Origin of the sequence: Streptomyces sp. GB4-14 (assembly GCF_022696125.1) — a bacterium.
GTDB lineage: Bacteria > Actinomycetota > Actinomycetes > Streptomycetales > Streptomycetaceae > Streptomyces > Streptomyces werraensis.
In genome coordinates this window covers 2,850,624-3,300,515 of sequence record NZ_RZHO01000002.1, presented here as the reverse complement: position 1 = coordinate 3,300,515, position 449,892 = coordinate 2,850,624, and the positions used below count along the sequence as shown (strand labels likewise).

Genomic DNA, 449,892 nt, shown 5'->3' with positions numbered 1-449,892 from the left:
CGGCGTGGGGTGGCGAAGTCTGGCGTTTACCGTCGCGCGTGGTTCTCTCCGCCTCCGCCACGGGAGGATGGGGCACGGTCGTCGGTGGTTAAGACGCCCGGGTCCGTCGCCAGGTTCCCGGGCGGTTCCCAACCACCCCTGGCCTTCTCCGAGTACGTACCCATCACGACCGCTGTGACGCTCCGTCGAGCAAGGCCAGTCGACCGCAATAAGCCTCCCCCTGAGGCAGTTTCAAGCCAACTTCGAATTTCGGCAAGAGGTCTGTCGGGAGTTCCCCTCAGCCACGCGGACACCAGGAATCCCAGCAGGACAATGCTGGACATCTCCTCACGAGTACGTGTACATGTGGAGACACTGCCGGCGACGCAGAACGACATGGGGGTTTGCGATGCTTTTGAGCAGTACGTACCGGCCGGAAAGCCGGACGCCATGAACGCTCCGCACCCTCCGAAAGTGGCCGGAATCGATTCAACTGTTCCCGCCCCCGCACACACTGCCCCGCCCGCCGCGGGGACCGCCCCGTCCGCCGCGGCACACCCCCGGAACGCCCCGGGCGCGCTGCTCCAGGACCGCCTCGCCGGCTGGGTCTCGGACCTCACCACCCTTCACGAACTGACCGAGCGCCTGGTCCGCGCCGGCACGCTCGACGCCGCGCTGGACGAACTGCTGCGCGCGGGCGCCGCCCTGGTGGGCGCACGGCGCGGACTCGTCGCCCTGGAACCCGCCGACGGCCGCGGGCCGTCCACGACCGTCGGGCTGGGCCTCGGCCGTGCGGACCTGGGCCACATGGAGACGGTGCCGCGCGACGCCCTGCCGCACGGCCGGATCCTCGACGGACTGCCCGGCGGGGACGACGGCGTCGCCGAGCCCGACCTGCTCGCCGAGAAGGGGCTCGACCCCCGGCACCGTGAGGTCGCCGCCCGCCTCGGCTACGCCGCGAGTTACGCCCTGCCCCTCGCCACCGACTCCGCCGGACGCCTCGGCGCGGTCGTCTGGCTCTACGACGAGCCCGCCGAACCCGTCGGGCGGCAGCGCCACCTCGTGGGCCTGTACGTCCGGCACGCCGCGGAGCACCTCGCCAGGATCCTCGAACTGGAGCACACGCGCGCGTCGATGGCGACGATGACCGAGGAGCTGTTGCCCTCCCGCCTGCCGCGGGTGGCCGGCGTGCAGCTCGCCGCCCGCCATCGCACCTGCCCGAGCGGAGGCGGCGACTGGTACGACGCACTGCCGCTGCCGGACGCCGCGCTCGGCCTCGCCGTCGGCTCCGTCACCGGCTCCGGCCCCAGCGCGGTCGCCGCGATGGGCCGGCTGCGGGCGTCGCTGCGGGCGTACGCCGTGATGGAGGGCGAGGACCCGGTCGCCGTCCTGTCCGACCTGGAGCTGCTGCTGCGGCTGACCGAACCGGCCCGGTCGGCCACCGCGCTGTTCGGCTACTGCGAACCCGCGGTGCGCCGGATCACCCTGGCCGGGGCCGGGCACAGCCCGCCGCTGCTGCTCGGTGAGCGCCGCACCGAGTTCGTGGAGACCTCCGTCTCGGCCCCCCTCGGGATGCTCGCCTGCTGGGAGGCGCCGAGCGTGGAGGTGCAGGCGGAGGCGGGCGACACGGTGCTGCTCTACACCGACGGCCTGCTGCACCGCACCGGCGACCCGACCGACCGTGCCTTCGCCCGGCTGCACGCCGCCGCGGCCGGGGTGCCGCGGGCGCTGCGCCGCGACCCGGGCGCCGTCGCCGACCATGTGCTGCGGGCGGTGCTGCCCGAGGGCGCTCAGGACGCGGACACCTCGGAGGACGTGGTGCTGCTCGCGGCGCGCTTCGACTGACCCGCCCGGCCCGCGCGCCCTCACTCCGCGTGCCTCCGAGGTAACAGGCGCTTCCCCGGTTCGTCCGTTTCCGGCCGACCGTACGATGGGGGGTGGTCCAGTGCCGTATCGAGGAGGATGACCGTGGCGGAGGAGCTGCCGGAGACCCCGGAGACTGCCGACGAGGAGCCCGTCAAGCAGCGGAAGAACGGCCTGTACCCGGGCGTGTCCGACGAGCTGGCCGAGAACATGAGGAGCGGCTGGGCCGACACGGAGCTGCGCGACCTGGAGCCGATCCCGCAGGCCGCCGAGACCGCCGCCCGCCGCGCGGCGCTGTCCGCCCGCTTCCCCGGTGAGCGCCTGGTGATCCCGGCGGGCAATCTGAAGACCCGCTCGAACGACACGGAGTACCCGTTCCGCGCGTCCGTCGAGTACGCCTACCTCACCGGCAACCAGACGGAGGACGGTGTCCTCGTCATGGAGCCGACGGCGGACGGCCACCGGGAGACGATCTACCTCCTGCCCCGCTCCAACCGCGAGAACGGCGAGTTCTGGCTGGACGGCCAGGGCGAGTTGTGGGTGGGCCGCCGCCACTCCCTCACCGAGGCCGAGAAGCGGTACGGCATCCCCGCCTCCGACGTCCGCGAGCTGGCCGGCGCGCTGCGCGAGGCCACCGGCCCGGTCCGCGTGGTGCGCGGCTACGACGCCGGCATCGAGGCGGCGCTGACCGACAAGATCACCGCCGAGCGTGACGAGGAACTGCGCGTCTTCCTCTCCGAGATGCGGCTGGTCAAGGACGACTTCGAGATCGGCGAGCTGCAGAAGGCCGTCGACTCCACCGTGCGCGGCTTCGAGGACGTGGTGAAGGTCCTCGACAAGGCCCAGGCCACCAGCGAGCGCTACATCGAGGGAACGTTCTTCCTGCGCGCCCGCGTCGAGGGCAACGACGTCGGCTACGGCTCCATCTGCGCCGCGGGCCCGCACGCCTGCACGCTGCACTGGGTGCGCAACGACGGCCCGGTCCGCTCCGGCGACCTGCTGCTGCTCGACGCCGGCGTGGAGACGCACACGTACTACACCGCCGACGTCACGCGGACGCTGCCGGTCGACGGCCGCTACACCGAGCTGCAGAAGAAGATCTACGACGCGGTGTACGACGCCCAGGAGGCGGGCATCACGGCGGTGAGGCCGGGAGCGAAGTACCGCGACTTCCACGACGCCGCGCAGCGCGTGCTGGCCGAGCGGCTCGTCGAATGGGGCCTGGTCGAGGGCCCGGTGGAGCGGGTGCTGGAACTGGGTCTGCAGCGCCGCTGGACGCTGCACGGCACCGGTCACATGCTCGGCATGGACGTCCACGACTGCGCCGTCGCGCGCACCGAGACCTACGTCGACGGCACGCTCGAGCCGGGCATGGTCCTCACCGTCGAGCCGGGCCTGTACTTCCAGGCCGACGACCTGACGGTCCCCGAGGAGTACCGGGGCATCGGTGTCCGTATCGAGGACGACATCCTGGTCACCGAGGACGGCAACAAGAACCTGTCCTCGGCCCTGCCCCGCCGCTCGGACGAGGTGGAGGCGTGGATGGCGGGCCTCAAGGGCTGAGCCGCACCCGGCACGCACGGACGCGGGCCTCTCCCGGATCGTCGCCGGGAGGGGCCCGCGTCGTGTGCCCTAGACCGCCGTCAGCGGCGCGTCCTCGCGCCATTTGAGGATCTTGTCGAAGCTCACCACCGCGCCGCCGCGACCCGGTTTGTTGCCGATGTGGACGTGGTCGGCCAGTTGCTCGATGAGGCACAGGCCGCGGCCGTGCTCCGCCTCGGCGGGGGCGGGCCGGGGGCGGGGGCGGGTCCCGGCGGCGGGGAAACCGGGGCCGGCGTCGGCGACCTCGATGCGGCACTTCTCACCGTCGAGGTACGCGGTCACCCGGAACGCCTCCGACGAGTGGTCGCGCGCGGCGCCGCCGCCGTGCTCCACGGCGTTCGCGCAGGCTTCGCTGAGGGCGACGGACAGGTCGTAGGAGATCTCGGGGTCGACGCCCGCGGTCTCCATGGTGCCGAGCAGCAGGCGCCGGGCGAGCGGCACGCTGGCGGCATCACGCCGCAGATGGAGTGACCACCAGATGCTCATGCTCCAGCCTCCTGGCTGCGGCTCGACATACCGTTACGTATTGCCCTGAGTAGTGACCGGTAAGCACGAAGTTGACGTGACGCCGCCCATATGGCGGGTGTACCGGGGATCCGATCGGTGTATGTGGGACGCGGCACCGCACAGGTGATCTTACGGTCGTACCTCATCTTGCGGACCTGGCGTACGGCGCCCCGGGGGCTGGTGCGATGATGAGGCAGCCATGTCTGCCCCTTATCCGCGCACGACGCGCGCCGGACGAGGACTCCGGATCCTGCGGGCCGCGGTGTTCGCCGCGGTCTGCGTCGTGCTGGCCGGGGCAGGCCACTCGCTCGCCGCCTGCGACGCCGTCCCGCTCTGGACGCTCGGCGCGGGATTCCTCGCGGCGGCCGCCGTCGCCGTGCCGCTCGCCGGGCGCACCCGTCCGCTGCCGGTGATCACCGCGCTGCTGGCCGGCGGGCAGACCGCGCTGCACACGCTGTTCGGACTCGGGCAGCACGGCACGCCCACGGGCGCCGTGTCCGACGCCGCCCTGGTCGCCCAGGCCGCCCGCCTGCTGTGCGGGCCCCGCGCGCTCAGCCCGGCCGAGGCCCAGCGGATCCTCGCCGACGCCCGCATCGCCCCGCACGGGCCCGGTGCCCACGCGACCGACGCCGTGGCGGCCGGACCGGCCTCGCTGGTGCCGTCGCTGCCGATGCTGCTCGGGCACGTCCTCGCCGCGCTGGTCGCGGGGTGGCTGCTGCGCCGGGGCGACCTGGCACTGCTGCGCCTGGCCGACCTGTCCGCGCAGGGGGTCGCCGAGGGCGCCCTCGTGCGGTCGCTCCGCGGGGCGCTCGCCCTGGTGCGAGCCCTGCGCGCCGGACTCCCCGGCGCGCCCCAGGCCGGCCCGATCACCCCGCGCACCGCGCTGCCCGCACCACGTCCCCCGCGCTCCGCGGGGCTCCATCACACGGTGATCCGCCGGGGTCCCCCGGCGGAGGCCTCCGCACTCGCACTCGCCGCCTGACGCGGGGCGACCCACCGTTCCGGGGTTCCGGAAGGGACGAGGGACGCCTCCGCGCGGCACGCGTGTGCGCCGGTTCCGCCGCGTGCGCCCGGCCGTCGTCCCGCCGAGCGGAGCGACCGCCGTCCGCGCCGCGTATCCCTCACCGTCCGTGAAACCTCTACGAAGCGGAGTGCTTCTGCCATGAAGGCTTCCCGTATCGCCGCCGCCGGCGCCGTCGCCGGCGCCGCCGTCCTCGCCGTGTCCTCCCCCTGCTTCGCGCACGTCAGCGTGCAGCCCGAGGGTGAGGCCCCGAAGGGCGGCTACGCGGTCGTCGGCTTCAAGGTCCCCAACGAGCGGGACAACGCCTCGACCACCAAGCTCGAGGTCACCTTCCCGTCGGACCACCCCCTGTCGTCCGTGCTGCCGCAGCCCGTCGACGGCTGGGACATCAAGGTCACCAAGTCGCGCCTGGCCGAGCCGCTCGAGGTGCACGGCAAGAAGATCGATGAGGCCGTCTCCAAGGTCACCTGGACCGCCAAGGGCGAGGGGATCAAGCCGGGCTTCTTCCAGAAGTTCCCGGTGTCCGTCGGCACGCTGCCCGAGGACACCGACCAGCTCGTCTTCAAGGCCCTGCAGACGTACTCCAGCAAGGAGGTCGTCCGCTGGATCGAGGTTCCGCAGGAGGGCCAGGACGAGCCCGAGAACCCGGCCCCGGTCCTCGATCTGACCGCTCCTGCCGAGGACGGCCACGGGCACGGCGCCGCCGCCGACGACAAGGCGTCCGACGACGCGGAGAAGGCTTCCGCCGAGACGTCCGCCGCGTCCGACGGCGACTCCGGCGGCACCGACACCACCGCCCGCGTGCTGGGCGTCGTCGGCATCGTGGTCGGCGCCGCGGGCGTCGCGTACGGCGTGCTCGCCGGGCGCCGGCGCACCGCCTGAGCCTCCCCTCTCCACGGCGCGCGCCGGGGCCGGCCGCGGCCCCGCGGCCTCCCGGTGCGCGCCGCACACCCACTTCCAGGACCATCCCATGCGCAAGAAGACCCTCGCGGCGGCGGCTCTGCTCGCCGTCCTCCCGCTGACCCTCACCGCCTGCGGCGGCGACGACGGCGCCAGTGGCTCGCCCGTCTCCGTGGTGTCCGAGGAGAGCGGCGGCCAGAAGGCGGCCACCGTCCTCGACAAGCCCTTCGAGAAGCCCGACCTCGTCCTCACCGACACCCAGGGCAAGCCGTACGACTTCCGCGAGCAGACCGCGGGCAGGCCCACGCTGATCTACTTCGGCTACACGCACTGCCCCGACGTCTGCCCGCTGACGATGAACAACCTCGCGGTGGCCAAGAAACAGCTCCCGAAGGAGCAGCAGGACCAGCTGCGGATCGTGTTCGTCACCACCGACCCGGAGCGGGACACCCCGGCCGAGCTCGGCAAGTGGCTCAAGGGCATCGACTCCCAGGTCGTCGGCCTGACCGGCGACTTCGCCACCATCCAGGCCGGCGCCCGCACGCTCGGCATCTCCATCGACCCGCCGCGCAAGGACGACAACGGCAAGACCGTCTCCGACCACGGCACCCAGGTCATCGCCTTCTCCCCCAGGACGGACGGCGGTTACGTCCTCTACGGCGAGGACGCCACCGTCGAGGACTACACCCAGGACCTGCCCAGGATCATCAAGGGTGAGAACCCGTGAGGCGCCGCGCGGCCGCCGCCCTCGCCCTGGCCGGCGCGCTCGCCCTGACCGCGTGCGGCGGTTCGGACGACGGCTCGGCGCGGCTGTCGGTCGGCGCCGCGTACATGCCGCAGCCGGTGTCGGACCTGGCGGCGGGCTTCCTCACGATCACGAACGACGGCGACGCCGCGGACCGGCTGACCTCGGTCAGCAGCGACGTCGCCGGACAGGTCACCGTGCACGAGACCGTCGACGGGTCGATGCGGGAGGTCGAGTCCCTCGACATCCCGGCCCACGGCAGCCTCGTGCTGGAGAGCGGCGGCAACCATCTGATGTTCGAGCAGCTGAAGCGCAAGCCGAAGCAGGGTCAGAAGGTCTCCGTCGAACTGCGTTTCGCCCACTCCGACCCCGTCACGGTCGAGCTCCCGGTGAAGCCGGCCACCTACCGCCCGCCCACCGGACACTGAGGGAGACACCCCCGTGACCCAGACCATCGCCCCTCGCGTACGGACCCTGGTGCTGCTGATCCTGGCCGTCGCCGGCGCGCTCCTCGCCGGGGCCGCTCCCGCCTCCGCGCACGCCGCGCTGACCGGCAGCGACCCCGCGCAGGGGGCGGTGGTCGACACCGCGCCCCCACAGCTGTCGCTCACCTTCTCGGAGCCGGTCGCGGTCGGCGACGACTCCGTGCGGGTGCTCGACCCCAAGGGCGAGCGGGTGGACAAGGGCGACCCGGCCAACCCCAGCGGCACCACGTACAGCGTGCGGCTGGTGAGCGGGCTGCCCGACGGCACCTACACGGTGGCCTACCAAGTGGTGTCCGCCGACAGCCACCCGGTCGCCGGCGCCTTCACCTTCTCCATCGGCGCCCCCTCGGAGACCACCGTCGCGGTTTCCGCGCAGGGCTCCGACGAGGGCCTCGTGGGGTGGCTCTACGGCTTCGGCCGCTACGTCTCCTACGCGGGCTTCGTCGTCCTGGCGGGCGCCGCCTGCTTCGTCCTCGCCTGCTGGGCTCCGGGGGCGCGGGTGCGGGCGGTCCAGCGTCTGGTCGTCTCCGGTTGGCTCGCGCTCACCGCGGCGACCCTGGGCCTGCTGATGCTGCGCGGCTCCTACACCACCTCCGGCAGGATCGGCGACGTCTTCGACCTGGAGCTGCTGGGGGACGTGCTCCAGACCAAGACGGGCGCGGCCCTGGTGTCGCGGCTGCTGCTGCTCGCGGCGGCGGCGCTGTTCATCGCGGTGCTGTTCGGGGCGTACGCCCGCACGGCGGACGCCGGTGACCCGGACCGTGCCGCCGAGAGCGACGGCGGCGAGCCGGACAAGCGGGACCTGACCTTCGGGCTGGCCCTCGGCGGGACGGTCGTCGCGGCCGGGCTGGCCGCGAGCTGGGCCATGTCCGAGCACGCCTCGCAGGGTCTCCAGGCGGGCGTGGCCATGCCGGTCGACGTGGTGCACCTGCTGGCGGTCGCCGCCTGGCTGGGCGGGCTCACCGCCCTCCTCGTCGCGCTCTACCGCGCGCCCGTGGAGACGCCGGTCGGGCGGAACGCCGTCCGGCGGTTCTCGCGCCTCGCCTTCGGCAGCGTGGTGACGCTGGCCGTCACCGGCGTCTACCAGAGCTGGCGGCAGCTCGGCTCGTGGTCCGCCTTCACCGACACCCGGTACGGGCAGCTGCTCCTCGTCAAGATCGCGCTGGTGGCCGTGATGGTCGCCGTCGCCTTCCTGTCGCGGCGCTGGACGCAACGGCTGGCCGACGCCCGTGTGTCCGCGGCGGCCGAGGGCACCGAGCGGGCCGAGGAGGAGAAGCAGCCGGCCGGTACCGCCCCGGCCGAGGCGTCCGAGACGCCCAAAACATCCGAAGCTTCCAAGGTGTCCAAGGCGGAGAACGACGCGGCCGGACAGGACTCCGTGCGGGCCGCGCAGCTCGCCCGGCAGCGGGCCGCGGCGGAGGCCGCCCGGCAGAAGCGGCTGCGGGACGCCGACCCGAACCGCTTCGGACTGCGCCGCTCGGTGCTCGCCGAGGCGGGCGTCGCCGTCGTCCTGCTGGCCGTGACAACCGTGCTGACGCAGACCGAGCCGGGGCGCACCGAGCAGGACGCGCGGGCGGCCGCCGCCACGTCGTCCTCGGCCTCGGCGACCGGGCAGGGCAGTGGCGCGGTGAGCCTGACCATGCCCTTCGACACCGGCGGCAAGAACGGCAAGGGCGTCGTCTCGATCGACCTCGACCCCGCCCAGGCCGGCGACAACGCCCTGCACGTCTACGTCGAGGGACCGGACGGCACGCCCGTCGACGTGCCCGAGGTGAAGATCGCGCTCACCCTCGCCGCCCAGGACATCGGGCCGCTGCCCGTCGCACCCGACCGCATCGCCACCGGACACTGGTCGGCGAGCGGAGTGCAGATCCCCATGGCGGGCGACTGGAAGGTCGAGGTGACCGTGCGGACCTCCGACATCGACCAGGTGACCGTCTCCAAGAACGCTCAGATCGGCTGAACCACCATGGCTGACCCTTCCCTGTCGCAGACCCTCACCCCCGAGGAGGAACCCCGGGCGGAATCCGCCGCCTCCGGGGCGGGCATCTCGCGGCGACGCCTGCTCGGCACGGCCGGCGCCACCGGGCTTGCGCTCGGGGCGGCCGGCGGTGCCGTCGGGTACGCGTCGGCGCCCTCCGGCGCCACCCCGCTCACCTCGGTCGGCGCGACAAAACTGCCGTTTCACGTGAAACACCAGCCGGGCATCACCGACCCGCTCCAGTCGCGCGGCCATCTCCTCGCCTTCGACCTTGCGCCCGGCGCCGGACGCAAGGAGGCGGCCGCGCTGCTGCGCCGCTGGTCGGACACCGCCCGGCGGCTGATGGCAGGGGAGTTCGACGCCGAGGGCGACAGCGACGTGGCCCGTGACGCCGGGCCCTCCTCGCTGACCCTGACCTTCGGCTTCGGACACAGCTTCTTCGCGCGCACCGGGCTGGAGAAGCAGCGTCCCGCCGCTCTGGACCCGCTGCCCGCCTTCTCCTCCGACCGCCTCGACCGGGCGCGCAGTGACGGGGACCTGTGGGTGCAGATCGGCGCCGACGACGCCCTCGTGGCGTTCCACGCCCTGCGCGCGGTGCAGAAGGACGCGGGCGCGGCGGCCCGGGTGCGCTGGCAGATGAACGGCTTCAACCGCTCACCGGGGGCCACCGCACGCCCGATGACCACCCGCAATCTGATGGGCCAGGTCGACGGCACCCGCAATCCGAAGCCCGAGGAGCCCGACTTCGACGAGCGGATCTTCGTGCCGGAGCAGGGCGAGCCCGCCTGGATGGCCAACGGCTCCTATGTGGTCGTCCGCCGGATCCGCATGCTGCTGGACGACTGGGAGAAGCTGTCGCCCAGGGAGCAGGAGGGCGTCATCGGGCGGCGCAAGGCGGACGGCGCCCCGCTCTCCGGGGGTGACGAGACGACCGAGATGGACCTGGAGAAGACCGACACCCAGGGCAATCTGGTCGTCCCCGTCAACGCCCACGCGCGCATCACCCGGCCCGATCAGAACGGCGGGGCCGCGATGCTGCGCCGGCCGTTCTCGTACCACGACGGCATCGACGCGGACGGGACGCCGGACGCGGGTCTGCTGTTCGTCTGCTGGCAGGCGGACCCGCTGCGCGGGTTCGTGCCGGTGCAGCGCAAGCTTGACCGGGGCGACGCGCTGACGCCGTTCATCCGTCACGAGACGAGCGGGCTGTTCGCGGTCCCGGGCGGGGCGGCGGAGGGCGAGTATGTGGGCCAGGCGCTGCTGGAGGGGTGAGAACCGCCCGGAGTCACCCTCCGGAGCTCTCTCGGGAGGGGCTGCCGGCGTGGGCCCATTAGGGTGAGGTCATGCCAGCGAGCTATGCGTATCTCGGCCCAGAGGGCACCTTCACCGAAGTCGCTCTGCGCACGCTTCCCGAGTCGGCCACGCGTGAGCTGGTCCCGTACGTGTCCGTGCAGTCCGCGCTCGACGCGGTGCGCGCCGGCGAGGCCGAGGCCGCCTTCGTCCCCATCGAGAACTCGGTGGAGGGCGGGATCACCACCACCCTCGACGAGCTGGTCGCGGGCACTCCGCTGATGATCTACCGCGAGGTGCTGCTGTCGATCACCTTCGCGCTGCTGGTCCGCCCGGGCACCAAGCTGTCGGACATCAAGACGGTGACCGCCCACCCGGCAGCGCAGCCGCAGGTGCGCAACTGGCTGCGCACCCACCTGCCCGACGCGCTCTGGGAGTCGGCCGCCTCGAACGCGGACGGCGCGCGACTGGTCCAGGAGGGCCGGTACGACGCGGCCTTCGCCGGTGAGTTCGCGGCGGCCCGGTACGGGCTGGAGGCGCTGGAGAGCGGCATTCACGACGCGGAGAACGCCCAGACCCGGTTCGTGCTGGTGGGCCGGCCCGCGCGTCCGGCGGCGCCGACCGGCGCGGACAAGACCTCGGTGGTGCTGTGGCAGCGCGACGACCACCCGGGCGGGCTGCGCGATCTGCTGGGCGAGTTCGCCACCCGGGGCATCAACCTGATGCTGCTCCAGTCGCGGCCGACCGGTGCCGGCATCGGCAACTACTGCTTCTGCATCGACGCCGAGGGACACATCTCGGACCGCAGGATGGCGGAGGCGCTGATGGGACTGAAGCGCATCTGCCTCCAGGTGCGCTATCTCGGTTCGTACCCGAGGGCGGACGTGGAGCCGGGCGAGGTGCGGCCGCCGTTCCCGGGGACGTCGGACGAGGAATTCGTGGGGGCGGCGGACTGGGTGGCGCGCTGCCAGGACGGCCGGTTCTGACCGGTCTGCCGCCGGTCCTACCAGCCGATTGTCGTTATCCACAGAAGTTATCCACAGGGCCGCTTCTCGACCTGGGGACAAGTCGACACCGAGTCGGCCTTCGGTCGACAAATCGCCCTACAGGCCATGATCGCTTTCATTGCGCCGCACCTCACCCTTCGTCCACCTTTTTGAAGGGATCAATCCTTTAGAGGGAGGCCTGTCCACTCGAAAGTGGCGGCGGAGCGGGTTCGGGCCGCGAATGCCCGTCGTCGGCGAGGCGTTTCGGAGTGATCAATTCCGGCATCCACAGATCTTCCCCACAACCTGTGGATAACTTTTCGCGCGGTGTGGACAGCTGTGGACAGCACGACCCCAAGTCCCTTTCGGCTCAAGGGTTTCCGGTCAACCCTGAGCCGTTCGACCGACTCTTTCAAGCGGTCACGCCCCTTTTCTTGACCTTGAGGAACACGGGGGACATTCCCTCAGCAAAGGGACATGGAGCGCGTCACCGCAATAGTGAGTCGTGAGCCGTCATCCCGCACCGGTAGCCTGGACGGCGTGATTGACCTTCGCCTGCTCCGTGAGGACCCCGACCGTGTGCGCGCTTCGCAGCGCGCCCGTGGAGAGGACGTCGCGCTCGTCGACGCCCTCCTGTCTGCCGACGAACGGCGCAGGTCGTCCGGCGTCCGCTTCGACGAGCTGCGTGCCGAGCAGAAGTCGCTCGGCAAGCTCATCGGCCGGGCCACCGGCGACGAGAAGGCCGAGCTGCTCAAGAGGGCCGAGCAGCTCAAGGCCGATGTCAAGGCGGCCGACGCCGAGCGCGACGCCGCCGACACCGAGACCCAGGAGCTCCTGCTCAAGCTGAGCAACCTCGTCCACCCCGACGTGCCCGTCGGCGGCGAGGAGGACTTCGTCACACTCGAGACGCACGGCACCATCCGCGACTTCGCCGCCGAGGGCTTCGAGCCCAAGGACCACCTGGAGCTCGGCCAGCTCCTCGGCGCGATCGACGTCGAGCGCGGCGCCAAGGTCTCCGGCAGCCGCTTCTACTTCCTCACCGGTGTCGGCGCGCTGCTCGAGCTGGCCCTGGTGAACGCCGCGATGGCGCAGGCCACGGCCGCCGGCTTCACGCCGATGCTGACCCCGGCGCTGGTGCGCCCCCAGTCGATGGCGGGCACCGGCTTCCTCGGCCAGGCCGCGCAGGACGTCTACCACCTGGACAAGGACGACCTGTACCTGGTCGGCACGTCCGAGGTGGCCTTGGCCGCCTACCACATGGACGAGATCCTGGAGGCCGACAAGCTGCCGCTGCGCTACGCGGGCTTCTCGCCCTGCTTCCGCCGCGAGGCCGGCTCGCACGGCAAGGACACCCGGGGCATCTTCCGCGTCCACCAGTTCGACAAGGTGGAGATGTTCTCCTACGTCACCCCGGAGGAGTCGCAGGAGGAGCACCGCCGGCTGCTGGAGTGGGAGAAGCAGTGGCTGACCTCGCTGGAGCTGCCGTTCCGCGTCATCGACGTCGCCTCCGGCGACCTGGGCTCCTCGGCCGCCCGTAAGTACGACTGCGAGGCGTGGATCCCGACCCAGGGCAAGTACCGCGAGCTGACCTCGACCTCGGACTGCACCGAGTTCCAGTCGCGCCGCCTGCAGATCCGGGTGCGCGAGGACAAGAAGGTGCGCCCGCTGGCCACGCTGAACGGCACGCTGTGCGCCGTACCGCGCACCATCGTGGCGATCCTGGAGAACCACCAGCAGCCCGACGGGTCGGTCCGCGTGCCCGAGGTGCTGCGTCCCTACCTGGGCGGCCGGGAGATCCTGGAACCGGTCGCCAAGTGAGCGGCGCGTCGTCCTCCTTCCCGTACCGGCTCGTCGCCACCGACCTGGACGGCACGCTGCTGCGTGACGACCACTCGGTGTCCGCACGGACCCGTCAGGCGCTCGCCGCGGCCACCGCGGCGGGTGCCGCGCACATCGTCGTCACCGGCCGCGCGGTGCCCTGGACCCGTCCGATACTCGAGGACCTCGGCTACCAGGGCCTCGCGGTCTGCGGCCAGGGCGCCCAGGTGTACGACGCCGGCGCGGGACGGCTGCTGACCTCCGTGACGCTGGACCGGCAGCTCGCCGGGGTGGCCCTCGCCAAGATCGAGGCGGAGGTCGGCCCGCTGCACCTCGCGGCGAGCCGGGACGGCCTCGACGGCGAGGTGCTGGTCGGGCCGGGCTACGACGTCATCGGCGCGCTGCCGGCGACGCCGTTCACGGACGCCTCCGACCTGTGGGCCGCCCCGCTGAACAAGCTGTACATCCAGCACCCGGAGCTGTCCTCCGACGAACTGGCCGCGGCGGCCGAGCGCACCGCGGGCGGTTTCGTCACCGTCGTCATGGCGGGCGAGGGCATCGTGGAGCTGCTGCCGCTGGGGCTGTCCAAGGCGACCGGGCTGTCGCTCGCCGCCCGCCGGCTCGGCGTGAAGGCGGCGGAGACGATCGCGTTCGGCGACATGCCCAACGACATCCCGATGTTCGCCTGGTCCGGCCACGGCGTCGCCATGGCCAACGCCCACCGCGAACTGCGGGCGGTCGCCGACGAGGTGACGGCGTCCAACGAGGACGACGGCATCGCGGTGGTGCTGGAGCGCCTGCTGGGCTGACGCCCGGCGCTCTGCGAGACACACGTACGGCGTTCGGCGGAGGATGCACGGATCGAACGTGCGCGGGGCTCTCACCCGACCACGGTTCAGCAAACCGGTGCCTTACCACTCGGCCAATCCTCCGGGTGGGCGGCCCGCGCGCGGTGTGCGCGCGCTCGAAGCGGCCGCCCCGGGCGGTCCTCGGGGGGACTCGACGGAGCAGTAGGGATTACTCCGGAGTTCGCCTCGGGCCGCCCCGACGGGAGCGGAACGTACTGCCGTGCATGGGCATGGTCCCGCTCCTCTCCCGGCTCTCGGCCGCCGGACGTTCCCGGCGGCGGGGACACCTCACTGTGCCCGGCCGGGCCCGTCCGGCGCCACCGAATAAATCACCGCGGGACATGACGGAGGGCGGTGCCGCCGACACCGGCGGCACCGCCCTCACGTAGCGCGAAGGTGTGCCCCTCACTCCTCACCGGCGAGCGTCAGCGTGCGCAGCTTCTGGCCGGCGTACCAGGTGGCCAGCACCGTGACGGCGGCCAGCGCGACCGTCGCCGTGGTCAGGCCCACGTCCGAGGTGACCAGCTCACCGCCCGCCACCTTCTCCGCCACGGCGAGGGACCACTGCTGGACGCTCAGGGTGCGCGCGCCGGGCACCAGGGAGCCGAACAGCGCCTCCCAGATCAGCGCGTACACCAGGCCGAAGACCACCGCGTGCCGCGAGACCGTGCCGAGCAGCAGGAACAGCGCCGCGTAGGCGATGGAGGCGACCAGGGCCGCCACCGTGTAGGCGACGGCGACCTGCTGGCCGTTGCCGTTGAGGATGAAACCGGCGATCAGCGTCGGCACCGCGGAGAACACCATGGTGACGGCGACGGCGACGATCAGCTTGGTGTAGATGATCGTGGGCCGCTTGATCGGCTTGGACAGCAGGTACACCACGGAGCCGTCGTCGATCTCCGGGCCGATCGCGCCGGTGCCCGCGATGACGCCGATGATCGGCACCATCGTGGCGAGCGCGAGCCCGCCGAGGACGTCGGCGGCGGTCTGGTCGTCGGCGCCGGCGAGGGCGCGCACCGCCAGGGAGATCACGACGAGCAGCAGGGGCAGCGCCCCCAGGATGAGGGCCCGGCGACGGCCGAGCAGGGCCCGGTAGGTGAGCCGGGCGACTGTGGGGTCGTACATCAGGGCCTCCTACGCCGCGACCAGGTACGAGAACACGGACTCGAGGGACTCGTCGGACGGCGAGACCGTGAGCAGGCGGATGCCGTGCTCCCTCGCGACCTTCGGCAGCAGCGCGGTGAAGCGGCCGAAGTCGACGGCCTGGACGCGCAGGGCGCCCTCGGTGACGTCGACCTCGATGCCGGAGGTGGACGGGTCGGCGATCAGCGCGGCCGCCAGGGCGCGGTCGTCGCTGGAGCGCACCAGGTAGCGGTGCGGGCGGTCCGTCATCAGACGGCGGATCCGGCGGAAGTCGCCGGAGGCCGCGTGCCGTCCGGCGACGACGACCTCGATGTGCCAGGCGAGCTGCTCGACCTCCTCCAGGATGTGCGAGGAGAACAGCACGGTGCGGCCCTCGTCGCCCATGCGCCGCAGCAGGTCCATCAGCTGCATGCGCTGGCGCGGGTCCATGCCGTTGAACGGCTCGTCGAGCAGCAGCAGCGACGGGTCGTGGACCAGCGCGGACGCCATCTTGACGCGCTGCCGCATGCCCTTGGAGTACGTGGCGATCTTCCGGTCCTGCGCGTACTCCATCTCCACCGTGGCGAGCGCCTTCTGGGCCGCCTTGGCGCCCAGTCCGTGCAGCTCGGCGTTGGCGAGGACGAACTCGCGGCCGGTGAGGAAGTCGTACATCGCCTCGCGCTCGGGCACGATGCCGATGTGGCGGTAGATCTTCTCGTTGCGCCACACCTGCTCGCCGTCGAGGGTGACGGTGCCGGTGGAGGGGGCGAGGAAGCCGCCCATCATGTTGATGAGGGTGGACTTGCCGGCGCCGTTGGGGCCGAGCAGACCGGTGACGCCGGGGCCGATGGTCATGGTGACGTCGTTGACGGCGACCACGTTGCCGAACCAGCGCGAGACGTGGTCGATGCTGAGCGTTGTCACAGGCCCACCTTCTTGTAGCGGCGCATCAGGAGAGCGTGGGAGCCGGCGATCAGGCCGAGGGTGACCAGGACGAAGAGGAGGCCCTCGGTCCGGTCGGGGCCGACCCCGCCGGGGAAGGCGGAGCTCGCGCCCAGGTAGGCGGACTGCACCCCGTCGATGAGGGTGATCGGCGAGAACAGGCCGATCAGGATGCCCGCGTGACCGCTGCCCTGGACGTCGGCGATGGCCTGGAGGGTGGAGACGGCGCCGTAGGAGATGGTCAGCACGGCGATCACGGCGGCGATGCCGAAGCCGCGGCGCGGCGTGACCGACGCGATGACGAGGCCGATGCCGGCGAACAGCAGTGAGAGCAGGGCCACGGACACCAGTCCCTGTGCGAATCCCTTGGTCTGGTCGGTGAAGTCGAGCTTGGCCAGGAGCGCCCCGACGTACAGCACCAGCAGCGGCGCCGCGGTCAGGACGAACAGGGCGGAGGCCAGCGCGGCGTACTTGGCGCGGACGTAGTCGGCGGTCTCGATGGGCCGCGAGAAGTACAGCGGCACCGTCTTGAAGCGCAGGTCGCGGGAGACCGACTGGGGTGCCTGCGAGGCGACGTACAGGCTGATGACGGCCTGCATGACGATCGCGTAGCGGGTGTAGTCGAGCGGCAGTTCCTTCGCCTTGGTGGCGACGGCGACGGCGACCATGATGGCGGCCGGCACGCACATCACGACGAACAGCAGCATCGGCAGCACCTTGGACTTGGCCGAGCGGCCGAGGCCGTAGGCGCCGCGCAGGGACTGCGAGTACAGCGACATCCTGGCGTACGAGCGGCCCAGACGGGGGCCGTCGTAGGAGCGGTAGCCGATGTTGTGGATACGGGTGTCACCCGACGGGGTGGTTGCCTGCGGGGACTGCTCAGCCGCCATGACCGACCGCCTCCTTCCGCTGTGCGTCGGTGTCGTTGGTGAAGACCTCGGCGATCTGGTGCCGCCGCTGTTCCATGCGCACCAGTCCGAGTCCGAGGTCGGCGATCACGTCGCGGACCAGGTCGTAGGTGTCCTCGCCCTGCGCGGTGAGCAGCAGGATGTGCCCGGCGCCCGGCAGGCCGCTCCCGTCCTGGACGGTCACTCCGCGCGCGTGGAGCGCCTCGCGCACCGCGCGGGTGCCGTCGGGGTGCTCGTCGGTGTCGGTGACCTCGATCGCGAGGGTCGTGGTGGTCTGCGTGAAGTCCCGGGTGGAGGAGGAGCGCAGCAGCTTGCCGCCGTCCACGACGACGACGTGGTCGCAGGTGCGCTCCAGCTCGCCCAGCAGGTGGGAGGTGACCAGGACCGAGATGCCGAAGTCCGTGTGGATGCGGCGGATGAGGCCGAGCATCTCGTCGCGGCCGACCGGGTCGAGGCCGTTGGTGGGCTCGTCCAGGAAGACCAGCTGCGGATCGTGCACCAGCGCCTGTGCCAGCTTCACCCGCTGCTTCATGCCGGTGGAGTAGCCGCCGATGGGGCGGTAGCGCTCCTCGTAGAGGCCGACGTGGCGCAGGGTGTCCGCGGTGCGCTCCCGGGCGGCGGTGGCCGGCAGACCGGACATGCGCGCCATGTGGACGACGAACTCGGTCGCCGAGACGTCCGGGGGGAGGCAGTCGTGCTCGGGCATGTAGCCCACCCGTTCCCGGATGGCGGCGCCCTCGGTGGCGACGTCGAGGCCGAGCACTGCGGCGCGGCCCTCCGTGGCGGGGGACAGACCCAGCAGGATCTTGATCAACGTGGACTTGCCGGCCCCGTTGGCTCCGACGAGCCCGGTCACACCGGGTCCGACGTCCACGGAGAGCCGGTCAAGCGCGGTCACCCGGGGGAACCGCTTGCTCAGGCTTTCGGTCGCGATCACAGTCACATCCATGAAGGTAGTGACCCGTACCACTGCGGTCGTCAGACCCCGGGGCCGTCTTGGCGTCCGTCTGGAGTCGTACGCGCCCGTAGGGGACGCCCTGCCTGAGAGTTATGCACACCTCGGGGCGCACTGTTGACGGCTTGTCTCACAGCTGCGAGATTCGCCGCTGTGACGGGACTCGAGGGTGCGCGGCAGCGGTGGGTGCGGACGGGCGGGGTCGAACTGAGCGTGGCCGAGCTGGGCGACCCGGAGCGGCCGGCGGTCGTCCTGGTGCACGGCTACCCGGACAGCAAGGAGGTGTGGTCGCGGGTCGCGCCGCGCCTCGCCGAGCGGTTCCACGTGGTGGCCTACGACGTCCGGGGGCACGGCGGGTCCACCGCGCCGCGTCCGCTGCGCGGCGGGTTCACGCTGGAGAAGCTGACGGACGACTTCCTGGCCGTGGTGGACGCGGTCAGTCCGCACCGGCCGGTGCACCTGGTGGGGCACGACTGGGGCTCGGTGCAGGGGTGGGAGTTCGTCACGGTGCCGCGTGCGCGGGAGCGGATCCTGTCCTTCACCTCGGTCTCGGGCCCTTCGCTGGACCACTTCGGGCACTGGATCAAGAGCCGGGTGTCCCGCCCGACCCCACGCCGGGCGGGGCATCTGCTGGGCCAGGGCCTGAGGTCCTGGTACGTGTACGCGCTGCACACACCCGTGCTGCCCGAGCTGGCCTGGCGCGGGCCGCTCGGGCGGCGCTGGCCGCGGATGCTGGAGCGCATGGAGCGGGTTCCCGGTGACGGCTACCCGACGGCGTCCCTGCCGTCGGACGCGGCGCACGGTGCCTGGCTCTACCGGGACAACGTGCGGCCGAGGCTGGGCGACCCGCGTCCCGACGCCTACGCGCACGTGCCCGTGCAGCTCGTCACACCGCTGGGGGACCGGTTCCTCTCGCCGCGGCTCCACGACGGCCTGGAGCAGTGGGCGCCCCGGCTGGTCCGGCGCACCCTGTCGTCGGGCCACTGGGTACCGCGCAGCAGGCCCGACCAGCTGGCCACCTGGATCGCCGACTTCGTGACGTCCGTGGAGGACGGGCGGCCCGAGAGCCGGGCCCGGGGCCGGTACGCCGACCGGTTCGGCGGGCGGCTGGTGCTGGTGACGGGCGCGGGAAGCGGCATCGGACGGGCCACCGCGCTGGCGTTCGCCGAGGCCGGCGCGCGGGTGGTGGCGGTCGACCGGGACACCGGCGCGGCGCTTCGCACCGCCGGCGAGGCGCGGGCGCGGGGCGCGACGGACGCCTGGGCGGAGACGGCGGACGTGGCCGACGAGCGGGCCGTGGAGAAGCTCGCCGAGCGGGTGACCGCCGCGCACGGGGTGGTGGACGTGCTGGTGAACAACGCGGGCGTCGGCCTGGGCGGCGCCTTCCTCGACACCACGACGGAGGACTGGAAGCGGGTCCTCGACGTCAACCTGTGGGGCGTGATCCACGGCTGTCTGCACTTCGGGCGGCGGATGGCGGAGCGCGGGCAGGGCGGCCACATCGTCAACGTGGCGTCCGCCGCCGCGTTCCAGCCGTCGCGGGCGCTGCCCGCCTACGGGGCGTCGAAGGCGGCGGTGCTGATGCTCAGCGAGTCCCTGCGGGCCGAACTGGCGGAGCGGGGGATCGGTGTGACGGCGGTGTGCCCGGGGTTCGTCACCACGAACATCACGTCCACCGCGCGCTTCGCGGGCACGGACGCGGCGGAGGAGCGGCGCAGGCGGCGGAAGGCGGCGCGGCTGTACGGGCTGCGGAACTACCCGCCGGAGAAGGTCGCCGCCGCGGTGCTGCGGGCGGTGGTGCGCGACGAGGCGGTCGTGCCGGTCACTCCGGAGGCGCGGGCCGCGTACGCGCTGGCGCGGTGGCTGCCGGGGGTGGCGCGGAGGGTCGCGCGGGTGAAGCCGCCGGTGTGACGGGCGCGGGGTGCGTGACCGGCAGGACCGGCGTGAGCGGGCCCGGTTGTCCACAGAACCCCTCGTTCTCCTGTGGATAACCTTGCTTATCTGTGGATCAAACCTTCGGATGTAAATCGATCGCGTGATGCGCGTCTCTCCCGGCAGTCTGAACAGATGGACGAAAGACGGACCGTGCGGGTGTCGAAGTACCTCGCGAAGCACCTGCGCCACCAGCCCGAGCGGATCGGGCTGACCCCCGACGCGGCCGGCTGGGGCGAGATCGACGCGCTGATCGCCGCGGTGGCGGACCATGGCTTCCCGATCACCCGGGAGGAGCTCGACCATGTCGTCGCCGCCAACGACAAGCGGCGCTTCGCCGTCGAGGGCGCCCGTATCCGCGCCAGCCAGGGGCACACCATCCCCGTGGACCTGGAGCTGCCGCCCGCCGATCCGCCGGCCTGGCTGTACCACGGCACCGTCGCCCGGAACCTGGACGCGATCCGCGCCGAGGGCCTGCGGCCCATGAACCGGCACGCCGTGCATCTCTCCGCCGACCGTGAGACCGCCACCCGTGTCGGGGCCCGCCGGGGGCGGCCGGTGGTGCTGTCGGTCGACGCGGGCGCCATGCACCGCGACGGACATGTCTTCCACGTCAGCGCCAACGGCGTCTGGCTGACCGAGGCCGTTCCCAGCCGGTATCTGCGCTTCGGCGAGAGCCGGTAGGCCATGATCGACGGCATGGAGCATCTGCCCACCACCGAGGCCGCCGTCACCGCCCTCCGTGCCCTCGCCGAGCGGTACGGACGCGAGATCGAGGTGGCCCACGACATCGGCGCCGACCAGACCTCCCGCCGCACCGCGGCCGGCGTCGGAGTCACCACCGACCCCGACGGCTCCCTGCCGCACGAGGCCCATGTCGAGTTCGGCGGCCTGCCTCGGGTGCGGGTACGCCTGTTCCCGGAGGACGATGCGCTGATCGACGTCGAGGGCGTCGAGTGCCCCGACATCCCGCGCGACGACGTGCCCGCCTTTCTGCGGTCGCTGTTCGACGGGCTGGCGTATGTGAAGGCGCGGCGGTTCCCGCCGGGCTACTTCCTCGTCGTGCCGCTGCCGGGGGACCGTACGCACAAGGAGTTCATCCCGATGGTCGTGCTCACCCCCTGGCTGAGCGCCCGGGTGCGGTGAGGCTCTGGTGCGGTGAGGGGGAGCCGTAGGAGGACGGGCGGCCCCTCGAGGGCCGTGCACAGGGTGTGTTTCACGTGAAACCGGACGCGCCGCTTAGGCTCGGTGCATGAGCCTGCGTCTGAGCACCGTGATCCTCCCGTACCGCCGCTGGCACGAAGGCAGCCGTTCCGCCTGGGTGCGGGCCGAGGAGCTGGGCTTCCACGCCGGTTACACCTACGACCACCTGTCCTGGCGGAGCTTCCGCGACGGCCCGTGGTTCGGGGCCGTCCCGACCCTGACCGCCGCCGCGGGGGTGACCGAGCGGATGCGTCTGGGCACCCTGGTGACCTCGCCGAACTTCCGGCACCCGGTCACCCTGGCCAAGGAGCTCATCTCCCTGGACGACATCTCCGGCGGCCGCGTCACCCTCGGCATCGGCGCGGGCGGCACCGGCTTCGACGCCACCGCCCTCGGCCAGGAGCCCTGGACCCCGCGTGAGCGCGCCGACCGCTTCGCCGAGTTCGTGCCCCTGCTGGACCGGCTGCTCACCGAGGACGCCGTGTCCTACGAGGGCGACTTCTACCAGGCGCACGAGGCGCGCAACATCCCCGGTTGTGTCCAGCGTCCGCGGCTTCCCTTCGCGGTGGCAGCGACCGGCCCGCGCGGACTGCGGCTCGCGGCCCGGTACGGGCAGGCGTGGGTGACCACCGGCGACCCGAAACTGTACGAGGACGGCACGCCCGAGCAGTCGGTTCTGGCCATTCGCGGTCAGGTGGACAAGCTCGCCGACGCCTGTGCCGGGATCGGCCGGGACGTGACCGGGCTGGACAAGATCCTGCTCACCGGGTTCACCCCGGACCGAGGCCGCCCGCTGGAGTCCCTGGACGCCTTCGTCGACTTCGCCGGCCGCCACATCGAGCTGGGCTTCAACGAGATCGTGCTGCACTGGCCCATCCCGGACTCCGACTTCACTGCGGACCAGAAGGTCTTCGAACGGATCGCGATGGAGGCCCCGGCGCAGCTGCGGTGAACGACAACGGGCGCCGCCCCTCCGAGGCGGGACGAGAAGCCGCTGGTGACGTCGGTAATCACTCAGATGTGCGGAGTCCCGCACGGTCGTGCGGGCATATGCGGGACAATGAGCGGGTGACCTCAGCGATCCGAGAGCCCGAGACCCCGGCCGCCACCACCCCACCGCGGCTCATCGCCACCGACCTCGACGGCACCCTGCTCCGCGACGACAAGTCGGTGTCCCCACGGACCGTCGCCGCCCTGGCCGCCGCCGAGGAGGCGGGCATCGAGGTCTTCTTCGTCACCGGCCGCCCGGCCCGCTGGATGGACGTGGTCAGTGACCATGTGCACGGCCACGGCCTCGCCATCTGCGGCAACGGGGCCGCCGTCGTCGACCTGCACGGCGGCCCGGGCGCGCATCGCTTCGTCAAGGTCCGCGAGCTGCCCCGGAGCAACGCCCTGGACGCGGTGGGCCTGTTGCGCGACGCCGCCCCGGGCACGGTGTACGCCGTGGAGCAGACCTACGGCTTCTACCAGGAGCCCGCCTACCCGAAGCTGCACATGGAGGTGCCGGACGACCTGGCGCCCGCCGAGGACCTGCTGGCCGAGGACTCCCCCACGACCGCCGAACCGGTGCTCAAGATCCTGGCGTACCACCCCGGGATGGAGCCGGACGCGTTCCTCACCGTGGCCCGGCTCGCCATCGGTGACCGCGCCACCGTGACCCGCTCCAGCCCCAGCGCCCTGCTCGAGATCAGCGGACCCGGCGTCTCCAAGGCGAGCACCCTCGCGCTGTGCTGCGCCGAGCGCGGCATCTCGCACGAGGAGGTCGTCGCCTTCGGCGACATGCCGAACGACGTCGAGATGCTGACCTGGGCGGGCCGTTCGTACGCGATGGGCAACGCCCACCCGGACGTGCTCGCCGCCGCCTCGGGCCGCACGGTCGCCAACAACGACGACGGCGTGGCCGTGGTGATCGAGCAGCTGCTGAACGGGCGGGCGTAAGCCCTCGGCGGCTCATCGGGCGGGCCGGAGGCCCCGGGGCCCGCCGCCTCAGAGCGTCACCCCCCGCCCGGCCAGCCACGGCACCGGGTCCACCGACGACCCCATCTCCGGGGTCACCCGCACCTCGAAGTGCAGGTGCGGGCCGGTGGAGTTGCCGCTGGTGCCGGACTGCCCGATCCACTGCCCGGGGGACACGCGCTCCCCCTGGTCGACGGCGACGGCGGCCAGGTGCGCGTACTGGGTGTAGTAGCCGCCCGGGTGCTCGACCACGATCTCGATGCCGAACGCGCCGCCGCAGGACACCTTCACCACGGTGCCGCTGCCCACGGACCGCACCGGCGTCCCGATCGGCACCGCGAAGTCCTGCCCGGTGTGCCGGTTCGCCCAGCGTGCGCCGCCGCTGCCGTAGGAGGCGGACAGCTCGTAGGTCTCCACGGGCGCCACCCAGGGGGTGGTGTACCGCGCCGGCGGCTGGTCGAGCCGGACGGCGCCGCGACAGGAGCCCGCCGCCACCGAGGCGTCCGCCTCGCCCTGGAGTTTCCAGCGCGCCGCCTCGAGCTTGTCCTCGATGTCCTGCTGCAGCGCCGCGAGTTCCTCGTTCCGCTTCTCCAGCTGCTTCCAGGCCGCCGCGGCCTTCGCCTCGTCCCGGGCGAGCCGCGCCTCGGCCCGCTCGCTGCGGCCGAGCGCCTGCTCCAGCGCCATCTCGGCATGGTGCACGACACGCTGACCGCGCATCAGCTGCTCGGGATCGTCCGCCAGGAGCATGTGCGCGGTGAGGGGCAGCCCCCCACCGTCCCGGTACTGGGAGCTGGCGATCCGGCCCAGGTCCTCACGGAGCACGGCGGCCTCCTGCCGCTCGCGGTCGAGCCGCTCCTCCAGCTGCTGCGCCAGCTCCCGCTGCCTCTCCGCCTCCTCGCGTCCGGCCTCGTACCGCTCGGTGGCCTCCGCCGCCTCCTCGTACAGCTGGGCAACCTCGGCGCTGACGGATGAGGAGCCGTGGCCGGGGGCGTGGGATCCGTCGCCGTCGGCGGGCCGGGCGGCGAGCACGGCGAGCGCGCAGAACAGCACGGCGACGAGCAGCGGACGACGGCGGGTGAGACGCATGCCTGCGATCCTGTCCCCGCCCCGGGGCAGGAGGCGCGTTCACGTCGTACACATGGGGGAGGACACACCCCCGGACGGATGCTTCGACGGTCGTCCGGAAGCCCGTCCGCACTGACGGAGCGTCAACGTCTCAGTGCCATGCCACCCCTCAAGAATCGAACTGAGGGTCAGACACTCCTCAGATCGGGTGCCTGATGCCCATGTGACTGCCGTGGCCCCCGTGACTCATTGATCCTTGTAGGGCGCAAGCAACGGGCTGCAGACCGGTGCCTTGCGCATGTCCCCCACGCGTTCCGGCGCGTGGAGCGTGCGTAGTCCCACGCACGCGATGCACATCACAGGAGGATCCGCCATGAACGTTCTGACCGAGCTGCTCGCCGGTGTCGTCCACCTCGTGGGCCGGCTCGTCTGACGTACCGGAGGGGGCCGTCCCGACGCTGTGTCGGTGCGGCCCCCTCGTTCGTGCGCGGGCGCACGTACCGGAGGGGGCCGTCCCGACGCTGTGTCGGTGCGGCCCCCTCGTTCGTGCGCGGGCGCACGTACCGGAGGGGGCCGTCCCGACGCTGTGTCGGTGCGGCCCCCTCGTTCGTGCGCGAGCGCCGGCTAGGACACCGCCACCGGTGCTCCCGTCTCCTCCTCGCGCAGCGCCATGTCCCGCAACGGACCGTCGACGAAACGGAGTTCCTCGTACGGTCCGCGCTGCACCACCCGCCCCGCGTCCAGCACGATCACCTCGTCCACCACCTCCAGGCCGGCCAGCCGGTGGGTGACGAGGACGGTGGTACGGCCCTCGGTGGCGGCCAGCAGATCGGCCGTGAGCGCGTCCGCGGTCGGCAGGTCGAGGTGCTCGGCGGGCTCGTCCAGCACCAGCACGGGGAAGTCCGCCAGCAGGGCCCGCGCCAGGGCGAGCCGCTGCCGCTGGCCCCCCGACAGCCGCGCGCCGTGCTCACCGACCAGCGTGTCCAGCCCGTCCGGCAGTCCGTCCACCCAGTCCAGCAGCCGCGCACGGCGGAGCGCGTCGCGCAGGTCGGCCTCGGTCGCGTTCTTCCGCGCCAGCAGCAGGTTCTCCCGGACGGAGCTGTTGAACAGGTGCGCGTCCTGCGCACACAGCCCCACCATGCGCCGTACGTCGTCCCCGTCCAGGGCACGGGCGTCCACGCCCGCGAGCGTGTAGACGCCGGCGCCGGTGTCCAGGAACCGCAGCAGCACCTGGGCGAGGGTCGTCTTGCCGGAGCCGGAAGGGCCGACCACCGCGACGCGGCGACCCTGCTCCAGCGTCAGGTCCAGCCCGGCAAGCGCGTCCCGGCCCTGCCCGGGGTGGCGGGCGGTGAGTCCCCTGAGGGCGAGCGGGAACGGCGAGGCGGGCGCTCGTCGGGGCGTCTCCGGCTCGTGCACGGGCGGCTGCGCGTCCAGCACCTCGTACACGCGCTCCGCGCTGCGGCGCACCCGCTGCCGGTAGCGCACGGCGAGGGGCATGCCGAGGACCGCCTCGAACGCGGCCAGCGGGGTGAGCACGACCACGGCCAGGGCCACGCCGTCGAGCCGGCCGGACGCCACGCCCTGCACGCCGACGAGCGCGGCGGCGGCCACGGTCAGGCCCGAGATGAGCGCGGTCAGTCCGTCGCCGAGGCCGGTGACGGCGGCGGAGCGCGAGGCGATGCGGGTCAGCGCGCCGTCGGCCCGTCGCGTCCCCTCGGACCGTGCGGGCAGCGCCCCGGCGACGGTCAGCTCGGCTGTGCCGCTGAGCAGGTCGGTCACCCGGGTGGCGAGGTCGCCGCGGGCCGGGGCCAGCCGGCGCTCGGTGCGCCGTGCCACGGCGGCGGTGAGCAGCGGGACGACCGCGCCCGCCAGAAGGAGCCCGGCCGCGAGCACGGCACCGGCCTCGGGCAGCAGCCACGCGGTGAAGCCGACGGACAGGGCGGACACGGCAAGGGCGGCGCCGGCCGGGAGCAGCCAGCGCAGCCAGTAGTCCTGGAGCGCGTCCACGTCGGAGACCAGCCGGGTCAGCAGGTCGCCCCGGCGGGTGCCGCGCAGTCCGGCGGGCGCGAGACGTTCCAGCCGCCGGTAGACCGCGACCCGGGTGTCCGCCAGCATGCGCAGCACGGCGTCGTGGGAGACCAGCCGCTCGGCGTAGCGGAACACGGCCCGGCCGATGCCGAAGGCGCGCGTCGCGGTGACGGCCATCATCAGGTAGAGCACCGGCGGCTGCTGCGAGGCGCGGGAGATGAGCCAGCCGGAGGTGGCCATGAGACCGACAGCGCTGCCCAGGGCGAGGGTGCCGAGGAGCAGCGCGAGCGTGATCCTCCCCCGCCGGGCGCCCGACAGGGCACGCACCCGGGCGAGCACGCGCCCGGGAATCGGCTCGGCGGGCGCGTCGGTGGCGGGCTCGGGCTCGGAGCCCTTCCCGGGTGCCGTGCCGGACGCCGTGTGTTCCTCCGTCCGGCCCGCGGCGACGGGCGCGGCCTCGTCGTGAGCCTCGGGCGCCGCCAGCCGGACCACGCGGTCGGCGACGGCGAGCAGGGCCGGACGGTGCACCACGAGCAGCACCGTCCGGCCCTCCGCCAGGCGCCGTACCGCCGCCACCACCTCGGCCTCCGTGGCCCCGTCGAGGGCGGCCGTCGGCTCGTCGAGCAGCAGCACGGGCCGGTCCGCCAGGAACGCGCGGGCCAGCGCGAGCCGCTGTCGCTGCCCGGCCGAGAGCCCCGCCCCGTCCTCGCCGAGCACGGTGTCGGCGCCTTGAGGCAGGGCATCCACGAACTCCAGCGCGCCCGCGTCCCGCAGCGCGCGCCGCACCGCCGCGTCGTCCGCGTCGGGCCGGGCCAGCCGGACGTTCTCCGCGATCGTCCCGGCGTACAGATGGGGCCGCTGCGGCACCCAGGCGACGTGCCGGTGCCACGCGGCGAGGTCGAGTCCGGTGAGGTCGGCCCCACCGACGCTCACCCGGCCCGCGTCGGGACGGACGAACCCCAGCGCCGTGCTGAGCAGCGTGGACTTCCCGGATCCACTCGGCCCGACCAGGGCGACCGTCTCGCCGGGAGCGACGGTGAAGGACACGTCCGTCACGGCGTCCGTGCCCCGGCCGGGGTAACGGACGGTCACCTTCTCGAAGGCGAGGGGGCCCCGAGGCACCGCGCCCTTCCCCGCCGCGGGGACGGGCGTCTCGAGCACGGTGAAGATCTCCTCGGCCGCGCCGAGCCCCTCCGCGGCCGCGTGGTACTGCGTCCCCACCTGGCGCAGCGGCAGATACGCCTCCGGCGCCAGGATCAGGATGAGCAGACCGGTGTACAGGTCCAGCTCGCCGTGGACCAGGCGCATGCCGATGGTCACGGCGACCAGCGCCACCGAGAGAGTGGCGAGCAGTTCCAGCGCGAACGACGAGATGAAGGCGATCCGAAGCGTCCGCATGGTCGCCCGCCGGTACTCGGCGGTGATGGTGCGGATCGACTCGGCCTGCGCCTTGGCCCGCCCGAAGACCTTCAGCGTCGGCAGCCCGGCCACGACGTCCAGGAAGTGTCCGGACAGTCGTGACAACAGCAGCCACTGACGGTCCATCCGGTTCTGGGTGGCCCAGCCGATCAGCACCATGAAGACGGGGATGAGCGGCAGGGTGCCGACGATGATCGCCGCCGACACCCACTCCTCCGTGACGATCCGAGCCAGCACGGCGACCGGCACGACCACCGCAAGGCCCAGCTGGGGGAGATACCGCGAGAAGTAGCCGTCGAGGGCATCGACGCCCCGGGTCGCCAGGGTGACCAGCGACCCGGTGCGCTGCCCGTCCAGCCACCCCGGACCCAGAGCCGTCGCCCGGTCCAGCAGCCGCCCCCGCAGTTCCGACTTCACGGCGGCGCTCGCCCGGTGGGCGGCCAGCTCGGTCAGCCAGCCGACCAGGCCCCGGCCGGCCGCCACCGCGACGAGCAGCAGCAGTGGCGTGCGCAGCTCACCGACGGACCGGCCGTCCTGGAACGAGCCGACCACGATCTCCGCGATGAGCATGGCCTGGACGACGACCAGCCCCGCGCCGACGGCCCCGAGGGCGACGACCGCTGCCAGGAAGCCCCGGGTGGCACGCGCGTACCGGAGGAGGCGGGGGTCGATTGGTTTCACGTGAAACACACCCTCAGTGCACGGGATCGGCGATGTGCTGGGTGCCGATCCGCTTGCGGAAGACCCAGTAGGTCCAGCCCTGGTAGAGCAGCACCAGCGGGGTGGCGATGACCGCGAGCCAGGTCATGATCTTCAGCGTGTACGGGCTGGAAGAGGCGTTGGTGACGGTCAGGCTCCACTCGGGGTCCAGGGTGGAGGGCATGACGTTCGGGAACAGCGTCAGGAAAAGCATGGCCACCGCGGCCACGATGGTGACGCCGGACAGGGTGAACGCCCATCCTTCGCGTCCTGCCTGATTGGCCCCCAGGGCGGCGACCAGCGAGGCGACCGCCACGCCGAACGCGGCCAGACTGGCCCCGTCACCGCTCTCGACCTGCGTCCACAGCAGGAAGACCAGCGCCAGCACGGCGGCGACCAGACCCACCTTCAGGGCCAGTTTCCGCGCCCGTTCCCGTATGTCCCCGACCGTCTTGAGGGCAGTGAACACCGTGCCGTGGAACGTGAACAGGGTCAGCGTGACCAGACCGCCCAGCAGGGCGTACGGGTTGAGCAGGTCCCAGACGGTGCCCACGTACTCGAAGTCGGCGTCCAGCCTGACCCCGCGCACGATGTTGCCGAAGGCGACACCCCACAGGAACGCCGGGAGCAGCGAGGTCCAGAAGATCGCCGTCTCCCAGTTGCGCTGCCAGTTCTCCTCGGGCCGCTTGGCCCGGTACTCGAAGGCGACCCCGCGGACGATCAGGCAGATCAGGATGGCGAGCAGCGGCAGGTAGAAGCCGGAGAAGAGGGTGGCGTACCACTCGGGGAAGGCGGCGAAGGTGGCGCCGCCAGCCGTGAGCAGCCAGACCTCGTTGCCGTCCCACACCGGGCCGATGGTGTTGATGAGCACCCGCTTCTCGGCCCGGTTGCGGGCCAGCAGCCGGGTCAGGACGCCGACCCCGAAGTCAAAGCCCTCGAGGAAGAAGTAGCCGGTCCACAGGACGGCGATGAGGACGAACCAGACGTCGTGCAGTTCCATGACAGTGCAGCTCCCTCGGCCTAGTACGAGAAGGCCATCGGCTTGTCGGCGTCACGGACGTCGCCGCCGAGCTTCGTGGGCGGATTGAGGTCGGAGTCGCTCAGCTCGGGCGGCCCCGCCTTGACGTACTTGACGAGCAACCGGACCTCGATGACGGCCAGCACGGCGTAGAGCAGGGTGAAGACGGTCATCGAGGTGATGACCTCGGCCTGGGACACGCCGGGGGAGACCGCGTCCTCGGTCCGCATCACGCCGTACACGACCCAGGGCTGACGGCCCATCTCGGTGAAGATCCAGCCCCAGGCGTTGGCGATCAGCGGGAAGGCCATCGTCCACACCGCGGCCAGCCAGTAGAGCCGGGTCAGCCGGGAGCCGAGCGGGCGCTTCAGCAGCACCAGTAGCGGCACCTCGTCCTCGCCGGTGCGGTACGCGGCCGGCAGCAGGAACTTCTTCCGGGTGAGCCACAGCCCCAGCAGGCCCAGCGAGAAGGAGGCCATGCCGAACCCGATCATCCAGCGGAAGCCCCAGTAGGCGACGGGCACGATGGGCTTGTAGTCGCCGGGTCCGAACTTCTCCTGCAGCGCCTCGTTCGTGTCGTTGATGCCGGGCACATAGGACTCGAAGTCGCTGTGGGCGAGGAAGGACAGCAGGCCGGGGATCTCCAGGGCGACCTCGTTGTGTCCCTTGTCGACGTCGCCGTAGGCGAAGACGGAGAAGGGCGCCGGCTCCTCGCCGTCCCAGAGTGCCTCGGCGGCGGCCATCTTCATCGGCTGCTGCTCGTACATGACCTTGCCGAGGGTGTCGCCGCTGATCGCGGTGAACAGTCCGCCGACCGCGAGGGTGACCAGGCCGAGCCGCAACGAGGTGCGCATCACCGGGATGTGCTTCTTGCGCATCAGGTGGAAGGCCGCGATGCCGACCATGAAGGCGCCGCCGGTGAGGAAGGCCGCCGAGAAGCTGTGGAAGACCTGGTTGAGCGTGGTGTTCTGGGTGAGCACCAGCCAGAAGTCGGTGAGCTCGGCGCGGCCCTTCTCCCCGTTGATCCGGTAGCCGACCGGGTGCTGCATCCAGGAGTTGGCGGCGAGGATGAAGTACGCCGACAGCAGCGTGCCGATCGACACCATCCAGATGCAGGCCAGGTGAATCTTCTTCGGCAGCCGGTCCCAGCCGAAGATCCACAGGCCGATGAAGGTGGACTCGAAGAAGAAGGCGATCAGCGCCTCGAAGGCGAGCGGGGCGCCGAAGACGTCACCGACGAAACGCGAGTAGTCGGACCAGTTCATGCCGAACTGGAACTCCTGCACGATGCCGGTGACGACGCCCATCGCGATGTTGATCAGGAAGAGCTTGCCCCAGAACTTCGTCGCCCTGAGGTACTTCTCCTTCTCCGTCCGCACCCAGGCGGTCTGCAGCCCGGCGACGAGGGCGGCGAGCGAGATCGTCAGGGGAACGAAGAGGAAGTGGTAGACGGTGGTGATGCCGAACTGCCATCGCGCCAGGGTCTCCGGCGCCAGAGCCAGATCCACGTCGTCGCTCCTTACTTCGCCGTGGTGCAGCAGCCGCGCGGGGCCCGCTCCACCCGGCCATCTCGGGAGAAACGGGATGCGCTTGTGAACGCGTTCACATTCACAAGCAATTATGACCTACTGCTTTTCCGACCCGGAAGGGGGGTCCTGTGTGACGTCAACCCCTTCGCCGGACCTTCCCCACGAGGGAGACCTGCCGCCTGCCCCGGACACACGGGAGCGGCCGGCGGATCAACCGCCGGCCGCTCCTCGTCCGTGCAGGTCGGGCCTGCTGTACCCGCAGGTCAGCCCTGGGCGCGGAACTCCTCGGTGACCTTCAGGAAGATGTCGTTCGCCTCCGTCTCACCGATGGTGACCCGCACCCCCTCGCCGGGGAACGGCCGGACGACCACGCCCGCCTGCTCGCACGCCTGCGCGAACGGCACGGTGCGCTCCCCCAGCCGCAGCCACACGAAGTTGGCCTGGGTCTCGGGCACCGTCCAGCCCTGGGCACGCAGCCCGTCGACCACCCGGTTGCGCTCGCAGACCAGGGAGCCGACCCGGCCGATCAGCTCGTCCTCGGCCCGCAGCGAGGCGATCGCCGCCTCCTGGGCGATCTGGCTCACGCCGAACGGCACCGCCGTCTTGCGCAGCGCCGCGGCCACCGGCTCGTGCGCGATGGCGAAACCGACGCGCAGCCCGGCGAGACCGTACGCCTTCGAGAAGGTGCGCAGGACGCAGACGTTGGGCCGCTCGCGGTAGATCTCCACGCCGTCCGGCACCTCGGGGTCGCGGATGAACTCCCGGTAGGCCTCGTCCAGCACCACCAGGACGTCGCGGGGCACCCGGTCGAGGAACCGCTCCAGCTCGGCCCGGCGCACCACGGTGCCGGTCGGGTTGTTGGGGTTGCAGACGAAGATCAGCCGGGTCCGCTCGGTGATCGCGTCGGCCATCGCGTCCAGGTCGTGCACATCGCCCTCGGTCAGCGGGACCTGCACGGACGTGGCGCCGCTGATCTGCGTGATGATCGGGTAGGCCTCGAAGGAGCGCCAGGCGTAGATCACCTCGTCACCGGGTCCTGAGGTGGCCTGCAGCAGCTGCTGGGCCACGCCGACCGAGCCCGTGCCCGTGGCCACGTGGGACGCCGGCACCCCGAACCGATCGGCCAGCTCGGCCGTGAGGGCGGTGCAGGCCATGTCCGGGTAACGGTTGAAGGAGGAGGCGGCGGCCGTCACCGTCTCCATCACGCCCGGCAGCGGCGGGTAGGGGTTCTCGTTGGAGGACAGCTTGTACGCCACCGGCCCGTCGGCCGCCGCGGGCTTGCCCGGCTTGTAGGTGGGGATCCCCTCCAGCTCGGCGCGCAGCTTGGGGCTCGTCTCGCTCACCGCAGTCCTCCTTGCGAAGACCGGCGGCCCATGACCGCCGCCGACATCCAATACTCCTCACCTTATGAGGATTCAGCCTCGCTGCGTATAGGGGCGACGACCGGGCCTTCCTTCTCCTGCGTCACATGGACAACACGGGCGACATCGCTCGTACGGGTACGAAGGGCGTGCGGGTCAGGGGCGCGCCGCACATATATCTATGCGCCGGTGGTTCGCGCCGTGGCGCGCGTCACCCGTGCAGGTGAGTTGAGACCTCTTCGCAACATCGCACCCTCGCCAGGCACGCATGCACCGACACGTCAGGGACTGGCATTGAACCGTTCAACACCCATGTTTTCCATGGTGATCGATGCAGAATGATCTTGCAGAAACGTGCCTGTCAACGCGTGCATATGCGTCCGCCCTACCCCACCGCATGAGCCCTACTATCGGCTCGCCATGACAGCAGCAGGGAAGCACCAGGTGAGCCGCGCGGAAACCTCACGCCGAGGCAGCCGGCCGGGTCGGGCGGGCATCAGGGACGTGGCCGCCGCCGCCGGAGTCTCCATCACGACCGTCTCCGACGCCCTCAACGGCAAGGGCCGGCTCCCGGACGCCACCCGGCGCCACGTCCGCGAGGTCGCCGACAGACTGGGGTACCGCCCCTCGGCCGCCGCCCGAACGCTCCGCACCGGGAAGTCCGGCCTCATCGGCCTGACCGTGACGACGTACGGGGATGAACCTTTCACCTTCACGGAGTTCGCGTACTTCGCCGAGATGGCGCGGGCCGCCACCTCCGCCGCACTCGCCCGCGGCTACGCCCTCGTCATCCTGCCCGCGACCTCGCGTCACGACGTGTGGTCCAACGTGGCCCTGGACGGCACGGTGGTCATCGACCCCTCCGACCAGGACCCGGTGGTCAGCGAGCTGGTCCGCCAGGGCTTACCCGTGGTCTCCGACGGCCGCCCGGCCGGCTCCCTGCCGGTCACGGCCTGGGTCGACAACGACCACGAGACCGCCGTGCTCAACATCCTCGACCACCTCGCCGACGCCGGCGCCCGCCGCATCGGCCTGCTGACCGGCACCACCACCGACACCTACACCCACCTGTCGACCACCGCGTACCTGCGCTGGTGCGAGCGGGTGGGGCAGGACCCGGTGTACGAGGCGTACCCGGCGCACGACCCGTGCGCGGGCGCCGTCGCCGCCGACCGGCTGCTCGCCCGCCCGGACCGCCCCGACGCGGTCTACGGCCTCTTCGACCCCAACGGCACGGATCTGCTCGCCGCGGCCCGCCGCTACGGACTGCGCGTGCCGGAGGACCTGCTTCTCGTCTGCTGCAGCGAGTCCACGGTGTACGCCAACACCGAGCCGCCCGTCACCACGCTCTCCCTGAAACCCCGCCGCATCGGCACGGCGGTGGTACAGCTGCTGATCGACGCCATCGAGGGGGTCGACTCGGACCGGCCGGTCGAGCAGGTGATACCGACCGAGCTGATCGTGCGCACGTCCTCGCAGCGCCGGCCGCCCCGCACGACGGTCAGCCCGCCGAGGTCGCCGCAGGGCACATGAACACCCGGGGGCGCGAGGGCCGGAGGACCAGGGGGAATGCCCCGCTTCCGGAGGGGTGAGGCGAGGCGGAACCCGGCCCGCTCGGGGCTCCCGGGGAAGACGGACCGGCCGTCCTGCGGGACGGTCCGGTCGACGGAGGCGGGCGGGGACGCGCGGCGGGAGTGGCGCGCGGGGTGCGGGCCGAGGAGATGACGCGGAATGCGCGCCGAAGGGATGACGAGGGGACAGCCGGGGGGACAGACCGGGACCCGGACGCGGAACGGTCAGGAAATCGGGAGCGGGACGACCGGCACGGAAACGGTCACCGAACCGGAAGCAGGACCACCGGCACGGACGCCGGAACCGGCCCGGAAAGGGAATCCGGACTGCCGGCCCGGCACCGGGCGGAGACCGATCGGGCGTTCATGGAGCGTTCGGGGGACGGCCACGCGCCGGTGTCGAACGCCATTCGACGGGCCGGATACCACCGCAAACCGGGCGAAATCCTCGATGAACCGGAGTCCTGTTCTGATTCACCACCCCTGGGTCATCACACGGCGCGATCCGCATTCCTATGATGGGCCCACGACACCGCGGGCCGCTGCGACCAGGCAGTCCGACGCGGTGCAGATGCGGCGCGATGGTGGAGGGGTCGATGACTCAGGGGGCCGGTCAGGGACCCGAGGTGGAGCGGACGGCGACGTTGCGCGACTTCCGGGTGCCCGCGTACGTCCACGAGACCGGTCCGTACGTCCACAGCAGCACGCACCCCGGTGACGTCGTGCCACCGGCCGAGGAGGCGTACCCGGAGGGGTACACGCCGACCCAGCGGGACCTTCCCGTCATCAACCGGGGTGACACGGTCCAGGTGACCGTCGACCCCGCGGCCGCGCCCGCCCCGCAGCCCGCCACCGGCAAGGGCCCGCTGTACGTGGTCGGCGACGTCCACGGCTATCTGGACGAGCTGGTGGCCGCCCTCCAGGAGCAGGGCCTCATCGACGCCGCGGGCAACTGGTGCGCCGGCACCGCGCGCCTGTGGTTCCTCGGCGACTTCACCGACCGCGGCCCGGACGGCATCGGCGTCATCGACCTGGTGATGCGGCTGTCCGCCGAGGCCGCCGCGGCCGGCGGGTACTGCAAAGCCCTCATGGGCAACCACGAGCTGTTGCTGCTCGGTGCGAAGCGGTTCGGCGACACGCCGGTCAACTCCGGCGCGGGCACCGCCACCTTCCAGGCGGCCTGGCTGCTGAACGGCGGCCAGAAGACCGACATGGACCGCCTTCAGGACCACCACCTGCAGTGGATGGCCCGCCTCGACGCCGTCGAGGAGGTCGACGGCCATCTGCTGCTGCACTCCGACACCACCGCCTACCTCGACTACGGCAGTTCGATCGAAGAGGTCAACGACACGGTCCGCGAGACTCTCACCCGCAACGACGCCGACGAGGTCTGGGACCTGTTCCGCAAGTTCACCAAGCGGTTCTCCTTCCGGGACGAGGGCGGCGCCGACGCGGTGCGCTCCCTGCTCAATACGTACGGCGGCACCCGGGTCGTTCACGGCCACAGCCCGATCCCGTATCTGCTGGGCGAGGTCGGCTCCGAGGACGGCGAGGACGACGGCGGCCCCGTGGTGGCCGAACCGCACGTGTACGCCGACGGACTCGCCATCGCGATGGACGGCGGCGTGACGATGGCAGGAAAACTGCTGGTACGGCAGTTGCCGCTGACCAACTGAGAGGCTCGCGGGCCGTGTTGAGGCGGCCCTCGACCGCATCCCGGGGACGGCAATTTCCGCAGACCCCCTGTCACCGCGCGCCGTCACCGCTCTACCATCGGCTTATCCGTAGCAGGCTCCCCTCCGTTTCTGCCCGACGGCTCGTCAGCATGCCGAGCCCCAAGCCCTACGGAGCATCGGGGGATGCACATGAACAGCGTTCCGCAGCACCTGCTGAGCGAGGACCGCCAGGACTACGAGCGGATTCTCGATGAGGCGCTGCGCTCCGCACCACACAACCCGGAGCTGGCCGCTGTGGGACAGCGGCTCAACTCGGAGCAACTGCGCACGATGGCGCTGAACGCCACCGCGCTCATCAGCGCGGCCGCTGCGACCGAGTACCAGCACTACGTGAAGGTCCGCGAGGACGCCCGCAGGCCGCCCACGGTCACCCCGGATGTGCGTGACGCGGGCACCGGCGAGCCGGGTGCCACAGGCGCGGCGGGGTTCGCCGCGTCGATGGGCGAGATGGCCGAGGCGGCCGGAGCGGGGGTCGCGGCCGTCCTCGCCGTCCTGGCGCCGGTCCTGGCCGGGACCGCCGCCGCGATTTTCCTGCTCGTCGGCTTCGTGCTGCGGACGCTCGATTCCGAGAACGAGTTCGCCCGAACGATGCTGACCACCGGCTGGGTGTTCGGCGCGGTCACGGCGGTCGCCATCCTCGTCGCCGGAGCGGGCCTGCTGCTCACCGCACTGCGCAACAAGCCCTCGGCGCTCGGCGGGACGTACCGCGAACTCGACGAGGAGGTGACGCAGGCCAGGGACGCCTGGCGCGAGGCGCTGCTGGAACGGGGCATCGTGCCGTTCCTGCGGGAGGCTCTCGCCGACCCCGCGGGGGCCACGGCGCTGCAGCACACGGCGCCGCCCGCACCGACCAGCCGCATCCCGCACCTGGGGTACGACCGGCCGGGCTTCTCCAGCCCCGACGACGGGGCGCACCGGGGCACCCGCCCCAGCTACTCCAGCCCGGACTGGTCGAGCCCGGACTTCGGAGGTCCGGAACACCAGCCGGAGTAGCCGCGGCGGCGCGACGGGGGCGCACGCCGGACGGCCGGCGTACGTCCCGGGGGGCGGGGCGTCAGAGGATGCCCGCCCCGCGCGCCGCCTTGATCCAGTGCGGGAACTCGGACAGCAGCCGGTCGTACAGCTCCGCGTCCGGGACCGAGCTGATGTCGTCGACGGAGAAGAAGCCGACGTTGTCGACGCGCCGCCCGGGCAGCGTGTCGAACCGCTCCAGTACGCCGTAGTTGGCGTGCCCGAGCCCCACGAACTGCCAGAACACGGGCTCATCCGCGGCCTCGCGCAGCTGCGCCTCGATATCGGCGTTGCGGTAGACGCCGCCGTCGGAGAAGAACAGCACGAGCGTGGGGGCGGACGTCGGGTTCTCCCGTACGAAGGCGCGCACCTCCGCGATGACCTTCTGCTCCTCGTTCTGGATGCCGACGTCGCGCATGTCGACCTGGCTCGGGTCGAGGCCCTTCCTTCGCTTCCGCCGGAACAGGGAGATCTCCCCCACGCGGACGTGCATCCGCAGCCACTCGGGAAGCTCCGCGAGCCGCAGGTCCGGCAGCCGGGCGGGGTTGGTGGCGAACGTCCAGGCCTGCATCTCCCCGTCGTCGTCCAGCTGCGCGGCGACCGCCGCCATCCGCTCGACGACGTCGGCGACGACCCCCTTGGAGTACAGGAAGGACATCGACCCGGAGGCGTCCAGCACGAGGACCACGCGTGCGGTGACGTCGGCGGCCCCGTGCTTGCGCAGACTGACCGCGACCTGCTCCTTGCGCAGGGACAGCCGCTTGCGCATGTCGACGGGCAGCTGCTCCTCGCCCTTGGTGAGGCGGGTGGCGCCGGAGGGGGGCGGTGCCGGAGCGGCGGGCGGAGGCGGCAGGGGCAGCGGTACGGCGACGAGGGGCGCCTGGGCGGGGTCGTCGACGGTGATGCCGAAGTCCGTGGCGAGTCCGGCGAGGCCGGAGGCGTACCCCTGGCCGACCGCGCGGAACTTCCAGGCGCCCTGCCGCCGGTACAGCTCGCCGCCGATGAAGGCGGTCTCGGACCCGGCCGCCATGTCGAAGCGGGCGATCTCCGCGCCCGAGGCGGCGTCCAGCAGCCGCAGCACCAGTCCGGGCGCCTGCCCGAACGTCCCGCCGTCGGCCGACGCCCCGAGCACGATCCGCTCGACGGCCGGCTCCACCGAACGCAGGTCCACCTCGACGGTGTCGGTGGTGACCCCGTCGACGTGCCGTTTGCCCAGGTGCCGCACGGCCCCGGAGGCGTGCCGCGGCTGGTTGTAGAACACGAAGTCCCCGTCGTCACGCACCCGCCCCACCGACGCCAGCAGCAGGGCCGACGCGTCGATGTCGGGCACCCCGGGCCCCGCCGCCCAGGCCAGCTCGGCCCGCACCACGGGCACCTCGACGGAACAGTTGGACCCCTTGCTCATCGCCCACGCAGCCATGGCCCCAGTCTGCCCATGCCGGGCGGATTCCACGAGGTGGCCCACGGCGCGGCCGCGGCCGGACGCCCCCCCGTCAGGGCCGGAGACGGTGCCGGCGGCCGCGGGAGCCGTCGGCACCGCCTCGCCCCGGTCAGTCCGCGATCGGCAGATACACGCGGTTGCCCGCCGCCGCGAACTCACGCGACTTCTGGGCCATGCCTTCCTCGATCTCCGTGCGGCTGCCGCCGTGCTCGCGGCGGATGTCCTGGGAGATCTTCATCGAGCAGAACTTCGGCCCGCACATGGAGCAGAAGTGGGCCGTCTTCGCCGGCTCCGCCGGGAGGGTCTCGTCGTGGAACTCACGGGCCGTGTCCGGGTCGAGGGCCAGGTTGAACTGGTCTTCCCACCGGAACTCGAAGCGCGCGTCGGACAGCGCGTCGTCCCATTCCTGGGCGCCCGGGTGCCCCTTGGCGAGGTCGGCCGCATGGGCCGCGATCTTGTAGGTGATCACGCCGGTCTTCACGTCGTCCCGGTTGGGCAGGCCCAGGTGCTCCTTGGGCGTGACGTAGCAGAGCATGGCCGTGCCCCACCAGGCGATCATCGCGGCGCCGATGCCCGAGGTGATGTGGTCGTACGCGGGCGCGACGTCCGTCGTGAGCGGGCCGAGCGTGTAGAACGGCGCCTCCTCGCAGATCTCCTGCTGGAGGTCGATGTTCTCCTTGATCTTGTGCATCGGGACGTGCCCCGGGCCCTCGATCATGGTCTGCACATTGTGTCGCTTGGCGATCCGGTTCAGTTCGCCCAGTGTGCGCAGCTCCGCGAACTGCGCCTCGTCGTTGGCGTCCGCGATGGACCCGGGCCGCAGACCGTCGCCGAGCGAGTACGTCACGTCGTACGCGGCGAGGATCTCGCACAGCTCCTCGAAGTGCTCGTACAGGAACGACTCCTTGTGGTGCGCCAGGCACCACGCCGCCATGATCGACCCGCCGCGCGAGACGATGCCCGTCTTGCGGTTGGCGGTGAGCGGCACGTACGCGAGCCGTACGCCCGCGTGGACCGTCATGTAGTCCACGCCCTGCTCGGCCTGCTCGATGACCGTGTCCTTGTAGATCTCCCAGGTCAGCTCCTCGGCCTTGCCGTCGACCTTCTCCAGTGCCTGGTAGAGCGGCACGGTGCCGATGGGGACGGGGGAGTTGCGCAGCACCCACTCGCGGGTGGTGTGGATGTTGCGGCCGGTGGAGAGATCCATGACCGTGTCGGCGCCCCAGCGGGTCGCCCAGGTCATCTTCTCCACCTCCTCCTCGATGGAGGACGTGACCGCCGAGTTGCCGATGTTGGCGTTGACCTTCACCAGGAACCGCTTGCCGATGATCATCGGCTCGCTCTCCGGGTGGTTGACGTTGGCGGGCAGCACCGCGCGGCCCGCCGCGATCTCCTCGCGGACCACCTCGGGGGAGACGTTCTCCCGGATCGCCACGAACTCCATCTCGGGCGTGATCTCGCCCCGGCGCGCGTACGCCAGCTGTGTGACGGCCTTCCCTTCACGGCCCCGGCGCGGCAGTCGCGGCCGGCCGGGGAAGACCGCGTCGAGGTTGCGCAGTCCCCCGCGCGGCGAGGTGTGTTTGATCCCGTCGTCCTCGGGCCGGACGGGACGGCCCGCGTACTCCTCCGTATCGCCGCGGGCGACGATCCAGTTCTCGCGCAGCGGGGCGAGCCCCCGGCGGACGTCGGTGTCGACGAGTGGATCGGTGTACGGGCCCGATGTGTCGTACAGGGTGACCGACTGCCCGTTGGTGAGGTGCACCTGACGGACCGGCACCCGCAGGCCGGGGCGGTTGCCCTCGACGTACGCCTTGTGCCAGCCGATGGACTTCCCGGCCTCCGCGGCCTCCGACGTCTCCGTCGGGTTCTGCGTGGAGGCAGGCGTGCGTGCGTCCTTGTTGGTCATGAGACCTACTCCCTACGCCGGCATTACCCGGTAACAGGTTCGGCGGTCGACGCAGCGGTCTTCCGTCTGCCGACGTCCCGTGTGAAACATCACCCGCTGTCGGTGATGTTTCACGTGGAACATCGCTGAGACGGAGGTCAGCGCCCTCTCAGCCCGGTGCTCCGAGCTCCCGCGTGTACAAAAGGTGCCTCCACGCTAGCGTCATTTCTGGCGCGCTGAACAGAGGGCCCCCTTCCTTCTTGCGATGATCGGTCGGTGACCTCGAACTCTCCGCCTCCGTATCCGCCGTCCGAGCCACCGCACGGTGCCGACGCCCAGCCCGGGCACGGTCCCGGGCAGAGGCATGGGCACGGTCCCGGGCCGGGACGCACGGGCTCGCACGAACACACCGGTTCACACCGGCGCCTGGCCACGCCGGGGACGCCGGGTGATTCCCCGCCCACGACGAGCGGCCACGGTCATGCTCCGGTCCACAGCCACGGGCACAGCCACAGTCACGGCCCGGCCGCCCCCGTCTCCCGCCATCTCCGCAAGGTCATCGCCGCGGTCCTCATCCCCTTCACGGCGGCGGTTCTCGTCGGCCTGGCCGTACTGTGGCCGGGCGGCGCCCCCGCCCACGAACGCACCGGCGTCGGCTTCGACCGCCAGACGCAGCAGGGCACGGTCACCGAGGTGGTCGCGGTGGACTGCGCCTCCGCGAACCCCTCCGCCGGCGTCCCGACCGGTGACACCTCGACCGCCGAGGGCTCCTCCGCGCAGCAGCAGGCGAACGGCACCTGCAAGAAGGCGACGATCCGGGTCGACACCGGCAAGGACAAGGGCCGGACGTTCACCGAGATCGTGCAGCCTGACCAGTCGCGGCAGCTGAGCGAGGGCCAGGGGGTCGTCGTCGCCTACGAGCCGTCGGCGCCGGAGGACCTCCAGTACTCGGTCGCCGACGTGAACCGCCGCTTCCCGCTGGCGCTGCTGGCCGGTGTCTTCGCGCTCGCCGTGGTGGCCGTGGGCCGGCTGCGGGGCGTCATGGCGCTGGTCGCGCTGGCGGTCAGCTTCCTGGTGCTCAACTTCTTCATCCTGCCCGCGATCCTGCAGGGCTCGAACCCGCTGGTCGTGGCGGTGGTGGGAGCGAGCCTGATCATGCTGCTCGCGCTGTACCTCTGTCACGGGCTGTCGGCCCGCACCTCGGTGGCGGTGCTCGGCACCCTGGTCTCGCTGCTGCTGATCGGCGTCCTGGGGTCGGTGTTCATCGGCTGGTCGGCCCTCACGGGCAACACCGACGACAACACCGGCCTCATCCACGGCCTCTACCCGAACATCGACATGAGCGGCCTGCTGCTCGCGGGCGTCATCATCGGCTCGCTCGGCGTCCTGGACGACGTGACGGTCACCCAGACGTCCGCGGTGTGGGAACTGCACGAGGCCAATCCGACGATGGGCCGCCGCGCGCTGTACCGCGCGGGCATCCGCATCGGCCGCGACCACATCGCCTCCGTGGTCAACACCCTTGTCCTCGCCTACGCGGGCGCCGCGCTGCCGCTGCTGCTGCTGTTCTCGGTGGCGCAGAGCGGCGTGGGGACGGTCGCCAACAGCGAGCTGGTCGCGGAGGAAATCGTGCGCACGCTGATCGGCTCGATCGGCCTGGTGGCGTCGGTGCCGGTGACCACGGCCCTGGCCGCGCTGGTCGTCTCGGCGGACCGCCCGGCGGACCGTGCCCCGGTGCCCGGGCAGACGCCGGCGTCCGAGCAGGCCGTCGGCCACGCACCGGAACCCCGGCCGGCCATGGCACGAGGCGGACGGGGACGGCGCCGCAAGCGCTGACCCACCCGCCCGGCGGGGCTGGGGGCGCGCTGAAGCGTTACGCCGCCGGCCCACCCGGTCGGCTCAACGCGTCAGCCGGCGCTCTGCTCCGCGAGGATGCGGTCGAGCGCGTCGTCGAGGTGGGCGTCGAAGTCGGCGAGCGCCCCTTCCTGCCCCAGCGGCACCAGCTTGTCGGTGCGGTCGAGGAAGGCCACGAGCGGGGCGGTCGACGAGCGGAACAGCGCCTGGTCGATGCCCACCTGGAGCCGGATGAGCACCTCGCCCAGGGTGTCGGGGTCGACCGGCGCGACCCGCACATCGCCCTCGCCGCAGGGCCTGCCCACGCCGTCGACCAGCAGCTCCCTGCCGAACGCCCACGTCACCGGGGCGTCTCCGGGCAGATGGAAGGTCAGCCGCACCGCGTAGGGATCGCAGGTGTCATAGCGGAGCTCCACCGGAATGCGGAAGGAAAGTTCTTCCGACACGAGAAAGCTCATCATGACCTCTGCCTGTACGGATTCGCGCATCGCCTACCCCGTCATTCGCCGCGGACTGGCCGGGCATGGACCCTGACACTAAAGGGAATCTTGCTGAACGTACACAGCAGATCACAAGGAGTGAGTTTTCAGATACTGATAGACAGGGCGAGCGAGCCCAGCAGGCAGCGCATTTCGGCCTGCAGCCGCTGGACCGTCGGAAGGAGACGGTCGGCCTGGTGCACGGGCAGCGACACGGCCACGGAGGCCGCCGTGGCGCCCACTCTGAGGGGAATCGCGGCGCACACCGTCCCCAGCGCGTATTCCTGACGCTCGATCACCAGGTCGGTCTCCCGCGCGCGTTCCAGGCGCCGCAGCAGACTCGCGGCGTCGCGCACCGTGTACGGGGTGACCGGGCGCACCGGGTAGCGGTCGAGGTGGTCGCGCCGGGCCGCGTCGTCCAGTTGCGCGAGCAGACACTGGCCGAGGGCGTGGGCGTGGGCGGTCTCCCGGAAGTCGGCCCACTCCTCGACGGCCGGGTTGGCCGGGGTGTCGGCGACGCCGACCAGACCGATCTCACCTTCGCGGTAGACCGCGTAGTAGACGGGGACACCCACCGCGTCCCGCCAGCGGGCGAGGGTGTCGATCACCGTGCTGCGACGTTTCTGCTGGGCTCCGCTGCTGCTGAGCCGCTCGGCGGCCTCCCCCAGGAAGAACAGCCCGCGGTCCCGCCGCAGATAGCCCTCGTGCACCAGGGTGCGCAGCAGGTGGTAGGCCGTGGGGAGCGCCAGTCCCGTCTCCCGGGCGAGCTGCTTGGCGGGGGCGCCGTGCTCGTGGGCGGCGACGGTCTCCAGCAGGCGCATGGCGCGCTGGACCGAGCCGATGAGGGTCGCGCCGGGGGGAGACGTGGGCGGCGCCGGCGAACGGGGCTGCGGGGGAACCGCGGTCCGTGGGGCGGGGGCGGTGCCAGTCGTGGCCAAGGGTCACTCCCGTAACGCGAGGGGGCAGCCCGTGCGGGGAACACGGGTGGTGGGGTCGCCGCTCGCGGGGACCGGCCCCGCGTCGAGTTCCGGACTCTAACCGTCCGTCACCGCACGCAGGAGGCCCTGCGCGGAAACTTCCCCCACCCGAGGGAACCGGCGTATCCCGTTACCGTTCCGCCGGTTCCCGCCGGCTCACCAGTCGCGCGACGACGAACTCGCCGTGAACTTCCGCACCACGTAGATCAGTCCGCCGACCAGGGCGACGAAGACCAGCGCCTTGAAGAGCAGGCCGATGACGAAGCCGACCACGCTCGCTATCAGACCGCCGAACACCACCAGGGCGATGACCGGCACCGCGATCCACTTCACCCACCACGGCAGTCCCGTGAAGATCTCTCGCATGGCCTCGTCCTTACCTCTCCGCCCGCCGCCTGCCGGGTCCTGTCGATGATGTCCGCTCTCGATGCTAGGGCGGCCGGGGGCCGGACGGGGGCCTCGGATCCCTTGTCCTCCCCTGACCCGTCCCCTAGGGAACCCCGGGGGCGGGCCTCAGCTCTCCGGCGGAGAGAACACCACCAGGACCCGCAGGTCCTCGCTGATGTGGTGGAACTTGTGCGGCACCCCGGCCGGCACGTAGACGACGCTGCCGCGCGCGACCTCGGTGGTCTCCGTGCCGACGGTGATCGAGGCGCGGCCGCTGGCCACGAAGTACACCTCGTCCTGGCCGTGCGGCTGCTGCGGGTCCTGGGCGCCCGCGTCCAGGGCGTAGAGACCGACCGACATGTTCCGCTCCCGCAGGAACTGCAGGTACGCCCCGTCGTTCGCGGCGCGTTCCGCTTCGAGTTCGTCCAGCCTGAATGCCTTCACGCGTCCCGCCCCTGCCCTCACTGCCCGATCACGATGCTGTCTGCCACGATCAGACACATGAAGAATTTCCTAGTCAAGACGGTCGCCAACGCGGGAGCCCTCGCGGTCACGGTCTGGCTGCTCGACAAGATCACCCTGACCGGGGACAGCACCGGCAAGGAGATAGGCACGCTGTTCCTGGTGGCGCTGATCTTCGGCGTGGTGAACTTCCTGGTCAAGCCGGTGGTCAAGCTGCTGAGCCTGCCGCTGCTCATCCTTACCCTGGGCCTGTTCACCCTCGTGGTGAACGCCCTGATGCTGCTGCTCACCTCCTGGCTCGCCGACCAGCTCGACCTGAGCTTCCACGTGGAGGGCTTCTGGACGGCCGTGCTGGGCGGTCTCATCATCTCCGTGGTCTCCTGGGCCCTGAACGTGATCCTGCCCGACGGGGACTGACCACCATGACCTACCGCGTCTGCTTCGTGTGCACCGGCAACATCTGCCGCTCCCCGATGGCCGAGTTCGTCTTCCGCGCGCGCGTGGCCGAGGCCGGTCTCGAGGACCTGGTCGAGGTGGACAGCGCCGGCACCGGGGGCTGGCACGAGGGCGAGGGCGCGGATCCCCGCACCGTCGCCGTGCTGCGGGAGAACGGCTACGACTCCGAGCACACGGCCCGGCAGTTCGACCCGTCCTGGTTCGGCCGGCTCGATCTCGTCGTCGCCCTGGACGCCGGTCATCTCAGGGCGCTGCGGCGCCTCGCCCCCACGGAGCGGGACGCGGAGAAGGTGCGGCTGCTGCGGTCGTACGACCCGGCGGCCGGCGACGACCTCGACGTGCCCGACCCGTACTACGGGGGTCCCGAGGGTTTCGACGCGTGTCTTGAGATGGTGGAGGCGGCGAGCCAAGGACTGCTCGCCGCGGTACGTGAGCAGGTGGAAGGACGGGCGGCATGAACGACGCGACAAGGGGCACGGGCGGACCGGGCGACGGCACCCGTGCGGTGCGGGCCGGGCTGCCCGAGCCGGTGAAGCACGAGCCGACCCTGCCCGGGCCGGTGTTCGCGGCCCACTTCCATCTGCCGGGCGACCCCACCGGCCCGTACACCTACGGCCGGGACGAGAACCCGACGTGGACCCTGCTGGAGCGTGCGATCGGCGAGCTGGAGGCCCCGGGGCGGGACGACGTCGAGGCGCTGGTGTTCGCCTCGGGCATGGCCGCCATCTCCGCGGTGCTGTTCTCCCAGCTCCGCGCCGGGGACGCGGTCGTCCTGCCCGACGACGGCTACCAGGCGCTGCCGCTGGCGCGTGCCCAGCTGGAGGCGTACGGCATCGAGGTGCGCACCGCGCCGACCGGAGGCGACGCCCAGCTGGAGGTGCTGGACGGCGCGAAGCTGCTGTGGATCGAGACGCCCTCGAACCCCGGTCTCGACGTGTGCGACGTGCGGCGGCTCGCCGACGCGGCCCACGCTCAGGGGGCCCTGGTCGCCGTCGACAACACCCTGGCGACGCCGTTGGGCCAGCGCCCGCTGGAGCTCGGCGCGGACTTCGCGGTGGCGAGCGGCACCAAGCAGCTGACCGGCCACGGCGACGTGCTCCTCGGGTACGTCACCGGCCACGACGCCGGGGCGATGGCCGCGGTCCGGCGCTGGCGCAAGATCGTCGGCGCCATTCCGGGGCCGATGGAGGCGTGGCTGGCACACCGGTCGATCGCCACGCTGCAGCTGCGGGTGGAGCGGCAGAACGCGACGGCGCTGCGGCTCGCCGAAGCGCTGCGGGAGCGTCCTGAGGTCACGGGTCTGCGTTATCCGGGGCTGCCGGACGACCCGTCGCACAAGATCGCGTCGCAGCAGATGCGCCGCTACGGATGCGTGGTGTCCTTCACGCTGCCGTCCCGTGAGCGGGCGGACCGCTTCCTCGACGCCCTGCGGCTCGTGGACGACGCGACGAGCTTCGGCGGCGTGCGGTCCACGGCGGAGCGGCGCGGGCGCTGGGGCGGGGACGCGGTCGCGGAGGGCTTCGTCCGCTTCTCCGTCGGCGCCGAGGACCCGGAGGACCTGATCGCGGACGTGCTGCGGGCGTTGGACGTGACAGCGGACTGACCTGCGTACCTCTGACGGACGACACCCCTGCGGACGGTCCGAGCCTCCCCCCTCGTGGCTCGGACCGTCCTCGGTTCTGCGCGCGAAGAACCGCGCCACTCAGGCTAGTTGACTCACTGTCAGTGTCCAATCACAGTAGCGACAGCGACCTATCGACACATTTATGGTTGGCCCGTCCGGTCTGCGGCGGGCCGACGAGGGAGGGGTGCGTGCCGTGGATCTGGCCTTGCTGCGGACCTTCGTGACCGTGCACCGGGCCGGTTCCTTCACACGCGCGGCGGCCCTGCTGGGCCTCTCGCAGCCGGCCGTCACCTCGCAGATCAGAACCCTGGAGCGGCAGGTCGGACGGCCCCTGTTCCTGCGGCAGGCGCGCGGGGTGACGCCGACGACGATCGGCGACGAGCTCGCCCACAAGGCCGCTCCGCACCTGGACGCGTTGGTGGAGATAGCCGAGTCCGGGCTGGAGGAGGACTCCTCCTTACGCACCCTGCATCTGGCCGGGCCTCCCGAGTTCACCGCCGAGCGGGCGCTGCCCGCGCTCACGGAGCTGACCGGAGAGGACGGCCATGGCTTCGCGCTCCGCGCCTCCTTCGGCACCGCCGACGAGGTCCTCGAAGGGCTCGCCGCCGGCCACCACGACCTGGCCATCAGCACCGTCCGCCCGCGCGGCGCGCTGCTCTCGGCGACCGCGCTCTGCGACGAGGAGCACGTCCTGGTCGCCTCGCCCGGCTGGGCCGAGCGGATCGGCGTGGCGACGCTCCGCCGCGACGGCCCTGCCGCCCTCGAGCGGGTCCCGGTCGTGGAGGTGCACGAGTCGCTGCCCTTCGTCGCCCGCTACTGGGCCGCCGTGTTCGACTCGCGTCCGGTCTGCCCCGGCACGGTGATCGTCCCGGACCTGCGGGCCGTGCTGGCGTGCGCCGCCGCCGGGGCCGGCCTCGCCGTGCTGCCGCGCTACCTCTGCGCGGGCGCGCTGGAGTGCGGTGAAGTGGTGGCCCTGTACGAGCCCGCGGTGCCTCCGCTGCGCACCTACTTCCTGGCCGTCCGTACCGGCACGCTGGCGATGCCGCACATCGCACGGGCCCATGAGTGGCTGGAGCGGGCGGCCGCCGACTGGTGCTGACAGGGGTGTCGGCGGCCGGGTGTCCCCGCGGCCGGAGCAGGGGCGTCCGGCGATGTTTCACGTGGAACCAGCTGGGCCACATTTCCCCCATGACCGTCCGACCCGTGGTCAAGCGCACCGCCCGAGCCGTTCTGCTGGACGGCGATCACCTGATCCTGATCAAGCGCACCAAACCCGGTGTGGACCCGTACTGGGTCACCCCCGGCGGCGGGGTCGAGCCGGAGGACCCGACCGTCGTCCACGCCCTGCACCGCGAGGTGTACGAGGAGCTCGGCGCCAAGATCACCGATGTGGTGCCGTGCTTCGTGGACACCGTGGAGCACATCGGCGAGGACGAGGGTTCCACCGGCGTGAAGGTGCAGCATTTCTTCGTCTGCCGTCTGGAGTCCATGGACCCGTCCCTGCGGCACGGCCCGGAGGTCGAGGAACCCGCCGGCGAGTACGAGATCGTGCGCGTGCCCTTCACCCGGGTCGGCATCGCCACGGTCCACCTCGTACCGCTGTCCCTGCGGCACTACCTAGACGGCAACATCGAGGGGGTGCGCGCGCTGCACGCCTCCGACCTGGGCTGATCCCGGCCTCGACGGGATGGCCAAAAGCACGTACGCATCTGTGGAAACAGGTGGACGCCGAAGGCTCCGGTCGGACAGCCTGACCTGCGTGCCGACACCTTCTCTGGACTCCCTGCCCATCCGCCGTCTGACGCTCCGCGATCTCACCGCCTGCGCCGACCTGTCCGAGGACCGGGGGTGGCCCCGGGAGGAGCACAAGTGGGGACTCCTGCTCGCGGCCGGACGCGGCCACGGCATCGACGCCCCGGACGGCGGTCTGGCGGCCGCCTGCGTCGTCACCGAGTACGGGCCCCGGGAGCAGCCCTCCCTGGCGGCGGTGGGCATGGTGCTCGTCGCGGAGCGCCACTCCCGTCAGGGCCTAGGACGCCGGCTGATGCGCCACGTCGTCGAGGAGGCGGGCACCACTCCCCTCACCCTCTACGCCACACCTCTCGGCAGGCCGCTGTACGAGGAGCTGGGTTTCAAGGTCACCGGGCAGGCCGAGATGGTGCGCGGCCACTTCGTCCCGTCCGGCCGGCCGGACATCCTGACCCGCACTGCCACCGCCGACGACCTCCCCGCCCTCTTGCGGCTGGACGAAGAGGTGTTCGGCATGGACCGAACCCACATCGTGACCCGTCTGCCCGCCTTCGCCGACCAGCTACGGGTGGCCGAGGAGGACGGACGGATCATCGGTTACGCCGCCGCCTGGCCCAACATGGACACCCACGTCGTGGGTCCGCTGATCGCCCGGGACACCGCGACCGCCCAGGCGCTCATCGCCTCTCTGGCCGCCCACACCAACCGGCCACTGCGCACCGACATCGACGTCCGGCACCACGAGCTGCTCGACTGGGTGAAGGAACACGGCCTCGCGCCGATCGCGTGCAACGCCGTCATGACGCACGGGATCACGGAACTGCCCGGGGACTGGAGCCGGCGGTTCGCCCCGGTGACGGTGGCGGCAGCCTGACCGGGTGCGCAGACGGCGACGCCGGTCCCGCGTGCTGCGCGGGACCGGCGTCGCCGTGTGATGCGCCGTACGCGCGCGCCGTACGGCTCTCCTGTGCGTCGTACGGGGTGTGGCGCCCGTCCGTCGTCAGGCGAGGGACTCCACGGCGGCGGTGGCGAAGCCGTGGTCCTGCTCCGGGGCGCCTCCGCCGACGCCGACGGCGCCGATCAGCCGGCCCTCACGCCGCACGGGCACGCCGCCTGCGATGAACAGCAGCGGCCGGTCGAGGGCGGTGGGCAGGGTGTGGAAGAGGCCGCCGGGCTGCACGGCGTCCACCAGGTCGGCGGTGGGCGTGTTCAGCTGCAGCGCGGTGTAGGCCTTGCGCGTGCTGGTCTCACCGGAGATCAGCACGGCTCGGTCGTCCCGGCGGAAGGCGAGCAGGTGGCCGCCCGCGTCGAGGACGGTCACGCTGACGGTGACACCGGCCTTCTCGGCGGCCTCGACCGCGGCGGCGACGAGGGCTTCGGCATCCGCGGTGGTCAGCGGAGCGGCGGCGGTGGTGGTGGTCATGATGTGGTTCTCCTTGCGGTTCGTGTGGTGTCCGTCGTGACGGACGGAAGGGGGGACGGTGGGCGCGAGGACGGCCCTGGCCCCGCGCCCGGAGGTGTTGCGGGTCAGTGCGTGGCGACGGCCGGCCGCTCCGCGGTGACCCTGTCGGCCGACCGCCCGCGGCGTTCGAGACCGGCCGAGAGGACGGCGAGCGCCAGGGCGGCCGCGGCGAGGACGGCACCGACCCAGTTGGGGGCGGTGTAACCGAGCCCGGCGGCGATCACGAGGCCGCCCAGCCATGCGGACAGCGCGTTGCCCAGGTTGAAGGCGCCGATGTTGAGCGCCGAGGCCAGGGTGGGCGCGCCGTGCGCGTGGTCCAGGACCCGCTTCTGCAGCGGGGGGACGGTGGCGAAGCCGAGTGCGCCGACGAGGGCGATGGTGACGGCCGCGGCGATCTTGTTGTGGGCGGTCAGGGTGAACAGCGCCAGGACGGCGGCGAGGGCGCCGAGGGACACGTACAGCATGGGCATCAGGGCGCGGTCGGCGTACTTGCCGCCGACGAGGTTGCCGCCGACCATGCCGAGTCCGAACAGCACCAGCAGCCAGGTGACGGAGCCGTCGGCGAAGCCCGCGACGTGCGTCATCATCGGCGCGATGTAGGTGATCGCCGCGAAGACGCCGCCGAAGCCGAGCACGGTCATCGCCATGGCGAGCAGGACCTGCACGTTCTTCAGGGCGGCCAGCTCGTGGCGCAGCCGCACGCCCTCGGGCTTCGGCATGTCGGGCACCAGCTTGGCGACGCCCAGCAGGCCGACCACGCCCAGCGCGGCGACGATGCCGAAGGTGACGCGCCAGCCGAGGGACTGGCCGACCAGGGTGCCCAGCGGCACGCCGACGACGTTGGCGACGGTGAGACCGGTGAACATCAGGGAGATGGCGCCGGCCCGCTTGTCGGGGGCGACCAGGTCGGCGGCGACGACGGAGCCGATGCCGAAGAAGGCGCCGTGGGCCAGGGACGCGACCACCCGTCCGGTCAGCATGAGGCCGAAGGTGGGAGCCAGCGCCGAGAGCAGGTTCCCGACGACGAAGAGACCCATCAGCAGCATCAGCATGCGCTTCCGGGAGATCTTGGTGCCGAGCACGGTCATCAGGGGGGCGCCGAACATGACACCCAGGGCGTAGCCGGTCACCAGGTAACCGGCGGTGGGGATGGAGACACCGAAGTCACCCGCGACCTCGGGCAGCAAGCCCATGATCACGAATTCGGTGGTGCCGATCCCGAAGGCCCCGATCGCGAGGGCCAGAAGCGCGAGAGGCATGAGGGGACAGACCTTCCGGAGATTGCGAGAGCGCTTAACGAGACCCGACAATAATTGCAGGCGCGGGATATTTGCAAGCGCGGGATATTGCGTGCGTGGTCTACCCTGGTGTCAGACGCTGCTGGACGGAGGAATCACCCCATGACAGCCACGGATCCCGCACTCACCGCCCTCGCCCAGGGCTGGTGTGCTCTCTCGCTGCTGCACGGGAGGATCGAGGCCCACATCGAGCGCGCCCTGCAGGCTCGGCACGATCTGAGCGTGCGGGAGTACTCCCTGCTCGACGTGTTGAGCCGGCAGCACGCCGGTGAGGGCGGCCATCTGCAGATGAAGCAGGTCGCCGACGCGGTCGTGCTCAGCCAGAGCGCCACCACCCGGCTGGTCACACGGCTCGAGGACCGCGGTCTGCTGGAGCGGTACCTCTGCCCCACCGACCGGCGCGGCATTTACACCGACGTCACCGAGGCCGGTCTCAAGCTGCTGGCGGAGGCGCGGCCCACCAACGACACCGCGCTGCGCGAGGCGCTCGACGAGGCGGCGAAGAACCCCGACCTCGCCCCGCTGGTCCGCGTCGTGGAGACTCTGAAGGCCCCGGTGCCCGCATAGGGTGCGGGCATGGGAGATCTCGAGATACGGCCCGCGACCACCGATGACGTCCCGGCGATCGTCGCCATGCTGGCGGACGACCCGCTGGGTGCGCAGCGCGAGTCTCCGGACGACCTCACGCCCTACCTGACCGCGATGGAACGGCTGCGTGCCGACCCCAACCAGCACCTTGTCGTCGCCGTCCGGGAAGAGCGGGTCGTAGGGACGCTCCAGCTCACGATCATTCCGGGGCTGTCCCGGCGCGGCACCACACGGTCGGTCATCGAGGGGGTGCGCATTCACGCGGACGAACGCGGCGTCGGTCTGGGCAGCCTGATGATGGAGTGGGCGATCGACACCTCCCGCCGCGAGGGCTGTCATCTGGTCCAGCTGACCTCGGACAACACCCGCACCGAGGCCCACCGCTTCTACGAACGGCTCGGCTTCACGGCGTCCCATGTGGGCTTCAAGCTGGCCCTGTGAGGAGGACGGCCGTGTTTCACGTGAAACACGGCCGCTTGCTTACGCCGGGTGCCCGCCAGGGTTACAGGAGACCCCGCCACCCCTCCGCGTCCACGCCGCCGGGCACCGGGGCGCCCTCCTCGTACGGCTGCCGGGTGAACACGAACGAACCGAGGTCAAGGTGGCTGACCGTGCCGTCCGGGCGCCGCACGGGCTTCAGCACCTCCCCGGCGTAGTAGCCCTCGAGCCCCACCCAGCCGCCGTCACTGTCACCGTCCCGACGGAAACGTGAGCGTCGCCCCTTCCCGGAGAGCGGCTCCAGCGCGAGCAGCCCGTCGGCCGACAACCGCAGTCCGAAGGCGTGCGTTCCCCAGTACCACTGGCCCACCAGGTCGAGTGCGGCGGGATCGGTCGCCCGGAGCGGCCGCCAGGGAGCGGGGATTCGCGGTTCGGCCTCCGCGACGATCCGCACCAGGTCCGCGGCGACGGTGAACGGCGCCGGCCCGGAGGTGCAGTTGGCAAGGACCACCGCGCCGACGTCGTCCGCAAGGCCCATCGTCAGGCACGCCAGGAACCCCGGGAGTGATCCGGTGTGCCCGACGAGCGCCCTGCCGTGCTGATGGCGCAGCTCCAGCCCCAGGCCGTACGCGTAACCGTCGGCCACGTCCGCCGCCTCGGCCGGCGCCGCCGGCGTCCGCATCTCCCGCACCGACTCGGCACTCAGCACCCGCTCGTCCCCCGCGGCGAGGAAGGCCGCGAAACGTGCCAGGTCGCCGGTGGTGGACCACAGCTGCCCGGCGGGAGCCATCACACCCAGGTTCTCCAACGGCTCGGGCTGCATCACGTCGGCCCACGGATGCACCGCCCAGCCGCCCGCGTGCGGTGCCACCGGCTCCACAGTGGTGCGGTGCAGCCCCAGAGGTTCGAGCACCTCCCGCCGCAGGACGTCCTCCCAGGGCGCCCCGCGCAGCTCCTCGACCAGCGCGCCGAGAAGCGCGTAGCCGGGGTTCGAGTAGTGGAAGCGCCGGCCCACGGGATGCACCAGGGGGCGCTCACCCAGGACGTCGGTGAGTCCGGGACGCAGGGAACCAGGGGTCCGCTCCCACCAGGGACCGGGCGTCTCGGCGGCCAGACCGGCACGGTGCGCGAGCAGGTCGACGACGGTCACCTCGCCCACGCCGGTGCCTGGCAGGTGCTTCTCCAGCGGGTCGGCGAGGTCGAGCAGACCCTCGTCCCTCAGCCGCAGCACCAGGACGGCGGTGAAGGTCTTGGTGATCGAACCGATCCGGTACTGGACGTCGCCGTCCGGGACCTCCCCCTCCACCGAGGTCCGGGCCTCGCTCCACACGGCCCTCCCGCCCCGCACGACAGCCGCGACCAGCGACGGCGCGCGCCCTTCCGTCTGCGCGACGGCGATCCGGTGCAGCAGCGCCCGCCGGGTACCGGGCAGCAGTTCTTCCTGAGGTGACGTCATGCCACCAGTTCAGCAGGTGAGTCGGACCGACGCGCCCGGGGTGTGACGGCGCGCCTCAGGTCTGCGCCATGTCCACGAAACGCGAGTAGTGGCCCTGGAAGGCGACCGTGATGGTGGCCGTCGGGCCGTTACGGTGCTTGGCGACGATCAGGTCGGCCTCGCCGGCGCGCGGGGACTCCTTCTCGTAGGCGTCCTCACGGTGCAGCAGGATGACCATGTCGGCGTCCTGCTCGATGGAGCCCGACTCGCGCAGATCGGAGACCATGGGCTTCTTGTCCGTGCGCTGCTCGGGACCTCGGTTCAGCTGGGACAGCGCGATGACCGGGATCTCCAGCTCCTTGGCGAGCAGCTTGAGGTTACGGGACATGTCCGAGACCTCCTGCTGACGGCTCTCGGCCCGCTTGGAGCCGCCCGACTGCATCAGCTGGAGGTAGTCGATGACCACCAGCTTCAGGTCGTTGCGCTGCTTCAGCCGGCGGCACTTGGCACGGATCTCCATCATCGACAGGTTGGGCGAGTCGTCGATGTAGAGCGGGGCGGCCGAGACGTCCGGCATCCGCCGGGCCAGGCGGGTCCAGTCCTCGTCGGTCATCGTGCCGGACCGCATGTGGTGCAGGGCGACGCGGGCCTCCGCGGACAGCAGACGCATCGCGATCTCGTTGCGGCCCATCTCGAGCGAGAAGATGACGCTGGGCAGGTTGTTCTTGATGGAGGCGGCCCGCGCGAAGTCCAGCGCGAGCGTCGACTTGCCCATCGCGGGACGCGCGGCGATGACGATCATCTGACCGGGGTGCAGTCCGTTGGTGAGCGAGTCGAAGTCGGTGAACCCGGTGGGCACTCCCGTCATCTCGCCGCTGCGCGACCCGATCGCCTCGATCTCGTCGAGGGCGCCCTCCATGATGTCGCCGAGCGGCAGGTAGTCCTCGCTGGTGCGCTGCTCGGTGACGGCGTAGATCTCCGCCTGGGCGCGGTTGACGATCTCGTCGACGTCGTCGTCGGCCGCGTATCCCATCTGGGTGATGCGGGTGCCCGCCTCGACCAGACGGCGTAGCACGGCCCGCTCGTGCACGATCTCCGCGTAGTACGCGGCGTTGGCCGCCGTGGGCACCGTCTGCACGAGGGTGTGCAGGTACGACGCCCCGCCCACCTTGTTGATCTCGCCGCGCTTGGTCAGCTCCGCGGCGATGGTGATCGGGTCGGCCGGCTCGCCCTTGGCGTAGACGTCGAGGATGGCGGTGTAGATCGTCTCGTGGGCCGGCTTGTAGAAGTCGTGGCCCTTGAGGATCTCGACGACGTCGGCGATGGCGTCCTTGGACAGCAGCATGCCGCCCAGCACGGACTGCTCCGCCTCCAGGTCCTGGGGCGGGACCCGCTCGAAGGCGGATCCTCCGCCGTCCCACACGCCCCGGTCCGGACCGCGGTCGTGCTGCTCGTCCCGGCCTCTGCCGTGGTCGCCTGTACGACGGGAGGCGGGAAGACGATCACTGGGACCGCTGTCGGCCCACGGGTCGTCCAAGGGCTCGGAAATGCTCACCGAGCCACCTCCTCCCGTCCGCCGGAGCGGATCTCGCCGTGCCTCTCAGTTCTACGGCACGACACTGACAAATAAGGGGGCCCAACTCCGCTTGTCGGACGCCGGTTTTGTGACGTTTCCAGAACCGGTGGACGGAGCAGGCGCCGGACCACCGTAGGCCCGTCGGCACCGTCAGCCAATCTGGTTATCCACAGGCCGTGTGGACGACGGGCCCAGAGCTGTGGAGAACTCCTCGAAACCTGTGCACGAGCCGGTGGACAGCGCTGTGAACAAGCCCGCGAGTGCCCTGTGAAGAAGCTTTTGACCTGCGGATTTGCCGTCCACCGGCTGTGCAGAAGAAAAACTTTCCCACGGGGATCAAGATCCGTTCGACAGGTGTACGCAACCCCACACCCTGAGCCACAAGGTAAGGGGTGCAAACTGCTGGCATCTCTTACCTGTGGATGATTAGATTGGTGCACATGACACAGGCCCCCGCGCGCCCCAAGACCGCCCGCCGTCGGCACGACCGAGAGATCGTCATGCTGGCCGTCCCGGCCTTCGGCGCTCTCGTCGCCGAGCCCCTGTTCGTGATGGCGGACAGCGCCATCGTCGGCCATCTCGGCACGGCACAGCTCGCCGGACTCGGCGTCGCGTCGGCCCTCCTGGTGACCTCGGTGAGCGTCTTCGTCTTCCTCGCCTACGCCACCACGGCAGCCGTCGCCCGTCGGGTCGGCGCCGGTGATCTCCCCGCCGCCATCCGTCAGGGCATGGACGGCATCTGGCTGGCACTGCTGCTCGGCGCCGCTGTCATGGCCGTCGTCCTCCCGACGGCGCCCGCGCTCGTGGACCTCTTCGGCGCCTCCGAGACCGCCGCCCCGTACGCCGTCACCTATCTGCGGATCTCGTCGCTCGGCATCCCGGCCATGCTGATCGTGCTCGCGGCGACCGGAGTACTCCGCGGACTGCAGAACACCCGGACCCCGCTCTATGTCGCGGTCGCCGGCTTCGTCGCCAACGCCATCCTCAACGTCGTCCTGGTCTACGGCGCCGGCTTCGGTATCGCCGGGTCCGCCTGGGGCACCGTGATCGCGCAGTGCGGCATGGCCGGGGTCTATCTGGTCGTGGTGCTGCGAGGCGCACACAAGCACGGGGCCTCGCTGCGACCCGACGCCGCCGGTATCCGGGCGTCCGCCCAGGCGGGTGCGCCGCTTCTGGTGAGGACGCTCTCGCTGCGGGCGATCCTGATGATCGCGACGGCGGTGGCCGCCAGGCTGGGCGACTCCGACATCGCGGCCCACCAGATCATCCTCTCCCTGTGGAGCCTGCTCGCCTTCGCCCTCGACGCCATCGCCATCGCGGGACAGGCCATCATCGGGCGCTACCTCGGAGCCGGTGACGCACAGGGAGCGCGGGACGTGTGCCGCCGCATGGTCGAGTGGGGCGTCGCCGTCGGTGTCGTGCTGGGCGTGCTGGTCGTACTGGCCCGGCCAGTGTTCCTGCCGCTCTTCACCAGCGACTCGGCCGTGAAGGACGCGGCCTTGCCTGCCCTGGTCATCGTGGCGCTGTCCCAGCCGATCTGCGGCATCGTCTTCGTGCTGGACGGTGTCCTGATGGGCGCGGGCGACGGGCCGTACCTGGCCTGGGCCATGCTCGTGACCCTCGCCGTCTTCACCCCCGCCGCCCTGCTGGTACCCGTGCTCGGGGGCGGGCTCACCGCACTGTGGGCCACCATGACGCTGATGATGGCTGTGCGCATGCTGACCTTGTGGCTGCGTTCCCGCTCCGGCCGCTGGGTCGTGACGGGCGCGGCGCGCTGAACGTTTCACGTGAAACGCCGCGCCGATGCCGGCTGCCCGTGAAACCGGCCCCCGGGGGAAACAGCGATGGGGGCCGCACCCTGACGGGTGCGGCCCCCATGCTCACTGCTTCAACGAGCGCTGCCTCAGGCGGCGACGACCTCGATGTTGACCGTGGCGGCAACCTCGGGGTGCAGACGCACCGACGTCTCGTGGGCGCCCAGCGTCTTGATCGGCGCACCGAGTTCGATGCGGCGCTTGTCGACCTCGGGGCCACCGGAAGCCTTGATCGCGGAAGCGATGTCGGCCGGGGTGACGGAACCGAAGAGACGGCCGGCGTCGCCGGAGCGGACGGCCAGGCGAACCTTGACGCCCTCGAGCTGGGCCTTCACCTGGTTGGCCTGCTCGATGGTGTGGATCTCGTGGATCTTGCGAGCACGACGGATCTGCTCGACGTCCTTCTCGCCACCCTTGGTCCAGCGGATCGCGAACTTCCGCGGGATCAGGTAGTTGCGAGCGTAGCCGTCCTTGACGTCGACGACGTCGCCCGCGGCACCGAGGCCGGAGACCTCGTGGGTAAGGATGATCTTCATGAGTGGGTCACCCTTCCCTTATCGCGCGGTGGAGGTGTAGGGCAGCAGCGCCATCTCACGGCTGTTCTTCACGGCCGTGGCGACGTCACGCTGGTGCTGCGTGCAGTTGCCGGTCACGCGGCGGGCACGGATCTTGCCGCGGTCGGAAATGAACTTCCGCAGCATGTTCGTGTCCTTGTAGTCCACGTACGTGACCTTGTCCTTGCAGAATGCGCAGACCTTCTTCTTCGGCTTGCGCACAGGCGGCTTCGCCATGGTGATTCTCCTGTGTGATCAAGAAGTGTGGGTACGGCCCGCCCTAGAAGGGGGGCTCGTCCGAGTAGCCGCCGCCACTGCCGCCGGAGCCACCGCCCCAGCCGCCGCCCTGCTGACCGCCGGCGGGAGCACCGGTGGCCCACGGGTCGTCGGCGGGAGCGCCGCCGCCCTGCTGGCCGCCGCCGGGGCCGCCGCCCCAGCCGCCGCCCTGCTGGCCGCCGCCGCCACCGCCGCCGTAGCCGCCCTGGCCACCGCGGCCGGTGGTCTTGGTGACCTTGGCCGTGGCGTTGCGCAGGCTGGCGCCGACTTCCTCGACGTCCAGCTCGTAGACCGTGCGCTTGACGCCCTCACGGTCCTCGTAGGACCGCTGCTTCAGCCGGCCCTGCACGATGACGCGCATGCCTCGCTGGAGCGACTCGGCGACGTTCTCCGCCGCCTGACGCCAGACGGAGCAGGTCAGGAACAGGCTCTCGCCGTCCTTCCACTCGTTCGTCTGACGGTCGAAGGTGCGGGGGGTCGACGCGACACGGAACTTCGCGACGGCCGCACCGGACGGGGTGAAGCGCAGCTCGGGGTCGTCGACAAGATTGCCGACGACCGTGATGACGGTCTCGCCTGCCATGGGGGAACCTCTCGGCGGGTGTGCTGCTGGCTGCTTGTGCTGCTACTCGGATCCCGGGATCAGCTGAGCGGAGCTCAGTGGGTCTCGGGACGGAGGACCTTGGTCCGGAGGACCGACTCGTTCAGGTTCATCTGGCGGTCGAGCTCCTTGACGACCGCAGGCTCGGCCTGCAGGTCGATGACCGAGTAGATGCCCTCGGGCTTCTTCTTGATCTCGTACGAGAGACGACGACGGCCCCAGGTGTCGACCTTCTCGACCTTTCCGCCGCCGTCACGGACGACAGAGAGGAAGTTCTCGATCAGCGGGGAGACAGCGCGCTCCTCGAGATCGGGGTCGAGGATGACCATCACCTCGTAGTGACGCATGTGGAACCCACCTCCTTTGGACTCAGCGGCCACGGTCGTTCCGTGGCAGGAGGGTCGTGATGCGTTGCGCACCGTTGCCTGTCAGTAGAACAGCCGCCACTGACAACGGGGTCGGGCGGCGGGTTTCCGGGCCGGACGGAGAGGCCGTGGCCCGCTCCTGTTCCTGCCTGGCTCTGTCCGGACAGACACCGGTGCAGACGCTACAGAGTACCCGCACAGCGGCTTCCGGTTGAAATCCGGGCGTGAGGACCGTCAATCTGGACACATCGGGTGTGTACGGCGCTACGATGCGCCGCCCTTCGCAGGAGGTGCCCATGGCACAGGCAATGCGACCCAACACCGCCGGCGGACTCTTCGCCACCGACGGCAAGCCCCATCCGCTCCAGGACGCCCTGCTCGCGGTGACCCTGGTGCTGGGGCTCATCGCGTTCATCTCGGCGCAGTTCCACCACCTGCACCTGCTCAGCTCCTGGACCGGCCTGGTCGGCATCCTCACCGGGGCGTACGGCCAGTGGGTCTCCGTCACGACGCGCGAGCGTTTCGGGCTGATCCTGGGCCTCGGCCTGTCGGCGGTCGGTTTCTTCCTGGGCATGGCGCACGGCGGACTCTTCGGCGGAGTCGTGGACTGACGCCGCCACACCCGCCCCGTCCACACACCGTCGGACGCCCCGGCCGGCCCCGGCCGGGGCGAAGGTCCCGTGCGCCCAGACGGGCCGCACCCCGGGCGCAGTAGGCTTCGCGCGAGAGCCGGAGCCCCTGAACCCATGGGGACACACCAGCCCGAGGAGCGCCCCGAATGAGCCTGACCCTGAGGACCATCAGTCGCGAGCAGCATCTGGCATACATCCAGAGCCTGCCGTCGGCGAGCCACATGCAGGTCCCGGCCTGGGCAGACGTGAAGGCGGAGTGGCGCTCGGAGAACCTCGGCTGGTTCGACGACCGCACCGGCGAGATGGTCGGCGCGGGTCTGGTGCTCTACCGGCAGCTGCCCAAGATCAAGCGCTACCTCGCCTACCTGCCCGAGGGCCCGGTCATCAACTGGTTCGCGCCGAACCTCCAGGAGTGGATCGAGCCGATGCTCGCCCACCTGAAGCAGCAGGGCGCCTTCTCCGTGAAGATGGGCCCGCCGGTGATCATCCGCCGCTGGGAGGCCGCGACCATCAAGCGGGGCATCCAGGACCAGGACGTCAAGCGCCTGCGTGACCTGGAGGCCGACTTCATCGAGCCCCGCGCCTTCGAGGTCGCGGACAAGCTGCGCCGCATGGGCTGGCAGCAGGGCGAGGACGGAGGCGCCGGCTTCGGCGACGTCCAGCCGCGCTACGTCTACCAGGTGCCGCTGGCGAACCGCTCACTCGAAGAGGTCCACAAGAACTTCAACCAGCTGTGGCGCCGCAACATCAAGAAGGCCGAGAAGGCCGGCGTCGAGGTCGTCCAGGGCGGCTACGACGACCTGCCCGAATGGCAGCGGCTGTACGAGATCACCGCTGTGCGCGACCACTTCCGGCCGCGCCCGCTGTCGTACTTCCAGCGGATGTGGACGGCCCTCAACACCGAGGATCCCAACCGCATGCGGCTGTACTTCGCACGGCACAACGGCGTGAACCTGTCCGCGGCGACCATGCTGATCGTCGGCGGGCACGTCTGGTACTCCTACGGCGCCTCCGACAACATCGGCCGTGAGGTCCGGCCCTCGAACGCGATGCAGTGGCGGATGCTGCGCGACGCCTACGCGCTCGGCGCCACCGTCTACGACCTCCGCGGCATCTCCGACTCGCTGGACGAGACCGACCACCTCTTCGGTCTGATCCAGTTCAAGGTCGGCACCGGCGGGCAGGCGGCCGAGTACCTCGGCGAGTGGGACTTCCCGCTCAACAAGCTGCTCCACAAGGCGCTCGACATGTACATGTCCCGTCGCTGACCCGCGCTTCGCGCGGTATCCGTCTTCGTAGCCCGACGGCTTCGTCGCCTCCCCTACCTTTGTCACACCGCAGCCACCAGAAAGGTTCCAGGTCCGGCCATGGCGCTCACGCTCTACGTCGACACCGCGCGCTGGCGGGCGCATCACAAGCACGTGCAGGAGCAGTTCCCGGGGCTCGTCCCCGTCTGCAAGGGCAACGGCTACGGCTTCGGCCACGAGCGGCTCGCCGAGGAGGCCACACGGCTGGGCACGGACGTCCTGGCCGTCGGCACGACGTACGAGGCCGCACGGATCAAGGACTGGTTCGGCGGTGACCTGCTGGTGCTGACGCCCTACCGGCGGGGCGAGGAGCCGGTGCCGCTGCCCGACCGGGTCATCCGCTCGGTGTCGTCCGTCGACGGGGTGTACGGCCTGGTCGGCGCCCGCGTCGTCATCGAGGTGATGTCCTCGATGAAGCGCCACGGCATCAGCGAGCAGGACCTGCCCCAGCTGCACGCCGCGATAGAGAACGTCCGGCTGGAGGGCTTCGCCATCCACCTCCCGCTGGACCGCACCGACGGCTCGGACGCCGTCGAGGAGGTCATCGGCTGGATGGACCGCCTGCGAGCGGCCCGTCTGCCGCTGCACACGATGTTCGTCAGCCACCTCAAGGCCGACGAACTGGCCCGCCTCCAGCAGCAGTTCCCGCAGACCCGTTTCCGCGCCCGGATCGGCACCCGGCTCTGGCTGGGGGACCACGAGGCCACCGAGTACCGGGGCGCGGTCCTGGACGTCACCCGGGTCGCCAAGGGGGACCGGTTCGGTTACCGGCAGCAGAAGGCCGCGTCCGACGGCTTCCTCGTGGTCGTGGCGGGCGGAACGTCCCACGGGGTGGGTCTGGAGGCCCCCAAGGCCCTCCACGGCGTCATGCCGCGCGCCAAGGGTGTCGCCCGGGCGGGCCTCGCGACCGTCAACCGCAACCTCTCGCCGTTCGTGTGGGCCGGCAAGCAGCGCTGGTTCGCCGAGCCGCCGCACATGCAGGTGTCCATCCTGTTCGTGCCGTCCGACGCCCCGGAGCCCCAGGTCGGCGAGGAGCTGGTGGCCCATCTGCGGCACACCACGACCCAGTTCGACCGGCTCGTCGACCGCTGAGACGACACCGGACCCCACGCGAAGGGCCGTGCACGGACGTTCCGTGCACGGCCCTTCGCGTGGTCCGGGGCGAGCCTTCCGACGGTTCGCTCAGAGCGAACCGCCCCTGGCCTGCGTTCTGCCCCAGTCGACCTGAGGCGCCTCGAAGTGGGCCGCGTGCCGTGCCGGACGCGCCGCGGGGCCGAGCACGAAGACGTCCTCGGTGCCGTCCAGCACGCCTCCTGAGGGGTCGTCGTCGCCGGAGCGGCGCACCGGGTCCCGCTCCGGCATCAGGATGTCGCGGACGACCATGACGCACAGGAAGAGCGTCCCCGCCAGATGCGCGCCGATGGCCCAGTGGTAGCCGTCGGTGGGCAGGCCCTTGTGTGCGTCCCCGCTGGTCGTGTACGCGAGGTACATCCAGATGCCCAGGAAGTACGTCACCTCGCAGGCCTGCCAGATCAGGAAGTCCCGCCACTTGGGCCGGGCCAGCGCCGCGAGGGGCACCAGCCAGAGCACGTACTGCGGCGAGTAGACCTTGTTGGTGAGGACGAACGCCGCGACGATCAGGAAGGCCAGCTGGGCGAAACGCGGCCGGCGCGGCGCCGTGAGCGTCAGGGCCGCCACGCCCGCGCAGCACAGCAGCATCAGCAGTGTCGCGAGCGTGTTGACCGTCTCGGTGGCGATCGGGTCGTCCGAGTTCTGGGCCAGGATCAGCCAGAACGACCCGAAGTCGACGCCGCGTTCCTGGCTGAACGTGTAGAACTTCGACCAGCCGTCGAAGGCGAACAGCATGACGGGACCGTTCACGACGATCCAGGCGACGACGGCCCCGCCGAGCGCCGTGCAGTACTGCCGCCATCGGCCCGCGCGCCAGCACAGCACGAGCAGGGGTCCGAGGAGCAGTACGGGATAGAGCTTGGCGGCCGTGGCGAGGCCCAGCAGGACGCCGAACGCGAGGGCGCGGCCCCGCGACCACATCAGCATCGCGGCGGCCGTCAGAGCGACCGCCAGCAGGTCCCAGTTGATGGTGGCGGTCAGCGCGAAGGCCGGGGCCAGGGCGAGGAGCAGGCCGTCCCAGGGCCGGCGCGCGTGGGTGCGCGTCACGCACACGGCGATGACGGCCGCGCACGCCATGAGCATCCCGGCGTTGACCATCCAGTACCACTGCTCCTGGTGCTGGATGCTGCCGCTGCCCGGGGTGAGCCAAGCGGCGACCTCCATGAACACGCCCGTCAGGACCGGATACTCCAGGTACTCCATGTCCCCGGGGAGCCGGTCGAAGTACGGCACCAGCCCGTCGGCGAAGCCGCGTCCCTGGTACAGGTGCGGAATGTCCGAGTAGCAGGCGTGCGTGTACTGCGAGCTGGCGCCGAAGAACCAGGCGCCGTTGTAGCAGGGTGCCTTCTGCACCAGCCCGAGGGCGAACACACCGATCGCCACGAGCGAGATCACCCGCACCGGGGTCCACCAGGATCTGCCGAGCAGGGCACGCCGCCCGATCGGTCCCCCGATCAGTTCGCTGCCGGCCGCTGCGACCCGGTCCTCCTCCGTCGGCCGCACCGGGTCCGGCTCGTGGACGCTCGTCGTTTTTCCACTGGGCATGCCGCACATCCTGCCGTACCTGTCCGGTGATACGGCGAGGGCCGCCGTACCCGTCGGGTACGGCGGCCCATGTTTCACGTGAAACGCCCACATCGGGCAGGGGACGGCTCAGCCGCCGGTGCCTCCGAACAGACCGCCACCGTTGCCGCCTCCCCGGGTGCCTCCGGGGTCCTCGCTCTCGGTGGGATCGGGCGACGTGGTCACGCCTCCGTCGGTGCCTCCGTTCTCGCCACCGCCGTTCCCGGTTCCGCCGTCCTCTTCCTCCTCGTCCCGGCAGCGGAAGTCGAAGGGCCCACAGGTCTCGGTCTCCGTGGGCGACGGCGGGGCGGTCACCGTCTCGGTCGGCGTCGGCGTCTCGGACGGCGTCGCCTCCTCGGTCTCCGTCTCGATCGGGGTCGGCGACGGTGCGCCGACGCCGTCGGCGACCTCACCGATCTTCTCGGCCTTGGGGAAGCCGGGGTCGGACTTGCCCTTCAGCGCGACCTTCATGAACTCGGTCCACACCTCGGTGGGGATGTCACCACCGTGGATCGAGTCCTTGCCCGCCGTGCCGTTCATGGAAAGCAGTCTGTGGCTCTTGGGGTCCTCACGGAACATCGCGACCGCGGTCGACAGCTGCTGGGTGTAGCCGACGAACCAGGCGGACTTGTTCTCGTCCGTGGTACCCGTCTTGCCGGCCGCCCGGCGTCCCAGTTCCTTGGCGTGCTGGGCCGTACCGTTCTCGATCACGTTCTCGAGCACGTCGGTGACGTTGTTCGCCACGTTCTCGGGCATCGCCTGCTTGACCCGCGGCTTCTCGAAGCCGGACAGTTCCGAGCCCCGGTACTTGACCTCGGTCACCGAGTACGGGTCGGCCTGCTTGCCCGAGGCCGCGAAGGTCGCGTACGCGTCCGCCATGCGGATCGCGCTGGGCGTGGACGTTCCGAGCGCGAACGAGGCGTTCAGGCCGGCGAAGCTGTCCTCGAGGATGCCGGACTTCTGTGCGACGTCCGCCACCTTCTTCATCCCCACGTCCATGCCGAGCTGCACGAACGGGGTGTTGACCGACTGCTCCATCGCCTTCCGCAGGCTGATGTAGCCCCACGGCTTGTCGCTCTCGTTCTCCTGGAAGAACGGCGTGTTGTCCTTCTTGAGGACGTAGGAGCCGTCGTTGTTGAGGATCTTCAGGTGGTCGTTGCCGTTGTACTTGCTCGCCGGCGAGACACCCACACCGTTGGTCTTGTACGTGCCGTGCTGCATCGCGGCGGCGAGCACGAAGGGCTTCCACGTCGAACCGACAGGGACACCGGAGGTGTCCGCGTTGTTGACGAAGTGGCCGTTCTCGAAGCCGGCGCCACCGTACAGGGCGACGATCGCGCCGTCCTTGGGCTTCACGGACGCCGCGCCGAACTGGACGTGCTGGTCCTTCTCGCGCTTCGGGTCGATGTTCTCCTTCTCGACCTTCCTCACGGCCTTGGCCAGCGCCTCGACCTTGTCCTTCTCGAAGGTCGTGTAGATCTGGTAGCCGCCCTGGTCGAACTGCGCCTCGGTGATGTTCGAGTTCTTCAGGACGTACCGCTTGGCCGTGTCGACCAGGTAGCTGATCTGGCCGGTCATGCCCTTGGTCGCCTTGCGGCCCTGGGGCATCGGGTACCTCTTGACGGCCTCCTGGTACTCGGCGGTCGAGAGGTGCTCGTCGTTGTGCATCTGCTCGAGGATCCAGGCCCAGCGCTCCTCGGAACGCTTGCGGTTGGCCTCGGCGCTGGCCGAGCTGTCGATGCTCTCGTTGCCGGCCGGGTCGTAGTACGTCGGGCCCTTGAGGAGGGCCGCGAGGAAGGCGCACTCGCTCGGCGTGAGGTCGACCGCGTCCTTGCCGTAGTACGTCTGGGCGGCGGCCTGGATGCCGTAGGCGCCGCGGCCGTAGTAGGAGGTGTTCAGGTAGCCCTGGAGGATCTCGTCCTTGGAGAGCTTGGTGCCCACCTTGATCGAGATGAACATCTCCTTGAACTTCCGGGAGAGCGTCTGCTCCTGGGTCAGGTAGGTGTTCTTCACGAACTGCTGGGTGATCGTGGAACCGCCCTGGGTGTCGCCACCGCGCGCCATGTTGCCGAGGGCGCGGGCGATACCCATAGGGTCGATGCCCGAGTCGCTGTAGAAGCTCTTGTTCTCGGCCGAGATGACCGCCCAGCGCATGGCCTCGGGGATCCGGTCGAAGCTGATGTTCTGCCGGTTCTGGCCGCTGCCGGTCGCGACCATCTGGGTGCCGTCTTCCCAGTAGTAGACGTTGTTCTCCGACAACGCCGCGGCGTTCTCCTCGCTGGGCACGCTCACCATCGCGTACCCGATCCCGGCCACGGCGACCAGACCGCCGAAGAAGGCGAGGCACAGTCCGGACACGAGCTTCCAGGACGGCATCCAGCGGCGCCAGCCGTCCTTGTCGTAGCGCGGATAGTCGATGACTCTCTTCTTGGCCGGAGGGGCCGCGCGTCCTCGTCCGCGGCCGGGCCCGGTGGCGCGGCGGGACCCTCCGCGCTGTGCCGCGCGTCGTGCCTCGGCACGACTGCCGTACGGACGGGCCTCTCCCCCCGCGCCGCGGGTGCCCGACCCATAGGAATCGGACGGAGATCCGGTGGCGCCTCGCGGTGCCGCTCGGCGGCCGGAGGACGAGCCGGACTGGCCGCGTCGGGCCGCGGCACGTCCGCCTCCCTGCGGCTGCGGCGGTTTGCGACGGTGCTCGCTCATCGAACGACTACTCCTCGGGCAGGCGCACCTCTGCGCGCCTGGAAACGGCGGCTGGTTTCCGGTCCCCCCGAAGTACGGATGCGGCGCTCGGCGCATTCATCCGTACTGCACCGGGGACAAGGACGCCCCCAGTCGTCACTCGGTTCCCGGTGGTCTGCATGGCGCACAGACTACGCACCGCCAAAACCCCCCGGGCCCAGAAGTTCACCTCAAATCAGGCAACTTGCTCGCAATGAAACAGTGATGTGATCCCGTTCACTCTCCCCCCTCTTGTCGGCCCCGGAAGGTCGTTCTATCGTCGTGATGTATCGAGTCGATACATCAGCGCGACATAAAGGCGGCCGCGAGCCGCACACGAGCCCATCGCGGCACGACCGGGGCAGAGGGGAGGCGACGATGAGCCGGCGTTCCGGAATCCTCGAGTTCGCCGTACTCGGCCTGCTCCGCGAGGCCCCGATGCACGGGTACGAGCTGCGCAAGCGACTCAATACGTCACTGGGTGTGTTCCGTGCGTTCAGCTACGGGACGCTCTATCCCTGCCTCAAGACGCTGGTCGCCAACGGCTGGTTGATCGAGGAACCGGGGAACACCACCGAGGACGCCCTCGCCGCACCGCTGGCCGGGCGCCGCGCCAAGATCGTCTACCGCCTGACGGCGGAGGGCAAGGAGCACTTCGAACAGCTGCTCGCCCAGACGGGACCGGACGCGTACGAGGACGAGACGTTCGCCGCGCGGTTCGCCTTCTTCGGGCAGACGTCGCGCGACGTCCGTATGCGCGTGCTGGAGGGCCGCCGCAGCCGGCTGGAGGAGCGCCTCGAGAAGATGCGCGCCTCCCTGGCCCGGACCCGCGAGCGCCTCGACGACTACACGCTTGAGCTCCAGCGCCACGGGATGGAGTCCGTGGAGCGCGAAGTGCGCTGGCTGAACGAGCTCATCGAGAGCGAGCGGGCCGGCCGGGACCTCAAGGGGTCCGCCGCCGGGGGGCCGGCTCAGCAGGACACCACATCTGGAGCGACGGGCGACCTGCCCCGGTCCGGGGACGACCCCCGGCCGGATTCGCCCGGCGACACCGCCACGTGAGAGTCCGCGAGGACCTCACTCGTACACACAGGGAGCAACCGGAATGGGTTCGGTTCGCGTAGCCATCGTCGGCGTGGGCAACTGCGCCGCATCGCTGGTGCAGGGAGTCGAGTACTACAAGGACGCCGATGCGGCGGCCAAGGTGCCGGGCCTGATGCACGTCCAGTTCGGCGACTACCACGTCGGTGACGTCGAGTTCGTCGCCGCCTTCGACGTGGACGCCAAGAAGGTCGGCCTCGACCTCGCGGACGCCATCGGCGCCTCCGAGAACAACACCATCAAGATCTGCGACGTTCCCCGCACCGGCGTGACGGTCCAGCGCGGCCACACGCTCGACGGTCTCGGCAAGTACTACCGCGAGACCATCGAGGAGTCCGCCGAGGAGCCGGTCGACGTCGTGCAGGTCCTCAAGGACAAGCAGGTCGACGTCCTCGTCTGCTACCTGCCCGTCGGCTCCGAGGACGCGGCGAAGTTCTACGCCCAGTGCGCCATCGACGCCAAGGTCGCCTTCGTCAACGCCCTCCCGGTCTTCATCGCCGGCACCAAGGAGTGGGCGGACAAGTTCACCGAGGCGGGCGTCCCGATCGTCGGCGACGACATCAAGTCGCAGGTCGGCGCCACCATCACGCACCGCGTGATGGCGAAGCTGTTCGAGGACCGGGGCGTCATCCTGGACCGCACGATGCAGCTGAACGTCGGCGGCAACATGGACTTCAAGAACATGCTCGAGCGTGACCGCCTCGAGTCCAAGAAGATCTCGAAGACCCAGGCCGTCACGTCGCAGATCCCCGACCGGGAGCTCGGCGAGAAGAACGTCCACATCGGCCCGTCCGACTACGTCGCGTGGCTGGACGACCGCAAGTGGGCCTACGTCCGCCTCGAGGGCCGCGCCTTCGGCGACGTCCCGCTGAACCTGGAGTACAAGCTCGAGGTCTGGGACTCCCCGAACTCCGCCGGTGTCATCATCGACGCCCTGCGCGCCGCGAAGATCGCCAAGGACCGGGGCATCGGCGGCCCCATCCTCTCGGCCTCCTCGTACTTCATGAAGTCGCCGCCGGTGCAGTACTTCGACGACCAGGCCCGTGAGAACGTCGAGAAGTTCATCAAGGGCGAGGTCGAGCGCTAAGCGCGACCACAACGGGCAGTCGGGGGTCTCCGGGTCGTACGTCCCGGAGACCCCCGTCGTATGTGAGGCTGTGCCCCATGGCCGTCGTCCGTGACCTGCGCGTTCTGCTGCGCTTCCAAGGCTTCCGGCGCCTGCTCGGCGTCCGGTTGCTCTCCCAGGGCGCCGACGGCGTCTTCCAGGTCGCGCTCGCCGCCTACGTCGTCTTCTCCCCCGAGAGGCAGACCTCCGCCGCGGCCATCGCCTCGGCCATGGCCATCCTGCTCCTGCCCTACTCCGCGATCGGCCCCTTCGCCGGCGTCCTGCTGGACCGCTGGCGCCGCCGCCAGGTCTTCCTCCACGGCAATCTGCTGCGCGCCCTGATGGCGTCGGTGACCGCCCTTCTGATCCTCGTCCGGGTTCCCGACTGGCTCCTGTTCGTGGCCGCGTTGTGCGTCACGGGCGTCAACCGCTTCGTGCTCGCCGGACTGTCCGCCGCGCTGCCCCGCGTGGTGGACGCCGAGCGGCTCGTCATCGCCAACTCCCTCTCCCCGACCGCCGGGACGCTCGCCGCCACCGCGGGCGGTGGCCTGGCCTTCGTGGTCCGGCTGGTCGTCGCGGACTCGGACGCGGCCGTGGTGCTCGTGGGCGCCGCCCTCTACCTGTGCGCTGCCCTGTCGGCCCTGCGTATGGCCAAGGACCTGCTCGGTCCGGAGCGTGCACTGGATCATCCCCGGCTGTCCACGGCTCTCGCCGGCACGGTCGCCGACCTCGTGGCGGGCGTACGTCACCTCGCGGAGCCCGCGCGCAGGGACGCGGCCTGGGCACTCACGAGCATGTTCCTGATGCGCTTCTGCTACGGCGGGATGCTCGTCATGCTGCTGATGCTCTGCCGGTACCACCTCACGTCGACCACGGACGAGGGACTCGCCCTGCTGGGACTGGCGTTGGGGGCGTCCGGCGCCGGCTTCTTCGCCGCGGCCGTGCTGACCCCATGGGCCGCGGGGCGGATGGGGCCCGGCCGCTGGATCGTGACGTGCGCCGCGGCGGCGGCCGTCCTGGAGCCGGCGCTCGGCCTGCCGTTCGCCTCCGGCCCGTTGATGGCGGGGGCCTTCGTCCTCGGCCTGTCCACCCAGGGCGCGAAGATCTCCACGGACACCATCGTCCAGGCCTCCGTGGACGACGACTTCCGCGGCCGGATCTTCTCGGTCTACGACGTCCTGTTCAACGTCGCGTTCGTCGGAGCCGCGGCCGTGGCCGCCCTGGTGCTCCCGCCTGACGGCCGTTCGGTCACGCTGGTGGTAACAATCGCCGTTATCTACGGAGCAGTAGCGGTGGCTATGGCCCGGTTTGGACGCCAGTAAGTGTCACATCAGCGCCACGAAGCGGGAACTGACTACAGAGTTGTCGGTGCGGACCGATAGCTTACGTGGGTCTTATCGACGCGCCTTTCGCGTCATGCGCCTACGTAATAGGGGGACCCCCAAGTGACCACTCCGCCGCCCCAGGGCAACCCGTTCGCACAGGGCCAGCAGCAGCCCTACGGCCAGCCCCAGGGCCAGGCCCCCTTCCCGCAGCAGGCCGGTCAGCCCGGTTTCCCGCCGCCGGGAGCCCCGATGCCCCCGCAGCAGCAGGGCCGCAAGATCAGCTTCAAGACCATCAAGAACGTCGTGATCGTTCTGATCGTCGCGGGTGTGGCCATCGGTGGATGGATCGCCAGCCGCGACGACGCCGCCGCGGCCGCCGTGGGCGACTGCATGCACCGTGGCAGCACGGACGACAACAACCCGGACCTTGAGGTCGTCGACTGCGGTGACGCGAAGGCGCAGTACAAGGTGCTGGCCAAGGTCGAGGGCAACTTCTCCGGCCTGACGGCCCAGAGCAAGTGTGAGGCCGAGTCCAAGGACTTCGAGTACGTCTACACGGAGACCAACGGCAGCAAGAGCTTCCTGCTCTGCCTGAAGGACAAGTAAGAACGACGTTGGGGGGCGGTGTTTCACGTGAAACACCGCCCCCGGACCGTGTGCGGGTCATGTTTCACGTGAAACATGACCCCGCTTCCGTTGTCAGCCCTGCTGTGCGGCCCACCATTCCTTGAGGGCCTTCACCGCTTCGTCGTGCTCCATCGGACCGTTCTCCAACCGGAGCTCCAGCAGGTGCTTGTACGCCTTCCCGACCTCCGGACCCGGCTTGATGCCCAGAATCTCCATGATCTGGTTGCCGTCGAGGTCCGGGCGGATGGAGTCAAGCTCCTCCCTCTCCTGCAACTGGGCGATGCGCTCCTCCAGCCCGTCGTACGCGCGGGAAAGCGCGGCGGCCTTACGGCGGTTCCGCGTGGTGCAGTCCGAGCGGGTCAGCTTGTGCAGCCGGCTGAGGAGCGGTCCCGCGTCCCGGACGTAACGGCGGACGGCGGAGTCCGTCCACTCTCCCGTGCCGTAGCCGTGGAACCGCAGATGCAGCTCGACCAGCCGAGAGACGTCCTTCACCAGCTCGTTGGAGTACTTGAGCGCGGTCATGCGCTTCTTGGTCATCTTCGCCCCGACCACCTCGTGGTGGTGGAACGAGACGCGGCCGTCCTTCTCGAAGCGGCGGGTGCGGGGCTTGCCGATGTCGTGCAGCAGGGCGGCGAGGCGGAGGGTCAGGTCGGGACCGTCCTCCTCCAGGGCCATCGCCTGCTCCAGCACGATCAGGGTGTGCTCGTAGACGTCCTTGTGCCGGTGGTGCTCGTCACGCTCCAGGTGCAGGGCCGGCAGCTCCGGCAGCACGTAGGAGGCGATCCCGGTGTCCACGAGCAGAGTGAGGCCCTTGCGGGGGTGCGGGGACAGGATCAGCTTGTTCAGCTCGTCCCGGATCCGCTCGGCGGAGACGATCTCGATGCGTCCCGCCATGTCCTTCATCGCCGCGACGACCTCGGGGGCCACCTCGAAGTCGAGCTGGGCTGCGAAGCGCGCGGCCCGCATCATCCGCAGCGGGTCGTCGGAGAAGGACTCCTCGGGCGTCCCCGGCGTGCGCAGCACCCGCTCGGCGAGGTCCTTCAGACCGCCGTGGGGATCGATGAACCTCTTCTCGGGGAGGGCGACGGCCATCGCGTTGACGGTGAAGTCACGGCGGACGAGATCGTCCTCGATGGAGTCGCCGTAGGACACCTCCGGCTTGCGCGACGTGCGGTCGTACGCCTCGGAACGGTAGGTGGTCACCTCGATCTGGAAGCTCCGGTCGGTCTCCCCGACCCGTGCCTCCTTCTGGGCGCCGACCGTCCCGAAGGCGATCCCGACGTCCCACACGGCGTCCGCCCAGGGCCGCATGATCCTCAGGACGTCCTGCGGGCGGGCGTCGGTCGTGAAGTCCAGGTCGTTGCCGAGGCGGCCGAGCAGCGCGTCCCGCACCGAGCCGCCGACCAGGGCCAGTGAGAACCCCGCCTCCTGGAAACGGCGGGCTAGGTCGTCGGCGACAGGGGCGATCCGCAGCAGTTCACTCACGGCGCGGTCCTGCACCTGGCTCAGGGCACTGGTTGCTTCGTTGGCGTTCGGCACAACAGAAGAGGGTACGTGGCCCGCACGGCCCCGAGCGCCCGGAAAAAGACGCGGGGACGGACACCTGTGGCGATCATGGACAAGGCGTGCGCCGCTCGATCTTGGGCACCGGTCCGTGGCACTTCCCCTCCTCGCACCTCGTTACCATGCCTGGACGCACATTCCGACGACCACTGACGACAAGGGACGGGCGAGCGCGTGGCCGAGGCGGCAGACTTCCAGGGGACCAGTCCCTCACCTGCCCGCCGCTGGCTGCGGCGCACCGGTGCCGTGCTCGCCGGGACGCCCCTCCTGGCCGGGCTCCTCCAGCTGCCGGCGGGATCCTCCGCGGAGGCCGCGCCGCGGGCCGCCTCCGACGACGGTTCCGTGGCCGTCTCCGTGGACTCCCTCACACCCAGCGCCCCCTCCGACGGCGACACCGTCACCGTCTCCGGGACGATCACCAACAAGGGCAAGAAGGCTGTCACCGACGCCTCTGTCGGTCTGCGGGTGGGCTCGCTGCTGGACACCCGCTCGAGCATCGACACGGTCGCCAAGAACTCCGCCGACGTCGACAGCCCCGTCGGGGCGGAGATCGACGACAAGTACACCGAGAAGTTCGCCAAGCTCGCCCCGGGCGTCTCGCAGCCCTACACGATCTCCGTGCCGGCCGACGAGCTGGATCTCGGCCAGGACGGCGTCTACGACCTGTCCGTCACTCTCACCGGCGAGACCTCCGACCAGCCCTGGGAGCAGACGCTCGGCGTCCGCCACACGTTCCTGCCGTGGCAGCCGGACGATCTGGACACCAAGACGAAGACGACCTTCATGTGGCCGTTGATCTCCACCGTCCACATGACGGCCGAGACCGGCTCCGACGAGGAGCAGACGCCCGTCTTCCACGACGACGAGCTCGCCGCGGAGATCTCCCCGGGCGGCCGCCTGGACAGGATGGTGGCCCTCGGCAAGGACCTCGACGTCACCTGGGTGATCGACCCGGACCTGCTCGCCTCCGTCGAGGCGATGACTACCCGCTACGAGATCCCCGGCCAGAGCGCGGACGACAAGAACGTCGTCGGCGGCCACCAGGAGGTCGCCAAGCGCTGGCTCACCGAGGTGCAGAAGGCGGTGGCGGACAAGGAGGTCGTCGCGCTGCCGTTCGGCGACCCCGACCTCGCCTCCCTCGCCCACCACGGCACGTCGGTCACCGGTTCGCTGCGCCACCTCAAGGAGGCGACCGACGTCGCCGCCCGCACCGTCGAGTCGATCCTCCACGTCGCGCCCAGCACGGACTACGCCTGGCCCGTCGAGGGCGCCGTGGACCCCTCGATCATCAAGGTCTCCACCTCGGCCGGCGCCGACAAGGTGATCGTCCGCGGCGACACCTTCGAGAGCGGCCGTGACCTGACCTACACGCCCACCGCGCCCCGTCCCATCGGCGGTGGCACCACGGCCGTGGTGACCGACGCGCGGCTGTCCACCGTGTTCGACGGCGACATGACCAGGGCCTCCGCCTCCAGCCAGGCGGTGCAGCGTTTCCTGGCCCAGAGCCTCACCCTCGCCCTGCAGACGGACCGTCCGCGCAGCGTCGTGGTCGCCCCGCAGCGCACCCCGTCCGCCGCCCAGGCCCAGACGATGGCCGAGGCCATCGGCACCCTCCAGGACAGCACCTGGTCGCAGCCGCAGGACCTCACGGCGGCCGCGAAGTCCAAGCCGGACCCGGCCGCCGGCACCGAGGTGCCCCCGGCGTCCGCGTACCCGAAGTCGCTGCGCAAGCAGGAGCTCCCGCGGTCGGCCTTCGAGCAGATCGCCAGGACGCAGGACAAGCTCGACCGCTTCAAGGTGATCCTGTCCGACCAGTCCCGTGTGGTGACGCCCTTCGGCCGCGCCCTGAACCGGGGCATGGCGGCGTCCTGGCGCGGCCGGCCCGCCGAGGCGGCGATCTACCGCAGCGGCGTCGAGACGTACCTGGACACGCTGAGCGGGCAGGTCCGGCTGATCGAGAAGTCGGAGACCAAGCTCTCCGGCCGCAGCGCGACGATCCCCGTGACGGTCCAGAACAACCTGGTGCAGGGCGTCGAGCACCTGGTGCTCCGGCTCAGCTCCACCAACCCGACCCGCCTGCAGATCGACGGCAACGCCTACGAGGAGCAGCCCGTCGCCGTCTCCGGCGGCCACAGCCAGTCGGTGAAGTTCACCACGAACGCCAACGCCAACGGCCGGGCCACCGTGATCGCCCAGCTGTACACGCAGGACGGCCGGCCCTACGGTCAGCCCGTCACGTTCGACGTGAAGGTCACCGAGATCACCGCGACAGTGATGCTGGTCATCGGCGGCGGTGTGCTGCTGCTCGTCCTGGCCGGCTTCCGGATGTACACCCAGCGCAAGCGCGCCGCGGCCCGGCAGGCCGGGGAGCGGGAGCAGGAGGACGCGGCGGACGAGGCGGACGCGGACGCCGACGACGACGCCGACGCCGACGCCGACGCGAAGAACCCCGAAGCCTCCGGGAGGCGTCCCACCCAGGAGTCCGCGCCGGACACCCGGGAGGACACCCCGGAGCAGCCGAGTGACCCGGCCCCGGACACCGCACCGGAAAGCGCCGACCCGTCCGGCACGGGTGAGAGAGTGGACCGTTGAGAAGGTCGTGGCCGGTGGGCCAGGGACGATGAGGTGGGGTAACCATGAACGCGCCGTACGACGGTGACCGCGGCGATGCCGCGGCCAACTCGGGCCATCCCGAGTCGGACCCCGCCGGGGGTCCGCCGCCCGGGCACGACCAGGCGTCACAGCCACCCGCCGACCCGTACGTCCAGGACGCCTACGTCCAGGATCCCTACCGGGCGCAGGACATCGACGCCCAGGACCCGGTCGCCGAGGCGCTCTACGACCGGTCGGCGCACCCGCCGCCCTCACCCGGCGCACAGCAGCCGCAGCAGCCCCTCTACGGGCAGCCGCCCCAGTCGCCGTACGCGCCCGACCCCCGGGTGTGGGCCCGGACGCCCGCCCCGGAGCCGGACGGCCCCACCCAGCACCTGCCGTACGGCGACGACCCGCGCACCACGCAGTACGTCGGCGTGGACGACCTCGTCGGGCAGGCGGGGGAGCAGCGCCACGAGCCGGACGCCTTCGCGCACCTCTTCCGCGACCAGCAGCAGAGCGGCGCCTTCCACCAGCACGGCGGCCAGGCCCGTCCACAGGGCGGCGTGCACCCCGGACAGCCGGCGGGCGGCCCGCAGCAGTACGCCGCCGCCCCGGTGCCCGGACCCGCGTCCCCGACGCCCGGCCACTATGCGGGCGCCACTCCGCCCCCGGCGGCGGAGTCGGCGGCCCCGGAGCCCGCGTCCGCGCCCGCGCCGAAGAAGGGCGGCCGCGCCGGCGGTCTGCTGAAGTCCAGCGCCGTGATGGCGGCGGGCACGATGGTGTCCCGGCTCACGGGCTTCATCCGGTCCGCGCTGATCGTGTCGGCCCTGGGGCTCGGCCTGCTCGGCGACTCCTTCCAGGTCGCCTACCAGCTGCCGACGATGATCTACATCCTCACTGTCGGCGGTGGCCTCAACTCCGTCTTCGTGCCGCAGCTTGTGCGCGCCATGAAGGACGACGACGACGGCGGCGAGGCCTACGCCAACCGGCTGCTGACGCTGGTGATGGTGGCGCTGGCGCTGCTCACCGCGGTCGCCTGGCTGGCCGCCCCGCTGCTGGTGCGCGCGCTGTCGAACCCCGTCGCCTCGGACCCCGCGGCCAACGAGGTCGCCGTCACCTTCACCCGCTACTTCCTGCCCTCGATCTTCTTCATGGGCGTGCACGTGGTGATGGGTCAGATCCTCAACGCCCGCGGCCGGTTCGGCGCGATGATGTGGACCCCGGTCCTGAACAACATCGTCATCATCGTCACGCTCGGCACGTTCATCTGGGTCTACGGCACGGCCGCGGACTCGAGGATGCAGGTCTCGAACATCCCGCCGGAAGGGCTGCGGCTCCTCGGCATCGGCGTGCTGCTGGGTCTCGTCGTGCAGGCCCTCGCGATGATCCCGTACCTGCGGGAGACCGGCTTCCGCATGCGGCTGCGCTTCGACTGGAAGGGCCACGGCCTCGGCAAGGCGGCGATGCTCGCCAAGTGGACGATCCTGTTCGTCCTCGCCAACCAGGCGGGCGCGCTGGTCGTCACCCAGCTGTCCACCGCCGCGGGCCTGGACTCGGACGTCGAGGGCACCGGTTTCGCCGCCTACGCCAACGCCCAGCTGATCTGGGGTCTGCCGCAGGCCATCATCACCGTGTCCCTGATGGCCGCCCTGCTTCCGCGCATCTCCCGCTCGGCGGCGGAGGACGACGGAGGAGCCGTCCGCGACGACATCTCCCAGGGACTGCGGACCACCGCCGTCGCGATCGTGCCCATCGCCTTCGGCTTCCTCGCGCTCGGCATCCCGATGTGCACCCTGATCTTCGGATCCTCGGGCACCAGCGAGGCCACCAACATGGGCTACATGCTGATGGCGTTCGGCCTCGGCCTGATCCCCTACTCCGTGCAGTACGTCGTCCTGCGCGCCTTCTACGCCTACGAGGACACCCGGACCCCCTTCTACAACACGGTCATCGTGGCCGCCGCGAACGCGATCGCCTCCGGTCTCTGCTTCCTGGTGCTGCCGGCCCGCTGGGCCGTCGTCGGCATGGCCGCCTCGTACGGCATCGCCTACGCCCTCGGCGTCGGCGTCGCCTGGCGCCGGCTGCGCAAGCGGCTGGGCGGCGACCTGGACGGCGCCCGGGTGCTGCGGACCTACGCCCGGCTGTGCATCGCCTCCGTCCCGGCCGCCCTGCTCAGCGGCGCGGCCTGCTACGGCATCAGCAAGGTGCTGGGCCAGGAGGTCCTCGGCTCGTTCGCCGCGCTGCTCGGCGGCGGGGCCGTCCTGCTGGGCGTCTTCTACGTCGCCGCGCGCCGGATGCGCATCGAGGAGGTCAACTCGCTGGTCGGTATGGTCCGGGGACGCCTGGGACGCTGAGGCAGGGGGTAGGCGGGTAGGCGCACAACCATCATCGGCCCCCGCGTGTCGTGCATAGCGGCGGACTGTGGGCACAATTGGGTTCGGCGTCGGACTGCGCGCGACGGACGCCGGGCCGACGCGCAACGGATGGGGAGGCAGGGAACGACGGTGGCGGAACGGAGCACAGCTGCCGTCGACGTGGCAGACAACAGCGGCGAGCAGTCGCTGACCGCGGAGGCGGACCAGTCCACGGCCGACGGGGTGGCCAAGAACCGGGAGCGGGACACGGACAACGACGAGGCACAGGAGAACACCGGGACCAAGGGTCCCGCGACGACCTCGCCACCGGAGCTGCACAGCGGCCACAAGCTGGCCAGACGCTACCGCCTCGAGGAGTGCGTCACCCGTCTGGACGGGTTCAGCAGTTGGCGTGCCGTGGACGAGAAGCTCCGCCGTGCCGTCGGCGTGCACGTCCTGCCCGCGGATCACTCGCGCGCCCGGTCCGTGCTCGCGGCGGCCCGCTCGTCGGCCCTGCTGGGCGACCCGCGCTTCGTCCAGGTCCTCGACGCCGTCGAGGAGAACGACCTCGTCTACGTCGTCCACGAATGGCTGCCCGACGCCACCGAGCTGACCACCCTTCTCGCCTCCGGCCCGCTGGAGGTGTACGACGCCTACCAGATGGTCAGTCAGGTCTCGAGCGCCATGGCGGCGGCCCACCGTGAGGGCCTCGCCCATCTCCGTCTCAACCCCAACGCAGTCCTGCGCACCTCGACCGGCCAGTGGCGCATCCGCGGTCTCGCCGTCAACGCCGCGCTGCGCGGGGCCAGCTCGAACACCCCTCAGCGCACGGACACCGAGTCGATCGGCGCCCTGCTGTACGCGGCGCTGACCCAGCGCTGGCCGTACGAGAACGACGCCTACGGGATGTCAGGTCTGCCGAAGGACATCGGGCTGATCCCGCCCGACCAGGTCCGGGCCGGCGTCCACCGCGGTCTGTCCGAACTGGCCATGCGCGCCCTCGCCAACGACGGCGCCACCGCCTCCCGCCACGAGTCGCCGTGCACCACTCCCGAGGAACTGGTGAAGGCGATCGGCGAGATGCCCCGCATCCGTCCGCCGGAGCCCGCCTTCACCGCCCCGCCGGCCTACCAGCGCACCACGTACCAGCAGGGCTCCTACGGTCGCCCCACCGCCTCTCCCCGCGTCACCCAGCCGACACCGGTGCCGCCTCCTCCGCTGCAGAGCCGCACCGGCAAGGCGCTGAAGTGGGCGGTCTCGGCGCTCCTGATCGCCGCCCTGGGGCTGGGCAGTTGGCAGCTCGCGGACGCCCTCATGGAGCAGGGCGGCGAGGGCGACGACACCACCAACACCCAGACGACGAACGGCAACGACAAGAACGTCCCGAAGCCGGTGCGCGGCAAGCCGATCGCCATCTCGGAGCTGCACGACTTCGACCCGTTCGGCCAGGACGGGTCCGAGTACCCGGAGAACTTGCCCAAGATCCTGGACGGTGATCCGGCGAGCTACTGGCAGACCAGCTTCTACGCGAGCTCCGACTTCGGCCGGCTGAAGCCGGGCGTGGGCGTCGTCGTCGACCTCGGCAAGAGCCAGGACGTCGGGAAGGTCGACGTCACCTTCATCGGCAGCACGTCCGTCGAGCTCCGTGCCGCCCCCGGGGACGCGGAGTCCCGGCCGACCTCCTTCGACTCGTACGGCAAGGTCGCCGAGGGGTCGGGTACCACGGTCTCCCTCGCGCCCAAGGACACGGTGAAGACCCGCTACCTCCTGGTCTGGCTGACCGAGCTCCCCATGCAGGCCGACGACGGCCAGTGGCGTGGCCGGATCGCGGACATCAAGGTGACCAGCTGAGGCCGGCTGCGTCGAGGGAGGGGACCCGATGGCGGACGGCGCCGCGTACGACGGAGTGAGCGACCAGGATCTGCTCACCCGGCACGTCGAGGGCGACACGGACGCCTTCGGCGAGATCGTGCGGCGGCACCGCGACCGCCTCTGGGCCGTGGCCCTCCGGACGCTGGGGGACCGCGAGGAAGCCGCTGACGCCGTCCAGGACGCCCTCGTCTCCGCATACCGGGCCGCCCACACCTTCCGCGGCCAGTCGGCCGTCACGACGTGGCTGCACCGCATCACGGTGAACGCCTGCCTGGACCGCGCCCGCAAGGCCGCCTCCCGGAAGACCGCGCCGGTCGACGACACCGAGCGTCTGGAGCAGTTGCTCGAGCCGCACGAGTCGGCCTCGGCTCCCGCGGAGCGCAACGATCTGCACCGGCAGCTGATCGAGGCGATGGGCACCCTCCCGCCCGACCAGCGGGCCGCGCTCGTCCTGGTGGACATGCAGGGCTACCCGGTCGCCGAGGCGGCCCGCATCCTCGACGTGCCCACCGGCACGGTCAAGAGCCGATGTGCCCGCGGCCGCGCGAAACTCCTGCCCCTGCTCACCCACCTGCGCCCGGGAGGCACTGGTGACGAGGAGCACAGAGGCGGGGGACGGAACCGGATAGGGGGGACATCCGTCCCACCCGCAGCGGGTCCGCGGCGACCGGACCCACCCGACACAGGATCGAACGACCCGGCTGCAGTGAAGGGCGGAGGTGGGCGAGCGTGACGTCGACGACCGACAAGGCGGAACACCCGGACGTCGCGGAGATCTCCGACCTCACCGAAGGTCTTCTCCCGGCGGACCGCAGGGACGACATCCGCAGGCATTTGGAACGGTGCGAACTCTGTGCCGACGTCCACGCCTCCCTGGAGGAGATCCGGGGACTGCTCGGCACGGTTCCGGGTCCGCCGCGGATGCCGGCGGACGTCGCAGGACGCATCGACGCGGCGCTGGCCGCCGAGGCTCTCCTGCACGCCACGGCACCCGCGCCCCAAAGCGAGGACGAGAACACCGCCGCCGGAACAGCGACGGCCGCGAGCGAACCGCTCCATGTTTCACGTGAAACATCTGCACCCTCCTCCGACCGTCCCACCGGCCGCCCCCGCTCCTCGACCACAGGCCCGGGCCGCAAGCCGCGCTTGCGGGGCAGGAGCCGCCGAGCCGTCCTGGGGGCGGCGTTCGCCGTGGCCGCTCTCGGTCTCGGCTCCGTGGTGCTGTCGTCGCTGAACAGCGGCGGAGGCCCGGACGACGAGCAGCGGACGACGACCGCTGCGGACACCTTCTCCGAGGGAAAGCTGGAGAAGAAGGTCGACGATCTGCTCGCGCGCAGCCCCGAGCAGGACAAGGGAGCCCGCTCCCCCCACACCTTCGGCATGGAGTCGGACTCCTCCGGTGCGAACCCTCGGGTGCTGACAAAGCCCGAGGTCCCGGAGTGCGTCCAGGAGGGCATCGGCCGCAACGATGTCGCGCTGGCCACCGAGCAGGGTGTCTACCAGGGCAAGGCCGCCTTGCTGGTCGTGCTGCCCGACGCCTCGGACGCCACGCGCGTGACCGCCTACATCGTCGACGCGACCTGCGTGGAGAACACCTCTCCGCCCACCACCGCGAAGGTGCTGTTGCAGCACTCCTACGCGCGCTGACCGCGCATGCGTGGTCTTTGGCTCTGGGTGGTGTCCCGTACGGTGTGTGGCCCCGGCGTGCCCGCCGGAGCACCGTCCGCGCGTGCCCGGGCACGGCGGGAATGCGGGACCCTTAGGATCCGTTGGGTGGGGTGAGAGTTCCGAAAGAAGCTCCCACCGGTCGAACGACGCCAGACGAGAGACGAGGAATTCAGCCGTGAGCGACGTCCGTAACGTGATCATCATCGGCTCGGGGCCCGCCGGCTACACGGCGGCGCTCTACACCGCCCGTGCGTCGCTGAAGCCCCTCGTGTTCGAGGGCGCTGTCACCGCCGGCGGTGCGCTGATGAACACCACCGAGGTGGAGAACTTCCCCGGTTTCCAGGACGGCGTCATGGGTCCGGAGCTCATGGACAACATGCGGGCCCAGGCGGAGCGCTTCGGCGCCGAGCTCGTTCCCGACGACGTCGTGGCCGTCGACCTGACCGGTGAGATCAAGACCGTCACGGACACCGCCGGTACGGTCCACAAGGCCAAGGCCGTGATCGTGACGACCGGTTCGCAGCACCGCAAGCTCGGGCTGCCGAACGAGGACGCCCTCTCCGGCCGTGGCGTGTCGTGGTGCGCCACCTGTGACGGCTTCTTCTTCAAGGGCCAGGACATCGCCGTGATCGGCGGCGGTGACACCGCCATGGAGGAGGCGACCTTCCTGTCGCGCTTCGCCAACTCGGTGACGATCGTCCACCGCCGTGACACCCTGCGCGCCTCCAAGGCGATGCAGGAGCGTGCCTTCGCCGACCCGAAGATCTCGTTCGTCTGGGACAGCGAGGTCGCGGAGATCCTGGGCGACCAGAAGCTCTCGGGGCTGAAGCTGCGCAACGTCAAGACGGGTGAACTCTCCGACCTGGCGGTGACCGGCCTGTTCATCGCGATCGGTCACGACCCGAGGACCGAGCTCTTCAAGGGCCAGCTCGAGCTGGACGAGGAGGGCTACCTGAAGGTCGACGCTCCTTCGACGCGCACCAACGTCACGGGCGTCTTCGCGGCCGGTGACGTGGTGGACCACACCTACCGCCAGGCGATCACCGCGGCCGGTACCGGCTGCTCGGCGGCCCTCGACGCGGAGCGCTTCCTCGCGGCTCTCGCCGACGAGGACAAGGCCGAGCCCGAGAAGACCACTGTCTGACCCCCTCTCCCCACGCACCAACGATTAAGGAGCCCGCTGTGGCCGGCACCCTGAAGAACGTGACCGACGACTCCTTCGAGCAGGACGTCCTCAAGAGCGACAAGCCTGTCCTGGTGGACTTCTGGGCCGCCTGGTGCGGTCCGTGCCGTCAGATCGCTCCGTCCCTGGAGGCCATCGCCGCCGAGTACGGAGACAAGATCGAGGTCGTCAAGCTCAACATCGACGAGAACCCGGGCACGGCCGCCAAGTACGGCGTCATGTCCATCCCGACCCTGAACGTCTACCAGGGCGGCGAGGTCGCGAAGACCATCGTCGGTGCCAAGCCGAAGGCCGCGATTGTCCGCGACCTCGAGGACTTCATCGCCGAGTAAAGCGGTGAGCCGTCTCCACGGCGGTGCATGTTTCACGTGAAACACGAATGGGCCGACCCTCTTGGGTCGGCCCATTCGTGTGAGTGGGATCAAAGCGGCCGCAATGCCGGCTCCTTCTGCACGGCCCCCAGCAGCCGGTCGAGCGCCATCTCCACGTCTTCTTTCCATGAGAGTGTCGACCTCAGCTCCAGTCTCAGCCGGGGGTAGGCGTGGTGCTGGCGGACGGTTTTGAAGCCCACGGCGAGCAGATGGTCAGCAGGAAGTACACAGGCCGGCTCCTTCCATCGGGCGTCGCCGAAGGCTTCGATCGCCTTGAACCCCCGGCGCAGCAGATCTTTGGCCACCGTCTGCACCATCACGCGACCGAGTCCCTGTCCCTGGTAGTCAGGCAGGATGAACGCGGTTATCAGCTGAACCGCGTCGGGTGACACCGGGCTGGTGGGGAACGCCATGGAGCGCGGTACATAAGCCGGGGGCGCGTAGAGGACGTAGCCGACGGGGACCTCGTCCACATAGACGACGCGTCCGCAGGAGCCCCAGTCGAGCAGGACGGCCGAGATCCAGGATTCCTTCTCCAGCGCGGCGGTGCCCGCCTTTATCGCTGCTTCGCCGCTGACCGGGTCGAGTTCCCAGAAAACGCAGGACCGGCAGCGCTGGGGAAGGTCCGGAAGGTTGTCCAGCGTGAGCGGTACGAGCCGACGGCCCATGAAGGCTGTTCCTCGCTTCCTTCGCCCGCTGCCTCACGGGCCGCGATCAGAGCACTCCGTTCTCTGAGCAGGCTGCCGATGAAGCCACTGACGACGCCCACCCCCAGCCCCGCGCTCATCAGTCCGGTGCGGCTCGTCATTCGCATGGCCCCTGCCTAGCTCTCAGAGGTGTTGCCGGGTGGATGCGCCATATACGAACGCATCGTATCCATGAAGCGATTCCCCCGATACCGCCACAAGGCAAAGGGCGGACCGTGTTCCGGTAAGTACCGGTCACGGTCCGCCCCTGGCGGCTTTCAGGCCGAGCGTAGCGACCCCTCAGGAGTCGGTGTCCTCGGTGTCGTCCTCGTCCACGAGACTCTTCTGGAGCACCGGGCCCTCGCCCGGGGCGAGGGTGCCGAGGATGCGCTCCAGGTCCTCCATCGAGGCGAACTCGACGGTGATCTTGCCCTTCTTCTGGCCGAGGTCGACCTTCACTCGCGTCTCGAAGCGGTCCGAGAGCCGTGTCGCCAGTTCGGACAGGGCCGGGGACACCCGGGCGCCCGCGCGCGGGCCCTTGGACCGCTGGGCCTTCTGCGGTCGCGAGCCCATCAGGGTCACGATCTCTTCGACGGCACGCACCGAGAGGCCCTCGGCCACGATGCGGTGGGCCAGCCGGTCCTGCTCCTCGGAATCCTCGACGGAGAGCAGGGCTCGGGCGTGTCCGGCGGACAGTACTCCGGCAGCCACACGGCGCTGCACGGTCGGGGACAGCTTCAGCAGGCGCAGGGTGTTGGACACCTGCGGTCGGGACCGGCCGATGCGGTCGGCCAACTGGTCGTGCGTGCAGTTGAAGTCCTTGAGCAGCTGGTCGTAGGCGGCGGCCTCTTCCAGCGGGTTCAGCTGAGCACGGTGCAGGTTCTCCAGCAGCGCGTCCAGGAGAAGCTTCTCGTCGTCCGTAGCACGCACGATGGCCGGGATGGCCTCGAGGCCGGCCTCACGGCAGGCACGCCACCGGCGCTCACCCATGATGAGTTCGTAGCGGCCGCCGCCCACCTGCCGCACGACGACGGGCTGAAGCAGACCGACCTCCTTGATGGAGGTGATCAGCTCGGCCAGGGCGTCCTCGTCGAAGACCTCACGGGGCTGCCGCGGGTTCGGCGTGATGGCGTCGAGGGGGATCTCGGCGAAGTGAGCACCCATCGGCGTGGTCGGCACCGAAGGGCTCGCCGCTGCTGTGTCTCCTGTTTCACGTGAAACAGAAGTCAGGGTGGCCACCTTCGCGGCCGCCACTCCGCGCTCGTTCGGCAGTACCGGAACCGCTGCGGGCGACGGGGAGGCCGTCCCGCCCAATGCGGCGGGCGGCACCGTCTTCTCTGTCGGGGCAGCGGGGATCAGTGCTCCGAGCCCACGACCCAGCCCCCTCCGTCGCTCACTCACTGCACGCCCTCCACCATGTTCGGATCAGTCTGCTGTGCGCCGATGTGCGCTTGCGACGCGTCGTACCGGACGCCGACGCCCCTCAGCGCGATTTCGCGTGCCGCCTCGAAGTACGAGAGAGCACCGCTCGATCCAGGATCGTAAGTCAGCACCGTCTGTCCGTAGCTCGGTGCCTCGGAGATACGGACGGAGCGAGGGATGCTGGTGCGCAGAACTTCGTCCCCGAAGTGGGTGCGCACCTCCTCGGCCACCTGGGAGGCGAGCCGCGTCCGGCCGTCGTACATGGTGAGCAGAATCGTCGAGACGTGCAGGGCGGGGTTGAGATGGCCCCGCACCAGGTCGACGTTCCGCAGCAGCTGCCCGAGGCCCTCCAGCGCGTAGTACTCGCACTGGATCGGGATGAGCACCTCCTGGCCGGCCACCAGGGCGTTGACCGTGAGAAGGCCGAGCGACGGCGGGCAGTCGATGAGGATGTAGTCCAGCGGCTGCTCGTAGGCCTGGATGGCCCGCTGCAGTCGGCTCTCCCGTGCCACCAGCGACACCAGCTCGATCTCCGCACCGGCGAGATCGATGGTGGCGGGGGCGCAGAAGAGGCCCTCGACATCGGGGACGGGCTGGACGACGTCCGCCAGGGGCTTGCTCTCCACCAGTACGTCGTAGATGGAGGGCACCTCGGCATGGTGGTCGATCCCCAGGGCGGTGGACGCATTGCCCTGCGGGTCGAGGTCGATCACCAGGACGCGGGCACCGTGCAGAGCGAGCGAGGCGGCCAGGTTGACGGTGGTCGTCGTTTTCCCGACGCCGCCCTTCTGATTGGCGACCACGATGACGCGGGTCTGCTCGGGTCGCGGCAGCCCCTCACCGGCACGGCCCAGAGCCTCCACCGCCAGTTGGGCAGCGCGACCGATGGGAGTGTCGTCCATCGGAGGCGGTGTTTCACGTGAAACATCCGCCCCCATCGATTCGGTACGGGGACCGGGGACCGGATCGGTCATCGGTCCCGCGATGTTGGCGTCGGACCGCAAGGATTCACTCTCCTCGACTTCAGGCTCGCAATGAACAGAGCCTCCCATGCCTTCGGGGTCGCGAACCAGTGAGGCCTGACGTTCTGTGGAGAAATCCACCTCTGTGGACATCTCCGTGCCCCGTGAGGGGGGAGGTGACTCGCGTGGAGCGGAGTTCTCGCCGAGGGAGCCCAGAGGCTTTCGTTCACGAGGTTCGGCCGCAGCGCGGCCCCGACTGATGATGCCGTGCAGCAGTGAGCGACGTTTCACGTGAAACACGATGCACAGCCACGGAGGCGGCGCTGCCGCGACACTCCGGCATGTGTGGCTGAGGCAGCTTGTGTGGAGTACGCCCGGCCCCGAGGACCGGGCGCGTCGTCCCGACGTCTGTCTCCGTCGTACGGGACCCCTCGATCTCCACGGCGAGGGACATGCGGCTATCCGCGTCGGCGCCGGGCTCGCCCGGTGCGGGCGGCCTTGGCTCGCTTGGCGGCGAAGCGCACACCGCCGGGGCTCTCCCCGACCTCGACCCGCACCACCGTGGACATGGGATGCACGACGCCCTCGCCCACGTGCACGATCGACGTGGTGACGGCGCCGAGCTTGGTCAGGGCGGTGGCGGCGCTCTTCAGCTCCTCCTCCGCGGTGTCGCCCTTGAGCGCGAGCATCTCCCCGTACGGCCGCAGCAGGGGGATGCCCCAGGTGGCCAGACGGTCGAGCGGCGCCACGGCGCGGGCGGTGACCACGTGTACCGGAGGCAGCTTGCCCATGACCTCCTCGGCGCGTCCCCGCACCACGGTCACATGATCCAGTCCGAGCAGTTCCACGACCTCGGTCAGGAAGTTGGTACGGCGGAGCAGGGGCTCCAGCAGAGTGATCTTCAGGTCCTCCCGGACCAGCGCCAGCGGGATGCCCGGCAGACCGGCCCCCGAGCCGACGTCGCACACGGTGACGCCCTCGGGCACCACCTCCGAGAGCACGGCGCAGTTCAGCAGATGCCGCTCCCACAGGCGGGGCACTTCGCGCGGTCCGATCAGACCGCGCTGCACGCCCGCCTCGGCGAGCAGCTCGGCGTAGCGGACCGCGTCCGCGAAGCGTTCACCGAACACCTCACGGGCCTGCTCGGGCGCGGGGGGAAGCTCCGCTGCCTCCGTCACGGGGGACCGTCCTTCCGTACCGTGCCGGCGCGGGGCGCCGACACCAGAACCAGAACTACCAGGCTGACAAAGAGCGGCCCCGCCTGCACAACAGACGGGGCCGGTGGAACGGTGGAGCCGATCAGGCGGGAAGCACGACGACAAAGCGCTGCGGCTCTTCGCCCTCGGACTCGCTGCGCTGGCCGGCCGCCTTGACCGCGTCGTGCACGACCTTCCGCTCGAACGGGGTCATCGGGTCGAGCCGCACGGGCTGTCCGCTGCTCTTCGCCTCGGCCGCGGCCTTGGCGCCGAGGTCGGCGAGTTCGGTGCGCTTGCGGGCGCGGTAGCCGGCGATGTCGAGCATCAGGCGGCTGCGGTCGCCGGTCTCCCGGTGGACCGCGAGACGCGTGAGCTCCTGGAGAGCCTCCAGCACCTCGCCGTCACGGCCCACGAGCTTCTGCAGATCGCGGCTGCCCGTGTCACTGATGATCGAGACAGAGGCGCGGTCGGCCTCGACGTCCATGTCGATGTCGCCGTCGAGATCGGCGATGTCGAGCAGACCCTCCAGGTAGTCCGCCGCGATCTCGCCCTCCTGCTCGAGGCGGGTCAGGGTGTCTGCGCCCTCGGCAGCGGCCGCGGTGGTGCCTTCCGTCACGGGATGGACTCCTTCTTACTTCTTCGACGGGGACTTGGGCCGCTGCGGGCCCTTGCGCTGTCCGGACTGGGCCCTGCTGCGCGTGGAGCCGTTGCCGGCAGGCTTGGCGTTGCCCTTGCTGCCGCTCGGCTTGGTGTCCTGCGGGTCGTCGGCCTTGGTCAGCGAGGTGGGCTCACCCGCCGGCTTGGCCGCGCCGGACTGGTGGCGCTTGGACTTGGGCTGCCGCTTGGGCTGCTGCCGCTTCGGGGCGACGGTGGCGGTCGTCGTACCACCCTCGGCCTGGGCGGCGGCGCTGCTCTCGCTCTTGATCACGGTGCCGTCGGTCTGGGCGGCGAGACCCGCCTTGTTCAGCCCGTTGATGAACTTGCGCTCGTACTCGTTGCGGTCGCGGCCCTTCGCGACGATCGCCTTGACGATGGCGCGCTCCCGGCGGTTGCGGGTCTTGCCGTGCTTGGCGACGTGCTTTGAGAGGCGCTCCAGGTAGGCGGCCTGAGCCTTGGAACCCGGGGTCGGGTTGTTGTGGATGACGTACATCTGCTGGCCCATGGTCCACACGTTGGTGGTCAGCCAGTACACGAGGACGCCGACGGGGAAGTTGATGCCGAAGACGGCGAAGATGACGGGGAAGACGTACATCAGCATCTTCTGCTGCTGCATGAACGGCGTCTTCACCGTGGTGTCGACGTTCTTCGTCATCAGCTGGCGCTGCGTGTAGAACTGCGACAGCGACATCAGGACGATCATGATCGCCGTGACGACGCGCACGTCGGTCAGCGACGAGTTGAGCGCCTCCACCTTCTCGGGGCTGTCCGTGAACTTGGCCGCGAGCGGGGCACCGAAGATGTGGGCCTTCTGGGCGCTCTCCAGCAGTCGCTCGTTGATCACGCCGATGGTGTCGTTCGAGGCGATGCTGTTGAGCACGTGGTAGAGGGCGAAGAAGAACGGCGACTGCGCCAGGATGGGAAGACACGAGGAGAGCGGGTTGGTGCCCGTCTCCTTGTAGAGCTTCATCATCTCTTCGGACTGGCGCTGCTTGTCGTTCTTGTAGCGCTCCTGGATCTTCTTCATCTCCGGCTGGAGCGTCTGCATGGCACGCGTCGCCTTGATCTGCTTCACGAAGAGCGGGATCAGGCAGATGCGGATGAGAATCACCAAGGACACGATGGACAGGCCCCAGGCCCACCCTGTGTCAGGCCCGAAGAGGGAGCCGTACACGCTGTGGAACTGGACGATGACCCAGGAGACAGGTGTCGTGATGAAGCTGAAGAGGCTGGCAATCGTGTCCACTAATCATGCTCCTTGGGCATGGGACGGGGTCTCTGCGGCCGGGCCCGACGGACTCGTAGGACTTGTGGGAGAAGCCTGTCCCTCGGTGGCCGGTTCGGCGGCGGAGGTCCCGCCCTTGCGTGCGCGCCAGGCGTTACGCAGCATTTCGTGCCACCGCGGACGTTTACGCGGCGGAACATGGTCCACACCGCCGAGCGACCACGGATTGCACCGCAGGATGCGCCAGGCCGTGAGTGCTGTTCCCTTGACGGCACCGTGCCGGTCGATGGCCGTGTAGCCGTAGTGGGAGCACGACGGGTAGTACTTGCACACCGGGCCCAGCAGCGGACTGATCGTCCACTGGTAGAGCTTGATCAGTGCCAGCAGCGGGTACTTCATCGCGCGCCCCCTCCCAGCAGCCGCTGCAGGGCGGCGTCCAGGTCTCGGGCCAGCTGTGCGTGGTCGGCGTCGCCCGCGGGGGGCAGCGCTCGTACCACTACCAGGCTACCGGGGGGCAGCTGGTCGACTCGCTCGCGCATCAGATGGCGAAGCCTCCGCTTCACCTTGTTGCGCACCACCGCTCCGCCCACGGCCTTGCTCACGACGAAACCCGCACGCGCCGGGGGAGCGCTCTCCCCAGGCGCATGCGGGTCCGTTGCACCGCTACGAAGATGGACGACGAGGTGCTGGCGCCCGGCCCGGCGTCCTCGTCGTACCGCGGTCGCGAAGTCCTCGCGCCGCCTCAGCCGGTTCTCGGTGGGCAGCACGACGTCATGACCTGATCGGGATCAGGCGGACAGACGGGCGCGACCCTTGCTGCGGCGGGACGCGAGAATCGCGCGGCCGGCACGGGTGCGCATACGCAGCCGGAAGCCGTGGGTCTTGGCGCGACGACGGTTGTTCGGCTGGAAGGTGCGCTTGCTCACTCGGGGGCTCCAGAAAGAATCGGTGTTTGCGGGGTGCCGTCCTGGCTGTCACCGTGCGCCCACGAGTAGCTCGCGTTACGCCCGAGTGCACCGCTGACCGATCATCTTGCGCGATCTGTGCCCATCGGAGGCAGGCGGCAGCAGCCATCGACAACTCGACCTGGTTACGGTACGCGCGGCTGCGCCATTCGGTCAAACCGACGGGCGTCGGGAGACACTTGTCCACAGCCTGGGGACAACAACTTGAACCGTACCGGTCGCGCTGACTACCGTGACTGGACTCCGATTCGTTCCCTTGACCCTCCACCACCCGATTTACATCCCGACCCGTCCCCCGCATCACACGATCGAGGGACCTGTGAGAGAGCGTGCCCTGTGGCTGACGTACCTGCCGATCTTGCCGCAGTGTGGCCACGCGTACTGGAGCAACTGCTCGGCGAGGGCCGCGGACAAGGTGTCGAGAGCAAGGACGAACACTGGATCCGGCGCTGCCAGCCGCTGGCCCTGGTCGCCGACACCGCGCTGCTCGCCGTGCCCAACGAGTTCGCCAAGGGCGTGCTCGAGGGCCGTCTGGCCCCGGTCGTCAGCGAGAGCCTCAGCCGCGAGTGCGGCCGCCCGATCCGCATCGCCATCACGGTCGACGAGACCGCCGGCGAGCCGCCGGCCACGCCCGCTCCCCGTCCGCAGCCGCGCTACGAGGAGCCGGAGCTGCCCTCCGTGCACCCGGAGCGGCAGGACCACCGCGAGCGTCCGGACCACCGCGACCGCCAGGAGCGCGAGCCGTACCAGGACCGTGAGCCGTACGGCGGGTACGACCGCCGCCGCGGCGACCAGCAGCAGGGCCGGCCGGACGACCAGCTGCCCTCGGCGCGCCCCGCGTATCCGTCGGAGTACCAGCGACCCGAGCCCGGCTCCTGGCCGCGCCCCTCCCAGGACGACTACGGCTGGCAGCAGCAACGGCTCGGCTTCCCCGACCGCGACCCGTACGCCTCGCCGTCCCAGGACGCGTACGGCTCCTCGCAGCAGGACGCGTACGGATCGCAGGATCCGTACGGGACCAAGGACTCGTACGGCTCGGACTCGTACGGCGCTCCGTCCGCCCAGGACTACCGTCCCCAGCCTGTGGAGCGCCCGTCCTACGACCAGCGCTCCGAGTACGAGGCGTCCCGCGGCGACTACGACCAGCGCGACGACCGCCGCCGCGACCTGCCCGAGCCGCCGCCCGGCTCGGGGCACGTCCACCGGGGCGGCCCGGTCGGCCCGAACCTGCCGACGACCGGCGCGCCCGGCCCCCTGGCGGCGCAGCCGGCCCCGGCGACGGGTCCGGGCGAGCCGACCGCCCGGCTGAACCCGAAGTACCTCTTCGACACGTTCGTCATCGGCGCTTCCAACCGCTTCGCGCACGCGGCCGCGGTGGCCGTCGCGGAGGCGCCGGCGAAGGCGTACAACCCGCTGTTCATCTACGGGGAGTCGGGCCTCGGCAAGACGCATCTGCTGCACGCCATCGGGCACTACGCGCGGAGCCTCTACCCGGGGACGCGTGTGCGGTACGTGAGCTCCGAGGAGTTCACCAACGAGTTCATCAACTCCATCCGCGACGGCAAGGGCGACAGCTTCCGCAAGCGCTACCGCGAGATGGACATCCTGCTCGTCGACGACATCCAGTTCCTGGCGGACAAGGAGTCGACGCAGGAGGAGTTCTTCCACACGTTCAACACGCTCCACAACGCCAACAAGCAGATCGTGCTGTCCTCCGACCGGCCGCCCAAGCAGCTGGTGACGCTGGAGGACCGGCTGCGGAACCGTTTCGAGTGGGGCCTGATCACCGACGTCCAGCCGCCGGAGCTGGAGACGCGCATCGCGATCCTGCGCAAGAAGGCGGTGCAGGAGCAGCTCAACGCCCCGCCGGAGGTGCTGGAGTTCATCGCCTCCCGGATCTCGCGCAACATCCGCGAACTGGAGGGCGCGCTGATCCGGGTGACGGCCTTCGCGTCGCTCAACCGGCAGCCGGTGGACCTGGGGCTCACGGAGATCGTCCTCAAGGACCTGATGCCCGGGGGCGACGACTCGGCCCCCGAGATCACCTCGACGGCCATCATGAGCGCGACCGCCGACTACTTCGGGCTCACCGTCGAGGACCTGTGCGGCACCTCGCGCGGCCGTGCGCTGGTGACCGCCCGGCAGATCGCCATGTACCTGTGCCGTGAGCTGACGGATCTGTCGCTGCCGAAGATCGGCGCGCTGTTCGGCGGGCGCGACCACACGACGGTGATGCACGCCGACCGGAAGATCCGCAATCTGATGGCCGAGCGGCGGTCCATCTACAACCAGGTCACCGAGCTGACCAACCGCATCAAGGCCGGCTGACGGCCGCACGCACGCCTGAGGGCGCCCCTGGAGAGATCCGGGAGCGCCCTTCTTGGTTTCCGGATGCCCTCCCCACGGCCTCCGGATGCTCTCCCATGACCTCCGGGTGCCTGACCCACGCATCCCGGAGGCGCGATCCACGACGCCGGTTCCAGCGCGCTGTTCGATTTCCGCCGCCGGTTACGGCCTTCCTCCACAGATTCGGCGACTTTTTCCCGTCCACACGCTGGGGACCGGAAAGTTGTCCCGACACCGTCCACAGCCTCCCCTGGTGAGAAGCTGTCTGCGCAGGTCACCTGCCTGTGGATCCGTGGACGAACGATCTCCACAGACTGTGGACGACGCGATGATCCACAGCCTGTGCATCAAGTTGTCCACGGGCTTCCCACAGGCTGCGGGCGGTTGTCCCCAGTGATCGGGCGCTTCTCCACATGACTGTCCACTGTTCGGCAACGCGACGCGCCTGCTCACCGCCCCGAGTGAAAGCCGTCACATCGAGCTGCCGAAGGGGGCTGTGGGAAAGGAGCTCAAACCTGGGGACGCGTCTGGGGAGAACTCGGCCTCCCCTGTGCACGGGATGTGCAGAACTTTCCGTTCTCCACAGTGAGGCCCGGTTGTCCACCGCCCCCGCCCACAGGTCCCGTGGACAAAAAACCGGCGCTGAGCTGCACAAACGCGGTTATCCACGGTATCCACAGGCCCTACTACTACTCCCGACCATAGAGAGCGAGGAATTCGTTCCGAAGAGGGTCCTGTGCACAACTCGCTGTCTCGGCCCCGCCTGCCACTCGTCACGACTTGACCCCGACGGGCACCTACTGTCAGTGCGGTGCGTCAGACTGGACCCCGGTGTCCTTCCCCTCGGAGGGGCCGACGACACCGAGTCAGACGACTAAGCCAGGCAGGGCGAGAAGCGCCGGCAACAGCAGGAGGCGGCAACAGTGAAGATCCGGGTGGAACGCGACGTACTCGCGGAGGCAGTGGCCTGGGCGGCTCGCAGCCTCCCGGCCCGTCCGCCGGCGCCTGTCCTCGCCGGCCTGCTGCTCAAGGCCGACGACGGCCAGCTGAGCCTGTCCAGCTTCGACTACGAGGTCTCCGCCCGCGTGTCGGTGGAGGCCGAGGTCGAGGAGGAGGGCACGGTCCTGGTCTCCGGCCGCCTGCTCGCCGACATCTCCCGCGCCCTGCCCAACCGTCCGGTGGAGATCTCCACGGACGGTGTACGGGCGACGGTGGTCTGCGGCTCCTCGCGGTTCACGCTCCACACACTGCCTGTGGAGGAGTACCCGGCCCTGCCGCAGATGCCGAACGCCACGGGCACGGTCCCCGGCGAGGTCTTCGCCTCCGCCGTGCAGCAGGTCGCCATCGCGGCCGGCCGCGACGACACCCTGCCCGTCCTCACCGGTGTGCGCATCGAGATCGAGGGCGACACGGTGACGCTGGCCTCCACCGACCGCTACCGCTTCGCGGTCCGCGAGTTCCTGTGGAAGCCGGAGAACCCGGAGGCCTCCGCGGTCGCCCTGGTGCCCGCCAAGACCCTGCTGGACACGGCCAAGGCGCTGACCAGCGGCGACCAGGTGATCCTGGCGCTGTCCGGCTCCGGCGCCGGTGAGGGCCTGATCGGCTTCGAGGGCGCGGGCCGCCGCACCACCACGCGTCTGCTGGAGGGCGACCTCCCGAAGTACCGCACGCTGTTCCCGACGGAGTTCAACAGCGTCGCCGTCATCGAGACCGCCCCCTTCGTGGAGGCCGTGAAGCGCGTGGCCCTGGTCGCCGAGCGCAACACCCCGGTGCGGCTGAGCTTCGAGCAGGGCGTGCTGATCCTGGAGGCCGGTTCCAGCGACGACGCACAGGCTGTGGAAAGGGTCGACGCGCAGCTCGAGGGCGACGACATCTCCATCGCCTTCAACCCGACGTTCCTGCTGGACGGCCTGAGCGCCATCGACTCCCCGGTGGCCCAGCTGTCGTTCACCACGTCCACCAAGCCGGCGCTGCTCAGCGGCCGCCCGGCGATGGACGCGGAGGCGGACGAGGCCTACAAGTACCTGATCATGCCGGTGCGGCTCAGCGGCTGATCCGCTGCCCGCGGCGAACCCGCAGGTGGGGACGGGCGTGTGAGCGCGTATGCCCACAGATGTGCGCGAGCGTCCGGGTTTAGGCTCGGACGCCGGTACGCAAGTGCCGTCACGTCCCGTCGCAACCTTAAGGAACACATCTGATGGAGCTCGGTCTCGTCGGTCTCGGCAAGATGGGCGGCAACATGCGCGAGCGGCTGCGCCGCGCAGGCCACACCGTCTTCGGCTACGACCGCAACCCGGACCTCGCCGACGTCCACAGCCTGCGGGAGCTTGTGGGCAAGCTCAGCGGTCCCCGTGTGGTGTGGGTGATGGTGCCGGCCGGTGAGCCGACCCAGTCCACCGTCGACGAGCTGGCCGAGCTGCTGGAGCCCGGCGACGTCGTGGTGGACGGCGGCAACTCCCGCTGGACCGACGACGAGAAGCACGCCGCGGAGCTGGCGGCCAAGGGCATCGGCTTCGTCGACTGCGGCGTCTCCGGCGGCGTCTGGGGCCTGGAGAACGGCTACGCGCTGATGTACGGCGGCTCCAAGGAGGACGTCGCCAAGGTGCAGCCGATATTCGACGCCCTCAAGCCGGAGGGCGACTTCGGCTCGGTGCACGCGGGCAAGGTCGGCGCCGGCCACTTCGCGAAGATGGTCCACAACGGCATCGAGTACGCCATGATGCAGGCCTACGCCGAGGGCTGGGAGCTGCTGGAGAAGGTCGACTCGGTGACCGACGTCCGGGAGGTGTTCCGCTCCTGGCAGGAGGGCACCGTCATCCGCTCCTGGCTGCTCGACCTGGCCGTCAACGCCCTCGACGAGGACGAGCACCTCGACGGGCTCCGGGGTTATGCACAGGACTCCGGTGAGGGACGCTGGACTGTGGAGGCCGCCATCGACAACGCGGTCCCGCTGCCGGCGATCACCGCCTCGCTGTTCGCGCGGTTCGCCTCGCGCCAGGAGGACTCGCCGCAGATGAAGATGATCGCGGCGCTGCGGAACCAGTTCGGCGGCCACGCGGTCGAGAAGAAGTAGTCCACAGGGACGTCACCTGTCCGCAGGACCGATGTCCACAGGACCGCACGGCGGTCCACAACGCCGGAGGAGGTCGGCGGAACGCCCATGCACGTCACGCATCTGTCACTGGCCGACTTCCGCTCCTACCCCCGGGTCGAGGTCCCGCTCGACCCGGGGGTGACGGCCTTCGTCGGCCCCAACGGGCAGGGCAAGACGAACCTCGTCGAGGCGGTCGGCTACCTCGCCACCCTCGGCAGCCACCGGGTGTCCTCGGACGCGCCGCTGGTGCGCATGGGAGCCGACCGCGCGATCGTCCGTGCCCAGGTCCGGCAGGGCGACCGGCAGCAGCTGGTCGAGCTGGAGCTCAACCCGGGCCGTGCCAACCGCGCCCGCATCAACCGGTCCTCGCAGGTCAGGCCGCGTGACGTGCTGGGCATCGTGCGGACGGTGCTGTTCGCCCCCGAGGACCTGGCGCTGGTCAAGGGCGATCCGGGCGAGCGCCGGCGCTTCCTGGACGAGCTGATCACGGCGCGCTCCCCGCGCATGGCGGGTGTGCGCTCCGACTACGACCGGGTGCTCAAGCAGCGCAACACGCTGCTGAAGTCGGCGGCGCTGGCCCGCAGGCACGGCGGCCGCACCCTGGACCTGTCCACGCTCGACGTGTGGGACCAGCATCTCGCCCGCGCGGGCGCGGAGTTGCTCGCGCAGCGCCTGGACCTGCTGGCCGCGCTGCAGCCGCTGGCCGACAAGGCGTACGAGCAGCTGGCGCCCGGCGGCGGCCCGGTGGCGCTGGAGTACAAGCCGTCGGCGCCGGGTGAGGCGCACACCCGTGAGGATCTCTTCGAGCAGCTGATCGCCGCCCTGGCGGAGGTCCGCAAGCAGGAGATCGAGCGCGGCGTCACGCTGGTCGGTCCGCACCGTGACGACCTGCTGCTCAAGCTGGGTCAGATGCCCGCCAAGGGCTACGCGTCGCACGGCGAGTCGTGGTCGTACGCGCTGGCGCTGCGTCTGGCCTCGTACGACCTGCTGCGGGCCGAGGGCAACGAGCCGGTGCTGGTGCTCGACGACGTCTTCGCCGAGCTGGACACGCGCCGCAGGGAGCGGCTGGCGGAGCTGGTGGCCCCCGGTGAGCAGGTGCTGGTGACGGCCGCCGTCGACGACGATGTGCCGCACGTGCTGGCGGGCGCGCGGTTCGCCGTGGCCGAGGGGACGGTGGAGCGCGCGTGAGCGGGGAGCGGCCGCCCGCCGACGGCGCCGGCAAGGACCCCGAGCCGTCGGGCGTCGACCTGGCGCGCGTGGCGCTGCGCGCGGCCCGGGAGGCGGCACGCGCGCGGGGGGACGCGGCGCAGCAGAAACAGCAGGCGCGGCGCGGGGGCCTGCGCTCCGGCGCGCGTACCGACCGGCGCGATCCGATGGCCCTGGGCGCGGCGATCAACCGGCTGCTCACCGAGCGCGGCTGGGAGGCCCCGGCGGCGGTCGGCGGGGTGATGGGGCGCTGGCCGGAGATCGTCGGTGAGGACGTCGCCAAGCACTGCGAGCCGGAGCGCTACGACGAGGACGAGCGCGTGCTGGTGGTGCGCTGCGACTCCACGGCCTGGGCGACCAATCTGCGGCTGCTGGCGCCGACGCTCGTGGCCCGTCTCAACGACGACCTCGGGCACGGCACCGTGCGGCTGATCAAGGTGGTCGGACCGACCGGTCCGGCCCGCCGCTACGGCCCGCTGCGCGCCCCGGGAAGCACCGGTCCGGGCGACACGTACGGGTGATCCGGGGGCTTTTTCCGCCCCACCGCGGATACGTGAGAGACATCACATCAGGGCGTCCCAGCACCGCGTTCGCGGGCCGGATGCCCGCTTCGTCGTGCCACCGGACGCGGATGCGAATCGCCACCTGACTCCTAAGTAGCCAAGGGTTGACGGCCGGAAGCGCTGAGTGCCCTCGTGGGGCCTCTGGAGCCCCCATCCGCATATCGGGAGTCGGGCGAGGCCGTTTCCGGGCGGCACATGCGGACTCAGGTGCCCGCAAACCCCCATCGATGTCAGCGCTACCGGTAGACTGGAAGACAATCCCGCCCCGATCGTGGGGACCGCCCGGGAAGACGCTGAGCAACGCTGATCAAGGCTTACCAACGCAACATGCCGCAGCCGCTCCGGCAACCTGCCGACGAGCCCGGCTCGTGCTGTGCCAGAAAGGGCGCTTCGTGGCCGATTCCGGCAACCCCAACGAGAACATCCCGTCCACCGACACCGCCGCCGGCGACGCGGCGAGCTCCTCGACCGGAGACGCCGCCACGTCGTACGACGCGAGTGCCATCACCGTCCTCGAGGGCCTGGACGCGGTCCGTAAGCGACCCGGCATGTACATCGGGTCGACGGGCGAGCGGGGCTTGCACCACCTGGTGCAGGAGGTCGTCGACAACTCGGTCGACGAGGCGCTGGCCGGCTACGCGGACACCATCGACGTGACGATCCTGGCCGACGGCGGCGTGCGCGTCGTCGACAACGGCCGTGGCATCCCCGTGGGCATCGTCCCCTCCGAGGGCAAGCCCGCCGTCGAGGTCGTCCTCACCGTGCTGCACGCGGGCGGCAAGTTCGGCGGCGGCGGTTACGCGGTCTCCGGCGGTCTGCACGGCGTGGGCGTGTCCGTGGTCAACGCGCTGTCGACGCGCGTCGCCGTCGAGGTGAAGACCGACGGCTACCGCTGGACGCAGGACTACAAGCTGGGCGTCCCCACCGCGCCCCTGCAGCGGCACGAGGCGACGGAGGAGACCGGCACGTCGGTCACCTTCTGGGCCGACGGCGACATCTTCGAGACCACGGACTACTCGTTCGAGACGCTCTCCCGGCGCTTCCAGGAGATGGCGTTCCTGAACAAGGGCCTGCGGATCAACCTCACCGACGAGCGCGAGTCGGCGAAGGCGACCGCCGGTGCGGACGAGGCGGGCGAGGACGAGAAGCACGAGGTCAAGACCGTCTCGTACCACTACGAGGGCGGCATCGTCGACTTCGTGAAGTACCTCAACTCCCGCAAGGGCGAGGTGATTCACCCCACCGTCATCGACCTCGAGGCGGAGGACAAGGAGCGGCACCTGTCGCTCGAGGTCGCCATGCAGTGGAACGGCGGCTACACGGAGGGCGTGTACTCGTTCGCCAACATCATCCACACCCACGAGGGCGGTACGCACGAGGAGGGTTTCCGTGCGGCGCTGACCTCGCTGATCAACAAGTACGCGCGCGACAAGAAGCTGCTCCGCGAGAAGGACGACAACCTCACCGGTGACGACATCCGCGAGGGCCTGACCGCGATCATCTCGGTGAAGCTGAGCGAGCCGCAGTTCGAGGGCCAGACCAAGACCAAGCTGGGCAACACCGAGGTGAAGACCTTCGTGCAGAAGGTCGTCTACGAGCACCTCGCCGACTGGCTGGACCGCAACCCGAACGAGGCGGCGGACATCGTCCGCAAGGGCATCGCGGCGGCCACCGCGCGCGTGGCGGCCCGCAAGGCGCGCGACCTGACGCGCCGCAAGGGCCTGCTGGAGACGGCGTCGCTGCCGGGCAAGCTGTCCGACTGCCAGTCGAACGACCCGACCAAGTGTGAGATCTTCATCGTCGAGGGTGACTCCGCCGGCGGCTCGGCCAAGTCCGGCCGTAACCCCGAGTACCAGGCGATCCTCCCGATCCGGGGAAAGATCCTCAACGTCGAGAAGGCGCGCATCGACCGGATCCTGCAGAACCAGGAGATCCAGGCGATGATCTCCGCGTTCGGCACCGGCGTGCACGAGGACTTCGACATCGAGAAGCTCCGCTATCACAAGATCATCCTGATGGCGGACGCCGACGTCGACGGCCAGCACATCAACACCCTGCTGCTGACCTTCCTGTTCCGCTTCATGCGGCCCCTGGTCGAGGCCGGGCACGTGTACCTCTCGCGCCCCCCGCTGTACAAGATCAAGTGGGGCAAGGACGACTTCGAGTACGCGTACTCCGACCGCGAGCGCGATGCCCTGATCGAGATGGGCCGCAACGCCGGCAAGCGCATCCGCGAGGACTCCGTCCAGCGGTTCAAGGGTCTCGGCGAGATGAACGCCGAGGAGCTGCGCATCACGACCATGGACCAGGAGCACCGCGTCCTCGGCCAGGTCACCCTCGACGACGCCGCCCAGGCCGACGACCTGTTCTCGGTCCTCATGGGCGAGGACGTCGAGGCCCGCCGCGCGTTCATCCAGCGCAACGCCAAGGACGTCCGCTTCCTCGACATCTGAGTCGGTCTCAGCTGACCGCACCAGGAAGGACCTTCACCAGCAATGACCGACGAGAACACTCCCGTGACGGCGCCCGAGGACGACGCCCTGGCCATGCGCGTCGAGCCCGTCGGGCTCGAGACGGAGATGCAGCGCTCGTACCTCGACTACGCGATGTCCGTCATCGTCTCGCGTGCGCTGCCCGACGTCCGTGACGGCCTCAAGCCCGTCCACCGCCGTGTGCTGTACGCCATGTACGACGGCGGCTACCGCCCCGAGCGCGGCTTCTACAAGTGCGCCCGCGTCGTCGGCGACGTCATGGGCAACTACCACCCGCACGGCGACTCCTCCATCTACGACGCGCTCGTGCGCCTCGCCCAGCCCTGGTCGATGCGCATGCCGCTCGTCGACTCCAACGGCAACTTCGGCTCCCCGGGCAACGACCCGGCCGCGGCCATGCGGTACACCGAGTGCAAGATGGCGCCGCTGTCGATGGAGATGGTCCGCGACATCGACGAGGAGACCGTCGACTTCACGGACAACTACGACGGCCGCTCCCAGGAGCCGACCGTCCTGCCGGCCCGTTTCCCGAACCTGCTGATCAACGGCTCGGCCGGTATCGCGGTCGGCATGGCGACCAACATCCCGCCGCACAACCTGCGCGAGGTCGCCGCCGGCGCCCAGTGGTACCTGGAGAACCCCGAGGCCTCCCACGAGGAGCTGCTGGACGCGCTCATCGAGCGCATCAAGGGCCCGGACTTCCCGACCGGCGCGCTCGTCGTCGGCCGCCGGGGCATCGAGGAGGCGTACCGCACCGGCCGCGGCTCCATCACGATGCGCGCGGTCGTCGAGGTCGAGGAGATCCAGAACCGCCAGTGCCTGGTGGTCACCGAGCTGCCCTACCAGGTCAACCCGGACAACCTCGCGCAGAAGATCGCCGACCTGGTGAAGGACGGCAAGATCGGCGGCATCGCCGACGTGCGCGACGAGACGTCCTCGCGGACCGGCCAGCGCCTGGTCATCGTGCTGAAGCGGGACGCGGTCGCCAAGGTCGTGCTGAACAACCTGTACAAGCACACCGACCTGCAGACCAACTTCGGCGCCAACATGCTGGCCCTGGTCGACGGCGTGCCGCGCACGCTGTCGCTGGACGCGTTCATCCGCCACTGGGTGACGCACCAGATCGAGGTCATCGTCCGCCGTACGCGCTTCCGGCTGCGCAAGGCCGAGGAGCGGGCGCACATCCTGCGCGGTCTGCTGAAGGCCCTGGACGCCATCGACGAGGTCATCGCGCTGATCCGGCGCAGCGACACCGTGGAGGTCGCGCGCGGCGGCCTGATGGACCTCCTGGAGATCGACGAGATCCAGGCCAACGCCATCCTCGAGATGCAGCTGCGCCGGCTGGCCGCCCTGGAGCGCCAGAAGATCGTCCAGGAGCACGACGAACTCCAGGCGAAGATCAACGAGTACAACGAGATCCTGGCCTCCCCGGTCCGCCAGCGCGGCATCGTCAGCCAGGAGCTGGCGGCGATCGTCGAGAAGTACGGCGACGACCGCAAGACGAAGCTGATCCCCTACGAGGGCGACATGTCCATCGAGGACCTGATCGCCGAGGAGGACATCGTCGTCACGGTCACACGGGGCGGCTACATCAAGCGCACCAAGACCGACGACTACCGGGCGCAGAAGCGCGGCGGCAAGGGGGTGCGCGGGGCGAAGCTCAAGGAAGACGACATCGTCAACCACTTCTTCGTCTCCACGACGCACCACTGGCTGCTGTTCTTCACCAACAAGGGCCGCGTGTACCGGGTGAAGGCGTACGAGCTTCCCGACGCGGGCCGCGACGCGCGCGGGCAGCACGTGGCGAACCTGCTGGCCTTCCAGCCGGACGAGACCATCGCCCAGATCCGTGCCATCCGCGACTACGAGGTGACTCCCTACCTGGTCCTGGCCACCAAGGCCGGCCTGGTGAAGAAGACCCCGCTGAAGGACTACGACTCCCCGAGGTCCGGCGGTGTCATCGCGATCAACCTGCGTGAGCGCGAGGACGGAACCGACGACGAACTGATCGGCGCCGAACTGGTCTCGGCCGAGGACGATCTGCTGTTGATCAGCAAGAAGGCCCAGTCGATCAGGTTCACGGCGACGGACGACGCGCTGCGGCCCATGGGCCGTGCCACCTCGGGCGTCAAGGGCATGAGTTTCCGTGAAGGGGACGAGCTGCTCTCGATGAATGTTGTTCGACCCGGTACGTTCGTGTTCACTGCCACAGACGGCGGGTACGCGAAGCGGACCGCTGTCGACGAGTACCGCGTCCAGGGCCGCGGCGGCCTCGGCATCAAGGCCGCCAAGATCGTCGAGGACCGCGGGTCCCTCGTCGGCGCGCTGGTGGTCGAGGAGACCGACGAGATTCTCGCCATCACGCTGTCGGGTGGTGTGATTCGCACGCGAGTCAACGAGATCAGGGAAACCGGCCGTGACACCATGGGCGTCCAACTGATCAACCTGAGCAAGCGCGATGCCGTGGTCGGCATCGCCCGTAACGCCGAAGCGGGACGCGAGGCGGAGGAAGTCGACGGCGACGTGGTCGTGGACGAGTCCGCCGACGGGGACGCGACCACCGGTACGGACCAGGGCGAGGCGCCCTCGTCCGAGTAGCACGAGGAGTGAGTCAGCGTGAGCGGAGCCACGGGCGCCGGACCGGCCGGTACCAGTACGGGAACGGACGGCGGCGGCCGTGGCTCCGCCGCGCGGGCGACAGATCCGCACACGACCAATCTCAAAGCGATCAAGGCGCCGGTCCCCGACGCCTCCTCGTCCACCAGGCAGGGATCCCAGGGGGGAACCGTGACGGACACCCGAGGCCCGCAGGCCGCACCCGGTCAGGGTGCTGCCGCTGAGGCGGCCTCACCGCTGCCGGGGGAACGGCAGCCGCAGCAGCAGGCGGGCCCGTACCACCCGCCGCAGGCCTACCCGGCCCAGGCCGGCGCCGCCGCCGGCCGCACCGGCGCGGTGCGCCGCCCCCGCACGGGCGCCAGCACCACCCCGCGCGTGCGCAAGGCGCGCCTGCGCGTGGCGAAGGCCGACCCGTGGTCGGTGATGAAGGTCAGCTTCCTGCTGTCGATCGCGCTCGGCATCTGCACGATCGTCGCGGCCGCGGTGCTGTGGATGGTCATGGACGCCATGGGCGTCTTCTCGACCGTCGGCGGCACGATCTCCGAGGCGACCGGCTCGGAGGGCTCGAACGGCTTCGACCTGCAGTCGTTCCTGTCACTGCCGAACGTCCTGATGTTCACCACGGTCATCGCCGTCATCGACGTCGTCCTGGCGACGGCGCTGGCGACCCTGGGCGCGTTCATCTACAACCTCTCGGCCGGTTTCGTGGGCGGCGTCGAGCTGACCCTGGCCGAGGACGAGTGACCAGCTCACCGGGCGCGCCAGGGCCGCGCTGACCGCCCGCGGGGAACCGATTTTGGGACTGCCCCGGTCGTGCGCTAATCTTCAGGAGTCAGCGCGCGGGACACACCCCCGCACAGCGCGGCGGGGCTATAGCTCAGTTGGTTAGAGCGCATCCCTGATAAGGATGAGGCCACAGGTTCAAATCCTGTTAGCCCCACAGCACGGCAAAACCCCCGGTCCACTCGGACCGGGGGTTTTGCCGTGCGGGGCCGGCATCAGCCGGTACGGTCGCCGGATGACATCCGATCCCACGTCGCTCGCCGCGGACGTCGCGGCGCTGCCCACGGCGGAGTTCGCCTTCCCCGGGCCGCTGCGCGACCGGCTGGTCGCGGCGATCCTCGACGGCTCCAAGACCGCCACGACCGGACTCGTCGCCGAGTACGAGCGGGAGGGGGCGCCCCTGCCGAAGGCGGGGGACCGTTCGGTGCTCGTCGACTCGGAGGGCCGGCCGGTCGCGGTCCTGGAGGTGACCGGGGTGCGTGTGGTCCCGTTGGCGCAGGTGGATCCCGCTCACGCGGTGGACGAGGGGGAGGGATACGCCGGCGTGGCGGAGTGGCGCGCGGGTCACGAGCGGTTCTGGGGCAGCGCGGAGATGCGTGCGGCGCTGGACGACCCGGACTTCGCCGTGGACGACACGACGCCGGTCGTTCTGGAGCGCTTCCGCGTCGTCGCCGACCTGCGCGGCGCCGGCTGAGCCGCGACACCCCCTCGCGTGGCGCGGGACCGGGCGGTACGGTCGCGGGCTTGTGCTTCCGATGGGAAGGTGGGGCCTCATGGCGAGTCGGATCAGTGAACTGGTGCTGGAGTGCCGTGACCCGGAGCTGCTCGCGCGGTTCTGGTGCGAGGTGCTCGACTTCGTGGAGCTGGACCGTGACGGGGAGGACATCGAGATCGGCCCGCGCCAGGGGTTCGGCGGGGCGCAGCCGACGCTCGTCCTCAGCAAGCAGGAGCGGCCGCAGCCGGACAGGACACGGCTGCACATCGACGTGAACGCCACCGACCGGGACCAGGACGCCGAGCTGGAGCGTCTGCTGGCGCTCGGGGCGCGGCCGGCCGACGTGGGACAGACCGGCGAGGAGTCGTGGCATGTGCTCGCCGACCCCGAGGGCAACGTGTTCTGCCTGCTGAGAAGGCGTCTCGACCCGCTCTGAGGGCCTGTCGGAGGCCCTGAGGTGCTGGAAGTTCCACGGGAGCCTCACAGAGGCTCACGCCGCCGTGTGCGGGCGCGGAGTCCGGACATGACCCGGACCCCGGTCGGAGGGCGACCGGGGTCTTCGTTCTCTCTGCTCGTGACGTGCCGTTGTGCTGTACGCAAGTTCGCCAGGACTCCGGTGAAGCAGCGACGGCACGAGGAGGGTCGGGTCTGGAAGGGCAGCGGGGCGCTGCGGCCTCAGCGCTGCAGGGGGATCCGGGCGGAGGCGGGTGCGGGCAGGGTGGTCGCCGTGTCCGGGGAGCAGTGCGCGGGGACCAGTTCGGACTCGGGGCGTTCGGAGGAACCGTCCTGTTCCGCTTCGGCGTCCGTGTCCGTCTCCGAGAGGGGCCGGTGCCGGCAGCCGGGGGACTTGCCGTGCGCCTCGGCGTGGATGCGCTGCTTCATCGTGGGGGGCAGTGCCCTGATCAGCGACCAGGACCACAGGGAGACCGTCGGCGCGGCCGCCTCGGTCTTCGGAGCGCTGTCGCTGTTGCGCGTCTTCTGGGTCTGGGGTACGGCCGCCGCTGCGGCCGTGGTGACGAGACCGAGCGCCGTGCACAGCGCGAGGAAGGCGGTGACAACGGCGTTCCACAGCTGCATGACCTTGTTCCTGGCCATGGCCCCTCACTTTCGGGTTGGGCGATTTGCGTACTTTCCTCATGATGTGTATGAGGGCCTTGAAGTGGTGGACCGACGCCCGTGCCGCGTGGATGTTCAGATGAACACCACTCGGATGGGTGCATGAAGGAAGAAAATCCCTGGTTGCGGGAGGAAACGGAACGAAAACACCGAGCGTGCGGGTGTGATCACCCTCCGATCGGACCGTCCGCGTCGCATCGATCCGGTTGTCCACGGCGGCAGTTGGAGGCGGCGACGCAGGTCACCGATCGGTATCGACCGGTGTGTATAGTCGGGCGCCAGAGGTCCCCTACGTCAAGGAAAGACGAGGTCGCGCGGTGAAGAAGCTTCTCCTGGTCGCACTGGCCGCCATCGGCGGGCTCCTCGTGTACCGCCAGATCCAGGCGGATCGCGCCGAGCAGGATCTGTGGACGGAGGCGACTGACTCCGTGCCCACGGGTTCGTGAGTACCGACATACGACGCTGAACAGACCCCGGCCGCCCGCGCGGTCGGGGTTTTGTGTGGCCGGGACCTTGTGGGCGGGCCGCGCCCCCGGTGCAGGATGGGCGGCGGCAGGCAGCGGTACCCGGCGGCGACGAGGGGGGCGCGTGAGGGGACGGCAGGGCACGGCGCGGCGGACGACGGCACGGAGCCGGTACGGCGCCGTGGGACGTCCGGTCCTGGCTGCCGCGCTCGGGCTGGGGATCGCGCTGACGGGACAGCACGCCCGGGCCACCGGCCAGGACAGCGCCCACGCGTACGCCTTCGCCGAGGACGCGCGCCGGATCGAGGGCGCCGGGAGCACCGCGGACGCCGTGGAACTGGAGCCCGGCCGGACCTACCGCAGCACCCTCCCGCCCGACGCCAAGGTCTTCTTCCGTCTGGAACTGGACGACACCGGGACGGCGTACGCCTCCGTCACCGCCGTGCCGCCGTCCGGAACCGGCGTCTCCGTCGCCGACGGCGTCAAGGTGACCGTGGAGGACACCGACGGCCACGCGTGCGACGCGGACACGGCGACCTTCGGGGCGCCGGGCAGCCCTCATCCGGTCGCCGCGTGGGCCATGCGGGAGATCTCCCCCAGGAGAAGCGTCTGCGCCGAGGCCGGGACGTACTACGTGACCGTCGAGCGCGCAGCCCCCGACGCGCGCGGCGCCTCCTCCGACCCCTGGGAGCTGGAGATCGGCACGGTGTCCGAGCCCGGGACGAAGACGCCGGCCGGCACGGCCGCTCCCGAGGCGTGGGACTCGGCCACGCCCTCCCCCGTCCAGGGAACAGCCCGACGCCGCCCCGGTGGCGCGGGGTTCGCACAGGCGGCCCCGCTGGGCGAGGGCGTGTGGCGCGACGACGTACGGCCGGGCCAGACGCTCTTCTACCAGGTCCCCGTCGACTGGGGCCGGCAGCTCCACGTCACCGCCGAGCTGGGCAGCTCCGGCACGGACGCCTCCGGCTACGTCGCCTCCGCGCTCACCCTGGACCTCTACAACCCGGTGCGCGGCCAGGTCGAGGACCTGTCCCTCGGCTACAACGGCGGCCAGAAGTCCAAGCCGTTCAAGCCCCTGCCGCCGGTCGCGTACGAGAACCGGCACGCCTCCGGGCAGCAGGTCTCGGCAGTGCGGTTCGCCGGTGCCTACTACCTCGTCGCGCACCTCTCCCCGGAGGTCGCGGAGGACTTCGGCGACGGGCCCGTGCCGCTGACACTGCGCGTGCGGCTGGGCGGGGCGGCGCAGGACGGGCCGGACTACGCGGGCGGGACCGTTCCGGCGGACGTCTTCACCGTCGGAGGCGGGGACGGCCTGACCTCCGGCGGGGGTGGTGACACGGGCGACGCGACCCTGTACCGGGTGCTCGCGGCGGGCGGCATCGGCACCGGGAGTGCCCTGGTGGTGGGGCTCGGGGTGTGGACGGTGGTGGCCCGGCGTCGCGGCGCGGGCCTTTCCGGGTGATCCGGTGACGCCGTGACCCGGTGACGCCGATGCCGTCGGCGTGCGTGCGGCCCGTGGCGGTCAGACGCGGGTGAGCGCCCAGAAGCCCACGGCGTAGCACGCCAGCGCCAGCAGCAGCACGGGCACGGCGACCCGTGCCGGAGGGCCGGGCCTGCGGATGCCGCGCCGACGGTGGGAGCGGGGGGCAGGCGGGTGCTGTGCGGTCACCGTGTCCGGCGGCGGAACCTGTGACGACCGGGCGGTGTATTCAGCAGTGGAGGGGTCGGGACGCACGGCCGGTGGCGGCTGGGGGGAGCGCAGCTGATGGGTCGCTTCGGAGGGGGAGACCTCGGGCACCTGGTGCTGGTGGCCGTACGGGGAGCGGGGCACGTACTGCGGGGGGTGTGGGGGGTGCTCGGGGGAGCGTGGAGGGGGGACCGAGGAGGGCTGGGGCGGCGGCAGGGGGAAGCTGCCGGTGTCCGACAGGGCGGGAGGCCGCGGGGCGGCGTCCGGCGGAGTGGCGGGGGAGCCGGTGGCGGCGCCGTGCCGTGGGCCGGGCGGGGCCGTGCTCCAGGCAGGGCGAGGCTCGGGCTCCCCGCCGTCCCCGACGCTTCGCCCCGCCGTCCCGCCCTCGACCGCACCCACCTGCGGCCCACCGGCCTCCGGTCGCAGCCCGGAGGCCTTCTTCTCCGGGCCGTCCTCGGTGAACCCGGGCGGCAGCGGGCCGAGTTGGTCGAAGATTTCGATCAGTTCGTCGTCGGGGCCGGGCTCCGGCAGCAGCTCCGCCGCCGCGGCGAGCGCCTTCCGCGCCCCCGTCGCCGAGCGGAAACGCGCCTCCGGATCGGGCTGCAGCAAGGTGGCCACCACCTGCCACAGCGGCTCGGGGATGCCCTGGGGCGCACCCGGCGTCCCGTGATCGGCGAAGTACTGGATAAGAGCCTTGGCGTCCGGTTTCGCGCCCTCGAGCAGATACAGGGCGACCAGGCCCACGGCGAACAGGTCGGCGGGGAAGTCCGGCTCGGCGCCCATCATCTGCTCCGGGGCCAGATACCCCGGGGTGCCGACGACCAGGTCGGTCTCGGTCAGCCGGGGCTCGCCCAGCCGCATGGCGATGCCGAAGTCCGACAACCGGAGCTTCGGCCTGCCCCGGCCGGTGGCCTCCAGCAGCACGTTGGCGGGCTTGACGTCGCGATGCACCACGTCCTCCGCGTGCACCGCCGCGAGCCCTGAGAGGAGCTGGTCGAGGAGGGTGCAGACGAACGCGGGCGGCAGCGGACCGTAGTCGCCGACCAGGTGCACCAGGGAACCGCCGGCCACCAGGTCCATGGTGAACAGGACCTTGTCGTCGTCCGCGGCCCAGCTGGTGGGGGCGAGCACATGGGGGTGGTCGATCCGCAGCGCCTGCTCGCGCACGAAGCGCAGCAGCGAGTGGGCGTCGCTCTGCAGCAGCACCTTCGCCGCCACATAACGGCGACGGCGGTGGTCCCAGGCCCGCCAGACCGCGCCCACGCCCCCGCGTCCGATCGGGTCGACCAGCTCGTACCGGCCGGCGAAGACCTCACCCATGACTGTGCGTCGCTCCTCCCCCTGAGGTGTCCCCCTGTCTCTCCCCCACGACGAGCGGTACGACTCCCCCCGTGCCCCGCTTTCCCCCCGGCCCTCACGTGTCGCCGGCGGCCGAACCCCCTTCGGCCGCCGGGCGGTGCATCAGCTCTGGTGCGCCTGGTAGTGCGTGACCGCGTCGGCGGTGCGGCCGGCGCCGTAGACCCGGAGGAACTCCGCCAGCTCCGGGTGGGCGGGTGCGAGGGAGTCCGCGGCGTCGAGGATGTCGCCGGCGGCCGCCACCGAGCGCAGCAGGGACTGGATCTCACGGACCACGCGCTTGACCGTAGGAGCCCCTGAACCGCTCGTGGACTGCGCGGTGTTGGTGAGGACGGAACCCCCCTGGGACTTCTTGATCTCCTCCATGCGCTCCGTCGCCTCGGCCGCGCTGACGCTGCCGTCCGCGACCTGCCCCGCCAGGTCCTGGAGCAGCTGCACGCGCTGGACCACCGCCGGATTGCCGATCTTCGCCCGCTGGCCGCTCATCAGCTGCGACAGCATCGGCGCGGACAGTCCGAGCACCCCCGCCAGACGGGCCTGGTTGAGGCCCAGGTCGTCTATGAGCCTACGGAAGAGCGCCCCCAGCGGCTCCCCGTACCAATTCCGCTGCAGTTCCCGCGCTCTGGCGGTGGCTTCCTGCTGTGCGGCGTCCATTGCGTCTCCCCATCGCTTCCCCATGAACCGTGGGTTCGCTAGAGCGAACCACGCCTCGCATCTTACGGAGAGTGGTTGGTCACGGGGACCCCCAATCTTTTTGCGGAATCCCCGGGGGGACCCGGTACTCTGGTCCCGGACGCGTGCCAGGATCTGTTTGTCCTGGTGGACGCATTCCCTCCGGGGCCTTAGCTCAGTTGGTAGAGCGCTGTCTTTGCATGGCAGATGTCAGGGGTTCGACTCCCCTAGGCTCCACAGCAGGTCACGGGCCCCTCGCCTATCCGGGCGGGGGGCCCTCTTACGTCCGCAGTCCACAAAAAGTCCACATCGCCACGCGGCACCACGGGGAACGTCACCCGTCTGGGGGACTGGACTATGTTCAAACAGCACGTACAGTGCTGATCACGAGAGAGGCAGGCGTGTCTCCCCACGCGCGCCTGAGACGCGTCTCTCGGAGGCTGCTCGACGCCCGGCGGGGAGGCCGGCGCGAGCAGACGAGGGCCCCCGCCGGAACTATCGGCGGGGGCCTTCTGCGTCCCAACGTAGACCGCCCCAGAGGTTTTTGCCTCTGGGGCAGGACGCCTTGACCAAGTCATGGCGTCTAACGGCCAGCCAGGCGGAGACGCGCACGCCCGCCGGCCGCTCCGTCCGCGCCCTTCGGTCGAGCGAACGGCGCGAGCTTTCAAGATCCCAAATTATGCCTGGCCAGGCATAGGCATCGGACGATGATCGATATTCGGTTGGCTGGTGCCACTCGATCCGCTGCCCGACTGGGTGCCAGCCCGCCGCCGGGAGATCGGGGCACGCATCCGCGCCGCGCGGCTCGCCGCGAACCTGACCCAAGAGCGTCTCGGCGAGCGCGTCGGCCGCGACTACCGAACCGTCCTGCGGTGGGAGTACGGGCAGCGCGTACCCGACCTGAACGATCTGCTGCTCTTAGCCGACGCGCTCGGCGTCCCACTCGCCCAACTGGTGGAGTGAGCGGGCCGCCTGCCTTGCCTTCGCCGTCGGCGGCCCGCTCGTCCCGGCTCCTCACCTTCAAGCAGGAAAGGCGTGCCGGGAGTCTGGAAGGGCGGCCCGTCCCCGACGGGGAACGAGGGCGGACCGCCCAGGGCCCGCTACTGGTCCGGCCGGCGTATGTCGGACCGGGAGCGGGAGTCAGCGAGCTGCCGGAGCGCGCGGGCGTCCGGGCAGCCGTCACGGACGCAGCAGCGGTAGCAGCTCCGGATGTGGATGGCGAGGACGCGGGCGGCCTCGCGGGCGGCACACGGGTGGCAGGCGCGCGGCGCCCACGAGACGACCGTGCCGAGGCGGGTGGTCATCCGGGTGCCGAGGCTGATGGTCGGCTCCGCCGTGCACCAGACGCAGGTGCGGCCGGCGGCCTGCTCGGGGTGGATCCGGTCCGGGCGCGGCACGGGCAGCAGCTCGGGTGCGCGCACGAAACCGGGGTGCATGACGGCGGTCACCGGTCAGCGAACGGGACGAGGCCGTTGACCTTGATGCACGGGCCGCAGGCGAACTGAGTTCCGCCCGGTCCGCTGCCCTGCTCGATGACGTCGATCAGGCGGACGCCCTCAGAGTGGCCCTGGTGCCAGGCGCAGTAGCCGAACGCGCGCGGGGTGTCTTCCTGGGCGGGCGGGGTGTGCGTAGGCTCTGCCATGTCGTCGCTCCCTCGAAGCGGTGGCCACGCCCCCGGCCGGTCGCACGGCGCGGGGGTCTACTCGTGTTCGGGACTGTACCCCTTGCATCCCTTGTATGCACTACATACAGCGCATCCACTGCTCGCGGAGAGTGATCACCGCTCTTAGCGTGGCCTGCATGATCGACCCCACCTCGGCGGTACCGCGCTGGCAGCAGGCGCACGCGATCCTCGTGCAGCGGATCCGCGTCGGCACGTACCCGCCCGGCAGCCGGGTGCCGTCCGTGGTCGCGCTCGCCGAGGAGCTGGGCATCTCGATCCCCACCGCGCAGAAGGCCTTGCGGCAGCTCCGCGAGGACGGGCTGACCTACACCGTCCCCGGTCTCGGCTCGTACGTCGCTGACCCCCAGCAGGGCACAGCAGCGCCCCCGCCCACCCCATAACCAGGGCGGACGAGGGCACGTTGAGGGAGCGGGGACAGACGTCCCGGGCCGGCCTCCCACCACGGGGCCGGACCGGGACTCACAGCCCCACGTCATGCAGGAACGGCTCCGCCTCCCTCGGCACCGGCTGCGGCGGCGGGGGCGGCTCCAGGTGCGAATCGCGAATGAACCCGACCAGCGTGCGCACCCATCCCACCATGTAGCGGATCGTAAAGTCCTGAGCCGTGATCCGCTCACGGTCCCGCGCCGACTGCTCCTTCTGCGCAGCCAGCTCCGCTTTCAGATCAGCCTGGTTCTGCCGCAGCTCCTTCACGATCGTCGTGAAGTCGTCCCGCCGCTGCTGCCCGCGGGGTTGTCGACGCCCGATCACGACCTGGACGATCCCACCGACGGCGGTGACACCAGCCACAGCCAGGGCGGACAACGCGGTCAGCATCTCAGGTCTCACGGGGCAACTCCGATCGTGCACGCGGCGGTTCGTCCCAGCCGATCACCACGAGGCAGACCGCACCGAACGCGCCGAAGATCAATGCGACGACCCAGCCGCGCGGTGACTCGCCGAGCGGCCACCACGACAGCAGGTACGCCATGGCCCACGGGGTGGCAATCAGCCACACCGCGAGGAAGCCGGGCCAGTCCCGGCGCGGTGGGAGCCAGGCACAGACCACGGCGAGCACGCCCGCCGCGATCCACACCCACCCCCAGAAGTCGAGCGGGCGCAGCTTCAGCAGCAGCACCAGCCCGTCCTGGTCACCCGTCGGCTGGACGATCTGCCCCGAGCCGTAGCCCATGGCGACGATGCCCTTGCAGGTGAGGAGCGCACCGCGGCGGCCCAGACGTCGGGTGAGCCGCCGGACCGCCGCCCGCATCAGACGCTCGGCGCCGTCGACGCGCTGTTGCGCTGGCCGATGAACTTCGCGACCAGGCCCTTCACCAGCGAGCCGACCGCAGCTATCCCGGCCGCGCCGACGGTCTCCCAGAACGACGCAGAGAACATGTCCGCCGGGCCCGCCGCCAGGGCGACGGCGCCGGCCGCCGCGAGGAACGTCCAGATGATCCGCTCGACGAGGTCCTTGGCGTAGGTGGCGCCGGTCCGGACGACGGTGTCGACGTCCGCGCGGGACGGGAAGTCGGAAGTACTCATGAGTCTCTCGTTTCTCTCGGGTTGGGCAGGGGACGGGGGTGTCAGCCCTGCGGGTCGGTGTCGGTGAGCTGCTGGCCGAGCTTCTCCAGCGCGGCACGGGCGCCGGCCTCGGCTGCGGCCTGGATTTCGGCGGCGTCCAGCCCGCCGCCCTCGGCGAGCCGGGACACGACGCCGGACAGGGCGCCCACGTCCGCCTGAAGCCGCATCAGCCGGACCCGGTTGTCCCGGGACACCTCGGTCGCGTGGTGCAGGATGCTGTACGCCGACCAGTCCGGGTTGTCCTTGGTGCCCCAGCGGACGGGAAGGCCGTCGCGCTTCCACACCCGGTCCGCGACCAGATCGGCCAGCTTCTTCATGTCGGCGTCACTCAGCGCCATGTCGTCCTCCTTGGTGTCGGGTCGGGGCGCACCGGCCTTCACCCACGCGTAGACCGTGTCTCCGGGGCAGGCGGTGGCGTAGCCGTCGCGGTGCCCGCCGAGCCACGTGCCGGCCGGGCCTTCCTCGCGGCAGTACTCGATGGCGTCGCGGGCGCCGTGCAGCTGCTCGTCCGTCGGCTCGGTCAGCCCGGAGGAGCCGACCATCAGCAGCACCGCGTAGTCCTGGTTGTTCAGCGTGGTGTTGCCGTTCGCGCTGTTGCGGCGCTTCAGGCCGCGGCCCTCGTAGACGTAGCCGTGCGTGCAGACGATGTAGCTGTAGCCCACGTCGGACCAGCCGTTGCCGTCCATGTGCTGCGCCTGGATCTGTCGCACGTAGGCCGCGCACTGCGCGTGCGGGCGGTCGGTGTACGGCGTGCCGAGGTAGTGCAGTTTCACGCCTCGGCGCTTGCCGCTGTAGAGGGTGGCGCCGTTGGGACGCCGGTAGTCCCGGGCCCCCCACTGCGCACGCGTGACGAGTTTCATGGCCGTGCCTTTCAGATGAGTCGGGCGTAGCGGGGTGCACCGCCGATGGCTCCGCCACCGCCGAACTTCCCGCCGGTCGTCGCGCCGCTGGTCCTGCGGACTTGGATCTGCACCTTGAGCGCGGTGTCCGCCCGGTACGGGGTGAGGTCGAGCGTCAGGGCAGGCAGGGCGTACGTGAAGGTGGCAGGGACGTTCCCGCTGGCCACGGTGGTCGAGTCGTTGAACTGCACCCGCCACTCGCCCCCGCTGTTCGTGGTGCCGACGACGTCACCGATGAACACCAGGCCCATCGACAGCGTCGCCGCGCGCGGGCTGATGATCGTCTCCCACAGGGTGGTGAAGGACGTCGCGTCGTCGTAGACGAACGTCCTCAAGCTCGTCGGGTAGAACGGCACCTCGTCCCGCTCCCAGCCCTCACGGGCCATCGCCGCCACCCGCTCCTCGAGTTCGGCGAGCCGTTGCAGGAAGTCGCTGTTCTTGTGGACCTTGGGCACGTCACACCCCCACGCAGGTCAGGCGCACCCGCTCGGGCCCGCCGCTGCTGGTGTTCTGGATCGACACGATCCGCAGTACGCCCTCACGGCCCCGCGGGCTCTTCGGCTCCGGGTCGATGACGAACAGCGCCTCGTCCCCCACGGAGTACGAGCCGAACGCCGGGTCGGTGTCCGCAGAGACCACGAACGTCGGCTCGACCGTGGCCCGGGAGCGGGCCGCGAGGTCAGCGTTCGTCAGGCCCTGCACCTGCGCCTCGTCCACCACTCCGTCATACGTGGCGACACCCTCCAGCAGCGGCCACCCCGAGTCGATCAGATCCTGCGCCGCCGCGGTCTTCACGATCCGCGCCTCACCCGACCCCGCGCCGAGCCCGGACATCTCCGTCACCAGCTCGGTCCCGTCCTCGGGCCAGTCGTAGCTGATGATCGAGCCGTGCCCGCCGCCCTTCGAGAACACCAGGCCCGACTCGCTCACGGGCCGGCCGCGCCGCGGGTACCAGGTACGCGCCTCCCGGACCCTCCTCGGAGGCTGGTTGTTCGCCGACGTCGTCCACGCCACCTCAACCGCGAAGTCGAAACCGTTGTCAGCAGCGGCCAACTCGCTGATCGCCTTGTAGATCTCGGGCCGCTCGTACCCGAAGTACGCCACGTTGCGGGTGACACCGTGCCCCGAGCCCGAGCCAGCCAGGGCGTTCAGGTCGACCTTGATGTCCCCGCCAGGCTGATCCTGCGCGTACCGGAGCAGCGACCACACAATGTGCTTCTGGTCCGAGTACAGGCGCTGCCCACCCTTGTCGACATACGCCGGGTCGAGCAGCAGTGACGTGTCCGTGGCCAGCGTCTTCTTCACGTACCGGTGCTGGAAGTACGACAGGAACTCGGCGGCTTGGACCTGCTTCCCGCCCTTGGTGTCCTCGCGGGTCCACACGATGCCGCCCCACACCAGCACCCCGTCACGGTCGACGTACACCGCGGTACGGCCGGGTTCGCTCGCGGTCTCCGGGTCCAGCGGCAGCGTCTCGTCGTTGTACGGGATCGTGCCGCTGAGCTTCCCGATCCCGTTCAGCTCGAAGCTGTAGCTGACGTCGGACATCGGCAGCTCGGCGAGGAGCGTGTCTGTGCGCAGGTCGCAGAACAGGTACGTGTACGTGTGCTCGGGCTGCTCCGCGCTCGCCACCGCGAACAGGCGCGCTGCCTCCATCGCCGTCGTCATGCGATCGGCTCCACGATCATCTGCCCGTCACGCACGAACACGTTCGGGCCGGTCGTCGCGCCCACGTTCCAGCCCGCCTCGAACTTGACCGTCGCGCCCGGGGTGAGACCGGTCCGCACCACCCGACGGCTGGCGATGATGCGGGAGCCCTGCGCCGACAAGCCGTTGCGGGAGGAGCCCGCCTCCGTGTAGCCGCCAGACGCCCGCCACAGCAGCCACGCCGTCGCCGTCGCGCTCGACATGTTCGACACCTGGCCGGAGATCGTGACGGCGATCATCCCCGACGGCGGCACCGTGACCGTGATGCTCGGCCACTGCGCCTCGGTGAAGTAGTTGATGTTGGTGTTGGTGTACGCCGGCTCCGAAATCTGGTCCGTGACGATCGGGCGGAGCACCTCGCGCACCCGCCGCTTCGCCCCGGACAGCGTGCCCACCTCGAACACGTCGGTGTCGTACAGGTACTGCACCTGCCCGACCGCGGGCCGCGGAGGCGCGCCGCTGCTCGACACCGGGGTGATACCGCCGGCGCCGACCGCGAACTGCCGGAAGTCCGTGATGTTCGCCGCCGACACCGACGTCTGGTTCGGGCCGATCGCCAGCTCCGCCAGCAGCTGTGCGTTCGGCGGGAGCGCCGGCCGGACCGCGGCGCCCGCCGACGCGGCGTAGGAACCTTGGATGACCTCGAGACGCCACACCGACTCGGTGCCGGTGTACTCGGCGTCGTACACCGCCGCGATGACCGCGTCCTTGCGGAACTGGCCGGAACCACCGGCCGGGCCCACGGGCAGCGTCACGTCCGCGTCGTTGACGCACACGTAGGTGCCGGACCCTCCGGTGTCGTGCTGGTCGACGTAGCAGAACCCGGCCGACACGATGACGGTCATGTTCGGGGTCGCCGCAGGCCTCACCTTCATCTGCGCGTTCTGATACGACGGCTTGACGCCCTGCCGGATCCGCATCGGTGTCGACTCGTCCACCAGGAACCCGGGGTAGCTGAGCAGGCTGGTGATGACGAGCCGGTCGTTGCGGGCCGGGTAGCTGCCGGCCTGCATCCAGGGCGGCGGGTTGATAGCGGCCATGCCGCCTCCTTCCTTACAGGCTGGTGTCGCGCCAGCTCACGGTCAGTAGGGACGTCTGTCCGGGGTCGCCCGGCAGGGCCGAGCCGCGGAACGCGATCTCGTTGTCTCCGGGCTCCAGCACGGGCCACGAGGAGCCGCCGCGCACCCACGACCGGCGCGGGCTGGACCCCATCAGCAGCACCGCCCGCGACCGGGTGTCGATCTCCAGGTATTCGCCCGCCTGGAGCGTCGCGTCAATGATCAGGCTGCCTCCGGTAGTGACCTGCTCGATCGCGGGGTTGGCTACCGGGCCGTCGATCCGCAGCACCGGGAACGCAGGGCTCGCGCCCTCGTTCGTGGCGATGATCCGGCCGGACGCTCCAGCGGCGCCGTAGGAGCGCGTACCGGTCAGCTGGTCCACCTCGATGCGCACGTCATCGACCCACATCACGTCCGCGGCGGGCGGGGTGTCCGGGACGGTCGGCGCGAGCTGCGCGTAGGTGGCCCCGGCCGGCGCGGTGTAGGCCGCGCTGAACTCCACCCACGTAGTGGCGGCCACCGTGCGGCTGTCGCTGCTCGTGCTCAGGTAGTTCTGCCCGGCGTCGTACCAGTTCACGTTGAGGGCGATCTCGCGGGCGGTGGCACAGCGCAGCCAACCGCGCGCCCGGTACGACACCCCCGCGGTGACGGCCATCAGCTCGGAGTCCATCCGCGGGTACAGGCCCGTGCCGTTCGGGGTGATCCGTGCCGACCACGTGCCGTCGTGGGCCTGCGTGTTGGTCCGCTCGACGACCGCGCCGTCCGCGCCCGTCCACGGCGCGATCGTCGTCTCGAACGACGGGTTCGTGTTCAAGGTCAGCGAGGACGTGCCGGCGTAGACGCGCGGGTAGGTGCGGCCCACGGCCGGGGAGTAGGCGGTCGTCCGCTCGACCTTCTCCGCCAGGCCGTACAGGTACGGGTCGGGGCAGTAGAACTCCAGCGCCGCGTCCCCGATGCGCCACAGGTACTCCGCGTCGTACGGGATGCTGCGCTTCCTCACCTTGGCGTAGACGAGAACGTCCTGGTCCAAGAACTGAAGCGGGGCGGGCTGGCGCTGCGGCTGCGTCGCCGCGCGCAGGGCGAGGGACAGGGCGCGCAGGTCGTCCGGGGACTGGCCGCGCAGCCCCAGCTTCATCTGCACGACGCGGGGCCCGGTGTAGTCGGGGCCGCTGTAGTCGCCGTGCTGGCCCGGCCGTTCGATGTCCTCGCTGCGGATGTCCGGCAGGTCGTCCAGCCCTTCCACGGCGGTGACCATGTAGGGCGTGCCGGGCCCGAACACCAGGCTGCCCCACTGCACCTGGCCGAGTGCCTGCTGTGCCACGCTCACCGCCTCCCCACTTTGCCGAGCCACGACAAGGCGTGCACGACTTCACCCGGCGTCGCCTCGGTGCCGTAGAGATTGATCGTGTTGTACTGGTCGCCGGTCCCGGCGACGGTGCCCGCGGTGACCGCCGCGAGCTGGCCGGCGGTGGGTAGCAGGAGCGCGCCGCGCGCACCGGAGGCCACGTCGAGCGCGGCTCCGGCGACCGTCCCGGCCGCCCGCCGTACCCGCTGCACCGTGGACAACAGGCCCGTCTCGAGGCCGCGGCCGTCCATCTCACCGATCCACGCGAACTCCCGGCTCGGGCTCTTCGTCTTGTGGGCCTTCTTCACCACCGCGAGCATGCTCAGCGCGATCCGCCGCATCTGCGCCTCGATCTGCTTCTCCTGGCTCTTCAGCCCGGCGACGAGGCCCTTCGCCGCGTTGATGCCCGCGCTGTAGAGGGCGTCCCCGACGGTGTTGCCAGTCGCCGAGGCGCTCTTGGCGAGCTGCCCCTGCAGGTCGTTGATCCGCTTCAGCTCGGCCGGGGTCGCCTTCGCCAGCGCCGCCGCCGTCGCGCCGCCCGCCTCGACACCCGCGTCCGCGATCTGCAGCAGCAGGTCGTTCCGCAGGCCGGCCTTCCGCAGCTTGGCGATGTTCGCCTGGAACTCTTGCGTCTTCTTCAGCGCGGTCTGGAGCCCGACCGTGATGGCGGACACCGAGTTGACGTCGGCGTGCCCGGTGGTGATGTTAGCTTCCCGGAGGATGCCGTCACGTACCCCGTCGACGACCTTCTGCCGGTTGGCGATCAGCCCGTCGAGCTTCTTCTGTCCGGCCTGGAGCCGCTTGATCACCGCGTCGCGGCGGGTGGTCAGCTTCTCCAACTGGTTGATGCTGTTCTTCAGCGTCCGCCCGTACCCGCTGCGGACGTTGTCGGGCAGCGCCTTGGTGATCGACTCCAGCCGGGCCCGCAGCTTCGCCGTCGTGCCGTCGATGCCCTTGATGAAACCCTCGATCAGCATCCGTCCGGCCGGGGTGAGGATCCGGGCGTCCTTCGCCTTCGGGCCCTTCCAGTCGGGGAGCATGTTCGTCAGGCTCGTCAGGGTGTCGCGCACCTCGCCGAACGACTGCCGGATCCCGGTGATGAACCCTTGGATCAGATCGCGACCCGCCTGCGGCAGCAGCGTGACCAGCCCGGACAGGATGTCCCGCACGAAACCGGGGATGCCCCGGATGACCTCGCCGACGCGCGCCACCATGCTGACCGTCTGCTGCGTCATGCTCACCGCGGCGTTCGATGCGGCACGCTTCACCGTGTTCACGAACGAGGTGAGGTGCGGGCTGACGCCGGACGGCAGGCGGCTGATGGTGCGGGCCACGTCGGTACCCATCCCGGCCACCGAGGCTTTCGCGGAGTCCGTCGCCCCGGAGAAGTCGCCGCGCAGCAGCTGCGAAAAGTTCTTCACGCCCTCGGTGGCCTGGCCGCCCAGCCAGCCGACGAGGCGCCGCAGCCACTCGATGATCGTGGACAGGCCGAGCGCGAAGATCTCCAGCGCGGGGCCGATGAACTCGCGGACGATCACGGCGACGCCGCGCAGGAAGTACTGCAAAAGCGGCAGCAAGGTGACGATCAGTTCGGAGATCGGCGGCAGCAGTGGCAGCAGCGCGATCACAATCTCACCGAACGCGCCCGCCAGCTCGACCAGCACCGGCTCCAGCTCGTCCAGGATCGGGCCGAGGGCCTCACCGAGTTCGGTGATCAGCTGCTGTATCGGCGGGGCGAGTTCCTCGAGGACCGGGCCGAGCATCTGCAGCGCCTGGCCGAGCAGCGGCGCCGCGGTCTCCGCGAGCAGCGACATCGTCTCGAACAGCGCGGAGAGCCCGCCCTGCATCTCGGGGGAGTTGACGGCGTCGGCGATCTCCTGGGTCACCGTTTGCAGCGTGCCGATCAGCCCGCCGCCCTCCGGCATCGCCGCGAAGATGCCGCCCAAGATTTCGCCGACGTTCCCGCCGACCTCGGCCAGATCCCCCAGCAGCTCAACCGCCTGGTCGATCATGTCCTCGAGGGCGCCCGACTGGTACGCGCGGTCGAGCCGCTCCCCGATCTCGTTCGCCGCCCGCGCCGCGCCCCGCGTCAGCCTCTCGAACGACGGACCGGCCGCCGCGGCGATCTGCCCGAGGCCCTTCACGATCACACCGGGCGTACCGGCCAGGTTTTGCAGGCCCTTGCTCGCGGAGCCGAGCGCCCGGCCGAGGGTGCCGTTTTCCGCCAGGGTGGTGGCCGTGCCCATCACGCCGGCCGCCATGTCGCCGAGCGCGGTGGCGGTGCCCATCAGGTTGCGGCGCAGCACCGGCAGGACCACGCGGCCGGTCCGCTCGAGGTTGTCGCCGAGCCCGCGGAACACCTCGTTCTGTACGTCCTGCTGCAACGCCCGCAGTTGCGGCGCGGCGTCCTTCACGGCCTGCGCGAACTCGCGGGCTTCCGGCGCCAGCTTCTCCAGCGCCTCGCTGTACTCCTCCGCCTTCGACGGGTCGAGCGCCGCGCTGAGGGCGTCTTCCATGCCGACCGCGGCCAGCTTCACCGTGCCCTGCGCCAGCTTCACCGCGGCCAGCCCGGTGACCGCCACACCCGCCGCGGGCGCCACGTTCGACAGCGTCGTGACCAGCCCGGCCACCAGCGGCACCGCAGCGCCCACACCGGCCGTCGCCACCCCCACACCCGACAGCGCGCCGGCCGCCCGCCCGGCCACCGCCGGGATACGCCGCAGGATCGCATCGAGCCGGTCCGGGCCGTCGGTGTCGACGTCAACGTCTATGTCGACGTCGGTGTCATCGACCTGCCGCGCCGCCCGCCGCAACTCCTCCAGCCGCTCGGCCGCCTGCCGGGTCGCAGCCGAGATGTTCAGGTCGTAGTGCTCATCCCCGATCCGAGCGAGGTTCGCCTGAAGGTCGTCGATCTGCCGCAGCGCATCGGTGAGGGAAATGTCGACACCGATGCGCTGCGAGTCCAGCCGCGCCAGCTGCTGGTGCACCCGCTGAAGGTCACGGTCGATGTCCTCGGAGTCGCCGTCGATCGTGACCTGCGGGAGATTCCGCAGCAGGTCATCGAGCTGCCGGTGGATGCCCTGCCCGAGCGCCGACCCCATCGCCGAGCCCTGCCGGGTCGCGTCCGCCAGCTCCCCGGACGTGCCACCCACGTTGACCTGGAGGTGACTGACCAGGTTCGGCAGGTTGATGTCGTCTGCCATCGGGTCACCTCCGGGTCATCGAGGCGAAGCCAAGGAGGCTGGCGCCGTCGGCGGGTTCTGGTTCACGCTGGCCGCCCGTCTGGTGGGCGGCCTGATGCTGCTCGGCCAGCGTCAACAGCTGGCAGACGGTCATGTCCCAGAAGACACCGGGGCTGACGCGGAGGGCACCGACGGCGAGGTAGTAGAACTCAGCCCAGGGGAAACCGTCTCCACTGGGACCCCGGGGGCCGGGGTCGCGTCGTCGTTTCCCAGGCTCTCGAGGGCCTTGGAGAACGCGGCGTTGAACGCCTCGACGTACTGGCTCAGGCGGCCCGGGTGCAGCAGGTCCGCGAGGTCCGCGCCGTCCTTCCGCCGACGGAACACGATGTCCCCGCTGATCTTCCGTTCGCCCTTGGCGTCCTGGTGCTCGCGGAAATTCGGTTCGAACCCGCCGGGACCGACCGCGCCGCAGCCGACCAGCTGGATGATCGGGCCGAACGCGGCGCCGTTGCCGGTGGAGTCGATCGCGTTCTGTACGGCGGCGACGGACCCGTAGCGCGCCTCGAGGAGCGCGAGCGCGCGCATGCTGTACCGCAGCTGCACGCTGGTGCCGTCCACGAGGTCGACGGTTCCGCCGTCGGCGAGAAGGTCAAGGCCCTGCGTCATGGTGGTGTGTCCCTACTTGAGTGCCGGGTTTCGGCCTGCGGATGAGGGGGGCCGGGCGGGGCGGGCGCTGAGCGAGAGACGCGGGCCCCGCCCGGGGATCACGGGGTGGCGGCGGTCGGGATCGCGACGGCGGTTTCGTTGATCGTCACCGAGATCCACTTGCCGGTGCTGATCAGCGGCACGGCGCGCGCCTCGTTCTCGATCGTCCGGTAGTCCTCCTCCGCGAGCCCGAGGCCCGGGAAGCTGGAGAGGACGCACTTCCAGAGCGTGAAGTGCACGTCGCCGCCGATCTGATCGCTGCCGCCGGTCGGCGTCTTCCCGATCAACTTGAACGGCAGCGGCTTCGCGTCGGAGTCGAGATCCCAGGTGGTGGTCTGCGCGGGGGTGGTGCCGGAGTCGGTGACGTCGCCGCCGAGGAGCGCGGCCAGCACGTCCAGGCTGAGCTTGGCGTGGGGGAACGCGACGGTGACGTTGGTCAGCGACGAGTCCGAGTCGAGAAGCCGGTTGTCGCCGCGCAGCTCCTTGACCTCGACGTCGCCGGAGATCTCCATCGATTTGATGCCGGGCACGTCGATGCCCGCCCCGTACGACGGCGCACCGCCCTCCGGATCGGCCAGCAGCGGCGCGATCTTGGCGTCCTCGACCGCGTACAGCTTCGTCACTCGGGAGATAGGCATTTCGGTTCCTTCCTGGTGCCGGGGTCCGGCCCTTACGGGGTGGTGTCCTCGGCGCTCAGCGGCGCCGCGGCGAGGTCGAGCGGGGGTTCCGTGGGGGAGTCGTCCGGCGGCAGGTCGTACACCTCGTCACCCTCCAGACGCGGCACCGGACCCGCGTCCTGCGGGACGATCAGCCCGTCCACCACCCACCACGTCATCCCGGGCTGCGAACCGGACTGCACCGACACCCCGCCGTGCGCATGCTCGGACAGGAAACGGACCCGCTCGACGGTCGCCCCGGGCGGTGCCGGCCACGCCCGGCCGAGGTACGTGATCACGTCCTCGCGGGGCATCTCCGTGAACATGACGGTCATGTGGGCACTACCTCCGTACGGCGCAGCGGCCGGTGAACCTCGACGGTGATGGACTCGCGGATGCGGTTGTCCGCGATGGGGAAGCGGTCGATGTCCTGCACCCGCACGGCAGTGACTGGAGTAGGAGCGGCCGGGAGCCGGCACCCGTGCAGCGCGGTCGCGAACACCTCGGCGAGCCCGTACCGCTCGGCGTTGCTGGCGACGCGCGCGGACGTCTTGACGCGGGCGGGCTGGACCAGGTCGACGGTGATGACCTCGACGACCGAGAGTTCTGCGTTCGGGTCGCCGAAGTCGCCGTTAGCTGCGGTGTTGAGGCGGATGTCCTCGCGCTGGATCACGCCGAACGGCGGGGCCTGTCCCTCGCGGGGGCCCTCGCGGAAGAACGGCACGCCGGAGCCGAGGCCCTCGAGGAAGGCCTTCAACGCGCCCTCAGTCGTCGCGGCCATCAGCGCCTGCCGATCTGCGAGGCGTGCGCCCGCCAAAAGATCTCGGTCATCTCGATCGCCGGCCGAAGGAACGGCTTCGCGGCGGTGCCAGGGTGGTTGACCTGCGCGACCGGATGCGCCGCGCCCGGCCAGTACAGCGCCTTCTTGTACTTCGGCTTGATGACGTGCGGGGCCGTGCCGTACTCCACCGCCGCCGCATAGTTCACGTTCGTGCCGATCACGTAGCCGACCGACCGGCCCGACCCCTCCGCCCGAGACACGATCGAGGAACGCAGTCGGCCGGTGTCCACCGGGGCCCGCCGCCTGGCTTCGTTCTGCACGTCGATGCGGGTCCGCTCGACGGCGCGCTTCACGTCGTCGGACATGCGGCCGAACCAGCGGCGGTAGCCGCGCTCGTAGGCGCGGGTGTTGACCTGCGTCGACACCTGCGCGCTCATCCGCAGACGGCCCGTCGCCCGGAAGCGTGCCATCACACACCCCCGATCAGTGACGCGCCGCGGTTGAGGTAGCCCGCCAACAGGGCGTCGACCTGCGTCGATCCGGTCGACGCGGCTGCGGAGACGACGCCTTCCGACGGGGCGTCGTCGGTGTCCTCGATGGCGACGTTGTTGCCCTCGTCGTCCACCTGCAGCGACGGGTCCTGCGCGGCGTCCGCGTCCGAGGGCGCGGCCTGCGCCTGGAGGTGCGCGGCGAGCAGCGCGCACGCCTCGCCCACCAGCGGCGGCACGGTGTCGTACCCGAAGCTGCCGATCACCTTCACCTGCTCGGCGCCCCACCGCTCCCACAGGCCGAGCCATCCCCCGCTGTACGACTCGGCCCCGGCAACGAGATCGTCGTAGCCGCCCCACGCCAGGTGCACGGCGTCGACCTGCCCGAGCACCCGCGACGACGTGACCCGGTACGAGGACGGCGGCAGCGACGCGCCGTCGTCCGGCTCCAGTACCGGCATGACCGCAGCGACTTGGCGGACGCGGCGCGGAAGGATGACCAGTCCATCCGCGCCGACGTCCGCCACCACCACCAGGTCAGTTGGCTCGAAACACTGCTGCGTGTAGGCGTCGATGCGCTCCCGGGCAGCCTGAATCCACGCGGCGACCTCGGCGTCCGTGCCGGTGACGCCCGCGTTCTTCGCGGCCTCGAGAGTGCAGTACGCCATCGGTCAGCCCTGCTCGCCCTCGGCGGACTCCTCGGCGGCGTCCAGCTCGCGCCGCACGCCCTCCGTGATGACCTGGCCCTTCGCGACGATCTGCCGGGCGTAGCCGCCCGGGTGCTTGTGGACGACCGGGCCGGTCGGCTCTCCGGTGCCGGCGGCGTCCAGCGCGCGGAAGGCGTCGGACGGCGCGGTCTGTCCGACCTGCCAGCCCTCACCCGCGTCGTACTGACGGGTGGACACCACGGCCGGGTTCGGCTGCTCGGGGGTCTGCTCGGGCTCGGGGCTCTTGCTGCTGCGTGCTGCCATAGCGGCGGCTCCTCAAAGGGGGTGTGGTCCGGTGGGGGAGGGCGCGGCCGGGACGGGGTGGCCGCGCCCTGCTCAGGGGGTGCTTACGTCGCCGCGGCGAACGTGATGCGGACGAACGCGGCCGGGGTGTGCACCGCGACGTTCGCGCGGCGCTCGGCGAGGATGACCAGCGTGTTCGCGGTGAAGTAGTCCGCGTGGCTGTCGGTCATGAGGATCGTGATCCCCTGCCGCTCCCACAGGGTGGCCCCGGTGCGGAACCCGCCGAGGAGCGCGGTCCCGGCCGCCATCGCGACGGTGGTGACCACCGTCAGTCCCCACAGACGCGTGGGCGCGCCCGGGTCGGTGACGTTCGCGATGACGCGGAACTGCCCGTTGGCGTCCTCGTCCAGCTCGATGTCCTGCCAGTCCATCGGGTTCATGACCACGGCGGTCGGCGGGTACAGCGCGAGTTCGCCCTGTGTCTTGGCCTTCCGGACGGTGATGAGCTTGACGTCCGTCGAGCCGACGCCCGGCTGGTACGTGCCGATGCCGGGCGTGGTGAGGATGCCCTGCATCTCCGTCGTGCCGTTGCCGGTGAGGATCTGCCGGTCGAGCTTGTACTCCAGCCCGTACGTCAGCCGGCCGTTGATGTAGCCCATCAGCTGGCCGTTGTCGTCGGCGGCCTGACGGGTGATGGGCACCCAGTGCGCGACCGTCTTCAGCGTGGTCGTGATGAGGTCAAAGGTGAACGGACCGCTCATCGGCTTGTCCGCGCCTTCGGCCACGACCGCGGCCTTGTTCCAGGTGGACTGCGGACCGGACGTGTCGCGCATGTACTCGAGGGTGTTGCCGTCCGACGTCTGCCGGTCCAGCAGGTTCGCCACCAGCAGCGGCATGTCAGGGTTCTGCGGGATGATCCCCGGCACCCGGGTGTTCTGCTGCGGCTGCGTGCCCGTGGTGACCGTGCCGGCCGGGGCCGCGCGGTGCTCGACGGCGAACTTGCCCTGCTTGCCGTTCGCGCGGAAGTGCTCGAGGGCGGCGGAGCGCACGAACGCCTCGGCGGCGGTGACCGGGTCGGGGTTGCCCTGCGGGTCGGGCTGCATGCCCGGCTGCTGCCGCTGGCCCGGGGCGGGGTCCGGGTCTCCGGCGGGGAGCTGCGCGGCCTTCAGCGCCCGCAGGCGGGCCTCACGCTGGTTCGCGGCCTCGATGTCCGCTGCCACCTTGTCGGCGCGCGCGAGGAGTTCGGCCGGGTCGCCGTCGTAGTTGGGGTCCTGGAGCAGCCGGACGATCTCGTCGCGCTGCTCAAGCAGGGTGGGGGCGCCGCCCTTGATGGGGTAGATCGGTCGGCCGTCGCGGCGGCGACCGATGGGGCGCACCTTGGCGAAGTTGCCCATGGCGTTCCTTTCGGTCCGTGGACGGCGCACAGCCGCCCATACGTGATGGGTTGCTGCGGTCCGTCTTTCACGGCCGGTGGATCGCGCCCGGCTACTGCTCGCGGCTTATACGTCCGGTGCGAGCGGCCCGGATGGGGTGAGGGTAGATCGAAACGGCGAGTGCGTGTGGGTGGGGGCTGCAATTCGCAGCGTCGGACGGGCGTCTACCTGCGTCGTCGGCCCCGGCCGGCCGCGCCCTTGCGCGCGGGCAGGGACCGGTACGGGGCGCTGCGCTGATTGCGGTGCGCCCAACGACGAGCGAACGACTTCTTGTTGGCGAACGCCCAACGCCACTGCGCCCGGCTCCTGAAGCGACCCATCGTCATGCGCCTCCCAGAGTGGTCAGCCGCAGCAGCGCCGCCCGCCGGGCCCGCTGCTCCATCTTGCGGTCCTCCTCGGCCGCGCGCTGCTCGTCGAACTCCGCGAGACGCTCGGCAAGGGTCGGGTGCCCTGCCTCCGCGTACAGATCACCCAGCGCGCTGCGCACCGTCTTCAGCTTGCTGCCGGGGACCGCCGCCATCCGCGCCGTGATCTGGGAGACCTCCACCAGCCGCGCCGAGCGGATGTTCTCCAGGGCGTCCTTCCGCTCGTCGTCGCCCATCTCCGCGAGCTTGGACCACTCGGGCAGGTCGGTGCGCACGAACCCGACGCTGAGTTCCGGGGCGCTCCCGGACCGGGCCATGATCCGGGCGTCCCGGCCGGCGGCCGTGTCGTCGTAGCGGCCCTCGATCCACAGGTGGTCGTCCCGCTCCTCGGCGCGGAAGGTGCCCACGGGCCGGGTGGGGTCGTGCATGAAGAGCAGCGCGTAGTCCCTGCGGTCGACGCCCTTGCGGAACACGCCGGGATGGAAGGTGGTGCCGTAGCTGTCGCGCTTGCCGTAGCGGCAGGCGTATCCGGCGAACGTGCCGTCGTCGCCGTCGGCCACGCGCCACTCGACGTCCTCGAGGCTGCGGAACTCGATCTCGGTCGTCACTTGCTCCTCCTTGCCCGGCAACGCCGGTTGCCGCAGTCGATCAGGTCGGGGTTCATGTGCGCGTCCGTGAAGCTGGCCGGTGGCGGCGAGACGGGCATGCCCAGCTCCCGCTCCAGCCGGGCCGTGGTGACGTAGGCGGCGCGGTCGTGCGTGTCGCAACGGCCCGCGATGGCTGCGAGCAGGCGCTTCATCGGCCGCCCTCCTTCGCCTGCTTGATGCTGTGTTCGGCGTACACCTCGGCGACGCCGTTCATCACGTCGCGGTGGCTGCTGGACAGGTTCGGGGCGTACCGGTACACCGCGCGGCCCTTGGCGTCGCGACCGTCGTACTCGTAGACGACCTGCCCGCCACCGAACGTCATCAGCTTGGGCACCTCGCCGTCGATGCCGACGCGGACGGCGATGTCCGCCTTCCCGTCGAACGGGCCCCGGCGCACCTCCTTGAAGGGGACGCCCGGCGGGCAGTACGCGCCCCGGTACTGCGCCGTACCGGCGGGCTGAAGGATCGCGCGGACCTCACCGCGCAGCAGGGTCGCCATCGTCAGACCTCCTCGTAGGTCGCGCGGAAGATGTCGTCTCGGCACGGGTAGAACTCTCCGGCGACGCCCTTGATGATCCAGTCGCCCTCAACCGCGCGCATCGTTCCTTCGAGCGTCTTGATGTCCACGTAGAAGCGTCCGTCGTCCGGCAACACACCGCCCCCGGCGAACTGGTCAGCGGGAACAAAGTCGATCGCCTCTCGGACGCTGGCACCTGCGAGGTGAACCGCTTCAATCTCGACGGGTCGTTTCCGGAACCGCGGCATGGTCAGGACTCCTTCGGTGAGTTGGCCGGGTACGTGATACCGGGCGGAGCGGTGGTCTCCCGGCCGAGAGGTGTATCGAGGGCTACCGGCCACATAGCGTCCCCCGGGCCAGTGCATGCTTCCCGCGCCCCGTCCTCGCTCGTGAAGACACCACCGAGGTCCCAGTCCGTGGCCCACCCTTCAGCGTCAGTGCTCTTGATCTGGGCGACGACCCAGACGGTTCCCGCCATGGTCAGGACTCCTCGTCGAACTGGAAGGTCAGCGCGCACCGGCACTGAATGGACTGTGCGGCCGGGGCGGTCGGGTCCGCCGGCCACCGCGACTTCGTGAGCGTGAACCGCTTGTTCATCGGGACGGTGCGCCCGTTCTCCTGCCGGTGCGTCTCCCGCGTCCGCTGGTCGGCCGTGGCCAACCACGTCTTCCGCACTGCCCCGGCGTCCAGCGCGGCCAGGAACGACGCCTGCGAGTAGCCGCCCACCGTCTCCGTGCGGGCAATCATCGTGGCGCGGTAGTCGCTGAGGTTGGTGAACACCTGCTGGAGCCGGGCCCGCAGCTCGGGGATCGACTCGCCCTCGGCCACGCCCGCGGCGAGCAGCTGCGCCCGCAGTACCTGCTCGGTCGTCGCCGTCACCTGCCCGGCCAGCTCGTCCACCCGGTCCCGCAGCGCCTGCGCCACGTCCGGCTCGTCCAGGTCGAACGAGCCGATGATGTCCGTGCCGCCGCGCCGCCACACCCGCTCGATGAACGGGCGCATCACCTCGGCCGTGCGGCGCCGCCAGTACCGGCCGTCGAAGATCTCCCGCACCCGGATCCGCTGCTCCCACCCCTCCGGACCGGAGGCGACGTCCAGGTCCGTCATGCACGCGGCCGGCACCTGCTCCGGATCCGGCGGGGCCAACGTCACCTGCTGCTCGCGGGCGAGCGCGGCGGCCTGCGCCCGCACCTCACCCAGCCACTCGGCGGACCGGTTCGGCCGCTTCATCAGCCGGTCAAAGTCGCGGAGGACGCGTTCACGCTGCTCGCGGGCGAGGGACTGCACCGCCCGAATCCCGGCGCGCTCCAGCTCGTCGTACGCCTGGTTTACCTCCGTCAGCGACGGTGACGACGGGGCGTCGTCGGCGCGGGCCAGACGGGGCGTCGGACGGGCGTTGACCTGCGGCGGCGTCCCGCCGAGGAGCCGCGTCAGGACGCTTTCCACGGTCCGCTCGACGACGGCCGTCACGTCCGGCACCGGGGCGGCCGGCATGCGGGAGAAGTCGGCGTCCCACGACCGGGCGTCGTCGCCGCCGGGCGCGCCCTGCACGGGGGCGAACTGCGCCCGGTACGGGGTGAGCGTGTGCGCGCCGAGGCCGCCCGGGAGCGGCTCGTAGCCGAGTTCCGCGCGCGCCTCGTCGATGGTCAGGGTGTCGCTGTAGACGCTGGCCCGGGTGCGGTTGGCGACGGAGTCCTGCGAGTCCTGGAGCGCGGCCACCCCCGACAGGTCCCACGCGGCCTCTTCCGCGTCGGAGGGGAGCAGCACGCGGTCGATCTCGCTGCCGATGATCTCCAGCTTCGGGCCGATCGTGTCTGACCACAGGGTGGCCTTCGCCGCCGACCGGTTCTCGTAGGTCGTCCCGGCGGCGAGGTAGTCGTGCGGCACGCCGAACGCCATCATCACTTCGGCGCTGTTGGCCATCCGCGACTCGAGGTAGGCCATCTCCTCGGGGGTGAAGGTGAGCCGCTCGTAGCCGATGCCCGACCCGCTGCCGCCGGCGCGCGGCGCGGACCGCACCAGCAGCGTCTTGCCCGCGTTCTCCGGGCCCTGCATGCTGCTGCGCCACGCGGCTTTCACCGCGGTGAACTCCTGCTCCTCCATGTCTCCGAGGTAGACGACACCCGTGGGGCGGGCCCCGTTCGCGTAGGACGAGCGCTGCCACTCGCGGGCGTAGGCGTCCATGTCGACGGCGTGCCTGGCGGCCTTCCACGGGGGCAGGCAGCCGAGCGGGTCGAACGGGTGCGGGTAGCGCAGCCACAGCATCTCTTCGGGCAGGACGGGGACCTGCGTGCCGTCCAGGCGGCGGATCATGAAGCCGATCACGTCGGCCGTCGTGGGCCGCTCCCGCAGCGGCTTGTCAACGATGACGTCTACCTGGTCGAACACAAGGTGCATCTCGAGGACGTCGCCCTGCCCGGTCTCGCCACGGTCCAACCAGACGAACGACTGCCCGGCAAGCTCGGCCTGCTGGAGCAGCAGGCTCTTGAAGACGCGGGCGGACATCAGCGGGTTCGGGCGTTTGTTGAACAGGTGCGCGACGGGGTGCCCCTCGATGACCGTGCCGTCGCCCTGCTGCACCACCAGCGGCACGCTGGCGCCGTTGTCGGCGATGGCCGCGACGCACCGGTACGCCACGGCCGAGTTGGCGTAGCCGCGGGCCTCAGCGTCCAGCGCCATCGTGAGGGACTGCTGCCCGCCGATACTGGCGACGGTGACGGGCTGCCGGTCCCGCAGCACGTCCAGGCCGGCGGCCCGCTTCTCCGCGGCCCGGCTCAGGGCCCGGTTCCTGTACTGGCTCACGTCGTCGTTCCTCCTAGGCGACCGCTGCGAGGTTGCCCGCGGGGGCGAGCATGAGGTGTGTCATCGCCCATACGTAGGCGTCGAGTCGGTCGGGGCTGGCGTCGCCGGGGACCCAGGTGGTCAGCTGCTCCTCGAGGTCTGGCAGCGAGCCGACGATGTGGGCGCTGCCCTGTTCGGTGAGCGCGGCGACCGGCTCGGCCCTGGTCGCCTTCCCCCTCGAGGCGGTGACGGTGCGGTAGTTGACGGTCGGGTCGATCTGCCGCACGACGGTGCCGATCCACTCGCCGCCGTTGTTGACCTCGGCGACGATCGCGTCCGCCCGATGCTCGTGGTACGCCCGGATCGCGCGGCGCGCGGCCTCTACCGGGGGCATCCGGCCGGACAGGTCGTCGAGCGCGTAGCCGTGCTGCCGCTGGAAGCCGTTGCGGTCCGGGATGTACGCGGCACCCCGGCCGGCGACGATGATGCCCATCTCGTCCGCCTCGTCGGTGGACGTCGCCGCGGGGTCCATCGCCACGACGACGCTGGACAACGGGGGCGTGGCGCCGACGCGGGCGGCATCGAGCCCGGCCATCGTCCACAGTGCGCCCTCGATGTCCTCGAGGAGCACCCCGTCCAACTCCTGCGCGGCGATCCTCGTCCCGGCGTACTTCCGCATGAGGTGGTCGCGCTGCGCCTGCGGAAGATGGATCGCCTCGCGGGTCCGGCCGCGGGTGACGATGACGTCGTCGCGGCGGGTGAGTTCGATCAACTCGGTGCGCGGCTTTGGGGTCGTGCTGGCGATGTAGTGCGGGTTCGCTCCGAGGCGGAGGCCCATCTCCGAGTGCGTGATCGCGTCCTTCAGCCGCCGTTGCGCGGCAACCTCTTCCATCCACACGAGGCACCGGTTACCACCGGCACGGAGGCGTTCGACGTCGTCCGGGGTGTGCGCGCCGAACAACTTCGCCTCCGCGCCGGACGGCCAGCGGGCTATGGTGCCGCCGACGGTCTGCCGCAGGTACACGCGCGGGTCGTGTGCCTTCAGCCCGGACGGGCCGTTGACGCACGCCTCGGCCGCGTCTCCTTGCGTGGGGGCGATGATGGCCATGCGGTGCCCGCCGGGCAGGCGCGGGTCGCATGGGGGCCCGTTGACGTGGGCGACCATGTAGCGGGCGCAGCCGTCGGTTTTGCCGGTGCCGCGCCCGCCGAGCTGGAGCCACCAGCCGAGGGTGGGCACGTGGTCGGGTGGCACCTGCCACGGGTATGGCGTCCACCGGTTCCAGCGTTTCCGCCAGAGCCGGTCTGCCAACTGTTGCTCAAGGATCGCGAGTTCTTCGGGGGTGAGCTGCTGGACGCGGGTGCGGAGTTCGTCGCGGGTGAGGGTCACGGCGCACCGTCCATCTCGGCGATCTGGTCGGCGAGTTCCATGACGCGGGCGGTCATCTCGTCGGTGACGGTGACGTTGGCCTTGACGGGGGCGTACAGGCCGAGGAGTTTCGCCTGGTGGTCGAAGAGGCGTACGAGTCCTTCGACGGCGCGGACGTCGCCCTTGATGACCTTCGGCATGAGGGAGTTGATGGCGATGTCCAGGTTGGCGAGCTGCTCGCCGAGGTACTGGCCGTGGGCTTCGGCGGCCTGTTCGGCGAGGGCGGCGACGCCCCGCTTCCAGGCGACGTACACGTTCTTGACGTCGCATCCGAGGTGTTCGGCGATCTGCCGGAACTGCATCCGCTCTTGGGTGCGCAGGCGTACGACCTCGTGCTGTCGCACGAGGCCGAGATCATGGTTCGCGTTGCGCCGCGGCACTGCACCTCCCTGGTAGGGAAGGTACGGATTTTCGGCGTGCCGGGATCTTGGGGGCTGCAATTCGCGGGGACGACGACGCCCCGCCGACGCAGGTCGACGGGGCGTTGCGGTGGTTCTCGGGTCAGGCGGCTGGGCCGAGAACGGTGGTCCCGGGATCCTCCAGTGCCCGCGCGGCTACTGCGCGCAGTTCCTCGTCCGTCATCTCGGCCGCTTGGGCGCAGCCCTCCGCCATTCGCTGAAGCGCGCTCGGGCGCGGCTGTTCGTCCATGCGGCCATTCTCTCGCGGTCGGGGCCCGGTGTCAGCAGGCGTCGTACTTCCAGGCGCCGCCCTCCAGCGTCCACGGCTGCTGGCTCTGGTCGAACTTCGGCAGGCCCTCCACCTTGTACGAGACGCGCGCCAGGTCGCCGGAGACGTCCGCTTGTACGTCCGTCGCCGGGTGGTCCGGCCCGTACTCCTCGGCGGCCTGCTTCACCGTCGCCCCGAAGACGAGTTCGTTGATCTCGCCCCGGCAGCGCTCGGACAGCATGCGGTGCGCGGTGCTTGCCTCCCCGCCGAAGTACGCGCTGGTGTAGTCCTTCACGGCCTGCTCCAGTGCGGCGGTTCCGGTGGTCGGCTCCTCGGGGGTGCCGCTCGTCTCCGCCGGCGGGGTGGTGCTGCTCTCCTGGCTCGGCTCCTGCGGCGCGCTCGGGCTGGCGGTGTTGCCGGGCGCGGCGTCGTCGTCGGTGGACGAGCAGCCGGTGAGGGCGGCGAGCAGCAGGGCGCCGGCGGCGAGCGTGATGATGGTGGTGCGCATGGTTCCCCCCATGACGAGTGCGTGTGGTGGGGGCATGGTCGCATGGCGGGCATGGGTGGGCCCCCGCCCTGGGGGTTTTAGGCGGGGGCCCGGTGCAGCGCGTCGCAGCCAGCAGACGCGGATATGCATGACGTCTACGACGGTACGACGCGGGTCTGACAGCGGCGGTCGGTCAGGCGGTGCGAGCGGAGTGCTTCAGCGCCTCGATGAATTTGGAGGCGGCAGGCGCAGACTGCGCGAGTAGCACCGGGGCGCTGGCGGCCAGCTGGAGCATCGCGTCATGCATCGGGCGCAGCGTGCGGCCTGCGGCCTCCATCGCCGCGCGTGCGTCCTGCGCCAGCTTCTGCTGGAACTCGGTCGGCTCCGGTACGGAGTTATGGCGGTCGAGCTGGCTCAGGGCCCGCTCGCGGTCGGGGTATCGGCGGTAGCTCATGGGGCCCATCATCCCTTCTTGGGCTTGGCGGGGGTGGACTTCTTCGCGGGCTTCAGCCACCCGCCGCGCGACGCCTGGTACGTCGTCTCGTGCCCCTTCAGCCGGGGGTCGTCGGCGGGGATGGGCTTCTTGAATCCGAGTGCCATGATGGCGGTCCTGTCTCTTCGTTGGGATGGGACCGGGGCGGCCGGCTAGCTGCCAGGCGGACGGCCGCCCCGGGGCTTACGGAAGCTGGTCTTCCGTGACGTACTCGATCTCCGGGTAGACGATCGTCATCCCCCCGGGGCCCTTCACCACTCTCGCGGCGCGACCCGTCTCAACTGCGAAAACCTCTCCACGGGGAGGGGGCGCGGTGGGGGAGGGGAGGGGCTGGTACGTACCTTTACGGCGGCGGGCGGACCACCACACCGCAGCCACGCCGACCACCCACACCGCGAGCACGGCGGCATCCGGCGACGCGGCCCACAGCCCGGCCAGCGCGCCCCCGCCGAGGACGACGAGGACGCACCCGCCCGCGAGCGGCGACCGCCCCTCGCCCGTCTCCTCGGGCTCTGCGGCCGGGGCCTCCCGGCGCGGCCGGCGCGCCATCACAGCGCCCCGTACACGGTGCCGCCGAGCCAGTTCACGGCGGTCGCCAACGGCACCGCAGCGAACCCGGCCACGCCCGCGCTGGTGCCGAGGGTGAGCCCGCACCAGGCACCCAGCTTCAGCGTCTTGCCGTGCCGGGACTTCTTCACCAGGGCGACCATCACCGCGGTGAGGATCAGCACGACCGCCCCGCCGGTCTGCGTGAGCGGCAGGTAGACGGTCCCGCCGGCGCGCTGCCCGGCTGCGGTGCCGACGCCCCATACGAGGGCGACGTCGCCGAGCCAGTTGGAGATCCACAGGGCGGTGTCGGCGGCCCAGCCGATCAGCCCGCCGATGCCGAGGACGGTGAGGCAGCCGTAGGACCAGGCGAACAGGAACGGGGCCAGGTCGGCGCTGTGCCGTAGGGGGTCCTTCGTGAGTTGCTTGCGGCCGGGCCACCAGCTGGTGACGAAGTAGCCGAGGATGCACAGGCCGACGGTGACGCCGCCGATGGTGACGATCTGCATGGGTGGTCCTTCAGCGGAGGACGGCGACGGCGAGCGCCGCGAGGGTGAGGATGAAGGCGAGGCTCCCGGAGATCTTCGGGACGTCGCGGAGCGCGAGGGCGCACAGGCCGAGCAGGCCGAGCAGAGCCGAGGCTGCGAAGAACCCGAGCGGCATCGTCAGCTCGCCTGGTGCAGCGGCGTCGGCCGGGCAGGGAGCGCGGCCAGCTCGGGCTCATGCTGCTCGATCTCCTTGCGGAGCACGCCGCGCAGGGTCGACGCGCCGGGCGCCGTGAGGTTCGCGGCCTCGAGGGCGGCCTTCATCTCCCCGGTGGTGGGCCGGAACCCGGAGTCGTACAGGGGGCGGAGGATCGCGCACCGCGGGTCGCTGTACCGGATCGTCGGTCGCTCCGGTCGCTGCTCCTCGAGGGCCGGCCGCTCGGCGGGCTCGGGCTGCTCGGCCGCGGACTCGAGGGCGGGCGGCTGCTCCGGCTTCGGCGGCACCGGGGCGGGGGCCCGCTCGACGGTGACGACGGGCGTGGCCTGCGTCGACACGTCGGGGCGTCGGGCGAACCAGACGTGTAGCTGCCTCATGAGCGCGCCGAACGCCAGCAGCGCGGCGACCGGGGGGACTGCGGCCACGACGTACTCGAGGCGGCTCGCGTCGGCGCCGACGCCGGCCACGTTCAACCCGATGGAGCCGAGCGCCCCGACCGCGGTGAGGGCGATCGCCCACCAGTCGACGGTGCGCAGGTAGGAGGCGCGGAGGATCAGCAGCTCTCCGGCGAGGTAGAACAGGTCGAGGACGGCGGGCCAGGCCCAGGCGCGGGCGGGGTCCATGCCGAGGCCGTTGCTGGCGGCGACGTCGTGGAGGTGGTGGTAGGAGAGCCAGAAGGCGATGCCGGTGATGGCGGTGATGAGGATGGCGGCGCCGACGGCGAGGCCGAGCCCGGACGTAGCCGCGGGCGGCGGGGATGTGCGAGGCTTCTTCCAGCCCATGGAGGTCACGTCTCCTGCGGTCAGCCCCCGGTTGGTAGCCGGGGGCGTCTTCATTTGTGGGGCGTCGTCGGGCGTCGTCGGCCCGTCGTGACGCGCCCAAGGGGTACCCCTTGGGATTCCAGAGGGTACCCCTTGGACGGGGGTGTGTGCACCCCTACGCTCCGGTCGGGAGGTGGCGCGGGTGGCTGGTGAGGTCGAGCGGGTGCGTGAGGCGCTGCGCGCGTTGGAGGCGATCCCGGACGCACTGGATCGGGCGCAGGCGTGCGCCGAGTTGCTGCGGGAGTGGCCGGAGCTGCACCGGATGGTCGCGGACGTGCGGCAGCAGGCGGTGCGGACGGCGAAGGAGCAGGGTCACACGTTCCGGGAGATCGGGGCGCGGATGGGTGTGACGGGGGAGACGGCCGGCCAGATTGCGGCGCGGAAGCACCGGGCGTCGTCCTGACGTGACGACGCACGTCAACGCCCGTCGCTGCTCCGCTCGGGGGATCTGAGCGCCCGGCCGGTGTCCTGCTGGGTGGTTGGCTGGTTGGTTGGTCATGACGACCAACCAGATGCCCTTGCCGTCGGGCGAGGACGAGATCATCACGCAGGCGCAGGCGTACGAGATGGCGGGGATCACCCGCGCGGTGCTGCGGGGCTGCATCGACCGCGGTGAGTTGCGGATCGCCGACCACAAGGGCTCGCGGGGATCGGCTCGGTTGTACCGGTCGGATGTGCTGCGGGTGGCTGACGAGAAGGGGTGGCCCGGGGCGACTGGGGCGGTGGTCCCTGCGCAGCCAGTCTCGGGCGGCGGGTGTGCAGAGTGCGTGCGGCTGCGTGAGGGCCGGCGGCGAGACGCGGACACGATCGGCCGACTGCAGGATGCGCTCATTGCGGCCACGCGGCAGAGATGACGACGCCCCGTCTCCTGCCGTCGTCGGGCGGGGTGACGGGGCGTCTGGCCAGCGTCGTCAGTGCGCGTTGTTCGGCGAGACGACCCACGCGTAGGCCTCGGCAAGGTTCTTCAGCGCCTCAGTGCGCGCGCTGGCGTTCAGCTTGTCCGATGCCTCGGCGGCCTCCTCGATGTTCTTGAGCAGGGCCAGGGTCGCGGCCTGCGAGGCGGAGTCGTAGTCCTCGTTGAAGCTCACTGCTGCTCCTTGGTCGGTGGTGCTGGTGGTGGTGTGGGGGACGTGTGGGGGCGGTGTGTGGTTCCGGCCGGGTCAGGCGTCGGGGTCGTCGGCCGGCGGCGTCTGCTGCCGCGTCCATGCGGGCGTCATCAACTCGGTGGCCATGAAGTCGCCGTCGGCGGTGCGGTGGCCGACGATGACGCGGACGTCGTCAGGGTCTTCGCCGCGGGCGCGCATCTCGGCGATGATCTGCTGTTTCAAGTCGTCCAGCTTCTGCGCCTGGTGAACGATCTGCTCGACGTCGTCGTTGGTGGGCTCACTCATGGGTCAACTCTCCTTGGGCTGTTCGGTGCCGTCCAGGGCGCGGATGGTGTTGCAGGGTGCTGGCGTGGCGCATGTCCGGCACAGCGCGGTGTCGTCAACGTGCAGGGCGCGCACTCGGGCGATGGCGGCCTGCGCCTGCTCGGCGCGGTCCTGTTCTTCCATCTCGGATCGGGCGTAGCGGTCGCGCTCGGCCTTGGCCTGCTCGGCGCGGCGGTGCGCGTCTTGCAGGTCGGCGTACAGCATCTGGACGTGCCGTAGGTTGCCGTGGGCGACGGCGCGGGCGGTGTCGGCCTCCCGTGTCTCGGCGTCGACCAGCTCGCGGAGTGCGGCGACTTCGCCGGGGGTGAGGTGGCCGCGGTCGGCGCGGGCGAGGAGGTTGTGGAGGCGGGCGCGTCGTTCGGTGCGCTGCTGCTCCTCGTCGTCGGCGCGGGCCTTCATGGCGGCGTCTGCTGCCCACTGCTGGATCAGGCTGGACCGCTCGTTCATCTCCTCGGCCAGCTGCTCGTTCATCGGGAACCAGTGGCCGACGGCCTTGCCGGGTTCGGTGCTGGGGTCGATGCCGGCGACGGGGCGTCCGGGCGTCGTCGTCGGGGTGTCGGCGACGGCCGACGCCCACGTCTCGCCCTCGGGCCCGCGGTGGACGGGCCCGTCGTGGCCGTCGCGGAGGACGCACGGGCCGAGGTGCCTGTCCCCGATACCGAGGGTGGAGGCGTCGCACGTCGTCGACGGCCCGTCGGCGGGCGTCTGCCGGGTGTCGGCGAGGCGTCGGACCTGTGCGCTGAGCTGCGTCGTCAGTCTGTCGACGGCGGCGACGACGGCACGCGCATCAGGGCTGGGCTGGCTCATCGCTGCGCCTCCCCGCTGCGCCGGGTCGGCTCGCTGGCGTCCAGCAGCGCGAGCGCGTGCAGCAGGAGCGCCCGGCAGATGGCGCGCTCTCGGGGGTCGGTGACGGGGACGCGGTCGATGTGCGTGCAGTCCTGCGTGCCGTCGTCGTTGAGGGTGCTGGTGTACGTCAGCAGAGGGCCGGTGGGGTTGTAGGCGGTGCTCACAGGGTCTGGTCCTTCCGGGTGCAGGTGGCGGTGTCGTGCGTGGCGCCGTGCGACTCCCACGCGGTGAGGCAGCAGGTCTCTTCGAGGGCCTGCCAGCCGAGGGCGATCTCGTCGAGGACGGCGGCCGTGTGGGGGCCGGCCGGTCGTATGGCGCGTTCGACGCGGGCCGCGGCGGCGTGGGTGCGCCAGCCGATGGTCCAGCCGAGGGCGACGGCGAGGACGGCGACGAGGACATGGGTCATGGCTGCTCCTGGTCGTCGTGGTCGAAGCGGGTCCAGTGGACGGTGGCGAGGAAGGTGAGGGCGACGGTGTAGGCGGCGACGGGGAGGGCGGCGAGGAGCTGGCTCACGGCTGCTGGCCCTCGTCCTGCCGCGCTCCGGCGGCGGCCACGTCGACCACGTGCCGCCCGCAGGACCGGCACCGATCAGACGGGCCCACGTCGTCCGCGGTGAGTGGCACGTCGGCGCCGACGGCCGGGGCGCAGCCGATGCAGTAGGCGGGGCCGTTGCCGTCGCTGTACGCGGCGGCGGGCGTCTCGGTTGCCGTCTCGTCGGCCAGGCGGCGCAGCTGCGCGGACGCGTCCCGGCAGGGCCGAAACTTGTGCGGCTCCAGCACGCCGCCCGCCTTCGCCTGCTGGGTCTCGGCGTCGATCTGGTCGGCGGCCCAGCGGAGGGTGACGGCGCGGTCGGTGGGCGCGGGCAGCACGGCCAGCACCGCGTCGGCGTCTTCCTCGGCGTCGGCCCGCCACCGGTACTCGCAGTCCGCCCAGCGGCGGCCGGGGTTCTGCCGCTCCCAGATGGCGGCGGCGATGCGGTCGCGGAGGTCGTGGTTGGTGGCGGGCGCCTGCCCAGCAGACGACACGGCGGGGTTGGCCTCGGCCGTCGCCTGCTGCGCCTGCTCGGCGAGGTGCTCGCGGACTGCGGCAGTCTCGGCGAGGAACATCTTGCGGGACAGTTCGGACATGGGTGGTTCCTTTCGGTGGCTGCCCGGGAGGACAGCCACGGTCGAATCAGGCGGCGGGGCGGTTCTTGCGGCGGGCTGAGGGCTGAACTCCGAGGAAGCCAAGGGCCCGGTCGATGTCCGCGGTGTGCGTGTCGTCGTAGTGCTGCTCCATCGCCTTCGACGCGGTGTCCGGGTCGCCCTCGCGGACCACGTGCGGGCAGTTGAAGAAGCAGTGCACCGCGTAGACGGGAGCAGGCTCGGGGGGAGCCAGGTCGGTCAGTTCGAAGAGGGCGTCGGCGGGGCTGCTCACGGTGTTCCTTCGGGTGGTGTGGGACGGTGGGTGCAGACCCGAAGCGCCTAGGCCGCGCCCCGGGTCGCGGCAGTCACGAGACGGGGCGGCGCGGTTCGATGTAGGTCCGGCCGCGGTTGTAGTGCGGCACCGGGTCCGAGGCGGGGAGCAGGACGCGCGAGTGCGGGTCCACCTCGTTGCCGTCGCGGTCGTAGTAGGTCGGCGCGTCCCTCTCGTGGTCGGCCTTCCACTCGGCCAGGTCGTCCGGACTGAGGCCGGTGGGGATTTCCTCGCCGTACCAGTCGTCCGTGATCCCGGCCTGCTTCAGCTCGGCGTCCGTCATCTCGTTGACGATGTGCTCAGTCGCGGCCTGCACGTCGAACACTTCGGGCTGCTCGATGTGCTCGTAGGCGGCGGCCAGCTCTTCGAGGCAGGCGACCATGCGCTGCTGCCAGTCGAGCGGCATGGACTGCATCAGCGTGCGGTGCAGCACCTGGTAGTTGGTGTAGCTGAGGCCGAACCAGGTGTGGATCGGGCCGTTGGTCGGGTGGGTGTCGGGTGTGGTGGTCATGGGGTGGCCTTTCGGTCGGGCCGGACTGCGCCGGCAGGGGTGGTGGGTCAGGCGGCGACGGCGAGCGGCTGTACGCCCGTCTGCGGGCCCGGCAGCACGGCGGTGGGCCCGGAGGTGCGGGAAGCGCTACGAGGCCGCCTAGAGCCCCGCCGCGCCGCAGGAACCCGCCGCGCATCCATGCACGCCTCACACGCCCGCTCCCCCAACCGGCGATGCAGGTAGTAGCCAGCCGCCGAACCACCAGCCGCGTGATGCCGCGCCAGCTGCTCGCGCCGCTGCTCCGTCACCAGAGCCTCGTGCGCGGCCACGCAGTCCCCGTCCACGCAGTCCGGGCCCGGCTTCTCGCGGTACGTGAAGTGCGCCCGGTACGCCCGCTCCGAGCCGCACAGCAGCCGAAGGCGGCCCTGCTCGTCGAAGCGGTGCGGCTCCCCCGTCCAGAACGCGCGCCGGTCCGCGGTGGTCGTACCGCCCCACACGCCGTGCGGCTCCCGCTCAGCGATCGCCTGCTCGGCGCACGCCTGCTGCAACGGGCACGTCCGGCACAGGCGGACAGCCGCGTCACGCTCCCGGCTGTTGTCGCTGAACCAGGTGTCGGGGTCGAGGCGGCAGGGCAGGCCGGGGGTTCGGATCATGAGGTCGTGCAGGCTGGTCAAGGCGGCCTCCCAGGGGGTTGGTCGTGGGGCAGTTGGCTGGGCTGGTCAGGCGTCGAGGGGGAGTTGTCCGGCGGCTTCGATGGCGGCGCGTCGGGTGGCTGCTGCGGTGTGGCGGTGGTGGTCGCGGTCGTAGTGGAGGTGGCAGCCCTGGCACATGGCGCGGAGGTTGTCGGGGTGGCAGTTCTCGGGGGTGTGGTCGAGGTGGGCGACGGTGAGGACGACACGGCTGCCGGTGCCGTAGGCGGGGAGGCCGTTGGTGTTGGGGCAGCGGCCGGTGTGGGTGCCGCGTCCGCACTCGCCGAGGCATTCGCAGCGGCCGGCGGCGCGTTCGAAGCGGATGCGTCGGCTGATGTGGGGCCAGTCGGCGGGGTAGCGGTGGCGGTTCTCGGGGCGGATGGGCATCAGGCGCTGGTCCTCTCCGGGGTGGTGGCGGCGTCGGTGCGGCTGGGGTGGGGTTTGTCGATGGGGCGTCGTCCGCCTTGGCGGGTGGGGCGTTGGCAGGGGTGGCCGGGTCGGGCGCGGCAGGTTTCGACGGGGCAGGCGACGGCGAGCGGGTCGGGCCGGTTCTCTTGTGCGGCGTCGAGGCGGGCGGCGGCGACGGGCCGGTACGGCGCGAGGGCGCGGCGGGTCTCCGTCGTGAGGTAGTCGCCGAGGGCGGCGACCCGGCGTTGTGCTTCGGCGGCGGCCGGGCCGGCGGTGATGGCGCGGACTTCGGCGGGGGGCTGCTGGCCGTAGACGACGGCGCGGCGTTCCCCGCGGAGGGCCTCGAGGTAGCCGGGCACGTCGTCGGGGTCGACGTCGGGGTGCGCGGTGGGCTCGAATGTGCCGCTGTGGCGGTTCATGCGGTCGCGGACGACGGTCTGCCAGCGGCCGGCGATGTCGCCGGGGGTGATGGGCCACTGGCTGGTGGCGTAGTGCTGCTGTGCGGCGGTGAGGGCGTAGTCGTAGGGGACGTCGGCGAGGATCCCGGCCCACATGTGGGCTTGGGCGCGGCGTTCGATGCGGTCTTCGCGGCGGACGCGGGGGTCGGCGAGGGCGATCTGTGCGATGAGTTCGGGGATCTGTTCGGGGTTCATCGGGTGCCTCCGGTCTGGCGGAGTTCCTCGGCGATGGCGGCCATGTCGGCGAGGTACTCCTGTGTCTTGCTGGGGGGGCCGCCGACGGGGCGGGGCCCGGTGAAGGTGGTGGGTGCTTGGACGCCGGTCCAGCCGCGGAGGAAGTACTTGGCGCTGTAGGGCTGGGTTTTGGCGGCTTGCCAGGCGCGGGCGGCGTGGTCGACGAGGGCGGGGATGCCGGCGCGGCGGATGGCGTCGCGGAGTTCGAGCCACTCGGTGGCGCTGAAGCTCCACGAGACGTTCATGCCGCGGGCGTGCATGGCGTCGATGAGGGGCTGCACCTCTCCTCGTCCGGAGACGTGAGCCACGTCGGTGCTGGGCTTGTCCGCGGAGGGGGGAGGGGGAGGAGGAGTCTCCGTAGGAGACTCCGGGGACGGGACGGGTGGGGTGGGGTTGGGGGCAGCGTCTCCGTGACGCCGCGTAGACGCGTCTACATCACCGTCTACATCCGGGGCGTCACCCTCGTTGACCTGCCCTTTCTTCTTGCCCTCGCGCCAGCGTTGTTGCCGTTCCGTCTTGGCTTTGCGTGCCAACTCGGTCTCAACTCGACTCGGGTTGCGTTCCAAGTACTGGTGGATCGCGTATGAGTTGGCGTCGAGTTCGGGGCACGACTCGCAGTCGTGGCCCTTCTGGTGCCACAGGCCGGCGTCCACCAGGGCCTTGATCATCCGGGGGGTGCCGTACATCTTGGCGACGTGCTTGGGGACGATGCCGTCGGTGACCTGTTGGGCCGCCCACGACCCGCAGCGGACGTACAGGCCGATGGCGGGTGTCCCGGCTGCGAACACCTTGGGGTGGCAGTGGAACCCGTCATCGATCTTGAACCAGGCCATCGGGGCTTCTCTCTTCGGTGGGTCGTCCCAGGGCGGGGGCGCGGTGGTCTCCCCGCCCCGGGGCCGTACGGGGTGGGTCAGGCGGTCTGGTCGAGCGCCAGTCGGGCGATGCCCGCGACGTCGGCGAGGAGCGCGCACAGCGAGTCGACGTACTGCTCCGGGCCGGCCTCCAGGGCCGCTCGGAACAGCGCGGGCGGGGTCTCCCTGTCGTCGTTGCAGTAGGCGATGAGGAACCGGGCGGCGAACGCCTTGGGCGGGTGGTTGCTGAGCGATCCGGGTTGCAGCTCCTCGATGACCCACATGTCGCCCTGGTCGGGGCGGGGCGCGCGGTCGCCGTAGATCTTCTTCAGCGCGCCTTTGCCGATCTCGGCGAAGCCGCAGCAGGCGGCGTACATGTCGAAGGGGTCGCCGGTGTTGCCGATGGTGTCGAGGGCGTCGGCGATGCGGTCGAGGTCGCGGTCGACGGCGGCGTTGAACGCGCGGATGACGAGCTGGCCGAGCTGGTCCTGGTCCATCAGGTCTGTCCGTTCTGCTGGTGGTGGTCCGCGTCCTTGAGGGCGCGGTAGGTGTAGAAGGCGCCGGGACTCGGGGCCGGTGCAGGCAGGCCCTTGACGGCCCACGGGGAGTGGCGGTCGCACTTCCAGCCGGTGGCGTAGAAGCGGACGTCGCCGTCGTGGTCGTCGCGGGGCACGTCGCACGGCTCCGGGTCCCGGCTGTTCACGCCGCGCCGCCGAAGATCGCGCTGTACAGCTGGTCGACCTTGCGGGCCTCGGCCCGGTCGGTGCGGTCGGCGTGGTGGCCGGGCTTCACGCAGCCCTCGCGCCCGCAGGACGGGAGCGCGTAGCCGTCCGGCTCCCGGCCGGTGGCGATGCGGTAGGCGATCCGGTAGGCGCTCAGGGTGCGGCCCCCGTGGCGGAGCGAGGGCGCGCCGCTGTTGTTGCGGTAGCCGGTCCACACCATGTGGTCGCCGACCGGCTTCACCCGCCGCCAGAACAGGTCTTCCGCGGTGGCCGCCGGCCGCCGTCCGGGCTTGGGCTGCGGCAGGCCGAGGACGGTACGGGCCCGCGCTGGCGTGCTGGGGTCGACGCCGAGGCGGCGGGCGATCTCAGCGTTGGTGTGCCCGGCAAGCAGCAGCTCGCGGACGTCGCCGCGGATGTACGTCACTGGGTCACCCCCCGGATGCCCAGCGGGTCCTCGCCGGGGGCGAGGCCGGTGACGACGAGGACGATCTGGCCGCCCTTCACCACCCGGCCGAGCCGCATGTCCGGGCCCACGACGCGGGTGTGGTCGTCGTCCTCGAGGACGCCCGCGTCAACGAGCCCGTCGACCGCGGCCTTGAAGGAGGGGTAGAGGTTGGCCGGGTCGGCGCGCCGGTTGGAGCCGGGGTGGACGACGCCGAGGATGTGCGCCCGCTCGAACAGCGGGCCGGGCTTGGCCGCGGCGAGCGCGTCCATGAGGGCGGGGCACTCGGCGACGGCTTCCATCGCGGCGGCCCGCAGCGCGGCGGTGCGTTCGGCCTTCTGCCGGTAGTGCAGCCGGTGGTTGGAGTTGAGCAGCTTCAGGCCGGCGGGCAGGGCGATGACGAACGGGGCGGTGTCAGCCACGGGGCACCGCCGTGGGCGTCTCGCAGCGGCACGTCCAGCAGACGCGGGTGCCGGTGCCGGTGAAGGCGTGCAGCCTCACCCGCTCCTCTGCCGGGCAGTACGCCTCGTCGTCCGCTCCGGTCGGCCGGAACAGTTCCTCGAGCGTCACCGTCCCTTCGAGGACGCGCGGCGCGGCCGGGGTGCGGCGGGCCAGCAGGGCGACGGCGGCGATGGCCAGCACGAGACCGAGCGCGGAGTAGGCGAGCGTCACGACGTCGCCCCCTCGGCAGCGCGCTCCTTGCCGATCCGCACGACCATCTCCCCGATGGCTTCTTCGTCGCCGACCTCGTTCGTGACGAACGCACCGAGCTGGTTCGACTGCTTCAGCTCGAAGTGGATCTGCCGTAGCCGTCCCGCGCTGGTTCCCGGGTTGCAGATCTCGTCCAGGTACGACACAGCCGAACGGACGGACGCCTCACCGCGATCGATCGTGCTGTTCCCCGGGTCCGGGTCCCCCGTGGGCACAAGGCCGGCGTTGAGGAGCAGCACCCGCAGCGCCACCGACTGCGCCTTCGCCGTTCCCTTGTCGCCGGAGTCCAGAGCCTCGCCCTGCGACTGCGCGACCAGGACGTCCCCGCGAGGGCCGACGATGTGCCACGTCACATTCACCGTGCACTCGCGGGTGGCCTTGCCCTTCGCGGTCTTCGTGTCCCGGTAGGTGGCGTCCACCCGGTGTGGGATGACGTTGACGCCGTGCCGCATCGTGACCGGCGCGAACGCCTGGACTGTGGCGTCGACACCGCGGAAGTTGTAGCGGGAGTAGCCGTCGTTGTACTGCTCGGTCTTACCGATGGCGCGAATGTCCTTGCGGACCCTGATCCATGCGATGTGGACGGGCACCATGTCCGGGTCGTCGTCGCCGGGCTCGTATCCGGCCATCGGATCCACGGTCGGAGTGGTGTACTCCGGCTCGTGGAACGGTGCCTCAGCAACCGGGGACGGGCTGGTGTCGGCGCGACCGGCAGCTGCCGCCGCGCGCTCAGCGAGCGTGCTCATGCGTTGTGCTCCTCACGGACAGAGCGGGGAATGGTCAGGCGGCGGGAGACGCGGTCCTCCACGCAGTCCGCGTAGGCGTCGGGCCAGCGCTCGGCGAGCCGCTTGGTGTCGCAGTACTCGCGGCGCGTCTCGTCGAGGGACACGAATGGCCTGTCGAGGACGGTGGCGGCCTCAGCACCCCCGAGCCCGGCGAGGATTCGCGCCTTCGCCGCCTTCTTCCGGCGGCCGGCCTCCGTCTCGTCGTTGTGCGCGTCGAGGTAGTCGGCGACGGCGTCCTGTGTGTCGACGTCTCGGGTGAGGTCCACGGCCCCGGCGCGGTCGGGGTGGAGCCGCTCGTACAGGTCGAGGAGGACATCCGGGTCGGCGTCGTGGGCGAGGACCGGCGGGCGCCGCTCGGTGATCTGCTGCCATGCCCGCTCACCGGCAGCCCGCAGATCGTCGACGAGCTGTGCATGGTCAGCGACCCGGATGACGTACTGCCGGTAGTCGTTGCCGCCGATGAGCACCGCAGCGTGGATGTGGTCGAAGCCGCAGACGATGGCCTGCCACAAGGTCTGCACGAGGACGTCGTCGGCGACGCCCTTGCGGAACTGGCCGGCCTTCATCTTGTCTCGACACTTGATCTCGACGGCACACTTCTCCCGGCCGTCGGCGAGGGGGCATTCGAGGACGCGGCGGTCCAGGGTGCACATCTCGTGGGGGCGGTCGATGTTGGCGACCAGGCCGACCCGGCGGATCACGGAGCGGTTGCGCCGTGCCCACTCGCGGGCGACGGTCTCTTCGAACGCACGGCCCCAGAGAGCGGGCTCGCTGTCGTCGCTTTCGAGGGGGAGGCCGCCGGTCTTGTCGTGGTAGACGGAGAGGGCGTTGCCGTAGCGGCTGATGCCGAGGATGGCGGCGATGTCGCTGGAGCCGATGCCGGAGCGGCGGGCGGTGAGCCAGTCGGCGCGGTCGGCGTCGGCGGGGAGGATGAGCCGGCCGGTGGGGGTGACCCGGCGGCCGGCGGCCGGGGCCTGCGCCCCGGCCTGCACGGTGGTGGTGCTCACGAACGGTCCTTCCTGGTGGTGCTGGGGGCGTGGGCGGAGCCGGTGAGGCAGACCGCTGCGGCGGCGAGGACTCCCGCGGCGCTGGCGGCGGGCCCGGTGAAGGGGATGGCGGCGGCGAGGCTGGCGACGGCGGCCAGCAGCAGGACGGCGGACCAGTAGGCGGCGGTGAGCGCCGTACGACGGGCGGTCATGCCGTCTCACCGGCCTCGGTGACGTCGACCCAGCCGTCAGCCCACTCCTCATCCCGGAGGGACGCGGACGCCCACGGCGCGTTCGCCGTGCGCTGCTCGAAGCCGAAGGCGCGCCGGTTCCCGGTAGTCGGGTGGACGGCGACCGCGACGCACTGGAAGTGCGGCCGGACCTCAGGGGCCGTGAAGGGCTCGTTGACGGTGTAGGTGTGGCCGGGCTCGAAGAAGTCGGCGGGCAGCATCCGCACGTTGTCCGGACGGACCGCTCCCCGGTCGACCTTCGACGCCATCGCGGCGACCGCGTCAGCCTGCGCGGCCCGCATCTCGCCGCCCATCGCCCGGAACTCGCGGGCCTTCTTCACCAGCCACGCGGAGACCTCGGCGAGCACCTCGGCCCGGTAGGCGTCGAGAGCAGAGGCGACCTCAGGCTTCGACCAGACGGTCATGCTGCCCCGGTCGGTGCGGACCATGAGCTGCAGCAGCTCGCGGGCGTTCATCGGACGGCCTCCCCGGACTCGAGGTGCCAGGCGAGGACCAGCAGCCACGCCGCCAGCTGGAGCCGGACGCGCTGCACGGCCTGCTCGGCGGCCGTCTCGACGGCGTCGACCGGCAGGTGCGGCAGGTGCAGGTCTCGGTTCGCGGCGAACGCGGCGGCGGCGAGCAGCGGCAGCGTGCCCACACCCGCCGCACCGGCGAGCAGCCACTCGGGGACGGTCGCGGCGTTCACGCGGACACCTCGTTCGCGTCCGCCGCCGCCTCGAGCACCGCAACCGCCGACTCCGTGGTCCGCGACTCAAGGTCGCCCCACGCGTCGACGTGCGCCTCAAGGTCGAAGATCCCGCCGAACAGGGGCCCTTCGCCGTCGACCTCCAGCCTCAGCGCCAGCGTGCCGATCGCCTGGTCCGCCAACAGCGACGTCTGGTGCGGGTCGCCGGTCGTCACGCACTTCAGCGCCGCCACGATCGACATCGGCCGCATGAAATGCGGGATGCACATCTCCCGGTCCATCGCGTCCGGGACGAAGTCGCCCTGGTACAAGCCGTTCGACGCGATCAGCCGCGCCGCCGCCCGGAACACGCCGGACACGGTCATCGGCCGCGCCTGCGGCGACTCGTGCAGGGGGAGAACCCGCCGCCTGCTCTGCAACAATGTGGCCATCGGTGGCCTCACTTCCTGGAGTAGTGGGGTGCGCCGGTCGCGGGGCCGTCAGCCGGGCAAGGTGGGCGGCCCTTCGGCGCGTTCATGGGGTGGGTTCAGGCGCGGGCGGCGACGCCCTTACGCGCCACCTCCGCACGGACCTGCGCGGCGTCCTCGGCCTGCTCGGCGAGCCACGCCTTCACGTCCGCGAGGTTGAAGCGGCGCCGGCCACCCGGGATCCGCTCCATCGGGCAGCCGTTCTTCCGCCACTCGTTCACCGTCCACAGCGAGACGCCGAAGTAGGCGCGCAGCTGGTCGGTGGTGAGCATCGGCTGGAGGCCGGTGGGGGCGAGGATCTCGGCGCGCTCAGCGAGGGTCTGAGCCGTCATGGTCTTTACACCTTTCCACTGTGTCAGTAGAAACTGAGGGCATGTCGAAGTGCTGCTGGAGTGGCTCGTCCATCGCTGAGGTGATGAGCCACCCCGTGCGGAGCCTGCATCGGTCGGCGGCGGTCTTCCCGCTGCCGGTGACCTTCGCGACGGTCGCGACGCTCACCCCCTGCCCGCGGACGTCGACCTCTCGAGTTCGAGCGGCCAACTCGGCCTGCGTCACGCCGTGGCGCTTCATTGCGTCGCGGAGTGGCTTGCCTTCGTCCTTGCGGACCAGGTCTGTCATGTGTGCCTCGCGCCTGTCGGGGACTGCGTGACGCCCGGGGGCGTCGTTGCTACGTTTCTACTGTAGCAGTAGCAGTGTGCGCAAGTGTGCTGCCATGAGTTTCAGTGCGGGTAGCGGGAATCGAACGGCTGTTCTATGGTGTGTGCATATGACAGAGGCGACATCGCGTGACGGGGAGGCCACGCGGTGCGTACGTAACGCGCCACACTTCTACTTTGGCTTGCAAAAGTAGAAGATCATTGGGCACGCTTAGCGCGTGACAGACCAGGAGCGCACCGAAGACCTGGCGCAGCTACTCGCTCGACTCAAAGACGTCTACGACGTCAACGACAGCGAGATCGCGCGCCGCATCGGTGTCGCCCCTGCCACCGTGAACGCATGGGTCCACCGCCGGCGCGGCGGCGGCCGAGGCGTCAAGCGCGAATCCCTCGAGGCCCTCGCCGACGCCTTCCCCAAGTTCACCCGCGAAGAGATCTTCCGCGCCGCCGGCCGCGAGTCGCCCGGCCCCCTCCCCCCCGAGGCCGAAGCTCGCGTCCTCGAACTGTGGCGCGGACTCACCGAGGAGCAGCAGCGGTTGAAGGAGATCGAGCTGCGTGCGCTCGGCGAGGCCAACCGCACCGGTCAGTAGTGCAACCGTTTACGGTCCTCACGTGTCATAGCCAGAATGGCCGCGCTCACACCCCGTGAGATCTGATCAACAACACGTGTAACAGTGGTCGAAAATTCGCCCGCTCGGCGGTACGGTCATCCCCGTGACCGATGTCCTCCCCCATCGGTCGCAGGTCCCTGATCACCTGCGATAGCGGGGGTGTGCATGTGTGTTTCCGTCAGGTTCGTGTCCTCCAGTGCGCTTCCGGCCTTTGACGCCGACGCCCGCACGATCAGCATCCCCAACACCGCCACCTACGCGGACGCCATGACCGTCGTCCGCGCCATCCTGCGGGGACTGGTCGTCGACCAGCCTGCGTTCGGTGCAGTCTGCTGGTGCGGGGAGCCCGTCGACGTCGGCGTCCTCCCCCTCATACCCCAGCAGAAGATGAGCGAGCAGGTGGTGCGACATGGGGCGTAGAGCCTCGAACAACCCCCGGCAGCTGCGGGCCAAGAGCTGCGGCTGCCCGAAGTGCATCGAGAAGTACCCGCCCGAGGAGTACGGCGAGCGCACCCGCCGCCGCGACTGCCTCGGCAGCTGGCAGGCCCGGTACCGGGACGCCGACGGCGCGCAGAAGGCGAAGAACTTCGAGCGGAAGAAGGACGCTGACGCCTTCCTCGACCGAGTCCGGGAAGCCGTACGGTCCGGAACCTACCTCGACCCCAAGCGCGGCGAGATCACCCTTGCCGCCTGGTGGGCCGAGTGGTGGCCCGGCCACGAACCCGAGCGGCCCACCACCCGTAACCGGAAGCTGTCCCTGTGGACGGCCCACATCGAGCCGAAGTGGGGCCGGCGCAAGCTCTCCTCGATCCGGGCCGCCGAGGTGCAGGCGTGGATGCGGACAGAGGTCAAGGGCCACGCCACACAGGTCAAGGTGCGCGAGCTGTTCCGCGCGATGATGCGGGCCGCCGTCGTGGACGAGCGGATCGCGAAGAACCCGCTCGACACCGTCACCGTCACCGCGAAGGCGCCGGCCCGGCACCCGGACGAACTGCGCCCGCCGACCGAGGCCCAGTATGCGGAGATCCGCGAGGCGATCCCCGACTGGTACCGGCCCGTCGTGGACTTCGCCCACGAGACGGGCATGCGGTGGGGTGAGATCGTGGGCCTGCGCGCCTGCTACCTCGACCTCGAGGGCGCTGCCGCCGACGTCCGGCACATCATCGTGGACGACCGCGGCAAGGTCGTCCGCCAGAGCATGCCGAAGACCGTCGCGGGGTACCGCACGGTGCCGCTCACCGCGAACGCAGTGGAAGCCGCAAGGCTCATGCTCGAGCGCCTGCCGGCGTCCCGCGCGGTGACCGACGTCGACGACGGGCTGTGCCCCGAGGAGCTGGTGTTCCGCGGGCCGCAGGCCGGGGAGATCCGCCCGCTGCGCGGTGAGCGGGTGGAGCGCGCGGGCGTGCTGCGCGGCAACAACTTCCGGCGCCGGATCTGGATTCCGGCGATCAAGGAAGTGGGATTGGCGCGGCTCATCAAGAGCCCGGAGACGGGCCGTGAGGAGTACTGGCCGCGCTTCCACGACTACCGGCACGCCCTCGCGTCGCGTCTGCACGCGGCAGGGGTCAGTGAGAAGGACGTGCAGCTCATGCTTGGTCAGGAGCGTGGCGGGCGCGTTACGTGGCTCTACACGCACGGCAGCGAGGGTGCTGCGGACCGGCTGCGGCAGGCGCTGGAAGGTGGGGGAGCGCCCCGCCACCTGCGGTCCGTCTCATGACCGGCGAGGGCCCGGAGTCCACACGGAGTCCACGAAACCCCCGCACTGACGCTCACCGAATCTCACTGACGCACACTCTGGTCGGTGCGTCACCGCGTTGACCTGCGCACACCGGGGCCCACTGAGACACACTCTCCCTCACGGGGGCGGCTACGTGTCTTTGCATGGCAGATGTCAGGGGTTCGACTCCCCTAGGCTCCACAGAGAAGACCCCTCCACCTGCGGAAACGCGGTGTGAGGGGTCTTGTTTCACGTGAAACGACGCGGCGGGACAGAGGGCCAACTCCTCTGTCCCGCCGCGTCGTTCGCGCCGTTCCTCGTGGTGACCGCCAGCTTCTGCGGTCACTCCTCGTCGCGCTTGACGGCCTCTTCCTCGGCCTCCTTGGCCGCGACCTCGGGGTCCAGGGTCCCCACGTCGCTGCCGTCCACGGAGGTCAGGGTGGTCGAGCCGGACACGTCCGTCGCAGCCGGCGGTTCCACCAGCCAGTCGGGGTTGGCCTGCTTGTCCCACCACTTCCAGGCGGCATAGGCGCCTCCTGCCACGGCGCCCAGGATCAGCACGACCTTGGCCGCACGGCCGGCCGCGGCCCGCCGCTGCCGCTTGCGCACGAGCTTCTGGATCTGCTGGGCCGTGACCTGGCCCCGCAGGGCGGCGAGTGCGGCCGCGCTCCTTGCCGCGGCCTCCTCCCGTGCGGGTCCGGCGGCGGCCACCGCCTGCTCGAGCACCGGCCGGGAGTACTCCGCGGCCTGGCGCGCGGCGAGGCGCGTGCGGACGGCGGCCTGGTGGGCGGCCTTGTCGACCTTCGGCGGCACGTGGGTCCGGGCCTGTTCCAGATAGGGCTGCACACGGGCGTCGTACTGCACGCGCGCCTGTTCGGCGGCCACGCGTGCCTGCTCCGCGGCCTGCGTCACCTTGGGCGCGAGCCGTACGCGGGCCTCCTGTGCGTAGTGCGCGGCCCTGACCTTGGCCGTGTCGGCGTAAGGCGCCACCACTTCCGCGGCGTGCAGCACGCTCTCCTTCGCCGAACCGGTCGCGGCGCGCACGCTGTCGATGCGGGTCACGAGTTCCTCCTCCTCGGTGGCGTACGGTATTTCGACTTTCCACCCTTTTCCGGATCATGCCTGCCGGGTCGGCATGCGGCATGCGTGGACGGGCGAACGGGTGCCGTCCTCGGTGACCGTCGGCGGTATCCAGGGCAAGGGGGGCGAATACGGTGCAACGGGTGTTTGCCGCCGACGATGCCACGGATCGGCACGATGTGCCCCCGGCGCGGAAGGACCCGTGACGATTTCCGCAAGCGGTACGGCCCCGGACAGCCCCTCTCCACCGAGGCCGGGCGACTGCGCGGCCGGTCCGTGCGAGGATCAGGGAGTCACGGAAAGACAACGGAAGGCACATCGTGGCTACGCAGCTCTACGCCACCCTGAAGACCAATCACGGCGACATCCAGGTCCAGCTCTTCCCGGACCACGCGCCGCAGACGGTCAAGAACTTCGTCGAGCTCGCCAAGGGCGAGCGGGAGTGGACCCACCCCCAGACCGGGCAGAAGACCACGGACAAGCTCTACGACGGCACGGTCTTCCACCGGGTGATCAGCGGCTTCATGATCCAGGGCGGTGACCCGCTGGGCAACGGCACCGGCGGCCCCGGCTACCAGTTCGGGGACGAGTTCCACCCGGACCTGCGCTTCGACAAGCCCTACCTGCTGGCAATGGCCAATGCGGGTCCGGGCACCAACGGCTCGCAGTTCTTCATCACGGTCTCCCCCACGGCCTGGCTGAACCGAAAGCACACGATCTTCGGCGAGGTCACCGACGCCGCCAGCCAGAAGGTCGTCGACACCATCGCCTCGACGCAGACCAACCCGCGCACCGACCGTCCGCTGAAGGACGTGGTCATCGAGTCGGTCGAGATCCACGAGGGCTGAGCCCCTCGCTCCCCGGGGCGCGAAAGCCTCCAAGGGAACCAATCGCCCCGCTCATCCGTAAGGATGGGCGGGGCGGGGCTTTTCCAACGACCTAGGGGATCTCATGGAAGACCAGGCCGCCGGCGGCCGGCAGGACGCCCAGCGCGTCCCCGGCTGTTATCGCCACCCGGACCGCGAGACCGGCGTCCGCTGCACCCGGTGCGAGCGGCCGATCTGCCCGGAGTGCATGGTCGAGGCCTCGGTCGGTTTCCAGTGCCCGGAGTGCGTCCGCGGCGGTGGGGGCACGGGGCACGCGCCGTCCGCCTCCCTGCCCCGCACCCTGGCCGGGGGGACCGTCGCCGCGGACCCCCGGCTGGTGACCAAGATCCTCATCGGGATCAACGTCGCGGTCTTCCTCGCCGTGACGATCGAGAAGTCACTGCTGTCCGATCTCTACCTCGTGGGCGCCTGGCCGCCGGCGCCGTTCACGCCCACCCAGGGCGTGGCGGACGGTGAGTGGTACCGCCTGGTGACCTCGATGTTCACGCACGAGGAAATCTGGCACATCGGCTTCAACATGTTCAGTCTCTGGCTGCTGGGCGGACCGCTGGAGCAGCATCTGGGCCGGGCACGCTACCTCGCGCTGTATCTGATCTCCGGTCTTGCGGGCAGCGCCCTGACGTATCTGCTGGCCGGGGGGAGTACGCCCTCGCTCGGCGCGTCGGGTGCGGTCTTCGGGCTGTTCGGCGCGACGGCCGTGCTGATGCGCCGCCTCCGCTACGACATGCGGCCGATCATCGCTCTGCTGGCGATCAACCTCGTCATCACCTTCAGCTGGGCCGGCATCGCCTGGCAGGCCCACATCGGCGGTCTGGTCGCCGGTGTCGTCATCGGCTACGCGATGGTGCACGCTCCGCGCGAGCGGCGGGCGCTGGTGCAGTACGGCACCTGTGCGCTGGTGCTGGGCGTGGTCGTGCTGCTCACCCTGGTGAGGACCGCGCAGCTCACCTGAGCCGGAGTTTGTCCACAGAGGGTGCCGGATCTTGTGCACATCGTGCGAGACATGTGCCGTGTTCGGTCACTGACCGCTGTTTCCGCAGCTCAGGGCCTATACGAACAGGCTTTCGGTTGGTGGTGTTTCTGTCACACCGGCGTCAACCTCGAAGAGGGTTATCCACAGATCGGGTCCTCTATCCACATGTGGACAAGGGCTGTGGATAACTCAGGGGATAACCCTGCCCAGAGCTGTGGACCCCTCCGGGCAGGGCAGGCTCAGCGGCCGGCCGGAGCCGTGCGCAAAGCCCGGTCCGGCGCTACTTCCACTGCGTGGAGACGCCGAACCCGGCGGCGATGAAGCCGAAGCCCACCACGATGTTCCAGTTGCCCAGCTTGTCGATGGGCAGGGAGCCGTCCGTGACGTAGAAGACGACGATCCAGGCCAGGCCGATGAGGAACAGCGCCAGCATCACCGGCGCGACCCAGGCGCGGTTGGTCAGCTTGATCGCGGCCGTCTGCTTGGCCGGCGGCGGCGTGTAGTCGGCCTTCTTGCGGATACGTGACTTCGGCACGAGGGTCTCTCCTGTCGATGCGCTGCGTGGCCGCGCAGGGTCTGGGTCGGGCTCGGGGCAGCGTACAAGGGGACTCTGAGTGCTCCCCCGGGCGTCCGTTAGCGTAGTGCTTCTACGGCGCCGAAGGAGATAAGGGTACGTTGAGCAATTCTGCCGACTCCCGGGGGACGGAATCCAGTCCCGCGGCGCGCCCACGCCGTCTGCGTCCGGTGCGGGTGCTCACCGCGGGCATCTTCGCCCTCGCGGGCCTGCTCTTCTTCGTCAGCTTCGACACGGCCAAGGGCACCAACATCCGCACGGACGCCTCCCTGCTGAAGCTGTCCGATCTGATCCACGAGCGCAGCCGCAAGAACGCCGAGCTCGACGAATCCAACGGCGCGTTGCGCGAGGACATAGAGGCCCTGGCCGAGCGGGACGACGGCAGCACCGAGGCCGAGGACGCCAGACTCGCCGACCTGGAGAAGCGTGCCGGGACGCAGAAGCTCAAGGGTGAGGCGATCACCGTCACACTGAACGACGCGCCGCCGGACGCCACGGCCAAGCTCCCCGGCTATCCCGAGCCGCAGCCGGACTACCTGGTCATCCACCAGCAGGACCTCCAGGCCGTGGTGAACGCCATGTGGCAGGGCGGCGCCGAGGGCATCCAGGTCATGGACCAGCGGCTGATCTCCACCAGCGCCGTCCGCTGCGTGGGCAACACCCTGATCCTCCAGGGCCGCGTCTACTCCCCGCCGTACACGATCACCGCGGTCGGGGACCCGGAGAAGCTGAAGAAGGCGCTCGCCGCCTCGCCGGCGATCCAGAACTACATGGTCTACGTCAACGTCTACGGCCTCGGCTGGGAGGTCGAGGACGAGGGGACCACCACCCTGCCCGGCTACTCCGGCACGGTGGACCTGCACTACGCCGAACCCGTGGACTGACACCCGCCGTCCCCCTGCCCGGCCGGTTTCACGTGGAACATGCGCGCGGTATCGAGGCGATCGGCCCCGCGGCACGTACTGAGGGGTGCGCACAGCGGACCGGTCAGCTTGTCACACAGCCTGTGGAGGCCGGGAAACAGAGGGCGTTGCGCCGTTAGTCTGGTGGCGTACGGCGTGGGTCTGGTGCCGTGGTACGACGGAAGGGACGGCATGTACAGCTGGATCTGGCGGCATCTGCCGGGCAACGGATGGGTGAGGGCACTCATCTCACTCGTGCTGATCACCGTCGTGGTCTACGTCCTCTTCCAGTACGTCTTCCCGTGGGCGGAGCCGCTGCTGCCCTTCAACGATGTGACGGTGGACAACCAGTGAGCGCGCGCATTCTCGTCGTCGACAACTACGACAGCTTCGTCTTCAACCTCGTCCAGTACCTGTACCAGCTGGGCGCCGAGTGCGAGGTCCTGCGCAACGACGAGGTGGCCACGTCGCACGCCCAGGACGGTTTCGACGGCGTGCTGCTGTCCCCCGGCCCCGGGACCCCCGAAGAGGCCGGGGTCTGCGTGGACATGGTGCGGCACTGCGCCGCGAACGGGGTGCCGGTCTTCGGCGTCTGCCTGGGCATGCAGTCGATGCAGGTGGCGTACGGCGGTGTCGTCGACCGCGCCCCCGAGCTGCTGCACGGCAAGACCTCCCCGGTGACGCACGAGGGCAAGGGCGTCTTCGCCGGTCTGCCCTCCCCGTTCACCGCCACCCGGTACCACTCGCTGGCCGCCGAGCCGGCCACCGTGCCCGCCGAGCTGGAGGTCACGGCCCGCACCGCGGACGGCATCGTGATGGGGCTGAGGCACCGTGAACTCCCGGTCGAGGGGGTGCAGTTCCACCCCGAGTCGGTGCTGACCGAGCACGGCCACCGGATGCTGGCCAACTGGCTTGCGGAGTGCGGCGACACGGAGGCTGTGGCGAGATCGGCGGGGCTCGCCCCGGTGGTGGGCAGGTCCTCGGCGTGACGGCGCTGCGCCCCGAGCGCGAGTCCGGCGCCCACGGATACGGCGCCGGCGACCAGGGCACCTCGTACGGCGGGCAGCCGTACGGGGTCCAGGGTGCGTACGGGGACGGCTGGTACGGCCGGGCGGCGACGCCCGACCCCCGCACGGGCGGTGCCGAGGACGCCACCGCGCAGCTCCCGGCGATCGACGAGGAGACCGTCGCGCTGCGCATCCCGGACCCGCCTCCGCGGACGACGCGCGAGGAGGCCCCGCCGGCCGGGGGCCGGGCGGCCCGCAGGAAGGCCGCCAGGAAGCGCCACGGACGCCGTGGAGGCTCCCACAAGGCCGGGGACGGGTCAACGGCCGGAAGAGCAGCCGGCAACGCCTCTGAGGGGGCGACAGGGGCTCCGCTGTCCCGGGTGGAGGCACGCCGCCAGGCACGGGCGCGCAAGCCCGGTCCGGCGGTCGTGGCGAGCCGCGCCATCGGTGAGGTGTTCATCACCACCGGCGTGCTGATGCTGCTGTTCGTGACGTACCAGCTGTGGTGGACGAACGTGCGTGCGCAGGCGCAGGCCGGCAAGGAGGCCAGCGACCTCCAGCAGGACTGGGCGAACGGCGAGCGCAGGCCCGGCGCGTTCGAGCCCGGGCAGGGCTTCGCGCTGCTGCACATACCGAAGCTGGACGTGGTCGTGCCGATCGCCGAGGGCATCAGCAGCAAGAAGGTGCTCGACCGGGGCATGGTCGGCCATTACGCGGAGGGCGCGCTGAAGACGGCGATGCCGTACGACAAGACCGGCAACTTCGGTCTTGCGGGGCACCGCAACACGCACGGGGAGCCGTTCCGGTACATCAACCGGCTGCAGCCGGGCGATCCGATCGTCGTGGAGACGCAGGACAAGTACTTCGTCTACAAGACGGCGTCGATGCTGCCGGTGACGCCGCCGAGCAACGTCAGCGTCCTCGACCCGGTGCCCAAGGGCTCGGGCTTCACCGGACCGGGCCGCTACATCACGCTGACCACGTGCACACCTGAGTTCACCAGCAAGTACCGCTTGATCGTCTGGGGTCAGATGGTCGAGGAACGGCCGCGCAGCAAGGGCAAGCCGGATGCGCTCGTCAGTTAAGGGCAGAGGAAACGTGGCAGCGACCGCCGACGACACCGCACAGCACACGCACGCGTCCCCGCCTCCCCGGGGGCGCCGCCGTCTGGGGCCGGTGGCCATGGTGATCAGCTTCTTCGGGGAGATGCTCATCACCGCGGGCGTGGTGCTCGGCCTGTTCGTCGTCTACTCGCTGTGGTGGACGAACGTCGTCGCGGACCGCGCCGCGGACCGGCAGGCGGACAAGGTCCGCGACTCCTGGGCCCAGGAGCCGGAAGGCGCCGGACGCGACGCGCCCGCCGTCTACGACAGCAAGAACGGCATCGGCTTCCTGCACGTGCCCACGATGAGCGACGACGACATCCTCGTGGAGAAGGGCACGTCGATGAAGGTCCTCAACGACGGCGTCGCCGGCTACTACACGGACCCCGTGAAGGCGACGCTGCCGACGTCCGGAAAGAAGGGCAACTTCTCCCTCGCCGCGCACCGGGACGGCCACGGCGCCAAGTTCCACGGCATCCACAAGATCAAGAAGGGTGATCCTATCGTCTTCGAGACGAGGGACACGTGGTTCGTCTACAAGGTCTACGGCATCCTCCCCGAGACCTCGAAGTACAACGTCGGCGTCCTCGGCAAGGTCCCCGAGGAGTCTGGCCGCGAGAAGGCCGGCCACTACATCACGCTGACGACCTGCACACCGATCTACACCAGCAAGTACCGCTACGTCGTCTGGGGCGAGTTGGTGCGCAAGGAGAAGGTGGACGAGAACAGGACTCCGCCGGAGGAACTGCGCTGAGCGCCTTCCTTTCCACGGGACAGCAAGGAGCCCCGGCCCCCTCCGAAGAGGGGGCCGGGGCTCCTGTCGTACGGGACCCGCGGGTCAGTCGAAGAAGCCGCCGTCTCCGCCACCGCCGCCGCCGCCGACCGTGAAGAGGGTCACTCCGGTGCCCTTGTCCACCGGGTTGTCCTGGCCCGGGTTGGAGCCGATCACACGGGCGTTGGGGTCGTTGGGCCCGGTCACGCCGGCGACGGAGAGGCCCGCCTCCTGGAGCATGCGCTGGGCGTCCTCGAGCCGCTGGCCGTTGACCTTGGGCACGGCGACCTTCTCGGGTGCCTTCGCCTTACCGATGAAGATCTGGACCTGGGTGTTCTTGGAGACCTGGGTGTTCGCCGAGGGCGAGGTGCGGATGACCTTGCCGACCAGGTTCGGGTCGTCGGTCTCCTCTTCGACGCAGGTGCCGGTGAGAGCGTTCGCCGTCATCTGGGCCGTGGCCTCTTCACAGCTCTTGGTGACCACGTCCGGGATCGTGACCTTCTCCTCGGCCTTCGCGACCGTGAGGGTGACGGTGGTGCCCTTCTCCACCTCTTCACCGAGGTCCGGGTTCTGCTCGATGACCGTCCCCGGTTCCTCGCCGCTGATCTCTTCCTCGACCTCGACGACGAACCCGTACTTCTCGCCCTCGAGTTCGGCCTTGGCGTCCTCGAGCTTGTCGCCGATCACGCTCGGCACCGCGACCTTGGGCGCACCGGTGGATACATCGAGACTGATGGTGTCCCCCTTGTCCACCCTGGTCCCGGGCTTAGGGTCCTGATCACAGATATTGCCCCTGGCTTGGTTCTCGCAGGGCTTCTCCGTGAAGCTCAGCTCCAACTCGCTGTTGGTGGCGAGTTTCTGGGCGTCCGCCTTGGTCACACCGACGAAGTTGGGGGTCGCGACAGTGCTGTTGTCCACGCTGTCGCCGCTGATCGCCCACCGGCCGATCAGGATGGCGCCGATCAGGACCAGAACACCGGCCACGACCAGCAATATCGTGCTGGTGTTGTTCTTCTGCGGGCGGCGCCGGCTCTGACGCTCGTCGTAGCCGTAGCCCCCGTCGTCCGGGTTCATGGGCGGCAGCATCGAGGTGGCGCCCGCGCCCGGGCCGGCGTCCGCGCGCAGCGCCGTCGTCGGCTGGTCGTCCGGGTAGCCGCCGTAGCCGACGGCGCCCATGGCGGCCGTCGCCGCGACCGGCTGGCCGTCGAGGCAGGCCTCGATGTCGGCGCGCATCTCGTCGGCCGACTGGTAGCGGTAGTCGGGGTCCTTGACCAGCGCCTTCAGTACGATCGCGTCCATCTCGGGCGTGATCTCGGGGTCGAAGACGCTCGGCGGCTGCGGCTCCTCCCGCACATGCTGGTACGCGACCGCGACGGGGGAGTCGCCGACGAACGGCGGCCGCACGGTGAGCAGTTCGTACAGCAGGCAGCCCGTGGAGTACAGGTCGGACCGCGCGTCGACCTGCTCGCCCTTGGCCTGCTCCGGGGAGAGGTACTGGGCGGTGCCGATGACGGCGGCGGTCTGGGTCATCGTCATGCCGGAGTCGCCCATGGCGCGGGCGATGCCGAAGTCCATGACCTTGACCTGGCCGTTGCGCGTCAGCATGACGTTGGCGGGCTTGATGTCGCGGTGGACGATGCCGGCCCGGTGGGAGTACTCGAGCGCCTGGAGGATGCCGATGGTCATCTCCAGCGTCCGCTCCGGCAGGAGCTTGCGACCGCTGTGCAGCAGCTCACGGAGCGTGGAGCCGTCGACGTACTCCATGACGATGTACGGGATGGAGACCCCGTCGATGTAGTCCTCGCCCGTGTCGTAGACCGCGACGATCGCGGGATGGTTGAGCGAGGCGGCCGACTGGGCCTCCCGGCGGAACCGGGCCTGGAAGGACGGGTCACGCGCAAGATCGGCGCGCAGCGTCTTCACTGCCACGGTGCGGCCGAGACGGGTGTCGTGCGCGAGGTAGACCTCCGCCATTCCACCGCGACCGAGCACCTGGCCCAGTTCGTACCGGCCGCCGAGGCGACGCGGCTCTTCCATAGCTACCTACCAGCCCTCTCCGTCGGTCCCGACCGGCACCCTTGTGCGATCGGAGGCTGCGTTCCGGGCCTACCGTACCCGGCTCTTTTTCTGTGCCCTGGCAAAGTGCGTCAGCCGATACAGGACCGGTACCGCAACGTGCACCGATGTGAAGCGGACGTGACCGGGGTCACTGCTTGCTCTTGAGGACCGCCTCCATCACGCTCTTGGCGATCGGGGCGGCGAGGCCGCCGCCGGAGATGTCACCTCGCACCGCGTTCTCGTCCTCGATGACGACCGCCACGGCGACCGGCGCGCTGCCGTCGCCGGTCTTGGCGTAGGAGATGAACCACGCGTACGGGTTCTTGCTGTTGTTCTCGCCGTGCTGGGCGGTACCGGTCTTGCCGCCGACCGTGACGCCGTCGATCTTGGCGTTGCCGCCGGTGCCGTCGTTGACGACGGTCTCCATCATCGACTGGAGGATCTGGGCGTTCTCCGGCGAGAGCGGCTCGCTCAGCTTCTCCGGGTCCGTCTTCTCGACGGTGTCCAGGCTCGGCGTCTGCAGCTCGTCGACCATGTACGGCTTCATCAGTGTGCCGTTGTTGGCGACGGCGGCGGCGACCATGGCCATCTGCAACGGGGTCGCCGCGGTGTTGTACTGGCCGATGGAGGACAGCGCGACCTGCGACGGCTCCATGTCCTTGTCGAACAGGGAGGCGCTGGTGCGGACCGGCGTGAAGTGCTCCTGGCCGAAGCCGAACTTCTTGGCCGTCTCCAGCATCTTGTCGTTGCCGAGGTCGGTGCCGAGCTTGCCGAACACGGTGTTGCACGACACACGGAGCGCCTCGCGGAGGCTGGCGTCCTTGCAGGGCAGGTCGCCGTCGTTCTTCAGCTCGGTCGTGGTGCCCTTCATGATGTAGGGCAGCGGGGTGTCGGTCTTCTGGTCCGCGTCCTCGACCATGCCGTGCTCCAGCGCGGCGGCCGCCGTGACGACCTTGAAGGTCGAGCCGGGCGGGTACACCTCACGGAGCGCCCGGTTCAGCATCGGGTCGTCCGGGTTGTTCTTCTTCTGCAGCTTCTCCCACGCCTTGGCGTCCGTCTCCAGGCTGTTGCCCGCGATCGTGGACGGGTCGTACGACGGGTACGAGGCGAGCGCGAGGATCTTGCCGGTGGACGGCTCCAGGGCGACGACGGAACCCTTGCCGCCCTGCTTCTTCAGGCCGTTGTAGGCGGCCTTCTGGGCGGCGCCGCTGAGCGTGGTGACGACGTTGCCGCCTTGCTTCTTCTTGCCGGTCAGCATGTCGAGGGTGTTGCGGAAGAAGAGCCGGTCGTCGTTGCCGGTGAGGATGCCGTCCTCGATGGACTCCAGCTGGTTGGCGCCGAAGGCCTGGGAGACGTAGCCGGTAACCGGCGCCCACATGGCGCCGTTCTTGTACGTCCGCTTGTAGGCGAAGTCGCCGCCGGTGGCCTTGTGGCCGGTGATGGGCTCGCCGTCGACGATGATGTCGCCGCGCGGGGTGGCGTACCGCTCGATCGCCACCCGGCGGTTCTTCTCGTCCGTCCGGAGCTTGTCGGCCTGGGCGTACTGGATCCAGTTGTTCCGGACGAGCAGGGCGAGCATGAGCAGGCCGCAGAAGATGGCGACCCGGCGCAGGGGCTTGTTCACGGGCGGACCACCTGGGTCATCTCGGCGTCGGGGTTGGAGACGGGTGCGGGCGCCGGACGGCGGGCGGTGTCGCTGATCCTGAGCAGGATGCCGATCAGCGCCCAGTTGGCGATCACGGAGGAACCTCCGTAGGCCAGGAAGGGCATCGTCATACCGGTCAGCGGGATGAGGCCCATGACGCCGCCGGCCACCACGAAGACCTGGAGCGCGAAGGCGCCGGAGAGGCCGATGGCGAGCAGCTTGCCGAACGGGTCACGGGCGGCGAGCGCGGTGCGCACGCCCCGCTCCACGATCAGCGCGTAGAGCAGCAGCAGCGCCATGACGCCGGCCAGGCCCAGCTCCTCGCCGAAGGTGGCGAGGATGAAGTCGGAGTTGGCGGCGAAGCCGATGAGGTCGGAGTGGCCCTGGCCCCAGCCGGAGCCGAGCGTGCCGCCGGAGCCGAAGGCCCACAGCGCCTGCATGGCCTGCTCGGAGTGGACGATGCCGTCCTGGACGCCGGCGCGGCTCAGCTCGAACTCGCGCATCGGGTCCAGCCAGGCCTGCACACGCGTCTGGATGTGCGGCTCGAAGCTCGCGACGCCGACGGCGCCGGCCGCGGACATCAGCAGACCGAACACGATCCAGCTGGTCCGCTCGGTGGCGACGTACAGCATGATCACGAACATGCCGAAGAACAGCAGCGAGGTACCGAGGTCGGTCTCGAAGACCAGGATCAGGATGGAGATGATCCAGACCACGATGATCGGGCCGAGGTCACGGCCGCGCGGCAGGTACAGGCCCATGAAGCGGCGGCTGGCCAGGGCCAGCGCGTCCCGCTTGACCATCAGGTATCCCGCGAAGAACACCGCCAGGACGATCTTGGCGAACTCACCGGGCTGGAGGGTGCCGAGGCCGGGGATCTTGATCCAGATCCTCGCGCCGAAGACGTTGTGGCCGATGCCCGGGACCAGCGGAAGGAGCAGCAGCACCAGCGCGCCGGCCATCGAGATGTAGGTGTAGCGCTGCAGGACGCGGTGGTCCTTGAGGAAGAACAGCACGGCCACGAAGAAGGCCACGCCGATCGCCGAGTACATCAGCTGGCGTGGCGCCGCCTCCACGAAGGTCCGGCTCGCCTGGAGGCGCTCGGACTGGTCCAGACGCCAGATGGCGACGAGTCCCAGGCCGTTGAGCAGCGTGGCGAGCGGCAGCAGCAGCGGGTCCGCGTACGGCGCGAACTTGCGTACGGCGAGGTGGCCGAGGCCCGCCATCAGACCGAGGCCCAGGCCGTAGCTCAGCAGCCCGGCGGGCACCTGGTCGTCGAGGGCGAGACCCACGTTGGCGTAGGCGAAGACCGGGATGACGACGGCGAACACGAGCAGCGCCAGCTCGGTGTTGCGGCGGCTGGGCGCGCCGATGGCACCGATCGTGGACGTGTGCTGCGTCGACGGGTTGGAAGTACTGCTCATCGTGTGACAGGGCCTCTCACGGCTTGCCTACTGCTTACCGCACAGCGAGACGACCTTCTGCTCTTCCTCCGAGAGGCTGGGGCCGGGGCTGGTAGTGGGTGCGGTCGTGGACGGGGGCGTGGACTGCTCCGGGTCAGGGGCCTTCGCCGAGCCGGAAGGGTTCGGTGACGGCGATGCCTTGGACGCGAAGGAGGCGGGGGTGGTTCCCGTGGTGCCTCCGGCCTCGCCCTCGCCGGTGCGCGCGTTCTTCTCGGTGTCGGCGGCGCGCCGCTCGGCCTGCTTCTTGCACGCGGAGGCCTGGACGGCCAGTTCCTCGATCTTCTCCCGCGCGCCGTAGAGATCGCCCTCGACGATGGTCGCCTCGACCTGCTTGCGCTGGTAGGGCGGCAGGTACTTGAGTTCGATCTCGGGGTGGTCCTTCTCGACCTTCGAGAGGGACACCCAGGCCAGGTCCTGGTTGATGCCCCGGTACAGCGCGACGTGCTCGCCCTTGGCGCCGACGTAGTACTGCGTCTGCGTCCAGCGCCATCCGCCGTACAGGCCGGCGCCGATGACGGCCAGCGTGAGCAGGCTGTACACGGACCTCTTGATCCACCGGCGGTTCCTGGCGGGCTTGACGAAGTCGTCGTCGCCGTAGCCGAAGCCGTCGGTCTGGATGAAACCGGTGACGTCGCCGCTGCCGGGCGGGCCGAACTCGCCGCCCCCGCCGCGCCGCCGCCCGAGGCCGGAGGCACGGCCCGCGGGCGTCTGCATGATGCCGTTGTCGTGCAGCTGGTTCTGGTTCTCCGCGACGGCGCCGACCACGACCGGGGTGTCGGACAGCTGCCCGGCCAGGGTGTCCCCGGTGTCCAGGTCGAGCACGTCCGCGACGATCACGGTGATGTTGTCGGGCCCGCCGCCGCGCAGCGCCAGCTCGATCAGGTTCTGGACCGTCTCCTCGGGGCCCTGGTAGCTGGCCAGGGCCTCCTCGAGGGTCTGGTGGGAGACCACGCCGGACAGGCCGTCGGAGCAGATCAGGTAGCGGTCGCCGGCCCGGACCTCGCGGATGGAGAGGTCGGGTTCGACGTGCTCGCCGCTGCCCAGGGCCCGCATCAGCAGGGACCGCTGCGGGTGGGTGGTGGCCTCCTCCTCGGTGATCCGGCCCTCGTCCACCAGACGCTGCACCCAGGTGTGGTCCTGCGTGATCTGGGTGAGGACGCCGTCCCGCAGGAGGTAGGCACGGGAGTCGCCGACGTGCACCATGCCCAGGCGCTGGCCGGTCCACAGCAGCGCGGTCAGGGTGGTGCCCATGCCCTCGAGCTGAGGGTCCTCCTCGACCATCATGCGGAGCTGGTCGTTGGCCCGCTGGACGGCCGTGCCGAGGGAGGTGAGCAGGTCGGAGCCGGGCACGTCGTCGTCGAGGGCGACGATGGTGGAGATCGCCTCGGAGGAGGCGACCTCTCCGGCCGCGGCGCCGCCCATGCCGTCGGCGATGGCGAGCAGGCGGGGACCGGCGTAACCGGAGTCCTCGTTGCCCTCCCGGATCATGCCCTTGTGCGATCCGGCGGCGAAGCGCAGGGACAGACTCATGCGCACCTCGCCCGTCGGCTCCGGGTACAGCCGGTCGTGTCGAGCCACACTGCCCACCCTCCGGTCGGGAGCGCGCCGGGACCCTGGGTGAGGACCCCCACTGCGTGCTCGCTCCGCTCGCTCATTCTCGTACTACTTCCGCAGCTCGATGACGGTCTTGCCGATGCGGATCGGTGCGCCCAGCGAAATCGGTGTGGGGGTCGTCAGCCGGGTCCGGTCCAGGTAGGTGCCGTTGGTGGAGCCCAGGTCCTCGACGATCCACTGACCGTCGCGGTCCGGGTAGATCCTGGCATGGCGGCTGGAGGCGTAGTCGTCGTCCAGCACGATCGTGCTGTCGTGCGCCCGGCCCAGGGTGATGGTCTGGCCCTGGAGCGCGACGGTGGTACCGGTCAGGGTGCCCTCGGTCACGACCAGCTTGGTGGGGGTGTTGCGGCCGCGGCGGCCGCCGGAGGACTGCTGGCGCTGCTGGGGCGGCGCCTGACGGGCCGCCTGCTGCCGGCCGGCCTCGCGCCGGGATCCGCGCTGGGTGACGCGAGTGCCGAACAGGTCACTCCGGATGACCTGCACGGCCACGATCACGAACAGCCACAGAACGGCCAGGAAACCCAGCCGCATGACCGTGAGGGTCAGCTCTGACATTGCCCCCGCTTCACCCTTCGGCTTGCCTATAGATAACGGTGGTGCTGCCCACGACGATCCGCGAGCCGTCGCGGAGCGTAGCGCGGGTGGTGTGCTGCCCGTCCACCACGATGCCGTTGGTGGAGCCGAGGTCCTGGATCGTCGAGGGCGTTCCGGTCCGGATCTCGCAGTGCCGGCGGGAGACGCCGGGGTCGTCGATCCGCACGTCGGCCTCGGTACTGCGGCCCATCACCAGGGTGGGGCGGGAGATCTGGTGGCGGGTGCCGTTGATCTCGATCCAGTAGCGGGTGCGTCCGCCGGGCACCGGGCCGGGGGCCGCGGCCGGCGGGTAGCCGTAGCCGCCGGGACGGCCGGGAGGCGGCGCGGCGGGCATGGGCGGGACGCCCGCGGCGGCGGCCGGCGGGTAGCCGTAGCCGCCGGGACGGCCGGCGGGCGGGGCCGGGGCGGCCGCGCCGGGGGCCGCCGCCTGGCTGGCGGAGGAGGCGAGCGTGCGGCTGCGCACCCGGTACAGGCCGGTGTCGAGGTCCTCGGCCTTCTCCAGATGCACCTTGATCGGACCCATGAACGTGTAGCGCTGCTGCTTGGCGTAGTCGCGGACCATGCCCGCGAGCTCGTCGCCGAGCTGCCCGGAGTACGGGCTCAGCCGCTCGAAGTCCGGTGTGCTCAGTTCCACGATGAAGTCGTTGGGCACGACGGTCCGGTCGCGGTTCCAGATGGTGGCGTTGTTGTCGCACTCCCGCTGGAGCGCGCCGGCGATCTCCACGGGCTGGACCTCGGACTTGAACACCTTGGCGAAGGTGCCGTTGACCAGACCTTCGAGACGCTGCTCGAATTTCTTCAGGACTCCCATGGGGCACCTCCTCCGTCGCTGCCGTCCTGTGTACTGCCCCGTGCACCGTTGTGTGCACCGCTTACCTGGTACTGCTTACTGATCGTATCCACGCGCCGCCCGATCGGCTGGTTCCCCCTGTCCGCCCGGCCGCCGGGTGTCGACGCCTGACGAAGTTCCCTCCCAGGCTCCTCTTCGAACTCCGCCGGCCGTGGTGGTGCCCGTCGTTCTGCCATGGATCGTAGAGGGGGCCACAGACCAGTGTCCCGCACCCGGCGGTGGACTCCGTCCGCCTTCTGGGGAGACGGGCTCCTCCGGTACGAGGTTGATACGTGAGGCGGTCATGGCCGCGACATGAACACGGGTGCGGGTCGTCTCTGTGGACGGCGGCGGGCTCACCCGGGGGGAGCGAGGAGGGCAGGCCGGGGCCCGGGCGGGTGTGGACGGGAGGCCCTGTGGGGGCGGTGGCGGCGTCGTCGCCGGTCGGAGGCGGTCCCCGAACAAGGGATGTGAATCCACCCCGGCCAGCGTGCTAATGTTCTCGATGTCGGAAGGCGCCAGGCCCCACGGGGCAAGGACCGGAAGACACACCCAATGCGCGGGTGGCGGAATAGGCAGACGCGCTGGATTCAGGTTCCAGTGCCCGAAAGGGCGTGGGGGTTCAACTCCCCCCTCGCGCACACCGTCGAACGGGCGGCATCCATCGGATGCCGCCCGTTTCGCATGTCCGGATCACTGTGCGGCGGGTGGGCGTGTGAGGAACATCTCATGATCCAATTGCGTGCGCAGGGGCGGCAAGAGGGGTGAACTCCGGTCGTAACGGACCGGGGGCGGGGTGCGGTCCCGGAGGTCGGGGTGCGGTGCGCGGTCGGACGGACGGGCGTGGTCGGACGGTCGGGCGGATGGGAGGGTCGGACGGGCGGGACGGTCGGGCGGACGGACGGACGGGACGGTCAGGCCGGAGGATCGGGTTTCGGGCCGGAGGGTCGGGTCGTGCCGGAGGGCCGGGTCGGAGCAGAGGGGCCCTCGTCCTCGGGTTTCCGCAGGCTGTGCGTTGTCCACAGGGCTGCCGTCAGCGTGCCCACCGGCTGTACGGTCTGCTCGATCGATGTCGACGGGTGTGCACCGCACACATGTGCAGAGGGGAGGTGGTCCTGATGAGCGACGCCCGAGCCGGAGGGGTGGAAGGGGACGCCGGAGTGTCCGGAGCGGCGGACGCCGGGAACGGACCGCGGCTGCCGCGGGTGCCGGGATTCGGCCGCTGGCCCGCCGCCGGCACGCCCAAGCAGGAGGGCAAGGCGCTGCGCGCACGGATCCCCCGGAGCGCCCACGCCGCCCTGGACCTGGACGCGTCCCGGCCCGACGCCGTGACCGCCGTCGAGGAGTCCAGCCGCGGCCGGCTGCCCGAGCTGGCGCCCCTCCGCGTCGGACGGATGACGGCCACCCCGTTCGCCTTCCTGCGCGGCTCGGCAGGCCTCATGGGCCACGACCTCGCCCGCACGCCCGTCACCGGGATCGGCGCCCAGATCTGCGGAGACGCCCACGCGGCCAACTTCGGCCTCTACGGTGATGCCCGCGGCAGCCTGGTCATCGACCTCAACGACTTCGACGAGACCGTGCACGGCCCCTGGGAGTGGGACCTCAAGCGGCTCGCCGCCTCCCTCGTGCTCGCCGGTCGCGAGGCCGGCGCGGACGAGGACGTCTGCAGAGCGGCCGCCCACGACGCGGTGGGAGCCTACCGCCGCACCATGCGGCTGCTGGCCAAGCTGCCGGCGCTGGACGCGTGGAACGCCATCGCGGACGAGGAGCTCGTCTCCCACACCGACGCGCACGACCTCGTCGGCACCCTGGAGCGGGTCGCCGAGAAGGCCCGCGCCAACACCAGCGGCCGCTTCGCCGCCAAGTCCACCGAGCGCACCGAGGACGGCGGACGCCGCTTCGTCGACGCCCCGCCCGTGCTGCGCCGCGTCCCGGACGCCGAGGCGTGTGCCGTCGCCTCCTCCCTCGAGCAGTACCTCGCCACGCTCCCGGCCGACCGCCACCCCCTCCTGGCCCGCCACGCCGTGCACGACGTGGCGTTCCGCGTGGTCGGCACGGGCAGCGTCGGCACCCGCTCCTACGTCGTGCTGCTGCTCGACCACCGGGGCGAGCCGCTCGTCCTCCAGGTCAAGGAGGCCCGTCCCTCGGCGCTGGTGCCGCACCTCCCGGCCGCCGGTTTCGACGCACCCGAGGCGGAGCACGAGGGCCGCCGTGTGGTCGAGGGCCAGAAGCGGATGCAGGTGATAAGCGACAGCCTGCTGGGCTGGACCACCGTCGACGGGCGCCCCTACCAGGTGCGCCAGTTCCGCAACCGCAAGGGCAGCGTGGACCCGGCCGCGCTGGCCGCCGACCAGATCGACGACTACGCCCGCATGACCGGCGCCCTGCTGGCCCGCGCCCACAGTCACAGCGCCGACCCCCGCCTGATCGCCGGGTACTGCGGCAAGACCGACGAACTGGACGAGGCGGTCGCCGCGTTCGCCGTCGCCTACGCCGACCGTACCGAGGCCGATCACACGGACCTGGTGGCGGCCGTACGCGCGGGGCGGATCGCGGCGGAGACGGGGGTCTGAGCCGGTCCGCCACGGGACGTCCCGGCCCCACGCCGGCGCACGCTGGTGACGGGGCGTGCCGTCCCCGCAGGTGGCCTACGCTGTCCGGGTGACGACCTCGGAAGGTGACCAGGGTGAAGGCGCCGGCGCGCAGCGTACGCCCGCCGGTGACGGCGCGACGCGGCCCGAGGAGCGGCTGGAACAGGCCGTGCGGGCGGCGGAGAAGGCGCTGATCGAGTTCGAGATCGCCGTGGAGACGTTCCGCGTCGAGGTCGAGAACTTCTCCCGGCTGCACGAACAGAAGCTGGGCCCCATGTACGCCCGCCTCGAGGAGCTGGACGCCCGGATCCTCGAGATCAAGGCGGCCCGCAGCGACGACCCCGAGGACCGGCGGAAGGCAGACGAGGCGCGCGCCCGGCTGATGCCGATCCCCGGCGTCGAGGAGCTGATGAACGGCTGGATGGACGGGGACGGACTGTTCCCCGAGGCCACCGCCATGCTCACGGACCAGCCGGTGCGTCCCCCGCAGCGGGTGCGGCCCAGCGAGGAGGCCCGCAGGCTCTACCGCGAGCTGGCCCGCAAGGCGCACCCCGACCTGGCGCAGGAGGACAAGGAACGCGCCCGGCGCGAGGAGTTCATCACCCGCGTCAACGCCGCCTACGCCCGCGGCAGCGCGGACGAGCTGCGCGAACTCGCCGAGGAGTGGGCCGCCGGACCGGAGCTGAAGCACACCCCCAGCCCCGCGGACGAGCTCTACGCCCGCCTCGAATGGCTCTCCCAGCGCAAGGAACTGCTCACGCTGGTCGCCCGGAACCTGGAGGAGAGCGCCATCGGCTCCATGCTGCGGCTGGCGCCCGACGACCCCGACGGGCTGCTCGAGGACATCGCCGCGCAGCTGCGGGCCCAGCTGGCCCAGCGCGAGGCGGAGCTGGCGGCGCTGCAGGACTGAGCCGGCCCCCGCGGACGCAGCCTGCGGACGGCAGCCTGTGGACGGCGGCCTGTGGACGTGCCCGGTCCGGTAGCGTCGGAGGCATGAGTTTTGGAGCTGGTGTGCCCACGGTCCAGGTCGGCGACCTCAAGGACGGCGACTTCCTGCTGGACGTCCGTGAGGACGACGAATGGAAGGCCGGTCACGCCGAAGGCGCGCTGCACATCCCGATCAGCGAGTTCGTCGCCCGCTACGGCGAGCTGACCGAGGCCGCCCCGCAGGACGGCCGGATCCATGTGATCTGCCGCTCCGGCGGACGCTCGGCCCAGGTCACCATGTACCTGGCCCAGCAGGGGATCGACGCCGTGAACGTGGACGGCGGGATGCAGGTGTGGGAGGCCGCGGGGCGTCCCGTCGTCACGGACGACGGACAGCCGGGCCACGTGCTCTGACGGTCGCCCGGCACGCCCCACAAGGCGTGCCGGGCGCTGGTACCGCCCCGTGGGACCGGACCGGCGGCCTCAGCGGTGTCCGGGTTCAGCGGTGTCCGGGCTCAGGGCGTCAACGGTCGAAGTCCAGCTCGACCTTCTCCGTGACCGGATGCGACTGGCAGGCCAGGACGTACCCCGCCTCCGTCTCCTCCGACTCCAGGGCGAAGTTGCGGTCCATGCGCACCTCGCCGGAGACCAGGAAGGCCCGGCAGGTGCCGCACACGCCGCCCTTGCAGGCATAGGGCGCGTCGGGGCGGTTGCGCAGCACCGTGTCCAGCAGGGACTCGCCCGCCTGGACGGGCCAGGTGCCGCCGCGCCCGTCGAGCCGCGCCGTCACCGTGCTGTACGCGGGGGCGGCCGAGGCTCCGGCGGAGGCGGACGGTCCGGAGGCCACGTGGAAGATCTCTTGATGAATGCGGGAGCGGGCGACGCCCAGCCCGCGCAGCGCCCGCTCGGCGCCCTCCACCAGTCCGTACGGTCCGCACAGGAACCAGCCGTCGACCCGGTCCACCGGCAGCAGCACCGGCAGCAGCGAGGACAGCCGCTCCCGGTCCAGCCGCCCGGACGGCAGCCCGGCCTGCTGCTCCTCCCGGGAGAGGGCCGTCACCAGCTGGAACCGGTCGGGGAAGCGGTCCTTCAGGTCGGCGACCTCCTCCAGGAACATCGTCGAGGCGGTCGTCCGGTCGCTGCGTATCAGGCAGAACCGGGCCTCCGGCTCACGGGCCAGGAGCGTCGAAGCGATCGACAGCACCGGGGTGATGCCGCTGCCGCCGACCACGGCCGCGTACAGGCCCGGGGCCGGGGGAAGCGTGAAGCGTCCCGCGGGGGTCATGACCTCCAGCTCGTCGCCGAGGCCGATCTCCTTCAGCGCGTAGGTGGAGAACGCGCCACCCTCCACGAGCCGCACCCCGACCCGCAGGGTGCTCGGCGCCTCGCCGTCGGGGGCGGGGGAGCAGATCGAATAGGTGCGGCGGATCTCCTCGCCGTCGGCGACGCGGCGCAGCGTGAGGTGCTGCCCGGGCACGTGGCGGTACTCCTCACGCAGCTCCGGGGGGACGGCGAGGGTGAGGGCGACGGAGTCGTCGGTGAGCCGGTCGACCGCGGCCACCCGGAGCCGGTGGAAGCGGGCCATCACAACTCCTTGAAGTGGTCGAACGGTTCACGGCAGGTCAGGCAGCGGCGCAGCGCCTTGCACGCGGTGGAGGAGAAACGGCTGAGCAACTCGGTCTCGGGGGAGCCGCAGTGCGGGCAGCGGACGGGCTCCCGCGTCCCGTCGGCGGCGCCGCCCTCGCGGCGCGTGGGGCCCAGCTCGACCCGCACGGGGCCCGGCGCGGCGCCCGTGCGCGGTGGGGCGATGCCGAACTCCCGCAGTTTGCGGCGGCCTTCGTCGGTGATGTCGTCGGTCGACCAGGCCGGGGCGAGGACCGTGCGCACCGTGACCTCGCGGACGCCGTGCTCGCGCAGCACGCGCTCAATGTCGAGGCTCATCACCTCGACGGCCGGGCAGCCGGTGTAGGTCGGGGTCAGGTCGACCTCGACGCTGTCCGTGCCGTGCGCCCGCACCGCGCGGACCACGCCCAGCTCGCGCAGGGTCAGCACGGGCAGCTCCGGGTCGGGCACCGAGCCGGCGAGCTCCAGCAGCTGCTCCTCCAGGGGCGTGGTGGTCACCATGTCGCCCCCGGGTGGCTGCGGTGCAGATGCTGCATCTCGGCGAGCATCCGGCCGAACGGTTCCGTGTGCAGGCCCTGGCGGCCCGCGCCGGCCCTCCAGGCTCCCGAGCGGGGGCCCTCGGGCACGGTGAGCGTGGCGCGGCCCAGCACGTCCTCGACCGCTTCCCGCCAGGCGCTCTCCAGGCCGGGCCAGTCGATGCCGTCGATCCCCTCGACGGGCTGGAACATCTCGCCGGTGAAGCGCCACAGCGCGTCCAGGGCCCGCTGCATGCGCGCGTGGCTCTCGTCCGTGCCGTCACCGAGGCGCAGGGTCCACTGCTCGGCGTGATCGCGGTGGTAGGCGGCCTCCTTGACGGCCTTGCCGGCCAGCGGGGCGAAGGGGCCGTCGCCGGAGGCCAGCCGGTCGTGCAGGAGGTGCTGGTAGACCGAGAAGTACAGCTGGCGGGCGATGGTGTGGGCGAAGTCGCCATTCGGCTGCTCCACCAGCTGGAGGTTGCGGAAGGCACGCTCCTCGCGCAGGAAGGCCAGCTCGTCCTCGTCGCCGGCCATCGACAGCAGCACCCGGGCCTGGCCGAGCAGGTCGAGCGCGATGTTGGCGAGGGCGACCTCCTCCTCCAGCACGGGGGCGTGCCCGGCCCACTCGCCGAGGCGGTGGGAGAGCACCAGGGCGTCGTCGCCGAGGGCGAGCGCGGCGGCCGTGGGGACCGTGTCCGCGGCGGGTGTCGTGGTCACAGGTGCTGCACCCCCTCGGGGATCTCGTAGAAGGTCGGGTGGCGGTAGGCCTTGTCGGCGGCCGGCTCGAAGAAGGGGTCCTTCTCGTCGGGCGAGGAGGCCGTGACGGCGGAGGACGGCACGACCCAGATGGAGACGCCCTCGCCGCGCCGGGTGTACAGATCGCGCGCGTTGCGCAGGGCGAGCTCCGCGTCCGGGGCGTGCAGGCTGCCGGCGTGGGTGTGGGACAGGCCGCGGCGCGAGCGCACGAAGACCTCCCACAGCGGCCAGTCGGTGTGGGTCATGCGCGCGTCGCTCCCGTCGTGTCGTTGCTGTGCTTGGCGGCGTGGGCCGCTGCCGCCTCCCGGACCCAGGCGCCCTCCTCGTGGGCCGTCCTGCGGCGGGACAGGCGCTGTTCGTTGCACGGGCCGTTGCCCTTGAGGACGTCCCAGAACTCCGACCAGTCGATGGCGCCGAAGTCGTAGTGCCCGCGCTCCTCGTTCCACTTCAGGTCCGGGTCGGGGAGGGTGAGGCCGAGGGACTCCGCCTGCGGGACGCAGATGTCGACGAAGCGCTGGCGCAGCTCGTCGTTGGAGTGCCGCTTGATCTTCCAGGCCATCGACCGGGCGGAGTGCTGCGACTCGTCGTCGGGCGGGCCGAACATCATCAGCGACGGCCACCACCAGCGGTCCACCGCGTCCTGCGCCATCGCGTGCTGCTCGGGGGTGCCCTTGCTGAGGGCGAGCAGCAGCTCGTACCCCTGGCGCTGGTGGAAGGACTCCTCCTTGCAGATGCGGACCATCGCGCGGGCGTACGGGCCGTAGGAGCAGCGGCACAGGGGGACCTGGTTGGTGATCGCGGCGCCGTCCACCAGCCAGCCGATGGCGCCGACGTCGGCCCAGGTCAGTGTCGGGTAGTTGAAGATCGAGGAGTACTTCTGGCGGCCGGTGTGCAGCTTGTCGAGCAGCTCGTCGCGGCTCACGCCGAGGGTCTCGGCCGCGCTGTACAGATACAGCCCGTGTCCGGCCTCGTCCTGGACCTTCGCCATGAGGATGGCCTTGCGGCGCAGGGAGGGGGCGCGGGTGATCCAGTTGGCCTCCGGCTGCATGCCGATGATCTCGGAGTGCGCGTGCTGGGCGATCTGCCGCACGAGCGTGGCGCGGTAGGCGTCCGGCATCCAGTCGCGCGGCTCGATCCGCTCGTCTGCGGCGACGGCCGCGTCGAAGGCGCGCTGGAAGACGTCGGTGTCGCCGGGGCCCTCCGGCGCGTCGTACGCCGTCGGACTGCCGGCCGTATCGCGGGCGGCTGCTGTCGCCATGGGGTCCCCCTCGACCTGGATGCTTACCGGAGCACGCTCCCGACCGATCGTTCGGTTCGTGCGGTTCCATGGTGAGACGGGGGCCGCGAGGTGTCAACCGCTGTGGATAACCTGCCGGTGCCGGCCGCCGGCGCCCGTGGGCGGCCGGACGTGGTGACCGCCACGGGACGGAGCGCCGACGGGGCTGTGCCCGGGCGGCGGGGGCTGAGTACCGTTCCGTGCGACGCGGCGGAGCGGTCGTGGCCCAGCGCGGCGAGGGCCTCAGGGCCGGGCAAGAGGCGGCAAGGGACCGGGGACTCGGGGATCGGGGCGGAATGGACGCGCAGGACAAGGGCTTGGACGCCCGGCACGGGCCCGCGGAGCCGGGCGTGCCGGCGCCGCGCGCCCCGCTGCGGGGCCCCGCGGCACCGGCGGACGGACCTTCCGCCTCGAAGCCGCCGTCACCGGACCGCACGGAGACGGCCGCCGCGGAGCAGCCGATGCGAGACGCCTCCGACGGACCCCGCACCGGCGTCGCCGCTCTCTCCCTGCGCCACCAGATCGGCGCCGCCCTGGCCCTCGCGGTCGTCGCCATCGCGGTCTGCGTACACCTCGGCATGACGTTCCTGCACGTGGCGCCGCCGAACACGGTGAGCAAGAAGCACAGCGGGACGATCGCCGACTGGATCTACCCGGAGTTCGAGCAGAACTGGAAGCTGTTCGCCCCGAACCCGCTCCAGCAGAACGTGTCCGTGCAGGTCAGAGCCGAGATCCGCACGCCGGACGGCGGAAGCCGCACCACCGGCTGGTACGACCTGTCGGCGCAGGACGGACGGGACATCGACGGCAACCCGGCGCCCAGTCACACCCAGCAGAACGAGCTGCGCCGCGCCTGGGACTTCTACGTCTCCACCCACGACGACGACAACCGCCCGGTGGGCCTGCGCGGGGCCCTGTCCGAGTCGTACCTGCGGCGGATCATGGTCATGCGTCTGGACCGTGCGGACGCGGCGGGGCGGGACGGCGAGGTCGCGCGCGTCCAGGTGCGCTCGCGCACCACCCAGGTGCCGCCGCCGTCGTGGAGCGGGGAGAAGGCGTCGGACAAGGCCGTGTACCGGGTGCTGCCCTGGTGGCTGCTGCCGGAGGACGAGATGCGGGGAGGCATCGGATGACCCGTCTGTCGCTGGCGGTCTCCCGGGCCATCGCCCGGGTCACCGACTCCGCCCTCGGCCCGTACCAGACCGCCGTGCTGCGCATCGGCTTCAGCCTCACCTGGCTGCTGTTCCTGCTGCGGGAGTACCCCCACCGGCAGGAGCTCTACGGCCCCGACAGCCCCTGGTCCTGGGACCTGGCCGCCCAGCTGGTCGGGTCGAACGACGCCTTCACCGTGCTGCTCTGGTCGGACAGCCAGGTCTGGTTCGAGGCGGTCTACGCGCTGGCCGTGCTGTTCAGCCTGCTGCTGCTGCTCGGCTGGCGCACCCGCGGCGTGGCGGCGCTGTTCATGGTCGGCGTCCTCACCCTGCAGAACCGCAGCGTGTTCATGGGCGACGGCGGCGACAACGTCCTGCACATCATGTCCGTCTACCTGGTCTTCACCCGCTGCGGCCAGGTCTGGTCCCTGGACGCGCGGCGGGCGCGCCGGGCCGGGGAGGCACGCGCGCGCGGGGAGCGGACGCCCGACAGGGCGGGCCCCGCGCTGTGGGCGGTCCTCGGCGCCGTGCTGCTCCTGGGGTCGCTGGTGGACCGGACGGACGGCGACTGGTTCATACCCGCGCTGCTGTGGGCGGTGTGGCTCGGGCAGGCGGTGTGGTGGCTGGTCGGGCGCCTGGCGAGGACGGACCAGCCGCGCATCCTGCTGGACGTGGTCGCGAACGTCGTGCACAACGGCGCGCTGCTGGTGATCATGGCGGAGGCCTGCCTGATCTACGCCACGGCGGGCTGGTACAAGGTCCAGGGCTCGCGCTGGCAGGACGGCACGGCGGTCCACTACCCGCTGCACCTGGAGTACTTCTCCCCCTGGCCGTCGCTGGCGGAGCTGTTCACCGCGAGCGGCACCCTGGTGATGCTGGTGACCTATGTGACCGTGGTGGTGCAGGTCGCCTTTCCGTTCACGCTGTTCAACCGGCGGGTCAAGAACGCTCTGCTGAGCTTCATGATCCTGGAGCACGCGGTGATCGCCGTGGTGCTCGGACTGCCCTTCTTCTCCCTGGCGATGATCGCGGCCGACGCGGTCTTCCTCCCCACGTCCTTCCTGCGCCGGACCGGCCGCCTGGCGGCACGCGTGCGGGAGCGGCTGCGGCCGCGCGCGGACGCGGCCGTCGTCCCGCCGCAGCGACGCCCGGACGGTGCGCCCGGTGGTCCGCCCGCCGTCGGTCCGGCGGAGGCCGCTCCGGTGACCGACGGGGTGCCCGGCCCGCGCACGTAGGCTGCTCGGCATGACCGACCCCGCCCACGACCCGTCCGCCGCGACCCCGGAGAACCCGGTGGAGCGGGTGGACCCGGTGGCCGTATGGCGTCGGGCCGCACCGGACGCGGTGCTGCTCGACGGCTTCCACGCGCTCAAGCACGCCGTGCGCTTCGGCGCCGAGGTGCTCGTCGCGGTGACCGCCGACCGGGCCGCCGCCCTGGCGCTCGCCGACGAGCTGGCCTCGGACGTCCGGGACATCCTGGGGGCGCTGCTCATGGAGGTGCCGCACGCGACCTACGCCTCGCTGGTGCCGCGGCCGCACCCCACGGCCGTCGCGGCGCTCGCCGTACGGCCCGACCGCGCGGACAACCTGGCGAAGCTGGCGTACGCGCCGCGCACCGCGCCGGTGGTGGTCCTGGACCAGCCGCGCAACCTGGGAAACGCGGGGGCGGTCGTCCGGCTGGCCGCCGGCTTCGGGGCGACCGGCGTCGTCACCACCGGGACGCTGGACCCCTGGCATCCCACTGTGGTGCGCGGCGGGGCGGGGCTGCACTTCGCCACCGCCGTGGAACGCCTGACCGTGGACGAGCTGCCGCCCGGGCCGCTTTTCGCGCTGGACCCGGAGGGCGAGGACATCCGCTCCCTCAAGCTCCCGGACGAGGCGCTGCTCGCCTTCGGCTCCGAGCGCACCGGACTCACGGCCGAGCTGCGGGCGCGGGCCGACCATCTGGTGGCGCTGCCGATGCGCCCCCAGGTCTCCAGCTACAACCTCGCGACCAGTGTGGCCATGACGCTGTACCACTGGAGCGCCACCGGGGGCGCACCCGCCTGAGGTGCTCAGGCCTCCCGGCGCACCTCGACCACCCGGAAGCGGTTGGCCACGAAGGCGCCGTCGCACAGGGCCGCGTTGGCCGCAGGGTTGCCGCCGGAGCCGTGGAAGTCGGAGAAGGCGGCGGTCTGGTTCACGTAGACCCCGCCGGTGAGGTTCAGCGAGAGCTGCGCGGCCTCCTCCAGGCAGACCTCCGTCACGGCCTCCTCGACCTCCGGGGAGGTCGTGTACGCGCCGACGGTCATCGCGCCCTTCTCGCGGATCGTGCGCCGCAGCAGCTCCGTCGCGTCGGCGGCCGAGTCCACGGCGACCAGGAAGGAGACCGGGCCGAAGCACTCGCTCATGTAGGCGGCCTCGGCGTCCGGCTTGGCGCCGTCCAGCTTCACGATCACCGGCGTGCGCACCACGGCGCCCGGGAACTCCGCGTTGGCGATCTCACGGGAGGCGAGCGCGACCTCGCCGAGACCGGCGGCGGCCTCCAGACGCGCCTTCACGTCCGGGTTGACGATCGCGCCCAGCAGGGCGCCCGCGCGGGCGTCGTCGCCGAGCAGTCCGTCGACCGCCTTGGCCAGGTCGGCGGCGACCTCGTCGAAGGACTTGGGGCCCTGGTCGGTGGTGATGCCGTCGCGGGGGACCAGCAGGTTCTGCGGGGTGGTGCACATCTGGCCGCTGTACAGGGACAGGGAGAACGCCAGGTTGGACAGCATCCCCTTGTAGTCGTCGGTGGACTCGACGATCACCGTGTTGACGCCGGCCTTCTCCGTGTACACCTGCGCCTGGCGCGCGTTGCTCTCCAGCCAGTCGCCGAACTCCGTGGAGCCCGTGTAGTCGATGATGCGGATCTCCGGGCGCGTGGCGAGCGTCTTGGCGATGCCCTCGCCGGGCCGCTCGGCGGCCAGCGCCACCAGGTTCGGGTCGAAGCCGGCCTCGGTGAGCACCTGGCGGGCGACCTGGACGGTGAGCGCCAGCGGCAGCACCGCGCGCGGGTGCGGCTTGACCAGGACCGCGTTGCCCGTGGCCAGGGAGGCGAACAGGCCCGGGTAGCCGTTCCACGTCGGGAAGGTGTTGCAGCCGATGACCAGGCCGATGCCGCGCGGCACCGGGACGAACCGCTTGGTGAGGGCCAGCGGGTCGCGCTTGCCCTGCGGCTTGGTCCACTCCGCGGTGTCGGGCGTGCGCACCTGCTCCACGTACGCGTAGGCGACGGCCTCCATGCCGCGGTCCTGCGCGTGCGGGCCGCCGGCCTGGAAGGCCATCATGAACGCCTGGCCGGAGGTGTGCATGACCGCCTGGGCGAACTCCATGGTCCGGTCGCTGATCCGCTTGAGGATCTCCAGGCAGACCACCGCGCGGGTCTCGGCGCCCGCGTCACGCCAGGCGCGCATCCCGGCCTTCATCGCGGGCAGCAGCACGTCCAGGTCCGCGTGCGGGTAGCTGACGCCCAGCTCGATGCCGTACGGGGAGGTCTCGCCGTCCACCCAGCCGTCCGTCCCGGGCTGGTCCAGCTCGACGCGGCTGCCGAGCAGCGCGTCGAAGGCGGCCTTGCCCGCGGCCATGTCCAGGCTGCCGTTCTCCCCGTACGCCTTGGGGTGCTCGGGGTGGGGGGACCAGTACGCGCGCGTGCGGATCGCTTCCAGGGCCTGGTCCAGGGTGGGACGGTGGCGGGCGATCAGCTCGTGCGCGGTGAGTTCGGCGGCCATGCGGGACCAACTCCTCGTCTGGAGAACTCTTCGTCGAGCTCTTGGACCTGTGCGGAAACGTAGTCAGGAACGGGCGGTCAGAGTTAGAGTAACCGAACGATCGGTCGGGACAAGGGGGTCCGCCGCATCTGTGGAAAACACCGTGCGGGAGGATCGCGCACATGACAGCACTCGACCTCAGCAGTCCCGTGGCCGTGGTCGGCACCGGCACGATGGGGCAGGGAATCGCCCAGGTCGCGCTGGTCGCGGGCCATCCCGTGCGGCTCTACGACGCCGCCCCGGGCCTGGCCCGCAAGGCCGCCGACACGATCGCCTCCCGGCTCGACCGGCTGGTGGAGAAGGAGCGCCTCACCGCGGACGAACGGGACGCGGCGCGCGCCCGGCTGACCCCCGTCGACGACCTCGCCGGGCTCGCCGGCTGCTCCCTCGTCGTCGAGGCGGTCGTGGAGCGCCTCGACGTCAAGCAGGAGCTGTTCGGGGCACTGGAGGACGTCGTCGCCGACGACTGCCTCCTCGCCACCAACACCTCGTCCCTGTCGGTCACCGCGATCGGCGGCGCGCTGCGTGTCCCCGGCCGCTTCGTCGGCCTGCACTTCTTCAACCCGGCGCCGCTGCTGCCGCTCGTCGAGGTGGTGTCCGGCTTCGCCACCGACGCCGACGCCGCCACGCGCGCGTACGAGACCGCCCGCGCCTGGGGGAAGACGCCGGTCGCCTGCGCCGACACCCCCGGCTTCATCGTCAACCGCGTCGCGCGCCCCTTCTACGCCGAGGCCTTCGAGGTGTACGAGATGCAGGGCGCCGACCCGGCGACCGTCGACGCGGTGCTGCGCGAGTCCGGCGGCTTCAGGATGGGCGCCTTCGAGCTGACCGACCTCATCGGGCAGGACGTCAACGAGTCGGTGACGCACTCGGTGTGGCAGGCGTTCTTCCAGGACGTGCGCTTCCGGCCCTCCCTGGCGCAGCGCCGGCTGGTCGAGTCCGGTCGCCTCGGCCGTAAGACGGGCCGCGGCTGGTACGACCACCGGGAGGGCGCCGAGCGCCCCGAGCCGCACACCGCCGGGCCCGCCGAGCCGCCCGCGTACGTCGTCGCCGAGGGCGGTCTGGGGCCCGCGGCGGAGCTGCTGGACCTGATCCGTGAGGCGGGCATCGAGGTGCGCGAGGCGGAGGAGGACGAGGGCAGCCGTCTGGTCCTGCCGAGCGGCGGGCAACTCGTCCTGGCCGACGGGCAGCTCTCCGCGGAGTTCGGTGACGTCGTCCATTTCGACCTGGCGCTGGACTACCGCAAGGCCACGCGCATCGCCGTGTCCCACGCCGCGCACACCTCCGCCGCGACCGTCGCGCAGGCCGTCGGGCTGTTCCAGGCGCTCGGCAAGAAGGTGAGCGTCATCGGGGACGTTCCCGGGATGATCGTGGCGCGGACGGTGGCCCGGATCATCGACCTCGCCGTCGACGCGGTCGCCCAGGGCGTCGCCACCGAGGAGGACGTCGACACCGCGATGCGGCTCGGTGTGAACTACCCCCTCGGACCGTTCGAGTGGAGCCGCCGTCTCGGCCGCGGCTGGGCAGGGGCCCTGCTGGACGAGATGCACGAGGTGGACCCGTGCGGCAGATACGCGCCGTCCCTCGCGCTCCACCGGTACGCGTGCGCCACCGACCAGCGGGAGGACACCCCATGACCACCGCCAAGCGGGACACCTACACCCCGGAGACCCTGCTGTCCGTGGCGGTCCAGGTGTTCAACGAACGCGGCTACGACGGCACGTCCATGGAGCACCTCTCCAAGGCCGCCGGCATCTCCAAGTCGTCGATCTACCACCACGTGGCCGGCAAGGAGGAGCTGCTGCGCCGCGCGGTGAGCCGGGCGCTCGACGGTCTCTTCGGGATCCTCGAGGAGGAGGACGCGCGCGTGGGGCGTCCCGCCGAGCGTCTGGAGTACGTCGTACGGCGCATGGTCGAGGTGCTGATCGCGGAGCTTCCCTACGTGACGCTGCTGCTGCGGGTGCGGGGCAACACGGACACCGAGCGGTGGGCGCTGGAGCGGCGGCGCGAGTTCGACCACCGGGTGGCCGAGCTGCTGAAGGCCGCGGCGGGCGACGGGGACGTGCGCGAGGACATAGAGGTGCGGCTGGTGACCCGGCTGGTCTTCGGCATGATCAACTCCATCGTGGAGTGGTACAGGCCGGACGGGCGCGGCATGAACGAGCGCGAGGTGGCCGACGCGGTGGCTCAGCTCGCCTTCGGGGGACTGCGCAAGGCGGGCGACGGGCGCGGGTGAGGCGGGCCCGTCGGGCGGCCGGAGGCCTACCCTCGCTGCCGATGGAGATGTCCTTCCGGAAGCTGCCGGACAACCAGCACGAAATCCTGGTACGGCGTGACAAGGGGCCGGACGTCCGGCTCCCCGCCCGGCCCGCCGGACCGTCGATGCCGCACGACCTGGTGCACGCGGTGGTGGAGACCGCGCTCGGCATCGACGACGGCTTCTGGGGCGCGATGGCGCGCGGCGCCACCTTCCAGGGGTTCGAGCCCGTCACCCCCGGCCGGCACCGCCGGTCCGGGATGAAGGTGCTGCGCCGGGGCGGCGACGCCGTGATGGACGCCGAGCTGCGCGTGGCCTGGGCCTACCGGGCCTGGAGCGGCCTGCTCACCGAGGGCCGCGGAGTGGGGCCGGCGCCGCTCGACGCGGAGGCGCCGGCCAGGACCGGACCGCGGCTGGACGCCGCCGCGAGGCGCTGGGCCGCCGTGCCCGTCGGCGGGGAACTGGTCTGGCGCTGGGGAGTGGACAGCTAGGGCCTTCGCGGCTCGGAGGTCCGGATCACCACTGCGGCTCCAGGTCCTCCTCCTCGAACACCAGCAGCGTGCGGGTGCTGAGCACCTCGGGAATGGCCTGAAGGCGTGTCAGCACCAGCTCGCGCAGTGTCCGGTTGTCCGGCGTGTGCACCAGCAGGAGCACGTCGAAGTCGCCGCCGACCAGGGCGATGTGCGAGGCGCCGGGGAGCTGCCTGAGCTGCTCGCGCACCGTGCGCCAGGTGTTCTGAACGATCTTCAGCGTGATGTACGCCGATGTGCCGTGACCGGCGCGTTCGTGGTCGACGCGGGCGCCGAAACCACGGATGACACCGTCCTCGACGAGGCGGTTGATCCGCGCGTAGGCGTTCGCGCGGGACACGTGCACCCGCTCGGCGACCGACCGTATCGACGCGCGGCCGTCCGCCTGCAGCATGCGCAGGATGTCCTGGTCGATGGCGTCGAGAGGCCGCGCCGGAGGCAGTGGCCCCGTCCCCTCCTGCCCCTCGGCCATTTGTTCAGATGCCACCCGCCCCCACCTCTCAGCCGTGGACGTCCTGCCTCCATCCCACGATGTGGAGAACCGTTTGTCCACAGCCTGACGCCACCCGTAGCCAAAATGTGCCGACGACCGAACAATCGGTTGGTGAGGCGCGTCACAGATGCCGCGCCTCCGTCAGTCGTCCCACGAGGAGGTGCCGTCATGACGGTGATGGAGCAGCGGGGGGCCTACCGGCCGACCCCGCCGCCCGCCTGGCAGCCCCGTACCGACCCCGCCCCCCTGCTGCCCGACGCGGAGCCGTACCGCGTGCTCGGCACGGAGGCCGCGGCGAAGGCCGACCCGGAACTGCTGCGCCGGCTGTACGCGGAGCTGGTGAAGGGCCGCCGCTACAACGCGCAGGCCACCGCCCTCACCAAGCAGGGCCGTCTCGCGGTGTACCCCTCCAGCACGGGCCAGGAGGCGTGCGAGGTCGCCGCCGCCCTGGTGCTCGAGGAGCGTGACTGGCTGTTCCCGAGCTACCGCGACACCCTCGCGGTCGTCGCGCGCGGCGTGGACCCGGTCGAGGCGCTCACCCTGCTGCGTGGCGACTGGCACACCGGCTACGACCCCTACGAGCACCGGGTGGCCCCGTTGAGCACCCCGCTCGCCACCCAGCTGCCGCACGCGGTGGGGCTGGCCCACGCCGCCCGCCTCAAGGGCGACGACGTGGTCGCGCTCGCCATGGTCGGCGACGGCGGCACCAGCGAGGGCGACTTCCACGAGGCGCTGAACTTCGCGGCCGTCTGGCAGGCCCCGGTCGTCTTCCTCGTCCAGAACAACGGCTTCGCGATCTCCGTCCCGCTCGCCAAGCAGACCGCGGCCCCGTCGCTGGCCCACAAGGCCGTCGGCTACGGGATGCCCGGCCGTCTGGTCGACGGCAACGACGCGGCCGCCGTGCACGAGGTCCTCGCCGACGCGGTGCGTCGCGCCCGGGCGGGCGGCGGCCCGACCCTGGTCGAGGCGATCACCTACCGCGTGGACGCCCACACCAACGCCGACGACGCGACCCGCTACCGCGGCGACGCCGAGGTCGAGGCGTGGCGGGAGCACGACCCGATCGCCCTGCTGGAGCGGGAGCTGACCGGCCGCGGCCTGCTGGACGAGGCCGGCGCCGAGACCGCACGCCAGGACGCCGAGACCCTGGCCGCCGATCTGCGCGCCCGCATGAACCAGGACGCGGAGCTCGACCCCATGGACCTGTTCACGCACGTCTACGCCGAGCCCACGCCCCAGCTGCTGGAGCAGCGGGAGCAGCTGCGGGCCGAGCTGGCGGCCGAGGCCGAGTCGGAAGGAGCGCGGCCATGACGACCGTCGCCGTGAAGCCCGCCACCATGGCGCAGGCCCTCACGCGCGCGTTGCGCGACGCCATGACCGACGACCCGTCCGTGCACGTCATGGGCGAGGACGTCGGCACGCTCGGCGGCGTCTTCCGCATCACGGACGGCCTTGCCGCGGAGTTCGGCGAGGACCGCTGCACGGACACGCCACTGGCCGAGGCGGGCATCCTCGGCACCGCCGTCGGCATGGCCATGTACGGGCTGCGGCCGGTCGTGGAGATGCAGTTCGACGCCTTCGCCTACCCCGCGTTCGAGCAGCTCGTCTCGCACGTGGCGAAGATGCGCAACCGCACCCGCGGCAAGATGCCCCTCCCCCTCACGATCCGCATCCCCTACGGCGGCGGCATCGGCGGCGTGGAGCACCACAGCGACGCGTCCGAGGCGTACTACATGGCGACTCCGGGGCTCCATGTCGTCACGCCCGCGACCGTCGCCGACGCCTACGGCCTGCTGCGGGCCTCCATCGCCTCCGACGACCCGGTGGTCTTCCTCGAGCCCAAGCGGCTCTACTGGTCCAAGGACGCCTGGAACCCGGAGCAGCCGACGGCAGTGGAGCCGATAGGCCGTGCCGTGGTGCGGCGCTCGGGGCGGAGCGCCACCCTGATCACCTACGGGCCGTCCCTTCCCGTCTGCATGGAGGCGGCCGAGGCGGCCAAGGCCGAGGGCTGGGACCTCGAGGTCGTCGACCTGCGCTCGCTGGTGCCGTTCGACGACGAGACGGTGTGCGCCTCGGTGCGGCGGACGGGACGCGCGGTCGTCGTCCACGAGTCGGGCGGCTTCGGCGGCCCGGGCGGGGAGATCGCGGCACGCATCACGGAGCGCTGCTTCCACCACCTGGAGGCGCCGGTGCTGCGCGTGGCCGGGTTCGACCTGCCGTACCCGCCCCCGATGCTGGAGCGTCACCACCTGCCCGGTGTGGACCGGATCCTGGACGCCGTGGGGCGTCTGCAGTGGGAGGCCGAGAGCTGATGGCACAGGTGCTGGAGTTCAAGCTGCCCGACCTCGGTGAGGGGCTCACCGAGGCGGAGATCGTGCGCTGGCTGGTCGAGGTCGGTGACGTGGTCGCCGTGGACCAGCCGGTCGTCGAGGTCGAGACGGCCAAGGCGATGGTGGAGGTGCCCTGCCCCTACGGCGGTGTGGTCACCGCCCGCTTCGGCGAGGAGGGCACCGAACTGCCGGTCGGCGCGCCGCTGCTGACGGTGGCGGTCGGCGAGACGGCGGACGGCCGCCCCGCCGGTGACGGCAGCGGTGCGGGCACCGCGGGCACCGACGGCGCGAGCGGCCGGGCGCCGGCCGCGGAGGGCTCCGGCAACGTGCTGGTCGGCTACGGCACCTCCGAGGCTCCGGCCCGGCGCCGCCGGGTCCGCCCCGGGGCCCCCGTGGTGAACGGGCGGTCGAGGGCGCAGGAGCCGCTGCGGGAGACGCGGCCGGCGGACGCCCCGAGCGCCCGGACCGGCCGCACGGCGCCCGCCGGGGGGCCGGTCCCCGTGATCTCCCCGCTGGTGCGCAGGCTGGCCCGGCAGAACGGCCTGGACCTGCGGAAGCTGACCGGTTCCGGCCCCGACGGGCTGATCCTGCGCGCGGACGTGGAGCACGCGTTGCGCGCCGCCGGCACCCAGGACCGCACGGACACGACGACGGCCACCGCCGTCCCGGCCGAGCCCTCCGCAGGCACCGCCCCGGTCACCCGCGTCCCCCTCAAGGGCATCCGTGGCGCCGTCGCCGACAAGCTCTCCCGCAGCCGCACCGAGATACCGGACGCGACCTGCTGGGTGGACGCCGACGCGACGGAGCTGATGCGGACCAGGGTCGCGATGAACGCGGCGGGCGGGCCGAAGATCTCGGTGCTGGCGCTGCTGGCCCGGATCTGCACGGCGGCGCTCGCCCGCTTCCCGGAGCTCAACGCCTCGGTGGACACGGAGGCCAGGGAGATCGTCCGGTACGCGGACGTGCACCTCGGGTTCGCGGCGCAGACCGACCGGGGGCTGGTCGTCCCCGTGGTCCGTGACGCGCACACGCGGAACGTCGAGTCGCTGACGGCGGAGTTCGCCCGGCTGACGGAGGCGGCGCGGGCGGGCACGCTGACGCCCGCGCAGCTCACCGGCGGCACGTTCACCCTGAACAACTACGGGGTGTTCGGCGTCGACGGGTCCACGCCGATCATCAACCACCCCGAGGCCGCCATGCTCGGCGTCGGCCGCATCGTCCCCAAGCCGTGGGTGCACGAGGGCGAGCTGGCGGTCCGGCAGGTGGTGCAGCTCTCGCTCACCTTCGACCACCGGGTGTGCGACGGCGGTACGGCGGGCGGGTTCCTGCGGTACGTGGCCGACTGCGTGGAACAGCCGGCGGTGCTCCTGCGGACGCTCTGACCGTCACCGCCCGGTCCCACCCGCCCCCGGGCGGGCCGGTCGACCCTTCCCGCGTGCCCCTGCGTTCCCTGTGATCGCGGGGGCACGCATACTCGGGGGGTGACCGAGTACCAGCCACCCGCCGCCGCGTCCGACGCCCCGCACGACGCGGCGCACGGCAACGCCGCGCACGGCGACCGGCAGGCCGTCGCGTACGACGCCGTCGTGCTCGCCGGCGGTGCGGCCCGGCGGCTGGGCGGCGCCGACAAGCCGGCCGTGCGGGTCGGCGGGCGGCCGCTGCTCGACCGGGTGCTCGCGGCCTGCGCCGACGCCGGCACCACGGTGGTCGTGGCCGGTCCCCGCCCCACCGCGCGCCCCGTGACCTGGGCCCGCGAGGACCCGCCGGGCGGTGGCCCCCTCGCGGCGCTCGACGCCGGACTGCGGCACGTCACCGCCGAGCACGTCGTGCTGCTCTCCGCCGATCTGCCCTTCCTCGACGGGCGCACGGTCGCCGCGCTGCTGGACACCCTGCGCCGGGGCGAGGCCGACGGCGTGCTGCTCACCGACTCCGACGGCCGGGACCAGCCGTTGGTGGCCGCCTACCGCACCCCGTCCCTGCGCCGGGGGCTGGCCGCGCTCTCCGCCGCGCACGGCGGTACGGCCGGACTCCCCCTGCGCCGGCTCACCGGTGCCCTCGACCTTCTCCGCATCTCCGACCCGGTGGCGTCCTTCGACTGCGACACCTGGGACGACATCGCCACTGCCAGGGCACGCATCAGGGAGCATGGACACGTGTTGGACGAATGGATCTCCGCAGTCAAGGACGAGCTGGGCATCGACCTGGACGTCGACACCGGCGTGCTGCTCGACCTCGCCCGTGACGCCGCCCATGGGGTGGCACGGCCGGCCGCCCCGCTGACCACCTTCCTGGTCGGCTTCGCGGCCGCGCGGGCGGGCGGCGACGCCGACGCCGTGGCCGAGGCGGCCCGCAAGGCCGTCGCGCTGGCCAACCGCTGGGCCGAGGAGGACACGCAGGACGCGACACCCGCGGGCCCCTCCTCCGGCGCGGAACCCGAAACCCGCACGGACGCCGGATGACCCCGCGCACGCCCCGGGCGGGTGAGGACGCGGACGACCTCGACGTCGAGGAGGCGCTCGCCCTCGTGAACGACGCCCATACCGCTGGCGACCGGCCCACCGGTGACCGCACGCGCGGCAACGACGGCACGCACGGCAACGGACGGTGCAACGGCCCGCACGGCGCCCCCGCCTCCGGCGCCCCCGCGCACCGCGACGGCACCGACTGGGCGGAGGCCCGCGCGACCGCCGAGCGCGCCCCTCGCCTGCGCGGCGGCCACCGTGGCGGACACCTCGAGCCCGTCCCGGTCCCGCTGTCCTCGGCGCTCGGCCTCACCCTGGCCGCCCCGCTGATCGCGCTGACCGACCTGCCGTCGTTCGACACCTCCGCGATGGACGGCTGGGCGGTCTCCGGCCCGGGGCCCTGGGACGTGCGGGAGGAGGGCGTCCTCGCCGGGCACACCGCGCACGCGCCGCTGACCGACGGGGAGGCCGTCAGGATCGCCACCGGCGCGCGGATCCCGCCGGACACCACCGCCGTGCTCCGCAGCGAGCACGGCCGTACCGACGACAAGGGCCGGCTGCACGCCACCGCCGCGACCCGGGCGCCGCACACCGTCTCGCACGGCCAGGACATCCGCCCCCGCGGCCAGGAGTGCCGCAACGGCGACCAGTTGCTGCCCGTGGGCACGCTGGTGACCCCACCGGTGCTGGGCATGGCCGCGGCTGCCGGGTACGACACGCTCACCGTCGTCCCCCGGCCCCGCGCCGCCGTGTTCGTGCTCGGTGACGAGCTGCTCGGGGAGGGACTGCCGCACGACGGGCTGATCCGGGACGCGCTGGGGCCGCTGCTGCCGCCGTGGCTGCGCGCGCTCGGCGCCGACGTGGTCGACGTACGACGCGTCGGGGACGACGAGGACGCCCTGCACCGGGCGCTGACGGCCTGTGATGCCGACATCGTGGTCACCACGGGCGGCACCGCCGCGGGCCCGGTCGACCATGTGCACCCCACGCTGCGGCGACTCGGGGCCGAGCTGCTGGTGGACGGGGTCGCGGTGCGCCCCGGGCACCCGATGCTGCTGGCGCGGATCGCGGAGAAGCAGTACCTCGTCGGCCTGCCGGGCAACCCGCTCGCCGCCGTGTCGGGCCTCGTCACGCTCGCCGAGCCGCTGGTGCGGACCCTGGCGGCCCGCCCGGCCCCGGAGGGGTACACACTGCCGCTCAGGGACGCGGTGCAGGGGCATCCGCACGACACGCGGCTGGTGCCCGTCGCCCTGCGCGGAGACCGGGCGCTGCCGTTGCTCTACAACGGGCCGGCGATGCTGCGCGGGATCGCCGCGGCGGACGCGCTGGCCGTCGTGCCGCCCGGGGGCGCGAAGCCCGGGTACGAGGCGGAACTGCTGGACCTGCCCTGGGCGTCCGGAGGAATCGGGGTGTGTTTCACGTGAAACTTCCGGGCCAGGACGTCATCGCCCGTCAGGCCGACGAACATCTGGTCACCTATCGGGTCAAGCTGCCGCGCAAACTGGTGGAACACCCGATCCGCCAGGTCGCCAAGCGGTTGTCGATGGCCTTGCTGGTGCTCGTGGTGACGGCGTTCATCGTCTACGCCGACCGGGACGGGTACACGGACAACTCGGATTCTTCCCTCGACCTGCTCGACGCGTTCTACTACGCGACCGTCACCCTCTCCACCACGGGCTACGGCGACATCACGCCGGTGACGGACGCGGCCCGGCTCACCAACATCTTCGTCATCACGCCGCTGCGGGTGATGTTCCTGATCATCCTGGTCGGCACCACCCTCGAGGCCCTCACCGAACGCACCCGGGAGGAATGGCGACTGAACCGCTGGAGGTCCACGTTGCGCGATCACACCGTAGTCGTCGGGTTCGGGACCAAGGGCAGGTCCGCGATCAGGACGGTCTGTGCGACGGGGCTCCGCAAGGAGCAGGTCGTGGTGGTCGATCCGAGCGCCAAGGCGATCGAGGCGGCCACGGCGGACGGGTACGCGGGCGTCATAGGGGACGCGACGCGCAGCGAGGTGCTGAAGCGGGCCGAGCTTCAGCGGGCCCGCCAGGTCATCATCGCAACCCAGCGCGACGACACCGCGGTTCTGGTGACGCTCACGGCGCGCCAGCTCAACCGGAACGCCAAGATCGTCGCCGCGGTCCGCGAGGAGGAGAACGCGCCGCTGCTCAAGCAGTCGGGCGCCGACGCGGTCATCACCAGCGCCAGCGCGGCCGGACGGCTGCTGGGCCTCTCCGTGCTGAGCCCGGCCGCGGGCATGGTCATGGAGGACCTGATCCAGCAGGGCAGCGGTCTCGACGTCGTGGAACGGCCGGTCATAAAGGCCGAGGTGGGCAAGACCCCACGGGAGCTGGACGACCTGGTGGTGAGCGTGGTGCGCGGGCACCGGGTGCTCGGCTACGACGACCGGAACGTCGGGACGCTGGAGCTGACGGACCGGCTGATCACGATCGTGCGGGCGACACCGGTCACGCAGGTCACCCCGGACTACCGTCCGCTGCGCGACTGAGAGTCGTCCCGACGCCGGGACACGGCAACGGCCCCGAGGATCCGCTCCCCGGGGCCGTTGCCGTGCCGTGAGCCTGTCTACTTCCGGTTGTACAGCCGCATCGTCACCGGCCCGAAGACGAGCACGAACAGGGCCGACCAGCCCAGCGTCCACATGATGTCCGCGGCCGGCCAGTCCCCGGCCATCAGCCCGCGGACCGCCGACGCCAGATGGGTCACCGGGCTGTTGTTGACGAAGGCCTGGAGCCAGCCGGGCATGGTGCGCGGGTCGACGAAGACGTTGGACAGGAAGGTGAGCGGGAAGATCACCATCATGCTGACGCTCATTACCGACTTCTCGGTGCGCAGCAGCAGCCCCAGCATCGTCCAGATCCACGAGAAGGCGAACGAGAACAGCAGCAGCAGGGCGATCCCGGCGACCACCCCGGGGAAGCCGCCGTCGGCGCGGTAGCCGAGCAGCAGGCCCATGGACAGCATGATCACGGACGCGATGGTGTAGCGCAGGGCGTCACCCAGGAGGTAGCCGACCATCGCCGAGGGCCGCCAGATCGGCAGCGAGCGGAAGCGGTCGAAGACGCCCTTCTCGATGTCGATGTTCACCGAGACGCCGGTGTACATGGTGATCATGACGACCGACATCACGAGGATGCCCGGCAGGACGAACTGGATGTAGTCCGTCGGCGACCCCGCCAGCGCCCCGCCGAAGAGGTACGTGAACATCAGCAGGTTCATGATGGGGAAGGCGGTGACGTCGAACAGCTGCTCGGGCACGTGCTTGATCTTCAGCATGGCGCGCCAGCCGAACGTCAGGGACGTGGACAGCGAGCTGGGCCGCTGGGGCCGCTCCTTGGCGACCAGCAGCGCCGCCAGGGACTCGGTGCTGACGGGCGCGAGTTCCTTGGTCTCCGTGCTCGTGGCCGTGCTCATGCCGCCACCTCGCCCTTCGTGTCGGTGCCGGAACCGTCCGCGGCGCCGGTGTCGTGGCCGGTCAGCGCGAGGAAGACCTCGTCGAGGCTCGGCTGGCCGAGGGAGAAGTTGTCGACGGTGACGCCGGCCCGGGACAGCTCGGTGAGCGCCAGCGCCGCCTGGTCGGCCGCGCTGTCGCTGGTCGCGGCGTTGAGCCGGGCGGTGAGCGCCACGGGATCCGGTTCCAGCTGCACCTCCGCGAGCAGCAGGTCCCGCAGCAGCCGCTCGGCGTCGGCGCGCCGCTCGGGGTCGCGCAGCCGCACATGGACGGAACCGGCGCCCACGGACGCCTTGAGCTCGCCCTTCGTGCCCTCGGCGATCACCCGGCCCTTGTCGATCACCGCGATCCGGGAGGCGAGCTGGTCGGCCTCGTCCAGGTACTGCGTGGTCAGCAGCACGGTGGTGCCCTGGGCGACGACCGCGCGCACGATGTCCCACACCTGGTTGCGGCTGCGCGGGTCGAGTCCGGTGGTGGGCTCGTCGAGGAACAGCAGGTCGGGAGTGTTGAGGATGGACGCGGCGATGTCGATGCGGCGCCGCATGCCGCCCGAGTACTGCTTGACCTGCTTGCCGGCCGCCTCGGTGAGACCGAACGCCTCCAGCAGCTGCGCGGCGCGCTCGCGGGCCGCGGCCTTGCGGTGGCCGAGCAGCCGGCCCAGCAGGATCAGGTTCTCCGTGCCGGTGAGGTCCTCGTCCACCGAGGCGTACTGGCCGGTGAGGCTCACCCGGGAGCGGACCGCGTCGGCGTCGCGCACGACGTCGTGACCGAAGACGCGGGCCTCACCGCCGTCCGGGCGCAGCAGGGTGGCGAGCATCTTCACGGTGGTGGTCTTGCCGGCGCCGTTCGGGCCGAGGACGCCGTAGACCGTGCCGGTGGGCACCGCGAGGTCCACGCCGTCGACGGCCCGTGTCTCGCCGAAGGTCTTGACCAGGCCCGCGGTCTCGATCGCCAGGCCGGACGTCTGCGTGCTCATGCTTCGGGTCCTTCCGCGTGCTTGGGCTACGCATGGTGAGACCTTTACCGTCGCGCAAACTCATCGGTGCCGCACGCGGATTTCGGCGTCCGCGCCGTGTGCGGGGCGGGCGGGGTCTCCGACCCCGCGCCCCGGGTCGCGCAGTTCCCCGCGCCCCTGAGGGGGCGGTTCCCAGGTTCCCCGGGCACGGCACTGCCCCCGTGCCGGGTGTGGGGTTTTCGGGGGCTCCGCCCCCGGGCCCCCGTTGCGCAGTTCCCCGCGCCCCTGAGGGCGCAGTCCCCACGGCCTCGGAGGTGCAGCCCCCGTCCCCGCACTGATGAGGGTGCAGCCCCTACGCCCCGCCCCTGAGGGTGCAGCCCCCACGCCCCTGAAGACGCGGTTGCCCGGCCCCCCGGGGATGCGAGGTGCCTCGGGTGTGGGTGTGGGGCGTCCCGGGCGGGGGCGTGGGGCCCGGAGTACCGTCCCCCTCATGCATGCGATCACGATTCCCGAACCCGGTGGGCCCGAGGCGTTGGTCTGGGGGGAGGTGCCCGATCCGGTCGTCGGTGAGGGCGAGGTCCTCGTCGACGTGGTGGCCACGGCCGTCAACCGGGCCGACATCCTGCAGCGTCAGGGCTTCTACGACCCGCCGCCCGGCACCTCGCCCTACCCCGGTCTGGAGTGCTCCGGCCGGGTCGCGCAGGTCGGGCCGGGGGTGAGCGGCTGGGCCGTCGGTGACGAGGTCTGCGCGCTGCTCTCCGGCGGCGGTTACGCCGAGAAGGTGGCCGTTCCCGCGGGGCAGCTGCTGCCCGTCCCCGAGGGGATCGGCGTCGACCGGGCCGCCGCCCTGCCCGAGGTGGTCTGCACGGTCTGGTCGAACGTCTTCATGGTCGCCCACCTGCGCCCCGGCGAGACGTTCCTGGTGCACGGCGGCTCCAGCGGCATCGGCACCATGGCCGTCCAGCTCGCCAAGGCGGTCGGTGCGAAGGTCGCCGTGACCGCGGGCACCGAGGAGAAGCTGGAACGCTGCGCCGAACTGGGCGCGGACATCCTGATCAACTACCGCGAGCAGGACTTCGTGGCCGAGCTGCGGGAGGCCACCGACGGCAAGGGCGCGGACGTCATCCTCGACAACATGGGCGCCAAGTACCTGGACCGCAACGTCCAGGCGCTCGCCGTGAACGGACGTCTGGTGATCATCGGCATGCAGGGCGGGGTCAAGGGCGAGCTGAACATCGGCGCCCTGCTCGCCAAGCGCGCCGCGATCACCGCCACCACACTGCGCGCCCGGCCGGTGGAGGAGAAGGCCGCGATCGTGGCGGCCGTACGGGAGCACGTGTGGCCGTTGGTGTCCGGCGGTCACGTCCGTCCGGTGATCGACCGGGAGATCCCCATGCCGGACGCCGCCGAGGCGCACCGGGTCGTGGAGGACAGCTCCCACATCGGCAAGGTCCTTCTGGTCACGCCCAGGTGAGTCCTGCACGGGGCAACGGTCAGCGTGTCCCGCGTTCCTGACGCATCCGCAGGCCCAGGAAGGCGAGGGCGAACCCGAGGCCCATGAGGACCAGGCCGCTGCCCAGCGGCAGGATCCGCAGCACCGGCCCCACGGCGGTGCCGGCGACCGCGTCGGGCTCCGGGGCCCGCGACGACGCGGCGGGCGCCGGGGCTGCCGCCGAGGACGCGGGCGGCGCCACGCCGTCGGAGCCGTCCGGGGACCCCTCAGCCGTGTCGTCCTCCGTCCGCGTGGACGCGTCGAGCCGGGCGTCCGGCCGCCGCACCCCGTCGCCGTCCGGGCGTCCGGCCGCCTCGCGGGGACCCGTGCCCTCCTCCTCGGCACGGCCCCGGCGGGGCGGCGCGCCGTCCCGGGACTCCTCCCGCGCGGTCTGCTGCCGCCCGGGCCGGCCCAGCCCCTCGCCCGGACCGTTCCCCGACCGGGTCGGGGAGGGGGAGGCCTGGCGGGAGGGGGATACCTGGCGGGAGGGTGAGGCCGGGGCCGACGGGGAGCGGGACGCCGCGCGGGCCCGGTCGCCCGCCCCGGGGTCCGCCGGCGTCCGCTCCGCCCCGTACGCCACGCCGGCCGCACCCGGCGGGCCCGGGAACGGGCCGTACGGCAGCAGCACGGCCCCCGCCCCCAGAACGAGTGTCGCCCCCAGTGTGCGCAGCCATGGAGTCACGGCCGGGACCTCCCGCGCCGGCCGGTGCTCGGCCGCACCGTCGGCAAGTTGGGACGGATGGACGCCCAACAGCCTGGCACCGGGGGACGGGACCGGCATGTCGGACAGGGCCGTACGGAGGACCTGCCGCCGCGGTCGCTTCCGGGGGCGCGCCGCGCCGGGCGGGGGGTGTGCGCGACAATGGCCCAATGGAGATGCCGAGGAACGAACGGTCGCCGGAGAATCCGCAGATCCTGGTCGTCGGCCAGGACGGTATGGCGCTCAGCGGCGGCAAGGGCGACGAGGACTCCCGTGAGACCCCGGTGACGGAGCAGGTGGAGCAGCCGGCGAAGGTCATGCGGATCGGCAGCATGATCAAGCAGCTGCTGGAGGAGGTGCGGGCGGCACCTCTCGACGAGGCCAGCCGCAACCGTCTCAAGGAGATCCACGCCAGTTCGGTGAAGGAGCTCGAGGACGGTCTGGCGCCGGAGCTGGTCGAGGAGCTGGAGCGGCTCTCCCTGCCCTTCACGGACGAGGCGACCCCCAGCGACGCGGAGCTGCGCATCGCGCAGGCCCAGCTGGTGGGCTGGCTCGAGGGGCTCTTCCACGGGATCCAGACGACGCTCTTCGCCCAGCAGATGGCGGCGCGGGCCCAGCTGGAGCAGATGCGCCGCGCCCTGCCGCCGGGTGTCAGCGAAGGGCCCGAGGACTCCCACCACACGGGCGGTCGCTCGGGCGGTCCCTACCTGTAGGTCGCCTCATGACGGACGGAAGGGGCCCGGCGCGGATGCCGGGCCCCTTCCGTCCGTTCCGGTCGTCTCAGGAGGTGGGCGGGTTGCCCGTCGAGACCTTGAGCGTGATCTCCGGCATGTCCTCCGGGTCGACGTCGGTGCCGGCCGGCGGGAACTGCTCGCGGACGGAGCCCTCGCCGTAGGTGTTCTCGTCGACCTTGACGATCTTGAGGTTGCCGCCCCAGCCGGCGGCCTGGAAGCACGCCTTCACCGAGGAGATGTGCTTGAACTTGAAGTCGGGGAGCTGGATCAGCTCGGGGTCGTTGTACGACTCCTGCGGCTCCTCGCACTTCTCCGGGTCGATCGTCTTGGACGTGTCGGGGCCGCGGTAGCCCTCGGGCTTCGCCGTGGCGGAGGCACTGCCGCCGCCCGCCTTCGGGTCCTTGTCGCCCCCGTTGTTCAGGGCGAGCGCGGTGACCAGACCGCCGACGGCCAGCACCGCGACCAGCACGGAGGCGACGATCACCGGAGTGTTCCGGCCGCGCCCCTGACCGCCGCCGGAGCCCTGCGGCGAGATCGTGTACGGCGCGGGCGTCGAGGGGCCCTGCGGGGCGTACGGGCCGGGCGTCGGGTAGCCGCCCTGCTGTGGGTAGCCGTAGGACGGGGTGGGCGTGGCCGGGGCCGGGGTGCCGTACGGGTTCGGGGCCGGCGTCGGCTGGTACGGGGTCTGGACGCTGCCGGCGGGGGTCTGGCCGGACCGGTCGACCGGCGGGAACACCGCGGAGCCGACGCCGGCGCCGCTGGGCGCCTGGCTGCCGGGCACGATGCTCGGCGGGGCCGCCTGGAAGGACTGCGCCACCCGCAGGCACTCCCCGCGCATGGCCTCCGCGCTGGGGAAACGCTCGTTGGGGTTCTTCTTCAGGGCGCGCGTGATCAGCGCGTCCACGGCCGGCGGCAGCGAGCGGTTGATCGAGGAGGCGACCGGCGGCTCCTCCTGCACGTGCGCGTAGGCGATGGCGAGCGGCGAGTCCGCGTCGAACGGCAGCCTGCCGGTGACCAGCTGGAACAGCATGATGCCGACCGAGTACAGGTCGGAGCGGGCGTCGACGCCCCGGCCGAGCGCCTGCTCCGGGGAGAGGTACTGCGGGGTGCCGACGACCATGCCGGTCTGCGTCATCGACGTCACGCCGGACTGCATGGCGCGGGCGATGCCGAAGTCCATCACCTTGACCACGCCGCGCTTGGTCATCATCACGTTGCCCGGCTTGATGTCGCGGTGGACCAGTCCCATCTCGTGGCTGATCTCCAGTGCCGCCAGCACGTCCGCGGTGATCTTCAGCGCCTTGTCGGCGGGCATCGCGCCGTGCTGCCGTACGTCCTCGTCGAGCACGGAGCCGAGCGGGCGGCCCTCCACGTACTCCATGACGATGTACGGGGTCGTCATGCCGTCGACGTCGTCCTCGCCCGTGTCGAACACCGAGACGATGTTGGTGTGCGTGAGCTTCGCCACGGACTGGGCCTCGCGGCGGAAGCGTTCACGGAAGGCCTGCTCCCGGCCGAGTTCCGTGTGCAACGTCTTGATGGCGACCTGGCGGTCCAGCACCGTGTCGTAGGCGAGATGCACCGAGGCCATGCCACCCTGGCCGAGCAGGTCCCGCAGTTGGTAGCGTCCGCCCGCGAGCGCCCGCCCCGTGTGCCGGCCCTGTGCGCCGTCCTGGCTCATGTTCCGCGTCCCCCGTAGCCTCTCCGGCGTCCGGCGCCGCCGTCGGTGACTTGTCTCTCGTGACGTGTCGTGTCGTAGATCGAAAGTGCTATTCCCGGCCAAGTCTGCCCCAGGGCACCGACACGTCAAGCGCGGTGCCCGTTCCGTGACCGTACGCGAAAGAAGCGTCGCGGAAGCGTTACAGCGGTCGTACGGCCGGTACACGGAATTTGCACGACAGTACGGCCAGCGGGTTTGATGGCCGGTCCGTCACGTGCCGGATCCGGCAGCCCGTCCCGGACCGGAGGCCCCGGCAGAGGCTGTAGCGTGGCCGACGGAGACCGTAACAACACCGCGCGCACCGCGGGCAGAAACGACGGCGAGGACTGATGGCACAGCAGCAGCGCGCTCAGGGCCCGTCCGACCCCGAGGCGACTGGCGGCGGCATGTCGGACGCGCCGGACAACTGGGGCAACGGCGGGCTGGTCGGCGACGGCCGGTACCGGCTCACGCACCGGCTCGGCCGGGGCGGCATGGCCGAGGTGTTCGCCGCGGAGGACGTACGCCTCGGGCGTACCGTCGCCGTGAAGCTGCTGCGCTCCGACCTGGCCGAGGACCCGGTGTCCAAGGCGCGCTTCACGCGCGAGGCCCAGTCCGTGGCCGGCCTCAACCATCACGCGATCGTCGCCGTGTACGACTCCGGCGAGGACACGATCGGCGGCCAGTCCGTGCCGTACATCGTGATGGAGCTGGTCGAGGGCCGCACCATCCGCGACCTGCTGATGAACGCGGAGGCGCCGGGTCCGGAGCAGGCGCTGATCATCGTCTCGGGCGTCCTGGAGGCCCTGGCCTACTCGCACCAGCACAACATCGTGCACCGCGACATCAAGCCGGCCAACGTCATCATCACCAACAACGGCGCCGTGAAGGTGATGGACTTCGGCATCGCCCGCGCCATGCACGGCGCGTCCACGACGATGACGCAGACCGGCATGGTCATGGGCACCCCGCAGTACCTCTCCCCGGAGCAGGCGCTCGGCAAGGCCGTCGACCACCGTTCCGACCTGTACGCGACCGGCTGCCTGATGTACGAACTGCTGGCGCTGCGCCCGCCGTTCACCGGCGAGACGCCGCTGTCGGTCGTCTACCAGCACGTCCAGGACATCCCCACGCCTCCCTCCGAGGCCTCGGACGCGTGCCCGCCCGAGCTGGACGGGCTCGTGATGCGCTCCCTCGCCAAGGACCCGGACGACCGGTTCCAGACGGCCGAGGAGATGCGCGGCCTCGTCCAGTACGCGCTGCAGATGCTCTACGAGCAGGGCGGCCACACCGGCACCTGGAACACCGGCCCGGTCGACATGCACGAGGGCCCGCGCACGCCCGCGGCCGGGTACGCCGGCACCGCGGCCATGGCGCACCCGGAGCACTCCGGCACCACGGCCATCCCGCAGCCGATCCTGCCGGGCGGCTACGGCGGCGGGGACGACGGCGGCTTCGAGGGCCACGGCAACAAGGGCAGCGGACGCGGCAAGCTGTGGATCCTCGCGGTGCTCGCGGTGATCGCGGTCGCGGCAGGCGTCGCCCTCGCGCTCAACAACGGCGGGGGCGGGGGCGAGGGCGGCAAGACCGACACCTCGCCGTCCGTCTCGCAGAGCACGAAGGACGAGCCGGCGAGCGAGTCGCCGACCGACCAGGAGACCGAGGAGACCACCGGTCCCGACACCGACCCGGGCTCCGGCTCCGGCGGCAACGGCGGCTGGACCCCCAGCTACGAGCCGTCGTGGACCCCGACCCAGCCCGACACGGAGGAGCCGACTCAGGAGCCGACGGCGACGCAGCCCACCGAGACGGGCGGCACCGACGACGGCGGCACGGAGAACGGCGGCACCGAGGACGGCGGCACGGAGAACGGCGGCACCGAGACCGGGGGCACCGAGACCGGCGGCACCGGTCCCGGCGGTGCGGGCGCCGGCGGCGCCGACGCGGGCGGGGCCAACGCCGGAGTGCCCGGCGGCTCGGGCGGCTGACCGGCGTCACCGTCCCCCGACCGAACCGTTCGCCCTCGCCGAGGGCACCCCGTGACGTCCCCGGCGGCACCCCGTGCCGCCGGGGACGTCTGCTCTTCCCGTGCCCGGCTCGGCCGGGATAACGTGCCGTTGCTCCGGCCTCCTGCAAGGCTGTGACCAGCGCGCCTTCCGGGCCTACCCTGATTTACTTGGATATCCAAGCAAAATCGCAGGTCAGAGGGGGTTTCACAGAAATGTGGAGCACTGGGTAACGTGCTGTGTGCAGGGCGCTCGCCGGGGCACCTGTCACGCCTGTTCCCGGTCGAGTGGCACCCACCCCGTGCCCGGTGGTCGGAACAGGTGAGCCGCACTGGCCTACCGGCAACCCCGGGGGCCGGACCGACGGAGGAGCACACGTGACCGTGGAGAGCACTGCCGCGCGCACACCGCGACGCAGCGCCGGAAACAAGGCCGGCACCACCGGCACCAAGCGCACCACCAGCACCACCAAGAAGGCCGCCGGCGCCGGGAAGAGCGCCGAGCCCGCCCTCGTCCAGCTGCTGACGCCCGAGGGCAAGCGCGTCAAGAACGCCGAGTTCGACAAGTACGTCGCCGACGTCACGGCCGAGGATCTGCGCGGGCTGTACCGCGACATGGTGCTCACCCGTCGCTTCGACGCCGAGGCCACCGCGCTCCAGCGCCAGGGCGAGCTGGGCCTGTGGGCCTCGCTGCTCGGGCAGGAGGCGGCGCAGATCGGCTCCGGCCGGGCGCTGCGCGACGACGACTACGTCTTCCCCACCTACCGTGAGCACGGCGTCGCCTGGTGCCGCGGGGTGGATCCGACGAACCTGCTCGGCATGTTCCGCGGCGTCAACAACGGCGGCTGGGACCCGAACGGCAACAACTTCCACCTGTACACGATCGTCATCGGCTCCCAGACGCTGCACGCGACGGGCTACGCGATGGGCATCACCAAGGACGGCGCCGACAGCGCGGTCATCGCGTACTTCGGCGACGGCGCCTCCAGTCAGGGCGACGTGGCCGAGGCCTTCACCTTCTCCGCGGTGTACAACGCGCCCGTGGTGTTCTTCTGCCAGAACAACCAGTGGGCGATCTCCGAGCCGACCGAGAAGCAGTCCCGTGTGCCGCTGTACCAGCGTGCGCAGGGCTACGGCTTCCCGGGCGTGCGCGTGGACGGCAACGACGTGCTGGCGAACCTGGCCGTCACCAAGTGGGCCCTGGAGCGGGCCCGCGCCGGCGAGGGACCGACGCTCGTCGAGGCGTTCACGTACCGCATGGGCGCGCACACCACCTCCGACGACCCGACCCGCTACCGCACGGACGACGAGCGGCTCGCCTGGGAGGCGAAGGACCCGATCCTGCGCCTGCGACGCCACCTCGAGGCCGCACACCACGCGGACGAGGGATTCTTCGCGGAACTGGAGACCGAGTCCGAGGCGTTGGGCAAGCGGGTGCGCGAAGCGGTCCGTGCCATGCCGGACCCGGACCACTTCGCCATCTTCGAGAACGTGTACGCGGACGGTCATGCGCTGGTGGACGAGGAGCGGGCGCAGTTCGCCGCCTACCAGGACTCGTTCGCGGACGAAGACGGGGGTAAGTGACATGGCTGAGAAGATGGCTCTGGCCAAGGCGATCAACGAGTCGCTGCGGCGCGCCCTGGACGCGGACCCGAAGGTCGTCGTCATGGGCGAGGACGTGGGCAAGCTGGGCGGCGTGTTCCGGGTGACGGACGGCCTGCAGAAGGACTTCGGCGAGAGCCGCGTCATCGACACCCCGCTCGCCGAGTCGGGCATCGTCGGCACGGCGATCGGTCTGGCCCTGCGGGGCTACCGCCCGGTGGTGGAGATCCAGTTCGACGGCTTCGTCTTCCCCGCGTACGACCAGATCGTCACGCAGCTCGCGAAGATGCACGCCCGCGCGCTGGGCAAGGTCAAGATGCCCGTCGTGGTGCGCATCCCCTACGGCGGCGGCATCGGCGCGGTGGAGCACCACTCCGAGTCGCCCGAGGCGCTGTTCGCCCACGTCGCCGGTCTGAAGATCGTGTCGCCGTCGAACGCGTCCGACGCGTACTGGATGATGCAGCAGGCCGTCCAGAGCGACGACCCGGTGATCTTCTTCGAGCCGAAGCGCCGCTACTGGGACAAGGGCGAGGTCGACACCGAGGCGATCCCCGGCCCGCTGCACAAGGCGCGCGTGGTGCGCGAGGGGACGGACCTGACCCTCGCCGCGTACGGCCCGATGGTGAAGCTCTGTCAGGAGGTCGCGGACGCGGCCGCCGAGGAGGGCCGCAGCCTGGAGGTCCTCGACCTGCGCTCGGTCTCCCCGATCGACTTCGACGCGGTGCAGGCGTCGGTGGAGAAGACCCGCCGTCTGGTCGTCGTCCACGAGGCGCCGGTGTTCTTCGGCTCCGGCGCGGAGATCGCCGCCCGGATCACGGAGCGCTGCTTCTACCACCTGGAGGCCCCGGTGCTCCGGGTGGGCGGCTACCACGCCCCGTACCCGCCGGCCCGTCTGGAGGAGTCCTACCTCCCGGACCTGGACCGGGTGCTCGATGCCGTCGACCGCTCGCTGGCGTACTGAGGAGAGGGTCGTGACGACGATGACGAACGCGTCCGTACGCGAGTTCAAGATGCCGGACGTGGGCGAGGGCCTCACCGAGGCCGAGATCCTCAAGTGGTACGTCCAGCCCGGTGACACCGTCACCGACGGCCAGGTGGTCTGCGAGGTGGAGACGGCGAAGGCCGCCGTCGAGCTGCCCATCCCCTACGACGGCGTGGTCCGTGCCCTGCACTTCCCCGAGGGCACCACGGTCGACGTGGGCACCTCCATCATCGCGGTGGAGGTGGCGGGCGGAGCGGCCCCGGCGCAGGAGGAGGCCCCCGCGGCCGCCGTCCCCGCCGCGGAGCCGGAGAAGCCCGCCGAGCAGCCCGCGGCCCGTCAGCCGGTGCTGGTCGGCTACGGCGTCGCCACGTCCTCCACCCGCCGTCGCCCGCGCAAGCAGGCGCAGGACCCGGTGGCCCGGCAGGCCGCCTCCGCGGTCCAGGCCGAGCTGAACGGCCACGGGGCGGCTCCGGCTGCCCCCGCCGCCCCGGTGGCTCCGGCTGCTCCCGCGGCTCCCGCTCAGCGTCCGCTGGCGAAGCCGCCGGTGCGCAAGCTGGCCAAGGACCTGGGCGTCGACCTGGCCACGGTCACCCCGAGCGGCCCGGACGGCGTCATCACCCGCGAGGACGTCCACGCGGCCGTCGCCGCGGCCCAGGCCCCGCAGCAGACGGCTCCCGCGGCCCAGCCGGCGGTGCCGGCCGCCTCCGCCCCGGACCGGCCCGCGGCCCCGGCGTCGTACGACACCGCCCGTGAGACGCGCATCCCCGTCAAGGGCGTGCGCAAGGCGACGGCGGCGGCGATGGTCGGCTCGGCGTTCACCGCGCCGCACGTCACGGAGTTCGTGACGGTCGACGTGACCCGGACGATGAAGCTGGTCGAGGAGCTGAAGCAGGACAAGGAGTTCGCGGGCCTGCGCGTGAACCCCCTGCTGCTGATCGCCAAGGCGCTCCTGGTCGCGATCCGGCGGAACCCCGACATCAACGCCTCGTGGGACGAGGCGGCGCAGGAGATCGTGGTCAAGCACTACGTGAACCTGGGCATCGCGGCGGCCACCCCGCGCGGTCTGATCGTGCCGAACATCAAGGACGCCCACGCCAAGACGCTGCCCGAACTGGCCGCGTCCCTGGGTGAACTGGTGTCCACGGCCCGTGAGGGCAGGACCTCCCCGTCCGCGATGCAGGGCGGCACGGTCACGATCACCAACGTCGGCGTCTTCGGCGTCGACACGGGCACGCCGATCCTCAACCCGGGCGAGTCGGCGATCCTCGCGGTCGGTGCGATCAAGCCCCAGCCGTGGGTGCACAAGGGCAAGGTCAAGCCGCGCCAGGTCACCACCCTGGCCCTGTCGTTCGACCACCGCCTGGTCGACGGCGAGCTCGGCTCCAAGGTCCTCGCCGACGTGGCGTCGATCCTGGAGCAGCCGAAGCGGCTGATCACCTGGGCCTGACGGCCGGTGAGCCACGACAGGAGGGGCGCCGCACACCAGGTGTGCGGCGCCCCTCCGCGCGTCCGGGGGACCCGGGCAGGTCAGATCTTGCTGAACGCGTAGTTCATGAGGGCCTTCGCGTCCTTCTCGCGCTGGGCGGCGGAGGAGGAGGCGAGGACGGTGCCGACGACCGTCTTGCCGTTCCGGGTCGCGGCGAAGACCAGGCAGTACTTGGCCGTGGGGCCCGAGCCGGTCTTCACGCCGATGGTGCCGCTGTAGCTGCTCAGCAGGGTGTTGGTGTTGACCCACGGCGCCATCGTGCGGGTGCCGCCCGTCTTGGTCTTCGTCTTGGCCGTGTACTTCTTCGTCTTGACGATGGAGCGGAAGGTCGCGTTCTTCATCGCGCTGCTGGCGATCTTCGTCAGGTCGCGCGGCGTGGAGTAGTTGCTGCCGTTGCCGATGCCGTCGAACGAGTCGAAGTGGGTGTTCTTCAGGCCCAGCTTCTTCGCGTCCGCGTTCATCTTGGAGATGAACGACTTCACACGCGCCGAGCGCGTGCTGCCGGTGCCGAACTTGTCGGCCAGCGCGTAGGCGGCGTCGCAGCCGGACGGCAGCATCAGCCCGTACAGCAGCTGGCGGACGGTGACCTTGTCGCCGACGATCAGCCGCGCGGACGAGGCGTTCTTCGACACGATGTAGTCGCTGTACGCCTTCTGGATCGTGACCGTGGCGTTCAGGTTCAGGTTCTTCTGGGCGAGCACGACCTTCGCGGTCATGATCTTGGTGGTGGAGCCGGTGGCGCGGCGGGTGTCCCCGAGCTTCGTGTACAGCGTCTTGCCGTTCGCGTTGTTGAGCACGAAGCCGCCCTTGGCGACGACGGACGGAACGGGTGCGGCGGCCTGCGCCGGCGCCGCGTAGAGCGCTCCGGAGGCGAGCACGGCGCCCGTGGTGACGACGACGCCGGCGGCTCTGCGGAAGCGAATGCCCTGGATGGCGATATTCAAGTCAGGTACCCCGATTTATCGTGAATGGCCGTGCTGCTCGGCCAGGTTGAGGAGCGGCCGCACGTAAGGGGCCGCACGTGTCTGACGCCTGGGCCGAAGGGATGGTTGTACGGGAGGGGGGCGCATTTTCCTGGTACGCGCCGTTCCGCATCGTGGACGCGTCCTTTCATGCGTACGTGTTGTATCTATGCTGTCGGCATGAGTGTGTCCGCCCCGGCGAAACGTCCCCCCGCAGCCGACCGCGTCTACGCCCACGTCAAGCAGGGCGTGCTCGAGCGCACGTACGAGGGCGGGACACTGCTCACGGAGGGCGAGCTGGCCGAGGCCGTGGGCGTCTCCCGCACGCCCGTGCGCGAGGCCCTGCTGCGGCTGGAGGCCGAGGGGCTGATCAAGCTCTACCCGAAGAAGGGCGCGCTCGTGCTGCCGGTCTCCGCGCAGGAGATCGCCGACGTCGTCGAGACGCGGCTGCTCGTGGAGGAGCATGCGGCGCGCAAGGCCGTGCCCGCGTCCCCCGGTCTCATCGCGCGCCTGGAGGAGCTGCTCGCGCGCCAGAAGGAGGAGGCGGCCGCGGGCGACTTCGCCGCGGCCTCCGTCACCGACCGCTGCTTCCACGCCGAGATCGTCCGCAGCGGTGGCAACGAAATCCTCTCCCGCCTCTACGACCAGCTGCGCGACCGTCAGCTGCGCATGGGCCAGGCCGTGATGCACTCCCACCCCGACCGCATCGCCAAGACCCTCACCGAGCACGAGGAGATCCTCGGCGCCCTGCGCTCCGGTGACGCCGACGCGGCCGTGGACGCCGTCCACCGGCACGTCGGCTGGTTCTCCCACCTCGCCCGGGGAGAGGTGCGATGAGCGGCGCCACCACGCGCGGCGCCGGCGCGCTGCCCGGCGGCCCTTCCCCGGAGGGGACGCCACCGGGAGGGCGGCGCGCGCTCGCCGTCTGGGGGATCGGCGTCTCCGTCTACTTCGTCGCCGTCATCTTCCGCACGTCCCTGGGCGTGGCCGGACTCGACGCGGCCGACCGCTTCGACGTGGGCGCCTCCGCCCTGTCGACGTTCTCCATCCTCCAGCTGCTGGTCTACGCGGGCATGCAGATACCCGTCGGCCTGCTGGTGGACCGGCTCGGCACCAAGAAGGTGCTGAGCCTGGGCGCGGTGCTGTTCACCCTCGGACAGCTCGGCTTCGCCCTCTCCCCGTCGTACGGGATGGCGCTCGCCTCGCGTGCGCTGCTCGGCTGCGGCGACGCGATGACCTTCATCAGCGTGCTGCGGCTGGGCACGCGGTGGTTCCCCGCGCGGCGCGGGCCGATGGTCGGGCAGATGGCCGGACTGATCGGCATGGCCGGCAACCTCGTCTCCACGTTGGTCCTGGCCCGGCTGCTGCACGGCATCGGCTGGACGGCGGCGTTCGCGGGCAGCTCGCTGGCGGGTGCCGTGGTCCTCGTCCTGGTGCTGCTGTTCCTCAAGGACCACCCCGAGGGCCACGAGCCGGAGCCGGTCTCCCACCAGGGCGCCGCCTACGTCCGCCGGCAGATCGCCGCCTCCTGGCGGGAGCCGGGGACCCGGCTGGGGCTGTGGGTGCACTTCACCACGCAGTTCCCGGCGATGGTGTTCCTGCTGCTGTGGGGGATGCCGTTCCTGGTGGAGGCGCAGGGGCTGTCCCGCGCGGCGGCCGGTGAGCTGCTCACGCTGGTGGTGCTGGCCAACATGGCCGTCGGCCTCGTCTACGGCCAGGTCGTCGGCCGGCACCACGGGGCACGGCTGCCGCTGGCGCTCGGCACGGTGGGCGCGACGGCCCTGCTGTGGGCCGTGACGCTGGCCTGGCCGGGGGACAGGGCGCCGATGTGGCTGCTGGTCGTGCTGTGCGCGGTGCTGGGGGCCTGCGGCCCGGCGTCGATGATCGGCTTCGACTTCGCCCGCCCCGCAAACCCGCCGGAGCGCCAGGGCACCGCCTCCGGCATCACCAACATGGGCGGGTTCATCGCCTCGATGACGACCCTCTTCGCGATCGGCGTCCTCCTGGACGCCACGGGCGACGACTACACGATCGCCTTCTCGGCGGTCTTCGTCCTGCAGGCGCTGGGCGTCACCCAGATCCTCCGCCTTCGGAGGCGGGCAGCACGCCGGGAGCGGGAACGGCTGGTCGCCAGCAGGGTGGAGACGGTGCACGTCCCCGCCTGAGTCACCGCACGGGCACCAGCGTGAGGTAGGCGAGGCCGAGGACGCCGCGGTAGCTCATCCACTGGGCGCGGTGCCGGTCGAGACGTTCCCGCGTCGCGGCCGCCCGGGGATGGTCCGGGTGCCCGGCCAGCCACACCTCGGTGTCCGCCTGGTACGCCGACTCGAACTCCTCCCACTCCCCGGCGTCCGCCGTCTCCGTCCACTCCGGGCGGAAACCGGCCTCCACCGCGAGGTCCAGGAGGGTGCCCAGGTCGTGGTGGTCGGTGGCGCTCGCGCCCGGCCACATGCCCGCGAGCTCGGCCTCGGCCGGCGGACGCTGCCAGAAGCCCTCCCCGAGCAGCACCCGGCCCCCGTCCGCGACCAGGCCGCGCAGCGCCCGCAGCGCCTCGACGACGAGCCCGGGTGGCTCCGCCGTGGTGAGGGCCTGGCTGGACCCGACGCACAGCACCAGGTCGGCCGGGTCGCGGGACGTCCCCGTCGCCGACTCCTCCAGGAACCGCACCCGTCCGGCCAGCCCGCGCTCCTCGGCGGCGCGCCGGCCCCGTGCCAGGTCCCCGGCCTCGAGGTCGATGCCGACCCCGGTGGCCCCCGGCACCGCCTCGAGGACCCGCAGCATCACCTCGCCCCAGCCGCAGCCGATGTCGAGGACGGTGGCGGGGTTTGTCCGGGCGAGCCGCTCGACCAGCCGGCCGGCGCGGTGCTCGGAGAGGGGGCCGTGGAAGGTCAGCCGGGTCAGCCGGGGCGGCTCGGCGGTGCAGGGCGCGGGGGGCGTGCGGGTGTCGGTCACGGCGGGGACGGTAGCCGCCACCGGAGCGGCGGCGACACCGGTTTTCGGCCCGCCGCCGTGTCCCGCCGCGCCTCGGGTCAGGGCGTGACCGCGAAGTGGCGGAGGATGGCCGCGGCCAGGTCCTGGTCGCCCTCCGTCTTGACGCGGTCCGTGACCGAATCGACCGTCACGCGGCCGCAGGCCAGGCGGACGTAGGTCTCCCAGTCGAGGGTGAGGGCGGCGGCCGGGCCGAGGGCCGGGGCGGTTTCGAGGGTGCCGCGGCCCTGGATGTCGACGCGGACCGTGCGCAGGAACTCCACCGGGCCGTGCACGTCGAAGACCACCGCGGAGCTGCGCGGCGCCTGCGCCAGGTCGGCGACGACCCGCGGGAGTTCGTCGAGCAGGACGTCGCGGGCGACGTGGGCGCCGGGGGAGTCGAGGTTGCCCGGACGGCCGAGGGCGGCGCGCAGGTCCTGCTCGTGCGCCCACACGGCGAAGGCGTGCCGGCGCATCGACTCCTCCAGCGTCAGCTCCGTGCCCAGCGGGCCGCGCACCTTGGTGCCGGGGTCGCGGGACTCGTTGCGCAGCTGGCGGTTGCGCCGGATGATCATCAGCTCCAGCTCGGAGGTCATCTCCGGCGCCGTGTGGTGGCGGCGCACGTCGACCTGCATCTCCATGTACCGCTGGTGGTCGTTGGTGACGTGGAACAGGTCGCGCGGCAGCGTGTGGATCGGCCGGGGGTCGCCGTACATCTCCGAGTCGAGGCCGATGACGTGCGAGACCACGTCACGGACCGACCAGCCCGGGCAGGGCGTGCGCCGGTTCCAGTCGGCCTCCGGCAGCGGCTGCACCAGCTCGGATATCGCCTCGATGGAGTGGGACCAGGCGTCGGCGTAGGGCTGGAGGGCGGGATGCAGACTCACGGAACGGGACCCCTCGGCGGTCGGTACACGGGCAGGTTGTGGCGGCGGTGCCAGTGGGCGATGGCTGCACTGCGCGGGTGTCTCGGGCCTCCCCCGGTTCTCGGCTTCGCTCGAACCGGCGGGACCCCCAAGTTACGCTGCTGAGAGGCACCCCGGCAGTGCTTTCGTGTGACGATCGTAGGCCCGTGGACACGGGTCGAATGCCAGGACGGTGGTAGTGTGCGCGCTTCCTTGCTGCAAGTCGCCGTGAACGAGGACGAACCGGTCGAATCGCGTCGGCGCCGGGTGGCCGCCCTGGTACGCGATCAGGCCGGGGCGGACCTCGTCGTCCTCCCCGAGCTGTGGACCACGGGCGCCTTCGCCTACGAGGGGTTCGGCGCCGAGGCGGAACCGCTTCAGGGGCCGACGTACGAGGCGATGGCCAAGGCGGCGAGCGAGGCGGGCGTGTGGCTGCACGCCGGGTCCGTCCCGGAGCGGGACCCCGACGGCACCCTCTACAACACGTCTCTGGTCTTCTCCCCCTCCGGCGAGCTCGCCGCGTCCTACCGGAAGATCCACCGCTTCGGCTTCGACAAGGGCGAGGCCGTGCTGATGGGGGCGGGCGAGGAGCTGGTGACGGTCCGTCTGCCGGACACCGTCGTGGGCGTGGCGACCTGTTACGACCTGCGCTTCCCCGAACTCTTCCGCGGTCTGGTCGACGCCGGCGCGGAGACCTTCGTCGTCCCGGCGGGCTGGCCCGAACGGCGCCGCGCGCACTGGACGCTGCTGGCGCGGGCGCGCGCCGTGGAGAACCAGGCGTTCGTCCTGGCGTGCGGAACGGCCGGGACGCACGCGGGAGTTCCGCAGGCGGGCCACTCGGTCGTGGTGGACCCGTGGGGCGAGGTCCTCGCCGAGGCGGGCCCCGGCGAGGAGATCCTGACGGTCGACTTCGACCCGGCGACGGTGGCGGGCACCCGGGACCGCTTCCCGGCCCTCAAGGACCGCGTCCTGGGCCTGGACCGCCCCCGCCGCTGACCGGGAGGGCGCTGGCTATCCCTCCCGCTCCTTCTCCGCCAGGTGGATCACGCACACCGCCACCGCGATCAGCAGCGCCGGGTCGGCGTCCTCGCGGACGACGTCGACGCCGTAGGTGTCGCGGAGGGACAGCATGCGGCGGGAGATCACCGCGAGGAGTTCGCCGTCGTACTCCACGGCGAACTCCCGGTCGAGGATCCGCCCGCTGACGTCCAGCTCGGTGCCGCCGTCCGCCAGGGACACCCGGTAGTGGTTGCGCAGCAGCGACAGCCGCTTGCGCCGCACGGTCGCGAGCGGCTCGCCGCCCCGCTCGATCACCATGGTGTCCCGCAGCGCGAGCATCTTCTTGCGGATGTCGACGAGCACGTGCCCCTCGGCGTCCTTCAGCTCGAAGGTGTCCCGCAGCCGCATCGCCTTGCCGTCGACGAGGAAGACCTTGTTGCCGCGGTCGTCCTCGATCCAGTAGTCGTCCCCGATGCCGAGGATCCGGTCCCGTACGAGAAATCTCATGCGCCGAGGGTTCCCCGCCCCGCTCCGTCCGACGCCGCCACTGGGCCGACGGGCGGAGCCCGCTCCGCCCCCGCCGGTGGCACGCTGGACGTATGGACGACGCCGCCTCCGCTCCCCCCGTCCGCCGTTCCGCCCGTGTGCGGGCGCCCGAGCTCGCGGGGAAGGGGGGCTGGCTGAACACGGGCGGCGCCGCGTACACCCTCGCCGGCCTGCGCGGACGCGTCGTGCTGCTCGACTTCTGGACGTTCGCCTGCGTCAACTGCCTCCACGTCGTCGACGAGCTGCGTGAGCTGGAGGAGCGGCACCGGGACACGCTCGTGGTGATCGGCGTGCACTCGCCGAAGTTCCCGCACGAGGCGGAGCACGCGGCGGTGGCGGACGCCGTGGAGCGGTACGCGGTGGCGCACCCCGTCCTGGACGACCCCGAGCTGACGACGTGGACGCAGTACGCCGTGCGGGCCTGGCCGACGCTGGTGGTCGTCGACCCGGAGGGGTACGTCGTGGCCACGTACTCCGGCGAGGGGCACGTGCCCGAGATCGAGCGGCTGGTGACCGAGCTGGAGGCCGAGCACGCGGCGAAGGGCACGCTCCGGCGCGGCGACCTCCCCTACGCGCCGCCGGAGCCGGAGCCGACGGTGCTGCGGTTCCCCGGCAAGGTGCTGCTGCTGCCGTCGGGGACGTTCCTGGTCACGGACACCACCCGGCACCAGGTGGTGGAGCTGGCGGAGGACGGGGAGACGGTCCTGAGGCGGTTCGGCAGCGGCGGACGTGGCCTGGTGGACGGACCGCCCGGGCGGGCCCGCTTCCAGGAGCCGCAGGGGCTCGCCCTGCTCCCGGACGGCGCCGTGGTCGTCGCCGACACCGTCAACCACGCCCTGAGGCGGCTCGACCCCGAGTCGGGCGAGGTCACCACGCTCGCCGGCACGGGTTCCCCCTGGCGCCCCGGGGACGCGACGGACGGCCCGGCCCGCGCGGTGAACCTCTCCTCCCCCTGGGACGTCACCGTCTGGCAGGGCACGGTGTGGATCGCCATGGCCGGCATCCACCAGCTCTGGTCCTACGACCCCGCCGCCGGCACGGTCGCCCGCGAGGCCGGGACCGGCGGGGAGCAGATCGTCGACGGGCCGGTGAAGGAGGCCCTGTTCGCGCAGCCCTCGGGGCTCGCGGTGACACCGGAGGGGCTGTGGGTGGCCGACTCGGAGAGCTCCGCCCTGCGCCGGCTGGGACCGGACGGACGGGTGCGTACGGCCGTGGGGGCGGGACTGTTCGCCTTCGGGTACCGGGACGGCCCCGCGGACGAGGCGCTCTTCCAGCACCCGCTCGGGGTGACCGCGCTGCCCGACGGCTCCCTGGCGGTCTGCGACACCTACAACCAGGCCCTGCGCCGCTACGACCCGGCCACCGGCGAGGTGACCACCCTGGCCACCGATCTGCGCGAGCCCAGCGGCGCGGTGGTCGTCGGCGAGGACGTGGTGGTCGTGGAGTCGGCGCGGCACCGGCTGACCCGGCTGCGGCTCCCCGCGCAGGCGCTGGGCCCGCACACGGACACGGAGCGGTCCGTCACCGGGATCGCCGTCGGCCCCGTCCACCTGGACGTGGTGTTCACGCCCCCGCCCGGCCAGAAGCTCGACACGCGGGACGGCCCCGCGACCCGCCTGCTCGTGTCCGCCTCACCGCCCGCGCTCCTGCGCAGCGGAGAGGGCGCGGGGAGTGATCTCTCCCGCGCCCTCGAGACCGACCCCGCCGTGGGGCAGGGGGTGCTGCATGTCGTGGCGACGGCGGCCGCGTGCGACGCCGACCCGGAGGTGCTCCATCCGGCCTGCCATGTGCACCGCCGTGAATGGCGGCTGCCCGTGCGTCCCTCCGCGGGAGGCACGGACCGGCTGGTCCTGGAACTGTCCGGTGCGGACGGCCCGGGCGGCCCGGGCGGGGCGTCCGGTCAGACGCCGTACCCGTCGCTGTAGCCGTCGCGGGTGTGGTGGTGCGGACGTGCCGGGTCGTCGACCACCGGGGTGGCGGGGGGTACCACGACCCGCCGACGCCGGGCGATGCTGCTGAAGGTCGCGACGCCGATCAGTCCGACGATCATGAAGATGACGCCGACGAGGTCAAGGTTGACACCCTGCATGTCCCAGTCGGTCGCGAACGTGAGGATTGCTCCCACGGCGATGAGGATGATGCATCCGCCGAGGCCCATAGGTGTCGCCTCCCTGTCCGGTGTTTCCGGTGCGACCCGGGTACCCGGAGGGACGGCTCCCATGCGCCGCGGCGCGCACGGGAGTTGACCGCCGCTCAGGACGCTGTCGGCGAACGCGGCCCGGATCAGCCCTCCAGGAACGCCGTCAGCGCGTTCGCCAGCAGGAACGGGTCCTTGGCGCCGCAGAGTTCGCGGACGCTGTGCATCGACAGGATGGCCACGCCGATGTCGACCGTCCTGATGCCGTGCCGGGCCGCGGTGATCGGGCCGATCGTGGTGCCGCACGGCATCGCGTTGTTGGAGACGAACGTCTGGAAGGGCACCCCGGCCCTCTCGCAGGCCGCCGCGAACACCGCGCGTCCCGAACCGTCCGTGGCGTAGCGGTTGTTGACGTTGACCTTGAGGATGGGGCCGCCGTCGACGCGCGGGTGGTGCGTCGGGTCGTGCCGCTCCGCGTAGTTGGGGTGCACGGCGTGACCGGTGTCGGAGGACAGGCAGACGGTCCCGGCGAGGGCGCGGGCCCGGTCCTCCAGGGAACCGCCGCGCGCGAACACCGAGCGCTCCAGGACGCTGCCGAGCAGCGGGCCGTCCGCGCCGGTGTCGGACTGGGAGCCGTTCTCCTCGTGGTCGAAGGCGGCGAGCACGGGGATGTACGACAGTCGCGAGCCGCGTCCGGCCGCCGCGGTGAGCGCGGCCGTGCCGGCGTGCACGGACAGCAGGTTGTCCATGCGCGGGCCGGCCACCAGTTCGCGGTCGCGGCCCAGGTAGGCGGGCGGCTCGACGGGGTGCACCATCAGGTCCCAGCCGGTGACCGAGCCCTCCGGCAGCCCCGCGGTGTCTTCCAGGAAGGCGATGAGGTCGCCGTCGCGGACGTCCTCGCCCAGGCCCCACACCGGCTGCATGTGCCGCTGCTTGTCGAGCTTGAGGCCGTCGGAGTTGACCGCGCGGTCCAGGTGGATGGCGAGCTGGGGGACCCGAAGCAGCGGCCGGTCGACGTCGACCAGGCGGGTCGTGCCGTCGCGCAGGGAGAGCCGCCCGGCCAGGCCCAGGTCGCGGTCGAGCCAGGAGTTGAGGAGCGGCCCGCCGTAGATCTCCACGGCCACCTGACGCCAGCCGTGCGCCCCGCTGTCGGGGCGCGGCTTGACGCGCAGATTGGGGGAGTCGGTGTGCGCCCCGACGATCCGGAAGGGCGTGTGCGCCTCGGCCCCCTCGGGGACGTACCAGGCGATGATCGCACCGCCGCGCAGCACGTACTTGCCGCCTGCCGTGCCGTCCCAGGCGTCCGTCTCCGCGACCTGCCTGAAGCCCGCCTTCTCCAGCCGCTCGGCGGCGTTCGCCACGGCGTGGTACGGCGTGGGGCTCGCCGCGAGGAAGGACATCAGGTCATCGGTGTGGCCGCGGTCGAAGCGGGGGGGTTCGCTCATGGGTTCACCTTAACGACGCGCGGCGGTCCGGTCGCGGCCCAGTGGCGGGGGGCGGGATCGGCGCGCGGCGGCCCGTTCGCCTGCTCGAGACTGCCGCGAGCTTCCTCTGCTTGCATGATCCCCCTCCCTTCGTCCAGGAAGTCCCGACGGCCGCGCACCGACGTCCGTGCCCCCTGACGTCCCGGTCCGCGGCACCATCGACCCAAGGAGCCGGACCGTGTCCTCCCCGGACCCGATCACCCAGTTGCTCGTCACCGTTCCGGTCGTGATTCTGGGCTGTCGGGCGGGCGCCCGGTTGATGCGCAGATGCGGACAGCCGCCGGTGATCGGTGAGATCACCGTCGGCATCCTGCTCGGGCCGTCACTGCTGGGCAGCCTGTTCCCTCAGGCCCAGCAGTGACTGTTCCCCGACTCCGTGCTGGTCCCGCTGTCCGCCCTGGGCACCGTGGGCCTGCTCACCTTCATGTTCCTGGCGGGCCTGGAACTGGATCTCGGGGCGCTGCGGGGTCAGGGCCGGGCCACGCTGGCGGTCAGTCAGACCGGCATGTGGCTGCCCCTGGGCCTCGGAGCGGTTCTGGCCCTGGCCATGTACGGGCCGCTCGCCCCCGACGGCGTCGGGAAGCCGGTGTTCGTGATGTTCATCGCGGTGGCGATGAGCATCACCGCCTTTCCGGTGCTGGCCAGGATCCTGGACGACCGTGGTCTGCACGGCACTCCGGTCGGGGCACTGGCCATGGCCTGTGCGGCCGTGGACGACGTGACGGCCTGGTGTCTGCTGGCCGTCGTCATGGCGACGATCGCCAGCACCGGCCTCCTGGGCGCCGGGGTGACCGCGCTCGCCGCGGCCGGCTTCGTCGTGGTTCTGCTGGGCGTCGTGCGGCCGCTGCTCGGCCGCCGCGCTCACCCGGCCGAACGTCACGCCGACTCCGTCGTCATGACGTTCCTGGTGAGCGGGCTGTTCCTGGCCGCCTTCACCACCGACCGCATCGGGGTCCACGCACTGTTCGGGGCGTTCCTCCTCGGGGTGGCCGTGCCCGGGCACAGCCGGAAGGTGGCACGGTGCGCCGGGCAGATGCGCACGTTCGTCGTCCCGGTGCTGCTGCCGCTGTACTTCGTCGTCGGCGGCCTGCACACGGACGTCCTCCTGCTCGTCGGCTCCCTGGACCTGTGGCTGTGGACGGCCGTGGTCGTCGTGGTGGCCGTGGCGGGCAAGTGGGGCGGCACCGCCCTGGCGGCCAGGGCGGCCGGGCACGACTGGAACAGCGCGCTCGCCATCGGAGCGCTGATGAACTGCCGTGGTCTTATCGAGCTCATCGTGCTCAACATCGGGCGCGAACAGGGAGTGATCGGTACCGAACTCTTCACCGTCCTGGTCGTGATGGCGTTGCTGAGCACCGCGGTCACCTCCCCTGCCGTGTCCCGGCTGCTGCGCGGCGCCCCGGAGCCGTCGGGCGGGGCGCCCGCGTCACCGGGCGGGGCCCCGGCCGTCGGCGGGACACGGCACGCCCTGCGGACGGCCCCGGCGGAGCGGCCTGGGCGGGCGGCCTGAACAGGCGGGCGGCCCGCTCCCCGTGGGGAGCGGGCCGCCCGTCGGACCGGCCGGGGCCGGCAGCGGCTAGAACGCCGCCTCGTCCAGTTCCATCAGGTCCAGCTCGACACCCTCGGCGACCTTGCGGGCCAGGGTGACGCCCGGCAGGACGTTGGCCGCGAAGAACTTCGCCGCCGCGATCTTGCCGGTGTAGAACGCCTTGTCCTTGGCGGAGGCCGTCGGGAGCTTCTCGGCGGCGACGGCGGCGTGCTTGAGCAGCAGGTAGCCGACGACGACGTCACCGGAGGCCATCAGCAGGCGGGTGGTGTTCAGGCCCACCTTGTAGATGTTCCTGGTGTCCTTCTCGGTGGCCGCGAGGTCGGTGAGCATCAGGCCGACGATGGCCTCCAGCTCGACGGCGGCCTTGGCCAGGTGCTCGCGGGCGCCCGCCAGTTCCTCGCCTCCCTCGCCGACCGCGAGGAACTTCTTGATGTCCTCGGCGAGCGAGTTCAGCGCGGCGCCCTGGTTGCGGACGATCTTCCGGAAGAAGAAGTCCTGGCCCTGGATCGCGGTGGTGCCCTCGTAGAGGGTGTCGATCTTGGAGTCCCGGATGTACTGCTCGATCGGGTACTCCTGGAGGAAGCCGGAGCCGCCGAAGGTCTGCAGCGACTGGGCGAGCTGCTCGTAGGCCTTCTCGGAGCCGTAGCCCTTGACGATCGGCAGGAGCAGGTCGTTCATCGCGTGCTCGGTGGAGGCGTCCTCGCCGTTCGCCTCCTTGAGCTGGATGGCGTCCTGGACCGACGCGGTGTACATCACCAGGGCACGCATGCCCTCCGCGTACGCCTTCTGCGTCATCAGCGAGCGGCGCACGTCGGGGTGGTGGGTGATGGTGACCTTGGGGGCGGTCTTGTCCATGAAGTTCGCCAGGTCGGGGCCCTGGACGCGCTCCTTGGCGTACTCCAGCGCGTTCAGGTAGCCCGTGGACAGCGTGGAGATCGCCTTCGTGCCGACCATCATGCGGGCGAACTCGATGATGCGGAACATCTGGCGGATGCCGTCGTGCTTGTCGCCGATCAGCCAGCCCTTGGCGGGGTGCTTGTCGCCGAACGTCATCTCGCAGGTGTTGGAGGCCTTCAGGCCCATCTTGTGCTCGACGTTCGTGGCGTAGACGCCGTTGCGCTCGCCCAGCTCGCCGGTCTCGAAGTCGAAGAGGTACTTCGGGACGAGGAAGAGGGACAGGCCCTTGGTGCCGGGGCCCGCGCCCTCGGGGCGGGCGAGCACGTAGTGGAGGATGTTCTCCGACATGTCGTGCTCACCGGACGTGATGAAGCGCTTCACGCCCTCGATGTGCCAGGAGCCGTCCTCCTGCTGCACGGCCTTGGTGCGGCCGGCGCCGACGTCCGAGCCGGCGTCCGGCTCGGTGAGCACCATCGTGGAGCCCCACTGCTTCTCCGTGGCGATCTTCGCGATGTGCTTCTGGACCTCGTTGCCCTCCTCGAAGAGGATGCCCGCGAAGGCGGGGCCCGAGGAGTACATCCACACGGCCGGGTTGGCGCCCAGGATCAGCTCGGCGTAGGCCCAGATGAGGGAGCGGGGCGCGGTGGTGCCGCCGATCTCCTCGGGCAGGCCGAGCCGCCAGTACTCCGAGTCCATGAAGGCCTGGTAGCTCTTCTTGAAGGACGCGGGGACCGGCGCGGTGTTGGTCTCCGGGTCGAAGACCGGCGGGTTGCGGTCGGCGTCGGCGAAGGACTCCGCGAGCTCGTTCTCGGAGAGGCGGGCCAGCTCCTCCAGGATGCTCTTCGCGGTGTCGACGTCCATCTCCTCGAACGGGCCCGTGCCGTACAGCTTGTCGCGCCCGAGTACCTCGAAGAGGTTGAACTCGATGTCGCGGAGATTCGACTTGTAGTGCCCCATGGCGACGGCTCCGTTTGAGAGGGATCGGCGAGGGACTGATTCCTCGCGACTGATTCACGTACCGACAAGTAGCTACGATGATGCTACCCGTCGGTAATAAGAAGCAACCCCGATCCGGACATCTGTGACCCAGCCCTCGCGCGGGGTCAGTAGTCTGTGCGCCATGTACGGCTACGACCAGAGTGCGGGGACCCAGCAGGGTTACGTGCCGCCGCAGCAGCAGATGCCGGGCGGGTACGGGCAGCAGGCGCCGGCGTATCCCGAACCGTCCCCGCCCTCGCTCGCCGACGCCGTGCGCGCGTTCACCACGGGCCAGATGGCGGCGGAGGACTTCCAGCAGATCTTCGCCACGTCCAAGGTCTACTGCCCGCGCGGTGACAACCCCGGCTTCCTCGCCCTGCACAACACCCAGCAGCCCGTGATCCCGATGTTCACCTCGCTCAAGGAGCTGCGGCGGTACGCCGGCAAGGAGTCCAAGTACTTCGTGATCACCGGCGCCGAGGTGATCGACCTGCTGCCCACCGGCTACGGCTTCGTGCTCGACATGGAGGGCGAGCACCGGATGGTGTTCGACGCCAAGGCCGTGGAGCAGATGGTCGAGTTCGCGATGCGCCGTATGTATGGCTGACGCCGTCGCCGCGTGCACGGCCGACGCCGGACCCTGTGACCGCCGATCGGAGCCCGGAGGGAATTCCCTCCGGGCTTTGTCGGTTCGAGGTGGCAGAAAGTTCAACGCTCAACTAAACTGGGCGTACCCGAGGAGGTACCGATGCCTGCAGTGACCGTCGAGAACCCGTTGACGCTGCCCCGTGTGACCGCTCCCGCCGACGCCGTGGCCCGTCCCGTGCTGGCCGTCACGACCGCTCCCAGCGGTTTCGAGGGCGAGGGCTTCCCGGTGCGCCGGGCGTTCGCGGGGATCAACTACCGCCATCTCGACCCGTTCATCATGATGGACCAGATGGGTGAGGTGGAGTACGCGCCGGGCGAGCCCAAGGGCACCCCCTGGCACCCCCACCGCGGCTTCGAGACCGTCACCTACATCATCGACGGGATCTTCGACCACCAGGACTCCAACGGCGGTGGCGGCACCATCACCAACGGCGACACCCAGTGGATGACGGCCGGCTCCGGCCTGCTCCACATCGAGGCGCCGCCGGAGCACCTGGTGATGTCCGGCGGGCTGTTCCACGGCCTCCAGCTGTGGGTGAACCTCCCCGCCAAGGACAAGATGATGGCGCCCCGCTACCAGGACATCCGCAGCGGCAGCGTCCAGCTGCTCACCTCCCCGGACGGCGGCGCGCTGCTCCGCGTCATCGCCGGCGAGCTGGACGGCCACGAGGGCCCGGGCATCACCCACACGCCGATCACGATGATCCACGCCACGCTCGCCCCGGGCGCGGAGGTCACCCTGCCCTGGCGGGAGGACTTCAACGGCCTGGCGTACGTGATGGCCGGGCGCGGCGCGGTGGGCGCCGAGCGGCGTCCGATCCACCTCGGCCAGACCGCGGTGTTCGGCGCCGGCGGCTCGCTGACCGTCCGCGCGGACGAGAAGCAGGACTCCCACACGCCGGACCTGGAGGTCGTCCTGCTCGGCGGCCGGCCCATCCGTGAGCCGATGGCCCACTACGGGCCCTTCGTGATGAACACGAAGGACGAGCTGATGCAGGCCTTCGAGGACTTCCAGAAGGGCCGCCTCGGCACGGTCCCCGCCGTCCACGGCATGACGGAGAAGGGTCCCGGCCGGGACTGAGCCCAGGTCCGGTCGCAGGATGTCGCGGCGACGGCCCCGGTCACCCGGGGCCGTCGCCGTTCTTCTGCTCGTAGAGCTCGAACCAGATGCTCTTGCCGCGGCCGCGCGGGGCGACGCCCCAGGTGTGGGCGAGGAGCTCGATCAGCAGCAGGCCGCGGCCCGAGGACGCCAGCTCGCCCGGGCGGCGGGGGTGCGGGAGGTCGTCGCCCGAGTCGGTGACCTCGATCCGGATGCGGCGGCCGTCGCCGCCGTCGGTGACCTCGGCGAGCAGCAGCGCGTCGGAGTCCGTGTGCACCAGCACGTTGGTCAGCACCTCCGACAGCAGCAGCACCGCCGAGTCCACCTGGTCCGGCGAGTCCCAGTCGTGCAGCAGCTCGCGCAGCTGCTGCCGGGCGACGGACACCCGCTCCGGCTCGGCCTGCGCCACCGTCAGCACCGTGCGGCGCACCGAGAGCGGCGCCGTGTCCTCCGCGCCGCAGCCGCAGGCGGCGCCCTGCCGGGTGAGCAGCAGCAGCGCTATGTCGTCCTCGCGGCGGTCGGCCAGCGGTCCGGTGGTGTGGTGCGAGGAGGGCCCGTGCACCGCCTGGACCAGGGCGTCGGCCAGCTCCTCCTGGGTGCCGTTGTGCCGCTCCAGGATCTCCCGGAGCCGCTGCCAGCCGGTGTCCAGGTCGTGCCCGCCGGTCTCGATCAGCCCGTCCGTGCAGATCAGCAGGGTCTCGCCGGGCTCCAGGATCAGCCGGGTGGTCGGGTAGTCGGCGTCCGGGTCGATGCCCAGCGGCAGCCCGCCCTCCGTCGGCCGGGTCAGCACCGTCCCGTCGGTCATGCGGATCACCGGCTCGGGATGCCCGGCGCGGGCCACCTCGAGCACCCCCGTCGCCGGGTCGACCTCGGCGTACAGACAGGTCGCGAAGCGCAGCTCGGCCGGGTCCTCGCCGATGCCGTGCAGGAAGCGGGAGGCACGGGAGAGCACGGCGTCCGGCCGGTGCCCCTCCGAGGCGTACGCCCGCAGCGCTATCCGCAGCTGTCCCATCAGTCCCGCGGCCCGTACGTCGTGTCCCTGCACGTCGCCGATGACCAGCGCGAACCTCCCTCCCCCGGACGTCGTCCCGGAGGCGCCCCCGGGCAGCGGGATCACGTCGTACCAGTCGCCGCCCACCTGGAGGCCGCCGCCGGTCGGCACGTAGCGGGCGGTGACGTCCATGCCCGGGATGCCCGGCCCGAGCTTCGGCATCATCGTGCGCTGGAGGCCCTCGGTGAGCTCCTTCTCGGTCTCCGCCGTGCCCGCGCGGGACAGCGCCTGGGCCAGCATCCGGGCCACCGTGGTCAGCACGGACCGCTCGTCGGGCGTGAAGGCGACCGGGTAGGCGAAGGCGGCCAGCCAGGTGCCCATGGTGCGGCCGGAGACGGTCAGCGGCAGGAACGCCCAGGACTGACGGCCGAAACGCTGGGCGAGCGGCCAGGTGAGCGGGTAGCGCGCCTTGTACTCCTCGGGGGAGGAGATGTAGACCGCGCGGCCGGTGCGCACCACCTCGGTGGCCGGGTAGTCGGTGTCGAGCGGCATGTAGAAGGGGCTCTCGGCACCGGGCTCGTGCCCGTGGTGGCCGATGATCGTGAGCCGGTCGCCCTCCACGCCGAACACGGCCAAGCCGTCCGGGGTGAACCCCGGCATGGACAGATTGGCGGCGACCCTCAGCACCTCCTGGGTGGAGCGCGCCTCCGCCAGCGCCCGGCCGGCGTCCAGCAGGAACGCCTCACGGGAGCGCCTCCAGTCGCCGGTGACCGCGCTGCGCGCGGCGGGTGTGCCCGGCGTCGGCTCGGTCACCTCCTGCAGGGTCCCGGTCAGGACGTAGGCCTTGCGTTCCGGCTCGTAGGAGGGCTTGGAACGACTGCGGACGACGCGGACGACGTTGTTCTGGTCGTCCATGATCCGGATGCGCACCTCGGCGAGCGTGGCCTCGGCGACGGCCAGCTGGACGACCCCGGTGATCTCGTTCCAGTCGACGGGGTGGAGACGGGCCCGGACCTGGGCCTCCGTGAGGGTGACGGGCTCGGCGGGCAGCCCGAGCAGCCCGGCTGCGACGGCATCGACTGTGACCTCTCCGGATGCGGTGTCCCAGTGCCACACGCCGGTTCCGAGGGCGGCGAGGACGTCCCCCAGGGCGGGCAGGGGCTCACCAGTACGCATTGCACCACTTTATGGAGATGCTTCCGGAAACTTCCACCCATGTCGTTTGGCCGGCCCTCTCGGCGACCGTCGGCCGACCCCCGACCTGACGCCCGGCAAAGGGCGGAGCAGTGATCTTGGCCTGGCCGGTAGGCTTGGGGGGAGTTTCACGTGAAACAACGCCCCCGATCCGCGAAGGCTGGATGAACGACGATGCATCGGTACAGGTCCCACACCTGCGGCGAGCTCCGCGCCTCTGACGTCGGCACCGACGTCCGGCTGAGTGGCTGGCTGCACAATCGGCGCGACCTGGGCGGCATCCTCTTCATCGATCTGCGCGATCACTACGGGATCACCCAGCTGGTGGCCCGTCCGGGCACCGCGGCGTACGAGGCGCTCGACAAGCTCTCCAAGGAGACCGTGGTCCGCGTCGACGGCAAGGTCGTCTCGCGCGGTGCGGAGAACGTCAACCCCGACCTGCCGACCGGTGAGATCGAGGTCGAGGTCTCCGAGGTCGAGGTGCTGGGCGAGGCGGCCCCGCTGCCCTTCACCATCAACACCGAGGACGGTGTCAACGAGGAGCGGCGCCTGGAGTACCGCTTCCTCGACCTGCGCCGCGAGCGCATGCACCGCAACATCATGCTGCGCACGCAGGTCATCTCGGCGATCCGCCACAAGATGACCGCCCTGGGCTTCAACGAGATGACCACGCCGATCCTGTCCGCGACCTCCCCCGAGGGCGCGCGCGACTTCGTGGTCCCGTCCCGTCTGAACCCCGGCAAGTTCTACGCGCTGCCGCAGGCGCCGCAGCAGTTCAAGCAGCTGCTGATGATCTCGGGCTTCGACCGCTACTTCCAGATCGCGCCCTGTTTCCGTGACGAGGACGCCCGCGCCGACCGCTCGCCGGGCGAGTTCTACCAGCTCGACGTCGAGATGAGCTTCGTCGAGCAGGAGGACGTCTTCCAGCCGATCGAGAAGCTCATGACCGAGCTGTTCGAGGAGTTCGGCAACGGCCGTCACGTCACCTCGCCGTTCCCGCGGATCCCGTTCCGCGAGGCGATGCTGAAGTACGGCTCCGACAAGCCGGACCTGCGTGCCCAGCTGGAGCTCGTCGACATCACCGACATCTTCGAGGGCTCGGAGTTCAAGGCGTTCGCCGGCAAGCACGTGCGCGCGCTGCCGGTGCCGGACGTCTCCGGCCAGCCCCGCAAGTTCTTCGACCAGCTCGGCGACTACGCGGTCTCGCAGGGCGCGAAGGGCCTGGCGTGGGTGCGTGTCGGCGAGGACGGCTCGCTCACCGGCCCGATCGCGAAGTTCCTCACCGAGGAGAACGTCGCGGAGCTGACCAAGCGGCTGGCACTGGCCCCCGGCCACGCGGTGTTCTTCGGCGCGGGCGAGTTCGACGAGGTCTCGAAGATCATGGGCGCGGTCCGGGTCGAGGCCGCCAAGCGCGCCGGCCACTTCGAGGAGAACGTCTTCCGCTTCTGCTGGATCGTCGACTTCCCGATGTACGAGAAGGACGAGGAGACCGGCGCGATCGACTTCTCGCACAACCCCTTCTCGATGCCGCAGGGCGGCCTGGAGGCCCTGGAGACCCAGGACCCGCTGGACATCCTGGGCTGGCAGTACGACATCGTCTGCAACGGCGTCGAGCTGTCCTCGGGCGCGATCCGGAACCACGAGCCGGAGATCATGCTCAAGGCGTTCGAGATCGCCGGCTACGACCGCGAGACGGTCGAGGAGAAGTTCGCCGGCATGCTCCGCGCGTTCCGCTTCGGCGCTCCGCCGCACGGCGGCATCGCCCCCGGCGTGGACCGCATCGTCATGCTCCTCGCCGACGAGCCGAACATCCGCGAGACGATCGCCTTCCCGCTCAACGGCAACGCCCAGGACCTGATGATGGGCGCACCGACGGAGCTGGAGGAGGCCCGGCTGAAGGAACTGCACCTGTCGGTGCGGAAGCCTCAGCCGAAGTAGTCGCCGGCGAACGGGCCCGGAACCGCACCGCGGTTCCGGGCCCGTTCCGTGTCCGCGGGGCCTCAGGCCGCCGGACCCTCCTCGGTGAAAAGGTCCTCGGCGTGCTCGACCGTGCCGGAGCGCTCGAGCCACTCGTTGAGGCGGTCGAGGTCGGTGCAGGCGGTGATGCGCTGACGTACGTCGTCGGAGAGCGGGAGACCCCGGACCTCCAGCACGCGCAGGATCCCTCGGGCTTCGCCTTCGGCCTTGCCCTCCAGGTACTTCTCCTCGAAGAGCGTTCCGTGCCCTGGAAAGTGGGTGACGACGTCCTGCATCAGCTTCCTCCAGTTGTCCCTGGCTGGAGTCGACTCCGCCCGACTTCCACGACTTCGAACCAGAGCGCACGCTAGGGCGCTCATGGTCATGCGGCCGGGCGTATGCGAGCGCGTTCACCCGTTCGAGGGTGGGAAGGAGGTTCCCGCCGGTTGGGTGGGGCGAGTTCAGCGGGCGACGAACTGGGTGAGGATCGCCTGGACCTCGTAGATGTCCACGCCCTTGGTGAAGGTCTTCTGGATCGGGGCCGGGGAGCCGGAGATCCAGATCTTCAGTTCGGCGTCGAGGTCGAAGTGGCCCGCGGTCTCCACCGCGAAGTGGGAGATGCTGCGGTACGGGATCGAGTGGTACTCGGTCTTCTTGCCGGTGATGCCCTGCTTGTCGACCAGGATCAGCCGGCGGTCCGTGAACAGGATCGTGTCGCGTATCAGCAGGAACGCCGCGTGCACCTGCTCGCCGTGGCCCAGGAGCCGGGCGTAGTCCTGCTGGGCCTTGGCCGGGTCGACGGTGTGCGCGTTGCCGAAGAGTGCCATGGTGCGTGTTCCCCCCACATGTGGTCGTCCGTGGCGGCCGGACGTTCGGCCGCCTTGACGCGATCTTCGCAAAGGGCACGGCCCCGGGAGAAGCGTCGTGTTCTCCCGGGGCCGTGCTGTAGCGCGCGTGTTACGCGGGACGGTGGGACGTGAGCGACTGCGTGCCCAGGACCGACAGCAGGCGGAGCTTTTCCGCTGCCTCGCTGCCCGGTTCCGCCGAATACACGAGGATGCGCAGGTCGGCGCCGTCCACGCGCAGCACGTCGCAGTCCAGCGTCAGCGAGCCCACGTCGGGGTGGTCGATCGTCTTGACGGAGGACTCCACGCGGCCCACCGCGCCCGAGTCCCACAGCTCGTCGAACCGGTCGCTGCGCGCCCGCAACTCGTCGATCAGTTCGCGCAGCCGCGGATCTGCCGTGTAGCGGCCGGCCACGGACCGCAGTTCCGCGACCACACGCGTCTCGAACTCCCGCCGCTGCTCAGGGGTGTGCCGGACCCGGCCGGGCGCGCCCAGGAAGTGGTTCCAGACCCGGTTGCGGGCGAAGCCGCGCAGTGTGGACGGGTCGCCCATCAGCGCCGCGTACAGGGGGTTGGCCACCAGCAGGGTCATCGCCGCGTCCAGGACGACGACCGGGGTGTCGGCGAGGCGGTCCAGCAGCCGCTGCACGCCGGGCGTGAGATAGCCGGGCACCGTCTCCGGGCCGGGCGGGGCGAGCCCGGCGAGCCGGAACAGGTGGGCGCGTTCGTCCGGGTCGAGCCGCAGGGCGCGGGTCAGCGCATCAACCACCTGGGGCGAGGGACGGGTCGCCCGGCCCTGTTCGAGGCGCACGATGTAGTCGACCGAGATGCCGGCCAGCAGGGCCAGCTCCTCCCGCCGCAGCCCCGCCGCCCGCCGCCGTCCGCCTTCCGGCAGACCGGCCGACCGCGGGGGAACACGATCGCGCCAGCGGCGCAGCGCCTGTCCCAGCTCCGTCGTCGCCATGCTCCCAGTGAACCGCTCGCCGACGGCGCGTGCCTGGTACCGCGAGTCCCAGGAAAAGGGGTCTTCTGGCTGACCCGGCGGGACGGAACGACAGTGAAGCCATGAGTACCGCACTGATCACCGGGGCCAACAAGGGTCTCGGACACGAAACCGCCCGCCGTCTCGTCGACGCGGGTCACACCGTGTACCTCGGCGCCCGGGACCCCGAGCGGGGACGTCAGGCCGCCGCACGCATCGGAGCGCGCTTCGTGCGGCTCGACGTCACCGACGACGCCTCCGTGGCAGCGGCCGTGAAGACGGTCGAGGCCGCGGGCGGCCTCGACATCCTGGTCAACAACGCCGGCATCGAGCCACGCGGCGAGGGCAACGCGATCCCCCAGGGTGAGGACACCACCGTCGAGGAGATGCGCACCGCCTTCGAGACGAACGTCTTCGGCGTCGTCCGGGTCACCCACGCCTTCCTGCCGCTGCTGCGCCGGTCCTCCGCACCGGTCGTCGTGAACGTCAGCAGCGGCCTGGCGTCCCTGACCCGGCTGTCCGACCCGGAGTCGTCCGCGCACTTCTACCCGGCGATCGCCTACCCGGCGTCCAAAGCCGCGGTCAACATGATCACGGTGCAGTACGCGAAGGCGCTGCCGGACTTCCGGGTCAACGCGGTGGAACCGGGCTTCACCAGGACCGACCTCAACGGCAACACCGGCACCCAGAGCGTCGAGGAAGGCGCGGAGATCATCGTCCGCATGGCGACCGTCGGCCCCGACGGGCCCACGGGCACCTTCACCGACCGCAACGGGCCTTTGCCCTGGTGACACGAACAGCGACGCACAACGGCGGAAAGGCCCGGGAACGCGAGGTTCCCGGGCCTTTCGCCGTGCCGTGTGCGGGTCAGGCGGCCGGCTTCTCCTCCAGGCGGGGGAAGAGGACCGCGCCCTTGGTGACCGTGGAGCCGGCCGGGAGGAGGCCCCAGGTGCCGGCCTCCTGGACCTTCTGGTCGGCGAGGGCGCCCAGGGCGGGCTCCGCGCCGAGGGAGTCCCACAGTTTCCGGGACGTCTCCGGCATCACCGGGTTGAGGAGGACCGCCACCGCGCGGAGCGACTCCGCGGCCGTGTAGAGGATCGTCGCCAGGCGGGCCTTGCCCTCCGGCGAGTCGTCCTTGGCGACCTTCCAGGGCTCCTGCTCGGTGATGTAGCCGTTGACCTGCTTCACGAAGTCGAAGACGGCCAGGATGCCGCCCTGGAAGTCCAGCTCCTCGCCGATCTTCCGGTCGGCCTCCGCGACGGCCTTCGCCAGGCCCTCGTGGATCGCCTTCTCCGCGTCGCCGTCGGCCGTCGCGGCCGGCAGCTCACCGCCGAAGTACTTGCCGACCATCGCCGCCACCCGGGAGGCGAGGTTGCCGTAGTCGTTCGCCAGCTCGCTGGTGTAGCGGGCGGAGAAGTCCTCCCAGGAGAAGGAGCCGTCCTGGCCGAACGCGATCGCACGCAGGAAGTACCAGCGGTACGCGTCCACGCCGAAGTGCGAGGTCAGGTCCTGCGGCTTGATGCCGGTCAGGTTCGACTTGCTCATCTTCTCGCCGCCGACCATCAGCCAGCCGTTCGCGGCGACCTTCCCGGGGAGGGGAAGCCCCTGCGCCATCAGCATGGCCGGCCAGATGATCGCGTGGAAGCGGAGGATGTCCTTGCCCACCAGGTGCACGTCGGCGGGGAACGTCGACCCGAACTTCTCCGGGTTCTCGTTGTAGCCGACCGCCGTCGCGTAGTTCAGCAGCGCGTCGACCCACACGTAGATCACGTGCTTGTCGTCCCACGGGACCTTGACGCCCCAGTCGAACGTCGAGCGCGAGATGGAGAGGTCCTGCAGACCCTGGCGCACGAAGTTCACGACCTCGTTGCGCGCGGACTCGGGCTGGATGAAGCCCGGGTTGGCCTCGTAGTGCGCGAGGAGCTTCTCGCTGTACTCGCTGAGCTTGAAGAAGTAGTTCTCCTCGCTGAGGATCTCCACCGGCTTCTTGTGGATCGCGCACAGCTTCTGGCCCGCGTACTCGCCCTCGCCGTCGAGCAGCTCGCCGGGGAGCTTGTACTCCTCGCAGCCCACGCAGTACGGGCCCTCGTAGCCGCCCTTGTAGATCTCGCCCTTGTCGTACAGGTCCTGCACGAACTCCTGGACGCGGTCGGTGTGCCGCTTCTGCGTGGTGCGGATGAAGTCGTCGTTCGCGATGTCGAGGTGCTCCCACAGGGGCTGCCAGGCCTCCGTGACGAGCTTGTCGGCCCAGGCCTGCGGGGTGACCCCGTTCGCCTCGGCCGTGCGCATGATCTTCTGACCGTGCTCGTCCGTGCCGGTGAGGTACCACACCTTCTCGCCACGCTGGCGGTGCCAGCGGGTGAGCACGTCGCCTGCGACGGTCGTGTAGGCGTGGCCCAGGTGAGGAGCGTCGTTGACGTAGTAGATGGGGGTCGTGACGTAATACGCCTTCGCCCCCTGCTTCTCTGATCCAGTGGCCGCCATGGTCGAAATCCTACTGGTCCCGGGGAGATCGACTCACACGCGTTTCGGGGGGCGGACGGGGGGCGGACGGGGTTCCGTCCGTGCCTCCCCGTCCACCCCCCGGGGTGGCGGGCGTGGTGGTTCCTACGGGCGCCAGTTCGCCAGCACGCCCTCGTACAGCTCCTTGTCCGTGAGCTCGCGGGGGGTCGGGCCCGCGTGGAAGAAGGACGCGTTGTCCGTCTTGAGCTTGCGGAGGTAGTCGAACGCCTTGTTGTCGTGCTCGCCGAACGCGACGAAGGAGAAGAACACGTCGGGGTGGTTCTTCGCGGCGTCGGTGAGGGCCTTGGTGGCTGGCGTCTTCGCGTCGGGGGCGCCGTCCGTCTGGAAGATCACCAGGGCGGGGGTGCCGGCGGGTTCCTTCGCGTGCTGCTCGAGGACGGCCTCGACGGCCGCGTGATAGCTGGTACGGCCCATCCGGCCGAGGCCCGCGTGCAGCTCGTCGATCTTGTTCTCGTGGTCGGTGAGGGTCAGCTCGCCGGTGCCGTCCAGCTCGGTGGAGAAGAAGGTCACGTGCAGCGTGGCCTCGGGGTCCAGGTGCGCGGCCAGGGCGAGGGTCTGCTCGGCGAGGGCCTGGGCGGAGCCGTCCTTGTAGTACGGGCGCATGGACGCGGAGCGGTCGAGGACCAGGTGGACCTTGGCGCGGGCGCCGGTGAGGTCGTTGTTCCCGAGAACGGTGCCGGCTGCTTTGTAGGCGGTGGTGAGGGTGGTGTTGCGGAGGGCGGAGGCGGGGGTGGCGGGTTCCCCGGGGGCGGGGGTCGTTTCGGCCTCGGCTTCGCCTTCGGCCGGGCTTTCGTCCCCACCCGCACCACCCGTGCGGGTCTCATCGTCGGTTGCGGGGGTCGCCTCCGGCGCGGGGTCCGCAGGAGCCTCCGGTTCCGGCTTGGCCCCGGTCTCCGGCTCGGGCTTCGCCTCGGCCTCGGCTTCGCCTTCGGCCGGGCTTTCGTTCCCACCCGCACCACCCGTGCGGGTCTCGTCGTCGGGTGCGGGTGGCCCCTGCGGGGCCTGTTCGCCGTCGGCGGCTGCGGGGGTCGCCTCCGGCGCGGGGTCCGCCTTCGCCTCCGGCTCGGCGGCCGCCTCGGCCTCCGCCTCGGCCTTCGGCTCGCTCTTCGTCTCCGGCTTGGCCTCGGCGGAAGCCTCGGCCTCGGGCTCAGCAGCAGCCTCCGCTTCCGGCTTGGCCTCGGTTTCCGGCTCGACCTTTGCCTCTGGCTCGGCTTCGGCGGAGGTCTCGGCCTCGGGCTCCGCAGCAGCCTCCGGCTCCGGAGCCGTGGGCGTGGGCTCCGACTCAGCCTCCGGCTCCGGAGACGTGGGCGCGGGCTCCGACTCAGCCCCGGGCTCCGTAGTTGTGGGCGCGGGCTCCGCAGCAGCCTCCGGTTCCGGGGCTGCGGGTGTTGCCTCCGCCTCGGGTGTCGGGGTCGGCTCCGGGGACGCCGGGGTGGGCTCCGGTTCGGGAGTCGTCGCCTCCGTCTCCGACGACCGCGCGGGCCGGGGGACCTCCACCTTGTCGAAGGCCGACCTCACCAGGTCGTGTTCGTCGCTTTCGCGTTGTTCCGGGACCGTCGCGGTGGCGGACGGGTCGGGCGTCGTCGGGGCCGTCGTTTCCGTCGCCTCGGCGGCCGGCGCCGCACCCTCCGCTTCGGTCGACCTCGCTTTCCGTGACCGGCCGAACGCGTTCCGCAGGAGAGTGAGAATGCCCATGTGCGCAACCCTTCGCGTGAGTTGATGCCCGTCAAACCCTGGCCAGGACGGACACGTAAGGTTAGCGGCCCTTGGGGGCGATCTTGGGCAGGGTGGGATGTGCGGGATCGTATCTGTCAAGGGCGTGATCAGGCCTGTGTGGGGTCGATGTTCCGCTCCGGCGTACGCCCGTGATGCCGTTCCGGGTTCACCCGCCGTTCACTCCCGCGCCCGGTCGTCGCACCTGTGAGCTCCTACGGTCGCGCTGACACCACGGGCACGCCAAGGAGAGAACACGTGCGCAAGCTGCTGCCGTTGATCGGAACGCCGTCGGGTTCGCACCCCGGCGGCCGGTCCGCCCTGACCTGTCGTTTCCGGTGTGGTGACGCCTGCTTCCACGAGGTGCCCAACACCAGTGACAACGAATACGTCGGTGACGTCGTCGCCGGCGCCCTCAGCCGCCGTTCGGTGATGCGGGCCGCCGCCGTCGTCACCGTCGCGGCCACGGGGGCCGGTGCGGCCGGCATCGCCGCCGCGCCCCAGGCGGAAGCGGCCCCGGCCGCGAAAGGACGCCCCAGGCCGCAGAAGAGCGCCCGCGGCCTCCGCTTCACTCCCGTCCCGCCCAACACCCGTGACGCCGTCACCGTGCCGGAGGGCTACCGGCAGAACGTCGTCATCCGCTGGGGCGAGCCGATCCTGCGCGGCGCGCCCGCCTTCGACCCGGAGCGGCAGAGCGCGAAGGCGCAGGCCGGACAGTTCGGGTACAACTGCGACTTCCTCGCGCTGCTGCCCCTGAAGGGCGAGCGGAACCGGCAGTTGCTCGTCGCCAACCACGAGTACACCGACGAGATCCTCATGTTCCGCGACTACGACCCGCAGAACCCGACGCGCGAGCAGGTGGAGATCGCCTGGGCCGCGCACGGTCTCGCCGTGGTCGCCGTGGAGGAGGACCGCGGGAGCGGCCGGCTCACCGCCGTCGGACGGCATCACCTCAACCGGCGGCTCACCGCCACCTCCGAGTTCCGGCTCACCGGGCCCGCCGCCGGCTCCGACCTGGTGAAGACGTCCGCCGACCCGACCGGCACCCGGGTGCTCGGCACCCTCAACAACTGCTCCGGCGGCACCACCCCGTGGGGCACCACCCTGCACGGCGAGGAGAACTTCAACCAGTACTTCGCCAACGGCAGCAGCGCCACCGACAAGCGGTACGGGATCGGCACCGGCGCCACCGAGCGCAAGTGGGAGCGGTTCGACAAGCGGTTCGACCTCGCCCAGGAGCCGAACGAGGCGCACCGCTTCGGCTGGGTCGTGGAACTCGACCCGTACGACCCGGACTCCACGCCCCGCAAGCACACCGCGCTCGGCCGGTTCAAGCACGAGGCGGCCACCGTGCGGCTCACGCACGACGGGCGGCCGGTCGTCTACTCCGGCGACGACGAGCGGTTCGACTACTTCTACAAGTTCGTCGGCAGCAAGCGGATGCGGCACGGCAACAGCCGCGCGGCCCGCGAGCACAACCTGTCGCTGCTCGACGAGGGCACCCTCTACGTCGCGAAGCTCACCGGCGACTCGCCCGCGATCGAGATCGACGGCACGGGCAAGCTGCCGAAGGACGGCGAGTTCGACGGCAGCGGCGAGTGGATCCCGCTGGCCACCGCCACCGCGCACGGCGCCGTCTCGCACGTCGAGGGCATGACCGCCGAGGAGGTCTTCGTCTTCACGCGGCTCGCCGGCGACAAGGTCGGCGCCACCAAGATGGACCGTCCCGAGGACATCGAGCCCAACCCCGTCACGGGCAAGGTGTACGTCGCGCTCACCAACAACTCCAACCGCGGCACCGGCGCCAACCCGAAGGCGGACGAGGCCAATCCGCGCCACGCCAACAAGCACGGTCACGTCCTGGAGCTGACCGAGCGGTGGAACCGGCCGGAGAGCACCCGCTTCGCCTGGTCGCTGTTCCTCGTCGCGGGCGACCCGGAGGACCCGGCGACGTACTTCGCCGGGTTCCCGAAGGACGCCGTCAGCCCGATCTCCTGCCCGGACAACGTCGCCTTCGACGCGCACGGCAATCTGTGGATCTCCACCGACGGCAGCGCCCTCGGCTCCCACGACGGCCTCTTCGGCGTCGCCACGCGCGGGGAGCGGCGCGGTGAGCTGAAGCAGTTCCTGACCGTGCCGACGGGCGCCGAGACCTGCGGTCCCGTCGTGCAGGACCGGCGGGTGCTGGTGGCCGTGCAGCACCCGGGCGAGGTGGACGGGGCGACCGTGGAGCGGCCCGCCAGCACCTGGCCGGACGGCCCCGGCACGTACGTCCGCCCGGCGGTCGTCGCGGTGTGGCGCGCGGACGGGCGGGACATCGGCGTCTGACGCCGCACGGGGGGTGCCGGGGTCCTCAGGCCCCCGGCACCAGTTCCTCCAGCCACTCCCGGTACGCCGGCGCCTGCCGGGCCACCTCCTGGTAGGCGTCCGCCAGGTGCGGGTACACGCCGTCCAGCTCCGTGTCCGTACGCGCCGCCAGCAGCAGCCGTACGCCCAGGGGGTCGCCGACGATGCGGCGGACGGCCGTGTCGGGGCGGGAGGGGGAGGTCGGCTGGCAGACGGTGACGACCTCGCCGATCGCGACCAGGGACGCGGCCGTGTGGTAGTCGCCGTGCAGCACGGGCGGGTCGATCCTCGCCTCGCGCAGCATCCGCCGAACCGCGTCCCACTCCCCGTCGACCGCCGGGTCGATCATCCAGCGGTCGTGGGCCAGGTCGGAGAGGTGGACGACCTGGCGGGCGGCGGCCGGGTGGTCGGCGGGCAGGGACACGAACTGCGGTTCCCGGGCGATGAGGACGCGGGTGCGCAAGGTCTCCGGAACGCGCAGCGGGCAGCCCTCCACCTCGTGCACGAACGCCACGTCGAGCTGGCCGTCGGCGACCATGCGCAGCAGGGCGTTGGCGGAGACGTCCATGTGCAGGGTGGGTTCCTGCCAGTGCCGGCGCAGGCGGCGCAGCCAGCCGGCCAGCGCCCGGCTCGCGGTGGAGCCGATGCGCAGCTGACGGCCGCCGACTGCGGCGGCGCGGGCCTCGGTGACCAGGGAGCGCAGCTCGGTGACGAGCGGGCGGGCGCGGCTGAGCACCAGCCGGCCCAGTGGGGTGGGCCGGCAGCCCGTGCGTGCGCGGACGAACAGGGCACCGCCCAGCTCCTGTTCGATGCGCCGCAGCTGCGTGCTCAACGAGGGCTGGGCCACGCCGAGCTGGCGTGCGGCCCGGTGCAGGCTGCCCGTGTCGGCGATCGCGCACAGCGCCCTGAGGTGCCGGACCTCAAGCTCCATGTCCTGGGAGGGTAAGCGGGAAGTTCAGGTTTCACCAGATGCCCAAATCCCGCCTGTGCAGGCGTAGTCGGGCGTCTGCGACACCGGGATTCCGGGAGGCGTGCGGCACAGGGCCGGGCCGTGGCGATAGCCCGGTCCTATCACCGGTTGCCATCATCACAGCCGCCCCACAGGCGCGGACACTCACCGGTGACACGTGACTCACCCCCCACCGAAGGAGTCATCGATGCGCCTGCGCATGCCCCTGTCCGTGCTGTCCGCGGCCGGTCTGAGCCTGACCGCGCTCGGTCTGGGCGCCGCCCCGGCCGGCGCCGCCGAGGCCCCCCTCGCGCCCGCCGGCACGTACGCCGCGTACGCCGGTTCGTCCGAGGAGGCCGCGGCCAACCGCGCGTTCTTCGAGGCCGTGCTGAAGTCCGCCGCCGAGAAGCGGGCCGCCGACCCCACCGGCGCCGCCGCCGTCACCGTCGTCTACAACGCCTCCCAGGCGCCGACGTTCGCGAACCAGATAGCGCGGAGCACCCAGATCTGGAACAGCTCGGTCTCCAACGTGAGACTGCAGGCGGGCACCTCCGGCGCCGACTTCTCGTACCGCGAGGGCAACGACCCGCGCGGTTCGTACGCGTCGACCGACGGCCACGGCCGCGGCTACATCTTCCTCGACTACGCCCAGAACCGGACCTACGACTCGACGCGGGTCACCGCGCACGAGACCGGTCATGTGCTGGGCCTGCCGGACCACTACTCCGGTCCGTGCAGCGAGCTGATGTCCGGCGGCGGCCCCGGCCCGTCCTGCACCAACGCCTACCCGAACTCGGCCGAGCGGTCGCGGGTGAACCAGCTGTGGGCCAACGGTTTCGCCGCCGCGCTCGACCAGGCGGAGAAGGCGCTGGAGAAGTCCGGCCGCTGATCCGCGCGTGTCCCGTCCGGTGCGGGCCGTCCCCTCCGCGGGGGCGGCCCGCACCGCCGTCCCACCGGCCCGTGCGGAGGACGAGGTCCAGGAAACCGCGTGGTGGCCGGTGGCACTCAGCCGAGGAAGCGGACCTGGCCCGGACCGGTCCGGTGCGCCGAGCCGTGCCGTGCCGGCGGCCTCGGTCAGGTGCGGGCGCCGGCCGGGGCCGGGGTGGCGGTGGGCGGTGCGGGGGGAGCGGGGCGCCTGAGGCGGAGGGCACGGCTGCTGGTCAGCCAGCAGGCCAGGGCCACCGCCGCGCCCACGGCGAGGAGCAGCCAGGACGCCGTGCGCAGGGCGGCCGTGAGGGCGTCGTAGACCGCGCCGGCCGCCGGCCGGTGGACGTCGTCGGGGAGGTCGGCCAGGGTCAGCCGGCGGCCGGCCGCGACCGCCAGGGCGAGCAGGGCGCCGCCCAGCGCGGTGCCCAGCCCGGCGGCGGTGAGGGTACGGCGGCGGGACGCGGCGACCGCGACGCCGGTCACGGCGAGGGCGGCGGCGGTGAGGGGCAGCCACAGGGCGGCGGCGCCCAGCAGGCGGTAACCCTGGCGGAGCCCGGCCACGTCCTCGGCCCGGACCACGGGGACCTCGGTGTGCGCGACGGGGATGCGGTGCGCGTAGGGCATGTGGTCGGCCTCGAGCCGCTGCCTGACCTGGGCGGTGACGGGCGCGAGATCGACGGTGACGGGCCCGCCGGAGGGCGTGTCGTCACGCAGGGCGTGCAGCACCGCGTCGTGGACGGCACGGTTCCCCGCCTCCCACGCGGTGCGGAATGCGTCCGTACGGGTGAACGACTCGATCGCGTCCCGCACGAACGGCCCGACGGCGGCGTCACCCGCGGTCCGCGTCTCCAGTTCCCGTACGACCTCGTCGCCGACGGCGTCCGCGACGGCCTCGCGCACGGCGGGGTCGTCGGCCAGCGGGGTCACGGCACGGACGTAGCGTCCGGTGTCGGCGAGTCCGTACGCGGCCCAGCCGGCGAGGACGCCGAGAGGCACGAGCAGGCAGGCGACGGCGACGCACACCGCCCCGATAACGTCCCGCACCCGTCGAGTGCCGCTCCACGAACCCACCCTCCCAGGCAACCTGCCCGCCCCCGCGGCCGCGAGCGGTGCGCGCCCGAACGGGGTGGCGAGGAGTACGCCTCACTCCAGGCGGTGCCCCTCGGCGTCCTCCCTCGTGTAGTAGCGGTAGAACATGATCGCGAAGGTGCCGGCCATGACGCCCACGCCCAGGGCCACCGAGCGGTAGATGCTGCCGTTGGACTGGCTGAAGAGGAAGCCGACCGCGCAGCCGGCGAAGGCGGCCCACACCGCCGCGTGGAGTCCGCGGTGGAGTTTCGGGGCGACCGTGAGCAGCGTGATGAGGACGACGGCGAAGACGAGCGCGGTGAGGAAGCCGAACAGCAGGTTCCAGCCGGTGACGGGGCCGCCGTAGCGCCGGTTCGCCGCGGCCCAGAAGCCGTAGACCAGCGCCGCGAGGACGGGCAGGACGATCCGGGCCACGCGATGGGTGCGGGCGTCGAAGACGTCGGTGGTGCGGCCCTGTTCGATCATGCCCCGGTTCCGGGGCGCAGCGTGCACCATGGGAGCACTCCTTCCTCCGTCCCTCCAGAGCACACCTGCCGCGCCGGGGCGGCAACTCGATCGCCCGGTGGGAGGGGATGCGGCCGTCACGGGCGCGTGTTTCGCTGGGGCCGTGAGTCCGGCCACCACAGGACACGCCCTGCCCGAGCCGTACCCGACGGCCGGCCCGGGCGACGTCGTGGAGCGGCAGAAGCTGCTGCGCGTACGAGGCCGCAGCGTCGCCTGGGTGCCTCCGCTGCTGCTGCTGGTGGCGATCGCGGTGGCCGACTACAACACCACCGGCGAGTTCCGGATCATCTCCTGGATCGTGCTGGTGCCGGGCATCGCGGCGGCGCTGTGCGGGGTGTGGGGCACGGCGGTGTTCGCGGTGCTGTCGATGGGCGCGTACACGGTCGTGGACAACGCCTGGCCGCACCAGTTCCAGGCCGGCCTGCCCGACTTCATCCTGGTCGCCCTCGGCGGCGTCCTGGCCACGCTGGCGTGCGCGGTGCGGGTGCGTGGCGAGCGGCGGGCGCTGCACATGCGGGACGTGACCGACACGGTGCGGCGTACCGTGCTGCGGCCGCTGCCGCCCGGCTGGGGCGGCCTGGAGCACGCGGGCGTCTATCTCACCGCCGACGCCCAGGCCCGGGTTGGCGGCGACTTCTACGACATCCAGCCGGGGCCGCACGGCACCCGCGTCTTCGTCGGGGACGTGCAGGGCAAGGGGCTGGGCGCGGTGGAGACGGCGGCGGTGCTGCTCGGCTCGTTCCGTGAGGCGGGTTTCCACGAGGCGGACCTTGCGGTGGTCGCCGACCGGCTGGAGACGCGGATGGTGCGGCACCGCGCGTACACGACCGCTCTCGGCCGCGCGGACGGCGACCGCTTCGCCACGGCCGTGCTGCTCTCGTTCCCCGAGGACGAGGACGACGCCGTCGACGCCGTCGTCTTCGGCCACGAACCCCCGCTGGCGGTGGGCCCGTCGGGGGTGCGGCGCCTGCCGGTGGCCGGTGGGCTGCCGCTCGGCTACCGCGACCTGGCGCCCGACGGCCCCCCGGTGCGCCGGGTGCGTCTGGACTTCGACGAGACGCTGCTGGTGGTGACGGACGGGGTGACGGAGGCCCGGGACCGGGAGGGCCGCTTCTTCCAGGTCGCGGAGGAGGTGCGCCGGGCGGTTGCCGCCGACCCGGGACTGATGGCCCCCGGCCGGCTGGTGCTGGTCGTGCGGGACCGGACGCTCCGGCACTGCCGGGGGCATCTGGCGGACGACACCACCGTGTTCGCGGTGCGGCGCGGCGTGGACACGGGGGCCGAACGCCGCGAAGGGGGACGTTCACCGCTGTGACGCCCCCGTTTGCGACCGCAGCGGTTACGGTGCTGCCGTGGGTGATCGACAGGGGGAGGGGACCATGCCCGGGACCGTGCTGCTGCTGGCGGCGTCGCCGCTGGGCCGTGGACGGCTGGTGGACGCGGCGTCCGTGCTCCCCGTGCTCGCGGCGGTGCCCCCCTCGGTGCTGTCCGGCGCGGAGACGGCGAACGTCGTGGAGCTGGCCGACCCGCTGGAGCCGCAGGCGGTGCTGACCCGGCTCCGCGCGGCGGCCGCCGCGCCCGGCCCGCTGACCGTGTACGTGGCGGGAGAGCTGCGCCTGGACCGCAGGCAGCGGCTGCCGCACCTGGCGCTGGCCCGCACCACCCCGGCGACCGTGCGGTACACGGCGCTGCCCTGGCACTGGTTCCGGGACGAGCTGCGGCTGCGCGCGGCCGGCGCGACGACGCTGTTCCTCGATCTGCGCGCCGATGCGGACACCTGGCGGGCGCTGTGCGCGCCGCCCGCGCCGGGCCGGGCTTTCCCGCTGGACTGCGGCCGCGACGCCGCCGTTTACGGTCGCGTCGCACCCCCGCCGTCCCGGCGCGGGGTGGCGGCGCCGGCGTACATGAAGGCGCTGGCGACGCTGCTGCGCAGCGGGCGGCGGCTGCCGGACGAGGAACTGCACCGGCGGACGCTGACCAGGATCGCGCCGGAGGGCGCCGGCACCGACCTGGTGCTCGAACAGCGCGGGCCGCTGCCGGGCGACCCGCACGCGGCGGTCACGGCGGCGGTGCGGGCGGGACGGCACGCGGAGGCGGACGCGCTGGCCGCGCGTCTGGAGCAGGCGGCGGGGCTCGCGCACGGCCCGGTGTCGGAGGAGGCGCTGCACTGGACCGAGGTCCGCGCGGATCTGGCGATGCTCGCGGGCGACGCGGCCCGCAGCTGCCGTGCGTGGATGGCGCTGGCGGGCACCCGGATGGCCGCCGGGCAGCCGGCCGACGCGCCCGCCGTGGAGGCGGCCGTGGACCGCGCCCACCACCAGTGGGGCCGGATCGACGACCCGGTGCGGGTGCGTGAACTCGGGGTGCGGCTGGTGGAGCTGAGGAGTCGGGTGCCGGGGCGCCGGGAGGGGGCCGTGGAGCACGTGCGGCGCCGGTTGCGTGAGGTGCAGGGGCGCGGCGCGATGCCCGCAGGGCACCTGCGTACGGACCCTCCCCAGGGGGCAACCGCGGTGCCATGATGGGGAGTTATGGCTGAGGGGGACGGAGTGGCCGACCAGGACATCTGCATACGGCTGGACGGGAGCGCGACGGAGGGCGACGTCACCGCCCTGCGCAGCTGGCTGGAGCGGGAGAGACCGCTGGACGACCTGTTGCGGGACGGGAGGCTGCGGCTCTTCGAGAGGCCCGCCGCCGATCGCGGCGGCGCCCCGATGGGGACGAGTCAGGAGATCGTCATCGCCGTCACCTCGGCGGGCGCGACCGTGGTGTTCCAGGAGCTGTTGGAGCAGGTCAAGCGAGGTGTGACGGCCTGGCGGGACAACCGCCGCGAGGTCGAGAACGGCGAACCGCCGCAGGGCAGAGTCGAACCGGTGAACCGCGACGACAGGTAGGCCGGTGCAGCCTGAGGACGCGGGGGAGCCGATGGACCGGGCGCTGCTGATCGGTGTGTCCGACTACCGCTTCACGAAGGGCCCGCACGCGGTGCCGGGCGAGCTGCCGGCCGTGGAGAACAACGTGCCCGTGCTGCGCGAGGCGCTGGTGCGCGCGGGGGTGTTCGCCGAAGAGGAGATCACCCCGCTGCCGTCGCCCGACTTCGCCGAGGCGGCACAGGCGCTGCAACGGGTCGCCAGGGAGGCCCGTGGGCTGCTGCTGGTCTACTTCGCCGGGCACGGGGCGATCCCCAGCGGGGGCGACGAGCTGTATCTGCAGCTGCGTGACGCCCAGGTGTTCGCCGGCGAGCACACGGTGTTCAACGGCGCCGTGTCGTTCAGCGACCTGATGGGGACGGTGCTGGCCACGAGCCGCGCGGACCGCATCGTGGTGGTCCTCGACTGTTGTTTCGCGGGCAACGCGGCCCGGGTGTGGGAGCACTTCGAGGACAAGCGGCGCGTCGTGCTGCTGATGAGCGTCCAGGCCAACCACCGCATCGACGCGGGTGACCGGAACACCCCCACGCCGTACACGAAGAACCTGGCGGAGCTGCTCCGCGAGGAGGGCGCCACGACCGTCTCCCGGCTCGCCGCCCGGCTTCGGGAGCGTATGGCCGAGCAGAAGCGCCGCACCCTGCGCAACGAACCCTGGGAGCCGCAGCTGCGCGCCGACGCGGGCGCGGAGGTGACGCTGGGGAAGAACGGCCCGCAGGTTCCGCTTCTGACGACGGCGGAAGGGTCGGGTCCCGCCGCCGCGGACCCGGCGCCCGGCCCGTCGCGCCCCTTCCCGCCCGGGTGGCGGCGTGATCCCTCCGGGACCGGCCTGGACGAGGGGAGGCGGCCGTCCCGCCGGATCCTGTTCCGGGTCGTCCTGCCGGTGCTGGCCGCCCTCGGCATGGTCGGCGTGGGCCTGTACGGGCCGCCGGGCCTGGCCGGCGGGGACGACACCCACTGCGCCCCGCCGCTCGAACTGCGCGTGCTGACCGACCCGGACCTGGAGGAGACCTTCCGCACGGCCGCCGACGCCTATCTCACCTCCGACGCGAACACCACCGGCGGGGGCTGCCGGCGCACCGGCATCACCGTCTACAGCGCGGGCTCCTCCGACGTGGTCGAGGCGCTGCGCCGGCACACGGACGCCTGGAAGGAGCCCGGAGCCGGCGAGGTCGACCCGCAGCGCGACATCGGTCCGCAGCCGGACGTGTGGATCCCCGGCTCCCGCGCCGAGGCCGACCGGGTGCTGGAGGAGCAGGACACGGACGCGGTGGCGGAGCTGGAGCCGGGGGAGTCGCCCCTCGTCTACTCCCCCGTCGTGCTCGCCGTGCCCGACCATCTCGCTCCCGAACCGCTGGACGAGGTCACCGGGCGGCCCCTGACCGGGATGATCCAGGCGCTGAGGGCGCGCGCCGAGAACGTGGGCGTGCGCCGCCCCGACCCCGAGTTCACCGACTCCGGACTGCTCGCCACCGTCGGCCTGTACGGCGACGCGGCCGCCGTGGCCCTGGGGGAGCGCTTGGTCGAGCAGCCGGGGCCGCCCTCCCCCACGGCCGGCGACCTGCTGTGCGCTCTGCCCGACGACGACGCCGTGGACGACCGCACCGCCGCCCTCGTGCCGGAGTTCCTTCTCGTCAGCGGGGTCGACTGCGAGGGCAGTACCCGCACCCCGCGCTCGGCCCTGTACCCCGCCGACGTGCCCGGGATGGACCCGGTGTTCGTCCGGGTGCGCTGGGACGGCGGCGAGGCCGACGCCACGGCCCGGGACGCGGCGGCGGCCTCCTTCCGTGACTGGCTGGCCGGGGACGGAGGCCGCGAGGTGTTCACCCGGTACGGCTTCCGCGAGCCCGGCACCCGGGACCCGCTCGACAAGAACCTGAAGCCCGGCGCTGTGAAGTACGCGCCCAGCCCGCTCGACGAGTCGGCCGGGCAGCACGAGATGGAGCAGGCGCTGAGCGCCTACCAGGCGTACGGCGGTCCCGGCCGGGTGCTGTTCCTGCTGGACAGCTCCGGTTCCATGGCCGGCCTGTGGCAGGGGCCCAGCGGCGGCCCCGGGCTGCTGCGGCAGACGCTGGGCGGGCTGGGCGCCGAGGACGAGTACGGCGTCTGGGCGGTCGCCGACACCGGCGACGGCCCGTACGAGACGCTGCTGGCGTTCGGCAGGCACGCGCGGAAGGACGCCGAAAAGGCCGTCGACGAGCGGGCGCGGGTGCGTGACGCCTCGGCCGACCCGCACGCGGCGCTGCTCGCGGCGTTCGACGAGATGGAGGAACGGGGGGAGGACGGGCGGCCCCAGCTGATCGTGCACATCACCGACGGCCAGCACGGCGCGTCCCTGAGGGGCGGACGGCTGCGGGACGTGCTGGACCGGGCCGAGTCGAGCCGGGTGCCGGTGACCGTCGCCGTCCTGGGCGGCGGAGGCTGTGACGAGGGCCGCCCGGACCAGCGGATCGCCGAGGTGAGCGGCGGGCGCTGCCTGGACGCGGGGGACGACGTGGGCGCCGCCCTGCACGACGAGATCGCCCGCATCGGAACGGGGGACGACTGATGCCGCGACGGCTCACCGCGCTGCTCGCACTGCTCTCGCTCGCCGCCTGCACGGGCGGCGGGGACGGGACGCCGGACCGGGCCGACGAGGAGAGGCCCGGCACGATCGTCGTGGCCAGCGGCCGGGACGTCACCGGCAGCAACGGCGTGCGGCAGCGGCTGATCGACACGTGGAACCGTGCGCAGCAGGAGGCCGGCTCGGAGTACCGGGCGCGGCTGGTGGAGCTTCCGGGCAGCGCCGACGAGCAGCGCAGCCAGCTGCTGGGCGCCCTGCAGTCCGGGAGCGCCCGGTACGACGTGGTGAACCTGGACGTGACCTGGGTTCCGGAGTTCGCGGAGGCGGGGCTGGTGCGGGAACTGCCGGACGGTCTCGTGGACGCCGACGTGATCGATCCGGTCGCGGAGACGGCCCGGTGGGACGGGAAGGTCTACGCGGTGCCGTTCAACAGCGACGTCGGCCTGCTGTACTACCGGACGGACCTGCTGCAGAAGGCCGGTGTGGAGAAGCCGTACGTCCCGGAGGACTTCACCTGGGAGCACGTGCGCGGGCACATCACCACCCTGGGCAAGAAGCTCGCCGCCGCCGACTACGTGAACGGCTGGACCACCCAGCTCGCCCCGTACGAGGGCCGCACGGTCAACGCGATGGAGGCGTTCGCCACGGCGGTGCCCGGCCTGAGCCTGGTCGACGAGGACGGCCGCTACGCGGGGGACGTGGAGGAGCTGAGACGCGGTGTGGCGGAGTTCGCCCGCCGCGTCGACCGGGCGTACGTCTCCCCGGACGCGAACGAGCAGGACGAGACGGGGTCGACCAGCGAGTTCACCGCGGGGCGTACGGCCTTCCTGCGCGCCTGGCCCTCCACCTACCCGACGCTCTACCGGGTGTTCGAGGACCGGCTGGGGGTGGCGCCGCTGCCCGGGCGGGCGGTGCTCGGCGGGCAGAACCTGGCGGTGACCACGACGTCGGAGCGGGCGCGGAAGGCGACCGAGCTGATCCGGTTCCTCACCGGGCGGCAGAGCGAACGCTGCCTGCTGGAGGCCGGCTTCGCGGCGACGCGTGCCTCGGCCTACGGCCGTTCGCCGCGGTGCCCCGCGGAGATCTCCGCCGCCCCCGCCCCCTCCCCGACGGGGGAGGAGGACGAGGTGCCGCGCGGGGACAGGGGACGTCCCGGGCTGACGGACGAGATGCTCAGGAAGGCGCTGGAGCGGGCCGTGCACCGCCCGAGGACGCCGCTCTACGGCGCCTTCACGCAGACCCTCATCACGCAGCTCGGCCCGCTCGTCGAGAGCGGTTCGGCCGACGAGGACGAGCTGGCGAGGCGCCTGGACGAGGCGCTGCGCAGAGCCCTGCCCGGCTGAGCGGCCGCGGCGGGGGCCGTCGTCCTACCGCTCGGCGGCCTCCACCTCCACCGGCGCGGCGGTCCCGGAGTCGGCGTCCGGGCCGACGGCCTTGGCCGGGCCCGCGTTCGCCGCCAGGACCAGTGCCGCGACCGCGGCGAGAGCCGCGATGAAGCCTCGGGCATAACGCTCGGTGGGGCGGGTGCGTTGCAGCACGGCGACCTCGCAACAGCGATGGGTTAAGCAGGTTTAATTCGCGGTTTAACCTAGGGGCTGTCCGACGCGAACGGCAAGGGGCACTGGGGGAGTTGGCATGGGGGAGCGGGACGAGCCGGGCACGATCGGACGGCGGGTGCAGCAGCTGCGCGTGGCGCGCGGACTGACCCAGAAACAGCTGGCGGAGCCGGTGTACACCCCCGCCTACATCTCCACCCTGGAGGCCGGCCGGGTGCGCCCCTCCGACGACGCGCTGCGGCATCTCGCCGAGCGGCTCGGAGTCGAGTTCGACGAACTGGCGACCGGGCGTTCGGCGCGCCGGGTGACCGAACTGCGGCTGCGGCTGACCGAGGCGCAGCGCGCCCTCGCCGTCGGGGAGGCGGAGTCGGCGGTGGAGCAGTACACGGCACTGCTGGCCGAGGCGGAGGCGCAGGAGCTGGCCGAGGAGCAGGCCGCCGCGCTGCTCGGGCTCGGGGAGTGCGCGCTGGACACCGGCGAACTCGTCGACGGCCGGCGGTACTTCGAGGAGGCGGAGGCGCGGCTGGCGGACGCGCCGCTGCCCGCGAGGGTCCCGGCGCTGCGCGGCCGGGCCGTCGCGCACTATCTCGCGGGGGAGCTGCGGTACGCGGTGTACCTGCTGGAGAGCACGATCGACGAGCTGAACCGGGGCGGCCTGCACGACCCGGACGCTCTGCTCCTGCTGTACGCCAGCGTCATCGGGCCGTACATGGACATGGGCGCGCACGCGCGGGCCGCGCAGGCCGCGGAGTTCGCGCTGGCGCTGGCCCCGCAGTCCGGCGACCCGGCGCTGGTGGCGCGCATGCACCGGTCGGTGGCCCGCACCCTGCTCGCCGAGGGCCGCCTCGCGGAGGCGGACGCGTCGCTGGCCAAGGCGGCCGAGCTGTACCGGGGGCTGCAGCTGCGCACCGAGCTGGCCAACTGCCACTGGATGCGCGGCTACGTGTACGCGCAGAACGGTGAACTGGAGCGGGCCGAGGCGGAGATGCGGGAGGCGCTGCACATGCTGTGCGCGACCCGGGCGACCCTGTACAGCAGCCAGCTCACCGTCGAACTGGCCGACGTGCTGCACCGGCGCGGGCGGTCCGAGGAGGCGGCGGAGCTGCTGCGGGACGTGCTGGGCGGGCTCTCGCCCGAGCGGGGCGCGGTGCACGCGGCGGCCGCGCACCGGCTGCTCGGCATCATCGCGGAGGACGCCCGCGACACGGACCGGGCGGAGGAGCACTACGTGCGCGCGCTCAGCCTGCTGGAACGCGCGGGCGCGGCGGGCGACCTGGCCGACCTGTGCCGCCTCCTCGGCGACCTCCTCCGCCGCACGGGCCGGGTGGAGGCGGCGTTGGACGCCTACAGAACCGGCCTGGGCCACCGCACGGCCCCGGGCACGACGACCCTCGGACCCGCGCCGGCACAGCCTCCCGTCTGAGGGCGCGCGGGTACGGGACGGGAGCCCTCCCGCCTCCCGCCCGCGCCTGGACCGGCGTCCCGCTCTCGCGGCCCCGGGCGACCGGCGGTGTGCGCCCGTGCGCGCCCGAGCCGACCCGTCACGCCCCGTGCAGGGCCCGGGGTGTGCCCCGCACCTGTCCCCCGCTGCCGCGTTCGGACGGCATCCCCGGCGTCCCTCCCGTGCCCCCACGTCCCGCGTCGCCGGAAAGCGGCCCGGGACGGCGGTTGTACGCCGGTTTCGGGGGCTCCGCCTCGGGTAGTCGGTCCGCGTTTTCGGCTGGTGAGGGGATGTGGTTGGCGTGTGGCCCGGGGACGGCCCGGGGAGCGGGCGGGGCGGGGAGGAGTACGAGCGGGCGGTCGGGGCCATCGCGGCGGGGCTGCGCGGGGCCGGGCCCGCCGAGGCGCCCCGGCGGCTGTGCGAGGTGGCCGTGGACCTGCTGCCCGTGGACGGCGCCTCCGTGTCGCTGCGCGGTGACAGCATGCCCCTCCAGCTCGCCGCGTCCGGCGGTGTCGCCGCGCGGCTGGCGCAGCTCCAGGCCACCCTCGGTGACGGCCCCTGCCACCACGTGCTGCGCACCGGCGCACCCGTCCTCGCCCGCGACCTGGAGGACGGCTCCTGCGCCGACCGCTGGCCCGTGTTCACGCAGCAGGCACTGGGTTCCGGGGTGCGCGCCGTGTACGCGCTGCCCCTCGGCTCCACGGCCGTCTGCGTCGGCACCCTCGACCTCTACAGCGCCTCCCCCGGCAGCCTCACCGCGCACCAGCTGCACGTGGCCCTGCTGGTGGCCGGCGTGATGACCGTCGCGCTGACCGACCTGCCGTTCGACGCGCGGGACGCGGACGACGGCTGGCTCAGCGGGCTGGCCGCCGACCACGACCGGGTGCACCAGGCGGTCGGCATGATCATGGCCCAGCTCGGCGTGGGCGCCGACGAGGCCCTGGCGCGGCTGCGAGGCGACGCCTTCGCGCACGACCTCACCGTGCTGGAGGCGGCCCTCGACGTCGTCGCCCGCCGGCGCCGTTTCGACATGCCCTGACCGCTCGGCCCCGGTGATCAAGTGCCGTGGACGGCCTAGGCTGTGCGGCCATGGACATAGCCATCCTCTTCTGCACCTGTGTCGTGGTCCTCGGCGTGGCCTCGATCCAGACCCAGCTGACCCGCTCCGACCGCCGCGTCGCCCGGGTGGAGCGCAAACTCGACACGGTCATGCGGCACCTGGGCCTGGAGGAGGAGGTGCCGAGGAAGGACGAGATCCTCGCCCTGGTGCGGGACGGCAAGCAGGTACAGGCGATCAAGCTGTACCGCGAGGCCACCGGCGCGGGCCTGGTCGAGGCCAAACAGGCCGTCGACGCGATGAGCTGACCCCTGCGGCTCCCCGGGCCAACTGCCCCCGGAGGCGTTGGAGCAGCGGCCGCCGTCCTCCGCGCCGGACGCGGGCCGGGGCGCGCGCGTCGCGGGTGGGGGACGCCCTTCGGCCTCGCCGCCCCTCGATCCCCGCGGCCTTCGGCCTCGCCGCCCCTCGATCCCCGCGGTCTTCGGCGGCGTCGGAGCAGCGCCCGGCGTCTTCCGCGCCGGACGCGGGCGGGAGCGCGCGCGTCGGATGGGTGGGGACACCCTTCGGCCCCCCGCCCCTCGACCCCAACGGCCTTCGGCTCCGCAGTCTTCGGCCCCCGCCGTACTCTGCGGCGTCGGAGCAGTGGCCGCCGTCCTCCGCGCCGAACGCGGGCCGGAGCGCGCGCGTCGCGGGCGGGTGGGGGACGCCCCCGGCCCCGCCGTCCCTCGGCGGCGCCGAATCAAGCGGTCGCCGCCTCCGTGCGGCACGCCCGCCGGAGCGCGCGTGCCGCGGGCGAGTCGGGGGCTGGGGCGAGGTTTCCGGACATGGCGGCATCGCCGGCCCCCGGCGGTCACCCGGTGCCCGCGCACCGGGTGCCGCCCCGCACCGGCCCTCAGACCCGCAGCCGCCCCTGCCGCGCGACCTCCGCGAGCCGGTCCGCGCCGAGCTGGGCCATCGCCTGGGTGACCTCGGCCCGCACCTCGCCGAAACCGCCGTTGGTCAGGACGATCGCGTCCTCGCCGACGAGGATCGCCGCGAGGTCCACGGTGAGCCGGGCCGGGGCGGCGTCCGGCGCACCGCCGGTCAGCGTCACCCGCAGCGCGGCGCGGGCGTCACCAGCGGTGTCCGGCAGCGGCAGCTCCGTCACCTCGACGTCCTGCGCGCCGGACCGGGCGGTCTGCGCCCGGAACCGCGCGCACCTCTCGGGCAGCTTCCGCAGCCACTCCAGCGCGCGCTCCGCCTCCTTGGGGCCGTGCGCGCCGATCTGCTCGCGCAGCTGGGCGCCCTCGGCGGTGTCGTCGAGGGCGACCGAGGCGCGCGGCCCGGCCGGCACGCCGAACGGCTCCTCCGTGTAGAGGACCTCCAGCAGCCGCCGGCAGTCACCGTCGTCCGCGGTCGCCTTCAGCGTGCCGTCCCGCCACAGCGCGGGCCCTTCGGCGGCGGCCCACGGCGGGCCCAGGTCCGCCTCGGTGATCAGCGCGGCTCTCAGCTGTTCGTCGTTCAGTACGGGCGTGGACCGCCCGGTCACCGCGGAGGACGACGCCGTCGCCGACGGGGAGGGCGACGTCGCGGCGGGCGGCTCGGACACGCCCTGGGGCAGCGCCCGCGGCACGTCCCGCTCGTAGGCCACGCAGGCCGCCGTGATCAGCAGGACGGTGACCGACAGGGCGGAGGCCACGAGGGTGCGGGCGCGGGCCGGGGCACGGGTCATCGGGCTGCCTCCTGGGGGCCGGGCCGTCCACGGCGGACGTGGCGGACGTGCTCCTACGGCACCACCGGCACAGGCCCCCCACCAGCGCGGCGAGCCGTCCGGGTGAGCGGTCCGCACGCCCCGCGCCGCCGCCGCGAAAAAGCGCGTGCGCCCGCCGTCCGTCCGTTGCTAGCGTCCGCGTCATGCAGCGCGCCCATGTGTCCCGCACGACGACGCCGGAGACCGTCCCGGCGCGCTGACAGCTGACCACTGACGAAGCCCCGGGGCGAGTGCCCCGGGGCTTCGCCGCGCGTGGTGCTCGCCTCCCGACCCCGAGGAGGACGCCGTGCGCGACCACCGACGCCTCGGCCGTGAACTCGGCCTGTTCGACACCGACCCGCTGATGGGCGCGGGCCTGCCCTACTGGCTCCCCGACGGAGCCGTCGTACGGCACGCCCTGGAGGAGTACGTCCGTGAGGCGGAACGCGCGGCCGGCTACCGGCACGTGTACTCGCCCGTGCTCGGCAAACGCGAGCTGTACGAGCTCTCCGGGCACTGGGACCACTACCGCGACGACATGTACCCGCCGATGGACATGGGCGGGGAGCAGATGCTGCTGCGTCCCAGCCTGTGCCCGCACCACGCCCTGATCTTCCGCTCCCGCACCCGCAGCCACCGCGAACTGCCGTACCGGATGGCCGAACTGGGCGGCATGTACCGCGCGGAGCGGTCCGGCGTGCTCGGCGGGCTGACCCGGGTGCGGGCCATCCAGCTGAACGACGCGCACATCTTCTGCACCCCGGACCAGGCGGTCGAGGAGGCCGCCGGGGCACTCGCGCTCATCTCCCGCGCCTACGCCGACCTGGGCATCCGAGCCTCCCGCCACCGGCTGTCGCTGCCGGGCGGCGGCGGGAAGTACGTCGCCGACCCGGCTCTGTGGCGGCGGGCCACCGCCCTGCTGCGCGAGGTGCTGGACGCGTCCGGCGTGGCCTACGAGGCCGTCGAGGGCGAGGCGGCCTTCTACGGTCCGAAGATCGACGTGCAGATCACCGACCCGGCGGGCCGCGAGTCCACCCTGTCCACCGTGCAGATCGACTTCCACCAGCCGGAGCGCTTCGGGCTGCGTTACACCGGCCCGGACGGCGCCCGGCACCGGCCGGTCATGGTGCACCGCAGCGTCATCGGCAGCGTGGAGCGGGCCGTCGCCCATCTGCTGGAGGAGCACGGCGGCGCCTTCCCGCCGTGGCTCGCCCCTCTGCAGCTGGTGGTGCTGCCGGTGGGCGAGGACCAGGAGGAACACGCTGACGCCGTCGTCCGGGAGGCCGCCGCACTCGGGCTGCGGGCCGAGGTGAGCGGCCTGGCCGAGGGCAGTCTCGGCGCCCGGATCCGACGGGCGCGGCTGGTGCCGTACCAGGCGGTGCTCGGCGCGCGCGAGGCGGCGGACGGCCTGCTCGCCGTACGGCTGAGGGACGGACGGCGGCCCGGCGTGCTGCCGGTGGCGGAATTCCTGCGACGCGTCGAGGAGCGGGTGCGCGCACACGGGACCGCGCTCTGGGAGCCCGCGTAAGGTCGACGGGCAGACCCCGCCGAAGAAGGAGTCCGTCGTGAGCAACGGCCGGCAGCCGGTCCCGGTGATCATCGACTGCGACACGGGCGTCGACGACGCCCTGGCCCTGTTGTTCGCCGTACGGCACCCCGGGATCGACCTGCGGGCCGTCACCTGCGTCGCCGGGAACACGGACGTGGACGGCGTCGTACGCAACACGCTGACCGTGCTGGAGCGGGCGGGCGCGGCGGACGTGCCGGTGGCGCGGGGCGCCGAGCGCCCGCTGATCGAGGCGCCGCGCTCCGCCCGCCACGTCCACGGCCACGACGGCATGGGCGACCTCGCGCTGCCCGCTCCGCGCCGCACCCCGGTGGACGCGGACGCGGTGTCGCTGCTGCGCCGCGAGATCCTCGCCTCGCCCCGCCCGGTCACCCTCGTGCCGACCGCGCCGCTCACCAACGTCGCCCTGCTGCTGCGGACCCACCCCGAGGTGACCCGCAACATCGAGCGGATCGTGTTCATGGGCGGCGCGGCGGGCACCGGGAACGCCACCCCGGTGGCCGAGTTCAACGTGTGGCACGACCCGGAGGCCGCCGCGATCACGCTCACGGCGGGCGTGCCGATCACCATGTACGGGCTGGACGTGTTCACCCGGGTCGTCGTCCCCGGCGACGACGTGCGGCGGCTGCGCGCGAGCGACGAACCGGGCGCCCGGCTGGCCGGCGACCTGCTCGCCCACCGCCCCGCCCACCCGGGAAGCCGCCCGGACGACCCCGGCGAGGACTCCGGCGGCCTCGGCGACGCGGGCGCGGTGTGCGCGGTCGCCGACCCGGAAGGGCTGACCACCCACCGCCTTCCGGTCGAGGTGTCCCTGGCGCCCGGCCCGGCGCGCGGCCAGACGATCGTCGACCGCCGCCCCCGCATCGGGGAGTCGGAGCTGCACGAGGGCACCCGCGAGCAGACCCTGGTCGACGTCGGCCTGGACGTGGACGTGGAGCGCTACGTGAAGCTCTACCTGACGACGGTCGAACACTTCACGCCCTGATCGGACACCGGTTCGACCCGGGCGCGCCCGGTGGACGTGCGGTCCGCCACACCCGAGGGGAATGACACCTCGTTACCGGTGCGTTCGCTTTTACGGTGTTCTGGTCAGTTTCTCCGCCGGTACCCGCACATCCAGAGGAGACCCCGCGTGACCGACCGCCCCACCGCGTCCGACCCCCGGCCGCCGCACCCCGCCCCCGACGCCACGCCCGACCTCTCCTCCCGCGACCCCGACTGGTGGCGGCAGGCCGTCGTCTACCAGATCTACCCCCGCAGCTTCGCCGACGCCGACGGCGACGGACTGGGCGACCTGCGCGGCATCACGCGGCGCCTGACGCATCTGTCCGCGCTGGGCGTCGACGCCCTGTGGCTCAGCCCGTTCTACCCGTCCGAGCTGGCCGACGGCGGCTACGACGTCGCCGACCCGCGCGACGTCGACCCGCGCCTGGGCACCCTCGACGACTTCGACGCGCTGGTCCGCGAGGCGCACCGGCTCGGCCTCAAGGTGATCGTCGACATCGTCCCCAACCACACCTCCGACCAGCACGTCTGGTTCCAGGAGGCGCTGCGCGCCGGGCCCGGCTCCCCGGCCCGCGACCGCTACGTCTTCCGCGACGGCCGCGGCGGGAGCGGCGAGCTGCCGCCCACCGACTGGCAGTCCGTGTTCGGCGGCAGCGCATGGCAGCGGGTGCCGGACGGGCAGTGGTACCTGCATCTGTTCGCCGCCGAGCAGCCCGACCTGAACTGGGACCACCCGGACGTCCGCGAGGACTTCCGCACCACCCTGCGCTTCTGGTCGGACCGGGGCGTGGACGGCTTCCGCGTCGACGTGGCGCACGCCCTCACCAAGGACCTCGAGGAGCCGCTGCGCGACCTCGGCGACCACGCGGCGGGCGGTGAGGCGGCCCTCGTCGACTTCGCACCCGGCACGCACCCGTTCTACGACCGTGACGAGGTGCACGAGATCTACCGCGACTGGCGGAAGATCTTCGACACGTACACCCCGCCGCGTACGGCCGTGGCGGAGGCATGGGTGCCCGGTGCGCGACGTGCCCTGTACGCCCGCCCGGACGAGCTGGGCCAGGCCTTCAACTTCGAGTACCTCGAGGCCGCGTGGGACGCGGACGAGCTGCGCCAGGTGATCACCGACTCGCTGGCGACCGCGCAGGCGGCCGGCGCCTCCGCGACCTGGGTGCTGTCCAACCACGACGTGGTCCGGCACGCCTCCCGGCTGATGCTGCCGCCCGGCACGGACACCAACGCCTGGCTGCTGTCCGGCGGCAACGCCCCCGCCGTCGACCCGGAGGCGGGACTGCGGCGGGCCCGCGCCGCCACCCTGCTGATGCTGGCGCTGCCCGGCTCGGCGTACGTCTACCAGGGCGAGGAGCTGGGCCTGCCCGAGGTCGCCGACCTGCCCACGGAGGTCCTCCAGGACCCCATCTGGGAGCAGACCGGCCACGTCCGCAAGGGCCGCGACGGCTGCCGCGTCCCGCTGCCGTGGACATCGACCGGCCCCTCGTACGGCTTCGGCGCGAACGGCGCGTGGCTGCCGCAGCCGCCGTCCTTCGCCGCGTACGCCGTGGAGGCGCAGGACGGGGTGGAGGGCTCCACCCTGGAGCTGTACCGCACGGCCCTGCGTCTGCGCCGCAAGCTGATCGACGGCGAGACGCTGAGGTGGGCGGAGGAGACCCCGGAGGGTGTTCTCCAGTTCGACCGAGGGGACGGCTGGCGCTGCGTGACCAACCTGTCCGCCGAGCCGGTCACCCTCCCGGCGGGCGAGGTCGTCCTCACCAGCACCCCGCTGCGCGACGGCCACCTGCCCCCGGACGCGACGGCTTGGCTGACGCGCTGAGGTGTGACGGGTGGCGGCGCCGTTCCGGTGCCGCCACCCGTACGGGGGTCGTGGGCGGGCGGGCCGAGAGGGCGCCCGTCACAGTCGGTCGCAGGTGTGTCCGACGTCCGGCGTACAGGGAGCCCGTCCACGATGAACAGGTCCAGCAAGGCAGCGGCCGCCGTGTTGACGGCGGCCGGGATTCTCGCGGGCGGTTTGGTGGCCGCTTCGCCGACGGCGGCCGGTGAGCGCGTGCTCTGGGGTTCCGTGACGATCCCGCCCGGACGGGACGGCATCGTGGAGGCGTCGGGGCTGTCCGGGCCCGCCCTCGGGTTCGGCTCCAGCCTGACGCTGACCGCCCCGGCCGGGGCCCGGGTCACCGGCGTGCCGCTCACCGCCGCCGGTTACCGGGGCGAGGTGGCCGCCGACGGCCGTACCGCCGCGTACACGGCCACGTCGGCGGAGAGCCTCTGGGAGACCAGGACCTTTCCCTTCGTGCTGGCGGTGCCCGCCGACGCCGTGCCGGGGACCCGGCTCGACGGATGCGTGCTGAGGCTCGCGGACGCGGAAGGCGCCGAGCGGGCGAGCGGGGGGTGCCAGGTGACGGTGGGGCTGCCCTCGCCGGTGCTGTCCCGGCCCGAGTCGGGGGTGCCGCTGGGGTACCGTCCGGCCGCGTCGGGCACGGCGTACCCGGGGGCGCAGGTGACGGTGTCCGACCAGGACGGCAACGAGGTGTGCGTGGACACGGCGGGAGCCGACGGGCACTGGAACTGCGCTCCCGGCCGTGATCTGCCCGCCGGGGCGAACCGGCTCCAGGCCACGGCGACGCTGAACGGCGTGTCCGCGTCGAGCGAGCAGATCCAGATCGCCGTGGGTTCACCCACCCCGCAGACGGCACCGGCGGCGCCGGTGCCGCCCCGCTGAAAGGCGCCGCTTCCGAATCTCACGTCGCGCGGTTCCGGCGCCCTGCATGTCCGCCCGCCGGGACCGGCACGTCAGACGTGCCCGGGCCCCCCGCTGCCGAACGCCCCGCTGGACCCCGGCAGCCACCGCTTCCGCTGTTGGTCCTTGCCGGTCCGGGTGCTGGCGTGGTGCAGCTCGTACGGCATCAGCCGGGAGCCGGTCCGGGGCGTGAGGGGTATCTCGTCGGGCTCACGCATCTCCCGCATCTCGCGTACCGCGCCGCCGTCCGGCAGCCTCGGCTGCTCGTCGGGCTGGGGGCGCGGGGACTCCTGGTCCATGTACCGCATTCCCGCACGGACGGCCCAGACCAGGGCACCCGCCACGATGATGCCGCCGATGAAGGCCGCTGCCACGGCCCACTGGTGGTCACTGGCGGCCAGCTGTACAAGCGTTGCCGTGTTCATGTTTCCGAGTATGGACCAGGAAATGTGATAAAGCTCCCGATGTGTCCGAATTGGCGGTCCCCCCGTTCGGACCGTCCCGAGGGGCGGCGCCCCGCACCGGGTGGCAGGCTGCGGCCAGAGGGAAGGCCGGGACGGGCCGTCGCGTCCCCACGTGTGCAGCTCGGGGCCCGGCCCCGGCCTTCCCGTCTCCGCCTCGCGCTACACCGTCCTCCCGGCGACCGGCTTCCGCGCCTCCGGCGTCCGGCCGGAACCGGCGTCCCCGTCCGGCCGCGGCGCGTCCCGGAACAGCTTCCCCGGCCACCAGAACCGTCGGCCCAGGTCCAGCGCCAGCGCCGGCACCATGACCGTGCGCACGAGGAACGTGTCCAGCAGGACGCCGATCCCCACCAGCACACCCATCTGCGCCATCGTCACCAGCGGCAGCCCGGCGAACACTGCGAAGGTGGCCGCCAGCACCACACCGGCCGACGTGATCACCCCTCCGGTGCTGGTCAGGCCCTCCAGGACACCGCGCGCGACGCCGAGCCGCACGGTCTCCTCCCGTACCCGGTGCATGAGGAAGATGTTGTAGTCGATGCCCAGGGCCACCAGGAACACGAAGCCCATCAGCGGGATCGACCAGTCCACGCCCGCGTGGCCGAGGACGTGCTCGAAGAGCAGTCCGGACGCGCCGAGGGCCGCGAGGTACGACACCACCACGGTGGCCAGCAGCAGCACCGGCCCGACGAGGGCCCGCAGCAGTCCGATCAGCACGGCGAGGACGACCAGCAGCACCACCGGCACCACGGTGGTGAGGTCCCGGTCCGCGGCGCGCGCGGTGTCCAGGCTCTCCGCGGTGGTCCCGCCGACCAGGGCGTCCGCGCCGTCCACCGCGTGCACGGCGGTGCGCAGCGCGTCCACGGTGTCCTTGGCGGCGTCGCTGTCCGGGGCGTCCTCCAGCACCACCGACAGCAGGGTGAGGGAGCCGTCGGGCGTGCGGTCGCCACCCGGCTCGACCCGGGCCACCCCGTCGACCCCGGCCGCGGCGGTCCGCACCTCGCCCGCGGCGGCGGTGCGGGTCACGATCTGCGCGGGGTCGGAGGCGCCGGACGGGAAGTGCTCCGAGAGCCGCTCCTGCGCGACGACGGACTCGGGCTCGTCCTGGAACATCTCCGACTGGGTGAGCCCGAGGGAGATCCCGGCCGTGGACAGCGCGAGCACTCCGGTGACCGCCAGCGACATCAGCCACGACCAGCGCGGACGCCGTGCCACCAGGCCGCCGATCCGGGACCACACCGTGCGCTCCTTGCGCGCGGGCGTGCCGAAGCGGGGGACGAACGGCCAGAACACCCAGCGTCCGGCGAGCACCAGCAGCGCGGGCAGCACCGTCACCATGGCGAGGAACGCGCAGACCACGCCGACCGCGCCGACCAGTCCCAGCGAACGCGAGGAGTTGATGTCGGCCAGCGCGAGGCAGGCGAGGCCCACGGCGATGGTCCCGGCCGAGGCGAGCACGGCGGGTCCTGACCGGGTGAGGGCGATCCGCATCGCCCGGTGCCGGTCCTCGTGCCGGTGCAGCTCCTCCCGGTAGCGGGCGATGAGCAGCAGCGCGTAGTCGGTGCCGACGCCGAAGACCAGCACCATCAGCACGCCCGCGCTCTGCGGGTCGACCGGCAGCGAGGCGTGCTCGGCGAGCAGATAGGTGGACGCCTGGGTGAGCACGGCGGCGAAGCCGACCGACAGCAGGGGGAACAGCCACAGCACCGGACTGCGGTACGTGATCAGCAGCAGGGCGGTCACGACGAGTCCGGTGGCGATCATCAGGGTGGCGTCGAGGCTGTCGAACACCGCGACGCTGTCGGTGAGGGAGGCGGCGGGGCCGCCGACCTCGACGTCCGTGCCGGGCGGGGCGTTGGCCCCGGCGATGTCGCGCAGGGCGTCGACGGTGTCGGTGACCTCCTCCTCCGTGTCCAGCGGGACCACGGTCATCAGCGCCTCGCCGTCGTCCGACGGCACCGGCCCGGTGATCCGCTGTCCCTCGGCGGTGAACCGGTCGAGCGCGGCACGGTCGGCGTCCGCCGCCTCCCCGGCGCCCGCGCCGGTGTACACGACGACCACGGGCATGACGGTGTCCGTGCGGAACTTCTCCAGCTCCGTGTTGACGCGGGCGGACTCGGCGCCGTGCGGAAGGAAGGCGTTGGGGCCGGTGTCCTCGACGTCGCCGAGCTTCCCGGCCAGCGGGCCGAGGGCGACGGCGACGATCAGCCAGGCCGCGAGCACGGCCCACTTTCCGCGGCGCCCGCCGGGCGCACGCGCGATGCGCTGCAACAGGGCACGCATGAGTACTCTCCTTGGTGTGAGGCGCACCGCCGGCCGGTGACGGCCGGCGCGGGGCGCACGGATCCCGCACCACGGCGCTCAGGCTGTGACGACCTGCCGTGGTGTTCGGATTGGGGTGTGTCCGGGGCGTGTGCTTCCTCCGTACGGCCGGGAGTTGCCGCTCCCGGCCGTACACCTGCGCGCACACGCGGACCGGGTCATTCGATCTCGCGCATCATCTTCTCCATCGACCCGACGGCGAGCCGGGTCTGTGCCAGTTCCTCCAGCAGCCGGCGCTGGTCCTCCGTGGTGCGGCGCTGCAACTCCACGGTGTCCTCCAGGAGTTGCGCGTACCGCGTGGCGAGCTCCTTGTACTGCTCCTCGCGCGCGGCCAGCATGCGGGCGCGCCAGGTGGCCGCCACCTGCCAGACGATCACGATCATCAGGCTGAAGAACCCGGCCGCGCCGACGGCCCCGACCAGCACGCCGAGCTCCTCGGCGCCGGCGGCCTGCGTCACCAGTTCGTCGTTCACTTCGCTTCCTCTTTCGCGCCTCGGTCCGACCGGTCCGTGCCGCGGTCGGCGGTGCCCGCGCCGTCGTCGGTGAGCGTCGCGGCCGCGTGGGCGACGGTGTGCGGGGTGAGTTCGCAGACGAACGGCGTGACGTCGTAGTACTTGACCGTCTTGCCGTCGTCGGCGGCTTCGAGCGTGCCGGTGACGAGGCCCGCGGCCTCCAGCCGCTGCAGGTGCATGTGCAGCAGCGGCCGGCTGATGCCGATCTCGCGCGCCAGCGCGCTGACGTACGTGCGGTTCTTCACGAGTGCCGCCACGATCCGCATCCGGTGCGGGTTGCCGAGCGCGGTCAGGATCTTCAGCAGAGCGTCACCCGTGGGCGCCGGCGGCGGGACCTCGGGCATCAGGGCCCCTTTCCCTCGTACCTGTCAGAAAAGACTGACAGGGGTCCGAGACACCTGTCAAAGATTTCTGACACATCTCAGGGTCGGATGGGGGAACCCTCAGGGTCGGCTCCGGGAGGCCCCGGGGGGCGGGGTGTGGGGGCCGAGGCGCACGGGGAGTGCGGTGAGCCCCCGCAGCAGCGTGCCGGCGCGCCAGGTGAGGGACTCCGGGCCGGCGTCGAGGACGAGAGCGGGGTGCTGTTCCAGCAGCAGGCGCAGGGCGACGGCGGCCTCCGCGCGGGCGAGCGGGGCGCCGAGGCAGTGGTGGACGCCGTGTCCGAATCCCAGGTGGCCCTGGGGGCGCCGGGTGAGGTCGAAGCGGTCGGGGTCGGGGAAGGCGAGCGGGTCGCGGGAGGCCGCGGCCAGGGAGACCAGCACGGCGTCCCCGGCGGCCACACGGGTCCCGGCCAGCTCCAGCGGCTCCGCCGCGAACCGGAACGCGCCCGCGTGCACGGGCGAGTTGAGCCGCAGCGACTCCTCCACCGCCGCGCCGGCCAGCTCCGGGCGGGCGCGCAGCAGGGCGAGCTGGTCCGGGTGGGTGAGCAGGCTGAGGACGGTCGCGGAGATCAGGTTGACGGTCGTCTCGTGCCCGGCGACCAGCAGCAGGAACGCCATGCCGAGCAGCTCCTCGGGCGTGAGCCCGTCGGACGCGTCGGGGGAGGCCAGGTCCGCGAGCAGGGTGCCGTCCGGGGTGCGGGCCTTCCGGGCGATCAGGCCGGTGAGGTACCCGGTGAGCGCGGTGGCCGACGCGGCTGCCGTCTCCGCGTCCGTGGGCATGACCAGCTCGTTCGACCAGGTGTGGAAGTCCTCGCGGTCACCCGCGGGCACGCCGAGCAGGTCGCAGATCACGGTGACCGGCAGCGGCAGCGCGTACGCGCCCACCAGATCGGCGTGGCCCGCCTCGGGTATCCGCTCCAGCAGGTCGCGGGCCACGGCCTCGACACGGGGGCGCAGCGCTGCGATCCGGCCCGGGGTGAAGTGGCCCGCGACCAGCCGGCGCAGCCGGGTGTGGTGCGGCGGGTCGCTCTGCAGCATGTTGCGGCCGACCGCGTGCCCGCCGTCGGTCTCCCAGCCGGCCGAGTGCCGGATGTTGTTGCGCAGCCGGGGATCGGTGAGCGCCGCGCGCGCCGCGTCGCGGGTCACCACCAGCCAGGCGTCCCCGCTGCCGGGGACGTGCACCCGGTGCACCGGCCCCTCGGCGCGCAGGGCCGCGAGCCGCTCGAAGGGGAAGGGCGTCGGCGCCCACTCCAGGGGTGCGGGTCCGTCGGCGCTCACGGTGTGTCCTCTCGGCGAAGTTCTAAGCGGGGAGTACTCCCCGTTTGAGTTCCGGACGATAGCATCCGCCCGGGGAGCGCTCCCCGGTTCGTACGGAGGGACCCATGACCGTCGGTGAAGGACCCGAGACGCCCGCCCCGCCCCGGCTGCGGCGGGACGCGCGGCGGAACCGGGAACGGCTGGTGGAGGCGGCGCACGCCGTGTTCGCCGAGCAGGGGCTCGAGGCGCCGCTGGACGTGATCGCGCGACGCGCCGGGGTCGGCAACGCGACGCTCTACCGGCACTTCCCCACCCGGGCCGCGCTCGTGGACGCCGTGTTCCGCGACCAGCTCACGGGGACCATGGAGGCGGGTGAACGCGCGCGCCGCGCGCCCGACGCGTGGGCCGGCCTGGCGGGCTACCTCGACGCCGTGTTCGCCACCCTTGCGGCCGATCGCGGCACCAACGACCTGATGACCACCCGTCTGCCGGACGTCGAGACGCTCGGCGCGGTGCACGCGCACAACCGCGAGACCGTGGACGTGCTGCTGGAGCGCGCCCGCGCGCAGGGCAGCGTGCGCGCCGACGTCACCACCGAGGACCTTCTCTTCGCCCTGGCGGCACTGGGCCGTGCCGTGCCGCCGCTGGCCGTCGCCGCCGGCCCCGACGCCTGGCGCCGCCCCCTCGCGCTGTTCCTCGAAGGACTGCGCGGCACCGGGACCGCGCCCCGCCCGCTGCCCGGGCGGCCGCTCGGCGAGGAGGAGCTGGGCCGGGTGCTCGGTGAAATGGGACCCCACCGGGCCAGGCCCACGGACGGGTCAACCGGCGGGACCGCGGCGGGCGGCACGGCGTAGGCGAGGACGATCGAGGACATCTGTACGCGCCACGACAGATTTTCCGGCGAGGCGACTAGAGTTTGTCGGTGGGGAACCTGTCCCCGTGGCGGACCGTGACGCTGTGGTCCGCGGAAAGGTGCGTATGCCCTCGGAAAGTCAGCCGTACGCCGACGGCCGGCAGCCGGACCAGGACCGGCCGCCCGTCGCCGACCGGCTCGACGACGACCACTTCCCGGCCTACACCATGGGCAGGGCCGCCGAACTGGTCGGAGCGACACCCGCGTTCCTCCGCGCTCTCGGCGAGGCGCGGCTGATCACCCCGACCCGCTCGGACGGTGGTCACCGGCGCTACTCGCGCCACCAGCTGCGGCTCGCCGCCCGCGCCCGCGAGCTGGTCGACCAAGGCACCCCGGTGGACGCCGCGTGCCGCATCGTGAGCCTCGAGGACCAGCTCGAGCAGGCCGAACGGATGAACGAGGAGCTCCGCCGACAGGGAGCCGACACGGTCCACGGCAACCGGTGAAAATCTGTCCCGGCCGGCGCAGAATTTCCGCCCCGCCCGCGAGAAATTCCTTTCGCTAAACATGCCGACCGGGTTTATTCCAGTGATTTTCCTCGCTTGCCGAGAATCCTTTCCGTGCTAGGCTGACGTCAGTTGCAGTTGTGGTTGCCAGTTTGAACCGGTTCTCCGGGCAGGTGATCATCGCGACGATGTAGGGATTCGTAAAGTGCGATTCCCGCACTGTCTCAGGAGAAAATTATGGCCACCGGTACGGTCAAGTGGTTCAACTCGGAAAAGGGCTTCGGCTTCATCGAGCAGGACGGCGGCGGCGCTGACGTGTTCGCCCACTACTCGAACATCGCCACCTCGGGCTACCGCGAGCTCCAGGAAGGCCAGAAGGTGACCTTCGACGTCACCCAGGGCCAGAAGGGCCCGCAGGCGGAGAACATCGTTCCCGCCTGACCTTCCCGACCTGCACGCAGGTTTGGATGAGCGGGTGCTCGCACGTCATGTGCGGGCACCCGCTTTTCGTTTGTTCACGGACATGACTTCCGTACGTTTTCCGCCGCGCCCGGCATGACGGTCAGCGCGACGAGCGGAACGCCCTCGCACGCAGTGCGTCCACCGCGATCCGCGCCGCCGTGCCGATCACCGCGTCGGCCGCCGGAAGGGTCGCCGCCGTGTGCGCCGTCCGGGTGAAGACGGCGACCGCGTAACGGCCCCCGTCCGGATACTCGACCACGCCCACCTCGTTGCGCAGGGTCGGCAGGCTTCCGGTCTTTCCGGCGACATGGACGTCGTCGAAAGGAAAACCCGAGGCCAGACGGTGCGGCCACACCTGAAGCCCCATGATCCGCCGCATGGCCGCGCCGTGCTCGGGGGTGCACGCCTCGTCCCGCCACACCGCGCCCAGCAGCCGTGTCATGTCCCGCGGGGTGCTGCGGTTGGTGCGCGCCGGGTCCAGCGCCCGCAGCCGGCTCACCACCCGTGGATCGGCCAGCGCCCGCGCCCCCTCCGCCCCGGCGTCCTCCTTGACGGTGGCCAGCATCTCGCCGAAGGAGTGCACGGCCCGCGTCCGGGTGAGGCCCAGCCGCTCCGTCGTCGCGTTCACCGCGTCCAGACCCACCCGGCGCAGCAGCAGGTCGGCGGCCGCGTTGTCGCTGACCGCCATCATCAGATAGGCGAGATCGCGCAGCGACATCCGGGCCGCGTCCAGCATCGCCGCCACTCCCGTCGGCCCCGCCGTCCGTGCCTCCGGCCCGCTCTCCACCTGCTCGGCCAGGTCCAGCGCGCCCCGCGCCGCCTGCTCGTGCAGCGCGACCAGGACACACAGCTTGTGCACGCTCGCCGTGCACACCGGCTGGTCGGCCCCGGCGTCGAGCTGCTCGCCGGAGTCGATGTCCAGGGCGTGCAGCCAGCCGGTGACCCCGGCGTCGGCGAGGGCAGCGTGGATGCGGGCGACGGCGTCCGTCACAGCCAGTACTCCGATGCCGGTCGCAGATGCAGGGGACGGGCCGGCACGTCGGGGACCGCGCCGGCGGCGGTGCGCAGGGCGTGCGTGGCCGCCTCCGCGAACGCCTGCACGGCGGCGTCGCCGCGCCCCTTCGGCCAGGCCGCGGAGTGCCGCAGGGCGGGCGCCCCGCCGGTCAGCGGACGCCACACGACATCCGCCTCCTCGTCCCCCTGCCCCGGCGGGGCCGCGTCACGCGGACACAGCGCGACCGCCCCCGAGGACAGCACGAGGCCCTTGACGAAACTGGCGCCCTGGCCGTGGCGTACGGCGGCGGGGGTGAATCCGCCGCGGGCGCAGGTGGTCAGCAGCTCGTCGTAGAGGGCGGGCGCCGCCGTGCGGGGGAAGAGGATCAGGTCGCGGCCGGACAGCGCGGGCAGCGGGACCTCGTCGAGGGCGGCCGCCGCGGCGCCGGCGGGCAGCAGCACGCCCATCTCCCTGCGCAGCACCGGGCCCAGCTCCAGCCCCGTCACGTCGCACGGGTGGTGGACGACGCCCACGTCCAGGTCGTGCGCCGCGAGCCGGTCGAGCTGCTGGGCAGTGGACAGCTCGTGCAGTTCCAGCTCCAGTCCCGCGTGACGGTCGCCGAAGTCCGCGAGCAGGGCGGCCACGGTCTCGCCGGAGAGGTCCGGGGGCAGCGCGGCGCGCAGCAGGCCCGTCTCACCGTCGCGCACCCGGCGGGCGGCGGCGAGGAACGACTCCGTGCGGGACAGCACCTGACGCGCCTCGGCCAGCAGCAGCGTCCCGGCCTCCGTGATCCGCACCTGACGGCTGGTGCGCTCGAACAGCCGCACCCCCAGCTCCCGTTCGAGCCGCTGCACGCGCTGGGAGAGAGGGGGCTGGGCCATGCCGAGACGGGCGGCGGCGCGGCCGAAGTGTGACTCTTCTGCAACAGCCACGAAGCACTCCAGGTGCCGCACCAGGTCCACGACCAGTCATCATATCGAGTGTTTATCGGTCCATGATTGATAGCGGACTTGGACGGATCGCCCTCGACGCTGCTGTGGTCGGGGCATGAACACGTTTCCCGACCTTCCCCGCACCGGTCCCCGCCGTCGCCCCCGGACGGCGGTCAAGGCGCTCGTCGCCGTCACGGCGGTCGCCGCGGTCGCCGTCGGCGGCGCCTGGGGCGCCGGGCTCGGCCCCTTCGAGGGCGAGTCCGGACCCGACCCGGAGGCGGTGGCCGAGGCCCGCGCGTTCCTCGCCGACTGGGCCGCCGGACGCCTCCCGGACGCCGCCGCCCGCACCACGAGACCCGACCGCGCCCAGGAGGTGCTGAGCAGCTTCACCGCCGGGCTCGACATCGAGAAACCCGTGCTCACCGCGGGGAAGCCCACGGAGGACGAGGAGTCCGGCGGACGCGCCGTCACCGTGCCGTACACCGCGCGGATGCCCGTCACCGGCCTCGGCACCTGGACGTACGCCGCCGAACTGCCGCTGCGGGAGCGGGGCGGTGAGTGGAAGGTGGACTGGCGGCTGGCGCTGGTGCATCCGCGGCTCAGCGGCACGGAGAAGTTCCGCCTGGAGCGGGAGGAGGCCGAGCCGGTCCGCGCGGACGACCGCGCCGGCCGGACCCTGTCGGCGGCCACCCACCCCTCCCTCGGCCCGGTCCTCGCCCGGCTCGCCCGCTCCACGGACGGCGGCGGGCCGCGCGGGGCCGTGCTGCTCGTCGACCGCGTCACCGGGGAGGTCCGCCGCACCGAGGCGGCCTTCGGCTCGAAGACGCCCGAGGACGAGGGACCCGTACGCACCACCCTCGACGCCCGCTGGCAGGCGGCCGCAGAGCAGGCCCTGGAGAAGACCGGCGGGAAGAACGCGGCGCTGGTCGCCCTGCGCGTGGAGGACGGACAGATCCTCGCCGTGGCCAACTCCCCGGCAGACGGCTTCAACCGCGCGGTCTCCGGCACCTACGCCCCCGGCTCCACCTGGAAGATCGTCACCAGCAGCGCCCTGCTGCTGAAGGGCGCGGTCGCCCCTGACGACGTCGTGGACTGCCCCCGCTACCTCACCGTCGGCAAGCGGTTCCAGAACGTCGAGACCTCCGCCCACCCGGGCGCCACCTTCCGCAAGGCGTTCACCGAGTCCTGCAACACCGCCTTCATCGGCCTGCGGAGCCGGCTCGGAGACGACGAGCTCGGCGAGGTCGCGGCGCGGTACTTCGGGGTCGGCCAGACCTGGCACGTGGGCGTCCCCTCGTACGACGGGTCCGTGCCCGAGCCGCGCGACGCGACGGAGAAGGCCGCGTCGATGATCGGCCAGGGCCGGGTGCAGGCCAACCCGCTGATCATGGCGTCGGTCACCGCGACGGCCGTCTCCGGCCGCTTCCACCAGCCCGTCCTCGTCCCCGGCACCGAGGACACCACCGAGACCGAGCCGCTGCCGCCCCGCGTCGTCGCTCAGCTCCGCACGCTGCTGCGGGCCACGGTCACCGAGGGCACCGCACGCGCCCTGGCCCCGCTCGCCGGTGAGGTCGGCGGCAAGACCGGCACCGCCGAGGTCTCCGACGACCAGGAGAACAACGGCTGGATGGTCGCCCACCGCGACGGCGTCGCCGTGGCCTGCGTCGTCGAGGAGGGCGTCACCGGCGGGGGCTCGGCCGGACCCGTGCTGCACGCCCTGCTGTCCGCCGCGCCCCGCTCCTGAGCCACACCCCGACCTCCGAAGGACGCCCCGTCATGACCGCACGCCTCTCCCGCCGCTCCCTGCTGCTGACCGCCGCCCTCGTCCCCGTGGCGGGCTGCACCACCGACGCCCCCGGCCGCGCCCCGGCCTCCGGAGCCTCCGCGACCGCCGGCCGCGGCACGCCGTCCCCGGTCAGCCCCCGCAACCTCGCCGCGCTGGAACGCGAGTACGGCGCCCGGCTGGGGGTGTTCGCCGTCGACACCGGCACCGGTGCGACCGTCGTCCACCGGGCCGACGAGCGCTTCGCGCTCTGCTCGACCTTCAAGACCCTCGCCGCCGCCGCGGTCCTGGACCACCGCCCCGGCGCCCGCCTGGACGAACGGATCACCTACGGCACGGCCGACCTGGTGCCGTACTCGCCCGTCACCGAGAAGCACACCGGGGAGGGCATGACACTGCGGCAGCTGTGCGACGCGGCCGTCCGGTACAGCGACAACACGGCCGCCAATCTGCTGCTGCGGGACATCGGCGGCCCGCGCGGCGTCACCGCGTACACGCGCCGGCTGGGCGACCGGGTGACACGGCTGGACCACACCGAACCCGAGCTGAACAGCAACCCGCCCGGCGACCCGCGCGACACCACCACGCCCCGCGCGATCGCCGCCGACTACCGCGCCCTGGTCCTCGGAGACGCCCTGCCCGCCGCAGGGCGCGCCCTGCTCACCGACTGGCTGGTGCGCAACAAGACCGGCGACCGCCGCATCCGGGCGGGCGCGCCTCGCGGCTGGAGGGTGGGCGACAAGACCGGCAGCGGCGAGTGGGGCCGGTGCAACGACGTGGCCGTGCTGTGGCCCGGGGCCGGACGTGCGCCGCTGGTGCTGTCGGTGCTGACGGAACGCCCCGGCCGCGCCGCGGCCTCCAGCGAGGAGCTGGTGGCGGAGGCGGCGCGGCGGGTGCTGGACGTGCTGCGGTGACGTCCGCCGGTCAGTGCTGGCGGGGCGCCGCCTGCTGGACCACCTCGAAGGACCACAGGGTGGCGTCGGTGGCCGCCGGACGCGGCTTGTCGCCCTGCGGGCCGGCGTGGGCGGCCTGGCCGCGCCCGTCCCTCCAGCGCTCGAAGTCCTCCTCGCTGCGCCAGCGGGTGTAGACGAGGTAGGTGTCGGTGCCCTCGACCGGGCGGAGCAGCTCGAACCACTCGAAGCCGTCCGAGCTCTCCACCGCGCCGGCCCGCGCGGCGAACCGCTTCTCCAGGGTCTCGCGCTGGTCCTCGGGAACCGTGAGTACGTTGATCTTGACGACGCTCATGCGGCGATTGTCCCGCAGTTCCCGTGCCGGCCGCGGTTCGGGGCGGCGGCGCGGTCAGCCGAGGCAGATCACCAGCAGGCAGAGGCGGGGGTCGCGCGGCTCGTCGGCGGGCGGCGGGGTGCTCGGCGCCGGCTGGGTGGCCGAGTCGTCGCCCTGACCCGAACCGCCGTCGCCGCCCGTGTCGCCGCTCCCGGAGCCGTCGTCGGCGGAGGGCGGGGGCGAGGAGGGGCGCGTGGGGGTCGTCGAGCCACCGGAACTGGGCGCTCCGCCGCCGGTGTCCTGGCTCGCGCCGGAGCTCGCCCCGGAGCGGTCGCCGGAGCGGGACACCGACTCGGACGCGTCCGAACGTCCCCCGGCGGGCACCTCGGTGGCGGCGGCGCCGTCGGTGTGGGCGCCGTACGGGGGCGCGGTGGCGGTGGGCGCGGCCTCGGGACGCGTCGGGCCGCGGCGGGCGTCGGCCCGCGGCGGAGGGGTCGTGCGGTCCGGGGCAGCGGACGGGGCGCCGGCCGCCTCGTCCGTGGTGCTGCCGGTGCCGCCCATGCCGTGCAGGTCGGGCGCGGTGGCGGCCTGGGCACGGTCGGTGCCGCCCCGATCCGTGGAGGCGAGGGTGATGCCGCCGCCGACGAGCGCCACGGCCGTGGCGACCAGGGCGCGCCGCTGCGTCTTCCTCCAGCGGGCCAACTGCCGCCGCCGCGCCGCGCGTCCGGTGCCGGGGCCTGCCGGCAGGGCGCGGAGGGTGTCGTCCGCGGGACCGGTTTCCCCACCCTGTGCGGTGCCGGCGGGCCGCGCCGGGGCGGCGAACACCGCGCTCTCGGCACGGTGGGCGGGGGCGAGGGAACGTATGCCTTCGGCGGAGGACGTGGCTTCGGCGGACCGTGCGGTGCCGCTGGGCCGAGGGCCCGTCCCGCCCGCCCGTGCGCCGTCGAAGGGCCGCGTGGCGCCTGCGGAACCGGTGGGCCGTGCGACCTCGTCGGGCCCCGTGGTGCCGGTGGGCCGTCCGGAACCGTCGTGCCGCAGACCGTCGTCGGGCCGCGTGGTCTCTGCGGGCCGGCCGGTGCCGACCGGCCATGTGGTGTCGGAGGAACGTGCGCCGTCGAGGGGGCGTCCGGCGTCGGCGGGGCGTGCGTCGACGGTGCGTGCGGCCTCGTGGGGCCGCGTGGTCCCGCCCGGCCGGCCGGTGCCGACCGGCCATGTGGTGTCGGAGGAGCGCGCGCCGTCGAGGGGGCGTCCGGAACCGGCCGGACGTGCGGCCTCGTGGGGCCGCGTCGTCTCGGCGGACCGTGCGGGAGCGGTGAACCACCCGCCCTCGGCGGGGCCTTCCTCGGCGGCGCCGTGCGCCGCACCGGCCGTTCCGGAGGCCGTCGCCGCCCGTCCGGGGACGCGGTGGCCGCCCACCACGCCGGGGGCGATGTCGGGGGCGTAGGCGCCGCAACCCGGGCAGACCAGGGCGCCGTTCAGGTGCCGGCGACACGTGGAGCAGTAGTCCATCCGCTGTCTTCCTGAGGTGTCGTACCGGGCGTCCGCACAGGAGCGGCCGGCCCGGTCCGGGCAGGGAACAGCCACGCTAGCCAGGCCCACGGCCCGCTGTGTGCAGCCCGTGTGCCGCTCCTGCGCACATTCTCGGCGTGCCAGGGGAGAAGGTCGTGAGCACGTGTGCCGCACCCCCGCACAACGGACACACTGCTGAGCAACGTTCTGGGCCCGGCCGGACGTCGGCCCCGACGCCGCACGGAGCGCCGCGTCGGCCGCCGTCCAGCTCCACCCCCATGCCGCACGCCCGCCCGGAAGGCGCCCCACCTTGAAGCCCCGTACCATCGCTGCCGCCGCACGCCGGTGTGCCCTGCTGCTGACCGCTTCCCTCACGGCCCTCTCCCTCACCGCCTGCGGTGCGCTCGGACCGGGTGACGACGACAGCCCGGACGCGCGCGTCGACCACGACATCACCGTGGGCCTGCTCCTGCCGGACCGGGACACGGCGCGGTTCGAGCAGTTCGATTACCCGCTCATCAAGGAGCGCATCGCCTCGCAGACCAACAAGCAGGGCGAGGTCGTCTATGCCAACGCCGAGGGCAGCAAGGAGAAGCAGAGCGAGCAGTTCCGGCAGATGATCGGCCGGAAGGTCGACGTCATCCTCGTGGACGCGGTGGACGCGTCCGCCGTCGCGCCCGACGTGCGCCTGGCCAAGCGGGCGGGCATACCCGTCATCGCCTACGACCGGCTCGCCGAGGGGCCGGTCGACGCGTACGTCTCGCACGACAACGAACTCGTCGGCCAGGTGCAGGGCCGCGCCCTGGTCAACGCGCTCGGCGGGAAGGCCGTCGACAAGAAGGTCGTCATGATGAACGGCGAGCCCGCCGACCCGAACACCGCGCTGTTCAAGAAGGGCGCGCTGGGCGAGCTGGACGGGGCGGTGGACATCGCCGCGTCGTACGACACCAGGAAGTGGCTGCCCGAGGTCGCGGCGGAGAACATGCGCAAGGCCATCAAGAAGGTCGGCGCGGGGAACGTCGCCGCCGTCTACTCGGCGAACGACGGCATGGCCGGCGCCGTCATCGAGGAGCTCCAGCGGGCGGGGCTCACCGAACTGCCGCCGGTGACCGGGCAGGACGCGGACCTGGAGGCGGTGCGCAGGGTGGTCTCCGGCACCCAGTACATGACCGTCTACAAGTCCTTCCTGCTGGAGGCGACCGGGGCCGCGGACATGGCGGTCGCGAAGGTGCAGGACCGGGCGATCCAGTTCGACGCGCTCGCGCAGGACGTCATCGACAGCCGGTCGCAGAAGGACATCCCGGCGATGCTGGTGCCGGTGGTCGCCCTCACCCGGGAGAACATCGAGGACACGGTGGTCGCGGACGGCGTCTACACCGTCAAGGACATCTGCACCCCGGCGTACGCGGACGACTGCGCGGAGATCGGGCTCACCAACTGAGAGTGACGCGGGTCACGTCGGTGTTCCCGCTCAGTTCTGGTCCTTCCCCCGGTCTTCATGGGCGTAGGTGTCCGCGAGCGGAGGAAGGACCGGTCGTCATGAGCGCACAGGTGAAGGGCCCCGCCAGCTATTTCCCGTCCATCGAGAAGAAGTACGGCCGCCCCGTGGCCGAGTGGAAGGAGCTCATCCGCTCCTCGCCGCTGACCCGGCACATGGAGCTGGTCGCCTGGCTCAAGGCGGAGCACGGACTGGGCCACGGGCATGCCAACGCCCTGGTCGCCCACACCCTCGCGGAGAAGGGGTGACCGGGGGCGCGGCGGGTGTGCCGCGGGGCGCGGCGGCCGGGCGTGAAGGCGGGCGCGGGCGCCGGGGACGTGCCTAGGATCGCGGCATGTCTGCGCCCACGAGCGATGTGAACCGGTTCCTGGCGGCCAAGCCCCGTCTTGAGGCCATCGCCTACCGTCTGCTCGGCTCCGCGAGCGAGGCCGAGGACGCCGTGCAGGAGACGTATCTGCGCTGGCAGGGCGCGGACACCGGGCGGATCGAGGTGCCCGAGGCGTGGCTGACGAAGGTGCTCACCAACATCTGCCTCAACCAGCTCACCTCGGCCCGCGCCCGGCGCGAGACGTACGTGGGCCAGTGGCTGCCCGAGCCGCTGGTCGCCGGGGACCCCATGCTGGGGCCCGCCGACACGGCCGAACAGCGGGAGTCGGTGTCGTTCGCGATGCTCGTGCTGCTGGAGCGGCTGTCCCCGGACGAGCGCGCGGTGTACGTGCTGCGGGAGGCGTTCGGCTACGCGCACAAGGAGATCGCGGAGATCCTCGACGTCAGCGAGGCCGCCAGTCAGCAGATCCTGCACCGGGCGAGGAAGCACGTGGCGCGGGGCAGGGCGCGCCGGGAGATCGACGAGGCCGAGGCGCGGCGGGTCGTCGAGGAGTTCCTCGCGGCCGCGACCAGCGGACGGACCGGGCCGCTGGTCGCGCTGCTCACCCGGGACGCCGTCGCGGTCGGCGACGGCGGCGGGAAGGTGCCGGCGCGCGCGAAGGCGTTCGAGGGCGTCAAGGCGGTGGCCACGTTCCTGCGCGGCCTGTTCACGCCGGGCGCCGGGAAGCGGGCCGTGGCAGGCGGGTCGCCCGAGCTGTACGCGACGACCGCGAACGGCGATCCGGCCGTCGTTGCCGTCGTCGACGGCCGGGTGATCGGCGTGATGTGCCTGGAGGTCACCGAGGACGGCATCGCGGCGGTCCGCAGCCAGGTCAACCCCGACAAGCTGGAGCGCGTGACGGAGCGGTGGGCCGCCGTCGACCACGGGGAGCCGCTGATGAGGAACGTTTACTGATCCGTACCCGTACCGGACTGGTGTGACGTAGGTCACATGATGAAGGTGTCAGGGATCGGCGGGCTGCCCGGTTCAAGGGGCGAACCAGTCGACGACAGGAGCCTGCCATGCAGCACCGCATCATCGTCCTCGGAGCCGGATACGCCGGAGCCTCCGCCGCCGGACGCCTGGCCAGGCGGCTGCACCGTGACGACGTCTCCGTCACCCTCGTCAACGCCGAGCCCGACTTCGTCGAGCGGGTCCGCAACCACGAGCTGGCCACCGGACGCGAGCTCCCGCACCGGCCGCTGACCGACGTGCTCGCCGGGACCGGTGTCGGGCTGAAGGTCGCCCGGGTCACCGCCGTCGACGTCGACCGCAAGGTCGTCGCCGTCACCGGCGACGGCGGCGCCGAGGAGCTGGCGTACGACACCCTCGTCTACGCCCTCGGCAGCCGCTGGGACGACCACGGCGTCCCCGGCGCCGCCGAGCACGCCCACGAGATCGCCGGGCGGGCCGGCGCGCTGCGGGCGCGCGAGCGGCTGGCCGGGCTCACCGCCGGGCAGCCCGTGGTCGTGGTGGGCGGCGGCCTCACCGGTCTGGAGGCGGCCACCGAGATCGCCGAGTCGCGTCCGGACCTGGAGGTCACCCTCGCCGCCCGCACCGGCCTCGGCGACTGGCTGTCGCCCAAGGGCCAGGCGCACCTGCGCGCGGTGTTCGGCCGGCTCGGCATCACCGCGCGCGAGAACGCCGAGGTCACGGCCGTGGAGGACGGCCGCGTGGTCACCGCCGACGGGACGGTCCTGCCGTCCGCGCTCACCGTGTGGACCGCCGGGTTCGCCGTCCACCCGATCGCCCGCGCCACGACCCTCGAGGTGGGTGACACCGGGCAGATCGTGGTCGACGGCACCATGCGCTCGGTCTCGCACCCGGACGTGTACGCCGTCGGCGACGCGGCGCTGGTGCAGGGGCCCGGCGACAAGCCGCTGCGGATGTCGTGCGCGACCGGCACGCCCACCGCGTGGCAGGCCGCCGACGCGATCGCGGCCCGCCTCACCGGCGGGAGGATGCCGCACGTGCCGCTGCGGTACTTCAACCAGTGCATCTCGCTCGGCCGCAAGGACGGACTCATCCAGTACGTCACCGCCGACGACCGTGCGAAGAGCGCCGTGCTGACCGGCCGTGTCGCGGCCCTCTACAAGGAGCTGATCTGCAAGAGCGCGGCCTGGGGCGTCGCCCACCCGACCCTGGGTCTCCCCAGCCGCCGTCGCCGGATCACCCACCCCGCCCCGGCGGGGTCCGCGACCCCGGCACCGGAGCCGGCACCGGAGTCGGCCGCCTGAGCACCGGCCGGCCGCCGGGTGTGCACGGCACCCGGCGGCCGGGGTGGACGCGCCCGGCCCCGCGGGTGGAGACCCCTGTGCGGGCAGCCGGGGAGCCGGACCCGTCGGCGTGCTCGCTCTCCACGGCGAGCTGAACGCGGACGACCCCTGCTGCCTCCCGCGCCCGCCGCCGTCCGGGCGGCCATGCCGGCTCAACAGGGGCCGGACGGTCCTGGCTGCCGTCGTCGGCGAGACCGTGGCCGGACGGCCGACCGCATCGGCGTACCGAACCTCACCCGCGGCGGGCGGGGCATCCTGTCCGTGGACGCCGCGGTCCTGGCCGAGGCACCCCGACAGCCCGGTGCCGGGCGCCGGCCGGCGGACGCCGTCGTGCGGCCGGGTGAGGCCGCCGGGCGCTGCGAGGTCCGGCTGCCGGCGGCGGACGGCGCGTACGTCGGCACCGTCCGCGGAGCGTGCGGCTTCGCGACCCGGGCCGCGGGCTTCCGCCGCTGCCTCGCCCGCCCCTGGTAGGGCTCCGCGCCCTTCTTCTGCACCCAGCGACAGAGACCCGGATCCCCCTCGCGTCGGAGGGGGAGGCGGGGGGCCGCGGCCTAGCCTGAACGGGTCATGAAACGCATCGACGACCGGCTCGCACCGGTCCTGCTGCTGTGCGCCCAGGCCCTGGTGTGGCCGGGGGCGGCACTGGTGCGCGGCGAGGTTCCGTCCGCGTCCGCCCTGCTCGTGGCGGTGCTGGTCGCCGGTCCTGTCACCGCCGTACTGGCGCTGCGCCGGAGCCGCCCGGTGACCGCCCTCGTCGTGGTCGTCGTCGCCTGCGCGCTGGGCGCCGGTCCGCTGCCCGTCGGGGCGACGGCGGTGCTCGGGACCGCCGGGGTCGCGCTCGCGCTGTGGACCGTGGCTGTCGAACGGGACGCGTTCACCACCGTGCTGTGCGGGGTGTCCCTCGCCGGCTGGCAGCTCCTGTACGGGTTGACCCTGCACCGGCTCAGCGACCGTGACGGGCTGGACCTGGTGCTCACCGCCCTGCTGTACGCGGCCACGTGCGGGGCCGGGCTGCTCGTCCGGCGCTCCCGGAGCGCGCGGCGGGCGTCCGAGGACCTGCTGCGTCGCGCGGAGTCGGAGCGGCACCGGCTGCCCGCCGTCGAACGGCGGCGGATGGAGCGGGAGTTGCACGACGTCAGCGCCCATCATCTGACCGCCGTGGTGGTCACCGTCGGCGCCGCGCTGGGTCTGCGTGACCGGCGTCCCGAACTCGGCGACGAGGCGCTGCGGTTCGCCGTGGACACCGGGCACGAGGTGACCCGGGCGCTCGGTGCGGTGCGGGCCCCCGCACCTTCGCGGAGCGACCTGCCCGCGCCCGAGGAGCGGCTGCTGGGCCTGGTCGACGGGTTCCGGCGGATCGGGCAGCCGGTCGACTGCGCGATCGACCCGCTGCCGGAGGGCGCCGTCGCCGACGCCGCGTTCGGCATCGTGCGGGAGGCGCTCACCAACGTGGCCCGGTACGCGCCGGGCGCGGCCACCACCGTGCGGTGCCGGTACGGCGACGACCGTACGGACGTCGTGGTGACCAGCGGCGCGCCGCTGCCCGGCGGTCCCACGCACGGCGCGGGCCTCGGCGGCGGACGCGGCCAGGGCATCCTGCGCTCCCGCGCCCGGGAGGCCGGCGGCACCCTGACCACCGGTCCGACGGAGGACGGCGGCTGGGAGGTGCGGGCGGTCCTGCCCGGCAGGACCGCCGGAGCCGTGGACCGGCCGGTTGCGAGGGGTTATCGCGCCGCCCAGGTCACGGCCGCCGCCGGACTCGTCCTGCAGCCGCTGCTGCCGGTGCTGGCGATACGCGCGGAGGACGCCTCGACGGGGTCGGACGTGTCGGCGGGCGTGCTGTTCGCGCTGCTCGCGGCGGGGCAGGCGGTCACGTTGCTGTGGCTGCGGAGGGCTCCGCGCGTCGCGTACGGCTTGCTGTGCGTCCTCGCCCTGCTGTGGCCCGCAGCGGCGGTCTCCGGCGGATACGCCGGGCCGGTGCTGCTGCCGCCTCTGCTGGGCGCGGTCGCCACATGCGCGGCACTCGCCATGGACGGGGCGGTGCGGGCCGGTGGGGGCTGGTCGCGCAGTTCCCCGCGCCCCTGGGCGGGCTGCCCGGCCGGCGCCCCGAAGGGGCGCGGGGAACCGCGCGGACGGCCACGACGGCGCCGCAGCCGCCCACTCACCCGCCTGCACCCCCTCGCGACGGCGACCGCGGTGCACACGGCCGCCGTCACCACGGCCGTGCTGGACCGGGGAACCGGCGCGCCCGTCTGGGCGGTGGTCACCGCGGCCCTCGCCGGGACGGCCCCGGTGATGACCGCGGCCCACCGCACCGGCATCGTGCGCGGCCGCCGCACCCGACACGCCCGCGCCGAACGCGACGGACGCCTCGGCGCGCTGACCGGCGAGGCGGTCCGCGACGCGTGGGCCGAGCGGCGCCGGATCGCGGGCGGGCTGGAGACCACCGTGCTGGCCCGCACCGCCGACATGGTCGCCGAGGCGGAGGCGGGCAGGCTGGAGGCGACCGCCGAGCGTGCCCGGGAGGCGCTGGCCGCGATGCGCGCCCTGCTGGACACGGTCCGCGACGGCGAGGCCGGGCCCGCGTTGCGCCCGCAGCCCACGCTCCAGGCGCTGGACCTGCTCGCCCGTCAGTGCCGGGCCACCGGACGCGAGGTGGAGATACGCCTCACCGGGCGGGCGGCCGGACGGCTGCCCGCCGCCGTGGACCTGACCGCCTACCACGCGGCCGAGACCGTCCTCGCCGTCGGCGGGGAGCAGCCCGCCGCGCTGGAACTCGACGCGTCGGACGGTACGTTGACGCTCACGGCCACCGGGGTGCCGTCCGCCGCCCACCCGGCCGTGCGGGAGCGGCTGGCCGCGCGCGTCGCGGCGCTCGACGGCACGCTGACCACCGGACCGGCGGACACCGTCCGTCTCCTGCTGCCCCTCGCACCGGGCGACGGGGAGGAGGGGGAACGATGAGCCTCAAGGTGCTGGTCGCCGACGACCAGGGCATCGTGCGCGCGGGCTTCGCCGCCGTCATCGACGCCGAGGAGGACATGACGGTCGTCGGCGAGGCCGCCGACGGGGCGGCCGCGGTGCGGCTCGCCGAGCGACTGACGCCGGACGTCGTCGTCATGGACGTACGGATGCCCGAGCTGGACGGCATCGCCGCGACCCGGATCATCACCGGCCGCGCGGGCGCGCCCCGGGTGCTGGTGCTGACCACCTTCGACCTGGACTCCTACGTCTTCGACGCGCTGCGGGCGGGCGCCTCCGGCTTCCTGCTCAAGGACGTGTACGCCTCCGAACTGCTGCGCGGGATCCGGGTGGTGGCAGCGGGCGAGAGCGTCCTCGCCCCGTCCGCGACCCGCCGGCTCGTCTCCCACTACGCGGCGGCGGGCGACGGCCCCGCGGCGCCGGTCCCCGAGCTGTCCGGTCTGACGGGCCGGGAACGCGGCGTCCTCACGCTGGTCGCCGCCGGACTGACCAACGCGGAGATCGCCGACCAGCTCGGCATCACCGTCGGCACCGTGAAGTCCCACGTCAACGCGTTGCTGCGGAAGCTGGGGCTGCGTGACCGGGTGCAGGCGACGATCCTCGCCTACGACCTCGGTCTCGCCCGCCCCAACCCGCCCGGCACCGCCGTGCAGACCCGGCGTCCCTGACGCCTCCACGACCCCCGCACCTCACCCGACCTGTACCGACCGCACCGACCCGAGGATCATGAACATGACTACTTTCAGCACCGGCGGCAGCGCTTCCGGGGAGCCCACGACGACCGGCCGTTCCGACCGCACCCTCCTCGCCCGCCTGCGCCACCTCTACGGCGACGCCTTCGCCCTCGTCTACCTGGGCGTCTGCGCCGCCCTCACCGTGTGGGCGTTCGCGGCGAGCGCGGGCGAGAACGAGGACGCGTCCTTCGCGGGCGTCATCCCCGTACTCGCCACCGCCCCCGCGAGCCTCGTCGGCCTCGCCCTGCCGGGCGGCCTGCCCACCTTCGTCTTCGCCGTGGCCCTGGGCGCGCTGGTCAACGCGGCGGTCATCGGCTGGTGCTCACGCAGACTGCGCGGCGGCCCGACGCGCTGACGCGGGCAGGGCCGAGGCCGGCGCCACCGAGAACGGTGCCGCCCTCGTCCCCCTGCCGCCGCCAGAGGCCGGGACGCGGGAGACGCCGTGGCACGCGGTGCACGTCTGACCGGCGTCGGCCCGCCCGCGAACACCACCGGGGAGCACGGCACACGCGTCCCTGTCCGCCCGGCGACGGGCTGGGCGTCGTGGGGGTGCGGCTCTCGCACCCGGGCGCGGCAGGTGTCGCCGTGCGAGGGACGCGCGGACCGGTCTCGGTCCCGACGGTCTGCTCGGTACCGCAGTGCGGCTCCGCACCCCCACCGCGCGGAAGACGCCGCCGCACGCGGTGTGCGGGCGGCCCGACGACCGGCTGTGCGCCACAGCGCACACCCGCCACTCAAGCGCAGGGGGTACGCGCTACGGACTCGGACCGGTGTCACCCCGGACAGCCCCCGTGCTCCGGCGCCCCGGCTCCCGCACCCGGCTCCCCGGGTGACCGCGCGGACGAGGTCACCCGGACGCGCCCCTCACACCCCCGCCGTGTCGAACGCGTCCACCGTGGCGAGGAGGTCCTCCGGGGTCCCCTCGCCCAGGCGTTGTTCGGACCAGATCGTCTTGCCGTCGCGGCCGTGCCGTACGCCCCAGTGGGCGCTGAGCCGCATCACGATGTACAGCCCCCGCCCGCCCTCGTCGCCGGTGCGGGCGTGACGGAGATGAGGGCCGGCGCTGCTCGCGTCCGTCACCTCGGCCAGCAGGCGCTCGTCGTCGTGGATGAGCCGCAGCCGGACCGGGCCCTCGCCGTGCAGGATCGCGTTGGTGACGAGTTCGCTCACGATGATCCCGGTGGTGAAGGCGCGGTCGTCCAGACCCCAGGAGGCGAGCTGCTGGCCGACGAGCCGGCGGGCCGTGCCGACCACGGAGGCGTCCGCGGGCAGCGTCCAGTCGGCGATCCGGTCCGGCGGCAGGCACTCGGTGCGCGCGAGCAGCAGGACGGCGTCGTCGTACCGCGAGGGCGTCATGCGGTAGACGGCGGTGTCGCACAGCTCCTGCAGGGGCCGGGACGGGGTCGCCAGCACGTGCTGCAGACGGTGCACGGCGTCCGTGTCGCCGTCGCCGTCGCCGTCGGAGCCCAGCAGCCCGTTGGTGACGTGCGCGATCAGACAGCCCGGCGGGAGCTGCGTGACGGCCGGCACGAACGCGGTCCCGCCCTCCGCGCCCAGCGGCGGGCCGAGCGGCACGTGCACCTCGATCGGCGAGCCGTCCGGGTCGACGAGGACCGGGGCGGGATGTCCGGCCCGCATCATGGTGCACTGCCGGGAGACCGGGTCGTAGACGGTGATCGCGCAGGTCGCCAGGTAGGGGTGCGCATCGCGGGAGTCGACGGCCGTGAGCTGCCCGGCGACCTCGTCCAGATGGGTCAGCACCTCGTCGGTCTCCAGGTCCTGCGACGCCAGGGTGCGCAGCGCGACCCGGAGCTGTCCCATGGTGGCCGCCGCCTCGATGCCGTGACCGGCGACGTCCCCGACGACGAGCGCCACCCGGGTCCCGGACAGCGGGATGACGTCGAACCAGGCCCCGCCCGCGCTCTCCGGCAGATACACGTGCGCGGTCTCCACCGCCGAAAGCCGCGGGCTCACGCCCGGCTGGAGCCGCCGCTGGAGGGCGGACGCCACCGTGTGCTCACGGCGGTAGCTGCGCGCATTGTCCAGGTGCACGGCCGCGGTCGAGGCGGCCTGCCGGGCCACGTCCAGGTCGGCCTCCTCGAAGGCGTCGACCCGGCTGCGGTACAGCGTCAGCAGCCCCAGCACGGTGTCCCGCGCGGTGAGCGGTGCGACGATCATGGAGTGGACCTTCCGCCCCAGCAGGACGGCGAAGCCGTCCGGGTCCGTCGCCAGCCACGGGTCGTCCGGGGTGACCTGCACCAGCCGCGCGTGCGCGTCGCTGAGGACCTGCGTGTACGGCGTGGGGAACGGGAAGGGACGGCTGTCGCCGGTGCGCCGGTACGGCTCGACGGAGTCGGGGGCGGCGAACGCGACCCGGCGCAGCGGCACGGACGTCGGCAGGGGACCGGACGGTGGCGCCGCGCCGGCGGGGTCGTCGTCCAGCAGGTCCACGGACGCCGCGTCGGCGAGGTCCGGCACCAGCGCGTCGACGAGGGCGTCCGCCGTGGTCCGCACGTCGAGCGTGGCGCCGACGGTCCGGTGCACCGCGCTCAGCACGGCGAGACGGTCAGCCGCGGCCTGCCGCTCGGTCACGTCCTCCACCACGCCGACCAGGCCGGGTCCGCCGCGCAGCGGGAACAGGGACACCTCCACGGAGAGCGTCCGGCCCGGCTCGGACGGGGAACGGCCGCGCAGCAGCCGGCCGCGCAACGGCTCGCCGGTCGTCAGCACCTCGTCGATCAGCTGCCCGATCTCCGGTTCCATGCCGGGCGCGAAGTCGCGCACGTCGTGACCGACGACCTCGTCGGACGGGAGGGCGCGAACCCCGCGCCCGGACGGGTTGTACCGGGTGACCCTGCGGTCGGCGTCGAGCACGAACAGACCCTGGGGCGAGCCGGCGAACAGCGCGTCCAGCACCGCGGCGTCGTCGACGGAGCCGTCCGGCACGGCACACTCCCTTCGCGGGCCATCCCCCTCCCGGCCTTCTCTCACCTTCTCGCATCACCCGCGCGCGGCAACTCGGCCCGACGGTTCACCGCGTCCGCAGCACCGGCACCGCCACGCCGTCGCCGCGGTGCGCGGTTCGGTACGTCGCTGACAAGCAGGTCGGCGCTCCGGGCCGACCTGGGCGAAGACCGCGCGGAAAAACTCCCCGGCGGGTGTCATCCGGCGGCCGGGGGGCCGGGGTTTGTACGGATGGAGAGGCGCCCTCCGTCCGTCAGATCGCCTGGGCCCACAGGGGCCCGTGTCCCACGAGGAGCTGCCCGCATGAAGCGGACACTGAAATACCTGGCCGGTGCGGCCGTCACGGCCGCGGTGGCCGGCATGGCCACGATGGCGTACGCGGCGCCCCACGACACGTCCGGCCGGGCACCGCACTCCGCGACGGTGACGGCGGCCGCTCCCGCGGCCGCGGCGAAGCACGCCCCCACGCCCCGCATCGTCCAGCCCGGCGAGCGCGTCACCGGCGCGCCCGGCTTCGAGCTGTGGCTGACGCCCGAGGGCAAGCACTGGACCACGCCGGACATGCCCGAGGGCCAGTTCCGCAGCGTCGTCGACGGCAACGTCGACCTGAGCCGCCCCGGCGTCTCCGTCCAGTCAGAGGGCACCCCGGAGCGCGTCCACCTCTCCGGCCTGTACTACGGCGGCAAGGGCACGGCGTCCACCGTCGAGCTCCGTACCGCCGCCGGAACCCTGCGGGGCGAGCTCATCGAGCTGCCCGGCCGTCCCGGCTGGGGCGTCTGGTACGCCGTCGCCGACGCCGTACCGAACGACGGCTCCTGGAGCTTCGTCTCCGAGGTGACGGTCCGCAACACCAAGGGCAAGGTCTACGCCTCGCTGTCGCTGCGCTGACCCCGCGGGCGGGGGACCGGCCGGTCCCCCGCCCCGGCACTCTCTCCCCCACCCCACGCAGAGGAACCTGTCCGTGCCGCACGAGACGTCCGCCGCCCCGCCGGAACACCCCGACTTCGCCGCCTACGCGAGTGCGGCCTGGGCCCGTCTGGTGCGGACCGCCCTCCTGCTCACCGGGGACTTCCACGAGGCCGAGGATCTCGTGCAGACCACCCTGGCCAAGGTGTACGCCCGCTGGGGACGCGTCCCTCCCGACGACGTCGACTTCTACGTCCGGCGCTCCCTGGTCAACAACAACATCAGCCGGACCCGCAGGCGCCGGGTCACGCATCTGCTGATGCCGTTCCTGCCGGAGCGGGTGCACCAGAGCGTCCAGGGCCACGCCGAGTCCGTCGAGTCCCGCGCCGCGATCACCGAGGCGCTCGGCTCGCTGTCCACCCGGCAGCGGACGGTGCTGGTGCTGCGCTATTGGGAGGACCTGCCCGAGACCGTCATCGCCGAGGTGCTCAACTGCTCGCCCGGCACGGTCAAGACGCATGCGCGGCGCGGCCTCGAGGCCCTGCGCTCCCATCCCGCGTTCGCCGCCGCCGAGCGCCCGCACCCCCTTCCCGGAGCCCGCCCATGAACCACCTCGACCCCGAAGCGGAACGGGACGCCGAGCCCGCCGGGACCGGACGCCTGCGCGAGGCGCTGGCCGCCGCCGCGTACGACGTCACCCCGTCCCGGGTGCCGCTGGCCGCGGTGGAACGCCGCGGCCGGCTGCTCCGGCGCAGGCGCCGTGCGACCGTGCTGGGCGCGGGCTGCGCCGTGCTCCTCGCGCCGCTGGCCTTCGTCACGCTGCACGGCCCGGACGACGGTGACCGCGTCACGCGCCCGGCCGCGACGGTGTCCGCCTCACCCACGCCCTCCACCTCACCGACCGCGCCCGCGCCGACGCCGCGCCTCGTCGAACCGGGCGAGCGGGTCACGGCGGCGCCGGGGTTCGTGCTGTGGCTGACGGAGGACGGGAAGCACTGGACGACGCCGGACATGCCGGAGGGGCAGTTCCGGAGCGTGGTGGACGGCAACATCGACAGGACCAGGCCCGGAGTCTCGCTGCAGACCGACGGGACGGACGGCAGGGTGCTGGTCTCGGGCGTCTATTACGGCGGTGAGGGGACGGCGTCGGTCGTCGAGGTCGCGTCGAAGGACGGCCCGGTGCGCGGCAAGCTGCTGGAGCTGCCCGGCCGGCCGGGGTGGGGCGTCTGGTACGCCGTCGCCCGCTCGGACGTCGGGACGACGGTCACCGTGCGGGACACGGAAGGGCACGTCTACGCCACGCTGCCCTGAACCGGGGGGAACGGGGGAGGGCGGCCACGACACCCCCCAGCCGGTGTCGTGGCCGCCCGTTCCGCTGCTCCCGCGCGCTTACTTGCTGACGGCGAACCGCATCAGGGCGTGCTCGTCGCCCTGCTTGATCTTGCCGGTCTCGTTGATCACCTGGAGTTTCCAGCTGTTGCCCACCTTGACGGCCTTGGCCACGGCACAGCCGTTGTCCTGGCTGAGCAGGCTCGGCCAGATGTCGGCGACCTGCTGGCTGCTGCCGCCGGTGGCGTCGTAGACCTTGAAGCTGATGTTGCGGGCCTTCTGGAAGGAGCTGCCCTTCTTGTAGGCGGCCGCGACGAACACGACCGAGGTGATCGCGCCGGGGAGCCGGGAGAACTCGACGGTCACCGTCTCGTCGTCCCCGTCGCCGTGGCCCGTCTGGTTGTCGCCGCTGTGCAGCAGGGAGCCGTTGCCCATCGGGTCGAGCGAGTCCAGGCCGGCCAGGCGCACCGGGTCGCTGCCGGACATGGCGACGGCGATCAGGTCGAGGTCCGTACCGGTCTTGCGGCGCAGCTTGCCGAGCACTCCGCCGCTGGCTCCGGCGGTCGGGTCCCAGGAGACGCCGATGGTGAGGTGCGTGACCCCGTCCAGGTCCGCGGGGCCGTCTTCCTTGGTCAGCGTGATCATGAACGAGCCATCCTTCGTCGACGGGTGTACGGCCTTGAGTCTGCCTGGCGCCGCTCCATCCTGAACAGGCGGGTCTGCCCTGAAACGCGATCGTTGCGGACGCTCAACGCACCGGGAACCCGAAGGAGTAGCCCTCCTCCTTCAGCCAGGGCAGCACGCGGCGCAGCGCCTCGACGGTCTGCGCGCGGTCGCCGCCGGCGTCGTGGAAGAGGATCGTCGGGCCGCCTGGCAGCTCCCGCTGCACGGTCTCGACGATGGAGTCCGCGCCCGGCTGCTCGAAGTCCTTGGTGTCGACGTTCCAGCCCAGCGGGCGCATGCCGCGGGAGGCGGCGACGGCGCGGCTGTGGGGGGTGAACGCACCGCCGGGCGCGCGGTAGTAGAGGGGACGGACGCCCCCGGACGCCTTGGTGATCATGCGCTCGGCGTCGAGGATCTCCTTCGACTGGTACGCCTCGGACTTGCGGTCCATGGCGGTGTCGTGGGAGACGGAGTGGTCGCACAGGACGTGCCCGTCCGCGACGATCTCCTTGACCAGGTCGGGGTGGGCCTGCGCCTGGATGCCGGTGAGGCAGAAGGTGGCCTTCACGCCCTCCTCGCGCAGCAGGTCCAGCACCTGGGGCGTCCAGCGCGGGTCGGGGCCGTCGTCGATGGTGATGTTGACGCCGCGCGGGCCCGCGTCGGAGGCGTGCGCGATCGTGGGGGAGACCCGCTGCACGGCGGCGGGCTTCGCCGACGCGCCGGCCTGCGGGGTGCCGTTCACGACGCCGGCCTGGGCGGTGTACACCGAGGCGCCGACGGCGAGCATCGTCACCCCGAGCGCGGCCCCGACCACCTTGCCGTACCAGCTCCGTCCACCGCCGTGCCGCGCCATGTCCCGCCCCGCTTTCCTGCTGTCGCCCGTGTCCCGGAGTTCTCCGGGAACCACTGGGCAGGACGGGAGACGGGCGTCCCCGGATGCGTCCGTTACCGATCACGGACATGTCCGGGGACGTTCGCGGACAGAACAGGGGTCCTCGCACGGACCGGGGGCCCGGTCACCGTGGTGACCGGGCCCCCGGGGGGTGGTGCGGCGTCGCGGTGCGGCGCGTCACCAGCGGTACCAGCGGCCGCGACCACCGCCCGCGTTGGTGGAGCGCATGACGAAGCCGAGCAGCCAGATCACGAGGACCGCGATGGCGATCCACCACAGCACCTTCACAGCGAAGCCGGCGCCGAACAGGATCAGGGCAAGAAGCAGAACGAGCAGCAAGGGAACCATTGTTATCGACCTCCTGCCGCTCCGTTTGCCCTCGACCCGCAGCCGCACACCTCGCCGTCGCCTTGTTTGTGAAGGAGACGTGGGGGCACTCGTGGGGTCACGACGCAGTGCCCGAACGCTACGAGGAGGCATCTTCCGTGAGTGCCGGTGAGAAGGCCAAGGCGAAGACCGAGCAGGCGCAGGGCAAGGCCCAGGAGGCCCTGGGACGCGCCGCCGGGAACGAGCGCATGGAGGCGCAGGGCCAGGCCACGAAGAGCAAGGGTGACGCCCGCGAGGCCAAGGAGAAGACGAAGGACGCGTTCAAGCACTGACCTGCTTCGAGACGCCCGTGTGGGGCCACCCCGGTTGTGCACCGGGGTGGCCCCACGGGCGTGCGCGGTTCCAGGCCGACGCCGGTGGCGGTCCTGCCCGGAGTGCCAGGACCCGGGGCCTGACCCGGCCGGAGCCGGCTCGCGGCGCCCGCGGGGAGAGGACCGCTGGACGAGTCGGGAGGTCTCAGTGCGGCGGCGGCAGTGGGTGCAGGGCGTTGCCGACCGAGCAGCCGCCTTCGCCGGGCATGCGTTGCATGCGGGAGGGCATCCAGACGCTCGTGTCGCCGGGGGCGACGACGGCGATGACGCAGTCCGTCGGGGAGTAGCCGTCGGACGGCGGGGACAGAAGGATGCCGACGCGGCCGTCCTCCGTCTTCACCTGTGCCGTGATCGCCGGGTCCATGTCCAGTGAGGCGAGTGCCCGGCGCACCTCGGCCTCGTCGACGCGGCCGCCCTTCGGGACTCGCGGCAGGCGCGAGCGGACCGCGTCGAACGGCACCTGGGGCGGTTCCGGCGGCGGGGCGAAGCGCAGGGGCGGACCGTCGGGGCAGTCGGCCTCCCGGGCCTCCTCCCCCCACTCCGTCCGGGGGGACACCCGTAGGGCGAAACAGCGCCGCACGGTGATCGTCTGCGGGTCGAGTCCCGACTCGAGGGCCGAGCCGGTGGTGCGGACGATCAGCTCGACACCGTCCCCGTCGTGCGTGGCGGTGCCCGTGACCCGTAGCACCTCCACCCCGTCCAGGCGCGACGCCGCGTAGCCCACCTCCTCGGCCGTGCGCGGCCGCTGGCTGTCCAGGCGCATGCCGGCCTTCGTGGCTTCCGCGCGTGCCGCGTCGGCCGCCTTCTCGTCGCCCGACTGGATCACCCCGCACCCCGTCAGGGCCAGCAACACCGGTGCGAGCAGCAGGAGTCGACGCATGCGCCCACTCTCCGCCGCCCCCCTGCCGGCGCGCATCCGTACAGGTACTCAGATCCACGTCGGAGGCGGGCCGGACGGGGCTCGCCCGCGATGACGGCCGGGCGTCACGCGGCCGGCCCCGTGACGAGGTCGCCGTCCTCGTCGTACGGCCAGGCGTTGGCCACGCAGCCGTTCAGGCCCTTGATCTGCTGCATCATCACCGGCGCGAGCCGTCCCTCGCCCGCGCAGGTCATGTGGGAGTGGCCGAGGAAGTGGCCCATCTCGTGGTTGATGATCAGCGCGCGGTAGTCGTGGATCGGCCCGTCGAAGGTGGGGGAGCCCTCGACCCAGCGCCGCAGGTTCACCACCACTCCGCCCGGCACCTCGCAGTTGTACTCGCCCCCGGTGTCCTGCCCGATGCCGTCCCAGCACAGGGCGTCCGCCGTGGCGGGGGTGGCGATCCTGATCGAGAGGTCGTGCGGGGCGCCCGCGCCGACCAGGCGGAACGCGTTGGCCGGGTCGTGGGTCCAGCCGCGCGGGGCGCCCAGGATGTCGGCGATCTCCTCGGCCGCCTCGGACGGCGAGACGTCCAGCCCCTCCTCGACCTCCACGACGTACCGCAGCGGCCGGGACCCCTCGCCCACCGTCTCGCCGCCGGACCGCGCGGTGTCGAACGTCCCGCTGCCCCGCTCCGGCACCTCGATCGTGGTCCGGGTCGGGGAGGGGGAGGGCGCCGTCCGGGTGGGGGCGGGTGGCGGAGCGGACGTGGGGGCGGCTCGCGGAGGCCGTGCGTCCGGCGCGTTCCGCTGTGGACCGTCCCGGTCCCGCAGCTCCGCCCGCAGGAACGCCGCCGTACCCAGCACGGCGACGGCGAGCAGGACGGCCAGCAGGGCGCGGCCCCGTCGGCGGGGGCGTGCGCGGCGGCGGGAGGACGGCCGTCGTCCGCCGGTGCGGCGCGCGGCCGCGCGGCCGCCGGTGGGGGGTGCGGATTGCCTCTCTCGTACCGAACGCATGGCAGGTCAATCTGGTCATCCCAGTTGATCGCGATGAGCCCGCGAGATCACGGAACGGTAACGACGGTCCGGTGTCCGGGGGCCCGGGCGGCCGGACCTGCCGTTCACCCGCCCTGCTTACACTGCCGCAATGCCACGGATCCTGATCGTCGAGGACGACTCCATCGTGCGGCAGGCCGTGCGTCTGGGCCTGCGGCACCAGGGACACGAGGTCGTCGCGGTGGAGACGGGCGAAGAGGGGCTGGAGCAGCTCCGCGCCGTCCGTCCCGACGTCGTCGTGCTCGACCTGATGCTGCCCGGCATGTCCGGCCTGGACGTGTGCCGCCTGATGAGGGAGCGCGACCAGGTGCCGATCATCATGGTCACGGCCCGGGGCGACGACATCGATGTCGTCCTCGGTCTGGAGACGGGGGCGGACGACTACGTGGTGAAGCCCGTGCAGGCGCGGGTCCTCGACGCGCGCATACGCGCCGTCCTGCGCCGGCAGGACGCCTCCCTGCCGGACGGCGCGCGTCCCCGGCCGGAGACGCACGGCGACCTGGTCGTCGACCGCGCCGGGCTGGAGGTGACCCACCGCGGCGAGCCCGTCACGCTCGCCCCCTCCGAACTGCGCCTGCTGCTCACCCTGTCCGCGTCCCCGGGCCAGGTGTTCAGCCGCCAGCAACTGCTGGAAGCGGTCTGGGAACACGGCTACCACGGCGACATACGCCTCGTGGACGCCTGCGTGAAGCGCCTGCGCAACAAACTCGGCGAGGGCAGGAACCCGCGCTACGTCCAGACCGTCCGCGGCTTCGGCTACCGCTTCGGCACCGGCCGCGCGTGAACGGCGACCCGACCGCGGAGCCGCGGAACACCGCGGAGCCGCGGAGCACGCAGGAGCCGCGGACCACTCCGGACCCGGCGCCGCTTCCCGCTCCCCGCCGCCTCTTCCGCGCCGTGGTGTCCCGCGTCCCGCTCCCCCTCCGCGGCCTGCGCTCGCGCCTGTTGATCTCCTTCGTCCTCGTCGCCATGGCCAGTTCCCTCGGCACCGGCGCCCTCGCCTTCCGGGAGGCGCGCACGGGAGTCCTCCAGCAGAGCCAGGACTCCGTCATCAACCGCTTCCGCACGAGCGTCGAGGCCGTCGCGCCGGCCGTCCCGCACAACCCCGCCGCCTCGGACCTCCAGTGGGCGGTCAACCAGGTGATCCTCGCCAACCGGGTGTCGGGCTGGCGGGTCATGGCCACCTACGGCGACCGCCGCGCGTTCGCCCCCACGCCCCGCTTCACCCAGCCCAGCCCCGAGATGCTCCGCTCCGTGCGGACGCGGCGCGCGGCGGTGTTCCAGCGGGTGAACGTCGACGGCAGCCCCCGTCTCCTCGTCGGCATGCCCGTGACGTACACGACGGACGATCACCAGGTGCAGCGGCTCTCCGGGGTGGTGATGTTCCTGGAGGTGCCGCAGACCGCGGAGCAGGGGTACGTCGAGGCGATGGTCAGCGGCATCGAACGGGCCACCCTGGTGGCGCTGTGCCTCGCCGTCGTCCTGGCGCTGCTGGCCGCGAGCGGCGTGCTGCGCCCCGTACGGGCCCTGCGCGGGGCGACGCGCAAGATGGCCGCGGGCCGGCTCGACGTACGGCTGAAGGTGACGGGATCCGACGAACTGGCCGACCTGTCCCGCTCGTTCAACGAGACGGCCGCCGAACTGGAGCGGACGGTGGCGGAGTTGCGGCGTCTGGAGGCGCGGGGCCGCCGTTTCGTGGCGGACGTCTCCCACGAACTGCGCACCCCGCTGGCGGCGATGACGGCCGTCACCGACGTGCTGGACCAGCGGGTGGAGGGTGAGACGGGCGAGGCGCTGCGGCTCGTCAGCGAGGGCACGCAGCGGCTGAGCGTGCTGGTCGAGGATCTGATGGAGATCTCCCGCTTCGACGCGGGCGCGGCCCGGCTCAACCGCGACGACATCGACCTCGCCGAGTCCGTCCGGCGCACGGTCGCCTCCCGCTGGCGCCCGGAGGAGGTCGAACTGCGGCTGCCCGCACCGGGCGAACTCCGCGGCCGCGTCGACCCGCGCCGGCTCGACGTGGTGACCGCCAACCTGGTCGGCAACGCCCTGCGCCACGGCGAACCGCCGGTCCGGGTGAAGCTGGAGGCGCGGGACGGCCTCGCCGTCCTCGAGGTGACCGACAACGGCCCGGGCATCGCGGAGGAGGTGCTGCCGCACATCTTCGAGCGGTTCTACAAGGCGAGCACGTCACGGACGAGGAGCGGGAACGGCGGCGGGGACGGGGACAGCAGCGGCCTCGGCCTGGCCATCACGGCGGAGAACGTCCGCCTCCACGGCGGCCGCATCCACGCGGCGAACCGTCCGGGCGGCGGGGCGGTCCTCACGGTGGAGCTCCCGCTGGACGCGGACGACGAGGGGGGCGCGGAGTGAGGCGCGGGGCGGGGCTGTGCGCGGTGGCGCTGTTCCTGGGGCTGACGGGGTGCGGAGTCCCGGCGTCCGACGTCATCGAGGCGGGCGCCCCGGCGAGCGGAATGCCGGGCCCGGCCCCGACGGCGGACTCGACGGAGCCGGCCGCCGTCCCCCTTTTCTTCCTGACGGAGGGCGAACTCACGGCGTACCCCCGCCCGGCCACGGACGCGGCCGACCTGGCCTCGGTGGTCCGCCTCCTCCTCGAGGGCCCGAACGAGAAGGAGAGGGCGACGTCGGCGACGACGGACCTCCCGCGCCTGACAGGCGCCCCGCCGGTGACGGTGACCGACGGCGTCACGACCACGGTCACCCTCCCGGACACCCCCACACCGGTGTCCCGCGAGGCGCTCCTCCAACTGACCTGCACGGTCCACTACGCCGCCGCGCCCTTCCCCCGTCCGTCCGGCGAGGACCGGACTCCCCGCCTCCATGTGACCGGCACGGGCTGGACGATGACGTCCCCGACGTCGGCCTGCCCGGCGCAGCCGTCGGCGTGGGGCCTCTTCCACGGGGACGAGGGCGGCTGACCGGCGACTCGCCCCCTGTGTGTCGGTCCCCGTTGCTACCGTCCGGCGCCATGTGGTCGAAAGAGACGGTGGCCGGCAGACCGGCATGGCGGCATGCTCCCTCGGGAGTGGTGTTCCGGGAGGTGCCGGGCGGAACGTTCCGCATGGGCCTGTCCGACGAGGAGCTGGGCGCGCTGCGCGCGATCGACGAGGCCGACGCCTCGGACGACTCCCTCGAGTACTTCCTCGCCGACGCGACGCGCATGCGCCCGGTGCGGGAGGTGCGGGTCGGGCCCTTCCTGCTCGCCCGCCACCCGCTGACGGTCGCGCAGACACGGCACTGGCTGCCCGACTACGAGGACGATTTCGCCGAATCCGACGACACCGTGGCCCGTGTGAAGGATGACGACCTGGACACGGTGCTCGAGGCATTGCCCTTCCGGCTCCCGAGCGAGGCGGAGTGGGAGTACGCGGCCCGCGCGGGCACGACCACGCTCACCTTCCGCGGCGACGGCGTACCGGAGGAGGACGAGATCCTCGACGTCTTCGCCGACGAGAAGCGGGTGGCCGCGTCCGAGAACGCCTTCGGGCTGGCGGCGATGGGATGCGCGAGCGAGGTGTGCGCCGACGTGTGGACACCGCACTTCGAGAACGCGCCGTCGGACGCACGCCCCCGCACGGGCGACGGACCCCGGGCGGTCCGCGGAGGCGGCGGCGACCTCTCCCCGTGGCAGGGCTGCGACGAGTGGCTCCTCCTGCTCTCGGCGTTCCGCTCCGAGCTGGACATGTTCACCGCGATCCGCCCGGTGGCGCCTCTGCCGGTCGCGGGCGGCCGCTAGGCCCCGGCGGGGCCTGCGTCACGGCGGCCGACTGTCACAGATCCTTCACAGCAACATCGTCATATGAACACCTTATGTATGCTCCGGATGCTCCATTCGCACCACTGAGGGGGGAACCTCATGTTCATCCGGCGCACCATGACCGCTGCCGCCACCGGCGCCGCCGTAGCCGCGCTCGCCCTCACGGCGGCGATACCGGCGCACGCCGCCGAGTACTCCTCGGCGCTCAAGATCAAGGGCGTGCAGTACGACGCCCCCGGGCGGGACTCCAACAAGTGCTCCGGCGGGAACACGAAGAACGAGTACCTGACGATCAAGAACTACTCGAAGAAGTCGAAGGTGAACCTGAAGGGCTACAAGGTCAAGGACAAGGCCGGCAACACCTTCGTCTTCAAGTCCAGCCACATCCTCGAGCCGGGTGACTACGTCCACCTGCGCGGCGGCCGGGGCACGGACTCCGACGGCAAGAACGTCGTGTACCGCCAGAACTGCAACTTCATGTGGAACAACGACAACGACACGATCTACCTCTACAAGCCGGGCGGCTCGCCGGCCGACATCCACGCCTACACGAAGAAGGCGCACGACAAGGACGGCAACGGCTACATCAAGTACCACGGCTGACGGCACGTCCGCCTCAGCACGGAAGGGCCCGGGGCCGTCGGCCCCGGGCCCTTCCGCCGTGTCGGCCCGGGCGCGCCCGAGTGCCCCACCGTCCCTCCGCCCGCGACGGACCAACGCCCCCCGCGCGACGGACAACCGGCCCCGCCCGCAGCACACCCCGCACACCGGCACCGCTCGCCTCGCGCGCGGCGATGTCCGTCAGGCCTCGCGCTCCGCGGCCGCGTCGATCTCCGAGATCAGCGCCTCGACGCGAGCCCTGATCTCCTCGCGGATGGGGCGGACGGCCTCGACGCCCAGGCCTGCCGGGTCCTCCAGGGTCCAGTCGAGGTACCTCTTGCCTGGAAAGACCGGGCAGGCGTCACCGCAGCCCATGGTGATGACGTAGTCGGATGCCCGGACGGCGTCGGTGGTGAGGATCTTCGGCGTGGCGGTGGAGATGTCGATGCCGACTTCCCTCATGGCCTCGACGGCGGCCGGGTTGACCTGGTCCCCGGGAACGGAACCGGCGGAGCGGACCTCGACACGGTCGCCGGCCAGGTGGGAGAGGAATCCGGCTGCCATCTGCGAGCGACCGGCGTTGTGCACACAGACGAACAGCACGGAGGCGAGCGGGCTGGTGGGCATCGGTTCTTACCCCTTCGGCTGTGGCATCGACAGGAGGCCGGTCCAGGTTCAACGAATCAGTCTTGGCTGGTATCAGCCTCAACTGATGTGACAGTATCAGCTCATGATGACGTCAGCCGACGCCGATCTGATGCGGGTGCTCGCCGACCCCCTCAGGCTCCGGATCGTGAATCTGCTCGCCCGTGAAACGCTCTGCACCACGCATCTCATGGAGGAGACGGGCGCCAAGCAGACCAACCTCTCCAACCACCTGAAGGTGTTGCGCGAGGCCGGCGTGGTCGAGACCGAGCCGTGCGGCCGGTGGACCTACTACAAGCTCCGGCCGGACGTCATCGAAACCCTGGCCGGCCAGTTCGCCGGTCTTGCCGCCACCGCTCGCGCCGCCGCCGACAACAAGAGGGCCTGCCCGTGACCCGGACCACCGTGACCGCGCGGCCCGCCGAGCCCTCCGTCGTCGCGAGACTGTCGGCCCTGGACCGCTGGCTCGCGGTATGGATCCTCCTTGCCATGGCACTCGGCCTGGGCCTGGGACGTGCCGTCCCCGGTCTGAACGACGTCCTGGCCAAGGTGGAGATCGGTGGCATCTCCCTGCCCATCGCCGTCGGCCTGCTGATCATGATGTACCCGGTCCTGGCCAAGGTGCGTTACGACAGGCTCGATGCCGTCACCAGCGACAAGAAGCTGCTGGTCTCTTCCCTGGTCATCAACTGGCTCGTCGGACCGGCGGTGATGTTCGCGCTGGCGTGGCTCTTCCTGCCGGACCTGCCCGAGTACCGCACCGGCCTCATCATCGTGGGTCTCGCCCGCTGCATCGCCATGGTCATCATCTGGAACGACCTCGCCTGCGGTGACCGCGAGGCCGCCGCCGTCCTCGTCGCTCTCAACAGCGTTTTCCAGGTGCTGGCCTTCGGCCTGCTGGGCTGGTTCTACCTCGACCTGCTGCCCGGCCGGCTCGGCCTAGGTGACGGTCAGCACCTGGACGTCCCCATGGCGAAGATCGCCCTCAACGTCGTCGTCTTCCTCGGCATTCCGCTGATCGCCGGATTCCTCACCCGCCGTATCGGCGAGCGCCGAATGGGCCGCGACGCCTACGAGGCGAAGTTCCTGCCCAGGATCGGTCCTTGGGCCCTTCACGGGCTGCTGTTCACGATCGTCGTCCTCTTCGCCCTGCAGGGGAAGACCATCACCTCCCAGCCGCTGGACGTCGCTCGGATCGCCCTCCCACTGCTGGTGTACTTCGCCCTCATGTGGTTCGGCACCTTCGCCCTCGGCAAGGTGATCGGTCTTGCCTACGACCGCACCGCCACGCTGGCGTTCACCGCGGCCGGCAACAACTTCGAGCTGGCCATCGCCGTTGCCATCGCCACGTTCGGTGTCACCTCCGGTCAGGCTCTGTCCGGTGTGGTCGGCCCTCTCATCGAGGTGCCCGTCCTGGTCGGGCTCGTGTACGTCTCGCTGGCGTGGCGCAGGAAGTTCGCCGTGCGGGGCCGGGCCTGACGCAGCGCGGGAACGTGGTGGTGTTCCGACGTCAGGCCGCGGGCGACGACGCCTTGGTCAGCAGTTGCCCCATCGCGGCGAGCACGGACGGCTCGACCCGGTAGTAGACCCAGGTGCCGCGCCGCTCGGAGGTCAGGAGGCCTGCCTCCTTCAGCTTCTTGAGGTGGTGGGAGACGGTCGGCTGGGAGACACCGACGTCGGAGATGTCGCACACGCACGCCTCGCCGCCCTCGTGCGAGGCGACCGCGGAGAACAGCCGGAGGCGGACGGGATCGCCGAGGGCCTTGAACATGCGGGCGGCCGTCTCGGCTTCCTCGGCGTTCAGGGGCCGCTCGGTCAGCGGCGGGCAGCACGGCGCGACGCTCCGACCGTCGGGTTCGAGGAGCGGCAGGACCTTGGCATTCGACATGCGTCTATGTTGACACATGTCGAATTACGTGGCCAGGGTCACCGGCGCCGGGCAGAGCGTCGATCTGATCCACGATCCACCCCAGTTCGACGAACGTCTATGTTGACGCCTGTCGATACAGGTGCCATGCTGGCTCACGCAAGACATCGACAGAATTCGAAACAGGGGCGCCGCTGAGGTGTGCGATGCCGACTGCCGTGCGGACGCCCGGCGCAGCAGGACGTATCTCGCCCTCGCCCCCTCTCCCCCCTCCGCTGAAGCGCCCGAGCCGCACACGACACAGAGGACCTACCGCCATGGAAACGCAGAACCTGCCCGTCGTGGTCATCGGAGCCGGACCGGTCGGCCTGGCAGCCGCAGCCCACCTGGTCGCGCGGGGCATCGAACCGCTCGTGCTGGAAGCCGGCACCTCAGCGGGCAGCGCCGTGCGGGAGTGGAGCCACGTGCGGCTGTTCTCCACCTGGAGCGAGGTGACCGACCCGGCAGCCGAAAAGCTGCTGGCACCCACCGGCTGGGTCAAGCCCGACCCGGCGTCCTTCCCGTCTGGCGGGGACTGGGCCGAGAGGTACCTTCAGCCGCTTGCCGACGTCCTCGGCGAGCGAGTGCGCACCGGGGCACGGGTGACCGGAGTTTCTCGCGCCGGCCGCGACCGGATCGTCGACGCCGACCGCGCCACACAGCCCTTCGTCGTCCACGTCGCCCACGCCGACGGCCGGGAGGAGAAGGTGCTCGCCCGGGAGGTGATCGACGCCTCCGGTACCTGGACGACGCCCGGTCCGGCCGGTGGCAGCGGTCTGCCCGCACTCGGCGAGAGGGCGGCCGCCGACCGGATCACCTACCGCGTCCCTGATCTGAAGGACCCGGCCGTGAGGACCCGGTACGCGGGCAGGCGCACCGCCGTGATCGGCACCGGTGCCTCCGCCTTCACCGCACTTGCCTACCTCGCCGATCTGGCCCGGGCCGACGACGGCGCAGGCACCCACGCGGTGTGGATCCTGCGCCGCGGTATCTCCGGCTCGACCTTCGGCGGCGGCACCGCCGACCAGCTCCCGGCGCGAGGCGCGCTCGGGCTCGCGGCCAAGGCCGCCGTGGACGACGGTCACGCGGACGCGGTCACCGGCTTCCGTACCGAGGCGATCGAGCGGGACGACGACGGCCGCCTCGTCCTGGTCGCCGAGGACGGCCGCCGCCTGGAGCCGGTGGACGAGGTGATCGTGCTGACCGGCTTCCGGCCGGACCTGTCGTTCCTCTCCGAGATTCGCCTCGGACTGGACGAGCGTCTGCAGGCCCCCATCGCGCTGGCGCCGCTGATCGACCCCAACCAGCACTCCTGCGGCACCGTCTACCCGCACGGCCACCGCGAACTGGCCCACCCGGAAAAGGGCATCTACCTGGTCGGGATGAAGTCCTACGGGCGCGCCCCCACGTTCCTGGCCATGACCGGCTATGAGCAGGTCCGTTCCGTCGTCGCCGCCATCGCCGGAGACACCGAGTCCGCCGACCGGGTCGAACTCACCCTCCCGGAGACCGGGGTGTGCGGTGGAGCCGGGCTCTTCGACGCACCCGCGGCGGAGCAGAGCGGCGACGGCTGCTGCACACCGGCGCCGCAGCTGATCCAGCTCGGCGCGAAGGCGCCTGCCGAGGGGACCTCCGCGGGCGGCTGCTGCGGCTCGTGATCAGTCCCCGCACCCGCCGTGACGGGGCCGCGACCGGAACAGGGGACCGGTCGCGGCCCCGCACGGTCCTGCCCGCCCTCTGCCTCACCCAGATCACCAGTTGGGGCATCGTCCACTACGCCTTCCTTGTCCTGGACCCCCAGGTCGACGCTGAGACCGGCTGGTCCACCAGCACCACCACGGTCGTCCGCTCTTACGGGCACGCTGTGGGCGCGCGTCAGGGGGCATCGAGCCGCAAGCGGTGCTTGGCGGATCGCGGCGAGTTCGGTGCTCCGTTGTTGGGAGTGACTCGGGGAAGGGCATTGCAACCGCGCAGGGGTGCTCGGCTGCCATGCGATTCGGGGCGGTCTCCGGACGCGAGTCCGTCAGCATGTACCGGCGGCGCGGCCGGGTCGGAGCCGTCTCAAGAAGTTGCTGCCGGGCCGATGCTGGATCACCGTTCGCGGGAGTGTGGCGGATGCGGTGAGACAGTCTGTACTTGAAGGAGCTGAGGCCGGGTTCGTCCGGGAGCAGCGAGATCCGGATCCTCTTCGCTTTCGGTCCAGTGCGACGGGCCGTGCTGCTGGTGGCTGGTGACAAGGCCGGAAACTGGCAGCGTTGGTACGACGTCAACATCCCGACCGCCGAGGAGCGCTACCGGGCGCATGTGACCGATCTTGAGACCAGGGAGTACGAATGAGCACAGTCAGCTGGGAGGAGACCAAGCGCAAGGCGCGTGAGCGGCGCGAGGCCGCTGGACTGCCGGTGCGTTCGGCTCAGGAAAAGCAGGCGGCCATGGACAGGCTGACCGCCGAGGTGCGCGCCCACAGGCTGGCAGAGGTCCGGCGTGAACAGGCGTTGACCCAGCGCCAGGCCGCCGCGTCCATGGGAGTCTCTGCTCCTCGCGTCTCCGCGATCGAGCACGGGGAGCTGGACCGGGCCGAGGTGGCGACGCTCCGGGCCTATGTGGAAGCACTCGGTGGCCGACTGCGCGTGATCGCAGATTTCAGGGATACGGAGTACACCGTGGCTTGAGGCGACTGTCATCTACAACGCTCACGGCCTCGACGTCACCGTCCGGAAGGCTCAGGAACAGGCGGCCTGAATGACCTCCGAGAAGCGTTCTGCTGCGAATCTGGCGCGCCGCGAATGACCACCATGAAGCACAGCTCGACCTTGTTCTTCTACGCGTACGCGGCGGTGACGGTGAGTACCCCGGTGATCGTGGAACCCGGCCGTCGTCGGTCGGGGAGTACCGTGAAACCAGGAGGCTTTCGGTTTGCCGTCCCCGGTAGGCAGGCGAGTGCGATGTCCGAACCCCCGCGGGTGACCAGGCTCTTGCCCGACGCCGTGCACCAGGCCATTTCACGACCCGGCACCGCCGTGGTGCGGCTTGAGACGACCCATGACCGGAAGGGCGCGCTCGACGGGGCGTGGTGGCCCCGCTCCCGGGACATCGCCGGTGAACTGCCCGATCTTGTCTCCGCGCTGTCCGAGTACCTCGGGCCGATCACACGTGTCGGTCTCGACACCGACGCCTGGACGAACTGCCGACGCGGATGACGATCGACGGCCGTGTCGTCCACATCGACTCCTTCCCGGTCGGAGACGACACCGTCCTCATCACCCGGGGCGGCAATGATCTCTTCTCGCTGCTGGTGGTTCCGCCGCACACCGCGGCCGACGCGGCGCGCGCGGCCATGGCCGCGGCCGTGCGCGCCGGCAGTCAGACGTCGGCGGAGCAGATCCTCATCGACACCGGCACGGAGCGTGTGGGCCAGGGGCATGCGCCCCAGTCTGCTCTACGCCACGGCCGCCATGAGCCGGGCCGCTGACGACGCGCTCGTAGGGGGCGGCACCACGAGGAGATCCCAACGGCCCGCGGTGTAGGACTGCAGCAGGATCCTGTGCGGGTTGAGCCCCTCGGTGAAACGGTCGACCGCCACCTCGTGACCGTTGACGACTACCACGCCGCGCGGGACAGGCTGCCAGTGCCGGGGATTGACGGCCACGTGGGTGAGCCGGCCCCACAGCGGATCGATCACGTCGGCCAGTTCGCCGAGTTCTCGTGCCAGGTCGCGGGTCCGTGGCCACCAGGCGCCGTCCGGACGGCCGAAGCGGCTGGCGGATCCGAGGACGAGGCGCGCGGCACGTGGTCGGAACGGTGCTGCGTGCGGACGGAGCTGGACGGTGTTCATGATCATGAGGAAAAGCCTGACTGCGGGCCTGCGTCGACTGACGGAGCGCCCGGTGGTGGGCGAGCGAGGACGGGACCGGCGGCGCCGGTGCACGAAAGCCCTCGAAGTCCTCAGGCTACTCCTCGACGAGCCCCGACAAGAGGCTTCGGCCTCATCGGCTGGACTGCCCCGGCGTACGGCTGCTCGGGCGCCGCGAAGAGTAGGCTGGAGAAACCGGGGACACTCCGCGCACGGACATTTCGCGTCTGTGCCGTTTGCGGTGATCGAATACGCCGGGTCGGCTCAGGCCCGCCCGGGGCAGGGTTCGCGTCATGACTGCGACCGTCTCTCCTCCGACGACGTCTGGAGACAGGCGTCCCACATCCCCCGTACGTCTCTCGCTCGCTCCCGCCGGTTCGGCACCGCTCCTGCTCGACGGAGCCTGGTGGCCGCGCTCGCGCGACCTCACCGCCGAACTGCCGGCCCTGGCGTCCGTTCTGGATCCGCTGTGGGGGCGGATCACCCGGGTCACGGTGAACCCCGCCCAGTGGCCGGCCGTCCCGCGCAAGGTGCCTGTCGCCGGTCATGTGGTGAAGGTGGGCTGGTTCCGCTTCGAGCAGGACGAGCACGAGCTGTTGCTGCTCTCCTACCACGCGGGCCGCTGGAACTTGCTGGTCGTTCCCCCGCAGATGCCTCCGGCCGCGGCCGCCTGGCTGATGGCCGCCGCGAGCGATCCGCGCCGGGCGGCGACCGCGAGCAGCCTGCTGGCGGATGCCGGGCGTCTGACGGTGACCGCCGAGGCCGACCGCACCAGGGAAGCGGTGTGGGAGTCCGAAGGAGGACATGGAGCCGATGCTTTCGTCACTTCTCCATGGCTTCGCGTCGCCATCGCCGCGCCGGAGGACCGGCCGGAAAGGGTGTGAGAACCATGGACATCCTGGTGACGGTGATCGTGCTGCTGGCGGTGATCGCGGCAGGCGCGTTCCTCATCCGCCGGCTGAACGCTCAGCACGGGGACAGAAGCGCCGCCTTCCACTACGACCGCGGCGGTGTGGTCGCACCGGATCAGAAGACCAACGACGGGCCGGTCGCAGGCGGACGGTCCCCCGTCGCGAACGACGCCGACGAGCGCCGGGGCCCCCGGTAGGCGCACGCGGACGGCTGCGCCCTGGACGCCGTACCCACGACACCCCCTAGGCGCGGACGCGGGTCCGTCGGAGCGGGGCGCCAGCGTCGTGGAGGCTGGTGAGCGCCAGCCGGTAGGAGGCGACCAGGCCCGTTTCCGCGTAGTCCACGCCCAGGTCCCGGCAGTACCGCCGGACGATGGCGCGGGCCTTGCGCAGGTTGGGGCTGGGCATGCTCGGGAACAGGTGGTGCTCGATCTGGTGGTTCAGGCCACCGAGCGCCAGGTCGGTGAACCGGCCCCCGTTGACGTTGCGCGAGGTGAGCACCTGGCGGCGGAGGAAGTCGGGGCGGTCGTCGGCCGACAGGATCGGCATCCCCTTGTGGTTGGGTGCGAAGGCCGAACCGAGGTAGACGCCGAACAGGCACTGGTGGACGGCGAGGAAGGCGAACGCCATACCGGGCGGCAACACCCAGAACAGAGCGGTCAGGTAGACGGCGCAGTGCGCGAGCAGCAGCGTTCCGTCGAGCGCGCGGCGTTTGAGCCGACGGTTGGCGACGGCCCTGCCGCTCGCCACGTGCAGGTTGAAGCCCTCCAGCGTGAGAAGGGGAAAGAAGAGGAACGCCTGCCAGCGGCCGAGCAGGCGGGGCAGTCCGGTGGCGGCGCGGGCCTGGTCCGGGGACCAGACGAGCAGGTCGGGTCCGATGTCGGGGTCGAGGTTCTCGGTGTTGGGGTTGGCGTGGTGACGGGTGTGCTTGTCCTGCCACCAGCCGTAGCTCATGCCGATCGACGCGCCGGCGATCCGTCCGGACAACTCGCTGGCCCGGCGGCGGCGGAACACCTGCCGGTGGGCCATGTCATGGGCGACCAGGGCGACTTGCCCGTACATCACGGCCAGGAACGCGGCGATCGCCAGTGTCCACCAGGAGGCGCCGACGAGGACGAACGCGGCCCATCCGGTGGCGTAGAGCCCGGTCACGGCGGTGATGCGTAATGTGTAGTAGCCGGGGCGGCGCCCCAGCAGTCCGGCATCCGCGATCTTCTTCGACAGCCGGGCGAAGTCGCTGCCGGGAGTGTCGGGGCGCGTGGCGGTGGTGGCGGCCATAGTCATGAGGACGTCTTCCTGAGAAGCGGGCGGATGACTCGGGTCGGCCCCAGGGCGGATTGGGCGCGGCGAACGGGCGCGTACACGGACGTGCCCGCGGCGGCTCCTACCACCGAGGGGCGCGGGTTCCCCGCCCGGCGGGTCCCGCACGGCCGCGCGGCCCTGCCGCCGCCTCGGGGCCGGGGGCCGGGCTTCTCCCCCGACGCCGGCCGTCTGTCGTCCAGGGCGGTGGCCGTAAGACGAGCGGCCGCTTCCTTCGTCGCCTCCGGCGGGATCACCTGCAGGTCCCAGCGGCCGAGCCCGGGGGAGAGCAGGACGACCCGGTCCGGGGCGTCCGGAGAGGCGGGGGCCTTGTGCAGGCGGACGACCTGGTTGGCGACGAACATGCGCCCCGGCGCCGCCGACCAGGCCGCGGCGTCCACGGTGACGCCGGTGATGTCGCCCCACGCGTTCGGCAGCGCGGCGAGCATCTTCGGGAGCTGTGTCAGAAGATCGCGGGAGTACGGCCACCACACCCCGTCGATCCGGCGCGGCAGCGCGCCGTGCGGCGCGAGACGCAGGCGGACGAGGGGCAGGGACGGGGACGGGGTGGATGGTGCGGTGGGGACTGTGGTGATCACGTGGGATCTCTCTGAGGAGTTGGGTGCCAGCCGGTTCGGCAGGGCACGGCGGCCGACGGTCCGCGGGCCCTGTCGGGCAGGCCGGACGTGGCCGGTGGATCCGGGTGCTGGAGGTCGTGCCTGGCCGCTCTTGCCGGAGGAAAACGCCGAAGACCGCCGCGAGTTCGCGGGAAGGGAGTCGGCGGGCGTATGCGGGGTGGAGAGGGAGACCCTCCCGCGTGACGAATGCCAGTGGATACCGGGGTTGAGCCGGTCCGCCACCGGCGTGCCTGATGCCCTCGGTCTCCTCAGACTACTCCTCGGTGTGTAAGGGCGGCGTGACAGCAGGTCATCGGTGCCGCGGGAGACGGTGGGCGCCTTCGCCGCACCGGCCCGGACCGATGGCCACCACGTCTCATCGCGGCGGTACACGCAGGGCGAGCAGGGCCACGTCGTCGGTGCTGCCGGGCGGCAGGTGGGCGAGCACCTTTCCGCACAGCCTGTCCAGCGGTTCGTCGACGAGCGTGAGGGCGTGCCGGCGCAGCCGGTCCAGGCCCGTGCCGAGATCACTGCCCGGTGTCTCGACGAGCCCGTCCGTGTACAGCAGCAGGGTGGAGCCGGGCTCCAGGGGATGTGTGGCGTCCGGCCGGCCCGCGCCGCCGACGGGTCCGGTGCCGAGGAGCAATCCCTGGCCGGCTTCCAGATAGCACGCGGTGCCGTTCGGGGAGAGGAGCAACGGAGGCGGGTGCCCCGCGCTGGTCCAGCGGAGCGTCCAGGGTCCCGTGTCCGGGTCGCCCTCGACGCGGGCGAGGATCAGGGTGGCCAGCGGGACGGTGGTGATGATCGGCATGGCGGCGTCGAGGCGGTCGACGACGGCGCCGGGCGGTCCCGTGTGGTCCCAGGCCAGTGAACGCAGGATGCCGTGCAGTTGGGCCATGCCGGCCGCCGCGGTCAGGTCGTGGCCCACGACGTCACCGATGACCAGGGCGAGCGCACCGTCCTTCAGCATGAAGGCGTCGTACCAGTCCCCGCCGACCTGCGAGCCCGCAGGTGCGGGCTGGTAGCGGGCGGCCAGCCGGAGGTGCCCGGGCCGGGGCAGCGGGGCGAGCAGGTTGCGCTGCATGGCCTCGGCGACGGCACGCTGACGGCCGTAGCGGCGGGTGTTGTCGATGACCATGCCGACCCGGCGGCCGACGTCACCCACCACCTCCAGGTCCCCTTGGTCGAAGGGATGCGCCGGGTCGGTGCGCACCACCGTCAGCGCCCCGGTGATCCGGTCCCGGGCGCCGAGCGGCACCGTGACGGCAGAGCTCGCGCCCACCGCAGCCAGGAAGCCACTGTGGAGAGCCGCCAGAGGAAGATGCCCGGCGGTCGGGGTGACGGCAGGCACCCGCTCCTGGAGTACGGATCCGCCCCCGGTCAGCACCCGATCCAGCGGCGAGTCCTCCCCCGCACGGGCCTCCTTGGAGGCGGGCGCGCGCCGGCCCTGGAATCCGGCGTCCCGTCCCTCTGGGCCGGTCACCGCCACCCGGTGGACCTCGCCGGAACCGGTCCGCAGGTCCACCGCCGCCCAGTCGGCCAGACGGGGCACGAGCAGGCGCACCAGGCGGGCCAGCGCCTCGTCGGTCTCCAGGGTCTGCCCCAGAACGTCCGTGATCTCCGCGACCAGGGACAGCCGCTCGTTGAGGTCCTCCAGGGCGCGTGTGCGTGCCGTTCGCTCCCGGTGGATGCGGCGGTCCCCGGTGGCGTTTGTGAACAGCAGTGCCATCCCTTTGACGGAGCCGCCCTCCGTCAAGGGGGACGCCGACCAGGAGACAGCCAGCAGGCGACCGTCGTCCCGCAGATATGTGCCACCCTCCCCTTGCGCGCCCTTGCCCTCGGCCAGCGCGTGGAGCAGGGGGCACCGGTCCCGCGGCACCTTGTTGCCATCCGCGTCCCGGTGCAGCAGATCGTGTGCGTCGGCGCCCCGCATCGCCGCGGTCGTGCGGCCCAGCAGCCGCTCGGCCGCCGGGTTCGCGGCGATCACGCGTCCGGCTGTGTCCAGCACCAGCAGCGCCGTGCCCAGCCGCTCGACGACCTGCCGCCAGAAACCCGGCTCGCCCGCCGGCCACCGCCCCACGTCATCACCCACCGCATCTCGCACGGACCCTCCATCGGCTGCCTTCCCGTCGATGGTGCTCCGACGCGGTCCTGCTCGCACGGCATCGGGGCAGTCGGCGCATACCGCGCGGGCACGGCCCACGGGCCGGCCCGTGACCGTCTCGCTGCCGCTCGTCTTCGTCCTGGGCGTCATCGCCTGGGCCGCGATCAAGTTCCTCGGCGTCCGGCCCTTCCGGCGCAGCACCTTCGGGCGGAAGTGGCGGCGGGCGCGGGAGGTCGTCGGTATGCCCCAGGGCTTCCGGTTTTACGACCTCCGGCACACCGGGCACACGCTCTTCACGCGCTCCGGGGCCACGCTCAAAGACACCATGGTCCGCGTCGGGCAGTCTTCGGAGAAGGCGGCGCTGATGTACCAGCACTCCGACCACGAGCGACAGCAGGAAGTCGCTGCGGGACTCGACGCGACTGTCCGCAAGGCACGTCAGGTTGCACGGGAAGCTGCTGCCGTGCCAGGTACGTCAGAAGAGCGCCAGCTCGCCAAGGGGTAAGGTTCCGGCGCCTAGGGGGAGAAGACAGTATTCAGATGCTGGCGAATGCGGACAGCAGAGTGTCGGTTCGGAGCTGGAGCTCAGGCGTCTCGACTCCGGTGACGCTGACGGACATCACCTCGCTGCCCACAGAGCGGGCGAAGCTGACTTCCAGGGTGGCGCTCGTGCCGGCGAGCGGATACGAGTACCAGCCGTCGGACTTCTCGTCGTCGGTGTCCCGGACACCGGTTTCGATGGTGTCCCAGTCGGTGTCGTCGAATGCGTAGTCGACGTAGCGGGACAGCAGTTCCAGGAAGGCACGCAGGTTGCGATCCATGATCCATCCGGCGATCTGCTTGCTCATGTCCTCCCCCAGCGATCCAGACGATCAGTGTCCTGGCACGAATCTGGCACTCGGCGAGTGGTCACAGCGGACAGCAAAACGGCCCAGGTCTTTGACCTGGGCCTTCTTCATGGAGCGGGTGACGAGAATCGAACTCGCGCTCTCAGCTTGGGAAGCTGATGTTCTACCATTAAACTACACCCGCGCAAGATCCAGAACCGCTCCACCGGGAGTGGTCCGGACGCTCGCTCACTGTACCTCATCGCAGGCCCCCGGTGTCCAAGACCCGGGGGCCTGACGGTGTTTCAGGGTGTGGAAGCGGCTGCGGCGGGCACACGGCGGGGCGTAGCGTGAGGGCGTGGGGTGCGTCCGGGGTGCCGCCTGGAGGACCGTTCCTTTCATCCCGTAACGTGGCTTTTGTCGTCAGGGCAGCAAGCCAGACGCGGCTCTTGGGGAAGGGACTCTTGGACTTGATGGAGCGCACCGTCGTCCGCTGTGCCGATGGGCACGTGTTCACCGCCGCCTCGTTCCCGATGCAGCAGGCCGAGCGCCTCGGGCCCGGCCGGCTGCTGCGGTGTCCGCGCTGTGCGCGGCTTCGCAGCGTCGTGCCGGTGACCTTGCAGAAGCGGTGACGCAGACACACGGGCGGCCGACGCGGTAGGGAAACCGCAGACAGAGGGCACAGGCGCGCGGGGCGGCCGGTTTCGGTCGCCCCGCGCGCCTTGCGTATTCTCGGGGCGTGCTTCTCTCAGACAAGGACATCCGGGCCGAGATCGACGCCGGGCGGGTGCGGATCGATCCCTACGACGCATCCATGGTGCAGCCGTCCAGCATCGACGTACGTCTCGACCGCTACTTCCGGGTGTTCGAGAACCACCGCTACCCCCACATCGACCCCTCGGTCGAGCAGGCGGACCTCACCCGGCTCGTGGAGCCGGAGGGGGACGAGCCGTTCATCCTGCACCCGGGCGAGTTCGTGCTGGCCAGCACGTACGAGGTCATCACGCTGCCCGACGACCTCGCCTCGCGCCTCGAGGGCAAGAGCTCGCTGGGCCGGCTCGGGCTGGTGACGCACTCCACCGCCGGGTTCATCGACCCCGGGTTCTCCGGGCACGTGACGCTGGAGCTGAGCAACCTCGCCACGCTTCCCATCAAGCTCTGGCCCGGTATGAAGATCGGACAGCTCTGTATGTTCCGGCTCAGCTCGCCGGCCGAGCACCCGTACGGCAGTGAGCGGTACGGCTCCCGTTACCAGGGGCAGCGCGGGCCCACGGCCTCGCGGTCCTACCTCAACTTCCACCGGACGCAGGTGTGAGCGGCATGCGCGAGAACCTCAGCTACGAGCAGTTCGGCGTCGCCGTCCGCGAGCTCGCCCAGACCATCGCCGACGACGGCTACCAGCCGGACGTGGTGCTGAGCATCGCCCGCGGTGGCGTCTTCGTCGCCGGCGGCCTCGCCTACGCGCTCGACTGCAAGAACATCCACCTGGTGAACGTGGAGTTCTACACCGGCGTCGGGACGACCCTCGAGATGCCCGTCATGCTCGCGCCCGTCCCCAACGCGATCGACTTCACCGACAAGAAGGTGCTGATCGCCGACGACGTCGCCGACACCGGCAAGACCCTCAAACTGGTCCGCGACTTCTGCCTCGACGCCGTCGCCGAGGTGCGCAGCGCCGTCATCTACGAGAAGACGCAGTCGCTGGTGAAGTGCGAGTACGTGTGGAAGCGCACCGACGAGTGGATCAACTTCCCGTGGAGTGTCCTGCCTCCCGTGCACACGTCGGGTCAGGCGCCGAGGGAGAACAGGGAAGCGCTCTGACCCCTGGAGTCGCTCGCTGCCGGCTTCCCTGAGCCGGATCGGCGCGGCGCCCCTTTGCCCCTCCCCACGTGCGTCGCGTGGCCCGGTGCAGGGCAATTCAGGAACGGGCGGCTTCGTCCACTGTCCGTCGTACTTCCAGGATCTTGTCGACGCCGGTGAGCTCGTAGAGCCGCCGGACCTGCCGTGACGGCGCGACCACGCGCAGGGTGCCCCGCTGGTGGGTGAGGATCAGCAGGTTCAGGAACGTCGAGTCCGCGAAGGTGACGCCGGAGGCCTCCAGCACCACCTTCGGATGCCGTCCGACGGCGGCCTTCAGCGCGTTCGCCAAGGGCCTGATCGTCTGCATGTCGAAGGAGCCGTGCGCGGTGACCACCCAGGCGCCGTGCCACTCGTACTGATGCACCGAGGCCTGTTCGGGAACACGCTCGATGGCCTGTCTCGGCTTCGGCTTCCCGTCGGCGGCACTCATGAGCGTCGGCGAGACGGCCTCGTCCCAGGGCACCATCGGGCTCCTCCTGCTGTGCCGCTCCCCCAGGGGAGCAGTCATCGGTTACCGGAAAAGTATGTCATGTATCTGTGTTCCGGCAAGGATGAGCCGTAAAATGCGGGGCATGGCTGGAGTGCCCGAACCTCACACCGGATGGACGTTCGTCACCAATCACGCGCGTGTACTCGCGGTCATCGCCGATAACCCGAACGTCCGGATCCGCGACATCGCCGCCCACTGCAGGCTCACCGAGCGTGCCGTCCAGCGGATCATTTCCGATCTCGAACAGGACGGTTACCTCTCCCACACTCGCGACGGGCGCACGAACACCTACCGCATCGAGCCGGACAAGGTGCTGCGCCACCCGGCGGAAGCCGGCCTCCCGGTGGCGTCTCTGCTGTCCCTGCTCGTGCAGGACGAGAGCGAACGCGTCGGGAAGCCGGTTGCTCAGCACACGGGGTTGGGGTCGAGCGCTGTGAGGTAGTGCCGGGGCACCCCTGCCGGCCACCGAGGACCGGTCACAGCACCACCACGATCTTCCCCCGCACATGCCCGCCCTCCGAGTGGGCGTGCGCCTGCGCGATCTCCTCCAGCGGGTACGTCCGCTCCACGCGCGGGGTGTAACGGCCCCGCTCGCCGAGCGCGGCCGCCTCGGCCAGGTACGCCGGGTCGTTGACCGCGTCGGCCACCCGTACGCCCAGGCGCCCCGCGTTCCGGTGGTCCGCGACGGTCACCACGCGGGACGGGTCGCCCGCGATCTCCACGAGTTCCCCGAGCGAGCCCGACGCGGCGGTGTCGAGCACCAGGTCGACGCCCTGCGGCGCCACGGCCGCCAGCCGCTCCGCGAGGCCCGCCCCGTACGTCGTGGGGAGCGCGCCCAGGGCAGTGAGGAACGCGTGGTTGTGCGCGCCCGCCGTCCCGATCACCGTGGCCCCCGCGGCGACCGCCAGCTCGACCGCCGCACCGCCGACCCCTCCGGCGGCGCCCTCGACCAGGAGGGTACGGCCGGACAGCGGGCCGAGCGCCTTCAAGCCGCTCAGCGCCGTCACGGAGGCCAGGGCCGCCCCGGCCGCCTCCTCGTCGCTCCATGCCGCGGGCGCCGGCGCCCAGGCCGACAGCACCGCCAGTTCCGCCGTCGCGCCCGTCACCCCGCCGAGCCCGAAGACGCGGTCTCCGATGCCGACGCCCTCCACTCCCTCGCCGATCCGGTCCACCCGGCCCACGGCGTCCCGGCCGGGGACCGCCGGCAGGTCGACGGGCAGAAGGTCCCGCACGGCGCCGCTGCGCACCTTCCAGTCGACCGGGTTGACGCTCGCCGCGGCGACCCGGATCCGTATCTCGCCGGGGCCCGGCGTCGGGTCGGGGGCCTCCTCGACGGTGAGCACCGTGGGGTCGCCGTACTCGTGGTAGCGGGCTGCGCGCATGATGGTCTGCCTCCTGGGGCCGGAAAAGCCGGAATGACTTCGACAGCCGCGACGCTAGGACCTGACGTCGGCGTCAGGTGCAAGTCGCACGTCGGGTGACGGCCGTCGATCGGAGGGCGCGCATGCGGATCGGTGAGGTGGCGCGGAGGGCCGGGGTGAGTGTCCGGGCGCTCCGCTACTACGAGGAGCAGGGGCTGCTGCCCGCCGAGCGCGGCCCCGGAGGCCAGCGGCACTACCCCGGTTCCGCCGTCGACCGGGTCGGCCTGATCCGGCAGCTGTTCGCCGCCGGGCTGGCCAGCCGCTCCGTGCGGAAGGTGCTGCCGAGCGTGTACTCGGGCACGGTCGCGCCGGGACTCCTGGAGCATCTGGAGAGCGAGCGGGCGCGGATCGACGAGCGCATCGCGCAGCTGTCCGCCGCACGCGAGCGGCTCGACGCCGTGATCGCCAACACCCGTAACCCGCCGCCGGAATGCCGCAGCCCACGGGAGTGAGAACGAGTGAGGGGCTCCCCCGGGGAGCCCCTCACACCACCGCGTCCGTCCGTCAGAACGTGCCCAGCTTCACGATCGACAGCAGCGCGACCAGCTGGATGGACGACGCGCCCAGGGCCTTCGGCCAGGGCAGGTCGTGGGAGCGGCTCACCATCAGGGTGAGCAGCGCGCCGCCCGCCACCCAGGTGGCCCAGCCGAGAAGCTGCACGAACATCGCGTCGCCGCCCGCGAACATGGCGAACACCAGACGCGGGGCGTCGCTGATGGACATGATCAGCATGGACAGGCCGACCGTGGGCTGCCAGGCGCCGTTGCCGCCGAGCTGGCGGGCCAGCGTGTGGGTGACCATGCCGAGGACGAACGCGCTGATCACCATCGCCACGGCCGTCGTCAGCACGATCGGGATGGCGTTGGACAGCGTCGCGTTGATCGCGTCCTCGCGGGCGCCGTCGAAGCCGAAGACGGCGAGCAGGCCGTAGAGGAACGTCACGACCAGGGCGGGGCCCCACATCGTGTAGTCGCGCATCTGCAGGAACGTCTGCTGCGGCGACAGGACGACGCCCTTCAGCAGGGCCTTCCAGTGCAGCCGCGGGCCGACCGGGCCGGCGGGCGGCTGGTAGACGTCGTCCTGGTGGTACGGGTCGTCGATGGAGAACGCCTGCGTGTGGCCGGGGTTGTTGGCTGCGTACGGGTCGTGCGGGGCGCCCTGCGGTCCGGCGGGGTAGCCGCCGTCACCGAAGTACTCGGGCTCGCCGTGCCCGCCGTGACCCCCGCGCCCGCCGTAGCCGCCCGGGCCGCCGTGACCGGCGTGCGGCTGCGGCCAGGGGCTTCCGCCGCCCGCGCCCTGCCCGTAGGCGGGCGGCTGCGGTGCCGGGGGGTAGCCGTACGACGGCGTCTGCGGCGTCTGCCGCCCGTGCGGGGGGTGAGGCGGTCGCCCCTGAGGCGCACCGTCGTTGTTCCGTCCGCGTCCGATCCTGAATCCAGCCACGTCCTTGAACGTACCTGTTCCCGGGCGGTCGTGTGCCGGGCCCCGGCCCCGCGGACGGGCATTGCTGCCGAGCTGTGACATCCCCTAAGGGGAGTACCCGGACCCGCCTCGGGGCGGGTCCGGGCGGGGGATCAGGAGGTGGTGTGGGACGGGCCGAAGAACTCGATCTCGGCGATCGCCACCTGCTTCTTCGGGCCCGCGTCGTAGGCCGACCGCAGGACGAAGCGCACGGTCGTCACCTCGCCCACCCGGAACGAACGGCGCTGGCCGCCCGCGCTCTGGTCCAGGGTGAGGGTACGGGTGATCTTCTCGCCGTCGGCGAGGGTGATCTGCGCGTCCACACGGCGCGGAAGAGCCGACTCCGACAGCTGGTCCGCGCGGGTGGAGGTGCCGGGGGTGATCACCAGGTCCAGCAGGCGGGTCGGCTGGTCGAAGGTGACCTCCAGCCACTCGCCCTCGGCGGCCTGCGCGATGCCGGGGCCCCACCAGGTGTTGTTCAGCTTGTCGAAGGCGAGACCCGCGCCGTGCCCGGTGTACGACCGGGACGCCTTCACCGCGGACGGGCCCACCGGGGCGCGCTTGGCGAAGTGGTCGCGGGTGGCCTGGACCATCGTGCCCAGGTTCATCACCAGGGCGACGACGAGGCCGATCACCACGGCGCCGACCACCCAGTTCCACACCCGGCCGAACCCCCGGCGCACACGCGGCCGTTCACCCGCCCACGCCGAGTCGGCGGTGCGGTCCGCGAACATACGGCGCCACCACGGAAGGTGCTGCGGGGCGTCCTCGCCGCGGGACATCGACATGGCGCAGCGCGCGCAGAAGTGCCGTTCGGGGCGGTTGGGGGTGGAGCACCAGGGACACGGGACACCGCCCTCCTCGTCCGTCCGCGGTCCCACGGCGCGGACCTGGGGGCGGCGGGGGGCCGTGCGGCCGGGGAGCACCGGGGCGACCTCGGGGTCCTCGGGGCCTTCGCGCGGCTCGCTGTCGGCGACGGGGACGAGGAGGGAACGAGCCCGCTCGGCCGCGTCGGCGCCGGCGCTCCGCCGGGCGCGGGGCGGCTCGGTGGTCGCCGCCGGCACGGCGGGGAGGGGCTCGGTGTCGTCCTCGGCGTCCGTGACCTGGTCCTGGTCGTCCCGGTCGTCCCCGGCGTCCCGGTCGTCGCGGTCGTCCCGGGGAGCGGTGGCTCGGGCCCGGCCCGGGGCATCCGCGGAGGGGACGGCGACCGGCGAGGCCGCGCCGTCCGTGCCGGCCCCGGCGTCACCCACAGCCGCCCCGGCGGCAGCGGAAGCACCGGCGGAACCAGCGGCAGCGGAGCCGGCGCCCGCCGAGCGCCGCACCGCGGCATCGGTACGCGCCGCGGGCTCCGTGCGGGCCGCTTCCGAGCGGGCCGCAGGGGCTCCGTCGGCCCACCCCAGCACCGCTCCGCAGGAGTCGCAGAAGGACTGGCCGGGTTCCGCCGGGGTGCCGCAGTCGGCGCAGCGGGAGGCGGTCCGGCCGCCGGGGCCGGAGGACGGGCTGGTCATCTGTCGGTGGTCCTTTCGGCGACGGCCGAGGCGATGACCTCGACCGTGTACGGCATGTGGGCGGGGCGGGCGGCCGCGACGAGGGTGTCCAGCCGGTGGTGGTCGGCGGGCGACGGGTCGGGCAGCCGGAGGGTGACGTGCAGATGAGGGCGGCGGTCGCCGGGGACCGGGCCGAGCGGGCGGGCGTGCCAGGCGGCGGCGCCGCTCTCCCGGATCTCGGGCGGTACGCCGAAGACCAGGCGTACGGCCTCGGACAGTCCGCGCCGGGTGCCGCGTACACGGTGCAGGCGGGCGGCGGCGGCCACGGCGGCCCGCAGGCGCAGCTCCGCCGGGAGTGCGCCCGCCCGGCCGGCACCGGCGGCACTCGCCGGACCGGAACCAGCCCCGATGCCGCCCGCCTCGGTGCTCGCCGGAACGGCGCCGGCACCCACGCCGCCCCCAGCCGCGTCGGCGCCGGGGTCGATGCCCTCCGTCTCGGCCCCCACCCAGTCGGCCAGCCAGCGGGTGAAGTCCAGCGGGGCGAGCGCCGGGTCGAAGTACGCGTCCAGGTTGTCGAGGACGACCAGGAGGGGCGCGAGGACCTCGTCCAGGCCCGCGACGAACCGCTGGGCCAGGTCGTCGTCGGCGAAGATCGCGGGCAGCATCGCGCCGATCGGCGCGGAGGAGCCCAGTCCGTCGAGGGAGCCCCTCATGCGCCGTCCCCGATCACGCGGACCCGGTGGTCGAAGGAGAACACCAGGGACGGGGCGGACAGGTCGATGCGGTCGGTGGCCTCGCCGCGCTTGCCGGTGATCGGGTCGGCCGGGTGCAGGAGCACCTGGTCGACGAGTTCGACGCCGGGCACGCGCTGGAGCACGGCGAAGATCTCGCCCGCCTGCACGGGCCGGCCGAAGGGCCATCCGGTGCTGTCGGCGCCGCCGGTGAGCGGGTCGAGATGCCGGTAGAGGGCGTCGTGGGCCTGGCGGCGGACCCGGTCGGTGTCGGCGCCGCGGAAGGCGTGCACCGTGGCGACGACGGTGACGCCCTGGTAGTACGGCGGGCCGACGGCCAGCCGGGTGCCGATCAGGCGGCGTTCGTCGAGGTGGCGGGTGATGCGGGAGAGCAGCGCGTCGCCGGGGACCAGCTGCTCGAAGCGGAGCCGCCCGCCCGGGTCGGGGACGGCCTGGGGGACCACCAGCACCCGGACCGCGTAGGCGCCGTGCTCGCTCTCGTCGCCCTCCAGGCAGGTGATGCGAGCGGTGTCGGGCGCGGCGCGGCGGGCGAGTTCCTCGTAGTCGCGCAGGGTGACCGCGCGTTCCTGGGCGCGCAGCGTGATGGGCGCGCGCCGCTTCGCCTCCTCGACGGTTTCCCCGTCGACGCCGCCGCGCGCGGCCTCCCGGTTGACGACCTCGGCGACGTACGGCACGGAGCGGCGCAGGACGCGGACGGCGCCGCGGGCGACGTTGCCGGCCCTGCCCCCGCCGGTGCGGTAGCGCAGGGCGCGGACGACGGCGCCCTTGGGCGGGACGGCGCCGTACTGGCGCAGGGTGCCGTCGGGTTCTCGGACGGCGGGGCCGAAGGCGATCTCGCCGGTGGTGGCGTCGAGGGTGATGTGCCGGTCGTGCGGGCGGGAGCCGGCGAAGTGGGGGACGACCTCCCAGTCGGTCCAGCCGCCGTGCTCGGCGGTCTGCAGCAGGACGGGCGGGGTGTCGCCGACGACGGGCGCGTGCGCGAGGCGCAGCCGCTGCCCGGGCAGGCCGCTGGACTCGCCGAGCGCCTCGTCGTGGACGGTCTCGGCGTGCACGGCGGAGGTGGTGCCGCCCAGGGTGTACGCCTCGGCGGCGCGCGCGGACGGGGAGGTGGTGTAGAAGGGCTGGCCGGGGAGGGGTTCGGTGACGCGGCAGCGCAGCCAGCCGCCCTCGTGGCCGCCGTTGCGGGACAGCACGTGTCCGCCCGGGACGTGCAGGACGACCTCGCCGGGACGGTTGAGGCCGCCGGTGACGTCGCGTTCGACCTCGCACTCCGCCCAGCCGTCCTCGGTCCACGCCTCCCACACCAGCGGCGGCTGGCGCGGGTCGACGCCGACGCCGTCGACGCGGCTGTCGAGCTCCAGGGCGACCGCGCAGTGCGGGACGGCGGCGCTCAGCCCGAACAGCATGCAGTCGCCGGGCCTGGGCGCCTCGGAGAAGCACAGCACGTCCTTGCCCTCGGCGAGGTCGTCGGTGCGGTCGGCGGCCGGCTCCCCCTGCTGCTGTACGGCGACCCTGCGCAGCGAGCAGGGCACGAGGGCCAGGTCGCGTTCGGTGGCGAAGACGACGGCTTCGTCGCGCTCGGTGCGGGTGGTGGCCACCTCGGTGCCCTCGGGCACCACCACCGGGTCGTCCTGCGGCGCGGACAGCCAGAAGGTGACGTCGGTGCGGGCGGCGGTGGGCGGGAACCGGGTGATGCCGACCAGGTCGAGGAAGGCCAGGTGGTTCTTCTCGGGCACCCGGTTGAGGCGGTACACGATCTGGTCGGCCATGTGCGCGACCGCCTCGATCAGGGTGATCCCCGGGTCGGAGACGTTGTGGTCGGTCCACTCCGGGGCGCGCTGCTGGATGTAGCGCTTGGCGTCGTCGACGAACTGCTGGAAGCGGCGGTCGTCGAGGTTGGGGGAGGGAAGGGCCATCAGCGGTCGCTTTCGGGGTGGGGGCCCCACTCGCCCGCACCGGCCGTGCCGCTCGTGCCGGGCTCGTCGTGGGAGGGGATGACGTAGAAGGGGAAGACGAGGCTGCGCGGGTTGTTGGTGCCGCGGATCGAGTAGCGGACGTCGATGTGCAGCACGCCCTCGCCGGGGCCGGCGGTGACCTGGACCTCCTCGACCTCGATGCGCGGCTCCCAGCGGTCGAGGCTCGTGTACACCTCGTGCTGGATGCGGCCGGCGGTGGCCTCGTTGACGGGGGCGAAGACCAGCTCGTGGATGGCGCAGCCGAACTCCGGGCGCATCGGCCGTTCGCCCGGCGCGGTGGCCAGGACGAGCCGGATGGCCTCCTCGATCTCCTTCTCGCCGCTGACCAGGGCGATGCCGCCGGTGGGTCCGATGCGCATCGGGAACGCCCAGCCGGAGCCGACGAACTGCTCGGCCATCAGATCACCGGCTTTCCGTTGGCGGTGAGCAGCCCCATGACCGGCACGGTGGCCGCGCGGATGCCCACGCTGGCCGCCGCGTTGATCTGCACGCTGCCCAGCGCGGTGAGGCTGGCCAGGCCCGCGGCCTTCAGCGACAGGGCGCCCTTGGCGTCCACGTTCACCGCGCCGACGGACGAGCTGAGGCTCACCGCGCCGCGCCCCTGCAGGGTGAGCGGGCCACCGCTCCTGATGGTCACCGAGCGCTTGCCGTTCAACGTCAGATCCGTCCCGGCCTCGACGGAGACCGCCCGCCCGCCCTTGATGACGACCGTGCCCTCGCTGTCGACGGTGATCTCCGTCCTGGTGCGGTCCAGGTTGATGACCAGCTTGTCGTCGCCGGAGACGATCCGGACGCCCTGCTTGCGGGCGCCGTTGGTCTGGCTGAGCAGGTCGACCCGGTTGGCCTCGCGGTCGGACAGGGTGTGCCGGACGGCCCGCCGCTTGACGGTGTCGTGCAGCGGCACGTCCCGGACCGGGGACGGCTTGTCCACGCCGTTGTAGAGTCCGCCGACGACGAACGGATGGTCCAGCGCGCCCCGGTCGAACGCCACCAGCACCTCGTCGCCCACGTCCAGCGGGAAGATGCTCCCGCCGCGCTTCCCGCCGAGCTGCACGGTCCGCGTCCAGTCGGAGACGTAACTGTCGTCCAGCCACGGGAACCTCAGCTTGACCCGGCCCTGCTTCAGCGGGTCCTGCACATCGGTGACCAGCGCGTTGGCGACGCCGGGCAGCCGGGGCGCGGCGGCCGCGGCGCCGCCCCCGCCGCCACCGGAGGTGAGCCCGAACAGGGAGCGCCACTGGCGTCCGCTGACGGTGATCCAGGTCTCGTAGTGCTTGCCGTCGCCGAACACGTGCCGGGCGGACGTCACGGTGTACTTGCCCTCGAAGGGCGCGCCGACGTCGGTGAGCGTGACCGGCACGCCGGGCCGCAGCTTGGGGTTGCCGCGCACCACGACCTCCAGCTCGGCGAACGACGAGGTGACGTCGTCGGCGAGCGAGTCGGCGGCGTACTTCACCTCGTTCTGCCGGTCGTACGGCTTCTCCGTCTCGACGAGCGTGACGGTCCCGAAGGCGGAGGCGGCCTTCTGCGGGGTGGTGCCGATGTCGATGCCCGGGTGGGCGGTGGTCGGCGCGGTCGCGGTCAGCTCCTTCTTCGCGACGACGTCCCAGCCGCGCGCCTCGACCCGCCCGAACTGGTCGGCGGCGGTCACCGCGGCCCGGCAGCGCAGCACGTCGGTGCCGGCCTGGAGGACGTACGGGCTCTTCTCGCCCGGGGTGCTGGTGGGCGGGGCGCCGGACGCCGGGTCCGGGCCGGTGAACCGGAAGCGGCCCCTGGCGTCCAGGGACATCACCCGGTCGTTCTCGTCGGCGAGCCGGGACAGGAAGTCCCAGTCGGAGACGTTGGCCTGGCTGATGAACTCGTAGACCGTCCGGGTGCCCTGCACGGTGCCGATCGTCAGGCCGTCCTGGGCGGCGAGCGTGCGGGCGATGTCGGACGCCGTCTGGTTGCGGTAGGCGGCGACGCGGCGGCGGCGCATCATGCGGTGCCCGCGGTCGTAGCCCCGGATCACGGTGAAGGTGCCGGTGCCGTCGTAGTCGGTCTCCATGCCGGTGACCTCGCCGGTCAGCAGCGGCTCACCGGCGCCCTTGCCGTGCGCGACGGGCGCGATCACCACCTCGGTGCCGAACTTGATGCCGAGCTTGCCGAGCACCATGCCGTGCGCGTCGCGGAACGTCACCCGGAACGCGCCCGGCACGCCCGCGCCCAGGTCCACCCAGCCGCCGACCAGCAGCGGGGCGAAGTACGGCGGGACGGGCTTGCCGTCGAAGGTGACGTCGACGATGTTGGAGAAGGAGGGCTTGACCATCGGTTACGCGACCTCCCCGGCCGCGGGAAGGATGAGTTCGGTGCCGCCCGGCAGCCGGGAGGGGTCGTCGATGTCGTTGGCCTCGGCGATCGCCCGCCAGGCCGCCGCGTCCCCGTACTCCCGCCAGGCCAGCGACTGGAGCGTGTCGCCCGCGACGACCCGGTGCACGCGCCGGGCGGTCAGCGCGCCCGACGTCGGGTTCTGGCCCTTGGTCTGCCCGGGGATCTCGTTCAGCTCCACCTGGCAGGCCGCCCGGATCGGCACCCCCGTCGTGCCGAACAGCGTGTACGTCGCCTGCACGCTCCCGATGTACGCCGTGAACCGTGCTGTCGAGAACGACCCCCATTCGAACACCACCCACGGCGTCGACGGCTGGTCCGCGGCGATGGACTTCGCGGTCACCTCGCAGCAGGAGAACAGCGCCTCGACCTTCTTCAGCACGCTGTTGTCGCCCGGGTCGCCCGAGCAGTCCAGGAAGATCTCCATCGACAGGCTGCGCCCCTCCGCGCCCATGAACTCCGGCAGCGGGCCGTCGCGCAGGGCGGCGGACGGGGTGCTCTTCCACTGCGCGCGGCGGGTCAGGGTCAGCTGCGCCGGGTTGAAGTCGAAGTCGAAGGTCCTGATCAGGCCGCCCGGTGTGGTGCTGTCGCCGATGGGGGGCTCGTGGATGGCGAGCGTGGCGCGCACCAGGCTCTTGCCCGCGCCGCCCGTGGAGCCCTTTCCTCCCTTGCCTGCCATGTGCTTCGTCTCCGTCCTGGTGTCGTTCCGGTCGTGCTGGTGCGGGGCGTGGGTCAGTCGGTGAAGCCGTGATGGGCGATCTCCAGGACCTCCGTGGCGACGCCCGGGTTCGCGGGGTCCAGGGACGGCCCCTGCCAGCTCACCGGCAGCACGTCGATCAGGCCCCAGCGGGCCACCTCGGACCCGTCCGCGCGCAGTGCCGAGATCTGCGCGGTGGGGCGGGTGACGCCGGTCGTCACGGACGAGATCCACGCGGCGACCTTCGAGGTGTCCGGGGTCAGCGGGCGGGTCAGCCGGATCGTGGAGAAGGTGACGCGGGTGGGCAGCTGCCACACGAACCCGTTGTTGCCGCCCTCCTGGTACTGCTCCACCTCGACCGTCGACGCGAGCCCCTCACAGCCGTTGAAGGCGCCGAGGCTCTCGCCGTCGATGGTGAGGGTGAAGAAGATCGTGGATCCCGGATCGAGATCGCTGGGCATCGCGGGGCCTTTCGGAAGGGGCGAGGGGCGGGTGCGCGTCAGGCGCGTGGGTCGCGGAGCCGGCCGATGCGTTCGCGGTCCATGCGCAGTTCGGTCCGCAGGAGCCGGGTGAGCGGGCCGACCAGCCGGTGCGTCAGCTCGTCGAGCTGACCTTCGGTCAGGGACCGGGGGTCGAAGGGGGGCGCGCCGGGGGGACCGCCCGGCCCCGGGTGCGGGTCACGGGCGCTGTACGGCGGGGGCGGGCCCGGGTCGTACGGCGGGGGCGGCGTGGTGGGTGCGGGGGGTGACGGGGGCGCCGCCGGGGCTGGAGTGGGCGGTGTCGCGCGCTGTACGGGGAGGGCGGGGGCAGCGGGGGGCGTGGTGACAGCGGCCGGCGCCGGGAGGACCGGGACGGCGGTGGCGGGGGCGCGGACGGGGACGGACGGCGTGCTCGCGGGGCGCGGGGACGTCGAAGGGGGCGCGGGCGTGGGAGCGGGAGCGGGCGGAGGGGCGGCCGGTGAGGAGGCGCGCTGGACGGGAGTGGTGCCCGGGTCGGTGAGGGCGGGGCCCTGCGGCGTCGAGGGCGCGGACCCGGGGGTGACCGGGGTGCTCGAACGGGTGGGGTGCGGCGCGGGCGCGGCGGGTGCGGTGCCGCGCTGCAGGGGAGCACCGAGGCCGGGGCGTGCGGCGGGCACGGGGGTGGCCGGCCGGGTGTACGTCGGCGCGTCGGGCCGCGTGAGGGGCTGCACGGGAGTGCTCCTCGACGTGGTGCGGGAGTGCGGCGCGGAGGCGGGTGCGGTGGTCCGGCCTTCAGCGGCCGGGGCGGTGGGCGCGGACGATGCCGCCACAGGCGTGGGACGTCCTGCCGTGAGCCGCTGGATGGCGGGCCCGGCCGGGGTGCCCGCCGAGGCGGGCGCGGCGGGTGACGGGGCGGTACGGGCCGGCCTCGGTACGGCGACGGAGGTGGACCCGAGCGGCGGCAGCACGGTACGGCCGCGCGCGGGCGTCGGAGCGTCCCCGGAGGGCGTACGGCGTTGCGGCACGGGGGCGTTGAGGGGAGCCGCGGGGGTTGGCGTGGCCGGAGGCCGGGATCCGGGTGCGGCCGGCTTGACCGCGTCGGCCGGGGGCGGGGGCGTGGCGGGGGCGGCCGATGCCGGGTTCGTGCCGGTGGCCCGCTGGACAGGTGCTGCCGGGGGTGCGGGGGCCGCGAGGGGTCGGACCGGAACGTCGGTCGCGCCCGGTGTGGCGGCGGCTCGCTGAGCGGCCGTGGTGGTGGGGGTGGACGGTGTCGTGTCCGGGGTGCTGGTCCGGCGGACGGCGGGCGTCCCGGGTGCGGGTGGGGTGGCGCCCCGGGGCGGGGCCGCTGCGGGGGTGGACGGTGTCGTGTCCGGGGTGCTGGTCCGCCGGACGGCGGGCGTCTCGGGTGCGGGTGGGGTGGCGGTCCGGGGTGGGAGCGCTGCGGGGGTGGACGGTGTTGTGTCCGGGGCGCTGACGCGCTGGACGGCGGGCGTCTCGGGTGCGGGTGGGGTGGCGGTCCGGGGTGGGAGCGCGGTGGAGGGGGCCGTGCCCGAGGCGCTGGTCCGCCCGACGGGGGCTGCCTCGGACGCGGGTGGCGTGGCGCTCCGGGACGGAGCCGCGGTAGGGGTGGACGCTGCCGCGTCCGGCGCGCTGGCGCGCTGGACGGCAGGCGTCCGCGATGCCGATGGTGTGGCGGCCCGGGGCGGGGTCGCGGCGGAAGGGGACGGAGCCGTGTCCGGCGCACCGGTCCGCTGGACGGCAGGCGCCTCGGCTGCGGGGACAGGGCCGGGAGGGGCCGGGTCGTCCGTCGCGGGCCGAAGTGCGGGCGTCGGTGTGGCCGGAGCCACCGGCACGTCGACGGCCCGGGGCGCCGGTGCCGCCGCGAACCGCCGCAGCGGTGCGACGGGCACCGCGGAGCCGGGCCGGGCAAGGCGCTGCACCGTGGCCACGGGAGCAGCGGCCGGCGTGGCCACGGGCGCGGGTACGCCGTCCCCGTCGCTCCGGGCCGCTCCCGGGCCCCCGGGCTGCTCCTCCGGCGCGCGCCGCACCGCCGGAGCCCCGGCCGGCAGCCCCGGCGCGACCGGTGGGCGCGTCGACGGCGCCGGTACCCCGGAAGCCGTGGGCACGGGGGACGCCGCCCCCGGGCCGCGGGACGGACCTGAGGGCTCGGGCGTCCGTGCGGCCGGAGCACCCCCGCCGGACCGGGGCGCCCGGCGCTGCACGGCGGGCGCGGTCCGCCGCAGAGGGACGGCCGCGGGTGCGGGACGCAGTTGCGGGGTCACCGGCGTCAGCGCGGACGGCGCGGAGGGAGCCAGCGCACGGGCCGGTGCCAGGGGCCGCACCGGGGGCGCCACGCCGGCGGACACCGGTGCCGGCGCCTGTGCCGTGCCCTCCGACGCCTCCGGGACAGCCCGCCGCCGTACGGGCGCGCTGCCGGAGTCCCGGGGGACGGGCGTCACCGGGGCGTCCCCGGTCACGGGGGTGTCCGAGGCCGCACCGGTGACCGGTGGGACCGACGACGGCGAGGCGGCCGAGGAGGCCGGGCGGGCGACGGGAACCGGCGACGGGGACGGCTCCGACAGGCTTCCCGAGGCCGCCCCGCGCGGCCCGGGCGCCCCCGGCCCCGACGGCGGAGCCGTCAACGGCGCCCCGAGCAGGGGTCGTCGGCGCGGCGCGGACGCCGTACCACCGCCTCCCGAGGAGCCCGTCGGGGCGTCCGCCGGCCCCGAACCGGAGCCCCGCGTCACGACCGGAGCCGTCGCCACCGGCAGCGTCCTCCGCTGCACAGGCGCCGCCGATCCCACCGCCCTGGTCAGGGAAGCGGAACGCCGCGTGGGGGTGGGAGAGGGCGTCACCCCGAGGGGAGCCGCCGTGCGCTGCACCGCCGGCGGCTCATCACCCTCCGCCAGGTGACCGGCCTCCCCCGAAGACGCCGCGACCGGCAGGTCCCGCGTGGGCAGTTCCAGCCCCGCGGACGGCCGCGCCGACGCGGTGAGGACACCCTCGACCAGCCCCCCGGGCGCGCCGTCCAGGACGGCGTGGGAGAGCGTGCCCGCGAAGGACGGGTTCTGCCACGTGCTCAGCCTGCCGCCGAACCCGGCGTCGGCGACCGGCCACGACGGCCGGGAAGTCGCCCGCCGGATCGGCGGCAGCGCGGTCCACGCGGCCGTCCGCACAGGCGCCGCGGGGACGGACGTACCGCCCCCCGCGTCCGCCGGACCCGCGTCCGCCGGGCCCGCGGGCGCGCCGCCCCTCCGGCGCAGCCGGTCGAGGAATCCCATGGCGTGTCAGCCCTCCGCCGACGCGCGCGTGACGAGCGCGGTGATCTGCTCCGCGTACCGGCGGCGGTCACCGTGTTCGAGGTCCAGGATGTCCTCCAGGCTCCAGTGGAAGTGGTAGGCGAGGTACGCGATCTCCTCGTGCAGCCGGTCGGTCGCGTACGTCACGATTCCCCCAGGCGGCTCCCGCCGAGTTCGACCTCGAACGGCTGCTCGCAGTGGGGGCAGGTCACGCCGGCGCGGGTGTGGCCCTCGGCGTTCACCTGCCGGTAGAAGTCCTGGAGGAACGCCAGGTCGGAGGCGAACATGTTCTCCACGACCCCGTCGTGCACCATCGGGAGCGTCCCCAGCCGGGTGATGACCCGGCCGAGCAGCACCACCGACAGGTAGGCGGGGTTCTCCTGCACGCGGACGTCGCGCAGCGGGACCAGTTCGTCCCGCGCGGTCGCGAGCCGCATCGTGCCGTGCCTGTGGACGGTGCCGTTCTCGTCGACGTAGCCGCGGGGCAGTTCGAAGGGGAACTCGGTGCGCAGCGCCCCGCCGGACGACACGTCCTCCTCCGGTTCCGCGACGGCGGCCGGGGCCGCCTCCGCGGGACCCGGGCCGGCCGGGAGGGCTCCCGGCCGGGCGGCGGTGGTGCGTCGCATTACTCGATGACCAGTTCTTCGAACGTGATGGTCACCGTCTCGGTCAGCGCGGAGGCCTCGCCGGCCTTCACGGTGCTGGTGTCGATCTTGCTGCACCAGGCGTTGCGCATGTTGTACCGCTTGACCGGATTGTTCTGGTAGTCCATCACCATGATGGTGGCGTTCTTGCGGGCCGTGGCCATCGCGCCGTTGACCGACTCGTTGATCCACTCGTTGAACGCGGGGGACTGGGTCATGCCGCGCACGACCGTGCAGGTGCCGGCCTTCTTCACGCCCGGCATCTTCTTGGTGACGGGCTTGCCCTGGGCCGAGACCTGCTGGTACTCGATCACGTCCTGCTCGATGCTGAGGCCGCTGACCTCGGCGAGGTACTCGACCATCACGCCGTCGATCTGGAGGCCGAAGTTGTGTGAGGTGAGGGCGTCACCCGGCTGCAGACTCATCTGTCGCTACTTTCCTTCGCAGAGGGGGGAGTTCGGGGGGAGGGCGGAGTGCGGGGTCTGCCCTACTCCTCCAGCTCCCCGCTCCCGCTGGAGAACTGGGCCAGCCGGAAGATCACGAACTCGGCGGGCTTGACCGGCGCGATGCCGATCTCGCAGACGACCCGGCCGAGGTCGACGGACTCGGGCGGGTTGGTCTCCTCGTCGCACTTGACGTAGAACGCCTCCTCCGGCCGGGAGCCGAACAGGGCGCCCGAGCGCCACTCGTTGACGAGGAAGGCGGAGACGTTGCGCCGGATCCGGGCCCACAGCTGGTGGTCGTTGGGCTCGAACACCACCCACTGGGTGCCGATCAGGATCGACTCCTCCAGGTAGTTGAAGTACCGGCGGACGTTCAGGTAGCGCCAGGCCGGGTCGGAGGCGAGGGTGCGGGCGCCCCAGACGCGGATGCCGCGGCCGGGGAAGGCGCGGATGCAGTTGACGCCGACCGGGTTGAGCAGGTCCTGCTCGCCGCGGGTGATCTGCAGCTCCAGGTCGACGGCGCCGCGGACGACCTCGTTCGCGGGCGCCTTGTGCACACCGCGCTCGAAGTCGTTGCGGGCCCAGACGCCGGCGATGTGGCCGCTCGGCGGGACGGTCCGGCTCTGGCCGCTCGCCGGGTCGAACACCTTGATCCACGGGTAGTACAGCGCCGCGTACTTGGAGTCGTAGCCGGCGGTCTCCTGGCGCCAGACGCGGATGTCGCGGGCGTTGAAGCCCGGCGGCGGGTCGATGACGGCGACCCGGTCGCCCATCAGCTCGCAGTGCGCGATCAGGCCGAGCTGGACGGCCTTGACGGCCTCCAGGTCGATGTCGCCGCGCTGGTAGGCGGCCATCAGGTCGGGGACGGCGACCATGGAGATCTCGTCCACGGCCTCCAGGCCGCCGAAGCCGGTGCGGTCCGCGGAGTCGCCGACGTACTCGGCCGGGCCGGGGCGGGCGGCGCCGTCGGCGGTGGCCGGGACGGCGGGCGCGGCGGCGGGCGGCGCCGCGAGGGCCACGGTCTGGTTCTCGGGACGGGCGAGCTGCGCGGCGGGCGCCGCCTCCTGCACGGTGATGAGCCTGGAGCGCTCCTTCACCTGCGTGACGACGTAGGTGCGGCTGCTCTTCTTGGCGCTGACGTCGAAGGTCTCGACGGGGCGGTCGCCGTCCTTGACGGTGAGCCGGAACCGTTCGGCGGGGCCCTCGCCCTCGGGGTCGGAGACCTCGACGCTGAGCGGACCGGACCCGGCGGCCACGGCGGTCACCGTGAAGGTGCCGAGCTGGGCAGGCGTCCCGGCGGGCAGGGCGGCCTGCGCGGGCGCGCCCGTCACCTCGGCGGGCGCGCCGGACGCCTCGCCTGCGACACCGCCCGGGGCGCCGCCGACCCGCACCACGTAGGCCGCGCTGCCGCCGTTGTTGAAGAAGCCGTAGACGGAGTGCGCCAGGTAGTACCCGTCCGTGAAGGCGCCGAAGGCGGCGACGAACTGGGTCCAGTTGGTGACCAGGGTCGGCTCGTTGAGCGGGCCGGAGGGGGCGAGGCCGACGAAGGCCGCCACCGATGTGCCCACTCCTTCGATGGGGCGCGAGCCGCTGGCCACCTCCTCGACGTAGACGCCCGGCGACAGGTAGGACGGCATGCTCTGCTCTCCTCGGGGTACGAGTCAGGTCTGTACGCACCCTCGCGCGCGCGTCGCGCCCGCCGGAACGGCTGGGAGTGCCGTGTCCGGGGCATCGCGGTTGCCCGGAAAGGCAGCACGCGCGCCGCGACCGGCCCCGCGCGGACGCGGGCCGCCCGGCGTGCGAGGGACGCGGCACGCTCCTCGCGTCAGGGCTCACGGCCCCTGCGGGACACCCCGGAACCGGGCCGGGCAAGCGGGTGCCTTTCCGGGCAGCCGACCCTGCCTCACAGCCTCCTGACCGCGTGGGGGGCCTCGACTAGCGTCGACGCGTGAGCCTTTGGACTTCTCTTGAGCCGGCGTCGGCGACGGTCGACCCGGGCGGCCGTACGACGGTGCGGCTGCGGGTGCGCAACACCGGTGACGTGGTGGACGAGTACCGGTTCGAGCCGGTGGGCGACCTCGCGCCGTACGCGCGGGTGGAGCCGCCGTCGCTGCGCCTGTACCCGGGGACCACCGGGACCGTCGAGGTGTCCTTCGACGTGCCGCGCACCCCGGACGCGGCCGCGGGACCGCATCCGTACGCGGTCCGGATCACGCCGACGGAACACCCCGAGGCGACCACCGTTCCCGAGGGGAACGTGACGGTCACCCCGTTCACCGAGGTGCGGGCCGAGCTGGTGCCGCCGGTGGTGAAGGGGCGGCTGCGGGGCAAGCCCGTGCTCGCGGTGGACAACCTGGGCAACACCAAGGTGACCGCCTCGCTGAGCGGCAGCGACAACGGCGACCAGCTCTCCTTCGACCTGGACCCGGGCAACGTCCAGATCGAGCCGGGGCGGGCGGCGTTCGTGAAGGCGAGGCTGAAACCCCGGGAGATCATCTGGTTCGGCTCCCGACAGGAGCGCCCCTACACGCTCACGGTGCAGCGCTCCGGCGTCGATCCGCTGGGCGTGGAGGGGAAGTTCGTGCAGCGCGGCTTCCTGCCGGGCTGGCTGGCCACCGTGCTGGCGACGGCGGTGGCGCTCGCGGTCGCGTTCGTCGTGATCTGGCTGACGTACAAGCCCGATGTGCGGTCACTGGCCACGGAGAAGACGGCGCAGGCCGAGCCAGGCGCGATCCCCGCGCCCCAGGCCTCCGCGTCCGCGCCGCTGACCCTGCCGAGCCCCGGGGCGTCGCAGGAGGTGAAGCCGCCCGAGCAGGAGGCGCCCGGCGGCGACGGCGGCGACGCGGCCGACGAGGGGTCCGGCGAGAAGGAGGAGAAGCCGGCCTCCGGTGGCGGGGGCGGCGGAGGCGGCGAGGAGAAGCAGGCCGAGTCCGAGCCGCTGACCGGCGATCAGATCGTGGGCGTCGGGTCCGACCGGTGCGTCACCGTCCCGCTGAAGAAGGGCAAGGCGAACGACGGCACCCCCCTGGTGATCCAGGACTGCGATGCGAAGGCCGCCAACCAGCGCTGGGAGTTCCGCGGCGACGGCACCGTCCGCTCCATGGGCATGTGCATGGACGTGGCCTGGGCCTCGCGGGACGACGGCACGCTGATCCAGCTCGCCCGGTGCAGCGGCAACCCCGCGCAGAACTTCGCGATGAGCCCCGCCGCCGACCTGGTCAGCGTGATGGCCGACAAGTGCGTGGACGCCATGTGGAGCGGCACCGCCAACGGCACCGGGCTGCACCTGTGGACGTGCGGCGGCACCCCCAACCAGAAGTGGACGCTGCGCACGCCCTGACCCCCCGCCGGGGCGGCTACCAGGTGCCCTCGCCCGGCACCAGCCGCCCCGCCTTGCGGTACTCCCGCCGCGCGCCCTCCAGCAGGTCGGCCGTGGTGACCGTGTCGTCCCGGTCGGCCGCCGCGTAGGCGGCGGTGACCACGGCGCTGCGGATGGACCCGCCGGCCAGTTCGAAGTCCCGCGCCACCCGCGACACGTCGACGTCATCGGCGCACGGCACGCGGGACAGGCAGTGCTCCCACAGCGCGAGCCGCTGCCCGGCGTCCGGGAACGGGAAGTCGACCACCAGGTCGAGTCTGCGGGTGAACGCCTCGTCGATGTTGGCGCGCAGGTTGGTGGTGAGCAGCGCGATGCCGTCGAAGGACTCCAGACGCTGGAGCAGATAGGCGCTCTCCATGTTGGCGTACCGGTCGTGGGAGTCCTTGACCTCGGAGCGCTTGCCGAACACCGCGTCGGCCTCGTCGAAGAGCAGCACGGCGTCGGTGCGGTCGGCCTCGGAGAAGACCCGCTCCAGGTTCTTCTCGGTCTCGCCGACGTACTTGTCCACGACGGAGGAGAGCCGTACGACGTAGAGGTCGAGGCCCAGTTCGGCGGCGACGACCTCGGCGGACAGCGTCTTGCCGGTGCCCGAATCGCCCGCGAACAGCGCGAGGACGCCCCGGCCCCGGCCGCCTCCGGCGCTGAGCCGCCAGTCGCCGAGCACCCGGTCGCGCAGCCGGGCCCGCCGGGCCAGTTCGCGCAGTTGCGCCAGGGGCGCCTCGGGCAGCACCAGGTCGTCCCAGGTCACCGCGGGCCGGATGCGGCGGGCGTGCTGCTCCAGACCGGAGGTGGACTGCTGGCGTGCGGCGAGCCGCAGATGGGCGGGGGCGAGGGGGGTGCCGTCGAACGCGGCCAGGGCCCGCGCGGCCCGCACCGCCCGCGCCACCCGGTCGGTGCCCAGGTGGTAGGGGGCGACGGTGGCGGCCAGGTCGAAGCCGGGCGTGCCCGTAGGGGCACCGGGGTCCGCGTCGCGCAGGGCGGCGGTCCAGGCGTGCACGGCGTCGGCGCCCAGCCGGGGGGCGTCCAGCACCAGCGGGTCCTCGTCGCACCACTGCGGGTCGTAGGGCCGTGAACCGGTGAACACCACGGGCACATCGGGCACCGACAGTGCCCGCACGAGTGCCCCCGGGTCGTCCTGCGGCACGGAGACGACCAGCGGGCGGTCGAGCAGCCGGGCCTCGCGGACCAGGGCGGCCAGCGGCTCCTGGTCGTGCGGGCCGCGGGGCGTGTAGTGCAGCGCGCCGCCGGGCAGCGCCCGTGCCGCGTGCGCCAGGCCCTCGCCCTCGCGGTGCTCGCGCAGATAGACGGTGAGCGGCTCCTCCTTCAGCCGGGCGGCGAGCCGTCCGGTGAAACCGTCCTCCCCGGGGGTCTCGGACGGTACGGCGAGCGGGCGGACGCGTCCGGCGAGCGCCGGGTCGGGGGTGTCGTCGCCGAGGAGATGGGCGACGACCCGGCCCGGCACCCGCAACGAGCGGCTGAGGAAGGGGCGTTCCGGCTCCTCGACGTCCAGCAGGGCGAACGTCCGCAGCGGTGCGCGGGGGTGGAACACCGCGCGCGCCTCGGGCCGGTGCACGGGCGCGCCGGCCAGGTCGAGCGCCAGGCCGGTGGTTGCGCGGCGGCGGCCCACGTCGTCGTTGAGGTAGCCGTACAGCGGCTCGAAGGACCGGTCGAGGTCCGGGGCGAGCGCCGCCAGCAGCACCGTGGCCTCCGCCGGGCGCAGGCCGAGCCGCCGCGCGAGCGGACCGAGCCGGTCGCCGGGGGGCTCCTCGCCGTCCGGGTCGTCCGGCGGGGGCGCGGGGGTGGTGTGCAGGTGGTGGCGCACGGCCGCCTCGGAGAGGTAGAGGCCGCGCAGGGGGTCGTCGGCTGTGGGGTCGTCCGCGGAGCGGTGCTCCACCAGCCGGGCGACACGGGCGCGGAGCCGGGCGACGCGGGTGAGGAGGGCGTCGGCGGGGTCGGGGTGCGGGGTGTTCACCGGGTGGGCCGTCCGCCCTCGAAGTGGTGCGGGCGGTGGGCGCGGGTGCCGTCCTGGGCGCCGTCGACGGAGCGGACGCGGACGACCGCGCCCTCGGTGACCGGCGGTCCGGCGTCGTACTCGGGGTACGACGGGAACGGGACCAGCGCCACCAGGTCCAGGGACGGCTTGAGCTCACCGCCGAGTGCGGACCAGATCTCGGCCAACGACCGCGACTCGGTCTGCGTCCCGGCGACCGACAGGGTGACCGACAGGCCCAGTGCGGACAGGGCGGGCGGGAGTTCGGCGGGCGGGAGGATCTCGCGGGGGAGCAGTGTGGCCAGCGCGGCCGACAGCAGACGGTGTTCGTCCTGGGGCTGTCGTGTCCAGGCGGTGAGCAGGTAGGAGAGGCGGAGCCAGCGCGGTGGGTTGCGGCGCCGCACCACCTGGCCGGTGTCGTCGGTGACCGCGACCGTGCCGCGCTCCCGGCGGGAGACCTCCTCGCGGATGTCGTACAGATAGGCGTTGAGGGTGGGCGCGTTGCGGCGGGCCGCCCAGTCCCGGGTCGGGGCGTCCAGGGACACCTCGACGCCCGAGCCGGCCAGGGCGCCGCCCTTGAGAAGCCCCTTGAGGACCTCGTCCACCTCGTGGATCACCGTCGTACTCCTGCTCTGCCGTCGCGCGGTCCGCGGGCCGCCTCACCGCCGGACGCTTCACCGCCGGGCCCCGTCGATGGTGCCGGGGGCGCGTCCGCGCGGGGCCGGCGCCGGGGTGGGTGCGGGGGCACCGGAGGGTGCCCTCGGAGCCCCGACACGGGTGCCTGGAGGGTCAGATGTAACCTTCCCGAAGGGCGTACGCGACGGCGTGCGCCCGGTTGCGGAGGTGCAGCCGCGTGGTGATTCCGTGCAACACGTTCTTGACCGTCCGCTCGGAGTACGCGAGCTTCCCGGCGATCTCTCCCGTGTCCAGTCCCTCGGACACGAGCCGTAGGACGTCGACCTCACGGGCCGTCAGCCCGCTCGCGGGGGCGCCGGAATGACCGGCGGACGTGCGGTGCAGTGTGCCCACCCGGTTGATGAGCCGGCCCAGCAGGTCCCCGGGGAGGTCCCCGTCGCCGCGCGAGGCCGCGACGACGGCGCGCACCAGCCGCTGCGCGGTGGCCTCGTGCCGCCAGACGATCGCGCCGACACCGCACTCGACGACGTCGAGCAGTTCGCTCTCCCGGATCGCGCCGACCACGAGCACGGCGCGGCTGCCGTCGCTGCGGACCAGCTTGCGCATCCGCGTCAACAGGTCCTCGTCGAGCTGGTCGTTGACCAGGAGGGCCACGGTTCCGGGACCGGGCCGCCCGTCCTCCACCAGGTCGATGACCGGGTGGCGGCGCAGTTCGCTGGCCGCGCCGGCCCGGGAGATGGGGTCGGGGGCCTCGACCACCACGGGGATGCGGCTTCCGGGCCCGGCTGGCGCGGCCGTCTCCGGGCCTGTCAACGACGTGGTGTGCAACCGATTCCCCATACCCGACCGTGCGACCGCCGGGGCGGCCGCGTCCGACGCTGCGGATCCACACTCCTGTGGCGGGTGGGGCGCGGACAATCGTGGAGGACCACGAGACGCACCACGAGATCGGGGCGCGCGGGCGTGCACGCCTCCGTGACCTGGTCACGGTTCTGCGCGCATGGAACACGACCCGGTGCACCGCGTCCATACCCGCGGCACGGATACACACCTCACGTTCACTTTCTGCCTCAACAGGCCGCTTCCGTACGCCCGTCGGGGCACCCTCACGCCCTTTTCCGCGTCCTCAAGACCGGGGCCGGTGTCCGACGTGACGCCGTCCCCCTCCCACGATCCACCCGGCCCAGGAGGAACCCTTGCCGTTAGCAGAGCCCCTGAGCGAACGGGACGACGCCCTGCGCCTGCTGGCCGAGCGGGGCGAACGCGCCCGTGCCGGCGCGGGCGGTCTCGTCCTGTTGCGCGGCGCCACCGGCACCGGACGCACCGCGCTGCTGGGCGCCGCCGCCGAGCAGGCGGCCGGGCAGGGGATGCGGGTGCTGCGGGCGCGCGTCACCCTGGAGGACGGCGGCGCCGAATGGGGCGTCGCCCGGCAGCTCTTCGGCGCCGACGCGGACCTCCTCCGGGAGCCGCCGGCGGCGGCGGGAACGTCCCCCGCCGAGCACCGGCGGACGCAGGGGGCGCTGCTGTGGCGGCTGCTGGAGACGTACGCGCGGCGCGGCCCGCTGTTCGTCGCGGTCGACGACGTGCACGCCGCCGACGCGGCCTCGCGCCGCTGGCTCACGGAGGCGGCCCGCCTCGTCGACGGGCTGCCCGTGCTGCTCGTGGTGACCGAGCGCAGCCAGTACGACATCGACCCGGCCGGGCACGGTCTCGCCCACGGGCTGTCCCCGGCCCTCGTCCACACCCACACCCTCGCCCCGCTGAGCGCCGGAGCCGCCGCGGATCTGGTGCGGGCCGCCTTCCCGGACGCCGAGCCCGGCCGGGTGGCGGACTGCGTGCGCGCGGGGGCGGGCAACCCGCTGCTGCTGCGGGCACTGCTGCACGACCTGTCGTCCTGGACGGCGTCCGCCTCGGAGTCCTCGTCGGCCGCGCTGCCCGACACCTGCGCCGCGCTGTATCCGGGGGCGTACCCGGACGTCGTCTCGTGGTGGCTGGCCGGCGCGGGCGGGGCCACGGCGCGGGTCGCCCGCTGCCTGGCCGTGCTGGAGAGCGGTGAGGCGGACCGGGCGGACGCCGCCCGCACCCCGGAGCGGGCGGGGGACGGCGCCGGGCCCCGGCGGGACTGGTGCCCGGGACACTGCCCCGACGAGCGCCGCGCCACCCAGGCGCGGACCGTCGCCCGCATGGCGCAGGCCGACCCGGACCGGGTGACCGGCTGGCTCACCGCGATGACCCGTCTCGGTCTGCTGCGGCGGGACACGGACGGACTCCACCGGTACGCCCATCCGCTGCTGCGGGACGCCGTGCTCAGCGGCTGGACCAGCGGGCGCCGCAGGGAGGCGCACCGGGCCGCCGCCGAGGAGCTGATGCGCGAAGGCGCGCCGGTCGGCTCCGTGGCCTGGCACCTGTACCACGGGGCCGCGGTGGCCGAGCCGTGGGCGGTCGACGTGCTGCTGGACGCGGCGGCCGAGGAGGTCCGCGCCGACCGGCCGCGCTGCGCGGCGGCGTTCCTGCGGCGCGCCCTGGACGAGCCGATGGAGCCCGTCCGCCGGGCCACCGTCCTCATCCAGCTCGGCTCCCTGGAATGCGCCGCTCATCCGTCCGGCGGACTGCCCCGGCTCGCCCAGGCCGTCCGGCTGCCCGGCGACTCACGGGACCGGCTGCGGGCGACGGTCGCCCTGGCCACCGCGATGGCCCGCAGCGGGGACGTCACGGAGGCGCGGCGGATGCTGCGGGAGGAGGAACAGCGGCTCGTGGGGCGTCCCGCTACGGTGCGGACGCTGCGCGCGGTCGCCGTGCTGCTGTCCGACGCCACCCCGCACGCGGTGCGCGCGGGCCAGGAGCCGCCCCCGCCCGGGCCGGACGGTGGCGGGCCCGACCTGCTGGACGCGGCGCACCGCATGCTGGCGGTACGGCACGGGGCGACGGCCGGGCTGATCTCCGCGCGGGAGGCGATGGAGCGGATCCGCGTGCTCTCCGAGGGCCCGGCCGACCCGGTCGCCGTGCCGTTCCTGTACGGCATGGCCGCGCTCGTGGCGCAATGGGCGGACGAGCTGGACGAGGCCGAGCGGCTGGTGCGGCGGGCGCTGGACCCGCTGGCGTCGTTCCTGCTGCACCCGATGCACCACATCCTCACCGACATGCGGGTGGACGTCGCGGCGGCCCGCGCCGACTGGGACGCCGTCCTGGCGGAGCCGCACGCCCGCACCGCGAGGATGTGGTCCTCGGGGCCCGGCCCCACCAGCGCGCACACCCAGGCCGTGATCGCGCTGGTGGAGACGGGGCGGCGGGAGGAGGCCGCACGGCTGGTGGACGGCTTCGACCTGCGGACCGCGCCGGACTCCTGGCGCACGCACCGCTTCCTGTACGCGCGGGCGGTGCTGCGGGCGGCGTCCGGGCAGCCTGATCGGGCGCTGGAGGACTTCCTGGAGTGCGGGCGGCGCCAGGCGTCCCGGGAGGCGCACCTGTCCGTGCTGTCGCCGTGGCGGGTGGGCGCCGCCGAGTGCCTTCTCGCGCTGGGCAGGCCGCACGAGGCGCTGGCGCTGGCGGAGGAGGAGACCCGGCTCGCCGAGGTGTGGGGCACGGCGCGGGTACGGGGCCGGGCGCTGCGGACGCTGGGAGAGGCGACGGGCGGCCGGCGCGGTCTGCGGCTCACGGCGCGGGCGGTCGGACTGCTGCGGGCGGCGCCGGGCGGGGCCGAGCTGATCGCCGCGCTGATCGCGCACGGAAGGCTGCTGCTCGCGTTTCGGGAGCGCTCCCAAGCACGGGAGGCGCTGCACGAGGCGGTGGAACACGCGGAGCGTCTCGGCGCGGTGCGGCTGCGCCGTGTGGCGGAGGACCTCCTCCACGAGGGCGGCGCCCGCCGCCCCGGCGCCCCCCGCACGGGCCCGGAGGCCCTGACCGACAGCGAACGCCGCATCGCCGGTCTGGCGGCCGAGGGCCGTACCAACGCGGAGATAGCGGCCGCACTCCACCTGGCCCGCCGCACGGTGGAGACCCACCTGACGGCGGCCTACCGCAAACTGGGCATCACCCGCCGCACGGAACTTCCTGCGGCCCTCCCCCCGGCCCCGTACGGCCCCGCGGCCCGTGCCGGCTGACGGGGTCCGGAAACGGCGGAGGGGCCGCCCTTACGGGCGGCCCCTCCGCTGCGCGGCGTGGGTTACTTCACGGGCTCCGGCTCAGGCGCCGGCTCCGACTCCTCCTCGCCCGCCGGGTCGATCGGGGTCTTGACCGACTCCAGCAGAAGCTGGGCCACGTCGACGACCTGGGTCGACTCCTTGGCCTTGCCTTCGTTCTTCTTGCCGTTGACCGAGTCGGTCAGCATGACCAGGCAGAACGGGCAGGCGGTGGAGATGATGTCCGGGTTGAGGGAGAGGGCCTCGTCGACGCGCTCGTTGTTGATGCGCTTGCCGATCCGCTCCTCCATCCACATCCGGGCGCCGCCCGCGCCGCAGCAGAAGCCCCGCTCCTTGTGGCGGTGCATCTCCTCGTTGCGCAGGCCCGGGACCTTGCCGATGATCTCGCGCGGAGGCGTGTAGATCTTGTTGTGGCGGCCCAGGTAGCACGGGTCGTGGTAGGTGATGAGCCCTTCGACCGGGGTGACCGGGATGAGCTTGCCCTCGTCCACCAGGTGCTGGAGCAGCTGCGTGTGGTGGATGACCTCGTAGTCGCCGCCGAGCTGCGGGTACTCGTTGCCGAGGGTGTTGAGGCAGTGCGGGCAGGTGGCGACGATCTTCTTCGCCGACCTGGGCTTGCGCGACTCCTCGGTCACCTTGCCCTCGTCGTCCGTCTCCTCGCCGAACGCCATGTTCAGCGCCATGACGTTCTCCATGCCGAGCTCCTGGAACAGGGGCTCGTTGCCGAGGCGGCGGGCGGAGTCGCCGGTGCACTTCTCGTCGCCGCCCATGATCGCGAACTTGACGCCCGCGATGTGCAGCAGCTCCGCGAAGGCCTTGGTGGTCTTCTTGGCGCGGTCCTCCAGGGCGCCGGCGCAGCCGACCCAGTACAGGTACTCGACCTCGGACAGGTCCTCGATGTCCTTGCCGACGACCGGGACCTCGAAGTCGACCTCCTTGGTCCACTCCAGGCGCTGCTTCTTCGCCAGGCCCCAGGGGTTGCCCTTCTTCTCCAGGTTCTTGAGCATCGTGCCCGCCTCGGACGGGAACGCCGACTCGATCATCACCTGGTAGCGGCGCATGTCGACGATGTGGTCGACGTGCTCGATGTCCACCGGGCACTGCTCGACGCAGGCGCCGCAGGTGGTGCAGGACCACAGGACGTCCGGGTCGATGACGCCGTTCTCCTCGGCGGTGCCGATCAGCGGGCGCTCGGCCTCGGCGAGGGCGGCGGCGGGCACGCCGGCCAGCTGCTCCTCGGACGCCTTCTCCTCGCCCTCCATGGTCTTGCCGCCGCCGGCCAGCAGGTACGGGGCCTTGGCGTGCGCGTGGTCGCGCAGCGACATGATCAGCAGCTTCGGGGAGAGCGGCTTGCCGGTGTTCCAGGCGGGGCACTGCGACTGGCAGCGGCCGCACTCGGTGCAGGTGGAGAAGTCCAGCAGGCCCTTCCAGGAGAACTGCTCGACCTGGGAGACGCCGAAGACGTCGTCGTCACCGGGGTCGGTGAAGTCGATCGGCTTGCCGCCGGAGGTCATCGGCTGCAGGGCGCCCAGCGCCGTGGAGCCGTCGGCGTTGCGCTTGAACCAGATGTTGGGGAAGGCGAGGAAGCGGTGCCAGGCCACGCCCATGTTGGTGTTGAGCGAGACGACGATCATCCAGACGAACGACGTCCCGATCTTGATCATCGCGGTCAGGTAGACCAGGTTCTGCAGCGTCCCGACGGACAGCCCGTCGAAGGCCTGCACCAGCGGGTACGACGCGAAGTACGACGCCGAGTAGCCGTCGACGTGGTGCAGGGCGCCCTCGAGGCCGCGCAGCACGTAGATGGCGAGGCCGATGGTGAGGATCACGTACTCGACGAAGTACGCCTGGCCGGCCTTGGAGCCGGTGAAGCGGGACTTGCGGCCGGGCCGGGACGGCAGGCTGAGCAGACGGATCACGATGAGCACCGCGATGCCCAGGACCGTCATGACACCGATGAACTCGATGTACATCTCGAACGGCAGGAAGTCGCCGATGACCGGGAGCACCCAGTCGGCCTGGAAGAGCTGGCCGAAGGCCTGGGCGAGGGTCGGCGGCAGGGTCAGGAAGCCGACGGCGACGAACCAGTGGGCGATGCCGACGATGCCCCACCTGTTCATGCGGGTGTGGCCGAGGAACTCCCGCACCAGGGTCACACTGCGCTGGTAGGGGTTGTCGGTCCGGGTGCCTGCCGGGACCGGCTGGCCCAGCTTGAAGTACCGGACGAACTGGCCGATCGCGCGTGCGAGCAGCGCAACGCCGACCACGGTCAGGACCAGCGACACGATGATCGCGGCGAGTTGCATGGGGGCTCCTCGGGCCTGCGAGGGGTTCAGGGGGCGGTTTGTCGGGGGGTTCACCGGGGTGTGCCGTCCGGCTTCCGTTCGGCTTCCCCGAGATTACTAAGCGGTAACTTATGCAGTTCGTCTGAGACTACCCCCATCTCAGGCCGCACTGTAGCCGGGCGCGGGGTGATCTGAATCGCTGAGGGTTGCCTATGCGGGCGAGGTGTGCACGCGCGCCGTGCGCCCGTGGGGGGTGCTCGGTGAGGGCCTCAGGGACCGTCCCGGATGGCGTCCGGGATCCGATCGTGTTATTCACGCCAAATCAGTCGATACGCACCTAACTTATATCCGTGCTCTACGGGATCGCCGCCGCCGCCACCGCACTGCTGCTCTCCGCCCTCCTCACCGGGGTGCTGCGGACCCCCGCCCTGCGTCTCGGGATCACCGACCGCAGGCGGCGCCGGCCCCTGCCGCTGTCCGGGGGAACGGCCGTCGCGCCGGCCACCGTTCTGGTCGCGGCAGGCGCCGACGCCGCCGGGCTGCTGCCGCTGGGCGCCGGGGTCGGCCGATTGGTCGCGGCGGCCGGCTGTGTCGCCCTGCTCGGGCTGGCGGCCGACCTCCGGCGGCTGCGGTGGTGGGTCGCGCCGGCCGGCACGGCGGTCGCCGCGGCCTTCGTCGTGCCGTACGAGGAGACCGGCGTGGTCGCCGGAGCGGCGGCGGTGGCGTGGATCGCGGTCGCGACCACCGCCTTCCGGGGGCTGGACCACGCCGACGGGCTGGCCGGCGCGATCGGCGCGGTGGGCGCGTTCGGGGTCGCCGCGTGCGCCACGGCCGAGCTGATGGACGGTCTCGCCGCCCTGCTGGGCGTGCTGGCGGCCGCGCTCGCCGGGTTCCTGCTGCACAACTGGTTCCCCGCGCGGGCGGGCCTGGGGGCGGCCGGCGCGCTGTTCACCGGATTCCTGCTGGCCTCGTCGGCGGTCTTCGTGCGGGCGGGGCAGGGAATGGGAGCCGGGGCGGCCGTGCTGTACGCGCTGACGGCGATCGCGTGTGCGGACGCGGTCCTGGTGGTACTCGGCCGGCTGCTCGACCGCCGGGCGGTCACCCGGGGGCGTCCCGACCATCTCGGGCACCGGCTGCGGCGGCTGGGGCTCGCGCCCCGCGCGGTGCCGGTGCTGCTGGGCGCCGGGTCGGCGGCAGGGGTGCTGGTCGCGGTGTGCGTGCACACCGGCAGGCTGTCCGCCGGGGCGGCGTGGTGGGTCGCGGTGGCCGCCGCGGTGCTCGTCCTGATGCTCGTGAGGCGTCCCGTCACCCCCTATTTTCGTCCGCGTCAACGTGTCGCCAGCGCGTCGTCGCAGGTCAGCGAGCGGTTGCGTGTAAGGAGCGGATAAGAGTTGAGTCTGCTCGACTCAGCTCTGTTGACCCGACGGCGGCCGTCATGCATGCTTGAGTCTGTTCCACTCAAGTCAGCTGGAGGAATCGAAATGGCACGTGCGGTCGGCATCGACCTGGGCACGACTAACTCCGTCGTCAGCGTTCTGGAGGGCGGCGAGCCCACCGTCATCACCAACGCCGAGGGCGCCAGGACCACGCCTTCCGTCGTCGCCTTCGCCAAGAACGGTGAGGTGCTGGTCGGTGAGGTGGCCAAGCGCCAGGCCGTGACCAACGTCGACAGGACCATCCGGTCGGTCAAGCGCCACATGGGCACCGACTGGAAGATCAACCTGGACGGCAAGGACTTCAACCCGCAGCAGATCAGCGCCTTCGTGCTGCAGAAGCTGAAGCGGGACGCCGAGGCGTACCTGGGCGAGAAGGTGACCGACGCGGTCATCACCGTCCCCGCGTACTTCAACGACGCCGAGCGCCAGGCGACCAAGGAGGCCGGCGAGATCGCCGGTCTGAACGTGCTGCGCATCGTCAACGAGCCGACGGCCGCCGCCCTGGCGTACGGCCTCGACAAGGACGACCAGACGATCCTCGTCTTCGACCTCGGTGGCGGTACCTTCGACGTCTCCCTCCTGGAGATCGGCGACGGTGTCGTCGAGGTGAAGGCCACCAACGGTGACAACAACCTCGGTGGTGACGACTGGGACCAGCGCGTCGTCGACTACCTGGTCAAGCAGTTCCAGGCCGGTCACGGCGTGGACCTGGCCAAGGACAAGATGGCGCTGCAGCGTCTGCGTGAGGCCGCCGAGAAGGCGAAGATCGAGCTGTCCTCGTCCACCGAGACCTCGATCAACCTCCCCTACATCACCGCCTCCGCCGAGGGCCCCCTGCACCTCGACGAGAAGCTGACCCGCGCCCAGTTCCAGCAGCTGACCGCGGACCTGCTCGAGCGCTGCAAGACCCCGTTCAACAACGTGATCAAGGACGCCGGCATCTCCGTCAGCGAGATCGACCACGTCGTCCTGGTCGGCGGTTCGACCCGTATGCCCGCCGTCGCCGAGCTGGTCAAGGACCTGACCGGCGGCAAGGAGGCCAACAAGGGCGTCAACCCGGACGAGGTCGTCTCCATCGGCGCCGCGCTCCAGGCCGGTGTCCTCAAGGGCGAGGTCAAGGACGTCCTCCTGCTCGACGTCACCCCGCTGTCCCTCGGCATCGAGACCAAGGGCGGCATCATGACCAAGCTGATCGAGCGCAACACCACGATCCCGACCAAGCGTTCCGAGATCTTCACGACGGCCGAGGACAACCAGCCGTCGGTGCAGATCCAGGTCTACCAGGGCGAGCGCGAGATCGCGGCGTACAACAAGAAGCTCGGCATGTTCGAGCTGACCGGTCTGCCGCCGGCGCCGCGCGGCGTCCCGCAGATCGAGGTCTCCTTCGACATCGACGCCAACGGCATCATGCACGTCACGGCGAAGGACCTCGGCACCGGCAAGGAGCAGAAGATGACCGTCACCGGCGGTTCGTCGCTCCCGAAGGACGAGGTCGAGCGCATGCGCCAGGAGGCCGAGAAGTACGCGGAGGAGGACCACGCCCGCCGCGAGGCCGCCGAGACCCGCAACCAGGGCGAGCAGCTCGTCTACCAGACCGAGAAGTTCCTCACGGACAACGCGGACAAGGTGCCCGGCGAGATCAAGACCGAGGTCGAGGCCGCCGTCGCCGAGCTGAAGGAGAAGCTCAAGGGCGAGGACACCGCCGAGATCCGCACGGCCACCGAGAAGGTCGCCGCCGTCTCGCAGAAGCTGGGCCAGGCGATGTACGCCGACGCCCAGGGCGCGCAGGCCGCGGGCGGCGCCTCCGCCGGCGCGGGTGAGGCCAAGGCCGACGACGACGTCGTCGACGCCGAGATCGTCGACGAGGACCGGAAGGACGGTGCGGCGTGACGGAAGAGACCCCGGGCTTCGACGAGCAGCAGCCCGATGTCCCTTCCGGCGCACCGTCCGACGACGCCGAGCCGCAGGCCGCCGCTCCCTCTCCCGAGGACGAGGCGGCCCCGGCCGGGGACACCGAGCAGAACGCCGCTCTGGTGGCCCAGCTGGACCAGGCCCGCAGCGCGCTGAACGAGCGCACCGCGGACCTCCAGCGCCTCCAGGCCGAGTTCCAGAACTACCGCCGCCGTGTCGAGCGGGACCGGGCAGCCGTGAAGGAGACCGCCGTGGCGAATCTCCTGACCGAACTGCTGCCCGTGCTCGACGACATCGGCCGCGCCCGTGAACACGGCGAGCTGGTCGGCGGCTTCAAGTCGGTCGCGGAGTCGCTGGAGACCACGGCGGCCAAGCTGGGCCTCCAGCAGTTCGGCAAGGAGGGCGAGCCCTTCGACCCGACGATCCACGAGGCCCTGATGCACTCCTACGCGCCGGACGTCACCGAGACGACGTGCGTGGCGATTCTGCAGCCGGGGTACCGCATCGGCGAGCGCACCATCCGCCCCGCGCGGGTGGCCGTCGCCGAGCCGCAGCCCGGCGCGCAGACGGCCCTGCCGGCCGAGGAGGGCACCGAGGCGCAGGCCGACGGGGAGAACAAGGAGAACGGTGGCCCGGAGGAGGGCTGACGTTATAGCTGACGCAGGGAAGGAGGGACGTCGGGGATGAGCACCAAGGACTTCATCGAGAAGGACTACTACAAGGTCCTCGGCGTCCCCAAGGACGCCACCGAGGCCGAGATCAAGAAGGCGTACCGGAAACTCGCCCGCGAGTACCACCCGGACGCCAACAAGGGGAACGCCAAGGCGGAGGAGCGGTTCAAGGAGATCTCCGAGGCGAACGACGTCCTCGGCGACCCCAAGAAGCGCAAGGAGTACGACGAGGCGCGCGCCCTCTTCGGCAACGGCGGGTTCCGCCCGGGGCCGGGCGCGGGCGGCGGCACCTTCAACTTCGACCTCGGCGACCTCTTCGGAGGTCAGGCCGGCGGCCAGGCGGGCGGCTTCGGCGGCGGCCTCGGTGACGTCTTCGGGGGCCTGTTCAACCGGGGCGGCCCGGGGACCACACGGACCCAGCCGCGCCGGGGCCAGGACATCGAGTCCGAGGTGACGCTGAGCTTCACCGAGGCCATCGAGGGCGCGACCGTCCCGCTGCGGATGTCGTCGCAGTCGCCCTGCAAAGCCTGTTCGGGCACCGGCGACAAGAACGGCACACCGCGCGTGTGCCCGACCTGCGTCGGCACCGGACAGGTGGCGCGGGGCTCCGGCGGCGGCTTCTCGCTGACCGACCCCTGCCCGGACTGCAAGGGCCGCGGCCTGATCGCGGAGGAGCCCTGCGAGGTCTGCAAGGGCAGCGGGCGGGCCAAGTCCTCGCGGACGATGCAGGTGCGCATCCCCGCGGGCGTCAGCGACGGCCAGCGGATCCGGCTGCGCGGCAAGGGGGCGCCCGGCGAGCGGGGCGGCCCCGCGGGCGACCTGTACGTCGTCGTGCACGTCGGCGCCCACCCGGTGTTCGGCCGCAAGGGCGACAACCTGACGGTCACGGTGCCGGTGACGTACCCCGAGGCGGCCCTCGGGGGCGAGATCCGGGTCCCGACGCTGGGCGGTCCGCCGGTGACGCTGAAGCTGCCGCCGGGCACACCCAACGGGCGCACCCTGCGCGCCCGCGGCAAGGGCGCGGTCCGCAAGGACGGCACCCGCGGTGATCTGCTGGTCACCGTCGAGGTGAGTGTGCCCAAGGACCTGTCGGGGAAGGCTCGTGACGCCCTTGAGGCGTATCGCGAGGCAACCGCGGACCAGGATCCGCGGGCGGAGCTGTTCCAGGCCGCGAAGGGAGCTTGATGCGATGGACGGCCGTCGACGCAACCCGTACGAACTGACCCAGGACACCCCGGTCTACGTCATCTCGGTGGCGGCCCAGCTCTCCGGGCTGCACCCGCAGACGCTGCGTCAGTACGACCGTCTGGGACTTGTGTCGCCGGACCGTACGGCCGGCCGGGGCCGTCGCTACTCGGCCCGTGACATCGAACTGCTCCGTCAGGTGCAGCAGTTGTCGCAGGACGAGGGCATCAACCTGGCCGGAATCAAGCGCATCATCGAACTGGAGAACCAGGTCGCCGCCCTCCAGGCCCGGGTGGCCGAACTGGAGGACGCGCTCGACGGCGCGGCGGCGGCCATGCGTCAGCGCGAGGCCGCCGTGCACGCCTCGTACCGCCGTGACCTGGTGCCTTACCAGGAGGTGCAGCAGACCAGCGCGCTGGTGGTCTGGCGCCCCAAGCGCCAGCAGCAGTCCGACTGACGGCGCGCGAAGGCGAAGAGGGGCCCGTGGGTTCGCAGAACCCACGGGCCCCTTCTCTTATCCACGAGCACACCTGTGGCTATGGTATGCCTGCGTGTCCAGGTGATCCCCTCGGCGTGTCCGCAGGACTTTCACGAGTTCAGCGCACCGTGTCGTGTTCATCTCGTTAAGTGGCTGCCTCTTGACGCGATGGTCGCCGAAGCGTTGGCTTTTCAGTCACATGGGCCGCAAAGCTGTGCCCACGTCCAAAACGCACCTGAAGTGAGCCCTCGCATGCGTCGTATCGCCATATCCGTGGCCGCCGTGTCCATGTCCGTCACGCTCGCCGGCTGCGGCATGCTCGACGCGACAGGGAGCAGCGACGACGCCGGCCCGGTCAAGGGCGACGACATCACGGTGGGTCTGCTCCTCCCGGAGAAGGCCAACACGCGCTACGAGCAGTTCGACTACCCCATCTTCAAGAAGAAGGTGGAGGCGCTCACGGACAACAAGGGCAAGGTCGAGTACGCCAACGCCGAAGCGGACGCGGACAAGCAGGCCGACCAGATGCAGCGCATGATCGAGAAGAAGGTCGACGTCATCGTGCTGGACGCGGTGGACTCGCACGGCATCGCGGAGAGCGTCTCCAAGGCGAAGGAGGCCGGCATCCCGGTCATCGCCTACGACCGGCTCGCCGAGGGCCCGATCGACGCGTACATCTCCTTCGACAACTCCCTCGTCGGCGAGGTGCAGGGACGCTCCCTGCTGGAGGCGCTCGGCGGCGACCTGAGCATCACCGACAAGATCGTGATGATGAACGGCTCGTCCACCGACCCCAACGCCAAGCAGTTCAAGGCCGGTGCGCTGTCCGAGCTCAAGGGCAAGGTCACCATCGCCAAGTCCTTCGACACCAAGGACTGGGACCCCAAGAACGCCGAGAAGAACATGAAAGAGGCGATCAGCGAGATCGGCCTGGAGAACATCGAGGGCGTGTACTCCGCCAACGACGGCATGGCGGGTGGCATCGTCAAGGCGCTGCGCGCCGCCGGCGTGACCAAGCTGCCGCCCATCACCGGCCAGGACGCGGAACTCGCCGCGGTGCAGCGGATCGTGACCGGCGAGCAGTACATGAGCGTCTACAAGTCCTACCCCGAAGAGGCCGAGAACGCCGCCGAGATGGCCGTGGCGAAGGTCCAGGGCCGGGACATCCAGTTCGACGCGCTCACCCGTGACCGCGTCGACAGCCCCACCGACCAGGACATCCCGGCGCAGCTGGTGCCGGTGGTCGCGCTGACCCAGGACAACCTCGAGGACACCGTCCTCGCCGACGGCTTCTACGAGGTGTCCGACATCTGCGCCGGCGACTTCAAGGACGCCTGCGCGGAGATCGGGCTCAAGTAACCCCCGTACGTCTCCGTACGAATCCGGCCACCGGCCGGCCCCCGGGCCGGTGCGGTGGCCGGTCCCGTGTTGCACAGCAGGTTCCGGCCGCGCATAGTTGCGCTGCGGAAAGACGCTGAACCGGGGGTGGGATGGGCGATGGCCGGGCACGGGGCGGACGAGCATCCGCACGGTGCTGACCGACTGTGCGAGGCCGGGGACCGCGTGTACTCCCGGGCCGTACGGCGCGGACGGCTGCCGCGCCGGGAGGCCGAGCGGGTGCCCTGCCTGCTGGAGCTGGCCCTGCTGCACCCCGACCCGGACGACATGGACTGGCTGGTCCCCACCTCCCCGCAGGAGGTCATGACCCGGCTGCTGCGCGGCATGTACGACGAGGTGAGGGCGAGTCAGCGCCGGGTCGGCTCGGCGGTCGCCGCCTTCGAGTGGTACGCCGGTCTCGGCCGCCAGGTGCCGGCCCCGGGCGGGCCTTCGGAGGGCCCCGCGATCCGTGTGCTGGACGGACTGGCCCGTATCCAGGCCGCGATGGACGAGGCGACGCAGGCGTGCACCACGGAGGTGCTCACCGTCCAGCCCGGTGGCATCCGGCGCGAGGCCGAGCTGTCGGAGGGCCTGCACCGGGCGATGGCGCTGCGCGGGCGGGGCGTGCGGATGCGGGACCTGTACACCCATGTCGCCCGGCACGGGCACGGGCTGCTCAGCTATCTGGAGCTGATGGGCGACGCGGTGGAGGCGCGCACGCTGGACGAGGTCATCGAGCGGTTGATCCTCTTCGACCGCACGGTCGCCTTCATCCCCGCCAACGCCGAGCGCACGATGGCTCTGGAGCTGCGCCATCCGGCGCTGGTGGAGTACCTGGGCACGGTCTTCGAGCGGCTGTGGCGGCTCGCCATCCCGCTGACCGCGCCGCTCCCCGACACGGGCATCGAGGGCATCTCGCACCGCGAGCAGTCCATCGCGGCGCTGCTGGCGGAGGGCCACCAGGACGCGGTCATCGCGGAGCGCCTGGGCATCAGCGTCCGCACCTGCCGCGCCCACATCGCCCGCCTGTCGGAGACGCTGGGGGCGGCGAGCCGCACGCAGCTGGGAGTGCGGATCGCACAGGCGGGGCTGGACAAGCCCCGGGGCCCCGCGGTCACTGTGTCCGGTCGAGAATCCCGGACTGCCCGATGAGGTAGCCGAGCTGGGCCCGGCTCTGACTGCCCAGCGTCGCGGCGAGCTTGGCGATGTGGACGCGCGCCGTGCGGATGTTCATGCCCAGCCGGTCGGCGATGACGGCGTCGGTGTGCCCCTCGACCAGCAGCCGTGCGATGGCCCGCTGCCGGGCCGTCACACCGCCCAGGGAGGGCGGCTGGACGGTCTGGGGGTGCATGGGGGTGGCGAGCCGCCAGAAGCGGTCGAACATGTTCACCAGATAGCCGACGACCGCCGTGTGCCGGACCTCCAGCGCGATGTCGGAGTTCCCGTCGTCGTCCCCGGGGATGAAGGCGACCGTGCGGTCCACGATGATCATGCGGCCGGTGACCTCGTCCATGGTGCGGGCCTGGGCGTCGCCCCTCAGCTGCTCGTACCGGGCGACGACCAGGGGGATGTGCCGCTGCGTGTGCGGGTAGATCACGCGGATCCTGCCGCCCCGGTCGAGGAACTGCTGGTCGCGGACCATGGCGGCGGCCTGGGCCGTCCTCGCGTACTCGGACGTCTGGTAGTTGTTCGGCGGCTGGATGCAGAGAACTTCCCGCGTGCCTTCCACCAGTGCCTGCGCGATGGCTCCGTTGATCCGTTCCAGGCCGCTGAGCAGGGAGAGCGTGGGCGTGCTCGCCTCTCCGTCCGGCCCGTCGCCGGAGCCCATGAGCGCCTGGAACGTCTCGGCCAGCCACTCCTCCCGGCGCCGTTCCGCCGCTATGCGTTCCCCGGAGCGGCGCAGCAGCCGTTGCAGGGCGACCGCGGGGGGCAGCGGCTCCAGGGTGCCCAGGTCGTCCACAGCGGGCCGCAGCAGGCCCAGGTCGACCGCGCAGGGCGCCGTCCGGCCCTCGTCCGCGTCCAGCCGCCCCTCACGCAGCGCCCGCTCGTACAGCCCGGTCCCCGCCGGGCACAGCTCGTCCGCTCCGTGCTCCACGTGCGGGGCGCCGGTCACCGGGGTCCGCCGTCCTGGTCGAGGATCCCGGACTGGGCGATGAGATAGCCCAGTTGAGCGCGGCTGCCGCTGCCGAGTGCGGTGGCCAGCTTCGCTATGTGGGCGCGGCACGTGCGGACGTTCATGCCGAGGCGCCGGGCGATCGCCTCGTCGACGTGCCCTTCCACGAGCAACTTGGCGATGGAGTGCTGGATTTTGGTGATGCCGTCGGGCGCCGTCTCGTAGGGAGCGCCGGCGGTCAGCGGAACGGCCCGGTTCCACATGAACTCGAAGACCTTGATCAGGTAGCGCACCAGCCCCGGGTGGCGGAGCTCCAACGCCACCTGGCGGTCTTCCCTGATGGGGATGAAGGCGACGCTCTCGTCGCAGATGATGAGCCGTTCGACGAGCTCGTCGATGGTGCGGTACTCCACCTTGCCGTCGGTGAAGTGGTCGATGTAGGCGAGCCGGTCCGGACTGAAGCGAGCCGTGTGCTGGTAGAGGGTCCGTATGCGTACCCCGCGCTCGATCAGCGGCCTGTCCCGCTCCAGCGCCTCCAGCAGCCGGTTCTCGGGACGGCGGTGGGCGCTCGGCTGCACCGTGAGCATCTCGGAGTGGCACTGGGAGATCGCCAGGTCGAGCGCGGAGTTGATGCGGTCCAGGCCCTCCAGCACGGTGATGGAGTGGGTGGGGCTGGTCTCCTGCGTGGTGATGTCCATGAACGGTTCGAAGGCCTCGGCGAGCATGATGGACATGCGCCGCTGCTCGGTGATCTCGCGTTCGATGGGGTTGAGTCGCTGGGCCAGGGCCACCGAGGGAGGGACGGGCCGCAGCCGCGTCGGGTCGTCGGGGTCCGGGTGGAGAAGGGCCAGTTCCATCAGGCAGGGAGCCGGCTCGGCGTCCGTGCGCGAGATGCGTCCGGCGCGGAGGGCGTCCGCGTAGAGGCGGCTCCCCTCCGGGCACAGCTCGGTCACCGAATGGGGATGTGTCGCCTTAGTCCCATTTGTAGCCAAATCTCCACCCCCCAGGGTCCTGAACGTGCAGGAACATGATGCACCGATTGTGTGGCCATGACGTGCCTGAATGAGCCATCGTCTTATCTGACGGGGGAAGAGGGGACCTTCAAGTGAGGACGAAGCCGACTATGCGTAAGAGAATGCTTCGCTCGGTGCTTGTCGCCGCCTTCTCCGCCGTTGTGGCCTTCGGCACCCTGGCCGGCCTCTCCGACGCGGAGAGCGACGCACACCATGTGGGCAGCGCTCTGTCTTCCCAGTCCGTCGACCAAGAGCCGCTGGCCTTCCCGGCCGACAGCACCTGGGACTGATGATGACCACACCACCCGACGACCGTTCGTTCCGGCGCGAGATGGCGACCGCCTACCGGTCCGGATGGCACTTCATCGACCTGGTCACCGCCATCCCCCACAGCGGCGACTCGTTGATGGTGACCGTCTTCGGTGAGCCCGTGGTCGTCACCCGCGACGAGGACGGCGACGTGCGGGCCTACCGGTGCCTGCGCCGGCCCAGGGGCGCGCCGAAGCCCGTCCGGTGTGCCATCCGGTACGGCATGATCTTTGTGAACCTGGACCAGCGGGACCACCGGCAGGTGGAGCCCGACTCCCTGGTCCCCCGGACCATCTCGGCCACCCCCCGCAGTGCCTGACGCGATTCCCCCGTCGTAAAAGATCGCGCAGGTGCTTCCCCCCGCAGCGGCGTCACCGTGACCTGAACACGGTGACGCCGCTGCAGTTTTGGGCGACATTTCCGGGTATCCGCCGGGTCGGGTGATGGCCGGAAGCCGTCGTGTCGCGGTGGTGATCACACCACTGCTCACCCGCGTCCCATCGCCCGCGTGAGCGCGATCTCGATGACGACCCGGTCCGGGTTGGGCCCCGGCATCCGCCCGTACCGCTCCGCGTACCGCTCCACCGCGTCCTGGACGCGGTCCGGCTCCGTGCGCACCCGCGCGCGTCCCTCCAGCGTCGCCCACCGGCGGCCGTCGACCTGGCAGACCGCGACGGGCGCTCCCTCGTCCCCGGCCGCCCGGACATGGCGGACCTTGGCGCTGCTCCGGTTGGTGATCACCCGGGCGAGCAACTGCCCGGGGTCGTAGGTGACCCCGACGGGTACCAGATGCGGGGTGCCGTCCGGGCGGAGCGTGGTCAGTGTGCACAGGTGCCGCTCGCGCCAGAAGCTGAGATAGGAGGCGTCCGGATCGCCCGGATCCACCGAATACGTGAGGGTCATGCCCCGGAACTTAGCCCTGAAGCCCTCGCGGGAACTACCTTGAGTGGAATAGACTCAAGTTTGTGGACGTTGGCGGAGTCAGACAGACGGACGCCGAGGGTCACCGAAGGGCACCAAGGAGGAGAACGGACACGTGGACGCCGAGCTGACCAACCGGAGCCGGGACGCACTGGCCGCCGCCGGCAACCGGGCCGTGACCGAGGGGCACCCCGACCTCACCCCCGCGCACCTGCTGCTCTCCCTGCTCGCCGGGCAGGAGAACGAGAACATCACGGACCTGCTCGCCGCGGTCGACGCCGACCAGGCCGCCGTACGCGCCGGGGCCGAGCGTGTCCTCGCCGGGCTGCCGAGCGTCACCGGATCCACGGTGGCGCCGCCCCAGCCCAACCGTGAGCTGCTCGCCGTCGTCGCGGACGCGCAGTCCCGCGCCCGGGAGCTCGGTGACGAGTACCTGTCCACCGAGCACCTGCTGATCGGCATCGCCGCCAAGGGCGGGGCCGCCGGGGAGGTACTGTCCCGGCAGGGCGCCACCGCGGACAAGCTGCAGGAGGCCTTCCAGAGGGCGAGGGGGACGCGCCGGGTGACCACTCCCGACCCGGAGGGCCAGTACAAGGCCCTCGAGAAGTTCGGCACCGACCTGACCGCCGCCGCCCGCGAGGGCAGGCTGGACCCCGTCATCGGACGGGACCAGGAGATCCGGCGGGTGGTGCAGGTGCTGAGCCGCCGTACCAAGAACAACCCCGTGCTGATCGGTGAGCCGGGCGTCGGCAAGACCGCCGTCGTCGAGGGCCTCGCCCAGCGGATCGTCAAGGGCGACGTGCCCGAGTCGCTGAAGAACAAGCGGCTGGTCGCGCTCGACCTCGGCGCGATGGTCGCGGGCGCCAAGTACCGCGGCGAGTTCGAGGAACGCCTGAAGACCGTGCTCGCGGAGATCAAGGAGTCCGACGGGCAGGTCGTCACGTTCATCGACGAGCTGCACACCGTCGTGGGCGCGGGCGCCGGCGGCGACTCCGCGATGGACGCCGGCAACATGCTGAAGCCGATGCTGGCGCGCGGCGAGCTGCGCATGGTCGGCGCGACCACGCTGGACGAGTACCGCGAGCGGATCGAGAAGGACCCGGCGCTGGAGCGGCGCTTCCAGCAGGTGCTGGTCGCCGAGCCGTCCGTCGAGGACTCCATCGCGATCCTGCGCGGCCTCAAGGGCCGCTACGAGGCGCACCACAAGGTGCAGATCGCCGACAGCGCCCTGGTCGCCGCGGCCACTCTCTCCGACCGGTACATCACCTCCCGCTTCCTGCCGGACAAGGCCATCGACCTGGTCGACGAGGCCGCCTCCCGGCTGCGTATGGAGATCGACTCCTCGCCCGTCGAGATCGACGAGCTGCAGCGCGCCGTGGACCGGCTGCGGATGGAGGAGCTGGCGATCGGCAAGGAGACGGACCAGGCGTCCAAGGAGCGCCTGGAGAAGCTGCGCCGCGACCTCGCCGACAAGGAGGAGGAGCTGCGCGGTCTCACCGCCCGCTGGGAGAAGGAGAAGCAGTCCCTCAACCGGGTCGGTGAGCTGAAGGAGAAGCTGGACGAGCTGCGCGGCCAGGCCGAACGCGCCCAGCGCGACGGCGACTTCGACACCGCCTCCAAGCTGCTCTACGGCGAGATCCCGGCCGTCGAGCGCGACCTGGAGGCCGCCTCCGAGGCCGAGGAAGAGGTGGCGAAGGACACCATGGTCAAGGAGGAGGTCGGCGCGGACGACATCGCCGACGTCGTCGCCTCCTGGACCGGTATCCCGGCCGGACGTCTGATGGAGGGCGAGACGCAGAAGCTGCTGCGCATGGAGGACGAGATCGGCAAGCGGCTGATCGGGCAGTCCGAGGCCGTGCGCGCCGTCTCCGACGCGGTGCGGCGTTCGCGGGCGGGCGTCTCCGACCCCGACCGGCCCACCGGCTCCTTCCTGTTCCTCGGCCCGACCGGTGTCGGCAAGACGGAGCTGGCCAAGGCGCTCGCGGACTTCCTCTTCGACGACGAGCGGGCGATGGTCCGCATCGACATGTCGGAGTACAGCGAGAAGCACAGCGTCGCCCGTCTGGTCGGCGCGCCCCCCGGCTACGTCGGCTACGAGGAGGGCGGCCAGCTCACCGAGGCGGTGCGGCGCCGGCCGTACAGCGTGGTGCTGCTCGACGAGGTGGAGAAGGCGCACCCGGAGGTCTTCGACATCCTGCTCCAGGTGCTGGACGACGGCCGCCTCACCGACGGCCAGGGCCGCACGGTGGACTTCCGCAACACGATCCTGGTGCTGACGTCCAACCTGGGCAGCCAGTACCTGGTCGACCCGGTCAGCTCCGAGACGGAGAAGCGGGAGCAGGTGCTGGAGGTGGTCCGGGCGTCGTTCAAGCCGGAGTTCCTCAACCGCCTGGACGACCTGGTCGTCTTCTCCGCGCTCACCAAGGCCGAGCTGGAGCGGATCGCGGGGCTCCAGATCGCGGCGCTCGGGCGGCGGCTCGCCGAGCGGCGGCTCACCCTGGACGTCACGCCCGAGGCGCTCCAGTGGCTGGCCGAGGAGGGTCTGGACCCGGCGTACGGCGCACGGCCGCTGCGTCGGCTGGTGCAGACCGCGATCGGCGACCGGCTCGCCAAGGAGATCCTGTCCGGAGAGATCAAGGACGGCGACACGGTCCGGGTGGACCGCTTCGGGGACGAGCTGATCGTCGGCCCCGCCACGGGCAAGACACTCTGAGTCACGATTCCGGTTGCCGGGCCCGACGTGACGTGCGGATCTCCCGCGCGCACGTTGGGCCCGCGGCCTTTCCGGGTACCCCGGACCTGACCGGATCGAGTCAGCCCTCGGCTGACAGGCCCGTCGGGGCTTGCCACCCCCCTCCCCGCATGGGGGAGGATGGCGGGATCCGTACGAAGGGAAATTCACGGTGACCATCGACCCGTCCTCGATTCCGAATTTCGGGGGCCAGCAGCCCGAGCCGCAGCCCCAAGGACCGGCGGGCCCCGTCGTCCCGGATCAGGACCTCGTGAAGCAGCTCCTCGACCAGATGGAGCTGAAGTACGTCGTCGACGACGAGGGTGACCTCGCGGCGCCGTGGGAGCAGTTCCGCACGTACTTCATGTTCCGTGGGGAAGGCGACCAGCAGATCTTCTCCGTCCGGACGTTCTACGACCGGCCGCACCAGATCGACGAGAAGCCCGCGCTGCTCGAGTCCGTCGACGACTGGAACCGCCGCACGCTGTGGCCCAAGGTGTACACGCACACGCATGACGACGGCACGGTCCGTCTCATCGGTGAGGCGCAGATGCTGATCGGCATGGGCGTCAGCCTGGAGCACTTCGTCTCCTCGACGGTCAGCTGGGTGCGGGCGGCCATCGAGTTCGACAAGTGGCTCGTCGAGCAGCTCGGCCTGGAGCAGGAGATCAACGACGCGGACAAGCCCGACGACGACGCGTAAGCGCCCTCGCGCGCGAGCGGCGGCGCCGGCCAGGCGCGCGCCGTAAGGGAGCCCAGCCCGGCCCGGAGGCCGGCCCAGGTGGCCGGTCGCGGTGCCGGGCTCTCTCGTGCCCGTTTCCGGTGACTGTCCAGGCCCCCGCAGCCCGCCGTGGGGTCAGCCGCGCGTCGGCGTGCTCCTGACCGTGCGGGCGAGGCGTCCGATCAGCACGGCGTTGACCAGGCCGGCCAGGACCACGCCGGCGGTGAAGACCAGCGTGCCCAGCCAGGGGAGCGAGTACTCGGCGGGCGCCGACACCGCCACGGCGAGGAAGCTGAGCGGCGCCGCCGCGATGAGGGGCCAGATACCCGCGAACCCGGGGTCGGGCGACAGCAGCACGGCGTACAGGAAGGTGCCCAGGGCCGCCGCGACCACGGCGACGTAGACCCGCGCGGGCCAGTTGTCCACGGCGGCCGCGAGCAGCGCCCGTCGCGGGCGCGGCGAGGGCGCCCCGTCCGGTGCCCGGTCCGGTCTGCGGGCGAGCGCGCCGAACGCGGCTGCGTTCACCAGGGCGCACAGCAGCAGCCACCCGCCGTACAGCACGGCCGCCGCCACCTCGGCCGCCCCGCCGCCCGCCGCACCGGCCCCGACGGGCAGGAACACGGGCAGGAAGGAGAGCGGCGCGGTGAGCAGCGACGGCGCCATGGCGTACGGGCTGTCGGGGGCGAGGAACAGCACCACGACGCCGAGGGCGACAAGGCCCAGGTAGGCGCGGGCGGGCAGGCTGTCCGTGGCGAGTGCGAGGAGGCGCCGCGGGCTGAAGCGGGGAGAGGTCGGCATCGAAGGCCCTTCCTGAGCCGGTACGGGTCGGTGATCACCACGGTGACGGGCGGGGCCGTGCCCCGGCATGAGTACCGGTACTCACTCACCGGCGCGACGGCACTCACCCTTGTCTCCGTCGGGGCCGGGCCGTCCCCTCCAGCGCGCACTCCGCCCACACCGTCTTGCCCACGGGCTCCCGGGGCTCCCAGCCCCAGCGCTCGGCCAGGACGTCCACCAGCAGCAGGCCCCGGCCCGACTCGCCCTCGGGCGGGACCAGGGGGGTGGCCAGGGGAGGCCTCTTGTCCGCGGCGGCGTCCGCGACCTCCGCGCGGACCAGGCCCGCCGTCTCGTCGAGCACGAGCCGCACTCCGAAGTCCCGGCCCGGCACACGCCCGTGCCGCACGGCGTTCGCCGCCAGCTCGCCGACGACCAGGGCGAGCGTGCACGACACGTCCGACGCCGGCGGGTGGCCCCACTCCTCCAGACACCGCACGGCGAACCGCCGGGCGAGCCGCGCGCCGTGCGGGGAGGAGGGGAACTGTGCGGTGGCCGTCGGCAGTTCCCGGTCCTGGGCGATGGTTCGTGTGAGCACGGCGTGTTCCGTCCTTCTCCGTCGAGCCGGTGATTTCGCGTTGTGTACGACTTGTCACTTTCCGTGGTCAGGATCCGTCATTCCGGCCTACGCTCAACAGGGGGAGCGGGCTTACCATTCAGGCCATAAGGAACGGAAGTGACGCTTTGGCCAACGGAATTGACCCCAGTGCGTCGATGGCCGCGCTGTTCGGCGCGCGGGTGCGGAGACTGCGGACGGCGGCCGGACTCACGCAGGCCGAACTCGGCGCGCTGACCCACGTGGTGAGCACCCGGATCACCCAGATCGAGCGGGCGTCGGGGGCGAAGCCGACGCTGGAGCTGGCCCGGTCGCTGGATGCGGCGCTGGGCGCGGACGACCTGCTGGTCGAGCTGTGGCCGTACGTGTACCGGGAGGCGTTTCCGGACTGGTCGCGGAAGTTCATGGAGTACTCGGAGCGGGCGGTGGCCGTTCGCCAGTACGCGGCCCATGTGGTGCCGGGTCTGTTGCAGACGGAGGACTACGCGCGGGCTGTGCTCAAAGTCGGCCGAACGCTCAGCAACGAGGAGCAGTTGCGGGAGCGTGTCGCCCTCCGCATGGGACGACAGGAACGCCTCAGCACACCGGATCGGCCGGAGCTGTGGGTCGTACTCGACGAGGCGGTGCTCCGGCGCCCGGTCGGCGGGTCACCGGTGATGCGCGAACAGTTGGCGCGGCTGCTCGCTTCAGGGGCGGAGCCCCACATCACCGTGCAAGTACTGCCGTTCGACCAGGGGGAGCACGAAGTCATGGGCGGCTCGTTGACGGTCCTCACCATGCCGGACGGCAGGGAGGTCGCCTACACGGAAGGCGCGCACCACGGCCAACTCGTCGAAGAACCGGACGAGGTCGCGAGTCTCGCGCTGACCTACGATCGGCTGCGGGCGGCAGCTCTGCCCCCGCTCATGTCGCTCGACATGATCCGATCCGTGAGGGAGGACAACCACCGTGGAGCGAACGTCCCGTCCCGATCTGAGCGTCGCCGTGTGGCGCAAGAGCAGCTACAGCAATCAGGAAGGGGGCGACTGCGTGGAGGTGGCCGACGGCCTCCCCGGCCTCGTCCCCGTCCGTGACAGCAAGGCCCCGCAGGGGCCGACCCTCTGCTTCCCGGCCGCCTCCTGGGCCGCCTTCATGGGCGACCTGAAGTCCCGCCGTCCCTGAGCGGAGCGGCCCACCGCTTCCTCGTCCGCGAGGGTCCGGTGGGCCGCTGACCTCCCCAAAGAACCGGGTGAAAGAACTACCCGCCCGCCCACCCTCCCCGCCGGACGGCGCGCTTCACTCGTGCGGGTGACCGGCTTGCGGGTGCGGGACACGGGCCGTTACGTTCGCCGCGACAACCGCAAAAAGTGACGGCCCCCGGCCGGGACTGGCATCCCGAACGAGGGCCTGACCGATCAGGAAGTAGCGCCTTCCCGATGGCTGACCCGCAGTCTAACGCGCGCCTGCGCGCCGACGCCGGTGCTCCGCGCTCCGGTGTGATCCACGTCCGCACCCGTCTCACGGCCGACTTCACCGTGGTCGCCAACGCCCTCGCGCAGCGGCGCGGCAGCGCGGTCACCGTCGGCGTCGCGGTGTACATCCTGTCCCTCCCCAGCGGCACCCCCGTGACCATCGCCGCCCTGTGCGCGCACTTCACCGAGGGAGAGATCCTGATCTCGCGGGCGCTGAGGGAGCTGGAGGCGGCCGGATACCTGGAGCGCCGCCGCGAGCGCACGCCGTCCGGGCAGATCCGTACGCGGACCTACTTCTACGACGTCCCCGGCGGGACCCCGGAGCCGGACCCGGAAGGCCCGCCGGAACCCCCTGTGCCGCCCGCAGCGGACGAGCCCCCCGCCGTGGCCGCGCGGGAGGAGCCGTCGGTGGCGCTCGCCGACGCGGACCCGGAGGCCGTCGCCGTCCTGGCGTCCCTCCGGCACGCCGATGCACGCCTGGTGCTGTCCGAACGGGAGGCCGTGCGGCTGGCGCCCGCCGTCACCGCGTGGCTGGCGGCAGGTGTGGCACCCGCCCAGATCACCAGAACGCTGACGACAGGGCTCCCCGACCGCTTCCTGACCCGCCCGGCGGGCCTTCTCGCCTTCCGCCTCCGCGAGACCCCGCTCCCCGCCCCGCCGCCCCCGGCACCGGCCGCCCGCCCGGCCGTGCCGCCCCTCCAGACCTGCGACGGCTGTGACCGCGCCTTCCGCGCACCCGGCCCCGGCCACTGCCGCGACTGCCGCTCGGCCCGGACGGGGCTGCCGGCCGCCGCCTGACCTCTCGGTCCGGCAGTTCAGCGAGTGCCCGCGTTCTTGAGGCGCGCCGCGGCCTCCTCCAGCACGTGACGCCGCTTGCAGAAGGCGAAGCGGACGAAGGACGCGCCCATGTCCCGGTGGTCGTAGAAGACGGCCGTGGGGATGGCGACGACGCCCGCGCGTTCCGGGAGGGCGCGGCAGAAGGCGACGCCGTCGGACTCTCCGAGGGGGCGGATGTCGGCGGTGATGAAGTAGGTGCCGGACGGGCGGTAGACGGTCAGCCCGGCCTCCTCGAGACCCGCCGCGAGGACGTCCCGCTTGGCGAGCATGTCCGCGCGGAAGCCGGTGAAGTACGACTCGGGCAGGGCGAGCGCCTCGGCGACCGCGTACTGGAAGGGGCCCGCGGAGACGTAGGTGAGGTACTGCTTGGCCGAGCGGACGGCCGTGACCAGTTCCGGTGAGGCGGTGATCCAGCCGACCTTCCAGCCGGTGAAGGAGAAGGTCTTGCCCGCGCTGGAGATGGTGACCGTGCGGTCCCGCATACCGGGGAAGGACGCCAGGGGGATGTGCTCGGCGCCGTCGAACACGAGGTGCTCGTAGACCTCGTCCGTGACGACGAGAAGGTCCCGCTCGACGGCCAGCTCGGCGATCGACGCCAGCTCCTCACGGGTGAGGACCGTGCCGGTCGGGTTGTGCGGGGTGTTGACCAGCAGCAGCCGGGTGCGGTCGGTGACGGCGTCGCGCAGCTCGTCGAGGTCGAGGCGGAAGCGGCCCTCGCCGGGGCGGAGCGTGACGGGGACGCGGGTGCCGCCGGCCATGGCGATGCAGGCCGCGTAGGAGTCGTAGTACGGCTCCAGCGCGATCACCTCGTCGCCCGGCTCGACCAGCGCCAGCAGGGAGGCGGCGATCGCCTCGGTGGCGCCGGCGGTGACCAGCACCTCGGTGTCGGGGTCGACGGACAGGCCGTACCGGCGCTGCTGGTGCGCGGCGACCGCGGTGCGCAGCTCGGGGATGCCGGGGCCCGGCGGGTACTGGTTGCCGCGCCCGTCCCGCAGCGCCCGCACGGCGGCCTCCCTGACCTCCTCGGGGCCGTCGGTGTCGGGGAATCCCTGCCCGAGATTGATGGCCCCGGTGCGCAGGGCCAGCGCCGACATCTCGGCGAAGACCGTCGTCCCGAACTCCGCGAGCCGACGGTTGAGAAGAGGACGATCACTGGAGGTCATGCGGGCCATCCTCCGCCGGATCGGGGACGTCCTCAACTCGCCCGCACCGACGCGAGCGTGTGAAACCTCTGGAGTTGCTCAACTCTGCTTTGGCCGGGAAACGGGGAGGGCATGTCCCGGTCACACCGTGAGCCGGGCACCCACGGGGGATGCCATGGGGGATCACGGGGGGACACGGAAGGAGGGTGACGCCATGATCGTCGGCATCATCCTGGTCGGCGGGTTCGTCCTGCTCGTGACGTTCGCGGTGCGGGCGTCCCGGGGCTCCGGAGCGGGGTCGAGGCGCCGAAGCGGCTACTCCGGCGGGCACACCGGCGGGGACTCCGGCGGCTGGTGGGCCGGGGACAGCGGGGGCGGCCACAGCTGTGGATCGTCCTCCGGAGGAGGCTCGTCCTGCGGAGGCGGGTCGTCCTGCGGAGGGGGCGGATGCGGCGGTGGAGGCAGCTGACACGGGGCAGCGCGGCTCCACTTCGGGAGAACGCATCCGCAGCAGCGGGGTCCGCACCTGGGGCGGGCCCCGCTGTGGTGTCTCCGGAGGTGGTGAACCATCCGGTTCCGGTTGGTGCCTTGTGCGCCGGGGCGCGCCGTAACCGGGGGCGTACGCCGTAGTTGAACACGTGAGCTGTGGAGCCCCCGAGGGGATGGAAAGCCCACGAAGTTGGGTAAAAACGCTGTGGTGGCGGCACAGTTCATGATTCCCTATAAATCAACCAGCGCAGCCGTCGGATCTCCCCGCGGACCCTTTTCCGGCCGGGCGACCGGGCTGACGGGCCGAGTCCCCGGTCCCCGGGGTGCGCGGACCCGTGTCTCTCTCCTGTGTGCTTGCGGAGCCGATCCATGCTCACGACCCTGAACACCGCCTATTCAGATACGCGCGCCGCCGATCTCGCCTGGGCTCTGGGCCGCGAGCCGCTTCCGGCGCTGGCCACCCTCGACCTCGAATTCCAGGGCGCCCAGCTCCAGTTGCGACTGCTCGGCGCCTCCCACCAGGTGCTGCTGGAGGAGGAGCGGGGCCGCTGCTCGGAGACGGTGGCGTGCATCCCGGGCAGCAGCACGCCGCTCCCGCTCGGCGTGGCCAAGCGGGTGGACGACTGGGAGTACGAGTTCGCCGCCCGGGTGGAGGTGCTTCCACCGGGCGCCTTCGCCGGCCGGGCGCAGGAACTGCTCGCCCTGGTCTGCGACCATCCGCAGGGCCTGGCCGGGGTCTTCCCCGGGAGCCCGCACGCGTTCACCGCGATGCTCGCCCACAGCCACGAGGGCCAGTTCCACTGGCGCACCTGGCACGCCTACCCACAGGACGGCCAGCTCGTGGCCACCCGGACCCGGGTCGGAGCGCGTGTCGCCGCCCACGCCGGGGCCGTGCCGGCGTAAACAAACTTCACGCGTGTGGGTGACGTTGTGCGATGAGTGCGTGACGTAACGTCCCTGGGATGATCGATCGGCAGGCCCCCGCTCCGCCCGGCTCCACGCAGACCTGGGACGGGCCGGACGGCCCGCGCGGCGCGGGGAGCGCGGTGCCGCTGCCCGTGCGGCAGGGCACCGGGCGGTGGCTGGTCCTCGCCGGGGTGTTCGTCTGTGCGGCGTGCGGACTGGTGTATGAGCTGGAACTCGTCGCGCTTGCCGCGTACTTGATGGGTGACTCGGTCGCCCAGACCTCCGTCGTGCTGTCCGTGATGGTCTTCGCGATGGGCATCGGCTCGCTCGCCGCGAAGCGGCTGCGGTGGCACGCGGCGGCCGGGTTCGGCGCGATCGAGGCCGCGCTCGCACTGGTCGGTGGAAGCAGCGCGATGGCGCTGTACGCGGTGTTCGCCTGGACCGGCGACTGGGGCGGCGTCTGGGCGAGCGGCCCGCGCTGTTTGCTCGTCGCGTTCTCCCTCGCCACCGGGCTGCTCATCGGCGCCGAGGTGCCCCTGCTGATGGAGCTGATCCAGCGGATCCGCCGGCAGGACGCGGGCGGCGCGGTCGCCGACCTGTCCGCCGCGGACTACGTGGGCGCGCTGGTCGGCGGACTCGCCTTCCCCTTCCTTCTCCTCCCGGTCCTGGGCCAGTTGAGGGGCGCCCTCATCACTGGCGCGGTCAACGCCGTCGTCGGCGGCGCGCTGGTCCTCGGGCTGTTCCGGCACGACCTCACCCCGCGCGCCCGCCGCCTGCTGCTCACCGCCAACATGTGCGTGCTCGCGCTGCTCGCCTCGGCGGCCGTCCTCGTCGACGACTTCGAACGGGCCGCCCGGCACGCGCTGTACGGGCCCGACGTACGGGTCGCCGTGCACACGGACGTGCAGGAGGTGCTGCTCACCGGCGGGCGGGACGGGCGGCCGCTCAACCTGTTCCTCGACGGGCGGCTGCGGGTCAGCGGACGCGACGAACTCCGGTACCACGAGGCCCTCGTGCACCCCGCGATGACCGGACGCCACGCGCGCGTGCTGGTGCTCGGCGGCGGCGACGGGCTCGCCGCCCGCGAGGTGCTGCGCCATCCCGGCGTCCGGCGGGTCGACGTCGTCGAACTCGACGCCGGTGTGGTGCGGCTGGCCCGCAACGACCCCGCCCTGTCCCGGCTCAACGCGCACTCCCTCGACGACCCGCGCGTCCACGTGGTCACCGCCGACGCCTTCGACTGGCTGCGGACCGCGCCCGCCGGGGCGTACGACGTCGTGGTGTCCGACCTGCCGCACCCCGGGATCACCGCCAGCACCAAGCTGTACGCCCAGGAGTTCTACGGGCTGGCCCGGCAGGCGCTCGCCCCGGGCGGGCGGCTCGTGGTGCACGGGGGCGCGGTCGCCTCCCGGCCGCGCGACTTCTGGACCCTCGACGCCACCCTGCGCGCGGCCGGCCTGCGCACCACCGCCTACCGGGTGGGCGGACGGCAGGCCGGGTACGCCGCCGGGCCCGACCGGGGGCCCGCGGACACGGCCCCCGCCCACCGCGACTGGGGGTTCGTGCTGGCCGCCGACCGGCACACCCCGCGGCCCCGCCTCGACCCGGCCGGACCCCGGCCCCGGACGCTCACCGACGCCTCCCTCGCCGCCGACGTCCGAGCGGCGGAACGCACCCGCGTCCCCGGTCTCCCGCCGTCCACCCTGGTCCACCCCCGGTACAGCGACTGACGCGCCGCGACTTCCCGCGGACGGGGGTGCGGGACGGCGTCGCGTGGGTAGGCTCCGCACTCATGGAGCACGAGGTGTTCGTTCCGGTCGAGGCGCAGCGGCTCAGGGAGGTGCTGGACGACCCCGCGCGGGTCGCCCGGGCGGTGCCCGGGCTCCAGCACGACGCCGGTGCGGAACCCGTCACGGGGCGGCTGAAGGTACGGATCGGCGGCTCCTCCATCACCTACCGCGGGTCGGTACGGGTGTCCGCGCGGGACGACGGTTCCTACTCCGTCGAGGGCGAGGCGTCCGAGGCCCGCGGCGACGGGACGGTCAGGCTGTCCCTGCGGCTGACCCCGCGCCCCGCCGACGCCGGCACGGAGCTCGTCCTCACGGGCACCGCCACGGCGGACGGCCGCGTCACGGACCTTCCGCCGGACGCGGTCACCTCGGCGGTCACCCGCCTGCTGACCCGCTTCGCGGAGAATCTGGGAGCGGCGGCGGAGGAGACGGCGGAGCCGCCGGCCCCCCTCGAATCCCCGGAACAGCTGGCAGCCGGCGACTTCGAACCCGGCGCGACCACGGACTTCGAGACCACCCCGGAGGGCGAGGACGCACCCCCGCCACCACCGCAACGGCCCACCGGCGAGCCGGAACCCACGTCCCCGTCGGACACCGGCGCGCAGGACGGGCCCGGCACCGTGCCCGCTCCGGAATCCGAGTCGGGACCGGCCCCCGAGCCGGACGCCCCGGACACCGGTCCCGTGCCCCCGGCCCCCGAACCCCTGGACGCGGGCTTCCCGGGCGGTGACGACGGCTCCGGTGACGACGGCGACGACTCCCTCGCCGAGGCGGCACACGCACGGCGGACGATGATCGGGCGCAGCGCCGAGGAGGTCGACCACGCGCCCCCACGCGGCCGCTACGCCCCGGTCCCGGCCCCCCAGACGGTCACCTCCTCCACGCCCCTCCGCTGGGCGGCCCCCGCAGCGGCCCTGGCGGTCGCCTCGGCCGTGGTCGCCGTCCGGGCCCTGCGACGCCGCCGCTGACGCCGCCGAGGCGGCGCGCTGTTCCGCGCCGGCCGGGCGCCCTGCGGGTCGCGCGCCCGGACCGGGCACTGCCTCGTGCCGCGAGGCGCGCGCGACCCGGCCGCCGGGCCAAACCCCGTGCCGGGAACGCGTGTGCCTCTCGGTGCCGTGCCCGGTGCGCCGCACCGTCCCGTCCCGTGCCGGGGCACTGGGCCCAGCCCCCGAGACCGCGGGGCCCCTGCCCCTGCCCGAGCGGAACGCCCCGGCCCGCTCCCGTGCCGCAAGCGCCAGCCCTGCGGTCCCCGTGCCCGGGTCCTGACCCTCCCCGCGCCGAAAGCGCGTACCCCCGCGTGGCGGAGGCGCCCGCCCGCTTCCCGCCGTCCCGCCGGAGGCGCGCCCCACGTGAGTGATCGCCCCAGTAGGGTCGAGGCGTGAGGGACGAACACATCACGCTGACCGCGGGTGACGCGGAGGTGGACGTGCTGCCGGGGAACGGCGGACGGGTCGGGGGACTGCGGCTCGGGGGTGTGGAGCTGCTGCGGCAGGGGGAGCGGTTCGGGTGCTTCCCGATGGTCCCCTGGTGCGGGCGGCTGCGCGACGGCCGGTTCCGGGACGGCGCCGCCGTACGGCAGATGCCGCTCAACGCGCCCCCGCACGCCATCCACGGCACCGCGCGCAACGCCCCCTGGCACACCGCCCGCAGGAGCACCGACGAGGCCGTGCTGACGTACGACCTGACCGATCCGTGGCCGTACCCGGGGCGGGTCACCCAGCAGGTGTCGCTCACCGAGGACGCGCTGACGCTCACCATGAGCGTCGAGACGTACGGCTCGTCGTTCCCCGCGCAGCTCGGCTGGCACCCGTGGTTCCTGCGCAGCCTCGGCGGCGAGGACGTCACCATCGGCTTCGAGCCCGCCTGGCAGGAGGAGCGCGGCGAGGACCACCTGCCGACCGGCCGCCGCATCGCCCCGGAGCCCGGCCCGTGGGACGACTGCTTCGGGATGCCCGGCGGCGTCGACGTCACCCTCACCTGGCCGGGGCAGCTCCAGCTGAAGGTGACCAGTCGCGAGGAGTGGGTCGTCGTCTACGACGAGCAGCAGGAGGCCGTCTGCGTGGAGCCGCAGACCGGGCCGCCGGACGGGCTGAACACCCACCCGCGCCTGGTCACCCCGCTGGAGCCGCTGGAGGCCTCCACGACCTGGACCTGGACCCGGCTTTAAGCTGACAGGCATGACGGACACTCGCGGCGCGCTGCTGCAGCAGATCAAGGACAAGGCCGTGGTGCACGGCAAGGTGACCCTCTCCTCCGGTCTGGAGGCCGACTACTACGTCGACCTGCGCCGCATCACCCTCGACGGCGAGGCCGCCCCGCTGGTCGGGCAGGTGCTGCTGGACCTGACCGAGGAGCTGGAGTTCGACGCGGTCGGCGGGCTCACCATGGGCGCCGACCCCGTCGCCGCCGCCATGCTGCACGCCGCCGCCGCGCGCGGCCGCAGGCTGGACGCGTTCGTCGTGCGCAAGGCCGCCAAGGCGCACGGCCTGCAGCGCCGCGTGGAGGGCCCGGACATCAAGGGCCGCCGCGTGCTGGTCGTCGAGGACACCTCCACCACCGGCGGCTCCCCGCTCACCGCCGTGGAGGCCGTGCGCGAGGCCGGCGCCGAGGTCGTGGCCGTGGCGACGATCGTCGACCGGGCCACCGGCGCCGCCGAGAAGATCCGCGAGGGAGCCGGGGTGCCGTACCTGTTCGCCTACTCCAAGGACGAACTCGGCCTGGACTGACCGGCCCCGCCTTCCACAGGGCGGACGGCGGGATGGACGTTCCGGCCGAGTCTGGAAGGATGTGACCGACAATGACGTCGCATCCAAGGTTCCAGGTCAGGGCCGACAGTACGCAGCACCCCACACCGCACTCTTAAGGAGCGGACAGATGCCCATCGCAACTCCCGAGGTCTACAACGAGATGCTCGACCGGGCGAAGGCGGAGAAGTTCGCCTACCCGGCCATCAACGTCACCTCGTCCCAGACCCTGCACGCGGCTCTGCGCGGCTTCGCCGAGGCGGAGAGCGACGGCATCGTGCAGATCTCCACGGGCGGTGCCGAGTTCCTGGGCGGCCAGCACAACAAGGACATGGTGACCGGCGCCGTCGCGCTCGCCGAGTTCGCGCACGTCGTCGCCGAGAAGTACGACGTCAACATCGCCCTGCACACGGACCACTGCCCGAAGGACAAGCTCGACGGCTACGTGCGCCCGCTGCTCGCGGTGTCCGAGGAGCGCGTCAAGGCCGGCCGCAACCCGCTGTTCCAGTCCCACATGTGGGACGGCTCCGCCGAGACGCTGGCCGACAACCTGGCCATCGCCCAGGAGCTGCTGGAGCGCGCCCGGGCCGCCAAGATCATCCTCGAGGTCGAGATCACCCCGACCGGCGGCGAGGAGGACGGCGTCTCCCACGAGATCAACGACTCCCTCTACACCACGGTCGACGACGCGATCCGCACCGCCGAGGCGCTGGGCCTGGGCGACAAGGGCCGCTACCTGCTCGCCGCGTCCTTCGGCAACGTGCACGGCGTGTACAAGCCGGGCAACGTCGTCCTCCGTCCCGAGCTGCTGAAGGAGCTCAACGAGGGCGTCGCCGCCAAGTACGGCAAGCCGGCCGGCGCGCAGCCGTTCGACTTCGTGTTCCACGGCGGCTCGGGCTCCACCGAGGAGGAGATCCGCACCGCGCTGGAGAACGGCGTCGTCAAGATGAACATCGACACCGACACCCAGTACGCGTTCACGCGTCCGGTCGCGGACCACATGTTCCGCAATTACGACGGCGTCCTGAAGGTCGACGGCGAGGTCGGCAACAAGAAGACCTACGACCCGCGCACCTGGGGCAAGCTGGCCGAGGCGTCGATGGCCGCCCGCGTCCTGGAGGCCTGCAAGCACCTGCGCTCGACGGGCACCCGCATCAAGTAACCCGCCCCGAGCGACCCGCACGCTCGCACACGGAACAGCCCGGCACCTGCCCAGGTGCCGGGCTGTTCCGTATGCTCCCGGTATGCCCGATGTCCGGCTGGCGTCCCCCCAGGGCAGGTGGATCCTGTTCACCACGGTCCTCGGCTCCGGCATGGCCCTGCTCGACTCGACCGTCGTCAACGTCGCCCTGCCGCGCATCGGCGAGGACCTCGACGCCGACCTCGCCGCGCTCCAGTGGACCGTCAACGCCTACCTGGTCACGCTGGCCGGGCTGATCCTGCTGGGCGGGGCGCTCGGCGACCGGTACGGGCGGCGCCGGGTGTTCGTCGTCGGCGTGCTCTGGTTCGCCGCCGCCTCCCTGCTGTGCGGGATCGCGCCCGACGAGGGCGTGCTCATCGTGGCCCGGGCGCTCCAGGGCGCGGGCGGGGCGCTGCTCACCCCCGGCTCGCTCGCGCTGATCCAGGCGTCCTTCCACCCCGACGACCGGGGCCGCGCGGTCGGCCTGTGGTCCGGCTTCGGCGGCATCGGGGCGGCCGTGGGACCGTTCCTCGGCGGCTGGCTGGTGGACGGGCCCGGCTGGCGCTGGGTGTTCCTGATCAACGTGCCGCTCGCCCTGCTGTGCGCCCCGGTCGCCGTGCGCCATGTGCCGGAGTCGTCGGGCACCAGCGCGGAGGGACGCTTCGACGTGTTCGGCGCGGCACTTGGCGCGGTCGCCCTCGCGCTGGTGACGTACGCGCTGATCGGGGCCGGCGACGGCTCGCCGCTGGTCGTCGTGTCGGCGGTGGCGGGGCTCGCCGCCGCCGTCGGCTTCGTGCTGGTGGAGAAGCGGCGGCCGGGCCCGATGATGCCGCTGGAGATCTTCTCCTCACGCCAGTTCTCGGCGGTCAACGGCGTCACCCTGTGCGTGTACGCGGCGTTCGGCGGGTTCTTCTTCCTCGCCGCGCTCCAGCTCCAGGTCGTCGTCGGCTGGTCCGCCCTCGCCGCCGGCACCGCGCTGCTGCCGACGACCGCCCTGATGCTGCTGCTCTCCGCCCGCTCGGGCGAGCTGGCCGACCGGATCGGCCCGCGCCTGCCCCTCACCGTCGGCCCGCTGCTCTCCGCCGCCGGGGTGCTGCTGATGCTGCGGGTCGGACCGGGAGCCTCGTACGCCGCCGACGTGCTGCCCGCGCTGCTCGTGCTGGGCCTCGGCATGGTCACCCTCGTCGCGCCGCTCACGGCGTCCGTGCTGGCTTCCGTGGACACCTCGCGGGCGGGCCTGGCCAGCGGGGTCAACAACGCGGCCGCCCGCGCCGCGGGGCTGCTGGCGGTGGCCGCGCTGCCGCTGCTCGCCGGGATGGGCCAGGAGACGTTCCGGCAGCCGGAGCGGTTCGACGCCGCGTTCGACCGGGCGATGCTGCTGTGCGCGGGCGTCCTGGTGATCGGCGCGCTCCTCGCCGCGGCCACCGTGCGCCGGCCCGCGCCGGGCTGCCGGCGCCCCGAGTGCCGTACCCACGGCAGTGTGGCCGTGCCTCCGCTGGAGGCGGACCCGCGCCGGGGCAGCAGCATCGCCTGATGTACGAGACTGGACCCATGTCCATTCACGAGAACCTCCTCGGGGGCCCGCCCCCGACCCACCTCCCCGACGACCCCGAGCCGCGCGAGCTGCTGGCGTCCGGCGCCACCCCCGCCGAGGTCGCCGGCCGGTACCCCACCTCCTCGCTGGCCTGGGCGCGGCTCGCCGACGAGGCGTTCGAGCGGGACAGCGTCGTCGAGTCCTACGCGTACGCCCGTACGGGCTACCACCGCGGTCTGGACGCGCTGCGCCGCAACGGCTGGAAGGGCCACGGCCCCGTGCCGTGGGAGCACGAGCCGAACCGCGGCTTCCTGCGCGCCCTGCACGCCCTGGCCCGCGCCGCGCAGGCGATCGGCGAGCAGGAGGAGTACGAGCGCTGCAGCCAGTTCCTGAAGGACTCCTCACCCACGGCGGCCCAGGTCCTCGGCTGAACCGGCCGGAAAGCGGAACGTGATCACCGCGAGGCCCGTCTGCCCGGCAGGCGGGCCTTGCGGCGGTGGGGGACGATTGCGCAGGATGCACCGTGGGGACCGGGGCCCCCGTGCCGGTAACGGCAGGGGCGGACCGCTACCCGGAGAACATTTCAGGAGACAGCGATGTCCCACGAGGCTCACGAGCCCGAGACCCCGCATCTCGACTTCCAGGGCACGACGCCCTACGAGGACTACGTCAAGGCCGACGTCCTCACCCACCTCCAGCACACCCTCTCGGACGATCCCGGAGAGATGGTCTTCCTGGTCACCACCCAGGTCATGGAGCTGTGGTTCACCGTGATCGTGCACGAGTGGGAGACCGCCGCGCAGGCGCTGCGCCGGGACGACGTGCCGACCGCGCTCGACGCGCTGCGCCGCTCACGGCGCGAACTGGAGGCGCTGAACGCCTCCTGGCGGCCGCTGGCCGGGCTCACCCCGGCGCAGTTCAACTCCTACCGGAGCGCCCTCGGCGAGGGCTCCGGCTTCCAGTCGGCGATGTACCGGCGCATGGAGTTCCTGCTCGGCGACAAGTCCGCGTCGATGCTGGTCCCGCACCGGGGAGCGCCGCGGGTGCACGCCGAGCTGGAGAAGGCCCTGCACGAGCCCAGCCTGTACGACGAGGTGCTGCGGTTCCTCGCGCGGCGCGGACACCCCGTGCCGCAGGCGGTGCTGGAGCGCGACGTGTCGCAGAAGTACGAGCCGTCGCGTGAGGTCGAGGAGATCTGGACGTCCGTCTACGCGGGCGACGAGCGGGACGAGGTGGCGCGGCTCGGCGAGGCGCTGACCGACGTCGCCGAGCTGGTGTGGCGCTGGCGCAACGACCACCTGGTCGCCACCCGCCGGGCCATGGGGGCCAAGACCGGAACAGGAGGCTCCGCCGGAGTGGCGTGGCTGGAGAAGCGGGCGCAGAAGAGCGTCTTCCCCGAGCTGTGGACGGCGCGGTCCTATGTCTGAGCCGACGGAACTGACACAGAAGGCGGAGAAGCTGGACGCGGGTGACGAACTCGCCTCCAAGCGCGTGGAGTTCGTCCTTGACGGGCCCGAGGGCGCGGTCTACCTGGACGGCAACTCGCTGGGCGCGCTGCCCGTCGCCGTGCCCGGCCGGGTCGCGGACGTGGTCGGCCGCCAGTGGGGCGAGATGCGTATCCGCTCCTGGACGGAGAGCGGCTGGTGGACGGCGCCGGAGCGGATCGGCGACCGGATCGCCCCGCTGGTCGGCGCGGCGGCAGGGCAGATCGTGGTGGGCGACTCCACCAGCGTCAACGTGTTCAAGGCGCTGGTCGGCGCGGTGCGGCTGGCCCAGGAGAACGGCCCCGGCCGGGACGAGATCCTGGTCGACGCGACCACGTTCCCGACGGACGGGTACATCGCCGGGTCGGCGGCCCGCATGACCGGCTGCGCGCTGCGTCCCGTGGAGCCCTCGGAGGTGCCGGGCGCGCTCGGGGAGCGCACCGCCGCCGTGCTGCTCAACCACGTGGACTACCGCACCGGCCGGCTGCACGACCTGCCGTCGCTCACGGCGGCCGTGCACGCGGCGGGCGCGTACGCCGTCTGGGACCTGTGCCACAGCGCGGGCGCCCTGCCGGTCGGCCTGGACGCGCACGGCGTGGACCTGGCCGTCGGCTGCACCTACAAGTACCTCAACGGCGGCCCCGGTTCGCCCGCCTACCTGTACGTGCGGGCGGACCTCCAGAACCGCTTCGACTCCCCGCTGCCCGGCTGGAACTCCCACGCGGAGCCCTTCGGGATGCGCTCCGCGTACACGCCCGCCGAGGGCGCGGTGCGCGGGCGGGTCGGCACCCCCGACATCCTCTCCATGCTCGCCCTGGAGGCGGCGCTCGAGGTGTGGGACGGGGTGACGGTCGAGGCGGTCCGCGCCAAGTCCCTCGCTCTGACCGACTTCTTCCTGGAGTGCGTCGGGGAGTACGTCCCCGAGGGCCGCGTGGAGTGCCTGACCCCGCTGCCGCACGCGGAACGGGGCAGCCAGGTCGCCCTGCGCTGCGCCGACGCGGGACCGGTGATGCGGCGGCTCATCGACCGGGGCGTGGTCGGCGACTTCCGCCACCCGGACGTGCTCCGCTTCGGCTTCACCCCGCTCTACGTCGGTTTCGCCGACGTGGAGCGGGCGGCGCGGGTGCTCGCCGAGGAGCTGCGCTAGACGGGCGGGGCCGGGACGGCGGCGTCCCGGCCCCGTTCCCGCCGGTCAGGCGGGGCCTCCCGGTGAGAGGGGCGGGCGAAGTGCTGGTACCGTCCCGCCCGAACGGCCGCGTACACGCCCGGTCCGGTCGAACCACGTTGTATCGCTGAGAGGTTGGAGCATGACGGACGACGTCGCAGCCGCCCGGGCCGCCGCCGAGGAGAAGTCGGCCTCCTCCCACCCGCCGGTCGAGCCGGACGCCACGGCGGCCTACGGCGACGACCCCGACCACGTCGTCGACTTCTGGACGCCGCGCGGCGGGAGCGGTCCCGCGCCGGTGGTCGTCGTCCTGCACGGCGGCGCCTGGCGCGCCGCCTACGACCGGCGTCACGTCAGCCCGTTCGCCGCGTTCCTCGCGCACCGCGGCTTCGCCGTGGCCAGCGTCGAGTACCGGCGCGGCGCGACGCGGGCCGACGGCGGCGACCCGGTGGCCGGGCGCTGGCCCGACACCTTCGACGACGTCGCCGCCGCGGTGGACGCCCTGCCCGCGCTGATACGCGAACACCTCCCGGCGGGCGACCCGCGCCGCATCGTCCTCACCGGCCACTCCGCGGGCGGACACCTCGCTCTGTGGGCCGCCGCCCGGCACGTCCTGCCCGCCGGATCGCCGTGGCGCACCGACGCCCCGGCGCCCCTGCGCGGGGTCGTCGCCCTCGCCCCCATCGCGGACTTCGAGGTCGCCGACAAGCTCCGCGTGTGCGGCGGCGCCGCCCGCGAACTCCTCGGCGGTGACGACCACTTCGCCGAGCGCAGGCCGCACGCCGACCCGGCGCTGCTGCTGCCCACCGGCATCGCCACCACCCTCGTCCAGGGCCGCGCCGACATCGACGTCCCGCACGCGGTCGCCGAGTCGTACGCGGACGCGGCGGCGAAGGCCGGCGAGGTCGTCGGGGTGACGCTGCTGCCGGACGTCGGCCACTTCCCGCTCATCGACCCCGCGGCGGACGCCTGCGCGGTCGTCGCGGAGGAGATCGCCCAGCTCGCGTGGTGAGCCAAACTCCCGCCCGGAGCACGGTTCGTCATACCCCTAGTACCTGAGAGCTACCCCGCGGTTGAGTCCCCCGGTGGGACGCGGGTTACGGACCACGCTCCGTAACTTCCTTTCCGGAAACGCCCGATGGACGGGCGGACGGGAAGGAAGCGGCGACGATGGAGCAGGGCGAGCGGGGGACTCCGGGCACGGGACCGGACGGGGCGGAGGCCACGGCACACCGCCCGGCGGGCCGGCTGCGGCGTGGGCTGCTCGCCACGCTCGTCGCGGCCGCCGTGGCCGTGCCCCTCGCCGGCGCCGCCCGCCCGCAGGCGCCTGCCCCGCCGCCCGCCCAGCTCCCGCCCCCGGCCGTCGCCGGACTCGGCGCGACCTACGCCGCCCACCGGGCCAACGCCGCCGAGGCGGCCCGCACCGCGGCCGGCCACGGGTACCGGGACCGTGGCGCCGTCGAACACACGCTGGCCGCCCGGCAGTTGCTGTACTTCGACGGGCGCGGCGCCGGCCTGGTCACCGAGGTGCTCGGCGATCTCGCGCACGCCGACCGCGTCGCCGTCCTGGTCCCCGGATCCGACACGGGCATCGACACCTACGGCCGCTTCCGCGCCACCGCCGTCGCCCTGCACCAGCGGCTCACACGGGAAGCGCCCGCGGGAGTGCGCACGGCGGTCGTGGCGTGGCTCGGCTACGAGACACCCGGCACGCTCAGCCCTTCCGTCGCGACGACCGGCCGCGCGGAGGAGGCGGCACCCGAACTGAGGGCGCTCGTGAAGGACTTGCGGTCGGTCGCCGCCCCTCGCGCCCGCGTCTCCCTGCTCTGCCACTCCTACGGCTCCGTCGTCTGCGCGCGGGCCGCCGCCGGACTCGACGTCGACGACCTGGTGTTCCTCGGCAGCCCCGGCACCGGCGCGGACACCGCCGCCGATCTGCGCACCCGTGCCCGGGTGTGGGCCGCGCGCGGCGCCGGCGACTGGGTCGAGCACGTCCCGCACCTCGACGCCGGCCTCTTCGGCACCACCGTCGGCTTCGGCGCCGACCCCGTGTCGCAGGAGTACGGCGCCCACGTCTTCGCGGCCGGCGACGGCGGACACAGCGACTACTTCGCCCCCGGCTCCCTCTCCCTGGCCAACCTCACCCGGATCGTCCTCGGCCACACCCAGGAGGTGACCCGATGACCCGCCTCACCGTCGCGATACGCGACACCGCCGCCCGCATCGACGCCGCCACCCCCGCCCACCGCGACCGCGCCGTCGACGCCTTGCGGGCCTTCGCCGTCCTCGGCGTGGTCCTCGGGCACTGGCTGGTCACCGCGCTGGCCGCGGACGGCCGCAGCCTGCGCACCGCCAGCCCGCTGCAGCACATGCCCTGGCTGGCCCCGGTGTCCTGGGCCTGCCAGACCCTCGCCGTGTTCTTCCTGGTCGGCGGGCACGTCGCGACCCGCTCGTACGCCTCCGCGCGGGAGCGCGGGACGCCGTACCGGCGGTGGCTGCACGCCCGGCTGGCGCGGCTGTTCGGCCCGGTCGTCGCCGTCCTCACCCTGTGGACGGCCGTGACGCTCGCGCTGCTGCTGTCCGACGCCGAGTACGGGACCGTGCGGACACTGGTGAAGCTGGCGCTGTCCCCGATGTGGTTCCTGCTGGTCTTCGCCGCCCTCACCGCGGCGACCCCGCTGGTCGCCCGGATGCATCCGCTCTGGCCGCTCGCCTTCGTCCTCCACGTCGACGTCCTCCGCTTCGGCCTCGGCGCCCCCGGCGGACTGGGCTGGCTGAACCTCGCCGCGGGCTGGCTGGTGCCGTACACGCTGGGCGCGGCCTGGACCCGGGGCGAGCTGAGGGGCCGCAGGCCGGGATGGGTGCTGCTGGGCGGCGGCACGGCGGCGACGGCCGCGCTGGTCGGATGGGCGGGATATCCGGCCGCGATGGTCGGGGTGCCGGGCGCCGAGGTGTCCAACCTCAACCCGCCGACCCTGGCGGCCGTCACCTTCGGCCTGGCCCAGTGCGGGCTCGCGCTGCTGCTGCGGGACCGGCTGCGCCACGCGATGCGCCGGCCGGTCGCCTGGGCGGCGGTGGCGCTGGTCAACCTGTCCGCGATGACGGTGTTCCTGTGGCACCAGACCGCCCTGATGGCCACCACCGCCGCGCTTCTCCCGGCCGGCCCGCTGCCCGGTCTGCACACCGTCCCGGACGGCCTCGGCTGGGTCGCCGCCCGGGCGGCGTGGCTGCCCGTCCTCGTCCTCGCCCTCGTGGTGTGCGGGGCGGCGTTCCGGACCTGGGAGCGGGGCGGGGGCGGGCGGCGGCGGAAGCGGTCCCGGGTGGTCCGCGCCCACCTGCCGATGACCGAGCGCACTCCTCATGTCTAGGCTGAACGGCGTGGTGGACACGGGGGTGGAGCACATACGGCGGTGGCTGGGCGTCCTGCGCGACGACCTGATGACCGCGCGGGTCGATCCCCTGCCGCCGTCGACATGGCTGCGGTGGCTGCCGCACGGGGTCGTGTGGATCGTCGGCGTCGTCCTGACCATCGTGGGAGCCGTTCAACTGACTGACCAGGGCGGGCTGGACCTCGGCTACTCGTTGCTGCTCGGGGTGGGGCAGGGCTGTGCGGCCGTCCTCGCGCTGCGGCGGCCGGTGCCGGGGCTGTGGCTGTCGCTCGGCGCCACGCTGGCGATCGCCGTACTGACGCGCCGCATGCTGATGGCCGGCCAGATCGACGGTTTCGCGTGGCCCTGGACCGCGTGGGCCGTCGTGGCCCACCTGCTCGTGCTGCTGCTGGTCGCCCTGCGCGTGCCCACCCGCGTGTCGGTCGAGGCGCTGGTCCTGACAGGGCTGTTCACCTACGCCCTCCAGGGCCTGTGGGGCGCGTGGAACCACACGCCCACCGGCCAGGTCACCGTTGCGCTGTCAGCCGTCGTGGTCGTCCTCGGCATCGCCCTGCGCGGCCGCCGCGAGGCCCGCGTCGAGCTGGGCCGGCAGGCCACGCTCACCGCCGAGGAACGCGCCCGCCGCACGCTGCTGGAGGAACGCAGCCGCATCGCCCGCGAGTTGCACGACGTGGTGGCCCACCACATGTCGGTGATCTCCATCCAGGCGCAGGTCGCCCCGCACCTCGTGCAGGACCCGCCGGACGAGCTCAGGGAGAACCTCGCCGGCATCCGGCAGAACGCCGTCGAGGCGCTCACCGAACTGCGTCGGGTACTGGACGTGCTGCGCTCCGAGCACCCCGCCGCCGACGACGACCACGACCCGGCCGACGGACGAGCCCCGCACGCCCCGCAGCCCACCCTGGACCGGCTGGCGGCCCTGGTGGAGAACACCCGCGCCGCCGGACTCACCGTGACCACCGAGGTCACCGGCGCGCGTCGCCCGCTGCCGCCCGGCGTGGAGCTGTCCGCGTACCGGATCGTGCAGGAGGCGCTGAGCAACGTGCTCCGGCACGCGCCCGGCGCCACCGCGCACGTCACCCTCGCCTACGGGCGGCGCGCCCTGCGGGTGGAGGTGGTGAACACCGCCCCCACCCGGGAGGCGTCGCCGTCCGCCGGGGCCCGGCACGGGCTGCTCGGCATGCGGGAGCGGGCGGTCATGCTGGGCGGCACGCTCACCGCCGGCCCCTGGTCCGGGCGCGGCTACCGCGTCGAGGCCCGCCTCCCCGTGTCCGCACCCTCCGCCACCGACCCCCTTCCCCAGGACGGCACCGCATGATCCGCGTACTGATCGCCGACGACCAGCAGATGGTCCGGCAGGGCTTCACCGTGCTGCTGAACACGCAGCCCGACATCGAGGTCGTCGGCCAGGCGGTGAACGGCGTCGAGGCGGTCGACAAGGTCGACGAACTCCCCCCGGACGTCGTCCTGATGGACATCCGCATGCCCGAACTCGGCGGCATCGAGGCCACCGCCCGCATCACCGCCGTCCACCCCGAGGTCAAGGTGCTGGTGCTGACCACCTTCGACCTCGACGAGTACGTGTACGAGGCGCTGCGCGCGGGCGCCTCCGGCTTCCTCCTCAAGGACGCCTCCGCCGAGCAGCTCGCCGAGGCGGTACGGGTGGTGGCCGCCGGGGACGCGCTGCTCGCGCCCGGCGTCACCCGCCGGCTGATCGCGGAGTTCTCCCGCCTTGACGCGCGGCCCCGCACGCCCCCGCGCCAGAAGGTCGGCGGGCTCACCGAACGGGAGACGGAGGTGCTGGCGCTCATCGCGCAGGGCCTGTCCAACGCGGAGATCGCCGTACGGCTGGTGGTGGCCGAGCAGACGGTGAAGACGCACGTCGGCCGGATCCTGGTGAAGCTGGGCCTGCGCGACCGCACCCAGGCGGCGGTGTTCGCCTACGAGTCGGGGCTGGTGCGTCCCTCCGGTTACTGAGCCCGCGCGTACCGTGGCGTAACCCCTCGTGGCCTGCGTAGTACTTCAGACGGACGCCCCGGAACCCGTCTCAGCGGGGACGACCGGGCTCACCCGCTCGGCCTACCGTGTGAGCGTGACCGAGACGACGCACCAGCAGTCCCCGCGCGCCGGGGACGGTGACCGCAGCCCGGAGTACCGGCTGGCCCAGAACGCCCTCCAGGGGCTGCGCCAGGACCTGTTCCACGACCCCTTCGCCTACCGCCCGATGGGGCCCCGGCCGGCGGACGGCCCGCTCCTGCGCCGGCTGCCCGGGCGGATGCGCACGGCGGCGGAACGGCTCCCGCACGCGGTGATAGGGGCGATCGCGCTGATCACCTTGATGGTCGGCGCCCTCTCCGGCAGCGAGCCGGGCGGCGACGGGCGGGCCCTGCTGGCCGGACTGCTGTGCGCGGTCCCCGTGCTGGTCACCCTGTCCCGGCCGGTCGGTGCGTTCTGGCTGTCCCTCGCGGCGAGCCCGCTGACCGCGCTGTTCAACGGCGGCGGCGGGGACTGGCCGTGGATGCCCGGCGCGTTCATCTCCCACCTCACGGTCCTGGTGGTGGTGGCGCTGCGCACCCGGCCCCGCACCGCTGTGTGGATGTGGGCCGTCACCGCCGTGTACGCCGTGTTCGGGGACATCGTCTTCGGTGGGTCGTTCTACTACTCCAACGGCGCCCCGATGCTGGTCCTCTCGGCGTTCGCCCTGCTCCTGGTCTGCCTGTGGCACGTCCGGCACACCGCCCAGCAGGAGGTGACCGCCCAGCAGACCGTCACCGCGCAGGAGCGGTCCCGGCGCACGCTGCTGGAGGAGCGCACCACGATCGCCCGCGAGCTGCACGACGTGGTGGCCCACCACATGTCGGTGGTCGCCATCCAGGCCGAGGCCGCGCCGTACCGGGTGGAGAACCCGCCGGAGGAACTGGAGCGCGCCTTCGCCACCATCCGGGAGAACGCCGTCGCCGCCCTCACCGAGCTGCGCCGCATCCTCGGCGTGGTCCGCGCCGAGGACTACGAGGCCCCCGACGCCCCGCAGCCCACCCTCGCCGACCTGGACGCCCTCCTGGTCAACGTGCGGGACGCCGGGCTGACCGTGGAGAAGGTGGTGACCGGCGCGGTGCGGGAGCTGCCGCAGGGTGTGGAGCTGTCGGCGTACCGGATCGTGCAGGAGGCGCTGAGCAACAGCCTGCGGCACGCGCCCGGCGCGAGCGCCCGCGTGGAGATCGGGTACGTCCTCGGCGGTCTCGGGGTGCGGGTCGTCAACGGCCCGATGCCCGAGCCGAGCCTGGTGAAGCCCTCACCCGGCGCCGGCCACGGCATCACGGGGATGCGGGAGCGGGTCGCGATGCTGGACGGCGGGATGACTGCCGGCCCGACCGAGGACGGCGGCTACGAGGTCGCGGTGTTCCTGCCGGTCACCGCGGTGAACGAGGGTGACGCATGACCATTCGCGTGCTGATCGCGGACGACCAGATGATGGTGCGCGAGGGTTTCTCGGTGCTGCTCAACGCGATGCCGGACATCGAGGTCGTCGGCGAGGCCGTCAACGGCCGGCAGGCGGTCGAGAAGGTCCGCGAACTCGCGCCCGACGTGGTGCTGATGGACATCCGCATGCCGGAGCTGAACGGCATCGAGGCGACCCGCGAGATCGTCGCCGCGGACGGCGCGGCCAAGGTGCTGGTGCTGACCACCTTCGACCTGGACGAGTACGTCTACCAGGCGCTGCGCGCGGGCGCCTCCGGCTTCCTCCTCAAGGACGCCTCCGCCCGCCAGCTCGCCGACGGCGTCCGGGTCGTCGCGGCCGGCGAGGCGCTGCTCGCCCCGTCGGTCACCCGGCGACTGATCACCGAGTTCTCCAAGCTGTCCGACGCGCCCCGGGTGCTGCCGTCCGCGCAGGCCGCGTTCGGGGACCTCACCGAACGCGAGACGGAGGTGCTGGTGCTGATCGCGCAGGGCCTGTCGAACGCGGAGATCGCCGAACGGCTGGTGGTCGCCGAGTCGACGATCAAGACGCACGTCAGCCGCATCCTGGTGAAGCTGGGCCTGCGCGACCGCACCCAGGCGGCGGTCTTCGCGTACGAGGCGCGTCTCGTCACGCCGGGCTGAGCCCGCGCGTCCTAGGGTGGGACGCATGGAACAGCGCATCACCCTGATCACGCTGGGAGTCACCGACCTCGCCCGCTCGAAGGCCTTCTACGAGGCCCTGGGCTGGCGGGGCCAGGAGGTCCAGGAAACGGTCTTCTTCCAGGCCGGCGGTCTTGGACTGGTCCTGTGGGGCCGGGACAACCTCGCGCGGGACTGCGGCCTGGAGCCGGGGACGCCGGGCGGGTTCGGCGGCATCGTCCTCGCGCACAACGTCCGCTCCGACGCCGAGGTCGACGAGCTGCTCGCGGCGGCCGACCTGGCCGGGGGCACCGTCACCAGGCGGGCCGTGTTCAACGAGATCGGCTTCTACTCCGGCGTCTTCACCGACCCCGACGGCCACGCCTGGGAGGTCGCCCACAACCCCGGCTTTCCGCTCGCCGAGGACGGCACGGTCACCCTCCCCGACTTCGGCGCCGCCTGACGGACCGCCCGGCACCCCTGGTCAGAGGCCGGGGCGGCGGTCTACCGTCCGTCCATGGCAGCTCCTCGCGACCTCGCTTTCGACCCGTGGGACCCCGCGTTCCTCGCCGACCCGTACCCCGCCTACGCCGAGCTGCGGGAGCAGGGCCGGGTGCGGTACTTCGAGCCGACCGACCAGTGGCTGGTCGCCCACCACGCGGACGTCTCGGCGCTGCTGCGCGACCGGCGCCTGGGACGGACCTACCTGCACCGGTTCAGCCACGAGGAGTTCGGCCGCACCCCGCCCCCGCCGGAGCACGAGCCGTTCCACACGCTCAACGACCACGGCATGCTCGATCTCGAACCGCCGGACCACACCCGCATCCGCCGCCTGGTGTCCAAGGCGTTCACCCCGCGCACGGTCGAGCGCCTCAAGCCGTACGTGCGCCGGCTCGCGGACGACCTGGTGGCGGGGCTCGTCGAGGCGGGCGGCGGCGACCTGCTGCGGGACGTCGCCGAGCCGCTGCCGGTCGCGGTGATCGCGGAGATGCTGGGCATCCCGGAGTCCGACCGCGCGCCGCTGCGCCCCTGGTCGGCGGACATCTGCGGCATGTACGAGCTCAACCCGGGCGAGGAGGCCGCCGCGAGGGCGGTCCGCGCGTCGGTCGAGTTCTCGGACTACCTGCGCGACCTGATCGCCGAACGCCGCAAGAACCCCGGCGACGACCTGATCTCCGGCCTGATCGCCGCCCACGACGAGGGCGACCGGCTCACCGAGCAGGAGATGATCTCCACCTGCGTGCTGCTGCTGAACGCGGGCCACGAGGCGACCGTGAACTCCACGGTCAACGGCTGGTGGGCGCTGTTCCGCCACCCCGACCAGCTCGCCGCCCTGCGCGCCGACCACTCCCTGGTCCCCACCGCGGTGGAGGAGCTGATGCGCTACGACACCCCTCTCCAGCTCTTCGAGCGCTGGGTGCTGGACGAGATCGAGATCGACGGCCAGGTCATCCCGCGCGGCGCGGAGATCGCGATGCTGTTCGGCTCCGCCAACCACGATCCGGCCGTCTTCGCCGACCCGTCCCGCCTGGACCTGACCCGCCGCGACAACCCCCACATCTCCTTCAGCGCCGGCATCCACTACTGCATCGGCGCCCCGCTGGCCCGCATCGAACTGGCCGCCTCGATGACGTCCCTCCTGGAACGCGCCCCCACCCTCCGCCTGGCCGCGGAACCCGTCCGCAAGCCGAACTTCGTGATCAGGGGACTGGAGGGGCTGGCCGTGGAACTGGGGTGATCACCCGTTCGGCTGATCACCGGCTCATTCCTGCCGAGGTACGTGCGTGGCTCGTCAAGCTGGTGTCCGCCTGCGGAGGGAGGCACCATGACGGTTATGGCAGAACGTGGGTCGGCCCAGTTGTCGGTGGACATGTTCGAGCGGATCGCGGAGTTCGCCGAACGTGAGGACGAGACCGTCAGGTTCGAGTTCATCAACGGACGGATCGGGCTCAGGAAAGTGACCAACGGCAACCACGGCGCGATCATCATGTGGCTCGTCCGTCAGTGCATGCAGGCCAGGCCCGAACTCGATCTCAGCCCGGTGCAAGGGCTGAAGGTGGAGTCCTACCGCAAGGGCCGGGCCCTGCCGGACGCGGTGCTCGCCCCCGTCGCCCACTTCGCGGGGCAGGGGGACTGGGCAGACACCAAGGGCGTGCTGATGACGGTGGAGGTCACCTCTTTCGACTCGGACACGCACGATCGCGACCGTGTGGAGAAACCCCAGGCCTACGCCGAGTCAGGGATCCCCGTCTATCTGCTGATCGACCGCGACCGCCGTTCCGTCCTCGTACACAGTGACCCGGACCCGGTGGTCGGCTACCGGAACGTCCTGAAGCGCCGGTTGGGTCAGAAGGTCGTGCTTCCCGACCCCGTCGGAATCGAGTTGGACACCGAGGAGCTCAAGCCGTACATGGACTGACCCCCCCCGCTGCCCCGGTGCGGGGCGTCGGGGAGGGAGCCCGGGCGGGTGGAGCTACTTCGTCTCCAGGTCCCGTCGGCGGAAGCCGGTCAGGCCCAGCCACAGCAGGGCGACGGCCACGACGGTCAGCAGGAACAGCGGGGTCCAGCGCATGTCGGCGGCGGGCAGGCGGGGGATGTGGCCGAAGGGGGAGAGGTTGTTCATCCAGTCCGGGAACCGGAGGATCTGGCCGAGATAACCGACCACGAACGCGTACACCGGCACGGCCCAGGCCGCCTGGCTCGCCCGGGGGAACCAGCCGAAGAGGACCACCGCCACGCCGACCGTGACCCACAGGGCCGGTGCGTACGCGAGGGCCGCGCCCGTCAGGTCGGGCACCAGCCCGGCGTCACCGGTCGAGGCCGCGCCCGCCAGGCCGAAGCCGAGCCCGGCCAGCAGCAGGACGACCGTGCCGCCGCCCATGGCCACCGCCAGATGGCCGCCGACCCAGCGGGAGCGTGAGAGGCCGGTGGCGAGCAGGGGCTCGGCGCGGCCCGCCGTCTCCTCGGAACGGGGCCGCAGGGCCGCCATCACGACGTACACCGACGCCACGACCGTCAGGACGACCATGACCATCGAGGCGAAGGACTCGGCGACGCTCGCCCCGCCGATGCGCTCCAGGGCCTCCTCGAGTTCGTCGATGCCCGCCAGCATGTCCTCGGCGTCCCCGAGGATCGACCCGTACATCGCGCCCATCAGGAACAGGCCGGCGCCGAAGCCGGCCAGCATCCCCCGGTGCAGGCGCAGGGCGAAGCCGACCGGTGTGGTGAGCGCGGCGGAGGCGGTGGGGCTGCCCGGTTTCTGCGGACGCAGTCCCGTGCCCACGTCCCGGCGGGTGGAGAGCCGGAAGCCCGCAGCCGCGCACCCCGCCGCGCACAGCAGGCACAGCAGCAGCGGCCACCAGCGGTCGTCGACGTACGGGTAGCTGCGCTGCACCCAGCCGATCGGGGACAGCCAGGACAGGGTGTCGTTCGTGCCGCTGTCGCCGGCGGCGCGCAGCACGTAGGCGATGCCGATGACCGCGAGCGCCGTTCCGGACGCCCCGCGCGTGTGCGCGGTGAACTGGACGGTGACCGCGGCGACGGCGGCGAAGACGAGACCGGCGGCGGCGTGGGCGAAGCCGTAGACCAGCGAGCCGCTCGCGTCGACCCCCTCCAGACCCAGGCCGGTCAGGCCGAGGGCCAGCAGCAGCGCGAGTGCGAGGTTGGCCAGGGCGGCGACGGCCAGGGCGGCGGCGAGGTGGGCGTGCCGGCCGACGACGGCCGAGCGCACCAGCTCGGCGCGGCCCGTCTCCTCCTCCGCGCGGGTGTGCCGTGTGACGACCAGCACGCTCATGAGGCCGACGAGGACGGCCGTGAAGCCGATCATCTGGTGGCTGAGGAGGGAGCCGAAGCCGTCGTCGGTGAGGTAGTGGCGGGGGCCGGACATGGCCAGGCCGGCCGGGCTGTCCACGCTTCTGACGGCGTTCGCCCGGTCCTCCGGGTCGCTGTACAGCGTCCTGAAGCTGTTCGCCGTCATGAGGGTGGAGAGGAACAGGGCCAGGATCCACACGGGGAGCCGGATCCGGTCCCGGCGCAGGGCGAAGCGGATCAGGGTCCGGGTGCCTGCCAGCGCGTTGCCGCCCGCGACCGGTGCGGCGGGCGCCCGGGTGCCGGGGTCGGCGGTGACGGAGGTCATCGCGGTTCTCCGTCCGTGCCCTGTCCGGCGGCGTGCCCGTCGACGCCGGTGCCGTGCCCGTTGGCGGCCAGCTCGTCGCCGTAGTGGCGCAGCATCAGCTCCTCCAGGGTGGGCGGGTGGCTGACCAGGCTGCGGACGCCGAGGTCGGTGAGCGCGCGGACGGCGGCACCGACTTGGGCGCCGTCGACGGTGAAGCGGATCCGGCCGGTGGCCTCGTCGACGGTCCGCAGGTCGTGGACGCCGGGCAGGCGGGCGAGGTCCGCCGCGGGCCGTTCGGTCTCCGCCTCGACGGTGGTGCGGGTCAGATGACGCAGCTCACCGAGGGTGCCGGTCTGCACGGTCCGGCCCTGGCGGACGATGCTCACCCGGTCGGCGAGCTTCTCCACCTGGGCCAGGATGTGGCTGGAGAGCAGCACCGTCCGCCCGGCGGCCTTGGCCTCGGCGATGACGTCCTGGAAGACGACCTCCATCAGCGGGTCGAGCCCCGCGGTCGGCTCGTCCAGCAGCAGCAGTTCGGCGTCGGAGGCGAGCGCGGCGACGATGGCGACCTTCTGCCGGTTGCCCTTGGAGTAGGCGCGGCCCTTCTTGGTCGGGTCGAGGTCGAACCGCTCGACGAGTTCGGCGCGGCGCCGCTCGTCGAGGCCCCCGCGCAGCCGGGCCAGCAGGTCGATGGCCTCGCCGCCGGTCAGCCCCGGCCACAGCTCCACGTCACCGGGGACGTAGGCGAGACGGCGGTGCAGCGCCACGGCGTCGCGCCACGGATCCTGCCCCAGCACCTCGGCGGTGCCGGAGTCGGCGCGCAGCAGACCGAGCAGCACGCGGATGGTGGTCGACTTGCCTGCGCCGTTGGGGCCGAGGAAACCGTGGACCTCGCCGGTCTCGACGCTCAGGTCCAGCCCGTCCAGTGCGTGGGTCCGGCCGAACGACTTGCGCAGCCCGGACACGGAGATGGCCTTCGTCATGCTGCGCAACGTACGCTTCCTTCAGAAGATTGTGAAGTTAAGGAACCGTATAAATCCCGACTGGACTGATCCAGGGCGCCTGAGCAGGGGAGATGATCGGATCATGGTGGAGCCCAGCGGGACGGACCGGGACGCGGAGGTGATCTCGCGGTTCGTGGAGCACTTCGCGGCGCAACTGGTGGAAGCCGGGCTCCCGCGTATGCCCGCCCGTGTCTTCGTGGCTCTGCTCGCCTCCGACGCCGGTGTCCTGACCTCCGCCGAGCTGAGCGAACAGCTCAAGATCTCCCCGGCCGCGGTGTCCGGCGCGGTGCGCTACCTGTCCCAGGTGCGCATGGTGTCGCGCGAGCGTGAGCCCGGCTCGCGCCGGGAGCGTTACCGGGTCCACGGCGATCAGTGGTACGAGGCCCTCACCAATCGCGAGGCCGTCATCAGGCGCTGGGAGGTGGCTCTGCGGGAAGGCGTCGCCAGTCTGGGAGGGGACACCCCGGCGGGCCGCCGCCTGGCGGAGACGCTGGCCTTCTTCGAGTTCGTGGAGAAGGAGGTCCCGGCGATGATGGAGCGCTGGCGCGCCCGGCGCGAGGAACTGTTCGGCGGGGACGGGGCGGACGCCTAGCGCGCCGGGACCGTCAGCCCCCACGCGCCCTCCCGGACCTCCCACGTGCGGGTGCGGACCGGGCCGGAGACCGTTGCGTCGGCGCGGTAGCGGAAGTGGGCGCCGGAGACCGTGATCGTGCGGCCCTCCGCCGACAGGGCGGACGCCTCGGCGCCGACCGAGGCGGGGCGGACCTCCACATGGGCCGTGCCCGAGGCGCCGGGGACGACCGAGACGGCCTCCACCGACTGGTGCAGGTCGACGAGCGTCTCCCCGTCCACCTCCACCCGCAGCCGCGTGGGCCCCGAACCGGGCGCGGCGGGCGGCCGGGCGGGCGCGAGCGTGCGCACCAGGGAGCGGCAGGTCCGCAGCCAGGGGCGGGGCACCCCGTCGGCGGGGTCCCGCGCGGGGTCCCGCGCGGGGGACGTGGCGCCGAGCGGAGGGATCCGCAGCGCGCCCAGCACCACCCCGTCGCTGTCGTCGACCAGCAGGTCCATCCGCCGCTCCGCCCCGTCCAGCACGGCCCGAGCCGCGGCCACCGCCCCGGACGGCACGCCCAGTGCCCGGGCGAGCGACACGGAACCGCCCACCGGCACCAGGGACAGCGCGCACCCGGCCAGCTCCCGCTGCCGGTGCAGCAGCGTCACCGCCCGCACCAGGGCCCGGTCGTCGCCCACCACCACCGGACGCCGTGAGCCGCGCCGGGCGAGCGCCCGGGCGAACTCCTCGGGACCGTCCGGCAGGCACACCTTCGCGCCCGCCGCACCCGCGCGGAGCACGTCCCGCGCGATCCGGACCGACTCGCCGTCCGCCCGCCGGGCGACCGGATCGATGACCACCAGGAGCTGATCGGACGTCGCGGAAGACGTCCAGGATGTCGCCACCTCGGCCATGCCTCGCTTCCTCGGGTAGCATCTTTGTGCAAGAGCCCCTTTGCGCTATTGCGCCAGGGGCTTCGTCTATTCCGGGGCATCCGGTCCGACGGTTGGCGGCCAACGGTGGTCGCGGTGCACGCGGCGGAGATCCTCCGTGTGCGCCCCTGACCTTGGACATGCCCCGCCCGGAAGGGGTGTACGCGCGTGCCCGCACTTGTGCTGCTCGGTGCTCAGTGGGGTGACGAAGGCAAGGGAAAGGCGACGGACCTGCTCGGTGGTTCCGTCGACTATGTGGTGCGCTACCAGGGCGGCAACAACGCCGGCCACACGGTGGTCGTGGGCGATCAGAAGTACGCCCTTCACCTGCTCCCTTCCGGGATCCTGTCCCCCGGCTGCACGCCGGTCATCGGTAACGGCGTCGTCGTCGACCCGTCGGTCCTGCTCTCCGAGCTGAGCGGTCTGAACGAGCGCGGCGTCGACACGTCCAAGCTCCTGATCAGCGGCAACGCGCACATCATCACGCCGTACAACGTGACGGTGGACAAGGTGACCGAGCGTTTCCTCGGCAAGCGGAAGATCGGCACCACCGGCCGCGGCATCGGCCCGACCTACGCCGACAAGATCAACCGCGTCGGCATCCGGGTGCAGGACCTCTACGACGAGTCGATCCTCACCCAGAAGGTCGAGGCGGCGCTCGACGTCAAGAACCAGATGCTCACCAAGCTCTACAACCGGCGCGCGATCGCCGTGGAGCAGGTGGTCGAGGAGCTGCTGGGCTACGCGGAGAAGCTCGCCCCGTACGTCGCCGACACCGTGCTGGTGCTGAACGAGGCGCTGGAGCAGGACAAGGTGGTCCTCTTCGAGGGCGGCCAGGGCACCCTGCTCGACATCGACCACGGTACGTACCCCTTCGTCACCTCGTCGAACCCGACCGCCGGCGGCGCCTGCACCGGTGCCGGCGTGGGCCCGACGAAGATCAGCCGGGTCATCGGCATCCTCAAGGCGTACACCACCCGCGTCGGCGCCGGACCGTTCCCGACGGAGCTGTTCGACGAGGACGGCGAGGCGCTGCGCCGCATCGGCGGCGAGCGGGGCGTCACCACCGGCCGTGACCGCCGCTGCGGCTGGTTCGACGCGGTGATCGCCCGCTACGCGACCCGGGTGAACGGCCTGACGGACTTCTTCCTCACCAAGCTCGACGTCCTCACCGGCTGGGAGCAGATCCCGGTCTGCGTGGCGTACGAGATCGACGGCAGGCGCGTCGAGGAGCTGCCGTACTCGCAGACGGACTTCCACCACGCGAAGCCGGTCTACGAGATGCTGCCGGGCTGGAACGAGGACATCAGCAAGGCGAAGTCCTTCTCCGACCTGCCGAAGAACGCCCAGGCGTACGTTAAGGCACTGGAGGAGATGTCCGGCGCCCCGATCTCCGCGATCGGCGTGGGCCCGGGCCGCGACGAGACGATCGAGATCAACTCGTTCCTGTAGGCCTGCCGCCGTGTGCACCGGCGCCCGCGCGGGCGCCGGTGCACAGGCATAGCCTGGACGTGTACCGCCGCGTGCATCGACGTGGAAGAGGGTGAGTGCGATGCGCGTGATGCTCAAGGCGACGCTGGACACGGAGAAGGCGAACGAGGTCATCCGCAGCGGGAAGATGCCCGAGCTGATGCAGGAGACCCTGGAGCGGCTCCACCCCGAGGCCGCCTACTTCGGTCCGCTCGGCGGCCGCCGGACCTGCCTGCTCGTCCTCGACCTCGAGGACAGCTCGCGGATCCCGCCCACCGGCGAGCCGTTCTTCTCGCAGTTCGACGCCCAGGTCGAGATGACCCCGGTGATGAACGCGGACGACCTGCGAAAGGGGCTCTCCGCGCTGGGGTGACCCTCAGCTGAAGACGATCATCGACCCCTGCGCCAGGCTCCGGGTGGCCGCCGCGTGCAGGCCGAGCCAGACGTGCCGTTCGCGGGCGAACGGGCTCGGGTCGTAGGGAGCGGGGACGGCCGGCTCCTCCAGCTCCGTGGGAGCCTGCGGCGGTTCGGGCGCGGCCGGCGGGTTCGCCGGGTCGATGCCGATCGACGGGGCGACCAGCTCCAGTTCGCGCAGCAGCGCGTGCGAGGAGCCCAGCGGTCCGCCGCCCGCGAGGAGTTCGTCGCTGGACAGCGGGCTCGGGAAGTCCACGGGCACGTACGCGCCCGCGTGGTCGTAGTGCCACACCAGGTGCGACTGCTGGGCCGTCGCCTCGAACATCTCCAGCAACTGCTCGTAGTCACCGCCCAGTTCGTCCACCGGGGTGACCGGAAGACCACAGACCTGGAGCAGGTACACGCGCCGCAGGAAGTGCAGGGCGTCGTAGTCGAACCCGGCGACCGGGGCGACGTCGCCGGTCAGTCCCGGCATGTACTGGTACACCGGCACCGGCGGCAGCCCCGCGTCGGCCAGCACCGTGTTGTACTGCGCGAGTTCCTCGGCGAAGGGATTGTCGGGCGTGTGGCACAACACGTCGACGAGCGGTACCAGCCACAGGTCACAGGCCAAAAGAGGACTCCTCGTATCGCGCGGTCGTCGGGTGGGACGTCCGGGTCCGGGAAGACGGTTCGGGACAGGGGTCAGGGAAGCGTATCGGCGTCCCGGGCGGACGGATCCTCCTGTGCGGGCCGTCGTACAGGTCCCTTACCCGCCGCGTCGGCCGTCAGGCCCTCCACGAGGGACAGGGAGTACGCGGTGTACGCGTCGAGGATGGCGCGCGCGGTGTCGGTGTCGCCCTCGGTCAGAGCGTCCACCAGCTCGGTGTGACGCGCCCAGAGGCGGCCCCGCGGATCGGGCAGCTGCCGCAGGTGCTGCACCACGTACACCCACATCTGCACCCGCAGCCGGTGCAGGAAGTCGGTCAGGTACGGGTTGCCGAACGCGGACGCCAGCTCCCGCCAGAAGCGCAGGTCGTAGCCGATCAGCACGGTGACCTCGCCGGCCAGGGCCGCGCGCCGGGCCTCCTCGCCGCGCCGCCGCACCCCCGCGAGGAGCGCCGCCAGCCGTGGCTCGTCGGGCCGCAGGTGCGGCGCCCCGCCGCTGGTGAGCGCGTGGAACATGCCCTCGGTGACCAGGCTGCGCGCCTCGATCATGCCGCGGAAGTCGTCGGGGGAGTACTCGTGCACCCGGAAGCCCCGGTGCTGGTCGGCGTCCAGCAGCCCCTGCGCCGACAGGTCGACCAGCGCCTCCCGCACGGGCGTCGCGGACACCCCGTACTGGTCGGCGATCTCCTTGACGGTGAACTCCTGCCCCGGCTGGAGCCGCCCGGCCAGCACCTCGTCACGGAGCGCGTCGGCGATCTGCTGCCGCAGGGTGCTGCGGGTCACGGCGACGTGGCCGAGGCGGGGCATGGTCGGGGCGTCTCCCTCATCGCGTTCGAGTGGCGTGCTCGCGGAAGTCCACGGGCACGCCACCTTACGCGGTCCGGGCGCGGCGCCGGATGTTCGAACGGGCGCGGGCGGGAGATCCGCCGCGCGCCCGTCCGGAACCGGTGGGGACCGCCCCCGTGCCGGTTACCTCACGTACTCGTCGGCCACCGACAGGGCCGCGTCCAGGGCCGCCAGACCCTCCTTCAGCTCGGCCTCACTCGTGTTGAGCGGCGGCACCACATGGGTGCGGTTCATGTTCACGAAGGGCCACAGACCGGCCTTCTTCGCGGCGGCGGCGAACGCGGCCATCGGGGCGTTCGCCTCGCCGGACGCGTTGTACGGCACCAGCGGCTCCCGGGTCTCCCGGTCGCGCACCAGCTCCACCGCCCAGAACATGCCGGTGCCGCGCACCTCGCCCACGCTCGGGTGACGCTCGGCCAGCTCCCGCAGACCGGGGCCGACGACGGACGCGCCGAGGGCGGCCGCGTTCTCGACGAGGCCCTCCTCCTCCATCACGTTGATCGTCGCGACGGCGGCGGCGCAGGCCAGCGGGTGCCCGGAGTAGGTCAGGCCGCCCGGGTAGGGGCGGGTGGCGAAGGTGGCCGCCATCTCCGCGGAGATGGCGACACCGCCCAGCGGGACGTACCCGGAGTTCACGCCCTTGGCGAAGGTCATCAGGTCCGGCACGACGTCGTACAGGTCGGCCGCGAACCACGTGCCGGTCCGGCCGAACCCGGCCATCACCTCGTCGAGGACAAGCACGATCCCGTACTTGTCGCACAGCTCGCGGACCCCGGCGAGATAGCCCGGCGGGGGCGGCATGATGCCGGCGGTCCCCGGGATGGTCTCCAGGATGACCGCGGCGATCGTCGAGGGCCCCTCGAAGGCGATCGTCGTCTCCAGGTGCTCCAGCGCCCGCGCGCACTCCTGCTCCTCGGTCTCGGCGTAGAAGCGCGAGCGGTACAGGAACGGCGCCCAGAAGTGCACGACCCCGGCGGTGGCGCTGTCGGACGCCCAGCGGCGCGGGTCGCCGGTGACGTTCACGGCCTGCTGGGTGCCGCCGTGGTACGAGCGGTACGCGGAGAGCACCTTGGGCCGGCCGGTGTGCAGCCGGGCCATGCGCAGGGCGTGCTCCACGGCGTCGGCGCCGCCGTTGGTGAAGAAGATCTTGTCCAGGTCTCCCGGGGTGCGCTCGGCGATCAGGCGGGCCGCCTCCGAGCGCGCCTCGACGGCGAACGCGGGCGCGAACGTCGTCATCCGCGCCGCCTGCTCCTGGATCGCGGCGACGACCTTGGGGTGCTGGTAGCCGATGTTCGTGTAGACGAGGCCGCTGGTGAAGTCGAGGTAGCGGCGGCCCTCGTAGTCCCAGAAGTACGACCCCTCCGCCCCGGCGACGGCGAGCGGGTCGATGAGCTCCTGCGCGGACCAGGAGTGGAACACATGCGCACGGTCGGCGGCCTTGACGGCGGCGCCGGCCTCGGGGTTCGGCTGAGTGGTCATGCGCCCGAGGGTAGGCGGGGGCGGTGGGCGGGCGACATCGGCGGGGTGTCTGCGGTGCGGGGGTTTCCGCGACAGGTTGTCGACAAGGGAGGCGGGCGGGGGACGGCGAGTGATTGACAGTTTACTGTCGTCATGACAGGATATTGTCATAGCTAGGCAGTGGAATCGACCCCAGGGAGCGGTCATGACCCGCAAGCCCGTGCATCTCGCCCTCTACGACACCTGGGCCGACTGGGAGACCGGTCACGCCACCGCGCACCTCGCCCTCGCGGGCTTCGAGGTCCGCACCGCGACCCCCGGCGGCTGGCCCGTCACCAGCATGGGAGGCCTCCACGCCCGGCCCGACCTCGCGCTGGAGGAGCTGCGCCCCGAGGACAGCTCCCTGCTGATCCTCCCCGGGGCCGCCGCCTGGGACGAGGACGACGACCTCGCCCCCGTCGCGCGCACCGCCCGCGCCTTCCTCGACGCGGGCGTGCCGGTGGCCGCCATCTGCGGCGCCACCGCCGGGCTCGCCCGCGAGGGCCTGCTCGACGACCGCGCGCACACCAGCGCCGCCGCCCCCTATCTCGCGGCGACCGGATACGCGGGCGCCGGGCGGTACGTGGAGGCCGACGCCGTCACCGACGGCCCGCTCGTGACCGCCGGACCGACCGAGCCGGTCGCCTTCGCCCGCGAAATCCTCCGCCTGCTCGGCGCCTACGACGACAAGGCGGTCGACGCCTGGTACCGGCTGTTCCACCACTCCGACCCGGCCGCGTACACGGAGTGGACGGAGGCGGTGAGCCGGTGAGCGAGGAGGAACAGGAGCTGCTCAGCCGCGCCGCGCTCGGCGCGTTCAGGCTCAACGGCCAGTTCCTCGCGGTCGCCGAGGAGCTGGCCCGGCCCGCCGGGATCACCGCCGCCCGGTGGCAGGTGCTGGGCGCGGTGCTCAGGGAGCCGCTGCCGGTGTCCGGGATCGCCCGCGCCATGGGCATCACCCGGCAGAGCGTGCAGCGCGTCGCCGACCTGCTGGTGGAGCGGGGGTTCGCCGAGTACCGGCCCAACCCCGCCCACCGCCGGGCCAAACTCCTCGCCCCGACCGAGGAGGGATACGCGGCCGTCCGCCGCATCGACCCCGGCCACGCGGCCTTCGCCGCACGGCTCGCGACGGCGTACCGGGAGGCGTACGGGGAGGAGGGACTCGCGGAGGCGGTGCGGGCGCTGGAACGTCTGTCCACGGTGCTCGACGGTCTCGGCACGCCTGTTACGGAACCGTAGACGTCGCCCCGCCCGACCGGCACCGGCCCGCCACTATCCTCGATCCGTTGCTCACTGCGGGGGGAAGGCGGCGCAGCGATGGACCAGCTCGGGATCGGGGATCCGCAGACGATCGGGGGCTACCGGCTGCTCGCGCGGCTGGGCGCCGGCGGCATGGGCCAGGTCTACCTCGCCCGCTCCGACCGGGGACGCACCGTCGCCGTGAAACTCGTCCGCGAGGAGCTCGCCCGGCAGGAGGAGTTCCGCGCCCGCTTCCGCCAGGAGGTGCGGGCCGCCCGGCAGGTCGGTGGCGACTGGACCGCACCCGTGCTGGACGCCGACACCGAGGCGGCCGTGCCGTGGGTTGCCACCGGGTACGTCGCCGGGCCGAGCCTGCAGCAGGTGGTGGGCCACGACCACGGGGCGCTGCCCGAGCGGTCGGTGCGCATCCTCGGCGCCGGCCTCGCGTACGCCCTCAAGGACATCCACGCGGCCGGGATCGTCCACCGCGACCTCAAGCCGTCCAACGTCCTCGTCACCATCGACGGGCCGCGCGTCATCGACTTCGGCATCGCCCGGGCGCTGGAGACGATCACCGACGGCGGGCTCACCCGCACCGGCGCGCTCGTCGGCTCGCCCGGCTTCATGGCGCCCGAGCAGGTGCGCGGCGACCGCATCACGCCCGCCTGCGACGTGTTCTGCCTCGGCTCCGTGCTCGCCTACGCGGCGACCGGCAGGCTGCCGTTCGGCACCGCGGGCAGCGGGGTGCACGCGCTGATGTTCCGCATCGCGCAGGAGGAGCCCGATCTGACGCAGGTGCCCGAGGGGCTCGCCGACCTGGTGCGGGCGTGCCTGCGCAAGGACCCGGCGGCCCGGCCCACGCTCGACGAGGTGCTGGCCGCCACCGGCGCGCAGGACACGGTCGCCGACGGCCGCTCCCGCGACCCGTGGCTGCCCGGCGCGCTGGTCGCCCAGCTGGGCCGGCACGCGGTACGGCTGCTCGACGCGGAGGACCCTCAAGGGCCGGGGTCCTCCAGGCAGCGCGGGGAGGACGCGCCCGCCGAGCACGCGCGCGCCGCCGACGACGGCGCGGCCCCGCCCCCGGACGCGTCCGCCCCGCCCCCTCCGGGACAGCCCGGCGTGAACCACCTGCCCACGGTCGTCGTCGGCCAGGGCGGCGACCCGGCCCCGCCGCCGGGGGCTCCGGGCGCGGGCAGCGGACACGGCGGACACGGGGGAGGCGCGTACGGCGGGGGCGCCTACGGGCAACCGCAGCAGCATCCGCAGCCGCCCGCCTACGGCTACCCGTACGGCGGCCACGGCGCGGGCGCGACCCCGCCCTACGGTCCGCCGCCCTACGGACCGCCGCCGTACGTCCCGCCCTCGCAGGAGCCGCGCCGCGACAGCCGCTCCACCGCGCTGCTCGTGGTGATCGCGCTGGTGGTGGCGCTCGCCGCGGGCGGCAGCGTGTACGCGCTGATGAGCGGTGCCCGGGACGACGACCGCGCGGGCGGCGACCCGTCGACGCCCGCCGCGCCGAGCAGCGCGCCGCAGAGCACCGGCGACGCGGCCACCACCGACGACGCCCCGCCCACGGGGACGGGCTCACCGAGCGGCGGCGCGCCCGCGGGCGGGCCGGTCCCGGAGGAGTTCCTCGGCCGCTGGTCCACCACCATCGACAACGACAGCGGCTCCCACAGCCGCCGCCTCACCGTGCAGCAGGGCGAGATCGGCGACACGGTGATGTCCCTGGTGGCCGACGGTCCCACCGGCAACGGCACCTACCACTGCGTCTTCGAGGCCCGCCTCACCGGCGCCTCCGACGGCCGCCTCCGGATCGGCCCCTCCACCGTCACCGTCGGCGAACCCCGCACCGCCTGCACCCCCGGCTCCGCGAGCGACATCACCCTGCTCCCGAACGGCTCCCTCCGCCGCACAAGCACGGGCACGGGCGAACAACTGACGTACACACGCGACTGACGGCACCCCGCGAGCGCCGGGCTGCGCCCCCTCGGCTCGCACTCACACCGGCGCGGGTGGACGCACGGCGCTCGCACTCATACCGGCGCGGGTGGACGCACGGCGCTCGCACTCATACCGGCGCGGGTGGACGCACCGCGCCCGTCCCACACCAGCGCGCACCGGACGCACCGCATACCGAACCGCCCCCGGCGGCCCCTCACCGCGCCTCCGGCGGCCGCTGCCGAGGCATGTTCGGCCGTGCCCCGTTGGGCGGAGCCGAAAACCGCCCGACGGGCAGCGCCCCCTCAGGCCGCCCCCCGCCGGCCAGCGCGTTCCGCACCCCCAACGGCACCCCGCTCCGGAACTCCAGCATCCAGTCCGCCGTCTCCGTCCGGACCAGCTCCGTCACGTCCTCGGTGAACCGCCGCAGCACCGTCAGACACCGCTCCGCGGCCTCGCTCGCCGTCCCCTCCGCAGGCCCCAGCACCTCCCGCACGCACTCCGACGCCCAGTCGAACTGGAACGCCTGCAGCCGCCGCTGCACAGCCTGCGCGGTCGCCACGTCCCGCATCCACCCGGACGTCATCCCGAAGAACCGGTCGCCCGCCACACACGCGACAGCGACCAGCAGCGCCAGATACCCCCACGGCGTGACACCGTCCGCCGCCCCGGTCAGATCCAGCAGCGGCAACGCGGCCCCGGCCAGCGCACCCACCGCCGTACCGGCCCGCAGCGCCCACGCGCACCGCCGCTTCCACATCCGGTCCTCGAGGTACCACGCGGCGGTGTCCAGCGCCCCGCGCTCCACCCACCGGTACAGCTCGTCCAGCCGCGCGGCCGGCTCCCCCCAGTCCCCGAGCGGGAACGCCCGGCCGACGGGATCGCCCGGACGCAGCCCCGCCGCGCCTTCGCCCCGCCCGTCGTGAGGCCGACCCTCGGGCTGCATCTCCGGCTGAACCACCCGGTTTCTCCCCTCCTGAACCGACCTGACCGACCCGCGCGCACGCACCGCGCAGGCACCGCACGCGGTCGGCCGGTCACGCGTGGTGCTCGCGCGCCGGGCCCTTCCTACCGCCCAACGGGTGGGCGCGTCGGGGGTTCGCGCGCTTTTACGCCCGGAAGAAGGCGGTCATCAGGTATAGGGCCCGGGAACGGACTCACCCGAAAGAGTGCCGGGGCGACGGCCGTCCCGAGCACGTAGGCTCGTGCCGAGCGGTGCGTGACCCGCACCCGGAGCGACGTAGCGACCCGAATACCGACCCGAATACCGACCCGAATACCGACCCGACGTACCGACCTAGGAGCGAATCGTGATCCCCGGTGGTGGCCAGCCCAACATGCAGCAGCTGCTCCAGCAGGCCCAGAAGATGCAGCAGGACCTGGCCAAGGCCCAGGAGGAGCTGGCGCGCACGGAGGTCGAGGGCCAGGCGGGCGGCGGCCTGGTGCGGGCCACCGTCACCGGCTCCGGCGAACTGCGGGCGCTGAAGATCGACCCGAAGGCCGTGGACCCGGAGGACACCGAGACCCTCGCGGACCTGGTCGTCGCGGCGGTCCAGGCGGCGAACGAGAACGCGCAGACGCTGCAGCAGCAGAAGCTCGGCCCGCTCGCCCAGGGCCTCGGCGGGGGCGGCATCCCCGGCCTCCCCTTCTGACGGGGGCGGCCGGCCGGCCGGGGCTTCCCGGCCCTCCAGGGCTCTTCTAAGCAGGGCCGCGGCCCTCTACCGTACGTAGTGAAGGAACATCAGGAAGGGACGGCAGTCCGTTGTACGAAGGCGTGGTCCAGGACCTCATCGACGAGCTGGGACGGCTTCCCGGCGTCGGTCCCAAGAGCGCGCAGCGGATCGCCTTCCACATCCTGCAGGCGGAACCGACGGACGTACGGCGTCTGGCGCAGGCGCTGATGGAGGTCAAGGCGAAGGTCCGCTTCTGCGCGGTCTGCGGGAACGTCGCGCAGGAGGAGCTGTGCGGCATCTGCCGCGACACCCGGCGCGACCCCGCGGTCATCTGCGTCGTGGAGGAGCCGAAGGACGTCGTCGCGATCGAGCGCACGCGTGAGTTCCGCGGCCGCTACCACGTGCTGGGCGGCGCGATCAGCCCGATCGACGGGGTGGGCCCCGACGATCTGCGCATAAGGGAGCTGCTGGCGCGGCTGGCGGACGGCACGGTCACCGAGCTGATCCTCGCCACGGACCCCAATCTCGAAGGCGAGGCCACGGCCACGTACCTCGCCCGCATGATCAAGCCCATGGGCCTGAAGGTCACCCGCCTGGCCAGCGGCCTCCCGGTGGGCGGCGACCTGGAATACGCGGACGAGGTCACGCTCGGCCGCGCCTTCGAGGGGAGACGACTCCTAGATGTCTGACGCCACGCTGCACGCGACCGACCAGAACCCGGACGACTTCGCGGTCCAGATCGCCGATCAGATCGAGAGCTTCCTGGTGGCCGTCACGGAGGTCGCGAAGGGCGACGAGCCGGACTCGGCGGTGCCCTTCCTCCTCCTGGAGGTCTCCCAGCTGCTCCTGGCCGGCGGCCGGCTGGGCGCCCACGAGGACATCGTCCCCGACGAGCGCTACGAGCCGGACATGGGCCCCGAGCCGGACGTGGACGAGCTGCGCGAGAACCTGGCGCGGCTGCTCGACCCGATCGACGTCTACTCCGAGGTCTTCGACCCGTACGAGCCGCGCAAGGCCTCCGTCCCGGCCCGCATCTCCGACGACCTCACCGACGTCATCACCGACCTGCGCCACGGCATGGCCCACTACAAGGCGGGCCGCACGTCGGAAGCGCTGTGGTGGTGGCAGTTCTCCTACTTCTCCAACTGGGGCTCCACGGCGTCGGCGACCCTGCGCGCCCTCCAGTCGGTCGTCGCCCACGTCCGCCTGAACCAGCCCCTCGCCGAACTCGACGGCCTGGACACGGACCAGGGCCTGGGCGACGAGGCCCTGGAGGCCGAGGCCGGCAGGGTCATGGCCGAAGAGATCGGCACCCCCCTGCGCATGCGCCCGGTCCAGTGACCCGCCGCCGGCTCCCGGCGACGACGCCCCCAGGTGCCGCAGCACCTGGGGAAGCCCGGGCCGGTCATGGATGTGTCCCCCGTGAAACGTGCCTCCCGTCAGGCGTGACCGGCCGAAAAGGACCGTGCGCGGTGTGACGCGGGGCACTTTTCCGAGTGGTGGGGCGTGGGGCTGGGCAGGAGCCCGTCGCGGGCGTCCGGTGTCTCACCATGCGATATCGCGAAGGGTGGATTTTCGGACGTCGATAGACTGAGCGGACCGCAGCGCACACATATGTGGGCGGACTGTGGACAACGACGGACTGAGCGAGGAGCGCACGTGGGCCTTGTCGTGCAGAAGTACGGAGGCTCCTCCGTAGCCGATGCCGAAGGCATCAAGCGCGTCGCCAAGAGGATCGTGGAAGCCAAGAAGAACGGCCACCAGGTGGTCGCCGTGGTTTCCGCGATGGGCGACACGACGGACGAGCTGATCGATCTCGCCGAGCAGGTTTCCCCGATTCCTGCCGGCCGCGAGCTCGACATGCTGCTGACCGCCGGAGAGCGGATCTCCATGGCCCTGCTGGCCATGGCGATCAAGAACCTGGGTCACAACGCCCAGAGCTTCACCGGCAGCCAGGCAGGTGTCATCACCGACTCGGTCCACAACAAAGCCCGCATCATCGATGTCACGCCGGGCCGGATCAAGGCCTCGGTGGACGAGGGCAACATCGCCATCGTCGCCGGGTTCCAGGGCGTCAGCCAGGACACCAAGGACATCACCACGCTCGGCCGCGGCGGTTCCGACACCACCGCCGTCGCCCTCGCCGCGGCGCTCGACGCCGAGGTGTGCGAGATCTACACGGACGTCGACGGTGTGTTCACTGCCGACCCCCGCGTGGTGAAGAAGGCCAGGAAGATCGACTGGATCTCGTTCGAGGACATGCTCGAACTGGCCGCCTCCGGTTCCAAGGTGCTGCTCCACCGCTGCGTGGAGTACGCCCGCCGGTACAACATCCCGATCCACGTCCGCTCGTCCTTCAGCGGACTCAAGGGCACGTGGGTCAGCAGCGAGCCGATCGAGCAAGGGGACAAGCAGGTGGAGCAGGCTCTCATCTCCGGTGTCGCGCACGACACCTCCGAGGCCAAGATCACGGTCGTCGGCGTGCCCGACAAGCCCGGCGAGGCCGCGTCGATCTTCCGCACCATCGCGGACGCCGAGATCAACATCGACATGGTCGTGCAGAACGTGTCCGCCGCGTCCACCGGCCTGACGGACATCTCCTTCACCCTGCCGAAGTCCGAGGGCCGCAAGGCCATCGACGCCCTGGAGAAGAACAAGGGCGCCATCGGCTTCGACTCCCTGCGCTACGACGACCAGATCGGCAAGATCTCCCTGGTCGGCGCGGGTATGAAGACCAACCCCGGGGTCACCGCCGACTTCTTCACCGCGCTCAGTGACGCCGGTGTGAACATCGAGCTGATCTCGACCTCCGAGATCCGCATCTCGGTCGTCACCCGCAAGGACGACGTGCCGGAGGCCGTGCGCGCCGTGCACACCGCCTTCGGACTCGACTCCGACAGCGACGAGGCCGTGGTCTACGGAGGCACCGGCCGCTGATGACCGGCACCGCAGGACCCGGACGTTCCGGGCGGCCGACGCTCGCGGTCGTGGGGGCGACCGGGGCCGTCGGCACGGTCATGCTCCAGATCCTGTCGCAGCGCGCGGACATCTGGGGCGAGATCAGGCTCGTCGCCTCCCCGCGCTCGGCCGGCCGCAAGCTGTCCGTGCGCGGCGAGGAGGTCGAGGTGGTGGCGCTCACCGAGGACGCCTTCGACGGGGTCGACGTCGCCATGTTCGACGTGCCCGACGAGGTCTCCGCCGAGTGGGCGCCCGTCGCCGCCGCGCGCGGTGCGGTCGTCGTCGACAACTCCGGCGCCTTCCGCATGGACCCGGACGTGCCGCTGGTCGTCCCCGAGGTCAACCCGCACGCGGTACGCAGCCGTCCCCGCGGCATCGTCGCCAACCCCAACTGCACCACCCTGTCGATGATCGTCGCGCTCGGCGCGCTGCACGCCGAGTTCGGCCTGCGCGAGCTGGTCGTCTCGTCGTACCAGGCGGTCAGCGGCGCCGGTCAGGCCGGCGTGCGGACCCTGCGCGACCAGCTCTCCCTGGTCGCCGGCACGGAGCTGGGCACGAACCCCGGCGACGTACGGCGGGCCGTGGGCGACAACACCGGGCCCTTCCCGGAGCCGGTCGCGCTGAACGTCGTGCCGTGGGCCGGGTCGCTGCGCGAGGACGGCTGGTCGTCCGAGGAGATGAAGGTGCGGGACGAGTCCCGCAAGATCCTCGGCCTGCCCGCCCTCCCGGTCGCCGTCACCTGCGTCCGCGTCCCCGTGGTCACCGTGCACTCCCTCACCGTGCACGCCCGCTTCGAGGGCGAGGTCACCGTCGACAAGGCGCGCGAGATCCTCGCGACCGCCCCCGGCGTCGTCCTCTTCGACAACCCGGCCGCCGGGGAGTTCCCGACGCCCGCCGACGTCGTCGGCACCGACCCCACCTGGGTCGGCCGGGTGCGCCGGGCCCTGGACGACCCCACGGCGCTGGAGCTCTTCGTGTGCGGGGACAACCTGCGCAAGGGGGCCGCGCTCAACACCGCGCAGATCGCCGAGCTGATAGCCGCTGAGCATCGGGCGGTCGAGCGGTAAAAAGGTCTGGATCACAGAAGATTCATTTGTAGGATCTGTGAGGGGCTCGGAGCCGGACCGGTCGGTTCTGGCCACTTGAACATGCAACTTCCTGGGCCGAGGATTGCAGACGAGGATTCACCTCCCCGCCAGCCGCAACCGTGCGGAGGGCGGGGAGCGTCTTTGCGGTCACCCTTATCCGGGACGTGGGGACGCTGCTTCCCAGACGTGGGGACGTCTGGAGCCGGGCGTGGGGACGTCCGTTCATATGAAACACAGGGGAAGAGCGGGACGCATGAGGGCATTCGGTGTGCTGTCGGTGGTGCTGCCTGACGCGGGTGGGCGGTGGACGGTACCGGTCGGCGCAGACGTGACGCCCGGCACGTACAACCCTTACGGGGGGAAGTGTGTCCAACTGGCGTGGCAGAGGTACTCGACTTCACAGCGCCCCGTGGCACGGCGTTCCGGCCGCCTCGCGGCACGCTCCGGCCCCGCGTGGCCGGCGCGTCCGGTGGCATGCCGGTGATCGCCCCCATGCCCGCAGCGCGCCCCGCCCGCATCCCCGGTCAGCGCGACGGCGCCGACGAGACGACGGCGGCCGGCACCACGGTCGACCACCTCACCGAGACCTACCGCGCGCACTACCGCTCGCTGCTGGGCCTCGCCGCGCTGCTCCTCGACGACACGGCCTCCTGCGAGGACGTCGTCCAGGAGGCGTTCATCCGCGTCCACTCCGCCCGCAAGCGCGTCCGTGACCCGGAGAAGACCCTGGCCTACCTGCGCCAGACGGTCGTCAACCTGTCCCGCAGCGCGCTGCGCCGCCGCATCCTCGGCCTCAAGCTGCTGTCCAAGCCCATGCCCGACATGGCGAGCGCGGAGGAGGGCGCGTACGACCAGCTCGAACGCGACTCCCTCATCAAGGCGATGAAGGGGCTTCAGCGCCGCCAGCGCGAGGTGCTGGTGCTGCGCTACTTCGCCGACATGACGGAGGCCCAGGTCGCCGAGACGCTCGGCATCTCGCTCGGCTCGGTCAAGGCGTACGGCTCACGCGGCATCGCCGCGCTGCGGGTGGCCATGGAGGCATCGGCATGAGCGACGGCCAGGACGTGCGGGACCCGCGCCTCGAGGAACGCGAGCCGGTGGGCTCGCGGGACTCCTCCGGCGCGGCGGACACCGCGAAGGGCCAGGAGCCCGCGGAGGGCCGTACGGCCGGCGCCGGCGAGGACTCCGCCGACGGCGACGGCGGACCCGAGGGCGACCGGCGCGCGGCCGGATCCGGACGCACCGCGGACGCGGTGGGGGAGGATGACTCCGCGTCGGAGCCGCAGGCCGAGGACGTGGAGGACACCGCACCTGACCCGGAACCGGACCCGGAACCGGAACCGGACCCGGGCCCTGATGCCGCGGAACGCCGTCCGGAACCCGTACGGGATCCGGACCACGGGGGCGTGCCCGAGGGGGACGGGCTCGCGCGGCTGCGCGCGCTCGTGACCCCGCACGGGCAGAACCCGACACACACGCACGCTGGGAACGGAACTGTGAACGACGGCCGGGACGAACAGAGCCCCGAGGGGCTCGACTCGGACGAGCTGCATCTGCGCACCCTGCTGCACCAGGCCGTCCAGGACGTGGAGCCGAGCGACGGCACCCTGGACTACCTGCGCCGGGCGGTCCCCGCCCGCCGTGCGCGCAAACGCCAGGCACTCGTCGGCGCGGCGGCCGCCGCGCTCTTCCTCGGCACCGCCGTCCCCGCGGCGGTCCACGTCTCCACCACCTCCGGCTCGGACGCCAACCCGTCCGCCGTCGGCCACGCCTCGCAGGCCCAGGGCGGCACCGGGCAGGGCAAGGAGGCAGGAAGCGGCGAGACCACTGCGGGCGGCGCCTCCGACGAGGTCGGCGACGACAGGAAGGACCCCACGAAGGAGGGGGACAAGGCCGGCGCGAGCACCGGTACGAGCACGGGCGCCTCGGAGGGCGGTGATCCCTCGGCCGGCACCACGGCGGACGCCCCCGCCTGTACCGCCGGTCAGCTCGGTCCGGCCACCGCGACCAGCGCCGCCCCCGACTCTGCGGGCGCGGTCTACGGCTCCTTCCGGGTCGCCAACGTCTCCGGCACGGCGTGCGTCGTCGAGGGCGCGGGCACCGTGAGCGCGACCCCGCAGGGCGCGGCCGACGCGGCGAAGATCGGCACGGCCCGTCATGTCGCGGGCGACGCTGCGGCCGCCCTGCCGGACCCGTCGCTGGAGGCGGCGACCGTGGTCCTGAAGCCGGGCGAGGCGTACGAGGTGCGGTTCGCCTGGGTGCCCTCGGAGACCTGTCCGGTCCCCGGCGACACCGCGGGCGGCGGCACCGGCGGCCCCTCGGCAGACCCGACCCCGACCGAGGAGCCGACGAACACGACCGGGGCCTCCTCGGGCACGGGCACCGGCACGACGACCCAGCTCCTCCGCCAGGACGGCGGCACCGAGGGCAGCGTGGCGGTGACCTACACGACGGCCACAGGCTCGGGCACGGCCACCACCACGGTCAGCAACGCCTGCGCGGGGACGGTCTACTGGACGGGGCTGCTGGCCCAGGCCTAGGGACCTGGCGGACGGCCGGACCGGAGCGGCACCATGCCCACGGCGCCCTGCTCACGGGCACGTCCGTCGTTCGGGAGAGCCCTCCGGCCGTAGCCGCTGTCGCGGTCCGGAGGATCCGGGGTCACACCCCCGACGTGCTGGACGGCTTCCGCTCCGTCACCGGATCCGCCGATTCCGCAGCGGCCACCGCCGATTCCGCGGCGGCCTCCCTCGCTTCGGCCTCCGCCTCCTCCGGCAGGATGCCCAGCTCCGCGTCCCGGGCGAGCTCCACCTCGCGGCGGAACAGGCGGAACCACATGAAGATCGCGAAGCCGACGAAGGCGAACCACTCCGCGGTGTAGCCGAGGTTCTGGAAGGCCTTGAGGTCGAGGCCCGTGCCGCCGGGCGCGGACGCGGGGACCGCGCGCATGCCCGAGTCGCCGTCGTTCAGCGTGACCCAGGCGTCGTAGACGTCGTACGGGACGAGGTTGATCAAGGAGGCCGCGCTGATCGCGGCGGTCTGTCCCTCCGGCAGGCCGCTGCGGGCGCTGACGCCGTTGCTGCCGGGCGTCTCGGAGGCCTGGAGCGCTCCGGTGACGGTGACCTCGCCGGCGGGCGGCGCGGGCGCCTTCGAGGGGTCGGGCTCGCCGGGCAGCCAGCCGCGTACGACGGGCAGGGCGCGGCCGGCTTCGGTGCGCAGCAGGGTCAGGACGTAGTAGCCGTCCTTGTCGTCCAGCGTGCGGTCGGGGACCAGGAGCTGGGTGTCGTACCGGCCGGTCGCGGTGGTCTGCTTGCCGGACGTGGCCTTGGTCACGGGCAGCAGGTCGTCCAGCGGCCGGGGCTTGTCCTTCCTGGCATCGGCGACCTGCGCCTCGGCCTCGCGGTGGTTGTCCACCCGGTCCTCGAACCGGCCCAGCTGCCAGGACCCCATGAACACGCAGAAGGGGATCGAGAGCAGCAGGAAGACGTTGATCGCCCACCAGCGGGGGGTCAGCAGAAACCGGTACACGCCCTCAACGGTACGGGCCCGCGGACGGTTCCCGTCCCGCGGGGTCGCCTGCGGGACGGCCCTCGAGGGCCCGGGCGAGCGGGTCCTCGGAAGGCCCGGGCGAGCGGGTCCTCGGAAGGCCCGGGCGAGGGCCTGGTGAACGGCGGTGCGCGGTCCGTTCGTCACATCGTGTGAAGGGTCCGGTGGAAGTTCCGCAGGAAGTTGTCCACAGGCTGGGGACCGAGGACGCGCGATGCCCGTCCGGACGGGCAGTATGGGGTCATGACTGAGAGCAACGGGTCCGACGCGCCGGACCGGGCGGACCACCAGACCGAGCGAGTGCAGCAGACCGGGGAGATGCCGGACTGGGAGAAGCGCTTCCGCGCGCCCCGGGTGTCCCTTCCCGACTGGGCGGAGGACGCCCCCGACCGTTCCCTTTTCGTGTCGAACGCGACGGGGACGTACGAGCTGTACGCCTGGGACCGGGCGACCGGTGAGCAGCGCCAGGTGACCGACCGGCCGAACGGCACGACGGACGGGGTGCTCTCGCCGGACGGCGAGTGGATCTGGTGGTTCGACGACAAGGACGGCGACGAGTTCGGCGTCTGGCGCAGGCAGCGGTTCTCCGGCGGCGAGGACGAGCTGGCCGCCCCGGGCCTGGACCCCTCGTACCCGGCGGGCCTCGCGCTGGGCCGCGACGGCCGCACGGCGGTCGTCGGCCGCTCCACCGACGAGGACGGCACGACGATCCACCTGGTGCGGACGGGCGAGGCGCCGGTGGAGCTGTACCGGCACCGTGAGTCGGCGGGCGTCGGCGACCTCTCCTACGACGGATCGCTGATCGCCGTGGAGCACACGGAGCACGGGGACGCGATGCACTCCGCGCTGCGCGTGATGCGCCCCGACGGCACGACGGTCGCCGAGCTGGACGACACCCGCGGCGGCGCCGAGGAGCTCGGCCTGGAGGTGCTGGGCTTCGCACCCGTGGCGGGCGACACCCGGCTGCTCATCGGCCACCAGCGGCGCGGACGCTGGGAGCCGATGGTGTGGGACGTGGTGACGGGCGAGGAGACCGACCTGGAGCTGGACCTGCCCGGCGACGTCAGCGCCGAGTGGTACCCGGACGGCAGCGCCCTGCTCATCGCGCACGGCTTCGAGGCGCGCGGCGAGCTCTTCCGGTACGACCTCGCCGGTCGCCGGCTGGAGAAGATCCCCACGCCGCGCGGCGCGGTCTCCGGTGCGACGGCCCGCCCCGACGGCAGCGTGGAGTACCTGTGGTCGTCGGCCGCGCAGCCGCCGGCGGTGCGCTCCACGTCCGGCGGTGTGGTCCTGGACCCGCCCGGCATGAAGTCGCCCGGCTCGGTGCCGGTGGAGGACGTGTGGGTGGAGGGCCCGGGCGGCCGCATCCACGCGCTCGTGCAGAAGCCGGCCGGCGCGACCGGCCCGCTGCCGACCGTCTTCGACATCCACGGCGGCCCGACCTGGCACGACAGCGACTCCTTCGCGGCGGGCCCGGCGGCCTGGGTCGACCACGGCTACGCGGTGGTCCGCGTCAACTACCGCGGCTCCACCGGGTACGGCCGCGCCTGGACGGACGCCCTGAAGTACCGGGTGGGCCTGATCGAGCTGGAGGACATCGCGGCGGTCCGGGAGTGGGCCATCTCCTCCGGCCTGGCCGACCCGGGCCGGCTGATCCTCACCGGCGGCTCCTGGGGCGGCTATCTGACCCTGCTGGGCCTCGGCACACAGCCGGAGTACTGGGCGCTGGGCATCGCGGCGGTCCCGGTCGCGGACTACGTCACCGCGTACCACGACGAGATGGAAGCGCTGAAGGCCATGGACCGCACCCTGCTGGGCGGCACGCCCGAGGAGGTCCCCGAGCGCTTCGAGGCGTCGTCCCCGATCACCTACGTCGACCAGGTGAAGGCTCCGGTCTACATCTCCGCGGGGGTGAACGACCCGCGCTGCCCGATCCAGCAGATCGAGAACTACGTCAAGCGCCTCGAGTCGCGCAACGCGGTCCACGAGGTCTACCGCTACGACGCGGGGCACGGCTCGCTGGTGGTGGACGAACGGATCAAGCAGATCCGTCTGGAGCTCGACTTCGCGGCCCGGCACCTGCCGCAGTGACGGCGCCTCCCGCGCGCCGGAGGAGGCTTCGGCTCCCTGCCGGCGCGCGGTGGTCCTGGCGCGGGCGAGCGGCAGCCCCCTTGCCCACCCCGGAGGGGCTCCCGCAGGTGCCGGGAGGGGGAGCGGCCGCGACGGGTCAGCGTGCACTCCGTGTCCGCCGCCCCAGCAGTTCCGCCAGCCCCCGGCGGGTCGCCGCCAGGACCACACGGTCGCCGGCGCGCAGGACGTACGTGTCCGGCAGGTCCCACACCAGGCCGGAGCCCGGCGGATCGCCACCCGCGGTGCGGCCCCGGGCGGCCGTGTCCAGGGCCAGCACCCGCCAGGCGCCCGGCCGGAACGCCTCGGCGACCGTGCGCCCCTCCAGCTGCGGATGCCCGTTGACGACGACCGCCGCGAACAGCAGCACCCGCCGCTCCACGGGGATCGCGCCCAGGATCTGGCGGCCCATCATCGCCCCGGCGAAGGCGGGCGCGGCCAGGTGGGACACGGACCGGCTCCGGGTCAGCGCGGCCGGGTGGGCGGTGCGCAGCGTCCGGTAGACGGCCTTGGCGAAGTCGTCGTCGTACAGCCGCAGTACCGCCCGCAGGTCGGGGCGTACGGAGCGGGCGTAGAGGACGGCCTCCAGGTTCGTGGTGTCGGCGCTGGTCAGCGCGAGCAGCGCGTCCGCGCGGTGGATCTTCGCCGACTCGAGGACGCCCTCCTGCGTGACGTCCCCGACCACGACCGGTACGCGTAACCGCCGGGCGACGGCCACACCCCGCGCCTCCGGGTCGGCCTCGACGCACACCACGGGGATGTGCAGTTCGCGCAGCCGGGTCAGCACCCGGGTGCCGATCTTGCCGAGCCCCAGCAGCACCACGTGCCCGCTCAGCCCGCGCGGCGGCTTCCGCAGCGCGGACGCTGTGCGGAAGGTGCCCAGCGCCTCCAGCACCGCGGCCAGCAGCACCGGCAGCAGCAGCAATCCGACCAGCCCGGACAGCAGTTGCAGCACCTGCTGCCCGGTCGGCGCCCCGAGCGCGGGCTCGTTGATGGCGAACAGGTCGAGCAGCGTGATGTAGATGGCGTGCAGCGGAGGGTCGTCGGTCACCACGATCAGCGCCACCGCCAGCGCGACCACCGCGGCCACCAGACCCGCCAGCGACCAGCGCAGCCGCGCGGAGAACAGCGAGGCGAACGGCATCACCCCGGCCCGCCGGGCGGGCAGCGGGGGACCGGAGTACGACACCTGCTCCAGCACCACCGTGCCGCGCCCGGTCGCCGCCGCCACCGCCTCGGCGTCCGGCAGCAGCCGGGGCCCGTCGCCGCTGTCCTCGGAACCCTCCGCGCCCGCGGGGTCGCTGCTGGTCGCGGACAGCAGCGCCAGCGTGCACAGCCCCGGGTCGGCCACCTCGCCGGGCTGCGGCGGCCGGCGCTCCACCGCCCGCAGCAGCAGCCCCTCCGCGTCGACGACCTTGCTGGTGCCGACGAGGGCGGTGGCGACCAGCGCGGGCGCGGTGGTGTCGGCGTCGGACAGCACGGTGGTGGTGATGTCGGCGTGACCGCCGCGGCCGCCCGCGGTGGTGGCGCCCGCCAGTTCGGCGGCCTGGTCGAGCAGTCCCTCGATGTGCTGGCCGAGCCGCCGGTTGTAGAGCCGCAGGACCAGGCGCAGCCGGGGGTTGAGCCGGCGGGCGGTCAGCGCGGCGCGGATGTTGGTCTCGTCGTCGTCGTACACGAGGGCGAGCGCGGCGGCCCGGTCCACGCCCGCGTCGGCGAGCACGGCCTCGGTGGGCTCGGCGGCCTCCATCACCCGTTCGTCGGGGACCAGGGTGTCGTCGGAGCCGCCGGCGCCGCGGTTGACGGCGGTCACCATCCGGCCGAACAGCGCCGCGGAGGCGGCCCGGGCCCGTCCGGCCATCGGCTGGGGCGGGGTGCGCAGCGAGGGAGGCACCACGAGAACCACCTGTTCCCGGTAGACGCCCCGCAGTTCGGCGGCGAGGCGGTGCGCCAGCCCGTCGTCGCCGCACACCACCATGTGGGCCGACGGGTCGCTGGGCGGGGCGGGGTTGGGAAGGAGGCTCACCACAGGGCAGAAGACTGCCTGATCTTGACCAGTGGTTCCAGGGCGGGACGAGGGGCGGCGACGACCCGTCCGTGCCGAGGCGCTTCGCGCACCCGCGTGAAGCGGACGGCGCGTCGCCCGAAGACGGCGCACCGCAGGCGTTTTTACACGCCTCATACCTCTCTGCGACGTACACGAAATTTGTCGTACGGTAAACTTTACTCCGCCTTGATGCTCTGTTGAGCTGACGAACGCTCAGTCCGCGAGAAGCGGGCCCGGATGCGAGGGGGGACGTGACATGAAGCGACGCGCAGTACGCCGCGACACGAACCGGCCCGTGCGCATCGACATCACCCCCCGCGACAGCGTTCCCGAACCCGGCGCCCTCGTCCTCGGCGCCTGACCCGCCCGGCTGCCGCCCCTCCGTCAAGGGCGCCGGCAGACCGACCGCACGCCACCGCCCGCCCGATCCGGGCCTCCCGGCGTCGCGCCGTACGCGGACCAGGACCACCCGCCGTCACCCCTCACCGCACACCCGCGGATCCCGCGCGCGACCCGGCACCCCGCCGTCCGTCCGCACGCCGACCCGAGCCCCTCGCAGGCACTGACGCCGCCGTCGCCGACCCGGAGGACCGACGCCCGTGCACAACACCGCCACCATGCTCATCGAACTGGGCGCGATCATCCTCGCCCTGGGCCTGCTGGGCCGCCTCGCCGGACGCGTGGGCTTCTCGCCCATCCCGCTCTACCTGCTGGCCGGACTCGCCTTCGGCCACGGCGGCATCCTGACCCTGCAGGCCAGCGAGGAGTTCATCGCCGTCGGCGCCGAGATCGGCGTCATCCTGCTGCTGCTCATGCTGGGTCTGGAGTACAGCGCGTCCGAGCTGGTCACCAACCTCAGGACGCAGTACCCGTCAGGGGCGGTGGACTTCGTCCTCAACGCGGTGCCGGGCGCGGTGGCGGCGTTCATCCTGGGCTGGGGCCCGGTCGCGGCGGTGGCGCTGGCCGGTGTCACCTGGATCTCCTCCTCCGGCGTGATCGCGAAGGTGCTCGGAGACCTGCGCCGGCTCGGCAACCGCGAGACACCGGTGGTGCTCGGCGTCCTCGTCATCGAGGACCTGGCGATGGCGGTCTACCTGCCGATCCTCACCGCCGTGCTGGCGGGCGCGGGCCTGGCGGGCGGCTCGGTCACCCTGCTGATCGCGCTCGGCACCGTCGGCGCCGTGCTCTACCTGGCGCTCCGCCACGGACGCCTGATCAGCCGCGCGGTGTCCTCGGACAACGCGGAGATGCTGCTGCTGGTCGTGCTGGGCCTGACGCTGCTCGTCGCCGGTCTCGCCCAGGAACTGCAGGTCTCGGCGGCCGTCGGCGCGTTCCTCGTGGGCATCGCCCTGTCGGGTGAGGTCGCCGAGGGCGCGAGCAACCTGCTCACCCCGCTGCGGGATCTGTTCGCCGCCGTCTTCTTCGTCTTCTTCGGTCTGTCCACGGACCCGGCGGACATCCCGCCGGTCCTGGTCCCGGCGCTGCTCCTGGCGCTGGTCACGGCCCTGACGAAGATCGCGACGGGCTGGTACGCGGCCCGGCGCGCGGGCATCAAGGGCGCGGGCCGCTGGAGGGCGGGCGGCACGCTGGTGGCGCGCGGCGAGTTCTCCATCGTCATCGCGGGCCTCGCCGTCGGCGTGGAGCCCCGCATCGGCCCGCTGGCCACGGCCTACGTCCTCATCCTGGTCGTCGTCGGCCCGCTGACCGCGCGCTGGACGGAGCCGCTGGCCCACAAGCTCATCGGCCGTCCGAAGACGCCGGTCGGGACGGAGCGGGCGGCGCCGGAGCCGGCGGAGGTGTGAGGGTCACTCGCGGCCGAGGACGTCGGCGGCGACGCCGACACCCTCACGGGTGCCGATGACGATGAGGGTGTCACCGCCGGCCAGCCGGAAGTCGGGCCCCGGGGACGGGATGGCCTCGGCACGGCGCAGCACGGCGACGACGGACACACCGGTCTCGGTGCGCATCCGGGTGTCGCCGAGCACGCGCCCGTTCCAGTGGGAGGTCGCCGGCAGCTCGATCCGCTCGGCGACCAGCCCCAGCTCGGCCGTCGCCAGCAGGTTCGGGCTGTGGTGCGAGGGGAGCAGCGCGTCGACGACGGCGGCCGCCTCCTCGGCGTTCAGCTTCAGGCACACCGCGGTGTCGTCCGGGTCGTCCCTGCGGTAGACGTTCAACGTCCGGGAACCGTCGAGATGGGCGATCACCGACAACCGCCGCCGCTCCCGCGTGACGAGGTCGTACCGCACCCCGATCCCCGGCAGCGGAGTGTGCCCCATACGCCCAGCGCCGCCCATGACCGTCCCCCTCCACCGTCTCAGTTCGCCTGCGGGCCATGACCGACGGCACCCTACGGCACGGGAAACGGAGGGCGACATCCGGGCGGACGCGCGCTGCCGCACCACGACCGCGACGCCGACACGGTCGCGCGCACCCGACACGGACGGGGCCAGGGGCGAGCCTGGGCAAAGCCCCAGCGTACGGCCGCCCAGCGCACTCGGTTACTCTGCGGCGACACCCGGAGGGAGCCGGGATCCCGCACGCCGGGCCGGGAGTTCCGGCCGGCCCGATCTTCAGGAGTACCGCCCGTGAACGGACCGCGCCGCCGCGCACTGCTGGCCTCCGTCAACCCGATGCTCGAGCCCGGGGAGCGGATCGAGGCGGTGACCATCGTGACCACCAGCCCTGTCTCGCTCGGCAGGACCACGGCGTTCGCCCTGGCGTCGGCGATCGTGAGCGGCGGCAGCACGACCATGGCTCCGGCTCCGACAGCGATGCACCTGGTCATGACCGACCGCCGTTTCTTCCTCTTCCGCGCGGAGCCGCTGGTCGTCTGGCCGCGGGAACTGGTGATGACGTTCCCACGCACCGGCCTGGTCCGCTCGGAGATCGACGACCGCGGGATCAACTCGTCCTTCGTCCTGTCCTACCCGGGCTACGAGCAGAGCCTGCAGCTCACGTTCTCGGCGTTCGGCCGCAGGAAGCGGGACCGGATAGCGGCGGCCGTGCCGGTCGCGGGCTGAAGGCGGGGGGCGGCTCGTAGCGCGCCCTGTTCCGCACGGGCGAAGGGCGCTGCACCTACCCGGCCGGGGGCGGCCAGGGGGCCCGGCGTCAGGCCCGGCCGAGCTCCGCCGCGCCGAAGGACACGTCGAAGCGGTCGCACCAGATGCTGACGCTGGTGAAACGGGACGGGTCGACATCGTCGGGCACGGCGTAGTTCTGGCTTCCCTTGTTGCCCTTGAGCTTGCCGAGACTGACGTACTCGCCGTCGTCGAAGACGTGCCAGCCTGCCTGTCCCTCCTTCACCGGCGCGTCGGTCAGCCACACCCGCAGGTCCGGTCCGTTGCTCGTGTCGAGGTTCTCCAGCCGGACGACGTGCGAGCCGTCGTCCAGCCGCACGAGTTTCACCGTGCCCGAGGTCGCGTGCTCATGGCTGATCAGCTCACCGCGGGCCAGCGTGCGGGGCCCGGCCGGAGAGGAGGGCGCCCCGGACGGCTCCGACCCGGCGGTCTCCGGACCGGCCGCCTGCTGCTCCCCGGCGGGCCCAGGGGTCGCCCGGGCCGTGGGCAGGGCCTCTTCCACGGTCTGGTCCTGCCACAGCTTCCACGGCTGGAACCAGTACAGCCCGAAGCCGGCCAAGGCGACCGTCACCAGCAGCGCCCCGATGCCCAACGGCCTGCCCAGCAGCTCCCGTACACGCGCCATGCCCGCCTCTCCTCTTCGCGGTCGTCCTTCGTCACCCCATACAACTGGCTCGGCGGCCGTTCCCGCACCGGAGGGAGATGACGAAACCCTTACGGCGCACCGCGCGAACGGCCGAGGCAGGTGACCGCTTCATGGGCGCGCCCGCCACGCAGCGAGCCGGATGCCGGAACGCGGTCACCCGAGATCCGCGTCATCCGCCCACAACTCCCCAGGACACAGCGACCAGAGGGCAGGATGGCCCCATGACAAAACTGTCCGTACGGTCAACCCGACGTGCCTCCTCCGGTTCAGTGCTGTCCTTGTGGTCACAGGACTCCGTGTTGTCGATCGGTTCAGTGGGATCCGTGCTGTCGGTGGGGTCCGTCGGTTCGGCCTTGTCAGTGGGTTCGATCGGAAGCGCCCTGTCGGTCGGCTCGATCGGTTCCGCCCTGTCGCTGATCTCGACCGGGTCGTGGCTGAGTACAGGATCACTGTTCTCCGCACAGTCGCGGTGGTCGGTGCTGTCCTGGCGTTCCTCTCACGGTTTCCTGGCCGCGGGAGCGGTAGGGGCAGCGACCGGAGGCGCCCTGCTGATGACCCGGATGCTGCACAAGGCCGATACCGGCACCGGATGACCCTGATCAGGTCGAGGGGTCGCTTCGCTCGGCGTTCGGACCGGAACGAGTGCTGGGGCCCTGCGGGGCGGGGGCGGGCCGGAAGACGGTGCGCGGACAGGGACGGCCGTCCGGAGTCATAGCGGTTGCTGTACTCCGCCGACGAGCACGCTGCTGTACGCACGACAGAGGCCACTTACGGAATTCCGTAAGTGGCCTCTGACCAGCGTCGGGGTGGCGGGATTTGAACCCACGACCTCTTCGTCCCGATCTCTCGGCTGGGTGGCTATGGCAGTCCAGGGCGCAGATCGTGAAGTTGTCGACGGCCGATGAAAGCCGCCTTCGAGTGCGGTGGTTGCTGTACTTCGCTGCTGTACCGCTAGCAGCAGTACGAGCCCGGTGCCCGGCCGCTACGATGCGCAGGCGGGGCAATGTTCACGCGATGGGGGAGGGGCAATGAGGATCAAGGACCCCGAGTACCCGGCAGCGATCGAAGCGGCCGTGGAGATCCTGCGGAAGCGGGCCCGGCAGGGACGGACCATCACGTACGGGGAGCTGAGCACCGAGTTGGCGGTACAGGGCTTCGACTCCATCCCGCCTCACCGCGGAGTCATGACCTACCTGCTCAAGGATGTCTGCCTCCACCGCAACGAAGACGGACGAGCACCGATGCTCTCGGCGATCGTGGTGAACAAGGCCAGCCGGGAGCCGTCCGACCAGTTCTCCGGTCTTGCCCGGAGCTTGCCCTTCTCCCGGCCGGCGAACTGGACCTGGCAAGACGAGCAGCAGCAGGTATTCGCTCAGCACCGCGAGGAATGACGTTGGACCTCGACATCCGCTTTAAGGAGTTCGATCCCGACCCGCTTCGGCTGCGGTCGGCGACTGGTGGGACGGCCGGGCAGAGTCGCTGGTGTACGCCTCCGTCCGGCGCCGTTGATGTCAGCCGTAGACGTCGCCGTGAGGTCGTCTCGGGGGCTGGCGGACATGCTCGGTCACTGCGGTTGCTGTACCTCGCCGCTGTACTGCAGCAGTAGCCCTGTCACCCAGCGGCGTCGGCGAACAAGCTTCCAGCTTCCGCGAGCGGGCGCCACACAACAGCCGTATGACGACCTGAGTTGCCCGGGGCAGGGTGTGGCACCTGGCCTTCCTGGCCAGGTAGTGAACCCACTTACGGTCGGCGGCCACGTCTCGTGCTTCCTGGCGGTGCAGACTCAGGAGAGGAGAACCCTTCGCGCTAGCTCCCTCCTACGTATATACGAGCCTATTTTGGGTCGAGTATGGATAATCACTTCACTGCAATGCGCCGTTCTGGCAGAGTGACTCAGCTGACCATGCTCTGGACGGAGAAGCCTGCGTGGAAGACATCTCGGAGTACGACGAAGACCTCTGGGAGGACTGCGAAGATGATCGGTTCGCGTCGCCTCAGATCACTTACCGGGAGGCTGTCGAACGCCTTCTGAACCTCGCGAGCAAACGCACCGACGTACGTGTCGAGTGGGACGGCAAGCAGGAGTGGGACGGCCGGCGGTGGCGCACAGATGCACGTGTCGTCTTCCCCGAGGCCGATGGTCTGCGTGCGCATTTGAAGTCGACAGCGCAGCTTCACCTCTTCGAGCGCATCGTCAGCTCAGGAATCCCGCTGCCTGAGCGTCACGCTATCTGGTACCCAAAGGAAAGAGTGATCACAGCTCGGCTCGTCGGCGACTTCGACCAGTTTCATAGTGCTTTGGTGCGTAGCCTACTCCCACGGCAGAAGCGAGCCGCCGACCTGGAGGGCCCTCTGGGCGCTGACCTGGCCGCCATGCTCGCCTCGACGGGGGCGTTCTGCGTGAGTGAGGCGGCAGACGGCTCAGGCCGCTCGTTGCGGCTGGTCTCTGTCCCACCTGAGCTGTCCTTGCTGTACAACACGCGCCACGGAGGAGGGCTCTCACCGAGTGTGGAACTCTCGGGGGTTTCGGTCTCGAACGCAGCTGAGGCACAGAAGGCGCTGGTCGCGTACGGCACCTCGTACCTGTTCGGCCTCGCCAAGGCTCAAGGAGCATCGCTGCGCCTTTGGGACACCGGATATAGACTCGGGAGCCGAAGGGGACCTTCTTACTCGAAGAAGATTCGTTTCCCTCAGCGGCAATACGACGCAGAGCCTGCCGAGCTTTATGGCGCCGGCAATGCTGCGGGGCGTCACCCTGTCGAGCGGTACCTGAAGTACTACCAGGTACTCGAGTTCTACATGCCAAAAGCCGTCGACTGGGAGGTCACCCAACAGGGAGTTGCCGGACAGAATCAGGCGCAATCTCCGTATATTCGCCCTCCGAAGGACGGCAGCCTGAGGATCGAGCTGAACCAACTCGACGCCGTGATCAACCTGGCGGTGACGCAAGCAGACGTCGTCGGACTCTTGCGAGATCGGGATCTGTTTACGACGCTGAGTAACCCCCACATTATTCAGCATGTTGAGACGCTCGAGCACGACGGCTCCGGTGCCCCGCTGCTCAGCAGTGACTACCGCAAGGCCGTCTCTTCACGGGTATACGGGATCCGAAACCGCATTGTGCACATGAAGGAGGGAGGTGGTGTTAAGGGCGCTCCTCTCCTGGGCCTGCACAGCCGGGAAGCACGAGACCTGGCTGCGGATCTCAGACTGCTCCGCTACCTGGCAGAGAAGGCCATGGAACGTTGGGCCACAGCCTTGCCCTAAGCGTTGTCCTGTAAATGATCTCTGAGGTGCAGGATGACCTGCTGGCTTCTCCGTCACCCGGTAAGGGTGAGGGTTGTGCAGGCGGGCGATGCCGAGCATGGCGTAGTGGACGCCGTCGCCTTTGAGGCGGCAGCCGCGGAGGATCTTCCAGGTCTTCATGCGAGCGAAGGTGTGCTCGACGCGGGCTCGGACCTTGCGGTGGGAGGCGTTGTGTTCCTCTTTCCAAGCTGGTAGTTCGGTCTGGCCGCGTTCACGGCGGTGCGGGATGAGCAGGCCGGTGCCGCGGTAGCCGCCGTCCGCGATGACCGTGGTCTTGCCGACGGCGTCCTTCGTGCCGGACGGCTCCCATGCTTTGCAATCGTTGCGGTTGCCGGGCAGTGGCCGGCCGACGGCGAGGACGAGCCGGGCGTCGGCGTCGATGACGACCTGGTGGTTGGTCGAGTAACGGTAGTTCTTCGACTGCTCGGCGATGGTGTGATCGCGGGTTGGCACCAGGGTGCCGTCCACGAGCAGCACGGTGTCCTTGCGGAACCGCTTTCGCTGTTGCAGAGCCAGCGAGGGCCTGAGGTGATCGATGATGCGCTCCGCTGCCGACTTTGAGATGTCGAAGAGCGGAGCGAGCTGCCCGCAATGTCAGGTTCGTCCGCCAGTACGCGGCGACCAGCAGGACCCGGTCCTCCAGCGGCAGGCTCCCCGGCCGTCCCTTGCGGACGGGGTCTACGCCCTCGCTTCGTAAGCGGTGATCAGCTTGCCGAACTGCCGCGGGCTCAGTCCGCTGAACGGGGCTATCCAGGAAGGCTCCGACGCCGTGATCACACCAGTGACGGCGCGATCATTCCTCTGCTTCAGGTGCTCCCTGCTCGAACGCGAGGCGGCAGCGTTCAACCTGCTTGGCCACCTGCTCCATGAACCAGCGCATGATCTCGTAGGGGATGACGTGCTCGTCGTGGCTGTGGATGTGGACGGTCGGCTCCAGACTCGGGTCCTCGTCGGGTATCACCGCCACCACGAACGCAGTTCCTGGCAGGTGTGTCTCTGCTTTGGGAATGCTGGGCAACATCGCGGGAGATCCGGCCCGGCCGCTCGCCGACTGTCTGGCCGACGTGCTCCGCGGCGTCCGGTCCCTGCACGAGGACACGTGCGATCTGACCTACCGGGCCAGCCCGACCAGCACGGTCGTCGCGGTCCGCGTCGGTGGGGGAGCGCTGGAGTACCTCGTCCTCGGTGACTCGACCCTCCTCCTCGCCGGGCAGGACGGGAAGACGACCGCTGTCACTGACGACCGTCTGGATCAGGTCGGCAAGCGACTCCGTGCGTCGGTCGATCGACTGCCCACCGGCACGCCCGAGCACGCTGCCGCCCTGGCCCAGTACCGCGACGACCTGACGGGACTCCGTAACCGGCCGGGCGGCTTCTGGATCGCCGGCCCCGAACCGCGGGCAGCCGAGCACGCCCTCACCGGAGCGGTGCCGCTGGAGTCGCTGGCGTCCGTGACCCTGCTGAGCGACGGCGCGACACGCCTCGTCGACCGGTTCGGCCTCGCCGACTGGACGGACGTGCTGGACGTGCTCGGGTCCGCCGGCCCGGGCGAATTCATCCGCCGTGTGCGGGAAGCGGAGAACGGCGATCCCGACGGCCAGCGATGGCCTCGCGGTAAGGCAAGGGACGACGCGACGGTTCTTCACTGGGTGCTTCCGTCGTAGCCACACGGTCGCCCCTGGAATTGAACGCGTGCACGACACCCGCCACACCTGCGCCTCGCTCCTCGCGGCCCTGGACGTACACCCGCGCATCGCGATGCAGATCCTGAGGCACTCAGAGATCGCGGTCACCATGGAGTACACACACGTGCCCTCCGCGAGCTCGGTGAGGCACTGGGCGGCGGCTCTCAGAAGGAGCAGCAGGAGCGGGCGGACACGGACGGCCGTCCAGAGTCATAGCGGTTGCTGGACTCCGCCGACGAGCATGCTGCTGTACGCACGTCAAAGGCCACTTACGGAAGTCCGTAAGTGGCCTTTGACCAGCGTCGGGGTGGCGGGATTTGAACCCACGACCTCTTCGTCCCGAAGCAACTGAGACGGGGGTGCTGCCTCGGGTCGGCTTGGCTGTCACCTGCACTGATGTTCCGTAGACGTCCGTGCTCGTCCGCCATCGTTCGTCGGCGTTGTCACGCAGTTAGACACTCACCGTCGCTGCTCCTCGTGCACTGGACCCCTTCCCCTGGCCCCGTCCCATCTGATGCGCCTGCGCTGCGCGACAATTACGGGCACTAAATGTGACATCCGTCACAGGGATCGTGATGTCGTGAGCAGCATGGTGACGAGCTCGACGACTTGTCTGAGCGCGCTCAATCGCTGAGCGGTCGCCTAGCGGCCTCTCTGGAGGCCGGAGGTCAAAAATGACTCCAGAACAAGAAGAGGTTCCGCAATAAGTATGCGCATAAGTACGGCCGATAATTATTGGCGGGGCCAGAGCGCACAAGAGTCCCCACGTGGCGGCGAGTTGGCACGCTACGCTCTACGCGTTACTCCTCTTCCTCCATGTCGTCTCGGCCGACAGCCAGGTTGGCCGAAGCTCCCCGGTGTCGGGGTGCCCTGAGAAGAGAGGGGTAGCAATGAGGGTTCGATTGTTCAAGAAGGCCGGGAGGAAGTGGCCTGACTCCGACCGTTGGCAAGTGATTTTGTCAACGCTCAGCCTTCTGGTGGCGGTCGTTGCTCTCGCGGAGCAAGTAGGGCGGTGAGCCTGGCCGTGTGATGAACGGCCAGGCTCACCTACTGCTCCGTGGGTGCTGGCCCAGCCTGGTTGCGCCCAGGCTGGGCCACGCCACGGAGCCGACCTCAGGTGACTCATCGCGTGGTTCGCAAGGTCAAGTTGGACTCGAAGTTGAACTACAAGTTGAGACACAACCCAAGCTACACGGGAACAGTGCGGCTATGAGGCTGAGTGCTCGCTTGGAATCCGTGCAGGAGGCAAGTAGACAGGTTGGCGGGTGCTCGGGCACTCGATAGCGAGAGGGGTAGCTCCGAGAATCCGGAGGTGCCCCTCTGACCTGTGTGCCCCGGCAGATTCGAACCTGCGACGCCCGCTTTAGGAGAGAGGCCGGGTGATCTGCGGGCTGAGCTGCGGCTTCGTCGGTCGAGGAAGCGGGCGGCTACTCGACCGCGGGGCGCCGGTGCTGACCGTGGCTGACCCCTGCATCTGGCACGGTTGTGGCACGAACCTCAGCCGACGACAGTCAGCCACGACGGCGGGTGCGTCGACCGACCAGGCGCGCGTATGTCTCGCTGCACCCCCGCCGGCCTCCGCCGCGCTGCCAGTGCCGTCGACCAGAGCAAGCCGCGGCGTCCGACACGTGATGACGCTACCTGAGCCCTCAGCCTGGGAAGTTCAGGTTTTTGGCGGTAATTGTTTCTGCGGTGAAGTGGCGAGGGAGCCTGGCCTGACCGGCGGCCTGGTCCCCGCCGTTCCCTGTGGCTCCCTGCACACGATCTGGCACGTGAGCCTCGGTCGTTTACGGCCTTGCGGTCGTTGACCAAGTGCTTAGAAGATGCCGGCAAGCCTTGATAGTCCGACCCAATCCGCCTACGCCAGCCCGTACCGGACCGCCAAGTGTTGTTGTCGCCCGCTGGCGTGGCCGTCACCGCCGTCGGACGCTTCGTTGCGGACGGCCTCCTAAGCCTGTCAGACGTCTTGGGCTTCTGCCGTTCCTGGCCAGTGTCGGGTGACCTCGAACGACCCAAGGGGGCCCACAGCTGATCAGGCGCGCACCCCAGCTGATGGTCGGTCCACATCGGTGGTAGGGCGACAGTCTCAGGCACACTCGAGTTACTGAAGGGTAGTTTTGCTCTTGACCTTACAGGGATCAGGCGTCTGGCTTACGATTGGCTGCTATCTGTGGGGGCAGTAATTGGGGGTCCTAAATGGTTCGCCGGAAGCGGCGGGATCGCACTGCAGTGAAGTCTCCGTCGGACGCTATTGTCCGTCAGTCAAGAAGTGAGTCAGCGGTTTCTCCGCTAACAAATGCTCCTCCAGGTGAGGGGAGCAAGCTTCCAAAGAACGCGATAAGGCGAATCAATCTTGGACAGTCGTTCGCCGAATATGACGATAGTCTGGATGACCCAACGATTTACGTTCACACTCCTGCGTTGGCCGCAGCCCAAGATCCGCAGAGCGGAAAGGTCTTCTTTGTCGGCAGGCGAGGAACTGGGAAGACAGCTATTAGGAAGTACTGTGCTCAGAACAGTGAGTCGGCGCGCGTCATTGTGCCAGAAATTTTCAGCCCGTCCTCCACGTTGCATGAGGTCGATCTATTTGAAAACGTGAAGCAGCGACCTTTTAGGTCGCTTGTTTCCGCATTCCGCCGCGCTCTGCAGATCGAGCTTCTCAATATTTGGAGTGCCTCGCACCCCGCCCATCACGATTTGCCGCGAGTAGTGGAGTCAGAACTAGATTCTTTCGGCTCCACCGACTTTGATCTAAGGTGTCTTCGCTTCATCTCAAGCATCAGTCGAGCCCTTATTGATGGGGATGACGAGCGCTGGCTACAGGAGAATAAAGCTCATCGTGAGCTGGCTGACGCTATGAAGACAATGGAAAGTGGAGGGAGCGGAGTTTACACGCTTCTGATTGACAGTATCGATGACTATTGGGAAGGGACTGATGAAGGCCTTGTATATCTGACGGCCTTCATGCACGCGTGCCTTGAGACCACTACCCAAATCCCCTGGGTCAGGACTGTCCTCTTTCTGCGAGAGAATATTTTTGAGCGGGTGCGCGCGAGGGATATGGAGTCGTCTCGCTTCGAGACTGCGGTTGTCGGTATGGAATGGACAGAGCGACAGTTGCTTGAGCTTGTGGAGCGACGGCTCAATCGGCCTCTGACGGCAAAGTATGCCCTTGACGGATCTACGTGGCGGGCATTTGTAGAGAGCCCTGAGGACGCTTGGAAGAATGTTATGGAGTACTGCCAGAAGCGTCCTCGTGATGTGTTGATCTATGCAAGCAATGCCGTCGAGTCTGCCCAGAACACAGGCCACGAGCGAGTCCATATCGAGGATGTGCAGCAGGCTCGGCGGCGTTTCTCCGACAACCGATTCAAGGATTTGGGGGACGAGTATTCCGAGAACTACCCGCAAATTGCGGTAGTTCTGTCGAGATTCTATGGACTTGGGCGAGTGTTCACCTTTGGAGGGATCGAGTCTTTTATTAGGAAGTTGCACAATGATCAAGAGGTCGTTCGCCTGTGTGGTTCATGGCTTTACGAGAATTCCTCCCCGGAGCTTTTTATTCGCCTGCTGTACGACATCGGTTTCGTAGGACTGCGGATCGAGGGGAAGCCTCCAAAGTTCAGAGCTTTGGGCCCGCAAGACACAAGTCCGCCGCCTGTCACCGACACCACCGACGTGGTGATCCATAAGTGTTATTGGGATGCCCTCGACCTCCAAGATGCCCTGGTTAGGCATCTTCCGGAGCAAAAAGAGTTTGGCAAAATTGGAATTATTCAGGATCTTCCCGGTGGATTGGATCCTACTGAGTACGCAGAGCACATTGATCTGGTGATGTCCACGTTGGCAGACCTGCCCATGGGCCATGCTGGAGCAACGGACTTCGAAGAGGTAGTCGGGGACGTTATAAAGCTTTGCTTCTTCCGTGCCTTGGAGAATGTAGAGGATAAATCCAGGGACGTTGAAGGCCGAGTGATCCGTGACTGGGTAGCGGCGAACCGGGCCCAGGCTGGTTTTTGGGAGTCAATCAGAGTTCGCTACGATGCAATTCAGGTGATCTGGGAATGCAAGAATTACGCAGATCTGTCAGCTGATGACTTCCATCAGGCGAGTTACTACATGAACGACGTTGGTGGGCGCTTCGTGGTGTTGGTTTTTCGCGGCGACGTGAAGTCGTCGCATTATCAGCACATTCGACGCATTGCCAATGACAAAAGGGGGTTTGTGCTTCCGCTTACCGAAAGGGACCTGTTCATTTTTCTGCGGCAGGCGAAGAATGGGAAGGTCAAAGAGGATCATATCCAAGAGCGATACGACTCTGTACTACGTAAAATCTCGTGACGATCGGCCCGCACTTCGTAGAGAAGGTCGGTGGAGCGGCTTTGGGCTGGAGCTGCTTTGGGGCGAGTGATCATGACCCCGCAAGCTGATGGTGAGTCGGGCAGTCTGTGTACCTGCCTGTTAAAGCACGACGTTGGGGCCATGATCTTAGAGGCTCGCCCCAAAGTGGCTGCTTAAAGCCGCGGAGCCGACCGCCCGAGCCACAGAGGATCTCTTCCACGTTATGCCCGCAGCCGTCGAGCGCGCCGCCGGGCGCGGCCAGCCGGGGCGCAGACAGGAGGCAGGCCGCGCCGCAGAGGCGGCGCGCGCCCGCGCCGTGCGCGGGCCTTGAACTAGTAGAGAGACTTTGAATCACGCTCATCCTGGCGGCTGTTGATGCTGCTCTTGAACCCGGTCGCTATCGGCTCGTGGTGTAGAACCCTGGGTATGGGGAGTGAACGGCGTGAGCGGATGCGGGTGCTTGGGGCACGTCTTCGGGCTCTGCGTGTGGAGGCTGGTCTGACGGGTGCTGTTCTGGCTCAGCGGGCTGGCGTTGGTCAGCCGACGGTCTCCAAGGTGGAAACCGGGCGCATGGTCCCCAGCGTCGATGTCCTGGACCGGCTGTGCCGGGCGCTCAATCTCGATGAGTCGGCGGCCGGTGAAGTCCGTGACCTCCTCGTCGCCGTCGAGTCTGCGATCGCCACCGACTCGGAATCGGCGGGGCTGCCCGCTGGGCTCGTCGTTGATGATGCGGTTCGCGGTGCTCGGTCGGTTTGGTCCTTCCAGTGCGTCGTTCTGCCTGCCCTGGTCCAGAGCGCGGAGTACGCCCGTCACGTCTTCGAGAGCGCGCCGGACTTGACCCCTGAGGCGGTCGGTCGGGCTGTCGCTGCGCGTGTGGAGCGGCAGAGTGTGTTGTATGAGCCGGGGCGCGAGTCGGTGTTCGTGCTGACGGAAGCCGTGCTGCGGACCTGGCCGGGCACGCCGGCGCTGATGCTCGCCCAGCTCGACCGGCTGCTCGCCGTCGAGAGCCTGAGCACCGTGCGACTGGGCGTCATCCCGTGGCGCCGCCCGGTGCCGCTTCTGCCTCGTCACGGCTTCACACTGTGCGACCAGCAGGCCGTCGTGGTTGAGGCGTTCACCGGTGAACGGGTGTCGGTCGACTCCGCCGAGGTGGCTGCGTACGAGGAGGCCTTCCACCGCTTCCAAGAGGCATCCGTCTTTGGTGGCGAGGCGCGCGAGCTGTTGTTGCGTGTGATGAAGGAGTTCCGCGAGCTGGGAGACACAGTCACCCCTTAGAGGAATAATTCCTCAACATGCCTAGCGTGCTGGCTTCCCGTGGGCATAGCCTGCCGTCGCGCTGTCTAGTCCCCTAGACGCAGACAAGGAGCTTGCCATGCGTACCAAGTGGTGCCGCGCCTTCCCTGGTCTGGCCGAGCAAGTAGTCCAGGCCCGTCACTTCGTCGCTGCCTTAGTCGCCGAGAAGGGGCCGGTCGATGACGCCACCCTGGTTGTCAGCGAACTGGCCACCAACGCCGTACGTCATTCGCTGAGCGGTGCGGAAGGCGGTTGGTTCCTCGTGGTCGTCGGCTTCGGTGACGGCTTCGTCCGTATCGAGGTGGTCGACCAGGGCGGCGAACGGGTACCACACCTGTGCGATGTGACCAGCCAGGAAGAGGGCGGGCGCGGGCTGCTGCTGATCGCGTCCTGTGCGAAGGACTGGGGTGTGAAGAACTGGCCCGACGGGCGTTCTGTCTGGGCGGAGCTGGCTTGGGAGGGCGCGTGACCGGGAGCCGCTCGCTGATGGGTGGCCGTAACCGTGCCGGCGGTGACGGGTGACTCCTCGGGGTGTGCCTCGGCGGCGGTCGCGCTTCTTCGTCGTTGAAAGTCGTACGGGACGGCGCCTCCCTCCCATTCCGTCTAGGGCCCTAGACTCCTGGGTACTTCTGGGAGGTGTGGTCATGTCGGACGAGTTGCAGCGGATCATGGCGATCGATAATCCGTACCTGCTTCTGCGTGAGGTCACCACTAGGCTGGCCGCTGCGCAGCAGGAGGTGACCGAACTCGCCCGGCTCCGCCGCCGCGTGGTTCAGGACCTCCACGCGCAAGGAATGTCCTACGCGCAGATCGCCGAGAAGGCCGGCCTGAGCCGCGGGCGTATCCATCAGATCCGGCACACCGGCCCGGCGCCTGAGGGGGTCTTCTTCGGGACGGGTGCCGTCACGGTGGTGACGCCGCTGCGGTGGGACGATGCGAAGAAGCGTCCGGTCGTCGCCATGGCCGACATGAACTCCGGCAAGCGGCTGGAGGAACTGGCGAAGTCGTACGGGCTCGACGTCAGCTCCGGTCACGTGCAGGTGAGCGGCGAGGTCGACCTCAACCGTGACGGCCTGGTCGTTGTCTGCGGTCCGGGCATGTCCCAGGCCATGCGCGACCTGTACGCCCAGGACCCGGTACTCGCCTGGGAGCACCCGGAGGGCGAGCCCTGGGCGCTCGTGGACCGGCGCACCGGCACGGCGTACCACGGAGGCGCGGACCTTGAACCGAGCCGCCCGCATGACGTCGGATACCTGGGCCGACTGCCTCGCCCGGACGGCAACGGCTCGGTGCTGGCCATCGCCGGCATCCACACGGCAGGCTCCCTCGGCGTCGTCCACATGCTCACCTCGGACCTCAGCACGCTGTGGGGACAGGTGGGGGAGCGGCACTTCTCCACGCTGGTGAGTGTTGAGTACGACCCCGAGACCGAAGAGCCGCAATCCGCCGAACTCCTCTGCCCCCTCTACCTGCACGACGAGGAGGCGACGGCGTGAACGTCGCCCTCGGCTCGCTGCCCGCCGAACCTAACCAGCACAACGAGGACTTCGCGGCTGCCGCTCCCGGTGCGGCCGTCCTCCTCGACGGTGCCGGGGTCGCCGGGGCCGAGACCGGCTGCGTCCACGGCATCGCGTGGTTCTCCTCGACCCTGGGCGGACTGCTGCTGGGCAACATCGCGCAAGATTCCGCCCGGCCGCTCGCCGACTGTCTCGCCGACGCGATCCGCGGCGTCCGGTCCCTGCACGAGGACACGTGCGATCTGACCTACCGGGCCAGCCCGACCAGCACGGTCGTCGCCGTCCGCGTCGGCGGGGGAGCGCTGGAATACCTCGTCCTCGGCGACTCGACCCTCCTCCTCGCCGGTCAGGACGGGAAGACGACCACTGTCACCGACGACCGCCTGGACCAGGTCGGCAAGCAACTCCGTGCGTCGGTCGACCGACTGCCCACCGGCACGCCCGAGCACGCTACCGCCCTGGCGCAGTACCGCGACGACCTGACGGGACTCCGCAACCGGCCGGGCGGCTTCTGGATCGCCGGCCCCGAACCACGGGCAGCCGAGCACGCCCTCACCGGAACGGTGCCGCTGGAGACGCTGGCGTCCGTGACCCTGCTGAGCGACGGCGCGACACGCCTCGTCGACCGGTTCGGCCTTGCCAACTGGACGGACGTGCTGGACGTGCTGGGGTCCGCCGACCCAGGCGAACTCATCCACCGTGTACGGGAAGCGGAGAACGGCGATCCCGACGGCCAGCGATGGCCTCGTGGTAAGGCAAGGGACGACGCGACGGTTCTTCACTGGGTGCTCGCGTCGTAGCCACACGGTCGCCCCTGGAATTGAACGCGTGCACGACACCCGCCACACCTGCGCCTCGCTGGTCGCGACCCTGGCACCCGCGCATCGCGATGCAGATCCTGAGGCACTCAGAGATCGCGGTCACCTGGAATACACACACGCGCCCTCCGCAAGCTCGGTGAGGCACTGGGCGGCGGCTCTCAGAAAGAGCAGCAGGAGCGGGCGGACACGGACGGTCGTCCAGAGTCATAGCGGTTGCTGTACTCCGCCGACGAGCACGCTGCTGTAAGCACGACAAAGGCCACTTACGGAAATCCGTAAGTGGCCTCTGACCAGCGTCGGGGTGGCGGGATTTGAACCCACGACCTCTTCGTCCCGAACGCGATCGGGCCCACCTTGACCTCACCTCAGGTCTCCTGACTTGCCGATCCCTCGTCCGCCAGCGTCCATCTGCGTCCCGGGCCGTCCTCAGTCGGCTGCACCGTTTGGCCCCCTGTTTGGCCCCCGTATCGGCATGGCTGATAGGGGGGCAGCTTCGGAGTACCTCCTCATCAGGCGAGGAGATGCCTGCCCAGATGGGGAGCCGGTCGCGCAGGGCCCGCCACGCTGCCTTGCATCGATCTGGTGCCCACAGCGAAGACCGCTGCGGTATGCCCTGGCGGTGACGCGGTTGCTCTCACGCTTAGCAACTTGGTCATCCTTCAGACAGCCACGGCGCGAGACGGCATGATGGAGGCAGTGAGCGGTCTCGACTGAGGAATGAAGGAAATGGCGCGTAGAACCTTTTTTAGTTTCCACTACGAGCGTGACGTTTGGCGTGCCAGCAATGTCAGAAAGAGCAGTCAATTCATCATGGGCACGGAATCCCAGTGGATTGATGCATCTCTCTGGGAGGATGCCAAACTCACGGGAGATGCGGCATTGAAGCGGCTGATGGATAATGCCATCACGGGCACGAGCGTAACCGCCGTGCTCATTGGTGCTGAGACGTACAACAGGAAGTGGGTGAGATACGAGATTCAGAAAAGCGTCGAGAAGGGTAACGGTCTATTCGGGATCTATGTCCACAACATTCGAGACCAGTCGGGTTGGAGGGACAATAAGGGATTGAATCCTTTGCCTTCCGGCTACAGGACTTATGACTGGGTTTACGATGACGGTCGGAATAATCTTGGAAGTTGGGTCTCTCTTGCCTATGCGGAAAGGTGACTGATGTGTGAGTTCTGTAATATCATTTCAGGGGACGCAGAGGCGCGGATCCTCTATCAAGATGAAAGCAACATAGCCTTCTTTCCGTTGAATCCAGCGACCCTTGGTCATACGCTAGTGATTCCCAAGGTCCACGCAGCAGGAATATTCGATATAACGAGCGAAGCGTATGAGTCTCTTAGCGCGGCGACTTTGTCTGTGGCGCATGCTATCCGCCGAGCTTTGAACCCTGAAGGCATGAATGTGATCAGTTCAACTGGGCGAGTGGCAACGCAATCGGTGTTCCATCTTCATGTTCACCTGGTTCCACGATGGTCGGGGGATAATATGAAGCTCGCATGGCCGGACGCTGGTGAATCGCCGTCATTTGACGTTGACGAGGTTGCCCAGAGGATTATGGCTGAGTTTAGCGCCTGAGGTACCACCAAAACGCTGCTGCCGCGTGCGCTGTAATCAGGAGCCCGTAAAAGTTAACCATGGTATGCGATACAACTACATTCTTCCACCTGATAGAAGACATGTACGGACCGACGTTCATGGAGAATAGCTCGACCGCCGTTCCGGGCTTTCTAGCTTCCTCGTATAGGGCGCGGAAAAGGCGCTCCTGTCGGAGGTAGTAGCTGTCTAGTATCCAAAAACCTGCCACCGGAATAATAGCCACTGCGGCGATTTTCCAACTGGCACGGTTGACTGCAAACCCCAAAAAAGCTCCTGCCAGGGTCATTGTCCACCCTTTGATCAGAAATGAACCATTTCCGAGACGGGTCACGATTGCTTGAATCATCTCAAGGTGCTTGACCTGGTGGTCCTGGATGGCTGTGGTCGCAGACGACATATGGCCCCCTCTATATCTTTTGATTGATCGGTCACCTTAGCAGATCAGGATGACCGCCTGGTAACTAGCAAGGGGCGTAGGGTAGTGAACAGTGAACCATGGCGGCTGACTCAAGAGTCAGTACGCGAGATGCTCAGGAATGGCGAGTCGCAAACAGTCGAATTCAAGGCGACACTCACGAATGCTACGGTTGCCGCTAAAGAGATCGCTGCTATGGCCAACAGCGGTGGGGGCTTTATATTCGTTGGTGTAGATATAAATGGGAATCCCACGGGGCTTGATGAAAAATCGCGATCTCGAGCACAGGAGCTCGCAAGTCGCGTAGCGGGTTCCATTTTTCCCTCATCATATAGAGGTGTTCAGCTCTACATCGGCGAATATCCGATTAATCGGGCTATTGTCCTCGCACTCGGAGTCCCTGATCTGCCTGAGAAATTTAGGCCGATCAGGACAGCAGATGGTTCGGTTTATGTTCGGCGTAATGACCACGTCGTGAGGGTTTCCCTCAGTGCTCCACCGGCCAAAGTAGGTGCGGCAGAGCAAAAAGAGCTAAAGATATTCGTTGCTATGTCATTCCAGGTCGACAGGGAGCCGGCGCTAGTTGACTACTACCATGCAATGAGGCGGGCAATCGGTAGGAGCGGCATCAAGTGTCGCGTTGACCGGGTTGACGAAGTGCCCGGAGACTACGAGGTTACGGCAAAAATTGAGGAGATGATCACTTCCGCCGACGTCGTAATTGCTGATTTTACCCTCAATAGTCCGAACGTCTACTATGAGGCCGGGATAGCGCGAGGTGCTCAGGTTTATACCATCAGGACCGCTCGAAAGGATACTGAAATACCATTCGATGTCGGCACGAAGAAATTCATTCTCTATGCAAATGCGACAGAGCTCGAAGAATCGCTCATAGTGCCGCTGCAAAGTGCTGTGGGTGACCTTTAAGCTTCAGAACCCGGCAAGCATTAGGGTTACTGCGGCAGGAATCCAGGCTTCTCCTGCCCCAGTGCATGGAGTCGTGCGAGGTAGTTCTGAGCCGAGGGCTCCGAGGCGTACCTACGCTTCATCTCTGCAGCAAGTTCTCGGCTGGCCATTATGAGCGACGGCACCGATTGCCTGTCCCCTTCGAGGGCGCGTTCACCCATCGTGAGTGCCTGCTCCAAGTCGCCCTCACGTGCTGCCGTAACGCCTAGCGTGACGCGAGCCTCCGCGTTGCGCATCGGCGAGCGTTCGCTTCCGTCGAAGTCAGTGCCGGCACGTAGGACTTCCTCGGCGAGCGTGGCGGCGAGCTTGTCCTCACCAACCAGCCGATAGCAGTCCATCGAGTAGAAGTCGAACTTGGCGGGGTCCACCACGAAGTGGTTGTCCAGGTTCGGGGTGAGGCATCCCTTCGAGGAGGCGCCGCCCCTTGTCGAGGGCCACCTCAACCTGTCGACGGTCCCCAAGCCGCGCCCACGCTTTTGCTTCCTGTCCGGCGAGCTGCACCGCTACGCCAGCATGCGGTGCCGCTTCTGCTCCGGCCTGCGCCGCAGAGATGACACCGCGGTAGTCGCCGGTCGTGAGGGCGAACCATGCCCGCATCTCGTGCGCCCATCCGGCTACCTCTGCGTGCTCAGCCTCGGTCGCGAGCGACAGGGCAGCGCGCCGTGTCGACTCGGCCGCGTGGCGGTCCCCGGTGTCGTACTCGACACAGCCGACTAGGAGTGCGAGCCAACCGGACAGGGCGAGCACTTCGCGGTGTTGGGCCAGTGTGAGGCTCTTCGTGTGCAGGTCGACCACTCGGCGAAGCCACTGCCGCCCCTCAACGAGGAGCTGTTCGCTCGGCATGTACGGGTACTCAGAGCAGAGCCGATCCGTCGTGATCCGCAGGGCATCGAGCGTAGCGCTGTCCACATCGGACCGGTTGAGCCGGCTCACGATCTCCAGCGTCTCCATGCCGCTCGCCGTGAGGATCTCGCTGTCCCCGTCCCGGCGTGAAGGCGCAGGGAAGAGTGCGTGCGTCACGGTGCCGAAGGTCGCCGCGATGATCGGCTGGTAGAAGTCGTTCGGCATCTGGCCCGACTCCCAGCGCTTCCACTGGCGAATCATGCTGTCTTCCGCTGGGAGCTCCGTCGGAGCATGTGCCCGCAGTGCCCTGACTGCATCCCGCTGCGACCTGTCGCGTGCCGCTCGTTCAGCCGCGATGCGCCGTGCCCATGCGGGCCTGTCGTCGGTCATGCGCCCTCCTCCGAGTGCCTACTCCGAGTCTCGCCCGTGAGCCGGGGGGACAGGGAAGAGGACAGAGGGGTGTCACCGGACGTGTCCCCGCCTCCGCCTTGCCGTCCCCTGGCTGTCACTTACCTCACAACTCCCGTTCCCCGCATGCTGGTTGCAGATCACGAACCGCCCGGAAGGGAGCGCTCTTCGAGTGCGCGGAGTTGTACGAGAAAGCCGGGGTGGATCTGCGGGCCGAACCGGTTGTCGGGCTGGGGTCGGTGTGCCGGTTGCAGTCCACCCGGGAGGGGGCCGCGATCGTCACGGCTATGGCTGCGCACGGCTTCAGGCTCCACGGCTTCGGCTTCAAGATCCTCGGCCTGGAACGCGTCGGTCACCTGTTGGCCTCCGCGGACTCCGCCGCCTGGAGCTCCCACGCCCGTCGCCGGCCCCCACTGCTTGGCCACACGCACAGGAACTGCGCTAACTGCATCGACTACGCACTGCTCTGGCGGCAGCGCGTCATCAACGCCATCCCCACACAACAGCAGATGCTGCTGACCGACCGGAGCGCAGCATGAACCGCCACCTTCTCTGCGCCGCGCTCGATGCCGCGGAGCGCGGCTGGGCAGTCCTCCCGCTCCGCCCCGGCGACAAGCGCCCCGCCCTGCATGGTGAGGACGTGTGCCCCGGCATCGGGGATTGCGTCGGCGGTCACCGCAAGTGGGAGGAGCGCGCCACCATCGACCCGGACCGCATTCGTCGGGCATGGGGCGAGCTGCCGTTCAACGTCGGCATTGCGACCGGCCCATCCGGGCTGGTCGTGGTCGACCTCGACATGCCCAAACGCAAGAGCAGCACGGACACGCCTAGCGGCGTGACGACCTTTACGGCGCTCTGCGAGCGCGCCGGACAGGTCGTGCCGACGACCCGTACGGTGCGGACCGCGAGCGGTGGGGTCCACCTGTACTTCACCGCTCCGGCCGACTTGCGGCTCGGCAACACGGCCGGACGGCTCGGCAAGCGCATCGACACCCGGGCGTGGGGCGGTTACGTGGTCGCCCCCGGCAGCATCACCCGTGCGGGCACCTACGCGCTCCTCAACGACATGCCGCCCGCCCCTCTGCCTGAATGGCTCAGCGCCCACTTGACGGGTCGTCACGCCGCGCGGGCGCTAACGGCTGCACCGTCGGCCGTTCGAGCGTCCAAGTACGCCGCAGCGGGCCTGAACGCCGAAACGGCGTCCGTACGGCAGGCTCCGGAGGGCGAGCGCAACGCCACCTTGCTCCGGGCGGCGCGAGCCCTGGGACGGTTCGTCGCGTGGGGAGACCTCCCCAGGGAGCAGGTTGAGGAGGCTCTTCAGTTGGCGGGGGAGCAGGCCGGTCTGTCCCCGCAGTCCTGCATGGCCACTATCCGCAGCGGGCTGAACTGGTCGATTGCCCGCAACCAGCAGCGGAGGGCAGCGTGAGTACCCGCTCCCGCCCTTCATTGAGGTTGGTCCACTCCGCAGAACAGCCGGCGGACGACCGAACGGCCTACCTCTCTCGCCCCCTACTGAAGAGCCTTCCCGCAGCCCCGTCCGGGCCGTGCGCCGCCGGACACGCTGCGACCACTCCGGCCGTGGGCGAGGGGAAAGGCGCCGCCCGCAAGGGCGTCCCTTCTGCTCTTCGTTCTGACCCGCACTCGGTCACCGCGACCGGCGTCGTGCCGGGTCTCCAGATCCGCACGACCGGCGTACCGGTGGCCGACTGGCTGTGCTCCTGCGGGCACCACGAACGGGCCCGTGGCCGCGCGGCCGTCACCGAACTCACCGGACGCGTACACGTCGGCGTCTGCCCTCACCGCACCGCCCCTGTACAGGAAGGGAGGACCCTCGCATGACTTCCACCACGAACGGCGCGGTCCTGCTTGATGAGGTGGAAGCCTTCCACCGCCGTTTCAACATCTTCCCCCTCGAAGCCGCGTACGTCGCCGTGACGCTGTGGGACGCGCACGCGCACCTGCTCGACTGCTTCGACTCCACTCCGCGGCTCGCGTTCCTATCGCCGGAGCCGGGCTCCGGCAAGTCTCGCGCCCTGGAGATCGTGGAAACCCTCGTGCCGCAACCGATGGTGGCGGTCAACGCCTCCGCCTCCGCCCTCTTCCGCGCGGTGTCGGGAATGGAGGGAAGGCCCACGATCCTGTTCGATGAGATCGACACCGTCTTCGGTCCCAAGGCCGGAGAGAACGAACAGCTCCGAGGCTTCCTGAACGCCGGGCACCGCCGCTCCGGCGTCATGTGGCGCTGCGTGGGCGACGGCTCCAACCAGCAGGTACAGGAGTTCCCGTCGTTCTGCGCCGTCGCGGTCGCCGGGCTCGGCTCGCTCCCGGACACGATCCTGACGCGCTCGGTCATCGTCCGCATGCGGCGCCGTGCCCCGAACGAGCAGGTGGAGCCGTTCCAGCAGCGCATCCACGAGAAGGAAGGGCATGCGCTGCGCGAGCGGCTTTCAACCTGGGCGCAGTCCGTCCGCGACCAGGTCGACGGGGTGTTCCCGGAGCTCCCGGAGGGCATCAGCGACCGGCCCGCGGACGTGTGGGAACCCCTGCTCGCCATCGCGGACGCCGCCGGCGGCACATGGCCGGAGCGGGCGCGCGCCGCCTGCATCGAGCTGGTGAACGCGGCCAAGACCAGCGACAAGGGCAGCGTCGGAATCCGTCTGCTCACGGACCTGCGCGACTACGTGTTGAACGGCATCGACCGTCTGCCCACCGTCGCCATCCTCGACAGGCTGCACAGCCTCGAAGAGGCGCCGTGGGCGGACATGAGCGGCAAGCCGCTCGACGCGCACGGGCTGTCGAGGATGCTGCGGGAGTACATGACCGCGGACAACACCCCGATTGCGGCCCGCAACATCAAGACCGGCGGAAGCGTCATGAAGGGCTACTACGCGACCGATCTGCACGACGCGTGGCAGCGCTACTGCCCGCCCCCCGCGGAAAGTCCGCTACTTCCGCTACCGGCGCTACCGGGCAGGTCAGAGCCCTAGAAGCGGTAGCGGATCGGTACTCCGCATCCGCTACCGCTGCTCCCATCCGCTACCTGGATCATGCCCTTGACCAGGGCGGTAGCGGAGGTAGCGGAAGTAGCGGACCTGACAGGAAGGGAGTCCTTCCTGCTGGGTCACTTGCGAGGAAGAGGAGCTATGCAATCGGGCCAGCCCCGTCACGCCCTTCCCCCGACGTACTCGCCGGCCGAAGTCGCCAAGGCACTCGACTGCTCGGAGTGGTGGGTGAAGGAACAGGCACGTCGCCGCCGCATTCCCTTCATCCGAAGCGGCAGCGGTTACCGATTCACGCGGGCGCACGTGGATGAAATCTTCCTCATCTTCGAGGAGCGTCCGGAACAGGCGAACATCCCCCGAACCGCAGCCACTTCAACGCGCCGTCGAGTACCCGAGCGTGTCGAGGGGCCTTCCGTGCAACTTCGGGCGCGGCGCCCACGACGCACTCGCAGCGCCGCCTGAAAAATGAGAAATCCGCGATGGGCGGGAGCCGAAGCCTGGCTCCCGCCCATCGCCGTTCTGATGAGAGGACGTGTGGGGTTCGCGGAGAACCGCGGCACGTACTGGCGTGGCCGCTACAAGATCTCGCTGGGCAAGTACGGCACGGTGGCCGACGAGAACGGCGACGTCATTCGCTTCCGCACGAAGCGCGAAGCCAAGCAAGCCGCCGACGCTGAAGAAGCGAAGGTGCGGGCCGGCTCATGGAAGGATCCAGCGGCCGGACAGATCACCTTCGGCGAGTACGCCTCGCGCTGGTACGCCACCCAGGACTTGGCGGCTTCCACGATGCAGAATTACCGCCGCCACCTGGAAGAGCACCTTCTCCCAGAGTTCGAGGATCGTCCGCTTGCCTCGATCCAACGCACGGACGTCGACGCGTGGGAGAAGAAGGAGAAGGCGCTCTATGCCGTGTCGAGCGTGAAGACGTGGCGCGGCACACTGTACCTGGTTCTCGAAGATGCAGTGGACGACGAACTCATCAGCGCCAATCCCGCGACCAAGCGGCGTGGCAGGGGAAAGCGCGCGGGGCGCTCGCGCGACCGCGGTCCCGAGAAGGTCATCACGGATCCGCTCGGCATCCTCTTGTGCGCCGAGCGCGCGTCCCTCCTATCCGGGCGCGATGACGAATTTGTCGCCGTTGTCACCAAGGGCTATACGGGCATGCGGTGGGGCGAAATTGTCGGCTTGGAGACGGATTTCATTCGGCGCGCGGCCGTACGCGTGGAATGGCAGCTCTACGAACTCGACTCCGGGGAGTTCGAGCGATGCCCTCCCAAGGACGACAGCTATCGCACCATCGACGCCCCGAGGTGGCTCACACGACTGTGGACAGGCCACATCGCACGTACACAGCCGAAGCCGTGTGCTTGTCACGGCAACACCTACATGTTCCGCGGGCAGGGCGTGTCCCGGACAGGCGAGACCGGCGCGAAGGTGGTGGACGTGGCGAGACGTGCCAGCGTCTCCACTGGCACGGTGTCGAACGTCATCAACCGGCCCGACATGGTGGCAGAAGCCACCAGGGCGCGGGTGCTGGAGGCAATAGAGGCGCTTGGCTTCACGCGCGGCGGGGGCGCCGTCGACCAGGCTGCGCACTGGCGACGGAATGGCTTCGCTACGTGGCTCTTCACGCCAGCCGTCTCGGGCTGGTATCCGAAGAAGGCGCCGCAGGAAGCGCGGCCTGTGCCGGTCCTCGCTGATCCTTGGCCCGGTGTGCCAGCACGGGGAAGAGGAGCGCAGACACGGTCAGACTCCTGCTGGGTGCCGATCGCGAAGGGGCTCACGCCCCACGGGCCGCGCCACACGCACAAGACGCGTATGGAAGGGTTCCGCACTCCCCCGAAGCTGATGGATGAGCGCATGGGCCACATGGACGGCTCCATGCAGGCTCGCTACTCGCACATCACCCGAGAGATGCGTGAGGAATTGTTGAGGCACCTCACGGCCGAGTGGGAGGCATCCCTTGACGCCCGACTTGCAATGTGTCCCACCTCATCGGTCGCCGTGGTCAACGACCTCTTGCAGGAGCGTCTGAGAACGCACGGCACGGATGTCGTATGAGAGTCGCTGGCGCAGAGAGTCTTGACGCGCGTGGGGTGCAACAACGGCCGTGCTCACGGTCCGCTGGGCGCTCAGGGTGCACTTTCGCGGCTGGCGACGTTAACTGGTCCTATCAGCTCTGTGCGACTGGCCTGGGTGGTCCCCGATGGAGAACTCGCCTGAAATTGGGTTGGCGGCGGCGCTGGAGGCCCTACGCGAAGAGCTGGAATCGGCCTGGACGGCCGCCCAGGGCCGGCAGGTCCGATTCCGGGCCTCTGAGTTGACGCTGAATGTAGAGACAGTAGCCCGACGGGACAAGGACGGCTCTGGCAAGATCCGCTGGTGGTTGCTTGAGGCTGGCGGAAGTATGAAGTCGGGGCAGGAACGTAAGCACACGCTCACACTGAAGCTGATGCCACTTTTTTGTGACGACGAGGGCCGCTTGGTCTCGCTCGAGGTCGATGCAGTCCAGCCAGTTCCAGGTGGCTAGAGGCTCGAGGACGATATGAGATCGGTATGGACGGACCGGCTTGCCGAGGTATGGGCGCCGCCCGGCAAAGCCGGATCTGGGGTGGTGCTCGGAGAATTCGGAGTGCTGACCGCGCGGCATGTTGTCCAGGCCGTGATGGACGGCTCACAAACGGGTCAGGTGCTGGGTCGCGTAATTCGTCGAGGGGCGCCGCCCGCGTGGGCGCCCATGCGGCTCGTGGGCGGCGACGCAGAGTGGGATTTGGTAGTGCTCCATGTCGATCAGGAGGCGCGGGAGGCCACCTCTTGGGTGCGGCCAGCGTCCGCGAGTCCGGTTGTGGCCACGGTCAGTGCGTCTTCTGAGCCTGACTGCGAGTCGGTCGGCTTCCCCGACAGTGAGGTGCATCGTCCGCAGCTAGCGGATCCCGCTGGCTGGGTTCGTCAGAGCGAGCACCTTGTGGGCACGCTTCTGCCGATGGGACAGGCTAAGCCGGACGCGTCGTTGCGTGCCTCGTTGCCGGTTGCGTGGATGCCTTTGGATATTGCGACCGCCACTCCTGAGAATTATTCAGGCTGGAGAGGAATGTCCGGTGCAGGGGTAACCTTGAAGGACGGTCGCCTTGTGGGTGCTGCTGTGGCTGCGGAGAGCCTGCACCAGCGGCGGCGCTTGTACGTAGTACCACTGGCGTCAGCACTTTCACGGTCGATCGCATTGTCCCAGGCAGTGGTGAACGTTACCGGAGCGCCGTTGGCGATCGAAGACCGGTATGCGCCGATCTATCGCCATCTGCTCTACGCGAAGACGTTGCGCACGGACGGTACGCCGGTTTCCTTGGAAGAACTTCAGGATCTGGCTTCGGTCGGAGTCAAGCCTGTTGATTTGCCGGGTGATCCTCGCTATCTCACGTACGTGCCACGGGATGGCGACGAAGAATTGATCCAAGCGCTAAACCGTGCATCCATAGCCAGGCGGATGCTGCTGCTGATAGGTGATTCCGGGTCAGGTAAAACCCGTGCTGCAGTGAATGCGCTGCTTCAAACGTGTCGGTCCTATCGACTAATGCGCCCGATTGAACACAATTTCATCGAACTTGTCGCCGAAATTCCTAAGCTGCTCGATCTTGGGCCCTCTGTGGTGTGGCTGGATGACGTGGAGAAATATTCGCACCCGGCCATGACCGGCTCACTCGAGAAGCTTTTGGAGGCCGGCCATATTGTCGTGGGGACCATCCGGCGTGGTGAACTGGAAGCGCGCAGCAACGACGGTGAAATTCGGAACCCAACAGGCGAAGCGCTGAACGATGAGCGCGTCGTGCAGCAACTTAACTGGAGGAGAGAGTGGTCTCAGCCGGAACGTGACCGTGTTCCATCTTACGTTGTGAACTCGCTTGCGCGTCGGGCGGTGAGTGAGGGGGTTCCGCTCAGCGTTTGGGCTGTGGCAGGCCCGCAGCTCGTGCGGCGTCTTAAGCTAGCTATACATGACGAAGATCACCCCTGTCGGCCCGCCCTTGTGCGTGTGCTGCTTGACTGGTACCGGACCGGCCAAACCGCACCCATTCCCCAGTCGGAGGCCGCTCGCCTAGTTGAAGAAACATATGTAGAAGAGTCGGTTAGTGAAAGCGAGATTATCGAGGCGTTGGAATGGAGCATGCTACCGCTTAGTGTCGGAGGCAAGCGTGGTCGACACAGTCTCGTTAGGAAGGTGGGTGACTGCGTGACGGTGAACGACTACATACAGGAAAATAATCTAGGTCAAAGTCTCCAGCCCGTACCGACAGCTACGTGGGTCTCGGCACTGAAACATGCATCGCAACACCAAGATAATGGCAATATTTGGAATGTTGCCCACTCTGCTGCTTCGAGTGGGCAAAATGACATTGCATTCATTGCTTGGCAAGCGATCACGCTGCAGGTGAATGACGGGGCCGACAATCTGTATGCTGCCACCACTGCGGCCTACAATCTTGGTGTTCTGCTTCAGGCTGAGGATCCCGATGCGGCCTTGGCGTGGTTCAAACTTGCTGTCCACTATGCTGCTCTCGGCGTGCAGCCTGATTTCTTCGGAATGTACCATCCCAGGGCGGGGGAGGCTAAGGAGATTTACTGTTGCGCTGCACGAGGAATCGGCTTTCTGCTAGGGGAGCACCCGGCCGCAGCGGAGTGGCTTCAGCAGGCGCATAGCCCTCCAGAAGAATATGAAATGCTCTTCAATGTGGCGGGACTTCTGAAGGATCAACTGCCAGGAGTCGCGGCTGACTTGTCCAATATGGCGCATAGGCAATGGAAATATGCACAGCGAAGGAAGAAGATGTCTTGAGGTCGCCGGTATTTCGAGTATGTGGGTCCGGCATGCATCCATCATCGGTCAATCAATCGGCGACTAGCTTATCCGTGAGTTGGTTACTGTAGAAGAATTTCTTCTGGGCGGCGGTTAGTAACGGTGCTGGCACGGCTGCTGAGGACGTGCTCAATGCACGCAGTCAGGTCACCGCCATGGTCGTCACGGGCCATACTGCCCAGTTCGCTGACGAGGCTCATGCCGTTGATGAGGATGATGGGGTATTGATCCTCCACCATCTCGGTCTGCGCGGGTTCTGAGTAGGCTCCGGTGGTTACGTAGACGCCGATCCACCCGCGTCGGAGTCGAGCGACCACCCGGGCGATCTGCTCGGCGGTGATGAGGGTATCGGGTTTGACACACTTGGCTTGCCCGAGCACGACGAGACTTGTGCCAGCTAGACCGCTGCCGAGGTCGAGTCGACCGACGAAGTCCGCTCCGCCGTCGCCGGATCGGCGCGTCAACCATCCTTCGACATAGCCACGTCCAGAACCCCGGAGCACGCGGGCTGTCACTACAGCAGCCAGCGCCTCGAAGTCGTGCTTGCGCCCGTCAAAGTACCGATAGACCAACTCCAGGTCCGCTGCATCGCCGCTGCGGGGCTCGGGGCGTTGATCACGCACCTTGGTCACCTGGGCGCGGGCCACTCGCCGACGGAGCCTGGGCAGGGCTGAGGAACCGTGTTTGACCCACTCACGCCACGCCTGCGGCGCCAGTTTGAGGGCTTGGCCGTCGGACACGGCGTTGTCTCTGCGAGCCTGAATGCAGTCCCAGGCAACCGCGTCGCCTTCTGAAGTCAGGTCGATGAGCGCGATGTCGTAGACGTAGTTCACGAACGTCGTGTGCTCGCGCCCGCCCCACTGGACCAGCCGCTCCGTTCGCTCAAGGATGCCCACCCCGCAGAACTCCACGTGCCCCTTGGGCTTGCCGTTCTGCGAGACGGCACGGAACAACAGCAGGGGAGTGGCAGCAGCTCGTTCTTCCGGCGTGTGCCCTTGATGGCCGGTAAAGGCATCCAGGAGCGCCCGCTTGTGCCCTGTTGAGTGGGTCACATGGTGGAAGTTCGGAAACCCGTCCAGCATCGCTGGCTTCGGATCCTTGCCGCTCGCGTATCGGTACACCTGTCCTACACGCAGCTCGCCGCCCACAGTCGGCCCCCCAGTAGTGCTGGCTTGACGATCTCCGTGACAGTAGCGGTAGCCACTGACAGAGAGACGCGGATCAACGGCGCTGAGGGCGCGAGGCCGGGCATTGGTTGCAGGCTGAAGGGGGGGCGTCGGAAGCGGAATTCCAAGATCTTCTCCCAGATTTCTCCCAACAAGCCACGGAAACCACTCAGGGGCCTGACCCGCTCTCGCGGATCAGGCCCCTGACCTGGTACTTCTCTGTCGGGGTGGCGGGATTTGAACCCACGACCTCTTCGTCCCGAACGAAGCGCGCTGCCAAGCTGCGCCACACCCCGGTGTCGCTCGCTGTCGCGGCGACGACGTTTACTTTAGCCCACCGGTGGCTAGAGACGAAATCTGGTTTTCGGGCGGGTGTGGTCCAGGGCCACCAGGAGGACCGCCACGGCGTAGATCGCGAGCCCCACGAGGAGCGCGTTGGCGAGCACGCTCCGGTAGCCGTGGCGGGCCACGTCGAGGAACGGGTAGAGGTAGCGGCCGGCTGAGCCGGGGAGCAGCTCGCCCCGGGCGAGGGTGAAGGCCAGGTACGCCAGGGGGTACAGCAGCCACGTCGTGGCCTGGCGCAGGTGCATGCGGGCCGGCGGTGTCAGGACCAGCCAGTCCAGCAGCGCGGCGACCGGCAGCACCGTGTGCAGCAGGTGGCCGGCGACCGGCTCGAGCCACGCGGGGTCTCCGCTCGCCCCTGCCGTGACGGCGTACGCCGGAGCGGCGTCCGCGAGGGCGATGTGGTGGACCAGGGCCGCGACGACCACGTACAGGAGCGCCGCCCCCGTGACGGCGCCCGACAGGGGATGGCGGGCCGTCCACGCCCGGCGTGCCGAGGCGAACGTCACCAGGGCCAGCACAGCCGTGCTCTGGATCACGAAGTAGCTCAGTACCCGGGTGGGGCTGCCGAGGAGGATCTCGATCAGCACGGCCGCCGTCGCCAGCACGGCCAGGGCCAGCCGGTACACCGCGGTCAGCGGGCGGCGCACCGGCGGTACGACGGCTCGGGCGGGGACGGCGGAGGGGAGCAGTCGCGGAGCTGTCCGCGGGAGGGCGGGGAGGTCCGGGATGTCCCTGGGTATCGGGGCGGTCATGCCCCCAGCGTGGGACGGCCGACGGGGCGCCGCGATGTGGCGTGGGCCGGTCGGGTTACCCGTACATCAGGTAACCCGACCGGCCCGCCAACCCGGCGGCCCGCCAACCCGCCGGCCCACCGGCCGTCACCCTCGCCTCAGCGGCCCACCAGCGTCAGCAGCGTGGCCTCCGGCGGGCACGCGAAGCGCACCGGCGTGTAGCGGCTCGTGCCGCAGCCCGCCGAGACGTGCAGATACGACCTGCGGCCCTCCGCCGTGTGCGTGGACAGGCCCTTCACGCGGTCCGTGTCCAGGTCGCAGTTGGTCACCAGGGCGCCGTAGAACGGGATGCACAGCTGGCCGCCGTGCGTGTGGCCGGCGAGGATCAGCGGGTAGCCGTCGGCCGCGAAGGCGTCCAGCGCCCGCAGGTACGGCGCGTGCACCACGCCCATCGAGAAGTCGGCCGCGGTCGACGGGCCGCCCGCCACCTCCGCGTACCGGTCCCGCTTGATGTGCGGGTCGTCCAGTCCCGTCAGCTCGATCGACGTGCCCTCGATCTTCAGGGTGCCCCGCGTGTTGGTGAGGTTGAGCCAGCCCGCCGAGTCGAAGCCGTCCCGCAGGTCCTCCCACGGGTTGTGGACGGCGTCGACGACCGGCGGATTGCCGTTCAGGCCGTGCCGGCCCTGGACCTTCTCCAGCAGGTAGCGGGCGGGGTTGCGCAGCCGGGGGCCGTAGTAGTCGTTGGAGCCGAAGACGTACGCGCCGGGGAACTCCATCAGAGGGCCGAGCGCGTCCAGGACCTCGGGGACGCCCTCGGGGTCGGACAGGTTGTCGCCCGTGTTGATCACGAAGTCGGGGCGCAGTCCGGCCAGGGAGCGCAGCCAGCGCTGCTTCTTGCGCTGGCCGCCGACCATGTGGATGTCGGACACCTGCAGCACGCGCAGGGGACGCATCCCGGAGGGGAGGACGGGGACGGTCACCCGTCGGAGGCGGAAGGAGCGGGCCTCGAAGCCCGCGGCGTACAGCAGTCCGGCGGCGCCGGCCGCCGTGATTCCCAGGGGGATTCGGTATCGCGCGCGCATACGCCCATCGTGTCAGACCCTGACGGTTCCTCCGTACGACCCTCTGGGCGGTCCCCGCGGCCCTCCGCCCGCGAGCCCGCGCAAATCAGCAGGCGCAGCCGTAACCGCACCTGCGACAATCAAGTCATGACCACGCTCAAGTCGAAGCTGCAGGATGACCTCAACGCCGCGATCAAGGAGCGCGACGAGCTCCGCTCCTCGACGCTCCGGCTGACGCTCGCCGCGATCACCAAGGAGGAGGTCGCGGGCAAGGAGAAGCGCGAGCTCTCCGACGACGAGGTGCAGAAGGTGATCGCCCGCGAGGCGAAGAAGCGTCGTGAGGCGGCGGACGCCTTCGCGCAGGGCGGCCGCCCCGAGCAGGCCGAGCGGGAGAAGGCGGAGGGCGAGGTGCTCGCCGGCTACCTGCCCAAGCAGCTGTCCGACGACGAGCTGAACGCGATCGTCGCCCAGGCGGTCGAGGAGGCCCGCGCCGCCGGCGCCGAGGGGCCGCGGGCCATGGGCGCCGTCATGAAGATCGTGAACCCGAAGGTGGCCGGTCAGGCGGAGGGCGGCCGGGTGGCCGCCGCCGTGAAGAAGCTGCTGGCGGGCTGAGACGCCGCCACGCGGCACAAGGCCGCAACGGGGTGCGGCCCCTTCCCTGTTCGGGGAAGGGGCCGCACCCCGTTGTCAGGTGACCGCCGGCGTCGTCAGTCGCGGCCGCCCGGCCCGTTGCCCGGGCCCTGGATGAAGCCCTCGGGGATGCTGAAGCCCGGGTCGGGCTCGCCTCCGCCGTTGCCGCCGTTGCCGCCGTCACCGCCCCCGTTGCCGTTGCCGCCGTTGATCAGGCCGCCGATGAAGCCGCCGCCGTCGCCGTCGCCGTTGCCGCCGTCGTCGCGGTCCCGGTCGCGGTCCTCGGGCTTCTTCGGGTCCGGGATGTCCACCCGGTTGAACGTCGGGGCCTCCTTGCCCTCCAGCGCGCCGGTCATCGCGTCGCGCCAGATGGGGCCGGGGACGGCGCCGCCGAAGACCAGCTCGTGGTACTGGCCGCCGATGGTGATGTCCCGCATCTTCACCTTCTGGCTGGCGCTGCCCACCCACACGGCGCCCGACATGTTCGGCGTGTAGCCGACGAACCAGGCGTTCCTGCGCTCGTCCGTCGTACCCGTCTTACCGGCGTTGTCGCGGCCGTCGCCGAGGCCCGCCTGCTGACCGGTACCGGAGTCGATCACACCCCTGAGCAGCTCGTTCACCGTGTCCGCGGTCTGCTCGCTCATCGCGCGCGAACACGTGGACTTCGGGACCTGCAGGGACTTCGACCGGTCACCCGTCTTCTGGGTGATCGACTCGATGGCGACCGGCGTGCAGTACATGCCCCGGGAGGCGAAGGCCGCGTAGGCACTGGCCATGGTGAGGGGCGAAAGACCGGTGGAGCCGAGGGTCATGGAGGACGGCACCTCGGGGATCTTGTCCCCGTTGCCCTGGACCACGCCGAGCTTGTCGGTCATGGTCACCACCGGGCACATCCCGATGTCCTCGATCATCTGCACGAAGTAGGTGTTGACCGACTTGGCCATCGCCTCCTTCAGCGCGTACGGCCCGACCTCGGTCTCGTTCTCGTTCTCCAGCTTGTAGTCACCGTCGTTCACCCACGGCTTCTCGCAGCCGCGCACGGTGGCGGGGTACGGCATCTCGTACGGTGCCGAGTAGGTCTGCGTCGGCGGCCGGCCCTCCTCCAGGGCGGCGGCGGCCACGAACGGCTTGAACGTCGAACCGGTCGGGAAGCCGAAGTTGGAGCCGCCCCACGCGGAGTCCACGGAGAAGTTGATCTCCGTCTCGTTCTTGCCGTAGCCGTACGGCTTCGACTGGCCCATCGCGACGATCTTGCCGGTGCCCGGCTCCACGAGCGTGGACGCGGCGGCGACCTTGTCCGACTCGTAGACGTGGTTCTTGAGGGACTCCTGCACCGACTCCTGGGCCTGCGGGTCCAGCGTCGTGCGGATGGTCAGGCCGCCCTGGTTCCAGACCTTCGCCCGCTCCTCGCGGGTCTTGCCGAAGACCGGGTCGTTGAGGAAGACCTTCTCCACGTACTTGCAGAAGAAGCCCGCGCCCTTGGACGCCGTGATGCAGCCGTTCTTCGGCTGGCTGACCTTCAGGCCGAGCGGGGAGCGCATCGCCTCGGCGGCCTCTTCGGGGGAGATGTCGCCGACCTCGGCCATCCGCTGCAGGACGACGTTGCGCCGCTTCTTCGCCTCGGCCTCGTCGTTGACCGGGTCGTAGCGGCTCGGCGACTGGACGAGGCCGGCGAGGAGCGCGGCCTCCTGGAGGTTGAGGTCCTTGGCCGACTTGGAGAAGTAACGCCGGGACGCGGCCTCGACGCCGTAGGCCTGCTGGCCGAAGAAGGTGATGTTCAGGTAGTTCTCGAGGATCTTCTTCTTGCCCAGTTCCTCCTCGACCTGGATCGCGTACTTCAGTTCCGCGATCTTGCGGCCGATGGTCTGCTGGGTGGCCTGCGCGACCTTCGTCGGGTCGTCGCCCGCCTCCTCGACGAAGACGTTCTTCACGTACTGCTGGGTGAGCGTCGAGGCGCCCTCGGAGACCTCACCGCTGCGGGCGTTCTTGTTGAGCGCGCGGAGCACGCCCTTGAGGTCGATCGCCCCGTGCTCGTAGAAGCGCGAGTCCTCGATCGCGACGATCGCCTTCTGCATGTACGGCGAGATGTCCTTGAGGTCCACCACCGTGCGGTCGCGCGAGTAGACGGTGGCGATCAGGCCGCCGTCGGCGTCGAGGATGGTGGTGCGCTGGCTCAGTGGCGGCGTCTTCAGGTTGGCCGGGAGCTCGTCGAAGCTCTCCACCGACCCCTTGGCCGCCAGGCCCAGCGCGCCCACGGCGGGCAGTGCGATGCCGGCCATGACGGCACCGGCCAGGACACTGACACCGAGGAACTTGGCGGCCTGCTGCGTGGGAGACAGACCACCGCCCGAGCGCTTCTTTGGCATGGGAGCAGCCTACGTTCTCATTCGCCGGACAAGCGTATATGCCTTGGCCTAAGCTGCACTCAACTGTCACAGCAGTGAGGCCACGTATCAATACGTCCGGCGACCCCGAATCGTTCCGGATCTTCTCGACTTTCTTCATACGAGTTCAGGTCGAGGAGCGTGGAGACCGTGTCCGGATCGCCTCGTGTGTCACGCGGTGCCCGTTGTGACGCAACTGAACTGACCTGCAATGCCCCAATTGCCACGCATGTCGCCCCCTCACTCCCCCGGGTGATCTGCCGCTTACCCATAGTCCGTTCGGACCATTCAAGATTGGGCCCGCTGGGGGTGTTGCGCTGTGCCCACCTTCCGTAACGTCCTCAACTGGCGGCGGTGAATATGCCGCTGCCGCCGTGGGGGAGCCTCGATTCGGGAGAGGACGGCGCCGGTATGGGCTGGGTTACCGACTGGAGTGCGCAGGCTGCCTGCCGCACTACCGATCCGGATGAACTGTTCGTTCAAGGAGCAGCGCAGAACAGGGCGAAGGCGGTGTGCACCGGCTGCCCGGTGCGCACGGAGTGCCTGGCCGACGCGCTGGACAACCGCGTCGAGTTCGGCGTGTGGGGAGGCATGACGGAGCGTGAGCGCCGTGCGTTGCTGCGCCGGCGGCCGACCGTGACCTCCTGGCGCCGGCTGCTGGAGACCGCGCGCTCGGAGTACGAGCGCGGCACGGGCGTCGTGCCGCTCAACGACGACCAGGTCTACGAGGACTACGCCGCGGTGAGCTGAGAGCTCTCGGTGAGGGCTCTCGGGGGGTCCTCGGCGTGCCCGGTCCTGTGGCCGGGCCCACGCGGCTCACCTTCGGTGGTGGGCAGGTCACGGGCGGTCCCGGGGTGCCTCGTCGTGCGCGGTGCGCCCGGTGCGCCCGGGGTGTGCGCGGGCGCCTGAGAGGGCGCCCATGGTCAGGTCCGAGGGCGGTCGCGCCCGAGCGCGGTGACACCTGAGGCGTACGCCGGCGCGCACGCCGTCCGCGCATCGCGCGCCTGCAGAGAAGGCGCGCCTGCAGAGAAGCCGGACGCCCCTCAGGGCGTGCCCGACAGCTCCGCGCGCCCCGCGGCCAGCCGTTCGCCGATGTCACGCAGGCCGGCGAGGTCGTGGACGTCGCCGGGCAGGGCGGCGACCTCGGTCATCGCCACCTCGGGGTGGAGCGCCGTGAAGCGGTCACGCGTCCGCCGCTCGCGTGCGAGCAGCTGCATCCGCTCCGCGTGCAGCCTCAGCAGACCGGCGGTGAGACGCTCGACCGAGCGCTCGCCGTCCGTCGCAGTCGGTTCGTCTTCGGAAGCCGCGCCGTCGGCGTCCTCGGTGGCGGGGGAGCCCGAGTCGGTGACGCTACGCGTGGGTGATTCTGAACTGCCGTACGTTTCGGGAGAGTTACGAAGACCAGCTTTCCCGTCCGGCTGATCCACAATGCGGGACTCCTCAAGATTTTCCGCGGCGGCCAGTGCCCGCTCGGCCGACAGCCGGTCGGCCCCGCTGCCGTGCACCCGGTTCAGCACCAGACCCGCGAGCGGCATGTCCTCCGCGGCCAGCCGCTCCACGAAGTACGCGGCTTCCCGCAGCGCGTCCCGCTCGGGCGCCGCGACCACCAGGAACGCCGTCCCCGGCGCCTGGAGCAGCTTGTACGTGGCGTCCGCGCGCGTCCGGAACCCGCCGAACATGGAGTCCATCGCCGCCACGAACGTCTGCACGTCCCGCAGCAGCTGACCGCCGAGCACCTTGCCGAGCGCGCCGGTCATCATCGACATCCCGACGTTCAGGAACTTCATCCCCGCCCGGCCGCCCACCTTGGCCGGGGCCAGCAGCACCCGGATCAGCTTGCCGTCGAGGAAGGAGCCGAGCCGCTTGGGCGCGTCCAGGAAGTCCAGCGCGGAACGCGACGGCGGGGTGTCGACCACGATCAGGTCCCACTCGTCCCGCGACCGCAGCTGCCCCAGCTTCTCCATCGCCATGTACTCCTGCGTGCCGGCGAAGCCCGCGGAGAGCGACTGGTAGAAGGGGTTGCCCAGAATCGCTGCGGCCCGCTCGGAGTCCGCGTGCGCCTCGACGATCTCGTCGAAGGTGCGCTTCATGTCGAGCATCATCGCGTGCAGTTCGCCGCCCGCGGAGTCGTCGATGCCCTTCACCCGGCGCGGGGTGTTGTCGAGGGAGTCGATGCCCATGGACTGGGCGAGCCGGCGCGCCGGGTCGATGGTGAGGACCACCACCTTGCGGCCCCGCTCCGCCGCCCGCAGCCCCAGCGCAGCGGCCGTGGTCGTCTTGCCGACGCCGCCCGAACCGCAGCACACCACGATCCGGGTGTCCGGATCCTCGATCAGCGGGTCGATCTCCAGCGTTCGGGCGGGCGAGAGGTGCTCACGGACCGGTCCCTGGTCCTGCGCCGGTTCCGGACGACGGCTCATGACATCCCCTGCTTCCGGTGGATCGGACTCGTGCACGTGACGACCGGGCCGGTACGGCGGTGACGGTGACCGCGACGGCGGTGACGGTGGTGACTGTGACGATCGTGACGGTGACCGTGGTGCGGGTGGTCGCCGGAAGAACGGGTGCGGCCGGTCATGACACGCCCTGTCCGCGCAGCTTCCGCGCCAGCGCGTACAGCCCGGCCAGGTCCATCCCCTCGGCGAACAACGGGAGTTCGTGCAGCGGCACGCCCAGCTCCGCCAGCACCGCACGCTGCTCGGTCTCCAGCGCGTACCGCTCGGCGTACTCCTCCGCCTGCGTCAGCAGCGGCTCCACCAGCCGCTCCGCGTGCCCGCCGCGCCGCGCGCCGCCGAGCCCGGCCGAGGACAGCGAGCGCGCCACGGCGGAACGGGGGACGCTGCCGACGAGTTCCAGGTCGGCGGAGTCCAGCACCTGCGGCCGCACCATGTTCACGATGACCCGCCCCACCGGCAGCCGGGCCGCGCGCAGCTCCGCGATGCCGTCCGCGGTCTCCTGGACCGGCATCTCCTCCAGCAGGGTCACCAGGTGCACGGCCGTCTCCGGCGACTTCAGCACACGCATGACCGCCTGCGCCTGATTGTGTATCGGGCCGATCTTGGCGAGCCCGGCCACCTCGTCGTTGACGTTGAGGAAGCGGGTGATGCGGCCGGTCGGCGGGGCGTCCATCACGACGTAGTCGTAGACGAACCGGCCGCTGCGGTCCTTGCGCCGCACCGCCTCGCACGCCTTGCCGGTGAGCAGCACGTCCCGCACGCCGGGGGCGATGGTGGTGGCGAAGTCGATCGCGCCGAGCTTGCGCAGGGCACGGCCGGCGCTGCCGAGCTTGTAGAACATCTGGAGGTAGTCCAGAAGCGCCAGTTCGGGGTCGATGGCGAGGGCGAACACCTCCCCGCCCCCGGGAGCGACGGCGATCTTCCGCTCCTCGTACGGCAGCGCCTGCGTCTCGAAGAGCTGCGCGATGCCCTGCCGGCCCTCGACCTCGACGAGAAGCGTCCGCTTCCCCTCCTCGGCCAGGGCCAGCGCCAGAGCGGCGGCCACCGTGGTCTTGCCGGTTCCGCCCTTGCCACTCACGACCTGGAGCCTGCTCACGTCTTCGAGCCTAAATGCTCACCGCGCGTGGCGGCGGCTCCGGGGGATGTTCCCGCCCCCGTGTGCCGTCCCGGGCGGGGGTGACGGCGACGCGGGCGGCGGGCGCGGCAGCGGCTAGAGTCGGCCGCATGACCAAGTGGGAATACGCGACTGTGCCGCTGCTCGTCCACGCGACGAAGCAGATTCTGGACACCTGGGGCGAGGACGGCTGGGAGCTCGTCCAGGTCGTGCCCGGGCCGAACAACCCCGAGCAGCTGGTGGCCTACCTGAAGCGCGAGAAGCAGGCATGAGCGGCGTCGTCGAGTCCCGGCTGGCCGAGCTGGGCCTGAGCCTGCCCGAGGTCGTCCCGCCGCTCGCCTCGTACCAGCCGGCCGTCGTCTCCGGCCGGTACGTGTTCACCTCCGGCCAGCTGCCGATGGTGGACGGCAAGCTGCCGGTGACCGGCAAGGTCGGCGCGGAGGTCACCCCCGAGGAGGCCAAGGACCTGGCCCGCACCTGCGCGCTGAACGCGCTCGCCGCGGTCAAGTCCGTCGCCGGTGACCTGGACCGCGTCGCGCGCGTGGTGAAGGTCGTCGGCTTCGTCGCCTCCGCCGCGGACTTCACCGGCCAGCCGGCCGTCGTCAACGGCGCCAGCGAACTCCTGGGCGAGGTGCTCGGCGACAAGGGCGTCCACGCTCGCAGCGCGGTCGGCGTCGCGGTCCTGCCGCTGGACGCGCCGGTCGAGGTCGAGATGCAGGTGGAACTGACGGAGGCGTGAGCCCTCCGGGCGGGCGTCCCCGGACGTCCTCCGGATCACGCCCCCACGACCGCCGTACCGCCGCCCCGGCCGGCCCCGCGCCCGCCGGGGCGCGGCACGTCCGGCGGCCGGTCGCTCCGCCCCCTCCCGTCCCCCTAGGGCACTCGAACATCCGGGCGTCTCGGGATAGCCTCCGGCCATGGCGAATGCGCAGGCTGGCGGGCAGTGGTACCCGCCGGAGTGGCCCGAGCGGATCAGAGCGCTGGCGAGCGGTGAGCTGACACCCGTGGCGCCGAAACGGGCGGCCACCGTCATGCTTCTCAAGGACACGGGCGCCGGACCCGCCGTGCACATGCTGCGCCGCCGTACGTCCATGGCGTTCGCGGGCGGCGCGTACGCCTACCCCGGCGGCGGCGTCGACCCGCGGGACGACGACCGGCACGTCCGCTGGGCCGGACCCCCGCTCGACTGGTGGGCCGACCGGCTCGGCGTGGACCGTGCCGGCGCCCAGGCGATCGTCTGCGCGGCCGTGCGGGAGACGTACGAGGAGGCCGGCGTCCTGCTCGCCGGCGCCGCCCCGGACGCCGTCGTCGGCGACACCACCGGCGCGGACTGGGAGGCGGACCGCGCCGCGCTCGTCGCGCGTCAGCTGTCCTTCGCGGAGTTCCTCGACCGGCGCGGCCTGGTGCTGCGCTCCGACCTGCTGGGCGCCTGGACGCGCTGGATCACCCCCGAGTTCGAGCCGCGCCGCTACGACACGTGGTTCTTCGTCGCCGCCCTCCCCGAGGGCCAGCGCACCCGCAACGCCTCCACGGAGGCCGACCGCACGGTGTGGATCACCCCGCGGGAGGCGGCCGACGGCTACGACCGGGGCGAACTGCTGATGATGCCCCCGACGATCGCGACCCTGCGCCAGCTCGTCGCGTACGGCACGGCCGCGGAGGCGCTCGACGCGGCGCCTTCGCGCGACCTCACGCCGGTGCTGGCCACCGCGCGCCTGGTGGACGGCGAGATCGTCCTCGCCTGGCCCGGGCACGACGAGTTCACCAAGCACATCCCGACCGGGGGAGCCCTCGCATGACGGACGCCACCGCACTCCCCGGCCAGCCGCGCGGCGGGGTCCTCTCCGGTCCCGCGACCGCGCGGGCCGTCAACGTGCTCGCCCCGAACCCCTCGGCGATGACGCTGGACGGCACGAACACCTGGATCCTGTCCGAGCCGGACTCCGGCCTCGCCGTCGTCGTCGACCCGGGGCCGCTGGACGACGGGCACCTGCGGCACGTCGTCGCCACCGCCGAACAGGCCGGCAAGCGGGTCGCCCTCACACTGCTGACGCACGGTCACCCCGACCACGCCGAGGGGGCCGCCCGGTTCGCCGAGCTGACCGGCACCAAGGTGCGCGCCCTGGACCCGGCGCTCCGCCTCGGCGACGAGGGGCTGGCTGCCGGGGACGTCGTCACCGTCGGCGGCCTGGAGCTGCGCGTCGTGCCGGCCCCCGGTCACACCGCCGACTCCCTGTGCTTCCACCTCCCGGCGGACCAGGCGGTCCTCACCGGCGACACGGTGCTGGGACGCGGCACGACCGTCGTGGCCCACCCCGACGGCCGCCTCGGTGACTACCTGGACACCCTGCGCCGGCTCAGGTCCCTCACCGTCGACGACGGCGTCCACACGGTCCTGCCGGGGCACGGGCCGGTGCTGGACGACGCCCAGGGCGCCGTCGAGTACTACCTCGCGCACCGCGCCCACCGGCTCGCCCAGGTGGAGACGGCCGTCGAGGACGGTCACCGCACCCCCTCCGAAGTCGTCGCCCACGTCTACGCCGACGTCGACCGCTCCCTGTGGCCCGCCGCGGAACTGTCCGTACGGGCCCAGCTGGAGTACCTGAAGGAGCACGGGATCCTCTGAGGACACGACCGCGCCCCCACAGCCGGTGGGCCATGGGGGCGCGGGAAGTAGGGGAGACGCGTCAGCGGGAGCGCTTGGCGAGCCGCTCCACGTCGAGCAGGATCACCGCGCGGGCCTCGAGCCGCAGCCAGCCGCGCTGGGCGAAGTCCGCCAGGGCCTTGTTGACCGTCTCGCGGGACGCGCCGACCAGCTGGGCCAGCTCCTCCTGCGTGAGGTCGTGCACCACGTGGATGCCCTCCTCGGACTGCACGCCGAAACGGCGCGACAGGTCGAGCAGGGCGCGGGCGACACGGCCGGGAACGTCGGAGAAGACCAGGTCGGACATGGCGTCGTTGGTCTTGCGCAGGCGGCGGGCGACGGCCCGCAGCAGCGCCGTGGCCACCTCGGGGCGGGCGCTCAGCCAGGGCGTCAGGTCGCCGTGGCCCAGGCCCAGCAGCTTCACCTCGGTGAGTGCCGTGGCGGTCGCGGTGCGCGGACCCGGGTCGAACAGGGACAGCTCACCGATCAGCTCGCCCGGACCGACCACGGCCAGCATGTTCTCGCGGCCGTCGGGGGAGGTGCGGTGCAGCTTCACCTTGCCCTCGGTGACCACGTACAGGCGGTCGCCCGGGTCTCCCTCGTGGAACAGTGAGTCGCCCCGTGCCAGGGTCACCTCACTCATGGAGGCGCGAAGCTCCGCGGCCTGCTCGTCGTCGAGCGCCGCGAAAAGCGGGTTCCGCCGCAGAACGTCGTCCACGAGTTCTCTCCTCTTCGACCTGCTCAGGGGATCTTGGCTCCCCTGCGTGCCAGGGGACCGTGGTTCCCATTTTGCCGGACCGTCCAAACAGTGTGATCTGTCACAAGGATGCCGCACCGGTCGGCCGGGGTACGCGGCAGGGGTCCAATTGGACGCCGATCTTCTGGGTCCGGGGCGGATGTCCGTGCCGGGTCGTAGGCTGGCCGGGTGTCCAAATCGCCGGTGAGAGCACAGGCCGAGGGGGCTGCGCGGGTGAGTGCAGAACACGATTCCGCTGTGGGCGAACGGGTCTCCGATGGCGGTAGGAAGACGGCGAAAGCCGTGAAGACGGCTGCCGCCGGGAAGGGCGCCTCCGCCTCCCCGAAGAAGGCTGCCCCCGCGAAGAAGGCTGCTTCCGCGAAGAAGGCCACGGCGAAGAAGTCCGCCGCCAAGAAGGCGCCTGCCGCCAAGAAGGCGCCTGCCGTCAAGAAGCCCGCCGCCAAGAAGTCCGCCGCCAAGAAGCCCGCCCCCGCCAAGTCCTCCGCGCCCCTCAAGAAGGCCCCCGCCCCCAGGAAGCAGGTCGTCGCCCCCAAGAAGGCGACCGCCTCCGTCCCGGCCGCCCCGGCGAAGACGGTCGCCGCGCACCCGCGGGGCGAGTCCCGTACCGCGCTGGTGCGGCGGGCCCGCCGTATCAACCGCGAGCTCGCCGAGGTGTACCCGTACGCCCACCCCGAGCTGGACTTCGAGAACCCCTTCCAGCTCGTCGTCGCCACGGTGCTGTCGGCCCAGACCACCGACCTGCGCGTCAACCAGACGACCCCCGCGCTGTTCGCGAAGTACCCCACCCCCGAGGACCTGGCGGCCGCCGACCCGGAGGAGGTGGAGGAGATCCTCCGCCCCACCGGCTTCTTCCGCGCCAAGACCAAGTCGGTCATCGGCCTGTCAAAGGCGCTGGCGGAGCAGTTCGGCGGGGAGGTGCCCGGCCGGCTGGAGGACCTGGTCAAGCTGCCCGGCGTGGGCCGCAAGACCGCGTTCGTCGTGCTCGGCAACGCCTTCGGCCGCCCCGGGATCACGGTCGACACCCACTTCCAGCGTCTGGTGCGCCGCTGGAAGTGGACCGACGAGACCGACCCGGACAAGATCGAGGCGGCGGTCGGCGCGCTGTTCCCGAAGAGCGACTGGACGGACCTGTCGCACCACGTCATCTGGCACGGCCGCCGCATCTGCCACGCCCGCAAGCCCGCCTGCGGCGCCTGCCCGATCGCCCCGCTCTGTCCGGCGTACGGAGAGGGCGAGACGGACCCGGAGAAGGCGAAGAAGCTGCTGAAGTACGAGAAGGCCGGACAGCCGGGCCAGCGGCTGAAGCCGCCGCAGGCGTATCTGGACGCGGGCGGCAGACCGGCTCCGCCGCTGGGGGCCGGATGAGGGCAGGCCGGGCGCCCTCGCGTGCCGCGGAACGATCTCGGGAGCGTCGCGCGTTGGACCCGTGGGACGGGGCCGGACGACGGGGGTGGGCATGACGCGTGCGAGCGGGACGCAGGGGGTTCAGGTGGCCCTGAGCAGGGACGGGCTGCCCGTGTGGCTGGACCCGGTGGTCCGCGCCGCCGAGACGGTCCGGCCCACGCAGCTGAGCCGCTTCCTGCCGCCGCGGGACGGCTCGGGGCGGCAGTCCGCCGTCCTCATCCTCTTCGGGGAGGGCGAGCGCGGACCCGAGCTGCTGCTCATGGAGCGGGCCAGCTCGCTGCGCTCGCACGCCGGGCAGCCGTCCTTCCCGGGCGGCGCCCTCGACCCCGAGGACGGCGATCCGCAGGGCGAAGGACCGCTGCGGGCGGCGCTGCGCGAGGCCGAGGAGGAGACCGGGCTCGACCCGTCCGGGGTGCAGCTCTTCGGCGTGCTGCCGAAGCTCTACATCCCGGTCAGCGGCTTCGTCGTGACGCCCGTGCTCGGCTGGTGGCGCGAGCCCAGTCCCGTCGGCGTCGTCGATCCGAACGAGACGGCGCGGGTGTTCACCGTGCCCGTGGCCGATCTCACCCACCCGGACAACCGTGCGACCGCGATCCACCCCAGCGGCTTCCACGGGCCCGCGTTCCTGGTCGAATCGGCCCTCGTGTGGGGGTTCACCGCGGGGGTCATCGACCGGTTGCTGCACTTCGCGGGCTGGGAGCGCCCCTGGGATCGGGACAAGCAGGTCCCGCTGGACTGGAGGGCGTGACAGGGTGGGCGCCGTGCTGCGTAGGACGAGGCGAGGCTTGAATCGGTGAACGTGCTGGACATCCTGCTGCTGGCGGCCGCCGTGTGGTTCGCCGTGGTCGGCTACCGACAGGGCTTCGTCGTCGGCATCCTGTCGGTGGTCGGCTTCCTCGGAGGCGGTCTGATCGCCGTCTACACGCTGCCGGTCATCTGGGACGCGATGACGGACGACTCCGAGGTGGGCACCACCGCCGCCGTCGTGGCGGTCGTGGTCGTCATAGTGTGCGCGTCCGTCGGCCAGGCCCTGACCACCCACCTGGGCAACAAGCTGCGCCGGTACATCACCTGGTCCCCGGCACGGGCCCTCGACGCCACCGGCGGCGCTCTCGTCAACGTCGTCGCGATGCTCCTGGTCGCCTGGCTGATCGGTTCCGCCCTCGCCGGGACGACGCTGCCGACGCTCGGCAAGGAGGTGCGCGGCTCCAAGGTGCTGCTCGGCGTCTCCCGGGCGCTGCCGGACCGGGCGGACATCTGGTTCGCCGACTTCTCGTCCGTCCTCGCGCAGAACGGCTTCCCGCAGGTCTTCAGTCCGTTCGCCAACGAGCCCATCACGGAGGTCCGTCCGCCGGACCCGGCGCTCGCGGGCAGCCCCGTCGCCACCCGCGCGCAGCGCTCCATCGTCAAGGTGACGGGCACGGCGACGAGCTGCGGCAAGGTCCTGGAGGGCACCGGCTTCGTCTTCGACGACCGGCGCGTCATGACCAACGCCCATGTGGTGGGCGGCGTCGACGAACCGGTCGTGCAGATAGGCGGCGAGGGCCGCATGTACGACGCCACGGTCGTCCTGTACGACTGGAAGCGCGACATCGCCGTGCTCGACGTGCCCGACATGGACGCGCCCGCGCTGCGGTTCGCCACGGAGGACGCGGGCAGCGGGGACGGCGCGATCGTCGCCGGCTTCCCGGAGAACGGCGCGTACGACGTCCGCGCGGCGCGGCTGCGGGGGCGCATCACGGCCAACGGCCCCGACATCTACCACCGCGGCACGGTGCGCCGCGACGTGTACTCGCTGTACGCGACGGTCCGTCAGGGCAACTCCGGCGGACCGCTCCTCACCCCCGAGGGCGAGGTCTACGGCGTCATCTTCGCGAAGTCGCTGGACGACGCCCAGACGGGATACGCGCTGACCGTGGACGAGATCCGCGAGGACATCGCCAGGGGCCGCAGCGCCGCCCAGGAGGTGGACAGCGACGCGTGCGCGCTCTGAGCGGGAACCGGACCGGGAGCTGCCCGGACGTCAGGAACAGCCGGACGGACCGTCAGCCCCGAGGGTGACGGAGCCGGACCGATACCCAGCGCGCACGGCGGCGGAGAATGCGCGGGATGCCGACCCTGAGATCCGTAGCTGCCATCTGTGGTGCACCGCCTCGCTGGTGGGAGCCCACACCGCTCGCCGAGCGGCGATTGCGGCTTGCGTCACTGTAGTCGTGCGTCCAGCCCATACCCGGACGTGTGCCCCTGCCCCAAGGTCGATAACCACCTGAGGGGCCGCCAATTGGCCTATGCGCCAGGCACATGGCGTTCGTAGGACAAGCGCTCGGGCGGAGGGGGTGTGAACGGTACGGGACGGAGGTCCGAGCGGTACGGAACGCATCCGTCCGGTCACCGGCCGACGAGGTCCGTCACCGGTCCGGCTCGGGGTCCTTCAGCCAGTTGATCAGCTCGGTCGAGAAGGCCACCGGGTCCTCCTCGTGCGGGAAGTGCCCCAGCCCGTCGAACAGCCGCCAGCGGTAGGGCGCTTCGACGTACTGCCCCGAGCCCGCCGCGCTGCGCGTGCGCACCACCGGGTCCAGCGAGCCGTGCAGGTGCAGTGTCGGCACCCGCACCGGGCGCTTCATCCTGCGGTTGAACTGGATGCCGTCCGGACGGGCCAGCGACCGCACCATCCACCGGTACGGCTCGATCGAGCAGTGCGCCGTGGACGGGATGCACATGGCCCGCCGGTAGGTCTCCAGGGCCTTCTCGTCGGGCGGCTGCGGCCCGGACCACTCCTGGATGAGCCGCGCCACCATCGCCCCGTCGTCCGCGGTGAGCCGGCGCTCGGGGATCCAGGGCCGCTGGAAGCCCCAGATGTGCGACTGTGCGGCCGTCTGCCGGGCGTCGGCGAGCATCGAGGAGCGCCAGCGCCGCGGGTGCGGCATCGAGGACACCGCGAGCCGCCGGACGAGCTTGGGTCGCATCGCCGCGGCCGTCCAGGCGAGGTAGCCGCCCAGGTCGTGGCCGACCAGCGCGGCGTCCGGCTCGCCCAGGGAGCGGATCACGCCGGTGATGTCCAGCGCGAGATTGGCCGGGTCGTAGCCGCGCGGGGTGCGGTCGCTGCCGCCGACGCCCCGCAGGTCCATGGCGACGGCCCGGAACCCGGCGTCGGCGAGCGCCGTCAGCTGGTGCCGCCAGGTCCACCAGAACTGCGGGAAGCCGTGCAGCAGCAGCACCAGCGGGCCGTCACCCAGCTCCGCGATGTGGAAGCGGGCGCCGTTGGCGGCGACGTCGCGGTGGACGAGTCCCGGGGCGTCCGGGAGGTCCAGGCGTACGACCGAGGCCGGCTGCGCCGAAGGAGTGGCGGGGTCCGTCATGAGGACGAGCGTGCCACAGCCTCGACGGCCTCGGGGCCACGGTGCTCGGGAAGGGCCGGACGCGGGTGCGGCTTGGCCTTCTGCAGCACGCCGGCCGTCTCCTTCATCGAGGCGGCGACCTTCTGCGGGCCGCGGCCCTTCTTGGCCTTCTTGGCGAAGACGACGCCGATGAGGGCGAGGAGGCCGGCGACGAGACAGTTCGCCGCGAAGGACAGCAGGAAGCACACCGCCAGGTTCCAGCCGCTCCAGGTGCGGATGCCGTAGGCGAGCGCGAAGTTCAGCATCGGCAGGGAGAACAACAGCAGCACGCCCGCTGCCATGAACGCGCCACCGCTCGTCGCGCCCCGCTTCACGTCCTGCCTGAGCTGCGCCTTCGCCAGCGCGATCTCGTCGTGCACCAGCGCCGACATCTCCGCCGTCGCCGTGGCGAACAGCTGGCCGATGCTGCGTTCGGCGCCGACCGGGCTGCCGTCGGGTGCGCTCATCGCGGTCTCCCTCTTCTCCGTACGCCTCGCGTACGTCCGTCGTGCCTGCGCGGGACGGTCCCGTTCTTTTGTACCGTCTCGTCAGATCATGCCGGACCGTCGTCCCGATCGCCTGCCCCGCCCGGCACTTGTGCAAGCGCGTCTCGCGCGGCGGCCTTCTCCCGGGCAAGCCGCCGGTGCTCGGCGGCCTTCTTCTCCAGGATCTCGGCCATACGGACGTGGTACTCCGGGTCGTCCTGCTCGTAGACGTCCGGGACGCCGTCGAGGTCCTCGTCCCGCTCCTCCGCCTCGGCCAGCTTGCGGTACTTGGCGTTCCTTATCTTCAGCAGGACGGTCGCCAGGACGGTGGCGAGGAGTGAGCCGGTGAGGACGGCGGCCTTCACGCTGCCCGCCATCGTCGCGTCGTCCTCGAAGGCCAGCTCGCCGATGAGCAGCGACACGGTGAAGCCGATGCCGGCGAGCGACGCCACCGCGAAGACGTCCGCCCAGGCCAGGTCGTCGCTGAGCGAGGCGCGGGTGAAGCGGGACGTCAGCCAGGTGCCGCCGAAGATGCCGAGCGTCTTGCCGACGACCAGACCGAGGACGACGCCGAGCGTCTCGGGCTGTGTGAACACCTTCCCGAGCGCGTCGCCGGAGACCGCGACACCGGCGCTGAACAGCGCGAACAGCGGGACGGCGAAGCCCGCCGACAGCGGCCGGACCAAGTGCTCGATGTGTTCGCCGGGGGACTCCTCCTCACCCTCCTCGCGGTGGCAGCGCAGCATCAGGCCCATCGCGACACCGGCGATGGTGGCGTGGATGCCGCTGTTGTACATCAGCCCCCAGATCACCAGGGCCAACGGCACGTACACGTACCAGCCGCGCACCCGCTTGCGCAGCAGCAGCCAGAAGACGACCAGGCCGGCGACCGCGCCGCCGAGCGCCGCGAAGTTCAGCTGCTCGGTGAAGAAGACCGCGATGATCAGGATCGCGAACAGGTCGTCGACGACCGCGAGGGTGAGCAGGAAGGCGCGCAGCGCACTGGGCAGCGAGGTGCCGATGACGGCGAGCACGGCCAGCGCGAACGCGATGTCGGTGGCGGTGGGCACGGCCCAGCCCGCGAGGGATCCGCCGCCCGCACCGGCCGTGATCGTGTAGACCACCGCGGGCGCGATCATGCCGCACAGGGCGGCGACGACGGGGAGCGCCGCGGCCTTGGGGTCACGCAGGTCGCCGGCGACCAGTTCCCGCTTGAGCTCCACGCCGGCGACGAAGAAGAAGATCGCGAGCAGGCCGTCGGCCGCCCAGTGCGCCACGGACAGGTTCAGTCCGAGCGACTCGGGGCCGAAGTGCCAGTGGCTGACGGTCTCGTAGCTGTCGCCCAGCGCGGGTATGTTCGCCCACGCCAGCGCGGCGACGGCGGCGAGCAGCAGCAGGACGCCCCCGACGGTCTCCGTGCGCAGGGCCTCCGCGACGAAGTTCCGCTCGGGCAGCGAGAGAAGGCCGAAGGCCTTGCGGGGGGTGGGGGTGCGGGGGGCGCTCACGGGGCGTTTCCTCCGGTCTTCGGGCAGCACGAATCGTGTGCCGACCAGACTTCCCGGCGCTCCATGAGACAACGTGTGTGTTCTCTTGAGCGTAACGAACGGATCTACGGCGCGCATCAGCGGCTTCGGCGTGGTCCGCCTCACAGGGCCGCCCGACGGAAAAACCGCCCGTGCCCCCACGAGCGGGGGCACGGGCGGTGACGCACCCGGCGGGGCGGGCGGGAGCGGGCCGGGGCTCGTCCGCTCCCGCCCGCGCGCGGCCAGGGCGCGGGGGTCAGTCCTCGCTCGGCGCCGCCGGCAGCTTCGCCTGGATGAGGTCCATGACCGTGGAGTCCGTCAGCGTGGTGACGTCCCCGAGCTGGCGGTTCTCCGCGACGTCCCGCAGCAGACGCCGCATGATCTTGCCGGAGCGGGTCTTCGGCAGCTCGGCCACCGGCAGGATCCGCTTCGGCTTGGCGATCGGGCCGAGCGTGGCGCCCACGTGGTTGCGCAGCTCGCCGACGAGGTCCTCGGTCTCCGCCGCCGTGCCGCGCAGGATGACGAAGGCGACGATCGCCTGGCCGGTCGTCTCGTCGGCGGCGCCCACCACGGCCGCCTCGGCGACCGACGGGTGGGAGACCAGCGCGGACTCGACCTCCGTGGTGGAGATGTTGTGGCCGGACACCAGCATCACGTCGTCGACCCGGCCGAGCAGCCAGATGTCGCCGTCGTCGTCCTTCTTCGCGCCGTCACCGGCGAAGTACCTGCCCTCGAAACGCGACCAGTAGGTGTCGATGAACCGCTGGTCGTCGCCCCAGATGGTGCGCAGCATCGACGGCCACGGCTCGGTCAGCACCAGGTAGCCGCCACCGCCGTTGGCCACCTCGTTCGCCTCGTCGTCCACCACCGTGGCGGAGATGCCCGGCAGCGGGGTCTGGGCCGAGCCCGGCTTGGCGGAGGTCACGCCCGGCAGCGGGGAGATCATGATGCCGCCGGTCTCGGTCTGCCACCAGGTGTCGACGACCGGGGTGCGGTCCGCGCCGATGTTCTTGCGGTACCAGATCCACGCCTCGGGGTTGATCGGCTCGCCGACGGAGCCGAGCACCCGCAGCGACGACAGGTCGAACTTCGCGGGGATGTCGTCGCCCCACTTCATGAACGTCCGGATCGCGGTGGGCGCCGTGTAGAGGATCGTCACGCCGTACTTCTGGACGATCTCCCAGAAGCGGCCCTGGTGGGGCGTGTCCGGCGTGCCCTCGTACATGACCTGCGTGGCGCCGTTGGCGAGCGGCCCGTAGACGATGTACGAGTGCCCGGTGACCCAGCCGACGTCGGCCGTGCACCAGTACACGTCCGTCTCCGGCTTGAGGTCGAACACCGCCCAGTGCGTGTACGCCGTCTGGGTCAGGTAGCCGCCGGAGGTGTGCAGGATGCCCTTCGGCTTCCCCGTGGTGCCCGAGGTGTAGAGGATGAACAGCGGGTGCTCGGCGTTGAACGCCTCCGGGGTGTGCTCGCTGCTCTGCCGGTCGACCACGTCGTGCCACCACACGTCGCGGCCCTCGGTCCAGGCGACGTCCTGGCCGGTGCGGCGGACGACGAGGACGTGCTCCACGCTCTCCACGCGGCTGACGGCCTCGTCCACGGCCGGCTTCAGGGCGGAGGGCTTGCCGCGCCGGTAGCCGCCGTCGGCCGTGATGACGACCCGCGCGTCGGCGTCCTGGATGCGGGTGGCGAGCGCGTCCGCCGAGAAGCCGCCGAAGACCACCGAGTGCGCGGCGCCGATGCGGGCGCAGGCCAGCATCGCGACGGCGGTCTCCGGGATCATCGGCATGTAGACGGCGACCCGGTCGCCCTTGCGGACACCCAGCTCCAACAGGGCGTTCGCGGCCTTGGAGACCTCGTCCTTGAGCTGGGCGTAGGTGATGGCGCGGCTGTCGCCCGGCTCGCCCTCGAAATGGATCGCGACCCGGTCACCGTGGCCGGCCTCCACGTGCCGGTCGACGCAGTTGTAGGCGACGTTGAGCTCGCCGTCCTGGAACCACTTGGCGAACGGCGGGTTCGACCAGTCGAGGGTCTCGGTGGGCTCCTTGGCCCAGGTCAGCCGGCGGGCCTGCTCGGCCCAGAAGCCGAGCCTGTCAGCCTTGGCCCGTTCATACGCCTCCGCGGTGACGTTGGCGTTCGCGGCCAGGTCGGCGGGGGGTGCGAAGCGTCGCTCCTCCTTCAGGAGGTTGGCCAGGCTTTCATTGCTCACGGCATCTGCCTTTCCCAGGGTGTCCGTTGTGTCCCAGGCCACAGCTCATCAGACCCGGGGGTGCGCTGACAAGGGTCGACGGGAAATTGGTTTAGACCTGTCGGGAGCCGTGTCGTGCGGCTGCCCGACACCCCTTCCCACGGGGCGCCGGGCAACCTGGTTCAAGTGGTGTAACGCCTCTCACACCAGGGCGCGTGTCACACCGCCAGGTCCACCTCGCGTACCCGGTCGAAGACCCTTCCCTCCTCCTGCTCCGCGAGGAGGTACGCCTGGGCCTCGCCCACGTGGAAGTACACCCCGTGCAGTTCGAGGCTCCCCTCCTTCAGCGCGCGGGCGACCGCCTCGTGGGCGCGCAGATGCTCCAGCTGCTGGACCACGTTGGTCAGGCAGAGCTGCTCGACGTCGTCGGCAGGGGCCCGCCCGGCCAGCCGGGGGACGGAAGCACCGGAGTCGCGCAGCCGCTCCAGGCTCGGCCCGCCGTGCCGCAGCCAGCGACCGAGCGGTGTGACGGCGGGGGAGCCGGGGCCGGAGTCGAGCAGGGCCTGCATGGCGCCGCAGCCGGAGTGACCGCACACCGTGATCGACCGCACCGCCAGCACGTCGACGGCGTACTCGATCGCGGCGGCCACCGAGTCGTCGCCGCTCTCCGCGCCGGGCGGCGGCACGAGGTTGCCGACGTTGCGCACCACGAACAGGTCGCCGGGACCGCTGGAGGTGATCATCGAGGTGACCACGCGGGAGTCGGCGCAGGTCAGGAACAGCTGCGACGGCCGCTGTCCCTCCCGCGCCAGCCGGGCCAGCTCGCCCCGCACCAGCGGCGCCGTACGACGCTGGAACGTGCTGAGTCCGCGCACCAGTTGACGGCCGCTCGCGGTGCGTCTGCGGGCCGGGGCGCTCGAGGCCCGGTCGGCCGGCGGATCCACCGCGACGGTCCCGGGCGTCTCGTCCGGCGGGGCTGCGTCCGGAGCGGGGGAGGGGCGGTCGCATTGGTGGTTGCGCCAGGCAGTCCAGGGGCGGCAGCGGCAGTCGCCGGCGGTGCCGGACTCCCCGCCGGGCTCGGGCCCGAAGGCGAGCGCGCCCGGCTCGGCGATCCGCACTCCGGCGCGCCGGCCGGTGATCTCCACCGTGCCGCCGCGCGTGGTGTGCGTGCTCTGCCAGTCCTGCAGCGTCTCGTACGCCGCGTGGTCCATGAAGGACCCGTCCAAGGCCACCACCACGTCCGCCCCTTGGGGCACCAGATGCAGGGCACGGCTGAGCCGCGGCACCGCGAGGAACGTCAACTGCCCCCGTACGTGCACGTGATGGACGCCGTTCTCCTCCTCGTGGGTGATCCTGGTCCGGGTGAGCCGGTGCAGGGCCACGCCCACGGCCATGGCGATGCCGAGCGCCACGCCCTCCAGCACCCCGAGGGAGATCACCCCGAGGGCGGTGACGGCGTAGACCAGGACCTCGCGGTGGCGCGTCACCGTGCGGATGTGGTGCAGGGACACCATCCGGATGCCGACCGCCATGACCAGGGCGGCCAGCGAGGCGAGCGGGATCAGCTCCAGCAGCGGGACCAGCAGCAGTGCGGCCGCCACCACCAGGACGCCGTGGAGCATCGTGGAGTTCCGGCTGACGGCGCCCGCGTGGACGTTCGCCGTGCTGCGGACGGCGACCCCGGCCACCGGCAGACCGCCGAGGGTGCCGGAGACGACGTTGGCCGCGCCCTGGCCGAGCAGTTCCCGGTCCAGGTCGGAGCGGACGACATGACCGGCGCCGGGTCGGGCGGACGCCAGCTTGTCGACGGCCACCGCGCCGAGCAGCGACTGCACGCTGCACACCAGCGTCGTGGCCAGCACGGCTGCGATGAGACCGAGCACCGGGCCCTCGGGCAGCCCGGCCAGCGCGTGACTGCGCCACGACGGCAGATCCACCAGGGGCAGCACCAGTCCGGCCGCCGCGGCGAGCGCGGTGGCGCCGGCGACGGCGACGAGGGCGGCCGGCACCCGCCGCAGCAGGTGTCCGGCGCGGCCGGGCAGCCGGGGCCAGAGGAGCAGGACGGCCAGGGTCAGCACGCTCATCGCGAGCGCGGCGGGGTCGAGGCCCGCCAACTGGGCGGGCAGGGCGCGGAGGTTGTCGGGCACGGAGCTCTGCGGCTCACCCCCGAGGACGATGTGCGCCTGGGCGACGGCGATGGTGACGCCGATGCCCGCGAGCATGCCGTGCACGATCGCGGGGCTCACGGCGAGGGCGCCGCGTGCCACGCGCAGACAGCCGAGTCCGAGCTGGGCGAGTCCGGCGAGGACGGTGACGGCGCAGGTGGTGCGCCAGCCGTACTGGTGGATGACGTCGGCCGTGACGACGGTGAGTCCCGCCGCCGGGCCGCTCACCTGGAGCGGGGAGCCGCCGAGCCGTCCGGCGACGATCCCGCCCACGGCCGCGGCGACCAGACCGGCCTGCAGGGGCGCGCCGGTGGTGAGGGCGATGCCGAGGGACAGGGGGAGGGCGATGAGGAAGACCGCGACGGCGGCCGAGAGGTCGGCGCTCGCGACGCGGAAGCGGCGACGGCGGCCGGGTGGCGGGCTGTGCGGGGGATGGGCTCGCTCGGTGTGCGCCGATTCGGTGGCGCCGGCGGGAACGCAGGCTGACATGGACTCCCGTCTCCTTCGGGTCTGCGCGGTCGCGTGTCGGTGGGGCCCGCTCGGGCGGAGCGGTCGCGGCCGTGGGGCACGGCCCCAGAACGGCGGGATGAAGCAACTCTCAGTAAACAGATCGTAATTGCGAGTAAAGGACCGGCATAGACTTTCCGGGCAAATGGCGGCAAGTGTCACCCCGAGGGGTGAAGTGGCCATTTCATCGGCTTGTCGTATTAATTCACTTCTTCCTTCCGTGCGACGTTGACGGCGCGGTCGGCATCGACCGGCCGGCACCACACAACGCCTCATCGAGCTCGGCCCGAGAGAAGGAAGAAGGTGGGCGAATGGCCGCCACCCACAGGATCGCCACGGGCAGCGTGATCACCGCGGTCTGCCTCGCCGCGCTCGCCGGCTGCGGAACCGGCGCCGACGGCGGAGGCGGGCAGGGCGGGCCGGAACAGGAGAGGGCGCAGCCGGCCCCCGCGCCCAAGAACGTCGTCCGGTTGATCGGCGACGGCTCCACCGCCTACACCGGCGCCCAGCCGCACCTGCCGAAGCCGGAGCGGCTGAAGCCCGGCGAGAAGCCGCCGCAGTTCGTGGTGTTCTCCTGGGACGGTGCGGGCGAGGACAGTCAGAAGCTGTTCTCCCACTTCCGTAAGGTCGCCAAAGAGAATGACGCGACCATGACGTACTTCCTCAGCGGCGTGTACCTCCTGCCGGAGGACAAGCGTGACCTGTACCGCCCGCCGCAGCACTCGCCGGGCCGCTCCGACATCGGCTTCAACGACCGGCAGGGCATCGCCGACACCGTGAAGCAGCTGCGGCTGGCCTGGCTCGAGGGCAACGAGATCGGAACCCACTTCAACGGCCACTTCTGCGGCGGCGACGGCGGGGTCGGCGAGTGGTCGGTGGAGGAGTGGAAGGAGGAGATCGCCCAGGCCAAGCAGTTCGTGAAGACCTGGAAGACCAACGCCGGCATGAAGAACGAGGCCCCGCTGCCCTTCGACTACGACAAGGAGCTCATCGGGGCCCGCACACCCTGCCTGGAAGGGCAGGAGAACTTCATGAAGGCCGCCAGGGAGCTGGGCTTCCGCTACGACACCAGCGGCGTCAACAACCAGGTCTGGCCGAAGAAGAAGTCCGGGCTGTGGGATCTGTCGATGCAGCTCGTGCCCTTCCCCGGGCACTCCTTCGAGCAGCTCACCATGGACTACAACTTCATGGTCAACCAGTCCGGCACCACCACCCAGGGCGACCCCTCCAAGCACGAGGCGTGGGGCGACCAGATGCGGGACGGCCTGCTCCAGGGCCTCGAGCGCGCCTACAACGGCAACAGGGCGCCGCTGATCATCGGCAACCACTTCGAGTCCTGGAACGGCGGCACGTACATGCGTGCCGTCGAGGAGGTCATCGAGACGGTGTGCACCAAGTCCGACGTGCGGTGCGTCTCCTTCCGCCAGCTGGTGGACTGGCTGGACGCGCAGGACCCGGCGACCCTGGAGAAGCTGCGCTCGCTGGGCGTCGGCGAGGCCCCGAAGAAGGGCTGGAAGACCTTCCTGGCCTCCGGCCCCGCTCCGGCCCCCAAGGGCGCGCCGGGTTCTCCCGCGCCGAAAGAGTGAGGCTCAGGCCCCTGCGGTGACGCTCTCGCCGAGCACGAAACCGGGGTCGATCTGCGCCGCCAGGTCGGCCCCGGTGCGCTCGTTCCCCCAGGACCGGGCGTTCTTGAGGTGGAAGTGCACCATCTGGCGCGTGTACCGCTCCCAGTCGCGCCGCTCGTACGTCGCGTCGGCCGCCTCGCGCAGCGCGCGCAGGGCGAGCCGGTTGGACTCCTCCAGCGCGGCGAACCGCGGCGGGCGGCCCTTCTCCATGGCCCGCACCCAGTCCGAGTGGCCCACGGTCACCAGCAGGTCGTCCCCCACCTCCGCGCGGAGGAAGTCGAGGTCGTCAGGGCCCTGCACCTTGTTGCCGACGACCCTCAGCGCCACGCCGAAGTCGCGGGCGTACTCCTTGTACTGGCGGTAGACGGAGACGCCCTTCCGGGTCGGCTCGGCGACGAGGAACGTCATGTCGAAGCGGGTGAACATGCCGGAGGCGAAGGAGTCCGAGCCGGCCGTCATGTCGACCACGACGTACTCGTCGGGGCCGTCCACCAGGTGGTTCAGGCAGAGCTCGACGGCCCCGGTCTTGGAGTGGTAGCAGGCGACCCCCAGGTCGGCGTCCGTGAAGGGACCGGTGACCATCAGACGGACCGTGCCGCCGTCCAGAGCCACCGGGCGCGCGCAGGCGTCGTAGACCGGGTTGTCCTCCTGGACCCGCAGCAGCCGGGAGCCCTCGCCGGGCGGGGTCGTCTTGATCATCGTGTCGGCGGACGCGATGCGCGGGTTGGTGCCGCGCAGGTGGTCCTTGATCAGCAGGAGGTGGTCGCCCATCGCGGGGAGGGCGGCGGCCTCGGACTCGTCCAGGCCCAGCGCGGCCCCGAGGTGCTGGTTGATGTCGGCGTCCACGGCGACGACCGGGGCGCCCTCGGCCGCGAGGTGACGGATGAACAGGGAGGACAGGGTCGTCTTTCCGCTCCCGCCCTTCCCAACGAAAGCAATTTTCATGTTCACGAAGCGTAGTGGGTGGATAGCGTTAAGTCACAGTGGAGCGTGAAGAAGACCACTCCATCGTGGACCGGGGGTCCCGGGTGCGTAGGGTCGTACTCATGAGTACGACGGGCGCGACCGCCGATCCCCTCGCGGCCCTGGGCGACCTGCCCGGTGTGGCCGACTCCGTGGAGTCCGTACGCAAGGCCGTGGACCGGGTCTACGGGCACCGGGTCATGCGGCGGCGCAGCAACGAGATCACCTCCGAGGCGGCCCTGCGCGGCGCCCGGGGTTCGGCGGCGCTGTCCGGCGCGGACTGGGCCCTGGAGGAGGTGCGGCGGCGCAGCGACTTCAGCGGCGACGACGAGGCGCGCACCATGGGCGCGGCGTTGCGGCTGACGGCCGAGGCGGGGCAGCTGCTGTCGATCTGGCGGCAGTCCCCGCTGCGGGTGCTCGCGCGGCTGCACCTGGTCGCCGCTGCCGACAAGGCCGAGCACGTGGGCCGGCCCCGCCGGGCGGGCGAGCCGGTCGACGAGCCGCTGATCGATCTGCCCCTGCCGGACGCCGAGGAGATGCACGGCCGCCTCGAGGGCCTGGCCGACATCGTCATCGCGGGCGGTTCCGCGCCTGCGCTGGTGACGGCCGCCGTGGTGCACGGCGAACTGCTCGCGCTGCGTCCCTTCACGTCCCACAACGGCCTGGTCGCGCGCACGGCCGAGCGGATCGTCCTGGTCGGCAGCGGCCTCGACCCCAAGTCGGTGTGCCCCGCCGAGGTCGGCCACGCCGAGCTGGGCCAGGACGCCTACCAGGAGGCGCTGCGGGGCTACCTGTCCGGCACGGCGGAGGGCATGGTCGCCTGGATCGCCCACTGCGGGCGGGCTGTGGCGCTGGGCGCGCGCGAGTCCACGGCGGTGTGCGAGGCGCTGCAGCGCGGAGCCGCCTGACCGACCGGAGGGTCACGCGGGCCGGTGTGGAGGGCCCCGCGCAAGAATGCGGCGGTACGAATACTCGTACCGCCGCTGGCATGTCCACCGCGTTACCAAGCGTCCTCGATATGTGCCCATCAGGCCGGGGACTTTGCCCGGCCTGGTGCGGCTGGCCCGTAATCGACGGGTCGACGTCGCGTGGGTGCGCGGTTTCCATGCGCGGTCCGTGGGGCCTAAAGCGTTGTGAAGGTCGTCCTCTCGGACGTCCTTGGTCTCGCGGGCCGTCAACTCCTTTGTACTCCGGCATCCCGGAGAGGGGAAGTCCTCGCCGCGTTCCTTTACTTTTTGGTTCAAACAAGCCGTAAACGGACGCCGAAATGGCGAACGCGTCCCGGAGCGGGGACGCGCGGTGAATGAAAAGTACGTTCAGGCAACGGTCGTGCGGCGTCGGCTGGCGTACCAGACAAGGCCCGCGGTGGCCGCCGCAGCGCCTATCGCGGCTGCCGCGACGAGAGCGGGACGCGGCGGAACGGAGAACGCGGGGAAACGCTGCTTCAGCCGCACCGGACGGTGGAAATCGAGGATCGGCCACTCGCGCACCAGCGCTTCCCGGCGCAGCGCGCGGTCAGGGTTCACGGCGTGCGGATGCCCGACGGCCTCCAGCATCGGGATGTCGGTCACCGAGTCGCTGTAGGCGTAACAGCGGGCCAGGTCGTAGCCCTCGGACGCGGCCAGCTCCCGGACCGCCTCCGCCTTGGTCGGACCGTACGCGTAGTACTCGACCTCGCCGGTGAAGCAGCCGTCGTCGCCCACCACCATGCGGGTGGCCACGACCCGGTCGGCGCCCAGCAGCTCGCCGATCGGCTCGACCACCTCGGCGCCCGAGGTGGACACGATCACCACGTCACGGCCCGCGGTGTGGTGCTCCTCGATGAGGGTGGCGGCCTCGTCGTAGATGATCGGGTCGATCAGGTCGTGCAGGGTCTCGGCGACGATCTCCTTGACCTGCTGGACGTTCCACCCGCGGCACAGTGCGGACAGGTACTTCCGCATCCGCTCCATCTGGTCGTGGTCCGCGCCGCCGGCGAGGAACACGAACTGGGAGTACGCGGTCCGCAGGACGGCCCTGCGGTTGATCAGTCCGCCTTGGTAGAAGGACTTGCTGAAGGTGAGTGTGCTCGACTTCGCAATGACCGTCTTGTCCAGGTCGAAGAAGGCGGCCGTGCGGGGCGACAAGTGGTTTTCCACGTCCCTGAGCATAGGCGCAGCCCATTCGGCGTAGTGTGTGGCGTGTGGGTTTGCCTGAGAGGGCCCTCGGGTACACCATGGAAGTCACGGATCGTTCGCGACCGTGCTAACCCGGTCCGACTCCTCCCCCCCCGAGTCGGCCGTGGGGACGACCCCCGCTCTCCCCCCCGGCGGGGGTCGTCGCATGTCCGGACGCATTTTCCGCCGCTTTCTCCCCCTCTTTCTCCCGTGCGGGTCCGCATGAGGAATTGATTGTCATGTGCGTGATTGACTACGGAGGGTAGCGGTGGTGCTGCTCTGCGGTTGTCGTACGCACACCGTGCCGGACTCACCGGTATGGGTGGTCGCGATATCCACAGTCATCGCCCCGTCCACAGTTTTCCACCAAGATCCACACGATTTCCGGGACCGCTGCACTGTCATTCCCACGCGTCCCGTTCGCCGCGAGTGCACAACCCCTTTCGCTCGGCCGGGGACGCGCACGGCCGGATTCCTCCGGCCGGTCCGCGGGAGGCCGCAGCGCGGTCCTCCCACACCTGGAATCGGCGCAGCCCGAGGGCCGCGCGAGGTAGGGAGCACTGGGCACGACATGACCGGAACCGTCACACACGACCCGCCGCCCGGAGGGAACCGGCCGGGCGCACCGCTGATCGTCACCGAGGACACGGCACTTCTCGACGACCTGCTGCGCCTGTGCGCGGCGGCCGGCGC

At 71.5% G+C, this 449,892-nt stretch carries 440 protein-coding genes, 6 tRNA genes and 6 pseudogenes (1 of these 452 cut by a window edge); 238 read left to right on the top strand and 214 right to left on the bottom strand.

Annotated elements, in window-relative coordinates; translation table 11 throughout:
• Positions 1-312 precede the first annotated feature (312 nt).
• Together ELQ39_RS16385 and ELQ39_RS16380 are read left to right on the top strand one after the other, a co-directional pair.
• Complete coding sequence (locus tag ELQ39_RS16385; RefSeq protein WP_242592458.1) at positions 313-1,824, top strand: PP2C family protein-serine/threonine phosphatase; 1,512 nt, start codon at positions 313-315, stop codon at positions 1,822-1,824.
• A 117-nt stretch (positions 1,825-1,941) separates the two neighbouring features.
• A complete protein-coding gene (locus ELQ39_RS16380; RefSeq protein WP_242592456.1) occupies positions 1,942-3,405 on the top strand; it encodes an aminopeptidase P family protein in 1,464 nt (487 codons plus the stop codon).
• A gap of 69 nt (positions 3,406-3,474) precedes the next feature.
• On the opposite strand, the gene ELQ39_RS16375 is transcribed toward ELQ39_RS16380, so the two are convergent.
• Positions 3,475-3,930 carry an ATP-binding protein gene (locus ELQ39_RS16375; RefSeq protein WP_242592454.1) on the bottom strand — a complete coding sequence of 152 codons (456 nt, stop codon included), beginning with the start codon at positions 3,928-3,930 and terminating at the stop codon, positions 3,475-3,477.
• A 220-nt stretch (positions 3,931-4,150) separates the two neighbouring features.
• On the opposite strand from ELQ39_RS16375, the gene ELQ39_RS16370 reads away from it, so the two are divergent.
• The 9 genes from ELQ39_RS16370 to ELQ39_RS16330 all read left to right on the top strand — a co-directional run bounded on the left by ELQ39_RS16370 (position 4,151) and on the right by ELQ39_RS16330 (position 13,986).
• A complete protein-coding gene (locus tag ELQ39_RS16370; protein ID WP_242592452.1) occupies positions 4,151-4,933 on the top strand; it encodes a hypothetical protein in 783 nt (260 codons plus the stop codon).
• A 180-nt stretch (positions 4,934-5,113) separates the two neighbouring features.
• A complete protein-coding gene (locus ELQ39_RS16365; RefSeq protein WP_242592449.1) occupies positions 5,114-5,854 on the top strand; it encodes a YcnI family copper-binding membrane protein in 741 nt (246 codons plus the stop codon).
• Positions 5,855-5,942: 88 nt separating this feature from the next.
• Complete coding sequence (locus ELQ39_RS16360; RefSeq protein ID WP_242592447.1) at positions 5,943-6,599, top strand: SCO family protein; 657 nt, start codon at positions 5,943-5,945, stop codon at positions 6,597-6,599.
• Positions 6,596-7,045 carry a copper chaperone PCu(A)C gene (locus ELQ39_RS16355; protein ID WP_242592445.1) on the top strand — a complete coding sequence of 150 codons (450 nt, stop codon included), beginning with the start codon at positions 6,596-6,598 and terminating at the stop codon, positions 7,043-7,045. Before ELQ39_RS16360 ends, ELQ39_RS16355 begins: the two co-directional genes overlap by 4 nt.
• Positions 7,046-7,058: 13 nt before the next feature.
• Positions 7,059-9,065, top strand: a complete 2,007-nt coding sequence (locus ELQ39_RS16350) for a copper resistance protein CopC (RefSeq protein WP_242592444.1) — start codon at positions 7,059-7,061, stop codon at positions 9,063-9,065.
• 6 nt (positions 9,066-9,071) lie between these two features.
• Positions 9,072-10,355 carry an iron uptake transporter deferrochelatase/peroxidase subunit gene (gene efeB / locus ELQ39_RS16345; RefSeq protein WP_242592442.1) on the top strand — a complete coding sequence of 428 codons (1,284 nt, stop codon included), beginning with the start codon at positions 9,072-9,074 and terminating at the stop codon, positions 10,353-10,355.
• 71 nt (positions 10,356-10,426) lie between these two features.
• The gene (pheA, locus tag ELQ39_RS16340; RefSeq protein ID WP_225626619.1) at positions 10,427-11,359 is read left to right on the top strand and encodes a prephenate dehydratase; all 933 of its coding nucleotides are present in this window, start codon (positions 10,427-10,429) and stop codon (positions 11,357-11,359) included.
• A gap of 540 nt (positions 11,360-11,899) precedes the next feature.
• A complete protein-coding gene (gene serS, locus ELQ39_RS16335; RefSeq protein ID WP_190004449.1) occupies positions 11,900-13,177 on the top strand; it encodes a serine--tRNA ligase in 1,278 nt (425 codons plus the stop codon).
• Positions 13,174-13,986 (top strand): HAD family hydrolase, encoded by an 813-nt coding sequence (locus tag ELQ39_RS16330; RefSeq protein ID WP_242592440.1) that lies wholly within the window; start codon positions 13,174-13,176, stop codon positions 13,984-13,986. The genes serS and ELQ39_RS16330 overlap by 4 nt, the downstream gene beginning before the upstream one ends.
• A 37-nt stretch (positions 13,987-14,023) precedes the next feature.
• On the opposite strand, the gene ELQ39_RS16325 is transcribed toward ELQ39_RS16330, so the two are convergent.
• The 5 genes from ELQ39_RS16325 to ELQ39_RS16305 form a co-directional block, all read right to left on the bottom strand.
• Positions 14,024-14,109 (bottom strand) — tRNA-Ser (locus ELQ39_RS16325).
• 321 nt (positions 14,110-14,430) lie between these two features.
• On the bottom strand, positions 14,431-15,150 hold the full coding sequence (locus ELQ39_RS16320; RefSeq protein WP_190004447.1) for an ABC transporter permease subunit: 720 nt from the start codon (positions 15,148-15,150) through the stop codon (positions 14,431-14,433).
• A 9-nt stretch (positions 15,151-15,159) separates the two neighbouring features.
• Complete coding sequence (locus tag ELQ39_RS16315) at positions 15,160-16,071, bottom strand: ABC transporter ATP-binding protein (RefSeq protein ID WP_019525979.1); 912 nt, start codon at positions 16,069-16,071, stop codon at positions 15,160-15,162.
• The gene (locus tag ELQ39_RS16310) at positions 16,068-16,979 is read right to left on the bottom strand and encodes an ABC transporter permease (protein WP_242592438.1); all 912 of its coding nucleotides are present in this window, start codon (positions 16,977-16,979) and stop codon (positions 16,068-16,070) included. The genes ELQ39_RS16315 and ELQ39_RS16310 overlap by 4 nt, the downstream gene beginning before the upstream one ends.
• A complete protein-coding gene (locus ELQ39_RS16305; protein ID WP_225626685.1) occupies positions 16,969-17,934 on the bottom strand; it encodes an ABC transporter ATP-binding protein in 966 nt (321 codons plus the stop codon). The genes ELQ39_RS16310 and ELQ39_RS16305 overlap by 11 nt, the downstream gene beginning before the upstream one ends.
• A 171-nt stretch (positions 17,935-18,105) precedes the next feature.
• Between ELQ39_RS16305 and ELQ39_RS16300 the strand changes: the two genes are divergently transcribed.
• The 5 genes from ELQ39_RS16300 to ELQ39_RS16280 all read left to right on the top strand — a co-directional run bounded on the left by ELQ39_RS16300 (position 18,106) and on the right by ELQ39_RS16280 (position 23,025).
• The gene (locus tag ELQ39_RS16300; RefSeq protein WP_242592436.1) at positions 18,106-19,863 is read left to right on the top strand and encodes an SDR family oxidoreductase; all 1,758 of its coding nucleotides are present in this window, start codon (positions 18,106-18,108) and stop codon (positions 19,861-19,863) included.
• A 156-nt stretch (positions 19,864-20,019) separates the two neighbouring features.
• A complete protein-coding gene (locus ELQ39_RS16295; protein WP_242592434.1) occupies positions 20,020-20,568 on the top strand; it encodes an RNA 2'-phosphotransferase in 549 nt (182 codons plus the stop codon).
• Between the two features lie 3 nt (positions 20,569-20,571).
• On the top strand, positions 20,572-21,030 hold the full coding sequence (locus tag ELQ39_RS16290) for a hypothetical protein (RefSeq protein WP_190004443.1): 459 nt from the start codon (positions 20,572-20,574) through the stop codon (positions 21,028-21,030).
• 106 nt (positions 21,031-21,136) lie between these two features.
• Positions 21,137-22,039 (top strand): LLM class flavin-dependent oxidoreductase, encoded by a 903-nt coding sequence (locus ELQ39_RS16285; RefSeq protein WP_242592433.1) that lies wholly within the window; start codon positions 21,137-21,139, stop codon positions 22,037-22,039.
• Between the two features lie 98 nt (positions 22,040-22,137).
• Positions 22,138-23,025 (top strand): HAD hydrolase family protein, encoded by an 888-nt coding sequence (locus ELQ39_RS16280; protein WP_242592432.1) that lies wholly within the window; start codon positions 22,138-22,140, stop codon positions 23,023-23,025.
• A gap of 48 nt (positions 23,026-23,073) precedes the next feature.
• Here the strand turns inward: ELQ39_RS16280 and ELQ39_RS16275 are convergent, their stop codons facing one another.
• The 5 genes from ELQ39_RS16275 to hisC form a co-directional block, all read right to left on the bottom strand.
• A complete protein-coding gene (locus tag ELQ39_RS16275) occupies positions 23,074-24,129 on the bottom strand; it encodes a M23 family metallopeptidase (RefSeq protein ID WP_242592431.1) in 1,056 nt (351 codons plus the stop codon).
• Positions 24,130-24,732: 603 nt separating this feature from the next.
• Positions 24,733-28,236, bottom strand: a complete 3,504-nt coding sequence (cydD, locus tag ELQ39_RS16270) for a thiol reductant ABC exporter subunit CydD (RefSeq protein WP_242592430.1) — start codon at positions 28,234-28,236, stop codon at positions 24,733-24,735.
• 13 nt (positions 28,237-28,249) lie between these two features.
• Complete coding sequence (cydB, locus tag ELQ39_RS16265) at positions 28,250-29,254, bottom strand: cytochrome d ubiquinol oxidase subunit II (RefSeq protein WP_190004438.1); 1,005 nt, start codon at positions 29,252-29,254, stop codon at positions 28,250-28,252.
• Positions 29,255-29,274: 20 nt separating this feature from the next.
• Positions 29,275-30,780, bottom strand: a complete 1,506-nt coding sequence (locus tag ELQ39_RS16260; RefSeq protein ID WP_242592429.1) for a cytochrome ubiquinol oxidase subunit I — start codon at positions 30,778-30,780, stop codon at positions 29,275-29,277.
• Positions 30,781-31,064: 284 nt separating this feature from the next.
• The gene (gene hisC / locus ELQ39_RS16255) at positions 31,065-32,144 is read right to left on the bottom strand and encodes a histidinol-phosphate transaminase (RefSeq protein ID WP_190004436.1); all 1,080 of its coding nucleotides are present in this window, start codon (positions 32,142-32,144) and stop codon (positions 31,065-31,067) included.
• A 438-nt stretch (positions 32,145-32,582) separates the two neighbouring features.
• Here hisC and ELQ39_RS16250 point away from each other — a divergent pair, with 438 nt between their 5' ends.
• The 3 genes from ELQ39_RS16250 (at position 32,583) to ELQ39_RS16240 (ending at position 36,462) form a co-directional block, all read left to right on the top strand.
• Positions 32,583-33,695, top strand: coding sequence for a substrate-binding domain-containing protein (locus tag ELQ39_RS16250; RefSeq protein WP_190004435.1), 1,113 nt, complete (start codon positions 32,583-32,585; stop codon positions 33,693-33,695).
• Positions 33,696-34,314: 619 nt separating this feature from the next.
• Positions 34,315-35,409: a metallophosphoesterase gene (locus ELQ39_RS16245; protein WP_277994688.1), complete on the top strand. Its 1,095-nt coding sequence runs from the start codon at positions 34,315-34,317 to the stop codon at positions 35,407-35,409.
• Positions 35,410-35,592: 183 nt separating this feature from the next.
• Positions 35,593-36,462 (top strand): hypothetical protein, encoded by an 870-nt coding sequence (locus tag ELQ39_RS16240; RefSeq protein ID WP_225626630.1) that lies wholly within the window; start codon positions 35,593-35,595, stop codon positions 36,460-36,462.
• Positions 36,463-36,523: 61 nt separating this feature from the next.
• Here ELQ39_RS16240 and ELQ39_RS16235 read toward each other — a convergent pair whose 3' ends face one another.
• On the bottom strand, positions 36,524-37,900 hold the full coding sequence (locus tag ELQ39_RS16235) for a VWA domain-containing protein (protein WP_242592425.1): 1,377 nt from the start codon (positions 37,898-37,900) through the stop codon (positions 36,524-36,526).
• A gap of 130 nt (positions 37,901-38,030) precedes the next feature.
• The gene (gene thiC, locus ELQ39_RS16230) at positions 38,031-39,827 is read right to left on the bottom strand and encodes a phosphomethylpyrimidine synthase ThiC (protein WP_242592423.1); all 1,797 of its coding nucleotides are present in this window, start codon (positions 39,825-39,827) and stop codon (positions 38,031-38,033) included.
• Between the two features lie 255 nt (positions 39,828-40,082).
• Between thiC and ELQ39_RS16225 the strand changes: the two genes are divergently transcribed.
• Entirely contained in the window at positions 40,083-41,642 is a 1,560-nt protein-coding gene (locus ELQ39_RS16225) for a YibE/F family protein (protein WP_225641912.1), read from the top strand.
• A 71-nt stretch (positions 41,643-41,713) separates the two neighbouring features.
• Here ELQ39_RS16225 and ELQ39_RS16220 read toward each other — a convergent pair whose 3' ends face one another.
• From ELQ39_RS16220 to ELQ39_RS16205, 4 genes are all read right to left on the bottom strand, one after another.
• Positions 41,714-42,148: an SsgA family sporulation/cell division regulator gene (locus tag ELQ39_RS16220; protein ID WP_093549632.1), complete on the bottom strand. Its 435-nt coding sequence runs from the start codon at positions 42,146-42,148 to the stop codon at positions 41,714-41,716.
• A 98-nt stretch (positions 42,149-42,246) separates the two neighbouring features.
• Positions 42,247-43,077 (bottom strand): IclR family transcriptional regulator, encoded by an 831-nt coding sequence (locus ELQ39_RS16215; RefSeq protein ID WP_267461974.1) that lies wholly within the window; start codon positions 43,075-43,077, stop codon positions 42,247-42,249.
• Positions 43,078-43,272: 195 nt separating this feature from the next.
• The gene (locus ELQ39_RS16210) at positions 43,273-43,482 is read right to left on the bottom strand and encodes a DUF5326 family protein (RefSeq protein WP_019525342.1); all 210 of its coding nucleotides are present in this window, start codon (positions 43,480-43,482) and stop codon (positions 43,273-43,275) included.
• Positions 43,483-43,629: 147 nt separating this feature from the next.
• Positions 43,630-43,947 (bottom strand): cupin domain-containing protein, encoded by a 318-nt coding sequence (locus ELQ39_RS16205; protein ID WP_225626633.1) that lies wholly within the window; start codon positions 43,945-43,947, stop codon positions 43,630-43,632.
• 57 nt (positions 43,948-44,004) lie between these two features.
• Between ELQ39_RS16205 and ELQ39_RS16200 the strand changes: the two genes are divergently transcribed.
• The 6 genes from ELQ39_RS16200 (at position 44,005) to ELQ39_RS16175 (ending at position 48,668) form a co-directional block, all read left to right on the top strand.
• Entirely contained in the window at positions 44,005-44,382 is a 378-nt protein-coding gene (locus ELQ39_RS16200) for a phage holin family protein (RefSeq protein ID WP_242592421.1), read from the top strand.
• Between the two features lie 5 nt (positions 44,383-44,387).
• Positions 44,388-44,879 carry a low molecular weight protein-tyrosine-phosphatase gene (locus tag ELQ39_RS16195; protein WP_242592420.1) on the top strand — a complete coding sequence of 164 codons (492 nt, stop codon included), beginning with the start codon at positions 44,388-44,390 and terminating at the stop codon, positions 44,877-44,879.
• On the top strand, positions 44,876-46,024 hold the full coding sequence (locus tag ELQ39_RS16190; RefSeq protein ID WP_225626635.1) for a cystathionine gamma-lyase: 1,149 nt from the start codon (positions 44,876-44,878) through the stop codon (positions 46,022-46,024). The genes ELQ39_RS16195 and ELQ39_RS16190 overlap by 4 nt, the downstream gene beginning before the upstream one ends.
• A 214-nt stretch (positions 46,025-46,238) precedes the next feature.
• Positions 46,239-47,144 carry a LysR substrate-binding domain-containing protein gene (locus tag ELQ39_RS16185; RefSeq protein WP_242592419.1) on the top strand — a complete coding sequence of 302 codons (906 nt, stop codon included), beginning with the start codon at positions 46,239-46,241 and terminating at the stop codon, positions 47,142-47,144.
• Between the two features lie 89 nt (positions 47,145-47,233).
• Entirely contained in the window at positions 47,234-47,716 is a 483-nt protein-coding gene (locus ELQ39_RS16180) for an NUDIX domain-containing protein (protein ID WP_190004426.1), read from the top strand.
• A gap of 88 nt (positions 47,717-47,804) precedes the next feature.
• Positions 47,805-48,668: a GNAT family N-acetyltransferase gene (locus tag ELQ39_RS16175; protein ID WP_242592418.1), complete on the top strand. Its 864-nt coding sequence runs from the start codon at positions 47,805-47,807 to the stop codon at positions 48,666-48,668.
• Positions 48,669-48,794: 126 nt separating this feature from the next.
• Here the strand turns inward: ELQ39_RS16175 and ELQ39_RS16170 are convergent, their stop codons facing one another.
• Together ELQ39_RS16170 and ELQ39_RS16165 are read right to left on the bottom strand one after the other, a co-directional pair.
• Entirely contained in the window at positions 48,795-49,217 is a 423-nt protein-coding gene (locus tag ELQ39_RS16170) for a GlcG/HbpS family heme-binding protein (protein ID WP_225626638.1), read from the bottom strand.
• Positions 49,218-49,321: 104 nt separating this feature from the next.
• On the bottom strand, positions 49,322-50,515 hold the full coding sequence (locus ELQ39_RS16165) for an MFS transporter (RefSeq protein ID WP_242592417.1): 1,194 nt from the start codon (positions 50,513-50,515) through the stop codon (positions 49,322-49,324).
• Positions 50,516-50,656: 141 nt separating this feature from the next.
• Here ELQ39_RS16165 and ELQ39_RS16160 point away from each other — a divergent pair, with 141 nt between their 5' ends.
• Positions 50,657-51,121 (top strand): MarR family winged helix-turn-helix transcriptional regulator, encoded by a 465-nt coding sequence (locus tag ELQ39_RS16160; protein WP_225626640.1) that lies wholly within the window; start codon positions 50,657-50,659, stop codon positions 51,119-51,121.
• A 9-nt stretch (positions 51,122-51,130) separates the two neighbouring features.
• Positions 51,131-51,583, top strand: a complete 453-nt coding sequence (locus tag ELQ39_RS16155) for a GNAT family N-acetyltransferase (protein WP_242592416.1) — start codon at positions 51,131-51,133, stop codon at positions 51,581-51,583.
• Positions 51,584-51,644: 61 nt separating this feature from the next.
• Here ELQ39_RS16155 and ELQ39_RS16150 read toward each other — a convergent pair whose 3' ends face one another.
• Positions 51,645-53,036 (bottom strand): serine hydrolase domain-containing protein, encoded by a 1,392-nt coding sequence (locus ELQ39_RS16150; RefSeq protein WP_242592415.1) that lies wholly within the window; start codon positions 53,034-53,036, stop codon positions 51,645-51,647.
• A 55-nt stretch (positions 53,037-53,091) separates the two neighbouring features.
• Complete coding sequence (gene dnaB / locus ELQ39_RS16145; protein WP_026243900.1) at positions 53,092-54,570, bottom strand: replicative DNA helicase; 1,479 nt, start codon at positions 54,568-54,570, stop codon at positions 53,092-53,094.
• A gap of 461 nt (positions 54,571-55,031) precedes the next feature.
• On the opposite strand from dnaB, the gene ELQ39_RS16140 reads away from it, so the two are divergent.
• Positions 55,032-56,369: an MATE family efflux transporter gene (locus tag ELQ39_RS16140; protein WP_242592414.1), complete on the top strand. Its 1,338-nt coding sequence runs from the start codon at positions 55,032-55,034 to the stop codon at positions 56,367-56,369.
• A 125-nt stretch (positions 56,370-56,494) separates the two neighbouring features.
• Here the strand turns inward: ELQ39_RS16140 and rplI are convergent, their stop codons facing one another.
• From rplI to rpsF, 4 genes are all read right to left on the bottom strand, one after another.
• Entirely contained in the window at positions 56,495-56,941 is a 447-nt protein-coding gene (gene rplI, locus ELQ39_RS16135; RefSeq protein WP_190004417.1) for a 50S ribosomal protein L9, read from the bottom strand.
• Between the two features lie 18 nt (positions 56,942-56,959).
• On the bottom strand, positions 56,960-57,196 hold the full coding sequence (gene rpsR / locus ELQ39_RS16130; protein ID WP_003949403.1) for a 30S ribosomal protein S18: 237 nt from the start codon (positions 57,194-57,196) through the stop codon (positions 56,960-56,962).
• A gap of 43 nt (positions 57,197-57,239) precedes the next feature.
• Positions 57,240-57,818 (bottom strand): single-stranded DNA-binding protein, encoded by a 579-nt coding sequence (locus ELQ39_RS16125; protein WP_225626644.1) that lies wholly within the window; start codon positions 57,816-57,818, stop codon positions 57,240-57,242.
• Positions 57,819-57,892: 74 nt separating this feature from the next.
• Complete coding sequence (rpsF, locus tag ELQ39_RS16120) at positions 57,893-58,183, bottom strand: 30S ribosomal protein S6 (RefSeq protein ID WP_004985983.1); 291 nt, start codon at positions 58,181-58,183, stop codon at positions 57,893-57,895.
• A gap of 314 nt (positions 58,184-58,497) precedes the next feature.
• Here rpsF and ELQ39_RS16115 point away from each other — a divergent pair, with 314 nt between their 5' ends.
• The 3 genes from ELQ39_RS16115 to ELQ39_RS16105 all read left to right on the top strand — a co-directional run bounded on the left by ELQ39_RS16115 (position 58,498) and on the right by ELQ39_RS16105 (position 61,232).
• On the top strand, positions 58,498-58,812 hold the full coding sequence (locus ELQ39_RS16115) for a hypothetical protein (RefSeq protein ID WP_190004415.1): 315 nt from the start codon (positions 58,498-58,500) through the stop codon (positions 58,810-58,812).
• A gap of 167 nt (positions 58,813-58,979) precedes the next feature.
• Entirely contained in the window at positions 58,980-60,101 is a 1,122-nt protein-coding gene (femX, locus tag ELQ39_RS16110) for a peptidoglycan bridge formation glycyltransferase FemX (RefSeq protein WP_190004414.1), read from the top strand.
• A 99-nt stretch (positions 60,102-60,200) separates the two neighbouring features.
• On the top strand, positions 60,201-61,232 hold the full coding sequence (locus tag ELQ39_RS16105; protein WP_019525362.1) for an alanine racemase: 1,032 nt from the start codon (positions 60,201-60,203) through the stop codon (positions 61,230-61,232).
• Between the two features lie 90 nt (positions 61,233-61,322).
• On the opposite strand, the gene ELQ39_RS16100 is transcribed toward ELQ39_RS16105, so the two are convergent.
• The gene (locus ELQ39_RS16100) at positions 61,323-62,825 is read right to left on the bottom strand and encodes a glycosyltransferase family 87 protein (protein WP_242592412.1); all 1,503 of its coding nucleotides are present in this window, start codon (positions 62,823-62,825) and stop codon (positions 61,323-61,325) included.
• 99 nt (positions 62,826-62,924) lie between these two features.
• Complete coding sequence (locus ELQ39_RS16095; protein ID WP_190004412.1) at positions 62,925-65,210, bottom strand: transglycosylase domain-containing protein; 2,286 nt, start codon at positions 65,208-65,210, stop codon at positions 62,925-62,927.
• Between the two features lie 723 nt (positions 65,211-65,933).
• Between ELQ39_RS16095 and ELQ39_RS16090 the strand changes: the two genes are divergently transcribed.
• From ELQ39_RS16090 to ELQ39_RS16075, 4 genes are all read left to right on the top strand, one after another.
• Positions 65,934-66,617 (top strand): PadR family transcriptional regulator, encoded by a 684-nt coding sequence (locus ELQ39_RS16090; protein WP_006134056.1) that lies wholly within the window; start codon positions 65,934-65,936, stop codon positions 66,615-66,617.
• A gap of 43 nt (positions 66,618-66,660) precedes the next feature.
• The gene (locus ELQ39_RS16085) at positions 66,661-67,743 is read left to right on the top strand and encodes an inositol-3-phosphate synthase (RefSeq protein WP_006134057.1); all 1,083 of its coding nucleotides are present in this window, start codon (positions 66,661-66,663) and stop codon (positions 67,741-67,743) included.
• Positions 67,744-67,820: 77 nt separating this feature from the next.
• On the top strand, positions 67,821-69,083 hold the full coding sequence (locus ELQ39_RS16080) for an MFS transporter (RefSeq protein ID WP_242592411.1): 1,263 nt from the start codon (positions 67,821-67,823) through the stop codon (positions 69,081-69,083).
• Between the two features lie 123 nt (positions 69,084-69,206).
• The gene (locus ELQ39_RS16075) at positions 69,207-69,692 is read left to right on the top strand and encodes an LppU/SCO3897 family protein (protein ID WP_190004410.1); all 486 of its coding nucleotides are present in this window, start codon (positions 69,207-69,209) and stop codon (positions 69,690-69,692) included.
• 93 nt (positions 69,693-69,785) lie between these two features.
• Here ELQ39_RS16075 and ELQ39_RS16070 read toward each other — a convergent pair whose 3' ends face one another.
• Positions 69,786-71,252, bottom strand: coding sequence for a CCA tRNA nucleotidyltransferase (locus tag ELQ39_RS16070; RefSeq protein WP_242592410.1), 1,467 nt, complete (start codon positions 71,250-71,252; stop codon positions 69,786-69,788).
• Between the two features lie 198 nt (positions 71,253-71,450).
• On the opposite strand from ELQ39_RS16070, the gene ELQ39_RS16065 reads away from it, so the two are divergent.
• The 7 genes from ELQ39_RS16065 (at position 71,451) to trxA (ending at position 81,280) form a co-directional block, all read left to right on the top strand.
• Positions 71,451-73,868: a DUF6049 family protein gene (locus ELQ39_RS16065; protein ID WP_242592409.1), complete on the top strand. Its 2,418-nt coding sequence runs from the start codon at positions 71,451-71,453 to the stop codon at positions 73,866-73,868.
• Positions 73,869-73,912: 44 nt separating this feature from the next.
• Positions 73,913-76,225 carry a murein biosynthesis integral membrane protein MurJ gene (murJ, locus tag ELQ39_RS16060; protein ID WP_225626649.1) on the top strand — a complete coding sequence of 771 codons (2,313 nt, stop codon included), beginning with the start codon at positions 73,913-73,915 and terminating at the stop codon, positions 76,223-76,225.
• 150 nt (positions 76,226-76,375) lie between these two features.
• Complete coding sequence (locus ELQ39_RS16055) at positions 76,376-78,076, top strand: protein kinase family protein (RefSeq protein ID WP_242592408.1); 1,701 nt, start codon at positions 76,376-76,378, stop codon at positions 78,074-78,076.
• A gap of 28 nt (positions 78,077-78,104) precedes the next feature.
• A complete protein-coding gene (gene sigM / locus ELQ39_RS16050; RefSeq protein WP_242592407.1) occupies positions 78,105-78,830 on the top strand; it encodes an RNA polymerase sigma factor SigM in 726 nt (241 codons plus the stop codon).
• Positions 78,827-79,744 (top strand): anti-sigma factor family protein, encoded by a 918-nt coding sequence (locus tag ELQ39_RS16045; RefSeq protein WP_242592406.1) that lies wholly within the window; start codon positions 78,827-78,829, stop codon positions 79,742-79,744. The genes sigM and ELQ39_RS16045 overlap by 4 nt, the downstream gene beginning before the upstream one ends.
• Before the next feature lie 196 nt (positions 79,745-79,940).
• Positions 79,941-80,909, top strand: a complete 969-nt coding sequence (gene trxB, locus ELQ39_RS16040; protein ID WP_190004404.1) for a thioredoxin-disulfide reductase — start codon at positions 79,941-79,943, stop codon at positions 80,907-80,909.
• Positions 80,910-80,947: 38 nt separating this feature from the next.
• Complete coding sequence (trxA, locus tag ELQ39_RS16035; RefSeq protein WP_003991504.1) at positions 80,948-81,280, top strand: thioredoxin; 333 nt, start codon at positions 80,948-80,950, stop codon at positions 81,278-81,280.
• A gap of 89 nt (positions 81,281-81,369) precedes the next feature.
• On the opposite strand, the gene ELQ39_RS16030 is transcribed toward trxA, so the two are convergent.
• From ELQ39_RS16030 to rpmH, 9 genes are all read right to left on the bottom strand, one after another.
• On the bottom strand, positions 81,370-81,987 hold the full coding sequence (locus ELQ39_RS16030) for a GNAT family N-acetyltransferase (protein WP_225626653.1): 618 nt from the start codon (positions 81,985-81,987) through the stop codon (positions 81,370-81,372).
• 318 nt (positions 81,988-82,305) lie between these two features.
• Entirely contained in the window at positions 82,306-83,406 is a 1,101-nt protein-coding gene (locus tag ELQ39_RS16025; RefSeq protein WP_242592404.1) for a ParB/RepB/Spo0J family partition protein, read from the bottom strand.
• The gene (locus ELQ39_RS16020) at positions 83,403-84,479 is read right to left on the bottom strand and encodes an AAA family ATPase (RefSeq protein ID WP_163080899.1); all 1,077 of its coding nucleotides are present in this window, start codon (positions 84,477-84,479) and stop codon (positions 83,403-83,405) included. Before ELQ39_RS16020 ends, ELQ39_RS16025 begins: the two co-directional genes overlap by 4 nt.
• Before the next feature lie 368 nt (positions 84,480-84,847).
• Positions 84,848-85,567 carry a 16S rRNA (guanine(527)-N(7))-methyltransferase RsmG gene (gene rsmG, locus ELQ39_RS16015; protein WP_190004401.1) on the bottom strand — a complete coding sequence of 240 codons (720 nt, stop codon included), beginning with the start codon at positions 85,565-85,567 and terminating at the stop codon, positions 84,848-84,850.
• A 121-nt stretch (positions 85,568-85,688) separates the two neighbouring features.
• Entirely contained in the window at positions 85,689-86,201 is a 513-nt protein-coding gene (locus tag ELQ39_RS16010) for a Jag family protein (protein ID WP_190004400.1), read from the bottom strand.
• A 15-nt stretch (positions 86,202-86,216) separates the two neighbouring features.
• Positions 86,217-87,488, bottom strand: coding sequence for a membrane protein insertase YidC (gene yidC / locus ELQ39_RS16005; RefSeq protein WP_190004399.1), 1,272 nt, complete (start codon positions 87,486-87,488; stop codon positions 86,217-86,219).
• A gap of 3 nt (positions 87,489-87,491) precedes the next feature.
• The gene (gene yidD / locus ELQ39_RS16000; RefSeq protein ID WP_078504598.1) at positions 87,492-87,866 is read right to left on the bottom strand and encodes a membrane protein insertion efficiency factor YidD; all 375 of its coding nucleotides are present in this window, start codon (positions 87,864-87,866) and stop codon (positions 87,492-87,494) included.
• Entirely contained in the window at positions 87,863-88,234 is a 372-nt protein-coding gene (gene rnpA / locus ELQ39_RS15995) for a ribonuclease P protein component (protein WP_190004398.1), read from the bottom strand. The genes yidD and rnpA overlap by 4 nt, the downstream gene beginning before the upstream one ends.
• Before the next feature lie 21 nt (positions 88,235-88,255).
• Positions 88,256-88,393, bottom strand: coding sequence for a 50S ribosomal protein L34 (gene rpmH / locus ELQ39_RS15990; RefSeq protein WP_003956500.1), 138 nt, complete (start codon positions 88,391-88,393; stop codon positions 88,256-88,258).
• A gap of 117 nt (positions 88,394-88,510) precedes the next feature.
• Here rpmH and dnaA point away from each other — a divergent pair, with 117 nt between their 5' ends.
• From dnaA to ELQ39_RS15935, 11 genes are all read left to right on the top strand, one after another.
• Positions 88,511-90,760 (top strand): chromosomal replication initiator protein DnaA, encoded by a 2,250-nt coding sequence (gene dnaA, locus ELQ39_RS15985; protein ID WP_399704155.1) that lies wholly within the window; start codon positions 88,511-88,513, stop codon positions 90,758-90,760.
• A 941-nt stretch (positions 90,761-91,701) separates the two neighbouring features.
• Positions 91,702-92,832, top strand: coding sequence for a DNA polymerase III subunit beta (dnaN, locus tag ELQ39_RS15980; protein WP_163090108.1), 1,131 nt, complete (start codon positions 91,702-91,704; stop codon positions 92,830-92,832).
• A 143-nt stretch (positions 92,833-92,975) separates the two neighbouring features.
• Positions 92,976-93,851, top strand: coding sequence for a phosphogluconate dehydrogenase (NAD(+)-dependent, decarboxylating) (gnd, locus tag ELQ39_RS15975; RefSeq protein ID WP_225626657.1), 876 nt, complete (start codon positions 92,976-92,978; stop codon positions 93,849-93,851).
• Between the two features lie 87 nt (positions 93,852-93,938).
• On the top strand, positions 93,939-95,060 hold the full coding sequence (gene recF, locus ELQ39_RS15970; protein ID WP_242592400.1) for a DNA replication/repair protein RecF: 1,122 nt from the start codon (positions 93,939-93,941) through the stop codon (positions 95,058-95,060).
• Positions 95,057-95,599 (top strand): DUF721 domain-containing protein, encoded by a 543-nt coding sequence (locus ELQ39_RS15965; protein WP_242592398.1) that lies wholly within the window; start codon positions 95,057-95,059, stop codon positions 95,597-95,599. Before recF ends, ELQ39_RS15965 begins: the two co-directional genes overlap by 4 nt.
• A gap of 434 nt (positions 95,600-96,033) precedes the next feature.
• Positions 96,034-98,094, top strand: a complete 2,061-nt coding sequence (gene gyrB / locus ELQ39_RS15960; RefSeq protein ID WP_225626659.1) for a DNA topoisomerase (ATP-hydrolyzing) subunit B — start codon at positions 96,034-96,036, stop codon at positions 98,092-98,094.
• Between the two features lie 42 nt (positions 98,095-98,136).
• Positions 98,137-100,731 (top strand): DNA gyrase subunit A, encoded by a 2,595-nt coding sequence (gene gyrA, locus ELQ39_RS15955; protein ID WP_242592395.1) that lies wholly within the window; start codon positions 98,137-98,139, stop codon positions 100,729-100,731.
• An 18-nt stretch (positions 100,732-100,749) separates the two neighbouring features.
• Positions 100,750-101,493, top strand: a complete 744-nt coding sequence (locus tag ELQ39_RS15950; protein ID WP_242592393.1) for a DUF3566 domain-containing protein — start codon at positions 100,750-100,752, stop codon at positions 101,491-101,493.
• A gap of 122 nt (positions 101,494-101,615) precedes the next feature.
• Positions 101,616-101,689, top strand: a tRNA-Ile gene (locus tag ELQ39_RS15945).
• 78 nt (positions 101,690-101,767) lie between these two features.
• The gene (locus tag ELQ39_RS15940) at positions 101,768-102,226 is read left to right on the top strand and encodes an ASCH domain-containing protein (protein WP_242592391.1); all 459 of its coding nucleotides are present in this window, start codon (positions 101,768-101,770) and stop codon (positions 102,224-102,226) included.
• Between the two features lie 79 nt (positions 102,227-102,305).
• Entirely contained in the window at positions 102,306-102,683 is a 378-nt protein-coding gene (locus ELQ39_RS15935) for a VOC family protein (RefSeq protein ID WP_242592390.1), read from the top strand.
• Between the two features lie 239 nt (positions 102,684-102,922).
• Here ELQ39_RS15935 and ELQ39_RS15930 read toward each other — a convergent pair whose 3' ends face one another.
• Complete coding sequence (locus tag ELQ39_RS15930) at positions 102,923-103,342, bottom strand: DUF6344 domain-containing protein (RefSeq protein WP_242592389.1); 420 nt, start codon at positions 103,340-103,342, stop codon at positions 102,923-102,925.
• Positions 103,343-103,680: 338 nt separating this feature from the next.
• Here ELQ39_RS15930 and ELQ39_RS15925 point away from each other — a divergent pair, with 338 nt between their 5' ends.
• Together ELQ39_RS15925 and ELQ39_RS15920 are read left to right on the top strand one after the other, a co-directional pair.
• Positions 103,681-103,809 carry a DLW-39 family protein gene (locus ELQ39_RS15925; RefSeq protein ID WP_003999697.1) on the top strand — a complete coding sequence of 43 codons (129 nt, stop codon included), beginning with the start codon at positions 103,681-103,683 and terminating at the stop codon, positions 103,807-103,809.
• 199 nt (positions 103,810-104,008) lie between these two features.
• A complete protein-coding gene (locus ELQ39_RS15920) occupies positions 104,009-105,289 on the top strand; it encodes a hypothetical protein (protein ID WP_242592388.1) in 1,281 nt (426 codons plus the stop codon).
• Positions 105,290-105,349: 60 nt separating this feature from the next.
• Here ELQ39_RS15920 and ELQ39_RS15915 read toward each other — a convergent pair whose 3' ends face one another.
• A complete protein-coding gene (locus ELQ39_RS15915; RefSeq protein ID WP_242592387.1) occupies positions 105,350-106,834 on the bottom strand; it encodes a serine/threonine-protein kinase in 1,485 nt (494 codons plus the stop codon).
• Between the two features lie 141 nt (positions 106,835-106,975).
• Positions 106,976-107,524, bottom strand: a complete 549-nt coding sequence (locus ELQ39_RS15910; protein WP_242592386.1) for a helix-turn-helix domain-containing protein — start codon at positions 107,522-107,524, stop codon at positions 106,976-106,978.
• Positions 107,525-107,706: 182 nt separating this feature from the next.
• Here ELQ39_RS15910 and ELQ39_RS15905 point away from each other — a divergent pair.
• Together ELQ39_RS15905 and ELQ39_RS15900 are read left to right on the top strand one after the other, a co-directional pair.
• A tRNA-Ala gene (locus ELQ39_RS15905) sits at positions 107,707-107,779 on the top strand.
• 492 nt (positions 107,780-108,271) lie between these two features.
• Positions 108,272-108,505, top strand: a complete 234-nt coding sequence (locus ELQ39_RS15900; protein ID WP_242592385.1) for a helix-turn-helix domain-containing protein — start codon at positions 108,272-108,274, stop codon at positions 108,503-108,505.
• A gap of 137 nt (positions 108,506-108,642) precedes the next feature.
• On the opposite strand, the gene ELQ39_RS15895 is transcribed toward ELQ39_RS15900, so the two are convergent.
• Positions 108,643-108,963 carry a hypothetical protein gene (locus ELQ39_RS15895; RefSeq protein ID WP_242592384.1) on the bottom strand — a complete coding sequence of 107 codons (321 nt, stop codon included), beginning with the start codon at positions 108,961-108,963 and terminating at the stop codon, positions 108,643-108,645.
• A gap of 23 nt (positions 108,964-108,986) precedes the next feature.
• The gene (locus ELQ39_RS15890; protein WP_242592383.1) at positions 108,987-109,184 is read right to left on the bottom strand and encodes a hypothetical protein; all 198 of its coding nucleotides are present in this window, start codon (positions 109,182-109,184) and stop codon (positions 108,987-108,989) included.
• A gap of 158 nt (positions 109,185-109,342) precedes the next feature.
• Between ELQ39_RS15890 and ELQ39_RS15885 the strand changes: the two genes are divergently transcribed.
• Positions 109,343-109,606, top strand: a complete 264-nt coding sequence (locus tag ELQ39_RS15885; RefSeq protein WP_242592381.1) for a GntR family transcriptional regulator — start codon at positions 109,343-109,345, stop codon at positions 109,604-109,606.
• Positions 109,607-109,685: 79 nt separating this feature from the next.
• Here ELQ39_RS15885 and ELQ39_RS15880 read toward each other — a convergent pair whose 3' ends face one another.
• The 32 genes and pseudogenes from ELQ39_RS15880 to ELQ39_RS15730 form a co-directional block, all read right to left on the bottom strand.
• The gene (locus ELQ39_RS15880; RefSeq protein WP_242592379.1) at positions 109,686-110,042 is read right to left on the bottom strand and encodes a hypothetical protein; all 357 of its coding nucleotides are present in this window, start codon (positions 110,040-110,042) and stop codon (positions 109,686-109,688) included.
• A gap of 1 nt (position 110,043) precedes the next feature.
• Complete coding sequence (locus ELQ39_RS15875; RefSeq protein ID WP_242592378.1) at positions 110,044-110,475, bottom strand: hypothetical protein; 432 nt, start codon at positions 110,473-110,475, stop codon at positions 110,044-110,046.
• Entirely contained in the window at positions 110,475-110,750 is a 276-nt protein-coding gene (locus ELQ39_RS15870) for a hypothetical protein (RefSeq protein WP_242592376.1), read from the bottom strand. Before ELQ39_RS15870 ends, ELQ39_RS15875 begins: the two co-directional genes overlap by 1 nt.
• Before the next feature lie 41 nt (positions 110,751-110,791).
• Positions 110,792-111,649: a peptidoglycan recognition protein family protein gene (locus ELQ39_RS15865; RefSeq protein WP_242592373.1), complete on the bottom strand. Its 858-nt coding sequence runs from the start codon at positions 111,647-111,649 to the stop codon at positions 110,792-110,794.
• A gap of 11 nt (positions 111,650-111,660) precedes the next feature.
• Entirely contained in the window at positions 111,661-112,143 is a 483-nt protein-coding gene (locus ELQ39_RS15860; protein WP_242592371.1) for a hypothetical protein, read from the bottom strand.
• 1 nt (position 112,144) lies between these two features.
• Positions 112,145-113,356, bottom strand: a complete 1,212-nt coding sequence (locus tag ELQ39_RS15855) for a hypothetical protein (protein WP_242592369.1) — start codon at positions 113,354-113,356, stop codon at positions 112,145-112,147.
• On the bottom strand, positions 113,353-114,435 hold the full coding sequence (locus ELQ39_RS15850; RefSeq protein WP_242592367.1) for a hypothetical protein: 1,083 nt from the start codon (positions 114,433-114,435) through the stop codon (positions 113,353-113,355). Before ELQ39_RS15850 ends, ELQ39_RS15855 begins: the two co-directional genes overlap by 4 nt.
• Before the next feature lie 13 nt (positions 114,436-114,448).
• Entirely contained in the window at positions 114,449-115,774 is a 1,326-nt protein-coding gene (locus ELQ39_RS15845) for a phage distal tail protein (protein WP_242592365.1), read from the bottom strand.
• A 2-nt stretch (positions 115,775-115,776) separates the two neighbouring features.
• A complete protein-coding gene (locus ELQ39_RS15840) occupies positions 115,777-119,001 on the bottom strand; it encodes a hypothetical protein (protein WP_242592363.1) in 3,225 nt (1,074 codons plus the stop codon).
• A gap of 4 nt (positions 119,002-119,005) precedes the next feature.
• A pseudogene (locus ELQ39_RS32700) lies at positions 119,006-119,149 on the bottom strand (hypothetical protein); the annotation flags it as partial.
• Positions 119,131-119,646, bottom strand: coding sequence for a hypothetical protein (locus ELQ39_RS15835; protein ID WP_242592361.1), 516 nt, complete (start codon positions 119,644-119,646; stop codon positions 119,131-119,133). The pseudogene ELQ39_RS32700 and the gene ELQ39_RS15835, both read right to left, overlap by 19 nt.
• A 98-nt stretch (positions 119,647-119,744) precedes the next feature.
• A complete protein-coding gene (locus ELQ39_RS15830) occupies positions 119,745-120,323 on the bottom strand; it encodes a phage tail protein (protein ID WP_242592359.1) in 579 nt (192 codons plus the stop codon).
• A gap of 32 nt (positions 120,324-120,355) precedes the next feature.
• Positions 120,356-120,676 carry a hypothetical protein gene (locus ELQ39_RS15825; protein WP_242592357.1) on the bottom strand — a complete coding sequence of 107 codons (321 nt, stop codon included), beginning with the start codon at positions 120,674-120,676 and terminating at the stop codon, positions 120,356-120,358.
• Positions 120,673-121,122 (bottom strand): hypothetical protein, encoded by a 450-nt coding sequence (locus ELQ39_RS15820; protein ID WP_242592355.1) that lies wholly within the window; start codon positions 121,120-121,122, stop codon positions 120,673-120,675. Before ELQ39_RS15820 ends, ELQ39_RS15825 begins: the two co-directional genes overlap by 4 nt.
• Positions 121,122-121,592 (bottom strand): HK97 gp10 family phage protein, encoded by a 471-nt coding sequence (locus ELQ39_RS15815; protein ID WP_242592353.1) that lies wholly within the window; start codon positions 121,590-121,592, stop codon positions 121,122-121,124. Before ELQ39_RS15815 ends, ELQ39_RS15820 begins: the two co-directional genes overlap by 1 nt.
• Positions 121,592-122,278, bottom strand: a complete 687-nt coding sequence (locus ELQ39_RS15810) for a hypothetical protein (protein ID WP_242592352.1) — start codon at positions 122,276-122,278, stop codon at positions 121,592-121,594. The genes ELQ39_RS15815 and ELQ39_RS15810 overlap by 1 nt, the downstream gene beginning before the upstream one ends.
• Positions 122,279-122,281: 3 nt before the next feature.
• Complete coding sequence (locus ELQ39_RS15805; RefSeq protein WP_242592351.1) at positions 122,282-122,581, bottom strand: hypothetical protein; 300 nt, start codon at positions 122,579-122,581, stop codon at positions 122,282-122,284.
• Between the two features lie 83 nt (positions 122,582-122,664).
• Positions 122,665-123,954 (bottom strand): phage major capsid protein, encoded by a 1,290-nt coding sequence (locus ELQ39_RS15800; RefSeq protein ID WP_242592350.1) that lies wholly within the window; start codon positions 123,952-123,954, stop codon positions 122,665-122,667.
• Between the two features lie 361 nt (positions 123,955-124,315).
• Entirely contained in the window at positions 124,316-124,966 is a 651-nt protein-coding gene (locus ELQ39_RS15795; RefSeq protein WP_242592349.1) for an HK97 family phage prohead protease, read from the bottom strand.
• Positions 124,963-125,157 carry a hypothetical protein gene (locus ELQ39_RS15790; protein ID WP_242592348.1) on the bottom strand — a complete coding sequence of 65 codons (195 nt, stop codon included), beginning with the start codon at positions 125,155-125,157 and terminating at the stop codon, positions 124,963-124,965. The genes ELQ39_RS15795 and ELQ39_RS15790 overlap by 4 nt, the downstream gene beginning before the upstream one ends.
• Entirely contained in the window at positions 125,154-125,504 is a 351-nt protein-coding gene (locus ELQ39_RS15785) for a hypothetical protein (RefSeq protein ID WP_242592347.1), read from the bottom strand. The genes ELQ39_RS15790 and ELQ39_RS15785 overlap by 4 nt, the downstream gene beginning before the upstream one ends.
• A gap of 2 nt (positions 125,505-125,506) precedes the next feature.
• A complete protein-coding gene (locus ELQ39_RS15780; protein WP_242592346.1) occupies positions 125,507-125,770 on the bottom strand; it encodes a hypothetical protein in 264 nt (87 codons plus the stop codon).
• A gap of 232 nt (positions 125,771-126,002) precedes the next feature.
• Positions 126,003-128,324 carry a phage portal protein gene (locus ELQ39_RS15775; protein ID WP_242592344.1) on the bottom strand — a complete coding sequence of 774 codons (2,322 nt, stop codon included), beginning with the start codon at positions 128,322-128,324 and terminating at the stop codon, positions 126,003-126,005.
• A 13-nt stretch (positions 128,325-128,337) separates the two neighbouring features.
• Entirely contained in the window at positions 128,338-129,690 is a 1,353-nt protein-coding gene (locus tag ELQ39_RS15770) for a phage terminase large subunit family protein (RefSeq protein WP_242592342.1), read from the bottom strand.
• Positions 129,687-130,073 carry a hypothetical protein gene (locus ELQ39_RS32555; protein ID WP_242592340.1) on the bottom strand — a complete coding sequence of 129 codons (387 nt, stop codon included), beginning with the start codon at positions 130,071-130,073 and terminating at the stop codon, positions 129,687-129,689. The genes ELQ39_RS15770 and ELQ39_RS32555 overlap by 4 nt, the downstream gene beginning before the upstream one ends.
• Before the next feature lie 335 nt (positions 130,074-130,408).
• Entirely contained in the window at positions 130,409-130,903 is a 495-nt protein-coding gene (locus ELQ39_RS15760) for a hypothetical protein (RefSeq protein ID WP_242592338.1), read from the bottom strand.
• Positions 130,904-131,075: 172 nt separating this feature from the next.
• The gene (locus ELQ39_RS15755; protein ID WP_242592336.1) at positions 131,076-131,336 is read right to left on the bottom strand and encodes a hypothetical protein; all 261 of its coding nucleotides are present in this window, start codon (positions 131,334-131,336) and stop codon (positions 131,076-131,078) included.
• An 8-nt stretch (positions 131,337-131,344) separates the two neighbouring features.
• A complete protein-coding gene (locus ELQ39_RS15750) occupies positions 131,345-131,482 on the bottom strand; it encodes a hypothetical protein (RefSeq protein WP_242592334.1) in 138 nt (45 codons plus the stop codon).
• A gap of 76 nt (positions 131,483-131,558) precedes the next feature.
• Entirely contained in the window at positions 131,559-131,924 is a 366-nt protein-coding gene (locus tag ELQ39_RS15745) for a hypothetical protein (protein ID WP_242592331.1), read from the bottom strand.
• Positions 131,924-132,430, bottom strand: a complete 507-nt coding sequence (locus tag ELQ39_RS15740) for a hypothetical protein (protein WP_242592329.1) — start codon at positions 132,428-132,430, stop codon at positions 131,924-131,926. The genes ELQ39_RS15745 and ELQ39_RS15740 overlap by 1 nt, the downstream gene beginning before the upstream one ends.
• Positions 132,431-132,440: 10 nt before the next feature.
• A complete protein-coding gene (locus tag ELQ39_RS15735) occupies positions 132,441-132,584 on the bottom strand; it encodes a hypothetical protein (RefSeq protein WP_242592326.1) in 144 nt (47 codons plus the stop codon).
• A 2-nt stretch (positions 132,585-132,586) separates the two neighbouring features.
• A complete protein-coding gene (locus tag ELQ39_RS15730; RefSeq protein WP_242592324.1) occupies positions 132,587-133,405 on the bottom strand; it encodes a DUF2637 domain-containing protein in 819 nt (272 codons plus the stop codon).
• Between the two features lie 181 nt (positions 133,406-133,586).
• On the opposite strand from ELQ39_RS15730, the gene ELQ39_RS15725 reads away from it, so the two are divergent.
• Both ELQ39_RS15725 and ELQ39_RS15720 read left to right on the top strand, forming a co-directional pair.
• Positions 133,587-133,847, top strand: coding sequence for a hypothetical protein (locus ELQ39_RS15725; protein WP_242592322.1), 261 nt, complete (start codon positions 133,587-133,589; stop codon positions 133,845-133,847).
• Between the two features lie 94 nt (positions 133,848-133,941).
• Positions 133,942-134,298, top strand: coding sequence for a hypothetical protein (locus ELQ39_RS15720; RefSeq protein ID WP_242592320.1), 357 nt, complete (start codon positions 133,942-133,944; stop codon positions 134,296-134,298).
• A gap of 57 nt (positions 134,299-134,355) precedes the next feature.
• Here ELQ39_RS15720 and ELQ39_RS15715 read toward each other — a convergent pair whose 3' ends face one another.
• The 24 genes from ELQ39_RS15715 to ELQ39_RS15600 form a co-directional block, all read right to left on the bottom strand.
• The gene (locus ELQ39_RS15715; protein ID WP_242592318.1) at positions 134,356-134,532 is read right to left on the bottom strand and encodes a hypothetical protein; all 177 of its coding nucleotides are present in this window, start codon (positions 134,530-134,532) and stop codon (positions 134,356-134,358) included.
• A gap of 72 nt (positions 134,533-134,604) precedes the next feature.
• Positions 134,605-134,835: a hypothetical protein gene (locus tag ELQ39_RS15710; protein ID WP_242592316.1), complete on the bottom strand. Its 231-nt coding sequence runs from the start codon at positions 134,833-134,835 to the stop codon at positions 134,605-134,607.
• Positions 134,836-134,838: 3 nt separating this feature from the next.
• Positions 134,839-135,681 (bottom strand): hypothetical protein, encoded by an 843-nt coding sequence (locus ELQ39_RS15705; protein ID WP_242592314.1) that lies wholly within the window; start codon positions 135,679-135,681, stop codon positions 134,839-134,841.
• Positions 135,678-135,884, bottom strand: coding sequence for a hypothetical protein (locus tag ELQ39_RS15700; protein WP_242592312.1), 207 nt, complete (start codon positions 135,882-135,884; stop codon positions 135,678-135,680). The genes ELQ39_RS15705 and ELQ39_RS15700 overlap by 4 nt, the downstream gene beginning before the upstream one ends.
• Positions 135,881-136,126 carry a hypothetical protein gene (locus ELQ39_RS15695; protein WP_242592311.1) on the bottom strand — a complete coding sequence of 82 codons (246 nt, stop codon included), beginning with the start codon at positions 136,124-136,126 and terminating at the stop codon, positions 135,881-135,883. Before ELQ39_RS15695 ends, ELQ39_RS15700 begins: the two co-directional genes overlap by 4 nt.
• Before the next feature lie 103 nt (positions 136,127-136,229).
• Positions 136,230-136,847 (bottom strand): hypothetical protein, encoded by a 618-nt coding sequence (locus tag ELQ39_RS15690; RefSeq protein WP_242592310.1) that lies wholly within the window; start codon positions 136,845-136,847, stop codon positions 136,230-136,232.
• A gap of 46 nt (positions 136,848-136,893) precedes the next feature.
• The gene (locus tag ELQ39_RS15685; RefSeq protein WP_242592309.1) at positions 136,894-137,136 is read right to left on the bottom strand and encodes a hypothetical protein; all 243 of its coding nucleotides are present in this window, start codon (positions 137,134-137,136) and stop codon (positions 136,894-136,896) included.
• A 73-nt stretch (positions 137,137-137,209) separates the two neighbouring features.
• Positions 137,210-137,686 carry a hypothetical protein gene (locus ELQ39_RS15680; RefSeq protein ID WP_242592308.1) on the bottom strand — a complete coding sequence of 159 codons (477 nt, stop codon included), beginning with the start codon at positions 137,684-137,686 and terminating at the stop codon, positions 137,210-137,212.
• A 47-nt stretch (positions 137,687-137,733) separates the two neighbouring features.
• Complete coding sequence (locus ELQ39_RS15675) at positions 137,734-138,339, bottom strand: WhiB family transcriptional regulator (RefSeq protein WP_242592307.1); 606 nt, start codon at positions 138,337-138,339, stop codon at positions 137,734-137,736.
• 45 nt (positions 138,340-138,384) lie between these two features.
• Positions 138,385-138,741 (bottom strand): hypothetical protein, encoded by a 357-nt coding sequence (locus ELQ39_RS15670; RefSeq protein WP_242592306.1) that lies wholly within the window; start codon positions 138,739-138,741, stop codon positions 138,385-138,387.
• Entirely contained in the window at positions 138,741-139,415 is a 675-nt protein-coding gene (locus ELQ39_RS15665; RefSeq protein ID WP_242592305.1) for a zinc finger domain-containing protein, read from the bottom strand. Before ELQ39_RS15665 ends, ELQ39_RS15670 begins: the two co-directional genes overlap by 1 nt.
• Positions 139,412-140,287 (bottom strand): hypothetical protein, encoded by an 876-nt coding sequence (locus tag ELQ39_RS15660; RefSeq protein ID WP_242592303.1) that lies wholly within the window; start codon positions 140,285-140,287, stop codon positions 139,412-139,414. The genes ELQ39_RS15665 and ELQ39_RS15660 overlap by 4 nt, the downstream gene beginning before the upstream one ends.
• 77 nt (positions 140,288-140,364) lie before the next feature.
• Positions 140,365-140,802 carry a hypothetical protein gene (locus ELQ39_RS15655; protein WP_242592301.1) on the bottom strand — a complete coding sequence of 146 codons (438 nt, stop codon included), beginning with the start codon at positions 140,800-140,802 and terminating at the stop codon, positions 140,365-140,367.
• Positions 140,802-140,978 (bottom strand): hypothetical protein, encoded by a 177-nt coding sequence (locus tag ELQ39_RS15650; RefSeq protein WP_242592298.1) that lies wholly within the window; start codon positions 140,976-140,978, stop codon positions 140,802-140,804. The genes ELQ39_RS15655 and ELQ39_RS15650 overlap by 1 nt, the downstream gene beginning before the upstream one ends.
• 26 nt (positions 140,979-141,004) lie before the next feature.
• Positions 141,005-141,451: a hypothetical protein gene (locus ELQ39_RS15645; protein ID WP_242592296.1), complete on the bottom strand. Its 447-nt coding sequence runs from the start codon at positions 141,449-141,451 to the stop codon at positions 141,005-141,007.
• Positions 141,448-141,891, bottom strand: a complete 444-nt coding sequence (locus tag ELQ39_RS15640) for a hypothetical protein (protein WP_242592295.1) — start codon at positions 141,889-141,891, stop codon at positions 141,448-141,450. The genes ELQ39_RS15645 and ELQ39_RS15640 overlap by 4 nt, the downstream gene beginning before the upstream one ends.
• Positions 141,884-142,141, bottom strand: coding sequence for a hypothetical protein (locus ELQ39_RS15635; RefSeq protein ID WP_242592294.1), 258 nt, complete (start codon positions 142,139-142,141; stop codon positions 141,884-141,886). The genes ELQ39_RS15640 and ELQ39_RS15635 overlap by 8 nt, the downstream gene beginning before the upstream one ends.
• Positions 142,138-142,926 (bottom strand): ERF family protein, encoded by a 789-nt coding sequence (locus ELQ39_RS15630; protein WP_242592293.1) that lies wholly within the window; start codon positions 142,924-142,926, stop codon positions 142,138-142,140. Before ELQ39_RS15630 ends, ELQ39_RS15635 begins: the two co-directional genes overlap by 4 nt.
• A complete protein-coding gene (locus tag ELQ39_RS15625; protein ID WP_242592292.1) occupies positions 142,923-143,972 on the bottom strand; it encodes a YqaJ viral recombinase family nuclease in 1,050 nt (349 codons plus the stop codon). Before ELQ39_RS15625 ends, ELQ39_RS15630 begins: the two co-directional genes overlap by 4 nt.
• A complete protein-coding gene (locus ELQ39_RS15620) occupies positions 143,969-144,163 on the bottom strand; it encodes a hypothetical protein (RefSeq protein ID WP_242592291.1) in 195 nt (64 codons plus the stop codon). The genes ELQ39_RS15625 and ELQ39_RS15620 overlap by 4 nt, the downstream gene beginning before the upstream one ends.
• Entirely contained in the window at positions 144,160-144,657 is a 498-nt protein-coding gene (locus ELQ39_RS15615) for a hypothetical protein (RefSeq protein WP_242592290.1), read from the bottom strand. The genes ELQ39_RS15620 and ELQ39_RS15615 overlap by 4 nt, the downstream gene beginning before the upstream one ends.
• Complete coding sequence (locus ELQ39_RS15610; RefSeq protein WP_242592289.1) at positions 144,654-144,887, bottom strand: hypothetical protein; 234 nt, start codon at positions 144,885-144,887, stop codon at positions 144,654-144,656. Before ELQ39_RS15610 ends, ELQ39_RS15615 begins: the two co-directional genes overlap by 4 nt.
• Entirely contained in the window at positions 144,884-145,318 is a 435-nt protein-coding gene (locus tag ELQ39_RS15605; protein ID WP_242592288.1) for a DUF6197 family protein, read from the bottom strand. Before ELQ39_RS15605 ends, ELQ39_RS15610 begins: the two co-directional genes overlap by 4 nt.
• Positions 145,319-145,413: 95 nt before the next feature.
• Positions 145,414-145,686 carry a helix-turn-helix domain-containing protein gene (locus tag ELQ39_RS15600; RefSeq protein WP_242592286.1) on the bottom strand — a complete coding sequence of 91 codons (273 nt, stop codon included), beginning with the start codon at positions 145,684-145,686 and terminating at the stop codon, positions 145,414-145,416.
• Between the two features lie 542 nt (positions 145,687-146,228).
• Here ELQ39_RS15600 and ELQ39_RS15595 point away from each other — a divergent pair.
• From ELQ39_RS15595 to ELQ39_RS15585, 3 genes are all read left to right on the top strand, one after another.
• Positions 146,229-146,600: an XRE family transcriptional regulator gene (locus tag ELQ39_RS15595; RefSeq protein ID WP_242592284.1), complete on the top strand. Its 372-nt coding sequence runs from the start codon at positions 146,229-146,231 to the stop codon at positions 146,598-146,600.
• A gap of 207 nt (positions 146,601-146,807) precedes the next feature.
• A complete protein-coding gene (locus ELQ39_RS15590) occupies positions 146,808-147,041 on the top strand; it encodes a hypothetical protein (RefSeq protein ID WP_242592282.1) in 234 nt (77 codons plus the stop codon).
• Positions 147,031-148,338: a tyrosine-type recombinase/integrase gene (locus tag ELQ39_RS15585; protein ID WP_242592280.1), complete on the top strand. Its 1,308-nt coding sequence runs from the start codon at positions 147,031-147,033 to the stop codon at positions 148,336-148,338. Before ELQ39_RS15590 ends, ELQ39_RS15585 begins: the two co-directional genes overlap by 11 nt.
• Before the next feature lie 342 nt (positions 148,339-148,680).
• Here ELQ39_RS15585 and ELQ39_RS15580 read toward each other — a convergent pair whose 3' ends face one another.
• Positions 148,681-149,400, bottom strand: coding sequence for a DUF5324 family protein (locus tag ELQ39_RS15580; RefSeq protein WP_225626665.1), 720 nt, complete (start codon positions 149,398-149,400; stop codon positions 148,681-148,683).
• Positions 149,401-149,738: 338 nt separating this feature from the next.
• Here ELQ39_RS15580 and ELQ39_RS15575 point away from each other — a divergent pair, with 338 nt between their 5' ends.
• The gene (locus ELQ39_RS15575; RefSeq protein ID WP_190004381.1) at positions 149,739-150,266 is read left to right on the top strand and encodes a peptidylprolyl isomerase; all 528 of its coding nucleotides are present in this window, start codon (positions 149,739-149,741) and stop codon (positions 150,264-150,266) included.
• A gap of 103 nt (positions 150,267-150,369) precedes the next feature.
• Positions 150,370-151,257, top strand: coding sequence for a rhomboid family intramembrane serine protease (locus ELQ39_RS15570; RefSeq protein WP_225641943.1), 888 nt, complete (start codon positions 150,370-150,372; stop codon positions 151,255-151,257).
• A 301-nt stretch (positions 151,258-151,558) separates the two neighbouring features.
• On the opposite strand, the gene crgA is transcribed toward ELQ39_RS15570, so the two are convergent.
• Positions 151,559-151,813: a cell division protein CrgA gene (gene crgA, locus ELQ39_RS15565; RefSeq protein WP_006134093.1), complete on the bottom strand. Its 255-nt coding sequence runs from the start codon at positions 151,811-151,813 to the stop codon at positions 151,559-151,561.
• A gap of 140 nt (positions 151,814-151,953) precedes the next feature.
• On the opposite strand from crgA, the gene ELQ39_RS15560 reads away from it, so the two are divergent.
• The 5 genes from ELQ39_RS15560 to ELQ39_RS15540 all read left to right on the top strand — a co-directional run bounded on the left by ELQ39_RS15560 (position 151,954) and on the right by ELQ39_RS15540 (position 155,618).
• Positions 151,954-152,736 carry a DUF881 domain-containing protein gene (locus ELQ39_RS15560; protein ID WP_190004379.1) on the top strand — a complete coding sequence of 261 codons (783 nt, stop codon included), beginning with the start codon at positions 151,954-151,956 and terminating at the stop codon, positions 152,734-152,736.
• Between the two features lie 210 nt (positions 152,737-152,946).
• On the top strand, positions 152,947-153,108 hold the full coding sequence (locus ELQ39_RS15555; RefSeq protein ID WP_156700673.1) for a hypothetical protein: 162 nt from the start codon (positions 152,947-152,949) through the stop codon (positions 153,106-153,108).
• On the top strand, positions 153,105-153,743 hold the full coding sequence (locus ELQ39_RS15550; protein WP_242592278.1) for an aminodeoxychorismate/anthranilate synthase component II: 639 nt from the start codon (positions 153,105-153,107) through the stop codon (positions 153,741-153,743). Before ELQ39_RS15555 ends, ELQ39_RS15550 begins: the two co-directional genes overlap by 4 nt.
• Entirely contained in the window at positions 153,740-154,846 is a 1,107-nt protein-coding gene (locus ELQ39_RS15545; protein WP_242592276.1) for a class E sortase, read from the top strand. Before ELQ39_RS15550 ends, ELQ39_RS15545 begins: the two co-directional genes overlap by 4 nt.
• A 13-nt stretch (positions 154,847-154,859) precedes the next feature.
• Positions 154,860-155,618, top strand: a complete 759-nt coding sequence (locus ELQ39_RS15540) for a class E sortase (RefSeq protein ID WP_242592274.1) — start codon at positions 154,860-154,862, stop codon at positions 155,616-155,618.
• An 84-nt stretch (positions 155,619-155,702) separates the two neighbouring features.
• Here ELQ39_RS15540 and pknB read toward each other — a convergent pair whose 3' ends face one another.
• From pknB to ELQ39_RS15510, 6 genes are all read right to left on the bottom strand, one after another.
• The gene (gene pknB / locus ELQ39_RS15535) at positions 155,703-157,673 is read right to left on the bottom strand and encodes a Stk1 family PASTA domain-containing Ser/Thr kinase (RefSeq protein WP_242592272.1); all 1,971 of its coding nucleotides are present in this window, start codon (positions 157,671-157,673) and stop codon (positions 155,703-155,705) included.
• Positions 157,674-157,842: 169 nt separating this feature from the next.
• Entirely contained in the window at positions 157,843-159,318 is a 1,476-nt protein-coding gene (locus ELQ39_RS15530; RefSeq protein ID WP_225626671.1) for a peptidoglycan D,D-transpeptidase FtsI family protein, read from the bottom strand.
• Positions 159,315-160,763 (bottom strand): FtsW/RodA/SpoVE family cell cycle protein, encoded by a 1,449-nt coding sequence (locus tag ELQ39_RS15525; protein WP_190004373.1) that lies wholly within the window; start codon positions 160,761-160,763, stop codon positions 159,315-159,317. The genes ELQ39_RS15530 and ELQ39_RS15525 overlap by 4 nt, the downstream gene beginning before the upstream one ends.
• Positions 160,764-160,790: 27 nt before the next feature.
• Positions 160,791-162,332 (bottom strand): Stp1/IreP family PP2C-type Ser/Thr phosphatase, encoded by a 1,542-nt coding sequence (locus ELQ39_RS15520; protein WP_225626686.1) that lies wholly within the window; start codon positions 162,330-162,332, stop codon positions 160,791-160,793.
• A gap of 132 nt (positions 162,333-162,464) precedes the next feature.
• On the bottom strand, positions 162,465-162,971 hold the full coding sequence (locus ELQ39_RS15515) for an FHA domain-containing protein FhaB/FipA (protein WP_190004372.1): 507 nt from the start codon (positions 162,969-162,971) through the stop codon (positions 162,465-162,467).
• A gap of 10 nt (positions 162,972-162,981) precedes the next feature.
• The gene (locus tag ELQ39_RS15510) at positions 162,982-163,821 is read right to left on the bottom strand and encodes an FhaA domain-containing protein (RefSeq protein ID WP_242592271.1); all 840 of its coding nucleotides are present in this window, start codon (positions 163,819-163,821) and stop codon (positions 162,982-162,984) included.
• Between the two features lie 575 nt (positions 163,822-164,396).
• Here ELQ39_RS15510 and ELQ39_RS15505 point away from each other — a divergent pair.
• The 4 genes from ELQ39_RS15505 (at position 164,397) to ELQ39_RS15490 (ending at position 167,771) form a co-directional block, all read left to right on the top strand.
• Positions 164,397-164,480: transfer RNA gene (locus ELQ39_RS15505), tRNA-Leu, on the top strand.
• Between the two features lie 477 nt (positions 164,481-164,957).
• Positions 164,958-166,412, top strand: a complete 1,455-nt coding sequence (locus ELQ39_RS15500) for a DUF2252 domain-containing protein (protein WP_242592269.1) — start codon at positions 164,958-164,960, stop codon at positions 166,410-166,412.
• 88 nt (positions 166,413-166,500) lie between these two features.
• Entirely contained in the window at positions 166,501-167,340 is an 840-nt protein-coding gene (locus ELQ39_RS15495; protein WP_242592267.1) for a hypothetical protein, read from the top strand.
• A gap of 101 nt (positions 167,341-167,441) precedes the next feature.
• Positions 167,442-167,771, top strand: a complete 330-nt coding sequence (locus tag ELQ39_RS15490) for a rhodanese-like domain-containing protein (RefSeq protein ID WP_190004550.1) — start codon at positions 167,442-167,444, stop codon at positions 167,769-167,771.
• Positions 167,772-167,880: 109 nt separating this feature from the next.
• Here the strand turns inward: ELQ39_RS15490 and ELQ39_RS15485 are convergent, their stop codons facing one another.
• The 5 genes from ELQ39_RS15485 to paaA are packed head-to-tail and all read right to left on the bottom strand — an operon-like array spanning position 167,881 to position 171,509.
• Positions 167,881-168,942: a 2Fe-2S iron-sulfur cluster-binding protein gene (locus ELQ39_RS15485; RefSeq protein WP_242592265.1), complete on the bottom strand. Its 1,062-nt coding sequence runs from the start codon at positions 168,940-168,942 to the stop codon at positions 167,881-167,883.
• Entirely contained in the window at positions 168,942-169,481 is a 540-nt protein-coding gene (gene paaD / locus ELQ39_RS15480; RefSeq protein WP_242592263.1) for a 1,2-phenylacetyl-CoA epoxidase subunit PaaD, read from the bottom strand. Before paaD ends, ELQ39_RS15485 begins: the two co-directional genes overlap by 1 nt.
• Positions 169,475-170,212 (bottom strand): 1,2-phenylacetyl-CoA epoxidase subunit PaaC, encoded by a 738-nt coding sequence (paaC, locus tag ELQ39_RS15475; protein ID WP_242592261.1) that lies wholly within the window; start codon positions 170,210-170,212, stop codon positions 169,475-169,477. The genes paaD and paaC overlap by 7 nt, the downstream gene beginning before the upstream one ends.
• Positions 170,209-170,496 carry a 1,2-phenylacetyl-CoA epoxidase subunit PaaB gene (paaB, locus tag ELQ39_RS15470; protein ID WP_048457173.1) on the bottom strand — a complete coding sequence of 96 codons (288 nt, stop codon included), beginning with the start codon at positions 170,494-170,496 and terminating at the stop codon, positions 170,209-170,211. Before paaB ends, paaC begins: the two co-directional genes overlap by 4 nt.
• Positions 170,493-171,509, bottom strand: a complete 1,017-nt coding sequence (gene paaA / locus ELQ39_RS15465; RefSeq protein WP_190004365.1) for a 1,2-phenylacetyl-CoA epoxidase subunit PaaA — start codon at positions 171,507-171,509, stop codon at positions 170,493-170,495. Before paaA ends, paaB begins: the two co-directional genes overlap by 4 nt.
• 314 nt (positions 171,510-171,823) lie before the next feature.
• On the opposite strand from paaA, the gene ELQ39_RS15460 reads away from it, so the two are divergent.
• Genes ELQ39_RS15460 through ELQ39_RS15450 form a run of 3 tightly spaced genes read left to right on the top strand, consistent with a single transcriptional unit; the run spans position 171,824 to position 174,727 of the window.
• On the top strand, positions 171,824-172,660 hold the full coding sequence (locus ELQ39_RS15460) for a DUF5819 family protein (RefSeq protein WP_242592259.1): 837 nt from the start codon (positions 171,824-171,826) through the stop codon (positions 172,658-172,660).
• On the top strand, positions 172,657-173,913 hold the full coding sequence (locus ELQ39_RS15455) for an HTTM domain-containing protein (protein ID WP_242592257.1): 1,257 nt from the start codon (positions 172,657-172,659) through the stop codon (positions 173,911-173,913). Before ELQ39_RS15460 ends, ELQ39_RS15455 begins: the two co-directional genes overlap by 4 nt.
• A gap of 10 nt (positions 173,914-173,923) precedes the next feature.
• On the top strand, positions 173,924-174,727 hold the full coding sequence (locus ELQ39_RS15450) for a TrmH family RNA methyltransferase (RefSeq protein ID WP_242592255.1): 804 nt from the start codon (positions 173,924-173,926) through the stop codon (positions 174,725-174,727).
• A 5-nt stretch (positions 174,728-174,732) separates the two neighbouring features.
• Here the strand turns inward: ELQ39_RS15450 and paaN are convergent, their stop codons facing one another.
• Complete coding sequence (paaN, locus tag ELQ39_RS15445; protein WP_225626681.1) at positions 174,733-176,424, bottom strand: phenylacetic acid degradation protein PaaN; 1,692 nt, start codon at positions 176,422-176,424, stop codon at positions 174,733-174,735.
• Between the two features lie 161 nt (positions 176,425-176,585).
• Here paaN and ELQ39_RS15440 point away from each other — a divergent pair, with 161 nt between their 5' ends.
• Genes ELQ39_RS15440 through ELQ39_RS15430 form a run of 3 tightly spaced genes read left to right on the top strand, consistent with a single transcriptional unit; the run spans position 176,586 to position 179,211 of the window.
• The gene (locus ELQ39_RS15440; protein ID WP_242592253.1) at positions 176,586-178,100 is read left to right on the top strand and encodes a 3-hydroxyacyl-CoA dehydrogenase; all 1,515 of its coding nucleotides are present in this window, start codon (positions 176,586-176,588) and stop codon (positions 178,098-178,100) included.
• Positions 178,097-178,699: a TetR/AcrR family transcriptional regulator gene (locus ELQ39_RS15435; RefSeq protein ID WP_190004359.1), complete on the top strand. Its 603-nt coding sequence runs from the start codon at positions 178,097-178,099 to the stop codon at positions 178,697-178,699. Before ELQ39_RS15440 ends, ELQ39_RS15435 begins: the two co-directional genes overlap by 4 nt.
• A gap of 41 nt (positions 178,700-178,740) precedes the next feature.
• Positions 178,741-179,211: a hypothetical protein gene (locus ELQ39_RS15430; RefSeq protein WP_225641953.1), complete on the top strand. Its 471-nt coding sequence runs from the start codon at positions 178,741-178,743 to the stop codon at positions 179,209-179,211.
• Between the two features lie 25 nt (positions 179,212-179,236).
• On the opposite strand, the gene ELQ39_RS15425 is transcribed toward ELQ39_RS15430, so the two are convergent.
• Positions 179,237-179,722 carry an Lrp/AsnC family transcriptional regulator gene (locus tag ELQ39_RS15425; protein ID WP_033273207.1) on the bottom strand — a complete coding sequence of 162 codons (486 nt, stop codon included), beginning with the start codon at positions 179,720-179,722 and terminating at the stop codon, positions 179,237-179,239.
• A gap of 189 nt (positions 179,723-179,911) precedes the next feature.
• Between ELQ39_RS15425 and pdhA (ELQ39_RS15420) the strand changes: the two genes are divergently transcribed.
• The 6 genes from pdhA (ELQ39_RS15420) to ELQ39_RS15395 all read left to right on the top strand — a co-directional run bounded on the left by pdhA (ELQ39_RS15420) (position 179,912) and on the right by ELQ39_RS15395 (position 187,050).
• Entirely contained in the window at positions 179,912-181,054 is a 1,143-nt protein-coding gene (gene pdhA / locus ELQ39_RS15420; RefSeq protein WP_190004357.1) for a pyruvate dehydrogenase (acetyl-transferring) E1 component subunit alpha, read from the top strand.
• Positions 181,051-182,055, top strand: a complete 1,005-nt coding sequence (locus tag ELQ39_RS15415) for an alpha-ketoacid dehydrogenase subunit beta (protein ID WP_225626683.1) — start codon at positions 181,051-181,053, stop codon at positions 182,053-182,055. Before pdhA (ELQ39_RS15420) ends, ELQ39_RS15415 begins: the two co-directional genes overlap by 4 nt.
• On the top strand, positions 182,055-183,455 hold the full coding sequence (locus ELQ39_RS15410; protein ID WP_242592251.1) for a dihydrolipoamide acetyltransferase family protein: 1,401 nt from the start codon (positions 182,055-182,057) through the stop codon (positions 183,453-183,455). Before ELQ39_RS15415 ends, ELQ39_RS15410 begins: the two co-directional genes overlap by 1 nt.
• A 99-nt stretch (positions 183,456-183,554) precedes the next feature.
• Positions 183,555-184,532: an NTP transferase domain-containing protein gene (locus tag ELQ39_RS15405; RefSeq protein ID WP_400774312.1), complete on the top strand. Its 978-nt coding sequence runs from the start codon at positions 183,555-183,557 to the stop codon at positions 184,530-184,532.
• Positions 184,529-185,959, top strand: a complete 1,431-nt coding sequence (locus ELQ39_RS15400; RefSeq protein ID WP_242592250.1) for a molybdopterin molybdotransferase MoeA — start codon at positions 184,529-184,531, stop codon at positions 185,957-185,959. Before ELQ39_RS15405 ends, ELQ39_RS15400 begins: the two co-directional genes overlap by 4 nt.
• Positions 185,956-187,050, top strand: a complete 1,095-nt coding sequence (locus ELQ39_RS15395; protein ID WP_242592248.1) for a potassium channel family protein — start codon at positions 185,956-185,958, stop codon at positions 187,048-187,050. The genes ELQ39_RS15400 and ELQ39_RS15395 overlap by 4 nt, the downstream gene beginning before the upstream one ends.
• 77 nt (positions 187,051-187,127) lie before the next feature.
• Here ELQ39_RS15395 and ELQ39_RS15390 read toward each other — a convergent pair whose 3' ends face one another.
• Positions 187,128-187,976, bottom strand: a complete 849-nt coding sequence (locus ELQ39_RS15390) for an ABC transporter permease (protein ID WP_190004352.1) — start codon at positions 187,974-187,976, stop codon at positions 187,128-187,130.
• Positions 187,973-188,989, bottom strand: a complete 1,017-nt coding sequence (locus ELQ39_RS15385; RefSeq protein WP_242592246.1) for an ATP-binding cassette domain-containing protein — start codon at positions 188,987-188,989, stop codon at positions 187,973-187,975. Before ELQ39_RS15385 ends, ELQ39_RS15390 begins: the two co-directional genes overlap by 4 nt.
• A gap of 469 nt (positions 188,990-189,458) precedes the next feature.
• On the opposite strand from ELQ39_RS15385, the gene ELQ39_RS15380 reads away from it, so the two are divergent.
• Positions 189,459-190,442, top strand: a complete 984-nt coding sequence (locus ELQ39_RS15380; RefSeq protein ID WP_190004350.1) for an NAD(P)H-quinone oxidoreductase — start codon at positions 189,459-189,461, stop codon at positions 190,440-190,442.
• A gap of 19 nt (positions 190,443-190,461) precedes the next feature.
• Here ELQ39_RS15380 and ELQ39_RS15375 read toward each other — a convergent pair whose 3' ends face one another.
• Positions 190,462-191,142 (bottom strand): hypothetical protein, encoded by a 681-nt coding sequence (locus tag ELQ39_RS15375; RefSeq protein WP_242592244.1) that lies wholly within the window; start codon positions 191,140-191,142, stop codon positions 190,462-190,464.
• A gap of 188 nt (positions 191,143-191,330) precedes the next feature.
• Here ELQ39_RS15375 and ELQ39_RS15370 point away from each other — a divergent pair, with 188 nt between their 5' ends.
• Positions 191,331-191,873: a proteasome activator gene (locus ELQ39_RS15370; protein ID WP_190004349.1), complete on the top strand. Its 543-nt coding sequence runs from the start codon at positions 191,331-191,333 to the stop codon at positions 191,871-191,873.
• A 67-nt stretch (positions 191,874-191,940) separates the two neighbouring features.
• Here the strand turns inward: ELQ39_RS15370 and ELQ39_RS15365 are convergent, their stop codons facing one another.
• Positions 191,941-193,575, bottom strand: coding sequence for a protein kinase domain-containing protein (locus tag ELQ39_RS15365; RefSeq protein WP_242592242.1), 1,635 nt, complete (start codon positions 193,573-193,575; stop codon positions 191,941-191,943).
• Between the two features lie 368 nt (positions 193,576-193,943).
• Here ELQ39_RS15365 and ELQ39_RS15360 point away from each other — a divergent pair, with 368 nt between their 5' ends.
• The 4 genes from ELQ39_RS15360 (at position 193,944) to ELQ39_RS15345 (ending at position 199,629) form a co-directional block, all read left to right on the top strand.
• Positions 193,944-195,581: a protein kinase domain-containing protein gene (locus ELQ39_RS15360; RefSeq protein WP_225627142.1), complete on the top strand. Its 1,638-nt coding sequence runs from the start codon at positions 193,944-193,946 to the stop codon at positions 195,579-195,581.
• 395 nt (positions 195,582-195,976) lie between these two features.
• A complete protein-coding gene (gene pdhA / locus ELQ39_RS15355; RefSeq protein WP_225627143.1) occupies positions 195,977-197,182 on the top strand; it encodes a pyruvate dehydrogenase (acetyl-transferring) E1 component subunit alpha in 1,206 nt (401 codons plus the stop codon).
• A gap of 1 nt (position 197,183) precedes the next feature.
• Positions 197,184-198,161 carry an alpha-ketoacid dehydrogenase subunit beta gene (locus ELQ39_RS15350; RefSeq protein WP_048457151.1) on the top strand — a complete coding sequence of 326 codons (978 nt, stop codon included), beginning with the start codon at positions 197,184-197,186 and terminating at the stop codon, positions 198,159-198,161.
• 19 nt (positions 198,162-198,180) lie between these two features.
• The gene (locus tag ELQ39_RS15345) at positions 198,181-199,629 is read left to right on the top strand and encodes a dihydrolipoamide acetyltransferase family protein (protein WP_242595615.1); all 1,449 of its coding nucleotides are present in this window, start codon (positions 198,181-198,183) and stop codon (positions 199,627-199,629) included.
• An 80-nt stretch (positions 199,630-199,709) separates the two neighbouring features.
• Here the strand turns inward: ELQ39_RS15345 and ELQ39_RS15340 are convergent, their stop codons facing one another.
• The gene (locus ELQ39_RS15340) at positions 199,710-200,612 is read right to left on the bottom strand and encodes a D-alanyl-D-alanine carboxypeptidase family protein (protein WP_190004345.1); all 903 of its coding nucleotides are present in this window, start codon (positions 200,610-200,612) and stop codon (positions 199,710-199,712) included.
• A 198-nt stretch (positions 200,613-200,810) separates the two neighbouring features.
• Here ELQ39_RS15340 and ELQ39_RS15335 point away from each other — a divergent pair, with 198 nt between their 5' ends.
• Both ELQ39_RS15335 and ELQ39_RS15330 read left to right on the top strand, forming a co-directional pair.
• A complete protein-coding gene (locus ELQ39_RS15335) occupies positions 200,811-201,467 on the top strand; it encodes a GntR family transcriptional regulator (protein WP_277994683.1) in 657 nt (218 codons plus the stop codon).
• Positions 201,464-202,795, top strand: a complete 1,332-nt coding sequence (locus ELQ39_RS15330; RefSeq protein ID WP_242592239.1) for an MFS transporter — start codon at positions 201,464-201,466, stop codon at positions 202,793-202,795. Before ELQ39_RS15335 ends, ELQ39_RS15330 begins: the two co-directional genes overlap by 4 nt.
• Before the next feature lies 1 nt (position 202,796).
• Here ELQ39_RS15330 and ELQ39_RS15325 read toward each other — a convergent pair whose 3' ends face one another.
• Together ELQ39_RS15325 and ELQ39_RS15320 are read right to left on the bottom strand one after the other, a co-directional pair.
• On the bottom strand, positions 202,797-203,582 hold the full coding sequence (locus ELQ39_RS15325; RefSeq protein WP_242592237.1) for an SAM-dependent methyltransferase: 786 nt from the start codon (positions 203,580-203,582) through the stop codon (positions 202,797-202,799).
• Between the two features lie 77 nt (positions 203,583-203,659).
• Positions 203,660-204,484, bottom strand: a complete 825-nt coding sequence (locus ELQ39_RS15320) for a maleylpyruvate isomerase family mycothiol-dependent enzyme (RefSeq protein ID WP_190004342.1) — start codon at positions 204,482-204,484, stop codon at positions 203,660-203,662.
• A 219-nt stretch (positions 204,485-204,703) separates the two neighbouring features.
• Between ELQ39_RS15320 and ELQ39_RS15315 the strand changes: the two genes are divergently transcribed.
• A complete protein-coding gene (locus ELQ39_RS15315; protein WP_225644610.1) occupies positions 204,704-205,498 on the top strand; it encodes a carbon-nitrogen family hydrolase in 795 nt (264 codons plus the stop codon).
• A gap of 15 nt (positions 205,499-205,513) precedes the next feature.
• Here the strand turns inward: ELQ39_RS15315 and ELQ39_RS15310 are convergent, their stop codons facing one another.
• Positions 205,514-206,008 carry an LURP-one-related/scramblase family protein gene (locus ELQ39_RS15310; protein ID WP_242592235.1) on the bottom strand — a complete coding sequence of 165 codons (495 nt, stop codon included), beginning with the start codon at positions 206,006-206,008 and terminating at the stop codon, positions 205,514-205,516.
• A gap of 92 nt (positions 206,009-206,100) precedes the next feature.
• Here ELQ39_RS15310 and ELQ39_RS15305 point away from each other — a divergent pair, with 92 nt between their 5' ends.
• A complete protein-coding gene (locus ELQ39_RS15305; protein WP_242592233.1) occupies positions 206,101-207,972 on the top strand; it encodes an NHL domain-containing thioredoxin family protein in 1,872 nt (623 codons plus the stop codon).
• Here ELQ39_RS15305 and ELQ39_RS15300 read toward each other — a convergent pair.
• Together ELQ39_RS15300 and ELQ39_RS15295 are read right to left on the bottom strand one after the other, a co-directional pair.
• A complete protein-coding gene (locus ELQ39_RS15300; RefSeq protein WP_024886337.1) occupies positions 207,948-208,205 on the bottom strand; it encodes a DUF6458 family protein in 258 nt (85 codons plus the stop codon). The genes ELQ39_RS15305 and ELQ39_RS15300 overlap by 25 nt on opposite strands.
• A 125-nt stretch (positions 208,206-208,330) precedes the next feature.
• Positions 208,331-209,629 (bottom strand): M18 family aminopeptidase, encoded by a 1,299-nt coding sequence (locus tag ELQ39_RS15295; RefSeq protein ID WP_190004338.1) that lies wholly within the window; start codon positions 209,627-209,629, stop codon positions 208,331-208,333.
• A 217-nt stretch (positions 209,630-209,846) separates the two neighbouring features.
• On the opposite strand from ELQ39_RS15295, the gene ELQ39_RS15290 reads away from it, so the two are divergent.
• Both ELQ39_RS15290 and ELQ39_RS15285 read left to right on the top strand, forming a co-directional pair.
• A complete protein-coding gene (locus ELQ39_RS15290) occupies positions 209,847-210,029 on the top strand; it encodes a hypothetical protein (protein WP_242592231.1) in 183 nt (60 codons plus the stop codon).
• 15 nt (positions 210,030-210,044) lie between these two features.
• The gene (locus tag ELQ39_RS15285; RefSeq protein WP_242592229.1) at positions 210,045-211,178 is read left to right on the top strand and encodes a cation:proton antiporter domain-containing protein; all 1,134 of its coding nucleotides are present in this window, start codon (positions 210,045-210,047) and stop codon (positions 211,176-211,178) included.
• Positions 211,179-211,244: 66 nt separating this feature from the next.
• Here ELQ39_RS15285 and ELQ39_RS15280 read toward each other — a convergent pair whose 3' ends face one another.
• Positions 211,245-213,071: an acyl-CoA dehydrogenase gene (locus ELQ39_RS15280; RefSeq protein WP_190004336.1), complete on the bottom strand. Its 1,827-nt coding sequence runs from the start codon at positions 213,069-213,071 to the stop codon at positions 211,245-211,247.
• 163 nt (positions 213,072-213,234) lie between these two features.
• On the opposite strand from ELQ39_RS15280, the gene ELQ39_RS15275 reads away from it, so the two are divergent.
• Both ELQ39_RS15275 and ELQ39_RS15270 read left to right on the top strand, forming a co-directional pair.
• Positions 213,235-213,699 carry an SseB family protein gene (locus tag ELQ39_RS15275; RefSeq protein ID WP_190004335.1) on the top strand — a complete coding sequence of 155 codons (465 nt, stop codon included), beginning with the start codon at positions 213,235-213,237 and terminating at the stop codon, positions 213,697-213,699.
• Positions 213,700-213,840: 141 nt separating this feature from the next.
• Positions 213,841-214,821 carry a pirin family protein gene (locus ELQ39_RS15270; RefSeq protein ID WP_242592227.1) on the top strand — a complete coding sequence of 327 codons (981 nt, stop codon included), beginning with the start codon at positions 213,841-213,843 and terminating at the stop codon, positions 214,819-214,821.
• Between the two features lie 40 nt (positions 214,822-214,861).
• On the opposite strand, the gene ELQ39_RS15265 is transcribed toward ELQ39_RS15270, so the two are convergent.
• Positions 214,862-217,006 carry an ATP-binding SpoIIE family protein phosphatase gene (locus ELQ39_RS15265; RefSeq protein WP_242592225.1) on the bottom strand — a complete coding sequence of 715 codons (2,145 nt, stop codon included), beginning with the start codon at positions 217,004-217,006 and terminating at the stop codon, positions 214,862-214,864.
• A 192-nt stretch (positions 217,007-217,198) separates the two neighbouring features.
• Between ELQ39_RS15265 and aspS the strand changes: the two genes are divergently transcribed.
• Positions 217,199-218,962 carry an aspartate--tRNA ligase gene (gene aspS, locus ELQ39_RS15260; RefSeq protein WP_190004333.1) on the top strand — a complete coding sequence of 588 codons (1,764 nt, stop codon included), beginning with the start codon at positions 217,199-217,201 and terminating at the stop codon, positions 218,960-218,962.
• 62 nt (positions 218,963-219,024) lie between these two features.
• On the opposite strand, the gene ELQ39_RS15255 is transcribed toward aspS, so the two are convergent.
• The 3 genes from ELQ39_RS15255 to ELQ39_RS15245 all read right to left on the bottom strand — a co-directional run bounded on the left by ELQ39_RS15255 (position 219,025) and on the right by ELQ39_RS15245 (position 220,789).
• The gene (locus ELQ39_RS15255; protein WP_242592223.1) at positions 219,025-219,276 is read right to left on the bottom strand and encodes a hypothetical protein; all 252 of its coding nucleotides are present in this window, start codon (positions 219,274-219,276) and stop codon (positions 219,025-219,027) included.
• A gap of 165 nt (positions 219,277-219,441) precedes the next feature.
• Positions 219,442-219,807: a PH domain-containing protein gene (locus tag ELQ39_RS15250; RefSeq protein ID WP_093764358.1), complete on the bottom strand. Its 366-nt coding sequence runs from the start codon at positions 219,805-219,807 to the stop codon at positions 219,442-219,444.
• 130 nt (positions 219,808-219,937) lie between these two features.
• Positions 219,938-220,789: a helix-turn-helix transcriptional regulator gene (locus tag ELQ39_RS15245; protein WP_242592221.1), complete on the bottom strand. Its 852-nt coding sequence runs from the start codon at positions 220,787-220,789 to the stop codon at positions 219,938-219,940.
• Between the two features lie 101 nt (positions 220,790-220,890).
• On the opposite strand from ELQ39_RS15245, the gene ELQ39_RS15240 reads away from it, so the two are divergent.
• Complete coding sequence (locus tag ELQ39_RS15240; protein ID WP_242592219.1) at positions 220,891-221,598, top strand: SDR family oxidoreductase; 708 nt, start codon at positions 220,891-220,893, stop codon at positions 221,596-221,598.
• Positions 221,599-221,674: 76 nt separating this feature from the next.
• Here the strand turns inward: ELQ39_RS15240 and metG are convergent, their stop codons facing one another.
• Complete coding sequence (metG, locus tag ELQ39_RS15235) at positions 221,675-223,291, bottom strand: methionine--tRNA ligase (RefSeq protein WP_190004330.1); 1,617 nt, start codon at positions 223,289-223,291, stop codon at positions 221,675-221,677.
• Between the two features lie 123 nt (positions 223,292-223,414).
• Positions 223,415-225,025, bottom strand: coding sequence for a VWA domain-containing protein (locus ELQ39_RS15230; protein ID WP_242592217.1), 1,611 nt, complete (start codon positions 225,023-225,025; stop codon positions 223,415-223,417).
• Between the two features lie 276 nt (positions 225,026-225,301).
• Here ELQ39_RS15230 and ELQ39_RS15225 point away from each other — a divergent pair, with 276 nt between their 5' ends.
• Positions 225,302-227,371: a PhoX family protein gene (locus ELQ39_RS15225; protein ID WP_242592215.1), complete on the top strand. Its 2,070-nt coding sequence runs from the start codon at positions 225,302-225,304 to the stop codon at positions 227,369-227,371.
• A 25-nt stretch (positions 227,372-227,396) separates the two neighbouring features.
• On the opposite strand, the gene ELQ39_RS15220 is transcribed toward ELQ39_RS15225, so the two are convergent.
• On the bottom strand, positions 227,397-228,320 hold the full coding sequence (locus ELQ39_RS15220; protein WP_242592214.1) for a LysR substrate-binding domain-containing protein: 924 nt from the start codon (positions 228,318-228,320) through the stop codon (positions 227,397-227,399).
• Between the two features lie 226 nt (positions 228,321-228,546).
• On the opposite strand from ELQ39_RS15220, the gene snpA reads away from it, so the two are divergent.
• Positions 228,547-229,227: a snapalysin gene (gene snpA, locus ELQ39_RS15215; protein WP_190005885.1), complete on the top strand. Its 681-nt coding sequence runs from the start codon at positions 228,547-228,549 to the stop codon at positions 229,225-229,227.
• 185 nt (positions 229,228-229,412) lie between these two features.
• On the opposite strand, the gene ELQ39_RS15210 is transcribed toward snpA, so the two are convergent.
• Together ELQ39_RS15210 and ELQ39_RS15205 are read right to left on the bottom strand one after the other, a co-directional pair.
• Positions 229,413-230,336: a hypothetical protein gene (locus tag ELQ39_RS15210; protein WP_443334343.1), complete on the bottom strand. Its 924-nt coding sequence runs from the start codon at positions 230,334-230,336 to the stop codon at positions 229,413-229,415.
• A gap of 72 nt (positions 230,337-230,408) precedes the next feature.
• Entirely contained in the window at positions 230,409-230,849 is a 441-nt protein-coding gene (locus ELQ39_RS15205) for a hypothetical protein (RefSeq protein WP_190005887.1), read from the bottom strand.
• A 112-nt stretch (positions 230,850-230,961) separates the two neighbouring features.
• Between ELQ39_RS15205 and ELQ39_RS15200 the strand changes: the two genes are divergently transcribed.
• The 5 genes from ELQ39_RS15200 to ELQ39_RS15180 all read left to right on the top strand — a co-directional run bounded on the left by ELQ39_RS15200 (position 230,962) and on the right by ELQ39_RS15180 (position 237,688).
• Positions 230,962-232,173 carry a PP2C family protein-serine/threonine phosphatase gene (locus tag ELQ39_RS15200; RefSeq protein ID WP_225627160.1) on the top strand — a complete coding sequence of 404 codons (1,212 nt, stop codon included), beginning with the start codon at positions 230,962-230,964 and terminating at the stop codon, positions 232,171-232,173.
• 64 nt (positions 232,174-232,237) lie between these two features.
• On the top strand, positions 232,238-233,377 hold the full coding sequence (locus tag ELQ39_RS15195) for a hypothetical protein (RefSeq protein WP_242595613.1): 1,140 nt from the start codon (positions 232,238-232,240) through the stop codon (positions 233,375-233,377).
• A 9-nt stretch (positions 233,378-233,386) separates the two neighbouring features.
• Positions 233,387-233,749, top strand: a complete 363-nt coding sequence (locus ELQ39_RS15190; protein ID WP_225627162.1) for a hypothetical protein — start codon at positions 233,387-233,389, stop codon at positions 233,747-233,749.
• Between the two features lie 4 nt (positions 233,750-233,753).
• Positions 233,754-236,330 carry a vWA domain-containing protein gene (locus ELQ39_RS15185; RefSeq protein WP_337663011.1) on the top strand — a complete coding sequence of 859 codons (2,577 nt, stop codon included), beginning with the start codon at positions 233,754-233,756 and terminating at the stop codon, positions 236,328-236,330.
• On the top strand, positions 236,330-237,688 hold the full coding sequence (locus ELQ39_RS15180; protein ID WP_242592212.1) for an extracellular solute-binding protein: 1,359 nt from the start codon (positions 236,330-236,332) through the stop codon (positions 237,686-237,688). The genes ELQ39_RS15185 and ELQ39_RS15180 overlap by 1 nt, the downstream gene beginning before the upstream one ends.
• A 24-nt stretch (positions 237,689-237,712) precedes the next feature.
• On the opposite strand, the gene ELQ39_RS15175 is transcribed toward ELQ39_RS15180, so the two are convergent.
• Positions 237,713-237,883 carry a hypothetical protein gene (locus ELQ39_RS15175; RefSeq protein ID WP_190005891.1) on the bottom strand — a complete coding sequence of 57 codons (171 nt, stop codon included), beginning with the start codon at positions 237,881-237,883 and terminating at the stop codon, positions 237,713-237,715.
• 97 nt (positions 237,884-237,980) lie between these two features.
• Between ELQ39_RS15175 and ELQ39_RS15170 the strand changes: the two genes are divergently transcribed.
• The 3 genes from ELQ39_RS15170 (at position 237,981) to ELQ39_RS15160 (ending at position 240,707) form a co-directional block, all read left to right on the top strand.
• Positions 237,981-239,324: a helix-turn-helix domain-containing protein gene (locus ELQ39_RS15170; protein WP_242592211.1), complete on the top strand. Its 1,344-nt coding sequence runs from the start codon at positions 237,981-237,983 to the stop codon at positions 239,322-239,324.
• A gap of 310 nt (positions 239,325-239,634) precedes the next feature.
• The gene (locus ELQ39_RS15165; protein ID WP_225643923.1) at positions 239,635-240,381 is read left to right on the top strand and encodes a GAF and ANTAR domain-containing protein; all 747 of its coding nucleotides are present in this window, start codon (positions 239,635-239,637) and stop codon (positions 240,379-240,381) included.
• Between the two features lie 50 nt (positions 240,382-240,431).
• On the top strand, positions 240,432-240,707 hold the full coding sequence (locus ELQ39_RS15160) for a hypothetical protein (RefSeq protein ID WP_190005894.1): 276 nt from the start codon (positions 240,432-240,434) through the stop codon (positions 240,705-240,707).
• Positions 240,708-241,291: 584 nt separating this feature from the next.
• On the opposite strand, the gene ELQ39_RS15155 is transcribed toward ELQ39_RS15160, so the two are convergent.
• Complete coding sequence (locus ELQ39_RS15155; protein WP_242592210.1) at positions 241,292-242,110, bottom strand: hypothetical protein; 819 nt, start codon at positions 242,108-242,110, stop codon at positions 241,292-241,294.
• A 325-nt stretch (positions 242,111-242,435) separates the two neighbouring features.
• Here ELQ39_RS15155 and thrS point away from each other — a divergent pair, with 325 nt between their 5' ends.
• The 4 genes from thrS (at position 242,436) to ELQ39_RS15135 (ending at position 247,434) form a co-directional block, all read left to right on the top strand.
• Positions 242,436-243,656 (top strand): threonine--tRNA ligase, encoded by a 1,221-nt coding sequence (gene thrS, locus ELQ39_RS15150; RefSeq protein WP_242592209.1) that lies wholly within the window; start codon positions 242,436-242,438, stop codon positions 243,654-243,656.
• A 37-nt stretch (positions 243,657-243,693) separates the two neighbouring features.
• Positions 243,694-244,680 (top strand): nucleoside hydrolase, encoded by a 987-nt coding sequence (locus ELQ39_RS15145; protein ID WP_242592208.1) that lies wholly within the window; start codon positions 243,694-243,696, stop codon positions 244,678-244,680.
• Between the two features lie 147 nt (positions 244,681-244,827).
• Positions 244,828-246,531, top strand: coding sequence for a glycoside hydrolase family 13 protein (locus ELQ39_RS15140; protein WP_225627167.1), 1,704 nt, complete (start codon positions 244,828-244,830; stop codon positions 246,529-246,531).
• 132 nt (positions 246,532-246,663) lie between these two features.
• Positions 246,664-247,434 carry a carboxypeptidase regulatory-like domain-containing protein gene (locus tag ELQ39_RS15135; RefSeq protein ID WP_242592207.1) on the top strand — a complete coding sequence of 257 codons (771 nt, stop codon included), beginning with the start codon at positions 246,664-246,666 and terminating at the stop codon, positions 247,432-247,434.
• Positions 247,435-247,505: 71 nt separating this feature from the next.
• Here ELQ39_RS15135 and ELQ39_RS15130 read toward each other — a convergent pair whose 3' ends face one another.
• The 5 genes from ELQ39_RS15130 to ELQ39_RS15110 form a co-directional block, all read right to left on the bottom strand.
• Positions 247,506-247,877: a DUF6479 family protein gene (locus ELQ39_RS15130; RefSeq protein WP_122214380.1), complete on the bottom strand. Its 372-nt coding sequence runs from the start codon at positions 247,875-247,877 to the stop codon at positions 247,506-247,508.
• 198 nt (positions 247,878-248,075) lie between these two features.
• Positions 248,076-250,196 (bottom strand): MMPL family transporter, encoded by a 2,121-nt coding sequence (locus tag ELQ39_RS15125; protein ID WP_242592206.1) that lies wholly within the window; start codon positions 250,194-250,196, stop codon positions 248,076-248,078.
• A gap of 197 nt (positions 250,197-250,393) precedes the next feature.
• Complete coding sequence (locus ELQ39_RS15120; protein ID WP_225627170.1) at positions 250,394-250,708, bottom strand: hypothetical protein; 315 nt, start codon at positions 250,706-250,708, stop codon at positions 250,394-250,396.
• Positions 250,705-251,091: an ArsR/SmtB family transcription factor gene (locus tag ELQ39_RS15115; protein WP_242592205.1), complete on the bottom strand. Its 387-nt coding sequence runs from the start codon at positions 251,089-251,091 to the stop codon at positions 250,705-250,707. The genes ELQ39_RS15120 and ELQ39_RS15115 overlap by 4 nt, the downstream gene beginning before the upstream one ends.
• Positions 251,092-251,190: 99 nt before the next feature.
• Positions 251,191-252,405 (bottom strand): cytochrome P450 family protein, encoded by a 1,215-nt coding sequence (locus tag ELQ39_RS15110; protein WP_242592204.1) that lies wholly within the window; start codon positions 252,403-252,405, stop codon positions 251,191-251,193.
• A 104-nt stretch (positions 252,406-252,509) separates the two neighbouring features.
• On the opposite strand from ELQ39_RS15110, the gene ELQ39_RS15105 reads away from it, so the two are divergent.
• From ELQ39_RS15105 to ELQ39_RS15095, 3 genes are all read left to right on the top strand, one after another.
• Positions 252,510-253,238 (top strand): TetR/AcrR family transcriptional regulator, encoded by a 729-nt coding sequence (locus tag ELQ39_RS15105; protein ID WP_242592203.1) that lies wholly within the window; start codon positions 252,510-252,512, stop codon positions 253,236-253,238.
• A gap of 124 nt (positions 253,239-253,362) precedes the next feature.
• On the top strand, positions 253,363-253,743 hold the full coding sequence (locus ELQ39_RS15100) for a MerR family transcriptional regulator (RefSeq protein ID WP_190004577.1): 381 nt from the start codon (positions 253,363-253,365) through the stop codon (positions 253,741-253,743).
• Positions 253,744-253,980: 237 nt separating this feature from the next.
• Positions 253,981-254,184 (top strand): cold-shock protein, encoded by a 204-nt coding sequence (locus ELQ39_RS15095; protein ID WP_006134583.1) that lies wholly within the window; start codon positions 253,981-253,983, stop codon positions 254,182-254,184.
• 121 nt (positions 254,185-254,305) lie between these two features.
• Here ELQ39_RS15095 and ELQ39_RS15090 read toward each other — a convergent pair whose 3' ends face one another.
• A complete protein-coding gene (locus ELQ39_RS15090; protein WP_190004578.1) occupies positions 254,306-255,196 on the bottom strand; it encodes a serine hydrolase in 891 nt (296 codons plus the stop codon).
• Entirely contained in the window at positions 255,193-256,161 is a 969-nt protein-coding gene (locus tag ELQ39_RS15085; protein WP_242592202.1) for a LysR family transcriptional regulator, read from the bottom strand. The genes ELQ39_RS15090 and ELQ39_RS15085 overlap by 4 nt, the downstream gene beginning before the upstream one ends.
• Positions 256,162-256,246: 85 nt before the next feature.
• On the opposite strand from ELQ39_RS15085, the gene ELQ39_RS15080 reads away from it, so the two are divergent.
• Positions 256,247-257,875 carry a penicillin-binding transpeptidase domain-containing protein gene (locus ELQ39_RS15080; RefSeq protein ID WP_242592201.1) on the top strand — a complete coding sequence of 543 codons (1,629 nt, stop codon included), beginning with the start codon at positions 256,247-256,249 and terminating at the stop codon, positions 257,873-257,875.
• Positions 257,876-257,907: 32 nt separating this feature from the next.
• Positions 257,908-258,828 carry a class A beta-lactamase gene (gene bla / locus ELQ39_RS15075; RefSeq protein ID WP_242592200.1) on the top strand — a complete coding sequence of 307 codons (921 nt, stop codon included), beginning with the start codon at positions 257,908-257,910 and terminating at the stop codon, positions 258,826-258,828.
• A gap of 10 nt (positions 258,829-258,838) precedes the next feature.
• Here bla and ELQ39_RS15070 read toward each other — a convergent pair whose 3' ends face one another.
• Together ELQ39_RS15070 and ELQ39_RS15065 are read right to left on the bottom strand one after the other, a co-directional pair.
• Positions 258,839-259,159: an antibiotic biosynthesis monooxygenase family protein gene (locus ELQ39_RS15070; RefSeq protein ID WP_242592199.1), complete on the bottom strand. Its 321-nt coding sequence runs from the start codon at positions 259,157-259,159 to the stop codon at positions 258,839-258,841.
• Positions 259,160-259,213: 54 nt separating this feature from the next.
• Entirely contained in the window at positions 259,214-260,647 is a 1,434-nt protein-coding gene (locus ELQ39_RS15065; RefSeq protein WP_242595706.1) for an SCO2400 family protein, read from the bottom strand.
• Between the two features lie 310 nt (positions 260,648-260,957).
• Here ELQ39_RS15065 and ELQ39_RS15060 point away from each other — a divergent pair, with 310 nt between their 5' ends.
• The 8 genes from ELQ39_RS15060 (at position 260,958) to ELQ39_RS15025 (ending at position 268,859) form a co-directional block, all read left to right on the top strand.
• A complete protein-coding gene (locus tag ELQ39_RS15060) occupies positions 260,958-262,088 on the top strand; it encodes a sugar ABC transporter substrate-binding protein (protein WP_242592198.1) in 1,131 nt (376 codons plus the stop codon).
• 98 nt (positions 262,089-262,186) lie between these two features.
• A complete protein-coding gene (locus tag ELQ39_RS15055) occupies positions 262,187-262,393 on the top strand; it encodes a DUF4287 domain-containing protein (protein WP_190004584.1) in 207 nt (68 codons plus the stop codon).
• A gap of 86 nt (positions 262,394-262,479) precedes the next feature.
• On the top strand, positions 262,480-263,427 hold the full coding sequence (locus ELQ39_RS15050) for an RNA polymerase sigma-70 factor (RefSeq protein WP_242592197.1): 948 nt from the start codon (positions 262,480-262,482) through the stop codon (positions 263,425-263,427).
• A gap of 107 nt (positions 263,428-263,534) precedes the next feature.
• A complete protein-coding gene (locus ELQ39_RS15045) occupies positions 263,535-264,749 on the top strand; it encodes an NAD(P)/FAD-dependent oxidoreductase (RefSeq protein WP_242592196.1) in 1,215 nt (404 codons plus the stop codon).
• A gap of 300 nt (positions 264,750-265,049) precedes the next feature.
• Entirely contained in the window at positions 265,050-265,259 is a 210-nt protein-coding gene (locus ELQ39_RS15040) for a hypothetical protein (protein WP_242592195.1), read from the top strand.
• 96 nt (positions 265,260-265,355) lie between these two features.
• Positions 265,356-267,752, top strand: a complete 2,397-nt coding sequence (locus tag ELQ39_RS15035; protein WP_242592194.1) for a sensor histidine kinase — start codon at positions 265,356-265,358, stop codon at positions 267,750-267,752.
• Positions 267,749-268,438: a response regulator gene (locus ELQ39_RS15030; RefSeq protein ID WP_242592193.1), complete on the top strand. Its 690-nt coding sequence runs from the start codon at positions 267,749-267,751 to the stop codon at positions 268,436-268,438. Before ELQ39_RS15035 ends, ELQ39_RS15030 begins: the two co-directional genes overlap by 4 nt.
• Before the next feature lie 64 nt (positions 268,439-268,502).
• Positions 268,503-268,859, top strand: a complete 357-nt coding sequence (locus tag ELQ39_RS15025; protein WP_242592192.1) for an SCO4225 family membrane protein — start codon at positions 268,503-268,505, stop codon at positions 268,857-268,859.
• 509 nt (positions 268,860-269,368) lie between these two features.
• On the opposite strand, the gene ELQ39_RS15020 is transcribed toward ELQ39_RS15025, so the two are convergent.
• Entirely contained in the window at positions 269,369-271,450 is a 2,082-nt protein-coding gene (locus tag ELQ39_RS15020; protein ID WP_242592191.1) for an ATP-binding SpoIIE family protein phosphatase, read from the bottom strand.
• 321 nt (positions 271,451-271,771) lie between these two features.
• On the opposite strand from ELQ39_RS15020, the gene ELQ39_RS15015 reads away from it, so the two are divergent.
• From ELQ39_RS15015 to ELQ39_RS15005, 3 genes are all read left to right on the top strand, one after another.
• Positions 271,772-272,356: a hypothetical protein gene (locus tag ELQ39_RS15015; protein ID WP_242592190.1), complete on the top strand. Its 585-nt coding sequence runs from the start codon at positions 271,772-271,774 to the stop codon at positions 272,354-272,356.
• A 73-nt stretch (positions 272,357-272,429) separates the two neighbouring features.
• Positions 272,430-272,981 (top strand): SigE family RNA polymerase sigma factor, encoded by a 552-nt coding sequence (locus tag ELQ39_RS15010; RefSeq protein ID WP_190004592.1) that lies wholly within the window; start codon positions 272,430-272,432, stop codon positions 272,979-272,981.
• Positions 272,978-273,685 carry a hypothetical protein gene (locus ELQ39_RS15005; protein WP_242592189.1) on the top strand — a complete coding sequence of 236 codons (708 nt, stop codon included), beginning with the start codon at positions 272,978-272,980 and terminating at the stop codon, positions 273,683-273,685. The genes ELQ39_RS15010 and ELQ39_RS15005 overlap by 4 nt, the downstream gene beginning before the upstream one ends.
• A 78-nt stretch (positions 273,686-273,763) precedes the next feature.
• On the opposite strand, the gene ELQ39_RS15000 is transcribed toward ELQ39_RS15005, so the two are convergent.
• The 3 genes from ELQ39_RS15000 to ELQ39_RS14990 all read right to left on the bottom strand — a co-directional run bounded on the left by ELQ39_RS15000 (position 273,764) and on the right by ELQ39_RS14990 (position 275,606).
• Complete coding sequence (locus ELQ39_RS15000; RefSeq protein ID WP_190004594.1) at positions 273,764-274,348, bottom strand: TerD family protein; 585 nt, start codon at positions 274,346-274,348, stop codon at positions 273,764-273,766.
• Between the two features lie 103 nt (positions 274,349-274,451).
• Positions 274,452-275,219, bottom strand: a complete 768-nt coding sequence (locus ELQ39_RS14995) for a polysaccharide deacetylase family protein (RefSeq protein ID WP_190004595.1) — start codon at positions 275,217-275,219, stop codon at positions 274,452-274,454.
• Positions 275,220-275,435: 216 nt separating this feature from the next.
• Positions 275,436-275,606, bottom strand: coding sequence for a hypothetical protein (locus tag ELQ39_RS14990; RefSeq protein ID WP_033276627.1), 171 nt, complete (start codon positions 275,604-275,606; stop codon positions 275,436-275,438).
• A 137-nt stretch (positions 275,607-275,743) separates the two neighbouring features.
• Between ELQ39_RS14990 and ELQ39_RS14985 the strand changes: the two genes are divergently transcribed.
• Positions 275,744-275,917 carry a CsbD family protein gene (locus ELQ39_RS14985; protein WP_190004596.1) on the top strand — a complete coding sequence of 58 codons (174 nt, stop codon included), beginning with the start codon at positions 275,744-275,746 and terminating at the stop codon, positions 275,915-275,917.
• Positions 275,918-276,101: 184 nt separating this feature from the next.
• Here ELQ39_RS14985 and ELQ39_RS14980 read toward each other — a convergent pair whose 3' ends face one another.
• Complete coding sequence (locus ELQ39_RS14980) at positions 276,102-276,836, bottom strand: translation initiation factor IF-2 (protein ID WP_242592188.1); 735 nt, start codon at positions 276,834-276,836, stop codon at positions 276,102-276,104.
• 104 nt (positions 276,837-276,940) lie between these two features.
• Positions 276,941-277,828 carry a DUF3152 domain-containing protein gene (locus ELQ39_RS14975; protein ID WP_242592187.1) on the bottom strand — a complete coding sequence of 296 codons (888 nt, stop codon included), beginning with the start codon at positions 277,826-277,828 and terminating at the stop codon, positions 276,941-276,943.
• Between the two features lie 130 nt (positions 277,829-277,958).
• Between ELQ39_RS14975 and ELQ39_RS14970 the strand changes: the two genes are divergently transcribed.
• From ELQ39_RS14970 to ELQ39_RS14950, 5 genes are all read left to right on the top strand, one after another.
• On the top strand, positions 277,959-278,651 hold the full coding sequence (locus tag ELQ39_RS14970; RefSeq protein WP_242592186.1) for a response regulator: 693 nt from the start codon (positions 277,959-277,961) through the stop codon (positions 278,649-278,651).
• 113 nt (positions 278,652-278,764) lie between these two features.
• The gene (locus ELQ39_RS14965; RefSeq protein ID WP_443334359.1) at positions 278,765-280,240 is read left to right on the top strand and encodes a sensor histidine kinase; all 1,476 of its coding nucleotides are present in this window, start codon (positions 278,765-278,767) and stop codon (positions 280,238-280,240) included.
• Positions 280,237-280,806, top strand: coding sequence for a hypothetical protein (locus tag ELQ39_RS14960; protein WP_242592185.1), 570 nt, complete (start codon positions 280,237-280,239; stop codon positions 280,804-280,806). The genes ELQ39_RS14965 and ELQ39_RS14960 overlap by 4 nt, the downstream gene beginning before the upstream one ends.
• Before the next feature lie 50 nt (positions 280,807-280,856).
• Positions 280,857-281,624: a formylglycine-generating enzyme family protein gene (locus ELQ39_RS14955; protein WP_242592184.1), complete on the top strand. Its 768-nt coding sequence runs from the start codon at positions 280,857-280,859 to the stop codon at positions 281,622-281,624.
• Between the two features lie 120 nt (positions 281,625-281,744).
• The gene (locus ELQ39_RS14950; protein ID WP_242592183.1) at positions 281,745-282,248 is read left to right on the top strand and encodes a lamin tail domain-containing protein; all 504 of its coding nucleotides are present in this window, start codon (positions 281,745-281,747) and stop codon (positions 282,246-282,248) included.
• Between the two features lie 198 nt (positions 282,249-282,446).
• On the opposite strand, the gene ELQ39_RS14945 is transcribed toward ELQ39_RS14950, so the two are convergent.
• Complete coding sequence (locus tag ELQ39_RS14945) at positions 282,447-282,872, bottom strand: arsenate reductase ArsC (protein ID WP_242592182.1); 426 nt, start codon at positions 282,870-282,872, stop codon at positions 282,447-282,449.
• 103 nt (positions 282,873-282,975) lie between these two features.
• Between ELQ39_RS14945 and ELQ39_RS14940 the strand changes: the two genes are divergently transcribed.
• Positions 282,976-283,284, top strand: coding sequence for an ArsR/SmtB family transcription factor (locus ELQ39_RS14940; RefSeq protein ID WP_242592181.1), 309 nt, complete (start codon positions 282,976-282,978; stop codon positions 283,282-283,284).
• On the top strand, positions 283,275-284,369 hold the full coding sequence (arsB, locus tag ELQ39_RS14935; protein WP_277995088.1) for an ACR3 family arsenite efflux transporter: 1,095 nt from the start codon (positions 283,275-283,277) through the stop codon (positions 284,367-284,369). The genes ELQ39_RS14940 and arsB overlap by 10 nt, the downstream gene beginning before the upstream one ends.
• Positions 284,370-284,400: 31 nt before the next feature.
• On the opposite strand, the gene ELQ39_RS14930 is transcribed toward arsB, so the two are convergent.
• On the bottom strand, positions 284,401-284,778 hold the full coding sequence (locus ELQ39_RS14930; protein ID WP_242592180.1) for an ArsR/SmtB family transcription factor: 378 nt from the start codon (positions 284,776-284,778) through the stop codon (positions 284,401-284,403).
• A 296-nt stretch (positions 284,779-285,074) separates the two neighbouring features.
• Between ELQ39_RS14930 and ELQ39_RS14920 the strand changes: the two genes are divergently transcribed.
• From ELQ39_RS14920 to ELQ39_RS14900, 4 genes and pseudogenes are all read left to right on the top strand, one after another.
• Entirely contained in the window at positions 285,075-286,454 is a 1,380-nt protein-coding gene (locus tag ELQ39_RS14920) for an NAD(P)-binding domain-containing protein (protein ID WP_242592179.1), read from the top strand.
• 475 nt (positions 286,455-286,929) lie between these two features.
• Positions 286,930-287,133, top strand: a pseudogene (locus tag ELQ39_RS14910) (type II toxin-antitoxin system RelE/ParE family toxin); the annotation flags it as partial.
• On the top strand, positions 287,130-287,468 hold the full coding sequence (locus tag ELQ39_RS14905) for an XRE family transcriptional regulator (protein WP_242592177.1): 339 nt from the start codon (positions 287,130-287,132) through the stop codon (positions 287,466-287,468). The pseudogene ELQ39_RS14910 and the gene ELQ39_RS14905, both read left to right, overlap by 4 nt.
• A 273-nt stretch (positions 287,469-287,741) precedes the next feature.
• Positions 287,742-288,268 (top strand): annotated as a pseudogene (locus ELQ39_RS14900) (DUF5994 family protein).
• Here ELQ39_RS14900 and ELQ39_RS14895 read toward each other — a convergent pair.
• A complete protein-coding gene (locus tag ELQ39_RS14895; protein ID WP_242592176.1) occupies positions 288,236-288,637 on the bottom strand; it encodes a DUF5994 family protein in 402 nt (133 codons plus the stop codon). The pseudogene ELQ39_RS14900 and the gene ELQ39_RS14895 sit on opposite strands and share 33 nt — an antisense overlap.
• A 305-nt stretch (positions 288,638-288,942) precedes the next feature.
• Here ELQ39_RS14895 and ELQ39_RS14890 point away from each other — a divergent pair, with 305 nt between their 5' ends.
• Both ELQ39_RS14890 and ELQ39_RS14885 read left to right on the top strand, forming a co-directional pair.
• Positions 288,943-289,533 carry a DUF5994 family protein gene (locus ELQ39_RS14890; RefSeq protein ID WP_242592175.1) on the top strand — a complete coding sequence of 197 codons (591 nt, stop codon included), beginning with the start codon at positions 288,943-288,945 and terminating at the stop codon, positions 289,531-289,533.
• Between the two features lie 5 nt (positions 289,534-289,538).
• Positions 289,539-289,757 (top strand): hypothetical protein, encoded by a 219-nt coding sequence (locus tag ELQ39_RS14885; RefSeq protein ID WP_242592174.1) that lies wholly within the window; start codon positions 289,539-289,541, stop codon positions 289,755-289,757.
• Between the two features lie 46 nt (positions 289,758-289,803).
• Here the strand turns inward: ELQ39_RS14885 and ELQ39_RS14880 are convergent, their stop codons facing one another.
• From ELQ39_RS14880 to ELQ39_RS14870, 3 genes are all read right to left on the bottom strand, one after another.
• Positions 289,804-290,844, bottom strand: a complete 1,041-nt coding sequence (locus tag ELQ39_RS14880; protein WP_242592173.1) for a fatty acid desaturase family protein — start codon at positions 290,842-290,844, stop codon at positions 289,804-289,806.
• A complete protein-coding gene (locus ELQ39_RS14875) occupies positions 290,841-291,458 on the bottom strand; it encodes a DUF5994 family protein (RefSeq protein ID WP_242592172.1) in 618 nt (205 codons plus the stop codon). The genes ELQ39_RS14880 and ELQ39_RS14875 overlap by 4 nt, the downstream gene beginning before the upstream one ends.
• Before the next feature lie 394 nt (positions 291,459-291,852).
• Positions 291,853-293,580, bottom strand: coding sequence for a SpoIIE family protein phosphatase (locus ELQ39_RS14870; RefSeq protein ID WP_242592171.1), 1,728 nt, complete (start codon positions 293,578-293,580; stop codon positions 291,853-291,855).
• A 181-nt stretch (positions 293,581-293,761) separates the two neighbouring features.
• Here ELQ39_RS14870 and ELQ39_RS14865 point away from each other — a divergent pair.
• Positions 293,762-294,085, top strand: a pseudogene (locus tag ELQ39_RS14865) (tyrosine-type recombinase/integrase); the annotation flags it as partial.
• 31 nt (positions 294,086-294,116) lie between these two features.
• Here the strand turns inward: ELQ39_RS14865 and ELQ39_RS14860 are convergent.
• A complete protein-coding gene (locus ELQ39_RS14860; RefSeq protein ID WP_242592170.1) occupies positions 294,117-294,428 on the bottom strand; it encodes a hypothetical protein in 312 nt (103 codons plus the stop codon).
• A gap of 110 nt (positions 294,429-294,538) precedes the next feature.
• Positions 294,539-294,612, bottom strand: a tRNA-Gly gene (locus tag ELQ39_RS14855).
• 268 nt (positions 294,613-294,880) lie between these two features.
• Between ELQ39_RS14855 and ELQ39_RS14850 the strand changes: the two genes are divergently transcribed.
• From ELQ39_RS14850 to ELQ39_RS14840, 3 genes are all read left to right on the top strand, one after another.
• Positions 294,881-295,039, top strand: coding sequence for a hypothetical protein (locus ELQ39_RS14850; RefSeq protein WP_168713453.1), 159 nt, complete (start codon positions 294,881-294,883; stop codon positions 295,037-295,039).
• Between the two features lie 107 nt (positions 295,040-295,146).
• A complete protein-coding gene (dcd, locus tag ELQ39_RS14845; protein WP_086702907.1) occupies positions 295,147-295,722 on the top strand; it encodes a dCTP deaminase in 576 nt (191 codons plus the stop codon).
• A 5-nt stretch (positions 295,723-295,727) separates the two neighbouring features.
• On the top strand, positions 295,728-296,228 hold the full coding sequence (locus ELQ39_RS14840; protein ID WP_225627211.1) for a phosphoribosyltransferase: 501 nt from the start codon (positions 295,728-295,730) through the stop codon (positions 296,226-296,228).
• A 97-nt stretch (positions 296,229-296,325) separates the two neighbouring features.
• Here the strand turns inward: ELQ39_RS14840 and ELQ39_RS14835 are convergent, their stop codons facing one another.
• Positions 296,326-296,775, bottom strand: a complete 450-nt coding sequence (locus ELQ39_RS14835) for an STAS domain-containing protein (RefSeq protein WP_242592169.1) — start codon at positions 296,773-296,775, stop codon at positions 296,326-296,328.
• A 64-nt stretch (positions 296,776-296,839) separates the two neighbouring features.
• Here ELQ39_RS14835 and ELQ39_RS14830 point away from each other — a divergent pair, with 64 nt between their 5' ends.
• The gene (locus tag ELQ39_RS14830; RefSeq protein WP_242592168.1) at positions 296,840-297,199 is read left to right on the top strand and encodes a helix-turn-helix transcriptional regulator; all 360 of its coding nucleotides are present in this window, start codon (positions 296,840-296,842) and stop codon (positions 297,197-297,199) included.
• 34 nt (positions 297,200-297,233) lie between these two features.
• On the opposite strand, the gene ELQ39_RS14825 is transcribed toward ELQ39_RS14830, so the two are convergent.
• Entirely contained in the window at positions 297,234-298,139 is a 906-nt protein-coding gene (locus tag ELQ39_RS14825; RefSeq protein WP_225643873.1) for an NADP-dependent oxidoreductase, read from the bottom strand.
• A 122-nt stretch (positions 298,140-298,261) separates the two neighbouring features.
• Here ELQ39_RS14825 and ELQ39_RS14820 point away from each other — a divergent pair, with 122 nt between their 5' ends.
• Positions 298,262-298,630, top strand: coding sequence for a MerR family transcriptional regulator (locus ELQ39_RS14820; RefSeq protein WP_242592167.1), 369 nt, complete (start codon positions 298,262-298,264; stop codon positions 298,628-298,630).
• A gap of 52 nt (positions 298,631-298,682) precedes the next feature.
• Here the strand turns inward: ELQ39_RS14820 and ELQ39_RS14815 are convergent, their stop codons facing one another.
• From ELQ39_RS14815 to ELQ39_RS14775, 9 genes are read right to left on the bottom strand one after another with little or no spacing between them, the layout of a single operon-like run.
• Positions 298,683-299,699 (bottom strand): Yip1 family protein, encoded by a 1,017-nt coding sequence (locus ELQ39_RS14815; protein WP_242592166.1) that lies wholly within the window; start codon positions 299,697-299,699, stop codon positions 298,683-298,685.
• A 50-nt stretch (positions 299,700-299,749) separates the two neighbouring features.
• Positions 299,750-301,144, bottom strand: a complete 1,395-nt coding sequence (locus ELQ39_RS14810; protein WP_242592165.1) for an NADase-type glycan-binding domain-containing protein — start codon at positions 301,142-301,144, stop codon at positions 299,750-299,752.
• Positions 301,141-301,836 (bottom strand): phage tail protein, encoded by a 696-nt coding sequence (locus tag ELQ39_RS14805; RefSeq protein WP_242592164.1) that lies wholly within the window; start codon positions 301,834-301,836, stop codon positions 301,141-301,143. Before ELQ39_RS14805 ends, ELQ39_RS14810 begins: the two co-directional genes overlap by 4 nt.
• On the bottom strand, positions 301,833-303,791 hold the full coding sequence (locus ELQ39_RS14800; protein ID WP_242592163.1) for a putative baseplate assembly protein: 1,959 nt from the start codon (positions 303,789-303,791) through the stop codon (positions 301,833-301,835). Before ELQ39_RS14800 ends, ELQ39_RS14805 begins: the two co-directional genes overlap by 4 nt.
• Positions 303,791-304,249, bottom strand: a complete 459-nt coding sequence (locus tag ELQ39_RS14795; RefSeq protein WP_225625619.1) for a GPW/gp25 family protein — start codon at positions 304,247-304,249, stop codon at positions 303,791-303,793. The genes ELQ39_RS14800 and ELQ39_RS14795 overlap by 1 nt, the downstream gene beginning before the upstream one ends.
• On the bottom strand, positions 304,249-306,159 hold the full coding sequence (locus tag ELQ39_RS14790; RefSeq protein ID WP_242592162.1) for a VgrG-related protein: 1,911 nt from the start codon (positions 306,157-306,159) through the stop codon (positions 304,249-304,251). The genes ELQ39_RS14795 and ELQ39_RS14790 overlap by 1 nt, the downstream gene beginning before the upstream one ends.
• A gap of 3 nt (positions 306,160-306,162) precedes the next feature.
• Positions 306,163-306,897, bottom strand: a complete 735-nt coding sequence (locus ELQ39_RS14785) for a CIS tube protein (protein WP_242592161.1) — start codon at positions 306,895-306,897, stop codon at positions 306,163-306,165.
• A gap of 53 nt (positions 306,898-306,950) precedes the next feature.
• Complete coding sequence (locus ELQ39_RS14780) at positions 306,951-307,376, bottom strand: phage tail protein (protein ID WP_024886434.1); 426 nt, start codon at positions 307,374-307,376, stop codon at positions 306,951-306,953.
• A gap of 38 nt (positions 307,377-307,414) precedes the next feature.
• Entirely contained in the window at positions 307,415-308,104 is a 690-nt protein-coding gene (locus ELQ39_RS14775; protein ID WP_242592160.1) for an extensin, read from the bottom strand.
• A 1,210-nt stretch (positions 308,105-309,314) separates the two neighbouring features.
• On the opposite strand from ELQ39_RS14775, the gene ELQ39_RS14770 reads away from it, so the two are divergent.
• Entirely contained in the window at positions 309,315-310,286 is a 972-nt protein-coding gene (locus ELQ39_RS14770) for a hypothetical protein (RefSeq protein ID WP_242592159.1), read from the top strand.
• Positions 310,287-310,660: 374 nt separating this feature from the next.
• Here the strand turns inward: ELQ39_RS14770 and ELQ39_RS14765 are convergent, their stop codons facing one another.
• From ELQ39_RS14765 to ELQ39_RS14750, 4 genes are all read right to left on the bottom strand, one after another.
• On the bottom strand, positions 310,661-310,819 hold the full coding sequence (locus ELQ39_RS14765; RefSeq protein ID WP_190004624.1) for a DUF6760 family protein: 159 nt from the start codon (positions 310,817-310,819) through the stop codon (positions 310,661-310,663).
• On the bottom strand, positions 310,816-311,298 hold the full coding sequence (locus ELQ39_RS14760) for a hypothetical protein (protein WP_190004625.1): 483 nt from the start codon (positions 311,296-311,298) through the stop codon (positions 310,816-310,818). Before ELQ39_RS14760 ends, ELQ39_RS14765 begins: the two co-directional genes overlap by 4 nt.
• Entirely contained in the window at positions 311,298-311,741 is a 444-nt protein-coding gene (locus tag ELQ39_RS14755) for a phage tail protein (RefSeq protein WP_190004626.1), read from the bottom strand. The genes ELQ39_RS14760 and ELQ39_RS14755 overlap by 1 nt, the downstream gene beginning before the upstream one ends.
• Before the next feature lie 62 nt (positions 311,742-311,803).
• On the bottom strand, positions 311,804-313,396 hold the full coding sequence (locus tag ELQ39_RS14750; RefSeq protein WP_242592158.1) for a phage tail sheath subtilisin-like domain-containing protein: 1,593 nt from the start codon (positions 313,394-313,396) through the stop codon (positions 311,804-311,806).
• A gap of 311 nt (positions 313,397-313,707) precedes the next feature.
• Between ELQ39_RS14750 and ELQ39_RS14745 the strand changes: the two genes are divergently transcribed.
• Positions 313,708-315,099 (top strand): ricin-type beta-trefoil lectin domain protein, encoded by a 1,392-nt coding sequence (locus ELQ39_RS14745; RefSeq protein ID WP_190004628.1) that lies wholly within the window; start codon positions 313,708-313,710, stop codon positions 315,097-315,099.
• Between the two features lie 16 nt (positions 315,100-315,115).
• Here ELQ39_RS14745 and ELQ39_RS14740 read toward each other — a convergent pair whose 3' ends face one another.
• The 3 genes from ELQ39_RS14740 to ELQ39_RS14730 all read right to left on the bottom strand — a co-directional run bounded on the left by ELQ39_RS14740 (position 315,116) and on the right by ELQ39_RS14730 (position 318,604).
• Positions 315,116-317,110, bottom strand: coding sequence for an ATP-binding protein (locus ELQ39_RS14740; protein WP_242592157.1), 1,995 nt, complete (start codon positions 317,108-317,110; stop codon positions 315,116-315,118).
• Positions 317,107-317,745: a Pvc16 family protein gene (locus ELQ39_RS14735; RefSeq protein WP_242592156.1), complete on the bottom strand. Its 639-nt coding sequence runs from the start codon at positions 317,743-317,745 to the stop codon at positions 317,107-317,109. Before ELQ39_RS14735 ends, ELQ39_RS14740 begins: the two co-directional genes overlap by 4 nt.
• A 172-nt stretch (positions 317,746-317,917) precedes the next feature.
• Entirely contained in the window at positions 317,918-318,604 is a 687-nt protein-coding gene (locus ELQ39_RS14730; RefSeq protein WP_242592155.1) for a helix-turn-helix transcriptional regulator, read from the bottom strand.
• 356 nt (positions 318,605-318,960) lie between these two features.
• Here ELQ39_RS14730 and ELQ39_RS14725 point away from each other — a divergent pair, with 356 nt between their 5' ends.
• Positions 318,961-321,864, top strand: coding sequence for an AAA family ATPase (locus tag ELQ39_RS14725; RefSeq protein WP_242592154.1), 2,904 nt, complete (start codon positions 318,961-318,963; stop codon positions 321,862-321,864).
• 62 nt (positions 321,865-321,926) lie between these two features.
• On the opposite strand, the gene ELQ39_RS14720 is transcribed toward ELQ39_RS14725, so the two are convergent.
• The gene (locus ELQ39_RS14720) at positions 321,927-324,209 is read right to left on the bottom strand and encodes a (Fe-S)-binding protein (protein ID WP_190004632.1); all 2,283 of its coding nucleotides are present in this window, start codon (positions 324,207-324,209) and stop codon (positions 321,927-321,929) included.
• A gap of 329 nt (positions 324,210-324,538) precedes the next feature.
• Here ELQ39_RS14720 and ELQ39_RS14715 point away from each other — a divergent pair, with 329 nt between their 5' ends.
• The 7 genes from ELQ39_RS14715 to ELQ39_RS14685 all read left to right on the top strand — a co-directional run bounded on the left by ELQ39_RS14715 (position 324,539) and on the right by ELQ39_RS14685 (position 332,398).
• Positions 324,539-325,576, top strand: a complete 1,038-nt coding sequence (locus ELQ39_RS14715) for an undecaprenyl/decaprenyl-phosphate alpha-N-acetylglucosaminyl 1-phosphate transferase (RefSeq protein ID WP_242592153.1) — start codon at positions 324,539-324,541, stop codon at positions 325,574-325,576.
• A gap of 93 nt (positions 325,577-325,669) precedes the next feature.
• Positions 325,670-327,514 (top strand): molecular chaperone DnaK, encoded by a 1,845-nt coding sequence (gene dnaK, locus ELQ39_RS14710; RefSeq protein WP_006134637.1) that lies wholly within the window; start codon positions 325,670-325,672, stop codon positions 327,512-327,514.
• A complete protein-coding gene (gene grpE, locus ELQ39_RS14705; RefSeq protein ID WP_190004634.1) occupies positions 327,511-328,182 on the top strand; it encodes a nucleotide exchange factor GrpE in 672 nt (223 codons plus the stop codon). The genes dnaK and grpE overlap by 4 nt, the downstream gene beginning before the upstream one ends.
• 36 nt (positions 328,183-328,218) lie before the next feature.
• Entirely contained in the window at positions 328,219-329,391 is a 1,173-nt protein-coding gene (gene dnaJ / locus ELQ39_RS14700; RefSeq protein ID WP_190004635.1) for a molecular chaperone DnaJ, read from the top strand.
• Between the two features lie 4 nt (positions 329,392-329,395).
• Complete coding sequence (locus tag ELQ39_RS14695) at positions 329,396-329,848, top strand: heat shock protein transcriptional repressor HspR (RefSeq protein ID WP_006134641.1); 453 nt, start codon at positions 329,396-329,398, stop codon at positions 329,846-329,848.
• Positions 329,849-330,121: 273 nt separating this feature from the next.
• The gene (locus ELQ39_RS14690) at positions 330,122-331,228 is read left to right on the top strand and encodes a substrate-binding domain-containing protein (RefSeq protein WP_225625607.1); all 1,107 of its coding nucleotides are present in this window, start codon (positions 330,122-330,124) and stop codon (positions 331,226-331,228) included.
• A 138-nt stretch (positions 331,229-331,366) separates the two neighbouring features.
• On the top strand, positions 331,367-332,398 hold the full coding sequence (locus tag ELQ39_RS14685) for a helix-turn-helix transcriptional regulator (RefSeq protein ID WP_190004637.1): 1,032 nt from the start codon (positions 331,367-331,369) through the stop codon (positions 332,396-332,398).
• On the opposite strand, the gene ELQ39_RS14680 is transcribed toward ELQ39_RS14685, so the two are convergent.
• The gene (locus ELQ39_RS14680; protein WP_242592152.1) at positions 332,361-333,359 is read right to left on the bottom strand and encodes a LuxR C-terminal-related transcriptional regulator; all 999 of its coding nucleotides are present in this window, start codon (positions 333,357-333,359) and stop codon (positions 332,361-332,363) included. The genes ELQ39_RS14685 and ELQ39_RS14680 overlap by 38 nt on opposite strands.
• A complete protein-coding gene (locus tag ELQ39_RS14675; protein WP_190004639.1) occupies positions 333,356-334,351 on the bottom strand; it encodes a helix-turn-helix transcriptional regulator in 996 nt (331 codons plus the stop codon). The genes ELQ39_RS14680 and ELQ39_RS14675 overlap by 4 nt, the downstream gene beginning before the upstream one ends.
• 155 nt (positions 334,352-334,506) lie before the next feature.
• On the opposite strand from ELQ39_RS14675, the gene ELQ39_RS14670 reads away from it, so the two are divergent.
• Positions 334,507-334,662, top strand: a complete 156-nt coding sequence (locus tag ELQ39_RS14670) for a hypothetical protein (protein WP_190004827.1) — start codon at positions 334,507-334,509, stop codon at positions 334,660-334,662.
• Between the two features lie 2 nt (positions 334,663-334,664).
• Positions 334,665-335,000 carry a hypothetical protein gene (locus ELQ39_RS14665; protein WP_190004640.1) on the top strand — a complete coding sequence of 112 codons (336 nt, stop codon included), beginning with the start codon at positions 334,665-334,667 and terminating at the stop codon, positions 334,998-335,000.
• Between the two features lie 167 nt (positions 335,001-335,167).
• On the opposite strand, the gene ELQ39_RS14660 is transcribed toward ELQ39_RS14665, so the two are convergent.
• Positions 335,168-335,584 (bottom strand): pyridoxamine 5'-phosphate oxidase family protein, encoded by a 417-nt coding sequence (locus ELQ39_RS14660; protein WP_190004641.1) that lies wholly within the window; start codon positions 335,582-335,584, stop codon positions 335,168-335,170.
• Between the two features lie 133 nt (positions 335,585-335,717).
• Between ELQ39_RS14660 and clpB the strand changes: the two genes are divergently transcribed.
• Together clpB and ELQ39_RS14650 are read left to right on the top strand one after the other, a co-directional pair.
• Entirely contained in the window at positions 335,718-338,315 is a 2,598-nt protein-coding gene (clpB, locus tag ELQ39_RS14655; protein WP_242592151.1) for an ATP-dependent chaperone ClpB, read from the top strand.
• 190 nt (positions 338,316-338,505) lie between these two features.
• Positions 338,506-339,036, top strand: a complete 531-nt coding sequence (locus ELQ39_RS14650) for a YbjN domain-containing protein (protein WP_033274795.1) — start codon at positions 338,506-338,508, stop codon at positions 339,034-339,036.
• A 153-nt stretch (positions 339,037-339,189) separates the two neighbouring features.
• On the opposite strand, the gene ELQ39_RS14645 is transcribed toward ELQ39_RS14650, so the two are convergent.
• Positions 339,190-339,852: an SCO4225 family membrane protein gene (locus ELQ39_RS14645; RefSeq protein ID WP_242592150.1), complete on the bottom strand. Its 663-nt coding sequence runs from the start codon at positions 339,850-339,852 to the stop codon at positions 339,190-339,192.
• 103 nt (positions 339,853-339,955) lie between these two features.
• Positions 339,956-340,426, bottom strand: a complete 471-nt coding sequence (locus ELQ39_RS14640) for an ATP-binding protein (protein ID WP_225644580.1) — start codon at positions 340,424-340,426, stop codon at positions 339,956-339,958.
• 176 nt (positions 340,427-340,602) lie between these two features.
• On the opposite strand from ELQ39_RS14640, the gene ELQ39_RS14635 reads away from it, so the two are divergent.
• The 3 genes from ELQ39_RS14635 to ELQ39_RS14625 all read left to right on the top strand — a co-directional run bounded on the left by ELQ39_RS14635 (position 340,603) and on the right by ELQ39_RS14625 (position 342,693).
• The gene (locus ELQ39_RS14635; RefSeq protein ID WP_242592149.1) at positions 340,603-341,517 is read left to right on the top strand and encodes a helix-turn-helix domain-containing protein; all 915 of its coding nucleotides are present in this window, start codon (positions 340,603-340,605) and stop codon (positions 341,515-341,517) included.
• The gene (locus tag ELQ39_RS14630; protein ID WP_225625603.1) at positions 341,474-341,605 is read left to right on the top strand and encodes a DUF397 domain-containing protein; all 132 of its coding nucleotides are present in this window, start codon (positions 341,474-341,476) and stop codon (positions 341,603-341,605) included. The genes ELQ39_RS14635 and ELQ39_RS14630 overlap by 44 nt, the downstream gene beginning before the upstream one ends.
• 254 nt (positions 341,606-341,859) lie before the next feature.
• Positions 341,860-342,693 (top strand): hypothetical protein, encoded by an 834-nt coding sequence (locus ELQ39_RS14625; RefSeq protein ID WP_242592148.1) that lies wholly within the window; start codon positions 341,860-341,862, stop codon positions 342,691-342,693.
• A gap of 17 nt (positions 342,694-342,710) precedes the next feature.
• Here the strand turns inward: ELQ39_RS14625 and ELQ39_RS14620 are convergent, their stop codons facing one another.
• Complete coding sequence (locus ELQ39_RS14620) at positions 342,711-343,904, bottom strand: pyridoxal phosphate-dependent aminotransferase (protein WP_242592147.1); 1,194 nt, start codon at positions 343,902-343,904, stop codon at positions 342,711-342,713.
• Positions 343,905-344,732: 828 nt separating this feature from the next.
• Here ELQ39_RS14620 and ELQ39_RS14615 point away from each other — a divergent pair.
• From ELQ39_RS14615 to ELQ39_RS14520, 20 genes are all read left to right on the top strand, one after another.
• Entirely contained in the window at positions 344,733-345,266 is a 534-nt protein-coding gene (locus ELQ39_RS14615; protein ID WP_225625600.1) for a DUF2617 family protein, read from the top strand.
• Between the two features lie 59 nt (positions 345,267-345,325).
• A complete protein-coding gene (locus ELQ39_RS14610; RefSeq protein WP_242592146.1) occupies positions 345,326-346,999 on the top strand; it encodes a polyamine aminopropyltransferase in 1,674 nt (557 codons plus the stop codon).
• 62 nt (positions 347,000-347,061) lie between these two features.
• A complete protein-coding gene (locus ELQ39_RS14605) occupies positions 347,062-348,027 on the top strand; it encodes an SRPBCC domain-containing protein (protein WP_242592145.1) in 966 nt (321 codons plus the stop codon).
• A 410-nt stretch (positions 348,028-348,437) separates the two neighbouring features.
• A complete protein-coding gene (locus ELQ39_RS14600) occupies positions 348,438-349,226 on the top strand; it encodes an aldose epimerase family protein (RefSeq protein WP_242592144.1) in 789 nt (262 codons plus the stop codon).
• A gap of 10 nt (positions 349,227-349,236) precedes the next feature.
• The gene (gene pyrE, locus ELQ39_RS14595; RefSeq protein WP_190004652.1) at positions 349,237-349,785 is read left to right on the top strand and encodes an orotate phosphoribosyltransferase; all 549 of its coding nucleotides are present in this window, start codon (positions 349,237-349,239) and stop codon (positions 349,783-349,785) included.
• A gap of 148 nt (positions 349,786-349,933) precedes the next feature.
• Positions 349,934-350,965, top strand: coding sequence for a class II fructose-bisphosphate aldolase (gene fbaA / locus ELQ39_RS14590; RefSeq protein ID WP_190004653.1), 1,032 nt, complete (start codon positions 349,934-349,936; stop codon positions 350,963-350,965).
• 82 nt (positions 350,966-351,047) lie between these two features.
• The gene (locus tag ELQ39_RS14585; RefSeq protein WP_242592143.1) at positions 351,048-352,517 is read left to right on the top strand and encodes an MFS transporter; all 1,470 of its coding nucleotides are present in this window, start codon (positions 351,048-351,050) and stop codon (positions 352,515-352,517) included.
• A 17-nt stretch (positions 352,518-352,534) separates the two neighbouring features.
• A complete protein-coding gene (locus ELQ39_RS14580; RefSeq protein ID WP_190004655.1) occupies positions 352,535-352,948 on the top strand; it encodes a DUF3151 domain-containing protein in 414 nt (137 codons plus the stop codon).
• A gap of 165 nt (positions 352,949-353,113) precedes the next feature.
• A complete protein-coding gene (locus ELQ39_RS14575; protein WP_190004656.1) occupies positions 353,114-353,944 on the top strand; it encodes a tryptophan 2,3-dioxygenase family protein in 831 nt (276 codons plus the stop codon).
• A complete protein-coding gene (kynU, locus tag ELQ39_RS14570) occupies positions 353,937-355,148 on the top strand; it encodes a kynureninase (protein WP_242592142.1) in 1,212 nt (403 codons plus the stop codon). Before ELQ39_RS14575 ends, kynU begins: the two co-directional genes overlap by 8 nt.
• A 160-nt stretch (positions 355,149-355,308) precedes the next feature.
• Entirely contained in the window at positions 355,309-356,178 is an 870-nt protein-coding gene (locus ELQ39_RS14565) for an alpha/beta hydrolase (RefSeq protein WP_242592141.1), read from the top strand.
• Positions 356,179-356,336: 158 nt separating this feature from the next.
• Positions 356,337-357,350, top strand: coding sequence for an alpha/beta hydrolase (locus ELQ39_RS14560; RefSeq protein WP_242592140.1), 1,014 nt, complete (start codon positions 356,337-356,339; stop codon positions 357,348-357,350).
• A complete protein-coding gene (locus ELQ39_RS14555) occupies positions 357,347-358,534 on the top strand; it encodes an acyltransferase family protein (protein WP_242592139.1) in 1,188 nt (395 codons plus the stop codon). Before ELQ39_RS14560 ends, ELQ39_RS14555 begins: the two co-directional genes overlap by 4 nt.
• A complete protein-coding gene (locus ELQ39_RS14550; RefSeq protein WP_242592138.1) occupies positions 358,527-359,873 on the top strand; it encodes a sensor histidine kinase in 1,347 nt (448 codons plus the stop codon). Before ELQ39_RS14555 ends, ELQ39_RS14550 begins: the two co-directional genes overlap by 8 nt.
• Entirely contained in the window at positions 359,870-360,532 is a 663-nt protein-coding gene (locus tag ELQ39_RS14545; RefSeq protein ID WP_190004662.1) for a response regulator, read from the top strand. The genes ELQ39_RS14550 and ELQ39_RS14545 overlap by 4 nt, the downstream gene beginning before the upstream one ends.
• 115 nt (positions 360,533-360,647) lie before the next feature.
• Positions 360,648-361,994, top strand: a complete 1,347-nt coding sequence (locus tag ELQ39_RS14540; RefSeq protein ID WP_242592137.1) for a sensor histidine kinase — start codon at positions 360,648-360,650, stop codon at positions 361,992-361,994.
• A complete protein-coding gene (locus tag ELQ39_RS14535; protein WP_225625591.1) occupies positions 361,991-362,656 on the top strand; it encodes a response regulator in 666 nt (221 codons plus the stop codon). The genes ELQ39_RS14540 and ELQ39_RS14535 overlap by 4 nt, the downstream gene beginning before the upstream one ends.
• A gap of 25 nt (positions 362,657-362,681) precedes the next feature.
• Positions 362,682-363,116, top strand: coding sequence for a VOC family protein (locus tag ELQ39_RS14530; RefSeq protein ID WP_190004665.1), 435 nt, complete (start codon positions 362,682-362,684; stop codon positions 363,114-363,116).
• Between the two features lie 54 nt (positions 363,117-363,170).
• The gene (locus ELQ39_RS14525) at positions 363,171-364,391 is read left to right on the top strand and encodes a cytochrome P450 (RefSeq protein WP_242592136.1); all 1,221 of its coding nucleotides are present in this window, start codon (positions 363,171-363,173) and stop codon (positions 364,389-364,391) included.
• Between the two features lie 87 nt (positions 364,392-364,478).
• Positions 364,479-365,072, top strand: a complete 594-nt coding sequence (locus ELQ39_RS14520) for a Uma2 family endonuclease (RefSeq protein ID WP_242592135.1) — start codon at positions 364,479-364,481, stop codon at positions 365,070-365,072.
• A gap of 54 nt (positions 365,073-365,126) precedes the next feature.
• Here ELQ39_RS14520 and ELQ39_RS14515 read toward each other — a convergent pair whose 3' ends face one another.
• Together ELQ39_RS14515 and ELQ39_RS14510 are read right to left on the bottom strand one after the other, a co-directional pair.
• The gene (locus ELQ39_RS14515; RefSeq protein WP_225641074.1) at positions 365,127-366,788 is read right to left on the bottom strand and encodes an ABC transporter permease; all 1,662 of its coding nucleotides are present in this window, start codon (positions 366,786-366,788) and stop codon (positions 365,127-365,129) included.
• On the bottom strand, positions 366,785-367,750 hold the full coding sequence (locus ELQ39_RS14510) for an ABC transporter ATP-binding protein (protein ID WP_225625587.1): 966 nt from the start codon (positions 367,748-367,750) through the stop codon (positions 366,785-366,787). The genes ELQ39_RS14515 and ELQ39_RS14510 overlap by 4 nt, the downstream gene beginning before the upstream one ends.
• A 103-nt stretch (positions 367,751-367,853) precedes the next feature.
• Between ELQ39_RS14510 and ELQ39_RS14505 the strand changes: the two genes are divergently transcribed.
• The gene (locus tag ELQ39_RS14505; protein ID WP_225641071.1) at positions 367,854-368,363 is read left to right on the top strand and encodes a GbsR/MarR family transcriptional regulator; all 510 of its coding nucleotides are present in this window, start codon (positions 367,854-367,856) and stop codon (positions 368,361-368,363) included.
• Here the strand turns inward: ELQ39_RS14505 and ELQ39_RS14500 are convergent.
• Positions 368,360-369,235: a diacylglycerol kinase family protein gene (locus tag ELQ39_RS14500; protein WP_242592134.1), complete on the bottom strand. Its 876-nt coding sequence runs from the start codon at positions 369,233-369,235 to the stop codon at positions 368,360-368,362. The genes ELQ39_RS14505 and ELQ39_RS14500 overlap by 4 nt on opposite strands.
• 186 nt (positions 369,236-369,421) lie before the next feature.
• Here ELQ39_RS14500 and ELQ39_RS14495 point away from each other — a divergent pair, with 186 nt between their 5' ends.
• Positions 369,422-370,705, top strand: coding sequence for an adenylosuccinate synthase (locus ELQ39_RS14495; RefSeq protein WP_225625584.1), 1,284 nt, complete (start codon positions 369,422-369,424; stop codon positions 370,703-370,705).
• Positions 370,706-370,805: 100 nt separating this feature from the next.
• Positions 370,806-371,096 carry a hypothetical protein gene (locus ELQ39_RS14490; protein ID WP_190004673.1) on the top strand — a complete coding sequence of 97 codons (291 nt, stop codon included), beginning with the start codon at positions 370,806-370,808 and terminating at the stop codon, positions 371,094-371,096.
• A gap of 3 nt (positions 371,097-371,099) precedes the next feature.
• Here ELQ39_RS14490 and ELQ39_RS14485 read toward each other — a convergent pair whose 3' ends face one another.
• The 3 genes from ELQ39_RS14485 to ELQ39_RS14475 all read right to left on the bottom strand — a co-directional run bounded on the left by ELQ39_RS14485 (position 371,100) and on the right by ELQ39_RS14475 (position 374,110).
• Positions 371,100-371,750 (bottom strand): hypothetical protein, encoded by a 651-nt coding sequence (locus tag ELQ39_RS14485; protein WP_190004674.1) that lies wholly within the window; start codon positions 371,748-371,750, stop codon positions 371,100-371,102.
• A 71-nt stretch (positions 371,751-371,821) separates the two neighbouring features.
• Positions 371,822-372,592 (bottom strand): GntR family transcriptional regulator, encoded by a 771-nt coding sequence (locus tag ELQ39_RS14480; RefSeq protein WP_225625583.1) that lies wholly within the window; start codon positions 372,590-372,592, stop codon positions 371,822-371,824.
• A 162-nt stretch (positions 372,593-372,754) separates the two neighbouring features.
• Entirely contained in the window at positions 372,755-374,110 is a 1,356-nt protein-coding gene (locus ELQ39_RS14475) for an aspartate aminotransferase family protein (protein WP_242592133.1), read from the bottom strand.
• 184 nt (positions 374,111-374,294) lie between these two features.
• On the opposite strand from ELQ39_RS14475, the gene ELQ39_RS14470 reads away from it, so the two are divergent.
• The 3 genes from ELQ39_RS14470 to ELQ39_RS14460 all read left to right on the top strand — a co-directional run bounded on the left by ELQ39_RS14470 (position 374,295) and on the right by ELQ39_RS14460 (position 377,326).
• Entirely contained in the window at positions 374,295-374,900 is a 606-nt protein-coding gene (locus ELQ39_RS14470) for a DJ-1/PfpI family protein (RefSeq protein ID WP_242592132.1), read from the top strand.
• Positions 374,897-375,367, top strand: a complete 471-nt coding sequence (locus ELQ39_RS14465) for a MarR family winged helix-turn-helix transcriptional regulator (protein ID WP_190004678.1) — start codon at positions 374,897-374,899, stop codon at positions 375,365-375,367. Before ELQ39_RS14470 ends, ELQ39_RS14465 begins: the two co-directional genes overlap by 4 nt.
• A 78-nt stretch (positions 375,368-375,445) precedes the next feature.
• Positions 375,446-377,326 (top strand): serine/threonine-protein kinase, encoded by a 1,881-nt coding sequence (locus ELQ39_RS14460; protein WP_242592131.1) that lies wholly within the window; start codon positions 375,446-375,448, stop codon positions 377,324-377,326.
• A gap of 199 nt (positions 377,327-377,525) precedes the next feature.
• Here the strand turns inward: ELQ39_RS14460 and ELQ39_RS14455 are convergent, their stop codons facing one another.
• Positions 377,526-378,269 carry an SLATT domain-containing protein gene (locus ELQ39_RS14455; protein WP_225625581.1) on the bottom strand — a complete coding sequence of 248 codons (744 nt, stop codon included), beginning with the start codon at positions 378,267-378,269 and terminating at the stop codon, positions 377,526-377,528.
• Positions 378,270-378,618: 349 nt separating this feature from the next.
• Between ELQ39_RS14455 and ELQ39_RS14450 the strand changes: the two genes are divergently transcribed.
• The 7 genes from ELQ39_RS14450 (at position 378,619) to ELQ39_RS14420 (ending at position 385,567) form a co-directional block, all read left to right on the top strand.
• The gene (locus tag ELQ39_RS14450) at positions 378,619-378,960 is read left to right on the top strand and encodes a YbaB/EbfC family nucleoid-associated protein (RefSeq protein WP_078492938.1); all 342 of its coding nucleotides are present in this window, start codon (positions 378,619-378,621) and stop codon (positions 378,958-378,960) included.
• Positions 378,961-379,070: 110 nt separating this feature from the next.
• The gene (recR, locus tag ELQ39_RS14445) at positions 379,071-379,670 is read left to right on the top strand and encodes a recombination mediator RecR (RefSeq protein ID WP_190004681.1); all 600 of its coding nucleotides are present in this window, start codon (positions 379,071-379,073) and stop codon (positions 379,668-379,670) included.
• Entirely contained in the window at positions 379,663-380,322 is a 660-nt protein-coding gene (locus tag ELQ39_RS14440; RefSeq protein WP_190004682.1) for a DUF5063 domain-containing protein, read from the top strand. Before recR ends, ELQ39_RS14440 begins: the two co-directional genes overlap by 8 nt.
• A gap of 318 nt (positions 380,323-380,640) precedes the next feature.
• Complete coding sequence (locus ELQ39_RS14435; protein ID WP_019524303.1) at positions 380,641-381,918, top strand: aspartate kinase; 1,278 nt, start codon at positions 380,641-380,643, stop codon at positions 381,916-381,918.
• The gene (locus ELQ39_RS14430; RefSeq protein ID WP_190004683.1) at positions 381,918-383,006 is read left to right on the top strand and encodes an aspartate-semialdehyde dehydrogenase; all 1,089 of its coding nucleotides are present in this window, start codon (positions 381,918-381,920) and stop codon (positions 383,004-383,006) included. The genes ELQ39_RS14435 and ELQ39_RS14430 overlap by 1 nt, the downstream gene beginning before the upstream one ends.
• Positions 383,007-383,501: 495 nt before the next feature.
• Entirely contained in the window at positions 383,502-384,077 is a 576-nt protein-coding gene (locus tag ELQ39_RS14425) for a SigE family RNA polymerase sigma factor (protein WP_225625624.1), read from the top strand.
• A complete protein-coding gene (locus ELQ39_RS14420) occupies positions 384,074-385,567 on the top strand; it encodes a hypothetical protein (protein WP_242592130.1) in 1,494 nt (497 codons plus the stop codon). The genes ELQ39_RS14425 and ELQ39_RS14420 overlap by 4 nt, the downstream gene beginning before the upstream one ends.
• Positions 385,568-385,688: 121 nt before the next feature.
• Here ELQ39_RS14420 and ELQ39_RS14415 read toward each other — a convergent pair whose 3' ends face one another.
• On the bottom strand, positions 385,689-386,555 hold the full coding sequence (locus ELQ39_RS14415) for an SURF1 family protein (RefSeq protein WP_242592129.1): 867 nt from the start codon (positions 386,553-386,555) through the stop codon (positions 385,689-385,691).
• 261 nt (positions 386,556-386,816) lie between these two features.
• Between ELQ39_RS14415 and ELQ39_RS14410 the strand changes: the two genes are divergently transcribed.
• Complete coding sequence (locus tag ELQ39_RS14410; RefSeq protein ID WP_242592128.1) at positions 386,817-388,664, top strand: S9 family peptidase; 1,848 nt, start codon at positions 386,817-386,819, stop codon at positions 388,662-388,664.
• Between the two features lie 136 nt (positions 388,665-388,800).
• On the opposite strand, the gene ELQ39_RS14405 is transcribed toward ELQ39_RS14410, so the two are convergent.
• Complete coding sequence (locus ELQ39_RS14405) at positions 388,801-390,675, bottom strand: NAD-binding protein (RefSeq protein WP_190004820.1); 1,875 nt, start codon at positions 390,673-390,675, stop codon at positions 388,801-388,803.
• 668 nt (positions 390,676-391,343) lie between these two features.
• Here ELQ39_RS14405 and ELQ39_RS14400 point away from each other — a divergent pair.
• Positions 391,344-392,546 carry a cation:proton antiporter gene (locus tag ELQ39_RS14400; protein WP_242592127.1) on the top strand — a complete coding sequence of 401 codons (1,203 nt, stop codon included), beginning with the start codon at positions 391,344-391,346 and terminating at the stop codon, positions 392,544-392,546.
• Between the two features lie 3 nt (positions 392,547-392,549).
• On the opposite strand, the gene ELQ39_RS14395 is transcribed toward ELQ39_RS14400, so the two are convergent.
• Positions 392,550-393,020 carry a cation:proton antiporter regulatory subunit gene (locus ELQ39_RS14395; protein WP_242592126.1) on the bottom strand — a complete coding sequence of 157 codons (471 nt, stop codon included), beginning with the start codon at positions 393,018-393,020 and terminating at the stop codon, positions 392,550-392,552.
• Between the two features lie 309 nt (positions 393,021-393,329).
• On the opposite strand from ELQ39_RS14395, the gene ELQ39_RS14390 reads away from it, so the two are divergent.
• Positions 393,330-393,764: a hypothetical protein gene (locus ELQ39_RS14390; protein ID WP_225625577.1), complete on the top strand. Its 435-nt coding sequence runs from the start codon at positions 393,330-393,332 to the stop codon at positions 393,762-393,764.
• 88 nt (positions 393,765-393,852) lie between these two features.
• Here ELQ39_RS14390 and ELQ39_RS14385 read toward each other — a convergent pair whose 3' ends face one another.
• Positions 393,853-394,446 carry a DM13 domain-containing protein gene (locus tag ELQ39_RS14385; protein ID WP_242592125.1) on the bottom strand — a complete coding sequence of 198 codons (594 nt, stop codon included), beginning with the start codon at positions 394,444-394,446 and terminating at the stop codon, positions 393,853-393,855.
• A gap of 242 nt (positions 394,447-394,688) precedes the next feature.
• Between ELQ39_RS14385 and ELQ39_RS14380 the strand changes: the two genes are divergently transcribed.
• From ELQ39_RS14380 to ELQ39_RS14370, 3 genes are all read left to right on the top strand, one after another.
• Positions 394,689-395,060, top strand: coding sequence for a hypothetical protein (locus ELQ39_RS14380; RefSeq protein WP_242592124.1), 372 nt, complete (start codon positions 394,689-394,691; stop codon positions 395,058-395,060).
• A gap of 435 nt (positions 395,061-395,495) precedes the next feature.
• Positions 395,496-395,858, top strand: a complete 363-nt coding sequence (locus ELQ39_RS14375) for a hypothetical protein (RefSeq protein WP_242592123.1) — start codon at positions 395,496-395,498, stop codon at positions 395,856-395,858.
• 535 nt (positions 395,859-396,393) lie between these two features.
• Positions 396,394-397,734 (top strand): hypothetical protein, encoded by a 1,341-nt coding sequence (locus tag ELQ39_RS14370; protein ID WP_242592122.1) that lies wholly within the window; start codon positions 396,394-396,396, stop codon positions 397,732-397,734.
• 53 nt (positions 397,735-397,787) lie between these two features.
• Here the strand turns inward: ELQ39_RS14370 and ELQ39_RS14365 are convergent.
• Together ELQ39_RS14365 and ELQ39_RS14360 are read right to left on the bottom strand one after the other, a co-directional pair.
• Positions 397,788-398,583: pseudogene (locus ELQ39_RS14365) on the bottom strand (transposase).
• Complete coding sequence (locus ELQ39_RS14360) at positions 398,567-398,743, bottom strand: hypothetical protein (RefSeq protein WP_242592121.1); 177 nt, start codon at positions 398,741-398,743, stop codon at positions 398,567-398,569. The pseudogene ELQ39_RS14365 and the gene ELQ39_RS14360 overlap by 17 nt, the downstream one beginning before the upstream one ends.
• Positions 398,744-398,798: 55 nt before the next feature.
• Between ELQ39_RS14360 and ELQ39_RS14355 the strand changes: the two are divergent.
• The 10 genes and pseudogenes from ELQ39_RS14355 to ELQ39_RS14315 all read left to right on the top strand — a co-directional run.
• Positions 398,799-399,437: pseudogene (locus tag ELQ39_RS14355) on the top strand (integrase); the annotation flags it as partial.
• A complete protein-coding gene (locus tag ELQ39_RS32695) occupies positions 399,337-399,810 on the top strand; it encodes a tyrosine-type recombinase/integrase (protein WP_443334342.1) in 474 nt (157 codons plus the stop codon). The pseudogene ELQ39_RS14355 and the gene ELQ39_RS32695, both read left to right, overlap by 101 nt.
• A gap of 1,844 nt (positions 399,811-401,654) precedes the next feature.
• Positions 401,655-403,799, top strand: coding sequence for a P-loop ATPase, Sll1717 family (locus ELQ39_RS14345; protein WP_443334341.1), 2,145 nt, complete (start codon positions 401,655-401,657; stop codon positions 403,797-403,799).
• Positions 403,800-404,225: 426 nt separating this feature from the next.
• Positions 404,226-405,074: a helix-turn-helix domain-containing protein gene (locus ELQ39_RS14340; RefSeq protein ID WP_242595609.1), complete on the top strand. Its 849-nt coding sequence runs from the start codon at positions 404,226-404,228 to the stop codon at positions 405,072-405,074.
• Between the two features lie 97 nt (positions 405,075-405,171).
• Positions 405,172-405,561 (top strand): ATP-binding protein, encoded by a 390-nt coding sequence (locus ELQ39_RS14335; protein WP_242592118.1) that lies wholly within the window; start codon positions 405,172-405,174, stop codon positions 405,559-405,561.
• A 175-nt stretch (positions 405,562-405,736) separates the two neighbouring features.
• A complete protein-coding gene (locus ELQ39_RS14330) occupies positions 405,737-406,588 on the top strand; it encodes a sigma factor-like helix-turn-helix DNA-binding protein (RefSeq protein ID WP_242592117.1) in 852 nt (283 codons plus the stop codon).
• Entirely contained in the window at positions 406,585-407,409 is an 825-nt protein-coding gene (locus tag ELQ39_RS14325) for a protein phosphatase 2C domain-containing protein (protein ID WP_242592116.1), read from the top strand. The genes ELQ39_RS14330 and ELQ39_RS14325 overlap by 4 nt, the downstream gene beginning before the upstream one ends.
• Before the next feature lie 747 nt (positions 407,410-408,156).
• The gene (locus ELQ39_RS14320; RefSeq protein WP_242592115.1) at positions 408,157-408,597 is read left to right on the top strand and encodes a TIR domain-containing protein; all 441 of its coding nucleotides are present in this window, start codon (positions 408,157-408,159) and stop codon (positions 408,595-408,597) included.
• Between the two features lie 3 nt (positions 408,598-408,600).
• Complete coding sequence (locus ELQ39_RS32690) at positions 408,601-409,014, top strand: HIT family protein (protein ID WP_443334340.1); 414 nt, start codon at positions 408,601-408,603, stop codon at positions 409,012-409,014.
• 502 nt (positions 409,015-409,516) lie between these two features.
• Positions 409,517-410,377, top strand: coding sequence for an RNA-binding domain-containing protein (locus ELQ39_RS14315; protein WP_242592114.1), 861 nt, complete (start codon positions 409,517-409,519; stop codon positions 410,375-410,377).
• A 26-nt stretch (positions 410,378-410,403) separates the two neighbouring features.
• Here ELQ39_RS14315 and ELQ39_RS14310 read toward each other — a convergent pair whose 3' ends face one another.
• Together ELQ39_RS14310 and ELQ39_RS14305 are read right to left on the bottom strand one after the other, a co-directional pair.
• Positions 410,404-410,787 (bottom strand): hypothetical protein, encoded by a 384-nt coding sequence (locus ELQ39_RS14310; RefSeq protein WP_242592113.1) that lies wholly within the window; start codon positions 410,785-410,787, stop codon positions 410,404-410,406.
• A complete protein-coding gene (locus ELQ39_RS14305) occupies positions 410,729-411,649 on the bottom strand; it encodes a hypothetical protein (RefSeq protein WP_242592112.1) in 921 nt (306 codons plus the stop codon). Before ELQ39_RS14305 ends, ELQ39_RS14310 begins: the two co-directional genes overlap by 59 nt.
• Between ELQ39_RS14305 and ELQ39_RS32685 the strand changes: the two genes are divergently transcribed.
• The 7 genes from ELQ39_RS32685 (at position 411,628) to ELQ39_RS14270 (ending at position 419,494) form a co-directional block, all read left to right on the top strand.
• Complete coding sequence (locus tag ELQ39_RS32685; protein ID WP_443334358.1) at positions 411,628-412,206, top strand: deazapurine DNA modification protein DpdA family protein; 579 nt, start codon at positions 411,628-411,630, stop codon at positions 412,204-412,206. The two genes, ELQ39_RS14305 and ELQ39_RS32685, sit on opposite strands and share 22 nt — an antisense overlap.
• Positions 412,203-413,093, top strand: a complete 891-nt coding sequence (locus tag ELQ39_RS14295) for a bifunctional DNA primase/polymerase (protein WP_242592110.1) — start codon at positions 412,203-412,205, stop codon at positions 413,091-413,093. Before ELQ39_RS32685 ends, ELQ39_RS14295 begins: the two co-directional genes overlap by 4 nt.
• Before the next feature lie 409 nt (positions 413,094-413,502).
• The gene (locus ELQ39_RS14290) at positions 413,503-414,654 is read left to right on the top strand and encodes a DUF3631 domain-containing protein (RefSeq protein WP_242592109.1); all 1,152 of its coding nucleotides are present in this window, start codon (positions 413,503-413,505) and stop codon (positions 414,652-414,654) included.
• Positions 414,655-414,714: 60 nt separating this feature from the next.
• The gene (locus ELQ39_RS14285; protein ID WP_337663009.1) at positions 414,715-415,131 is read left to right on the top strand and encodes a helix-turn-helix domain-containing protein; all 417 of its coding nucleotides are present in this window, start codon (positions 414,715-414,717) and stop codon (positions 415,129-415,131) included.
• 72 nt (positions 415,132-415,203) lie between these two features.
• The gene (locus ELQ39_RS14280) at positions 415,204-416,730 is read left to right on the top strand and encodes a LacI family DNA-binding transcriptional regulator (RefSeq protein WP_242592107.1); all 1,527 of its coding nucleotides are present in this window, start codon (positions 415,204-415,206) and stop codon (positions 416,728-416,730) included.
• A 145-nt stretch (positions 416,731-416,875) separates the two neighbouring features.
• On the top strand, positions 416,876-417,199 hold the full coding sequence (locus tag ELQ39_RS14275) for a trypco2 family protein (RefSeq protein WP_242592106.1): 324 nt from the start codon (positions 416,876-416,878) through the stop codon (positions 417,197-417,199).
• Positions 417,200-417,214: 15 nt separating this feature from the next.
• Positions 417,215-419,494 (top strand): trypsin-like peptidase domain-containing protein, encoded by a 2,280-nt coding sequence (locus ELQ39_RS14270; RefSeq protein ID WP_242592105.1) that lies wholly within the window; start codon positions 417,215-417,217, stop codon positions 419,492-419,494.
• A gap of 83 nt (positions 419,495-419,577) precedes the next feature.
• On the opposite strand, the gene ELQ39_RS14265 is transcribed toward ELQ39_RS14270, so the two are convergent.
• From ELQ39_RS14265 to ELQ39_RS14250, 4 genes are all read right to left on the bottom strand, one after another.
• Complete coding sequence (locus ELQ39_RS14265) at positions 419,578-420,663, bottom strand: restriction endonuclease (RefSeq protein WP_242592104.1); 1,086 nt, start codon at positions 420,661-420,663, stop codon at positions 419,578-419,580.
• A 240-nt stretch (positions 420,664-420,903) separates the two neighbouring features.
• Positions 420,904-420,977 (bottom strand) — tRNA-Pro (locus tag ELQ39_RS14260).
• Positions 420,978-421,025: 48 nt separating this feature from the next.
• On the bottom strand, positions 421,026-421,778 hold the full coding sequence (locus ELQ39_RS14255) for a Pr6Pr family membrane protein (protein ID WP_225625554.1): 753 nt from the start codon (positions 421,776-421,778) through the stop codon (positions 421,026-421,028).
• Positions 421,779-421,915: 137 nt separating this feature from the next.
• Positions 421,916-422,839 carry a metallophosphoesterase gene (locus ELQ39_RS14250; RefSeq protein ID WP_242592103.1) on the bottom strand — a complete coding sequence of 308 codons (924 nt, stop codon included), beginning with the start codon at positions 422,837-422,839 and terminating at the stop codon, positions 421,916-421,918.
• Positions 422,840-422,965: 126 nt separating this feature from the next.
• Here ELQ39_RS14250 and ELQ39_RS14245 point away from each other — a divergent pair, with 126 nt between their 5' ends.
• Complete coding sequence (locus ELQ39_RS14245; RefSeq protein WP_006132540.1) at positions 422,966-423,430, top strand: GatB/YqeY domain-containing protein; 465 nt, start codon at positions 422,966-422,968, stop codon at positions 423,428-423,430.
• 95 nt (positions 423,431-423,525) lie between these two features.
• Here the strand turns inward: ELQ39_RS14245 and ELQ39_RS14240 are convergent, their stop codons facing one another.
• Positions 423,526-425,814, bottom strand: coding sequence for a transglycosylase domain-containing protein (locus tag ELQ39_RS14240; protein ID WP_242592102.1), 2,289 nt, complete (start codon positions 425,812-425,814; stop codon positions 423,526-423,528).
• A 429-nt stretch (positions 425,815-426,243) separates the two neighbouring features.
• On the opposite strand from ELQ39_RS14240, the gene wblA reads away from it, so the two are divergent.
• Positions 426,244-426,582 carry a transcriptional regulator WblA gene (gene wblA / locus ELQ39_RS14235; RefSeq protein WP_019527064.1) on the top strand — a complete coding sequence of 113 codons (339 nt, stop codon included), beginning with the start codon at positions 426,244-426,246 and terminating at the stop codon, positions 426,580-426,582.
• A gap of 293 nt (positions 426,583-426,875) precedes the next feature.
• Here wblA and ELQ39_RS14230 read toward each other — a convergent pair whose 3' ends face one another.
• Both ELQ39_RS14230 and ELQ39_RS14225 read right to left on the bottom strand, forming a co-directional pair.
• On the bottom strand, positions 426,876-428,252 hold the full coding sequence (locus tag ELQ39_RS14230) for an ArsA family ATPase (protein ID WP_242592101.1): 1,377 nt from the start codon (positions 428,250-428,252) through the stop codon (positions 426,876-426,878).
• A 154-nt stretch (positions 428,253-428,406) separates the two neighbouring features.
• A complete protein-coding gene (locus ELQ39_RS14225; RefSeq protein ID WP_242592100.1) occupies positions 428,407-429,384 on the bottom strand; it encodes an ArsA family ATPase in 978 nt (325 codons plus the stop codon).
• A 128-nt stretch (positions 429,385-429,512) separates the two neighbouring features.
• On the opposite strand from ELQ39_RS14225, the gene ELQ39_RS14220 reads away from it, so the two are divergent.
• The 4 genes from ELQ39_RS14220 (at position 429,513) to ELQ39_RS14205 (ending at position 432,028) form a co-directional block, all read left to right on the top strand.
• Positions 429,513-429,674: a DUF4177 domain-containing protein gene (locus ELQ39_RS14220; protein WP_003975360.1), complete on the top strand. Its 162-nt coding sequence runs from the start codon at positions 429,513-429,515 to the stop codon at positions 429,672-429,674.
• On the top strand, positions 429,671-430,141 hold the full coding sequence (locus tag ELQ39_RS14215) for a RidA family protein (RefSeq protein ID WP_048456988.1): 471 nt from the start codon (positions 429,671-429,673) through the stop codon (positions 430,139-430,141). Before ELQ39_RS14220 ends, ELQ39_RS14215 begins: the two co-directional genes overlap by 4 nt.
• A gap of 178 nt (positions 430,142-430,319) precedes the next feature.
• Positions 430,320-431,201 (top strand): NUDIX hydrolase, encoded by an 882-nt coding sequence (locus ELQ39_RS14210; protein WP_242592099.1) that lies wholly within the window; start codon positions 430,320-430,322, stop codon positions 431,199-431,201.
• The gene (locus tag ELQ39_RS14205; RefSeq protein ID WP_190004706.1) at positions 431,198-432,028 is read left to right on the top strand and encodes an MBL fold metallo-hydrolase; all 831 of its coding nucleotides are present in this window, start codon (positions 431,198-431,200) and stop codon (positions 432,026-432,028) included. The genes ELQ39_RS14210 and ELQ39_RS14205 overlap by 4 nt, the downstream gene beginning before the upstream one ends.
• 61 nt (positions 432,029-432,089) lie before the next feature.
• Here ELQ39_RS14205 and ELQ39_RS14200 read toward each other — a convergent pair whose 3' ends face one another.
• Positions 432,090-432,764, bottom strand: coding sequence for a Crp/Fnr family transcriptional regulator (locus ELQ39_RS14200; RefSeq protein WP_006132548.1), 675 nt, complete (start codon positions 432,762-432,764; stop codon positions 432,090-432,092).
• 321 nt (positions 432,765-433,085) lie between these two features.
• Between ELQ39_RS14200 and nth the strand changes: the two genes are divergently transcribed.
• The 3 genes from nth (at position 433,086) to ELQ39_RS14185 (ending at position 436,200) form a co-directional block, all read left to right on the top strand.
• Entirely contained in the window at positions 433,086-434,168 is a 1,083-nt protein-coding gene (gene nth / locus ELQ39_RS14195) for an endonuclease III (RefSeq protein ID WP_242592098.1), read from the top strand.
• Between the two features lie 91 nt (positions 434,169-434,259).
• On the top strand, positions 434,260-434,955 hold the full coding sequence (locus tag ELQ39_RS14190) for an NUDIX hydrolase (RefSeq protein WP_242592097.1): 696 nt from the start codon (positions 434,260-434,262) through the stop codon (positions 434,953-434,955).
• A gap of 45 nt (positions 434,956-435,000) precedes the next feature.
• Positions 435,001-436,200: a MarP family serine protease gene (locus ELQ39_RS14185; protein WP_242592096.1), complete on the top strand. Its 1,200-nt coding sequence runs from the start codon at positions 435,001-435,003 to the stop codon at positions 436,198-436,200.
• A 52-nt stretch (positions 436,201-436,252) separates the two neighbouring features.
• Here the strand turns inward: ELQ39_RS14185 and ELQ39_RS14180 are convergent, their stop codons facing one another.
• The 6 genes from ELQ39_RS14180 to ELQ39_RS14155 form a co-directional block, all read right to left on the bottom strand.
• Complete coding sequence (locus ELQ39_RS14180; RefSeq protein ID WP_078492825.1) at positions 436,253-436,435, bottom strand: hypothetical protein; 183 nt, start codon at positions 436,433-436,435, stop codon at positions 436,253-436,255.
• 180 nt (positions 436,436-436,615) lie between these two features.
• On the bottom strand, positions 436,616-437,566 hold the full coding sequence (locus tag ELQ39_RS14175) for an alpha/beta fold hydrolase (protein WP_190004710.1): 951 nt from the start codon (positions 437,564-437,566) through the stop codon (positions 436,616-436,618).
• Positions 437,563-438,051, bottom strand: coding sequence for a phage holin family protein (locus ELQ39_RS14170; RefSeq protein WP_190004711.1), 489 nt, complete (start codon positions 438,049-438,051; stop codon positions 437,563-437,565). The genes ELQ39_RS14175 and ELQ39_RS14170 overlap by 4 nt, the downstream gene beginning before the upstream one ends.
• 86 nt (positions 438,052-438,137) lie before the next feature.
• Positions 438,138-439,574, bottom strand: coding sequence for a Na+/H+ antiporter NhaA (gene nhaA / locus ELQ39_RS14165; protein WP_190004712.1), 1,437 nt, complete (start codon positions 439,572-439,574; stop codon positions 438,138-438,140).
• 274 nt (positions 439,575-439,848) lie between these two features.
• A complete protein-coding gene (gene acs / locus ELQ39_RS14160; RefSeq protein ID WP_190004713.1) occupies positions 439,849-441,804 on the bottom strand; it encodes an acetate--CoA ligase in 1,956 nt (651 codons plus the stop codon).
• Between the two features lie 197 nt (positions 441,805-442,001).
• Entirely contained in the window at positions 442,002-444,437 is a 2,436-nt protein-coding gene (locus tag ELQ39_RS14155; RefSeq protein ID WP_242592095.1) for a bifunctional SulP family inorganic anion transporter/carbonic anhydrase, read from the bottom strand.
• A gap of 329 nt (positions 444,438-444,766) precedes the next feature.
• Between ELQ39_RS14155 and ELQ39_RS14150 the strand changes: the two genes are divergently transcribed.
• The gene (locus ELQ39_RS14150; RefSeq protein WP_242592094.1) at positions 444,767-446,041 is read left to right on the top strand and encodes a polysaccharide deacetylase family protein; all 1,275 of its coding nucleotides are present in this window, start codon (positions 444,767-444,769) and stop codon (positions 446,039-446,041) included.
• A 3-nt stretch (positions 446,042-446,044) separates the two neighbouring features.
• Here ELQ39_RS14150 and ELQ39_RS14145 read toward each other — a convergent pair whose 3' ends face one another.
• Positions 446,045-447,025: an ATP-binding protein gene (locus ELQ39_RS14145; RefSeq protein ID WP_190004716.1), complete on the bottom strand. Its 981-nt coding sequence runs from the start codon at positions 447,023-447,025 to the stop codon at positions 446,045-446,047.
• 101 nt (positions 447,026-447,126) lie between these two features.
• Here ELQ39_RS14145 and ELQ39_RS14140 point away from each other — a divergent pair, with 101 nt between their 5' ends.
• Positions 447,127-447,951, top strand: coding sequence for an oxidoreductase (locus ELQ39_RS14140; protein WP_242592093.1), 825 nt, complete (start codon positions 447,127-447,129; stop codon positions 447,949-447,951).
• 408 nt (positions 447,952-448,359) lie between these two features.
• On the opposite strand, the gene ELQ39_RS14135 is transcribed toward ELQ39_RS14140, so the two are convergent.
• Positions 448,360-449,193 (bottom strand): HAD family hydrolase, encoded by an 834-nt coding sequence (locus ELQ39_RS14135; protein WP_190004718.1) that lies wholly within the window; start codon positions 449,191-449,193, stop codon positions 448,360-448,362.
• 577 nt (positions 449,194-449,770) lie between these two features.
• Here ELQ39_RS14135 and ssd point away from each other — a divergent pair.
• On the top strand, positions 449,771-449,892 hold the 5' end (the start) of the coding sequence (gene ssd / locus ELQ39_RS14130; protein WP_242592092.1) for a septum site-determining protein Ssd. Its footprint extends 979 nt past the window's final position; only the first 122 of its 1,101 coding nucleotides appear in the window; it begins with the start codon at positions 449,771-449,773; the stop codon falls past the right edge of the window.

Bases quoted from the DNA above. Each gene is read 5' to 3' on its own strand.
- ELQ39_RS16385 (WP_242592458.1), top strand. From the start codon at position 313: ATGCTGGACATCTCCTCACGAGTACGTGTACATGTGGAGACACTGCCG.
- ELQ39_RS16380 (WP_242592456.1), top strand. From the start codon at position 1,942: ATGACCGTGGCGGAGGAGCTGCCGGAGACCCCGGAGACTGCCGACGAG.
- ELQ39_RS16375 (WP_242592454.1), bottom strand. From the start codon at position 3,930: ATGAGCATCTGGTGGTCACTCCATCTGCGGCGTGATGCCGCCAGCGTG.
- ELQ39_RS16370 (WP_242592452.1), top strand. From the start codon at position 4,151: ATGTCTGCCCCTTATCCGCGCACGACGCGCGCCGGACGAGGACTCCGG.
- ELQ39_RS16365 (WP_242592449.1), top strand. From the start codon at position 5,114: ATGAAGGCTTCCCGTATCGCCGCCGCCGGCGCCGTCGCCGGCGCCGCC.
- ELQ39_RS16360 (WP_242592447.1), top strand. From the start codon at position 5,943: ATGCGCAAGAAGACCCTCGCGGCGGCGGCTCTGCTCGCCGTCCTCCCG.
- efeB (WP_242592442.1), top strand. From the start codon at position 9,072: ATGGCTGACCCTTCCCTGTCGCAGACCCTCACCCCCGAGGAGGAACCC.
- pheA (WP_225626619.1), top strand. From the start codon at position 10,427: ATGCCAGCGAGCTATGCGTATCTCGGCCCAGAGGGCACCTTCACCGAA.
- ELQ39_RS16320 (WP_190004447.1), bottom strand. From the start codon at position 15,150: ATGTACGACCCCACAGTCGCCCGGCTCACCTACCGGGCCCTGCTCGGC.
- ELQ39_RS16310 (WP_242592438.1), bottom strand. From the start codon at position 16,979: ATGGCGGCTGAGCAGTCCCCGCAGGCAACCACCCCGTCGGGTGACACC.
- ELQ39_RS16295 (WP_242592434.1), top strand. From the start codon at position 20,020: ATGGACGAAAGACGGACCGTGCGGGTGTCGAAGTACCTCGCGAAGCAC.
- ELQ39_RS16290 (WP_190004443.1), top strand. From the start codon at position 20,572: ATGATCGACGGCATGGAGCATCTGCCCACCACCGAGGCCGCCGTCACC.
- ELQ39_RS16285 (WP_242592433.1), top strand. From the start codon at position 21,137: ATGAGCCTGCGTCTGAGCACCGTGATCCTCCCGTACCGCCGCTGGCAC.
- ELQ39_RS16280 (WP_242592432.1), top strand. From the start codon at position 22,138: ATGCGGGACAATGAGCGGGTGACCTCAGCGATCCGAGAGCCCGAGACC.
- ELQ39_RS16275 (WP_242592431.1), bottom strand. From the start codon at position 24,129: ATGCGTCTCACCCGCCGTCGTCCGCTGCTCGTCGCCGTGCTGTTCTGC.
- cydB (WP_190004438.1), bottom strand. From the start codon at position 29,254: ATGGAACTGCACGACGTCTGGTTCGTCCTCATCGCCGTCCTGTGGACC.
- ELQ39_RS16250 (WP_190004435.1), top strand. From the start codon at position 32,583: ATGACAGCAGCAGGGAAGCACCAGGTGAGCCGCGCGGAAACCTCACGC.
- ELQ39_RS16245 (WP_277994688.1), top strand. From the start codon at position 34,315: ATGGTGGAGGGGTCGATGACTCAGGGGGCCGGTCAGGGACCCGAGGTG.
- ELQ39_RS16240 (WP_225626630.1), top strand. From the start codon at position 35,593: ATGCACATGAACAGCGTTCCGCAGCACCTGCTGAGCGAGGACCGCCAG.
- ELQ39_RS16235 (WP_242592425.1), bottom strand. From the start codon at position 37,900: ATGGCTGCGTGGGCGATGAGCAAGGGGTCCAACTGTTCCGTCGAGGTG.
- thiC (WP_242592423.1), bottom strand. From the start codon at position 39,827: ATGACCAACAAGGACGCACGCACGCCTGCCTCCACGCAGAACCCGACG.
- ELQ39_RS16220 (WP_093549632.1), bottom strand. From the start codon at position 42,148: ATGCGCGAATCCGTACAGGCAGAGGTCATGATGAGCTTTCTCGTGTCG.
- ELQ39_RS16210 (WP_019525342.1), bottom strand. From the start codon at position 43,482: ATGCGAGAGATCTTCACGGGACTGCCGTGGTGGGTGAAGTGGATCGCG.
- ELQ39_RS16200 (WP_242592421.1), top strand. From the start codon at position 44,005: ATGAAGAATTTCCTAGTCAAGACGGTCGCCAACGCGGGAGCCCTCGCG.
- ELQ39_RS16195 (WP_242592420.1), top strand. From the start codon at position 44,388: ATGACCTACCGCGTCTGCTTCGTGTGCACCGGCAACATCTGCCGCTCC.
- ELQ39_RS16190 (WP_225626635.1), top strand. From the start codon at position 44,876: ATGAACGACGCGACAAGGGGCACGGGCGGACCGGGCGACGGCACCCGT.
- ELQ39_RS16180 (WP_190004426.1), top strand. From the start codon at position 47,234: ATGACCGTCCGACCCGTGGTCAAGCGCACCGCCCGAGCCGTTCTGCTG.
- ELQ39_RS16170 (WP_225626638.1), bottom strand. From the start codon at position 49,217: ATGACCACCACCACCGCCGCCGCTCCGCTGACCACCGCGGATGCCGAA.
- ELQ39_RS16165 (WP_242592417.1), bottom strand. From the start codon at position 50,515: ATGCCTCTCGCGCTTCTGGCCCTCGCGATCGGGGCCTTCGGGATCGGC.
- ELQ39_RS16160 (WP_225626640.1), top strand. From the start codon at position 50,657: ATGACAGCCACGGATCCCGCACTCACCGCCCTCGCCCAGGGCTGGTGT.
- ELQ39_RS16155 (WP_242592416.1), top strand. From the start codon at position 51,131: ATGGGAGATCTCGAGATACGGCCCGCGACCACCGATGACGTCCCGGCG.
- ELQ39_RS16150 (WP_242592415.1), bottom strand. From the start codon at position 53,036: ATGACGTCACCTCAGGAAGAACTGCTGCCCGGTACCCGGCGGGCGCTG.
- ELQ39_RS16140 (WP_242592414.1), top strand. From the start codon at position 55,032: ATGACACAGGCCCCCGCGCGCCCCAAGACCGCCCGCCGTCGGCACGAC.
- rplI (WP_190004417.1), bottom strand. From the start codon at position 56,941: ATGAAGATCATCCTTACCCACGAGGTCTCCGGCCTCGGTGCCGCGGGC.
- rpsR (WP_003949403.1), bottom strand. From the start codon at position 57,196: ATGGCGAAGCCGCCTGTGCGCAAGCCGAAGAAGAAGGTCTGCGCATTC.
- ELQ39_RS16125 (WP_225626644.1), bottom strand. From the start codon at position 57,818: ATGGCAGGCGAGACCGTCATCACGGTCGTCGGCAATCTTGTCGACGAC.
- rpsF (WP_004985983.1), bottom strand. From the start codon at position 58,183: ATGCGTCACTACGAGGTGATGGTCATCCTCGACCCCGATCTCGAGGAG.
- ELQ39_RS16115 (WP_190004415.1), top strand. From the start codon at position 58,498: ATGGCACAGGCAATGCGACCCAACACCGCCGGCGGACTCTTCGCCACC.
- femX (WP_190004414.1), top strand. From the start codon at position 58,980: ATGAGCCTGACCCTGAGGACCATCAGTCGCGAGCAGCATCTGGCATAC.
- ELQ39_RS16105 (WP_019525362.1), top strand. From the start codon at position 60,201: ATGGCGCTCACGCTCTACGTCGACACCGCGCGCTGGCGGGCGCATCAC.
- ELQ39_RS16100 (WP_242592412.1), bottom strand. From the start codon at position 62,825: ATGTGCGGCATGCCCAGTGGAAAAACGACGAGCGTCCACGAGCCGGAC.
- ELQ39_RS16095 (WP_190004412.1), bottom strand. From the start codon at position 65,210: ATGCCGTCCTGGAAGCTCGTGTCCGGACTGTGCCTCGCCTTCTTCGGC.
- ELQ39_RS16090 (WP_006134056.1), top strand. From the start codon at position 65,934: ATGAGCCGGCGTTCCGGAATCCTCGAGTTCGCCGTACTCGGCCTGCTC.
- ELQ39_RS16085 (WP_006134057.1), top strand. From the start codon at position 66,661: ATGGGTTCGGTTCGCGTAGCCATCGTCGGCGTGGGCAACTGCGCCGCA.
- ELQ39_RS16080 (WP_242592411.1), top strand. From the start codon at position 67,821: ATGGCCGTCGTCCGTGACCTGCGCGTTCTGCTGCGCTTCCAAGGCTTC.
- murJ (WP_225626649.1), top strand. From the start codon at position 73,913: ATGAACGCGCCGTACGACGGTGACCGCGGCGATGCCGCGGCCAACTCG.
- sigM (WP_242592407.1), top strand. From the start codon at position 78,105: ATGGCGGACGGCGCCGCGTACGACGGAGTGAGCGACCAGGATCTGCTC.
- ELQ39_RS16030 (WP_225626653.1), bottom strand. From the start codon at position 81,987: ATGGGCCGTCGGCTCGTACCGCTCACGCTGGACAACCTTCCGGACCTT.
- ELQ39_RS16020 (WP_163080899.1), bottom strand. From the start codon at position 84,479: ATGGGAGGCTCTGTTCATTGCGAGCCTGAAGTCGAGGAGAGTGAATCC.
- yidD (WP_078504598.1), bottom strand. From the start codon at position 87,866: ATGAAGTACCCGCTGCTGGCACTGATCAAGCTCTACCAGTGGACGATC.
- gnd (WP_225626657.1), top strand. From the start codon at position 92,976: ATGGAGCTCGGTCTCGTCGGTCTCGGCAAGATGGGCGGCAACATGCGC.
- recF (WP_242592400.1), top strand. From the start codon at position 93,939: ATGCACGTCACGCATCTGTCACTGGCCGACTTCCGCTCCTACCCCCGG.
- gyrA (WP_242592395.1), top strand. From the start codon at position 98,137: ATGACCGACGAGAACACTCCCGTGACGGCGCCCGAGGACGACGCCCTG.
- ELQ39_RS15940 (WP_242592391.1), top strand. From the start codon at position 101,768: ATGACATCCGATCCCACGTCGCTCGCCGCGGACGTCGCGGCGCTGCCC.
- ELQ39_RS15935 (WP_242592390.1), top strand. From the start codon at position 102,306: ATGGCGAGTCGGATCAGTGAACTGGTGCTGGAGTGCCGTGACCCGGAG.
- ELQ39_RS15930 (WP_242592389.1), bottom strand. From the start codon at position 103,342: ATGGCCAGGAACAAGGTCATGCAGCTGTGGAACGCCGTTGTCACCGCC.
- ELQ39_RS15915 (WP_242592387.1), bottom strand. From the start codon at position 106,834: ATGGGTGAGGTCTTCGCCGGCCGGTACGAGCTGGTCGACCCGATCGGA.
- ELQ39_RS15910 (WP_242592386.1), bottom strand. From the start codon at position 107,524: ATGGACGCCGCACAGCAGGAAGCCACCGCCAGAGCGCGGGAACTGCAG.
- ELQ39_RS15890 (WP_242592383.1), bottom strand. From the start codon at position 109,184: ATGGCAGAGCCTACGCACACCCCGCCCGCCCAGGAAGACACCCCGCGC.
- ELQ39_RS15885 (WP_242592381.1), top strand. From the start codon at position 109,343: ATGATCGACCCCACCTCGGCGGTACCGCGCTGGCAGCAGGCGCACGCG.
- ELQ39_RS15880 (WP_242592379.1), bottom strand. From the start codon at position 110,042: ATGCTGACCGCGTTGTCCGCCCTGGCTGTGGCTGGTGTCACCGCCGTC.
- ELQ39_RS15875 (WP_242592378.1), bottom strand. From the start codon at position 110,475: ATGCGGGCGGCGGTCCGGCGGCTCACCCGACGTCTGGGCCGCCGCGGT.
- ELQ39_RS15870 (WP_242592376.1), bottom strand. From the start codon at position 110,750: ATGAGTACTTCCGACTTCCCGTCCCGCGCGGACGTCGACACCGTCGTC.
- ELQ39_RS15865 (WP_242592373.1), bottom strand. From the start codon at position 111,649: ATGAAACTCGTCACGCGTGCGCAGTGGGGGGCCCGGGACTACCGGCGT.
- ELQ39_RS15855 (WP_242592369.1), bottom strand. From the start codon at position 113,356: ATGACGACGGCGATGGAGGCAGCGCGCCTGTTCGCGGTGGCGAGCGCG.
- ELQ39_RS15850 (WP_242592367.1), bottom strand. From the start codon at position 114,435: ATGGCCGCTATCAACCCGCCGCCCTGGATGCAGGCCGGCAGCTACCCG.
- ELQ39_RS15840 (WP_242592363.1), bottom strand. From the start codon at position 119,001: ATGGCAGACGACATCAACCTGCCGAACCTGGTCAGTCACCTCCAGGTC.
- ELQ39_RS15835 (WP_242592361.1), bottom strand. From the start codon at position 119,646: ATGACGCAGGGCCTTGACCTTCTCGCCGACGGCGGAACCGTCGACCTC.
- ELQ39_RS15830 (WP_242592359.1), bottom strand. From the start codon at position 120,323: ATGCCTATCTCCCGAGTGACGAAGCTGTACGCGGTCGAGGACGCCAAG.
- ELQ39_RS15825 (WP_242592357.1), bottom strand. From the start codon at position 120,676: ATGACCGTCATGTTCACGGAGATGCCCCGCGAGGACGTGATCACGTAC.
- ELQ39_RS15820 (WP_242592355.1), bottom strand. From the start codon at position 121,122: ATGGCCGCGACGACTGAGGGCGCGTTGAAGGCCTTCCTCGAGGGCCTC.
- ELQ39_RS15815 (WP_242592353.1), bottom strand. From the start codon at position 121,592: ATGGCACGCTTCCGGGCGACGGGCCGTCTGCGGATGAGCGCGCAGGTG.
- ELQ39_RS15810 (WP_242592352.1), bottom strand. From the start codon at position 122,278: ATGGCGTACTGCACTCTCGAGGCCGCGAAGAACGCGGGCGTCACCGGC.
- ELQ39_RS15805 (WP_242592351.1), bottom strand. From the start codon at position 122,581: ATGGCAGCACGCAGCAGCAAGAGCCCCGAGCCCGAGCAGACCCCCGAG.
- ELQ39_RS15800 (WP_242592350.1), bottom strand. From the start codon at position 123,954: ATGGGCAACTTCGCCAAGGTGCGCCCCATCGGTCGCCGCCGCGACGGC.
- ELQ39_RS15790 (WP_242592348.1), bottom strand. From the start codon at position 125,157: ATGAAGCGCCTGCTCGCAGCCATCGCGGGCCGTTGCGACACGCACGAC.
- ELQ39_RS15785 (WP_242592347.1), bottom strand. From the start codon at position 125,504: ATGGCGACCCTGCTGCGCGGTGAGGTCCGCGCGATCCTTCAGCCCGCC.
- ELQ39_RS15780 (WP_242592346.1), bottom strand. From the start codon at position 125,770: ATGCCGCGGTTCCGGAAACGACCCGTCGAGATTGAAGCGGTTCACCTC.
- ELQ39_RS15760 (WP_242592338.1), bottom strand. From the start codon at position 130,903: ATGCGCACCACCATCATCACGCTCGCCGCCGGCGCCCTGCTGCTCGCC.
- ELQ39_RS15755 (WP_242592336.1), bottom strand. From the start codon at position 131,336: ATGAGCTACCGCCGATACCCCGACCGCGAGCGGGCCCTGAGCCAGCTC.
- ELQ39_RS15750 (WP_242592334.1), bottom strand. From the start codon at position 131,482: ATGGCACTCGGATTCAAGAAGCCCATCCCCGCCGACGACCCCCGGCTG.
- ELQ39_RS15745 (WP_242592331.1), bottom strand. From the start codon at position 131,924: ATGGCGCGCCGGCCGCGCCGGGAGGCCCCGGCCGCAGAGCCCGAGGAG.
- ELQ39_RS15740 (WP_242592329.1), bottom strand. From the start codon at position 132,430: ATGCAGATCGTCACCATCGGCGGCGTCACCGTCGGCCTGTGCATCCTC.
- ELQ39_RS15735 (WP_242592326.1), bottom strand. From the start codon at position 132,584: ATGCCGCTCGGGTTCTTCGCAGCCTCGGCTCTGCTCGGCCTGCTCGGC.
- ELQ39_RS15730 (WP_242592324.1), bottom strand. From the start codon at position 133,405: ATGGGCTGGAAGAAGCCTCGCACATCCCCGCCGCCCGCGGCTACGTCC.
- ELQ39_RS15720 (WP_242592320.1), top strand. From the start codon at position 133,942: ATGACGACCAACCAGATGCCCTTGCCGTCGGGCGAGGACGAGATCATC.
- ELQ39_RS15710 (WP_242592316.1), bottom strand. From the start codon at position 134,835: ATGAGTGAGCCCACCAACGACGACGTCGAGCAGATCGTTCACCAGGCG.
- ELQ39_RS15705 (WP_242592314.1), bottom strand. From the start codon at position 135,681: ATGAGCCAGCCCAGCCCTGATGCGCGTGCCGTCGTCGCCGCCGTCGAC.
- ELQ39_RS15695 (WP_242592311.1), bottom strand. From the start codon at position 136,126: ATGACCCATGTCCTCGTCGCCGTCCTCGCCGTCGCCCTCGGCTGGACC.
- ELQ39_RS15690 (WP_242592310.1), bottom strand. From the start codon at position 136,847: ATGTCCGAACTGTCCCGCAAGATGTTCCTCGCCGAGACTGCCGCAGTC.
- ELQ39_RS15680 (WP_242592308.1), bottom strand. From the start codon at position 137,686: ATGACCACCACACCCGACACCCACCCGACCAACGGCCCGATCCACACC.
- ELQ39_RS15670 (WP_242592306.1), bottom strand. From the start codon at position 138,741: ATGCCCATCCGCCCCGAGAACCGCCACCGCTACCCCGCCGACTGGCCC.
- ELQ39_RS15665 (WP_242592305.1), bottom strand. From the start codon at position 139,415: ATGAACCCCGAACAGATCCCCGAACTCATCGCACAGATCGCCCTCGCC.
- ELQ39_RS15660 (WP_242592303.1), bottom strand. From the start codon at position 140,287: ATGGCCTGGTTCAAGATCGATGACGGGTTCCACTGCCACCCCAAGGTG.
- ELQ39_RS15655 (WP_242592301.1), bottom strand. From the start codon at position 140,802: ATGGACCAGGACCAGCTCGGCCAGCTCGTCATCCGCGCGTTCAACGCC.
- ELQ39_RS15630 (WP_242592293.1), bottom strand. From the start codon at position 142,926: ATGAGCACGCTCGCTGAGCGCGCGGCGGCAGCTGCCGGTCGCGCCGAC.
- ELQ39_RS15620 (WP_242592291.1), bottom strand. From the start codon at position 144,163: ATGACCGCCCGTCGTACGGCGCTCACCGCCGCCTACTGGTCCGCCGTC.
- ELQ39_RS15615 (WP_242592290.1), bottom strand. From the start codon at position 144,657: ATGAACGCCCGCGAGCTGCTGCAGCTCATGGTCCGCACCGACCGGGGC.
- ELQ39_RS15605 (WP_242592288.1), bottom strand. From the start codon at position 145,318: ATGGCCACATTGTTGCAGAGCAGGCGGCGGGTTCTCCCCCTGCACGAG.
- ELQ39_RS15600 (WP_242592286.1), bottom strand. From the start codon at position 145,686: ATGACGGCTCAGACCCTCGCTGAGCGCGCCGAGATCCTCGCCCCCACC.
- ELQ39_RS15585 (WP_242592280.1), top strand. From the start codon at position 147,031: ATGGGGCGTAGAGCCTCGAACAACCCCCGGCAGCTGCGGGCCAAGAGC.
- ELQ39_RS15570 (WP_225641943.1), top strand. From the start codon at position 150,370: ATGGAAGACCAGGCCGCCGGCGGCCGGCAGGACGCCCAGCGCGTCCCC.
- ELQ39_RS15555 (WP_156700673.1), top strand. From the start codon at position 152,947: ATGTACAGCTGGATCTGGCGGCATCTGCCGGGCAACGGATGGGTGAGG.
- pknB (WP_242592272.1), bottom strand. From the start codon at position 157,673: ATGGAAGAGCCGCGTCGCCTCGGCGGCCGGTACGAACTGGGCCAGGTG.
- ELQ39_RS15525 (WP_190004373.1), bottom strand. From the start codon at position 160,763: ATGAGCAGTACTTCCAACCCGTCGACGCAGCACACGTCCACGATCGGT.
- ELQ39_RS15520 (WP_225626686.1), bottom strand. From the start codon at position 162,332: ATGAGTCTGTCCCTGCGCTTCGCCGCCGGATCGCACAAGGGCATGATC.
- ELQ39_RS15515 (WP_190004372.1), bottom strand. From the start codon at position 162,971: ATGTCAGAGCTGACCCTCACGGTCATGCGGCTGGGTTTCCTGGCCGTT.
- ELQ39_RS15510 (WP_242592271.1), bottom strand. From the start codon at position 163,821: ATGGGAGTCCTGAAGAAATTCGAGCAGCGTCTCGAAGGTCTGGTCAAC.
- ELQ39_RS15500 (WP_242592269.1), top strand. From the start codon at position 164,958: ATGAGCGACGCCCGAGCCGGAGGGGTGGAAGGGGACGCCGGAGTGTCC.
- ELQ39_RS15485 (WP_242592265.1), bottom strand. From the start codon at position 168,942: ATGGCCCGCTTCCACCGGCTCCGGGTGGCCGCGGTCGACCGGCTCACC.
- paaD (WP_242592263.1), bottom strand. From the start codon at position 169,481: ATGGTGACCACCACGCCCCTGGAGGAGCAGCTGCTGGAGCTCGCCGGC.
- paaB (WP_048457173.1), bottom strand. From the start codon at position 170,496: ATGACCCACACCGACTGGCCGCTGTGGGAGGTCTTCGTGCGCTCGCGC.
- paaA (WP_190004365.1), bottom strand. From the start codon at position 171,509: ATGGCGACAGCAGCCGCCCGCGATACGGCCGGCAGTCCGACGGCGTAC.
- ELQ39_RS15460 (WP_242592259.1), top strand. From the start codon at position 171,824: ATGGACGCGCAGGACAAGGGCTTGGACGCCCGGCACGGGCCCGCGGAG.
- ELQ39_RS15455 (WP_242592257.1), top strand. From the start codon at position 172,657: ATGACCCGTCTGTCGCTGGCGGTCTCCCGGGCCATCGCCCGGGTCACC.
- ELQ39_RS15450 (WP_242592255.1), top strand. From the start codon at position 173,924: ATGACCGACCCCGCCCACGACCCGTCCGCCGCGACCCCGGAGAACCCG.
- paaN (WP_225626681.1), bottom strand. From the start codon at position 176,424: ATGGCCGCCGAACTCACCGCGCACGAGCTGATCGCCCGCCACCGTCCC.
- ELQ39_RS15440 (WP_242592253.1), top strand. From the start codon at position 176,586: ATGACAGCACTCGACCTCAGCAGTCCCGTGGCCGTGGTCGGCACCGGC.
- ELQ39_RS15435 (WP_190004359.1), top strand. From the start codon at position 178,097: ATGACCACCGCCAAGCGGGACACCTACACCCCGGAGACCCTGCTGTCC.
- ELQ39_RS15430 (WP_225641953.1), top strand. From the start codon at position 178,741: ATGGAGATGTCCTTCCGGAAGCTGCCGGACAACCAGCACGAAATCCTG.
- ELQ39_RS15425 (WP_033273207.1), bottom strand. From the start codon at position 179,722: ATGGCCGAGGGGCAGGAGGGGACGGGGCCACTGCCTCCGGCGCGGCCT.
- pdhA (WP_190004357.1), top strand. From the start codon at position 179,912: ATGACGGTGATGGAGCAGCGGGGGGCCTACCGGCCGACCCCGCCGCCC.
- ELQ39_RS15415 (WP_225626683.1), top strand. From the start codon at position 181,051: ATGACGACCGTCGCCGTGAAGCCCGCCACCATGGCGCAGGCCCTCACG.
- ELQ39_RS15410 (WP_242592251.1), top strand. From the start codon at position 182,055: ATGGCACAGGTGCTGGAGTTCAAGCTGCCCGACCTCGGTGAGGGGCTC.
- ELQ39_RS15400 (WP_242592250.1), top strand. From the start codon at position 184,529: ATGACCCCGCGCACGCCCCGGGCGGGTGAGGACGCGGACGACCTCGAC.
- ELQ39_RS15390 (WP_190004352.1), bottom strand. From the start codon at position 187,976: ATGAGCACGGCCACGAGCACGGAGACCAAGGAACTCGCGCCCGTCAGC.
- ELQ39_RS15385 (WP_242592246.1), bottom strand. From the start codon at position 188,989: ATGAGCACGCAGACGTCCGGCCTGGCGATCGAGACCGCGGGCCTGGTC.
- ELQ39_RS15380 (WP_190004350.1), top strand. From the start codon at position 189,459: ATGCATGCGATCACGATTCCCGAACCCGGTGGGCCCGAGGCGTTGGTC.
- ELQ39_RS15370 (WP_190004349.1), top strand. From the start codon at position 191,331: ATGGAGATGCCGAGGAACGAACGGTCGCCGGAGAATCCGCAGATCCTG.
- ELQ39_RS15365 (WP_242592242.1), bottom strand. From the start codon at position 193,575: ATGAGCCAGGACGGCGCACAGGGCCGGCACACGGGGCGGGCGCTCGCG.
- ELQ39_RS15360 (WP_225627142.1), top strand. From the start codon at position 193,944: ATGGCACAGCAGCAGCGCGCTCAGGGCCCGTCCGACCCCGAGGCGACT.
- ELQ39_RS15350 (WP_048457151.1), top strand. From the start codon at position 197,184: ATGGCTGAGAAGATGGCTCTGGCCAAGGCGATCAACGAGTCGCTGCGG.
- ELQ39_RS15345 (WP_242595615.1), top strand. From the start codon at position 198,181: ATGACGAACGCGTCCGTACGCGAGTTCAAGATGCCGGACGTGGGCGAG.
- ELQ39_RS15335 (WP_277994683.1), top strand. From the start codon at position 200,811: ATGAGTGTGTCCGCCCCGGCGAAACGTCCCCCCGCAGCCGACCGCGTC.
- ELQ39_RS15330 (WP_242592239.1), top strand. From the start codon at position 201,464: ATGAGCGGCGCCACCACGCGCGGCGCCGGCGCGCTGCCCGGCGGCCCT.
- ELQ39_RS15310 (WP_242592235.1), bottom strand. From the start codon at position 206,008: ATGAGATTTCTCGTACGGGACCGGATCCTCGGCATCGGGGACGACTAC.
- ELQ39_RS15305 (WP_242592233.1), top strand. From the start codon at position 206,101: ATGGACGACGCCGCCTCCGCTCCCCCCGTCCGCCGTTCCGCCCGTGTG.
- ELQ39_RS15300 (WP_024886337.1), bottom strand. From the start codon at position 208,205: ATGGGCCTCGGCGGATGCATCATCCTCATCGCCGTGGGAGCAATCCTC.
- ELQ39_RS15295 (WP_190004338.1), bottom strand. From the start codon at position 209,629: ATGAGCGAACCCCCCCGCTTCGACCGCGGCCACACCGATGACCTGATG.
- ELQ39_RS15280 (WP_190004336.1), bottom strand. From the start codon at position 213,071: ATGGGGCACTACAAGTCGAATCTCCGCGACATCGAGTTCAACCTCTTC.
- ELQ39_RS15275 (WP_190004335.1), top strand. From the start codon at position 213,235: ATGTACGGCTACGACCAGAGTGCGGGGACCCAGCAGGGTTACGTGCCG.
- ELQ39_RS15270 (WP_242592227.1), top strand. From the start codon at position 213,841: ATGCCTGCAGTGACCGTCGAGAACCCGTTGACGCTGCCCCGTGTGACC.
- ELQ39_RS15265 (WP_242592225.1), bottom strand. From the start codon at position 217,006: ATGCGTACTGGTGAGCCCCTGCCCGCCCTGGGGGACGTCCTCGCCGCC.
- aspS (WP_190004333.1), top strand. From the start codon at position 217,199: ATGCATCGGTACAGGTCCCACACCTGCGGCGAGCTCCGCGCCTCTGAC.
- ELQ39_RS15255 (WP_242592223.1), bottom strand. From the start codon at position 219,276: ATGCAGGACGTCGTCACCCACTTTCCAGGGCACGGAACGCTCTTCGAG.
- ELQ39_RS15250 (WP_093764358.1), bottom strand. From the start codon at position 219,807: ATGGCACTCTTCGGCAACGCGCACACCGTCGACCCGGCCAAGGCCCAG.
- ELQ39_RS15245 (WP_242592221.1), bottom strand. From the start codon at position 220,789: ATGGCGACGACGGAGCTGGGACAGGCGCTGCGCCGCTGGCGCGATCGT.
- ELQ39_RS15240 (WP_242592219.1), top strand. From the start codon at position 220,891: ATGAGTACCGCACTGATCACCGGGGCCAACAAGGGTCTCGGACACGAA.
- metG (WP_190004330.1), bottom strand. From the start codon at position 223,291: ATGGCGGCCACTGGATCAGAGAAGCAGGGGGCGAAGGCGTATTACGTC.
- ELQ39_RS15230 (WP_242592217.1), bottom strand. From the start codon at position 225,025: ATGGGCATTCTCACTCTCCTGCGGAACGCGTTCGGCCGGTCACGGAAA.
- ELQ39_RS15220 (WP_242592214.1), bottom strand. From the start codon at position 228,320: ATGGAGCTTGAGGTCCGGCACCTCAGGGCGCTGTGCGCGATCGCCGAC.
- snpA (WP_190005885.1), top strand. From the start codon at position 228,547: ATGCGCCTGCGCATGCCCCTGTCCGTGCTGTCCGCGGCCGGTCTGAGC.
- ELQ39_RS15205 (WP_190005887.1), bottom strand. From the start codon at position 230,849: ATGGTGCACGCTGCGCCCCGGAACCGGGGCATGATCGAACAGGGCCGC.
- ELQ39_RS15195 (WP_242595613.1), top strand. From the start codon at position 232,238: ATGCCCGGGACCGTGCTGCTGCTGGCGGCGTCGCCGCTGGGCCGTGGA.
- ELQ39_RS15190 (WP_225627162.1), top strand. From the start codon at position 233,387: ATGGCTGAGGGGGACGGAGTGGCCGACCAGGACATCTGCATACGGCTG.
- ELQ39_RS15180 (WP_242592212.1), top strand. From the start codon at position 236,330: ATGCCGCGACGGCTCACCGCGCTGCTCGCACTGCTCTCGCTCGCCGCC.
- ELQ39_RS15170 (WP_242592211.1), top strand. From the start codon at position 237,981: ATGGGGGAGCGGGACGAGCCGGGCACGATCGGACGGCGGGTGCAGCAG.
- ELQ39_RS15160 (WP_190005894.1), top strand. From the start codon at position 240,432: ATGGACATAGCCATCCTCTTCTGCACCTGTGTCGTGGTCCTCGGCGTG.
- ELQ39_RS15155 (WP_242592210.1), bottom strand. From the start codon at position 242,110: ATGACCCGTGCCCCGGCCCGCGCCCGCACCCTCGTGGCCTCCGCCCTG.
- ELQ39_RS15135 (WP_242592207.1), top strand. From the start codon at position 246,664: ATGAACAGGTCCAGCAAGGCAGCGGCCGCCGTGTTGACGGCGGCCGGG.
- ELQ39_RS15130 (WP_122214380.1), bottom strand. From the start codon at position 247,877: ATGAACACGGCAACGCTTGTACAGCTGGCCGCCAGTGACCACCAGTGG.
- ELQ39_RS15125 (WP_242592206.1), bottom strand. From the start codon at position 250,196: ATGCGTGCCCTGTTGCAGCGCATCGCGCGTGCGCCCGGCGGGCGCCGC.
- ELQ39_RS15115 (WP_242592205.1), bottom strand. From the start codon at position 251,091: ATGCCCGAGGTCCCGCCGCCGGCGCCCACGGGTGACGCTCTGCTGAAG.
- ELQ39_RS15105 (WP_242592203.1), top strand. From the start codon at position 252,510: ATGACCGTCGGTGAAGGACCCGAGACGCCCGCCCCGCCCCGGCTGCGG.
- ELQ39_RS15100 (WP_190004577.1), top strand. From the start codon at position 253,363: ATGCCCTCGGAAAGTCAGCCGTACGCCGACGGCCGGCAGCCGGACCAG.
- ELQ39_RS15095 (WP_006134583.1), top strand. From the start codon at position 253,981: ATGGCCACCGGTACGGTCAAGTGGTTCAACTCGGAAAAGGGCTTCGGC.
- ELQ39_RS15080 (WP_242592201.1), top strand. From the start codon at position 256,247: ATGAACACGTTTCCCGACCTTCCCCGCACCGGTCCCCGCCGTCGCCCC.
- bla (WP_242592200.1), top strand. From the start codon at position 257,908: ATGACCGCACGCCTCTCCCGCCGCTCCCTGCTGCTGACCGCCGCCCTC.
- ELQ39_RS15070 (WP_242592199.1), bottom strand. From the start codon at position 259,159: ATGAGCGTCGTCAAGATCAACGTACTCACGGTTCCCGAGGACCAGCGC.
- ELQ39_RS15065 (WP_242595706.1), bottom strand. From the start codon at position 260,647: ATGGACTACTGCTCCACGTGTCGCCGGCACCTGAACGGCGCCCTGGTC.
- ELQ39_RS15055 (WP_190004584.1), top strand. From the start codon at position 262,187: ATGAGCGCACAGGTGAAGGGCCCCGCCAGCTATTTCCCGTCCATCGAG.
- ELQ39_RS15050 (WP_242592197.1), top strand. From the start codon at position 262,480: ATGTCTGCGCCCACGAGCGATGTGAACCGGTTCCTGGCGGCCAAGCCC.
- ELQ39_RS15045 (WP_242592196.1), top strand. From the start codon at position 263,535: ATGCAGCACCGCATCATCGTCCTCGGAGCCGGATACGCCGGAGCCTCC.
- ELQ39_RS15035 (WP_242592194.1), top strand. From the start codon at position 265,356: ATGAAACGCATCGACGACCGGCTCGCACCGGTCCTGCTGCTGTGCGCC.
- ELQ39_RS15030 (WP_242592193.1), top strand. From the start codon at position 267,749: ATGAGCCTCAAGGTGCTGGTCGCCGACGACCAGGGCATCGTGCGCGCG.
- ELQ39_RS15025 (WP_242592192.1), top strand. From the start codon at position 268,503: ATGACTACTTTCAGCACCGGCGGCAGCGCTTCCGGGGAGCCCACGACG.
- ELQ39_RS15015 (WP_242592190.1), top strand. From the start codon at position 271,772: ATGAAGCGGACACTGAAATACCTGGCCGGTGCGGCCGTCACGGCCGCG.
- ELQ39_RS15005 (WP_242592189.1), top strand. From the start codon at position 272,978: ATGAACCACCTCGACCCCGAAGCGGAACGGGACGCCGAGCCCGCCGGG.
- ELQ39_RS15000 (WP_190004594.1), bottom strand. From the start codon at position 274,348: ATGATCACGCTGACCAAGGAAGACGGCCCCGCGGACCTGGACGGGGTC.
- ELQ39_RS14995 (WP_190004595.1), bottom strand. From the start codon at position 275,219: ATGGCGCGGCACGGCGGTGGACGGAGCTGGTACGGCAAGGTGGTCGGG.
- ELQ39_RS14990 (WP_033276627.1), bottom strand. From the start codon at position 275,606: ATGGTTCCCTTGCTGCTCGTTCTGCTTCTTGCCCTGATCCTGTTCGGC.
- ELQ39_RS14980 (WP_242592188.1), bottom strand. From the start codon at position 276,836: ATGCGTCGACTCCTGCTGCTCGCACCGGTGTTGCTGGCCCTGACGGGG.
- ELQ39_RS14975 (WP_242592187.1), bottom strand. From the start codon at position 277,828: ATGCGTTCGGTACGAGAGAGGCAATCCGCACCCCCCACCGGCGGCCGC.
- ELQ39_RS14970 (WP_242592186.1), top strand. From the start codon at position 277,959: ATGCCACGGATCCTGATCGTCGAGGACGACTCCATCGTGCGGCAGGCC.
- ELQ39_RS14955 (WP_242592184.1), top strand. From the start codon at position 280,857: ATGTGGTCGAAAGAGACGGTGGCCGGCAGACCGGCATGGCGGCATGCT.
- ELQ39_RS14950 (WP_242592183.1), top strand. From the start codon at position 281,745: ATGTTCATCCGGCGCACCATGACCGCTGCCGCCACCGGCGCCGCCGTA.
- ELQ39_RS14945 (WP_242592182.1), bottom strand. From the start codon at position 282,872: ATGCCCACCAGCCCGCTCGCCTCCGTGCTGTTCGTCTGTGTGCACAAC.
- ELQ39_RS14940 (WP_242592181.1), top strand. From the start codon at position 282,976: ATGATGACGTCAGCCGACGCCGATCTGATGCGGGTGCTCGCCGACCCC.
- ELQ39_RS14930 (WP_242592180.1), bottom strand. From the start codon at position 284,778: ATGTCGAATGCCAAGGTCCTGCCGCTCCTCGAACCCGACGGTCGGAGC.
- ELQ39_RS14920 (WP_242592179.1), top strand. From the start codon at position 285,075: ATGGAAACGCAGAACCTGCCCGTCGTGGTCATCGGAGCCGGACCGGTC.
- ELQ39_RS14905 (WP_242592177.1), top strand. From the start codon at position 287,130: ATGAGCACAGTCAGCTGGGAGGAGACCAAGCGCAAGGCGCGTGAGCGG.
- ELQ39_RS14895 (WP_242592176.1), bottom strand. From the start codon at position 288,637: ATGATCATGAACACCGTCCAGCTCCGTCCGCACGCAGCACCGTTCCGA.
- ELQ39_RS14890 (WP_242592175.1), top strand. From the start codon at position 288,943: ATGACTGCGACCGTCTCTCCTCCGACGACGTCTGGAGACAGGCGTCCC.
- ELQ39_RS14885 (WP_242592174.1), top strand. From the start codon at position 289,539: ATGGACATCCTGGTGACGGTGATCGTGCTGCTGGCGGTGATCGCGGCA.
- ELQ39_RS14880 (WP_242592173.1), bottom strand. From the start codon at position 290,844: ATGACTATGGCCGCCACCACCGCCACGCGCCCCGACACTCCCGGCAGC.
- ELQ39_RS14860 (WP_242592170.1), bottom strand. From the start codon at position 294,428: ATGAGCAAGCAGATCGCCGGATGGATCATGGATCGCAACCTGCGTGCC.
- ELQ39_RS14850 (WP_168713453.1), top strand. From the start codon at position 294,881: ATGGAGCGCACCGTCGTCCGCTGTGCCGATGGGCACGTGTTCACCGCC.
- ELQ39_RS14840 (WP_225627211.1), top strand. From the start codon at position 295,728: ATGCGCGAGAACCTCAGCTACGAGCAGTTCGGCGTCGCCGTCCGCGAG.
- ELQ39_RS14835 (WP_242592169.1), bottom strand. From the start codon at position 296,775: ATGACTGCTCCCCTGGGGGAGCGGCACAGCAGGAGGAGCCCGATGGTG.
- ELQ39_RS14830 (WP_242592168.1), top strand. From the start codon at position 296,840: ATGGCTGGAGTGCCCGAACCTCACACCGGATGGACGTTCGTCACCAAT.
- ELQ39_RS14825 (WP_225643873.1), bottom strand. From the start codon at position 298,139: ATGCGCGCAGCCCGCTACCACGAGTACGGCGACCCCACGGTGCTCACC.
- ELQ39_RS14820 (WP_242592167.1), top strand. From the start codon at position 298,262: ATGCGGATCGGTGAGGTGGCGCGGAGGGCCGGGGTGAGTGTCCGGGCG.
- ELQ39_RS14815 (WP_242592166.1), bottom strand. From the start codon at position 299,699: ATGTCACAGCTCGGCAGCAATGCCCGTCCGCGGGGCCGGGGCCCGGCA.
- ELQ39_RS14810 (WP_242592165.1), bottom strand. From the start codon at position 301,144: ATGACCAGCCCGTCCTCCGGCCCCGGCGGCCGGACCGCCTCCCGCTGC.
- ELQ39_RS14805 (WP_242592164.1), bottom strand. From the start codon at position 301,836: ATGAGGGGCTCCCTCGACGGACTGGGCTCCTCCGCGCCGATCGGCGCG.
- ELQ39_RS14800 (WP_242592163.1), bottom strand. From the start codon at position 303,791: ATGGCCCTTCCCTCCCCCAACCTCGACGACCGCCGCTTCCAGCAGTTC.
- ELQ39_RS14795 (WP_225625619.1), bottom strand. From the start codon at position 304,249: ATGGCCGAGCAGTTCGTCGGCTCCGGCTGGGCGTTCCCGATGCGCATC.
- ELQ39_RS14790 (WP_242592162.1), bottom strand. From the start codon at position 306,159: ATGGTCAAGCCCTCCTTCTCCAACATCGTCGACGTCACCTTCGACGGC.
- ELQ39_RS14785 (WP_242592161.1), bottom strand. From the start codon at position 306,897: ATGGCAGGCAAGGGAGGAAAGGGCTCCACGGGCGGCGCGGGCAAGAGC.
- ELQ39_RS14780 (WP_024886434.1), bottom strand. From the start codon at position 307,376: ATGCCCAGCGATCTCGATCCGGGATCCACGATCTTCTTCACCCTCACC.
- ELQ39_RS14760 (WP_190004625.1), bottom strand. From the start codon at position 311,298: ATGCGACGCACCACCGCCGCCCGGCCGGGAGCCCTCCCGGCCGGCCCG.
- ELQ39_RS14755 (WP_190004626.1), bottom strand. From the start codon at position 311,741: ATGAGTCTGCAGCCGGGTGACGCCCTCACCTCACACAACTTCGGCCTC.
- ELQ39_RS14750 (WP_242592158.1), bottom strand. From the start codon at position 313,396: ATGCCGTCCTACCTGTCGCCGGGCGTCTACGTCGAGGAGGTGGCCAGC.
- ELQ39_RS14730 (WP_242592155.1), bottom strand. From the start codon at position 318,604: ATGGGGAATCGGTTGCACACCACGTCGTTGACAGGCCCGGAGACGGCC.
- ELQ39_RS14720 (WP_190004632.1), bottom strand. From the start codon at position 324,209: ATGCAACTCGCCGCGATCATCGTGTCGCTGGTCCTGACCGTGGTCGGC.
- dnaK (WP_006134637.1), top strand. From the start codon at position 325,670: ATGGCACGTGCGGTCGGCATCGACCTGGGCACGACTAACTCCGTCGTC.
- dnaJ (WP_190004635.1), top strand. From the start codon at position 328,219: ATGAGCACCAAGGACTTCATCGAGAAGGACTACTACAAGGTCCTCGGC.
- ELQ39_RS14695 (WP_006134641.1), top strand. From the start codon at position 329,396: ATGGACGGCCGTCGACGCAACCCGTACGAACTGACCCAGGACACCCCG.
- ELQ39_RS14690 (WP_225625607.1), top strand. From the start codon at position 330,122: ATGCGTCGTATCGCCATATCCGTGGCCGCCGTGTCCATGTCCGTCACG.
- ELQ39_RS14685 (WP_190004637.1), top strand. From the start codon at position 331,367: ATGGCCGGGCACGGGGCGGACGAGCATCCGCACGGTGCTGACCGACTG.
- ELQ39_RS14665 (WP_190004640.1), top strand. From the start codon at position 334,665: ATGACCACACCACCCGACGACCGTTCGTTCCGGCGCGAGATGGCGACC.
- ELQ39_RS14660 (WP_190004641.1), bottom strand. From the start codon at position 335,584: ATGACCCTCACGTATTCGGTGGATCCGGGCGATCCGGACGCCTCCTAT.
- ELQ39_RS14645 (WP_242592150.1), bottom strand. From the start codon at position 339,852: ATGCCGACCTCTCCCCGCTTCAGCCCGCGGCGCCTCCTCGCACTCGCC.
- ELQ39_RS14635 (WP_242592149.1), top strand. From the start codon at position 340,603: ATGGCCGCGCTGTTCGGCGCGCGGGTGCGGAGACTGCGGACGGCGGCC.
- ELQ39_RS14625 (WP_242592148.1), top strand. From the start codon at position 341,860: ATGGCTGACCCGCAGTCTAACGCGCGCCTGCGCGCCGACGCCGGTGCT.
- ELQ39_RS14620 (WP_242592147.1), bottom strand. From the start codon at position 343,904: ATGGCCCGCATGACCTCCAGTGATCGTCCTCTTCTCAACCGTCGGCTC.
- ELQ39_RS14615 (WP_225625600.1), top strand. From the start codon at position 344,733: ATGCTCACGACCCTGAACACCGCCTATTCAGATACGCGCGCCGCCGAT.
- ELQ39_RS14610 (WP_242592146.1), top strand. From the start codon at position 345,326: ATGATCGATCGGCAGGCCCCCGCTCCGCCCGGCTCCACGCAGACCTGG.
- ELQ39_RS14605 (WP_242592145.1), top strand. From the start codon at position 347,062: ATGGAGCACGAGGTGTTCGTTCCGGTCGAGGCGCAGCGGCTCAGGGAG.
- pyrE (WP_190004652.1), top strand. From the start codon at position 349,237: ATGACGGACACTCGCGGCGCGCTGCTGCAGCAGATCAAGGACAAGGCC.
- fbaA (WP_190004653.1), top strand. From the start codon at position 349,934: ATGCCCATCGCAACTCCCGAGGTCTACAACGAGATGCTCGACCGGGCG.
- ELQ39_RS14585 (WP_242592143.1), top strand. From the start codon at position 351,048: ATGCCCGATGTCCGGCTGGCGTCCCCCCAGGGCAGGTGGATCCTGTTC.
- ELQ39_RS14580 (WP_190004655.1), top strand. From the start codon at position 352,535: ATGTCCATTCACGAGAACCTCCTCGGGGGCCCGCCCCCGACCCACCTC.
- ELQ39_RS14575 (WP_190004656.1), top strand. From the start codon at position 353,114: ATGTCCCACGAGGCTCACGAGCCCGAGACCCCGCATCTCGACTTCCAG.
- kynU (WP_242592142.1), top strand. From the start codon at position 353,937: ATGTCTGAGCCGACGGAACTGACACAGAAGGCGGAGAAGCTGGACGCG.
- ELQ39_RS14565 (WP_242592141.1), top strand. From the start codon at position 355,309: ATGACGGACGACGTCGCAGCCGCCCGGGCCGCCGCCGAGGAGAAGTCG.
- ELQ39_RS14560 (WP_242592140.1), top strand. From the start codon at position 356,337: ATGGAGCAGGGCGAGCGGGGGACTCCGGGCACGGGACCGGACGGGGCG.
- ELQ39_RS14555 (WP_242592139.1), top strand. From the start codon at position 357,347: ATGACCCGCCTCACCGTCGCGATACGCGACACCGCCGCCCGCATCGAC.
- ELQ39_RS14550 (WP_242592138.1), top strand. From the start codon at position 358,527: ATGTCTAGGCTGAACGGCGTGGTGGACACGGGGGTGGAGCACATACGG.
- ELQ39_RS14545 (WP_190004662.1), top strand. From the start codon at position 359,870: ATGATCCGCGTACTGATCGCCGACGACCAGCAGATGGTCCGGCAGGGC.
- ELQ39_RS14535 (WP_225625591.1), top strand. From the start codon at position 361,991: ATGACCATTCGCGTGCTGATCGCGGACGACCAGATGATGGTGCGCGAG.
- ELQ39_RS14530 (WP_190004665.1), top strand. From the start codon at position 362,682: ATGGAACAGCGCATCACCCTGATCACGCTGGGAGTCACCGACCTCGCC.
- ELQ39_RS14525 (WP_242592136.1), top strand. From the start codon at position 363,171: ATGGCAGCTCCTCGCGACCTCGCTTTCGACCCGTGGGACCCCGCGTTC.
- ELQ39_RS14520 (WP_242592135.1), top strand. From the start codon at position 364,479: ATGACGGTTATGGCAGAACGTGGGTCGGCCCAGTTGTCGGTGGACATG.
- ELQ39_RS14515 (WP_225641074.1), bottom strand. From the start codon at position 366,788: ATGACCTCCGTCACCGCCGACCCCGGCACCCGGGCGCCCGCCGCACCG.
- ELQ39_RS14510 (WP_225625587.1), bottom strand. From the start codon at position 367,750: ATGACGAAGGCCATCTCCGTGTCCGGGCTGCGCAAGTCGTTCGGCCGG.
- ELQ39_RS14505 (WP_225641071.1), top strand. From the start codon at position 367,854: ATGGTGGAGCCCAGCGGGACGGACCGGGACGCGGAGGTGATCTCGCGG.
- ELQ39_RS14500 (WP_242592134.1), bottom strand. From the start codon at position 369,235: ATGGCCGAGGTGGCGACATCCTGGACGTCTTCCGCGACGTCCGATCAG.
- ELQ39_RS14490 (WP_190004673.1), top strand. From the start codon at position 370,806: ATGCGCGTGATGCTCAAGGCGACGCTGGACACGGAGAAGGCGAACGAG.
- ELQ39_RS14480 (WP_225625583.1), bottom strand. From the start codon at position 372,592: ATGCCCCGCCTCGGCCACGTCGCCGTGACCCGCAGCACCCTGCGGCAG.
- ELQ39_RS14475 (WP_242592133.1), bottom strand. From the start codon at position 374,110: ATGACCACTCAGCCGAACCCCGAGGCCGGCGCCGCCGTCAAGGCCGCC.
- ELQ39_RS14470 (WP_242592132.1), top strand. From the start codon at position 374,295: ATGACCCGCAAGCCCGTGCATCTCGCCCTCTACGACACCTGGGCCGAC.
- ELQ39_RS14460 (WP_242592131.1), top strand. From the start codon at position 375,446: ATGGACCAGCTCGGGATCGGGGATCCGCAGACGATCGGGGGCTACCGG.
- ELQ39_RS14440 (WP_190004682.1), top strand. From the start codon at position 379,663: ATGTCTGACGCCACGCTGCACGCGACCGACCAGAACCCGGACGACTTC.
- ELQ39_RS14430 (WP_190004683.1), top strand. From the start codon at position 381,918: ATGACCGGCACCGCAGGACCCGGACGTTCCGGGCGGCCGACGCTCGCG.
- ELQ39_RS14425 (WP_225625624.1), top strand. From the start codon at position 383,502: ATGCCGGTGATCGCCCCCATGCCCGCAGCGCGCCCCGCCCGCATCCCC.
- ELQ39_RS14420 (WP_242592130.1), top strand. From the start codon at position 384,074: ATGAGCGACGGCCAGGACGTGCGGGACCCGCGCCTCGAGGAACGCGAG.
- ELQ39_RS14410 (WP_242592128.1), top strand. From the start codon at position 386,817: ATGACTGAGAGCAACGGGTCCGACGCGCCGGACCGGGCGGACCACCAG.
- ELQ39_RS14405 (WP_190004820.1), bottom strand. From the start codon at position 390,675: ATGGTGGTGTGCGGCGACGACGGGCTGGCGCACCGCCTCGCCGCCGAA.
- ELQ39_RS14395 (WP_242592126.1), bottom strand. From the start codon at position 393,020: ATGGGGCACACTCCGCTGCCGGGGATCGGGGTGCGGTACGACCTCGTC.
- ELQ39_RS14385 (WP_242592125.1), bottom strand. From the start codon at position 394,446: ATGGCGCGTGTACGGGAGCTGCTGGGCAGGCCGTTGGGCATCGGGGCG.
- ELQ39_RS14380 (WP_242592124.1), top strand. From the start codon at position 394,689: ATGACAAAACTGTCCGTACGGTCAACCCGACGTGCCTCCTCCGGTTCA.
- ELQ39_RS14375 (WP_242592123.1), top strand. From the start codon at position 395,496: ATGAGGATCAAGGACCCCGAGTACCCGGCAGCGATCGAAGCGGCCGTG.
- ELQ39_RS14345 (WP_443334341.1), top strand. From the start codon at position 401,655: ATGGTTCGCCGGAAGCGGCGGGATCGCACTGCAGTGAAGTCTCCGTCG.
- ELQ39_RS14340 (WP_242595609.1), top strand. From the start codon at position 404,226: ATGGGGAGTGAACGGCGTGAGCGGATGCGGGTGCTTGGGGCACGTCTT.
- ELQ39_RS14335 (WP_242592118.1), top strand. From the start codon at position 405,172: ATGCGTACCAAGTGGTGCCGCGCCTTCCCTGGTCTGGCCGAGCAAGTA.
- ELQ39_RS14330 (WP_242592117.1), top strand. From the start codon at position 405,737: ATGTCGGACGAGTTGCAGCGGATCATGGCGATCGATAATCCGTACCTG.
- ELQ39_RS14320 (WP_242592115.1), top strand. From the start codon at position 408,157: ATGGCGCGTAGAACCTTTTTTAGTTTCCACTACGAGCGTGACGTTTGG.
- ELQ39_RS32690 (WP_443334340.1), top strand. From the start codon at position 408,601: ATGTGTGAGTTCTGTAATATCATTTCAGGGGACGCAGAGGCGCGGATC.
- ELQ39_RS32685 (WP_443334358.1), top strand. From the start codon at position 411,628: ATGCGGGCCTGTCGTCGGTCATGCGCCCTCCTCCGAGTGCCTACTCCG.
- ELQ39_RS14305 (WP_242592112.1), bottom strand. From the start codon at position 411,649: ATGACCGACGACAGGCCCGCATGGGCACGGCGCATCGCGGCTGAACGA.
- ELQ39_RS14295 (WP_242592110.1), top strand. From the start codon at position 412,203: ATGAACCGCCACCTTCTCTGCGCCGCGCTCGATGCCGCGGAGCGCGGC.
- ELQ39_RS14290 (WP_242592109.1), top strand. From the start codon at position 413,503: ATGACTTCCACCACGAACGGCGCGGTCCTGCTTGATGAGGTGGAAGCC.
- ELQ39_RS14285 (WP_337663009.1), top strand. From the start codon at position 414,715: ATGCCCTTGACCAGGGCGGTAGCGGAGGTAGCGGAAGTAGCGGACCTG.
- ELQ39_RS14275 (WP_242592106.1), top strand. From the start codon at position 416,876: ATGGAGAACTCGCCTGAAATTGGGTTGGCGGCGGCGCTGGAGGCCCTA.
- ELQ39_RS14270 (WP_242592105.1), top strand. From the start codon at position 417,215: ATGAGATCGGTATGGACGGACCGGCTTGCCGAGGTATGGGCGCCGCCC.
- ELQ39_RS14255 (WP_225625554.1), bottom strand. From the start codon at position 421,778: ATGACCGCCCCGATACCCAGGGACATCCCGGACCTCCCCGCCCTCCCG.
- ELQ39_RS14250 (WP_242592103.1), bottom strand. From the start codon at position 422,839: ATGCGCGCGCGATACCGAATCCCCCTGGGAATCACGGCGGCCGGCGCC.
- ELQ39_RS14245 (WP_006132540.1), top strand. From the start codon at position 422,966: ATGACCACGCTCAAGTCGAAGCTGCAGGATGACCTCAACGCCGCGATC.
- ELQ39_RS14240 (WP_242592102.1), bottom strand. From the start codon at position 425,814: ATGCCAAAGAAGCGCTCGGGCGGTGGTCTGTCTCCCACGCAGCAGGCC.
- wblA (WP_019527064.1), top strand. From the start codon at position 426,244: ATGGGCTGGGTTACCGACTGGAGTGCGCAGGCTGCCTGCCGCACTACC.
- ELQ39_RS14230 (WP_242592101.1), bottom strand. From the start codon at position 428,252: ATGAGCCGTCGTCCGGAACCGGCGCAGGACCAGGGACCGGTCCGTGAG.
- ELQ39_RS14220 (WP_003975360.1), top strand. From the start codon at position 429,513: ATGACCAAGTGGGAATACGCGACTGTGCCGCTGCTCGTCCACGCGACG.
- ELQ39_RS14215 (WP_048456988.1), top strand. From the start codon at position 429,671: ATGAGCGGCGTCGTCGAGTCCCGGCTGGCCGAGCTGGGCCTGAGCCTG.
- ELQ39_RS14210 (WP_242592099.1), top strand. From the start codon at position 430,320: ATGGCGAATGCGCAGGCTGGCGGGCAGTGGTACCCGCCGGAGTGGCCC.
- ELQ39_RS14205 (WP_190004706.1), top strand. From the start codon at position 431,198: ATGACGGACGCCACCGCACTCCCCGGCCAGCCGCGCGGCGGGGTCCTC.
- ELQ39_RS14190 (WP_242592097.1), top strand. From the start codon at position 434,260: ATGACGCGTGCGAGCGGGACGCAGGGGGTTCAGGTGGCCCTGAGCAGG.
- ELQ39_RS14180 (WP_078492825.1), bottom strand. From the start codon at position 436,435: ATGGGCTGGACGCACGACTACAGTGACGCAAGCCGCAATCGCCGCTCG.
- ELQ39_RS14175 (WP_190004710.1), bottom strand. From the start codon at position 437,566: ATGACGGACCCCGCCACTCCTTCGGCGCAGCCGGCCTCGGTCGTACGC.
- ELQ39_RS14170 (WP_190004711.1), bottom strand. From the start codon at position 438,051: ATGAGCGCACCCGACGGCAGCCCGGTCGGCGCCGAACGCAGCATCGGC.
- ELQ39_RS14155 (WP_242592095.1), bottom strand. From the start codon at position 444,437: ATGTCAGCCTGCGTTCCCGCCGGCGCCACCGAATCGGCGCACACCGAG.
- ELQ39_RS14150 (WP_242592094.1), top strand. From the start codon at position 444,767: ATGGCCGCCACCCACAGGATCGCCACGGGCAGCGTGATCACCGCGGTC.
- ELQ39_RS14145 (WP_190004716.1), bottom strand. From the start codon at position 447,025: ATGAAAATTGCTTTCGTTGGGAAGGGCGGGAGCGGAAAGACGACCCTG.
- ELQ39_RS14140 (WP_242592093.1), top strand. From the start codon at position 447,127: ATGAGTACGACGGGCGCGACCGCCGATCCCCTCGCGGCCCTGGGCGAC.
- ELQ39_RS14135 (WP_190004718.1), bottom strand. From the start codon at position 449,193: ATGCTCAGGGACGTGGAAAACCACTTGTCGCCCCGCACGGCCGCCTTC.